This is a genomic window from Paraburkholderia sp. BL27I4N3 (genome assembly GCF_003386115.1).
In the GTDB taxonomy this organism is placed as follows: domain Bacteria; phylum Pseudomonadota; class Gammaproteobacteria; order Burkholderiales; family Burkholderiaceae; genus Paraburkholderia.
Genome location: NZ_QREJ01000001.1, coordinates 5,342,782 through 5,804,154, shown reverse-complemented (window position 1 = coordinate 5,804,154; position 461,373 = coordinate 5,342,782). Strand labels below are relative to the sequence as shown.

At 63.2% G+C, this 461,373-nt stretch carries 405 protein-coding genes, 11 pseudogenes and 3 riboswitches (1 of these 419 only partly in view); of the genes and pseudogenes, 243 read left to right on the top strand and 173 right to left on the bottom strand.

Annotation, left to right across the window (positions count from 1 at the left end):
• The first annotated feature begins 740 nt into the window (after positions 1-740).
• Positions 741-908, top strand: a complete 168-nt coding sequence (locus tag B0G71_RS41485) for a hypothetical protein (protein WP_181916830.1) — start codon at positions 741-743, stop codon at positions 906-908.
• A gap of 40 nt (positions 909-948) precedes the next feature.
• Here B0G71_RS41485 and B0G71_RS26395 read toward each other — a convergent pair whose 3' ends face one another.
• Positions 949-2,172: a GDSL-type esterase/lipase family protein gene (locus B0G71_RS26395; protein WP_116145415.1), complete on the bottom strand. Its 1,224-nt coding sequence runs from the start codon at positions 2,170-2,172 to the stop codon at positions 949-951.
• Positions 2,173-2,588: 416 nt separating this feature from the next.
• On the opposite strand from B0G71_RS26395, the gene B0G71_RS26390 reads away from it, so the two are divergent.
• Positions 2,589-5,654 (top strand): acetoacetate--CoA ligase, encoded by a 3,066-nt coding sequence (locus B0G71_RS26390; protein ID WP_116145413.1) that lies wholly within the window; start codon positions 2,589-2,591, stop codon positions 5,652-5,654.
• 26 nt (positions 5,655-5,680) lie between these two features.
• On the opposite strand, the gene B0G71_RS41480 is transcribed toward B0G71_RS26390, so the two are convergent.
• The 5 genes from B0G71_RS41480 to B0G71_RS26365 all read right to left on the bottom strand — a co-directional run bounded on the left by B0G71_RS41480 (position 5,681) and on the right by B0G71_RS26365 (position 10,517).
• Positions 5,681-6,625, bottom strand: a complete 945-nt coding sequence (locus B0G71_RS41480) for a peptidoglycan-binding protein (RefSeq protein WP_181916829.1) — start codon at positions 6,623-6,625, stop codon at positions 5,681-5,683.
• Positions 6,625-7,326, bottom strand: a complete 702-nt coding sequence (locus B0G71_RS26380; protein ID WP_116145411.1) for a hypothetical protein — start codon at positions 7,324-7,326, stop codon at positions 6,625-6,627. Before B0G71_RS26380 ends, B0G71_RS41480 begins: the two co-directional genes overlap by 1 nt.
• Positions 7,323-9,146, bottom strand: coding sequence for a hypothetical protein (locus B0G71_RS26375; protein ID WP_116145409.1), 1,824 nt, complete (start codon positions 9,144-9,146; stop codon positions 7,323-7,325). The genes B0G71_RS26380 and B0G71_RS26375 overlap by 4 nt, the downstream gene beginning before the upstream one ends.
• A gap of 218 nt (positions 9,147-9,364) precedes the next feature.
• On the bottom strand, positions 9,365-9,817 hold the full coding sequence (locus B0G71_RS26370; RefSeq protein WP_116145407.1) for a hypothetical protein: 453 nt from the start codon (positions 9,815-9,817) through the stop codon (positions 9,365-9,367).
• Between the two features lie 7 nt (positions 9,818-9,824).
• Positions 9,825-10,517 (bottom strand): glycoside hydrolase family 25 protein, encoded by a 693-nt coding sequence (locus tag B0G71_RS26365; RefSeq protein ID WP_147308711.1) that lies wholly within the window; start codon positions 10,515-10,517, stop codon positions 9,825-9,827.
• A gap of 654 nt (positions 10,518-11,171) precedes the next feature.
• Here B0G71_RS26365 and B0G71_RS26360 point away from each other — a divergent pair.
• Positions 11,172-12,857 carry a hypothetical protein gene (locus B0G71_RS26360; RefSeq protein WP_147308710.1) on the top strand — a complete coding sequence of 562 codons (1,686 nt, stop codon included), beginning with the start codon at positions 11,172-11,174 and terminating at the stop codon, positions 12,855-12,857.
• Positions 12,858-12,955: 98 nt separating this feature from the next.
• Here the strand turns inward: B0G71_RS26360 and B0G71_RS26355 are convergent, their stop codons facing one another.
• Positions 12,956-13,468, bottom strand: a complete 513-nt coding sequence (locus tag B0G71_RS26355) for a universal stress protein (RefSeq protein WP_116145401.1) — start codon at positions 13,466-13,468, stop codon at positions 12,956-12,958.
• 114 nt (positions 13,469-13,582) lie between these two features.
• On the opposite strand from B0G71_RS26355, the pseudogene B0G71_RS42535 reads away from it, so the two are divergent.
• Positions 13,583-13,867, top strand: a pseudogene (locus B0G71_RS42535) (hypothetical protein); the annotation flags it as partial.
• A 15-nt stretch (positions 13,868-13,882) separates the two neighbouring features.
• Here the strand turns inward: B0G71_RS42535 and B0G71_RS42100 are convergent.
• From B0G71_RS42100 to B0G71_RS26340, 3 genes and pseudogenes are all read right to left on the bottom strand, one after another.
• Positions 13,883-14,041 (bottom strand): annotated as a pseudogene (locus B0G71_RS42100) (IS630 family transposase); the annotation flags it as partial.
• A gap of 99 nt (positions 14,042-14,140) precedes the next feature.
• Positions 14,141-15,244, bottom strand: a complete 1,104-nt coding sequence (cax, locus tag B0G71_RS26345) for a calcium/proton exchanger (RefSeq protein WP_116145397.1) — start codon at positions 15,242-15,244, stop codon at positions 14,141-14,143.
• Between the two features lie 51 nt (positions 15,245-15,295).
• Entirely contained in the window at positions 15,296-15,613 is a 318-nt protein-coding gene (locus tag B0G71_RS26340) for a potassium channel family protein (protein WP_181916827.1), read from the bottom strand.
• Positions 15,614-17,136: 1,523 nt separating this feature from the next.
• Here B0G71_RS26340 and B0G71_RS26325 point away from each other — a divergent pair.
• Positions 17,137-17,535, top strand: coding sequence for a hypothetical protein (locus tag B0G71_RS26325; protein WP_116145393.1), 399 nt, complete (start codon positions 17,137-17,139; stop codon positions 17,533-17,535).
• An 84-nt stretch (positions 17,536-17,619) separates the two neighbouring features.
• On the opposite strand, the gene B0G71_RS41030 is transcribed toward B0G71_RS26325, so the two are convergent.
• A complete protein-coding gene (locus tag B0G71_RS41030; protein ID WP_147308709.1) occupies positions 17,620-18,003 on the bottom strand; it encodes a hypothetical protein in 384 nt (127 codons plus the stop codon).
• Between the two features lie 34 nt (positions 18,004-18,037).
• Here B0G71_RS41030 and B0G71_RS26320 point away from each other — a divergent pair, with 34 nt between their 5' ends.
• The 6 genes and pseudogenes from B0G71_RS26320 to B0G71_RS26295 all read left to right on the top strand — a co-directional run.
• Complete coding sequence (locus B0G71_RS26320) at positions 18,038-20,434, top strand: phosphoketolase (RefSeq protein ID WP_116145391.1); 2,397 nt, start codon at positions 18,038-18,040, stop codon at positions 20,432-20,434.
• Positions 20,435-20,525: 91 nt separating this feature from the next.
• The gene (gene ptsP, locus B0G71_RS26315; protein ID WP_116145389.1) at positions 20,526-23,078 is read left to right on the top strand and encodes a phosphoenolpyruvate--protein phosphotransferase; all 2,553 of its coding nucleotides are present in this window, start codon (positions 20,526-20,528) and stop codon (positions 23,076-23,078) included.
• Positions 23,079-23,100: 22 nt separating this feature from the next.
• Positions 23,101-24,930, top strand: a complete 1,830-nt coding sequence (gene ptsG, locus B0G71_RS26310) for a PTS glucose transporter subunit IIBC (protein WP_116145387.1) — start codon at positions 23,101-23,103, stop codon at positions 24,928-24,930.
• 18 nt (positions 24,931-24,948) lie between these two features.
• Positions 24,949-27,447 (top strand): glycogen/starch/alpha-glucan phosphorylase, encoded by a 2,499-nt coding sequence (locus tag B0G71_RS26305; protein ID WP_116145385.1) that lies wholly within the window; start codon positions 24,949-24,951, stop codon positions 27,445-27,447.
• Complete coding sequence (locus B0G71_RS26300; protein ID WP_116145383.1) at positions 27,434-29,524, top strand: glycogen-debranching protein; 2,091 nt, start codon at positions 27,434-27,436, stop codon at positions 29,522-29,524. The genes B0G71_RS26305 and B0G71_RS26300 overlap by 14 nt, the downstream gene beginning before the upstream one ends.
• 176 nt (positions 29,525-29,700) lie before the next feature.
• Positions 29,701-29,991, top strand: a pseudogene (locus tag B0G71_RS26295) (hypothetical protein); the annotation flags it as partial.
• 64 nt (positions 29,992-30,055) lie between these two features.
• Here B0G71_RS26295 and B0G71_RS26290 read toward each other — a convergent pair.
• A pseudogene (locus B0G71_RS26290) lies at positions 30,056-30,652 on the bottom strand (STAS domain-containing protein); the annotation flags it as partial.
• 76 nt (positions 30,653-30,728) lie between these two features.
• Here B0G71_RS26290 and B0G71_RS26285 point away from each other — a divergent pair.
• Positions 30,729-31,706 (top strand): IS5 family transposase, encoded by a 978-nt coding sequence (locus B0G71_RS26285; RefSeq protein ID WP_116140668.1) that lies wholly within the window; start codon positions 30,729-30,731, stop codon positions 31,704-31,706.
• Positions 31,707-31,841: 135 nt separating this feature from the next.
• On the opposite strand, the pseudogene B0G71_RS26280 reads toward B0G71_RS26285, so the two are convergent.
• Together B0G71_RS26280 and hfq are read right to left on the bottom strand one after the other, a co-directional pair.
• Positions 31,842-33,011, bottom strand: a pseudogene (locus B0G71_RS26280) (SulP family inorganic anion transporter); the annotation flags it as partial.
• A 1,097-nt stretch (positions 33,012-34,108) separates the two neighbouring features.
• Entirely contained in the window at positions 34,109-34,390 is a 282-nt protein-coding gene (gene hfq / locus B0G71_RS26275) for an RNA chaperone Hfq (protein ID WP_116148899.1), read from the bottom strand.
• A 405-nt stretch (positions 34,391-34,795) separates the two neighbouring features.
• Here hfq and B0G71_RS26270 point away from each other — a divergent pair, with 405 nt between their 5' ends.
• Positions 34,796-35,791 (top strand): LysR family transcriptional regulator, encoded by a 996-nt coding sequence (locus tag B0G71_RS26270; RefSeq protein ID WP_116145381.1) that lies wholly within the window; start codon positions 34,796-34,798, stop codon positions 35,789-35,791.
• A 200-nt stretch (positions 35,792-35,991) separates the two neighbouring features.
• On the opposite strand, the gene B0G71_RS26265 is transcribed toward B0G71_RS26270, so the two are convergent.
• The 8 genes from B0G71_RS26265 to B0G71_RS26230 form a co-directional block, all read right to left on the bottom strand.
• Entirely contained in the window at positions 35,992-37,173 is a 1,182-nt protein-coding gene (locus tag B0G71_RS26265; RefSeq protein WP_116145379.1) for a porin, read from the bottom strand.
• A 628-nt stretch (positions 37,174-37,801) separates the two neighbouring features.
• Positions 37,802-38,557: an integrase arm-type DNA-binding domain-containing protein gene (locus B0G71_RS26260; protein ID WP_116145377.1), complete on the bottom strand. Its 756-nt coding sequence runs from the start codon at positions 38,555-38,557 to the stop codon at positions 37,802-37,804.
• Complete coding sequence (locus B0G71_RS26255; protein WP_116145375.1) at positions 38,511-39,584, bottom strand: fatty acid desaturase; 1,074 nt, start codon at positions 39,582-39,584, stop codon at positions 38,511-38,513. The genes B0G71_RS26260 and B0G71_RS26255 overlap by 47 nt, the downstream gene beginning before the upstream one ends.
• Before the next feature lie 151 nt (positions 39,585-39,735).
• Complete coding sequence (locus tag B0G71_RS26250) at positions 39,736-40,524, bottom strand: CDP-diacylglycerol diphosphatase (RefSeq protein WP_116145373.1); 789 nt, start codon at positions 40,522-40,524, stop codon at positions 39,736-39,738.
• A 49-nt stretch (positions 40,525-40,573) separates the two neighbouring features.
• Entirely contained in the window at positions 40,574-42,028 is a 1,455-nt protein-coding gene (gene iaaH, locus B0G71_RS26245) for an indoleacetamide hydrolase (protein ID WP_116145371.1), read from the bottom strand.
• Complete coding sequence (locus B0G71_RS26240; protein ID WP_116145369.1) at positions 42,009-42,962, bottom strand: ferritin-like domain-containing protein; 954 nt, start codon at positions 42,960-42,962, stop codon at positions 42,009-42,011. Before B0G71_RS26240 ends, iaaH begins: the two co-directional genes overlap by 20 nt.
• 131 nt (positions 42,963-43,093) lie before the next feature.
• Positions 43,094-43,309 (bottom strand): transcriptional regulator, encoded by a 216-nt coding sequence (locus B0G71_RS26235; protein WP_106277508.1) that lies wholly within the window; start codon positions 43,307-43,309, stop codon positions 43,094-43,096.
• A 322-nt stretch (positions 43,310-43,631) separates the two neighbouring features.
• Positions 43,632-44,294 carry an NADPH-dependent FMN reductase gene (locus B0G71_RS26230; RefSeq protein WP_116145367.1) on the bottom strand — a complete coding sequence of 221 codons (663 nt, stop codon included), beginning with the start codon at positions 44,292-44,294 and terminating at the stop codon, positions 43,632-43,634.
• A gap of 461 nt (positions 44,295-44,755) precedes the next feature.
• Between B0G71_RS26230 and B0G71_RS26225 the strand changes: the two genes are divergently transcribed.
• The gene (locus B0G71_RS26225) at positions 44,756-45,433 is read left to right on the top strand and encodes a J domain-containing protein (protein ID WP_116145365.1); all 678 of its coding nucleotides are present in this window, start codon (positions 44,756-44,758) and stop codon (positions 45,431-45,433) included.
• Positions 45,434-45,437: 4 nt separating this feature from the next.
• Here the strand turns inward: B0G71_RS26225 and B0G71_RS26220 are convergent, their stop codons facing one another.
• Positions 45,438-45,680 carry a hypothetical protein gene (locus B0G71_RS26220; protein ID WP_147308708.1) on the bottom strand — a complete coding sequence of 81 codons (243 nt, stop codon included), beginning with the start codon at positions 45,678-45,680 and terminating at the stop codon, positions 45,438-45,440.
• A gap of 121 nt (positions 45,681-45,801) precedes the next feature.
• On the opposite strand from B0G71_RS26220, the gene B0G71_RS26215 reads away from it, so the two are divergent.
• Complete coding sequence (locus tag B0G71_RS26215) at positions 45,802-46,002, top strand: hypothetical protein (protein ID WP_106277514.1); 201 nt, start codon at positions 45,802-45,804, stop codon at positions 46,000-46,002.
• A gap of 224 nt (positions 46,003-46,226) precedes the next feature.
• Positions 46,227-46,748, top strand: a complete 522-nt coding sequence (locus B0G71_RS26210; RefSeq protein WP_116145361.1) for a low molecular weight phosphatase family protein — start codon at positions 46,227-46,229, stop codon at positions 46,746-46,748.
• Positions 46,749-46,960: 212 nt separating this feature from the next.
• Here B0G71_RS26210 and B0G71_RS26205 read toward each other — a convergent pair whose 3' ends face one another.
• Together B0G71_RS26205 and B0G71_RS41025 are read right to left on the bottom strand one after the other, a co-directional pair.
• Complete coding sequence (locus tag B0G71_RS26205; protein ID WP_106277518.1) at positions 46,961-47,287, bottom strand: H-NS family nucleoid-associated regulatory protein; 327 nt, start codon at positions 47,285-47,287, stop codon at positions 46,961-46,963.
• Between the two features lie 150 nt (positions 47,288-47,437).
• Positions 47,438-47,623, bottom strand: a complete 186-nt coding sequence (locus B0G71_RS41025) for a hypothetical protein (RefSeq protein ID WP_147308707.1) — start codon at positions 47,621-47,623, stop codon at positions 47,438-47,440.
• A gap of 436 nt (positions 47,624-48,059) precedes the next feature.
• On the opposite strand from B0G71_RS41025, the gene B0G71_RS26200 reads away from it, so the two are divergent.
• Positions 48,060-48,374: a hypothetical protein gene (locus tag B0G71_RS26200; RefSeq protein ID WP_116120614.1), complete on the top strand. Its 315-nt coding sequence runs from the start codon at positions 48,060-48,062 to the stop codon at positions 48,372-48,374.
• Between the two features lie 60 nt (positions 48,375-48,434).
• On the opposite strand, the gene B0G71_RS26195 is transcribed toward B0G71_RS26200, so the two are convergent.
• Positions 48,435-48,707: a hypothetical protein gene (locus B0G71_RS26195; protein ID WP_116145359.1), complete on the bottom strand. Its 273-nt coding sequence runs from the start codon at positions 48,705-48,707 to the stop codon at positions 48,435-48,437.
• A 381-nt stretch (positions 48,708-49,088) separates the two neighbouring features.
• On the opposite strand from B0G71_RS26195, the gene B0G71_RS26190 reads away from it, so the two are divergent.
• The 5 genes from B0G71_RS26190 (at position 49,089) to lhpH (ending at position 53,967) form a co-directional block, all read left to right on the top strand.
• Positions 49,089-50,336, top strand: a complete 1,248-nt coding sequence (locus B0G71_RS26190; protein WP_116145357.1) for an MFS transporter — start codon at positions 49,089-49,091, stop codon at positions 50,334-50,336.
• A complete protein-coding gene (locus B0G71_RS26185) occupies positions 50,337-50,774 on the top strand; it encodes a lysozyme inhibitor LprI family protein (RefSeq protein WP_258875665.1) in 438 nt (145 codons plus the stop codon).
• A 189-nt stretch (positions 50,775-50,963) separates the two neighbouring features.
• A complete protein-coding gene (locus tag B0G71_RS26180; RefSeq protein WP_116145352.1) occupies positions 50,964-51,674 on the top strand; it encodes a 1-acyl-sn-glycerol-3-phosphate acyltransferase in 711 nt (236 codons plus the stop codon).
• A 125-nt stretch (positions 51,675-51,799) separates the two neighbouring features.
• Entirely contained in the window at positions 51,800-52,921 is a 1,122-nt protein-coding gene (locus B0G71_RS26175; RefSeq protein ID WP_116145350.1) for a branched-chain amino acid ABC transporter substrate-binding protein, read from the top strand.
• A 38-nt stretch (positions 52,922-52,959) separates the two neighbouring features.
• Complete coding sequence (lhpH, locus tag B0G71_RS26170; protein ID WP_116145348.1) at positions 52,960-53,967, top strand: trans-3-hydroxy-L-proline dehydratase; 1,008 nt, start codon at positions 52,960-52,962, stop codon at positions 53,965-53,967.
• Between the two features lie 19 nt (positions 53,968-53,986).
• On the opposite strand, the gene B0G71_RS26165 is transcribed toward lhpH, so the two are convergent.
• Together B0G71_RS26165 and B0G71_RS26160 are read right to left on the bottom strand one after the other, a co-directional pair.
• On the bottom strand, positions 53,987-54,685 hold the full coding sequence (locus tag B0G71_RS26165) for an SDR family NAD(P)-dependent oxidoreductase (RefSeq protein ID WP_116145346.1): 699 nt from the start codon (positions 54,683-54,685) through the stop codon (positions 53,987-53,989).
• Between the two features lie 116 nt (positions 54,686-54,801).
• The gene (locus tag B0G71_RS26160; protein WP_106277534.1) at positions 54,802-55,011 is read right to left on the bottom strand and encodes a hypothetical protein; all 210 of its coding nucleotides are present in this window, start codon (positions 55,009-55,011) and stop codon (positions 54,802-54,804) included.
• Between the two features lie 402 nt (positions 55,012-55,413).
• Here B0G71_RS26160 and B0G71_RS26155 point away from each other — a divergent pair, with 402 nt between their 5' ends.
• The 4 genes from B0G71_RS26155 to B0G71_RS26140 all read left to right on the top strand — a co-directional run bounded on the left by B0G71_RS26155 (position 55,414) and on the right by B0G71_RS26140 (position 59,632).
• On the top strand, positions 55,414-56,166 hold the full coding sequence (locus tag B0G71_RS26155; RefSeq protein WP_106304300.1) for an SDR family NAD(P)-dependent oxidoreductase: 753 nt from the start codon (positions 55,414-55,416) through the stop codon (positions 56,164-56,166).
• Positions 56,167-56,260: 94 nt separating this feature from the next.
• Positions 56,261-57,589 carry an MFS transporter gene (locus tag B0G71_RS26150; protein ID WP_116145344.1) on the top strand — a complete coding sequence of 443 codons (1,329 nt, stop codon included), beginning with the start codon at positions 56,261-56,263 and terminating at the stop codon, positions 57,587-57,589.
• A 36-nt stretch (positions 57,590-57,625) separates the two neighbouring features.
• Entirely contained in the window at positions 57,626-58,804 is a 1,179-nt protein-coding gene (rhmD, locus tag B0G71_RS26145; RefSeq protein ID WP_116145342.1) for an L-rhamnonate dehydratase, read from the top strand.
• Positions 58,805-58,849: 45 nt separating this feature from the next.
• Positions 58,850-59,632, top strand: coding sequence for an SDR family NAD(P)-dependent oxidoreductase (locus B0G71_RS26140; protein ID WP_116145340.1), 783 nt, complete (start codon positions 58,850-58,852; stop codon positions 59,630-59,632).
• A gap of 16 nt (positions 59,633-59,648) precedes the next feature.
• On the opposite strand, the gene B0G71_RS26135 is transcribed toward B0G71_RS26140, so the two are convergent.
• Entirely contained in the window at positions 59,649-60,650 is a 1,002-nt protein-coding gene (locus tag B0G71_RS26135) for a LysR family transcriptional regulator (protein WP_116145338.1), read from the bottom strand.
• A 136-nt stretch (positions 60,651-60,786) separates the two neighbouring features.
• Here B0G71_RS26135 and rhaM point away from each other — a divergent pair, with 136 nt between their 5' ends.
• From rhaM to rhaS, 6 genes are all read left to right on the top strand, one after another.
• Positions 60,787-61,110, top strand: a complete 324-nt coding sequence (gene rhaM / locus B0G71_RS26130) for an L-rhamnose mutarotase (RefSeq protein WP_116145336.1) — start codon at positions 60,787-60,789, stop codon at positions 61,108-61,110.
• A gap of 57 nt (positions 61,111-61,167) precedes the next feature.
• Positions 61,168-62,061: an amidohydrolase gene (locus B0G71_RS26125; protein ID WP_116145334.1), complete on the top strand. Its 894-nt coding sequence runs from the start codon at positions 61,168-61,170 to the stop codon at positions 62,059-62,061.
• A gap of 15 nt (positions 62,062-62,076) precedes the next feature.
• Entirely contained in the window at positions 62,077-63,606 is a 1,530-nt protein-coding gene (locus B0G71_RS26120) for a sugar ABC transporter ATP-binding protein (protein WP_116145332.1), read from the top strand.
• Positions 63,603-64,661: an ABC transporter permease gene (locus tag B0G71_RS26115; RefSeq protein WP_106277550.1), complete on the top strand. Its 1,059-nt coding sequence runs from the start codon at positions 63,603-63,605 to the stop codon at positions 64,659-64,661. Before B0G71_RS26120 ends, B0G71_RS26115 begins: the two co-directional genes overlap by 4 nt.
• Positions 64,654-65,670 carry an ABC transporter permease gene (locus tag B0G71_RS26110; RefSeq protein WP_116145330.1) on the top strand — a complete coding sequence of 339 codons (1,017 nt, stop codon included), beginning with the start codon at positions 64,654-64,656 and terminating at the stop codon, positions 65,668-65,670. Before B0G71_RS26115 ends, B0G71_RS26110 begins: the two co-directional genes overlap by 8 nt.
• Positions 65,671-65,759: 89 nt before the next feature.
• Entirely contained in the window at positions 65,760-66,767 is a 1,008-nt protein-coding gene (gene rhaS / locus B0G71_RS26105) for a rhamnose ABC transporter substrate-binding protein (protein WP_106277554.1), read from the top strand.
• 102 nt (positions 66,768-66,869) lie between these two features.
• Here rhaS and B0G71_RS26100 read toward each other — a convergent pair whose 3' ends face one another.
• The 6 genes from B0G71_RS26100 to B0G71_RS26075 form a co-directional block, all read right to left on the bottom strand.
• Complete coding sequence (locus B0G71_RS26100) at positions 66,870-67,196, bottom strand: STY0301 family protein (RefSeq protein ID WP_116145328.1); 327 nt, start codon at positions 67,194-67,196, stop codon at positions 66,870-66,872.
• The gene (locus B0G71_RS26095) at positions 67,183-67,545 is read right to left on the bottom strand and encodes a BPSL0067 family protein (RefSeq protein ID WP_241974775.1); all 363 of its coding nucleotides are present in this window, start codon (positions 67,543-67,545) and stop codon (positions 67,183-67,185) included. Before B0G71_RS26095 ends, B0G71_RS26100 begins: the two co-directional genes overlap by 14 nt.
• Before the next feature lie 280 nt (positions 67,546-67,825).
• Positions 67,826-68,905, bottom strand: a complete 1,080-nt coding sequence (locus B0G71_RS26090) for a porin (protein WP_116145324.1) — start codon at positions 68,903-68,905, stop codon at positions 67,826-67,828.
• A gap of 52 nt (positions 68,906-68,957) precedes the next feature.
• The gene (locus B0G71_RS26085) at positions 68,958-70,025 is read right to left on the bottom strand and encodes an ABC transporter ATP-binding protein (RefSeq protein ID WP_116145323.1); all 1,068 of its coding nucleotides are present in this window, start codon (positions 70,023-70,025) and stop codon (positions 68,958-68,960) included.
• Positions 70,018-71,787, bottom strand: coding sequence for an iron ABC transporter permease (locus tag B0G71_RS26080; protein WP_116145321.1), 1,770 nt, complete (start codon positions 71,785-71,787; stop codon positions 70,018-70,020). Before B0G71_RS26080 ends, B0G71_RS26085 begins: the two co-directional genes overlap by 8 nt.
• A gap of 99 nt (positions 71,788-71,886) precedes the next feature.
• A complete protein-coding gene (locus B0G71_RS26075) occupies positions 71,887-72,975 on the bottom strand; it encodes an ABC transporter substrate-binding protein (RefSeq protein ID WP_116148897.1) in 1,089 nt (362 codons plus the stop codon).
• Positions 72,976-73,360: 385 nt separating this feature from the next.
• On the opposite strand from B0G71_RS26075, the gene B0G71_RS41475 reads away from it, so the two are divergent.
• On the top strand, positions 73,361-73,510 hold the full coding sequence (locus B0G71_RS41475) for a hypothetical protein (protein WP_158608182.1): 150 nt from the start codon (positions 73,361-73,363) through the stop codon (positions 73,508-73,510).
• 67 nt (positions 73,511-73,577) lie between these two features.
• Here the strand turns inward: B0G71_RS41475 and B0G71_RS26070 are convergent, their stop codons facing one another.
• From B0G71_RS26070 to B0G71_RS26060, 4 genes are all read right to left on the bottom strand, one after another.
• On the bottom strand, positions 73,578-74,729 hold the full coding sequence (locus B0G71_RS26070; RefSeq protein ID WP_116145319.1) for a CmpA/NrtA family ABC transporter substrate-binding protein: 1,152 nt from the start codon (positions 74,727-74,729) through the stop codon (positions 73,578-73,580).
• Positions 74,730-74,739: 10 nt separating this feature from the next.
• Complete coding sequence (locus B0G71_RS26065; RefSeq protein WP_106277564.1) at positions 74,740-75,315, bottom strand: ANTAR domain-containing response regulator; 576 nt, start codon at positions 75,313-75,315, stop codon at positions 74,740-74,742.
• 178 nt (positions 75,316-75,493) lie between these two features.
• Positions 75,494-75,808: a hypothetical protein gene (locus tag B0G71_RS42530; protein ID WP_309546269.1), complete on the bottom strand. Its 315-nt coding sequence runs from the start codon at positions 75,806-75,808 to the stop codon at positions 75,494-75,496.
• Positions 75,805-76,737 (bottom strand): MFS transporter, encoded by a 933-nt coding sequence (locus tag B0G71_RS26060; protein WP_309546268.1) that lies wholly within the window; start codon positions 76,735-76,737, stop codon positions 75,805-75,807. Before B0G71_RS26060 ends, B0G71_RS42530 begins: the two co-directional genes overlap by 4 nt.
• A 391-nt stretch (positions 76,738-77,128) precedes the next feature.
• On the opposite strand from B0G71_RS26060, the gene B0G71_RS26055 reads away from it, so the two are divergent.
• From B0G71_RS26055 to B0G71_RS26045, 3 genes are all read left to right on the top strand, one after another.
• Positions 77,129-77,491, top strand: coding sequence for a translation initiation factor Sui1 (locus tag B0G71_RS26055; RefSeq protein WP_116145317.1), 363 nt, complete (start codon positions 77,129-77,131; stop codon positions 77,489-77,491).
• A gap of 251 nt (positions 77,492-77,742) precedes the next feature.
• The gene (locus B0G71_RS26050) at positions 77,743-78,762 is read left to right on the top strand and encodes an alcohol dehydrogenase (RefSeq protein ID WP_116145315.1); all 1,020 of its coding nucleotides are present in this window, start codon (positions 77,743-77,745) and stop codon (positions 78,760-78,762) included.
• Positions 78,763-78,836: 74 nt separating this feature from the next.
• Positions 78,837-79,580 carry a GntR family transcriptional regulator gene (locus B0G71_RS26045; RefSeq protein WP_116148895.1) on the top strand — a complete coding sequence of 248 codons (744 nt, stop codon included), beginning with the start codon at positions 78,837-78,839 and terminating at the stop codon, positions 79,578-79,580.
• Positions 79,581-79,821: 241 nt separating this feature from the next.
• On the opposite strand, the gene infA is transcribed toward B0G71_RS26045, so the two are convergent.
• The 3 genes from infA to B0G71_RS26030 form a co-directional block, all read right to left on the bottom strand.
• Positions 79,822-80,094, bottom strand: coding sequence for a translation initiation factor IF-1 (infA, locus tag B0G71_RS26040; RefSeq protein ID WP_012427521.1), 273 nt, complete (start codon positions 80,092-80,094; stop codon positions 79,822-79,824).
• 131 nt (positions 80,095-80,225) lie between these two features.
• Complete coding sequence (locus tag B0G71_RS26035) at positions 80,226-80,507, bottom strand: hypothetical protein (protein ID WP_106277569.1); 282 nt, start codon at positions 80,505-80,507, stop codon at positions 80,226-80,228.
• Between the two features lie 568 nt (positions 80,508-81,075).
• Positions 81,076-81,294, bottom strand: a complete 219-nt coding sequence (locus B0G71_RS26030; protein ID WP_106277571.1) for a hypothetical protein — start codon at positions 81,292-81,294, stop codon at positions 81,076-81,078.
• Between the two features lie 193 nt (positions 81,295-81,487).
• On the opposite strand from B0G71_RS26030, the gene B0G71_RS26025 reads away from it, so the two are divergent.
• The 4 genes from B0G71_RS26025 (at position 81,488) to B0G71_RS26010 (ending at position 83,904) form a co-directional block, all read left to right on the top strand.
• Positions 81,488-82,132, top strand: coding sequence for a transcriptional regulator (locus tag B0G71_RS26025; RefSeq protein ID WP_106277573.1), 645 nt, complete (start codon positions 81,488-81,490; stop codon positions 82,130-82,132).
• Between the two features lie 56 nt (positions 82,133-82,188).
• On the top strand, positions 82,189-82,383 hold the full coding sequence (locus B0G71_RS26020; protein ID WP_106277575.1) for a DUF1653 domain-containing protein: 195 nt from the start codon (positions 82,189-82,191) through the stop codon (positions 82,381-82,383).
• A gap of 25 nt (positions 82,384-82,408) precedes the next feature.
• Positions 82,409-82,603 (top strand): YqaE/Pmp3 family membrane protein, encoded by a 195-nt coding sequence (locus B0G71_RS26015; RefSeq protein WP_106277577.1) that lies wholly within the window; start codon positions 82,409-82,411, stop codon positions 82,601-82,603.
• A gap of 116 nt (positions 82,604-82,719) precedes the next feature.
• Positions 82,720-83,904 carry an acyltransferase gene (locus B0G71_RS26010; protein WP_116145313.1) on the top strand — a complete coding sequence of 395 codons (1,185 nt, stop codon included), beginning with the start codon at positions 82,720-82,722 and terminating at the stop codon, positions 83,902-83,904.
• Positions 83,905-83,926: 22 nt separating this feature from the next.
• Here the strand turns inward: B0G71_RS26010 and B0G71_RS26005 are convergent, their stop codons facing one another.
• Together B0G71_RS26005 and B0G71_RS26000 are read right to left on the bottom strand one after the other, a co-directional pair.
• Positions 83,927-84,226, bottom strand: coding sequence for a 2Fe-2S iron-sulfur cluster-binding protein (locus B0G71_RS26005; RefSeq protein ID WP_116145311.1), 300 nt, complete (start codon positions 84,224-84,226; stop codon positions 83,927-83,929).
• 72 nt (positions 84,227-84,298) lie between these two features.
• Positions 84,299-86,290: a sigma-54-dependent Fis family transcriptional regulator gene (locus B0G71_RS26000; protein WP_116145309.1), complete on the bottom strand. Its 1,992-nt coding sequence runs from the start codon at positions 86,288-86,290 to the stop codon at positions 84,299-84,301.
• 400 nt (positions 86,291-86,690) lie between these two features.
• Between B0G71_RS26000 and B0G71_RS25995 the strand changes: the two genes are divergently transcribed.
• Positions 86,691-86,981, top strand: coding sequence for a DUF1488 domain-containing protein (locus B0G71_RS25995; protein ID WP_012427513.1), 291 nt, complete (start codon positions 86,691-86,693; stop codon positions 86,979-86,981).
• A 158-nt stretch (positions 86,982-87,139) separates the two neighbouring features.
• On the opposite strand, the gene B0G71_RS25990 is transcribed toward B0G71_RS25995, so the two are convergent.
• The 7 genes from B0G71_RS25990 to B0G71_RS25960 all read right to left on the bottom strand — a co-directional run bounded on the left by B0G71_RS25990 (position 87,140) and on the right by B0G71_RS25960 (position 93,826).
• A complete protein-coding gene (locus tag B0G71_RS25990; RefSeq protein ID WP_116120668.1) occupies positions 87,140-87,670 on the bottom strand; it encodes a cytochrome b in 531 nt (176 codons plus the stop codon).
• Positions 87,671-87,807: 137 nt separating this feature from the next.
• Complete coding sequence (locus B0G71_RS25985; protein ID WP_106277586.1) at positions 87,808-89,109, bottom strand: NCS2 family permease; 1,302 nt, start codon at positions 89,107-89,109, stop codon at positions 87,808-87,810.
• Positions 89,110-89,264: 155 nt separating this feature from the next.
• Positions 89,265-89,768 carry a YaiI/YqxD family protein gene (locus B0G71_RS25980; RefSeq protein WP_116145307.1) on the bottom strand — a complete coding sequence of 168 codons (504 nt, stop codon included), beginning with the start codon at positions 89,766-89,768 and terminating at the stop codon, positions 89,265-89,267.
• A 192-nt stretch (positions 89,769-89,960) separates the two neighbouring features.
• Complete coding sequence (locus tag B0G71_RS25975) at positions 89,961-90,218, bottom strand: DUF4148 domain-containing protein (protein ID WP_116145305.1); 258 nt, start codon at positions 90,216-90,218, stop codon at positions 89,961-89,963.
• Between the two features lie 129 nt (positions 90,219-90,347).
• Entirely contained in the window at positions 90,348-91,121 is a 774-nt protein-coding gene (locus B0G71_RS25970; protein WP_106277592.1) for a slipin family protein, read from the bottom strand.
• A complete protein-coding gene (locus B0G71_RS25965) occupies positions 91,118-92,704 on the bottom strand; it encodes a nodulation protein NfeD (protein ID WP_116145303.1) in 1,587 nt (528 codons plus the stop codon). The genes B0G71_RS25970 and B0G71_RS25965 overlap by 4 nt, the downstream gene beginning before the upstream one ends.
• 84 nt (positions 92,705-92,788) lie before the next feature.
• Positions 92,789-93,826 (bottom strand): AraC family transcriptional regulator, encoded by a 1,038-nt coding sequence (locus B0G71_RS25960; RefSeq protein WP_116145301.1) that lies wholly within the window; start codon positions 93,824-93,826, stop codon positions 92,789-92,791.
• 270 nt (positions 93,827-94,096) lie between these two features.
• Between B0G71_RS25960 and B0G71_RS25955 the strand changes: the two genes are divergently transcribed.
• From B0G71_RS25955 to B0G71_RS25920, 8 genes are all read left to right on the top strand, one after another.
• Positions 94,097-95,230, top strand: a complete 1,134-nt coding sequence (locus B0G71_RS25955; RefSeq protein WP_116145299.1) for an acyl-CoA dehydrogenase — start codon at positions 94,097-94,099, stop codon at positions 95,228-95,230.
• Between the two features lie 111 nt (positions 95,231-95,341).
• The gene (locus tag B0G71_RS25950) at positions 95,342-97,033 is read left to right on the top strand and encodes an AMP-binding protein (protein WP_116145297.1); all 1,692 of its coding nucleotides are present in this window, start codon (positions 95,342-95,344) and stop codon (positions 97,031-97,033) included.
• Between the two features lie 54 nt (positions 97,034-97,087).
• A complete protein-coding gene (locus B0G71_RS25945; RefSeq protein ID WP_116145295.1) occupies positions 97,088-98,599 on the top strand; it encodes a CoA-acylating methylmalonate-semialdehyde dehydrogenase in 1,512 nt (503 codons plus the stop codon).
• Between the two features lie 24 nt (positions 98,600-98,623).
• Complete coding sequence (gene mmsB, locus B0G71_RS25940) at positions 98,624-99,538, top strand: 3-hydroxyisobutyrate dehydrogenase (RefSeq protein WP_116145293.1); 915 nt, start codon at positions 98,624-98,626, stop codon at positions 99,536-99,538.
• Entirely contained in the window at positions 99,535-100,353 is an 819-nt protein-coding gene (locus B0G71_RS25935) for an enoyl-CoA hydratase (RefSeq protein ID WP_116145291.1), read from the top strand. Before mmsB ends, B0G71_RS25935 begins: the two co-directional genes overlap by 4 nt.
• Positions 100,350-101,498 carry an enoyl-CoA hydratase/isomerase family protein gene (locus tag B0G71_RS25930; protein WP_116145289.1) on the top strand — a complete coding sequence of 383 codons (1,149 nt, stop codon included), beginning with the start codon at positions 100,350-100,352 and terminating at the stop codon, positions 101,496-101,498. Before B0G71_RS25935 ends, B0G71_RS25930 begins: the two co-directional genes overlap by 4 nt.
• A gap of 366 nt (positions 101,499-101,864) precedes the next feature.
• The gene (locus B0G71_RS25925) at positions 101,865-102,107 is read left to right on the top strand and encodes a CsbD family protein (protein WP_116120687.1); all 243 of its coding nucleotides are present in this window, start codon (positions 101,865-101,867) and stop codon (positions 102,105-102,107) included.
• A gap of 190 nt (positions 102,108-102,297) precedes the next feature.
• The gene (locus tag B0G71_RS25920; RefSeq protein WP_116145287.1) at positions 102,298-103,383 is read left to right on the top strand and encodes an AI-2E family transporter; all 1,086 of its coding nucleotides are present in this window, start codon (positions 102,298-102,300) and stop codon (positions 103,381-103,383) included.
• Between the two features lie 51 nt (positions 103,384-103,434).
• On the opposite strand, the gene B0G71_RS25915 is transcribed toward B0G71_RS25920, so the two are convergent.
• The 3 genes from B0G71_RS25915 to B0G71_RS25905 all read right to left on the bottom strand — a co-directional run bounded on the left by B0G71_RS25915 (position 103,435) and on the right by B0G71_RS25905 (position 106,576).
• Positions 103,435-104,691: an MFS transporter gene (locus B0G71_RS25915; RefSeq protein WP_116145285.1), complete on the bottom strand. Its 1,257-nt coding sequence runs from the start codon at positions 104,689-104,691 to the stop codon at positions 103,435-103,437.
• Between the two features lie 109 nt (positions 104,692-104,800).
• Positions 104,801-105,652, bottom strand: a complete 852-nt coding sequence (locus B0G71_RS25910) for a siderophore-interacting protein (protein ID WP_116145283.1) — start codon at positions 105,650-105,652, stop codon at positions 104,801-104,803.
• 96 nt (positions 105,653-105,748) lie between these two features.
• On the bottom strand, positions 105,749-106,576 hold the full coding sequence (locus tag B0G71_RS25905; RefSeq protein ID WP_116145281.1) for a PadR family transcriptional regulator: 828 nt from the start codon (positions 106,574-106,576) through the stop codon (positions 105,749-105,751).
• Between the two features lie 118 nt (positions 106,577-106,694).
• Between B0G71_RS25905 and B0G71_RS42095 the strand changes: the two are divergent.
• The 4 genes and pseudogenes from B0G71_RS42095 to B0G71_RS25880 form a co-directional block, all read left to right on the top strand.
• Positions 106,695-106,880, top strand: a pseudogene (locus B0G71_RS42095) (LysR family transcriptional regulator); the annotation flags it as partial.
• Between the two features lie 334 nt (positions 106,881-107,214).
• On the top strand, positions 107,215-107,733 hold the full coding sequence (locus B0G71_RS25895; protein ID WP_116145279.1) for an Ohr family peroxiredoxin: 519 nt from the start codon (positions 107,215-107,217) through the stop codon (positions 107,731-107,733).
• Positions 107,734-108,343: 610 nt separating this feature from the next.
• On the top strand, positions 108,344-109,864 hold the full coding sequence (locus B0G71_RS25885; protein WP_116145277.1) for a transglycosylase SLT domain-containing protein: 1,521 nt from the start codon (positions 108,344-108,346) through the stop codon (positions 109,862-109,864).
• Positions 109,865-110,097: 233 nt separating this feature from the next.
• Positions 110,098-110,967 (top strand): NmrA family NAD(P)-binding protein, encoded by an 870-nt coding sequence (locus B0G71_RS25880; protein WP_116145274.1) that lies wholly within the window; start codon positions 110,098-110,100, stop codon positions 110,965-110,967.
• Positions 110,968-111,019: 52 nt separating this feature from the next.
• On the opposite strand, the gene B0G71_RS25875 is transcribed toward B0G71_RS25880, so the two are convergent.
• Complete coding sequence (locus B0G71_RS25875) at positions 111,020-111,934, bottom strand: glutaminase (protein WP_116121007.1); 915 nt, start codon at positions 111,932-111,934, stop codon at positions 111,020-111,022.
• A 167-nt stretch (positions 111,935-112,101) separates the two neighbouring features.
• Between B0G71_RS25875 and B0G71_RS25870 the strand changes: the two genes are divergently transcribed.
• Positions 112,102-112,854, top strand: a complete 753-nt coding sequence (locus tag B0G71_RS25870; protein ID WP_116148893.1) for a helix-turn-helix domain-containing protein — start codon at positions 112,102-112,104, stop codon at positions 112,852-112,854.
• A gap of 60 nt (positions 112,855-112,914) precedes the next feature.
• On the opposite strand, the gene B0G71_RS25865 is transcribed toward B0G71_RS25870, so the two are convergent.
• The gene (locus B0G71_RS25865) at positions 112,915-114,492 is read right to left on the bottom strand and encodes a DHA2 family efflux MFS transporter permease subunit (RefSeq protein WP_116145272.1); all 1,578 of its coding nucleotides are present in this window, start codon (positions 114,490-114,492) and stop codon (positions 112,915-112,917) included.
• Positions 114,493-114,775: 283 nt separating this feature from the next.
• Between B0G71_RS25865 and B0G71_RS25855 the strand changes: the two genes are divergently transcribed.
• The 3 genes from B0G71_RS25855 (at position 114,776) to B0G71_RS25845 (ending at position 117,554) form a co-directional block, all read left to right on the top strand.
• On the top strand, positions 114,776-115,435 hold the full coding sequence (locus tag B0G71_RS25855; protein WP_116145268.1) for an alpha/beta hydrolase: 660 nt from the start codon (positions 114,776-114,778) through the stop codon (positions 115,433-115,435).
• Between the two features lie 163 nt (positions 115,436-115,598).
• The gene (locus B0G71_RS25850; protein ID WP_106277624.1) at positions 115,599-116,651 is read left to right on the top strand and encodes a rod shape-determining protein; all 1,053 of its coding nucleotides are present in this window, start codon (positions 115,599-115,601) and stop codon (positions 116,649-116,651) included.
• A 105-nt stretch (positions 116,652-116,756) separates the two neighbouring features.
• Positions 116,757-117,554: an alpha/beta fold hydrolase gene (locus tag B0G71_RS25845; protein WP_116148890.1), complete on the top strand. Its 798-nt coding sequence runs from the start codon at positions 116,757-116,759 to the stop codon at positions 117,552-117,554.
• A gap of 120 nt (positions 117,555-117,674) precedes the next feature.
• Here the strand turns inward: B0G71_RS25845 and B0G71_RS25840 are convergent, their stop codons facing one another.
• Positions 117,675-118,076: a hypothetical protein gene (locus tag B0G71_RS25840; protein ID WP_012427389.1), complete on the bottom strand. Its 402-nt coding sequence runs from the start codon at positions 118,074-118,076 to the stop codon at positions 117,675-117,677.
• Positions 118,077-118,491: 415 nt separating this feature from the next.
• Between B0G71_RS25840 and gltA the strand changes: the two genes are divergently transcribed.
• From gltA to B0G71_RS25805, 7 genes are all read left to right on the top strand, one after another.
• Positions 118,492-119,790, top strand: a complete 1,299-nt coding sequence (gene gltA, locus B0G71_RS25835; RefSeq protein ID WP_116145266.1) for a citrate synthase — start codon at positions 118,492-118,494, stop codon at positions 119,788-119,790.
• A 226-nt stretch (positions 119,791-120,016) separates the two neighbouring features.
• Complete coding sequence (locus B0G71_RS25830; RefSeq protein ID WP_116145264.1) at positions 120,017-122,290, top strand: amylo-alpha-1,6-glucosidase; 2,274 nt, start codon at positions 120,017-120,019, stop codon at positions 122,288-122,290.
• A 107-nt stretch (positions 122,291-122,397) separates the two neighbouring features.
• Positions 122,398-123,252: a MurR/RpiR family transcriptional regulator gene (locus tag B0G71_RS25825; RefSeq protein WP_116145263.1), complete on the top strand. Its 855-nt coding sequence runs from the start codon at positions 122,398-122,400 to the stop codon at positions 123,250-123,252.
• 128 nt (positions 123,253-123,380) lie between these two features.
• Entirely contained in the window at positions 123,381-124,442 is a 1,062-nt protein-coding gene (locus tag B0G71_RS25820; RefSeq protein WP_116148888.1) for a C45 family peptidase, read from the top strand.
• A gap of 32 nt (positions 124,443-124,474) precedes the next feature.
• A complete protein-coding gene (locus tag B0G71_RS25815; RefSeq protein WP_116145261.1) occupies positions 124,475-125,803 on the top strand; it encodes an aspartate aminotransferase family protein in 1,329 nt (442 codons plus the stop codon).
• 32 nt (positions 125,804-125,835) lie between these two features.
• Positions 125,836-126,390, top strand: a complete 555-nt coding sequence (locus B0G71_RS25810) for a carboxymuconolactone decarboxylase family protein (protein WP_116145259.1) — start codon at positions 125,836-125,838, stop codon at positions 126,388-126,390.
• A 283-nt stretch (positions 126,391-126,673) separates the two neighbouring features.
• Positions 126,674-127,099 (top strand): OsmC family protein, encoded by a 426-nt coding sequence (locus B0G71_RS25805; RefSeq protein ID WP_011492126.1) that lies wholly within the window; start codon positions 126,674-126,676, stop codon positions 127,097-127,099.
• A 191-nt stretch (positions 127,100-127,290) separates the two neighbouring features.
• Here the strand turns inward: B0G71_RS25805 and B0G71_RS25800 are convergent, their stop codons facing one another.
• Positions 127,291-128,403 (bottom strand): patatin-like phospholipase family protein, encoded by a 1,113-nt coding sequence (locus B0G71_RS25800; RefSeq protein WP_116145258.1) that lies wholly within the window; start codon positions 128,401-128,403, stop codon positions 127,291-127,293.
• A 488-nt stretch (positions 128,404-128,891) separates the two neighbouring features.
• Here B0G71_RS25800 and B0G71_RS25795 point away from each other — a divergent pair, with 488 nt between their 5' ends.
• Positions 128,892-129,299 (top strand): YadA-like family protein, encoded by a 408-nt coding sequence (locus B0G71_RS25795; RefSeq protein ID WP_404935398.1) that lies wholly within the window; start codon positions 128,892-128,894, stop codon positions 129,297-129,299.
• A gap of 21 nt (positions 129,300-129,320) precedes the next feature.
• On the opposite strand, the gene B0G71_RS25790 is transcribed toward B0G71_RS25795, so the two are convergent.
• On the bottom strand, positions 129,321-131,189 hold the full coding sequence (locus B0G71_RS25790) for a serine hydrolase (RefSeq protein ID WP_404935397.1): 1,869 nt from the start codon (positions 131,187-131,189) through the stop codon (positions 129,321-129,323).
• A 507-nt stretch (positions 131,190-131,696) separates the two neighbouring features.
• Between B0G71_RS25790 and B0G71_RS25785 the strand changes: the two genes are divergently transcribed.
• Both B0G71_RS25785 and B0G71_RS25780 read left to right on the top strand, forming a co-directional pair.
• Entirely contained in the window at positions 131,697-132,491 is a 795-nt protein-coding gene (locus B0G71_RS25785; protein WP_220377333.1) for an ABC transporter substrate-binding protein, read from the top strand.
• Between the two features lie 588 nt (positions 132,492-133,079).
• Positions 133,080-134,420: a trypsin-like peptidase domain-containing protein gene (locus B0G71_RS25780; protein ID WP_116145256.1), complete on the top strand. Its 1,341-nt coding sequence runs from the start codon at positions 133,080-133,082 to the stop codon at positions 134,418-134,420.
• Between the two features lie 191 nt (positions 134,421-134,611).
• Here B0G71_RS25780 and B0G71_RS41470 read toward each other — a convergent pair whose 3' ends face one another.
• From B0G71_RS41470 to B0G71_RS25765, 4 genes are all read right to left on the bottom strand, one after another.
• Positions 134,612-134,788 carry a hypothetical protein gene (locus B0G71_RS41470; RefSeq protein WP_181916824.1) on the bottom strand — a complete coding sequence of 59 codons (177 nt, stop codon included), beginning with the start codon at positions 134,786-134,788 and terminating at the stop codon, positions 134,612-134,614.
• Entirely contained in the window at positions 134,785-136,155 is a 1,371-nt protein-coding gene (locus tag B0G71_RS25775) for an FAD-binding oxidoreductase (protein WP_116148883.1), read from the bottom strand. Before B0G71_RS25775 ends, B0G71_RS41470 begins: the two co-directional genes overlap by 4 nt.
• A gap of 404 nt (positions 136,156-136,559) precedes the next feature.
• Positions 136,560-137,987: an alpha,alpha-trehalose-phosphate synthase (UDP-forming) gene (otsA, locus tag B0G71_RS25770; protein WP_116145255.1), complete on the bottom strand. Its 1,428-nt coding sequence runs from the start codon at positions 137,985-137,987 to the stop codon at positions 136,560-136,562.
• Between the two features lie 108 nt (positions 137,988-138,095).
• Positions 138,096-138,260 carry a zinc ribbon domain-containing protein gene (locus tag B0G71_RS25765; RefSeq protein WP_106286471.1) on the bottom strand — a complete coding sequence of 55 codons (165 nt, stop codon included), beginning with the start codon at positions 138,258-138,260 and terminating at the stop codon, positions 138,096-138,098.
• A gap of 236 nt (positions 138,261-138,496) precedes the next feature.
• Between B0G71_RS25765 and B0G71_RS25760 the strand changes: the two are divergent.
• The 4 genes and pseudogenes from B0G71_RS25760 to B0G71_RS42710 all read left to right on the top strand — a co-directional run.
• Positions 138,497-138,779: pseudogene (locus B0G71_RS25760) on the top strand (adenosine-specific kinase); the annotation flags it as partial.
• Positions 138,780-139,190 (top strand): annotated as a pseudogene (locus B0G71_RS42720) (hypothetical protein); the annotation flags it as partial. It lies immediately after the preceding pseudogene.
• A 13-nt stretch (positions 139,191-139,203) separates the two neighbouring features.
• Positions 139,204-139,509 carry a hypothetical protein gene (locus B0G71_RS42715; protein ID WP_404935396.1) on the top strand — a complete coding sequence of 102 codons (306 nt, stop codon included), beginning with the start codon at positions 139,204-139,206 and terminating at the stop codon, positions 139,507-139,509.
• A complete protein-coding gene (locus B0G71_RS42710; RefSeq protein ID WP_404935488.1) occupies positions 139,440-139,673 on the top strand; it encodes a hypothetical protein in 234 nt (77 codons plus the stop codon). The genes B0G71_RS42715 and B0G71_RS42710 overlap by 70 nt, the downstream gene beginning before the upstream one ends.
• A gap of 480 nt (positions 139,674-140,153) precedes the next feature.
• Here B0G71_RS42710 and B0G71_RS25750 read toward each other — a convergent pair whose 3' ends face one another.
• The 5 genes from B0G71_RS25750 to B0G71_RS25730 form a co-directional block, all read right to left on the bottom strand.
• The gene (locus B0G71_RS25750) at positions 140,154-141,053 is read right to left on the bottom strand and encodes a LysR family transcriptional regulator (RefSeq protein ID WP_106285759.1); all 900 of its coding nucleotides are present in this window, start codon (positions 141,051-141,053) and stop codon (positions 140,154-140,156) included.
• A gap of 72 nt (positions 141,054-141,125) precedes the next feature.
• Positions 141,126-142,382, bottom strand: coding sequence for an acyl-CoA dehydrogenase family protein (locus tag B0G71_RS25745; RefSeq protein ID WP_116145253.1), 1,257 nt, complete (start codon positions 142,380-142,382; stop codon positions 141,126-141,128).
• A 24-nt stretch (positions 142,383-142,406) separates the two neighbouring features.
• A complete protein-coding gene (locus B0G71_RS25740) occupies positions 142,407-143,171 on the bottom strand; it encodes an SDR family oxidoreductase (protein WP_116145252.1) in 765 nt (254 codons plus the stop codon).
• A gap of 36 nt (positions 143,172-143,207) precedes the next feature.
• Positions 143,208-144,236, bottom strand: a complete 1,029-nt coding sequence (locus B0G71_RS25735) for a phosphotransferase (RefSeq protein WP_116145251.1) — start codon at positions 144,234-144,236, stop codon at positions 143,208-143,210.
• Positions 144,237-144,260: 24 nt separating this feature from the next.
• Complete coding sequence (locus B0G71_RS25730) at positions 144,261-144,935, bottom strand: histidine phosphatase family protein (RefSeq protein ID WP_116145250.1); 675 nt, start codon at positions 144,933-144,935, stop codon at positions 144,261-144,263.
• A gap of 321 nt (positions 144,936-145,256) precedes the next feature.
• Here B0G71_RS25730 and B0G71_RS25725 point away from each other — a divergent pair, with 321 nt between their 5' ends.
• From B0G71_RS25725 to B0G71_RS25690, 8 genes and pseudogenes are all read left to right on the top strand, one after another.
• Complete coding sequence (locus B0G71_RS25725; RefSeq protein ID WP_116145249.1) at positions 145,257-145,448, top strand: hypothetical protein; 192 nt, start codon at positions 145,257-145,259, stop codon at positions 145,446-145,448.
• Between the two features lie 188 nt (positions 145,449-145,636).
• Positions 145,637-146,236, top strand: coding sequence for a lytic transglycosylase domain-containing protein (locus B0G71_RS25720; RefSeq protein ID WP_116145248.1), 600 nt, complete (start codon positions 145,637-145,639; stop codon positions 146,234-146,236).
• Positions 146,237-146,250: 14 nt separating this feature from the next.
• Positions 146,251-146,376, top strand: a pseudogene (locus tag B0G71_RS25715) (DDE-type integrase/transposase/recombinase); the annotation flags it as partial.
• 40 nt (positions 146,377-146,416) lie between these two features.
• Positions 146,417-147,562, top strand: coding sequence for an AraC family transcriptional regulator (locus B0G71_RS25710; protein WP_258875781.1), 1,146 nt, complete (start codon positions 146,417-146,419; stop codon positions 147,560-147,562).
• Positions 147,563-147,954: 392 nt separating this feature from the next.
• Positions 147,955-149,745 (top strand): acyl-CoA dehydrogenase, encoded by a 1,791-nt coding sequence (locus tag B0G71_RS25705; protein ID WP_116145246.1) that lies wholly within the window; start codon positions 147,955-147,957, stop codon positions 149,743-149,745.
• Positions 149,746-149,824: 79 nt separating this feature from the next.
• The gene (locus B0G71_RS25700) at positions 149,825-151,453 is read left to right on the top strand and encodes an electron transfer flavoprotein-ubiquinone oxidoreductase (protein ID WP_404935487.1); all 1,629 of its coding nucleotides are present in this window, start codon (positions 149,825-149,827) and stop codon (positions 151,451-151,453) included.
• 49 nt (positions 151,454-151,502) lie between these two features.
• Positions 151,503-152,696, top strand: coding sequence for a beta-ketothiolase BktB (gene bktB / locus B0G71_RS25695; protein ID WP_116145242.1), 1,194 nt, complete (start codon positions 151,503-151,505; stop codon positions 152,694-152,696).
• Positions 152,697-152,747: 51 nt separating this feature from the next.
• A complete protein-coding gene (locus B0G71_RS25690; RefSeq protein WP_116145240.1) occupies positions 152,748-153,602 on the top strand; it encodes a 3-hydroxybutyryl-CoA dehydrogenase in 855 nt (284 codons plus the stop codon).
• Positions 153,603-153,757: 155 nt separating this feature from the next.
• Here B0G71_RS25690 and B0G71_RS42525 read toward each other — a convergent pair whose 3' ends face one another.
• The 3 genes from B0G71_RS42525 to B0G71_RS25675 all read right to left on the bottom strand — a co-directional run bounded on the left by B0G71_RS42525 (position 153,758) and on the right by B0G71_RS25675 (position 156,056).
• On the bottom strand, positions 153,758-153,973 hold the full coding sequence (locus B0G71_RS42525) for a hypothetical protein (RefSeq protein WP_199730145.1): 216 nt from the start codon (positions 153,971-153,973) through the stop codon (positions 153,758-153,760).
• 80 nt (positions 153,974-154,053) lie between these two features.
• A complete protein-coding gene (locus B0G71_RS25680; RefSeq protein ID WP_116145238.1) occupies positions 154,054-154,845 on the bottom strand; it encodes an MBL fold metallo-hydrolase in 792 nt (263 codons plus the stop codon).
• Positions 154,846-154,892: 47 nt separating this feature from the next.
• A complete protein-coding gene (locus B0G71_RS25675; protein WP_116145236.1) occupies positions 154,893-156,056 on the bottom strand; it encodes an alpha/beta fold hydrolase in 1,164 nt (387 codons plus the stop codon).
• 113 nt (positions 156,057-156,169) lie between these two features.
• Here B0G71_RS25675 and B0G71_RS25670 point away from each other — a divergent pair, with 113 nt between their 5' ends.
• Positions 156,170-157,084: a LysR family transcriptional regulator gene (locus B0G71_RS25670; RefSeq protein WP_116145234.1), complete on the top strand. Its 915-nt coding sequence runs from the start codon at positions 156,170-156,172 to the stop codon at positions 157,082-157,084.
• A gap of 194 nt (positions 157,085-157,278) precedes the next feature.
• Here the strand turns inward: B0G71_RS25670 and B0G71_RS25665 are convergent, their stop codons facing one another.
• The gene (locus tag B0G71_RS25665) at positions 157,279-158,097 is read right to left on the bottom strand and encodes an alpha/beta fold hydrolase (protein ID WP_116145232.1); all 819 of its coding nucleotides are present in this window, start codon (positions 158,095-158,097) and stop codon (positions 157,279-157,281) included.
• Between the two features lie 373 nt (positions 158,098-158,470).
• On the opposite strand from B0G71_RS25665, the gene B0G71_RS25660 reads away from it, so the two are divergent.
• A complete protein-coding gene (locus tag B0G71_RS25660; protein ID WP_116145230.1) occupies positions 158,471-159,388 on the top strand; it encodes a LysR substrate-binding domain-containing protein in 918 nt (305 codons plus the stop codon).
• A gap of 127 nt (positions 159,389-159,515) precedes the next feature.
• Positions 159,516-159,860, top strand: a complete 345-nt coding sequence (locus B0G71_RS25655; protein ID WP_116145228.1) for a BON domain-containing protein — start codon at positions 159,516-159,518, stop codon at positions 159,858-159,860.
• A gap of 252 nt (positions 159,861-160,112) precedes the next feature.
• On the opposite strand, the gene B0G71_RS25650 is transcribed toward B0G71_RS25655, so the two are convergent.
• A complete protein-coding gene (locus B0G71_RS25650; protein WP_116145226.1) occupies positions 160,113-161,279 on the bottom strand; it encodes a radical SAM protein in 1,167 nt (388 codons plus the stop codon).
• Positions 161,280-161,589: 310 nt separating this feature from the next.
• On the bottom strand, positions 161,590-162,114 hold the full coding sequence (locus tag B0G71_RS25645) for an alkyl hydroperoxide reductase (RefSeq protein ID WP_258875664.1): 525 nt from the start codon (positions 162,112-162,114) through the stop codon (positions 161,590-161,592).
• Between the two features lie 942 nt (positions 162,115-163,056).
• Here B0G71_RS25645 and B0G71_RS25640 point away from each other — a divergent pair.
• On the top strand, positions 163,057-163,809 hold the full coding sequence (locus B0G71_RS25640; protein WP_116145222.1) for a response regulator transcription factor: 753 nt from the start codon (positions 163,057-163,059) through the stop codon (positions 163,807-163,809).
• Here B0G71_RS25640 and B0G71_RS25635 read toward each other — a convergent pair.
• Entirely contained in the window at positions 163,751-165,541 is a 1,791-nt protein-coding gene (locus B0G71_RS25635; protein ID WP_158608172.1) for a hybrid sensor histidine kinase/response regulator, read from the bottom strand. The two genes, B0G71_RS25640 and B0G71_RS25635, sit on opposite strands and share 59 nt — an antisense overlap.
• 337 nt (positions 165,542-165,878) lie before the next feature.
• On the opposite strand from B0G71_RS25635, the gene B0G71_RS25630 reads away from it, so the two are divergent.
• A complete protein-coding gene (locus B0G71_RS25630) occupies positions 165,879-166,199 on the top strand; it encodes a DUF4148 domain-containing protein (RefSeq protein ID WP_116145218.1) in 321 nt (106 codons plus the stop codon).
• A 146-nt stretch (positions 166,200-166,345) separates the two neighbouring features.
• Positions 166,346-166,801, top strand: coding sequence for a hypothetical protein (locus B0G71_RS42085; RefSeq protein ID WP_258875663.1), 456 nt, complete (start codon positions 166,346-166,348; stop codon positions 166,799-166,801).
• Between the two features lie 505 nt (positions 166,802-167,306).
• Here the strand turns inward: B0G71_RS42085 and B0G71_RS25620 are convergent.
• A complete protein-coding gene (locus B0G71_RS25620; protein ID WP_116148881.1) occupies positions 167,307-167,837 on the bottom strand; it encodes a MarR family winged helix-turn-helix transcriptional regulator in 531 nt (176 codons plus the stop codon).
• 135 nt (positions 167,838-167,972) lie between these two features.
• On the opposite strand from B0G71_RS25620, the gene B0G71_RS25615 reads away from it, so the two are divergent.
• From B0G71_RS25615 to B0G71_RS25595, 5 genes are all read left to right on the top strand, one after another.
• Positions 167,973-169,544, top strand: a complete 1,572-nt coding sequence (locus B0G71_RS25615) for a sulfatase-like hydrolase/transferase (RefSeq protein ID WP_116145214.1) — start codon at positions 167,973-167,975, stop codon at positions 169,542-169,544.
• Between the two features lie 84 nt (positions 169,545-169,628).
• Positions 169,629-170,969: an MFS transporter gene (locus B0G71_RS25610; RefSeq protein ID WP_116145212.1), complete on the top strand. Its 1,341-nt coding sequence runs from the start codon at positions 169,629-169,631 to the stop codon at positions 170,967-170,969.
• A gap of 678 nt (positions 170,970-171,647) precedes the next feature.
• Positions 171,648-172,286 (top strand): TetR/AcrR family transcriptional regulator, encoded by a 639-nt coding sequence (locus tag B0G71_RS25605; RefSeq protein ID WP_116145210.1) that lies wholly within the window; start codon positions 171,648-171,650, stop codon positions 172,284-172,286.
• Between the two features lie 32 nt (positions 172,287-172,318).
• On the top strand, positions 172,319-173,899 hold the full coding sequence (locus tag B0G71_RS25600) for an MFS transporter (RefSeq protein WP_116145208.1): 1,581 nt from the start codon (positions 172,319-172,321) through the stop codon (positions 173,897-173,899).
• Between the two features lie 487 nt (positions 173,900-174,386).
• On the top strand, positions 174,387-174,659 hold the full coding sequence (locus tag B0G71_RS25595; protein WP_106278351.1) for a YodC family protein: 273 nt from the start codon (positions 174,387-174,389) through the stop codon (positions 174,657-174,659).
• Positions 174,660-174,731: 72 nt separating this feature from the next.
• Here B0G71_RS25595 and B0G71_RS25590 read toward each other — a convergent pair whose 3' ends face one another.
• On the bottom strand, positions 174,732-175,043 hold the full coding sequence (locus B0G71_RS25590; protein ID WP_116121853.1) for a superinfection immunity protein: 312 nt from the start codon (positions 175,041-175,043) through the stop codon (positions 174,732-174,734).
• 220 nt (positions 175,044-175,263) lie between these two features.
• Here B0G71_RS25590 and B0G71_RS25585 point away from each other — a divergent pair, with 220 nt between their 5' ends.
• The 3 genes from B0G71_RS25585 to B0G71_RS25575 all read left to right on the top strand — a co-directional run bounded on the left by B0G71_RS25585 (position 175,264) and on the right by B0G71_RS25575 (position 179,196).
• The gene (locus B0G71_RS25585; RefSeq protein WP_116148879.1) at positions 175,264-176,724 is read left to right on the top strand and encodes a M20 family metallopeptidase; all 1,461 of its coding nucleotides are present in this window, start codon (positions 175,264-175,266) and stop codon (positions 176,722-176,724) included.
• A 55-nt stretch (positions 176,725-176,779) separates the two neighbouring features.
• The gene (locus tag B0G71_RS25580; protein WP_116145206.1) at positions 176,780-177,883 is read left to right on the top strand and encodes a malate/lactate/ureidoglycolate dehydrogenase; all 1,104 of its coding nucleotides are present in this window, start codon (positions 176,780-176,782) and stop codon (positions 177,881-177,883) included.
• Positions 177,884-178,311: 428 nt separating this feature from the next.
• Entirely contained in the window at positions 178,312-179,196 is an 885-nt protein-coding gene (locus B0G71_RS25575; protein ID WP_106278344.1) for a crotonase/enoyl-CoA hydratase family protein, read from the top strand.
• A 75-nt stretch (positions 179,197-179,271) separates the two neighbouring features.
• On the opposite strand, the gene pdeR is transcribed toward B0G71_RS25575, so the two are convergent.
• Together pdeR and B0G71_RS25565 are read right to left on the bottom strand one after the other, a co-directional pair.
• Positions 179,272-181,275, bottom strand: coding sequence for a cyclic di-GMP phosphodiesterase (gene pdeR / locus B0G71_RS25570; protein ID WP_116145204.1), 2,004 nt, complete (start codon positions 181,273-181,275; stop codon positions 179,272-179,274).
• A gap of 227 nt (positions 181,276-181,502) precedes the next feature.
• Positions 181,503-185,975: a DEAD/DEAH box helicase gene (locus B0G71_RS25565; RefSeq protein ID WP_258875662.1), complete on the bottom strand. Its 4,473-nt coding sequence runs from the start codon at positions 185,973-185,975 to the stop codon at positions 181,503-181,505.
• 256 nt (positions 185,976-186,231) lie between these two features.
• On the opposite strand from B0G71_RS25565, the gene B0G71_RS25560 reads away from it, so the two are divergent.
• Positions 186,232-187,284, top strand: coding sequence for an aldo/keto reductase (locus B0G71_RS25560; protein WP_116145200.1), 1,053 nt, complete (start codon positions 186,232-186,234; stop codon positions 187,282-187,284).
• A 30-nt stretch (positions 187,285-187,314) separates the two neighbouring features.
• On the opposite strand, the gene B0G71_RS25555 is transcribed toward B0G71_RS25560, so the two are convergent.
• Complete coding sequence (locus tag B0G71_RS25555) at positions 187,315-187,686, bottom strand: carboxymuconolactone decarboxylase family protein (protein ID WP_106278336.1); 372 nt, start codon at positions 187,684-187,686, stop codon at positions 187,315-187,317.
• Between the two features lie 116 nt (positions 187,687-187,802).
• On the opposite strand from B0G71_RS25555, the gene B0G71_RS25550 reads away from it, so the two are divergent.
• A complete protein-coding gene (locus tag B0G71_RS25550; protein WP_116145198.1) occupies positions 187,803-188,753 on the top strand; it encodes an AraC family transcriptional regulator in 951 nt (316 codons plus the stop codon).
• On the opposite strand, the gene B0G71_RS25545 is transcribed toward B0G71_RS25550, so the two are convergent.
• The 4 genes from B0G71_RS25545 to B0G71_RS25530 all read right to left on the bottom strand — a co-directional run bounded on the left by B0G71_RS25545 (position 188,754) and on the right by B0G71_RS25530 (position 191,868).
• Positions 188,754-189,323: an aromatic acid exporter family protein gene (locus tag B0G71_RS25545; RefSeq protein ID WP_116148877.1), complete on the bottom strand. Its 570-nt coding sequence runs from the start codon at positions 189,321-189,323 to the stop codon at positions 188,754-188,756.
• Between the two features lie 66 nt (positions 189,324-189,389).
• Positions 189,390-190,709 (bottom strand): sodium:proton antiporter, encoded by a 1,320-nt coding sequence (locus B0G71_RS25540; protein WP_116148875.1) that lies wholly within the window; start codon positions 190,707-190,709, stop codon positions 189,390-189,392.
• 91 nt (positions 190,710-190,800) lie between these two features.
• Complete coding sequence (locus tag B0G71_RS25535) at positions 190,801-191,187, bottom strand: DUF3175 domain-containing protein (RefSeq protein WP_116145197.1); 387 nt, start codon at positions 191,185-191,187, stop codon at positions 190,801-190,803.
• 153 nt (positions 191,188-191,340) lie between these two features.
• Positions 191,341-191,868 carry a PRC-barrel domain-containing protein gene (locus B0G71_RS25530; RefSeq protein WP_116145195.1) on the bottom strand — a complete coding sequence of 176 codons (528 nt, stop codon included), beginning with the start codon at positions 191,866-191,868 and terminating at the stop codon, positions 191,341-191,343.
• Between the two features lie 27 nt (positions 191,869-191,895).
• Between B0G71_RS25530 and B0G71_RS41460 the strand changes: the two genes are divergently transcribed.
• Complete coding sequence (locus B0G71_RS41460; protein ID WP_181916822.1) at positions 191,896-192,039, top strand: hypothetical protein; 144 nt, start codon at positions 191,896-191,898, stop codon at positions 192,037-192,039.
• Between the two features lie 204 nt (positions 192,040-192,243).
• Positions 192,244-192,537 (top strand): hypothetical protein, encoded by a 294-nt coding sequence (locus B0G71_RS25525; RefSeq protein ID WP_121308783.1) that lies wholly within the window; start codon positions 192,244-192,246, stop codon positions 192,535-192,537.
• Positions 192,538-192,621: 84 nt separating this feature from the next.
• Here B0G71_RS25525 and B0G71_RS25520 read toward each other — a convergent pair whose 3' ends face one another.
• The gene (locus tag B0G71_RS25520) at positions 192,622-193,941 is read right to left on the bottom strand and encodes a DNA topoisomerase IB (RefSeq protein ID WP_116145191.1); all 1,320 of its coding nucleotides are present in this window, start codon (positions 193,939-193,941) and stop codon (positions 192,622-192,624) included.
• A 211-nt stretch (positions 193,942-194,152) separates the two neighbouring features.
• Here B0G71_RS25520 and B0G71_RS41455 point away from each other — a divergent pair, with 211 nt between their 5' ends.
• From B0G71_RS41455 to B0G71_RS25500, 5 genes are all read left to right on the top strand, one after another.
• On the top strand, positions 194,153-194,494 hold the full coding sequence (locus tag B0G71_RS41455) for a chemotaxis protein (protein WP_181916821.1): 342 nt from the start codon (positions 194,153-194,155) through the stop codon (positions 194,492-194,494).
• A 147-nt stretch (positions 194,495-194,641) separates the two neighbouring features.
• Positions 194,642-195,193, top strand: a complete 552-nt coding sequence (locus tag B0G71_RS25515) for a type 1 glutamine amidotransferase domain-containing protein (RefSeq protein ID WP_116145189.1) — start codon at positions 194,642-194,644, stop codon at positions 195,191-195,193.
• 102 nt (positions 195,194-195,295) lie between these two features.
• A complete protein-coding gene (locus B0G71_RS25510; protein ID WP_116145187.1) occupies positions 195,296-195,859 on the top strand; it encodes a DUF4142 domain-containing protein in 564 nt (187 codons plus the stop codon).
• Positions 195,856-196,200, top strand: coding sequence for a DUF1488 domain-containing protein (locus B0G71_RS25505; protein ID WP_106278318.1), 345 nt, complete (start codon positions 195,856-195,858; stop codon positions 196,198-196,200). The genes B0G71_RS25510 and B0G71_RS25505 overlap by 4 nt, the downstream gene beginning before the upstream one ends.
• Positions 196,201-196,291: 91 nt before the next feature.
• Complete coding sequence (locus B0G71_RS25500; protein WP_116148873.1) at positions 196,292-196,873, top strand: hypothetical protein; 582 nt, start codon at positions 196,292-196,294, stop codon at positions 196,871-196,873.
• A gap of 106 nt (positions 196,874-196,979) precedes the next feature.
• Here the strand turns inward: B0G71_RS25500 and B0G71_RS25495 are convergent, their stop codons facing one another.
• Entirely contained in the window at positions 196,980-197,222 is a 243-nt protein-coding gene (locus B0G71_RS25495) for a hypothetical protein (RefSeq protein ID WP_116145185.1), read from the bottom strand.
• 369 nt (positions 197,223-197,591) lie between these two features.
• Here B0G71_RS25495 and B0G71_RS25485 point away from each other — a divergent pair, with 369 nt between their 5' ends.
• Entirely contained in the window at positions 197,592-198,044 is a 453-nt protein-coding gene (locus B0G71_RS25485) for a PA2169 family four-helix-bundle protein (RefSeq protein ID WP_106278314.1), read from the top strand.
• Between the two features lie 203 nt (positions 198,045-198,247).
• On the opposite strand, the gene B0G71_RS25480 is transcribed toward B0G71_RS25485, so the two are convergent.
• Positions 198,248-198,589 (bottom strand): BON domain-containing protein, encoded by a 342-nt coding sequence (locus tag B0G71_RS25480; protein WP_116145181.1) that lies wholly within the window; start codon positions 198,587-198,589, stop codon positions 198,248-198,250.
• A gap of 510 nt (positions 198,590-199,099) precedes the next feature.
• On the opposite strand from B0G71_RS25480, the gene B0G71_RS25475 reads away from it, so the two are divergent.
• The 4 genes from B0G71_RS25475 to B0G71_RS25460 all read left to right on the top strand — a co-directional run bounded on the left by B0G71_RS25475 (position 199,100) and on the right by B0G71_RS25460 (position 204,793).
• On the top strand, positions 199,100-200,581 hold the full coding sequence (locus B0G71_RS25475; RefSeq protein ID WP_116121838.1) for an RNA polymerase factor sigma-54: 1,482 nt from the start codon (positions 199,100-199,102) through the stop codon (positions 200,579-200,581).
• 138 nt (positions 200,582-200,719) lie between these two features.
• Complete coding sequence (locus B0G71_RS25470) at positions 200,720-201,898, top strand: pyridoxal phosphate-dependent aminotransferase (RefSeq protein WP_116145179.1); 1,179 nt, start codon at positions 200,720-200,722, stop codon at positions 201,896-201,898.
• A 186-nt stretch (positions 201,899-202,084) separates the two neighbouring features.
• A complete protein-coding gene (locus tag B0G71_RS25465) occupies positions 202,085-203,866 on the top strand; it encodes a S10 family peptidase (RefSeq protein WP_116145177.1) in 1,782 nt (593 codons plus the stop codon).
• A gap of 180 nt (positions 203,867-204,046) precedes the next feature.
• Positions 204,047-204,793 carry a FadR/GntR family transcriptional regulator gene (locus B0G71_RS25460; RefSeq protein ID WP_116145175.1) on the top strand — a complete coding sequence of 249 codons (747 nt, stop codon included), beginning with the start codon at positions 204,047-204,049 and terminating at the stop codon, positions 204,791-204,793.
• 903 nt (positions 204,794-205,696) lie between these two features.
• Here B0G71_RS25460 and B0G71_RS25450 read toward each other — a convergent pair.
• Together B0G71_RS25450 and B0G71_RS25445 are read right to left on the bottom strand one after the other, a co-directional pair.
• A complete protein-coding gene (locus B0G71_RS25450; RefSeq protein ID WP_147308705.1) occupies positions 205,697-206,515 on the bottom strand; it encodes a bile acid:sodium symporter family protein in 819 nt (272 codons plus the stop codon).
• Positions 206,516-206,661: 146 nt separating this feature from the next.
• Entirely contained in the window at positions 206,662-207,063 is a 402-nt protein-coding gene (locus B0G71_RS25445; protein ID WP_199730143.1) for a YidH family protein, read from the bottom strand.
• A 521-nt stretch (positions 207,064-207,584) separates the two neighbouring features.
• Here B0G71_RS25445 and B0G71_RS25440 point away from each other — a divergent pair.
• The 8 genes from B0G71_RS25440 (at position 207,585) to B0G71_RS25405 (ending at position 219,430) form a co-directional block, all read left to right on the top strand.
• The gene (locus B0G71_RS25440; RefSeq protein ID WP_258875780.1) at positions 207,585-208,910 is read left to right on the top strand and encodes an anaerobic sulfatase maturase; all 1,326 of its coding nucleotides are present in this window, start codon (positions 207,585-207,587) and stop codon (positions 208,908-208,910) included.
• Between the two features lie 170 nt (positions 208,911-209,080).
• Positions 209,081-210,571, top strand: a complete 1,491-nt coding sequence (locus B0G71_RS25435; RefSeq protein ID WP_116145167.1) for an arylsulfatase — start codon at positions 209,081-209,083, stop codon at positions 210,569-210,571.
• 758 nt (positions 210,572-211,329) lie between these two features.
• Complete coding sequence (locus tag B0G71_RS25430) at positions 211,330-212,073, top strand: (Fe-S)-binding protein (protein ID WP_011492097.1); 744 nt, start codon at positions 211,330-211,332, stop codon at positions 212,071-212,073.
• Positions 212,070-213,464, top strand: coding sequence for a lactate utilization protein B (locus tag B0G71_RS25425; protein ID WP_116145165.1), 1,395 nt, complete (start codon positions 212,070-212,072; stop codon positions 213,462-213,464). Before B0G71_RS25430 ends, B0G71_RS25425 begins: the two co-directional genes overlap by 4 nt.
• Entirely contained in the window at positions 213,451-214,038 is a 588-nt protein-coding gene (locus tag B0G71_RS25420; RefSeq protein WP_116145163.1) for an LUD domain-containing protein, read from the top strand. Before B0G71_RS25425 ends, B0G71_RS25420 begins: the two co-directional genes overlap by 14 nt.
• Positions 214,039-214,299: 261 nt before the next feature.
• On the top strand, positions 214,300-216,138 hold the full coding sequence (locus tag B0G71_RS25415; RefSeq protein ID WP_116145161.1) for a VRR-NUC domain-containing protein: 1,839 nt from the start codon (positions 214,300-214,302) through the stop codon (positions 216,136-216,138).
• A complete protein-coding gene (locus tag B0G71_RS25410) occupies positions 216,135-218,399 on the top strand; it encodes an ATP-dependent DNA helicase (protein ID WP_116145159.1) in 2,265 nt (754 codons plus the stop codon). The genes B0G71_RS25415 and B0G71_RS25410 overlap by 4 nt, the downstream gene beginning before the upstream one ends.
• Before the next feature lie 179 nt (positions 218,400-218,578).
• Complete coding sequence (locus B0G71_RS25405) at positions 218,579-219,430, top strand: alpha/beta fold hydrolase (protein ID WP_116145157.1); 852 nt, start codon at positions 218,579-218,581, stop codon at positions 219,428-219,430.
• On the opposite strand, the gene B0G71_RS25400 is transcribed toward B0G71_RS25405, so the two are convergent.
• From B0G71_RS25400 to B0G71_RS25385, 4 genes are all read right to left on the bottom strand, one after another.
• Complete coding sequence (locus B0G71_RS25400) at positions 219,369-222,026, bottom strand: mechanosensitive ion channel family protein (protein WP_116145155.1); 2,658 nt, start codon at positions 222,024-222,026, stop codon at positions 219,369-219,371. The two genes, B0G71_RS25405 and B0G71_RS25400, sit on opposite strands and share 62 nt — an antisense overlap.
• A 345-nt stretch (positions 222,027-222,371) precedes the next feature.
• Complete coding sequence (locus B0G71_RS25395) at positions 222,372-222,722, bottom strand: NIPSNAP family protein (RefSeq protein WP_116145153.1); 351 nt, start codon at positions 222,720-222,722, stop codon at positions 222,372-222,374.
• Between the two features lie 155 nt (positions 222,723-222,877).
• The gene (locus tag B0G71_RS25390) at positions 222,878-224,614 is read right to left on the bottom strand and encodes an MFS transporter (protein WP_116145151.1); all 1,737 of its coding nucleotides are present in this window, start codon (positions 224,612-224,614) and stop codon (positions 222,878-222,880) included.
• A 228-nt stretch (positions 224,615-224,842) separates the two neighbouring features.
• Entirely contained in the window at positions 224,843-226,279 is a 1,437-nt protein-coding gene (locus tag B0G71_RS25385; RefSeq protein ID WP_106278286.1) for a sigma-54 dependent transcriptional regulator, read from the bottom strand.
• 1,346 nt (positions 226,280-227,625) lie between these two features.
• Here B0G71_RS25385 and B0G71_RS25380 point away from each other — a divergent pair.
• From B0G71_RS25380 to B0G71_RS25370, 3 genes are all read left to right on the top strand, one after another.
• A complete protein-coding gene (locus B0G71_RS25380; protein ID WP_116145150.1) occupies positions 227,626-227,913 on the top strand; it encodes a hypothetical protein in 288 nt (95 codons plus the stop codon).
• Between the two features lie 66 nt (positions 227,914-227,979).
• Positions 227,980-229,182, top strand: coding sequence for an AAA family ATPase (locus B0G71_RS25375; RefSeq protein ID WP_116145148.1), 1,203 nt, complete (start codon positions 227,980-227,982; stop codon positions 229,180-229,182).
• A 355-nt stretch (positions 229,183-229,537) separates the two neighbouring features.
• Positions 229,538-230,980, top strand: a complete 1,443-nt coding sequence (locus B0G71_RS25370; RefSeq protein ID WP_116145146.1) for a nicotinate phosphoribosyltransferase — start codon at positions 229,538-229,540, stop codon at positions 230,978-230,980.
• Here B0G71_RS25370 and B0G71_RS25365 read toward each other — a convergent pair.
• Both B0G71_RS25365 and B0G71_RS25360 read right to left on the bottom strand, forming a co-directional pair.
• Entirely contained in the window at positions 230,977-232,830 is a 1,854-nt protein-coding gene (locus tag B0G71_RS25365; RefSeq protein WP_116145143.1) for an ATP-binding cassette domain-containing protein, read from the bottom strand. The two genes, B0G71_RS25370 and B0G71_RS25365, sit on opposite strands and share 4 nt — an antisense overlap.
• Positions 232,831-232,835: 5 nt before the next feature.
• The gene (locus B0G71_RS25360; protein WP_116145141.1) at positions 232,836-233,723 is read right to left on the bottom strand and encodes an extracellular solute-binding protein; all 888 of its coding nucleotides are present in this window, start codon (positions 233,721-233,723) and stop codon (positions 232,836-232,838) included.
• 95 nt (positions 233,724-233,818) lie between these two features.
• Here B0G71_RS25360 and B0G71_RS25355 point away from each other — a divergent pair.
• From B0G71_RS25355 to B0G71_RS25340, 4 genes and pseudogenes are all read left to right on the top strand, one after another.
• Positions 233,819-234,145 (top strand): annotated as a pseudogene (locus B0G71_RS25355) (nitrogen fixation protein NifQ); the annotation flags it as partial.
• Between the two features lie 58 nt (positions 234,146-234,203).
• Complete coding sequence (locus B0G71_RS25350) at positions 234,204-234,605, top strand: winged helix-turn-helix domain-containing protein (RefSeq protein ID WP_241974981.1); 402 nt, start codon at positions 234,204-234,206, stop codon at positions 234,603-234,605.
• 223 nt (positions 234,606-234,828) lie between these two features.
• The gene (locus B0G71_RS25345) at positions 234,829-235,320 is read left to right on the top strand and encodes a nuclear transport factor 2 family protein (protein WP_116145137.1); all 492 of its coding nucleotides are present in this window, start codon (positions 234,829-234,831) and stop codon (positions 235,318-235,320) included.
• A 94-nt stretch (positions 235,321-235,414) separates the two neighbouring features.
• The gene (locus B0G71_RS25340; protein WP_116145135.1) at positions 235,415-236,302 is read left to right on the top strand and encodes a 2OG-Fe(II) oxygenase; all 888 of its coding nucleotides are present in this window, start codon (positions 235,415-235,417) and stop codon (positions 236,300-236,302) included.
• Positions 236,303-236,321: 19 nt separating this feature from the next.
• Here B0G71_RS25340 and B0G71_RS25335 read toward each other — a convergent pair whose 3' ends face one another.
• From B0G71_RS25335 to B0G71_RS25315, 4 genes are all read right to left on the bottom strand, one after another.
• Entirely contained in the window at positions 236,322-236,648 is a 327-nt protein-coding gene (locus B0G71_RS25335) for a cation transporter (RefSeq protein ID WP_258875779.1), read from the bottom strand.
• 109 nt (positions 236,649-236,757) lie between these two features.
• Positions 236,758-237,192 carry a GNAT family N-acetyltransferase gene (locus tag B0G71_RS25330; protein ID WP_116145133.1) on the bottom strand — a complete coding sequence of 145 codons (435 nt, stop codon included), beginning with the start codon at positions 237,190-237,192 and terminating at the stop codon, positions 236,758-236,760.
• 36 nt (positions 237,193-237,228) lie between these two features.
• On the bottom strand, positions 237,229-238,668 hold the full coding sequence (locus B0G71_RS25325; RefSeq protein WP_116145131.1) for an MFS transporter: 1,440 nt from the start codon (positions 238,666-238,668) through the stop codon (positions 237,229-237,231).
• A gap of 468 nt (positions 238,669-239,136) precedes the next feature.
• Positions 239,137-240,018 (bottom strand): oxaloacetate decarboxylase, encoded by an 882-nt coding sequence (locus B0G71_RS25315; protein ID WP_116145127.1) that lies wholly within the window; start codon positions 240,016-240,018, stop codon positions 239,137-239,139.
• Between the two features lie 171 nt (positions 240,019-240,189).
• On the opposite strand from B0G71_RS25315, the gene prpR reads away from it, so the two are divergent.
• The 3 genes from prpR to ahpF all read left to right on the top strand — a co-directional run bounded on the left by prpR (position 240,190) and on the right by ahpF (position 244,674).
• Positions 240,190-242,253, top strand: a complete 2,064-nt coding sequence (gene prpR, locus B0G71_RS25310; RefSeq protein ID WP_404935486.1) for a propionate catabolism operon regulatory protein PrpR — start codon at positions 240,190-240,192, stop codon at positions 242,251-242,253.
• Positions 242,254-242,367: 114 nt separating this feature from the next.
• The gene (gene ahpC / locus B0G71_RS25305; RefSeq protein WP_116145125.1) at positions 242,368-242,931 is read left to right on the top strand and encodes an alkyl hydroperoxide reductase subunit C; all 564 of its coding nucleotides are present in this window, start codon (positions 242,368-242,370) and stop codon (positions 242,929-242,931) included.
• Between the two features lie 150 nt (positions 242,932-243,081).
• Positions 243,082-244,674 (top strand): alkyl hydroperoxide reductase subunit F, encoded by a 1,593-nt coding sequence (ahpF, locus tag B0G71_RS25300; protein WP_106278256.1) that lies wholly within the window; start codon positions 243,082-243,084, stop codon positions 244,672-244,674.
• Between the two features lie 137 nt (positions 244,675-244,811).
• On the opposite strand, the gene B0G71_RS25295 is transcribed toward ahpF, so the two are convergent.
• Together B0G71_RS25295 and B0G71_RS25290 are read right to left on the bottom strand one after the other, a co-directional pair.
• Positions 244,812-245,225: a DoxX family protein gene (locus B0G71_RS25295; RefSeq protein ID WP_012427266.1), complete on the bottom strand. Its 414-nt coding sequence runs from the start codon at positions 245,223-245,225 to the stop codon at positions 244,812-244,814.
• Between the two features lie 80 nt (positions 245,226-245,305).
• Positions 245,306-246,031 (bottom strand): pirin family protein, encoded by a 726-nt coding sequence (locus tag B0G71_RS25290; protein WP_116145123.1) that lies wholly within the window; start codon positions 246,029-246,031, stop codon positions 245,306-245,308.
• A gap of 131 nt (positions 246,032-246,162) precedes the next feature.
• Here B0G71_RS25290 and B0G71_RS25285 point away from each other — a divergent pair, with 131 nt between their 5' ends.
• Positions 246,163-247,050 (top strand): LysR family transcriptional regulator, encoded by an 888-nt coding sequence (locus B0G71_RS25285; RefSeq protein WP_116145121.1) that lies wholly within the window; start codon positions 246,163-246,165, stop codon positions 247,048-247,050.
• Here the strand turns inward: B0G71_RS25285 and B0G71_RS25280 are convergent.
• Positions 247,047-248,063 (bottom strand): 1-aminocyclopropane-1-carboxylate deaminase, encoded by a 1,017-nt coding sequence (locus tag B0G71_RS25280; protein WP_116145119.1) that lies wholly within the window; start codon positions 248,061-248,063, stop codon positions 247,047-247,049. The two genes, B0G71_RS25285 and B0G71_RS25280, sit on opposite strands and share 4 nt — an antisense overlap.
• A gap of 162 nt (positions 248,064-248,225) precedes the next feature.
• Between B0G71_RS25280 and B0G71_RS25275 the strand changes: the two genes are divergently transcribed.
• From B0G71_RS25275 to katE, 5 genes are all read left to right on the top strand, one after another.
• A complete protein-coding gene (locus B0G71_RS25275; protein WP_116148869.1) occupies positions 248,226-248,756 on the top strand; it encodes an Lrp/AsnC family transcriptional regulator in 531 nt (176 codons plus the stop codon).
• 147 nt (positions 248,757-248,903) lie between these two features.
• Positions 248,904-249,419: a peptide-methionine (R)-S-oxide reductase MsrB gene (msrB, locus tag B0G71_RS25270; protein ID WP_116145117.1), complete on the top strand. Its 516-nt coding sequence runs from the start codon at positions 248,904-248,906 to the stop codon at positions 249,417-249,419.
• Between the two features lie 24 nt (positions 249,420-249,443).
• Entirely contained in the window at positions 249,444-250,187 is a 744-nt protein-coding gene (msrA, locus tag B0G71_RS25265; RefSeq protein ID WP_116148867.1) for a peptide-methionine (S)-S-oxide reductase MsrA, read from the top strand.
• Positions 250,188-250,569: 382 nt separating this feature from the next.
• Positions 250,570-251,466 carry a MipA/OmpV family protein gene (locus B0G71_RS25260; protein WP_116145115.1) on the top strand — a complete coding sequence of 299 codons (897 nt, stop codon included), beginning with the start codon at positions 250,570-250,572 and terminating at the stop codon, positions 251,464-251,466.
• A 196-nt stretch (positions 251,467-251,662) separates the two neighbouring features.
• Entirely contained in the window at positions 251,663-253,792 is a 2,130-nt protein-coding gene (katE, locus tag B0G71_RS25255) for a catalase HPII (RefSeq protein WP_258875778.1), read from the top strand.
• A gap of 77 nt (positions 253,793-253,869) precedes the next feature.
• On the opposite strand, the gene treF is transcribed toward katE, so the two are convergent.
• The gene (treF, locus tag B0G71_RS25250; protein WP_116145111.1) at positions 253,870-255,684 is read right to left on the bottom strand and encodes an alpha,alpha-trehalase TreF; all 1,815 of its coding nucleotides are present in this window, start codon (positions 255,682-255,684) and stop codon (positions 253,870-253,872) included.
• A 262-nt stretch (positions 255,685-255,946) separates the two neighbouring features.
• Here treF and B0G71_RS25245 point away from each other — a divergent pair, with 262 nt between their 5' ends.
• The 5 genes from B0G71_RS25245 to B0G71_RS25225 all read left to right on the top strand — a co-directional run bounded on the left by B0G71_RS25245 (position 255,947) and on the right by B0G71_RS25225 (position 263,123).
• Positions 255,947-259,582: a response regulator gene (locus B0G71_RS25245; protein WP_116145109.1), complete on the top strand. Its 3,636-nt coding sequence runs from the start codon at positions 255,947-255,949 to the stop codon at positions 259,580-259,582.
• Between the two features lie 18 nt (positions 259,583-259,600).
• The gene (locus B0G71_RS25240) at positions 259,601-260,446 is read left to right on the top strand and encodes a protein-glutamate O-methyltransferase CheR (RefSeq protein ID WP_106278236.1); all 846 of its coding nucleotides are present in this window, start codon (positions 259,601-259,603) and stop codon (positions 260,444-260,446) included.
• 10 nt (positions 260,447-260,456) lie between these two features.
• A complete protein-coding gene (locus tag B0G71_RS25235) occupies positions 260,457-261,071 on the top strand; it encodes a chemotaxis protein CheB (RefSeq protein ID WP_116145107.1) in 615 nt (204 codons plus the stop codon).
• 9 nt (positions 261,072-261,080) lie between these two features.
• Positions 261,081-262,208, top strand: coding sequence for a hybrid sensor histidine kinase/response regulator (locus B0G71_RS25230; RefSeq protein WP_106278232.1), 1,128 nt, complete (start codon positions 261,081-261,083; stop codon positions 262,206-262,208).
• Between the two features lie 96 nt (positions 262,209-262,304).
• Positions 262,305-263,123, top strand: a complete 819-nt coding sequence (locus B0G71_RS25225; protein ID WP_116145105.1) for a helix-turn-helix transcriptional regulator — start codon at positions 262,305-262,307, stop codon at positions 263,121-263,123.
• Positions 263,124-263,231: 108 nt separating this feature from the next.
• Here B0G71_RS25225 and B0G71_RS25220 read toward each other — a convergent pair whose 3' ends face one another.
• The gene (locus tag B0G71_RS25220; protein ID WP_116145103.1) at positions 263,232-264,173 is read right to left on the bottom strand and encodes a LysR family transcriptional regulator; all 942 of its coding nucleotides are present in this window, start codon (positions 264,171-264,173) and stop codon (positions 263,232-263,234) included.
• Positions 264,174-264,399: 226 nt separating this feature from the next.
• On the opposite strand from B0G71_RS25220, the gene B0G71_RS25215 reads away from it, so the two are divergent.
• The 3 genes from B0G71_RS25215 to B0G71_RS25205 are packed head-to-tail and all read left to right on the top strand — an operon-like array spanning position 264,400 to position 267,432.
• A complete protein-coding gene (locus tag B0G71_RS25215; protein WP_116145101.1) occupies positions 264,400-265,599 on the top strand; it encodes an amino acid aminotransferase in 1,200 nt (399 codons plus the stop codon).
• Between the two features lie 53 nt (positions 265,600-265,652).
• Entirely contained in the window at positions 265,653-266,444 is a 792-nt protein-coding gene (locus tag B0G71_RS25210) for a class II aldolase/adducin family protein (protein WP_116145100.1), read from the top strand.
• Between the two features lie 4 nt (positions 266,445-266,448).
• Positions 266,449-267,432: a 2-dehydropantoate 2-reductase gene (locus B0G71_RS25205; protein WP_116145098.1), complete on the top strand. Its 984-nt coding sequence runs from the start codon at positions 266,449-266,451 to the stop codon at positions 267,430-267,432.
• 57 nt (positions 267,433-267,489) lie between these two features.
• On the opposite strand, the gene B0G71_RS25200 is transcribed toward B0G71_RS25205, so the two are convergent.
• From B0G71_RS25200 to B0G71_RS25190, 3 genes are all read right to left on the bottom strand, one after another.
• Positions 267,490-267,681 carry a hypothetical protein gene (locus B0G71_RS25200; RefSeq protein WP_116145096.1) on the bottom strand — a complete coding sequence of 64 codons (192 nt, stop codon included), beginning with the start codon at positions 267,679-267,681 and terminating at the stop codon, positions 267,490-267,492.
• Positions 267,682-267,709: 28 nt separating this feature from the next.
• On the bottom strand, positions 267,710-269,461 hold the full coding sequence (locus tag B0G71_RS25195; protein ID WP_116145094.1) for an FAD-dependent oxidoreductase: 1,752 nt from the start codon (positions 269,459-269,461) through the stop codon (positions 267,710-267,712).
• A gap of 171 nt (positions 269,462-269,632) precedes the next feature.
• Positions 269,633-270,619 carry a LysR family transcriptional regulator gene (locus B0G71_RS25190; protein WP_116145092.1) on the bottom strand — a complete coding sequence of 329 codons (987 nt, stop codon included), beginning with the start codon at positions 270,617-270,619 and terminating at the stop codon, positions 269,633-269,635.
• 473 nt (positions 270,620-271,092) lie between these two features.
• Between B0G71_RS25190 and B0G71_RS25185 the strand changes: the two genes are divergently transcribed.
• From B0G71_RS25185 to B0G71_RS25165, 5 genes are all read left to right on the top strand, one after another.
• Entirely contained in the window at positions 271,093-272,256 is a 1,164-nt protein-coding gene (locus tag B0G71_RS25185; protein ID WP_116145090.1) for a porin, read from the top strand.
• A gap of 174 nt (positions 272,257-272,430) precedes the next feature.
• Positions 272,431-273,681 carry an efflux RND transporter periplasmic adaptor subunit gene (locus B0G71_RS25180; RefSeq protein WP_116145088.1) on the top strand — a complete coding sequence of 417 codons (1,251 nt, stop codon included), beginning with the start codon at positions 272,431-272,433 and terminating at the stop codon, positions 273,679-273,681.
• Between the two features lie 12 nt (positions 273,682-273,693).
• Positions 273,694-276,924, top strand: coding sequence for an efflux RND transporter permease subunit (locus tag B0G71_RS25175; RefSeq protein WP_116145086.1), 3,231 nt, complete (start codon positions 273,694-273,696; stop codon positions 276,922-276,924).
• 5 nt (positions 276,925-276,929) lie between these two features.
• On the top strand, positions 276,930-278,390 hold the full coding sequence (locus tag B0G71_RS25170; protein ID WP_116148865.1) for an efflux transporter outer membrane subunit: 1,461 nt from the start codon (positions 276,930-276,932) through the stop codon (positions 278,388-278,390).
• Positions 278,391-278,513: 123 nt separating this feature from the next.
• Positions 278,514-279,347 (top strand): hypothetical protein, encoded by an 834-nt coding sequence (locus B0G71_RS25165; protein ID WP_258875660.1) that lies wholly within the window; start codon positions 278,514-278,516, stop codon positions 279,345-279,347.
• Positions 279,348-279,457: 110 nt separating this feature from the next.
• On the opposite strand, the gene B0G71_RS25160 is transcribed toward B0G71_RS25165, so the two are convergent.
• Positions 279,458-281,410 (bottom strand): AI-2E family transporter, encoded by a 1,953-nt coding sequence (locus tag B0G71_RS25160; RefSeq protein WP_116145084.1) that lies wholly within the window; start codon positions 281,408-281,410, stop codon positions 279,458-279,460.
• A gap of 133 nt (positions 281,411-281,543) precedes the next feature.
• A complete protein-coding gene (locus B0G71_RS25155) occupies positions 281,544-282,824 on the bottom strand; it encodes a DUF445 domain-containing protein (RefSeq protein ID WP_116145082.1) in 1,281 nt (426 codons plus the stop codon).
• A 221-nt stretch (positions 282,825-283,045) separates the two neighbouring features.
• On the opposite strand from B0G71_RS25155, the gene B0G71_RS25150 reads away from it, so the two are divergent.
• From B0G71_RS25150 to B0G71_RS25125, 6 genes are all read left to right on the top strand, one after another.
• On the top strand, positions 283,046-284,188 hold the full coding sequence (locus B0G71_RS25150; RefSeq protein ID WP_116145080.1) for a DNA repair exonuclease: 1,143 nt from the start codon (positions 283,046-283,048) through the stop codon (positions 284,186-284,188).
• The gene (locus B0G71_RS25145; protein WP_116145078.1) at positions 284,185-286,809 is read left to right on the top strand and encodes an AAA family ATPase; all 2,625 of its coding nucleotides are present in this window, start codon (positions 284,185-284,187) and stop codon (positions 286,807-286,809) included. The genes B0G71_RS25150 and B0G71_RS25145 overlap by 4 nt, the downstream gene beginning before the upstream one ends.
• A 263-nt stretch (positions 286,810-287,072) precedes the next feature.
• Positions 287,073-287,549 carry a type VI secretion system tube protein Hcp gene (locus B0G71_RS25140; protein WP_116145076.1) on the top strand — a complete coding sequence of 159 codons (477 nt, stop codon included), beginning with the start codon at positions 287,073-287,075 and terminating at the stop codon, positions 287,547-287,549.
• Positions 287,550-287,568: 19 nt separating this feature from the next.
• A complete protein-coding gene (locus B0G71_RS25135; RefSeq protein WP_116145074.1) occupies positions 287,569-288,048 on the top strand; it encodes a DUF2778 domain-containing protein in 480 nt (159 codons plus the stop codon).
• On the top strand, positions 288,045-288,680 hold the full coding sequence (locus tag B0G71_RS25130) for a hypothetical protein (RefSeq protein ID WP_116145072.1): 636 nt from the start codon (positions 288,045-288,047) through the stop codon (positions 288,678-288,680). Before B0G71_RS25135 ends, B0G71_RS25130 begins: the two co-directional genes overlap by 4 nt.
• 72 nt (positions 288,681-288,752) lie before the next feature.
• A complete protein-coding gene (locus tag B0G71_RS25125) occupies positions 288,753-289,364 on the top strand; it encodes a hypothetical protein (RefSeq protein WP_116145070.1) in 612 nt (203 codons plus the stop codon).
• Between the two features lie 15 nt (positions 289,365-289,379).
• On the opposite strand, the gene cobJ is transcribed toward B0G71_RS25125, so the two are convergent.
• The 4 genes from cobJ to cobG are packed head-to-tail and all read right to left on the bottom strand — an operon-like array spanning position 289,380 to position 294,056.
• Positions 289,380-291,083 (bottom strand): precorrin-3B C(17)-methyltransferase, encoded by a 1,704-nt coding sequence (cobJ, locus tag B0G71_RS25120; protein ID WP_116145068.1) that lies wholly within the window; start codon positions 291,081-291,083, stop codon positions 289,380-289,382.
• Positions 291,080-291,811 carry a precorrin-2 C(20)-methyltransferase gene (locus tag B0G71_RS25115; protein WP_116145066.1) on the bottom strand — a complete coding sequence of 244 codons (732 nt, stop codon included), beginning with the start codon at positions 291,809-291,811 and terminating at the stop codon, positions 291,080-291,082. Before B0G71_RS25115 ends, cobJ begins: the two co-directional genes overlap by 4 nt.
• A complete protein-coding gene (locus B0G71_RS25110) occupies positions 291,812-292,438 on the bottom strand; it encodes a precorrin-8X methylmutase (RefSeq protein ID WP_106278201.1) in 627 nt (208 codons plus the stop codon).
• On the bottom strand, positions 292,431-294,056 hold the full coding sequence (gene cobG / locus B0G71_RS25105; RefSeq protein ID WP_116145064.1) for a precorrin-3B synthase: 1,626 nt from the start codon (positions 294,054-294,056) through the stop codon (positions 292,431-292,433). Before cobG ends, B0G71_RS25110 begins: the two co-directional genes overlap by 8 nt.
• 83 nt (positions 294,057-294,139) lie before the next feature.
• Positions 294,140-294,319: riboswitch (cobalamin riboswitch) on the bottom strand.
• 84 nt (positions 294,320-294,403) lie between these two features.
• On the opposite strand from cobG, the gene cbiE reads away from it, so the two are divergent.
• From cbiE to cobM, 4 genes are read left to right on the top strand one after another with little or no spacing between them, the layout of a single operon-like run.
• The gene (gene cbiE / locus B0G71_RS25100; protein WP_116145062.1) at positions 294,404-295,801 is read left to right on the top strand and encodes a precorrin-6y C5,15-methyltransferase (decarboxylating) subunit CbiE; all 1,398 of its coding nucleotides are present in this window, start codon (positions 294,404-294,406) and stop codon (positions 295,799-295,801) included.
• Positions 295,801-296,898, top strand: a complete 1,098-nt coding sequence (locus tag B0G71_RS25095) for a cobalt-precorrin-5B (C(1))-methyltransferase (RefSeq protein ID WP_116145060.1) — start codon at positions 295,801-295,803, stop codon at positions 296,896-296,898. The genes cbiE and B0G71_RS25095 overlap by 1 nt, the downstream gene beginning before the upstream one ends.
• Positions 296,895-297,623 carry a cobalt-precorrin-6A reductase gene (locus B0G71_RS25090; RefSeq protein ID WP_116145058.1) on the top strand — a complete coding sequence of 243 codons (729 nt, stop codon included), beginning with the start codon at positions 296,895-296,897 and terminating at the stop codon, positions 297,621-297,623. Before B0G71_RS25095 ends, B0G71_RS25090 begins: the two co-directional genes overlap by 4 nt.
• Before the next feature lie 46 nt (positions 297,624-297,669).
• Positions 297,670-298,395 (top strand): precorrin-4 C(11)-methyltransferase, encoded by a 726-nt coding sequence (gene cobM / locus B0G71_RS25085; RefSeq protein ID WP_116145056.1) that lies wholly within the window; start codon positions 297,670-297,672, stop codon positions 298,393-298,395.
• Between the two features lie 73 nt (positions 298,396-298,468).
• Here cobM and metE read toward each other — a convergent pair whose 3' ends face one another.
• The gene (metE, locus tag B0G71_RS25080; protein WP_116145054.1) at positions 298,469-300,763 is read right to left on the bottom strand and encodes a 5-methyltetrahydropteroyltriglutamate--homocysteine S-methyltransferase; all 2,295 of its coding nucleotides are present in this window, start codon (positions 300,761-300,763) and stop codon (positions 298,469-298,471) included.
• Between the two features lie 134 nt (positions 300,764-300,897).
• On the opposite strand from metE, the gene B0G71_RS25075 reads away from it, so the two are divergent.
• Positions 300,898-301,827, top strand: coding sequence for a LysR family transcriptional regulator (locus B0G71_RS25075; RefSeq protein WP_116145052.1), 930 nt, complete (start codon positions 300,898-300,900; stop codon positions 301,825-301,827).
• Positions 301,828-301,857: 30 nt separating this feature from the next.
• Here the strand turns inward: B0G71_RS25075 and B0G71_RS25070 are convergent, their stop codons facing one another.
• Entirely contained in the window at positions 301,858-302,958 is a 1,101-nt protein-coding gene (locus B0G71_RS25070) for a polyamine ABC transporter substrate-binding protein (RefSeq protein ID WP_116145050.1), read from the bottom strand.
• 40 nt (positions 302,959-302,998) lie between these two features.
• Entirely contained in the window at positions 302,999-303,976 is a 978-nt protein-coding gene (speB, locus tag B0G71_RS25065) for an agmatinase (RefSeq protein WP_116145048.1), read from the bottom strand.
• 189 nt (positions 303,977-304,165) lie between these two features.
• Between speB and B0G71_RS25060 the strand changes: the two genes are divergently transcribed.
• The 3 genes from B0G71_RS25060 (at position 304,166) to B0G71_RS25050 (ending at position 307,298) form a co-directional block, all read left to right on the top strand.
• Positions 304,166-305,062 (top strand): LysR substrate-binding domain-containing protein, encoded by an 897-nt coding sequence (locus tag B0G71_RS25060; protein ID WP_181916820.1) that lies wholly within the window; start codon positions 304,166-304,168, stop codon positions 305,060-305,062.
• Between the two features lie 215 nt (positions 305,063-305,277).
• Positions 305,278-306,171, top strand: coding sequence for a GyrI-like domain-containing protein (locus B0G71_RS25055; protein WP_116145044.1), 894 nt, complete (start codon positions 305,278-305,280; stop codon positions 306,169-306,171).
• 2 nt (positions 306,172-306,173) lie between these two features.
• The gene (locus B0G71_RS25050) at positions 306,174-307,298 is read left to right on the top strand and encodes a peptidase (protein WP_116145042.1); all 1,125 of its coding nucleotides are present in this window, start codon (positions 306,174-306,176) and stop codon (positions 307,296-307,298) included.
• A 75-nt stretch (positions 307,299-307,373) separates the two neighbouring features.
• Here B0G71_RS25050 and B0G71_RS25045 read toward each other — a convergent pair whose 3' ends face one another.
• Complete coding sequence (locus B0G71_RS25045; protein ID WP_116145040.1) at positions 307,374-308,867, bottom strand: MDR family MFS transporter; 1,494 nt, start codon at positions 308,865-308,867, stop codon at positions 307,374-307,376.
• A gap of 215 nt (positions 308,868-309,082) precedes the next feature.
• On the opposite strand from B0G71_RS25045, the gene B0G71_RS25040 reads away from it, so the two are divergent.
• The 5 genes from B0G71_RS25040 to B0G71_RS25020 all read left to right on the top strand — a co-directional run bounded on the left by B0G71_RS25040 (position 309,083) and on the right by B0G71_RS25020 (position 313,080).
• A complete protein-coding gene (locus tag B0G71_RS25040) occupies positions 309,083-309,349 on the top strand; it encodes a DUF1488 domain-containing protein (protein ID WP_116145038.1) in 267 nt (88 codons plus the stop codon).
• Positions 309,350-309,644: 295 nt separating this feature from the next.
• Entirely contained in the window at positions 309,645-310,796 is a 1,152-nt protein-coding gene (locus tag B0G71_RS25035; protein ID WP_116145036.1) for a porin, read from the top strand.
• 144 nt (positions 310,797-310,940) lie between these two features.
• Positions 310,941-311,249 (top strand): DUF4148 domain-containing protein, encoded by a 309-nt coding sequence (locus B0G71_RS25030; protein ID WP_116145034.1) that lies wholly within the window; start codon positions 310,941-310,943, stop codon positions 311,247-311,249.
• A gap of 348 nt (positions 311,250-311,597) precedes the next feature.
• On the top strand, positions 311,598-312,233 hold the full coding sequence (locus tag B0G71_RS25025) for a carbonic anhydrase (protein WP_116121771.1): 636 nt from the start codon (positions 311,598-311,600) through the stop codon (positions 312,231-312,233).
• A 118-nt stretch (positions 312,234-312,351) separates the two neighbouring features.
• Positions 312,352-313,080: a carbonic anhydrase gene (locus B0G71_RS25020; RefSeq protein ID WP_116145032.1), complete on the top strand. Its 729-nt coding sequence runs from the start codon at positions 312,352-312,354 to the stop codon at positions 313,078-313,080.
• Positions 313,081-313,095: 15 nt separating this feature from the next.
• Here B0G71_RS25020 and B0G71_RS25015 read toward each other — a convergent pair whose 3' ends face one another.
• Positions 313,096-313,683 carry an alpha-ketoglutarate-dependent dioxygenase AlkB gene (locus tag B0G71_RS25015; protein ID WP_116145030.1) on the bottom strand — a complete coding sequence of 196 codons (588 nt, stop codon included), beginning with the start codon at positions 313,681-313,683 and terminating at the stop codon, positions 313,096-313,098.
• Positions 313,684-313,808: 125 nt separating this feature from the next.
• Positions 313,809-315,482, bottom strand: a complete 1,674-nt coding sequence (gene treA, locus B0G71_RS25010) for an alpha,alpha-trehalase TreA (protein WP_116145028.1) — start codon at positions 315,480-315,482, stop codon at positions 313,809-313,811.
• Between the two features lie 592 nt (positions 315,483-316,074).
• On the opposite strand from treA, the gene B0G71_RS25005 reads away from it, so the two are divergent.
• The gene (locus B0G71_RS25005; protein ID WP_181916819.1) at positions 316,075-317,058 is read left to right on the top strand and encodes a DUF4148 domain-containing protein; all 984 of its coding nucleotides are present in this window, start codon (positions 316,075-316,077) and stop codon (positions 317,056-317,058) included.
• Positions 317,059-317,099: 41 nt separating this feature from the next.
• Here B0G71_RS25005 and surE read toward each other — a convergent pair whose 3' ends face one another.
• The 3 genes from surE to B0G71_RS24990 all read right to left on the bottom strand — a co-directional run bounded on the left by surE (position 317,100) and on the right by B0G71_RS24990 (position 319,072).
• Positions 317,100-317,879, bottom strand: a complete 780-nt coding sequence (gene surE, locus B0G71_RS25000) for a 5'/3'-nucleotidase SurE (RefSeq protein ID WP_116145024.1) — start codon at positions 317,877-317,879, stop codon at positions 317,100-317,102.
• 84 nt (positions 317,880-317,963) lie between these two features.
• Positions 317,964-318,704, bottom strand: coding sequence for an LrgB family protein (locus B0G71_RS24995; protein ID WP_116145022.1), 741 nt, complete (start codon positions 318,702-318,704; stop codon positions 317,964-317,966).
• Positions 318,701-319,072 carry a CidA/LrgA family protein gene (locus B0G71_RS24990; RefSeq protein WP_106278409.1) on the bottom strand — a complete coding sequence of 124 codons (372 nt, stop codon included), beginning with the start codon at positions 319,070-319,072 and terminating at the stop codon, positions 318,701-318,703. Before B0G71_RS24990 ends, B0G71_RS24995 begins: the two co-directional genes overlap by 4 nt.
• Positions 319,073-319,219: 147 nt before the next feature.
• Between B0G71_RS24990 and B0G71_RS24985 the strand changes: the two genes are divergently transcribed.
• Entirely contained in the window at positions 319,220-320,383 is a 1,164-nt protein-coding gene (locus B0G71_RS24985) for an epoxide hydrolase family protein (protein WP_116145020.1), read from the top strand.
• A 542-nt stretch (positions 320,384-320,925) separates the two neighbouring features.
• Positions 320,926-321,885: a hypothetical protein gene (locus B0G71_RS24980; protein ID WP_116145018.1), complete on the top strand. Its 960-nt coding sequence runs from the start codon at positions 320,926-320,928 to the stop codon at positions 321,883-321,885.
• A 61-nt stretch (positions 321,886-321,946) separates the two neighbouring features.
• Here the strand turns inward: B0G71_RS24980 and B0G71_RS24975 are convergent, their stop codons facing one another.
• A complete protein-coding gene (locus tag B0G71_RS24975; RefSeq protein ID WP_116145016.1) occupies positions 321,947-323,032 on the bottom strand; it encodes a TIGR03118 family protein in 1,086 nt (361 codons plus the stop codon).
• A 130-nt stretch (positions 323,033-323,162) separates the two neighbouring features.
• On the bottom strand, positions 323,163-324,068 hold the full coding sequence (locus B0G71_RS24970; RefSeq protein ID WP_116121757.1) for a LysR family transcriptional regulator: 906 nt from the start codon (positions 324,066-324,068) through the stop codon (positions 323,163-323,165).
• A 160-nt stretch (positions 324,069-324,228) separates the two neighbouring features.
• Here B0G71_RS24970 and B0G71_RS24965 point away from each other — a divergent pair, with 160 nt between their 5' ends.
• The 6 genes from B0G71_RS24965 to B0G71_RS24940 all read left to right on the top strand — a co-directional run bounded on the left by B0G71_RS24965 (position 324,229) and on the right by B0G71_RS24940 (position 329,941).
• Positions 324,229-324,564, top strand: a complete 336-nt coding sequence (locus B0G71_RS24965; RefSeq protein ID WP_116145014.1) for a helix-turn-helix transcriptional regulator — start codon at positions 324,229-324,231, stop codon at positions 324,562-324,564.
• Positions 324,561-325,010 (top strand): SRPBCC domain-containing protein, encoded by a 450-nt coding sequence (locus B0G71_RS24960; RefSeq protein ID WP_116145012.1) that lies wholly within the window; start codon positions 324,561-324,563, stop codon positions 325,008-325,010. Before B0G71_RS24965 ends, B0G71_RS24960 begins: the two co-directional genes overlap by 4 nt.
• 39 nt (positions 325,011-325,049) lie before the next feature.
• Positions 325,050-325,688: a glutathione S-transferase family protein gene (locus tag B0G71_RS24955; protein WP_116121755.1), complete on the top strand. Its 639-nt coding sequence runs from the start codon at positions 325,050-325,052 to the stop codon at positions 325,686-325,688.
• A 9-nt stretch (positions 325,689-325,697) separates the two neighbouring features.
• A complete protein-coding gene (locus B0G71_RS24950) occupies positions 325,698-325,937 on the top strand; it encodes a hypothetical protein (RefSeq protein ID WP_147308703.1) in 240 nt (79 codons plus the stop codon).
• Positions 325,938-326,064: 127 nt separating this feature from the next.
• Positions 326,065-327,165 carry an aldo/keto reductase gene (locus tag B0G71_RS24945; RefSeq protein ID WP_116145008.1) on the top strand — a complete coding sequence of 367 codons (1,101 nt, stop codon included), beginning with the start codon at positions 326,065-326,067 and terminating at the stop codon, positions 327,163-327,165.
• 592 nt (positions 327,166-327,757) lie between these two features.
• Positions 327,758-329,941: a M1 family metallopeptidase gene (locus tag B0G71_RS24940; RefSeq protein ID WP_116145006.1), complete on the top strand. Its 2,184-nt coding sequence runs from the start codon at positions 327,758-327,760 to the stop codon at positions 329,939-329,941.
• Positions 329,942-330,040: 99 nt separating this feature from the next.
• On the opposite strand, the gene B0G71_RS24935 is transcribed toward B0G71_RS24940, so the two are convergent.
• Entirely contained in the window at positions 330,041-330,688 is a 648-nt protein-coding gene (locus tag B0G71_RS24935) for a glutathione S-transferase family protein (protein ID WP_116145004.1), read from the bottom strand.
• Between the two features lie 72 nt (positions 330,689-330,760).
• Positions 330,761-331,507, bottom strand: coding sequence for an SDR family NAD(P)-dependent oxidoreductase (locus B0G71_RS24930; protein WP_116145002.1), 747 nt, complete (start codon positions 331,505-331,507; stop codon positions 330,761-330,763).
• A 380-nt stretch (positions 331,508-331,887) separates the two neighbouring features.
• Between B0G71_RS24930 and B0G71_RS24925 the strand changes: the two genes are divergently transcribed.
• Positions 331,888-332,832 carry a metallophosphoesterase gene (locus tag B0G71_RS24925; RefSeq protein WP_116145000.1) on the top strand — a complete coding sequence of 315 codons (945 nt, stop codon included), beginning with the start codon at positions 331,888-331,890 and terminating at the stop codon, positions 332,830-332,832.
• Positions 332,833-332,865: 33 nt separating this feature from the next.
• Complete coding sequence (locus B0G71_RS24920) at positions 332,866-333,210, top strand: cupredoxin domain-containing protein (RefSeq protein WP_116144998.1); 345 nt, start codon at positions 332,866-332,868, stop codon at positions 333,208-333,210.
• Between the two features lie 156 nt (positions 333,211-333,366).
• Here B0G71_RS24920 and B0G71_RS24915 read toward each other — a convergent pair whose 3' ends face one another.
• Positions 333,367-334,356, bottom strand: a complete 990-nt coding sequence (locus B0G71_RS24915; RefSeq protein WP_116144996.1) for a zinc-dependent alcohol dehydrogenase family protein — start codon at positions 334,354-334,356, stop codon at positions 333,367-333,369.
• A 632-nt stretch (positions 334,357-334,988) separates the two neighbouring features.
• Between B0G71_RS24915 and B0G71_RS24905 the strand changes: the two genes are divergently transcribed.
• Together B0G71_RS24905 and B0G71_RS24900 are read left to right on the top strand one after the other, a co-directional pair.
• Positions 334,989-335,741: a hypothetical protein gene (locus B0G71_RS24905; protein WP_116144994.1), complete on the top strand. Its 753-nt coding sequence runs from the start codon at positions 334,989-334,991 to the stop codon at positions 335,739-335,741.
• Between the two features lie 40 nt (positions 335,742-335,781).
• Positions 335,782-336,870 carry a diguanylate cyclase gene (locus tag B0G71_RS24900; RefSeq protein WP_116144992.1) on the top strand — a complete coding sequence of 363 codons (1,089 nt, stop codon included), beginning with the start codon at positions 335,782-335,784 and terminating at the stop codon, positions 336,868-336,870.
• 9 nt (positions 336,871-336,879) lie between these two features.
• Here the strand turns inward: B0G71_RS24900 and B0G71_RS24895 are convergent, their stop codons facing one another.
• On the bottom strand, positions 336,880-337,104 hold the full coding sequence (locus B0G71_RS24895; RefSeq protein WP_116144990.1) for a DUF1289 domain-containing protein: 225 nt from the start codon (positions 337,102-337,104) through the stop codon (positions 336,880-336,882).
• Positions 337,105-337,332: 228 nt separating this feature from the next.
• Here B0G71_RS24895 and B0G71_RS24890 point away from each other — a divergent pair, with 228 nt between their 5' ends.
• Entirely contained in the window at positions 337,333-338,199 is an 867-nt protein-coding gene (locus B0G71_RS24890; protein ID WP_116144988.1) for a phytochelatin synthase family protein, read from the top strand.
• A gap of 109 nt (positions 338,200-338,308) precedes the next feature.
• Here B0G71_RS24890 and B0G71_RS24885 read toward each other — a convergent pair whose 3' ends face one another.
• From B0G71_RS24885 to B0G71_RS24865, 5 genes are all read right to left on the bottom strand, one after another.
• The gene (locus B0G71_RS24885; protein ID WP_116144986.1) at positions 338,309-338,971 is read right to left on the bottom strand and encodes a glutathione S-transferase family protein; all 663 of its coding nucleotides are present in this window, start codon (positions 338,969-338,971) and stop codon (positions 338,309-338,311) included.
• 155 nt (positions 338,972-339,126) lie between these two features.
• Complete coding sequence (locus B0G71_RS24880; RefSeq protein ID WP_116144984.1) at positions 339,127-339,516, bottom strand: VOC family protein; 390 nt, start codon at positions 339,514-339,516, stop codon at positions 339,127-339,129.
• A gap of 82 nt (positions 339,517-339,598) precedes the next feature.
• Positions 339,599-341,188, bottom strand: coding sequence for a glycogen synthase GlgA (gene glgA, locus B0G71_RS24875; RefSeq protein WP_116144982.1), 1,590 nt, complete (start codon positions 341,186-341,188; stop codon positions 339,599-339,601).
• Between the two features lie 318 nt (positions 341,189-341,506).
• Positions 341,507-342,979 carry a sodium:solute symporter gene (locus B0G71_RS24870; protein ID WP_116144980.1) on the bottom strand — a complete coding sequence of 491 codons (1,473 nt, stop codon included), beginning with the start codon at positions 342,977-342,979 and terminating at the stop codon, positions 341,507-341,509.
• Positions 342,976-343,191, bottom strand: coding sequence for a DUF3311 domain-containing protein (locus B0G71_RS24865; RefSeq protein ID WP_116144978.1), 216 nt, complete (start codon positions 343,189-343,191; stop codon positions 342,976-342,978). The genes B0G71_RS24870 and B0G71_RS24865 overlap by 4 nt, the downstream gene beginning before the upstream one ends.
• A gap of 374 nt (positions 343,192-343,565) precedes the next feature.
• Here B0G71_RS24865 and B0G71_RS24860 point away from each other — a divergent pair, with 374 nt between their 5' ends.
• Positions 343,566-344,243, top strand: a complete 678-nt coding sequence (locus B0G71_RS24860; protein ID WP_106278405.1) for a MarC family protein — start codon at positions 343,566-343,568, stop codon at positions 344,241-344,243.
• An 88-nt stretch (positions 344,244-344,331) separates the two neighbouring features.
• A complete protein-coding gene (locus tag B0G71_RS24855; protein WP_116144976.1) occupies positions 344,332-345,165 on the top strand; it encodes a class II glutamine amidotransferase in 834 nt (277 codons plus the stop codon).
• A 27-nt stretch (positions 345,166-345,192) separates the two neighbouring features.
• Here B0G71_RS24855 and B0G71_RS24850 read toward each other — a convergent pair whose 3' ends face one another.
• The gene (locus B0G71_RS24850) at positions 345,193-346,938 is read right to left on the bottom strand and encodes a cobaltochelatase CobT-related protein (protein ID WP_116148863.1); all 1,746 of its coding nucleotides are present in this window, start codon (positions 346,936-346,938) and stop codon (positions 345,193-345,195) included.
• A 5-nt stretch (positions 346,939-346,943) separates the two neighbouring features.
• A complete protein-coding gene (locus B0G71_RS24845) occupies positions 346,944-348,173 on the bottom strand; it encodes an AAA family ATPase (protein WP_116144974.1) in 1,230 nt (409 codons plus the stop codon).
• 320 nt (positions 348,174-348,493) lie between these two features.
• Here B0G71_RS24845 and B0G71_RS24840 point away from each other — a divergent pair, with 320 nt between their 5' ends.
• A complete protein-coding gene (locus B0G71_RS24840) occupies positions 348,494-349,579 on the top strand; it encodes a porin (RefSeq protein WP_116144971.1) in 1,086 nt (361 codons plus the stop codon).
• Positions 349,580-349,655: 76 nt separating this feature from the next.
• Here B0G71_RS24840 and B0G71_RS24835 read toward each other — a convergent pair whose 3' ends face one another.
• Positions 349,656-352,025 (bottom strand): FdhF/YdeP family oxidoreductase, encoded by a 2,370-nt coding sequence (locus B0G71_RS24835; protein WP_258875659.1) that lies wholly within the window; start codon positions 352,023-352,025, stop codon positions 349,656-349,658.
• 153 nt (positions 352,026-352,178) lie between these two features.
• Complete coding sequence (locus B0G71_RS24830; protein WP_116144969.1) at positions 352,179-352,370, bottom strand: hypothetical protein; 192 nt, start codon at positions 352,368-352,370, stop codon at positions 352,179-352,181.
• 192 nt (positions 352,371-352,562) lie between these two features.
• On the opposite strand from B0G71_RS24830, the gene B0G71_RS24825 reads away from it, so the two are divergent.
• Entirely contained in the window at positions 352,563-352,808 is a 246-nt protein-coding gene (locus B0G71_RS24825) for a DUF6723 family protein (RefSeq protein ID WP_116144967.1), read from the top strand.
• Positions 352,809-352,872: 64 nt separating this feature from the next.
• Here B0G71_RS24825 and B0G71_RS24820 read toward each other — a convergent pair whose 3' ends face one another.
• A complete protein-coding gene (locus B0G71_RS24820; RefSeq protein ID WP_106278101.1) occupies positions 352,873-353,109 on the bottom strand; it encodes a hypothetical protein in 237 nt (78 codons plus the stop codon).
• Between the two features lie 156 nt (positions 353,110-353,265).
• Here B0G71_RS24820 and B0G71_RS24815 point away from each other — a divergent pair, with 156 nt between their 5' ends.
• The 3 genes from B0G71_RS24815 (at position 353,266) to tkt (ending at position 356,629) form a co-directional block, all read left to right on the top strand.
• Entirely contained in the window at positions 353,266-353,526 is a 261-nt protein-coding gene (locus B0G71_RS24815) for a hypothetical protein (protein ID WP_116144965.1), read from the top strand.
• Positions 353,527-353,739: 213 nt separating this feature from the next.
• Complete coding sequence (locus B0G71_RS24810) at positions 353,740-354,285, top strand: cupin domain-containing protein (RefSeq protein WP_116148859.1); 546 nt, start codon at positions 353,740-353,742, stop codon at positions 354,283-354,285.
• Between the two features lie 259 nt (positions 354,286-354,544).
• The gene (tkt, locus tag B0G71_RS24805; protein WP_116144963.1) at positions 354,545-356,629 is read left to right on the top strand and encodes a transketolase; all 2,085 of its coding nucleotides are present in this window, start codon (positions 354,545-354,547) and stop codon (positions 356,627-356,629) included.
• 85 nt (positions 356,630-356,714) lie between these two features.
• On the opposite strand, the gene zapE is transcribed toward tkt, so the two are convergent.
• The 4 genes from zapE to B0G71_RS24785 form a co-directional block, all read right to left on the bottom strand.
• Complete coding sequence (zapE, locus tag B0G71_RS24800; protein WP_116144961.1) at positions 356,715-357,818, bottom strand: cell division protein ZapE; 1,104 nt, start codon at positions 357,816-357,818, stop codon at positions 356,715-356,717.
• Between the two features lie 138 nt (positions 357,819-357,956).
• Entirely contained in the window at positions 357,957-360,287 is a 2,331-nt protein-coding gene (locus B0G71_RS24795) for a PAS domain S-box protein (protein WP_116144959.1), read from the bottom strand.
• A 4-nt stretch (positions 360,288-360,291) separates the two neighbouring features.
• Positions 360,292-361,095, bottom strand: coding sequence for an alpha/beta fold hydrolase (locus tag B0G71_RS24790; RefSeq protein ID WP_116144957.1), 804 nt, complete (start codon positions 361,093-361,095; stop codon positions 360,292-360,294).
• Between the two features lie 136 nt (positions 361,096-361,231).
• Positions 361,232-362,134, bottom strand: coding sequence for a YihY/virulence factor BrkB family protein (locus B0G71_RS24785; RefSeq protein ID WP_116148857.1), 903 nt, complete (start codon positions 362,132-362,134; stop codon positions 361,232-361,234).
• Between the two features lie 225 nt (positions 362,135-362,359).
• On the opposite strand from B0G71_RS24785, the gene B0G71_RS24780 reads away from it, so the two are divergent.
• The 3 genes from B0G71_RS24780 (at position 362,360) to B0G71_RS24770 (ending at position 365,864) form a co-directional block, all read left to right on the top strand.
• Positions 362,360-363,514, top strand: coding sequence for a ligase-associated DNA damage response exonuclease (locus B0G71_RS24780; RefSeq protein WP_116144955.1), 1,155 nt, complete (start codon positions 362,360-362,362; stop codon positions 363,512-363,514).
• The gene (locus B0G71_RS24775; RefSeq protein WP_116144953.1) at positions 363,511-365,187 is read left to right on the top strand and encodes an ATP-dependent DNA ligase; all 1,677 of its coding nucleotides are present in this window, start codon (positions 363,511-363,513) and stop codon (positions 365,185-365,187) included. The genes B0G71_RS24780 and B0G71_RS24775 overlap by 4 nt, the downstream gene beginning before the upstream one ends.
• Positions 365,188-365,405: 218 nt before the next feature.
• Positions 365,406-365,864 (top strand): response regulator, encoded by a 459-nt coding sequence (locus B0G71_RS24770; protein WP_404935485.1) that lies wholly within the window; start codon positions 365,406-365,408, stop codon positions 365,862-365,864.
• A 72-nt stretch (positions 365,865-365,936) separates the two neighbouring features.
• Here the strand turns inward: B0G71_RS24770 and B0G71_RS24765 are convergent, their stop codons facing one another.
• The gene (locus B0G71_RS24765; protein ID WP_181196487.1) at positions 365,937-366,341 is read right to left on the bottom strand and encodes a PRC-barrel domain-containing protein; all 405 of its coding nucleotides are present in this window, start codon (positions 366,339-366,341) and stop codon (positions 365,937-365,939) included.
• A gap of 259 nt (positions 366,342-366,600) precedes the next feature.
• Here B0G71_RS24765 and glgX point away from each other — a divergent pair, with 259 nt between their 5' ends.
• The 3 genes from glgX (at position 366,601) to B0G71_RS24750 (ending at position 371,324) form a co-directional block, all read left to right on the top strand.
• Positions 366,601-368,817 (top strand): glycogen debranching protein GlgX, encoded by a 2,217-nt coding sequence (glgX, locus tag B0G71_RS24760; protein ID WP_116144949.1) that lies wholly within the window; start codon positions 366,601-366,603, stop codon positions 368,815-368,817.
• A 149-nt stretch (positions 368,818-368,966) separates the two neighbouring features.
• Positions 368,967-369,146: a DUF2934 domain-containing protein gene (locus tag B0G71_RS24755; protein ID WP_116144947.1), complete on the top strand. Its 180-nt coding sequence runs from the start codon at positions 368,967-368,969 to the stop codon at positions 369,144-369,146.
• A 147-nt stretch (positions 369,147-369,293) separates the two neighbouring features.
• A complete protein-coding gene (locus B0G71_RS24750; protein ID WP_116144945.1) occupies positions 369,294-371,324 on the top strand; it encodes an AI-2E family transporter in 2,031 nt (676 codons plus the stop codon).
• A 145-nt stretch (positions 371,325-371,469) separates the two neighbouring features.
• Here the strand turns inward: B0G71_RS24750 and B0G71_RS24745 are convergent, their stop codons facing one another.
• Together B0G71_RS24745 and B0G71_RS24740 are read right to left on the bottom strand one after the other, a co-directional pair.
• Positions 371,470-371,652 (bottom strand): hypothetical protein, encoded by a 183-nt coding sequence (locus tag B0G71_RS24745; protein WP_116144943.1) that lies wholly within the window; start codon positions 371,650-371,652, stop codon positions 371,470-371,472.
• Positions 371,653-371,680: 28 nt separating this feature from the next.
• Positions 371,681-373,246, bottom strand: coding sequence for an FAD-dependent oxidoreductase (locus tag B0G71_RS24740; protein ID WP_116148855.1), 1,566 nt, complete (start codon positions 373,244-373,246; stop codon positions 371,681-371,683).
• Positions 373,247-373,546: 300 nt separating this feature from the next.
• Here B0G71_RS24740 and B0G71_RS24735 point away from each other — a divergent pair, with 300 nt between their 5' ends.
• From B0G71_RS24735 to B0G71_RS24725, 3 genes are all read left to right on the top strand, one after another.
• On the top strand, positions 373,547-375,700 hold the full coding sequence (locus B0G71_RS24735) for a hybrid sensor histidine kinase/response regulator (RefSeq protein WP_181916931.1): 2,154 nt from the start codon (positions 373,547-373,549) through the stop codon (positions 375,698-375,700).
• A 142-nt stretch (positions 375,701-375,842) separates the two neighbouring features.
• Positions 375,843-376,139 carry a hypothetical protein gene (locus B0G71_RS24730; RefSeq protein ID WP_116144939.1) on the top strand — a complete coding sequence of 99 codons (297 nt, stop codon included), beginning with the start codon at positions 375,843-375,845 and terminating at the stop codon, positions 376,137-376,139.
• Positions 376,140-376,275: 136 nt separating this feature from the next.
• The gene (locus B0G71_RS24725; protein WP_116144937.1) at positions 376,276-377,298 is read left to right on the top strand and encodes an alpha/beta hydrolase; all 1,023 of its coding nucleotides are present in this window, start codon (positions 376,276-376,278) and stop codon (positions 377,296-377,298) included.
• 16 nt (positions 377,299-377,314) lie between these two features.
• Here the strand turns inward: B0G71_RS24725 and B0G71_RS24720 are convergent, their stop codons facing one another.
• A complete protein-coding gene (locus B0G71_RS24720) occupies positions 377,315-377,734 on the bottom strand; it encodes a secondary thiamine-phosphate synthase enzyme YjbQ (RefSeq protein ID WP_116144935.1) in 420 nt (139 codons plus the stop codon).
• 57 nt (positions 377,735-377,791) lie between these two features.
• The gene (locus B0G71_RS24715) at positions 377,792-378,112 is read right to left on the bottom strand and encodes a thioredoxin family protein (protein WP_116144933.1); all 321 of its coding nucleotides are present in this window, start codon (positions 378,110-378,112) and stop codon (positions 377,792-377,794) included.
• A 257-nt stretch (positions 378,113-378,369) separates the two neighbouring features.
• Here B0G71_RS24715 and B0G71_RS24710 point away from each other — a divergent pair, with 257 nt between their 5' ends.
• The 4 genes from B0G71_RS24710 (at position 378,370) to B0G71_RS24695 (ending at position 382,273) form a co-directional block, all read left to right on the top strand.
• The gene (locus B0G71_RS24710) at positions 378,370-378,666 is read left to right on the top strand and encodes a DUF2628 domain-containing protein (protein ID WP_106278068.1); all 297 of its coding nucleotides are present in this window, start codon (positions 378,370-378,372) and stop codon (positions 378,664-378,666) included.
• A gap of 186 nt (positions 378,667-378,852) precedes the next feature.
• Positions 378,853-380,193: a sugar efflux transporter gene (locus B0G71_RS24705; RefSeq protein ID WP_116144931.1), complete on the top strand. Its 1,341-nt coding sequence runs from the start codon at positions 378,853-378,855 to the stop codon at positions 380,191-380,193.
• Between the two features lie 310 nt (positions 380,194-380,503).
• Complete coding sequence (gnd, locus tag B0G71_RS24700; RefSeq protein WP_116144929.1) at positions 380,504-381,565, top strand: phosphogluconate dehydrogenase (NAD(+)-dependent, decarboxylating); 1,062 nt, start codon at positions 380,504-380,506, stop codon at positions 381,563-381,565.
• A gap of 15 nt (positions 381,566-381,580) precedes the next feature.
• The gene (locus B0G71_RS24695) at positions 381,581-382,273 is read left to right on the top strand and encodes an HAD family hydrolase (protein WP_106278062.1); all 693 of its coding nucleotides are present in this window, start codon (positions 381,581-381,583) and stop codon (positions 382,271-382,273) included.
• 82 nt (positions 382,274-382,355) lie between these two features.
• On the opposite strand, the gene B0G71_RS24690 is transcribed toward B0G71_RS24695, so the two are convergent.
• Positions 382,356-382,892 carry an ankyrin repeat domain-containing protein gene (locus B0G71_RS24690; RefSeq protein WP_116144927.1) on the bottom strand — a complete coding sequence of 179 codons (537 nt, stop codon included), beginning with the start codon at positions 382,890-382,892 and terminating at the stop codon, positions 382,356-382,358.
• A 124-nt stretch (positions 382,893-383,016) separates the two neighbouring features.
• Positions 383,017-383,142 carry a hypothetical protein gene (locus tag B0G71_RS42080; protein ID WP_258875658.1) on the bottom strand — a complete coding sequence of 42 codons (126 nt, stop codon included), beginning with the start codon at positions 383,140-383,142 and terminating at the stop codon, positions 383,017-383,019.
• A gap of 399 nt (positions 383,143-383,541) precedes the next feature.
• Between B0G71_RS42080 and B0G71_RS24685 the strand changes: the two genes are divergently transcribed.
• Complete coding sequence (locus B0G71_RS24685) at positions 383,542-385,935, top strand: phosphoketolase (protein ID WP_116144925.1); 2,394 nt, start codon at positions 383,542-383,544, stop codon at positions 385,933-385,935.
• 13 nt (positions 385,936-385,948) lie between these two features.
• Positions 385,949-387,109, top strand: coding sequence for an acetate/propionate family kinase (locus B0G71_RS24680; protein WP_116148853.1), 1,161 nt, complete (start codon positions 385,949-385,951; stop codon positions 387,107-387,109).
• 3 nt (positions 387,110-387,112) lie between these two features.
• Here B0G71_RS24680 and B0G71_RS24675 read toward each other — a convergent pair whose 3' ends face one another.
• Positions 387,113-387,370 carry a BON domain-containing protein gene (locus B0G71_RS24675; protein ID WP_116144923.1) on the bottom strand — a complete coding sequence of 86 codons (258 nt, stop codon included), beginning with the start codon at positions 387,368-387,370 and terminating at the stop codon, positions 387,113-387,115.
• Positions 387,371-387,523: 153 nt separating this feature from the next.
• On the opposite strand from B0G71_RS24675, the gene B0G71_RS24670 reads away from it, so the two are divergent.
• Positions 387,524-388,156 (top strand): LysE family translocator, encoded by a 633-nt coding sequence (locus B0G71_RS24670; protein WP_116144921.1) that lies wholly within the window; start codon positions 387,524-387,526, stop codon positions 388,154-388,156.
• Positions 388,157-388,172: 16 nt separating this feature from the next.
• Here B0G71_RS24670 and B0G71_RS24665 read toward each other — a convergent pair whose 3' ends face one another.
• The gene (locus tag B0G71_RS24665) at positions 388,173-389,393 is read right to left on the bottom strand and encodes an MFS transporter (RefSeq protein ID WP_116144919.1); all 1,221 of its coding nucleotides are present in this window, start codon (positions 389,391-389,393) and stop codon (positions 388,173-388,175) included.
• A gap of 282 nt (positions 389,394-389,675) precedes the next feature.
• On the opposite strand from B0G71_RS24665, the gene B0G71_RS24660 reads away from it, so the two are divergent.
• Positions 389,676-390,071: a PaaI family thioesterase gene (locus tag B0G71_RS24660; RefSeq protein ID WP_106278392.1), complete on the top strand. Its 396-nt coding sequence runs from the start codon at positions 389,676-389,678 to the stop codon at positions 390,069-390,071.
• A gap of 11 nt (positions 390,072-390,082) precedes the next feature.
• Here B0G71_RS24660 and B0G71_RS24655 read toward each other — a convergent pair whose 3' ends face one another.
• The 3 genes from B0G71_RS24655 to B0G71_RS24645 form a co-directional block, all read right to left on the bottom strand.
• Positions 390,083-390,619, bottom strand: a complete 537-nt coding sequence (locus tag B0G71_RS24655) for a GNAT family N-acetyltransferase (protein WP_116144917.1) — start codon at positions 390,617-390,619, stop codon at positions 390,083-390,085.
• Positions 390,620-390,627: 8 nt separating this feature from the next.
• The gene (locus tag B0G71_RS24650; protein WP_106278051.1) at positions 390,628-391,206 is read right to left on the bottom strand and encodes a helix-turn-helix domain-containing protein; all 579 of its coding nucleotides are present in this window, start codon (positions 391,204-391,206) and stop codon (positions 390,628-390,630) included.
• Between the two features lie 77 nt (positions 391,207-391,283).
• Positions 391,284-391,856, bottom strand: coding sequence for a lipocalin family protein (locus B0G71_RS24645; RefSeq protein WP_116144915.1), 573 nt, complete (start codon positions 391,854-391,856; stop codon positions 391,284-391,286).
• A gap of 207 nt (positions 391,857-392,063) precedes the next feature.
• Here B0G71_RS24645 and B0G71_RS24640 point away from each other — a divergent pair, with 207 nt between their 5' ends.
• A complete protein-coding gene (locus B0G71_RS24640) occupies positions 392,064-392,768 on the top strand; it encodes a YceH family protein (protein ID WP_106278047.1) in 705 nt (234 codons plus the stop codon).
• A gap of 65 nt (positions 392,769-392,833) precedes the next feature.
• On the opposite strand, the gene B0G71_RS24635 is transcribed toward B0G71_RS24640, so the two are convergent.
• From B0G71_RS24635 to B0G71_RS24610, 6 genes are all read right to left on the bottom strand, one after another.
• Positions 392,834-393,352, bottom strand: coding sequence for an SLATT domain-containing protein (locus tag B0G71_RS24635; protein ID WP_116121702.1), 519 nt, complete (start codon positions 393,350-393,352; stop codon positions 392,834-392,836).
• Between the two features lie 93 nt (positions 393,353-393,445).
• Entirely contained in the window at positions 393,446-394,723 is a 1,278-nt protein-coding gene (locus B0G71_RS24630; RefSeq protein ID WP_116144913.1) for an acyl-CoA dehydrogenase family protein, read from the bottom strand.
• 140 nt (positions 394,724-394,863) lie between these two features.
• On the bottom strand, positions 394,864-395,769 hold the full coding sequence (locus B0G71_RS24625; protein ID WP_116144911.1) for an ABC transporter permease: 906 nt from the start codon (positions 395,767-395,769) through the stop codon (positions 394,864-394,866).
• A 2-nt stretch (positions 395,770-395,771) separates the two neighbouring features.
• Positions 395,772-396,686, bottom strand: a complete 915-nt coding sequence (locus tag B0G71_RS24620) for an ABC transporter permease (RefSeq protein WP_116144909.1) — start codon at positions 396,684-396,686, stop codon at positions 395,772-395,774.
• Positions 396,687-396,782: 96 nt separating this feature from the next.
• A complete protein-coding gene (locus B0G71_RS24615; RefSeq protein ID WP_116144907.1) occupies positions 396,783-398,078 on the bottom strand; it encodes a PotD/PotF family extracellular solute-binding protein in 1,296 nt (431 codons plus the stop codon).
• Positions 398,079-398,175: 97 nt separating this feature from the next.
• Entirely contained in the window at positions 398,176-399,234 is a 1,059-nt protein-coding gene (locus tag B0G71_RS24610; RefSeq protein WP_116144905.1) for an ABC transporter ATP-binding protein, read from the bottom strand.
• Between the two features lie 317 nt (positions 399,235-399,551).
• Here B0G71_RS24610 and B0G71_RS24605 point away from each other — a divergent pair, with 317 nt between their 5' ends.
• Genes B0G71_RS24605 through B0G71_RS24595 form a run of 3 tightly spaced genes read left to right on the top strand, consistent with a single transcriptional unit; the run spans position 399,552 to position 401,847 of the window.
• Positions 399,552-400,517: a polysaccharide deacetylase family protein gene (locus B0G71_RS24605; protein ID WP_116144903.1), complete on the top strand. Its 966-nt coding sequence runs from the start codon at positions 399,552-399,554 to the stop codon at positions 400,515-400,517.
• A complete protein-coding gene (locus tag B0G71_RS24600) occupies positions 400,514-401,266 on the top strand; it encodes a GntR family transcriptional regulator (protein ID WP_116144901.1) in 753 nt (250 codons plus the stop codon). The genes B0G71_RS24605 and B0G71_RS24600 overlap by 4 nt, the downstream gene beginning before the upstream one ends.
• On the top strand, positions 401,257-401,847 hold the full coding sequence (locus B0G71_RS24595) for a flavin reductase family protein (RefSeq protein WP_012427120.1): 591 nt from the start codon (positions 401,257-401,259) through the stop codon (positions 401,845-401,847). The genes B0G71_RS24600 and B0G71_RS24595 overlap by 10 nt, the downstream gene beginning before the upstream one ends.
• Positions 401,848-401,886: 39 nt before the next feature.
• Here B0G71_RS24595 and B0G71_RS24590 read toward each other — a convergent pair whose 3' ends face one another.
• A complete protein-coding gene (locus B0G71_RS24590; protein WP_116144899.1) occupies positions 401,887-403,473 on the bottom strand; it encodes a gamma-glutamyltransferase family protein in 1,587 nt (528 codons plus the stop codon).
• A 417-nt stretch (positions 403,474-403,890) separates the two neighbouring features.
• On the opposite strand from B0G71_RS24590, the gene atzF (B0G71_RS24580) reads away from it, so the two are divergent.
• The 9 genes from atzF (B0G71_RS24580) (at position 403,891) to B0G71_RS24540 (ending at position 413,143) form a co-directional block, all read left to right on the top strand.
• Positions 403,891-405,735 carry an allophanate hydrolase gene (atzF, locus tag B0G71_RS24580; protein ID WP_116144897.1) on the top strand — a complete coding sequence of 615 codons (1,845 nt, stop codon included), beginning with the start codon at positions 403,891-403,893 and terminating at the stop codon, positions 405,733-405,735.
• 23 nt (positions 405,736-405,758) lie between these two features.
• Positions 405,759-406,856, top strand: coding sequence for a BMP family ABC transporter substrate-binding protein (locus B0G71_RS24575; protein ID WP_012427110.1), 1,098 nt, complete (start codon positions 405,759-405,761; stop codon positions 406,854-406,856).
• Positions 406,857-406,896: 40 nt separating this feature from the next.
• Positions 406,897-408,012, top strand: coding sequence for an ABC transporter permease (locus B0G71_RS24570; protein ID WP_116144896.1), 1,116 nt, complete (start codon positions 406,897-406,899; stop codon positions 408,010-408,012).
• The gene (locus B0G71_RS24565; RefSeq protein ID WP_116144894.1) at positions 408,005-408,931 is read left to right on the top strand and encodes an ABC transporter permease; all 927 of its coding nucleotides are present in this window, start codon (positions 408,005-408,007) and stop codon (positions 408,929-408,931) included. Before B0G71_RS24570 ends, B0G71_RS24565 begins: the two co-directional genes overlap by 8 nt.
• 61 nt (positions 408,932-408,992) lie before the next feature.
• Positions 408,993-409,685: a cysteine hydrolase family protein gene (locus tag B0G71_RS24560; RefSeq protein WP_116144892.1), complete on the top strand. Its 693-nt coding sequence runs from the start codon at positions 408,993-408,995 to the stop codon at positions 409,683-409,685.
• A 2-nt stretch (positions 409,686-409,687) separates the two neighbouring features.
• Complete coding sequence (locus B0G71_RS24555; RefSeq protein WP_181916817.1) at positions 409,688-411,298, top strand: ABC transporter ATP-binding protein; 1,611 nt, start codon at positions 409,688-409,690, stop codon at positions 411,296-411,298.
• Positions 411,295-411,990 carry a cysteine hydrolase family protein gene (locus B0G71_RS24550; protein ID WP_116144890.1) on the top strand — a complete coding sequence of 232 codons (696 nt, stop codon included), beginning with the start codon at positions 411,295-411,297 and terminating at the stop codon, positions 411,988-411,990. Before B0G71_RS24555 ends, B0G71_RS24550 begins: the two co-directional genes overlap by 4 nt.
• Entirely contained in the window at positions 411,981-412,376 is a 396-nt protein-coding gene (gene hpxZ, locus B0G71_RS24545) for an oxalurate catabolism protein HpxZ (RefSeq protein ID WP_116144888.1), read from the top strand. Before B0G71_RS24550 ends, hpxZ begins: the two co-directional genes overlap by 10 nt.
• 35 nt (positions 412,377-412,411) lie before the next feature.
• Entirely contained in the window at positions 412,412-413,143 is a 732-nt protein-coding gene (locus B0G71_RS24540; RefSeq protein ID WP_116144886.1) for a GntR family transcriptional regulator, read from the top strand.
• Positions 413,144-413,179: 36 nt separating this feature from the next.
• Here B0G71_RS24540 and B0G71_RS24535 read toward each other — a convergent pair whose 3' ends face one another.
• From B0G71_RS24535 to B0G71_RS24525, 3 genes are all read right to left on the bottom strand, one after another.
• Positions 413,180-414,223: a rod shape-determining protein gene (locus B0G71_RS24535; protein WP_106278011.1), complete on the bottom strand. Its 1,044-nt coding sequence runs from the start codon at positions 414,221-414,223 to the stop codon at positions 413,180-413,182.
• 157 nt (positions 414,224-414,380) lie between these two features.
• Positions 414,381-415,457, bottom strand: a complete 1,077-nt coding sequence (locus tag B0G71_RS24530) for an ABC transporter substrate-binding protein (protein WP_116144884.1) — start codon at positions 415,455-415,457, stop codon at positions 414,381-414,383.
• Between the two features lie 161 nt (positions 415,458-415,618).
• Positions 415,619-415,755: riboswitch (guanidine-I (ykkC/yxkD leader) on the bottom strand.
• 107 nt (positions 415,756-415,862) lie between these two features.
• On the bottom strand, positions 415,863-416,231 hold the full coding sequence (locus tag B0G71_RS24525) for a MarR family transcriptional regulator (protein WP_106278007.1): 369 nt from the start codon (positions 416,229-416,231) through the stop codon (positions 415,863-415,865).
• A 156-nt stretch (positions 416,232-416,387) separates the two neighbouring features.
• Here B0G71_RS24525 and B0G71_RS24520 point away from each other — a divergent pair, with 156 nt between their 5' ends.
• The 10 genes from B0G71_RS24520 to B0G71_RS24470 all read left to right on the top strand — a co-directional run bounded on the left by B0G71_RS24520 (position 416,388) and on the right by B0G71_RS24470 (position 429,634).
• Positions 416,388-417,290: a sugar phosphate isomerase/epimerase gene (locus B0G71_RS24520; protein WP_116144882.1), complete on the top strand. Its 903-nt coding sequence runs from the start codon at positions 416,388-416,390 to the stop codon at positions 417,288-417,290.
• A gap of 9 nt (positions 417,291-417,299) precedes the next feature.
• Positions 417,300-418,361, top strand: coding sequence for an isopenicillin N synthase family oxygenase (locus tag B0G71_RS24515; protein ID WP_116144880.1), 1,062 nt, complete (start codon positions 417,300-417,302; stop codon positions 418,359-418,361).
• Between the two features lie 454 nt (positions 418,362-418,815).
• Positions 418,816-418,950, top strand: a riboswitch (guanidine-I (ykkC/yxkD leader).
• Positions 418,951-419,007: 57 nt separating this feature from the next.
• Positions 419,008-419,763 carry an urea amidolyase associated protein UAAP1 gene (locus B0G71_RS24505; RefSeq protein WP_116144878.1) on the top strand — a complete coding sequence of 252 codons (756 nt, stop codon included), beginning with the start codon at positions 419,008-419,010 and terminating at the stop codon, positions 419,761-419,763.
• Between the two features lie 11 nt (positions 419,764-419,774).
• A complete protein-coding gene (locus B0G71_RS24500) occupies positions 419,775-420,431 on the top strand; it encodes an urea amidolyase associated protein UAAP2 (RefSeq protein ID WP_116144876.1) in 657 nt (218 codons plus the stop codon).
• A complete protein-coding gene (gene uca, locus B0G71_RS24495) occupies positions 420,428-424,024 on the top strand; it encodes an urea carboxylase (RefSeq protein WP_116144874.1) in 3,597 nt (1,198 codons plus the stop codon). The genes B0G71_RS24500 and uca overlap by 4 nt, the downstream gene beginning before the upstream one ends.
• Positions 424,021-425,475, top strand: coding sequence for an allophanate hydrolase (atzF, locus tag B0G71_RS24490; protein ID WP_116144873.1), 1,455 nt, complete (start codon positions 424,021-424,023; stop codon positions 425,473-425,475). Before uca ends, atzF (B0G71_RS24490) begins: the two co-directional genes overlap by 4 nt.
• Positions 425,462-426,433 carry an ABC transporter permease gene (locus B0G71_RS24485; protein WP_116144871.1) on the top strand — a complete coding sequence of 324 codons (972 nt, stop codon included), beginning with the start codon at positions 425,462-425,464 and terminating at the stop codon, positions 426,431-426,433. Before atzF (B0G71_RS24490) ends, B0G71_RS24485 begins: the two co-directional genes overlap by 14 nt.
• 59 nt (positions 426,434-426,492) lie before the next feature.
• Positions 426,493-427,407 (top strand): ABC transporter ATP-binding protein, encoded by a 915-nt coding sequence (locus tag B0G71_RS24480; RefSeq protein ID WP_116121678.1) that lies wholly within the window; start codon positions 426,493-426,495, stop codon positions 427,405-427,407.
• Positions 427,408-427,496: 89 nt separating this feature from the next.
• The gene (locus B0G71_RS24475; RefSeq protein WP_106277990.1) at positions 427,497-428,174 is read left to right on the top strand and encodes a heavy metal response regulator transcription factor; all 678 of its coding nucleotides are present in this window, start codon (positions 427,497-427,499) and stop codon (positions 428,172-428,174) included.
• Positions 428,174-429,634: a heavy metal sensor histidine kinase gene (locus tag B0G71_RS24470; RefSeq protein ID WP_116144869.1), complete on the top strand. Its 1,461-nt coding sequence runs from the start codon at positions 428,174-428,176 to the stop codon at positions 429,632-429,634. The genes B0G71_RS24475 and B0G71_RS24470 overlap by 1 nt, the downstream gene beginning before the upstream one ends.
• 88 nt (positions 429,635-429,722) lie before the next feature.
• On the opposite strand, the gene B0G71_RS24465 is transcribed toward B0G71_RS24470, so the two are convergent.
• Genes B0G71_RS24465 through B0G71_RS24455 form a run of 3 tightly spaced genes read right to left on the bottom strand, consistent with a single transcriptional unit; the run spans position 429,723 to position 435,867 of the window.
• Positions 429,723-431,195 carry an efflux transporter outer membrane subunit gene (locus B0G71_RS24465; protein ID WP_116144867.1) on the bottom strand — a complete coding sequence of 491 codons (1,473 nt, stop codon included), beginning with the start codon at positions 431,193-431,195 and terminating at the stop codon, positions 429,723-429,725.
• Positions 431,196-431,222: 27 nt separating this feature from the next.
• Positions 431,223-432,599 (bottom strand): efflux RND transporter periplasmic adaptor subunit, encoded by a 1,377-nt coding sequence (locus B0G71_RS24460; protein ID WP_116144865.1) that lies wholly within the window; start codon positions 432,597-432,599, stop codon positions 431,223-431,225.
• Positions 432,600-432,618: 19 nt separating this feature from the next.
• The gene (locus B0G71_RS24455) at positions 432,619-435,867 is read right to left on the bottom strand and encodes an efflux RND transporter permease subunit (protein ID WP_116144863.1); all 3,249 of its coding nucleotides are present in this window, start codon (positions 435,865-435,867) and stop codon (positions 432,619-432,621) included.
• Positions 435,868-436,170: 303 nt separating this feature from the next.
• Here B0G71_RS24455 and B0G71_RS24450 point away from each other — a divergent pair, with 303 nt between their 5' ends.
• A complete protein-coding gene (locus B0G71_RS24450; protein ID WP_116144861.1) occupies positions 436,171-436,458 on the top strand; it encodes a DUF4148 domain-containing protein in 288 nt (95 codons plus the stop codon).
• A gap of 56 nt (positions 436,459-436,514) precedes the next feature.
• Here the strand turns inward: B0G71_RS24450 and B0G71_RS41450 are convergent, their stop codons facing one another.
• The 4 genes from B0G71_RS41450 to B0G71_RS24435 form a co-directional block, all read right to left on the bottom strand.
• Positions 436,515-436,685, bottom strand: coding sequence for a hypothetical protein (locus tag B0G71_RS41450; protein ID WP_166678947.1), 171 nt, complete (start codon positions 436,683-436,685; stop codon positions 436,515-436,517).
• 130 nt (positions 436,686-436,815) lie between these two features.
• A complete protein-coding gene (locus B0G71_RS24445; protein WP_116144859.1) occupies positions 436,816-437,961 on the bottom strand; it encodes a substrate-binding domain-containing protein in 1,146 nt (381 codons plus the stop codon).
• A 67-nt stretch (positions 437,962-438,028) separates the two neighbouring features.
• Positions 438,029-439,030 (bottom strand): ABC transporter permease, encoded by a 1,002-nt coding sequence (locus tag B0G71_RS24440; protein WP_116144857.1) that lies wholly within the window; start codon positions 439,028-439,030, stop codon positions 438,029-438,031.
• Positions 439,027-440,643 (bottom strand): sugar ABC transporter ATP-binding protein, encoded by a 1,617-nt coding sequence (locus B0G71_RS24435; protein WP_116144855.1) that lies wholly within the window; start codon positions 440,641-440,643, stop codon positions 439,027-439,029. The genes B0G71_RS24440 and B0G71_RS24435 overlap by 4 nt, the downstream gene beginning before the upstream one ends.
• Before the next feature lie 252 nt (positions 440,644-440,895).
• On the opposite strand from B0G71_RS24435, the gene deoC reads away from it, so the two are divergent.
• From deoC to B0G71_RS24400, 7 genes are all read left to right on the top strand, one after another.
• Positions 440,896-441,906 carry a deoxyribose-phosphate aldolase gene (gene deoC, locus B0G71_RS24430; RefSeq protein WP_116144853.1) on the top strand — a complete coding sequence of 337 codons (1,011 nt, stop codon included), beginning with the start codon at positions 440,896-440,898 and terminating at the stop codon, positions 441,904-441,906.
• A gap of 16 nt (positions 441,907-441,922) precedes the next feature.
• On the top strand, positions 441,923-444,313 hold the full coding sequence (locus tag B0G71_RS24425; RefSeq protein WP_116144851.1) for an aldehyde dehydrogenase family protein: 2,391 nt from the start codon (positions 441,923-441,925) through the stop codon (positions 444,311-444,313).
• A 182-nt stretch (positions 444,314-444,495) separates the two neighbouring features.
• Positions 444,496-445,464: a ribokinase gene (rbsK, locus tag B0G71_RS24420; RefSeq protein ID WP_116144849.1), complete on the top strand. Its 969-nt coding sequence runs from the start codon at positions 444,496-444,498 to the stop codon at positions 445,462-445,464.
• A 39-nt stretch (positions 445,465-445,503) separates the two neighbouring features.
• Entirely contained in the window at positions 445,504-446,562 is a 1,059-nt protein-coding gene (locus B0G71_RS24415) for an ABC transporter permease (protein ID WP_116144847.1), read from the top strand.
• 95 nt (positions 446,563-446,657) lie between these two features.
• On the top strand, positions 446,658-447,662 hold the full coding sequence (locus tag B0G71_RS24410; RefSeq protein ID WP_116144845.1) for an autoinducer 2 ABC transporter substrate-binding protein: 1,005 nt from the start codon (positions 446,658-446,660) through the stop codon (positions 447,660-447,662).
• Positions 447,663-447,739: 77 nt separating this feature from the next.
• Positions 447,740-449,299, top strand: coding sequence for a sugar ABC transporter ATP-binding protein (locus B0G71_RS24405; protein WP_116144843.1), 1,560 nt, complete (start codon positions 447,740-447,742; stop codon positions 449,297-449,299).
• Positions 449,300-449,314: 15 nt separating this feature from the next.
• Positions 449,315-450,373 carry an ABC transporter permease gene (locus B0G71_RS24400; protein WP_116144841.1) on the top strand — a complete coding sequence of 353 codons (1,059 nt, stop codon included), beginning with the start codon at positions 449,315-449,317 and terminating at the stop codon, positions 450,371-450,373.
• A gap of 63 nt (positions 450,374-450,436) precedes the next feature.
• Here B0G71_RS24400 and B0G71_RS24395 read toward each other — a convergent pair whose 3' ends face one another.
• Positions 450,437-451,162, bottom strand: coding sequence for a DeoR/GlpR family DNA-binding transcription regulator (locus B0G71_RS24395; protein WP_106277967.1), 726 nt, complete (start codon positions 451,160-451,162; stop codon positions 450,437-450,439).
• A gap of 295 nt (positions 451,163-451,457) precedes the next feature.
• On the opposite strand from B0G71_RS24395, the gene B0G71_RS41750 reads away from it, so the two are divergent.
• On the top strand, positions 451,458-452,006 hold the full coding sequence (locus tag B0G71_RS41750) for a hypothetical protein (protein WP_220377331.1): 549 nt from the start codon (positions 451,458-451,460) through the stop codon (positions 452,004-452,006).
• On the top strand, positions 452,003-452,455 hold the full coding sequence (locus B0G71_RS24385; RefSeq protein ID WP_116144839.1) for a hypothetical protein: 453 nt from the start codon (positions 452,003-452,005) through the stop codon (positions 452,453-452,455). Before B0G71_RS41750 ends, B0G71_RS24385 begins: the two co-directional genes overlap by 4 nt.
• Positions 452,456-452,509: 54 nt before the next feature.
• On the opposite strand, the gene B0G71_RS24380 is transcribed toward B0G71_RS24385, so the two are convergent.
• Positions 452,510-453,313, bottom strand: coding sequence for a helix-turn-helix domain-containing protein (locus B0G71_RS24380; RefSeq protein ID WP_116144837.1), 804 nt, complete (start codon positions 453,311-453,313; stop codon positions 452,510-452,512).
• A 98-nt stretch (positions 453,314-453,411) separates the two neighbouring features.
• Between B0G71_RS24380 and B0G71_RS24375 the strand changes: the two genes are divergently transcribed.
• From B0G71_RS24375 to B0G71_RS24335, 9 genes and pseudogenes are all read left to right on the top strand, one after another.
• Positions 453,412-453,663 carry a hypothetical protein gene (locus tag B0G71_RS24375; RefSeq protein ID WP_116144835.1) on the top strand — a complete coding sequence of 84 codons (252 nt, stop codon included), beginning with the start codon at positions 453,412-453,414 and terminating at the stop codon, positions 453,661-453,663.
• A 37-nt stretch (positions 453,664-453,700) separates the two neighbouring features.
• A complete protein-coding gene (locus tag B0G71_RS24370; protein WP_116144833.1) occupies positions 453,701-454,660 on the top strand; it encodes a zinc-binding alcohol dehydrogenase family protein in 960 nt (319 codons plus the stop codon).
• 217 nt (positions 454,661-454,877) lie between these two features.
• On the top strand, positions 454,878-456,251 hold the full coding sequence (locus B0G71_RS24365) for an alkaline phosphatase family protein (protein ID WP_116144831.1): 1,374 nt from the start codon (positions 454,878-454,880) through the stop codon (positions 456,249-456,251).
• A 452-nt stretch (positions 456,252-456,703) separates the two neighbouring features.
• Entirely contained in the window at positions 456,704-457,588 is an 885-nt protein-coding gene (locus tag B0G71_RS24360) for a manganese catalase family protein (protein WP_116144829.1), read from the top strand.
• 252 nt (positions 457,589-457,840) lie between these two features.
• On the top strand, positions 457,841-458,410 hold the full coding sequence (locus B0G71_RS24355; protein ID WP_116144827.1) for a ferritin-like domain-containing protein: 570 nt from the start codon (positions 457,841-457,843) through the stop codon (positions 458,408-458,410).
• A gap of 145 nt (positions 458,411-458,555) precedes the next feature.
• On the top strand, positions 458,556-459,461 hold the full coding sequence (locus B0G71_RS24350; RefSeq protein ID WP_116144825.1) for a formate/nitrite transporter family protein: 906 nt from the start codon (positions 458,556-458,558) through the stop codon (positions 459,459-459,461).
• A gap of 96 nt (positions 459,462-459,557) precedes the next feature.
• Positions 459,558-460,450 (top strand): annotated as a pseudogene (locus B0G71_RS24345) (alcohol dehydrogenase catalytic domain-containing protein).
• Positions 460,451-460,742: 292 nt separating this feature from the next.
• Positions 460,743-461,162 (top strand): MarR family winged helix-turn-helix transcriptional regulator, encoded by a 420-nt coding sequence (locus tag B0G71_RS24340; protein ID WP_116144823.1) that lies wholly within the window; start codon positions 460,743-460,745, stop codon positions 461,160-461,162.
• A gap of 84 nt (positions 461,163-461,246) precedes the next feature.
• Positions 461,247-461,373, top strand: partial view of a chloride channel protein gene (locus B0G71_RS24335; protein ID WP_116144821.1) — the start only. 1,181 nt of this gene lie beyond the right edge of the window; 127 of the gene's 1,308 nt are visible here — the first part of the coding sequence; the start codon lies at positions 461,247-461,249; the stop codon falls past the right edge of the window.

The following is a 461,373-nucleotide window of genomic DNA, read 5'->3' as shown; positions in this document are numbered from 1 at the left end:
GATCACGGTGTTCTTTTTCTTCCGGACGGCCCATGAAACTCGGGTGAGTCTGCGTGGCCGTTAGCGGCGTCTCCATAGCGCCGTTCGGACGCGGCTCGCACCTTCTGCCCATTTGCGGGCGGACTTTCGTATTCTGCGCGCTCTCGTAGAGCACCGTGGCGAACCAGCAGCCAAAGCAGGACTACGACGGTAACCCACACGCAAACGATAAGGATAATTGTGGTCGATGTGAACATGGCGAGCCTGCTTATTGGAATTGATTTATGGGCGTGAACGGCGGTAAAAGCGTTCAATCCAGGCGACTCAACCTGGTGCCTCAAATTTACTGATTGCCACCTTGTCCCCCGAGTTTTGATGTATTTGCTGCCGATGTTGAAGCGAAAGACGAGCCCTTTCTGCGGCGCGGCGCACACAGAAATCAAACTACCCAGGAATGTGCGGACGATAGACAGCCCGGCTAATGGACGTCGATCCGGGGGTTTTGAATGCCGCTATGGGTATACTCTGATGAATGGAATTCACGCGACGGCCAGGCGGATGCCGGTATCCGATAGACGGCGCAGAAACGCCAGGCCGGACCCGCGTGTCTTGCTAACAACTTAATGGAGCGTTATAGGAGAGTGCAGGGTCGAGCCGGCTGATCGGTTGTGGCGGAGCGCGCAGCGTTGCAAATCGCGGCCACGCCTGTCGGAATGATAAAGTGCGCGTCGATCGGCTTTCCCTCAACTCACGGAGGACATATGGCACTTTTGAGCATCATCGGGACGGCTGTTTTCGTCGCGATTGTTTTGCTCTCGCTGTTGGCGGTGATGGATGTCCTGTTCTTTACGTCCGGTAGAAAGAAAATGATGAAGAGCGGCACCGGCGCGCGAAAACTGGGCGGACATCGAAGATGTTTGCGTAAATGAGTCGCTTCGCCTGCGCAGCAGTCGATTGTCCGACGCGCCATCAGGGCGCCTGGACGGGCACCCCGGCCGTAAGCGCACCCAGATCCATCGCGTCGGCGATGGCTTGCAAGCCCGCCTCGTTCGGATGGAGGTTGTCGCCGCTGTTATAGGCCGGTAGCAAAACAGCGGGATTGGCGGGGTCGCTGACGGCCTTCGCCTGGTCGAGTACCGCATCGCAACCGCTCGTCGGACTCAGGATGAAGGCGTTAATGTCCTGCCGCGCCGCTTCGACGGATCCCGTTGCGGCAAACGGCGTGAGCGTGGAGCATATGGCCTTGATGTTAGCGCGATGCGCGCGCTCGATGAGTTGTCGCAATGCACCGATCAACCGGCGAGCCGTGGGCGGTGTGTCGGTGTTCAGGTCGTTGATTGCGTCGTCCGAGATGACGACCCATTCCACGCCCGGTTGCTGGAGCACGTCGCGATCAAAGCGCTTGAGACCAGCCTGTCCGGCGTTATTGGTGAAGAAGTCATTGCCGCTGATGCCCTGGTTGAGCACGCCCACGGTCATGCCGGCCTGCTGCAACCGGATCGCGAGGCGATTGGGCCAGCGCCGGTTGGCATTGACACTCGACTTGAGACCGTCGGTTATGGAAGCGCCGAATGTGACCACCGCCCCGGTCGCGGCGGGGTTCAACACGTCGAGACCCGTCAGGAAATAGTAGGACTGGCCGCCGGGGGAGAACGTGCTTCCGCCGGTAAAGACCGGGTCGGCGGCGACATCTCCGGCGGCGATATAGACGTCTTGCAGGCCGTCGACGTGGCCGGTCGAACGCTGCGCCGTCTGCACGGGTAGATAGAGGCTGATGGCGACATCGGCGAGCGGCGGAACCTCGAACGCGACCGGGTCGCTCAAGACCGAAGCGCCCACGGGAATCGTCACGTTCGGCTGACCGTCGAATGTGACCGCGCGGTCACTGCCGACCACCGTTTTCTGACCTCCAGCGCCCCGCGCGATTCGCGCTTCGCCAATCATCAGCGGCTCTGAACCGAACAGGTTCGACAATTGGATTCGCGCCGATCCTCCACCGATGCTGGTGTGCACTATCTGCCGCAACGTCTGGTTATTGAAGCCGGCATCGTCGGTGATGGAGGGCGAAGCGGACCACGTGCCTATCCAGGGCGCGGACGTCTCGACGCCTTGCACCCCCTTGCTGGCTATATCGGGCAGCACGATACAAAGTACAAGGGTCGCTTTAAGAAGCGCCGGAATCCATCGGTTCACGTCCTTTTCCTTGTGGAAGACCGAGCTTCCGCGAGTGCAACGTCTGTGGCAGACGCATCGCACAGCGCGAGCCCGATCCTCTTTTTGCGGTTTGATCGCTGTCTGCCGATTTAATCGTTCTTTTGTGCATGCGTTCGGTGCGGTAGATAACACAGCGCCGGGCGGCCAGCAAATTCAATTGCCTGCGCGCAACGAGCGGGCGGTCAAAAGTTCGTGCCGCGAGACGTTGCGCGGCGAGGCGTGTAATTTTGTGTGAGGTCGCACATAGCGTCGTTGTCTCGCGCAGTAATCTGTTTGCGAGGGCAGAGTGCTCAAGGCCAGACAAGAGGCACTGTCGGAATGCGACTGCTTACCGGCGCCCGCCGGCAACAGGCAGATAACTACATATAACGCTTTATTCCACTACTGGTGGCGGGATGAATCACGAGAATTTCGTCGGGGCCAGCATGCGCATGTATGCGCGCGAACCCGTATTTCAGAACTTGCCGGAACGCGTCGCCGAATCACGAATATCACGCTTTACCGCGGCGCTGGAAACTTTCACAGGCGAGCGTTTCGCGGACTATCCGGAACTGCACGCTTATTCGACGCGCGAGTTCCGCCGGTTCTGGCAGTGCTTTCTGCAATGGACCGACGGAATGGCATGGAGCGGCGCGGCCGAGCCGGTCTGCGTCGGCGACGAATGCGAGACCGCGCGTTTCTTTCCGAACGTCGAGCTGAATTACGCCCAAAGCGTTCTCGGGCGAAAGATCGCGCCGGACGACTCGCCGGCCCTCACCGCGCGTTATGCCGATGGCCGCCGCGAAACGATGACGCGCGGCGAGTTGCGCGAACGTGTGGCGCGCCTTGCCTGTTCGCTCAACGAGCTCGGTCTGCGTCCGGGCGACCGCGTGGTCGCGATGATGCGCAACGACGCGCACGCAATCGTCACCGCGCTCGCGGTGACGGCGCTGGGCGCGACGCTCTCCACCGCCGCGCCTGAGACCGGCGTGCAGGCGATCCTCGACCGCTTCGAGCCGCTCGAACCGCGCATGCTGTTCGCGCACACGACGCAGCGCTCATTCGATACGGCCGGCTCGCTCGCTTCGCACGTCGCGGCAGTGGCCGCGGCATTGCCGACGCTCACGAACGTTGTCTGCCTGGACGAAACGCCGCTGCCGAGCACGGTGAGCCAGCCTCAGCATTCGCTGCGCGATCTCATCGTTCAGGGTGACGCCGCGCGGTTCGAATGGCGGCGCTTTCCGTTCAATCATCCGCTTTTCATCATGTTCTCGTCGGGCACGACAGGAAAGCCCAAGTGCATCGTGCACGGCGCCGGCGGCACCTTGCTCGAACATCTGAAAGAGCATCAGTTGCACAGCGACCTGGGTCCGGGCGACAAGCTCTACTTCCACACGAGTTGCTCGTGGATGATGTGGAACTGGCAGTTGTCGGTGTTGGCGTCGGGCGTCGAGATCGTCACGTACGACGGACCGGTTGCGGAAGTGGACACGCTTTGGCGGCTGGTCGCCGATGAGCGCGTGACCGTGTTCGGCACGAGTCCCGCCTATCTGAAGATGTGTGAGGACGCGGGCCTGAAACCCGGCGAGCAGTTCGGGCTGGACGCGCTGCGCGCGATGATGTCGACTGGTGCCGTGCTCTACGACTCGCAGTTCGAATGGGTGCGCGCCTATGTCAAGCCGCTGCAGCTCCAGTCGATTTCCGGCGGCACGGATATCATCGGTTGCTTCGTGCTCGGCAATCCGAATCTGCCGGTCTACGCGGGCGAAGCGCAGTGCAAGAGTCTCGGCCTGGATGTTCAGGCGTGGAACGAAGGCAAGCCCACCTCCATGACCGGTGAGCTGGTTTGCGTCAATCCGTTTCCGTCACGCCCGCTCGGCTTCTTCGGCGACGCGGACGGCTCGCGCTTTCACGCCGCCTATTTCAAGGCGAATCCTGGCGTGTGGACGCACGGCGACATCATCGAATTTTCGGCGCAGGGGTCGGCGCGCCTGCACGGACGCAGCGACGGCGTGCTGAATGTGCGCGGCATCAACGTCAGCCCCGGCGAGATCTACCGCATTGTCAGCAGTATTGGCGAGATCAATCAGTCGATGGTCGTCGCGCAGACTGCCCATGACGCGAGCGGATCGGGCCAGCGCGTCGTGCTGCTGCTCGTGTTGCGCCGGGGCGCGAAGATGAGCGCCGCACTCGCTTCGCGCGTGCGGCGTGAACTGATGCTGCAGGGTTCGGCGGCGCTCGTGCCGGACGTGATCGCCGAAGTCGAAGCGCTGCCCGTCACGCACAATGGCAAGCCATCGGAGGCGGCCGCGCGCGATGCAGTGAATGGTTTGCCGGTGCGCAATCTTTCGTCGCTGGCGAACCCCGGATGCGTCGAGAAGATCAGCGCGCATCCCGCGCTCGCCCGCACACGTCGCGAGTTGCCGGAGCCCGGTGAATCGGCCGAGCAGGTCGAAGTCTATCTATGCGCGCTCTGGGAGCAGCTTTTCAGTTTCGCGCCGGTCAGTCTGGACGACAACTTCTTTGAACTCGGTGGCCATTCGCTGCTCGCCGCGCAGATGCTCGCCGAAATACGGCTGGCAACGGGCCGAACGCTGCCGCTTGCAACGCTTATCATCGCGCCGACCATTGCGCGGCTCGCGGCCGTTATCACAGGCGAGCGAGCGCAGGACACGCATCCCAACATCGTGCCGATGCGTGCGGGCCGCGGAAGGCCTGTGTTCATGCTTCATAGCATCACGGGTTCAGTGATGGAGTGCCTGACGCTGGCCGGCGCACTGAAAAACGAGCGGCCCGTGTACGGTCTGCAGGCGCGCGGACTCGATGGCGACGAGGAGCCGCAGCGAAGCGTCGAGGAGATGGCGACGGTGTATGTCCAGCAGATGCGCGCGGTGCAGCCGAGCGGCCCGTATGCGCTGGTCGGTTATTCGTTTGGCGGCCTGGTCGCGTTCGAGATAGCGCAGCAACTTGTCGCGGCGGGCGAGAAGATCGAATTGCTGTGTCTGCTGGATACTTACGTGGACGAACGCTATTTGCCGTGGCACGAGTGGTTGTCCTTCCAGTGCGAAGTCATGGCGGAGCGCGTGCGAGCGTTTCGCACGCTTTCCGCACGAAGTCGCGTCGCCTATATGAAGGAGCGGGTGTTCGGAGCCGCCGACCGGATTCGCATGCGGCTCGGCAAGATGGCCGCGAGGCCGGCCGCCGATACGCAGGGGCTGCCACCTGCACTGCGGCAGGTACGCGAGTCGATGCGCGTCGCGATGGCGACGTACCGCCCGCGCCGCTATCTCGGCAGCCCGATCGTCTACGTGCGCGCTTCCGCCAGGGAAGACGGGCAGGGCGATCCGTTGCCGGCCTGGCAGCGCGTGGCAAGCAGCGGGCTGCTGGTGAAGACTATCGACGGCGCCCATACCGATCTCGTTGTCGAACCGCACCTGGCCACCGTGGCCGATACGCTCGCGCGCAGGCTGGCCGGCCCGTAGCGAGTCGGAGGGCCCGGCGGCGTCGCTCACGGCAGCAGGTTGCGCAAACTCGGCAGCCGGTTGCCAAGCGACGCGTTGAGCGTGGCGATATCGTCCAGACGCATGGCGGCATTGAACGCGCCGACGAAACGGTCCACATGCGCGGACGTACCGATCGGATATTGAACGAGCTTCCAGCGATTCGTCGGGCTGTCGTTAAAGCGCAGCCCGCCCGCGTTGTAAGCCGCCGCGACGAGCGGCGGATCGAAACCGGTCAGACGCGCCTGCCGCCAGATATAAGTCGCGCCGGCTTCGATGGAGATAAGCGGATCGCACAGGTCGTCGGGAGCCAGTGCCGGGCGGCGCAGCGCATCGCGCGCCGTGCCGAGCAGCGTCTGCATCAGACCCACGGACACGCGCCCGGGTGTGAGCGCCGGGTCCACCTTGCTGCAGCCGGGTTCGCGCCGCTCCGCTTTCACGCGGCCGCCGCTCTCCGCGCAGATGCACGCGATCACCAGTTCGATCGGCACGGCGACTTTGCTGAGGATCGTGGCGAGCGCCTCCTTCTGTTCGGTGAAGACCTTCAGTGCCTGCGCGTGGTCCGCATCCGTGCAACTTGCATTGGCCTCGTTCTGCAGGGTGACACCGTCACGGCTGAGCCGCCACAGCTCGCTCGACGAGAAATAGCGGTGCGGCTGCGTGAGCCGCGTCAGCTGGTCGGCGCTCAGAATATCGCTTGCGGTGCGGTCGGGCAGCACCGGTGCGGTCTCACCGAACAGCATCGCCCAGGTCTGGCGGCCGAGCACGCCATCGGCGACGAGCGCGCGGTTGTGCGTCTGAAAATCGACCACGGCGTCGCTGGTTGCGCGGCCGAACAAGCCGTCGCTGACGAGCTTGCTGCCCAGCTTGACGAGTTGCGCCTGCGCCTGGGCTACGTCGGCGCCGCGCATCATCGGCGAGGTCAGCCAGAGGTTTCGCATGAAAGTTGGCATCACGGGCATCCTTTTGCGGCAGAGAAGTTATCGATGGAGTTCGCCAGCGTTTCCATCCGTTTCGACAGGTCGGTGTTCGCGCCGGGGTCGGGTGTCAGTTGGCTGCGCGCATTGCGCAATGCAGGGCACATTTCGGCGGGCGGCACGCGGCCATTCATGGCTTGCACCGCCTGCTCGTCCGCCCGAAAGTAGCGTGCGTAGGTCTTGCCGTCGGGCTGCGCTTGCAGCTTTGCCACGGTGTCGTCGAAACGCTGCGTGAGCGCCGCGGCATCGCTTCCGGGCGCGGGTTGCGAGCGCATCGTCTTCAGCGCATCGGCAAGACCGGCCAGCAGTTTCGTGCGGTCCCGGTCGGCGGGCGGATCGGGGAGCAGGGTGATCGCCCGTTCGTAGTCGGATACCGCACACTGACGCGACGCCGCATCCTGCGCCGCGTCGCCGGTGTTCGTCAATTGCGCACAGGCGCTGGCCCGATAGCCGTACAGCTCTTCGCAAAGCGTATCGCTGCGGCGCTCGCAGTTGATCTGTTCCGCGGCCATTGCGCGCAACGGCGCGCGACTGCCGGTTGTCCTGGCGTTATCCGATGCCTGTTTCATGCGTTGCAACTGAGTGACGGACGGATCGGTGACGAACGGCACCGTGCCCGTCGTGCAACCCGCGATCGCGACCAACGCCGCGCCGCGCGCCAGCGCTTTCGTGATCATGGCGATTCCTCGGTCCTGGTCAGGACCAGTGCGGACTGTGCGGCCACGCTCAACGCATCCGTGACGAGGTTGACTGCCTGCTGCTTGTCGATCGGCAGTTTGCCGAGCGCTTCGCCGAGATAGACGAGGCGCTCCAGTTGCGCGGCGGCCTTCGGATCAGGCAGAAGTTGACGCGCCGCATCGGCGAGCGTCTGCAGGCCCGGTTGCGGCGCGGCGTCGGCTGTGCCGGCCGTAAGGGTGGCGTCGGCGGGAAGCGCCTGCTTTGCGTTGAGATGCACGAGCGAGCCGAGGTATTCGTCGAAAGCGTGGGTGAGTTCCGCAACCGACGTGAACTCCGTGTCGGGCCCGCGCGCCGGCAGCACGTTGGCGGTCCGGTTCGCGATGTCGTCCGCGCAGGGTTGCGCGATGTCCGCGGCGTTGCGGCGTGTGCCGTCCTCATTCTTGCGTGTGGCGAGCGCCATCAGGGCGAGGCGAGCGGGCGGGTCGGCGTTCGGGAAGTGCGCCTGCATCAGCGGCGAAATGGCAAAGGCCGCGGCAGCCTGGGCTTCGTCCGGCGCGTCCGGCAGGAGGACAGGATCGAAGGGTTTGCTCAGCAAGGCGGCCTTGAACGTGTTCAGGTCGCGTTGACGCCCAGCGAGCCGTATGCCGGCAATGAGCACGCCGCCGACGATTCCGACCGGTCCGCCCGGCAAGCCGGCAAGGATCGGCGAGGCCGCCGTGCGCAGTACTTCGATCGACTCCGCCAGCGCCCCCGGCAGTCCGGCCGCTTCGAGCGCGGGCAAGCTGGCGCCGGCTTCCTGCAACACGCCGGTGACGCTCGCCGCATCCGCTTTGCCGCTCAGAAGCGGTTGAATCTTGCCGAGCAGATCACTCACGGTGGCGACGGTTGCCGCCGCAGCCGGCAGCGTCTCGCCGCCGAGTCCGAGATCGCTGACACCGCGCGCGACCTGTTGTATCGCAGTCAGACGGTCACGCAGTGAAGACAGCTGCGACTGCGCGTTCGGTGCGGCGTCCGCGGCGCCGGCGCCAGTCGCGCCCGCCGCGGTATCCGCGATGGTGCGCAGGGCGATCGTCGCGGTCTCCGCCGATTTATCGAACGCCGACTTCGTGACGGCGGTCATCCGGTCGGAGTTTTCCCGCTGCGCGGTCGTGGCGGCGTCGGCTGCCGTCTGAATGACGTTGGCGACGTTGGTGGCGGTGGCGTCGGCGGCCGCGTGCGCCTGGAGAATCGCTTTGCGCGCTTGTTCGCTGTTGCGCGAGGTGAAGTAAAACGTGATCACCGCGCCGACAAAACCCGCGATCGCTTCCGTATTGCCGAGGCTGAGATAGCCTTGCATCGCAATCACGAGAAAGCCGAACACCACGACGAAGAGTGAAAGAAGCGCCCGCACACTGCCTTCCGGAGCGCCGAGCGGCAACTGCAGCAGATAGGTGCGCCATTTATGCGGCCCTTCCAGCGATGCCCGTCTCCAGAACGACCATCGCACGAGTCCGACCACGAGCAACATGATGATGAGGCTCAGCGCGACGAACGAAAAGCTGGCGATGATGAGCGTGAACATCACGCGGTTGCGCTGGGCGTCGGAAGTGCCGCCTAGAAGACGCATGGCCTGCTCGCGAGTGAGCTGAACCTGATCGTCGTGACCAGGCACATTCGACGCGCCGAGCATGCCCAGCAACAGCTTGCGATCGAACACGAGCGGCGGCGACGCGGCTTCCACGGCGCTGGCGCCGGTCGCACTCTGTGCGGCGCAGGGTTTAGCCGTCCCCAGCGCAAGGACGGTGAGCAGCAGGCAAAGTGCCCGCCAGAAGATCGACATGGCATGACTCCCAAGGACGGGACGAACCGCCATCCGGGCTGATGCATTCCGGGGACGATAAGTCCGACCGCGACCCTGCGGCAGCCCGATCAAGGGCGGAAGAACAAACGGCAGATGTTCCTGATCTGGCCGTTGCGTCTGATAACGCGCGTTGTTCAGAAGGTCGAGGTTTGGATTGCACATTGGAACGTTGCGGTTCTATCTGAGCACTCGCTGAATCAATCCGGCGGTAATAGCCGCAACGTCAGGCGAAACGGACCGTCTGCACCTTCAGCCATCGTGTCGGCGGACAGAGCCAGTACATATCGTCCGGAACCAGGCAGCGTAATGACGGGCGGCAGAAACGGGCCGTCCGAGTCGCCATCCGGATAGGTCAGCACCATATGCGCGGGCGGCCCTGAGAACGACCATTCCAGACGCATGCCTGAGCGAGCGGAGAAGGCATAGCCGACGCTACCCGCGTTGTGACGGAGCTGGCCGCTGACCGCGATAGCGTCGGCGCTCGCGCCGACGGGCACCGTGATTTCGAGCGGAACAGATCGAACCGCTGGCCCGCAAGTCGACGGACAACCGTTACCGGCCGGCGTGTGGTCCGCGCAGGCACCGGTCAGGCAAGTGAGCAGTGTCCACAGCACCACGCGAACAATCGGCGGCTGAGCGTACCCGTGCATAGGATGCTCATGTGCCCCAGAAGGAGCGCAGTTCGTCCTCGTTGCCGTTAAAGATGTCGCGGTCGAACCGGCCAACGCCTGGTATTTCCGTAGGCGGCGGCCCAAGTGCGCCGTCGGTGTATTGCCACAGCGTCCAGCGGGTCCAGTTCGCCGGCACCACGGCGGTCGGTCCGTACTGCGCCAGCCAGAACCAGCAGTTGGATAGCACCGTGTCGGTGCCTGTTCCGAGTAGCTGCTTGATATCGTGGCCCGAATAGAATCCCGGGTATCGGCCAGTCGCTGACGCGACGTGCGTGACAAAGGCGCGTGCTTCCTCGAGGCTCATGCTCGGTCCCGTCGGGTTCGATTCGAAATCGAGCGCGATCAGGGTGTTGGATACATCGCCGACAGCGTTGAGGAAGCTAACGGCTTGCTGCACCCCGTCGCTGTCCGTGCCGAAATGATAGGCGCCCCAGAGCAGCCCTTGCTGCTGTGCGCTTGCGCGATGACTGGCATACGTCGGATCCACCCCCGTTACGCCCTGTGTCGCTTTGTGAATGACGCCGACTATTCCTGCCGCTTTTAGCGCGGAGAAGTCGACGTTGGCGTTGTGGTGGGATATATCGACGACAACGTTCGAACCGGTTGGCATAAGTTGCCTCGCTCGATTGACTGGTTTCGAAATGCGACGCGCGTCGATAGACCTGACATCGATCGGCAACGATATCGAGTCCCGGTTCGGGAGCGCTCACAGGCATCGCGGCTCGATAGACGAGCCGTTTCCTGCAAGCGATTGAGGGTCTCGCGCATCACGTCAATGCGCCGATCACACGCGGAGTGTTGGATTCAACGTTGCGACCAGAGGCGGGGCGCTCGAGTTTCAGGAAGCGTTCCGATTGCCGCACGTTGCGTTGAGTCTGGTACCTGCAAGAAAACAATAAGCGCTGCGTAAAGGTCTGAAACACGAAACTTCAACGCTGTGTGTGCTACCTCACATTCTTTTTCCGCCAGCTCAAATTGGCCGGGAACGGCGATCATATGGACGATTGGTTTGAGACGTTTTGTACGTGGTCTAGCGTGGTCGCTAATACTAGGAGTCCATACTGTCGAAAGCAGATACAGTCGATCGTTTATCTGTATATGCATAAATACGGGACCATTTTCCATTCCTGTTCAAATGCCCGATACATCGTTCGTCCAATCAATGCGCTTGACCTGCTCGCGGTGGGAAGGGTTTCGCCATGCTTGCGTGTCCGATCTTCTCCAGTACTATCCCGCCACAGTTTCGCCTCCGCAAGACCGAAGCGTCGATCTGGAGAGTGCAGGGACCGCATAACCTCGGGGCACAGCTGGCCTGCCGGCCGCGGCGGAGGACATGATGAGCGACGATGAGAAGGTCGGACAGGCGCGTGGCGATGCGACGCGTCAATGCTGGTTACTGCGGCGCGCGCTCAAAGCGAAGATTTCCGAGGCCGAGCGGTTGATCGCGCAGGCATTCGAAGGCGGTATCGAGATCGACCCCGCGGACATGGCAGTCGTCAGACGCGCGCGTCACGCCGTATGGCATTTCACCGGTTCGGAAGCTCTTGAAATCGCGCTCGACCGAACGCTGATGCGGCTCGTGAAGCAGGTGCGATATCCCAATGCGCAAGTTGCCGAAGACTTGCGCCGCGCTGATGAACTTGCGTCGTACGCCGCTTTTTCCGGGCATAACCTCACGCCCGCCGACATCGCGGTTTTCTCGCGAGCGCGAGCCGCACAGAAGCAGGGGACTTGGGACGCGGATGTCGAGTCGGCTTTCTACCCGGCCGTGGATCGCCTGGCGAGCAGCACACTACCGGTAGTCGCGGAAACGGCGGGCGGCGAAGCGAGACGCGGCGCGCGTCGGGCGATCCGGATCTACACGTGGTCCGCCGTGGTGCTGACCTTCGCTGTCGTTTCGCTCTCGTGCCTGCTTTTCACGGTCAATCAGGTGTCTGACGACGTGCTGCATACCGTTCAGCTCAATGACGCGGGCTCGATGGCGCTGCACAATCAACTGGTGAGCTACGGCGAGAACATTGTGGTGTCGAAGCAGAAGACCGACCGTGAACTTCGCGCGCTGCTGGGATCCGCCTATCAGGAGACTTTCGAATCGGGCAACGCTACGCCCGAGGTGATCGACGCGATAGAGAAGGCGAGCAACGAATTGTATGCGTTGAGCAACTCGCAGCCCGCGTTGCAGATCAAAGAGAATCTGCAACAATTCGCGACCAACAACAGGCAGCTATTCAACGACGTCCATCGCATCCGGCTGATCGGACGGGTGCTGAATCTATCCGTGACCAACCGGTATACGGATCGTGATCCGGATTGTCCCGAAACCGCGCCGAAAGCGGTACTCGTTCCGGTCAACGCGGCTTCGTCTCCCGTAGCATCGGATTGGATCTGTGACCAGAAACGGATTCGCGACAGTCTGGAAATCAAGGTGCCGATGCTGCAACCGGTCGTCAACGAGGGCAAGGACAAAGACAAGGACAATGACTTTTCACTCCATCCGGAGGGTGTGATAAAAGACGGATTCATCAAGATCGCTGCCTATCAGGATATCCGGGCAATGGCGCTGTATGGGCGCGAGATCATCCTTTCCTTTGTCGGCGCGCTGACCGGCTTTGTCCTTCCCGTGGTTTATGCGTGGCTGGGCGCATGCGCGGCGATCCTGAGGAAGATAAAGATCGAGTGTGAGACGAGCCGGTTTCATCCTGAGTACTCGAAGGTGGGGAACCGCTCGCATGTCACGTGCGCCATCATTGTCGGGATAGCGATCGGGCTATTCAGCGATCTCGTTCAGGGCGGCAAGAACATTTCGCCGCTGGGAGTTGCGTTCGTGGCCGGATATGCATCGGATAAGTTCTTTTATTTCGTGGACCGGTTGGTCGATGTGATTTTTCCTTCGCGACAGGCGGGCAGCGGTCCCGTTGCAACCGAGGAGCGCAGCGCCACGGCGACGGTGACTTATTCAGGCCTGCCGTTGAGCGGCGCTGCGTTTGCGGAACAGGTCGAGAAGCCGAAGTTCACGTAATCGATTCCGAATGAGCAAACGCGGACAGCTCGTATGCGGCCGTATGTGGATATCGATCGGGCTCGCGTCGATTTCACTCGCGAGGGCCCGACGCCTGATCACTTGTTGACGGAAGCCAGGAACGGTATCGACCTTTGCGACTTGTCGAGCGAGGCGGTGTAGCGTTCGGCGCGCGGTCGTGCCGCGATCTGGACTGGCCTGCCGGAACAGCGTGCAACCTCCGCCGCCACGTCTTCGTTCAACCAGTTCCACCAGGACGTATTCCGTTCACCGAGAAGAATCAGGTCAGCCGCCGTCTCTTCGGCAACGGAAGCGATCGCGCGCCCGATCGTCATTCTGGTAAGCGGCAACGTCATCATGCGGACTTCGGCTGAACGCGCCTGACCGTCCAGCACGTCCCTGGCACGTGTGATCACCTGGCGGCCATGTTCCTCCATTGACTCGACGATCAGGTCGACGTAACAGTCGGCGGCGCCAATCAAACAGGGCGTCAGGTCGACTACGTGGAGCGCGACGATTTGGGCGTCGTACTTTCGAGCGGCCTCAATGGCGGACGCGAGGATGGTATCTGCGGGACTTGCACTGATTGCGACGAGTATCTTCGTGAACATTCTGGGTGCCTCTTAACTGGTCAGATGAGCTATCTTGACCATGCAGAATGAGCGCTGAATGAGCAGAGGTAGATTCGAAAAAAACAGCGACCCGCTTCGGCCCGGAGGCCGCGCATGGATTCGCGCAGACGCTGGGGCCATTACCCTTGGTCGACATGGGCCGGTTTTGCGTCGCGGAGGCGGGCACGCATGGGAGATCGGGACAATTCAGAATGTGAGGAGACTTCCCCGTTCCGATGCGACGCTGAAGGCGTCGACATCGAAATCGGGCAGCTTGCCGTGCGCCGGATGCGCAGCCACTTCGACGAACCGTGCTCGTCGGAGACGCTCGCAGCGACTGTGCACATGAGCGTTCCCTCGTTCAATCGCCATTTCCGCGCAGTCACGGCGATGAGTCCGTTGCAGTATCAGAAGCATGTGCGCATGCAGGAAGCACGCCAGCCACTGCTGCACCGCGGGGTGCTTGTGCGTGGCGCAGTTGTCGGCGATCAGATGCAGCGTCTTGTCCCTGGGCGTCTTGCGGTCGATCTTGCGCAGGAACTTCAGCGACTCGACATGCGTATGGCGCTGCTCCCGTGACTGCCAGAGTCGGACAGCTGCGCCGCCGCGGCGAGCGAAACGTGGCTGCGTAGCCGGTTACGGCGCAGCCGTAAAGTATTCCGATAGCGTTCGTTAGAGTATCGGCGGCAGAAGGTACAGCGTCGTCGCAAACGTGAGATAGACCGCAGTGACCAGCACCCCCAGGAACCATGCGCTGCGCCCGCCATTGCACACGAGCGAGACGGTGAGCGTGGCAAGAAACATCATCGCGACGGCGCCCGGCCAGAACTGCAGGGTCATGGGCGCCGGGCCGAGAAAGTAGCTGGCGAGTACGAGCACGGGTGCCACGAACAGTGCGATCTGGGTAGCGCTGCCTAGCGCGATGCCGACACTCAAGTCCAGGCGGTTCTTGCGGGCGCCGGAGAAGGCCGCGGTCATCTCGGCGGCGGCCCCTACCAGTGCCACGACGACGAAACCGACGAAGGTGTCGGTCATGCCCATAGCCACCGCAGCTTCCTGCACCGACGCCACGAAGATCTCGCTGACCAGCCCCACGAGCACCGTGACGGCGCCCAGGATGCAGATCGCCAGCCTCAGCGGCCAAGACTCGCCGTCCTCCTCGCCCTTTACGTCGCCATGCCTGACCGAACCGAAGAACTCCCTATGGGTCTTCAGCGAGAAAACCAGGCCCAGGGCATAGGTTACGATGAGCACGATTGCGAGGCATACACTGAGTTGCTGCACGAACGCCTGCCCCGGCGCCTCGCCCGTGCCAGAAGCCAGCGAGGGCACGAGCAGCGCGATCGTGGCCAGGAACAACTGGCCCGCCTGGAGCCTGGCGCTAGCCGCGTTGAAATCCTGCGTGTGATAGCGCATGCCGCCCAGAAGCAGGGAAGCGCCGAGCATGAACAAGGTGTTGGTGACGATGGCACCAGCAATCGATGCCTTCACCAGCATATACTGCCCCGCGCCAAGGGCGGTCAGCGCAATCACCAGTTCGGTGAGGTTGCCCAGTGTCGCGTTGAGCAGGCCGCCGACGGCGTCGCCGGTCTTGGCAGCGACCGACTCGGTGGCATGGCTTAGCAGGCCCGCGAGTGGAATGATAGCCAGCACGGCCAGGATGAACAGCACCTGCCCATGCGCATGGAACAGGTGCTCCGCAGCGAGCACTGTGGGCACGAACACCAGCAGCCAGAGCAGCGGACTCCTGCGGATTTCGTGCCATAGCAGCGTCATTGCTTCACTCCGGTTTCGGTGCACCAGCGATTGATCGCGGTGCCCCTGGTGTCACTCATCGGTTGCGGCCGTAATTGCCTTGACGGCGACGGCAGCGACCAGCGCCGTCAGGATGATGCCGCACATGCCGATGAGGATGGCGAGCACGCGCCCGAGAAGGGTCTTGGGTGCGAGGTCTCCGTAGCCGATTGTCAGGCCGGTGACAAACGAGAAGTAAATCGATTCCTGGACAGACCAGCCTTCGCGCAGGCCGACAATGATGCCGAGCCCGACGAACAGCACGAGCACGGCTGACATGACGGGCCACACCAACCGCAGGCCAAAGAGCATGCCTTGAAGGAATCTCCGTCGCGTGGTGCGGCGATCCATGTCTTCTCCCGACTGGAGTGCAAAAAGCGGATCAATGAACGGGTTATCGGGCTTGCATGAGCATCATGCGCAGCCGCACATGAATGAGCGGATGCTCCTCCTGGAAAGTCGATCGATCTGAACGATCTAGTTCCGGCAGACCATCGAATAAATGGCCTGCCAGTTCACCGCATACGCACCCGCAACACGCTGGTTAAAACCCACCCGATCACCGGGTCTTCGCAACATGTTTCCTTTCCCAAGGGAGGTGAGAATACGAGTGCACCACCGCGAGGTAGAGAATATTTTGTCGTTCACGCTTTCGATACAGTCAGGATCTGGGACGGCCACCGGCTGTATCAGCTACCTACGCTGGCACGCAACTCACGACCTCGTCTTCAGGACGCGGCACGCTGACACCCAGCTCACTGGTTATCCAATGAGTTTTAACTTGCGAGAATCGGCGTAGTAGCCTTGTCGGATTATAGGTGTCACCAGGTGGATGACGGCATAGGGCCTTCGTCCTATGCTTGCCCAGTGGCGGTCGAACCGCGGGCACTAGACAGACAGCTTTGTTCGCGCGGGGGTCAGCAGGAGCGCCGGAACGGCATGCTACTGGCAGTCGCAGAGTTAGCCGTTCACCAAAGGCTTCGACCGATTGCGCGAGCATTTGTCGACCGAAGAATCATTCCGGAATCGTCGACAATTCCTTGCCGATCGCCGCAGCGAAACATCACCACAAGCCGAGTTCCGACGTCGCATACTTTGTCGAGGATCTGTTCCCGCTGAGGTTCATCGAACTTAAGCCAAGGATAGTCAACGTTGCGGGTCGAGCAAGGCATCTCGAACGAGGTGCATCCTGCTGGTCAACGTCAGCGTCTCCTCGCTCTTGCTAGCCGGGCGACCTCGTTTTGCGACGCTGTGGAACTGGCGCTTTCGGGCGCGCAGCACCCGGATGAGCCGTTTTGTGATTGGATGCCGTGGGCGGCCTCGATGGCAGCACGGCTGACCGCACTTGCATACTAGGGCGTAGCGCACGGTAGCGCTTTGGGGGTCGCTGCGGAAAGCCGCTGTGGCAGCAGTGCGCTCTTTTTTGGCCGCCGCCTTTTTTCATCGAAAATTTTTTAGCGGCGGCTACCTGCTCGCTGTACCCACGATTGGCTGCGGCCACCTGTTGGCGCATCCTCAAGATTTCGTCGGGATGCTCTGCAGCCGCCGGTGCACAGGCCGCGGAATTGTTTGGAGCCCGGACGGACGGGCTTGAAAGCACTGCAACGAAAATGGGCGAAGCGGCAACCAGAGAAAAATTCATGATGGGAGTCGCTCCGTTTGCACTATAAAGTGCCCTATAGCGCCACAAATGCTGTGGCGGCCTCGCCGGGGGCGCATTCGATATGCACATGGGAAAACTCGGAGTAAATTGTGTTTGCACCTGATATCGCCGTTGCCGTAGTCGTCGTAGTGACGGCTGCGTAGCGCTCGCCTTGTTCTACGACGCGGCCGCCAAAGTTCGCTAACCAGTCACCTCGGCTCTGGAGAACCTCATGACAGATATCGCACTTGCACGCAAAAATGCCTGCCTCGCAGTGGTTTATGCGGTATTGACGGACCTGATTGACGACAGCAATCTAATCAATGCGGCTCTACGTGTTGCGGATTACCTGGCGGATGATCTTGAAGGCAAGATCACCGAGACTGACGCCGTACTACTTGCTGTCGACGCACTAACCAAAGTTAATCGCGCGACTCGTCAGTGGTACGACGTCGACGGTAACTCGATGGACGCGATGAGAGTCGCAGACTTTGTCATCGATGAGCAAATGAACGGATACGACTGCGCAGCCAGTCCACATAAAACGACTTCGTCTGCGGCGAGAATCCAGGCGCGAGCGGCCGCGGTAATTCGGCCAATGGGATCATCGATGCGGCCCGTTCACCACTGAGGCGCGAGCCTTGCGACCGCGGGCATCCGCAGCGGGAAACCGAGAGCGGGCTCAGCAGACGCGGGTAGTGACAAGACGCGTCTATTACGCCGCTATCGGCTGCCCGTCGAGGAAACTCAGGCGGACGCGGCCGTAAAGCTCGTGCTCGACGGCCACTACCTCATGCCTTCCCTCTGATTTCGACGTGCGCCAAGAGAGCGCGGAAGTTTGTACTTGTTCGGGAAATGCTGTGGCGGGCTTCGCTAAGCGGATAAAACAGAAACTTGAAAAGCGTAACAGGCCAAACAGTAAAGACCGCCGTCGCGCGCCAGAAATGCGCCGTAGCTTGCAATCTGCGTTCAGTAACATATGCTTTTTTTCAGAGTTCTTTCGGGCTTCTTTCCCGAACTCCATGCAACGGGCCGTCAGGCGCGAAACGGCCCGACAAAGCGACAGCGCCGCCGCAGCGCCCAACGCTTTTTCGTTCATCTCAGATCGAGGCGCATGGACAGGAGACGTCAGCATGAGCAACGATGGCGCATCGGACGCTTCGTATCCCTCCACGCTTTCCAGCGACGAACTTGGGCGCATCGACGCCTGGTGGCGGGCCTGCAATTATCTTTCGGTCGGGATGATTTATCTCAGGGACAACCCGCTTTTGCGTGAACCCCTGACAGTCGACCATGTAAAGCACCGTCTGCTCGGACACTGGGGCGCAAGCCCCGCGCTGTCGTTTGTCTGGGCCCATTTGAATCGCGTGATCAAGCGCGACGATCTCGACGTGATCTTCATGGCCGGCCCCGGACACGGTGCGCCGGGCGTACTGGGCCCCGCCTATCTGGAAGGCACCTACTCGGAGGTGTATCCGGACAAAAGCGAAGACGCCGAAGGCATGCGGAAATTCTTCAAGCAGTTCTCGTTTCCGGGGCATATTGGCTCGCATGTGACGCCCGAAACACCCGGCTCGATTCACGAAGGTGGTGAACTCGGTTACAGCCTCTCGCATGCTTATGGCGCCTCACTCGACAACCCCGATCTGATCGTGGCCTGCGTAGTCGGCGATGGCGAGGCCGAGACAGGTCCGCTTGCTACCGCGTGGCATTCGAACAAGTTCATCAATCCCGCGCGCGATGGCACCGTACTGCCGATCCTGAACCTGAACGGCTATAAGATCGCCAATCCGACGATCCTCTCGCGCATCAGCCATGAAGAACTGGCGGCACTATTCGAGGGATACGGTTATACGCCGTACTTCGTCGAGGGATCGGACCCGTCGGAGATGCATCAGAAGATGGCCAGCACGCTCGATACGGTCATCGGCGAAATCCGCGCGATTCACGAAAGAGCGCGCGCAAACAGCAACACCGAGCGCCCGCGCTGGCCGATGATCATCCTGCGCTCGCCGAAGGGCTGGACGGGACCGAAGGAAATCAACGGCCACAAGGTCGAGGGCTCGTGGCGCTCGCATCAGGTGCCGTTTTCCGATGTGCGCGGCAACCCCGCGAATCTCGAACTGCTGGAAAGCTGGCTGCGCAGCTACAAGGGCGAAGAGTTGTTCGACGACAACGGCCAGTTGCTCGCCGAACTGCGCGAGCTTGCGCCGCAAGGGTCACGCCGCATGAGCGCCAATCCGCATGCGAACGGCGGCGTACTGCGCCGCGAGTTGAAGCTGCCGGATTTCCGCGACTACGCGGTTGAGGTCACGCACGCCGGCAAGGTGTTGCGCGAGAACACCCAGCCGCTCGGCCAGTTCCTGCGCGACACGATGCGCTGCAACATGGACACGTTTCGCGTCTTTGGCCCTGACGAGACCGCATCCAACCGTTTGCAGTCCATTTACGAGGTCAGCAAGAAAGTGTGGATGGCCGACATGCTGCCCGAGGACGACGACGGCGGCGAACTCGCGCGCGACGGCCGCGTGATGGAGATGCTCTCGGAACACACGTTGATGGGCTGGCTCGAAGGCTATCTGCTGTCCGGCCGTCATGGCTTCTTTCACACTTACGAAGCGTTCGCGCACGTGGTGGACTCGATGTTCAACCAGCACGCGAAGTGGCTCGACGTGTGCAAGAATCATGTGCCGTGGCGCGCTTCCGTGGCCTCGGAGAACATTCTGCTTTCTTCGACGGTATGGCGTCAGGATCATAACGGCTTCTCGCATCAGGACCCCGGGTTCATCGATCTCGTGACCAACAAGAGCCCGTCGGTCACGCGCGTCTATTTACCGCCTGACGCCAATACGCTGCTCGTCGTGGCGGATCAATGCCTGCGCTCGACCGATTGCATCAATGTAATCGTCGCGGACAAGCAGAAGCATCTGCAATTTACGACCATCGACGAAGCGGTCGTCCATTGCGCGAAGGGCATGGGCGTATGGCGGCGCGCGAGCAATGACGAAGATGTGGAGCCCGATGCGGTGATGGCTTCATGCGGAGACGTCGCCACGCAGGAAGCACTCGCGGCGACGGCTATTTTGCGCGAGCGTCTGCCCGAACTGCGACTGCGCTTCGTGAACGTGGTCGATCTGTTCAGGATGCAGCCGGTGACAGAGCATCCGCACGGCTCTACCGAGCGCGAGTTCGACAGCCTGTTTACGGTCGACAAGCCCGTGATTTTCAATTTTCACGGCTACCCGTGGCTGATTCACAAGCTCGCATATCGTTTTCGCAATCACGAGAATCTGCACGTTCGCGGCTACACGGAGAAAGGCAACATCAATACGCCGCTCGAACTCGCGATTCTCAACAAGGTGGACCGTTTCAACCTCGTGCTCGACGTGCTCGACCGCGTGCCGCGCTTGCAGGGCAGAACCGCGCATCTGCGAGACGACATGAGGAATGCAATTATCCTCAACATGAATTACGCGCACGAGCACGGCACCGATAGCCCGGAGATTTCCGAATGGGTGTGGCCGTATTGACCGGTTCGTCGTCTGCGCCGTGCATCTCGCGCTCGCATGGCCTGAATCAAACTCTTTCTGGCGAGCGTAAAAAACATTAGGAGTTGTCGCAATGAAAGCTCCTGAGGGTCCCCTGCGCATCGCGTTGAGCGCGCCACTTTCGGGCGTGCTGGTGCCGTTGGATAGCGTGCCCGATCCGGTCTTCGCGCAGAAGATGGTCGGCGACGGCGTGTCGATCGATCCGACGTCGGATGAGTTGCTGGCGCCGCTTTCCGGCAAAATCACGCAACTGCATAGCGCGAGCCATGCGCTGACGATCACCGGCGACAACGGGCTGCAAGTCCTGTTGCACATCGGGCTCGACACTGTGCTATTGCGCGGCGAGGGCTTCATGCCGCTCGTCAAGGAAGGCGACACCGTCGCGGTCGGCACGCCGCTGATCCGCTTCGACCCGGTGGTGGTCGGTGCGAAGGCAAGCAGCTTGCTCACGCAGATGGTGATCGCCAACGGCGAACTCGTCACCCGCTATGTGCCCGCTAAAGGCCTCGTCAACGCGGGCACCGACACGGCCCTGTATGTCGAGCTGGCCGGCAGCATCGCGGACAAGGAGACGGCGGGGGCGGCCCGCGCAATCCTCTCTGGCGAAATCACGCTGCCCAATCCGGCGGGCCTGCATGCGCGGCCCGCCGCCGTCGTCGCTGTGGAAGCGAAGAAGTTTACGTCCGAGATCCGCCTGCTGCGCGGCAGCGACAGCGTCAACGCGAAGTCGGTCGTCGCGATCATGGGGCTCGCCACCACGCTCGGAGACAAGCTGCGCGTCGAGGCCCGCGGGCCCGACGCAGCGGAAGCAGCGAGCGTGCTTGCGCGACTGCTCGCCGACGGTTCTGGCGAAAAGCCCGGCGACGCACCGGCGTCTGCCGCAACTCCAGCACCTCCGGTTTCAAGCGCCGAGCCAATCGCCACCCGCGCCGCAGTCGCCGAGGCCGACCCTAACGAGTTCACCGGGGTCTGCGCTTCGCCGGGAGTCGCCGTCGGCAACGTGGTGCAGTTCCGCCAGCAAGTGATCGACGTGAACGAAGCGGGCGAATCGCCGCAACGCGAGCGCGCGAAACTCGAAGCGGCGCGGCACCAGGCGCGTCAGCAGATCGAAGCGCTGAAAGCGACGCTCGCCGATGCGTCGAAGGCGCAGATTCTGGCTGCGCATCTCGAACTGCTGGACGACCCCGACCTGAGCGATATGGCGATCGCCAGCATCAGCGAAGGCAAGAGCGCGGGCTTTGCGTGGCGCGAGGCTTTCCAGAGGCAGGCGAGCACCCTCGCGAAGCTCGACAACCCGCTGCTGCGCGAACGTGCGGGCGATGTCCGCGACGTCGGCCGGCGGGTGCTCGCGTTGCTCGCGGGCGTCAGGCAGGCGCAAATCGACGTGCCGCAGGACTCGATTCTGGTTGCCGAAGAACTGTCTCCGTCTGACACCACGTCGCTCGATCGCAGCAAGGTGCTCGGCTTCTGCACGACGACCGGCGGGGCGACGAGTCATGTTGCGATCCTCGCGCGTTCGCTCGGCATTCCCGCGATTTGCGGTATCGACGCCCGCGCGCTGCAAGTCGCCGACGGCACCCCCGTCGTGCTCGACGGTTCGCGCGGCCGCTTGCGGCGCCACCCGAGCGCCGACGAACTGGCGCAGGCGCACGAACGCATCGGGCGCCAGGCCGCCAAACGCGAAGCCGAAAAGCTCGCGGCGAGCAAGCTCGCAATGACGGCCGACGGCCACCGCATCGAAGTCGTCGCGAACATCCGCAATGCGCAGGAGGCGCGCGACGCGGTGGCGGCCGGCGCCGAAGGCGTGGGCCTGTTGCGCTCCGAGTTCCTGTTCGATGCGCGCGACACCGCGCCATCCGAAGACGAGCAGGCCGCCGAATACTGTGCGGTAGCCGAGGCGCTCGGCCGCGAACGTCCGCTTGTGGTCCGCACGCTCGACGTCGGCGGCGACAAACCGCTGTCGTATCTGCCCCTACCGAAGGAAGACAATCCGTTCCTCGGTTTGCGCGGCGTGCGGGTGAGCCTGGCACGTCCCGACATTTTCCGCACGCAATTGCGCGCGATCCTGCGCGCGGCGCCACTTGGCAATCTGCACGTGATGTTCCCGATGATCGCGACGGTCGAGGAAGTGAAGGCCGCGCGCAAAATCCTGCTCGAAGAAGCCGGCGACCACGCGGCGAGCGTCAAGGTCGGCGTGATGATCGAAGTGCCTGCTGCCGCGCTGATCGCCGAGCCGCTCGCGCGCGAAGTCGACTTCTTCTCGATCGGCACGAACGACCTGACGCAATACACGCTCGCGATGGACCGTGGTCATCCTCAACTCGCAAAGCAGGCCGATGCGCTTCACCCTGCGGTACTACGTCTGATCGGCATGACGGTCGAGGGCGCGCATCGGCACGGCAAATGGGTCGGCATTTGCGGCGGCATCGCGTCGGACGCGATGGCCGTGCCCGTGCTCGCGGGCCTCGGCATCGACGAGCTGTCGGTCAGCATTCCCGCTATCGGTTCGGTCAAGGCCCAGCTTGCGCGGCTGACGATGGCCGAGGCCAGCAAGCTCGCCGCCGACGTGCTGCGTCTGGGCACCGCCGCGGAAGTCCGCGCGCAACTTTCCCGTTTTTCCGACTGAGCGGATCAAGAGGAGACCTGCCATGTTTTCGCATGCGTTCGGAGTCTTGCAGAAGGTCGGCAAGTCGCTGATGCTGCCGGTCGCGGTACTGCCAGTGGCCGGCCTGCTGCTCGGTCTCGGCGCAACCGACTTTCACGGTTACGTGCCGGCGGTCGTGCTCGCGCTGATGAAGAACTCGGGCGACGTGATCTTCGCGAACCTGCCACTGATCTTCGCGATCGGTGTCGCGCTCGGCTTCACCGAGAACGATGGCGTCTCGGGCATTGCCGCGACGATCGGCTATCTGGTGATGACGGCGACGCTCGGCGTCATCGCGAAGGTCGAAGGCATCGAGCCCGACATGATCATGGGCATCCCGTCGATCCAGACCGGCGTGTTCGGCGGCATCCTGGCCGGTGGCCTCGCGGCGTGGATGTTCAACCGCTACTATCGGATCACATTGCCGTCGTATCTCGGCTTCTTCGCGGGCAAGCGCTTCGTGCCGATCGTCACGGCGATCGGCGCAATCGTGCTCGGCGGCATCCTGTCCTTCATATGGCCGCCGATCGGCAGCGGCATCAAGGCATTCTCGCACTGGGCGGCGGTGTCCGACCCGCGCACCGCAGCAACTGTTTACGGTTTCGTCGAGCGTCTGCTGATTCCGTTCGGCCTGCATCACATCTGGAACGTACCGTTCTTCTTCGAAATGGGTAGCTACCTCGATCCGACGACCGGCAAGACGGTGCACGGCGACATCACCCGTTTCTTTGCGGGCGATCCGAGCGCGGGCATCCTCGCGGGCGCATTCCTGTTCAAGATGTTCGGTCTGCCCGCGGCGGCGATCGCGATCTGGCACTGCGCGAACCCGGAGAAGAAAGTGGCCGTCGGCGGCATGATGATTTCGGCCGCGCTGACGTCGTTTCTCACCGGCATCACCGAGCCGATCGAATTCGCGTTTCTGTTCGTCGCGCCGCTCCTTTACTTCATCCACGCGTGCCTCGCGGCGTCGGCGCAGTTCGTCGCGAACACGCTGGGCATGCGCATGGGCTTTACGTTCTCGCAAGGCGGGATCGATTTCCTGATGTTTAACCTGGTCGGTAATAAGGGCACCCACGCCTGGTACGTTTTCGTTCTCGGCCCAATTTACGCGGTGATCTATTACGGCGTGTTCCGCTTCTTCATCACGCGCTTCAACCTGAAGACGCCCGGCCGTGAGGACGACACGGTCGAAACGGCGCCGCCCGCCACGAGCGGCACAGGCGGGCGTCCGCGCGAACTGGTGCTTGCGTTCGGCGGACGCTCGAACATCACCAGTCTCGACGCGTGCATTACGCGTCTGCGCGTATCCGTGAAAGACCCCGCGCGCGTCAACGAAGCAAAGCTGAAAGCACTCGGTGCAGCGGGCGTGATGCGCGTCGGCAATGGCGTGCAGGCGATCTTCGGGCCGCTGTCGGAGAACCTGAAAACCGACATGCAGGAGTATCTGAAGACGGCAGGCAGCGACGCCGACCTGGCCCCGGCCGGCACGCCCGTCACACCGGACGAACCAATGGCTAACGCGGGCGCTACGGCTGCTGCGGTGCTGGCGGGTTCAGCGCAAAGCTCGGCGCAGGAAATCGCGCGTGCGGAGAGGATTCGCGCGGCACTCGGCGGGGCGGCCAATATCATCAAGCTCGAAGCGCTAGCGGCCACGCGCTTACGCGTCGAGCTGTCCGACATCTCGCGGATCGACGCGGCGGCGCTCAAGGCTGCGGGTGTGCCTGCCACGCAAGCGTTGAAGAACGGCGCGATCGACCTGCTGGTCGGACTCGGCGCCGAGAATCTCGCGAACGCGCTGCACTGGACACCGACAGGCCATCCAACTCCGGCATGACATGCGAGGGAAGCGATCATGAACGATGTTTCCGTAGCGGATGCGGCTTCGAACGTGAAAGCCGCGTCGCTCGATGTGAGCGGCTACGCATTCCAGCACGACGTGGTGAGGAATCTGATTTGCCGCGCGGGGCGCTACCCGGACATTGCGGGCCCGCACGACTGGTACATGGCGCTCGCCTTCAGCGTGCGTGATCGCATGCTCGCGTGCTGGGCTGCATCGACGAAAGTCTATGCGGCGAAGGACGTCAAGGTGGCCTGCTATCTGTCGGCGGAGTTCCTGATCGGACCGCAACTCGGCAATAATCTGCTCAATCTCGGCATGCAAGACGAAGCGCGCGAAGCCATGCACGCGCTCGGCCAGGATCTCGACGTGCTGCTCGCGATCGAGGAAGAGCCGGGACTCGGCAACGGCGGACTTGGACGCCTTGCCGCGTGCTACATGGATTCGCTGTCGACACTCGAAATACCGGCAATCGGTTACGGCATCCACTACGAGTTCGGCATCTTTGATCAGGAGATTCGCGACGGCTGGCAGGTTGAGGTGACCGACAAATGGCTGCAGAACGGCGACCCATGGGAAATCGTGCGGCCGGATGTGAGCCACTACGTAGGCTTCGGCGGATACACACAGCAGCAGACTGACGACGAAGGCCGCCTGCGCGTGAGCTGGATACCGGCGCGGCAAGTGAAGGGCGTCGCCTGCGATCTGCCAGTGCAGGGCTATCGTGTCGATACCTGCAATGTCCTGCGGCTGTGGAAGAGCGAAGCGGTGGAGTCGTTCGACTTTCAGGACTTCAACGCCGGCCAATACTACGAGGCGGTGCAGGAAAAAGTCGTGTCGGAAACCTTGTCGAAGGTGCTCTATCCGAACGACGAGCCGGAAGCGGGCAAGCGCCTGCGTCTCGCGCAGCAGTACTTCTTCGTTTCGTGTTCGCTGCAGGACATGCTGAGGCTGATGGAACTGAAGGGCACTTCGATCGACCATTTCGCGGACTTGTTCGCCGCGCAACTCAACGATACGCATCCGTCGATCGCGGTGGCCGAGTTGATGCGTCTGCTGCTGGACGTGCGCGGGCTTTCGTGGGATACCGCGTGGGACATCACGCAGCGCACCTTCGCGTACACCAATCACACGCTGTTGCCCGAGGCGCTCGAAACCTGGGGTCTGCCGCTCTTTCAGAGCCTGTTGCCGCGCCCGCTCGAAATCATCTACGAAATCAATCGACGTTTTCTTGACGACGTGCGGCGCATTTTTCCCGGCGACGACGCGCGCGTGACGCGTATGTCGCTGATCGACGAACGCGGCGACAAGAAAGTGCGCATGGCGCATCTGGCCACGGTTGGCAGTCATGCGGTCAACGGCGTGGCCGCGTTGCATTCGGATCTTCTACGCCAAACCGTGCTTCGCGATTTCGCCGAGATATATCCGCAGCGCTTTCTCAACGTCACGAACGGCGTGACGCCGCGCCGCTTCCTGATGTTGAGCAACCCTGGTCTCACGCGTCTTCTCGATCAAACGATCGGCCACGAATGGAGCACCGATCTCACGCAGCTCGACGCACTTGCTGCACACGCCGATGATGCCGGCTTTCATGAAGTGTGGCGCGCGATCCGGCGCGACAACAAGGCCGCGCTCGCGGCGCGGATCGCGAGCGCAACGGGCATCGACGTCGATCCGACCGCGCTGTTCGACATTCAGGTCAAGCGCATTCACGAATACAAACGCCAGCATCTGAACGCGCTGTACATCATCAGTCTGTATCACCAGCTATGCCGCAATCCCGCGCTCGACATTGCGCCGCGCTGCTTCATCTTCGGCGGCAAGGCCGCGCCGGGCTACGCGATGGCTAAGCTGATGATCCGCCTTGTCACCGGCATCGCGGAAGTCGTCAATCATGATCCGCTAATCGACGGCCGGCTGAAAGTGGTCTTCTATCCGGACTTCAACGTCAAGAACGGACATTGGGTCTATCCCGCCGCGGACTTGTCCGAACAGATTTCGACAGCGGGCAAGGAAGCGTCGGGCACGGGCAATATGAAGTTCATGATGAACGGCGCGGTGACGATCGGCACGCTCGACGGCGCGAACGTGGAGATCCGCGAAGAAGCGGGCGCCGACAATTTCTTCCTGTTCGGCTTGACCGCGCAGCAAGTCGAAGAGGCCAAGCGCGACGGCTATCGCCCGTCCGACTACCTGCAATCCAACGACGACTTGCGCGAAGCGCTCGCGCAGATCGCACAAGGGCGCTTCTCGCGCGGCGATGCGGACGTGTTCAGGCCGCTCGTCGACAATCTGCTGCACGCGGACCCATTCCTCGTGCTGGCCGATTTCGCGGATTACGTCGCGTGTCAGCAACGCGTCAGCGACGCGTGGCGCGACTCGAGCAGCTGGACGCGAATGTCGATCATGAACACGGCACGCTCGGGTAAGTTCTCGTCGGATCGCGCGATCAGCGAGTATTGCGAGCGCATCTGGAATGCGCATGCGGTGAGGATCGACCTTGGTCAGCCGTAACACCGACATTACGCGCGGCTACGAGGCGCGGCCCGGTTCGCGATTTCCGCTCGGTGCGTCGGTCGTGCCGGAGGGGGTCAACTTCTGCATTTTTTGCCGGCATGCGACTCACCTCGAACTACTGCTTTACGCTTCCACGGATAGCATCGAGCCGTTTCAGATCATCGGACTCACGCCCGAAAGGAACCGCACGTTCTATTTCTGGCATGTGCTGGTCGAAGCGCTTCCTGTGCCGTGTTGCTACACGTGGCGCGCCTACGGCCGTCATGGCGTGCCGCAACTCGACGACGAGGCACTGGGCCGTCGCGAGTTGCTCGACCCCGCCGCGCGCGCGGTCAGCGACCGCCAGTGGCGGCGCGAGCCCGCAGCCGATGGGCACGAGCCCGGGCATACGTCCTATAGAGCCATCGTCACCGAACCGCTGGACAAACGCGAAGAGGTGGCCGTGCGCACGCTCGACGACGCGGTTATCTACGAATTGCATGTCGGCGGCTTCACACGCGATCCATCGAGCGGCGTACGACATCCGGGCACGTTCGCGGGGCTGATCGAGAAGATCCCTTATCTGAAGGAGCTGGGCATCACGCACGTCGAACTGCTTCCTGTGATGGCCTTCGATGAGCAGGACGTGCCGGCATCGGCCGCCGCCAAAGGGCTCGTCAATTACTGGGGCTATAGTACCCACAGCTTCTACAGTCCGCATCCGCGCTATTGCGTCGAGCCTGAGCGAGCACCGCAGGAATTTCGCGCGCTGATCGACGCGATGCACGCGGCCGGCATTTGCGTGCTGCTTGACGTGGTGTTCAATCACACCGCGGAAGCGGGACTGAGCGGTCCGGTGATCAATTTCAAGGTGCTCGCCAACGAAGTCTTCTATCACGTCGATCCGGCGGACGGTGGGCGTTATCTCGACTACACCGGCTGTGGCAATACGGTCAACTGCAATCATCCGCTGGTGTCGGCGTTCATCCTCCACTGCCTCGAGTACTGGGTGGAGGAACTCGGGGTGGACGGCTTTCGCTTTGATCTGGCGAGCGTCTTCACGCGCGGCGAAGGCGGCGCGCTGCTGCGTACGCCACCGTTGCCGTGGGCGATGGAAGCGTCGCCAGTGCTCGGGCGCGTGCCGCTGATCGCCGAGGCGTGGGACGCGGCGGGCCTGTATCACGTCGGTGCGTTTCCGGGCATGGCGTGGGCCGAATGGAACGGCCGCTACCGCGATGTGATCCGCCGTTTCGTGCGGGGCGATCCGGGACTGATCGGCCTGATGTGCACGTGCCTCGCGGGAAGCGCGGATCTCTATGAAGCGGACGGCAGACTGCCCGCAAACAGCATCAACTTCGTGACCTGCCACGACGGCTTCACGTTGCGCGATCTCGTCAGCTACGACGCGAAGCGCAACGAGGCGAACGGCGACGACAACCGCGATGGCAGCAACGAGAACCTGTCGTGGAACTGCGGCGCCGAGGGCGACACGGACGATCCGTCTACCGCCGGCCTGCGTTTGCGGCAGGCGCGCAACTTCATGGCGATCCTGTTGCTAAGCCAGGGCGTGCCGATGCTGCTCGCCGGCGACGAAATCCTGCGTAGCCAGCGCGGCAACAACAATGCGTACTGTCAGGACAACGCGCTATCGTGGATGGACTGGCACTTCTCCGATGGCGCGCTCGACATGCTGCGTTTCGTGCGCGAGATGATCGGGCTTCGCAGGCGTCACGCGAGCCTGCGCCGTCGGCGGTTCCTCACGGGCCGCGCCGGGCATGGGCAAACGCATCCCGATGTCGCCTGGCATGGCGAACGGCTCGGCGTTCCCGCATGGGGCGACCCGGGCGCCCGGCTGGTGGCGTTCACGCTTGCGGGACATGCGCCGGGCGAACCCATGTTGCACATCGTCCTCAACATGAACGCGGATGCGCGCGATGCAGAGCTTCCCGCCCTCGACGACGCGAAGTGGCGGCGGATGGTCGATACGGCCGCAGAACCACCGGCGGACATTGTCTCGACTGTTGAAACAGCCCGCGTCGAGCGCGTTACCTGCCGTGTAGAGGCGCGCAGTGTCGTGGTGCTTGAATCACGATGAATGTACGCGACGCATGGCGTGTGCGCCGTTGCGCTCGTGCTCGGCGCTTGCGCACAACCGGAGCAGCGTGTGCAAATGGGGATGAATGAACAGGTGGTTATCGCGAAGCTCGGTCCGCCGAAGGAGACGTACGATCTGCCCGACGGTGGCAAGCGCCTCATGTGGCCTACTCAGCCGCCAGCGCGCGAATCAATAGCCGCGCTGAAAACAGTTATCAGCCGGCGCGCGAACGTGAGCGACGCACGCGCGGCTTCCGTGATCCTGAACGCACGCAGGTTTTCTGGTCGAGCTTCGGTCCGATCCGTCAGCACTTCGCGCTCAAGCGGCACCTGCTGTGCGCCTCACTCTGTCGCAACCAGCTCGCCACACGCTTCGCCGCCCGGCATTGTTTCACTGACGCCGCCCAAATTCCGTCCGTTTTCTGGGCAGGCGTCTGTCCTCTCCGCTATTGCGTCGCCAACAGTTAATGTGGCAGCGCGACAGGGGGGCAACCCGCGCTGCGATGACGATTGATTTTCGCTCTCGACGCGCTCAACGATGGTCAGACGCAGGCGTCTGGCCTGCACCTGCGGCATCAAGGTACGCATCGACCGCGCTGCCTATGGTCGGATGAAAGCACGCATCGGGAAAGATCGGCGACAGCTCCAGGCGCCTGAGCTTGTCACGGACGGGGTCTTTCATCTCGGCGAAATGCAGCTCGATGCCGCGGTCCCGTAACGTGCGGTGGAGCTCGCGCAGCATGTCGGCCGAGGTGACGTCCACGCTCGTCACCGGCTCGGCAGTCACGACGACTCGTTTGACGGGCGTAGTGGCCTGCTGCGCCGCCTCGATCACGCGCTCCTGGAACAATTCTGCGTTCGCGAAGAAGAGCGGCGCATCCCAGCGAAAGAGCAGCAGTCCCGGAATCTGTGTCGCGTGCGGGTAACGCTTCATGTCATGATAGCCGCGCAGTCCGTCGACGCGGCCGAGTACCGCGTAATGGGGACGCCATCCGTCCCATAGAAATTCGATGATAGCGATGACCACCGCAATGCAGATGCCGGGAATCGCGCCGAACACCGCGACGCCGGCGAAGCAGCAAATCGACAGCCAGAACTCCCATTGCTGAATGCGATAGATGCGCTTAAGGCAACGCTGATTAAGTCCACCGATCCGGTACGTCAAGCGTTATAGAGATCGGATTGAATGAGGAAGGCGAACCAGGATGAAGCAGCAGACGCTGGCGATGGCAGCCGATCAAGGTGCGGGTTTTGAGACGCACCGCAAACGCACGCGGCGCGACGAGTTTCTCGACACGATGAATGCGATCGTGCCATGGGCGCAGTTGTGCGCGGTGATCGAGCCGCACTATCCGAAACGCGGCAATGGCCGCCCGCCAATTGGTCTGGAGCGCATGTTGCGGATTCACTTCATCCAGCACTGGTTCAATCTGGCCGACTTCGCCTGCGAAGAGGCACTGTACGACAGTGCTAGCCTGCGTCGCTTTGTGGGTATTGATCTGGGCTGCGAAGCCGTGCCGGACGCGACGACGCTGCTCAAATTCCGGCGCCTGCTGGAGACCCACCAACTGGGTGAGCAGCTCTTCGCCGAAGTGGGCCGGGTACTTCAGGCCAGCGGCATGAAGCTCAGGAGCGGCACCATCGTGGACGCCACGATCATCGGTGCGCCGAGCTCGACAAAGAATGAACAGAAGGCGCGCGACCCCGAGATGCATCAGACCCGCAAGGGTAAGCAGTGGTACTTCGGCATGAAGCTGCACATTGGTGTCGATAGCCAAAGCGGGCTGGCGCACAGCGCAGTGCTCACTCCGGCCAACGTGCATGACAAGCACCCGCTGCCGCAATTGCTGCACGGCCAGGAGCAGCGCGTCTACGGCGACAGCGCCTATGCGAGCCAGAAAGACCTGATTCACGGCAAGGCGCCGAAGGCACGCGACTTCACCAATCAGCGGACGCGTCGTGCGGGCGGAGAAGTCGACGAGGTGCAGCGCGGCAGGAATCGCAACAAGTCGAAGATCCGGGCCCGGGTCGAGCATGTCTTTGCGGTCGTGAAGCGACTATGGGGATTTACGAAGGTGCGCTATCGCGGGTTGGCAAAGAACGCCAACCGGGCGTTCGTCGCGCTCGCGCTGGCCAACGTCTACCTGTCGCGCAGGCAACTGACGGCATCGGTACGCCCATAGTGGGCCAAAGGCGGGCAAAGTGCCCGCCCACAAGGCCCGCGAGGGCCGCAAAGCAACGGCGCAAGCTCGGCCTCATGACTTGACGACGTTCAAATTGCTAACGCGTCGCCAATTTCGCGGCTTGTTCAGTGTAGCCTTAAGCTCGCTGAACTCGAAGAGGCCGATCGCCGCGGCGATCACGACTGCGGCGAGTGCGCTACTCGGAAGATGGCGCAGCAGATTTGGTCCCGCGAGCAGAACGGCCGCGACCGCGAGCGCGCCGACGATGCCCGTCACCTGCGTCCGGGCGCCTGCAGCTTCCGCAACCGGCGTGCGCGATGAACTGCTGCTGATCGGAAAGCCCTGGAAGAGCCCGGTTGCGAGATTGGCGACCCCCAGTCCAATCATTTCCTGATTCGGATCGACTCGCATGTTGGAGCGCGCGGCAAACGTGCGCGACAGCACACTCGTGTCGGCGAAGGAAATCAGCGCGACCGCGCAACCGCCCAGTAGGATGCGCCCGAAATCGACGTCGCTTACAACGGGCAGCGCGAACGTGGGCAATCCCTGCGGAATGGTGCCTAGTACTTTCACGCCCATGCGATCGAGCTGGAACACGCTCACGCACAGCGTCGCGAGCACGACGGCGATCAGGATGCCCGGCACCTTGTCAAAGCGCTTGAGCAGCAGAATGAGCGCGAGACTGCCCGCGCCGACCGAAAAGCTATACCAGTTCGCCTGCCCGGCGCCGACAGCTTTGATGAGATTGAGCAGATCCCGCAGCGGCCCGTGATCTTCGAACGATATCGCAAACAGCTTCGGCAACTGGCTGATCAGTACCGTCAGCGCGATGCCGTTCATGTAGCCGTATCGAATCGGCGTGGACAGCAGCTCAGTCACGAAACCGAGCTTCAACACGCCGAAGACGACGCACACAAGTCCTGAGATGAGCGCCATCATGCTCGCCACGGCGATCGCGCGCGACGGCTCCCCCGACGCGCTCAGCACGACGACAGCGAGCACTGGTGCGGCGAGCGCGGAGTCGGGGCCAAGCACGAGAATGCGGCTTGGGCCGAAGATTGCATAGGCGAGCAGCGGGACAATGGTCGCATACAGGCCGCACACGCCGGGCACGCCCGACGCCTCAGCATAAGCGACGCCGACCGGAACGAGCATCGTGGTCAGCACAAGGCCCGCGGTGATGTCGTTCCTGAGCCACGTGGCGTGATAGCCCTTGAGCATCGCGACGCCGGGCACATAGCGCAGCCACCTTTTGGGGATGCTGTCGGCGCGCTGCCGTGGTTGAAGAGGTTGATCGGATGACATGGTTCGTGGACAAAAACCCACTCGCGGTTGCACCGCTCAAAAACTGCCGTCAGGCCGGGGATAGGGTATCGCCGCAAGGACCCGGATGACGCAAAGGCACACAACGTTGCACGCGGGCTCACGCCATCTGGCGCAACAGTAACGGGAGCGCAAAAGCGAGCGGGAAACTTCGGGGTCGGCGTAATCGAAGACGCGCGGCATTGCGGTGCAAGCGATGCCGCAAGACGCCCATGTCATCCGCCAATCATCGCCCATACCCCTTGTGACGGGAGGGGTCGTGCACGCCGTGCATTGTCCCCTTCCACGCATCGTCGGCGTGTCGCTGGGCATTTTTGAGTGTGCGCGTAATGCGAGCGTTGGCTTTGGGCTTGAACGCTGAAGTCAGGCCCGAAAATGCCCGTCGGACAGTTTTCGTGGTGACCATGGTGGGCTTCCAGTCATGTTGGTGAAAGTAAGTTTACGCGGTTTTATGCTGCCTGTCGCGTGTCGACATCGACGATGCTCGGGCATACGCGCATGGGGTCGTCAGTGATGGCGCAGCCAATTCGGACACCTCCTCCCGTGCGACTGGCGCCCCGGTATGCGGGAGCAAGCCGAGCACGTGACAGTCGGCATGATCTGCGGCCTGAATTTGACGGAGGAGGGTGATGGGGCATCGGCACCAGTACGGCGAGGCGGTATTCGGTGGCCCGTGATACGCCCTGTAGAAACCGCCAATCTAAGCGGTGTCGTCAGTGGCGCGCCAACCCAGGTGCATCGCGCCGGCATTGGCGCTCTGAAACCGCGCTTCGCGTGGAACTTCAACGGTAGTCCAGCTTACGCGCGAGGAGTCCACCTGACGCGAGCAAGTTACCTCGGCCAGCATCAGTGTGAAAATGTCGGCTCCGACCGGTCAGTATCTCCCTTCCCGGCTGGGCAACATAGGCGCCAACCGCTTGGGGCTCGGGCCAGAAATCGGCGTCTCGGAGCCCTATGAAAACTGTTCTTTGACCCGTCGGCCGGTGCGCGGTTCTTCATGCCGCGCGGCAATCAAGATGAGAACGGAGCGTCAGTGAGAATGAGAGGACTGGCGTAGCGGCAACGTGTCATGGCAGTTCTCATCGGACACGGCGCCGTAATTGGTCCGTCGTGTTACCAGCTAACGGCGCCTCGTTGGGCTTACGTACTTGGCCCATGCCATTGACGGGCAGTACGGTCGATATGGCATGTTTAAAAACAAGTTGCGAACCTGAGCCAGACACTAGCAGAATTGAAAATCTGTCAAAGGCGGCCAGTTGACCGCTCAGTCTTATGCCGTTCACAAGGAACACGTTCACGGCGGCCTTGTTCTTTATAAGCATGTGCAAAAAATCGTCCTGTACGTCCGGGCGTGTAGTCATGTTCGAAGTCCATGCGATAGATGCTTCGGTCGTACCGGCGACACCTGAAGCCACCGAGCCAGTCCAGATAAGTGCGTTAGTCTCACCCGGCGGCGCTGATCGCATGGCGCGAACACGGACCGGGTGCATTTCTCCGGTCATGGCGAAGGTAGCATTATCGCTCTGCCCTAAGCGGATACTGCTCGAACGCGCCAACCAGGGCAGGACACAAGTATTGCGAGGCAACGAGAATAAGATTGTTATTCTATCAACGAGCCACGCGAAAACCGCGCGCTCTTTCGACTAAAGTACTTAGTGGGGCACATCCGAATTGCCCAAAAAAAGGGCCGGCATGTGCCGCTGGCGTGTCGGGTTGGTTTCTCACAATTGACGAACTGAAACGCCTTAACAGATTGAAGGCGACTCATGGATATGCTGCAAGCCATACGTGCCTTTTCCCGAGTTGCATCAGTTGGCAGCTTTACGGCGGCAGCGCAAGAACTCAACCTCGTTACTTCTCAGGTTTCGCGTGCTATCGCAGATCTTGAGACGCACCTGCAGGTACGTCTGTTGCAGAGGACGACCCGGCGCGTGGCATTGACTCAGGCAGGGGAGCGATATCTTTCGCACTGCGACGTGATACTGAATCAGTTGGCACAGGCGGAGGCGGAGGCATCGGAAGTGGGCGCTGAACCGGCCGGAACACTTAGGATCGGCGTATCCGCGAGTTTTGACCGATATCACCTATCAGGGCTACTTTCGAGCTACCTGGAGCGATTCCCTCAGGTTTCGGCGAGCGTGACACTGTTGCCGCAGATGCAGGACGGGCTGCCCGGCGACTACGACGTCGTACTGCTTTGCTCGTCGGAACCGCCCGGCCCTGGCATAGTCTCCGAGCGACTTGGGGCAGTTTCTTCGATCCTATGTGCTGCACCCGTCTATCTGGCGCGATACGGCGTGCCAAAGACACCTTGCGACCTCAAACAACATCGGTGCTTTGATCACGCTGGCGACGTGTCATCCGGGCAATGGCAGTTCGAGGGGCCATTTGGCCACGAAACGTGTTCGGTCGGCGACCCGATTCTTCATAGCGACCTGAGCGATGTACTCGCTGATGCAATTGAGGCTGGTCTTGGTATAGGCCCATTGCCGCTGCGGGCGGGGATGCAAAAATTACAGGCTGGAACCATGATGCACGTCTTGCCCAGGTACAGGATGCAGGCGCGCAATGCCTACGTGCTTCTTTCTTCGCCGCGCTCTCACGACAAGAAAGTAAGTACATGGGTCGAATTTCTCAAGGAAACATTGCCCCAGCGTCTCGTACGGGACGAGGCGGCGTTCACGCCTCACCTGGCGCCGGCCTCTGGCGATGAAGCAATGTCCGCACACGACGTACAAAAAAGAGGAAACCAGGATGCCTGATATGAAAGCTACTTTTGGAGTCGGAGGGACAGAGAGTGGATAGAGCTCTTAATCCGAGAAAGTGGTGACCGTCCACGGCGACGCGTCCTCTTGCGAAGTCGACAAGATGACAGCAGAAAAGCCAACCTGCGGGCTCGCGTCCTGGGGCCGGCTTCGCGTGCCGCGGCCAGACGTCACTGGCCGCATCCAATGCATTTCTCCTAGAACTTGTGACGGATACCCAGGCTGATAATCGCTTGCGAGCTGGATCCTGCCGTTAATCCGTATGAGCCAACCGAAGCATCCGCTGTGACGTGGCTTCCGTCGGCCGCTCGTTGCGTGCCGTTTGCGTGCTGGTAAGCGCCAATCAGGTACAGGTCGGTACGCTTCGACAGGAGGTAGTCCGCACCCAGCGAACCCTGGTGATACGTAGCCGACGTGTCGCCAGCGCCGTGCGTGTAGATGTAGCCCAGACCGATCAGCATGGCAGGCGTGAGCTGGTAACCCGCGTAGCCGCCGGCGACGTGAAATTTCTCCTGATTCTGGAAGAGCGAGAAGCCGTCTGGCTTGTACTGCGCGAAGCTATAACGGATATTGAAAGTGAACGGACCCGTGACGTACTGGGCTGCTGCCGATGTGATGTCGATCGACTTGGCCGATGAGTATCCGCCGTTGATGGCTGAGTCGAACGTACCGTCGGACGTTGCGCTGGACCCCCAGTGCGACAACGAATTGCTCGTGCTCGCACGGCCGGCCGCCGAGTTAGCGTTCTCCATGCGGATGTAACCGGCTGCAAAGCTCAACGGACCAAAGGCGTACGTCGCCGCACCCGACCACGTCTGGCCTGCGCCCGTTGAGCCCGCAACGCCGCCGAATGCATACATGCCTTCGAACTGGAAGCCGCTCCACACAGGCGATACGTACTTGACTGCGCTGTTGGTACGGGAGCTGTTGTCATTGTTGTCGACGTCGCCCGGCGTCGTGAACGTGCTGCCGAAGTAGTTATCAGCCGTCAGCGGCTGGACCATATCGACAAGCGGGTCGTACTGGCGACCCAACGTGAAGGTACCGTACAGGTCCTGCGTCAGGCCGACGTACGCCTGGCGGCCGAACAGGCGACCGCCCTGGTTCAATCCGCCAGTGTTCACGTCGAAACCGTTTTCCAACTGGAAGATAGCCTTCAGGCCACCGCCCAGGTCTTCGGTGCCCTTCATGCCCCAGCGGCTGCCCTGCAGGTTGCCGGCGTACGTTTGAAACAGATGATTGTTCGCCGAGTCCGCGTGGTATACGTACTGGATTGATTCATCGATCAAGCCATACAGCGTCACACTGCTCTGTGCATGCGCTGCGCCTGTTGCGCCGAGCAGCGCAAGCGAGAAGGTCGACAATGCGATTCGTTTCATGCGTTTCTCCCGGCAGGATGATTGTTGTTGCGAACATGAGGGTAACTCCGCATCGTTCGGTTACCGAAGCAAAAAAAGTAACCTGTCGTGAATTTCTGACACTGACGCATATTTGTCCGAGGAAAAGAATCGCCGACGGATCAATTTGGATTGCTCTGTTTCCGCGGTTTCTGTGGCGACCGCTTAAATTCATGCGCGTCACCTTGTACTAGACGGTCGGCTGGCGCGACGCATGGAAAGGCGTAGAACGAAGCGCGAGAATCGGGGGGGCAGATTCGTCAGGAATCCTTGCTTCCAACGTCGGCTCACGGTCTGTTCAGTTCACGTACCTCATGTGCCGTGTGCCCGAAGAAGGCGTTCGTGATTAAATCCAGCGCGAACCAAGGCTGCATTGATTGTCGTCGCCGCCATGGACCGGGAGTTATTTCTGACGTTCGGGAAGAGGTAGTTGTCAGCGTTCGTAGGTCGAGTATTTTCTCGAACTTTTTTTAAAAATCTCAATTGACTGTGAGCTGAGTGGCACGACGTGCGGACGCTCCATCTTCATGCGCTCCGCCGGGATGGCCCATATCGCTGATTCAAGATCGATCTCCCTCCATGTCGTACCTCGCACCCGGATAGTACGCACTCACGTAAGCAACAGTAAGTGCACCGCTAGACGTGTGCGCTGAGTTCCCGTGACAGAAAGTGCCTCCATCACGTGCTTGAGCTCATCAGCTTCCAATGCCCGATTGTGGCGCGTAGGCGGAAGTGTTACTACGTCGGATGGTTTAAGCGCCGCAACAGGATTTGCGTCGACCCGCCCGCTGATAATCGCTCGCCTGAATATTGCGTCGAGGTGTTGGCGCAGACGTATTGCGATATGAGGAGCACCCTCGGCCTTGCGTTCATCTTGCGCAAGCGCTTTGCGCTTCGCAATCGATTGCATCAGGTCATAAACGTGTGCCACCGTGATATCACGCACCGGCGTTTCGCCGAGTGACGAACCCTTTACGTAGCGTGTAAGGAAACGGGTAGCTTGCCCATGGTAGTACGCTGTCCAGTTGGCACGGTTGTCATTCAGCCATTTCCCGCATACCGACCAAAGCGTGTTCTTCTGATGTGCGACAGTCTGCTGTTGAAGTTGCTTCTCGTGCGCCTTCGGGTGGATGCCAGAAGCCACCAGCTTGGCCGCAGCGTTGCGGAGTTCGCGAGCGTCGGCTATTGAAACATCAGGAAATCGGCCTGGAGTGTAACTGCAGTCCTTGCCATCCAACCGATAGTCAAATTTCCAGACTTTCGAGCCGGGGACCGAGACACGCAAATACATAGAGTCTCGGTCGCGGATTTTATAGGGCTTACTCCGCCGTTTGGCGTTTTGCAGGAGTGGGTAGGTGAGCCTCATGGAGTTCTCCTTGACGGATACCTACCATGAGCCGCAAATTACCCGCAAAACTGCCGGAAGCACCCGGATTTCTTCGGCTTGCGTCGGATCCGCCGGCGGTTACCGGATGGGCAACCACGGCCAAAAAATAGCGCTTGATCCATTCGCTGTAACCCTTTACCAGAAAGCCTCCCGAGCGCTCCAGGTACTGCTGGCGGGACGTTTCATACACTCCCCGCAGTGCGTACCAGGGAATGTGAGGCAAGTCGTGATGCACCAGATGATAGTTATTGTTCAGAAACAGAAGACGCCAGAACCACGCCGCTTCGTTAATAACGCTGCGATGCTCATGCGCTTGCGCCTCGCGATGTTCCTGAAACGAACGGATCGAGCTCAACGACAGCGCTCCATAGCCCGCGCCCACAAAAAAGACCCACGCCGGGATCCCGCACGCATGTTGCAGCCACGCTGCGAGCGCAGCAACGGCGGCGAAGTGCGCGAGCCACAGTGGAATATCGCGCCAATCGCCGCATTTGATCTTGCGCAGCGCGTCCACGCCGGTCGCCGCAATGGAGAACGCCGGCCCGACCAGCAGACGGCCGACAAACGTATTGCGGAAAGTCAGCAACGCGCGAATGGACCAACCGGTGTGTCGCCAAACGAGCGCGCTGACGAAATAGCTTTCAGGGTCGCGTTCGGAATGCGTCAGATGCGGATCGTCGTGATGCCGAAGATGTGAATCGCGATAGATGCCATACGGAAACCACACGGCAAGTGGCGCGAAACCGAGCAGGGCATTGACGAACGGCGAACGCGTAGGGTGCCCATGCAGCAGTTCGTGTTGCAACGACATGTACCACGTGCCGAGCACGGCGAGCAGAAGCGTCGTGAGCGGCAGTCCGAGCTCGCGCGCATGTGTCGCCACGCCGAACCATCCCCCATAGATCGTGATGATCAGTGCCCAGGTCGGCCATTGCGTGCGCCATGTCCAACTTGTCGCCAGACGGGCGACGGTGTTGCGTTGCGTGTCGTCGAGATAAATCGCCATGAACAGGATCGGTCGGAATGCAGGTTCAGACCGATCCTACGGACCCCCGCGCGTTGCCAGAACCAATTTGTTCAGCAATGCATCTGTGAAAACGTGAAAAGGCGGCCGGCCCTAAGCGCCTGCGAGCCTTCAGGGCTTGCTGGTCAGACGCTCAGCGCGCGTCCGCCACGTGGCAGGCGTGATCCTGGAGGCCTTCGGCCGAGCCGCTGCCGTTGTCCACGTCGATCCCGCTGTTGACGATCAGCCAGCCGTCCTTGTCAGCGGACGGTCCCGCGCCGGTCACGAGAATGGTTTGCCCGGCCATCGCCGCCGCGCCCTGGTTGTCTCTCGCGACGATGCGAAACGGGTTATCGGCGCCTTCAAGCGAGGTCACGCGCATGATGCGGTAGCGATCGCCGTCGAGCGTATCCCAGCGCCATTGATCCGGTGAATCTTTGGCGTGACGCGCGAGCGCTTCGCTGATATCGGCGCGCATGCAATCGATATGAATATGCAACTGGTTCTGCGTGCGGCGATATTGTGAATTGATTTCGAGGCCGAGCTCATTGTCGGGCAGCGAGCGCTTGACCGATTTCTCGACGTAGGTCCGCGCGTCCCACGCGTCGGCCCAGTAATCCTGTGCATGCGGTGCAAGCACGAGCGGGCTTTCGATACCGGTAATGCGGTCGGTCGGAATCAACAGGTGCTGCGAGCGTCCGACGATATCCTTCAGGATAGCGTAGCGTTTGTTCAGATCGACAAACGTGCATTGACCCGGCGTGCCGGTGGCTTGCTGGGACGGCACGCAGCGCAGATCGACGATTTTCCACAACGCATTCGAGTCGACCGCGGCGAGGCGCTCGCATGCGCCGGCGGCCAACGCGAGGGTCAACGCCGCGGCGATTCGCGCGCCATGGCGCAAGAGGGCCCGCCGCGGGAGAGCGGGTATTAGAATTTTCATCGGCGGATTCGTTGAGTTTTTTGGAGGTGTTGTGAAGGTGATTCCGGTATCAAAGCACCGGCGCCGGCAATGCGCCAAGCAGCTGTTCGAACGCAATGCCGATCGCAAGAAGACGCCGGTCCTTGCCGAGCGGGCCGTCCAGTTCCAGTCCGACCGGCAGGCCGCTCGCGGTCATGCCCGCAGGCAGTGAAAGTCCCGGTATGCCCGAGGTGCTGGCCGGATCGGTGTTGCGCAGGAAAGCGTCCATGGTGTCGATGGCCGCCGAACCGTCGATCGATACGACCGACGAACCGTTCACTTCGTCGATCGGCACGGCGGCTAAACGCGTGGTCGGGAACAGCAGCGCGTCGAGGTGCTCGTCGGCGAAGGTCGCGGCCATGTACTGCTGCAAGCGCGGCCGCCATTGATTCAGCGCGTCCTCGTAGCGCTCGCCGAGCACATCGCCGAGCACGGCGTCGTAGATCGCGCGCACGTCCGGGCTGGCAATGCGGGCCGCCAGTTCGACGACGGTTTTGACGGGCGCGTCGTTGGCGACGAGCCAGGCGAGCACGTCGTCACGCGGCTCATGGATCGCAATCGGGCCGCCCACCATGGCGTTCAGATCGTCCAGTTCGCTCATGGCCATCGGCACGAACACCACGCCCGCCGCTTCGAGTTGCTGCAACGCGGCCCGTGCGACGTCCTCCACCTGCCGTTCGAGTCCTTGCCAAAGCGGCGCGGGCAAGCCGATGCGCAAGCCGTTCAACGCGACATCGGGCAAGGCCTCGGCGCCGGTGATCACGCCGTCCAGCAGCGCAATATCGGCGACGCTGCGAGCCATCGGTCCGACGGTGTCGCGCGTATGGCTGATCGGCACCACGGCGTGCGGATCGTGATAGCGCCGTTCGGCGCCGCCGTTGCCGACCGATGGACGAAACCCCGCCGTACCCGTCAACGCGGCCGGAATGCGCGTCGAGCCGCCGGTGTCGGTGCCGAGACCCGCAGGTACGATGCGCGCGGCGATCGCCGCCGCGGTGCCGCCCGACGAACCGCCCGGAATCAACGAGGGATCGTAGGGATTGCGCACCGGGCCCGCATGCGTGGCGAGGTTCGTGCTCGTGATGCCGAACGCCAGTTCATGCATATTCGCCTTGCCGAGCACGATCGCGCCGGCGTCGACGAGGCGCTGCACCGAGGGCGCGTTGGTCTTCGGTATGAAGCCCTCGAGCGCCGGCGTGCCCGCCGAGGTCTGCATGCCCGCCGTGTTGATGTTGTCCTTCACGACCACGGGCAACCCCGCAAGCGGCAAGCGGGCCTTCTCGGCGGCGGCCAAGGCGTCGATGCGCCGCGCGGCGGCGAGCGCGCCGTCGAGGTCGAGCGTGGTGAGCGCATTGAGGCTCGAAAGCGCCGCCGCGCGCGCGAGCAAGGTGGCCACGTAGTCGGCGGCCTTCAGACGGCCGGACTGGATCGCGGCGACCGCTTCAGTGGCGGTCAACGCGAGTTGTTCATCGACGGTCCATGTCATGGCCGGCGTCTCCTTGTTTTGATGAGGTGTCCCGGCGCGCGGGTTTCATGAAGCGCAGGGCGAAGCGGGCCAGCGTGGGCACCAGCCTGGGCCGCAGCAGTCTCGCATCGTAACCGCTCATGCGCCGGTCATTTTCCGCGAGGCAGAGCGCGAACAGGTCGGGCGCATTCATGGCCTCGCCGATCACACCGCTGCTCGCGGGCAGAAAATTCGAATCGTGCGCCATGCCTTTCGCGTCGATGCCTCGCGCGATCGCGAGGCGCTGCCAGATGAGCACCACCCAGATCGCGGCCACGCGCAGCGAATGCCACGGTCTGCGCCACAGCGGCATGGTGCGCCGATACCACGCGACCCAGTTGACGAAAAACAGAATGTGGCGCGCTTCCTCCTGAATGACCGGTTCGAAAGTCTCGACCAGCGCCGCGGGAAAAAAGCCCGACTCCTGCGCCGAGCGGAATAGCCCGAACGCAAAGAAACTGTCGATGCACTCGCTATAGCCCGTGCGCATCCATTCCCATTCGGCGTCGCGTGGCGGCGGATAGTCGGGCTCGGGCGCGATCTCGATGCCATAGGCAGCGATCAGTCTGGACAGCACGTGCTTGTGACGCGCTTCTTCGTCGCCGTCCATGGTGATGGCTTCGCGCAGCAGGGGATCGCGCAATTGCGCGGCGTAGGTATGAACGGCGATCGACGCGCGGCCTTCGGTCTGCACCGCGATGTCCCAGATAGGCAGCGAACAGAGCCGCTCGAGCGCATCGGGCGGCAAGGGCGGCCAATCGAGCACGGCCGGTTTATAAGGGTTGTGGGTTTCAAGCAGCATGCGGCAAAACATCTGCTTGTGCGCCTCGGAGCCGATCTTCACGCGGGCGGGGTCGCGGAATGTCCAGTGGCGCAGGGTACGGTCTTCGGCAACATCTGTCAGTGTGTCGGACATGGCAGGCGTACAGAGGGCGAACTCGATGTGTCGCCCATTCTGGCACAACCGTTCAAAATCCGATGCCTGGCGGCGCAGGCTGACTGGCGCCGCCCCCAACGTACATGAAACCGGAGACGCGATCGGAGACGTTACTGATGGTTATCGATCCACATGCGTCCCCAGCGAAATGCGTAAGCCAGTGCGTGCTCTTCGTCGAAGAAATAATCGAGCGCGTCGAATGAATAATGCTGCTCGTGATTGGCGGAAGTTTTCTCGATGGTCAGATTGGCGGCGAACAGGCCGTTCGGTAATTGTTGTGCGGCCGGTGCAACTTCGTAACCCTTGTAGCGAATATGTGCGTTCATGATTTTTTGCAGTCGTTATGCCCCGCTTGCGTCGAAAAGGCCGGCACTTCGGACGCAACCCCTAAGGTCACGCGGCCGGTAAATCAGCGGGCAGGATCAAGCCTGGGCCGCGCTGCGCAGCGGGTGAACCAATCTTTTGTCGTAAGCAAATCTGAAGGGAAGTGTGCAGGAGCCCCGATCGGATCATATTCGCTGTGTTCGAACACACTATCCGGCGTAGCGGGATATGGGTCTGTTATGTGCCGCACGTTCGCGCGAACGACCGCGCCGTGGGCCGCCCAGGCGGGTCCACGGCGTTGCGAGTCCGGTAGCGGAAGGGGATTTAAACCGCGTGCAGCAGGCGCGCGGGTTGTGTTTCCATGAGCGTGTTGCCGGCCGGCGGCGCGGCGGCCGGCGTGCGGTGCGCGCTGAACGCCAGCGCGAATTGCGCGGCCTGCTGGCCGACGGTGGCGAGCTGATCGACCACCTTCGCGTCGGAGCAGGTGTCGATCGTATCGAAGCGAGTTTCCAGCGTATTGATGCCGGCGCCGAATGGCGTGGGCCAGCCGCGCAACGCGTGGACGATCGAGCGCAACGACGTCAGCACCGAGCCCGCGGCCTGCCAGCCATAAGCCGTGACGATACAACCCACCGCGCGGCCATCCAGATACGGGCGCTCGTCGGCGCGCAGTTCCTCGAGCGTGTCGAGCGCGTTCTTGACCAGGCCGGACACACCGCCGTGATAGCCGGGCGTGGCGATGACGAGCGCGTCCGCATGGCGCACGGCCTCGATCAGTTCGAGTTGTTCGTCCGTGCGGTGAGCCTGTTCCGGCGCGTAGTGGGGCAGGCTATGCAGGAAGGTGCCGCCGAACAGGCGCGTGTTCGCGCCGGCTTCCTGCGCGCCGCGCAACGCGAAGCCGAGCGCGCGCTCGGTCGACGAAGCGGCGCGTGTCGTGCCGCCAATGCCGATAACGAGCGGCCGGCGATGATGATCGAAACTGGTCAACGAAATGCTCCTTCGGTAGCGGCTCACGATGCGCCGGCACGGGGCTGCGCGCGGCGGACCGGGGCGAACCGGACTTTGAAGCGTTATCTTAATCAGCGCCGGGCGCCGCACGAAGTGACTTTATGTTCTAACGATATAACCGCGCGGCGTTTGCCGCAGCGGCGGCGCGCCCGCCTTCGGCGTAGCGGAGCCTATGCCGCACGCGCCGCGATGCACTTGAAGCCGCGCCGGATAAGCATATGCCGAAGCATTGTTTGGGGGCGCGATGACTCACGGCTATGATCGAATCGTCTCCTCCATGACACCTCCTTGACATGGGACTCGGCCCCGCTACGTAAATAGCGGGGCCTTTTTTTATCCGCGCTCCGAGCGTTTTGCGGCCTGGCCACTTCACGATAAAGCCGTTTTCTGCATGTTACGATCGTCCGCAAAGCCAAAAACACGGCGAGGTCGAGCAAGCAATGGCAACTCTTTATGACACCCTCGGCGTGCCCACGCACGCCACCGACGAAGAAATCAAGCGGGCTTACCGCAAGGCCGCGATGAAGTGGCATCCCGACCGCAACAGCGGCGCCGAAGACGTTGCGCGCGCCACCTTCCAGGAAATCAAGGACGCGTACGCGATCCTCTCCGACGCCGCGCAGCGCAAGGTGTACGACGCGGTCTACGCCGAGCAGATGCGTAGCTGGGAAGCGCAGCACGCGCGCCAGCGGAAGGCGCAAGCCGAGCGCGAAGCGGCGTCGCGCGCCGCTGATGAAGTCGCGTACGCGGAGATGGTCTCGCTCGCCATGCGTTTCGCCGACGAAGGCCACAACCGCGATGTGCTGTTCGGCGTGCTGCTCGGGCGTCGATGCGAGGCGCGGCGAGCCGCGCAGATCGCGGACAGCGTGTCGGCTTTGCAGGCCGCGCGGCGCGAACCGGCGAAGGCCGAAGCCGAGCCAGTCGCGGCGGATGCGTTCGAGAGTGCCGATAGTTCGGTCGTGACCGAGGCCACCGCAGCGAAAGATGACGCCGCCGCACAGGCTTCGCCAGGTCACCGCGCGCATCAGGACAAGCGCGAGGAACCCGTCGGCGATACGCATCCAGCCGGTGCCCTGAGCGGGCTCTGGTTCCAGTTTCTCAACGGCTTGCGGCTCTGACGCATCACGCCGGTTGTCCGGCGATCCGTGCGAGTTCGGCGGCGAGTTCGGCGGCGAGTTCGGCGGCGAGTGCGGCGACGAGTTCGTCGATATAGGCATCGTTCAGCCCGCAGTCCACGGATACTTCGGCGCACAACCGCAGCCGTGTGACGAATGGCGCCCTGGCCGGAAGACCATAGAGGTAGACCGAATTGATATAGAGAGCGGGCTTTAGCGTTCGAATCCGCACTTCTAAAATCAAAGACAACGTCCGCAGCCTGGGTCGCCGGCGTCGCCCGAACGCCGCCTCGAGAGCGACGCCTGCTCATTGCCACGCGGTCCTGCTTCGTTTGACTTCCACGCAGTCAATTCCGGGAGGCACGACAGCCATGTTCACTTTCATCGTAGTCGTTGCGGTGGCGGCGTTTATTCCCTACGTCGCGGCACCCAGCATCGCCAATGGCGTCAAGGCGATCAGCACACCGCCCGCAGCCATGAGGTTCGATACTTCGCCCGCCGCGGCATCTGACGGAAGCGACGCGGCCAACCGCATCGTGTCCGGCCGACACGAGAGCGACGCTTCGGTGTGACTACCCGATCCCGGTTTGCTCCTGCCGAAGGCTGAATGAAAGCTTGACGCTTGCGCTGGTACACTTCGGCGCACGCGCGATGCGCGGTGCCCGTGAGTCGGCAAGTCCTGGTACAAATTCTCGTGGCGCAACAAATTTGAACATCGTAGTGTCACGAGGGCGCAAGACTGAGCCGGCAGAATTGCACGCAGAATCAAACAAAAAGACACGGGTACGGGGTAAGCGTGATCAGAAAATATAGGGTGCTGTTTCTCTGTCGCGAGAATTCAGCACGCAGCATCATTGCCGAAGCTTTGTTGCGGGAACTGGCGGGACACCGGTTCGACGCGTTCAGCGCGGGTCCGGAACCGGCCGCGCGGGTACATCCGTGCGCGGTCGCGCAATTGCGGCCGGGCATCTCGGACCTCGGTATTCTCAGTCCGAAAAGCTGGCTGGAATTCACCGGTGAATGGGCGCCGCGCATGGACCTCGTCGTCGCGCTGGACGAATCCGTCGACGCACACCACGCGCCCGCGTTTCCCGGCGAGCCTGCCACCTCCACCTGGACCTTGGCCGATCCGCTCGCCGACGGCATTGCCGAATCCGAGCGTGCGCGCCTGTTCGAGAAGGTGTTCTGGCAAATCGTGCGGCAGATGAGCGCGTTTATCGAACTGCCGCAATACGCGGCGCCGGCCGGCGCTGTGGCAACGGCAGTGATTCCCCCGTTAAGCGCATCGACGCAGCGCGTCACGACATGCGACGCGTGAACCGGGGCGCAGGCGCAGCCTCAGTCTGATTCAGCACGCGGCAAAAAGCCGGCAAAAGTCATTGCGCGGTTTTCGTGGGACTTACGCGACAACGCATCACATGTGTGCATGGCACAGGTACATGCGTGCTTGCGAACGCGCCGAACCGGCGGTTTCCCACGGAGGAATTGCGGGGTGATTTCTTTACGCTAGCGGCTGAATGATACGGTGGTCTATCGATTGTTCGAACGCGCGAGCGGGCTTCCGGCGAACGGGTCGTTCTGCCAGTCCACGCGTTTTTTCGGCTGCGGAGCAGGCGCCGGCGCGGCCGACAATTCAAAGTGGTCGATGGACTGACCCGCGCTGATTGCCTGTTTGAGCCATTGAGGCATTTCGCCCTGGCCGTCCCAGCTATCTCCAGTTGCGCTGCGGTAGCGTCCGGGCTTTTGCGCGGCCGGCTCGGATGCCAGCACTGCAGCAAGGTCTTCTGGTTTGATGCCAAACTCTTCCATGCGATGGCGGAGATACGCAATCATGCTATCTCGCTTCCTTTCGTCCATAAGATATTCGTCCTTCTAAAACGTCCGGCGTTCTGTCAATTACAGATTGCAAGGAAAATCCGCGAATGCATCGATCCATATGAATGGGGACGGCCCGCGGTGTGGTTAAGATTGAAGGAAATCCTAAAGGCAGCGTTTAGAAAACGCCGCTCAAAAATAGCGCGGTGCAGCATCTGGCTGACCTGGCCGCCAATCAAATTCAAGGGTATCGATCAGTGAATATTCAAGCGCTTCGCCGTGCGGCAAGGAAGGCAGCGTATGACTCACGCCAGGCCTCATGCTCACAAGGGGAAAAACGGTATTGACGATGCACTGATTGCGGCAGGCCGGTTTCATCTCCACGCTCCGTCTCTCGCCGGTACTTCACGCGGGGCCGATTATTGTCGTTATGTCAGCATCATAACGCACTGCGCGACCAAAGCACGTACCGGTTTGGGTGATTTTGTGCAAATCTCTTCTTTCCAACTACTTCGGCTGCGGCAAACGGGCCGGGTGTTCCGCGATTGAATTCCTGAGTGGCCGAGCTATAAAGAAATGAGCGGAGCCAAAATCCGTGCTTCCAGCCTGCGGCGACCGATTCCGGCTAGCCGCCAAAACGCGTCCGACATCGGTTGCAGGTCTGGCAACTCATTACTCGTTTAGTTCGATGACTCGCCGCAGCAGTAGGCATCGGCATCGACTCGTCCGTCAGCCCATTGGGCAGCCTGACTTTTTTCGCGGATCAATTCTTTGGAGGACGAGAACTGCTGCGCCGGATTCAAGGAGTCTGGACATGAAACTACGACTATGGATGGCGCTCGCCAGCGCCGTATTCCTGCTGGTGCCGAAAACAGCGGGCGCGCTGGGCATCGAAGGCCAGCAGGGCGCCGGCGTGTCGGGCCGCGCGCTGATGCAGAACGCGAACGAATCGGCGCAAGCGACAACCGACATGTCGTTCAGCGACTCGGGGCAGGGCATGCCCGGCGCCCAGCCGGTACAGAACGTCTCGTACGGCGGCGTAGCCGGGGGGCAATCGCAGGCGGGAGGCCCGCAAAATCAGCCCTGCATGTCTTCCGCGCCGCAATGCAGAATCTATTTTGGTCAATGACCGGTCGGTCTTTGGGAATGCGGTGCGTATTGACGAGCACCGTATTCCCGTCAGCTGCGGTTATGCGAGCGCCATCGTGTTTAGCGGATGACCGGCGCGTTCGCTGAAGCGGCCCATCATCGTGTTTAAACTTTGTCCTTGCACCGCGGCCTCCTCGGAGAATCCGCGCAATTCGTCCAGCAGTGCGCGCCACGACGCATGCCAGCGCGTTTCCTTGATGCACGCCCCCAACGAGTCCGCGATACGCAGCACGCCGTTGTCCGGATAGAAGGTGACGGTGAGCGGCATGCCGTCGATCACGCAAGTGGCGGTGCAAGGCCGGGTGGTAAGCATGGGCGTTGTCCTCTTTATGTGAGTTGAGCGAGTGTTAGAAACGCTGACGTGCGCTTCAGCAAACGCTGTGCCCAAGTGACGCTCGCGCTTCGCAGCGCCTGCCGCGTGATGGCCGCGCTGGGAGTCGAGCGCGAAACCCGCGCGAATAACCCCACGCCCAACCGCAATTTTTCGGAGCGGTCAGCGAGCGAATTAATACGATGTTATGGTGTGGTCTATTCGGGTTTTCACCCGCTGATTCTCCAGACTGCAATCGCATCACTTCCGGCAAGCAGGCCCATATGGCCTGCTTTTTTAATCGTGCCGGGCGCTTTGCGAATGGATTAGCGCGGTGCGGCCGCTCCAATCTCACCCGTTGTTAATACACTCGCGAACAATACTATGTTGATCGAAGACAATCTGCCGGCGAGCACGGCCTCGCTGGACGATGGCGCATCGTCGTCCCTGCGTTCATGGCTGGCTGTCATGGCTGTCGCCATCGGCGCTTTCGCTTTCGTGACGACGGAGTTCCTGCCGGTCGGACTGCTGCCGCGCGTCGCCGCGGACTTGGGCGTGTTGCCCGGCACCGCCGGCCTGATGGTCACCGTCCCCGGCGTCATCGCGGCCATTTCAGCGCCGGGTCTGATGCTGGTGGCGGGGCGCATGGATCGCCGGCGAGTGTTTCTTTTGCTGACGGCTCTGCTGCTGGCGTCGAATCTGATCTCCGCTTTTGCGCCGAATTTTCTCTGCATGCTGCTCGGGCGCGCGTTGCTCGGCGCCGCGCTGGGCGGATTCTGGACGCTGGCCACGGCGGCGTCGGGGCGTCTCGTGAAGCCCAAGGATTCGGCGCGCGCCATGGCCACGATTCTCACCGGCGTGACGTGCGCAACGGTGATCGGCGTGCCGCTCGGCACGTTCATCGCGAGCTTCGCATCATGGCGCGTGTCGTTCATGGCGACCGGCGTGCTGGTCGCGGTGGCGCTGGTCGCGCAGTTTTTCTTCGTGCCGTCCCTGCCATCGAACGCCGCACTGCGTCTGCGCGATCTGGTGGCGCTGCTGCGCCGGCCGCATCCACGCCGCAGCATGCTGATGGTCGCGCTCGCTTTCGGCGCGCATTTTTCCTCGTACACGTACATCACGCCTTTCCTGCTGCATAACGCGAATCTGGACATGTCGACCATCACATGGCTGCTGCTCGGCTTCGGCATTATCGGGTTCTTCTCGAACTTCGCGGTTTCATCGACGGTGACACGCAACCTGAAGGTGTCGGTCGGCGCGATGGTTTCGCTGTTGATGTTCGCCCTGGTATTGCTGCCGCTACTCCAGCATTCGACGATCGGCGTCGTCGCACTGGTGCTTGCGTGGGGCATTTCCTTTGGCGCCTTGCCGCTGTGTTTCAGCATCTGGATTCAACGCGCCACGCCGGATTCGCCCGAAGCCGGCTCGGCGTTGTTCGTGAGCATCATTCAGGTGGCGATTGCGCTGGGGTCGCTGGTGGGCGGCGTGGTGGTCGACCATGTGGGGATTTCCGCCGACTTTCTGCTCGGTAGCGGCCTCGCGTTGCTGGGGCTTGCCGCGCTGGCGAGCTTCGGCCGCGGCGAACAGAAGGTCGCCGATAAAGCGGTGGCTTGCCCGGCGTGTACGGAATAATTGCCGGGTATCGGTTCAATTGTTCAGACCGTGCTCACGGCAGTTCAACCACAACGCAGAAGCGTGATGAATCGACAACGCAATCAGGTAATCAAACGTCACTTGCGGTGGGCGCTGTTCGCGATGGCCATGCTCGGTTCCGCTTCCGCATTCGCGGCCAGCTTCGACTGCGGCCGGGCGCGATTGCCGGATGAAAAGGCCATCTGCGCGTCACGGCAACTGAGTGAGATGGACGTCGAAATGGCCGTGCGTTACCAGATGCTGACGGGCCTGGTTGCGATGGGCGCGCGGGGCAACATGCAGGATGAGCAGCAGGCGTGGCTGAAGTCCAGAAAAGCCTGCGGCGCTAATCAGTCGTGCTTGCTCAACGCGTACCGCGGGCGCATCGGAACGCTCAAGGACGAGTACGCCAACCTCGCGAGTCGCGGACCGTTCTGAGTGCGCTGCGTGTGTTCCAGAAACGGATGCGGGACAAAGAGCCGCGAAGGCGAGCCGATCGATCCATCAGTGAGCAGCGGAAACGCCAGACGCGCCTCTTCCGCGCGCGACCGAACGTATCGCTCACGTCGCCGTCTCAACGCGTTACCATGAAAATCTTCCGCTGCTTACCCCCCGATTCAGGTCCCGATGCGCTCAACTTTCACCAAATGGCTTTTTATCGTCTACCTCCTCGGTAGCGGCACGCTGTATTCGATCATCATCCTGCTGCTGTTTCCCTTCGTCGGACGCGGCGGCCGGTACTGGCTGGCCAGGCAATGGTGTCGCGCGCTGGTTTTCGTCATGCGTTGGCTACCCGGCGTCTCATGTTCGATAGACGGGCTCGACAACCTGCCCGACGGTCCGGCGATCATCCTCTCGCGTCATGAATCGACGTGGGAAACGCTCGCGTTTCTCGCGCTTTTTCCGCGCCGCGTCAGTTTCGTGTTCAAGGAAGAGCTTCTGCGCATCCCCTTCTTCGGCTGGGTGTTGCGTGGCCTCGACATGGTCAGCCTGAACCGCGGCTCCGCTCGACAGGCTCACCAGGCTGTGACGAAGGAAAGCGCGGAGCGGCTGGCCAAGGGCGATGTCGTCGTCATTTTCCCGGAAGGCACCCGGGTCGCGCACGATGCGCCGTTGCGGATGACGTCCGGCGGCGTTCGGCTAGCGTGCGCGACCGGCGTGCCGGCCGTTCCCGTGGTCCTCAATGCGGGCAAGGTCTGGCCGACAAAAGGCTGGCCCGAGGGCCGCGGGCATATCCGCGTGGTGGTCGGGCCGCCGCTGTCTCCGCAGGACATGACACAGCAGGAATTGAGTCACGCGGTCCACGAGTGGATGAAAAACGAACTGCTGCGGCTTTGACGATAGTCGAGCCCGCATGCGGCGCGGCGGATCGTTTGCGGTGCCCTAGCCTGGCGTACCGCTCGATTGAACTGGAACCCATTTGAGCATATGGTGATTGCTCCCTAGTCCAATCGGAGTCCGGTATGCGATGTCTTGCAATGACTGCGGCCGCATTGATGGCCGCTGGTTTCACCCTGTCCGCGAGTGCCCAGGTTGTAGTAACCATCGGTCATTCCGCGCCGCTCACTGGTCCGCAGGCGCCGAACGGCAAGGACAACGAGAACGGCGCACGGCTCGCCATCGACGAGCTGAACAAGTCGGGCGTCACCGTCGCGGGCCAGAAGGTCACCTTTAAACTGGACTCGGAAGACGACCAGGCGGATCCGAAAATCGGCGTGCAAGTCGCGCAGAAACTGGTCGACAGCGGCGTGGTCGCCGTGGTCGGACCGTATAACTCGGGCGTGGCGATCCCGGCCTCGCGTGTCTACAACACGGGCAATGTGCCGATGCTGCCGGTCGCGTCGAACCCGGCGCTGACGAAGCAGGGCTTCAAGAACATTTTCCGGATCGGCGCGAGCGATGAGCAACTCGGCGGCACGATGGGACAGTTCGCCGCCAGGACGCTGAAGGCCAAAACGGCCGCTGTCATCGACGACCGCACGGCGTATGGTCAGGGCGTCGCCGAGCAGTTCATGAAAGTTGCCAAAGCGAACGGCATCCAGATTATCCAGCAGGAGTTCACCAACTCGTCGGCAACGGATTTCCTCGGCATTCTGACGACCATCAAGGCCAAAAATCCCGACGTGATTTTCTTCGGCGGCTACGCGGCGCAGGGCGCGCCGATGGCTAAACAGATGCGCCAGCGCGGACTCCGCGCGAAGCTGCTTGGCGGCGACGGCATCTGCTCGGCCGACATGGGCAAGGTGGCGGGCGACGCGGCCTCGATCGTCTATTGCGCACAGGGCGGCATTGCGCTGGAGAAAACCGCGGCCGGCCGCGAGTTCCTGCAGAAGTACAAGGCGGCCTACAACATCGATACGCAGGTCTACGCCGTGAGCTATTACGATGGCGTCAAGTTGCTGGCCGACGCGATGGTGAAGGCGGGCACGACCACGGACAAGGCCAGGCTGACCGCGCAGCTCGCGAAGGAAAACTATAAGGGCGTCGCGGGCACCTATTCGTTCGACGAGTACGGCGACCTGAAGGGCGCGCCGACCACCGTGTACGTCATCAAGAACGGCTTGCCGACGCCCTACGGTCAGTAACGGCAGACGGTACAGCCCATCCACTTCACGACGCAGACATGAAAATTTCACGCACCATCCAGACCGTTGAAGTTCACACGGGCGGCGAGGCATTTCGCATTGTCACCAGCGGTCTGCCGCGTTTGCCTGGCGACACGATCGTCAAGCGGCGCGCATGGCTGAAGGAAAACGCCGACGATATCCGCCGGGCCTTGATGTTCGAACCGCGTGGGCATGCCGATATGTACGGCGGGTATCTGACGGAACCGGTCAGCCCCAATGCCGACTTCGGCATCATCTTCCTTCACAACGAAGGGTATAGCGACCATTGCGGTCACGGTGTCATCGCGCTCTCGACGGCGGCGGTCGAACTGGGTTGGGTTCAGCGTGAAGTACCCGAAACGCGCATCGGCATCGATGCGCCGTGCGGGTTCATCGAAGCATTCGTGAAGTGGGATGGCGAGCACGCCGGCAACGTTCGCTTCGTCAACGTGCCGTCGTTTATCTGGAAGCGGGACGTGAGCGTCGAGACGCCGTCGTTCGGCTCGGTGACGGGCGATATCGCGTTCGGCGGCGCGTTCTACTTTTACACCGACGGCGAGCCGCATGGTCTCGCGGTGCGGGAGTCGTCGGTGGAGGAACTCATCCGCTTCGGCGCTGAAGTCAAGCAGGCGGCCAATAAGGCGTTTCCTGTCGAGCATCCCTACATTCCCGAGATCAACCACATCTACGGCACCATCATCGCGAATGCGCCGCGGCATGAAGGGTCGACGCAAGCCAACTGCTGTGTGTTCGCCGATCGTGAGGTGGACCGTTCGCCGACCGGCTCCGGAACGGGAGGCCGCGTCGCGCAGCTTTATTTGCGTGGGAAACTGGGCAAGGACGACACCCTGGTGAACGAGTCCATTATCGGCACCGTGTTCAAAGGGCGCGTCTTGAGTGAAACGACGGTGGGTGATTTCAAGGCCGTCATTCCGGAAGTCGAAGGCAATGCTTTTATCTGCGGCTTCGCGACCTGGATAATCGACGAGCGGGATCCGCTCACCTATGGGTTTCTCGTTCGGTAGGCCGGACGAGCCACGGCGCCTAGAACCGCTCGACCCACGGGCGGAGTTCGACTTCCCAAGTCCACGCGCTGCGGTGCTGACGATGAATGTGAAGGTACTCCCTGGCAATCGCGTCGGGGTCCAGCCATTTGTCGTCGGCGTCGCCGTCTTCCGAACCTCTTGCACCACTGGCAATACCGCCGTCGATCACGAAATGCGCGACGTGAATATTCTTCGGCGCGAGCTCGCGCGCCATGCATTGGGCCATGCCTCGTAGCGCGAATTTGCCCATGGCGAACGGTGTCGAGCCGGGCAGTCCTTTCACGCTGGCCGTTGCGCCGGTCAGCAGGACGGTGCCGTGGCCGCGCGCCAACATGCGCACCGCCGCGGCTTGGGCGACGAGAAAGCCGCCGAGGGCGGTGATCTTGAAGGCGTCTTCGAGCTTCTGTGGCTCGATGGTTTCGAGTGGCGCGCGATAGCGGCCGCTCGCGTTGTAGACCACGAGATCGGGGGCGCCGAATGCTTTCTCCACGCGCTCGAAGAGGGCAGTGACCTGATTCGGTTGACTGGCGTCGCAAGCCACGGGCAGAGCGCCCGTCTCGTCGACCAGCTCCGTCAGCTTGCCGGTGTCGCGGGCGGCGAGCGCGACCTGCATGCCCTCCGCCGCGAACAGACGCGCGAGCGAGGCGCTCAAGCCCTTGCCCGCGCCGACAATCAATGCAGTCTCAGTTCGACTCATGGTTCCTCCGGAATCAACAGGGAAGCGTCGCGGCGTGGGTGTGCCGCGTCATGCCTTGCTGATTGTAGGCGCTCGCCGTGAATTGCACTGACGTTGAGGATGGCCGTGCCGATGGCTCAATGAGCCGTTTCGATGACGCTCCAGATCCGTTCGTGGGAGTCGCCCGTGAATTGTCTGGCGATCACGGCCCGGCATTTGTCGCAGCGATAGTGCTCCAGCACGAGCGTGCCATTGCACTCCGCGACACCGATTAGCGTGAGGTTTTCCTGCCGTTGCACATCGACCGGCAAGCCGTCGATATCGGAGCATCCATCGCAGACTTCCATGGCGCCTCCTGACGTTCGCATCCATCGTTCAGATGAGGAGCCCGCATGGGGCGGGCGATGACTGATGCACCCGCAGCAGAGAAGCCGGGTTAAACCAGTATCGAACGCGATCGAGCGGTTGTGCAAGCGCAAAAAAAATAAAGTAAAAGGGGTTGAATGGGGCGTCTTTGAAGCGTTTGAGCGCAAATGCGCTGCACCAGCATGGCATTGCAGACACCACATTCGCAGTCTCTTTCGATCCACTTTTGTTATCACCCTCTCCAATACTCGAATTGTTAGCGCATCGCACCGCTCGTATATTGGCTGAACCGTCAGTGCAGGCGCACCAGCGGCACTGACACCACAACCAGCCGGCACACAACAACACAATGGCGAGCCGCTAGGCCAGCCACAGGAGCAGCGATGAATCGAATCGATCTGGAGGGGCGCGTAGTCGCCATTACCGGCGGCGCGCGCGGCATCGGCTACGCGGTGGCGCAGCGGGCGCTGAACTCGGGCGCGTCCGTCGCGCTATGGGACGTGGACGCCGAACGCCTCGCACGCAGCCAGCGTGAGCTGAGCGAACTGGGCAAAGTCACGGCGGTCTCCGTCGAACTCACGCAGGAAGCCGCCGTCGCGCAGGCCGTGGCGCAAACCGTCGCCGATCATGGGGCGATCGACGTGCTGATCAATTGCGCCGGCATCACCGGCGGCAACGGCACCACGTGGGAGCTCGAACCCGACGTCTGGCGCCGCGTGATCGACGTCAACCTGATCGGCCCGTACCTCACCTGCCGTGCGGTCGTGCCGCAAATGCTCAAGCAGGGCTATGGCCGGATCGTCAATATCGCGTCGGTGGCGGGCAAGGAAGGCAACCCGAACGCCTCGCATTACAGCGCCTCCAAGGCAGGCCTCATCGGCCTGACCAAATCGCTCGGCAAAGAACTCGCGACGAAAAACATCCTCGTCAATGCCGTCACGCCGGCTGCGGCCAAAACCGAAATCTTCGACTCGATGTCGCAGCAGCACATCGACTACATGCTCTCGAAGATTCCGATGAACCGCTTTCTGATGCCCGAAGAAGCAGCGTCGCTGATTCTGTGGCTCTCGTCCGAGGACTGTGCGTTCAGCACCGGTTCGGTATTCGATCTGTCCGGCGGGCGCGCAACATACTGAGGCGCCGAGGCGTGATGCGCGCCTGAACTCGGCAACGGTACACACGATAAGAAAACGCAGCGCCGCGGATCGCGCGCTCTGCGAAGGAGACGACATGAAAGCACATGCGCCCGTTTCACTCGAAGCGATCAACAGCAAGGTCATGCGACGGCTGCTGCCTTTTCTGCTGCTGATGTACGTGCTGGCGTTTCTCGATCGCGCCAATATCGGTTTCGCGCAAAAGGCCTTGCAGCATGATACGGGTCTGTCGAATGCCGCGTTTGCGTTCGGTGCGGGCGTGTTTTTCGTTGGTTATGCATTGTTCGAAGTCCCGAGTAATTTACTGTTGCATCGGGTCGGCGCGCGTGCGTGGATGTGCCGCATTATGGTGACATGGGGGCTCGTATCAGCGGCCATGTGCCTCGCGCATACGCCCACCGCGTTCTACACGCTGCGGTTTCTGCTCGGCGTCGCCGAGGCCGGTTTCTTTCCCGGCGTGATCTATTACCTCACGCACTGGTTTCCGCAATCGGCCCGGGGGCGCGCGGTGGGCGTGTTTTATTTCGGTGCGCCGCTGGCGTTTATTTTCGGCAGCCCATTGTCGGGTTCGCTGCTCGAATTGCACGGCGCACTTGGCCTGACCGGCTGGCAATGGCTCTTTCTGGTGGAAGGCGGGCTGGCTTCGGTGGTGGGCGTGTGGGCCTTCTGGTATCTCGACAATCGTCCCGAAGACGCGCGCTGGCTCGATCCGCAAGAGCGCGCGAGCTTGCGCGCGGCGCTCGACGACGATGCGCTGCTCGCGTCCGCGCATGGTCCGCATCGCATTCTCGCCGCGCTGGTGGATCGTCGCGTGTTGCTGCTGTCGGCGATCTATCTGCTGATCCAGATGAGCGTGTACGGCGTGATTTTCTATCTGCCGCAACAGGTGGCGGCGTTCCTTGGCACGACGGTCGGTTTGCGGGTGGGACTCGTCGCCGCGTTGCCGTGGCTGTGCGCGCTGGCCGTGACCTGGTATGTGCCGCGGTGCGCGGATCGCACGGGTGAGCATCGGCGTTGGGCGGTGGCGTTGCTGATCGTCGCCGGGCTCGGCATCGGCGTGTCGGGACTGGTGCATAGCCCGCTGTTCGGCCTGCTCGCGCTGTGTTGCGCGGCGAGCGGTTTCATCGCGGCGCAGCCGCTCTTCTGGACCTTTCCCACGCGTTACCTCACAGGCGCCGCCGCGGCGGGCGGCATCGCCTTGATCAATTCGCTCGGCGGACTCGGCGGCTTCATCGCGCCGAGCCTGCGCACCGCGGCGGAACGCGCGTTTTCGTCGACGTCGGCGGGACTGGTTGTGCTGGGCATGTCGAGTCTGCTTGCCGCGCTGCTGATCGGCACGCTGTTGCGCCGTGATCCGGCGCAGCCGCACACCACTTTCGAAGCCTTACTGCATCGCGCCCGCTAGGCGCGCGCTCGACGCACTCATAACGGAGCCCCATTCATGGCCATGCCTACCATCCGGCACGTGCGTGCCTTCATTGTCCGCGGCGGCGGCGCGGATTATCACGACCAACCCGGCGGACACTGGATCGACGATCACATTTCCACGCCGATGGCGCGTTATCCGGAGTATCGCCAGAGCCGCCAGTCGTTCGGTATCAACGTGCTCGGCACGCTGGTGGTGGAGATCGAAGCGAGCGACGGCACCGTCGGTTTCGCGGTGACCACGGGCGGCGAGATCGGCGCGTTCATCGTCGAGAAACATCTCGCGCGTTTTCTCGAAGGCCAACTCGTGACCGACATCGAGAAGATGTGGGATCAGATGTACTTCTCCACGTTGTACTACGGCCGCAAAGGCGTGGTGCTGAATACGATCTCGGGCGTCGATCTCGCGTTGTGGGATCTGCTCGCGAAGGTGCGCAAGGAGCCGGTGTATCAGCTATTGGGAGGTCCGGTGCGCGACGAGTTGGTGTTCTATGCAACCGGCGCTCGACCCGATCTCGCGAAGGAGATGGGCTTCATCGGCGGCAAGCTGCCGTTGCAGCATGGTCCGGCCGAAGGCGAAGCGGGCCTCAAGCAGAATCTGGAGAAACTCGCGGACATGCGCAGTCGCGTCGGCGACGACTTCTGGCTGATGTACGACTGCTGGATGAGCCTCGACGTGCCGTATGCCACACGGCTCGCGCAGGCGGCGCACGAATACGGCCTGAAATGGATCGAAGAATGCCTGCAGCCCGACGACTACTGGGGTTACGCCGAACTGCGCCGTAACGTGCCACGCGGCATGATGGTGTCGACCGGCGAACACGAAGCGACGCGCTGGGGCTTTCGCATGCTGCTGGAAATGCAATGCTGCGATCTGATTCAGCCGGATGTCGGCTGGTGCGGCGGCATTACCGAATTGATCAAGATCTCCGCGCTCGCCGACGCGCACAATGTGATGGTGGTGCCGCACGGTTCGTCGGTGTATAGCTATCACTTCGTGGTCACGCGGCATAACTCCCCATTCGCGGAATTTCTGATGATGGCACCCAAGGCCGACGAGGTCGTGCCGATGTTCACACCGTTGCTGCTCGACGAACCGGTGCCGGTGAATGGGCGCATGAAGGTGCCCGACACACCGGGATTCGGCGTGCGGCTGAATCCGGAATGCGCGTTGGTGCGGCCTTATCCGCGGTGATTGCGCATAACCCGTCGCAAGGTGGAAGCATAAAAGGAGAATGACGTGCTGCTCAAGGACAAGGCCGTGATCGTCACCGGCGGCTCGCGCGGCATTGGCCGCGCCATAGCGGTTGCATGCGCACGCGAAGGCGCGGACGTGGCGATCAACTACTGGGGCGATAACGACGCATCGTATGGCCGCCGTTCCGCCGTCGCGGAAGTGGTCGGTGAAATCGAGGCGCTGGGGCGGCGAGTAATTGCGATCGAGGGCAACGTCGCCGCGCGCGAAACCGGTCAGCAATTGGTGCGTCATACGGTCGAAGCCTTCGGCAAGGTCGACGTACTGGCCAGCAACGCCGGCATCTGTCCGTTCCACGCGTTTCTCGACATGCCGCCGGAAGTGCTGGAGTCCACGGTGGCAGTCAATCTGAACGGCGCGTTCTACGTCACGCAAGCCGCCGCGCAACAAATGAAGCTGCAGGGCACCGGCGGCGCGATCGTGGCGACGAGTTCGATCAGCGCGCTGGTAGGTGGCGGCATGCAAACGCATTACACACCGACCAAGGCCGGCGTGCATTCGCTGATGCAATCCTGCGCGGTGGCTTTGGGGCCGTTCGGCATTCGCTGCAACTCGGTGATGCCGGGCACCATCGCAACCGACCTGAATGCGGAAGACCTCGCCGACGAAGCCAAAAAAGCCTACTTCGAAAAGCGCATTCCGCTCGGCAGACTGGGCCGGCCGGAAGATGTCGCCGATTGCGTGACGTTCCTCGCTTCCGACCGCGCACGCTATGTGACGGGCGCGGCGTTGCTGGTGGACGGTGGTCTCTTCGTCAACCTGCAGTAACGCGCCGATGCCGATCTCAGTTCACGGGAGCCGAAGAGACGATCACGGAGTCGGCAGCGGCCGCCGTGGTGTCATCGGGCTTGAGCTTGCGCGAGAAACCGCGCAACAGGTCGATGAAACGCAACGCCGGTTCGGCGAGTGGTTCTTCCTTGCGCGTGAGAATGCCGAAACCGGAGAGCGACTTGCCGATTTCGAGCGGCAATGCGACGAGCAATTTGCCGCGCAAATGATCGCGCACCACCGACTCGGGCAGCATCGCCACCGCATCGTAATTCTCGAGCAATTGCAGCGTGGCGAAGATCGACGCGCATTCGGTCAGGTTCACCGGCGTGGCGAGTCCCGCACGCGCAAGTTCCTCTTCGAACAGCACACGCGCCGGACTGGTGACGGGCTGCGCCACCCACGGCCAGTCGATCAGTTCACGCAAGCCGAGCCGCGTGCGCTGCGCGAGCGGATGCACCGCGCGCACGACCAGCAACAAGGTCTCGCGCGCGAGCGGCTCGAAACTGAAATCGTTGTGTTGCAGGGGACTTGTCAGTCGCCCAAGCGCCAGATCGACTTCGCGGCGATGCAGCAATTGCACGACCTGGTCGCTGGTTTCGCCGAGAATGCGCACGTTCAGCAGCGGACTTTCCGTTTTCAGCGCGGCGACCGCCATGGCCAGCAGATCGGGCGCGGCGCCCATGATCGCGCCGACCGTCAATTGCCCATGACCGCCGCGGCGCTTCACGTCGAGGTCTTCGGCGAAACGGGTCAGCTCGGCCAGCGCGCGCCGCGCATAAGCGAGCGTGACGACGCCGAGCGGCGTGGGCGTCATGCCGCGCGCGTTGCGCTCGAACAGCAGGAAGCCGAACGCTTCTTCGATATCGCCGAGCATGCGGCTCGCGCTCGGCTGGGCCACGTTGACGGCCTCGGCGGCCTGATGGAGATTGCGCGCGTCGTCGAGCGCGACGAGCAGCGCGAGATGCTTGAACTTGAGCCGATTGACGAGTGCGACGGTTGCTGAGGGTTGGCTCATGGGGCGGTGCGATTCGGTTTGTGGATCGCCCAATCCCAACTTCGGATTGAGATGCTATCGACGCAGGAATTATAGTCGTATCAGACGCTTCCACGTTTCGCTGGAAAAGCGCCCGGACGACGGGAGACAGGCCGCAATGGAGACAATCGCTTTCCGGATGGTGCTCAACCCCGGCATGCGCGAGGAATACGAACGGCGTCATGCGCAAATCTGGCCTGAACTGGTTGACGCATTGCACGACGCCGGCGTGCGCGACTACCGGATTTTCTTCGATCCGGACTCGAATCACCTGTTCGCCATTCTGACGCGAAACAGTCATCACACCATGGACGAACTGCCGCAACTCGACGTGATGCGCAGATGGTGGGATTACATGGCCGACATCATGCACACGGCCCCGAATCACACGCCGCTGCAGCAGCCGCTCGAACCGGTCTTCCATTTGAACTCGCTGAGCTGATCCGAGCCGACCGGATCTCAAAGCTCGACACAATTTTGACCGGACGGAGGATGTCGCATGCAGGTGGTCGATTCGCATATTCATCTGTGGGATCTGAAAACGCATCGCTATCCGTGGCTGGAAAACCCGGGCGTGTCGTTCGTGGGCGACGCGCGTGAACTGAAGCACGACTACCTGCTCGACGATCTGTTGGGCGATGCGGGCGATATCGACGTGCTGAAGCTCGTGCACGTCGAAGCGAATCACGATCCCGCCGATCCGGTCGAAGAGACACGCTGGTTGCAGTCCATTGCCGATCGCAAGGCATCGCGCGGCATGCCGAACGCGATCGTCGCCGCGGTGGATCTGTCCGCGCCGAATGCGCCGGCCGTGCTCGAAGCGCATGCGTCGTTCGCCAACACGCGTGGCATCCGCCAGATTCTGAACGTGCACGATAACAAGCTGTTCGATTACGTCGGCCGTCATTTCATGCGCGAGCCGCAATGGCGCGAGCACTTCGCGCTGCTGCGCCGCTACGGCCTGTCGTTCGATCTGCAACTGTATCCGTCGCAGATGGAAGAGGCGGCAGCGCTGGCGCGCGCGCATGGCGACACGCAGTTCGTCATCAATCACGCGGGCATGTTCGTCGACCGCAGCAGCGTGGCCGGTTATCGCGCCTGGCGCGAAGGCATGCGCTTGCTCGCGGACTGCCCGAATGTCGCCGTGAAGATCAGCGGGCTCGCCATGTTCGATCACCAGTGGACGGTTGAAAGCCTGCGGCCGTATGTGCTCGAAACGATCGACACGTTCGGTGTCGGGCGCGCGATGTTCGCCTCGAACTTTCCAGTCGACCGGCTGTTCGGCTCTTACGCGGATCTGTGGCATGCGTATGCATCGATCGTGGAGGGCGCGAGCGTCGCCGAAAAAGAAGCATTGTTTTGCCGCAACGCGGAGCGTTGCTACCGCATTTAAAGAAGGAGACACGCAGTGCAGCAACCCACATCCGCTGTGCCGAGGCTCAAATTGCGGCATGCGAGTAAATCATTCGGGCGGGTTCGCGCGCTATCCGACGGCGATCTCGCGCTCTGGCCGGGCGAGGTGCATGCCTTGCTCGGCGAGAACGGCGCGGGCAAGTCGACGGTCGTGAAGATTCTGGCGGGCGTGCATCAGCCGGACACCGGCGAACTGCTGGTGGACGGCGAAGCACGCCGCTTCGCGACGCCCGCCGAGGCACGCGACGCCGGGCTCGCGGTCATCTATCAGGAACCGACGCTGTTCTTCGACCTGTCGATCGCGGAGAACATTTTCATGGGACGGCAGCCAGTCGATCGCATTGGCCGGATTCGTTACGACGCGATGCGCCGCGAAGTGGACGGCTTGCTGGCTTCGCTCGGTGTCGATCTGCGCGCCGATCAACTGGTGCGCGGTTTGTCGATTGCCGATCAGCAGGTGATCGAAATTGCCAAGGCGTTGTCGCTGAACGCCAACGTGCTGATCATGGACGAACCGACCGCCGCGCTGTCGCTGCCGGAAGTAGAGCGGCTCTTCACCATCGTGCGCAAGCTGCGCGAGCGTGACGTGGCGATCCTTTTCATTACTCACCGTCTCGACGAAGTATTCGCGCTGACACAACGCGTCACGATCATGCGCGACGGCGCAAAAGTCTTCGACGGTTTGACCGCCGATCTCGACACGGAAGCGATCGTGGCCAAAATGGTTGGGCGCGATCTGGAGACGTTCTATCCCAAGGCCGACCGGCCACCCGGCGAGGTAAGGCTGTCAGTGCGCGGCCTCACGCGCATCGGCGTATTCAAAGACATTTCCTTCGACGTCCGCGCAGGCGAAATCGTCGCGCTCGCCGGACTGGTCGGCGCGGGGCGCAGCGAAGTCGCGCGGGCGATCTTCGGCATCGATCCGCTCGACTCGGGCGAAATACGGATCGCCGGCGAGCGTCTCGCCGCCGGACGGCCCGCGGCCGCCGTGCGCGCCGGGCTCGCACTCGTGCCGGAGGATCGCCGGCAGCAAGGGCTCGCGCTGGAATTGAGCATCGCGCGCAATGCGTCGATGACAGTGCTCGGCCGGCTCGTCAAACACGGGCTCATCTCCACGCGCAGCGAGACGCAGCTCGCCAATCAATGGGGCACGCGCCTGCGTCTGAAGGCGGGCGATCCCAATGCGCCGGTCGGCACGCTGTCGGGCGGCAATCAGCAGAAGGTCGTGCTCGGCAAATGGCTGGCCACCGGACCCAAAGTGCTGATCATCGACGAACCCACGCGCGGCATCGACGTCGGCGCCAAGGCCGAGGTGTACAGCGCGCTCGCTGAACTGGTGCGCGACGGCATGGCGGTGCTGATGATCTCGAGCGAATTGCCGGAAGTGCTCGGCATGGCCGACCGCGTGCTGGTGATGCACGAGGGGCGTATCAGCGCGGATATAGCGCGCGCCGACGCCGACGAGGAACGGATCATGGGCGCGGCACTCGGTCAACCCATTCCACCGCTGGGGCACGCCGCATGATGCGCCATTCTTCCACTCATCCCGCGCCGGTCCAGGCGCCGGTGCCGAAGCGCGCCGCGAGTTCGCCGGGCGGCTTTGCGGCGAGCATCGCGAAGAGCCGCGAGACGACGCTCTTCGTCGTGCTGGTTCTGCTGATCGTCGGCACGGGGCTCGCGAAGCCGCAGTTCCTGAATCTGCAGAATCTGCGCGACGTGCTGCTGAATGTGTCGATTATCAGCTTGCTGACGGCCGGCATGACTGTCGTGATTCTGATGCGCCACATCGATCTGTCGGTCGGCTCGACAGTGGGCGTCAGCGCGTATGCGGTCGGCAGTCTGTATGTCGCGTTTCCGCATATGCCGGTGATTGTCGCGTTGGCGGCGGGGCTCGCAATCGGTCTCGTGGCGGGCACCATCAACGCGCTGCTCGTCGCGGTGGGGCGCGTGCCATCGCTCGTCGCAACGCTGTCCACGCTGTACATTTTTCGCGGCGCGGACTACGCGTGGGTGCACGGCGGACAGATCAACGCAACCAGTTTGCCCGATGCGTTTTCCCGTCTTGCCACCGGTACCTTGCTCGGCATCCCGACGCTTGCGCTGATCGCGGTCGTCGTGCTGATCGGTCTCGCCATCTATCTGAAGCAGTTTCGCGGCGGCCGCGAACACTACGCGATCGGCTCGAATCCGGAGGCGGCGCGTCTCGCCGGCGTGAACGTCGAACGTCGCGTGATGGCGGGCTTCCTGCTGTCCGGTGCGATTGCCGGTTTCGCCGGCGCGTTGTGGCTGGCCCGCTTCGGCACCGTGGATGCGAGCACGGCGAAGGGCATCGAGTTGCAGGTGGTGGCCGCCGCCGTGGTGGGCAGCGTGGCGATCACCGGCGGCGTCGGCACGATACTCGGCGCCACGCTCGGCGCGCTCGTGCTCGGCGTGATCAGCATCGCGCTGGTGGTGCTGCACGTGTCGCCGTTCTGGGAGCAGGCCATCGAAGGCGCGCTGATCGTCGCCGCGATTACCGCCGATACCTTGCTGGCCCGCTCCGTCGCCAAACGCATGATGAGGAAACGCGATCATGGCTAAACCCGATTCCGCGCTGCTCACGCGCAAACGCGAAACGCCGCTGCAATGGGACGTGCTGCTGGTGCTCGTACTGATTCTCTCGCTCGTGCTGGGGCGCATGCTGTCGCCCGTGTTCCTGACCGGCGCGAATCTGAGCAACGTGCTGGCCGATCTGACCGAGATCGCCTTGATGGCGCTGCCGATGACGCTGATCATCGTCGCCGCCGAAATCGATCTGTCGGTGGCGTCGGTGCTGGGCGCATCGAGCGCGTTGATGGGCGTGTTGTGGCATATGGGCTTGCCGATGCCGCTCGTGATCGTGCTGGTGCTGGTTGCCGGCGCGTTGGCGGGCTTGCTGAACGGCCTCGTGATCGTCAAGCTCAATCTGCCTTCGCTCGCGGTCACGATCGGCACGCTGGCGCTGTTTCGCGGCCTCGCCTACGTGTTGCTCGGCGACCAGGCGGTGGCGGATTTTCCGCCCGCTTATACGGCGTTCGGCATGGACACGCTGGGCGGGAGTTTTATTCCGTTGCCGTTTGTCATCGTGATCGTCGGCGCGATTGTGTTCACCGTGTTGCTGCAGTCCACCGCGTTCGGCCGCAGTCTTTACGCGATCGGCGCGAACCCAACCGCGGCGGCGTTCTCCGGCATCGAAGTGGCCAGGATCCGCTTGCGTCTGTTCGTGCTGTCCGGCGCGATGAGCGCGCTGGCGGGCATCGTCTATACGCTGCGCTTTACCAGCGCGCGCGGCGACAACGGCGAAGGGTTCGAGTTGTCGGTGATCGCGGCGGTGCTGTTCGGCGGCGTGAGTATTTTCGGCGGACGCGGTTCGATGATCGGCGTGCTGTTGTCGCTGCTGATCATCGGCGTGCTGAAAAATGCGCTCACGCTCGACGACGTATCCAGCGAAACGCTCACCATCGTCACCGGCGTGCTGCTGCTGGCATCGGTACTGATACCGAATCTGGTGGCTCGCTGGCGAGCGGCGCGCGACCGGCGTTTTATCGCCAGGTCCGCTTCTTCCCTGTAACGCCCTTAGCTATGCCTGCGTCTGAAAAGAGAAAGTCCAACAACCGATAACCCGGACAACACCACGTCCAACAAGGCAGGAGACACTTCATGTTCAAACCTCTACGTCACACCGGCAGCGCGGCGCTGTGCGTCGCGTTGCTCGCGATCAGTTGCGCCGCGTCCGCCGCGGACCTGAAAAGCGGGCTGAAAATCGCATTCGTGCCCAAGCAGATCAACAACCCCTACGAGGTGATCGCCGACGATGGCGGCATGGCCGCGATCAAGGAGTTCAAGGGCGTGGGCAAGGCGGTGGGGCCGTCGGACGCGGGCGCTTCGTCGCAGGTGCAATACATCAACACGCTGATTACGCAGCGGCAGGACGCGATCGTGATTGCCGCCAACGACGCCAACGCGGTCGTGCCGTATCTGAAGAAGGCGATGTCGCAAGGCATCAAGGTGGTGACCTTCGACTCGGACACGGCGCCCGAGGGCCGTCAACTGTTCGTCAACCAGGCGAACGCGGAAGGGATCGGCCGTGGCCAGGTGCAACTGGTCGCGAAGCTGATGGGCGGCGAGGGCGAGTTCGCGGTGCTGTCGGCCACGCCCAACGCAACCAATCAGAACACCTGGATCAAGTGGATGCAGGAGGAGCTGAAAAAGCCCGAGTATTCGAAGATCAAACTCGTGAAGATCGCTTACGGTAACGACGACGATCAGAAGTCGTTCACGGAAACGCAGGGCCTGTTGCAGGCGTATCCGAATCTGAAGGCGATCGTCGCGCCGACCACGGTGGGGATTGCGGCTGCCGCGCGTTATATCTCGACTTCGTCGAGTAAAGGCAAGGTGGCGGTGACCGGTCTCGGCACGCCGAACCAGATGCGCGCGTTCGTGAAAAACGGCACCGTGAAGGCGTTCCAGTTGTGGGATCCGGGTCAACTCGGCTACCTGGCTGCGTATGCTGCGGCAGCGCTGGCGTCGGGCACGATCAGCGGCAAGGAAGGCGAGTCGTTCGAGGCCGGCAAGCTCGGCAAACGCACCATCGGGCCGCAAGGCGAAATCATTCTCGGACCGCCGACCACGTTCGATTCGAGCAATATCGATAACTTCAATTTCTGAGCGGCGATGCTTTGCCGCGCGGAGGTCGCACGGCTGACGTGATCGCCAAGGCATGATGCACGAGGCGCGCGGCCGATGCATGGCTCACGCGCCTTGTGCTTTTCATTTGCAACGCGCCCTGAATGGCGTCATGCCTGCTGCACACACATTCACGTTTTTTGCGTGAAGTGTGATGGTCTTTGCGGTGCCTTTGTATTTGCAGACGAGATAGGGGTCGATCTGGTCGATGTCCCAGCGATCCACACGGCCAGCGCGTACGGGTGCAAGACTCGCCATCTGGTCCGGCGGACCATCGTACAAAGCCGCGTTGTTCAGGGCATGCCGCACGCCGGAATCGAGCACGCTAACCGGACAAGCGACCGGCGCTGCCAACGCGGCGCCGCTTGCCCATGCATAGAGGAGCACACAAAGCGCTTTACTCGACCACATAGAATTGATCCCCGTCGTTTGCTTTAACTCCGTGTCCGTTCCTGAAGCGGATGGTTCGTTCGTGAACGGGCTGCGCCGTATGCCCATTCCACTGATCCAGAACCTGGATGCCGGCTGCGTTGCGGCCGAGATAAATGGCTGCATGGCTGCGCCCGTCAGTGTGGTTTCCGTACCTGCCGTTAGGGTCGAATGTCGCGATAACCGTTCCTGGACTAATCAGATTCGCCGTTCTTGCTTTCTCTCCCTGATGCCACGACGAGGAAGGTGGAACGGAAACGACAGCGTGCACGAATGCCACACATTGCCCGTTGCCGACAAGGTGTCCTTTTAGAGAATTTGCTTCGGTCATGTTTGCTAGGCAAGACATCCCTTAACCTTTATCAATCATGTGGTTTGGACATGAGTGCACACCTCCCTGTGTGGACCCACGTTCACGGCGGGTGCGGTGAACGGATCAAACGTAGCATTGCGTTAGCCGTAACTGATTGGGGAAAATTCCGCTTTGCAGGTGGCAGAAGTCGGAAACCTAGCGTCAGGCGCGTTGCGTCATTAACGGAGCCGACAGCTTGCCGACCATGCACGGAGCGCGCGGGACATTAGCGCAGTTCAAATTTTGGCAAGCGAAAGCTTCAGAAGCGCTGCTGAATACCCGCGGTAACACCTGCCTGCGTATCCGCCGTGCCGGTCAGATCGCGCGACACACTCACTGGGTTGCCGTGCTTCGCCATCGCATAGCCACCCGCCAGATACAGCGACGTGCGTTTCGACAGGGCGTACTGTGCGCGCAGCGAGAACAGCGTCGGATCGGCATCGCTCGCGTCCTTGATGTTCTGGTGATAGATCGCGGCGGTCAGCGTGAGCATTGGCGTTGCCTCGTACTGGCCGCCGATCCAGTACATGTCGCTCCGTAGCGCCGGCGCGGCGATATGGAACGCACGCCGGTAGCTTCGATAGCCGGCCATCGCCTTGACCTGGCCGAAGTCATAGCTGACACCTGCGTGCATGCCCTGAATGTAGTCAGTGGTGTCCGCCGGCGTGACGCTGCCGCTTGCGCCGTTCTGCCGGTCGAAAGTGACGACCGCGGCGAACGGCCCGTTTTCGTAGCCGAGACCGAAATCATATTTGGCACTCGTCTTCATGCTGCCGGGCACGTTGCCGAACCCATACATTGCACCGAACTTGAAGCCGGAAAACGTGCCGTCGTAACGCACTGCGTTGGACGAACGCACGAATATGAGGTCTCGGCGGCCGCCCGTCGCGGTCGACGAGATAACCCACGAATAGTTTGGCGCGTAGCCCATCGGGTCGAACGGCAGGACGTAGTCGAACGTGGTGGTGAAATTGCGGCCGAGCGTGACTTGCCCGAAACGGTTTTTCAGGCCGATGAACGCGCGGCGGGCGAAGATCGCACCGGGGCCATCATCGAACTGACCGTTCATGGTGTTGATGCCGCTCTCCAGCTGAAACAGCGCTTTCAATCCGCCGCCGAGTTCCTCGACGCCGCGCAAACCCCAGCGCGAAGTGTTCCTCGCGCCCGGCACGAGACGCACGGCGTCGCCGCCGGGGCTGGCATGGTTCACGTATTCGATGCCCGCGTCGACGATACCGTAAATAGTCACGCTCGACTGCGCCTGTGCGCCCCCGGCGGCAAAACCGGCGAATCCGGCGCAGGTCACGCTGAAAGTCGCTTTCTTCATGTTCAAGTTCATCACCCGTCTCCTTCGGTTGGCTTTTTTGCTTCGGTCCGGTTGCGGCGCGCGCTCAACTCGCCTGTGCGAACGCCCAGCAGTCGTTGGCGGGGAATTCGATCCAGTGCCGGCCGGCCGCGCGCGGCACGTGGCCGAAGGCGCGCAGCCGCAAGCCGCCGCAATGGAACAGGTATTCCCAGCGGTCGCCGAGATACATCGACGTGACGAGTTCGGCTTCGAGCCGGTTCGCACCGGGACCGTCGGCGACCTGCACGCGTTCGAGGCGAATCACGGCATGCGCATGCTGTCCGGCGGTCAGCGCTTCGCGCGCTTGCGCCTGCAGTTCCCAGCCGTCGCCGGCAAGCGTCACGCGGTCGCCGTCAACCGCGGCCACGCATGCCTCGATGCGGTTGTTGCTGCCCATGAATTCGGCGGTGTAGAGCGAGCGGGGAGCGCCGTACAGTTCGGCGGGCGTGCCTTCCTGTTCGATGCGGCCGTTGCGCAGCAGAAGGATGCGATCGGACATGGCCATCGCTTCGGTCTGGTCGTGCGTCACGCACAACGCAGAAAGGCCCAATGACACGATCAGTTCACGCAACCACGCGCGCGCTTCTTCGCGCAGCTTGGCGTCGAGATTGGAGAGCGGTTCGTCGAGCAGAATCACCGGCGGGTTGTAGACGAGCGCCCGCGCAACCGCCACGCGCTGTTGCTGACCGCCTGAGAGCTGATAGGGATAACGCGCGGCAAGGTGGCCAAGGCCGAGCTGGTCGAGCGCGGCCTGCACGCGCCTTTTCTGTTCGGCGCCGACGACGCGCCGCAGCTTCAATCCATAGCCGACGTTCTCGGCCACCGTGCGATGCGGCCACAGCGCATACGACTGGAACACGAGTCCGAGCGAGCGCTGCTCGACCGGCAGATCGACACGCATGGCGTCGTCGAAAAACGCCTTGCCGTCCAGTTCGATGCGACCCGCCGACGGTTGTTCGAGTCCGGCCACCGCGCGCAGCAGCGTGGTCTTGCCGCTGCCCGACGCGCCCAGCAGGCAGACCACCTCGCCGGGGTTCAGTTCGAACGACACGCCGTTGAGAATCGGGTTGTCGCCGTAGCTGAGAAAGAGATTGTCGACCTTGAGCTTATCCATGCAATTTCACTCCGAAGCGCAGCGCGACGCCGAGCCCGGCGCCGACCATCGCGATGTTGATGACAGAAAGCGCCGCGACCTGATCGACCGCACCGGTCGCCCACAGCGACACCAGCAGCGCGCCGATCACTTCGGTGCCGGGAGAAAGCAGATAGACCGCGGTCGAATACTCGCGCTCGAAGATCATGAAGATCAGCAGCCACGCCGCGAGCAAACCGAAGCGCACGAGCGGCAGCGTCACATCGAGACTCACGCGTGCACGCGTGCCGCCGGCGCTGCGTCCCGCTTCTTCGAGCTCGGGGCCGACCTGCAACAGCGCGCTCTGAATCAGACGCATGCCGTAGGCGAGCCACACGACCGTGTACGCGATCCAGATGCTCCACATGGAGTTCTTCAGTTCCTTCAGGCCGGGCACGAAGAGAAAGATCCACAGGAAGGCGAGACCGGCGAGCAGCCCCGGCACCGCGCGCGGCAACAGCACGAGGTAATCGAGCAGACGCGTGGCCCAGTCGTTGCGGCGATGGCCGGCAAATGCCACCAGCGAATAGAAGCCCACCGCCAGTGCACCGCCGATCACGCCGATGCCGAGCGTGTTCAGAATCGCGCGCACCAGGGTGTCCTGCTCGAACAGTTCGACGAAGTTGGCGAGCGTGAGAACGTCGCCGAGATGCACGCCTTGTCCCCAGTTGGTGACGAACGCGCGCAACGTGATGCCGGAGATCGGCACGAACACCGTCAGAAGCAGCCACAGCGCGACGATCGCGAGTGCGATCCAGCGCCATGCGCCGAGCGGCAGTACGGTCTGACGTCCGGCTTTGCCCTTGACTGTGACGAATCGATTCGCACTCTTGAGCAGACGGCGTTGCAGCAGCACGAGCGGGAACGTGATCGCGACGATGCACATCGCGACCGCGGCCATCAGGTGATACGAGGGAATGCCGAGTTTGTTGGTGAGCTTGTAGAGATACGTGGCCAGCACGAGGTGCCCTTCGGGATCGCCGAGCACGAGCGGCAGGCCGAACACTTCGAAGCCGAGGAAGAACACCAGCACGCCGGCGAACAGCAGCGCGGGCAGCGTCATCGGCAGGCTGACGTCGAGCGCGACGCGAAACGGCCGCGCGCCAGCGACACGCGCCGCTTCCTCGACGTCCGAGCCGAGATTACGCAACGCCGCCGACGAATACAGGTACACGTGCGGCACATGCGTGAGGCCGACGATCACCGTGATGGCGAATACCGAGTACACGGTCCACGGCGCTTCGGCGGTGCCGAACAGCTCCATCCACCAGACCGAGTAAAAGCCGACCGGGCCGGCCGCGACCACATAGCCGAACGCGAGCACCATCGGCGAGACGAACACCGGTGTGAGCAGCAGCGGTTCGAGCCAGCGGCGGCCGGGCAGGTCGGTGCGCACCATCAGGAACGCGAGAATGCCGCCGAGCGGAATCGAGATGAACAGCATTCCGGCAGCGATGACAAATGAGTTTTTCAGTGCCGACCAGAAGTCCGGGTCGCTGAAAATGAATTCGAAACCGCTGAGGCCGAAGGCGCGCTTGGCGTCGAAGAATGGTGCGTTCAGCACGCTCTGCAACAGGATGAAGCCGAGCGGCAGCGCCACCGCCACGGTTAGAACCGCGATGACGAGCCAACGCAGCAGCCCCATGAACGGCTGAAGTGCGCCGGGCGGTATCGCACCGTTGGAGCGGCCGTTTGCCGCGTGCGGTAGCGCGGCGCGGTGTCCGGTTGCGCTGGTGGAAGGCATGAGGATCCCCCTGCGGCACACTGGCCGCATATCGACAGGTCTGGAAAGAAGGGCCGCCGCGCGTGTCAGCGCGGCCGCTCGGGCGTCAAACGCGAACGGCTAGCGCCTGATGGACTGTTGCCACTGCTTGAGGAATTCGAGGCGCTTCGACTGATCGAGATAGACCAGCAGTTCCGCGCCGATAGGGACTGGTTTAAGCGAGTCGCCGAGTTGCTTGGTGAGGGCCGCCATCGACGTTTCGCCTTCCACGTCGGCGCGAATCGAGAACAGACCCGCCTGATTCGCCAACAGCGTCTGGCCGCGTCGCGAGAGCAGATAGTCGACCCATAGCTTTGCGGCGTTCGGGCTTTGCGCTTTCTTCGAAATCGTCACGAGCCGGCTCGCCACCAGCGTGTAATCCTTCGGGTAGACATAACCGATAGAGGGATCTTTCTTCGCCTTGATGACCGCGTACGAGCCGAGAATGTTGTAGCCGATCAGGTTCTCGCCGGAGGAGATGCGCTCCATCATCGCGCCCGTGCTCGATTGCAGCTTCGGGCCGGTGGCGCCCATGGCCTTGACCAGATCCCACGTGACCTGCGGGTTGACGCGTACGTCCTGGGTCAGATAGTTGAAGCCGACGCCGGACTTTTCGATGTCGTAAGTGGTGACGCGGCCTTTGAACCTGTCAGGTTTGTCTTGCAGCAGTTTGATCAGATCGGCGCGCGTTTGCGGCACCTCGCCGGCCGGCATGAGGCGTTTGTTGTAGACGATCGCGAGCGGCTCGTACGTGGTGCCGTACGCCTGCTTCTGGTACTGCGCCCACTGCGGCAACTGCTTCGCTTCGGGGGATTCGTAAGTGGTCATCAGGCCGTCGTTGACGAGCTTGATCTGCAGGTCCATGGCCGAACTCCACAGCACATCGGCACTCACGCTGCTGGCCGCGTTTTCGCTGATGTAGCGGTTGTACAGCTCGGTGGTGTTCATGTCGTTGTATTCGACTTTGACGCCGTAGAGGCTTTCAAAATCCTTGATGAGCGGACGTACCAGCGCGGTGTCCGTGACCGAATAGACGATCAGCTTGCCTTCCTTTTTCGCGCCGTCGACCGTGGCCTGGTAGTCAGTGGGATAACCGGGTGGAATGGCCGACCACGCTGAATTCGTTGCGAATGCGACAGCGACAGCCAGGGCCTTGAAGTTGATTTGCACGTCGTCCTCCAGATATCTCGATGTTGGTTTTGTGTAGGCGAATGAATACAGTCCGATCCTGTCCCGCCTGGTCACCGACGCGCTGACCAGCGACACCGACAGTCGACTACCCGTGCTGATACTGAGCGCGCGCATGGTCTCGATCTGAGCGCCGACGACTGTTTTCGCCACACCATTCTCTCTCACGGAAATGGATGCGCGCGCACGTGTGCTACTACGTCGCAGCCGTGGCGATATCGATGTCGAGAAGGATAGGGTGCCTAACGATCGTAGGCGAAGGGGCATTGAAGGCAGCTGAATCGCGCTGTGCAGCAGGCGGGGCGCATCGCGGCCGTTGCTCTTGCATTCGCGGCTCGATGCGGACAACGGCTATTGACTCAAGCGTGTGGCGCTGCTGCTGCATAAGGTCGCACGCGGCGTGACGCTCCACCGCTTGCGGGTGATGCGCTCGCCTGGTATCAATCCCGGTTTCGAGCTGGACGTGCGGGGCGACGTGACAGGCCGGATCGATCTGCTGGCGGAACGGAGCGGCTAGCTGGGCGATTACGCCATACGGCGTCATTCAGCCGCTTGACTACTCGATCACTCAACCGGTCAACCACTCAGCGGTGAATCGGAAAGCGCTGTGCATAAGCAGTGGGTGACGTATCTTCGCGCCACGTTTCGCCGTCGATCAAGACCTGAGAGGCGCCTTTTTCCGGCAAGGCCACGTTCACAGCGACGGCCGCCTCGCGATACAGCTGCGTCTGGTTGATCCGCGCGGCGATGTCCGCATAATCCGCACGCGCGTCGATCATGCCCCATCGTTCGAATTGCGTGAGAAACCACGCACCTTCGAATGCATGCGGGTAGTTGACCGCGCCATTGTCGAAGAAGCGTATGGGCAAACCGCCCGGCGATGAAGCGGCAATCTGGTCGCCCAAACGTGCCGCGATCAACGCTTCATCAATGCCGACATATTCGGGCCGCGCAAGCCAGCGTGCGATTTCCTCGCGGCGTCCCGCGCCGTCGAGCCAGCGGCATGCTTCGAGCATGGTCTGCACGAGAGCGCGCGCGGCATTCGGATTCGCGCTGACAAAATCGCGGCGGCACGCCAGCACCTTGTCGGGATGATCCGGCCACACGTCGCTCGTATAAGCCATCGTTCTGCCGACACCTTGCGCTTCTGCCTGCGCGTTCCAGGGCTCGCCGACACAGAGGCCGTCGAGCTTGTCTTCGGCGAGCGCGGCGACCATTTGCGGCGGCGGAATCGCCACGCTCTCGATCTCGCGCAACGGATCCACGCCTTGCGACGCGAGCCAGTAGTACAGCCACATCGCATGCGTGCCGGTCGGGAAGGTTTGCGCGAAGACGGGTTTGCGGCCGAGCGTGGCGAGCGCCCTGGGTAGTGTGCCATGTTCGGCGAGCGCATCGGCGAGACGGTTCGACAGTGTGATGGCCTGGCCGTTGCGGTTGAGCACCATCAGCACCGCCATCTCGGTTTGCGGTCCGCCGAGGCCGAGCTGCACGCCGTAGACGAGTCCGTAGAGCGCATGGGCCGCATCCAGATCGCCCGACAACAGTTTGTCGCGCACGGCGGCCCATGAAGGCTGGCGCGACAGCTCCAGCGTCAGGCCGTGCGCATGGCCGAATTCGAGCAGCTTGGCGGCGACGAGCGGCGCGGCGTCCGAAAGCGCCACGAAACCGAGCCGCACATGAGTTTTCTCGAGCTGTCCCGATGTGGACGTGGTGGCGAGTGAAGTAGGAGAGTTCATGGACGGCGCTTCATTTGAGCGAGTCAGCCGCCGCGACAATGGCGCGCGCGATCTCGGCGAGTTTGACGCCCTGGTTCATCGCGCGTTTGCGCAGGCTGGCGTAGGCGGCGTGTTCGGTGATTTTCTGCTGATCCATCAGGATGCGTTTGGCCCGATCGATCAGCTTGCGCTCGGCGAGTTCGTTCTCGACTTGCGCGAGACGTTCGCGCAACTGCGATTCCTGCGCAAAACGCGCGAGCGCGACTTCGAGGATCGGCGCGAGACGCTCGGTCGCAAGACCTTCGACGAGATAGGCCGTGACGCCCGCGCCAACGGCGTCGCGAATCAATTGCTGGTTGGCGTCGTGGCTGAACATCAGCACCGGACGCGGCGCGGTGGCGTTCATCACGGCAAGCTGTTCGAGCGTGTCGCGCGACGGCGATTCGGTATCGATGATGATGACGTCCGGCCGCTCGCTCTGCACCACGCGATGCAGCGCCTGCGGCGTCGCGGTGCCCGCCAGCATCTCGTAGCCGAGGCGGGCAAGGGCGTCGCGAAGGTCGCCGATGGGCTTATCGGTGTCGGTTACGAGGAGAACGCGCAGCATGGAGTGGGGTTTTATCGACGGCTAGCGTTGTATAAAGCAACGGCTATGCCAATCGATACGCGCGAAGGTGAAACGAAAGCAGGCACGGACTTAGCGACCGCCTGGACCGCCGCGGCTGCACCTGCGTGGGGCGCGTCCGGCCGACGCACCGAAGCGGCGCATGGCGGCGTCGCTCATTTCATCTACGCCAGGCGCTGTAACTGCGGGGCGAGAACAGAAAACCGACGGCGATCATTGCGACGACGCAGCCGGCCAGCATGATCCACGCGCCGCCGAAGCTCCCGCTCCAACCTCGCACGAGGCCGGCCACGACCGGCGCGATAGCCGCCACGATGAAGCCGACGCCCTGCGTGAACGCGATCAGCTTGCCGGCCACACGATGGTCGGCCGAATGATCCATGGCGGTCACGAGCGTCAGCGAAAAAGTCCCGCCGAGGCCCGCGCCTGCCACGCCGACCCATAGCAAGGTTGCGGCGTCGGGCCAGACGATCAAGCCAAGCAACCCGTCAGTTGCGCGGTCAGGCCGAGCGTGAGCCACGGCCGGCGATCGCGGAACGACGCCGCGGCGAGCGGCAGCAACAGGGCCGCGGCGGCCTGGAACACCGTCATGCCTGCCAGCAGCGACCCGCTTGCCGCGACGCTCACGCCGCGTTGCTGGTAAAACGCCGGCAGCCACGCGACCAGACTCGTATAGCCGCCGTTGACGATGCCGAAGTAGAGGCCGAGCGTCCACGCGCGCCGCGTGCGCCATAGCGAAAGGGGGACGGCATGCGTGGACGCAGCGTGGGCGGCGGCGCCGTTCGACGGGGACTGCCGGTTCAATGCCCACCAGCACAGCAGCGCGACGCAAGCCGGAAGCGCCCACACCGCGAGCCCCGCATGCCATGACTGCGCCGCGCGACTCACCCACGGACTCAAACTCGCGCCCAGGCCGCCGCCGCCCATGATCGACGCGGAGAACACGCCCATCGCGAGCGGCACGCGCGCATGAAAGCGCTGCTTCATCACGGCGGGCAGGAGCGCCTGAATCGCCGCGACGCCCACGCCCGCGAGCAACGCCGTGGCGAGCAGCGCCGCGCCGGTCGACGCGGTCCACCGCGCCGCGCAAGCCAGCGCGATGGCCAGCAAGCCGAGCGCGACACCGCGCGTTTCGCCGATCGTGCGGGACAACGCGCCCGCACCGAATGCACCGATGCCCATCGCGACGACCGGCAGGCTGGTCAGCAACGACGCGCCGTAGAAGCTGAGACCGGTTGCGGCGCGGATCGTCGTCATCAAAGGGCTGATGGAGGTGAGTAGCGGACGCAGATTGATGCCGATCACGACGATCGCGGCGAGCCAAACGACGTCCTGCCACCTTAGTGCCGCGGTGGCGTGGTGAGCGGGAGCGTGGGTTGGGCTGGCGCTGGAAGGCGGAATCACTATGGTCCTGGTGGAGAGGGATGGGCGGCGTGAAAGAACCATGCGAGGCGCTGTTTTGGTCAACCATAATATCAAAAAATGGTTAACCATTTTCGTGATGCCAGGTATAACGCGAGACGCTTTTGCGGACGCTCGCCGCGCTCCCTTCTATCCGGATAGCAACTGCAAATACCCCGCGAAGAACTGGGTGGCTTCGCCGACGAGTGCAGCAAAGCTTCGTCCAGGAGACGTTCGGCATGGTGTACAACCGCTGTCCGCGTCAGCGCGTCAATGGATGTTGTGCACACAAACGCCGCAAGCACGAGGCCGACTAAAGTATTCGTGTTGTCTTGGCTGGCGACTTTCCACGGGCAGGATATGCTGTCGGTTGTCAGCAAAATCACGACGCACGATGAAAACCAGTTTGAAAGGCGGCCTTGTCTATTCCACCGATGGCGGGCGCATGTGTCCCGAATGCAGCCGGCCGCTCGCGCAGTGTGTTTGCAAGACGGTCGCCAGAACACGAGCGGCAGGTGACGGCGTGGTGCGAGTGTCTCGCGAGACCAAGGGCCGAGGCGGGAAAAGCGTGACGCTCGTGAAGGGGCTCGCGCTCGATCCTGTTGCTTTGGCCTTGCTAGGCAAGCAGTTACGCACGGCCTGCGGTTCTGGCGGTACGGTCAAGGATGGCGTGATCGAAGTGCAGGGCGATCATTGCGAACGGGTGATCGAGGCGCTAAAAAAGTCCGGCCATCAGGCGAAGCGGGCTGGGGGTTGAGCTCAACGCTTGAACGTCCCGCTGCAAAGCGGCTTTCTCCAGCGCCAATCACGTCTTGTTCCTCCACCCCTATCCCAATCGCAAGACCCGTGCGAAACAGACTCGACGCCGCGCGCGGGATCGGCGAGGCCAGGCCGCGTCGCTGAAAATTCGGCGTAAGCTGAGCGCTTGACCGGAGGGTGACGTCGAAGACAAATCCGCGAACCGGGCTCGGTCAACTCGCGTTCGTCTCTTGCATAAGGAGGAAAGCGATGCGGACGATGAAGGCAGTGCAGGTGGCAAAGGCTGGCGGACCCCTGGAGCTCGTCGAAAGGGACGTGCCGGAACCGGGTGCCGGCCAGGTACTCATCAAGATCCAGGCCTGCGGTATCTGCCACAGTGACGTATTGACTAAGGAAGGGCAGTGGCCGGGCCTCGAATATCCGCGGGTGCCTGGGCACGAGATTGCGGGCGTCATCGATACCGTCGGCGCGGGCGTTGAAGGATGGACGGCGGGACAGCGCGTCGGCGTCGGCTGGCACGGCGGACATTGCGGACGGTGCGAGCATTGCCGTCGAGGCGATTTCGTTCTGTGTCAGCGCGCACTCGTGCCCGGCATCAGCTACGACGGCGGCTACGCCGAGTTCATGGTGGCCCCGGTCGAAGCGCTGGCGCGCATTCCGGATGATCTTTCCGATGTGGATGCCGCACCGCTTCTGTGTGCCGGCATCACGACATTCAACGCGCTGCGCAACAGCGGCGCGCGCGCCGGGGATGTAGTCGCCGTGCTGGGCATTGGCGGACTCGGTCACCTCGGCGTGCAGTTCGCGCGAAAGATGGGATTTGTCACGGTAGCGATCGCGCGCGGGCAGGACAAGGCAAGCCTCGCGAAAGAGCTGGGCGCTCATCACTACATCGACAGCACGAAGGCGGACGTCGCACAAGCGCTGCAGGCGTTGGGCGGCGCTCGCGTCATTCTTGCAACCGTCACCAGCGGCAAGGCAATGAGCGCCGTGGTGGGCGGGTTGGGATTGAACGGCAAGCTGATCATGGTCGGGCTCTCCGAGGAGCCGGTGGAGGTGCCGATCGCGCAGTTCATCATGGGGCGCAATTCGGTGCAAGGCTGGCCGTCGGGCACCTCAGCGGATTCTCAGGACACGCTCGCCTTCAGCGCGCTATCGGGCATCAAGCCGATGATCGAAGAATTCCCGCTAACCAAAGCCGCCGACGCCTACGACCGGATGATGAGCGGTGCTGCACGGTTCAGGGTTGTGCTCAACACGAGTCAATAAAAGCGCGACTGACGGGCGGAGCCGCTGCCGCTAGAATGCCTGCCGACATCGCTCCGTTCCCGACTACTGAATTCATGGCTCCCCGTCCCCGCCGTTCGTCGCCTGCCGACACCGAAACGCCCATTCAAGCCGCAAGCGACGACGACGCGATCAGCGTCGAAGAGCGCATTTATGCGTCCATCACCGCGGCGTTGTTGCAAGGACGCTTGCGGCCGGGCGCGCAACTCGTCGAACGCGATCTCGCCGGCGCGTTCGGCTGCACGCGCGGCGCGCTGCGCAAGGTGCTGGCGCGGTTAGGCTTCGAGGGCAAGCTCGTGCTGGAGGCGAATCGCGGGGCGTTCGTGCCGTCGCCGTCGGAAGAGGACATTCGCCAGGTGTATCGCGCGCGGCAGATCGTCGAGGCGGGCATCGTCGCGGCTTTGTGCGGCGCCTTGAGCGCGCCGCACAAGCGGCGCCTGCGCGCGCACGTGCGCAGCGAGGAGAAGGCAATGAGAGCGGGCGCGGTCGAAGAATCCGTGCGCCTTGCCGGCCAGTTTCATGTGCTGCTGACAGAGCTGGCCGGCGGCACGGAATTGCTCGGGCTGGTCGGGCAACTGGTCGCCAAGACCGAGCTGTACAAAGCGCTCTTCGACCCGTCAAAGGGCTCGACCTGCTCCGTGGATGAACACACGCAAATCATCGACGCACTCGACGCGGGCGAGCTCGACCTTGCCCTGTCGGCGATGCGCGAACATCTGGCGGAACTGGAAGAGCGGGTGATCGAGCAGGTGCGCAAAAGCGCCGCCGAAGAAAATCTCGGGGCGGTGTTCGGGCTTTAAGCGTGCGTATGGAGGAGGCGAGACGGCTGCGAAACGCCTGCTGGCAGTGGAAAGCGCCAGTGCTTGAGAAATCCGGGCAAAACCCGGCTGCGACAAAGCGATGCCGCAGCGCGCCGCTCAGGCTCGAGTGATTGGATCAGCGAGTCAAGCCGGAGAAGGCGCGCGAATGGCTTCGCGTACAACTCAATCGCAATGGATCACGCCAGGACCGTGCGGGGCGCGGTCAGCGTGCCGCCAAGCCTTAACGGCGACGGAATTGCGTGTTGCGAGCACCGCCGCCACCGGTGGCGCGCTCGTCTTTGTGACGGAAATTGATCCGGCCTTTGGTCAGATCGTAGACCGACAGTTCCAGCGTCACGCGGTCGCCCGCGAGAATACGGATGTGGTTCTTGCGCATGCGTCCGGACGCGTAAGCGCCTACCACGACGCCGTTGTCGAGCGTCACGCGGTAACGGCTGTCCGGAAGTACTTCGTCGACGATACCGTCAAGTTCAAGCAGTTCTTCTTTCGCCATGCATAACTCCTGGTCGATGGGATAAGGGGTGTTGGTCGCCCACGCCGGGCAGCACAACATCAGATGGGGGCAAAAGCGGGCTTTTCGAGCCCGCCGTACTGCGGTATCGGCCTATGTGCCGATAGTACCGCTCAAAGATCGGCGACGGACTGGCCGTCTACACGGCCGTCGATCAATTGTTCAGCGTGGGCCATGCACGCAATGCGCGCCTTGCCCGTGCCGTCGAACGGAAACAGGTACTGCAGACGGAACACACGCCCGTCGGCCGCCGCATTGGCGCCCACGCGGCAGATGCGCACCGACGCGTCGTAGCCGGCGTCCGGATTGCGGCTCGCCTGACCGTCCGCCGGGCGGCGCGGATAGACGAGCGGGTGAATTTCGTAACCCTTGTACGTCTTGACAACTGAATTCATGAAACACGTGTCCTGTAATACGTGGCCGACGTGTCACGCGTGTTACGCGCGGCACGACAGGCCGGGCAGCGCTGCACCTTGGGGCGCGCCGCCATGGAAAAAGGTTGGCACAGGCCCGATGGCAAGGGCTTGAGCGCGACCGCGCAAAAATCGCGGGTTCGATGGAGAAGAAACACGCTGATGTCGCGCAGACACCGGACGCGTAAAGCTGAACACTCAGCTGCACGACTCGCGACGGCGAATGCTTGCGACGCATTGCCGGAGTGACGGGATCGCCGGCGGGCGGCGGTCGAACAGTCGGGGGTGGTGCGCAGACGCCGGTTCGAGACTATCCGGAGTTGCCTGATGTTGCCTGCTAATGCGAATGCGGGGCACAGCTATTCCAATATGATGCACTAAATGGGGCTAATTGGATAGCAAAAAGTTCCAGGCAGGGGCAAACCGCCCGGCCGGCGGGACTTCGAGGGCGGCCCAGTGGTCGCGGCCGGCATGCGGGGGTATGAGCGGCACGCCGGGTGAAGGTTGCGCCGTCACGGCGCGGGCGTGGGACGATCAACAGACTCGTGCGTCAGCGGGAAGTTTCGGCGACACGCTTCTGCAGCTCGCGCGACGCCGCCAGCGGAATGCGGGCGTCGTCCCAGCCGGCCAGCCATTCGACTTCCTTCGACGTGAAGATCTGTCCATGATTGCGCAGCGTGTACTGCAGCGAATCGATGATGTGATTGCGGATGATTTCCGGCGTGCCTTCGTCATCCAGCACGGCGCGAAACGCTTCAAGCGTGGCCATCAGTTGCTCCGTGAAATAGATGGGTCTTTTATCGCACGAAAAAAAATCGCTCGCCAAGCGGACAAAATTCGCCGCGTGAAGAAGCGCATCGGCGTTCGTTTTTTTTGCAGGCGCACCGGCGCCATGGTCGCCGGGCTCGGGCCGGGTGGCTACAATGGCGAGTTGCCGCATCCTTCGAACATTGCGACTGCCCATGCGCAACCCAAACGTGTCTCCCGTGAAAGACCTGCTGCTCGAGCGCTACGCTCCCATCGCCGACGGCATCGCGGCGCTTTTCTACCCGTGTGCCGAAGTGGTGATTCACGACCTGCGCGACCAGACTATCGCCTATCTCGTGAACAACCTGTCGAAGCTCGAAGTCGGCGGACCGTCGGTGCTGGACGAAGTCCATTACGCAGCGCGCGGCCAGACCATCGGCCCGTACGAAAAGCTCAACTGGGACGGCCGGCGCATGCGCTGCGTGAGCAACATCCTGTTCGACGATGACGGCAAGCCGGCCGGCATGCTGTGCATCAACTTCAATATCGCCGTGTTCGAAGATGTGCGCTCCACGCTCGATCTGTTCATCAAAGGCGGCAATCTGACGGACGCGCCCACGGAGGAACTGTTCCGCGACGACTGGCAGGACCGCATCAACACGTATCTGCACACGTGGCTGCGCGAGCGGCAGATCGGCATCAATGCGCTCACGCGCGAGCATAAGCGGGAAATTGTCGAGGCGCTGCACGCACAGGGCGCATTTCGCGGCCGCAGTTCCGCGAACTACGTGGCCGCCGTGCTGACGATGGGGCGCGCCACGGTCTACAAGATTCTCAAGCAGATGAAAGAGAGCGGCTGACGGTTCGGCCGTTGCCGTGCTTAACGGTCGAGATGGGTCGATTCAGGGAGAACAGAATGGTGCGGTACCGGCATTACAAAGGCGGGATTTACGAACTGGTTTGCGAGGCCACGCTCGAGTCGGATCCGACGGTCACGATGATCGTTTACAAAGCGAGCAATGGTACGATCTGGACGCGTCCGGCTTCGGTATTTTTCGAAATGATCGAAGTGGACGGCGCCAAGGCGCCGCGCTTCGCGCCGATCGACTAGTCAGTATCAACAACGGGAAATCCGCATGCGCCTACTGCTTGCCATCATTCTGCCGTGGTTCCAGTTCTTTACGATCGGCCGCCCGTTTGCGGGCATCATCTGCCTGATCCTGCAAATCACGTTGATCGGCTGGATTCCGGCCGCGATCTGGTCGGTGTATGCGCTGAGCCAGTACAACACCGACAGGAAAATTGAGCGGGCGATGGGTAATGGGCGTTGAGGCTGGCGCTGAGCGGCGTGAGCGCTTACGGAAGGACAGGCGGGTAGCGGCAACCGAGGTGGGCTGAGCCCGCCTGGAATCTTACGTTCAGTACGCGCCAGGAATCTGCTGTTAAGATGTTATCTACCCTCGGCAAGCAAATGAGACGAATTCCCGTTCTAAACGGGCTGCGCGGAATGGCGATCATTGCGGTGGTCTTCCACCACTCGTTTTCGGCATTTTTCAACGCGGCTGGATCCGTCACTCTCACCCCCTTGACCGTGCTCGGATCCAGTGGCTGGCTTGGGGTGAACCTTTTTTTCTTTCTGTCAGGTTTCGTTCTGTACCTTCCGTATGCTACCGGCCAGCGCTCGTTTGCGGGACGTCGGTCGCTGATCGGCTTCTACGGTCATCGAGCGCGCCGGTTGCTGCCGGTGTATTACACCTCGGCATTGATCCTGTTGTTATTTACAACGCAATATCAGCTCGACGATTCGTCGTTATACCGGGCGCTCGTTCAGTACGCATTGGCGACATTTGTATTTAGCAGGGAGACGTTTTTTCCTTCGATCAACTGGGCGCTTTGGTCGCTCGGAGTTGAACTTTGGTTTTCACTGTTGTTTCCAGCCGTGGTTATCGCGATCGGCCGATTCGGCTGGCGAAAAGTACTGGTAATCGCGCTTATCACGGCGCTGTGTGTCCGTTTTGCAGGCCAACTCATCGTGCCGACTAATCCGCGACGAGTTCTGAATTTCATTTCTGATTCGTTGTTTGGCAGGCTTGATGAATTTGCTCTCGGCATGTTGGGCGCATGGTTGTTCTCGCGGCGCCTGATGCTATGGCGGCCGCCGCTTCAACTCGTGTGCGGCGTCGCTCTTCTCGCAGCGTCGGCTGTGCTGTGGTCCCTGTGGTATCGCGGAACCTTCGCGGAACCACTTGCAGCGCTCTTCAACATACCGTTCGACGCCGGCTTGCTGTTGACGGTCAATGCGCTGGTCGTCGGCTGCAAACCGGTCGTGCGCATGGTGAGCATCTGGCCCCTGCAAATGTCAGGGCTGATGTGCTACAGCATTTATCTGTGGCATGCGCCTATTATTTCTCACTTCCGATCTTCGGCTTTTTCGGTTTCCACGTACGTTGCGTATTTGAGCCTTACCTATCTGATTGCGTGGTTTTCGTACAGGTATATTGAATTTGGATCGGTGTCGGACTACCGCAAATTGCTGCCTCAAAGCATTGAAGGCACGGGCGACCAGAAACCACTTGCAGATCGTCGCCAGCACTCCATTGCGGATAGCGGAAGCACACGCGATTCGGGATAACTTTGGAATCGGCGTAGTGCGCTTAAGCTTCTGAGGCGTCCGGCACATCGATAACCAGATCGGTCTCGGCGACCGCGACACAAGGCAGGATAAAACCTTCCGCCTTCTCTTCCCTGCTCAGTCCGGGCCATTCGATCGTGTAAGAGACCGTGCCGCTGACCAGACGGCAGATGCACGTCCGGCACGTCCCATTCCGGCACGAGCGCGGCAAACGCAGATTCGCAAAGCCGGCGGCTTCGAGAATCGTCAGCGAATCGGGTGCTTCGAAGCTGCAGCCGAGCGGCTCGACGCGGACAAGAGGCGGGCGGGTGGAGTCGGGCATCGTGTGAGTCTGTGACGGAGTGCGCCACACTTTACACGTTGCCGCTTCAGTTGCCTTTTTCCAGCCGCGTCTTCAATGAGTCGAACCGTTGCGCCGCAAATACCGGTACACCGTATTGCGCGCGAGGCCCAGTTCGCGCGCCGCCGCCGACACGTTGCCGTCGAGCCGTTCGAGCGTTTGCGCAATCAGCGTGGCCTGCCATGCCTCCATCTTGCTGGTCGCCGGCTGCCCTTGCGTTTGCGCGGCTGCGCGGACCTCATCGCGGAACTCGGAACCCGCGCGCGCCGCCGACGAGTCCGCGCGCGGCTCAGCCACGGTGTCGATGCAATCCTGCAAGAAGTCCTCGGGTAAATCATCGAGTTCGATCTGATCCGCGCCTTCGGCCATGATGCTCGCGGTGCGCAGCACGTTGGCCAGTTGCCGCAGATTGCCCGGCCAGCGGCATTGCGCGAATCGTTCGAGTACTTCGGCGGACACGCGCCGTGGCAAGCGTTCGCCGTCGGGCTGCAACTCCAGCATGCGCGCGACGAGCGCGTGAAGATCGGTGCGTTCGCGCAGCGCCGGCAAGGTCAGGACGAGCCCATTGATCCGGTAGTACAGGTCTTCGCGGAACGTGCCCGCTTCGATCATCTCGCGCAGGTTGCGGTGCGTTGCGCAGATAATGCGCAAATCTACCGGAATCGCCCGCGTCCCGCCGAGCGGCACGACGTTGCGCTCCTGCAGCACGCGCATCAGACGCACTTGCTGGGCGAGCGGCATGTCGCCGATCTCGTCGAGGAATAGCGTGCCGCCGTCGGCCTGCACGATCTTGCCGACGCTGCCGCGTTTCTTCGCACCAGTGAACGCGCCGTCTTCGTAGCCGAATAACTCCGCCTCGATCAGCGTGTCCGGCAACGACGCGCAATTCAGCGCGACAAAGGGCGCGGCCCGGCGCGGTGAATCGTGATGGATAGCGCGCGCGAGCCATTCCTTGCCGGTGCCGGTCTTGCCGAGCACGAGAATCGGAATATCACGGCCACGCAATTTGGCGACGCGCCGCAGAATCGCGGCGACTTGCGCGTCGCCGGTGTCGAGCGTTTCGAGCGTGGCCAGCGGCGCGGGATCGACGCAGCGGGGCGCATGACGCGCGTCGCCGGATAACGGCGCACGTGATGTGCCGGCGAGACTTTCCGAGGGCGCGACATAGCGCGTCAGCGTATATTCGCCGCGCGCCACCACGCGCACGCCGCTTGGCAGCGTCAACAGAATGTTTTCAGCAGGAGCACGCGCGATCTGCTGCAACAGCCTCGAGATGGCCACGCCGAACAGCGCATCGAACGATTGCCGTTGCAGATCGGCGAGCGGCTGCCCGAATTGAAACAGCGCACTGCGATTGGCCGACAGAAACGTGCCGTCCGGCGCGAACGCCGCGAGCCCTTCGAACAGCGTGCCGATGAATTCCGCGCGCGCGTGAAAGTGCACGCGGATCGCGTCGACGAATTGATTGGAGAACAGATGATTTTCGATCATCTGCGCAGACATCCTCACGAGCGCGAGCGTGTGCTTGTGAAAACCGCGCGTGTCGCCGCTCACGTCGAGCGCGCCGATGGTGCGCCCGAACGGATCGGCGATCGGCGCGCACGAACAGGTGAGAATCCGGTTGGCGTGCAGAAAATGTTCGCCCGCGTGCACGACGGTTGGCTGTCCGTCGACGAGCGCGGTGCCGATCGCATTGGTGCCGCGATCCGCCTCGGCCCACGACACGCCCGGACACAGCGCGACGCGATTGGCTTTCTCGACGAAGTCGCTGTCGCCGAGACTGTGCAGGATCACGCCGTGATTGTCGGTGAGCAGCACCATGCTTTGCGTATCGACGATCTGCGCGTGCAGCGTCTCCATGACGGGAAGCGCATGCGTAAACAGCGATTGATTGCGCTCGACGAGCTCGCGCAGCGCCGGCCGCGGCAGCGGATGAAAGTCCGGTGTCTCCGACGCGCGCAGGCCGATTTCGAGCGAGCGGGCGTGAGCTTGCGCGAGGACATCGGGCCGGCCGATAGCGGGCGGCGTGGCGGAACGTTGGGTCAAGGCATGTCTCCGGTGAAACGGATGCGGCGGGTACGTTGCCCTCCGCTCGATGCCGCAGCGCAACATGCGCGCTCGCGGCCGAACACCGATATTACAGGACGAAACGCGCCGCGCGCGGCAGCGAAAAAACGGAAACGCTAGGGGCGCCATGCCTCAAAAAAACGCGCACGGCACCAAAATCAGGCAAACGGAAAGGAAAACTTGCGCCGTGGCCGAACTCGTCTAAAGTGAATCAAATCACCTCCGCAGGCCGCGAACTATTCCGCGCCGCAATCAGGTGACGAGCCCGCGTCGTCAGCATTGGACAAGGAGGTTGGCGCTAGCGACGCGATCAGACGCAACCGGCGTGCGCACTACCAGGCTACACCACGCGCAGCACCTACCTTCCAGGTGAATTCCCATGCAGATCCTATTCCCCAATGAAACTCCTGAATATTCAGGTCGCGAACTCACCTTGGCGTTCCCGGCGATGGTCGATGGGCAGAGGGTGGAATGCATGATCACGGCGGAGGCACTGGAAGACCACTACGGCGCCGCATCGCCGCGTCTGGAGGACATGGTCGGCGCATTCGACACGCATCGCGCCCGGATCGAAGCGGCCACGCGGCGTCTGATCTCGGAAACGAGAGCGCAATGTCTCGTGCTGAGAAGCGGCTACGTGCGCTTCTACGAAGCCAACTGGCGTAATTGACTGAGGGCGTTTCCGACCTCTGGTCGGCCGACGCTGCAAGCAGGACAGCCGCGCAAGAAGCAGATGTCCAGGAAACTCACGCGCGGCATCGAACATTCAAACCGTCGGCGGCTAGCCATGCCGCTCGTGTGCGAATGCGAATGTGAGCGCGCTCGCGCTCAAATCATCCGCCGCAGCGTCCGATCCTTGAGCACCACGTGATGCGCGATTGCCGCCAGCGCGTGCAAGCCGATCACCCAATAAAACGCATTGCCGAGCCACTCGTGCGCCGTCTTGAGCAACGGACGCGCGACAGGATCCGCGCCGACCAGCGTGTAGTCGATGTTGACCCACGCCAGCGTGACCGGATGTCCGCCGGTGTTGATCATCAGGATGCCGAGCAGCGGCTGCGCGAAGATGAAAATGTACAGAGCGAGATGCGCGGCCCGCGCGAGAAACGCCAGCAGCCGGTTGCTGTCCACTTCAGCGGGCGCCCCGGCCCACAGTCGCCATACGAGACGCAAACAGGCCAGCCCGAGCACCAGCGTGCCGCACCAGAAATGCACGCTGCTCCAGAGCGCGCGGCTGTCGCTACCCTTGGGCCCGCGAATCTCGATCGCCAGGTAAGCCAGTGCGATCAGCAGAAACATCGCCCAGTGGAAGAAAATAGCGGGCGCCGTATAGCGGTCCGAGGTGCGGCTGTAAGACATGTAGGGAACTCCCGTGTACAGGTCGATCGTTTTTATGAATCATCGGATGATAAACGGTGCCCGACCGGAATGGGCACCGTCAATAAAACCGTCGTTGATCCAGACCCGGGTTTGGCCCACGAGCGTCCGCGCCGCGCCTACTCGCTGCCGAGATAGAAATACCGGAACAGGAAAATCGCCGCGATGATCCATACCACCAGCTTCACTTTGCGCGCCTGGCCGGTCAACAGTTTCAGGCCCGCATACGAAATGAAGCCGAATGCGACGCCATTGGCGATCGAATAGGTGAAGGGCATCAGCAGGGCGGTGAGCGCGGCCGGCACGACTTCGGTGGCGTCGTCCCACGGCAGGTCGAGCATTTCGCGCAGCATCAGGCACGACACGTAAAGCAGCGCCGGCGCGGTCGCATAACCGGGCACCACGCCCGCCAGCGGCGCAAAAAACAGCGCCGCGAGGAACAGTACGGCCACGGTGATGGCCGTCACGCCCGTGCGGCCGCCGGCTTGCACACCCGACGCGCTTTCGATGTACGCCGTGGTCGACGATGTGCCCAGCATCGAGCCGGCCAGAATGGCGGTGCTGTCGGCAAGCAGCGCGCGGTTCAGCCGATGCATCTTGCCTTCCACCAGCAGCCCGGCGCGATTGGCCACGCCCATCAGCGTGCCGGTCGCATCGAACAGTTCGACGAGGAAGAACACCAGGATCACGTTCAGCACGCCGCCCGACAGCGCGCCGCGGATGTCGAGCTGGAACAGCGTCGGCGAAATGGACGGCGGCGCAGAGACGATGCCGTGAAACTGATTGCCGCCGAAGAAGAAGCTCAACACCGTCACGCCGACGATGCCGATCAGGATCGAGCCGCGTACTCGCAGATGGTCCAGCGTGACGATCGCGAAGAAGCCGATCACCGCGAGAATCACGTGCGGATTGTGCAGGTCGCCGAGCGTCACGAGCGTGGCGGGGTTACCCACCACCACGCCGGCCGACTTCAGCGAAATGATCGCGAGAAAGAGGCCGATACCGCCGGTGATGGCAATGCGTATCGAATGCGGAATGCCGTTGACGATCACTTCACGCACGCGGAACAGCGTGACGATCAGGAACAGGCAGCCGGAAATGAACACCGCGCCGAGCGCGGCCTGCCAGGTGAACCCCATGCCTTTCACGACGGTATACGCGAAGTACGCGTTCAGCCCCATGCCCGGCGCGAGCGCGATCGGATAGTTCGCATAGAGACCCATGATCAGCGAAGCGAGCGCGGCCACGATGCAGGTCGCGACGAACACCGCGTCTTTCGGCATGCCGGCGTCGCCGAGAATCGCCGGGTTGACGAAGATGATGTAGGCCATCGTCAGGAAGGTGGTCAGTCCGGCGAGCACTTCGGTGCGCAGGTTGGTGCCGGCGGCTTCGAAGCCGAAGTAGCGTTGTATGGAGTCCATGAGGCGGGTCTCTCGTCGTTCAGAAAGCGTTTGTTGTGATTGGGGCGGCGAAGGCGCCATTTCGCCGGAGTGACGGGCGCTATGACCACGGCCGGATTGTAGTCAGGATCGGCGGCGGCGTGCCGCATTGTGTGACCTGGCGGCCGTGTAAAAGCTCATTCGACGGGTGGTTCGTCGGCAGATTGTGGCGCCGATGCATCAGGCTCAGGCTGCGGTCGTTGGCGCGCCAGCCAGCGGTCCAGTTCGCCCGCGAAGCTTTTGCTGTCGCGCTGGCTGAAGGCCGAAGGGCCGCCCGTATCGACGCCGCTGCTGCGCAGCTGGTCGAGCATCGAGCGCATGCGCAGCCGTTCTTCGATCGTGCCGGGCGTGTACCAGTTGCCGCGCGGATCGAGCGCCTGCGCGTTTTTGGCCAGTACCGCGGCGGCAAGCGGGATGTCGGCGGTAATCACGAGATCGCCCGCGGCGACGCGTTCGGCGATGAGGTCGTCGGCGGCGTCGAAGCCGGCCGGCACCTGGATCGCGCGGATCAGCGGCGAAGACGGCACGCGCAGAAACGAATTGGCGACCAGCGTCAGCGACGTGTTGGTGCGGCGTGCGGCACGGTACAGCATGTCCTTGATCACGACGGGGCAGGCGTCGGCATCAACCCAGATTGACATGGTTCGGATTCCGGCAGCGGGTTGTCGAAGGGGCGAGATGATACCTTGCCAGCGCACGGGGTGGCGCGGCAAGCTAATTGACGATGTTGCGGGAAGGGGTGAAGCGGGGAAAGCCGGAAAGGCATGCGGGCCGAACCACGCCCGCGACCGTTGCAGTCGCAGGCAGCGCCGCACGCCGCGCGGTGGCTCGCGTTACTGCGTCATCGTTCCGCCTGATTCCTGCGCCCGGCGTGCCGCGACGATGCGGCCCGCGCGCTGCGCATTCTCCGGATAGTCGATCCAGTCGAGCGGATCGTAGCCGGCGGCACGCCATTCGGTCAGATCGGCCTTCACCTGGGCGCGCGTTTTCGGCGCCGACGGATCGTAAGGCCGCGCCGACTGCGCAAACGCGGTACTCATACTCACGGCGGCCAACAGCGCGCCGAATCCAGCTAGAGAAACAATTTTCATGACGAGCTCCTATGGAGCGGTTAAAAACGACCCCGGCATTTTAGTTTTGGTATGCATTTCAAGTAAGGCGATTGAAGGCAATGCACCATTTCGCCCAGTGAATCAAACCGGGCTCAATGATTCTGTGGTTTACGGCGCCGACGGCTTGCTGAAACGGTCCAGGACAGCGCTCAGCAGGTCGATCGGCAGCGGGAAGACGATCGTCGAGTTCTTGTCGGCGGCGATCGTCGTGAGGGTTTGCAGGTAGCGCAACTGCATCGCCTGGGGCTGGCGCGACAACGTCTGCGCCGCTTCCAGCAGGTGTTGGGATGCCTGCAGTTCGCCTTCCGCGTGAATCACCTTGGCGCGCCGCTCGCGTTCGGCTTCGGCCTGGCGGGCAATCGCGCGGATCATCGTTTCGTTGATATCCACGTGCTTGATTTCCACGATCGACACCTTGATGCCCCACGCGTCGGTCTGGGCATCGAGCACTTTCTGGATATCGGCATTGAGCTGCTCGCGGTCCGCCAGCAATTCGTCGAGTTCGTGTTTGCCGAGCACCGCACGCAGGGTCGTCTGCGATAACTGGCTGGTCGCCTCGAAGTAACGCGCCACCTGGATCACCGCTTTCTCCGGATCCACCACGCGGAAATACACCACGGCGTTGACCTTCACCGAGACGTTGTCGCGCGTGATCACGTCTTGCGGCGGCACGTCGAACACGACGGTGCGCAGATCCATGCGCACGGCCTGCTGCACGATGGGAATGATCAGCACGAGGCCCGGCCCCTTGACCTTCCAGAAACGCCCGAGCATGAACACGACGCCGCGTTCGTACTCCCGGAAAATCCGTATCGATGAGGCAACCAGCGCGGCCGCCAGCAGAATCAGAATGCTGCTAAAGCCGAATGTGAAACCGATCATGAGCTTTCTCCTTGTTGTCGTGCTTCCGCGGGCACCACGGTCAGCGTCAGGCCGCGCCGCGCGGTGACGCGCACCGCATGGCCCGCCGCGACCGGGGCCGTGCTGGACACCCGCCAGCGTTCCCCATGCACTTGTGCCCAACCGGCGAGCGCGCCGTCCGCCGTGAGGTCCGCCGGCGACAGGCCGCCGTCGAGCACCACGCCGACGCTGCCGATCATGGCTTCCGAACCCGTCACCACCGGACGGCGCCGCGCACGCAGCGCGAGTCGCGAAACGCCCAGCACGAACACCACGCTGAACACGGTCACCGCGGCGATCATCGGCAGCGGGATGCCGTAGCCGGGCACGTCGGTGTCGATCAGCATCAGCGCGCCGATCACGAACGCGACCACGCCGCCGAAGCCAAGCGAGCCGAAGGTCGGCAGAAACGCCTCGCCGATCAGGAAAGCGATGCCAAGAAAGATCAGACCGAGGCCGACGTAGTTGATGGGCATCATTTGCATGGCGAAGAGGCCGAGCAGCAGGCTGATCGCGCCGACCACACCGGGCAGTACGAAGCCCGGATTGGCGAATTCGAAGAACAGACCGTACATGCCGATCATCAGCAGGATCAGCGCGACGTTGGGATCGGTGATCACGGCGAGGAAGTGGCTGCGCCAGTCGACTTCGAGCGTCACGATCGGCGCGCTGGCCGTGTTGAGTTTGACGTTGCCCGCGCTGGTGACGAGCATGCGGCCGTCGAGCTGGCGCAGCAGGTCGGGCACGTCGCGCGCATTCAGATCGACGACATGCTGCGCGAGCGCGTCCGCCGCCGACAGGCTGACGGCTTCGCGAACCGCGCGCTCGGCCCAGTCGGCGTTACGTCCGCGCATCTGCGCGAGGCCGCGGATGTAGGCGGCGGCGTCGTGGACCTGCTTGCGCATTTCGGTCGATTGAGTGTCGAGCGGCAGGGCGCTGGCGGAGCCGGTGGGCGCGGATGCCGCGGGTTTCGTCGGGTTGCCGACGCCGCTATCGCCAGCGTTACCACTGCCCGGAGCACCGCCAACACCCGGTAAGCCCGGCGTTCCGCCGCCGCCCGGCGGCTCCGCGCCGCCGATGCCCATCTGGATCGGCGTCGCCGCGCCGAGATTGGTGCCCGGCGCCATCGCCGCGATGTGGCTCGCGTAGACGATATACGTGCCGGCGCTCGCGGCGCGGGCGCCACTCGGCGCGATGAAGGTGGCGACCGGCACCGGCGAGCCGAGAATCGCCTTGATGATCTGCCGCATCGACGTGTCGAGCCCGCCCGGTGTATCCAGCTGCAGCACCGCGAGTTGCGCGCGATCGTCAACCGCGCGCTGCAGGCTGCGCACGATGAAGTCGGCGCTCGCCGGACTGATCGCGCCGTTCACGGGAATCACGACGACGCTGTTAGGGGCGACGGCGGCGCGCAGCGTCACATCCGATTCGCACGACGCGAACCCAAACGCCAAAAGCGCGCCGAGCACGGTCATGCCGCGCATCAACCGGCCCACCATATCGCCACGGATAAGCGACATGCGCGAGCCGGACTGCCGGAACGGGAGACGTGGATACGTGCTCATCGCTGACGGCTGCCGCGCCCTGCCGACATGTATCGGCCGGCGCGGGCCGATACCCCAAAAGAAGGCTGGCCTGCTGCTTACAGCTTAGTCCGATTCCGCCTTGCGCGTGAACTCCGCGCGCGCCGGCCGGTAGTCGGTCGGCCGCATGCCGGTCCACTTGCGAAACGCGCGATGAAACGCGCTCGGTTCGGCAAACCCAACGGAGGTCGCGATGTCGGCGATGGTGCGATCGGTGTCCTGCAGTTCACCAATCGCTATGTCGCGCCGCAGGTCGTCCTTGATCGACTGATACGTATAGCCTTCCTGCTTCAAACGGCGGCGCATGGTGGCCTCGGCGACATGCAGGCGTTCGGCCATCTGATCGGCCGCGGGCCAGCCGGCCATCGGCATGGCGCGCAGCATCTTGCGCACGCGCGCCGCGAGCGAGCCGGGATTGCGGTACTTGACGATGAAGCTGCCGGGCGCGTCGCGCAGGAAGGGTTTGACCGATTTGGTCGTCTGGATCACCGGCAACTCGAGAAAGGCCGGCGCGAGATCGACGTACGACTCGGCCTGTTCGAAGCTCATGTGATCGCAGAACATCAGCCGGTACTCGTGCGCGGCGGATGGTTCGGCGCAGCGAAAGCGCGCCTCGAGCAGCGGAATGCGCCGCCCGACCAGCCAGCACAACAGCCCGTACACCACGATGAAGTAGGTCGCATAAGCGAACATGGCCGGCGGCGGCGCGCCGGCGTTTTCCACGAAGCGCAGGCGCACGCGCTGCGCGTCCCTTTCGATCTGCACGCCCAGGTCGTCCAGCACCAGCCGCATGAAGCCGACCGCGCGCACGAGCGCCTGCCCGCCGTTGCGCGCGGTGAGCGCCGTCTGCGTCATGGCGATGAAGCTGCCGCTTTTCATGCGATGCGAGTCCTGACCGAAGAACTCGTCGTCCAGCGCGCGGGCAATCGCGGCCCACAGTGCGCCGTATTGCGCCGACGACACGCGGCTTTTCGGCGACGCCAGCATTGGCGCGGCGATGCCGGCGGCTTCGGCAAGCGGCAGCGCGTCGAGGCCGCGCGAGCGCGCCAGCGCGAGCGCTTCCTCGACCATGCTGACGGAAATCGTCCCTTTATCGTTTTTCATGCATGTCCGGTTTGACGGCGGAGCTGGCAAAAGCGCTCAGTGGTTTCCTGATGGCGATTCGCCAAGTGCCTGAAATCATGGGCGTATGTGGATTGATATCGTACCAGCATGGCAAATGCGCTCAGTCAGATTGATCGGGCTGAGCATCGAACCTGCCCGTCGGCTTGCCTACACTGGGCCTCAATCGATCGCGCTCCGCTTGGCCTCACAGACACGAACGTGAGGCGGCGAACCCGCCGCGATCAAACGCACAGCACAGGACCGAGCGCCATGGACAGCTTCTACACCGACGAACAACGGATGATCCGCGACGCCGCTCGCGACTTCGCCACCGAACAGCTCGCACCGCACGCCGGCCAATGGGATCGTGACGCGCAACTGCCCGCCGAGGTCGTCAGGCAGATGGGCGAACTCGGCTTTCTCGGCATGATCGTGCCGGCCGAATGGGGCGGCTCCTACACGGACTACGTGGCCTATGCGCTTGCACTCGAAGAGATCGCCGCGGGCTGCGCCGCCTGCGCCACGCTGATGAGCGTGCATAACTCGGTCGGCTGCGGGCCGATCCTCAACTTCGGCACCGACGCGCAAAAAGACCGCTACTTGCAGGACCTCGCGACCGGTCGCCGGATCGGCGCGTTCTGCCTGACCGAACCGCAGGCCGGTTCCGAGGCGAACAATCTGCGCAGCCGCGCCGTGCTGCGCGACGGCAAGTGGATTCTCAACGGCAGCAAGCAGTTCGTGACCAACGGCTCGCGCGCCGACCTCGCGATCGTGTTCGCTGTGACCGATCCCGACCGTGGCAAGCGCGGTCTGTCGGCCTTCATTGTGCCGACCGATACGCCGGGCTTCAATGTCGGCAAGCCGGAGCACAAGCTCGGCATTCGCGCTTCGGACACCTGTCCGATTTCGCTCGACGACTGCGCCGTGCCGCAAGCCAATCTGCTCGGCGAACCGGGCGAGGGCCTGCGCATCGCGCTGTCGAATCTCGAAGGCGGGCGCATCGGCATTGCGGCGCAGGCGATCGGGATCGCGCGCGCCGCGTTCGACGCCGCGCGTCTCTATGCGAACGAACGCATCCAGTTCGGCAAGGCGTTGAAGGAGCATCAGACCATCGCCAACATGCTCGCCGACATGGCCACGCGTTTGAATGCCGCGCGCCTGCTGGTGCATCACGCGGCGCGGCTGCGCACGGCGGGCAAGCCGTGTTTGTCGGAGGCTTCGCAGGCCAAGCTGTTCGCGTCGGAACTGGCCGAGGAAATCTGCTCGAACGCGATCCAGATTCACGGCGGCTATGGTTATCTGGCGGACTACGCCGTGGAGCGCCATTATCGCGATGCGCGCATCACGCAGATTTACGAAGGGACCAGCGAGGTGCAACGCATGCTGATCGCGCGGCATGTGTAAATGCAAATGAAGCGGCATTTGAGCGCAAAATAGCCTGGCCGCCGGATAGAAAGCAGTGCAGCAGCGGGACAAAAATGCGAAGCGGATATACCGCGCCAACTGGAGACGACGATGACTGCAGCGAAGGCCTTTTTCGACGCGCGTGACCTGTTATTGCGCCATCGAACCGACTACGACCGTGCATACCGCGAATTCGCTTGGCCGGCACTGGGCGAGTTCAACTGGGCGCTCGACTACTTCGACGTGATCGCGCGCGATAACGACAACCCCGCGCTGTGGATCGTGGACGATCCCGCCACCGACGGCCTGCGCCTGTCGTACGCGCAGATGTCCGAGCGCTCGGCGCGCATGGCGAATTTCCTGCGCGGCTTGGGCGTGGGCCGCGGCGACCGCCTGTTGCTGATGCTGCCGAACCGCGTCGAACTGTGGGACGTGATGCTCGCGGCCATGAAGCTCGGCGCGATCGTGCTGCCCGCCACCACCCAGCTTTCCGCCGACGACGTGCGCGATCGCGTGCAGATCGGCGGCGCGAATTTCGCGGTGGTCGATAGCGCGGAGCTGGGCAAATTCGATGCGCTCGAAGCGCCGCTCACGCGCCTCTCGGTGGGCACGCCGCGCGACGGCTGGATCGACCTGGCCGCGGCCTATGACGCATCGCCGCAATTCACACCCGAGGGCGTCACGCTGGCCACCGACCCGATGCTGCTGTACTTCACGTCGGGCACCACCTCCAAGCCCAAGCTGGTCGAACATACGCATCAAAGCTATCCGGTCGGCCATCTGTCGACGATGTACTGGATCGGCCTGCAACCGAACGACATCCATTGGAATATCAGCTCGCCGGGCTGGGCCAAGCACGCGTGGAGCTGCTTCTTCGCGCCGTGGAATGCGCAGGCCTGCGTGTTCGTTTTCAACTTCCCACGCTTCGTGCCGAAAGACACGCTGAACGCGCTGGTGCGTTTCAACATCACCACGCTGTGCGCACCGCCTACTGTCTGGCGCATGCTGGTGCAGGAGCATCTGAGCGACTATCCGGTCAAGCTGCGCGAGATTGTCGGCGCCGGCGAGCCGTTGAATCCCGAGGTCATCGAGCGCGTGAAGCACGCGTGGGACATTACGATCCGCGACGGCTACGGCCAGACCGAGACGACCTGCCAGATCGGCAATTCGCCGGGCCAGCCGGTCGTGGCGGGCTCGATGGGGCGTCCGCTGCCGGGCTACACGATCGAACTGATCGACGCCGATGATCAGCCCGTTACCGAAGGCGAAATCGCTCTGCCGCTTGCGCAACGGCCGCTCGGTCTGATGACCGGCTACGCGAACAGCGCCAACGCCACCGCGCAAGCCATGCGCAACGGCTTCTATCGCACGTCCGACGTCGCGCTGCGCCGTGACGACGGCTACTACGTCTACGTCGGCCGCGCCGACGACGTCTTCAAATCGTCCGATTACCGCCTCAGTCCGTTCGAACTCGAAAGCGTGCTGATCGAGCACGAGGCGATCGGCGAGGCCGCCGTGGTGCCGAGCGCCGACGCACTGCGTCTGTCGGTGCCCAAAGCATTCGTCACCGTGCGTCAGGGCTATGAAGCCGGTCCCGAACTCGCACGCGCCGTGTTCGCGTTCTCGCGCGAAAAGCTCGCACCGTACAAGCGGATTCGCCGCCTGCAGTTCAGCGAACTGCCCAAGACCATCTCCGGCAAGATTCGTCGCGTCGAATTGCGACGCCGCGAAATGGAGCGCGAGGCCGAACCCGCGCGTTTGCCCGATGAGTATTGGGAGGAAGATTTCCCCGATCTGCGTTGATATTTTTCCAGTCACTGTCCGGCCGCCTCGCGGCCATTGCAGAGGAGTTCCAGCATGAGCGCAAATGCAGCCGTTGCCACCGTCAAGTTGCTGATCAACGGCGAGTTCGTCGAATCGAAGACCGCCGAATGGCGCGACATCGTCAATCCCGCCACGCAGGAAGTGCTGGCGCGCGTACCGTTCGCCACCGCCGATGAAGTGAACGAAGCCATCCGTTGCGCCCACGCCGCGTTCAAGACCTGGAAGGACACGCCGATCGGCGCGCGCATGCGCATCATGCTGAAGTATCAGGCGCTGATTCGCGAGCATTCGCCGCGTATCGCGAAGACCTTGAGCGCGGAACAGGGCAAGACCATTCCCGATGCCGAAGGCGATATCTTCCGCGGCCTCGAAGTGGTCGAGCATGCATGCTCGATCGGCACCTTGCAGCAGGGCGAGTTCGCGGAGAACGTCGCCGGCGGCGTGGATACGTACACGCTGCGGCAACCGATCGGCGTATGCGCCGGCATCACACCGTTCAACTTCCCGGCGATGATCCCGCTGTGGATGTTCCCGATGGCGATCGTGTGCGGCAATACGTTTGTGCTGAAGCCTTCCGAGCAAGACCCGCTTTCGACCATGCAACTGGTAGAACTCGCGCTCGAAGCGGGCGTGCCGAAGGGTGTGCTGAATGTCGTGCACGGTGGCAAGGAGGTGGTCGACGCGCTCTGCACGCACGAACTCGTGAAGGCCATTTCGTTCGTCGGCTCGACGGCGGTCGGTACGCATGTGTACCGCCTCGGCAGCGAGCACGGCAAGCGCGTGCAATCGATGATGGGCGCGAAAAACCACGCCGTCGTGTTGCCCGATGCGAACCGCGAGCAGACGTTGAATGCGCTGGCCGGTGCGGGTTTCGGCGCAGCGGGGCAGCGTTGCATGGCGACCTCGGTGGTCGTGCTGGTGGGCGCCGCGCAGCAATGGCTGCCGGACCTGGTCGCCAAGGCCAGGACGCTGAAGGTCAATGCGGGCAACGAGCCGAACACGGACATCGGCCCGGTGGTTTCGCGCGCGGCGAAGCAGCGCATTCTCGGACTGATCGAGACCGGCGTGAAAGAAGGCGCGACCCTCGCGCTCGACGGCCGCGACATTAAAGTGCCCGGCTACGAGCAAGGCAACTTCATCGGCCCGACGGTCTTTACCGACGTCACCACCGAGATGGAAATCTACCGCCAGGAAATTTTCGGTCCGGTGCTGGTGGTGCTGAACGCAGCGACGCTCGATGACGCAATCGCACTGGTCAACCGTAATCCGTTCGGCAACGGCGTCGGGCTCTTCACGCAGAGCGGCGCGGCGGCGCGCAAATTCCAGAGCGAGATCGATATCGGCCAGGTCGGCATCAACATTCCGATTCCCGTGCCGGTGCCGTCCTTCAGCTTTACCGGCTCGCGCGGCTCGAAGCTCGGCGACCTCGGCCCCTATGGCAAACAGGTCGTGCAGTTCTACACGCAGACCAAGACCGTCACCGCCCGCTGGTTCGACGACGACACCGTCAACGACGGCGTCAACACGACCATCAGCCTGCGCTAAGTTCAAGGGTCCACGGGAGACATCATGAAAATAGGCTTTATCGGACTCGGCAACATGGGTGCGCCGATGGCGCACAACCTGCTCAAGGCGGGTCACGCGGTCAACGTATTCGACCTCAACGCGCAAGCCGTGCAGGCGCTCGTCGATGCGGGCGCGAAAGCGGCCTGCTCGCCGAAGGCCGCGGTAACCGACGTGGAATGCGTGATCACCATGCTGCCCGCCGCCGCGCATGTGCGCAGTGTGCTCAGCGCGGACGACGGCATCTTCGCCGGTATCGCGAAGGGCGTGACGATCATCGATTCGAGCACGATCGATCCGGCGAGCGTCAAGGCGTTCGCCGAACTCGCGCAGCAGCACGGCAACACCTTTGTCGATGCACCGGTTTCAGGCGGCACCGGCGGCGCGGCGGCGGGCACGCTGACCTTCATGGTCGGCGGCAGCGCGAGCGCGTATGAGCAGGTCAAGCCGGTGCTTTCGGCAATGGGCAAGAACATCGTGCATTGCGGTGACACCGGCACGGGCCAGGTCGCGAAGATCTGCAACAACCTCGTGCTCGGCATCACGATGGCGGGCGTCGCCGAAGCCATGTCGCTCGGCGAAGCGCTCGGCATCGACGCGAAAGTGCTGGGCGGCATCATCAATACGTCGACGGGACGGTGCTGGAGTTCGGACACCTACAACCCGATGCCCGGCGTGATCGAGACGGCGCCGTCCACGCGCGGTTACACGGGCGGCTTCGGCACCGATCTCATGCTCAAAGACCTCGGCCTCGCCACCGACGCCGCGAGAACCGCGCGTCAACCGGTCTATCTCGGCGCGCTGGCGCAACAGCTTTATCAGACGATGAGCACGAAAGGCGCGGGACGTCTCGACTTTTCCGCGGTCATCAAGCTGTATCGTCAGGACGGCCGTGGCGGCAAAGACGGAGGCGCCGCATGATCGAACTCGACTACGCGCATGACGGCGCCGTCGCGCAACTCACGCTCAAGCGGCCGCCGGCCAACGCGTTTACGCCCGAAGGCTTGCTGCAATTGCAGCAGACCGTTGAGCGCCTGAACGGCGAGGCGCGCGTGCGCGCCATCGTGATCACCGGCGAAGGCCCCAAGTTCTTCAGCGCGGGCGCCGACCTGAACACCTTCGCCGACGGCAACCGCGAAGTCGCGCGCACGGCGGCGGCGCGCTTCGGCGCAGCGTTCGAAACCTTGCAGAATGCGCGGCCCGTGGTGATCGCGGCGATCAACGGCTATGCGATGGGCGGCGGGCTCGAATGCGCGCTGGCCTGTGATATCCGCATTGCGGAACAGCATGCGTTACTGGCGTTGCCCGAGACCGCGGTCGGTTTGCTGCCCTGCGGTTGCGGCACGCAGACGCTGCCGTGGCTGGTCGGCGAAGGCTGGGCCAAGCGAATGATTCTGATCGGCGAGCGCGTCGATGCGGCGACGGCGTTGCGCATCGGTCTGGTCGAAGAAGTGGTGGAGAAGGGCGCGGCGCGCGAGGCGGCGCTGGCCATGGCGGCGCGTGTCGCCAACTTGAGCCCGCAAGCGGTCGGCTTCAGCAAGGCGCTGATTCATCAGGGCCGCAACGGCGTGCCGCGCGCGGCCGCGCTGGCGCTGGAGCGTGAGCGTTTCGTCGATCTGTTCGACGGCCCCGATCAGCGCGAAGGCGTCAATGCATTCCTCGAAAAGCGCACGCCGCGCTGGCAGGTGACGCAGGCTGCGCAGGGGGATGCCGCGCAACCGGAGACGCGTCAATGAGCGCCTTGCAAAGCGTCGCGCACGATGCGAGCTTCGAAGCGGAGCGCGAGATTCTGTTTCGCGTGGTGAACCGCGTGGCGATCATCACGTTGAACCGGCCGGCCGCGCTCAATGCGCTTTCGCATGCGATGGTGCGCGAACTCGCCGTGCTGGTCGAACATTGCCGCACGGATGAGGGCATCGTCGCGCTCGTGCTGAAAGGCGCGGGCGCCAAGGGCTTCTGCGCCGGCGGCGACGTGCGCGAAGTGCAGCGGCTCGCGAAGAACAACGACAGCCGCTGGCTCGCGTTCTTCGTCGACGAATACCGGCTCGACTATGCGCTGCACACGTTTCCAAAGCCGGTGGTTGCTTTGCTCGACGGCATTGCGATGGGCGGCGGCATGGGGCTCGGCCAGGGAGCGCGGCTGCGCATCGTGACCGAGCGCAGCAAGATCGCCATGCCGGAGACGCGCATCGGCTTTCTGCCGGACGTCGGCGCGACGCGTTTTCTGAGCGTGATGCCGGCGGAGCTCGAGTTGTATGCCGGGCTGACCGGCGCGACCTTGTCCGGCGCTGATGCGTTGCGTCTGCAACTGGCCGATCTGTGCGTGCCGGCTGAATGGCTCGCCAGTTTCGAGGAGCGTCTGCAGCGCATGCCGCTCGACGGCGATCTGATGGCTGCCTTGCGCGGCGTGTTCGAACCGCCGTGCAATATCGTTCCGCACGCGCCGCTGGCGGCGTTCACCCCACTGATCTTGCGGCATTTCGATCGGCGTTCGAGCATCGACCGGATGGTTGCCACGGTGCGGCACGATTTGCTGCGTGAGCCGCCGCGCGAGGTGAAGCAGTGGTTGCAGTCCACCTACGACGCGCTGACCAGTCATTCGCCCACCATGCTCTACGTCACGCGTGAGGCGCTTTTGCGCGGCCGGCAGATGACCCTGGCGGAGTGCTTCCGCATGGAGTTGGGTATTGTCAAACGCGTGATCGAGGAGGGCGACTTCTGCGAAGGCGTGCGAGCCCAGTTGATCGATAAGGATCGCAAAGCCCGCTGGGCGCCCGCCACGCTCGCCGAGGTGCGGCCGGAGCGCGTCAGGCATTTTCTTGCTTCGCCGTGGAAGAGCGACGCGCATCCGCTGGCCGCTTTGGGCGCGGAGCAGGGCTGAAGTGCCATAGCGCTAAAACGGGACGGGCGCCGCGCCCGCTCCCCGTACGCAAGCCGCAACCGGGCGCCATGCCGCCCGCCGACGACAACGTGCTGCGCTCGCAGACGGAACGGCATGCATTGCCGTAGATCATTTCCATCCCATACCCGGCGGCGCGCCGCGCCGTAAAAATCGCGCAGCCTCGAAGCCTCGAGCCGGCCTGTCCGCCGTACTCGCGCGATTTTTTTAGCGAGCGAACGGTGGCCGGGAACGAACCATGCTGATGATCGGGATCGCGTAAAGCGATAACCGCATTGACGGAGAGTAGGATTGAGCGCCAGCTCCTGTCGGCAATGGCTTGTTGACCCGGTTCAAAGGAGAATATCGATGAATTCAAATCAGTTCGAAGGTACGGTGAAGGATGCTGCGGGCAAGGTGCAGGACGCCGTCGGCGGCCTGACCGGAGACGCGGAACTGCAGGCCGAAGGCAAGGTCCGGCAGTTTGCCGGCAAGGCACAGGCGAAATACGGCGAAAGTGTCGACCAGGTTGCCGAAACGACGCGCAACAATCCCATCGGGGCGCTGCTGATCGCAGTCGGCGTCGGCTTCCTGCTCGGCAAGCTGATCTGATCGGGTCGCGCGCCGCGCCTTGCGTTTGTTGAGCGCGCGGGCGTCGGCGCGTCATTTCTGCCCCGCGTTTTACGCTGCTTTCATTGCACGGGCGCTTTGGCTTACCAAGGCGCCCTGTGTCTGCGATGCCTGTCCGATGTTCCCGGCGCGTTCGAGGCGCCCGATCTCATCGTCTATTCGAGGAAGGTTCATGCTGGGATTCGATGTTCGCACGGCTAGACAGGTCTGGACCGCGCTGCTGATCGCGTTGCTGTTTTTCTGCATTTATATGGCGTCGTCCACCGTGCTGGTGGTGGTGTTCGCGGTCTTCTTCAGCTATCTGATCTATCCGATGGTGGATCTCGTCGAGCGCATCCGGCCGCGTCGTATGCCGCGGGTGGCGTCGATCGCGCTGGTGTTCGTGGTGGTGGTCGCGTTGATCGCGGTGGTCGGGTCGATCTTCGGTGTGCAGTTGCAGGACGAAGCGACGCACCTGCTCGCGCAACTGCCTCAGTTGATGAAGTCCGATGTGCCCAACCGCATCCCGTTGCCGCATTTTCTGGAGCCACTGCGCGAGCGGATCATCGATTTCGTGCGCGGCCAGATCGAGACGGGCTCCGACAAGGCCGTGCCGATGGCGCGCAGCGTCGGCCTCGGCGTGATGCACGCGGCCAGCAATCTGATCTATCTCGTGCTGATTCCGATTCTGAGCTTCCTGTTGATCAAGGAAGGTCCGCAGATGCGCGAGGACTTTCTCGATCTGCTGAACGACCGGCATCGCACGTTGTGGGCCGAGATCGTGACGGATCTGAACGTGCTGTTGTCGAAGTACGTGCGCGCGTTGCTGTTTCTATCGCTGGCTACGCTGATCTGCTATGGCGTGGCGTTCTCGCTGCTCGGCGTGCCTTATGCGTTTCTGCTGGCGGTGAGCGCCGGTTTGCTGGAGTTCGTGCCGTTTGCCGGGCCGCTCGCCGCGGTGGCCATCACGTTGATCGTGGCCGTGTTCAGCGGCTATGCGCATCTGCTCTGGCTGGTTATTTTTATCGCGCTTTACCGGCTGTTTCAGGACTACGTGCTCAATCCGTACCTGATGAGCGAAGGCGTGGAGGTCAGTCCGTTTCTCGTCATTGTCGGCTTGCTTGCCGGCGATCAGTTGGGCGGCGTGGCGGGGATTTTCCTGGCCGTGCCGGTGATTGCCATGCTGAAAATCATCATCGGACGGGCGCGCGTGTTCTATGCAGCTTCACACGGTGAAGGCGAAGCCGCGCGCCGCGCATTGACCGGCAAAACCGACTGACGCATGAGTCCGCGCGACGCCGTGCAAGACAGCGCCGCGTGAGACATGCGGTCAACTTTCGCCGATTGCTTCACCGTGCATCACGCCCGGCGCGGGCGCATCGGCTTGCGCGCCACGCACGCGGGAAACCCACAGCACACCGGCCAGCGCGACCGCAACCGAGGCCCAGCCGACAGTGCCGTACCCCACGATCTGACCGCTCTGCGAGCTGCTGAGCATCAGGCCGCCGATCCACGCGCCGCATCCCGTACCCAATGCCTGAAGCGCGCTGTTCGCGCTGAGAAAAGCGCCGCGCCGAGCCGGCTCGGGCACCGTGGTCAATAGCGCCTGCATCGGCACCATGCGGCCGGACATCAGCACCATGAAAACCGGGAAGAACATCACCAGCGCGTAGAACGGCAGATTCGGCAGATGCGTGACGAACAGCACCGGCACAAACGCGAGCACCGCCGCGATCCGGAACACGCGCCGCGTGCCGTACTTGTCAGCGAGCTTGCCTACGCGACGCGAAGTGAAGAACGTCGCCGCGCCGCCTGCCATATAAAGCCATGACAATTGCTCGGGCGCCACGCCGTGGTTGGCGACCAGCACCGGTGAGATGAACGGAATCACCAGCATGTGCGCGACCATCATCATGAAGGTGAGCGCAAACGCATTCAGATGCCTCGGGTTGCTCAGGAGCCGCCACAAATCCGGCAGCACCTCCGCGAGCGGCGGCTGACGGCGGCTCAAGTGCTCCGCCAGCGACGGCACCAGTTGCTGTCCCGCCGTCCACACTAGCAGCGACAGCGCCACCAGCAGAAAGAACGGCGTGGCCCAGCCGAAGTGCGCGCCCAGCAGCACACCGGCCGGCACGCCCGCGATCGCCGCGAGCGAAAACGCCGTCATGATCGTGCCGGTGGCGGCGCCGCGGCGCTGAACCGGAATCACGTCGCCGACGATCGCCATGATCACCGAGCCCAACACGCCGCCCGTGATGCCGGCGAATGCGCGTGCGGCGAGCAGCAGCGGAAAACTGCTGGCCAGCGCGCACGCCAGATTCGACAGCGCGAACAGCGCATACATGGTCAGCAGCAAACGGCGCCGGTCGAAGCGGTCGATATAGGTCGCCGCGAACAGTCCCGACAGTCCCGAGCACCATGAATATGCCGACACGGCTGTCGCGAATGCGGCCGGCGTGATGGCGAATGCGTGCATGATCTGCGGGCCGAGCGGCATCATCACCATGAAGTCCATGATGATGGTGAACTGCGTCAGCGCGAGCAGCCACAGCAGGCGGCGTTCGTGCTTTGCGCTTATTGAGTACATCGATCGATTCCTTGTTGTTGTTTTCTGCAGGCACGGTGCTCGCGCGATTCGCGCCGCCGCCGGATTGCACGCGCCTCGAGGCGCATGCAATCACGCAAACGGCCGACGCTCAATCGTCGAGCGTTTCGTGCACCGCTTCGGCGCCCTGTTTCCAGTAGCTGGCCGCGCGAATGCGTGATTTGTCGACGCCGCGTTCCGTGCACAGGTGATAGCGCACCGCACGCATGGTTGCGGATTCGCCGGCTGCCCACACGTAGCCTTCGCCGTCCTCGGGCAGATAGGTGTCGCGCACCGCCTGCAGCAGGGCCTCGCCGCGCATGCCCGCTTCGCTGCGGTAGCGCCAGATGAGATGCAACTCGGCTTGCGTCGTGAATTCGATCCGCGCCGAGGGATCGGCCACTTCGATCACCGCCGCGACGCGCGTGCCGGGCGGCAGCTCTTCGAGGCGCCGGGCGATGGCGGGCAAGGCGGTATCGTCGCCGATCAGCAGATGCCAGTCGAAACCCTTCGGGATCACGAGCGAACCGCGCGGGCCGCCGATACCGAGATACTGGCCCACCTTGGCTTGCGCCGCCCACGTCGCCGCGGGGCCCGCTTCGTGCAGCGCGAACTCGATATCGAGTTCGCGCGCCTCGCGATCGAAGCGGCGCGGCGTGAAATCGCGCGCGACCGGACGCGGCTGGCCCGCCGGAAACACCGGACCGTCGGGGCCCGCTTCCGGCAGTGCCGGTTGGTCCGCGCCGGGTTCGGGGAAGAACACCTTGATGTGGTCATCGAACGACGCGGAGACGAAGTCGTGCAGATCGTCGCCCGTGAATGTGACGCGGATCAGATGCGGGGTCAGCGCGCGCACCTGCTTGACCTGGAGCAGACGGAATTTCAGCGGATGGCGCACGCGATGCACGGCGAGGTCGGCTCGGCTGTTGGTCAGATTCGCGGCTTGATGGTCTTTAGTCAGCATAAGAGTGCTTCTCCTGTTCATTCGATGGGCGAGCGTTCACGCGCGCAAGCGGAGTTGCTGGCGTGCATGAGCGCGGCTGGCAACGGGCAGTAGGGGTCAGGCGGCCGGCTCGGCGTTGTCGTCGTTTTCGCCGCGGTCCGGCTTGATTTCGCTTTCGATTTCTTTGGCCGCCCGCAGCAGGATTTCAGCGATGCGGCGCTGTTCCGCCGCCGGCGCGTTGTCACGGCGAAGCAACGCATGCTTTAGCGCGCGGCGCGCTTCGTTCAACTCGGGCAGCCAGCCGCCTTCGCTGATGTCGGCCGGCTCTTCGCCGGCAAACGCGCGGCGCACCGAATCCATCTTGCGGGCAATGTGGTTCAGCTTGGCCAGCATCAGTTCGACGCGGTCGCGGTTGGCGGCCAGATATTCGCGACCGGTTTCCGACAGTTCGTAGCGTTTGCGGTTGCCTTCGAGCTGCACGGTCACGTAGCCGAGTTCTTCCAGATACGTGAGCGCCGGGTAGACCATGCCGGGGCTCGGGCTGTAAAAACCGTTCGAGCGCGTTTCGAGCGCCTTGATCAGCTCGTAGCCGTGGCTCGGCTGCGAGCCGATCATCGACAGAAGCAGCAGTTGCAGGTCGTCGGAACTGAATTTGCGGCCGCGCGGAAAGCCGTCGCCGTCGCCGCCGAAGCCGCCCGGGCCACCGCCGAAGCGCCCGCCACGCCCACCGCCGCGATGCTCGTGATGTCGGCCGATGGCGTGCCACAGGGCGTGCAGCGATAGGCGGTCGGAGCCGTCACCGCGTGCTTCGCTGCCGCGTTCGCCGCGGTAGTCATGGCGATGCCCGAAGGCATGCCAGAACGCATGGAGCGCGCCGCGTTCCTGGTCGGCGGGGAAACGGTCGTCCGCCATGGGCGGACGGGAAAAACGGTGATGATGACGCATGGTGGTGCTCCCATTTGTGTCTTAAGATGTGTCGTAAGATATATATCTTAAGATAGTTTGTCAAACTTCTTTTGCGTCTATCGGGAGACAACAAAGTCTGCGGGAAGCGGGAAAGGGCCGTTCAGAGACACTGATTTCCTGTCTGCCCCAATATGCGCCGGACGATCGCGGTCATTACCTGTGTTATTTCAGCCGCAAGCATCTGCCAGCCAGAATCCGGGTGTTCATCGACTACATGGCGGCGCAAACGCGCGCGCTCGATCTGCAATGCCTGACCAATGTGATGGCGGTGCCGGCACGCTGATTGGTGCTTTGGAGGCAACACAGTGCATCGCGGCGCAAGCCTTCCCGACGAACCGTCGCGCGCCTACGATCCACCTATACGCTGACGGCCCATCAAGGCCGGTCCGGCACACCATTCACAGAAAAAAACCATGAAGATCGTTTCAATCGGCGGTGGCCTCAGCGCCAGCGGGCTTGTCGGCGAGTGGTCTGCGCCGAACCAGAACGCACAACCTGAGGACAACACGCCGGCGGCACAGGCCATCCCGTGTTCGGAGACTGCGAGCTTGCGCGCACGGTTCAGCCGGTTACGAGCCGCAGCGTAGGCCAGCGGCTGTCAGCTGTCAGACACACACATGACGAGTCCTTTGTTTCCACCGCCGCTCACCCTGCTCGACAAGTACTTCGGGCAGGACTTTCAGCCACTGTATTCGACGACCGTAACCGTCTCGGGCGGCGAGGCGCATCATGGTCGAGCATCGGGTATCGTCCGCTCGGACGACGGCGAACTCGACCTCGAACTGCGCTTACCGGAGCCACTCGGCGGGCCGGGTGGCGGGACGAATCCCGAGCAGTTGTTCGCTGCCGCTTTTGCCGCATGTTTTCACGGCGCTCTGAACCTGCTCGCCGCGAAGGCGGAGATAGCGATTGCCGACGCGAAAGTGGAAGTTACTGTTGATTTCGGCCGCGATCCCGTCGATGGTCTGTTCAATCTGGTTGCACGGGTTCGCATTCACTTGCCGGGCGTCGAACCTTGTATTGCGGAGGAACTCGTGCGTAACACGGAACGCTTCTGTCCGTACGCGAAAATGGCGCGCGAGGGGATCGTGAGCGTCGTCGCGCTTGCGCGGCCGAATGGCGCAGCAAAGTCCTAATTTCGCGCGCATTTCGTGTGAACGTGAGGACCGTTGCGCCAGCAGGTTGAACCAATCATGGGGGCGCCTGTGCTGCAGCCATGAGACTCGAAAGCTAGACGTGATTCGCGATGCACGCGACTGCTCCCGAAAATCGCATGAGAACCGGAGATGTGTGGACTCGACCCGTGGTCGCAGATTATCGGACGCCTAAGCTCGCATTGGCATGAGGCCACTTCGACGGTTCGCCAGGCTTCGGGACGCGCCGCAAGCGACGCAGTCGCGCAGTGGCCGCGCGTGCGGTATACGGCGTTGCAACGATCAGGCGCATCGAATGGCAAACCGATACCACCGTGCTCGTTTCCTGGAGCGACGCCACGCGCGGCAGTTTGTTGGTCACGGACATCACCCCAGGAACGTCTCTGGCGATTTCTGCGACTTTATCGATCGGTGACACGTCCGACAGAGGCGTGCTGTCACGCTGAAGGCTTGAACCGTTTTCAGGCGCAACTATGCTGTAAGAGTCCAGGGCGCGTACGCAACAAAACCCCGAAAGTTCAGATGATTTCGTCCGTGTAATGCCGGTCCAAACGGACCGGGCGCAAGGCTCAATACGAAAATTTCGGTGTTTATGATGCGTTTCCCTCGTGCATGGCCGCTATCAGGCTTGTTTGGAGCTTGGATTTACTTATTGAGCGCACACTGCGCCGCGCTGCAACCGGCATCCGCGCCGCCATCTGCGTCTGCACCACTGACAGCGTCCGCGCCGATTCCTGAGAGTGCGGCACGCAGCATCGATCTGACCAACAAGCCTTGGCGCGGCGATTTCGACGCGATGCTCGAGCGTCGCATGATTCGAGTTCTCGCCCCCTTTAGCCGCACGCTGTACTTCAATGATCGCGGACACGAGCGTGGGATGACCGCGGACACCGTGCGCGACTTTGAGCAATTCGTCAACAAGACGTACGCCGATCGCCTCGGCAAGCGCCCGGTCACGGTCATCATGATTCCGACAACACGCGACCGGCTGCTGCCCGGGCTCAAGGAAGGCATCGGCGATATCGCAGCCGGCAATCTGACGGTAACTGAGGACCGCCTGAAGCAGGCCGACTTTGTTACCGCACACGCGCTTAAGCCGACGCGTGAACTCGTTCTGACTGGTCCCAAGTCACCGGCGCTTTCTGTGCTCGATGACCTGAAGGGCAAGACCGTCGACGTTCGCCGCCATAGCAGCTATTACGAAAGCCTGATTGCACTGAACAACCGCTTCCGGCAGGCCGGCAAGCCACCGATGCGGATCGTGCTGCTACCGGATGCGCTCGAAGACGAAGATGCGATGGAGATGCTGAACGTCGGCCTGCTTCAGATCCTGGTCGTCGATGACTGGAAGGCGCGCATGTGGGCGCAGATGCTGCCGAACGTCAAGGTGCACGAGAACATGGCGGTGCGGGAGGGCGGCGTCATCGGCTGGGCCATTCGCAAGAATAGCCCCCAGCTGAAGGCGGTGATCGGCGGCTTCTATGAGAAGGTCATCAGGAAGCAAAGCGTGACGGAGATCCGCCTCAAACAATACGCGCAGGGTGCGAAGCAAATTCACAACAACACGGAAAGTGCCGAACTCAAACGTTTCAGACAGACGGTGGCATATTTTGAAAAGTATGGCCAGCAGTACGATTTCGATCCATTGATGCTCGCTGCTCAAGGGTTTCAGGAATCGCAGCTCAATCAGGATGCGAAGAGTCGGGTGGGCGCGGTCGGCATCATGCAACTAATGCCGGCCACAGGGAAAGAACTCAACGTCGGGGACATCAAGGTTACGCAGTGGAACATTCAGGCTGGCGCGAAGTATCTTGATCAATTGATGACCCGCTACTTCCAGGATGCCCATTTTTCCGAGGTGGACCGGCCGTTATTCGCTTTTGCCAGCTATAACGCCGGGCCGGGGAACATCGCGAAGATGCGCAAGGAGGCCGCTGCCCGCGGACTCAACCCCGATGTCTGGTTCAACAACGTGGAGATCGTGGTGGCCGAGAAGATCGGCATCGAGACGACCACGTATGTGCGAAACATCTATAAGTACTACGCGTCCTACCGCCTTCTCAAGGAAGCGCAAGCGCAGCGAAGCCGCGTTGTTCGGCAGCGGAGCGGCTGACCCGGGGGCAACGCAAATCGCGTGGCCGACGGTTCCGCCGACACGCGGCGAGGCTGCTTCGCGTCTGGTGGAATGCGGGGATCGCGCGACGTGATTTTCGCCACTCCTCAAAGAACCCATATCGCATGCCAAATAGTCATTAAATAAATGACATTCATGCTCTCGTGAAATTGATCGGAAACACCGAGAATGCCTCTCAGCGCGGCACGGGCCGTAATCGAGGAGCGACAAACATGTTTGCAATTACCGGTGTGACAGGGCAGGTTGGCGGCGCGGCGGCACGCGCGCTATTGGACGCGGGGCATGCCGTGCGCGCCGTACTGCGCGACGAGAGCAAGGCGCAGCAGTGGGCGAAGCGCGGCGCCGACGTGGCGATTGCCTCGTTCGAAGACGCCGACGCGCTCACCGCCGCGTTCCGCGGCACGGCGGGTGTCTTCGTGATGGTGGCGCCGAACTTTGCGCCGCAGCCGGGCTATCCGAACGCCCACGAGGCCGCTGCGGTGCTGAAGCAGGCGCTGACGAAGGCGCGGCCGGAACGCGTCGCGGCGTTGTCGTCGATTGGCGGGCAGCGCGAGTCCGGCCTCGGCCTGATTACGCAGGTGCATATTCTCGAGGCGGCGCTCGCCGGTCTGCCGGTTCCGACGGCGATCCTGCGGCCCGCGTGGTTCATGGAAAATTCGCTATGGGATATCGCCCCGGCCCGCGACACGGGTGTGATGTCGAGCTTTCTGCAACCGCTCGAGCGCGCGTATCCGATGGTCGCCACCGCGGATATCGGCCGCGTGATCGCCGGCACGCTGACGCAGTCGTGGCAGGGCCGTCGCGTGATCGAGATTGAGGGTCCGCAGCGCTACACGCAGCATGAGATCGCCGCGCTGCTCGGCGGCGTGCTGGGGCGGTCGGTGAAGGCGCAGGCGGTGCCGCGCGATCAGTGGGAAGCGTTGTTCCAGGCGCAAGGCACGGCGTGGCCGGAGCCGCGTATCGAGATGATCGATGGGTTCAACTCGGGGTGGATCGATTTCGAGGATGGGGTGAACGAGCGGGTGGTTGGGGCGACCGCTTATGAGACCGTGCTGGCGGAGTTGGTGGCGCGGGTGGGGTAGATCGCGACAGGCGGCGTGGCGAGCGCCGCGCGCCCCGCCACGGCGGCAACACTCAAAAAATCGACTGCCCCGTATAAGTCGTCAACCACTCCAGCGCCAGCACCCCCGCTGCCGAGTTGCCGTTGCTATCCAGCGCCGGCGACCACACGCACGCCGCCATCTCGCCCGGCAGCACGGCGACGATCCCTCCACCCACGCCGCTTTTCGCCGGCAAGCCGACCCGGTAGACGAAATCGCCCGCCGCGTCGTAGGTGCCGCAGGTCAGCATCAGCGCGGAAAGGCGCTTGGCCGAGCTCGTGTCGAGAATCCGCTCGCCGGTGGCCGGCGCCACGCCGTGATTGGTCAGGAATAGCGCGGCCTTCGCCAACTCGACGCAACTCATCGAGATCGCGCATTGACGGCAATAAGCATCGACCACCACTTCCGGCGGCATCTCCATGTTGCCGAAGCTCGCCATGAAGTGCGCCATCGCGCGGTTGCGGTGGGCGTGCTGCAACTCCGACTGAGCGACGCGCGAATCGTAGTCGATGCTCGTTTCGCCCGTCAGCCGTCGCATGAATTCGACTAGCGCCGTCTCGGCCTGCACGAAGCGGCGGCACAGCACATCGGTCACGACCAGCGCGCCCGCGTTGATGAACGGATTGCGCGGCTTGCCGCGCTCGCTTTCAAGCTGGACGAGCGAATTGAACGCGGTGCCCGACGGCTCCCGGCCGACGCGTTCCCACAGCGCGTCGCCGAGCAACTGGAACGCGAGCGTGCAGGCGAACAGCTTGGAAATGCTCTGAATGGAAAAGCGCGTGTCGGCGTCGCCGGTGCGAAAGACTTCACCGGATACCGTGACGATCGCCATGCCGAAACTGTCGGCGGGCACCGTGGCGAGTTCGGGAATGTAATCGGCCACCTTGCCGGCGCCCAGATAAGGCTGCAGATCGCCGCGGATCTGTTCGAGGATGGATGCGTAGTTCATTGGGCTCGGACCGTTGGAGCCGCAATTCTACTGGCAAGCCGGAGCGAATTGCTCGTGCGTTACGTCGCCGTGCGCCGCAATCCGGCACGAGCGACGTTCGGCGAGCGCCTCGACCGGCTATGCTAATCTTGCTGCCTTTCTCGCAACAACCGGGCAAAACGGACTCCATGAGGGAGACTTTTGATCCAGACGGCGTCGAGCAGCCGGTCTTCGTGACCGGCGAGCGGTACGAGACGCTGGACGAACCCTTGGGCGCTTATCGTCGCGCGCGGCTGATCCACGCGAGCGCCGGGGTGCTGATCGTACGCACCGAAACCGAGCGCTGGGTCGTACCGCCGGGTCACGCGGTCTGGATGCCCGCGGGTTTGCTGCACCGCTTGTCCGTCGTCCATCCCGTCGAATTTCATTCGCTCTTTGTCGTGGCGGACGCCGCGCCGCTTCCGCCGTACAGCGGCGCCGTCGTGCCCGACCCGCTGGTCACGGCGTTGCTGATCGCCGCGGCCCGTCTGCCGCACGATCAACCGCTCGATGAACCGGCCACGCGTCTCGTGCAGGTGTTGCTGGACCGGCTGCCGGGTCTGCGTACTGCGCCGTTAGGGTTGAACTGGCCGCGCGATCAACGCGCTCAGCGGATCGCCGACGCTTTGAGCGCCAATCCGGCCGACGCCGCAGTACTCGAAGACCTGGCCGCAGCCGCCGGCGTAACGGCCCGCACGGCGGCGCGCCTGTTCGTCAAGGAAACGGGACAAACCTTCGGACAGTGGCGCCAGCAACTTCGCCTGCTGGTCGCTTTGGAACGCCTCGGCACTGGCGCGAGCGTCACGCAGGTGGCGCTCGAGGTGGGCTACAGCGACGTGTCGTCGTTCATTGCGGTGTTTCGGGACGCGTTTGGCGACACACCCGCACGTTATTTCCGCTAACGCAGCGCCGCCGCCCGCGGTAACCGGGTGCGCGAGTCGGCGTTAAAAATACTGTCGCGCTCAATGCGCACCGGCCGCGTCCGGGCCACCGCCGCCCTTGGCCGGCCGCGTAATCCAGATCAGCGGAATGATCAGAATGAAGATGACCGCCGAGACGAAGAAGATATCGTTCAGGCCCATCATGGCCGCCTGCGTGTTCACGCTGAAATCGAATAACGCATGGGCCGATTGCGGATTCAGATGCAGCAGGGATTGGGTCGAATCGATCTGCTGATTGAACGTCGGGTTGTTGATGGAGGCTTGCTCGGTAAGCCGCGCGTGATGCAGCACCGTGCGGTTGTTCCATTCGTTGCCGGCGATCGAAGTGCCCACCGCGCCGCAAAATACGCGGGCGAAATTAGACAGACCCGCCGCCGCGGGAATCTTGTTTGGCGGCTGGCCGGACAGGATGATCGCGGTCAGCGGCACGAAGAACAGCGCCATCGGAATGCCTTGCAGCAGAGTCGGCAGCACGAGATGCCACGTGTCGATCTCGATCACATACTTCGAGCGCATGTAAAACACGATCGCGAAGCCGACAAACGCCAGCGTGGCGATCACGCGCGCATCCGAGCGCGGCAACACGCGGCCCATCACCGGCGCGAGGATCACCGCGAATATGCCGAGCGGCGCGGTCACGAGACCGGCGTCGATGGAACGGTAATTCAGATACTCCTGCATCCATTGCGGCAGCAGCACGAGGTTGCCGAAGAACACGCCATACGCGACCGAAATCGCAATCGTGCCGCCGAGAAAATTGCGCTGCTGAAACAGCCGCAAATCGACGATCGGATGTTCCTCGGTCAATTCCCACACGAGGAAGAATGCGAAGCTGATGAGCGCGGTAACGCCGAGAATCACGATCACCGGCGACGAGAACCAGTCGAGATCCTTGCCCTTGTCCAGCATGATCTGCAGCGAGGCGACCCACGTGATCAGCAGGCCGAGCCCGACCACGTCGATGGGCGGCTTGCGGGTCGGCGATTCGCGGGTGCGGTAGATCATCCACGTGACGCCGGCCGCGAAAATGCCGACCGGAATGTTGATGTAGAAGATCCACGACCAGCTGTAACTATCCGTGATCCAGCCGCCGAGCGCCGGGCCCGCAATCGGGCCGACGGTCGCGGTCATCGCCCACAAGGCGAGCGCGGTCGAGGATTTTTCCTTCGGATACGAGCCGAGCAGAATGGCCTGCGACAGCGGAATCAGCGGGCCGGCCACGGCGCCCTGGAAGATCCGCGCGAGCAGCAGGATCGGCAGCGTCGGCGCAATGCCGCACAACCACGATGCCAGCACGAACATCAGGATCGCGCCGACGAACAGCTTCACCTGGCCGATGCGCTGCGTGAGCCAGCCGGTAAGCGGAATCGACACGGCATTGGCCGCGGCGAACACAGTGATGACCCACGTGCCTTCATCGACCGAAACACCGAGGTTCCCGGAAATGGTTGGAATCGCAACGTTCGCGATCGACGTGTCCAGCACGTTCATGAAGGTGGCGAGCGCGACGGCAATCGTGGCCAGCACCAGCTGGCCGCCCTTGAGCGGCGGCGGTGGTGCGGGCGGCGCTGCGGCGGGCGCTGGAGTGGGCTGGCTCAAACGGGTCTCCGGATCGGTGTGCCGCGCGCTGCTGCGGCGACGTCGTATTGCATGCCCGCGCGAAGCGCCAGGCCGCAGGTCCGCTGAATGCTCGCAAAAGCATACCTGCATTCACGTTTGGACGTCATCGGCGCGTGCAAAGGCGAGGGCGAAAACAAATCCGGCAGCGTATGCTCGCGACTGAGGCTGCACGCAGCGCGCGGCGCTATCCATGACATGACGACGCCGCGCGTTCACGCGTGCGGGACGACCATCCACGAATCAAGAGAGAAAGGGAGCGAATATGGCCTGGGAGCAATTCGAACACGGCTGGCGGCGCGCGCCGGTGAGCGCGCCTGCCAGAGGGCTGGTGGTGCTGATGCATGGCGTCGGCAGCAATGCGCGCGATCTGATGCCGCTGGCGGACATCTGGAGCGAGAGCCTGCCCGATGTGGCCTTCACGTCGCTCGACGGCACCGACGCCTTCGACGGCGGCTTCGGCGGACGCCAGTGGTTCAGTCTGCGCGACGTCAACGAAGGCAATCGCGAGGCGCGCGTCGCCGCGGCCTATCCGGCGTTGCGACGCATGCTCGAAACCGAACTCGCGCACTGGCAGGTGTGGTTCGGGCGGCTGGCGCTGGTCGGATTCTCGCAAGGCTCGATCATGGCGATGCACCATGTGGCGACCAGCGCGGAAGGCGCGGCCGGCGTGGTCGCGTATTCGGGGCGGCTCGCCTCGGTGATCGTCGCGCAAAACGGCACGGCGCTCACGCTGATCCACGGCGAGGACGACGAAGTGATCCCGGTACAGGAACTCGAATCCGCCGCCGACGCCTTCAACGGCGCCGGCTATACCGTCGACGCCTATGCGCTGCCCGGCATTGGCCACACGATCAACGCCGACGGCGTCGCGCTCGGCCAGGAGGCGCTCGAACACGCGTTGGGCGCTTTGTCGCACGGCTAAAGATTCTGAACCGCTTGCCGTTAACTGCTCATAAGTATGAAAATCACCCCCGCCGCGCGGATCGCGGAACGCCCGACAGGGCGGCCCAAGCGGCTCGGGTGACCGGGGGCGCATTTTCCAGACTGCCCGGTACGGGCGGATAACGACACATCAGAGCCTTCCTATGGCCAGACCGACGCCGCATTACCCGCTTTTCGATCGCCTGTTCCGTCAATCCGTGACGGTGGACCTCGGCACGGCCAACACCCTGATCTATACCGACGACGGCGGCATCGTACTCAACCAGCCGTCCGTCGTATGCTTCCAGAAAGACACCGCCGACCGGCCCAAACGCGTCGCCGCGGTCGGCACCCAGGCGCGCCAGATGCTGGGCCGCGCGCCGACCAATCTCGAAGCGGTGCGGCCGATGCGTCACGGCGTGATCGCCAACTTCTCCGCCGCCGAACACATGATCAAGCAATTCGTCGAGATGGCGCGCCCTCGGCCGCTGTTCAGCCGGCGCGCCGCGTTCACGCTGTGCGTGCCGGCCGGCGCGACCCAGGTCGAGCGTCGCGCGATCAAGGAAGCGGCCGTGGCGGCCGGCGCGTGGAAGGTGAGTCTGATCGGCGAATCGCTGGCGTCGGCGGTCGGCGCCGGTTTGCCGGTGTCGGAGGCGACCGGGTCGATGGTGGTCGATATCGGCGGCGGCACGACGGAAGTTGGCGTGATTGCCCTCGGCGGCATGGCGTATTCCGGCTCGATCCGCGTGGGCGGCGACAGCTTCGACATGGCGATCGTGAGCTACGTGCGCAATCTGTACGGCGTGCTGCTCGGCGAGCAGACCGCTGAGCACGTCAAGAAAAACATCGGCTCGGCCATGCGCGACGTGCCGCGCGAGCACATGAACGCGACTGGCCGCAGTGTCGACGACGGCTTGCCGCGCACGGTTCAACTGAGCAACCACGATATCGCCGATGCGATCGAGGGACCGCTGCGTCAGATGATCGGCGCGGTCAAGCGCGGGCTCGAAGAAGCGCCGGCCGAACTGGTGACCGACATCGCCAATAGCGGTATCGTGCTGACGGGCGGCGGTGCGCTGCTCGGCAACCTGAGCCGCCGCCTGACGGACGAAATCGGCCTCGACGTGCGCGTCGCCGATGAACCGCTCACCTGCGCGGTGCGCGGCGCGGGCACGGCGGCCACCGCCGGTCTGCTGGACGAATTCGCTTACGAATGATTTTGCACGCGGCGCTTGCCGCGCTGTCCCTACCTACTGGTGAATCGATCTGTGTGCGCTTCGCCTTCTTCGGCATCTTTCATCGAACTGCGAAGCGGTTTGCGCATGCCTTACGTGGAAGCCGGCGAGGGTGAGTTGCTGTTGTTCGTGCACGGTTCGTTGTGCGACTACCGCTACTGGCAACCGCAGCTCTCGGGCCTGTCGACGCACTACCGTTGTGTCGCGGTGAGTCTCACGCACTACTGGCCGGCGGCCGATACCGCGCCCGGCCTGCCGTTCAGCTGGAGCGAGCACGCGAACGAAGTGGCGGAATTCATCGAGCGCTTCGGCGTTGGTCCGGCGCACGTGGTGGGACATTCGCGCGGCGGTTGCGTCGTGTTTCATTGCGCGCGGCGCCATCCTGAACACGTGCGGACGTTGACGCTCGCCGACCCGGGTGGTCCGTTGCAGATTGCCGGACGGCCGCCCGCGAGTCTGCCGGAAACGGTCAATGCGTTGCGCGCGAAAGCGGCGCAACTGATCGAAAGCGGGGAAGTCGAAGCCGGTCTGCAACTGTTCGTCGATTCGGTCAGCCGGCCCGGATTCTGGGCGATGAGCACGCCGGGTTTCCGCCGGATGGCGACCGACAATGCGCACACGCTGGCGCGTCAATTCCGCGATCCGCTGCCCGCCTATGTTCCCGAGCAGGCCGCCGAGGTGCGTTGCCCGGTGCTGTTGATCGACGGCGAGAAAAGTCCCGATATGTTTCGCCGCACGGCGGCCGCGCTGCAAAACTGGCTGCCGGATGCGCGCCGCGCAACAGTGCGCGGTGCGTCGCACGGAATGAACCTCGCGCACCCATCGGCGTTCAATCGCTACGTCGACGAATTCATTCGGTCAGTGAGCGGGCAACGTACGCAATAACCGCAATGAGCGCGTAATAAACGTGCAATCAATGCACGGCGACGCCGCGCCGGGTGGCTCGCGCTCGCGGCGATGATCCGCGGGCTGGCTCGATCCCGGCAACACTTCAAACGCTCGACCTCATGCCTTGCGATGCGCGTCTTTATCGAGCGCGCGTTCCGCCGCCTCGCCAACGAGTCCGTGATAGTACAGATGCACGCCGATCGCGAGCGAGTCGTTGCGAATTTCGTGGAACGCTTTCCACGCTTTCACGGGGTCTTTGAACAGCAGATAGTGCGCTTCCTGCGCGATCAGATCCGCGACCTCATGCAGGCCGTGTCCGTGCAGCACATCCACGAGCGCATCGAGGCTGCGATGCGTGCGCGCGTCGGTACGCGGGTAGAGCATATGCAACACCGCCACGTCCTGCGTCTTCAGCGCTGCTGAGAGCGCGACGACGATGTCCTGGTGATTCAGCGCGGTGACGATGTTCTCGTCGGTGTGGACGTGATCCGGAAACAGCGTTTCGAGAGAGGCGTTCATAAGGTCCTTCCTGTTCTTCTGGCTGATTAAAAAAGCCCGCCGCAGGACGGCGGGCCAAACACAGCGATGTGTTCGCAGGGGAAGCAAAACACGAATGCAGTATCGCAGATGCCCCCTTGCCTTCGCAGCCTGGCTGCCGCAAAACATTGTTGCAGTAAGTGCCCAGCTTTCATTTTGCTGGCAGTGGGTGCGGGTACGGGTGCGGCGCGGCCGGTTCCCTGCGGCATCCCGCCTTTGCAGGAGGACACGCCGGCAACGAATGTTGCGCCAGCCGAGATGCATTGTTGCGGTCGATCGTCGCAATCGGAGGGCCGCCGGACCTTAAAATGCCGAGCGGAGCCTGAGCATGCCAACTCGCTTCTGACGATCGAGCATGCCGGCACGTGTGCGATGTGAAAGTAAAAGGAACGTGTAGATGAACTCGAAGACACACGCAACGCTGAGCTTTTCCGACAGCGACCAGACTATTGATTTGCCGATTTATCAGGGCACGCTCGGACCGGACGTGATCGACATCCGCAAGCTATACGGCCAGACCGGCAAGTTTACGTACGACCCAGGCTTCATGTCGACGGCGGCATGCAACTCCGAAATCACCTATATCGACGGCGACAAAGGCGAGCTGCTGTACCGCGGTTATCCGATCGACAATCTGGCGCAGAACGCCGACTTCCTCGAAACCTGCTACCTGCTGCTGAAGGGCGAATTGCCGAACGCGCAGCAGAAGCAAGAGTTCGCCCGGACCGTCACGCAGCACACGATGGTGCACGACCAGATGCACTTCTTCTTCCGTGGTTTCCGTCGCGACGCGCACCCCATGGCGATTCTGGTCGCCGCGGTCGGTGCGCTGTCGGCGTTCTATCACGACTCGCTCGACATCAGCAATCCGCTGCACCGCGATATCTCCGCGATCCGCATGATCGCGAAGCTGCCGACGCTGGTCGCGATGGCGTACAAGTACACCGTGGGTCAACCGTTCGTTTATCCGAAAAACGACCTGTCGTATAGCGCGAATTTCATGCGCATGATGTTCTCGAACCCGGCGGAAGAATACAAGGTCAACGACGTGCTGGTGCGCGCGCTGGACCGCATCCTGATCCTGCACGCGGACCACGAGCAGAATGCATCGACCTCGACCGTGCGTCTCGCAGGTTCGTCGGGCGCGAACCCGTTCGCGTGCATCGCGGCCGGTATCGCATGTTTGTGGGGCCCGGCGCATGGCGGCGCGAATGAAGCGGCGCTGAACATGCTGGAAGAAATCGGCTCGGTCGACAACATCCCCGAATTCATCGCGAAGGTGAAGGACAAGGATTCCGGCGTGAAGCTGATGGGCTTCGGCCACCGTGTCTACAAGAACTACGATCCGCGCGCGAAGCTGATGCGCGAAACCTGCCACGAAGTGCTGGAAGAATTGGGTCTGCACGACGACCCGCTTTTCAAACTCGCCATGGCACTCGAAAAGATCGCGCTGGAAGATGAATACTTCGTGTCGCGCAAACTGTATCCGAACGTCGACTTCTATTCGGGCATCGTGCAGCGCGCGCTGGGCATTCCGACAGCCATGTTCACGTGCATCTTCGCGATGGCGCGCACGGTCGGCTGGATTGCGCAGTGGAACGAAATGATCGCCGATCCGGAACAGAAAATTGGCCGTCCGCGTCAGCTTTTCGTCGGCGAAACGCAACGCGAAGCCGCGCCGCTGGCCGGGCGCTAAAGCGTCGGGGCGCTCAGCCGCCTCACGCCCGCGCGGCGCTCTCACGAGGAGCGCCGCGCCCTTCCTCTGCACGTCCTGTGCCACTGAAAAAAAACCGCAACTCTCCTGTGATAAGTTCGTCTGACGCGGACAGACCCTCTACAATCGGAAGCGACTCAGACAGCAACCGGATGTAGACCGAACGCAACAGCGTGAACGCAGCAGCGAACCCATAGGAGTGACCCTGATGCAGCAGCCAGAAGCCCTCGGCGGCCTTTCGGGCGGAATCGATCACCGCGAACCCGAGCCGGACGGCGCATTCATCCCGACAGAAAACCTCAATGTGGCGAGCGCCACTCAGCATGTGCTGAAGTCGGGCGACACGTTCATCGTCAACGATCCGCTTGGCGATATCACCGGCCATGACGACGGCCTGTTCGTCAACGACACCCGTGTTCTGTCGCAACTGCGCCTCACTTTCGGCGGACGCGCGCCTTCGCTGTTGTCGGGCAGCGTGAGCAGCGACAACACGTCGTTTACGGCGCATCTGACCAACCGGCCGTTGCCGCCGCTCGGCGGCGATAGCACGCCTGAGGGCGTGATCCACGTCGAGCGCGTGCGGGTGCTGTCGGGCACCGTGCTCAACGAAGCCATCGAACTGACCAACTACGGCACGAGCGACGCCGTGGTGCCGCTGTCCATCTCGTTCGCGAGCGACTTCCGCGACATGTTCGAAGTGCGCGGCCTGAAGCGCGACAAGCAGGGCCGTGTCGAACCGGCGCGCGTCGAGCACGGCGAGGTGCTGCTCGGCTACGTCGGCCTCGACGACGTGGCGCGCAATGTGCGGATCGCTTTCTCGCCGGAACCGGACAAGCTTTTCGCCGACCGCGCCGATTACACCGTCAAGCTGCCCGCCCAGGCGTGCGTGTCGATCTATCTGTCGGTGGCGGTGCAGGTCGTCGCGCAGACGGACAAGCCGATTGCCGGCGTCTCGCAGCCCACACACGCGATGAGCGAAGCGCATCTGTCGCAGATCGACGCCGAGCGTCCGCGGGTCGGCCGCGCGGCTGTACGCGCCGCGCTCGTCGACGCCCACCTCGTGATGCGCGAGCGTCGCCGCGTTACCGCGCGCGTGCGTTCGAGCAATCCGCTTTTCAATGCGTGGATCGACCGCTCGCTCGCCGATCTCGGCCTGCTGACCACCGACCTCGTGACCGGCCCGTATCCGTACGCCGGCATTCCGTGGTTCTCCACGCCGTTCGGCCGCGACGCCGTGATCACGTCGCTTCAAACGCTGTGGCTGCAGCCGCAGTTGGCCGCGGGCGTGTTGCGCTTTCTCGCCGAACATCAGGCGCGCGAGAATTCGCCGTTTCGCGATGCCGCGCCCGGCAAGATCATGCATGAGATGCGCAAAGGCGAAATGGCGGCCACCGGCGAAGTGCCGTTCGCGTTGTACTACGGCGGGGTGGACACCACGCCGTTGTTCATCGTGCTGGCCGGTGCTTATGCCGCCCGCACGGGCGACCTCGCGTTGATCGACGAATTGTGGCCGGCGCTCGAGCGCGCGGCGCAGTGGGTCATGGGCGTGTGCGACAAGAACCGCTACGGCCTGCTGGACTATCAGCGCGAGTCCGACGGCGGTCTCGCGAATCAAGGCTGGAAAGACAGCCACGACTCCGTCTTTCACGCCGACGGCCACTTCCCCGATGGCCCGATTGCGCTCGTCGAAGTGCAGGCCTATGCGAGTTCCGCCTTCGACACCATGGCGCACTTCGCGAAGCTGCGCGGCCTTCATGACGCGGCGGCGCAATACAGCGAGCGCGCGAAGAAAATCCGTCAGTGCGTCGAAGAAAAGTACTGGATGGAAGAGGCCGGCTTCTACGGCATCGCGCTCGACGGTCACGGCGAACTGTGCCGTGTGATGGCCTCGAATGCGGGACACCTGTTGGCCTTCGGTTTGCCTTCGCGCGAGCGCGGCGAAGCGGTCGTGCGCGCGCTCGACTCCACGCTGTTCCACACCGGCTGGGGCGTGCGCACGCTGGCCGCGAGCCAGTCGCGTTTCAACCCCATGGCGTATCACAACGGCTCAGTCTGGCCGCACGACAACGCGCTCTGCGCGCGCGGCCTGTCGCGCTACGGCGGCAAAGCGGCGGCCGTCCGGCTATTGCAGGCGCTGTTCCAGGCGGCGGTCAACTTCGACATGCGCCTGCCTGAACTCTTCTGCGGCTTCCCACGGCGGCGCGGCGAGCCGCCCACCGCGTATCCGGTCGCCTGTCTGCCCCAGGCATGGGCAGCGGGCTCGCCGTTCATGATGCTCGAAGCGTGTCTGGGTATCACGATCGACGCCGAGCGGCGCGAAGTGGTGATCGAGCAGCCCATGCTGCCCGAAGGCATCGACTGGCTCGAAGTGGGCGACCTGCGGGTGGGCGACGCCTCGGTGTCGATCACGTTCCGCCGCATCGGCGATAAGGTCGTGGCCTCGGCGGAGCAGGGCGACGTGCGGGTGGTCGCGCTTCTTTAAACAGGCACTGAAAGCACGCGAAGCGTGTCGGAACCGCTGTTGGATGCGAGGTGCCGGGTGGTAACATTTGTTGTCATCCTTATCGACCGTTCGCCCGGTACCTCCGCATGCCAGACAGTTTCGACCAGCTCGCCGCCCTGATCCGGGCGCGCTTTTCCGAACTGAGTCCGCAGTTCCAGATGGGAGCGGGTTTCCTGCTCGATCATCCCGACGAGGTCGCGGTCTCCTCCATGCGCAAAGTGGCGGAAAGAGCGCAGGTGCAACCGGCTTCGCTGGTGCGCCTGTCGCAGCAACTCGGTTTCCCCGGCTGGAACGAATTGCGCAACCTGTTCGTCGCGCGCGTGCGCACGCGGCCCGAACCGCTCACGAGCCGCGCGCGTTCGCTCGTCAAATCGAAAGACGCGCTGGCGAACGATCTGCTGGTCGCGCAGCAGCACAACCTCGAGGTCACCGCCGCGCATAACGGCCGTGTGATCGTTGAAGCGGCGCGTCTGCTGCGGCGTGCGCCGCATGTGCATGTGGCCGGCTTCCGCTCCTGTTACTCGGTGGCGTTCGGTCTCGTGTACGGTTACCGGCTCTTTCGGTCCTCGGTGTCTCTGCTCAACGGCGAGGCTGGCACGCTGGAAATGCAGTTGCGCTCCGTCGAACGTGACAGCGCAACTATCGTGATCAGTTTCGCGCCGTATTCGGTGGAAGCTGCGCGCGTAGCCGAAGCTGCGCTGGAAAAGGGCAGCAAGCTGATTGCCATCACCGACAGCGCCGTCTCGCCGATCGCCTTGAACGCCGACAAGGTGCTGATCTTTTCGCACGAGAGTCCCTCGTTCTTTCCATCGCTGGTGGCGGCTACGGCGCTGGCCGAGTCGCTGGTCGCGCATCTGCTCGCGCTGGAAGGCGCGGATGCGGTCGAACAGCTCGCCATCGCGGAGCAGTCGCTGCACGCGAAGGGCGCATACGTGCCTTGAACATTCCTGTCTGATCCGGCTCAGGTCTCGCGTGAATGCGGGACCGCTCCATCTGGATAAATATGGTCCGGTTTGACAACAAATGTTGTTTTAAAGTATAAATACGTACCGATTGTTGAATGGGTGCGATGGTGACCTCGAAGCAGGGTTTGAATCTTGTGCAGGTGAGCGGTAAGCCGTATGAAATAGGCTACCGGCTAGGTGAACTGGCGCGGCCGGTTTTCGCCGACTACATGAATCAGAGCAGCGCATGGCAGGCGGTTCGGCGCTGGCGCGGCACTGCGTTCGCGCAGGCACTGCGCGATGCAACGCAGGCGCATTTCCCGGCGCTGCTCGCCGAGCTCGAAGGGATGGCGGCGGGCCTTGGCTGGTCGGCGGAAGATGTGTTTCTCTGGAACTGCCGCGGCGAACTGATCCACAACGCGCCGGACGGTTGCACCACGCTGGCGGCGGCCGTTGGCGACACGCGCTTCATCGCGCACAACGAAGACGGCGATCCGTTTCTGCGCGAGCGCTGTGCGCTTGTCGAGGTGCAGCCGGCTGGCCAACCCGGCTTCGTGAGTTTCTATTACCCCGGATCGCTGCCGGGCCACACCTTTGCCGCGAGCCGCGCCGGTATCGTGCAGGCGATCAACAATTTGCGCATTCGCACACCGGTCGCCAGCGTGCCGCGCATGATCCTCGCGCGGGCCGTACTCGATGCCGCTTCGCTCGATGAAGCGTTGCACATTCTGCGCCACACGCCGGCCGCGAGCGGCTTTCATCACACGCTCGGCTGTGCAGGCGACGCGCGCCTCTTCAGCGTGGAAGCCACTGCGCGGCGATGTTCCGTGCAACCGGTGGCGAATCTCAGCGGCCACGCGAACCACATGATTCATCCAGGCTGCGAGGCCGAAGCGCAAATCGTCACGGATTCGTCGCGTGACCGTCAATTGCGCGTAGATGCCTTGTTGCCCACCGTCGCGCGCTCGTTGCAACCCGCCGCCTTGCTCGACGTCTTGCACGATCGCGCGCCTTCGGGCCTGCCGATCTACCGCGACGACCCGCGCGATCCGGACGACGAGAACACACTCGCCACCGCGCTCTTCGACATCGGCGATGCTGGTGTGTCGATGAAAGTTTACCGGCAGGGGCAGTGCGCATTCGACACCTTCATCGCCCGCGCGGCGTCTGCACGAGCCGGCGCATAAGCGCTCGCCGTCATCACAGGAAACCGAACACCATGTCCACCGTTTTTCATCGTTCGCCTAAACAGTCGCTGCCGGTCGCCGTCGCGGGCGACGGCATCGAGATCATCGATTCCACCGGCAAGCGCTATATCGACGCGTCCGGCGGCGCCGCCGTTTCCTGTCTCGGTCATAGCAACCAGCGCGTGATCGACGCGATCAAACGACAGTCGCAGCAGTTGCCGTATGCGCACACGTCGTTCTTCACCACCGCGCCTGCCGAAGAACTCGCCGACCGTCTGGTGGCGAGCGCGCCGCAGGGGCTCGAACACGTGTATTTCGTCTCGGGCGGCTCGGAGGCGATCGAGGCGGCGCTGAAACTCGCGCGCCAGTACTTCGTGGAGAAGGGCGAGCCGCAGCGCCGCCATTTCATCGCGCGTCGGCAGAGTTATCACGGCAACACGCTCGGCGCGCTGGCGATAGGCGGCAATGCGTGGCGACGCGAGCCGTTCCTGCCGATTCTGATCGAAGCGCATCACGTGAGTCCGTGTTACGCGTACCGCGAGCAGCGCGCGGACGAAACTGAAGAGGCCTTCGCGCAGCGTCTCGCCGACGAACTCGAGCAGAAGATTCTCGAACTCGGCGCGGATACGGTCGCCGCCTTCGTTGCGGAAACAGTGGTCGGCGCGACCGCCGGCGCGGTGCCGCCGGTGCGCGAGTATTTCCGCAAGATTCGCGCGGTGTGCGATCGCTACGGCGTGCTGCTGATTCTCGACGAGATCATGTCGGGCATGGGCCGCACCGGCTACCTGTACGCCTGTGACGAAGACGGCGTGGCGCCGGACATCCTGACCATCGCCAAAGGCCTCGGCGCGGGCTATCAGCCCATCGGCGCGACGCTCGTGAGCGACCGGATCTATCAGACGATCGTCTGCGGCTCGGGGTTCTTTCAGCATGGCCATACCTATATCGGTCACGCCACCGCGTGCGCCGCGGCGCTCGAAGTGCAGCGCGTGATCGCGGATGACAATCTCTTGGCGAATGTGCTCGCCCGCGGCGAACAGTTGCGCGGACGGCTGCGCGAGCATTACGCGCAGCATCCGCATATCGGCGACGTGCGCGGCCGGGGGTTGTTCGTCGGTGTCGAGCTGGTCAAGGACCGTGTCGGCAAAACGCCGTTCGACGCCCGGCTCAAGCTGCACGCCGCAATCCGGCGCGAGACGTTCGCGCGTGGTCTGATGGTGTATCCGATGGGCGGCACCGTCGACGGCCGGATCGGCGATCATGTGCTGCTGGCGCCGCCGTTCATCTGCACCGAGCGCGACATCGACGAGATCGTCAGCCGGTTCACGGATGCGGTCGGCGGTGCGCTCGCCGCGGTTTGAGCATTCCGACGCCACCAATCAAGAGAGCGATCATGACCGAGCGTTTGCCTCACTTCGACCCGTCCGCCGCCACGCCTGAACAGAAAGCGGTGCTCGAGGAAATTCTGTCCGGCCCGCGCGGCAATCTGAACGGGCCGTTTCTCGGCTGGATTCATAGTCCGGAACTGGCGCAGCAGGCGCAACGTCTGGGCGCGTTCTGCCGTTACCGGACGGGTTTGCCGCTGCGCCTGTCGGAGTTGGCGATTCTGGTGACCGCGGCGCGCTGGCAGGCGCAGGCGGAGTGGTACATCCACTACCCGATCGCGCTGCAGGCGGGCGTCTCCGAAGCGGACGCAGAGACGATTCGCGAAGGAAAGCGCCCGCATTTCGCGGACGCCGACGATGCGTTGATCCACGACTTCGCGAGCGAGCTGTACGACACCAAGCGCGTTTCGGACGCAATCTATGCGAAGGCGGTCGAACGCTTCGGACATCAGGTGATCATCAACCTGGTGGGCCTGCTCGGCTATTACGCCTTGGTGGCCATGACGCTGAACGTATTCGGCATGCGCGCGCTCGGGCAGGAGAGCTTGCCGTTCGCCGAATAGGCGGGCGGCATGGCGGCGCCGTTGTGCAGTTGCGCGCGCGCTGCGAGGGGTAACTTCGGCGCGGGCCGCTCCTGAGGCGGCATCTGTTTGACCGATTACCGGCAACGTCACGACACTGGCACACGGAAGCGCCTATGATGGAGTTCGGTCCACGCCCGCGCCGGCGACGCCGCGCGACATTCTCGACCGATGCCGGAACCGCAGACCACCCGGGCGGGATCGTTGCGGCAGGCGTCAGATCCGGTCGTGCAGCGCGCGAAGCAGGCACAAACAGGAGAGAGCGATGAAGCGCAAGGCATCAGCAGTCTGGCAAGGCGGCCTGCAAGACGGCAAGGGCTCGATTTCCACCGACAGCGGCGTCCTCAAGGAGACCCAATACTCGTTTTCGACACGCTTCGCGGACGGCATCGGCACGAATCCGGAAGAGCTGATTGCGGCTGCGCATGCGGGGTGTTTCTCCATGGCGCTTTCGGCGGAACTGGGCAAGGCCGGCATTACGCCCGAACGCATCGGCACGACGGCGACCGTCACGCTCGACAAGGACGGCGGCGGTTTCGCGATCACTGCGGTGCATCTCGACGTAGCCGTGAAAATCCCCGGCGGCGACAAAGCCGCCTTCGAGAAAGCGACCGCCGACGCCAAGGCCGGCTGCCCGGTGTCGAAAGTATTGAACGCCACGATCACGATGGACGCGAAACTCGAAACCTGAGTTCGCGACTTTCCTTGCTGATCGACAGGCGATAAAGCCGGCGCACGGGTCAAACCCGGCGCCGGCTTTTGTTTGCTGGCCCTGATGCGGGACGCTTATGCCGTCACACCTTGGCCTCCTCGCAGCGCTACGCAGCAAAGTTCCGACGCGAAAACGAGCCGCCTTCATCCGGCTCGATCAGGCAAGGCGCATCAAGGCGTTTCACCCTCGGCCTGCTGAACGGTGCGCATCGCAGTGGGCGTTCCTTTGACGCGGTTCTTCACGAGCTTGTCGAGATCGAAAGTTGAAGTCTTGCCGACGCTCGGCAGGCAATCGCGCACCCAGATGTCGGCCGTCGCATGGCCCGCCTCGCGCAAGGCGCGGAAAAATTCGATGGAGGGCGTGTTCTTCGATGCAGCGCCGATCTCGTCCATGAAGCGGTCGGCGCGAATCACGTGAAAGCGCTTGGTCGAGTACGGCTTTCCGTGGTGCTGAAGGCCAGGGTTTTCGGCGACGAGTTCGTTGATCAGCTGGATCTGACGAACTTCCGCGACCCACGACGCGCCGAAGCTGATTTCGTTGATCCGGTTGTTGATCTCGCTGGGGCGTTCAGGCGGCCCGTGCTTCGTGCGGAGCGGATCGATGAGAACGCTCAGGATGTCGTCGGCCCACTCGACGAGCGGTGCGAGCGCCGGGTTGGCCATGTAGCCGCCGTCCCAATAGAACTCGCCGTCGATTTTCACCGCCTCGAAGAGTGTGGGGAAGCAGGCTGAGGCCATCAGCGCTTTCGCCGAAATTTCGCCCGGACCGAAGATGCGCAGCGCGGTCAGGTTGACGTTGGTCGCCGCCACGAAGAGCTGGGGCACGGCGTCTTTCGGGTGATTGACGACCCCGAAATCCGGAATCACCGTTTCCATGATGGAGCCGAGCGAATTGCTCAGCCACGGCATGGCGTACGGCGAACTGAGCGGCTCGAGCATGCTTTGCGCGAGCACCACCGGATTGAGATCCACATTCCAGCGCTCGGGAGACTTCAGAAGATCCGTGGGGAAGTTGTAGAACGGCTGCCATTTCGACGCGCCGCCGACCAGCGTCCAGAGTTGTTCTAGCGCCCGTTTGGCGTCCGTGGGACTTCTGCTCAGGCCGTAGGTGCAGGCCGCGGCGTTGAGCGCTCCGCCACTCGCGCCGCTGATCGCGAGAATCGACAGCGTTCCGCGCCCGACTTCGTCGAGCAGGCGGTCGAGCACGCCCCACGTGAACGCCGCGTGCGCGCCGCCGCCCTGGAGGGCGAGACCGATGGTGGGAATGTCTTTTGCCGTCGCCATGCTGACCCCCGTGCTGCGGTCGCGCAGCAGTCGTTGACCTCATAGGGGAAAACGAAAGTGCCGCTGCGGTTTTAACCGTTGTACTGCACCGCACGAATTTCCGCCATGGCGCGTGGTGGGGCGCACCTTCTGTGCGTGAGCAATTAACCTGAAAAATGAGGTTGTTGCATTTCGTAATGGGTTTTAACCGGATAGGAGCAAACGTTTCAGGAAACGAAATCGAATTTTCATGCCTCGCAGAACAAATCAGTATCATTTGCCAGATTTAGGGTTTTGTAATAGTTTCGCCGTCTTTTGGGCGACCCCGCTGCGTCGTGAAGGAGGCAACACTTCCTGTAGCCATGCGTAGCAATGTTTGGTCGCATATAACGTCGCTGGCCCATCTGCCGGCCACATTTCAGTGCGGCTTGGCTTGCGCGGATCGCAATCTGACGTCAATCACCACTATTGCCGTTGGACCGACGACCGTAGTTAAGGGTGACAACGGCGTGGGCATCGGCAACGGCGCCGTCGTCGATGCCACGGCGCCGGGCGGCGTGGCGATCGGCTCGGGGGCGCAAAGCAGCGCCATCGATGCCATCGCAATGGGCGCCGGCGCGAGCGCGACGATGACAAACAGCGTTGCGCTGGGTGCCGGATCGGTGCAATCCGGCATCAATTCGGTCGCGCGCAATGCCTATTCCGGCATCGCCGCGGCAACCGCATTGACGATGATTCCAGAGGTCGACAAGGACAAGACCTTGTCATTCGGCATCGGCACGGCGGGCTTCCGTGGCTATCAGGCCGTGGCGTCGGGCGGAACCGCTCGTCTCACCGAGAACGTCAAGATGAAAGCAGGTGTCGGCATGAGCCCCGGCGGCACCACCTTCGGGATGGGCGCGGCCATGCAATCGTAGGGCGCGGATGCCTTCGCTCCGTCAGATCCGCGCGTAGATCGAACTGCCGATCGTCAGCGAAGTTGCCGTGGTCGACGCGAAACGGATCTCATAGAGGTCGCGTCCAAAATTGCCCGGCACCTTGATCGACATGCCGCCGAGCGTATCACTCAGCGGCACGATCAGTTGATAGCGAAGATCTTCGTTGCCGTACAGCACGTAGCCCGGGAGTTCGGCGAGTGTCGCGAAGAACGCCGGCGGATTGCCAAGCACGACAATCGGCACGGCGCTCGGCGCATCGTTGGTCAACGTCCACTGGGTGCCGACGCGTTGCTGCCACGCGCTGTCGAGCGCCGCCAGCGGGGCGAGTTGCTGGCCGACCGGCAGCGTCAGATACGCGTAGCCCGCGCCCGGCACGACCCGCTTCATCAGATAGCGATAGTTGAACGCATTTCCTTCGCTGTCGTTGCCCGACACGACTGCGAAGCGATACGACGCCGTATCGCTATCGCTCCACCACCAGCCGTCGCTGCGGTACTGGTACCCGCCGATCTTCGCCCAGCCTCGCGTAGCAGCGTCCCACTGGTTGATCTGCAGACTACCATCCGCGTCGGCGAGCACTTGATACGGCAAATCCGAACTGCCGTAGATGCCCGCGCCGCTCGCAATGCCCGGCCCCGAAGCGACCGGCGGCGCAGTGGTACCAAGCTTCGCCGGCAGCGACGAAATCGTGCCGTCTTCCTTCAACGCCGACAGCACCAGCGTTTCGGCAATCGCCCGGGCGTTGTAGCCCGCATTGCCGGTCACCAGCAGCGCGAACTGTGAGTTGGGCACCACGAAAAATTCGGTCGAGTAGAACGCAGTGCCGCCGTCCTTTTCCCAGCCGAGCACGCCTGCGGCGTCGAGCGCCGGCTGCACCACAGTGTCCCAGCCGAGACCCCAGCGCCATTCCGGCGACGGGTTGATCGTCAGGTTTTTTGTCTGATCCATGCCCATCTGCGCGATGCCCGCTGCAGACACAATGCGCTGTCCCTGGAACACGCCGCCGCCGTAGATCATCTGCGCGAGATTCATCATGTCGGCGGGCGTCGAACTCAGTCCGCCGGTCGCGTACGCATTGACGAATTCCTGGTGCTGCGTGCCGTTCACGTACGGCAGTGAGAACGATCCTCCGGACGGCGCGCTCGTCAGATAGCTGGACTGGGTCATCTTCAGCGGCGCGAGAATAGCCGACTGGACGAAGTCCGCGAAGCTCTGACCCGTCATGGCGAGCACGATCTGCTCGACCATCGTGAAGCCGTCGTTGCAATAGACGGCCAGCTCACCCGGCAGGTGCTTCAGGTGCGAGTTGGCGAGTTCGGCTTGAGTGTCGGCGGCGTATCCGGCAACCGGCTCAAACGTGAAGAGATTGCGCCCATTCGTGCCGGGCAGGCCGGATGCATGCGACAGAAGATGACGCGTGGTGATCTGCGCGTATTCCGGCGACAGCATCGTGAAGGTCGGTAGATATTCGACGATCGGCGTGTCGAGCGTGATCCGACCGCGATCGACGAGGATCGTCGCCGCCAGTGCCGGGAACAACTTACTGACCGAGCCGATGTTAAAGCGCGTCTGCGGCGTTGCCTTGATCTGCCCCGGTACCGACGCCAACCCGAAGGCCTGCTGCCAGACCACGGTGTTGCCCTTGACCATCGCGATCGAGATCGCGGCGACGGGATTCGACGGATCGCTGATGGCTTGCTGGATCATCTGTTGACCGAGCGCAATGGTCTGCTGATAGGGCGTCGACTGGATGTCGCCGTTGCCGCACCCGGGCAGCACTGCCGCGAGCATCCCGGCGCCGGTGTAGCCGAGAAATTGCCGTCGGCCTACGCTGAAAAGAACCTCGTGATTGCGATCGCACTTGGTCACGGCATTCCCTTTTCTCTGGTTATCAGGATCTGCAAAAAGCGCGTTTCTTCAGCTACGGTGCCGCCAAGATGGCAATGACGATCTTCTCAATTTCGACGCAGCGGGATAGCTTCTTTTGACCGGACCACCGTGCCCCAAATCATAGGCGTGCGGGCGAACTTGAGTAGCGACGTGTCGAGATGCTACGAAGCTTTGGCTTAAGAGCGCGCCCATAAGGTATCAAATTCTGCTCAACGCAGCACGAGATATTGTCTGACGCAATCGCCGATATACGATCTCTTTGATTTACGTTGCGCTGGCCTCATTCTCCATCACGGGCGCATCAGGTGCGCAAAGCGGTCGTTCGAACGTCGGACGCATTGGGTAAGGCAACGGCTGGAATTCGCCGCCTGTACGCATTCGTCCGCCGCGCCGGAAGCTTCCGTGTACGAGGCCATCTTTCGCCTGACGTCCGCCAGCAGCGAGCGGCATTAACGCTAGACTTTGGGCATTTTCCGGGAATCTGACATGCTTACGACCAGGCGTCCGGCGCTTCGCCGAGCTGCAATGCTCCCGGGGAGGGTTTTAAGGCTGCTGACATGCAGCCTGATCGGTTTCGCCTGCATAAATGTCCCAGCTCAGCCTGTGTTGCAGATTGCGCGTATAGCGAATGTTCCGGACCAGGAGGTTGGTGCGGAGATTCTCACGGTCGTCTATGCCAAGCTCGGCATTCACGTTGAATTTGTCGACGTGCCGGCCAAGCGGTCATTGATCGAGTCGAGTTCGGGCCGCCTGGACGGTGAGGTTCAGCGCGTGCTCGATGTACAGAGAGAATATCCGACGCTCGTCGCTGTCAGGGAGCCATTCAACTATATCGAGCCAGCGGCCTTCGTGAAGGAGTTGAATTTCCACGTCAACGGCTGGGAATCGCTGCGTCCTTACCGCGTCGGCATCATACGCGGTGTAGGTTCGTCTGAGCGCGGGACGGCCGGAATGCCGCAGGTTGAAATCACCGAGACGATGGATCAAATGATGTTGATGCTTGCCCACGATCGCATCGATGTTGCCGTCAACGATCTCTTCAGCGGTATGCTCGTCATACGCAGGCTGGGTCTGGATGGGCAGTTGCGAGCGGTGTTGCCGCCCCTGCAGCATATTGACATGTACCACTTCCTGAATGAGCGCAACCGCGAACTCGTGCCCCGGGTGGAGGCCGTCATTCGGGATATGCGGGCAAGCGGGGAGTTGCAGGCGCTTCGATCGCAGATTACTCACCGCATGCTGAATGGAGCGGCTCAAAGTGCGCCTTCGGTAGATCGGTGATCAGCTGCGTTCCTAGACGAGTATCGCCGCATGAAACGCGCGCCGACGACAACCCTTTGACGCACGCCAGGATTTGTACTCGCTGTAATTTGCTCGCTGCTTCCCTATAAATAAAAGAGGACGAGCGAGCAAACCGTTCGCGTCCTGATGGCCCGTTGCTGGCAAACATGCTGCAGCCGAATCTCAAGTCGACTTTGATCCATCGAAGATCACGTATCGGGTCGATCGTATCCCTGCGCGCGAGCGCACTGGAACGCGCTCGGCGCTATCAGACGCGCGAAATAATTTCTTCACAGTGCAAGGCACCATGGGAGGTGCGCTGTGTTTAACCATACCAAATCGACCCACTCAACTCTGTCTCGCATCTGGTTTTACACCGCCGTAACAGCGGCATGTCTGACCGGTTGTTCCTGCGCGGACGCGGCCGCAGTCGTCACTTCTCCGGCAGCCGCTTCCGCGGTTGCTCCTGCATCAGCACCACCACCGGCGCCCGCCACCGCGCGAGCGAAGGAAATACGTGCTGCAACCGGCAGCACGCCCGCGCCAATCGACTTTCCCGCGATCGTCGAGCGTTATGGGCCGGCTGTTGTGAATATCCGCGTGACAGTGCCGGTGAATGTGCCCGCGAGCGCGACGCCCGCTTTTGGTCCTAGCGCCGAAGCGGTCGACGGTGACGATCCGATCTTTTCGTTCTTCAAGCAGGCCTTGCCACAATCGCAAAACGGCTTGGGCGCTACGCCGCGGGTGATGTCCGGCGTCGGATCGGGCTTCATCGTGAGCCCGAACGGTCTCATTCTGACGACGGCGCATGTCGTCGATCAATCGGATGACGTGACCGTGCGCCTGACCGACCGGCGCGAGTTCAAGGCAAAAATCGTGGCTGTCGATGCGCAAAGCGACATCGCCGTGATCCAGATCGACGCGACGAAGCTGCCTACCGTCAAGCTCGGCGATTCGGCGCGCGTGCGCGTCGGCGAGCAGGTGCTGACGATCGGTTCGCCAGACAGCTATCAGAACACGGTCACGGCGGGCATCGTCAGCGCGACGTCGCGCACGCTCGCCGATGGCAGCACGTTTCCGTTCTTCCAGACGGACGTGTCGCTGAACCCCGACAACTCGGGCGGCCCCGTGTTCAACCGCGCGGGCGAAGTGGTCGGCATCGACGTGCAGGTGTATGCCGATAGCGATCGCCTGCAGAGCCTGACGTTCGCAATCCCGATCAATATGGCGAACAAGGTGCGCTCACAGTTGCAGGGTGAGCAAGCCCAGCAGGGCCAGCCAAGCGCTCAAGACAATGCGCGCAGCAATCTGGGCATTCAGGTAGAGAACGTTGATATGAATCTGGCGAGCGCGTTCGGCCTGCCGCGCGCGGCGGGCGCGCTGGTGACGTCGGTCGACCCGGGCAGTCCGGCGGCGGCGAGCAATCTGAAAGCGGGCGACGTGATCGTGCAACTCGCCGACAAGCCTATCGACCACGCGGCCGATCTAACCGGACAGAACCCGGCGTTGCAGACCGGAACGAAAGTCCCGCTGAAGCTGATCCGCGATCACAAGCCGATGACGGTGATGGTGAATGTCGGGCCAGCGTCGCAAGAGGCGAACGCAGGTGCGGGCGGGGTTGCAGGCCCAAGCTCTGACGCAGGCTCGCGGCAGTTTCACGCGCTCGATCATCTTGGCCTCACGATGCATTCTTTGACCGACCAGGAGCGGCGCAGCATGGATCTTCCTCAAGGCCTGATGGTCGACGACGTGTCGGGGACAGCGGCCGCTGCCGGCATCAAGCCGGGCGATGTCGTGCTGTCGTTGAACGGCACGCTGGTCGCGTCGCAGGATGAACTGGCATCGCTTGCGGCAAGGGCTGGCAAGAAGGCAGCGTTGCTGATCCAGCGCAATCACGCACGAAGCTTCGTCACGGTCGACCTCAAATAAAAACCGGAGTGCGAGAGCGGCTAATCGGTACACGATTCCCGCCTCGCATGCCGACGCGGCGAACACATGTCGCTAACGCCCCGGGTGAAGGACGATCACGACCGATCGCAGACCGGGCATATTCGCACAGCGTGTCTCAACCCTCTGCACAGTCAATGGAGTGCGGGGAACGTGAACCCCGCAGAGTTCGGTTAGCGCCGATTTGATTCACGCGTCACGCTGATCAGGTTCGCGCGACGTGGACGCTCTTCAAACGTGCGCGGCCCAAGCAAGTCACCCGGCAACGACGACGGCAATGTTTGCAGCGTGATCGCGCTGAACACCACCACGCGGCGCGGGCGCGCGAGGCCGCGCGCATAAATTTTCACGCTTTCGGTTTAATGTTCTGGTTGACTCGGAACAGGTTATTGGGATCGTACTTCGCCTTGATCGACGCAAGGCGCGTGTAGTTCTCGCCGTAGCTTAGTTCGACTCGGTTCTCGGCCTCGTCGGCGTCCAGGAAGTTGACGTAGGCGCCTTCCAGATTGAACGGGTGGATAGCCCCCCAGTAGGCACGACCCCAGGTCTTAAGCGCTTCGGCATCCTTGGGATCCGGGCTGACCGCGGCAATTACCATCGAAAAAGACGCGTCCCGCGCGCTCCACGGCGTGGCATCCCTGGGGATCCGCCGAACGGCGCCGTCGATGGGGTAAAGATGCATCAGGCAGAACGGGGTCGGTGCCTTGAGCGCGTTGGCGATGTGCACGTCGATTGCCTCGTCAGGCAGCGCTTTGACAAAGTCGCCCTTCCAGTACCACTGCAAGCCTTTAGGGAAAAATGGGTCGAACAGACTGTTGATGGCAGTCCACGGCATCTCGCCCATCCAGTTGAACAGCGGGACGGGCAGTTTCTCGAGCAGCGAGGCCATGAGTTTCTGACCTTCTGCGGTCGGCCCGTTGAAGGCACCGATCAGGGCACAGGCGCGTTTGTTCCAGTGTTCCTTGGGGAAGGGATCGGTTGGAGGTACGGTTTTGAGGCCGACAAACAGGCCAAGCTCTTCGGGGGCGTGTGGGATGAAGTCGCGGTACGTCGCCATAACTTGCCTGGCATCCTTGGCGTCCCAGAAGATCGGACCGGCGAACACCATTCTGGCTGGGTGGGCCTGAAATAGAAAACTTGTGACCACGCCGAAGTTACCGCCGCCGCCGCGCACAGCCCAGAAGAGGTCAACGTGCTTGTCCTTGTTAGCGGTGACGAAAGAGCCGTCGGCCAGCACTACATCCACTTCGAGCAAATTGTCGACCGTGAGGCCGTGCTTGCGCGTGAGGTAGCCGGTTCCTCCGCCCAGGGTCAGACCTGCGACGCCCGTGCTGCCGACGATGCCGAGCGGTACGGCGAGGCCAAAAGCGTGGGTCGCGTGATCGACATCCGCTGCAGTGCAGCCTGGTTCGACACGCACGGTGCGGCTCGCTGGGTCGACGCGCACGCTGCGCATCTGCGAAAGGTCGATGACCAGCCCTCCGTCGCAACTGCCCAAACCGGGACCGTTGTGTCCGCCTCCGCGGATTGCGAGAAGCAGTTTGTTTTCGCGCGCGTAGTTGACCGCTGCCATGACATCGGCGGCATCGGTGCAGCGGGCTATCACCTTGGGCCGCTTATCGATCATGCCGTTGTAGAGCGCTCGCGCCTCGTCGTAGTCTTTGTCTGACGGACCGATCAGCCTTCCGCGAAATCCCTGAATCGCAAACTCATCCATGACGCCGCCTCCTTGAATAGTTGGTCCATCGCGCACAGGCGCGATGAAGCGCTGCCGTCTTAAGAAGCCTCGCACCGAACTTTCGTTCGCGAGGCTGGCCTCGCACTCCACTTGATGAAAAGAATAGTGCTCCGACGCCATTGCCGGAAGGACCTTTCCGATTGACGACACTGACAGCAGAACGAGCGAGCAACGAGTCGAATGAAACTCGACCCATCGGCGGTGGCTCTTTGGTTCAGCAGAAAAAGGGGGCGCGTCCGACCGGAGAACTTGACCGGCCAGACGGCATGAAAGCGTCCAGCGCAGCCTCAAATGGTCATTTGAATGGCCGGCACCGGGGATTCCGAAAGTTCCTTAACGGTCGGGAGTGTGAGTTCGCTGATGCACGAGCCTGCCGACCGTGCTCAGCCAGATAGATGGTGCATACCGCTCGCCGCCTCTTCTTGGTGCCCGCAATCTTCCAACGCTTGCAGAAACGTCGAACTCCACCAGTGCACATCGAACTTGCGGATTCGCTGAAGGAGCGCTTCATGCCGGTTGATCCGTTCATCGAGCGACATCGTTAGCGCCCGCTGGATGGCCTGCGCCGTGCCTTGCGTGTCGTAGGGATTGACCAGCAGCGCTTCCTTCAATTGCTCCGCGGCTCCGGCAAAGCGCGAGAGCACCAGCATGCCCGGGTCGGCGGAGTCCTGTGCGGCGATGAATTCTTTCGCGACCAGATTCATGCCGTCCCGCAACGGCGTAACGAGCGCTACTCGACTCGCGCGATAGAGACCCGGCAGACGCTTTCGGGCCACGTTGCGGTGAATGTAGCGCACCGGCATCCAGTCCAGTTCACCGAAGTCGCCATTGATCGCGCCGCACAGGCTATCCATCTGACGCCGCAGATCGTCGTAGGCGTCGACGTCCTCGCGGCTAGGGGAGGCGATCTGGATCAGCGTCGCACTATCGCGGTTTTCCGGGTAGAAGGTCAGCAGTTCGCGGAAAGCATGGACACGTTGCGGTAATCCCTTCGAGTAGTCCAACCGGTCGACGCCCACCAGCAAACGCCGCCGCGAATACTCCTCGCGCATCCGGACGAACATGTCGCGCCCTTCCTTCGAGTCGGCAAGACGAATGAAGTCGTCGACGTCGATACCGATGGGGTACGCGCCGACCCGCAACGTTCGATTGAATGCCCGAAGACGATCCGGGCTCAACTGTTGTGCCTGCGCTTCCGATTCGACGTAGTGAGTGAAATGCGTCAGGTCGGCTTTGCTTTGAAAGCCCACCAGATCGTAGGCAAAGAGCGAGCGCATGAGCCATTCGTGTTCCGGAATCGCGGCCATGATTAGCGGCGGCGGCATCGGAATATGCAGGAAGAAGCCGATGCGGTTGTTACATCCCATGGCTCGCAACTCGGCCGCGAGCGGGATCAAATGATAGTCATGAACCCAGATGAGATCGTCAGGCTTCAATAGCGACAGCAACTTGTGCGCGAATAACTGGTTGACCCTCCGATAGCCTGCGGCGAATCGTGTGTCGAAGTTGGCCAGGTCCAGCCGGTAGTGGAATACCGGCCATAAGACATTGTTGGCGTAACCCAGGTAATACGTATCGTGATCTTCCCGGCTTAAATCAAGTGTCGCAAGGGTGACGTTGCCCGCCGTTTGAACATGAACTTCGCCCCGGCCGACTGTTGCACCATCCGCCGCTTCGCAGATCTTGCCACTCCAGCCGAACCAGAGCCCACCGGTCTGTAGCAGGCTGTCCTTTACCGCTACAGCGAGTCCGCCGGCTGCAGGCTTGCGAGGATCGGCAGTGCGATTTGAAACGACGACTAGACGACTCATGAGGTCCTTGTGCTGTTGCGCTCATGTGGCACCCACCGTCCGGACGCCAAGGGGGAGCGCCGACAGTGAATCATCCGCTCCATGGACGAGTTGTCGCGAACCAAGATTTCAGCTCTTTTTTGACGTCTTGGCGATAAATGGCGTGGGTACGTGCTGACACGTCTCGCTTCCGCACTTCGGGCAACTCGGATGGGCGCTCTCGTGTTCGGCGAGATGTTCAGCGTGCTCGAACAAATGGCCACACTTCTCGCAACGATATTGGTACGTTGGCATATGCACTTCTCCAACACGAATCCACCTGGCAGGCCTGATACGACTCACCAGCACTGCCCGGTACTGTGAGAAATCCATTCTAGTGCAGGAATGCACAGGCATGTGTCTCCGGTTCGTACTAGGCTTGATTATGGCCAAGACGGTCGCTGTCCGGCGAAACGTGATGAACTAACATCCGCCTGCTGGCCAAAACCGCCTCTGCGCAGTGTTCCAGGCGGCACAGAACGAGGTCAGATATGCAACTGCTTACGGTAACTATCGTCAAACCTGAAGCGACGAACTTCATCCTGGGGCAAAGCCACTTCATCAAGTCCGTCGAGGATCTGCACGAGGCAATGGTCGGTACCGTTCCGGGTATCAAGTTTGGTTTGGCCTTTTGTGAAGCGTCAGGTAAGCGTCTTGTGCGCCGGTCTGGCACCGACGCCGGCCTGGTCGAGTTGGCGTGCCAGAATGCCACGGCCATCGGCGCGGGCCATAGTTTCGTGATTTTTCTCGGCGACGGCTTTTACCCCGTCAATAATGTCTCAGAGGTCAACGCGTCTCCACGTTTCCTTCTTTTTGTTCCACTATCAAATCCCAGTTCGCGGAGGAAGTCACGATCATGCTCGAGAAGGTAGTGGTACGCTCCGGGATGATTTGTATACAGATTCTCCAGGCCGTCGGAGCCTGGAGCCGAAAGACGAAATCGTAGCGCGCTTCGACACGGAACGGGCGGTACGCATGGTCGAGCAGGGCCTTATCGCCTATTCCCGCAAAACGGCCCAGGTGCCGCCGATTCAGAACTTCCGGTTCGAGTCGAGCAACGGCGAATGCTGCATCAAGTCAGCGTACGTCGACGGGGCTGCTACGTTCGCGGTGAAGGCATCGTCCGGCTTTTGCAACAACCCCGCAGCGGGATTACCCAGCAACGACGGGCTGGTCATACTCTTCTCGGCAAAGACCGGTGCGCCTGTCGCATTGGCTGCAGGACGAAGGCTGGCTGACCTGCGTGCGCACCGCAATCGCAGGCCAACGAGTTGCACGCGCGCTAGTTCCGCGCGAGGTTCACGGGATCGGCATCACCGGCACGGGTGTGCAGGCGCGGCTACAGTTGGAATATCTGCGCGCGGTGACATCGTGCCGCGACGTGCATGTCTGGGAACCGAATGCCGAGCGGCGGCTGCATTTTTTGCAGACGACATGTCGGTGTTCGGGTTCTCGGTTCATGCTTACGAGTCCGCAGAAGGCGTTGCAATCAATTCAAATCTGATTGTGACCGCTACGCCATCGCGCGAGGCGTTGCTGAAACCCCAATGGGTTCAGGACGGCACCCATATCACTGCTGCTGGTGCGGATGGTCCTGGCAAACAGGAATTGGACGCCTGGATTGTCGGGCGCGGGCGTCGTTGTGGTCGATTCGATCGCGCAATGTAGCAATGCCAGAGTCGAAGCAGTTTTTGACGTCCGCGACAACCGCGCTATCGCACGATGACAGGGCCGATACGGTTCCAGGATGACGTTCGTCGGTCGGCGCATCAACAGCGCAGGCAAGGCGCGAGGGCGATAGCGGCCGGCTATTGCAAAGTGGGAATTGGCTCGGAGCGGTGCTGCGCGGCGCATGCTACGGCAGGCGTGTCAATATGGATGTTGACGCAACCAGTCTGCGATGCACAACTCGGCGGCGTCCGTGCTGCCCCACAGATCGAGCGACAAGAGCATGTCTGTCAGCAGTCCATCCACTTGGGTGCTCGTCACCGCGCCTTAACCGAACTACTTGGCGAGACCCGCATGCGGCACTCCGAGTGGCTTCGACGCATACTGGACGGCCACGGGAAAAAGTTTGCCCGTGGAAACTCGGCTCAGATGCCTTTGTAGAAGCGGATTTAACATGCGAAAACACCGATGCGCGACGCATCACATGAGCTTGTCGCACATCAGCTCGATCATCTTTCCCCGAAGCCACAAGCTCGCCTGGTCCTGTTCGCTGCTGCGATGCCAGTACAAATGCCATTCCAACTCGGAGAGCGGAAACGGCAGATCGACCATGCGCGCGTCGTGACGCTTCAGCAACTGTGTCGGCGCGGTCAGCGCAAGGTCGGTTCGCAAGGCGACGAGCGGCGCGACCATGTAATGCTGCACGCGCATTTGTATGCGCCTCTGCTTGCCTAGCCGCTTAAGCTCGGCGTCGACGATCCCACTCCCCTGACGCCGGCTCGACACCTGAATATGGCCAAGCGCGAGGTAGTCGTCCATCGTGAGTGTCTCGCCGGTGAACGGATGATCGTGGCGCAGCATGCAGGCGTACCGGTCGCGGCCGAGGCGCGCCTGATGCAACTGCGGATCATCGATAAGCGGCGCGTCGATGGCAAAGTCGATCTTGCCAGTGGCGAGCGCGGTGCTGACCTCGCTTCGCGGGGTGAAATAAGACTCGATGCGCATGCCGGGCGCCTGCTGTTGCAACAGTTCGCCGAGCGTCGGCAGCAGGATTGCTTCGGTCAAATCCGGCATGCTGAGGCGAAAGGTGCGCTCGGACGCGGCCGGGGCGAACACGTCGCCTTCGGTCGCGCTCGCCTCGAGCAATTGCAGTCCTTCACGCACGCGCCCGATGATGTTCTCCGTGAACGGCGTAGGCACCATTCCGGACGACGTGCTGACGAACAGCGGATCATCGAACGCCTTGCGCATGCGTGCGAGCGCATTGCTGACCGCGGGCTGCGTGATGAAGAGCGCCTCGGCCGCGCGGGTCAGGTTGCGCTTCTCGTAGATCGACTCCAGCACCACGAACAGGTTCAGATCCAGCTTTGGTGAACGCATCTCACAGTCTCCGTTTGCCCATCATCATAAACGGGAGGCGCTGTGAGGATGCGTACGTTTGCCTCGATTTCGTCAGGCACATTCACGCGGCGGCACGTTCAGATAGGCCGCCATTGCACCGGGTCGCTCCTTGCCTCGCGCCAGTTCCATTTTCGCGATGGCCTGGAGATGGACCTCGTCGGGACCGTCGGCGTAACGCAACGCCCGTCCCCAGGTCCAGTGATCGGCGAGCGGCGTGTCCGGGCTCACACCCATCGCGCCGAATACCTGCATCGCACGATCGCACACCGCCGTATGCACCTGCGGAATCAGCGCCTTGATCATCGAGATTTCCTTGCGCGCCTCTTTCGCGCCGACCTCGTCGAGCAGCCACGCTGTCTTGAGCACGAGCAAGCGCGCCTGATCGATCTCGATGCGCGATTTCGCGATCCATTCGCCGATCGTGCCGTGCTGATGCAGATACTTGCCGAACGTCTTGCGTTCCTGAGCGCGCTCGATCATCAGTTCAAGCGCGAGCTCGGCCGCGCCGATCGAGCGCATGCAGTGGTGAATGCGCCCCGGCCCGAGCCGCGCTTGCGCGAGCGCAAATCCGCTGCCTTCTTCGCCGAGCAGATTCGACGCGGGCACGCGAACATTCGTGAACGTGATCTCGCAATGTCCTTCCGGCGAGATGTGATTCATGACCGGGATATTGCGTACGACCGTCACGCCGGACGTGCCTGCCGGCACGAGGATCATGCTCTGCTGACGATGGCTTTCGGCATCCGGATCGGTCTTGCCCATCACGATGAACAGCTTGCAGTTCGGATGCGCAGCGTTCGTGATAAACCATTTGCGGCCATTGATCACGTAGTCGTCGCCATCGCGGCGAATGGAGGTCGTGATGTTGGTCGCGTCGGAGGAGGGCACATCCGGCTCGGTCATCGCGAACGCGGAGCGGATTCGGCCATCGAGCAGCGGCACGAGCCATGTTTCGCGCTGCGCGGGCGTCGCGAACATGTGCAGCAGTTCCATGTTGCCGGTATCGGGCGCATTGCAGTTGAAGACCTCGGACGCCCACGAAACGCGGCCCATGATCTCCGCGAGCGGCGCGTATTCGAGGTTCGTGAGACGCGTGCCGGGCTCGCCGTCCTTCAGGTGCGGCAGGAAGAGATTCCACAGGCCCTCTGCCTTGGCCATGGCTTTGAGATCTTCCATGAACGAAACGGGGAAGCGCCCCGCGTGCACTTCCTCGTGCCACTGACGCTGCCGCGGCACGATATGCTCGTCCATGAAACTGCGCACGCGGCGCATCAGGTCTTCAACTTTCGGGTAATGTGCGAAATACATGATGGGTTCCTTTCGCGCGGTTGGCTAGATCGTCAGGCCGCCATCGACGACGATGCATTCGCCGTTCGTATAGCTCGCCGCATCGGATACGAGATAGAGCACGGTGCCGGCCATTTCGTCGGGCTCGCCGTGGCGGCGCAGCGGGATCGCGTTGATCCAGCGCTCGTAGACCGCCTTGTCATCGAACAGCGCGCCGGCGAACTTCGTTTTGGTGAGGCCCGGCAGAATCGCATTCACGCGGATGCCGAACGGGCCGCACTCTTTCGCGAACGCCTTCGTCATGTTGACGACGGCCGCTTTGGTGATCGAGTAAATGCCCTGCATGTCGCCCGGCTGGAGCGCGTTGACGGAAGCCGTGTTGACGATGCTGCCGCGGCCCTGCGTCTTCATCATCTTGCCGGCTTCGACGGACATGAAGAAGTATCCGCGCAGGTTCACATCGACGGTCTTGTTGTAGGCGGCGAGGTCCGTATCGAGGATATGGCCGAAGTACGGATTGGCCGCGGCGTTGTTGACGAGTATGTCGAGCCGGCCGTGCTTCTCGCGGATATGGCTGAACATGAGCGCGATATCTTCCATGCGGCCGACGTGGCATGCGAACGCTTCAGCGCTGGCGCCCGATACGCGGATGCGCGCGGCGACCGATTCGCAATCTTCCACTTTGCGGCTCGATACGATGACATGTGCACCTTGTTCGGCCAGCAGTGCCGCGACGGCCTCGCCGATGCCGCGGCTCGCGCCCGTCACGAGGGCGACGCGTCCCGTGAGGTCGAAGAGTTTCGTAGTCAATGTCGTTCCTTTTGACGGGTTGAGAAAGATCGTCCGCTACGCGAGCAGGTCCTCGGCGAGCCGGGCGAGCGGTTCGACCATGCGGCCGACCTCGTGCGCATCCGCGCTCGATGCATTGCCCTGCAACGCGCGCGCCTTCACGCCCTGAGCGATCGAGGCGAGGCGGAAGAAGCTGAATGCGAGACAGAAGTTCCAGTTGCCGATGTCGCTCAGACCGCGCAATGCGCAGTACTGTGCGAGGATCTCCTCCTCCTCGGGGATGCCCAGCGCAGTGCGATCGTGACCGCGAAGCCCGGTGATATGCCCCTTCGACGGCAGGCGCAGGCACATGCAGAAGTACGCGAGGTCCGCGAGCGGATTGCCGAGGGTCGAGAGTTCCCAGTCGAGCACGGCACGCACGCGCGGTGCGACGTCGGCAAAGATGAGGTTGTCGATGCGGAAATCGCCGTGCACGAGCGCCGGGCGTGGCGAATCGGTCTGGCAATGGCTCGGCAGCCAGTCGATGAGCGCTTCCATCGGCGGGATCCGCTCCGTTTCGGAAGCGCGATACTGCTTCGTCCAGAGTTCGACCTGTCGCTGAAAGTAGTTGCCGGGCCGGCCATAGTCACCCAGACCGACGCTTTCCGGATCGACGTCATGGAGTGCCGCGAGTGTCGAAACGATCGATGTGTAGTAGTCGCGCCGCGCGTCGCGATCGACTTCGGGCAGGGCAGGGTTCCAGAAGATGCGGCCGGGCTCGTAGCTCATCACATAGAACAGACTGCCGATAACGTCGCGGTCTTCACAGAGATGCCAGACGCGCGCCACGGGAACCGGCGTTTGCGCGAGCGCGCTCAGCACGCGAAACTCGCGATCGACTGCGTGGGCGGACTTGAGCAAAGTCCCTGGCGGCTGGCGGCGCAGGACATAGCGGCGGCCTTGTGCGTCGAGTAGCCACGTAGGGTTGGACTGGCCGCCCGCGAACTTCGTCGCATGCACCGGCCCACGAAAGCCAGGGAGATGTTGCTCGAGATAAGGCGTGAGCCGGTCGATGTCGAGAGACGAGCTGGATCGTTCGCTGTTCATATGCTTCCGTGCATGACAGATGGACTAACCGTAGGTTTGAAACGCGTGACGCTGTGGATCGTCGAGATGCGCGATGCCGTTGAAGCTCGATAGCTGAATCGCTTCGCGGTTGAAGAAGCAATGCGTGACACTGCTGTTGCGGACCTGCATGTTGAGTTCGATGGCCATCGCAGCAGGGGCTTGCAAGATCTGCTGCATGAAAGCGCCTATCACGCCGCCCGAAGTGACCACCAGGACGCGTCGTGCGCCGCATTGCTGAATGGCCGCGCGCGCAGCGGCCACGCGCTTCTGGAACGCGCGCCATGTTTCGGGCACGCGATCGTCGAGGGCGCATTCACACCAGAGATGCAGGACCGCCCGCAATGCCTTGAAGAATTCACGCGGGCTGCGTTTCGCGGATTCGACGAGACGGAGATCTTCATCGCGCAGGGCGCGAAAGAGGGCGTGAAAGTCGTATTCGTCGAGTCCGGGATGAATCTCGCATTCGACGTCTGCACCCGATGTGGCGAGGCGGATCGCGTCGAGCGTCTCGGCGTGACGCAGCAGCGAGCCGGTCATCACCCGATCGAATCGGATGCCGTTGCGCGCGAAGTGCTCACCGAGCCAGATGCTCTGCTGCTTGCCAGTATCCGAGAGACGATCGTAGTCCTGGCTGCCCAGCGACGCCTGTCCGTGCCGCACCAGAAAGAGTTCTGCCATTGCTTCTTCCGCGATTCAAGTCGGTGGAAGCAGCTTAGGGGCGTCGCCGGTATTGATGAACTTTATTTTTTGAATGCGTGGTCATTCACGGTGGTGATGGATGATCGCATGAGCCGATCGATCCCAGGGACAGCACACGGGAAATACATCGGCGCTGTGCTCGCCGATGCGTGGGAAGTCTCAATTGCGCTGATTTCGCTCCTCGTCACCGACGGGCCCCTGGCGACTCCCCTTCGCCGGAAAACTTCGCGGCGATGCGAGCCTGGCTGAAGGCCGAATGAGGAAGGCAGGCGTATTCGTCGGGATTGAAGGGGAATTGCGATGGACATCGAAAAGATTGCAAGCGATTCGGGCATGCTGGTCGTGCTGGATGGGCGGATCGGCCGCGAAGAGTACAAGAGCGTGTACGGATCCTTGCAAGCTCTTCAGCGCTTTGCCAACAGCGTCCGCGAGTTGGTCGCGAGCGAAACGTGCGGTGCCCGCATCAATCGGGCGCCGGAATCTTTAATTTGACCTACGGTGTTAATGCTGTTGTTGTTGCTGGACAGTACGCCTCTGTTTTTTTTCGAGTGAGTGGTCAGGACGGAATATCCTGTTTCTACTCTATCTTTCCTTTGTCGTTGTGACCTAACTCGTCAGACCGTTCCAGGGAAGACTTTGCCTGAACCGTTCGCGACTACGTGAATTTAAGGGGATTAGTCATGCTAACGAACGCGAAACAAGAGCGTATCGATAAGCCACGAACAATTGCTTATCGACTCCGCGGTAATGTCTTTGGGGCAGTTGTGGTGTTCGGGTCGCTAACGGGACTGTGCTATGGCGCTGATGTTCCAGTTTGGCCAACATCCACTCAAGCTGTCGACGTGCCGCAAGGGGGAATGCCTACTGCGGAGGAAATCGCAACTGTTGTGAGTACCCGCTTTCACATCGGATTGCCCGATGCGTTGCAAATCGGTCACGCGGTGCTGAATGCTGCGAAGCGTTCCACAATCTCACCGCTGTTATTGCTTGCAGTGATCGCCGTCGAATCCAGTTTCGACCGTTTCGCGGTGAGTGTGGTTGGCGCCATGGGACTCATGCAGGTGCTTCCGTCTCAACACGCAGACCGTGTCCTTCGCACGTCTGATTTGAAAGACGCGCGCACAAACATCCGTATCGGGTGCGCAATTTTGCAAGACTACATAAGAGCGTCAGGTGGAAACCTCGACGACGCATTATATCGGTACAGTGGAGGCGCCAAGGGTTACGCGCGACGTGTAGCCGATCACTTGAGCATCATGAAAGCGGAACTCGGTTTGTAGTCGCGGTCCCGTTCGAGCAGGATCATCGGACGGTCAAGCGGCGCATCCGGGCCATGCTGGGATTCAAGTCTATTCGATGCGTCCTGATCCTGCTGGGAGGCATCGAAGTTATGCACATGATCGTCAAAGGACAGATGAAGTGCGTTCGCGCAACTCATCCGACCTCCATTGGCCTCTCCTATTGCACCGACGCTTTTCTGGAGGTCGGGCCGGAAGCTTGCAAGTCGAGGGCGTTCCGGGCCGCTGTACAATCCGAGCGGTTTAGTCTACGGGCACGCGATGACCGGCTTACATTCCCGTTCCGCCCAGCGCGGGCGCGCACTGCCGTCGCCGGGCGCCACGGTGCCGATCTCGCTCGTCAACGGTTTCCTGGCGAGCGCGGGCGTGGGGCGCGATGTGATCGAAGGCTATCTGTATGAAGCCGGCATTGCAATCGAGTTGCTCGGCGAGCCGCATTCGCGCGTGACGGAAGAGCAATTCTCGACGCTGTACCGCACGCTCGCGATTGACCTCGACGACGAGATGCCCGGCATCTTCTCGCGCCCGCTGCGCGGCGGCACGCTGAAGTACCTGTGCCTGAGCCTGCTCGATGCGCGCAACCTTAAAACGGCGCTCCATCGTTTCGGCCAGTTCTTCCATATCCTGCTCGATGACTTCTTCGTCGAATCGAGGAACGACGATCTCATCGTGCAGGTAATGCTGCGGCTGGAGGCGGCCGTGGGCCCAATCAGCCCGCTCGGCCAGGAACTGATGCTCAAGCTCGTTCACGGCGTGTGTTCATGGCTGATCGGGCAGAAGATCCCGCTGCTGCAGATCGAGCTTGCGTGCCCGCGACCGCGCCATGCGGTCGATCACCTGTACTTCTTCTCCGGGTCCGTGAAGTTCGACTGCGAGCGCACGCTTCTGCGCTTCAGCGTGGACTACCTCGACGCGCCAATCCGGCAGAGCAAGCGCAACCTGCAAAAGTTCCTCGCGCGCGCGCCAGGCGACTGGATCTTTGAATCATTCAGCGAACAGCTCGTGTGCCATCGCGTGCGGCAATACCTGTCGGCGGCGCTGCCCGACCTGCCAGTGATCGATCTGGTGGCCGAGCATCTGCATTGCTCCGTACGCACCTTGAGCCGCCACCTGGCCGCCGAAGGCACGACGTTCCAGGTGCTTAAGGATGAACTGCGGCGAGATATCGCAATCCAGCGGCTCACCGACACGCCCGACACGATCGCGGCGATCGGCGCCGACGTTGGCTTCGACGATCCAAGCGCGTTCCATCGCGCGTTCCGGCACTGGACAGGCAGCACACCGGGGACTTATCGGCGGCGTGCATAGCGCGCGGAGCAGGTGCAGCCGTTTTTCCGACGCTGAATCACCTGGCCGACTCACTGCGCCCGCTCCAATGGCCGGCTCCTGTATGCGACCCACAGCCGGCTTCCGTTGCCGGCCCCTCCGCGAATCTCACCACCGCTTCCGCCCCGCCGATCGGCACAACGATGCGCATGTCTTTTCGCAGAGACCGGATTCGGGGAAACCCGACGCGGCCGGCTGCCTTCAGCATCGCCCGTGCATCGCGTGGCCGGTTTTGTCACCATGAGGGCCGGATATGACAATGGGAATTCGTCACGGCGGCGGTAGGATGGTCACAACGTCTCCTGGATCTGGCCGGTTTTGCCGTATCGGACCTTGTGAGGCACTTCATTTACCGCCTGATTGGAACATCGACCATGAGCTATACCGCCCCCGTCAAGGACATGCTGTTCGTGCTCAGGGAACTCGCGGGCATCGACACCGTTGCGCAGCTTCCGGGCTTCGAGGATGCCGGTCACGACACCGCGCATGCTGTGCTCGATGAGTCGGCGAAACTTTGCGGCGAGGTGCTGGCACCGCTGAACGTCGAAGGCGACCGCAATCCGAGCAGCTGGAAGGACGGCGTCGTGACCGCCACGCCGGGCTTCAAGGAGGCGTTCCATAAGTTCGTCGAGGGCGGCTGGCAGGGGTTGCAGCATCCGGCCGAGTACGACGGTCAGGGGTTGCCGAAGCTGATCGCGGCGCCGTGCATCGAAATGCTGAACGCATCGAACCTGTCGTTCGCGCTGTGTCCGCTCCTCACCGACGGCGCGATCGAGGCGCTGCTGACGGCCGGCAGTGACGAACAGAAGCAGCGCTACGTGCCGAAGCTGATCTCGGGCGAATGGACGGGCACGATGAACCTGACCGAGCCGCAGGCCGGTTCAGACCTCGCGCTGGTGCGCTCGCGCGCCGAGCCGCAGGGCAACGGCACGTACAACGTTTTCGGCACGAAGATCTTCATCACGTGGGGCGAACACGACATGGCGGACAACATCGTCCACCTGGTACTTGCGCGCACACCGACCGCGCCGGATGGCGTGAAGGGCATTTCGCTGTTCATCGTGCCGAAGTTTCTGGTCAACGAAGACGGCTCGCTCGGCGCACGCAACGACGTGCACTGCGTGTCGATCGAGCACAAGCTGGGGATCAAGGCGAGCCCGACCGCGGTGCTGCAATACGGCGACCATGGCGGCGCGATTGGCTACCTGATCGGCGAAGAGAATCGCGGCCTCGAATACATGTTCATCATGATGAACGCCGCGCGCTTCGGCGTCGGGATGCAGGGGATCGGCGTCGCCGACCGTGCATACCAGAAGGCCGCCGCATTCGCGAAGGAGCGCGTGCAGAGCCGCCCGGTCGACGGATCGGCCCGGCAGTCAGTCACCATCATCCATCACCCGGACGTGCGCCGGATGCTCGGCACGATGCGCGCGCTAACCGAAGGCGCACGCTCGCTCGCGTATGTCGCGGCCGCGCACAGCGACATTGCCCACCACCATTCGGACGAGGCGACGCGGGCACGTCATCAGGCAATCTACGAATATCTGGTGCCGGTCGTGAAGGGCTGGAGCACCGAGATGGTGAACGACGTGGCAAGCCTCGGCGTGCAGGTGCACGGCGGGATGGGCTTCATCGAGGAAACCGGCGCCGCGCAGTATTACCGCGACGCGCGGATCCTGGCGATCTACGAAGGCACGACAGCGATTCAGGCCAATGATCTGGTCGGCCGCAAGACGCTGCGCGACGGCGGCACGGTCGCGAAGGCGCTGATCGCCGAGATCGGCGATACGGTCGCGGTGCTCGGCAAGGTCGACTGCGCGGCGGCCGCGTCGATGAAGGCGCAGCTGGAGAAGGGCGCGCACTCGTTGTCGACGGTGATCGACTACGTGCTCGCGAACGCGAAACAGGACCCGAACGCGGTGTTCGCGGGCAGTGTGCCGTACCTGAAGCTGGCGGGCATCGTGCTGTGCGGATGGCAGATGGCGCGCGCACTGCTGGCAGCGCACGCGAACCGCGCGAGCGACACGGCGTTCTTCGATGCGAAGATCGCGATCGCACAATGCTATGCGGAACACGTCCTCGTGCAGGCAGGCGGGCTCGAAGCGTCGATCGTCAGCGCAAAGGGCAACAACAGCGTGCTTGCGTTGTCGGAAGACCAGTTCTAACCGTCACGGTCGAGGCGCAGGAGGAGACAGGATTTTGACCACACAGGACTTGCTGGCGCAATATGGCCCGCGCGAATCGATGGAATACGACGTCGTGATCGTCGGTGGAGGCCCGGCCGGCCTGTCCGCAGCGATCCGCCTGAAGCAGCTGGCAGCGGAAAGAGACGTCGAGCTGGGCGTGTGCGTACTGGAAAAAGGCTCGGAGATCGGGGCGCATATCCTGTCGGGCGCGGTGATGGATCCGCGTGCGATCACCGAACTGATTCCCGACTGGAAAGAAAAAGGCGCACCGCTGACGGTGGGCGTGACCGAAGACAAATTCCTGTTCCTGACCGAAACCGGCTCAAAGAGCGTGCCGACCTGGGCGTTGCCGGACAATTTCAAGAATCACGGCAATTACGTGATCAGCCTTGCGAATGTCACGCGCTGGCTGGGTCAGCAGGCCGAGGCGCTGGGCGTGGAAATCTTCCCGGGCTTCCCGGCGGCGGAGATCCTGTATAACGACGATGGTTCGGTCAAAGGCGTCGCCACCGGCAACCTCGGCATCGGCAAGGACGGCGAGCCGACCGAGAACTTCCAGCTCGGCATGGAACTGCACGCGAAGTACACGCTCTTCTGCGAAGGCGCGCGTGGGCACCTCGGGCGTCAGCTGAACGATAAATTCAAGCTGCGCGAAGGCGCCGATCCGCAGGTCTACGGGATCGGCATCAAGGAACTGTGGGAAATCGATCCTTCGAAGCACAAGCCGGGTCTGGTGATGCACACCGCCGGCTGGCCGCTGGAGAACGATACTTACGGCGGCTCGTTCCTGTATCACATGGACAACAACCAGGTGGTGGTGGGCTTTGTAGTCGGCCTCGGCTACACGAACCCGTATCTGTCGCCGTTCGAGGAATTCCAGCGCTACAAGACGCATCCGGCGATTCGCGCGGTGCTTGAAGGTGGCAAACGTGTGTCGTACGGCGCACGCGCGATCACGGCCGGCGGCCTGATGTCGCTGCCGAAGCTGGTGTTCCCGGGCGGCGCGCTGGTCGGCGACGATGCGGGTTTCCTGAACGCATCGCGGATCAAGGGCTCGCATGCGGCGATCAAGACCGGCATGCTGGCCGCCGAAGCTGCTTTTGAAGCCGTGCAGGCAGGTCGCACCAGCGATGAACTCACCGCGTATCCGGAGAGTTTCAAGACTTCGTGGCTGCACACCGAACTGCACCGCGCGCGCAACTTCAAGCAGTGGATGAGCAAGGGCCTGTACCTCGGCACGGTGATGGTCGGCATCGAGCAGAAGCTGCTGGGCGGCAATGTACCCTGGACGCTGCATCACCAGCATTGGGATCACGAGATGCTCAAGCCGGCTTCCCAATGCAAGCCGATCGTGTATCCGAAGCCCGATGGCAAGCTCACGTTCGACCGGTTGTCTTCCGTGTTCATCTCGAACACCAACCACGAAGAGAATCAGCCGGCTCACCTGACACTGAAAGACCCGTCCGTGCCGGTGAACGTGAACTGGCAGACCTATGCCGGGCCGGAATCACGCTATTGCCCCGCTGCGGTTTATGAGTTCGTGAAGAACGACGACGGCAGCGAACGCCTCGTGATCAACGCGCAGAACTGCGTGCACTGCAAGACCTGCGATATCAAGGACCCGACGCAGAACATCGTCTGGGTCACGCCTGAAGGTGGCGGCGGGCCGAACTATCCGAACATGTAACGCAAACGCATCTCCGCGCCTGCGGGCGCGAACGAACCGGAGTGAGACGATGAACAATGCAGCGAAGGAAGTCGTGGTGGTGAGCGGTGTCCGTACCCCGATCGGCGATTTCGGCGGGAGCCTGAAGGATTTCTCGCCGACCGATCTCGGTGCGAAGGTCGTGAGCGAAGTGCTGACGCGGGCGAATGTGCCGGGTGATGCGGTCGGGCACGTCGTCTTCGGCCACGTCGTGAACACGGAACCGAAGGACATGTATCTCGCGCGCGTCGCGGCGATCAACGGCGGCGTCGCGCAGCATGCGCCCGCGCTGACCGTGAACCGTCTGTGCGGCTCCGGCCTGCAGGCGATCGTGTCGGCCGCGCAGACCATCATGCTCGGCGATGCCGACGTCGCGATCGGCGGCGGGGCGGAGAGCATGAGCCGCGCGCCGTACACCGTGCCGTCCGCACGCTTTGGCCAGCGCATGGGCGACGCCAGGCTCGTCGACATGATGCTCGGCGCGCTGCACGACCCGTTCCAGACGATCCACATGGGCGTGACGGCCGAGAACGTCGCACGCAAGTTCGGCATTTCACGCGAGGCGCAGGATGCGCTCGCGCTCGAATCGCATCGTCGTGCGGCGCGCGCGATCGCGGAAGGCCGCTTCAAGGATCAGATCCTGCCGATCTCGATTCGCACGAAGAAAGGCGAGGTCGCGTTCGACACCGACGAGCACGTGCGTCACGACGCGGGCTCCGACGATTTCACGAAGCTCAAGCCGGTGTTCGCGAAGGAGGACGGCACCGTGACGGCCGGCAACGCATCGGGCATCAACGATGCGGCCGCCGCCGTGTTGATGATGAGCGCGGACGCCGCGCGCGCGCAGGGCGCGAAGCCGCTCGCGCGGCTCGTCGCGTATGCGCACGCGGGCGTCGACCCGGCCTACATGGGCATCGGCCCGGTGCCGGCCACGCGGAAGGCGCTCGAACGAGCGGGTCTGAAGATCACGGATCTCGATGTGATCGAAGCCAACGAAGCGTTCGCCGCGCAGGCCTGCGCGGTTACGCAGGAGCTCGGCCTCGATCCGGCCAAGGTCAACCCGAACGGCTCGGGTATTTCGCTCGGCCACCCGATCGGCGCGACGGGCGCGCTGATCACGGTGAAGGCGCTGTACGAGCTGAAGCGCATCGGCGGGCGTTATGCGCTCGTAACGATGTGTATCGGCGGCGGCCAGGGGATTGCGGCGATCTTCGAGAACATCTGATAATCGACCGCTCAGCACCCGAACACACAGCACCGAACATAAGGAATCGTCATGGCCATTCAAACCGTCGGCGTCGTGGGCGCCGGAACCATGGGCAACGGTATCGCGCAGACCGCTGCCGTTGCAGGACTGAACGTCGTGATGATCGACGTCAGCGACGCGGCGCTCGACAAGGGCGTCGCCGCACTGAAGGGCAGCCTCGAGCGGCTCGTGTCGAAAGAGAAGCTCGACGCCGGCGCACGCGACGCCGCGCTCGCGCGCATCAATACGTCGACTGATTACGCGAAGCTTGCCGCGGTCGACATCGTGATCGAAGCCGCGACCGAAAACGTCGAGCTGAAGGGGCGCATCCTGAAGCAGATCGAGGCCGTCGCGCGCCCCGATGCGATCATCGCGACCAACACGTCGTCGATCTCGATCACCGCGCTCGCCGCGCTGCTGGCTGATCCGTCGCGTTTTGTCGGCATGCACTTCTTCAATCCAGTGCCGCTGATGCCGCTTGTCGAGATCATTCGCGGGCTGCAGACGAGCGATGCGACTGCGTCCGCGGTGCGTGCGCTGACCGAGCGTTTCGACAAGTCGCCGATCGGCGTGCGGAACGCGCCGGGCTTCGTCGTGAACCGGATCCTCGTGCCGATGATCAACGAGGCGTTCTTCGTGCTTGCCGAAGGCATCGCGTCGGCCGAGGAGATCGATGCTGGGATGAAGCTCGGTGCGAACCATCCGATCGGGCCGCTCGCGCTGGCGGACCTCGTCGGCCTCGACGTGTGCCTCGCGGTGATGGACGTGTTCCAGAAGGACTTCGGTGATCCGAAGTATCGCGCGTGCCCGTTGCTGCGCGAGATGGTGACGGCGGGGCGGCTGGGGCGCAAGACGGGGCGCGGGGTGTACGACTACAGCAAATAAGCAGCCGCGAATAAGTGGCACGCGATTGTCCGCGCGTGCGGCCGCGCCCCTTCGGTCGGCACGTCCCGTCGTGGGGACACAGCGATGGATCATGGTGCGTCTATCCACTTGCAAGTTGCCGGCCGACGATGGAGCAGCATCCTGGCCACAACCACTTAGGCGGGACCGAACCCGAGACTTCCTGAGGACTGGGGAACGGTTCCCAACCGCGGCCACCATTTGAGATCTCCCCGACTAGCCGGATACCGCTTCACATTGGCGGCGGCCTCATTAACCAATTCAATCGTCTTGTCGATGCTGACTTCAAGATTGAGCCAGACTGGAGCTGCCTGAACAACAGCGACCTTGTATTTCGGATGAACAAGAGGCATGACAATCCACTCCTGAAAGATGGCGAAGCCGAACAGACCTGAATTCAGGCGGCGACTCCGGGCTAAGGGCAAGCCATACCTTAGTCAACAACCTCAGCAAGCTTGCGCTCAGAGCAGGCGCATCCGATGGTCTGCATCCCGTATTTGCGTCCTGGCTTCAGATTCCGCAATGAAAGAGCGTGCCGGCGCACTTCTTTTGCGGGCAGCGGACCGCCGTGGCCCATGTGAAAACGCTGCATGCCCGCGTTGACCATGCTCATCAATTCAACACTGACAGCCTGCGGATCATCCTCGAACGGGGGCCGCAGGGCATGGCTCGTGCGGATCAATCCCCCGAGAAATACTCCGGAGGCGACGAGGTCGCCAACCAGCGCGTCGCCACTGCCCAGCTCAACCGATACGGAGCCAGCCGTGTGGCCGGGCGTGTACCTTGCCACGCCGTCGATTCCAAAGCGACTGAGATCGAAACTGGCATTGTCTTGCAGCAGGATATCCGGCGTGAAGGGCAGGTAGGCCTCGCCGGGCACGCCCGATCGCAGAAAGAGCGGTCCCCACCAATGGGCGACGCAGTATGTCATCTCCTTGCGCCGCTCGTAGTAGTCCAGATCTCCGGCATGCGCGAGGATCGGGGCCCCCGTCAGTTCACGCAGTCGCGCAGCCGCGCCGGCATGGTCCGTATGCGCATGAGTGACCACGATCAAGCTGACATCACGAAAACCGCGCCCGTGCTTCGCCAAAGCGCGCTCAATCTTGTCCTCTGAGCCCGGCGTGCCCGTGTCCACGAGAACACAGCCCGCTTCACCGATGATCAGGTGGCAGTGGACCATGCCGAACGGCAGGATGAGAATCGTAATGATGGAGGGTGTGTTCATGATGTGTGTCCCTGTCGGCTGTTCATGGCGTCATTCCCCAGATCTGTTCAGTTCAACCCGAGCGGATTGGAGATCAGCAGTCTCCACCCGCCGTCGCGGCCCTTTTTCATAACCTGCGTAGCGGTGCCGCGCTGCTCCTGTTCGTGGCCGTCCGGTAGCGTCACGCTCAGGGACCAGTCAAGCAGGACGAGTGCTATGTCGCCGCTCGTTATCACACGACGTATTTCGTTGTGAATGCGCGGGCGCAGTTGCAGCAACTGAGCCAGACCGCTGCGCAAGCCGGCGGGGTCCTCGTGTGTCGTCTCGCCGTCCGTCATTCGCATCGTGGCTTTACTGCTAAACAAACCGAGCAGTACGTCAAGGTCGCCGGCGTTCAGTGCCGTATCGAAAGCGGCCGGGACCTGCTCAGGCGCGCTGCACACGGCGGACTTGTCTTCGACCGCTGTGACGAATCGCGCAATGAGCTGCGCCACTTCGGCCGGTGCCTCTAGCGGCGACAGGTGTCCAATTCCGGGGAGAATATGCATCCGCGCATGCGGAATACGAGGCATCAGTTCCGCCTGCAGCGTTGCGACGCGATCCACCTGATCAAGCTCACCGGAGATGACAACGGTCGGCGCGTCGATTGATGCCACCGCGGCGGTGATGTCTTCGCGCATGGCTATGTTTGGCCAGGCCGCCTTGGCCTGCGGCGCGGCCCTCAGGCTGTCCTCGATGACTTGCTCCCGGCAAGCAGCGTCAAGTGTTTTAGCTGTGAGCACGTGATCGATAACGAATTCGACCGACTCACGCGACTGATACGCGCCGGTCAACGTCGCACGTTGCTCGTCGGAAAGGTGCATTGGCGACGGGGGCGACGGCGCGACGAGTACAAGACCCTCGAGCCCAGCCGGCCGACGCGATGCGATGAGCTGAGCAACCTTGCCGCCCATCGAATGGCCGACCAGAACGTAGCGCTGCAGACCCAACTCATGGATGACACCTTCGGCGTCGTCGGCAAGATCGGCGATCCGGTAGCCGTCAGCGGGCGCTTCGGAACGGCCCCAGCCTCGGTGATCGATGGCAACGATTCGATAGCGGTCGGCCAATTCGCTTGCCACACCGTCCCATGTGCGGGACGAGCCGCCGTAGTAGTGCAGGAACACGAGCGCCAACTCGCCGCTGCCGCGCTGTGCGACATGAATCCGCGTACCGTTCGATCTGATTTCCATTTTCCTTCCCTAATCATTGCGTAGTGTCTGAATGGTAGATTCAAGTCGTCGGCTTGATAATTGCCAGAATGGTCTATTCAGTCGATAATCGTGTTATCGAATCGGAGGAGCAAATGGACCGGCTGACGAGTCTCGGCGTGTTCGTCGCTGCTGTTGAGGAAGGCAGTTTTGCAGCCGCGGCGCGCCGTTTCGGGCTATCGGCCGCGATGGCCGGCAAGCATGTTAGCGCAATCGAGGCCCAGCTGAATACTCGGCTACTTCAGCGCACTACCCGGCGCCTAAGTCTGACCGATGCCGGCCAGACTTACTACGAGCGCAGTAAGCGGATTCTCGAAGCGTTCGACGATGCCAATCGGGAAGCTGGCGATTCACAAGGGACGGCACGCGGCGTACTGCGGGTCGCAGCGCCAGTTACGTTCGGTGCAATGCACCTGGGCGAGGTTGTTGCCCGCTACCTTGACGATCATCCGCACGTCAATGTGGAAGTGGTGCTCGGAGACCGCTATGTCGACCTGATGGATATGGGTGTCGACGTGGCAATCCGGATCGGACGGCTGCAGGACCCCGGACTGGTGATGCGACGGCTTGCACCATGCCGGATGGTCGTCTGTGCGTCTGTCGCGTACCTCGAGCGCTATGGAACGCCACGCAAGCCCGAAGATTTGCAACGCGTGCAGCGACTGGTTTTCAGCGAGGCCGTGTCGGCCGGCGACTGGACGTTGCTCGATGCGAAAAATCACGCGCACGTCATCAACGGACCATGCCGGATGGCCGCTAACAATACGCAAATGCTGCTTGCCGCGGCCCTCGCCGGCGCCGGCATCGCCTATGGCCCAACCTTCGTGTTCGGAGAGCATCTCCGCCGTGGCGAACTTGTGGCGCTACTGCCAGCTTATCGCGCAGCTGATCTCGCGATTCAGGCGGTTTATCCGAGCGCACAGCGCATACCGCTCAAAGTGCGTCGGTTCGTCGACTATCTTGCCGAGACGTTCGGGGATGAACCGCCTTGGGACCGCATCGGTCATTGAGCGGCAGTTGTACTTCGAAGAGCGGACGCAGGGTTGCCGACCCTCGATTGTCCGTTCCGGGTCCCTTCGCCGCCGGTCGTCCAAATGCGGGGGCTATGGCACGTTGCGGACCCTAAGCGGACGCCTGTGCCGAGTGGCGCACCGGTTGAACGCGCCACTCGAATTGCCTGGATCTGGTTCGGGCTGGCGTCCCGTCAGGATTTGATGAACTCGAGAAGGTCGGGGTTCAGGACGTCCGCGTGGGTGGTCAGCATGCCGTGCGGGAAGCCAGGGTATGTCTTCAACGCGCCGTTCGCGAGCAGGTCGACCGCGCGGGGCACCGCGCTGGCGAACGGGACGATCTGGTCATCTTCGCCATGCATGACCAGTACCGGCACAGTGATCTTCTTCAGATCTTCGGTGTAGTCCTCCAGCCAGGAGGATACGGTCTCGTAGTGGGCTTGGGCGCTGCCGGCCATGCCTTGGCGCCACCAGTTCGCGATCACCGCCTCAGACGGCCTGGCGCCCGCACGGTTGAATCCGTAGAACGGACCCTCCGGGACTGCCCGGTAAAACTCCGAGCGGTTGGCAAGCATGCCTGACTTAACCGCGTCGAACCACTCCTGCGGCTGACCTCCAGGGTTCGCGTCGGTTTTCACCATGTTCGGCGTCAACGAGGCCACCAGCACTGCCTTGGCGACCCGCTCCTGGTGGCGAGCCACGTAGCGGGCCACCTCGCCGCCGCCGGTGGAGTGCCCGATGTGGATCGCGTCGCGGATGCCGAGGTGTTCGGTCAGTGCTGCGAGGTCGGCGACCCAGTGGTCCATGTCGTTGCCGGTGCCGACTTGCTCGGACCGACCGTGTCCGCGCCGGTCATGGGCGATCACCCGGTAGCCGTGATGAAGGAAAAACATCATCTGGGCGTCCCAGTCGTCAGCCGACAGGGGCCAGCCGTGGCTGAAGACGATCGGCTGACCGGACCCCCAGTCCTTGTAGAAGATCTTTACGCCGTCGGGAGTGGTGATCGTAGGCATAGCTGGTACCTCCTGGAAGAGACTGATTGAACTGTTGGTTCTCCGCGAGACATCGAGAATGCTGCCAGCGGCTTCTTTCGAAGTCTTATTTCATGCGCATCCGAAAACGTGCGAGCGGGGCGCACTCCGACCAAGCTGCGATGGATCTCTAAATGTCTCTCGGCGCCACGCCCTTGCTTCTGGCGCTTGGACGCATCGAGTACAAGAATCGGCCTGTGATTGAGCACTCGGATGCGGTGACCACGCCAGTGAGAACTCCACTTGGGCGCTTGGCTCGTCGATACGGCAGCCGTTCCAATATAGGTATCCCTTGCCTCGATGACAAAGACTTTCTATGATTTGACCTATGCCTCAAAGGCATACGGGAGAACTAATGGAACTTCGACATCTGCGATATTTCATTGCGGTTGCGGAGGAAGGAAGTCTGCTGACAGCCGCGCAACGGCGGCTACACACGTCGCAGCCGTCCCTGAGCCGGCAGATCCGCGATCTTGAGTCCGAAGTGGGTGTGAAATTACTGGAGCGCCAGGCACGCGGTGTGAGGCTTACCGCTGCCGGAAAAATCTTCCTCGATCACGCGCGTCTGGCGCTGCTTCAAGTCGAAGCGGGTATCGACGGCGCACGGCGTACGGAGCAAACTGGAAAACCGATCCTTGCCATGGGCTTCCTTGCCGGGCAGGAAGTCGTATGGTTGCCACACGCGCTGCGAATCCTTCGCGAGGAGGCACCGGATGCGGAGATCACACTGTGCAGCCAGTCGTCTCCGGAGCTCGCTCTTGGGCTGATGCGAGGAAAGCTAGACGTCGCTTTCCTTCGTCCCGAGAGACAGACTGTTGGCCTGTCATTCAAAGTCCTGGCGAAAGAGCCGCTGATCGCGGTACTGCCGGCAAACCATTGGCTGACGTCACGCAAGAAAATCCGGTCGCAGGATCTGGCCAGCCAGATTTACGTCAGTTCATCCAAGATTTCTCCCGTACTGGAATCCGTGATTCAGCAGTACGCATCGAGTGTCGGAATAACGCTCAAGGCGGGATACGAGGGCGAAAACCTCCCGTCCGCAATGTCGCTTGTTACGTCAACGGGTGGCGTCACGCTTATCCCGCTGTACGCGCAAAATATGCTGACACCAAACGTCGTTGCAAGGGCGCTTGACGGCGTGCCTCCGACGATTGATCTCGTCTTGGGATATAGCGATGCAAATACAAACCCGTTGCTTCTTCGGCTGTTATCTCGTGCGGACGAGTTGGTCACAAATGTTCAGGATCAAAGCATCATTCGCTATGCCGTCTAGGTCATCGGCTCGGTCGCAAGTTCGCCGCCCTGCGCTATCATGGTGGACTCGACGAGGGCGCACATGTGTACCTCGAAGCCAACCCGAACGACGCCAACTGCTCACGAATCAGGATGTCATAGCCGACATGCGGGACGTGCAACACATCAAAAGCCGGTTGCTGATGGTCGCGGCATTCGCGATCCCCGCGTTCGTGTTCATCAACGGCTGCAAGTCGACAGCGACGCAGGCTGTGACCGCGCCGGCGAAGGTCGCCACTGACGACGCTGCGCTCGCCGCCAAGGTGAAGCAGGCGCTCGTCGCGGACCCAGGGCTGAGATCCTTGCCGATCAGCGTCGCCACGTATCGAGGCGTCGTGCAGTTGTCAGGATACGTGGATGCAGAGGTACAGATTGAGCAAGCGCTTGCCGTGACGCGCGGCGTGGCGGGGGTGCAATCCGTGAGCAACGATCTACACCTCAGGCCGCAATAACGCGCGCTCGCCGGAAAACAGATGACGGACAAGACAGCGATGCCTGGGCTGCGCGCGGCCAGCGGTTTCGTCAAAGGAACAGGTGCATCTGCGCCTTGACGGGCATTCCCCTGCGCTCTAGCACGTTCGCCGGTTTCGGGCCGACCGTGATCGACCCGTTAAGACGTCCGGAATCGCCGCGAGAATGTCCGTTTGAGTTCGAACAAACGACGTAGCCTCCCCGCCAGAAGCCTCAGTTGCGGCAGATCGGGCTTATGAACTTCGCCGTGGCGAGCTGCGTCCGCCATTCCGTCCTGCTAACGAGGCAAGCGCTGCTCGAGGTAATTCTTCAACGGAAAGCGCCCACAGCGAATACGCGACGCTGCGCTGGAACAACGTACCGACAGCAGCGCGAAGCTCGCCCCTGCCCAGCGCGTACACCGAGTCGGTCACGGCAATAGCGCCGTGCATCAGGACGCTGGCATGCCGGTAGCACCCCATCATGCAGTCATTGCAGGGCTCCCGTTGATCGGGCAGGCGGTCGAGGTCGAAGACGGAGCCCATTGGCTCAGGCCACGCCTCGCAACGCCACACGTCGAGGTTCCAGTCGATATAAAAATACTTGCTGCCGCCAATACATGGAATCAGTTGCTGTTCGCCGCGCACGAACCGCGCGACCTCGGCCAGCGCAGCGCTCGGGTCCATTACACGAAAGCGCTTTTTGAGGCGGGCGATCGCGCTCAACGCGTCGAGTAGTTCGTCACGGCTTAGGTCGACGAGCGTCGATGTTTCGTCGTAAACGAGCGATGTGGAACCGAGCGTTTCGCGCCTTGGATAGGAAAACGCGACGGCATCGAAACCAAGCCGGTTGAGCGTCTCTGGAAGCGACGCGTAACGGACCAGACGACTCACCGTGACCGATGCACAGACAGGGATGCCGAAGGCGTGCGCCTGAGCGATTCCTTCGCGGATGCGGGCCTCCAGACCGCGCAGGCCGCGATTGCGCTCGTGCTCTCCCATGTCCGCGCTATCGATCGATATCAGGAGACGCTTGAGGCCAGCCGCCGCCAGCTGCTTGATGTGGCGGGGGAGGAACCAGCCGTTCGTGATCAGCCCGCAATCGATGCCGGCTTTCGTGGCCGACGCCACGAGCGATTCGATCTTCGGGTGAACCAGCGGTTCGCCCCCCTGGAGCGTCATGTAGCGAATCCGGCGCCTGCGCAGGATCGGCAGCGCACGAGCGAACTCATCAGGGTCAAGATAGCGACGCGGGCCTGCCAGATTCTTGTCGCGCGAGAACCCGCAGAAGTCGCATGCGGCGTTGCAAACATTCGTTACCGAGACGTCGCAAACCGCAGGCAGTGGATTGCGCGGCTTGCCGGCGATTCCGTCTGAGTGCCGCAGATTGCGCCACTTAATGATCCGCTCTGTCGTTTCCATGGAACCCCCACGGTCGGCTGACGAATTCGACACGAAGCATCCAAGCATACGCTTCGCGCGTTAGCCTGTGCGCGATAGATGCGGATATGGGGTTAGGTAAAGGCGGACTGAAGCGGTAGAGTCGCGACGGACCCGTGTAGGCGGAAGACGGCCATCCGGAGGCGACTGACGGACATCTCTTGCTGGCCGACTACCGCCCCGACGCACCCAACTGAGGACCGCCCGTTGCGTCCTTCACCGTTTCAGGCACCGCGCCCCCGGCGCAGATTCCCCCGGATTACGCCCCACCGATATGACCTTCAGCGCGGTGCTACGGCCTACCTGCCGCGCGCAGTGCCGCTCTCAGGCTCATTTCTATGTCGAGAAGTTTCGCGCCGAGCTCCGCAAAGCTGCTGCGCCCCTCGCCGAATATCTCGCCGTTCATGTAGATCGTCGGCACAACGCTAATATCACGCGCCGACACCTCGCTTTGAAAAATTCCTCCGTCGATCGTAATGTTGTGAACCCGTGGATTGATCACCGTCATCATGTTCAGGGCTTGCACAACGTCCACACAGCTTGCGCAAGAGAGCGAAATATAGGTCTCGAAATAATAGTCACGTTCTAGCGTTCGGATTTGTTCAATGGTCGTGCGGTCGGCTATTACGGGGTGTCCTCCCACCTGGAGTATTGCGAGGACAAGAGACGAAAATTCAGGTCCTGTCGGAGTGGCGGCAAACTGTATGCCAGCTTTTTCTCCGACCTGCCTGATTGAAAACGATGGCTTACGTTCGTCGCCATGTTGCTCCTCGATTACCGTCACCAGATTTGTCAACGACGCGATTTCGTTCAACATCGTCCGCATCTCGTGCGACGTTTGACCACCGCCCGGCGACACAATCAATTCGACTGGTCCGCGGATGTTTCGCAGATACGTCTGCAGCTGTGACCTGAGACTGATGCTTAACATGATTCGATCCCGTACCAACCTGCACAAGGTTATGTGAAGAAGTGCCAGGAACTGAAATGTGGACAGAACGTGCAGCGTGAGTCTGCAATCGGACGACCCGAGAGCTCTACGCCGCCTGTTGCACTGCCGCAATGTTGCTCGGCTGCCTGACAGCACCAACCGTGGTTTAAGAGCAAGCTTATATGCCCACGGCTGACGTGCCAATCTGCCGGGTCGGGAGACGCGGACATTCTCGTCGAAGGCTACGGGCCGCGAAAACACGCAAGCACCGAAAGCCGGCGGCACCCGTCGGCGGATCTGCGAAGGGCGCGAGACAATGCTCCCTCCAACGTCGGTGCCTTTGGTGGGCTAGCCGCACAGATCCAAGGTGCTGGCGATTCGTCTAAAAGGGGTGCACGCGTGCCTGCTCCGGCGGCCACTTCTATGCGCCCGACCGAGCTTGTGAACAATCCTGGGCGGCCCGTGTCGGCCGTTCGTCCTCGCCGAACTGAGTCCGACAGCGTTTGGTTCAGGTCGGACCCGCACCAGCCACTCGATAGCTGGTCGTCTTGATGTCTCTTGCCGGAAGCAGAGCCGCCGCCCGGAAGATCAAGCGCCGACACTGGCGAACGCCTGAAATTTTTCACCATCAGCACTCGCAGCCCAGTCAAGCCGGAGACGATCGGACTTCGACACACTCGTTCGCTTTTCACGTCGCATAAAAGGCCGCTCTCCACAGCGAACCGCGTGTAAGATCGTTCGAATACTGCCGCGGTGGCAGATTGCTGTGACTCGAACACCGCTTGCCCCATCCGTACGGAATCGCATGTCTTGCCGGGAGACGATGCAATGCGCGTACTGCTCGTCGATGATCACGAACTCTTCAGAGCCGGTCTAGCGCTGCTCGTCAAGGAACTTTTCCCGGACGTCGAACTGCTGCATGCGAGTACGTTGTCGCATGGAGTCGATCTGGCGATGGCCGAACATCCGGACATCGTTTTTCTGGACCTCGAACTTCCTGACGGGCACGGTTGCGACGCGCTGGTCCGGTTGAAAGACGCACGAGCATCCTTGCCCGTAGTAGTGATATCGGCCGATGAGAGCACGGAGACAGTCAGTCGATGCCTCGAACTCCGCGCGATGGGCTACGTGCCGAAATCGTCGTCGCCCGAAGCACTCCATGCCGCGATCGTTGCCGTGCTATCAGGCGGCGTGTACCTGCCCGCGGCGAGCATCGCCGGGCTAAGGCGTGCTATCGACATCGCCGAGGCACCGGCACGCGAATCAGGACGGGCACAGCCAACGAACGGCGCCGCCACCGCGTGGGACGCTCCGCTACTTGGACTTACGCCTCGTGAGCACGAAACACTCACGTGGCTCGTACGCGGGCTCCCTTCCAAAGCCATCGCGTCGAAGATGGGGCTCGAAGACATCACTGTGCGCAAGTACATCAGTCATCTGCTTGCGCACTTCAACCTGCGGCGCCGCACTGAACTCATCGTGATGCTCGCGGACAAGGGCATCACGCTCGGCACGCCGTCGGTCACAGATTCTTTGCGAGATCGAGCTTCACCTTCCGATGGGCGGCAACGAACCGGCTGATATCCGCCACCAGATCTTCCGGTGCAGAGGACTTGCGCAGCAGCACGAACGGCTCCGGAAAGTCGCGAAGCACTTGAACGGAGAGTAACTCGCCCGTGATGAATGCGACCGGAATAACGCCCGCCCACGCGAAGTGACGCCTGATCCGATCGGCAACCTCCTTACCGGTGGCTCCATCGCGCAACCGGATGTCGGTCACGATGAGATCGGGAATGCGGCTATCATCGGCGAGAATGGCTTCGAATCCGGCCATCGACTCCGCGGCATGCACGAGCGAGCCCGCGCTCGAGAAAAGGCGTCGCAGGCCTTCGAGGACGGTTGGTTCGTCGTCGCACAGCAGCATGAACGTGCCGTTGAGATCGGGACTGTAGAGGTCGCCGTACTGATTCGTCCCGGTGGCCGGCATCAACGCGGAAATGGTCGCGTAGAGGGAAAAGCGCGATCCGCGCCCTTCAACCGATGCAAAACTCATCGCGTGTCCCGGCAGAATACGAACCGCACGCTGCACGATCGATAGCCCCAGTCCCAGCCCTTTCGAACGGTCGCGCCCCGGATTGTTGATCTGGTAGTACTCGGCAAAAATCGCCTCCCGATGGGCGGGCGCAATGCCGATTCCGGTGTCCCATACATCAACCCGCAGTCGGTCATCCAGATGCACCCAGCCAAGCACGACGCCGCCCGACGACGTGCTCTTGATCGCGTTCGATACGAGATTGGATACGGCCCGTTTGAAGAGTGACCGGTCGGTTTCGATGGGCGGCGGGTCCACTCGTCGCCGCGCAAGTCTGAGATCGATTCCGCGAATCTGTGCCGTCGCCCGATATTGGTTGAGAACCTCGGTCAACAGGTCGAGCGTGTTGACCGATGTCAGGCGGGGAACATACGAGCCCAACTCGGTATAGTCCTGAATATCCTTGAACATGTCGAGGATGTCAGATGCGGTCTCTTCGATGACATCAAGGTCACGATCCACCTTTTGTCCTTCTCGGATCCTCGTCCGGGCGCTGCGGATGAAGAGGTTGATCGCGGCAAGCGGCTGCTGGATGTCGTGATACGCCGACGAAAAGAACCGTTCCTTTTCCTTGACGAGTTCCTGCATGCGTTTGTTCTGCTCGTTGACCGCACGCGATGCAGCCTCGACGCGCCCCTTGGCTGCGCGCAAATTGCGCTGATACATGAATTCGCGCCTCGCCGAACGTTCCAACGGAATACTGACAACCAGCCCGATGAGGTACGTCAGCGGCACACTCATGCCATGCGCAATCACTGACGACAGGTGCATGCCGAACCTCTCGCCTGGAGGCTGGAGATAGAGCATGAGCAGGTAACCCGCGACGCAGAGCCCGACCAGCCACGCTGCCGTGATCGCGCGAAGCCGGAAAGCCATGAATATCGTGAACAGGGTAAGTGTCAGGATCGAATAGACTTCACGCCATGGCAGGTCTACGATCTGCATCATTCTCAGGGTGGCGAACCAGGCGCTAAGCGTCCACATGCAGAGCAGGCCGACGGCCCAGCGTTCGTCCAGTGCGCGCGGGGTCCACAACAGGACGGACACGCCCATGCCAATCGCCGCAGCGGCTCTCACGAAAATGAGTTCGGTGTGGTGCAAGTTGGCGGGATCGAGTATGTCGAGCCGAGCGAAATCGCGGATGGAAAAAACGATCCATAACGCAGTAAAGATTGCGATGGCCAGTCTTCGCTGTCCGGAGAAGCGCCGCGCGTAGTCCATCCGGAACGCACGTTCCTGAGCCGCCGATCTGAATCTGCGCACCCAGAGGTCCGACGATCTCATAGCGATGCCCGATCAGGAATGTCGCCGTCCGCGGATACGGCAGCGTGACATTCAAACAGAATAGCAGGACGTCGTTCGCATCCGAATACACAAATGTAGCAGTACGGATGTACCTGTCTGGTTCCGAATTCCTACATCTTTCGCAGCTCGATTTCGGGTGCTCGCCTACCTATGTGGGTGTCGATGGCGTCGGCTCTGGTCGAAAATCAAAATGACAGCGCCGGGAAACGAGAGTTGAGAATTCCTGCTTCCCGGAATTTACGAGGAGGTCGCCATGAAATCAGTCGTTATCGCGGTCGCCGCAGCGTCGGCCCTTTCCATCCCTCTTGCCACGTTCTCCCAGACCGATCCGGCACCGACGCGCGCCCAAGTGCGAGCGGAGCTTCAGCAGCTTGAACAGGCCGGATATGATCCGGCCAAAGGCGAGGATCCGAGCTATCCGAGCGACATTCAGGCGGCGGAGGCACGGATATCGAGCCAGAGCCCAACGGCGTACGGCGGCGTATCCCCCGGCTCATCGGCGTCCGGTTCCCACGCTGTCGGTCGTCCCGCCTCGACCGAAGACATGAAGCAACTCTATTTTGGAGGCCAGTAGCATCTTCGCCTGCTTCCCTCTGTGGTGTGCCCACACCGGCACCGCTGCTTAATGCGCGCCCAACTTCGGCATGTGTTGAAGACTGGGCAAGCCGGTGCCCCGCCTGGGCGTGCACCAAGCTGGGCGGGCGCCGCTACCCAAGCCGGTTGGAACTCGACTGGTGGCGAAAAGCTCCGCTGGCCGCGAGCACCAGTTCCGTGAACGTTCTACAGAGCCGACGTTGGAGTCGTCAACGCCTGCTTTCCGGCGACGTGGATGAACGCGTATTGCCGGCCAAAATCTGCCGTTGGACATCGGTGGCTGGATCGCTAACAATCGGGGGCCTGCACATTTTCGATGAGGTCCGATCAATGAGTTCGGCTTGCCGGGTCCGGGCGATAACAGACCTCTCATCGCTGGAAGGTACTGCCTATGTCGAAGTCATGGCAGGTGCCTGTACGAATCGATGCTGGAACGATGGTTCGCTGTTTTTCGAGGAAGAGGTGTTTGGGTATATCGAGCCGACGATCGAAAAATACGAGCCGACCTACGATCACTACGCACTCACCCAAATCAGCATGCTTGACTGGGAAAAGATAATAAAAGCCCTCGCGGACGTTTGAAGCAGGCTGGAAATGGAGACATTCAGGCCGGACATGCTGCCGCAGATTGGCTTCCTCTTCATTGATTCGAAAGAAAGAATTACTGAGAGTATGAACGCGAATTGTGTCGCGCTCGGCGCGATGATTTCGCAAATTGAGACGTGGACCAGTGACAATCGTCTCAGGCACAGCTGCGTCACGATCCTCGGCCTGTAGTTTCCATGGCGGCCACGAGCGGACACTCGCCGGGGACACCGAAATCGACAACAATTATGAGTTGCGGTCAGACACATTGGAGACAAGTCAGTGAAGGAAGCCGATTTTGTTGAAATGGTTGCTCGCATCTCAGTCACTCATAGCGCAGATGACAATTCGCTGCTAATCACGGCAGCGGATGCCCGTGAGATGTTCGATTGACAATCAGATGCTAGCGACGACCGGCGTGCGTCAGGCGCGTTGCCTTGTAAATCCAGGCTTCGGGCGCGCTGCGTCACCCACCACCAACGCGCCGACTGCGTGCCGCGCTTCAACCGTCTTCTCCGTCGAGGGTTCCGTACGACTCCTGTCGCGCCGTCAGCTTCGCGGCTTGCGTTTCCAGCCGCGACAGCAGCGTGTCGAGCACGTGGGCTTCGGCGTCGGTCAGACAGGAGGCGAGTTCCATGTTGTAGGCTCGCCCGCCTTCGAGCGCCTTGTCGTAGATAGCTTGCCCCGCTTCCGTCAGCGTCAGCACCGTCAACCGCTTATTCGACGGTAGGCGAGATTTCGCTATCAGCTTGCGTTCTACCAGAGCTGCGACGCCCCGACTTGCGATCACCGTATCGAGCGCGGCCATCTGTGACAGCCGCGTGAGACTCACGTGCGGAAATCGTCCGACGAAAGCGAGAAGCCGCCAGTCACGGCGGCTGATGCCGATATCGCGCCGGAACATCAGGCCGACACCGCGCGTCGCGACGCGTGTCAGATTATGCATTCGGTACATCAGGAAGTCGTCGATGTGCTGCGGGTCCTTGACGACGGGCGGCGACGGATCAGTGTCCGGCGAGTTCGATCGTGGCATGGCGGCGATGGGGAATGTGCAAGCCACCATTGTGCCGCGCATTTTGGTGCGACCGCACATACGTTTGATTTGGTCAATCATCGCGCGCGTGCTTACGATCTGGGGCATCTTCTGACGACGCGACGAACCCAGATCATGACTGCCATTCGCAACGTTCTGTTCATCATGTGCGACCAGCTGAGGCGCGACCATCTCGGCTGTTACGGACACCCTTTCCTGCGCACACGAAACATCGACGCGCTCGCCGCCCGCGGCGTGCGTTTCGACAATGCGTTCGTCACGTCCGGCGTCTGCGGGCCGTCGCGGATGTCGTATTACACCGGACGCACGATGACGAGCCACGGCGCGAACTGGAACCGCGTGCCGCTCGGACTCGGAGAAATCACCCTCGGCGAATACCTGAGCTGGCATGGCCGCACGCTCGCGCTCGCAGGCAAGACGCATGTCCTCGCCGACGTCGACGGCATGAAGCGTCTACAAATCGCCAGGTCGAGCCCAATGGGGCAGCGCTTGTCCACCGGCTTCTTCGAAGAACTGGATCGATACGATGGCCATCACGAACCCGGCGCGGAAACCGGCTATCCAGCGTTTTTACGCGCGAACGGCTACAACAGCGACAGGCCGTGGACCGACTTTGTCGTCAGCGTCGAGGACGACAACGGCGACACGCGTTCCGGCTGGCAGATGCGCAACGTCAAATGGCCATCGCGTGTCGCTGAAGCGCATTCGGAAACCGCGTACATGACGTCGCAGGCAATCCGCTATATCGAGGAAAAAGGCGACACGCCCTGGGCACTGCATCTGTCCTACGTGAAGCCGCACTGGCCGTACGTCGCGCCGCGTCCATATCACGACATGTATTCGCTCGACGAGTGTCTGTCGCCGGTGCGTCGTCCCGACGAATTCGACTGCGCTCATCCGGTGCTGGCCGCGTATCGCCGGCATGAAGAGTCGGTCAATTTCTCGCGCGACGAGGTCTCGGATACAGTGCGTCCCGTCTATCAGGGTCTCATTCAGCAGATCGACGATCATCTCGGCCATGTGTGGAACACGCTTGAGCAGCTCGGCCGCTGGAAGGACACATTGATCGTGTTCACCGCCGATCACGGCGATTTCCTTGGCGATCACTGGCTCGGCGAGAAAGAGCAGTTCTACGACACCGTGCAGCGCGTACCGATGATTGTCTACGATCCGTCGCCGCGCGCTGATGCGACGCGCGGCGGCGTCGAACGGCGCTTCACATCTGGCGTCGACGTCGTGCCGACGATTCTCGACGCGCTGGATTTGCCCTCTTACGATGAGCGGATCGAGGGCTGCTCGCTGCTGCCGCTGACGCGCGGCGACGCGGTCGCCAGTGCACACTGGCGCGAGTTCGTCGTCTCCGAATTGGACTTCAGTTTTCGCGCGGCGCGGCTCACGCTCGAGCGCAAGTCGGACGAATGTCGCGCGTGGATGGTCCGCGATACGCACTGGAAATACATACATTGGATGGGATTTAGACCACAACTGTTCGACCTCCAAGCGGACCCGGATGAGTTTGTCGATCTGGGCGAATCAACCGCGCATGCCTCCGTGCGCGCCGCGATGCACGACAAGCTTGTGCGGTGGCAATGCAGCCTGAAGCAGCGCGTCACCATCGACAATCCGACGGTCGCGGCGAAAACCAATACGCACAAGGAATGGGGTGTATTTTTCGGCGAGTGGTAGAAAAGCGGCGAATCGGACACGCAAACCGACCATTCGAGAAGATCCACGTCCGGCAACGACTGGCACGCGATTAGGAGACAACCCATGAACATCCCATCTACACGGCTGGACGACGGCGCGCTTTACCGCAAGATCGCCTGGCGCATCGTGCCGTTTCTGTTCGTCTGCTACGTGGTCAACTTCATCGACCGTGTAAATATTGGCTTCGCAAAGCTGCATCTGCTGCGCGACCTGAAGCTCGACGACGCCGCGTTCGGCATCGCGGCGGGCATGTTCTTCGTCGGTTACCTGCTGCTAGAGTTGCCGAGCAATCTGCTGCTCGCGCGGATTGGCGTGCGGAAGACGCTGCTGCGGATCATGGCGCTTTGGGGTCTCGTGACGATCGCGCTGATGTTCGTGCAAGGTGCGAAATCGCTGTACTTGCTGCGTTTTCTGCTTGGTGCGGCCGAAGCCGGCTTCTTCCCCGGCATGATTTTCTATCTGAGCCAGTGGTTTCCGAATGCACAGCGCGGGCGAATCACGAGCCTGTTCGTAATGGCGGTGCCGCTCGCGGGCATTGTTGGCGGGCCGCTGTCCGGCGTGATCATGAGCCAGCTCGAAGGCGCGCAGGGACTGCACGGCTGGCAATGGCTGTTTCTGATCGAAGGCGTGCCGGCCGTCGTGCTCGGAGTGCTCGCGCTATTGCTGCTCGACGATCGCCCCGCGGATGCGCGTTGGCTCACCGACGATGAAAAAGCCCGCGTGCAGGCTGCGCTCGGGGCAGAGCGCGCGCGCCGCGAAGCGACCCCGGCGCCGTCGAGCTTGCGGGAGCTGCTGCGGAGCCCGCGAGTCTATCTGCTGTGTGCGGTCTACCTGACGGTGTTTATGGGACTGAACGTCGTCGGCTTTTGGATTCCCACGGTGCTGCGCCAGGTCGGCGTCACGCGCATCACGGATATCGGCTGGTTGAGCGGCGGTATGTCGGTGCTGACCGCGATCGGGATCGTGGTGATCGGGCGCAGTTCGGACCGGCGCGGTGAGCGGCGCTGGCACGTTGCTGGCAACGGGATCGGGGTCGCGGCGAGCCTGCTGTTGCTGCCTCTCAGCGCGCATAGCATTGCATTGACGGTCGCGTTGTTGTGCGTGGCGTCGATATGCATTTACGCGACGCTGAGCATCTTCTGGACGATCCCGCTCATGTTCCTGTCCGGTAACGCGGCGGCGGGCGGCATCGCATTGATTACCACGGTCGGCGCGCTCGGAGGCGCTGTGAGTCCGGCGCTCGTCGGCATACTGAAGGAACAGACCGGCAGCATCTACGTTGGGCTCGCGGTAGTCGCTGGTTTGCTACTGATCGGGATGATTGCGCTACTGTGGTTCGTGCCGCAGGAGCAACCTGCGGTCCAACCCGCACGAGCGTCTCCGCCGCAGGTTGCGGCGAAGTAACTCGCGGCGCTCCGCTCCTGAGAGTCGGGGCTTTCGTCGCGGTGAAAATTGCGAGATTGAATGGCTGCTAATGCGGCAGGCGACTGGCTGCTAGGGGTCGGGTGCTGTGCTCCGGCAGGAGGACGGCTGTCGTTCAACGTCACAGGTGGTCCAATGACCGCGGAGCAATCTACAGCGACCCTTGACTGACGATCGGCCCAATGACCGCATTGGCCGATATCGAGTCCATCGGCTTGCCGGTTTGCCGCTGGGATTGCCCGTATCCATCGACGCTGCGAGCGCACGCTAGCAGACTACCGATCGTCGGTACGTTCCGAAAGCCGCTGCTCTGAAGGCGTCTATTTGGCGTGTGCAAAGTGCGATGGCGATATCGTTGGGTTTAATCTACCGTAGGGTTCTTGGAGCCCGTGCGCGTGTCCGGAGTCAGTCGTGATGTGCGAGACAGCTATGGATTACCGCAACGCTGAACCCTCATGGTCCGCCCCGCGCGGAAGCGAATGGGTGCGTGAAAGAATAAAGACAGCTTTCATTTTTTGGGTTCTATTGCACGGCCATTCGACGGCGTTTCGGAGTCTATTGCTCAATTTTTCGAGTCTTTTGTGCGGGGACACTCTTCGACACTCACGCCTACGGAAACTCGTCTTGATTTCTTGAACGGTTAGTCATAATATCGACTGCATGAAGCAATCAGGCGATTTGAAACAATCCACGAAGAAAGCCGGCGGGGTCTGCTCGCGCGGCAGGCCGCGCGAGTTCGACACGAACACGGTATTGGCGAGCGCGAGCCAGGTGTTCTGGAATCACGGCTACCACGCCACCTCGATCGACGACCTGTGCAAAGCCACCGGCCTGTTGCGGGGGAGTCTCTACGGCGTGTTCGGCGACAAGCACGGCATCATGCTGGCCGCGCTGGATCATTACGCGGAAGGGTCGGTCGCACGGCTCGCCGAGCGGTTGAACGCACCCGTGCCGCCGGAGGAATCACTGCGCAACGCTTTGCTGCATTACGCTCGGGTCGCGTGCGCGCTAACTGGCGAGCGTAGCTGTTTCATCACCAACACCACGCTTGAAATGCAACCGGGCGACGAACAACTGCGCACCCGCGTCGCCGCGATTCAGCGCCGCATGGCCACGTTGCTGGCGGCGTCGGTGATACGCGGTCAGGCGAGCGGCGCCTTCAACTCCACGCTCGACGAAAAAGCTGTCGGCGATTTTCTGCTCTGCGTCATGCAAGGGCTGCGGGTGCTGGGGCGGGGCGCTCACAAGGAAGACGCGCTGATAGGAATCGTGGACGTCGCCATGCGCGCGCTCGTCTAAATTTTTTTTGCCGAATTTTTGAACGATCAGTCATGAAAAGCGAAGCGATCAAGTCCGCTGCGGCGGCATGCGTTGGACCTCAAGGCGCCGCAGCTTCAGTGGTGATCTGTCCTGGCTCTGCGGCCGCGAATCTGGCAACGGGCGTGCCAAAGGGCATGGGAAAGGGCGTCGCACCAGCGGCCGACAGGACCCAGCCGCGCTTCGAACGGCAAGGGCTTGCGCTGGCGGTGCTGTTTGTCGGCGCATTCCTCGCGCCGCTCGACTACTTCATCGTCAATCTCGCGCTGCCCTCGATTCATACCGGCCTGAACGCCACCGACGCGCAATTGCAACTCGTCGTCTCCGCCTATGCGTCGGCGTATGCGGTGCTGCTGATCACGGGCGGGCGGCTCGGCGATCTGTTCGGCCGCCGCCGCATGTTCATGACGGGCATGGCGGCGTTCGTGGTCGCCTCAGCACTGTGCGGCTTCGCGACCAGCGGACACATGCTGGTGATCTCGCGGATCGTGCAGGGCATCGCCGCCGCCGTCATGGCGCCGCAAGTGCTCGCCACGATTCGCGCGGTGGTGCCGCTGCATCAGCAGACCAAGGTGATGAGCCTGTATGGATTCGTGTTCGGCTTGTCGTCGATCGTCGGGCAGTTGGGCGGCGGCGCGCTGATCACCTATCGCCCATTCGGGCTCGACTGGCGCATCATTTTTCTGATCAACATTCCGATCGGCATCGCGGCGTTTCTCGGCACGTGGAAGTTCGTGCCGGAGAATCAGCCGGCCACGCGCACCGGCATCGACGTGAAGGGCGTGGCGCTGCTGTCCGCCGTGCTGCTGCTGGTCATCTATCCGATGACGCATGGCCGCGAAGCCGGCTGGCCGGCGTGGACCTTCGTGATGTTCGCGCTTGCGGTGCCGGCGTTCGCGCTCTTCGTGATGATCGAGCAGCGCGTGGAGCGCGGCGGCGGCCATCCGCTGGTGGATCTGCAGTTGTTCCGCAACCGGGCCTTCGCGCTAGGGCTTGTGCTCGCGTTTCTGTTCTACTGCAACAGCGCGTTTTTCCTGACCTACGGGATATTCCTGCAGACCGGTTTGCACTGGACGCCGCTCGCCTCGGGCATGGCGATCATGCCGTTCGCGATCGGTTTCGTCGTTGGGCCGCTGGCCTCGCCGGCGGTGGTCAGGCGCATCGGCGGCCATGTGCTCACGCTCGGGTTTTCGATGATGACGGTCGGCTTCATGGTCACGGGCTGGTCCGCCACCCAATCAGCCACCCCGGATTTGCTGTTCTATTGCGGGCTGGTATGCGCGGGCGTCGGTCATGGCCTGCTGCTGCCGTCGATCATGCGCACCGTATTGCTGGAGGTCGTGCCGGAGAAAGCCGGGCTTGCTTCGGGCGTGGTGTCGTCGACGCTGCAGATCGGCTCGGCGTTCGGCACGGCAGCCATCAGCGGTGCGTTCTTCGGCGCGATCGGCGCGCGCGCGGCACCTGGCGACTACGCGCACGCGTTCCAGCTCAGCCTCGCGATCAACGCATTGCTGATGTTCGTGTGCATCGGCTTGAGCGTGCTGCTCGTGCGGCACCAGCAACTCGCACTGCGCCGCCCAGCGCAGCCGGTTTGAAAATCCGGCAGCGGCAATCGTTATCAACAAAGATTGCCCGAGGGTATTAGGCATTTTTTTAAACGAGAGTGATTTTAAGCATGGTGCATTTACCGGTGAGTTCGTTATTCACAGGTAATTTTGCTATGCAGGATCAGAATAAACCCTGAATCGCTGTCCGCTGGAGCATTAGATATGACGAAACCGCATTCGCATTTTCTACTGGCGGCGCGGGCACTCCGCAGTAAGCCTTGCGATCGTGCAGTGCGGCATGGAAAGGCGGCCTGACAGCCGATTGCAGGGTTTTCCCGGTTTTTACCCATCCACAGCCGGCAGTGGAAGCCATTCCACTTCCGGTGAAAACGGTATCAATAAAAAGCGCTTGCGGCCATTAATTTCGATTGTTAATCTTGCCCAGTCCTTTAGAGTTTTCCTTCAGCAGATCCATAGTCGAAAAAACCGGCGCAATGACTTAAATACCGTTCAACGGTTCCGTAGGGGGACGAATATGCTGACCGCTACCATTGACGCATTCCAGGCACCGCTCACCGCCCCAATCAACATCGGCGACGTCGTCACCTTGAAGGAAGGCGGCTCGCGCATGACGGTAACCTACGCAGGCCCTGTGGCGCTCAATCCCGGCGACTGGCTGATTTGCGAATGGTTCGATGAGCACGGCGAACTGCGCCGCGAGATGTTTTCACCCGCGAGCGTACGCGTCGAGCCGCGCTCCATTCCCGCTGGTTCCGTCTTGTGGAACCGCATGAGCCGCGCGGCCTGAACGGCCCGCAGCAGGGTCGGCCGGCGCCTTGGCCGACCAGCTCGTTTTCCGCCTCGCCACACCACGCCTGATTTACTTGCCGGAGCGATCCCGCTCGCTCGCGCGTCGTTGCACGCGCACCAGCAGCGCGCTGGAAAACGCCCGCATCCTCACGAGCTTGCGCGTCTCCACGACTTCGCCCGCAATGTTCTTCGGCGGGTTCGGTTGCAACGACCAGTAGAGCGCGAGCAGCCAGCCGAACACGGTCCAGCCGAGACAGGCATTGAACAGCGCCAGCGTCAGCACGTCATGACGCTTGCGCCGGTCGGCCACCACGGCCGGCAAAAAGTAGAGCGCCAGCGCCAGCACCGCGGCGATGGCCTGCACGACGACATTGCCTCCCATGAAGCGGCTCCCTCGCGATAGGCGACCCATGCTGCGATTGTCGCGCGATTATTTTGTTTGCGTAAGCTCGCCGCAAAGGCGTTGCGCCGTGCGTGGGATGACCGCCACCGGCAGTCGCGCCGCCCGCCCAGCGAGGCCAATGTATTGCGAGGGGTTCAGCCAATCCCGCAACCGGACTATGATGATCGTTTCGACAGAACAGATCCCACGGACCGCCATCATGATCTCCGACGATACCCAGCAGGCTCAGCGCATCAACCCCGAGACGCTACGCGAATTCGTGGACCGCAAGTGGAACGACGAGATCGTGCCCGCGTTGACGGACTACATTGCCGTGCCGGCCAAGAGTCCGGCGTTCGATCCCGAGTGGGTCAAGCACGGCTATCTGGAGCGCGTGGTCACCGACGCGGCGCGATGGGCCGAACAGCAGCCCGTGCGCGGTCTGAAACTCGAAATCATTCGCTTGCCGGGCCGCACGCCGGTGATTTTCTTCGAGTCGCCGGCGACGCGTTCGGGCAGCGAGGAAACCATCGTGCTGTACGGGCACCTCGACAAGCAGCCTGAGTTCGACGGCTGGCGCAACGACCTCGGACCGTGGACACCCAAGCTCGAGAACGACAAGCTCTACGGCCGCGGCGGCGCCGACGACGGTTACGCCATTTACGCAAGCATCACCGCTCTCGCCGCGCTTGATGCGCAAGGTGTCGAGCGTCCGCGCTGCGTCGGTCTGATCGAAACCTGCGAGGAGTCGGGCAGCTACGATCTGCTGCCTTATGTCGACGCGCTGCGCGAGCGGCTCGGCAAGGTCGGTCTGGTGGTGTGCCTGGATTCGGGCGCGGGCAACTACGATCAGCTGTGGCTCACCACGTCGTTGCGTGGACTCGTCGCCGGCGATCTCGAAGTGCAGGTGCTCGATGAAGGCATTCACTCGGGCGGCTATGGCGGCATCGCGCCGTCGAGCTTCCGTATCATGCGGCAACTGTTCGACCGGCTGGAGGACTCCGCCAACGGCACGCTGCTGCCAAAGGGTTTCCATATCGACATCCCCGCGGACCGTTTGCGTGAAGCGGAAGCCACCGCCAGGATTCTCGGCGACGACGTCTGGAAGAAACTGCCATGGGCGTGCGGCCAGGACGGCCGCCAGGTGCTGCCCACCACCACCGATCCCAAAGAGGCCTTGCTCAATTCGACATGGCGTCCGTCGCTGTCGGTGACCGGCGCGGCCGGCTTGCCCGCGCTCGCTGACGCCGGCAACGTGCTGCGTCCGCGCACGGCGTTCAAGCTGTCGCTGCGTCTACCGCCGATGATCGAAGCGGAGAGGGCCGTCGCCGACCTGAAGGCGCTGCTCGAAGTCGATCCGCCGTACAACGCCAAGGTGACGTTCAAGCCGGACGCGGGTGCGGCGAGCGGTTGGAGCGCGCCCGATCTTGCACCGTGGCTCGCCACCGCGCTCAACGACGCGTCGCGCCGGCACTACGGCGCCGACGTCGCGTATATGGGGCAGGGCGGCACGATCCCGCTCATGAACGTATTGAAGGCAGGCTTCCCCAAATCGCAGTTCATGGTGTGCGGCGTGCTCGGACCGAAGTCGAATGCGCACGGGCCGAACGAGTTCCTGCACGTGCCGTACGGCAAAAAGCTCACGGCTGCGGTTGCCGAGGTGATCGCCGCCGCGCCCTGAGCGAGTTGGTTAACTTCTGCTTGCCCTGAATCCGTCACGTTCGCCGACCTTGTGGATGACTGATAACTCGACCGCTCAACCCGTCACGCCCCGGATTCCGGCCGATCAATTGCATGCCTATGTGAGGGCAATCTGGGAGCGGGCGGGCAGCACGCCACGGGAAGCGGAACTGGTCGCCGATCATCTGGTGGCGGCCAATCTGACGGGCCACGACTCGCACGGCGTGGGGATGATTCCGCGCTATGTGGCGTCGCTTGCCGACGGCGAGCTTCAATTGAACCTGCATGCCGACGTGGTCAAAGACGCAGGCGCCGTGCTGACCGTCGAAGGCGGTAGAGGCTTCGGCCAGGTGGTGGCGTTCGAGGCCATGGAGCAGGGTATCGAGCGCGCCAAACGCCTCGGCATCTGCGCGGTCGGCTTGCGCGGCGCGCATCACATCGGGCGTATCGGTCATTGGGCCGAACAGTGCGCACAGGCGGGTCTCGTGTCGTTCCACTTCGTCAACGTGGCGGGCGATCCGCTCGTCGCGCCGTTCGGCGGCGCGGACCGGCGCATCGGCACGAATCCGTTCTGCGCCGCGTATCCGCGGCCCGGCAAGCCGCCGCTCGTGCTCGACTTCGCGACCAGCACGGTGGCCTATGGCAAGACGCGCGTCGCCTATAACCAGGGCAAGCAGGTTCAACCCGGCGCGCTGATCGATCACGAGGGCCGCGCCACGCTGGAACCCAAAGTCATGCACGAAGCGCCGTTCGGTTCGCTGACGCCGTTCGGCGGACATAAGGGCTTCGGGCTCGCGGCCATGTGCGAGATCTTCGGCGGTGCGCTCTCGGGCGGCTTCACCACGCACTCGACCACGCTCGGCACGACCAACGCGATCATCAACTGCATGCTGTCGGTAATCATCGATCCGGCCGCGTTCGACGCGCCCGATGCGCAAGCCGAAGCCGACGCGTTCATCGACTGGGTGAAGGCCTCGCCGCTCGCGGCCGGCACCGACCGTATCTATGAGCCCGGAGAACCCGAGCGCGTGACGCGCGCGCAGCGCGAGGCGGAGGGTATTCCCGTGGATTCGGCCACATGGGCGCAGATTCTCGCCGCGGCGCTCGCCGTCGGCATGAGCGCGGAAGAAGCCGGCCGCTGGTCCGCGCGTTTGCAATAAACGATTTTGATGCAAAAGCGCGGGCGCGATGGGTCGCCCGCGTTTTGATTATGCGAAGCGGATACACCGTCTGTTAGCCAACCCATCACAGAAGAAAATAATTCGCTGCTTATCATTTTCGATTGCACTTTCTAATCGAAAACAATTTCTCTTTCTTGCCATTCCGGCAAGACATTCAATCCCCGGCCGTGCGCAACTGATTGCGCGCCGCGCGCCTGTTTGCGGGTCGATTTCGCCCATTTTCGGTGCGCAAGCGTTTGCGCCGATGCGACATGCCTCTGTGCGTTCTCTTTCTCGCAGACCGCCTGCTGGCGGGATTTTGAACGCGGCTTGCATTCATCTGTTGGTTACCCCGCTCCCATCCAATTCAGGTCTGCTTTAGGCTCGCATAGCAATACCAGTGTTTAACCTTAAAAGGACCGTTCAAAATGAATCTGCATAACCATCACGCCTGCCGTCCGTTCCTCGAAGCCGGCAATCTTTCGCAAATTTCGGCTTACTACGAAGAAGGCCGCAATGTCATGTGGATGATGTTGCGGGCGCAGCCGCGTCCCTGCTTCAATCTCGATCTGGTCCATGACATCCTCGAACTCGCGCAGGCAGCACGGGAATCAGGATTGCCGATCGATTTCTGGGTCACCGGTTCGTTGATTCCGACCATGTACAACGTCGGCGGCGATCTGGACTTCTTCGCGGACGCGATCCGCGCCGGCAAGCGTCAGGCGTTGATGTCCTATGCGCGGGCCTGTGTGGATTGCGTGCATGCGGCGTCGCGGGGATTCGACACGGGGGCGATTTCGATCGCGATGGTGGAGGGCACAGCACTCGGTGGGGGCTTCGAGGCCGCGCTCGCGCATCATTTCCTGCTCGCGCAGAGCGACGCGCGCATGGGCTTCCCGGAGATCGCGTTCAACCTGTTCCCGGGCATGGGCGGTTATTCACTGGTGGCGCGCAAGGCCGGCATGCGGCTCGCGGAGGAGCTGATCGGCGTCGGCGAATCGCATACGGCCGAATGGCATTACGGCAAGGGTCTGGTCGATCAGCTGTTCGAACCCGGCGAAGCCTATATGGCGACCCGTACTTTCATCGACACGCTCAAGCCGAAAATGAACGGCATCCGCGCGATGCTGCGGGCGCGCCAGCGCGTGCTGCAACTCTCGCGCGCCGAGCTGATGGAAATCACCGAGGATTGGGTCGATGCCGCCTTCACGATCGAGGAGAAGGACCTCGCCTTCATGGAGCGGCTGGTGACGCTGCAGAACCGCCGCACCTCGAACCTGCGTCAGACGGCCAGCGCGGCCAATTTCGCCTGAATTGACCCGAGCTCGGCGACGGGTTCGACCAGAGGTTCGACCACAAAGAGCCGCAAGGGCGGCGGCACCGGAAGCTCAGGCAATCAGCCTGAGCTTCTGTCTATCCTGCAACCAGCGTTCGAAATCAGCCGCCGGCATGGCCTGACCGTACAGGAAGCCCTGCACGTAATCCACGCCCAGGCCCTTCATGAACACTTCTTCCGACTCGGTCTCGATCCCTTCGGCGACCACCTTGAAATTCAATTCCTGCGCGACGGCCACCATGGAGCGCACCAGTGCCTGCGCTTTGGTGTCGGCGTTGATCGAGCGCACGAAGCTGCGGTCGAGTTTGATGACATCGAGCGGAATCCGGCCGAGTTGCGACAGCGACGAATACCCCGTGCCGAAATCGTCCAGATGAACCTGCGCGCCGAGCTGGCGGAACTGCTTGATCAGATCGATCGCGGCGGTTTCGTCTTCGATCAGGCAGCTCTCGGTCAGTTCGAGGTCGATCAGGCAAGGGTCGAGCCTGGCGTTCTGCAACGCCTCGCTGAAATGGCGGACCACGGCCGTATCGACCAGTTGCCGCGCCGACACATTGATCGCGATGCGCAGGTTGTAGCCGTCCGCCTTCCATTTGGCGGCCTGTTTCGCGGCAGTTTCCATGACCCAGCGGCCCAGTACGCCGATCAGCCCGGACTCTTCCGCGTAACGGATGAACTCGTTCGGCATGATCTGCCCGCGCTCCGGCGAATTCCAGCGCACCAGCGCTTCGACGCCCTGCACCACGCCGGTGGCGAGCGACAGCTTCGGCTGGTAGTGCAGCGTCAGTTGGCCTTCTTCGAGGCCGCGCCGCAGGTTGGTGTCGAGCCACATGTACTCGGCGACGCGGCGGTTCATTTCCGGCGAGAACACGCGGTGCGTGCGCTTGCCTTCGTCTTTGGCGACGTACATGGCCGTGTCGGCCGAACGGATCAGCGATTCGAGGCTGTCGCCATGTTCCGGATACAGCGCGATGCCGATCGAGCAGCCCGTGTAGACCTCGACGAGCCCAAGCGCGAACGGTGTGCGCATGCGTTCAAGAATGCGCTGCGCGGTGGTTTCGAGTTCGTGCGCCGTGCCCTTGGCGGCGAGGACGATGAATTCGTCACCGCCGAGACGCGCGAGCGTATCGCCTTCATTCAGGCACTCGCCGATGGCCGACGACACGTCGCGGATCAGGCGGTCGCCGAAGACGTGGCCGTAGTGGTCGTTGACCTTCTTGAAGTTGTCGAGGTCGAGGAACAGCACGCCGACGGCTTCGCCTGGCGCTGCGTCTTCGATAGCGGCGCGGATCTTGTCCTGGATCGCGTTGCGGTTCGCGAGGCCGGTGAGCGAGTCGGTATTGGCCAGTTCGGTGAGGCGTTCCTGCGCGAGCCGTTCCTCGGTGATGTCGGTGCCGGAGCAGATCAGGAATTGTTCGTCGATGCCACTGCCGCTCTGCACGAACTTGTTGCGGAACAGAAATAGCCGCTCGCCATGCACTGTTTTGACGCGCCGCTCGACTTCGTACGACACGCCGCGATTGAAGAAGCCCGCAATGTTCTGGCTGGAGGCCGCGCCGTCTTCGGTGGACATGAACAACGCCCAGACGTTGCGGCCGACAATGTTCTCTTCCTTGACGCCCGTAAGTTCTTCGGCAAGACGGTTGAAGCGCTGTATTCGACCATGCCGGTCGACGATCACGACGACCGAATTCACTTCGGACACGACCTGTTCGGCAAACGAGAGGCCGTGGACCAGATCGCGGGCGACGGATTCGGTGTCGTCATAGGCCGAGGCGGTGCCGGCCCAACTGTTGCTGCTGAGTTTTTTACCGACCAGATGCAGACGCAACGGTTCGCCGAACAGCCGCACGTCGAGGACGAGGTGTGAGGTCACGCCCGTGAGGCAACGGATTTGCGAAGCCTGCTGAGGATTCAACGGAATGGCGACACTGGCCGGCACGTCGCCAGTGACGGGCGTGAGTTCGAGCGCGTTGCTGTCGTTCGACAGACGCCAGCATGGGCTGCTTGTGCCGAACTGGGCAAATAGCACCTGCTCGTGTTGGTCGTCGTTCATGAGCTCCCCGGGCGGTGTGTGCCGGTGGCCGCCTTGAAGGCGGGGGCGGCAGACAGTCTTCATCATACTTAAGACTGTCCCCATTGTAGCGAAGCGATTGGAATAAGGCTTATAAAGATTAACGGTCAGTAAAACTTGTGGCTTTAGGCTTTTCCACATCCTTTTTTACATGCTATTTTTTCCGTCACACTCAGGTAATTTACGGCGATCCGCGCGCATTCCAAAAGCTAAAACCGCCGCGCCAGCCACGCCCGAGCCTTTTCTCTTTCGGCGGGAACCGCTTCCAACGACGGTTCGAACCAGAAAGTCCCTGCCACGAGCGTCGCGGCCACGATCCCATCGCGATACAGAATGCGGTTCCCCGCTACTGCGGGCACCCGTTCGCCGACCAGCAACGTGCCGGCGAGATTCAGCGGATCAGTCCCGGCGACACAGACAAAAGCACCGTCGTTCGCATGTCGCCGCACTTCTCGCAGCACGGGAATTGCTTCGGGCAGCGAAAATTGTTCGCCGGCGAGGCCATTCACAAAGCGTCCGCCGCGAATCACGCCGCGCGCTTCGAGCCGCTGAAAAACGCGCAGCAGGTCTCGCCACGGCGGCAGCCACTCGGCTTCGCGTTCGAGCAGTCGCCAGAAGACCACGCCGTAACGGCGCAACAGCGTCATCGCGACATGTTCCAGCACTTCAGGCGGCAATTGCCGGCGGCGCTCCGGCACGTTCTCTGTCGCGGCAGCGGGACTGGCGGTGGGCCGGCTGACCAGCGCCCAGCGTCCCGCATCGTCCATGCCGCCGATCAGCGCACTCGAGCGCGCGCGCCGGTTGCTGGAAAACGCGTTGCGTCTGGCAACCGGTTTCAGCAACGCGCGCAAGCCCGCGAAACTGTCTGAGTTCACCAGGCCCGCCGCCACCAGCTCACCCAGCGCATTCTCCAATTCCATACGCAATACGCGAACTTCGGCGAGCAATTCGTCGAAGAACATCGCGCCGTGTTGCAGGAGCGTTTCATACACGCTCTGCGCGCGCGCCGACAACTCCGGTTGTTTCGACGGATCGAGCAACGCGCTCCATACGCGCACTTGCGCACGCGGCAGCAGCACGATGGGCGTGCTGCGGATCGGCCCGCCGGTGCCGCGCGCGCGTTCCGTCAGGCGCGTCCAGACAATCTTGCCGGCCCGGCATAGTTCGTCGAGCGAAGTATTCGCATACGCCTTCACGCGCGCGAGCAGGATGTCTTCCTCCCATGCGGCCGCCGCGGCCTGGAAGCCTTCGAGCTGTTCGAGGACCGCGGCCAGCGCGTCGCGCCCCTCGCTGCGCGTGTCCGGCGTCAGATGCTGCCACTCGAACAGAAAGCGCATGAAATCGTGCCGCTCCACGGGCTCGATTTCGCGCCGCAAGCGTTTCACGGTGTAACGGTGAATCCGCGCGAGCAGATGTCGTTCGCACCATTCTTCTTCGGCGGCTTGCGGCGTGAAGCGGCCGCGCATCACGTAGCCTTCGGCTTCGAGGCGCGTCAGGCTCTGTTCGACCGATGCGGCCGGCAATTGCAGCGCTTCGGCAATCGCGCCGACAGGTAGCGGGCCGAAGCCGGTCAGACGCGCACGGAGCACGTCGATCAGCGCGTCGTCTTCGTTCCAGCTTTCCGTGTAGCCTTTCGGCGCGGCGAGCGGCGGCGCGAATTCAGCGTGCGGATAGAGCACCTGAAAACAGGTGACGCGTTCCACCGGCAGCCACAGGGCGCAATCGTGGGCGAGCTGCAGGCGGGTGGCGCGGCCGGAGTCTGCCAGCGACGCGAGCCAGGCCGGCCAGCCTTCGTTGCGGCGCGCTTCGGCCTCGGTGATGCAGGCAAGGCCGGTCAACGCTTCGTGCATCTCGTCGGCGTTGCGCGCTTGCGGCCATGCTTCATCGCGCACGCTTTCGATGGCTTCCGCGTCGAGCGCGCCGAGATCGTCGGCACTCGACGGGTCGGTCCAACGCCGGTTCAACACGGCTTGCGTGCGGCGTTCCTCGATCGGCGCGTCGTCGAGATAGGCGTACGGTTTGGCGTTGAGGATTTCGGCGGCGAGCGGCGAGGGCGCCGGCAAATCGCGCGCGACCAGTTGCACGTCGCCCTGTTCGATACGGCGCAGCAGCGCGATCCAGCGTTCGCTGTCCATCGCCTCGTGCAAACAGTCGTCGACGGTTTGGTCCACTAACGGATGATGCGGCAGCTCGCGTTCGCCGACCACGTTCTCCAGACACGCGGCCTGTTCGGGAAACACGTTCGCGAGCAGATCTTCGCTGCGCATGCGCTGCAATTGCGGCGCGGTTTTGCGCCCGCCCGTGTATCGCGGCAGGCCGAGCGCGGTCGTGGCGTTCCAGCGCCAGCGCACGCCGAACAATGGCGCGTCGAGCAGCGCCTGAATCAGCAGATGCTCGGCACTGTTCGAATGCAGATAGCGCCATACTTCGTCGAGCACGAAGGAGTGGCTGCCGGTCAGCGACAGCACGATCGCGTCTTCGGTGGCGGCGGCTTGCAGCTCGAAGTTGAACGTGCGGCAAAACCGTTTGCGCAACGCGAGGCCCCACGCGCGGTTGACTCGGCTGCCGAACGGCGCGTGGATCACGAGCTGGGTGCCGCCGGATTCGTCGAAGAAACGCTCCATGACCAGCGTGTTCTGCGTGGGCAGCACGCTGAGCGCGGCTCGCGCGCGGGCAAGATAGTCGACGATCTGGCGCGCGGCGGCTTCGTCGAGATGCAGGTTGTCGACGAGCCAGCCGATCGCATGATCGATGCGGGCGGCAAGCGTTTCGGCTGCGGTGTCGGGTTCGCCCGCCGCAGCGTTTTTATCGTCGAGAAGACGCTCGATCTGTTCGCGCAAACGCGCGACGCCGAACGACAGTTCGTCGCTGCGCCCCGGCGCTTCGCCGAGCCAGAACGGAATATTCGGTGGCTGGCCCTGCGCGTCTTCGACCCGCACACGCCCGCTCTCGATCCGCAGAATCCGATACGACGCATTACCGAGTTGAAACACGTCGCCGGCCAGACTTTCGACGGCGAAGTCCTCGTTGACGGTGCCGATATTGATGGCCTGCGGTTCGAGCACGACGGCATAGTCGGCGTTTTCGGGAATCGTGCCGCCCGAGGTGACGGCGACCAGCTTGCCGCCGCGCCGGCCGCGCAGCGTGCCGCTCACCACGTCGCGATGCACGTACGCGGCGCGCGGACCGTTGCGACTCGTGTAGCCTTCGGCAAGCATGCGCAGCACGGCGTCGTACTGCTCGCGCGTCAGGTCCGCGTACGGGGCCGCGCGCCGCATCAGGTCGAACAGCGCGTCTTCGTTCCATTCGGCGCTCGACACTTCCGCGACGATCTGCTGGGCCAGCACATCGAGCGGCGCGCGCGGAATACGTAGCGCGTCGAGTTCGCCGCGCCGAACGCAATCGAGCAGCGCGGCGCATTCGATCAGATCGTCGCGCGAATTCGGAAACAGCCTGCCTTTCGGCATGCCGCCGACATGGTGGCCCGAGCGCCCGACCCGTTGCAGGAACGGCGCGATCGCGCGCGGCGAACCCATCTGGCAGACCAGATCGACGTCGCCGATATCGATGCCGAGTTCCAGCGAAGCCGTCGCAATCAGCACGCGCAGTTCGCCACGCTTGAGGCGCTGTTCGGCGTCGAAACGATGTTCCTTCGCGAGACTGCCGTGATGCGCGGCGACCGCGTCCTTGCCCAGCCGCTCGGTCAGATGACGCGCGGCGCGCTCGGCCATGCGGCGCGTATTGACGAAGATCAGCGTGGTGCGGTGCATCGCCACCAGTTCGGCGAGGCGGTCGTAGACGCGCTCCCACACTTCGTTGGGCATGACCGCTTCGAGCGGCACGGGTGGAATCTCGAGCGCCAGATCGCGTTCGCGAATATGACCCACGTCGACGATCGCGCAGTCGGCTGGAATGCCGCTGTCGATGCTGCCGCCGCCCACCAGAAAGCGCGCGACCGCGCTCACCGGTTTTTGCGTCGCCGACAAACCGATCCGCGGCAAGCGCCTTTGGCACAGCGCGTCGAGCCGTTCCAGGCTGAGCGCGAGATGGCTGCCGCGCTTGCCGCCGGCGAGCGCGTGAATTTCGTCGACGATCACCGTGCGCACGGTCGACAGCATGCGGCGGCCGGAGTCCGAACCGAGCAGCACGTAAAGCGATTCCGGCGTGGTGACGAGAATATGGGGCGCGCGCTTCTTCAGCGCATTGCGCTCCTGCTGCGTGGTGTCGCCTGTTCTCACGGCGGTGCGAATATCCAGCGGCGGCAAGCCTCGCGCGTCGAGTTCCGCGGCGATGCCTTGCAGCGGCAACTGCAGGTTGAGGCGGATGTCGTTGGAGAGCGCCTTCAGCGGCGACACATAGACCACCAGCGTTTCGTCGGGCAGAGCGCCGCCGTTGGCGAGGCCCTGCTGGACCAGATCGTCGAGCGCGGACAGGAAGGCGGTGAGCGTCTTGCCCGAACCGGTCGGTGCGGCCACCAGCGTGGAGCGGCCACGGCGAATCTGCGGCCACGCGGCGGCCTGGGCGTCGGTCGGCGCGGGGAAGGTCTTGAGGAACCAGCTCGCGACCGCGGGATGGAAATCGGCGAGCGCGCCGGCCGTCGAGAGCCCGACGGCGGGCGTCGCGACAGGTGCGGCGGCAGGCGCCGCGCCCAAAGCAGCAGTAATGGTGGAAGCCGAAGTCATGCTTGCATAGTTGGGGGCGAGGCGTGCCATATCCAGAGGGCGGCGAAAGCAGCCGGTTGCATGGTTCAGGAATTAGTCTGGCAGGTTTACCCCGGTTTTGCCGAGGGCCGCGGATCGGCATTTATGTCGCGAGCGAAAGCCGCGTTGCGGGAATTTTTGCCGCGTGACGCGCGCCTGGGTCGCGCGCTGCCGGATTCCGCCGATTGCAGTACTCTCTACGCCTCACCCATCCACGAACCACGATGGAGTCTCGACGATGCGATACAACCAGTTGGGCCGTACCGGTGTTTTTGTCTCAGAGCTATGTTTGGGCACGATGACCTTCGGCGGCGGCGGGGGCATCTGGAAGCAGATCGGCGATCTGCAGCAGGCGGACGCGGAGCGGCTGGTCGGCCGGGCGCTCGACGCGGGCATCAATTTCATCGACACAGCCGACGTCTACTCGGAGGGCCTGTCCGAACAGATCACGGGCCAGGCGCTGAAAAACCTCAAGGTGCCGCGCGACAAGATCGTGGTGGCCACCAAAGTCTTCGGCCAGACGGGCGAGTTCCCCAATGCGCGCGGCGCTTCGCGTTATCACATCATCGACGGCGTGAAGGCGAGCTTGAAGCGGCTGCAACTCGATCACGTCGACCTGTATCAGATCCACGGTTTCGATCCGGCCACGCCGATCGAGGAAACCCTGCGCGCGCTCGACACGCTCGTGCAGCACGGCCATGTGCGCTACGTGGGCGTGTCGAACTGGGCCGCGTGGCAGATTGCGAAAGCGCTCGGCATTTCCGAGCGCCTCGGGCTCACGCGCTTCGAAACGTTGCAGGCGTATTACACGCTGGCGGGCCGCGACCTCGAACGCGAACTCGCGCCGATGCTGCACAGCGAAGGCCTCGGCCTGATGGTGTGGAGTCCGCTCGCGGGCGGACTGCTGAGCGGCAAGTACGGGCGTGAGCAACAGGGCGAGGCGGGCAGCCGTCGCACGACGTTCGATTTCCCGCCAGTCAATCGCGAGCGCGCTTATGACTGCATCGACGTGATGCGCGGGATCGCCGAGGCGAAGCAGGTATCGGTCGCGCAGATTGCGCTCGCGTGGCTGCTGCATCAGCGGGTGGTCACCACGGTGATCGTCGGCGCGAAGAGGGTCGAGCAGCTCGACGACAATATCGCCGCGACCGACGTTTCGCTCACCGCGGATGACCTCGTAAAACTCGATCAGGTCAGTGCGCTGCCGACGGAATATCCGGGCTGGATGCTGGAGCGTCAGGGCGAGCCGCGCCGCAAACAGCTTGAAGAGGCGCGGCATCCGGCGGTGTAGCGGCAGCCCGGCATCTCGCGATGCCGGCGGTCATTCCGTGGCAGCCTGCGCTGCGTCAGACGCCTGCGCTGTATAAGCCGCTGTGGCATCCATCGTGCGAGCCGAGTACACCATCGCGGCACCCGCATTGACGGCGATCGCCACGCCCAGCGCTTCGGCGATTTCCTCGCGCGTTGCGCCATGTTTGAGCGCTTCGGCGGTATGGACGGTGATACAACCGTCACAACGCAGGCTGACCGCGACCGCGAGCGCGATCAGTTCGCGCGTCCTGGCGCCGAGCAGGTCCTTCTTCTGGCCGGCGGTCGAAAGCGCCTGATAACCCCTGACGGTATCCGGCGACAGTTTGGCGATTTCGCCGATACGGCCGAACAGTTCCTGACGGTAATCGATCCAGTTCAACATGGCAGTGCTCCTTGGGGTGATGCGCGCCGGCAGGTGCCGGCGTCGTGAGACAAGTATTGCGCCGCGCCGCGATATCCTGAATACTCGATTCGCTCAACTTTTAGCGCGATCGTCTCATGGATACGCTTAGCCGACTGATCGACCTTGCCCGGCCCCAAGCCAGTCTCGACCTGCGTTGCCTGCTGTCGGGCGCCTTCGACATCGATCATGGGCAGTTGGAAGCGGGCATTGCGCCGTTTCATCTGGTGCTGGACGGCGCGTGCGTCGTCGAAACCGCCGACGGCGCCCAGCGCGAGTTGCGCACGGGCGACTTCATGCTGTTTCCGCGCGGCGCGGCGCATCGGGTGCGCGATGTGCAGCGCTCGAGCGCCACCGCGCCGTTGACGCAAAGCCATGACGGCATGCTGCCGTTGCGACGCAACGACGGCAACGACAGCGCGCGCATCCCCGCCGACCTCGATCTTCTGTGCGGACGCTTCGTCTATTCGCCAGGTTCGTCGGCCTTGCTACTGAACGCGCTGCCTGATCCGTTGCATGTCTCGCTGAGCGGCATGGAAACGCGGGGCTCGCTGCAAACGGTCATCGCGCTGATGCGCAGCGAGGCCGAACGACGCCAGGCGGGCGCGCTCGCGATCGTCACCGCGTTGAGCCACGCGCTGCTCGCCATCGCGCTGAGGGCGCACGGCGAGCAGAACGCCTCGGCGTCAAGCGTACTCGCCTTGCTTGCCGACGCACGCCTCGGCGCTTCTGTGCAGGGCATGCTGAGCGCGCCCGAACGGGCGTGGACCATCGCCGAACTCGGCGCTCTCGCCGCCATGTCGCGCGCCACTTACGCACGCCATTTCAACGAGCGCGCGGGCATGACAGTGATGGACTTTCTTACGCAGATTCGCATGACCATCGCCTGCGATCTGCTACGCCGCACGCAGCGCAGCGCGGCCGAGATCGGCGAGGCGGTCGGCTATCAATCGGAAGCCGCTTTCGGCAAGGCGTTTCAGCAAAGTGTCGGCGTGCCGCCGGGACGCTACCGGCGTCGTCCGCAAGAAAACGATGGGACGGAAAACTAGCTACGGCTTGCCCGGTTTGCCAAACCAGCGATGCTCGATCCACGACATCAGAAAGGCCACCAGCAACGCGCAGACCGTGCCGAGCGTCACTTCGCCGAGGCGAAGCAGGGCTCTGTCCCACGCGGGCCCTATGCCCGGCACCAGCAGCATGATCGTTGCCGTGATTCCGCCCAGACGCGCCGCGCTGCCGACATTCAGCGTCCAGCACAGGGCGATTGCCACGCCCACCGTGGCCGCGTAAGCCGCGAAATAGCCGGCGCCGAACGTGGCACCCACCAGTCCGCACAAGCCGCCCAGCATCGCGCCGATGAATTGATCGCGCGACAGGTTGCGGGTGTCGACATAGCTATGCTGGCTGACCGCGATCGCCGTGATGGCGGCCCAGAAGCTTTGTTCCGTATGCAGCAGGCGGCCGATGGCGACCGCCAGACTCGCGCCGGCGACCGCCTGCACAGCCATGAAGCTGCCTTCGATCAGGCGCTCGCCGAGCGGCAACGACTTGAGAAAGGCAAACAGCGAGTTGGCGGCGCTCGCCCGTGCCGTGCGTCGGGAATCGTCGGGTGGGATCATCGGATGGGAGAAGCCTTGTCGCGGCATGAAGGTCACGTATTCTAGCGACTCCGATTGACGGTCGAACTAACCTTCACGACTGCGCAGCCGGCGATACCAGCTCATCAACGGTGTCGCCGAAACGCCGTGAATCACCACGGACGCCGCGATCGCCGCCAGCGTGAACGGCACGAGTGGGACGACCTCGGTTGCAGCGCCGTTTTCCAGCGCGTACGCGAGGTAGTAAAACGAACCGATGCCGCGTATGCCGAACCAGCTCATCAAACGGCGCTGCGTCGGTGTCGCGCTCGATCCGAGCAGCGACAACTCCACCGCTGCCGGCCGCACCAGCACGAATAGCGCCGCGGTCAGCGCGACGGTGTACCAGGTAAAGAGCGGCGTGTGCAGCGTGGCGAGCACATTGCCGACCATTGCCATGACGGCGACCTCGGCGATGCGTTCGAGCTCGATCGTGAAGCCGAGCACCGACTCCGTCATATACGCGTGCGCCTTGCTCGGATTCGCCGCGGTCGCTTCGACGTCTGCGGAATCCACGGTGCCGATGGTCTCGCGTGGCGACTGGCCGCCGCTCGCGCGGTGTTCGACACGGCGCATCGCGACACCGGCGGCGAACACGGCCAGAAAGCCATAGGTGTGCGCAAGCTGCGCGGCGCCGAACGACAGCACGATCAAACCGAGCGCGAAAAAACCTTCGAGTCCGAGCGCCTGCGCGTGGCGCGTGCGCAGCCACGTCACCGCATGGGTGGTGGCCCAGCCGAGCATGCCGCCGATCGCGATTCCGCCCGCCACGCCCCACACCATGCTGCCTGCGAGCGCGAAGTTCAACAGATCGCCCGCTTCGGCGGCGGGCGCCGCGCATAACGCGAGGCCGAGCATCGCGAAGGGCAGCGCGATGCCGTCGTTCAGTCCGCCTTCGCCGGAGAGCGCGAAGCGCAGCAGATCGTGGTCGCCGGGGTTGTGCACTTGCACATCGTGGGCCAGAACCGGGTCGGTCGGCGCCAAGATCGCCGCCAGCAGCAAGGCCGGCCCCCAGCCGAGATGCAGGACGTACACGCCGAACAGCATCAGCAGCGGAATGGTCGCGAGCATCGCAAGAAAGCCGAGACGCAGCGGCACGGTCCAGAGTTTTTCGAGCATGCCAAGCCGCAATCGCAGGCCGATAGCGAACAGCGAGACGAGTAGTGCGACTTCGGTGATGGTGCGCAGCAGATGCGCGTCGGCGATCATATCGAGGCGCAGCAAGCCGATACCGGGCGGCCCGAGAAAATAGCCGATCGCGAGATAAAACATGGCGGCGCTGATGGGTAGGCGCCGCAGTGTGGTCGCCGCCAGGCCCATAAAAACGAGCACGGCGCCGACGATGAGAAACCACAAAGTTTCGTGCATGAGCATCCGGTGAGGGCCCGCATGCGCGTGCTGCATGCGTGGCCGGTTGAACAACGGTGCGCCCCGCCGCGCCGATTACCGGCGCGTCATTTCAGGGCGCGCGTCCGAATGCTTCGCGCAGCTTGCGCTTGGCCTGTTGCAGGGTGTCGCGGCGCGTTTTCGGCAGGTTTTTGCCGGCGCGGTTGATATAGAAGTTCAGCATCGACATGGCCGACTGAAACGGCGTGCCTTTGCGGCGGCGGCTCTTCGTGGACGACTGCTTGAGCGATTGCGCGATCGATTCCGCGCTGCCGGTTTTGAACACGTCGTGCTGGATATCCATCGCGTCACTGGTTTCGATGACGTGATGCGACCACTTCTTCGGGCTTTTAGCGGCATGCGCCGCGTGAGCCTTGGCATGCCGCTGGCGCGGCGGCCGGCCCGACTTGCCGCGGGTGACTGGGCGCCTGGACTTGCTGGTGGATTTGCGTGTGGCCATGCTGCCGCCTCCTTATCAAATCTTGCGCGCGTTGATCACGCTCATTGTGCGCTCAAAGTGAAACGCGCCGGCTGCCGCGATGGCGGCATGCCGGCGCATCGGTGTCAGCGCGCGTGGCGCCCTACGGCCACGTGCGCCGACCGTGAGCACGCGTTACAACTTCAGGCCGCCGGCCTCCGGCGCATCCGACGACGCGGGCGGAACGTCGCCCACGCCATAGTCGTCGCGACGCAAATTCGAGTCGCGGCCCCAGTAGGGTTCGCTGCCGTAGTACTGGTGCACGGACGTCGCCCAGGTCTGGTCCGCCATGGATGGCCAGTGGTCCTTGTCGAAGCCCGGGGCGTTCTTCACGCGTTCCGCGGTCATGTTCAGCACGAAACATTTGCGGCCGGTATCGAGCGTCAGTGCATGCCATGGAATGGCGAGCAGCTTGTCGCCGATGCCGAGAAAGCCGCCGCTCGAGAGCACGGCATACGCAACGCGGCCCGAGCCGACGTCGAGCATGATGTCCTTGATCTTGCCGATGTCCTCGCCGTCGCTGCTGAGCACCTTGTTGCCGTCGAGCGTGGCGGCGGCCATCACGTCCGGGCCGGGGCCTTCCGCGGTCGAGCTGCCCTTGCCGATGACCCGGGCGCCCTGTTCCTGGCGCATGCCGCCTTGCGTTTGTGTCTGGTTCACCATGATGAGCCTCCTCTACAGGTTGGGTGTGTGCAAGTTGAGCAACCGGCGTTCCTCCGTGTGGCGGAAGGCCTGCGCACGATATTGCGCGGGGTGCTCCATGCGTCGTACACGCGTGCGTTTTGCGCGAAGCGCGTGCGTATCGGCGTGCCGGACGTGGCGTTGAACGCGTAAAGCGTGCTGACGCGATTGAAAATATTTCGTCGGAGTAGAGGAAGACAACTGAGGAGCAACTGCCGACTGATTGGCTCGCGACGACGCGTTTCACAGTGAGGCTGGCGGCATGTCCTTGCAATGCGGCATAGCCCTTGCGGGATGGTTGGCCGGCAGCGCGATTGATCATCTGCGCGCGCTGTCCATCTATCCACGGAGACTTTGATGAAACATACAAAAGCATTGCTGGTGTCGGCACTCGTTGCGATGTCGGGCGCGGCGTTCGCCCAAGCGGGCGGCGGCAACGGTAACGGTGGCGGCGCGGGCACCGGCGGTTCGGGGAACGCTCACGGCGCGGCGACAGCGGCACCGACCACGAATGGACAACCCCCATCGGGAGCGATGAGTTCCAGTGGCTCCAAATCGCATCACATGTCTAAAACGAAAACCAGGAAGCCGATGACCGATTCGACCAATACGCCGGGCGCGGACGCAAGCAGCGATACGAAAGGTCAGTGAGCGCGCGGTGAAGCGGCGGGGCCAAACGCGACGATTCAAAAAGCGCGACAGGCCCTGCGCGGTGATCTCTCCAGTTTCAAGGTTCTAAGGCGCGGTCTGTTTCACTGCACGTGACGCACTCGCCGCGCGCGCACCTGTCGCCCGAGGCGCGGCGGCTCGCCGCGCAGCTTGCGCTCCCGTCTTCGCATCGACCTTCGCGGCTGCCGCTTTGCGCACCACGCGCGATTTCTTCAGCAGACTCGTGATCGAATCGTCGATGCTTTCCGCCACCGCCGATTCGCGCGCCTTGCGGCCTTTCGCACCCGCCTGCCGTGCGAGCTTCGCCGCGCGTTTCTCCGCCTGCGCAAGCAGCGTGGCCAGCGCGACTTCGTCCGCTTTCAACCCGCGGCGCGATTCAGCGGGCGCGAGGCGCTGCAACTCGTCCGCTTCGAACGAACTAATCACGGCGGGGTGAATGTAGCAACGTCTGCAAACGGCCGGCGTATTGCGCAGCAACGCCGCCACGTCCTTCACGGTCGCGACGATATGACGGCGTGCTTCAGCCGCACTGCTGCACATCAGGCGGCGCAGCGCGGCCAGTGCATAAACGCTGCCGGCCCATGTGCGATAGTCCTTGGCCGTGAAGTCCGCACCGCTCGCGCGGCGCAGATAGTCGTTGATATCGGCGGAGCCGACGGTGTGGCGCGTGCCGTCCGCGTCGAGATACTGGAACAGGTCATGGCCCGGCAGGTCGGCGCAACGCCGCACGATGCGTTTGACGCGCGGGTTGTTCACCGTCACGTCGTGTTCGACGCCGCTTTTGCCGCGAAATCTGAAGCGCAACTGGCCGGCTTCGATCTTCACGTGCTTCTTGCGCAATGTCGTCAAACCATACGACTGGTTATCGCGCGCGTATTCGACACTGCCGATCCGGATCAGCGTCGTATCCAGCAACTGCACGATCGCGGCGATGACTTTGTCGCATGGCATGCCCGGCAGATTCAGGTCTCGCGCGACACGGGCGCGGATCTTCGGCAACGCGTGGCCGAACTCGGCCATGCGTTCGTATTTGTCCGCGTCGCGCGTTTCACGCCAGCGAGGGTGATAGCGATATTGCTTGCGGCCGCGCGCATCGCGCCCCGTCGCCTGGATATGGCCGCGCGGATCCGGACAGATCCACACGTTTTCGTATGCCGGCGGAATGGCGAGCGCGTTGATGCGTTTGATTTCGTCTTCGTCGTCGATGCGTTTGCCCGTCACGTCGAAGTACGCGAAGCCGTCCTTTTCACGCTCACGCGTGATGCCGGGCTTCGTGTCGTCGGCATGGCGCAGGCCCGGCGGCATGGCGGCGGGCGTGGGCTGTTTAGCGCTGTCGTCGTCCGCGCGTGCGGGGCGGCGTTGAATCGGGGTCGTTGTAGCAGCCATTGTCGCTGGTAGAAATTTCAAGCAAAAGGCGCGTGGCGCGGCGCGTGGCGCGGTGCCCGTGCCTGCAAGCAACGCTAATGCCTGGCGCCGTCGTCGGCACGGCGGAGATGGCGCCAGGGTTGTTTCGGACTTGCTTCGCGAGCGGGCGGAACAGTCCTTGCGGAAGTTCGCTACGTGTATCGAACGAAGCGAATCAACCAAGGAGAGCGCCATGAGCAGCACCCTGAATCCCGATGAAGAGCCGGAACAGGTCGTCAAACAAACCGCCGGCACGACCGGCGCGCTCGGCCCGAGCGATTCGTCCGATAGCGGCAGCGATGTCGCCGGTGCGAAGCGTCATGAATTCGACGTGGATACCGAATTGGACAATCACGCGCTCGAAACCGGCGACACCGAACTCGGCAGCGATACGGATCGTGCCGGCACAGGTGAACGCGCCGCTGCCGACGGCGATTCCACCCTGGTACCGGATGCGGACATCGAGCCGGACCGTGTGATCGATCCGCTGGCGAATGACGATGACGGCCTCGACGATGACCCGCAAGGTTTGTGAACGGGCGTCGGGCGGCAGGCGTCACGCGGGCGCGTGAACCGGGCGCGCGATCCGAACGTATGGGCACGTACTTTGCTCACAATGACTTAATCGAAGGGCTGGCCACGCGGCATTGCCGGCCCGGCACTGAAACGAAGGAGATGAGGGATGGCTAGTGCGTTGAATGGTTACAAGGTGGCGGTACTCGCGGTGGACGGATTCGAGCAGGCGGAACTGATCGAGCCGCAACGCGCGCTCGTTGAGGCGGGCGCGACAGTGCATGTGATTTCAGCGAAGCCCGGCAAGATTCAGGGTTTCAAGCACGTGGATAAGGGCGACGCCGTCGAGGTGGATGCGACCTTCGACAAGGCCAGCGCGGACGATTACGACGCGGTGGTGTTGCCAGGCGGCGTGGTCAACGGCGACGCCATCCGTCTGCTGCCGCAGGCGCAAGCCTTCGTCAAGGCAGCAGACAGCGCAAAGAAGCCGATCGCGGTGATTTGCCATGGCGGGTGGTTGCTGGTGTCGGCTGGAATCGTCAAGGGCCGCACGATGACGAGCTGGCCGAGCCTGCAGGACGACATCCGCAACGCCGGTGGCAGCTGGGTGGACCAGGAAGTCGCGGAGGACGGCAATCTGATCAGTAGCCGCAAGCCCGACGACCTCCCGGCCTTTAACAAAACGCTGATTGCGCAATTGTCGAAGCGCAAGGCGGCATGAATGTTGTGTCGAAGGTGACGAAGCGCGCGCGAAGATGGAATGAAGCTGCGCTCCGTCTTATCGGTTCCGCTTCGGCGTATCCGGCGATCTGGGAGAAAATGCATGAAAATCCGGTATTCCCTACAAGTGATGACCGTCGCGCTGAGTTTCAGCGCGGCGTCCATTGGCGCGGTCTACGCGCAGGCGAGCGATGCCCCGGCGAGCGCTGCGCCGGTTAGCGGCACGAAGCTTTCGCCGGCGGATCAGCAATTCGTGCAGGACGCGTCGCAGTCCGACGCCACCGAAATTGCGGCCAGCAAGGTCGCGCTAAAGAATTCCAGCGATCCGCACGTGAAGAAATTCGCGCAGCAGATGATCACGGATCACACGAAACTCTCGCACGGCATGGCGGCGCTCGTCTCGAAGAAGGGCTTCACCTCAACGCCGTCGGCGGATTCCGCGCTGGTCGGCAAACTCCAGACGCTCAAGGGCAAGGATTTCGATCAGGCCTACGTCGAGCAGGTTGGGGTGGAAGCACACCAGCGAGCGGTCGATCTCTTCCAGCAGGAAAGCACCAGCGGCACCGACGCGCAACTCAAGGCCGCGGCCGCGCACGCGCTGCCGATCATCAAACATCATCTCGCGATGGCGCAGCAACTCGCCGGCGCAATGAAGGGTTCGCCATGAATGCGATCCGGCCGCGGCCGGCCTATGAGGATTCCCTTATGCAGATCACTTTTTCCGACGACAAGCCGGTCTTCGACGGAGCGAACCTGACCGTGCGCTTCATGGCGCGAGTGGACGGCGAACCGGTCGTATGTACGATTACCGCCGAGGCGCTCGAGGATCATTTCGGCGCCGATTCCGCCCTGGAAGCCACGCTGATGTCGGCTTTCGATAAAGGTCGTCAACGTATCCGTTCGGTTTGCGCCGAAGCACTCGACCAGAACGACGGTGAAGGCGTAGTGTTGCATAGCGGACTGTTCAGAGTGGAAGGCATGGAACCGGATCGCGGCACCACGGCGTAAGGCCGGCGCGTGCCGCCGCTAGCGCGCGATGCCGCGCGGCGAAATGCGGCGGCATGGTCCGCAAACGCTATCAACGATGCAAGGAGGCCTTATGTCACTCATCGTCGCTGCACGCTTTACGACTTTTCCCGCCGCTGAAGACGCGGCGGCCAAGCTCTTCAACGCAGGTTTCGTCGAGGAAGATGTCACGCTGTTCTTCGTCAATCCGCGCGGTCAGCACGCGCGCTATCCAATTGGCGGCGACACCGGCACCGATGCCGGCGCGAAGGACGCGCCCAAAGGTGCGGGCATGGGCGTCACGATCGGCGCGGTAGCCGGCGCGGTGGTGGGCGTCGGGATCTTCGCGGCATTTTCCGCGCCGATCATCGTCTCGCTGATTGCCGCGGGCGTCGGTGCGTATGTCGGCTCACTGGTCGGCGCCATGTCCCGGACGCGCGAGGCCGGGCACACAGGCCATCATTCGGCGTTCCATGAAGAGACACGCGATTCCGGCGTGCTGGTCGCCGTGCATGTCTCGCCGGACAATCAGTTCGATGCCGCGCGGGTGCTGCGCGAAGCCGGCGGCATGGCGATCGAACGGGCGAGCGGACGCTGGCAGCAGGGGCGCTGGGCCGACTTCGATCCGTTGAAAAAGCCGGTGCCGCTTAGCGAGTTCAGCGAGAAGAGCGCTTGAATCGCTGAATGCTTTCATCGCGGTAATTAGCAGAACGGCCCGATATCGATCGGGCCGTTCTTTTTTGCCTGTCCGGTCGCTATTCAAGCAGCACTCAAATCCCTGCTCAAACCCAGACTTGCGGCGCATTGCGCTGCGGTTGGGGTGCTCGATCGACCTGACGCTTGTCGCGCGTCGCCTCGCAAGCGGCCGACACCAAGCCGTCATGCGTCAAGCCACATGACGGCGACGTAGCCTGCGCTTGCGAAGCCGGCGCTTCCTGCGCCAGCACGTGTTCGCGAATCTGCATCACAGTTGCCGAGCTGATGATCGCGACGGCGGCGAGAAATTCTGCGCTCCTGATCTTCATGGTGATTCTCCCTGTCGTTGTTGCTTGCCCATTCTTTTCAATCCGTTGGCACGTCTTGCAGTGTGTTGTTGCGTTGCACGCGTGCTCGGGCGGAGCATACTAAGCAACCGTTGTGCCATCGAGCGGAGGCCCGCTGCGCGGGGCGTTGCCGCCGATTACGCCGCGTAGCGGCGGGCAGGATTTACGCGTGTTGGCAAGATTGGACGCGCGCGTCGACGCAGCGCGCAAACGTTCATTGCCGCATGTTCCGGGCACGCGCCGTGCGAACGCATCTATGAACTCCATCGCCGGAAGGAGAATGCCTCGCGATTCGGGCAACTCATCTCCGGCGGCGGATTCCGTGACTAACGAAACCCCTGGAGGTATTGAATGGCTACGAACGTTGTTTCCGTGCTTAACGATCTGGTCGAAACGTCGAAGGATGGCGAGAAGGGCTTTCGCAAGGCAGCCGAAGATGCGCACGACGCACAGCTGAAAACGCTGTTCCTGTCGCGCGCGGAAGACTGCGCGCGTGGCGCGCGTGAATTGCAGGATGCGGTTCAAGGACTGGGCGGCAAGCCCGAAACAGGCGGCAGCATGAGCGGCGCGTTGCATCGCGGCTGGGTTGACGTGAAATCGGCTGTGACGGATCGCAGCGACCACGAGATTCTCGCCGAGTGCGAGAAGGGCGAGGATGTCGCGAAGAAGCGTTATCACGATGCACTCGAAAAGGAATTGCCGGCGGATGTGCGGGCAATCGTCGAGCGGCAGTATCAGGGCGTGCTGCAGAATCATGATCGCGTGCGTGATCTGCGCGATCAATATGCGGCGGCGAAGCGTTAAGAAATAGGTGAGTGACCGGCGCCCGAAAAGGGCGCCGGTTGTTTCGGATCGAGCCGGATCGCATCGGATTGCGACGGGCAGAACTCCAAAGCGAGCCGCACGTAAAAAAAGCCATTCGCATTGCGGATGGCTTTGTCGTTGCGGTGAGTCACGAGCACCGGACGGTGCCGACCGAGATCGACACCGTCCGGCAGACCCGCCGTTTATTCGGCGGCGATCTTCAGATGGTTCTTCACGCTCGACACACCCTTCACGGCTTCCACGACTTCGCCGGCCGCTGCCTTGTCGTCAGCCGAAGGCACCGTGCCCGTGAGCCACACTACGCCCTTGCGGGTCTTCACGTGGATATGCGTCGACTTGACGTTCTTCGCGGCCAGCAAATCCGCCTTGGCCTTGGTGGTGATGGCGCCGTCGTCGACATGCTCGCCGACGGTTTCCGATGCCGCCGACGGGGCGCTGCTTTGCGCCATGGCGTTCGTCGCATTCAGTGCGAAAGCGACACAAGCGATGCTACCTGCGGTCTTCAGAAGTTGGATGGTCTTCATGGTTTCTCCTTCGGGTGTTGATCAAAATTGCGGTCTTGTTGCCTGCGGTCGATCGCGGTCGAAACCGCTGATGACACGCGTGGGATCGTTGCCGCTACGGTTCCGTCAGGGCCCGTTATCGACACCGGCCGACGGTCTGTGCATCCATTCGCTTCCGGGTTGCTTGCGCGTCTGGCATGCACGGACCGGCGTCCGTCCACATAGTGCAAGGACGCAAGCGGTGTGCCCGGCGTGGCGTCAGAAGCCTGGGGATGGCGGGAAAGCCGTTACGGCACAAGTATTTAGGCTGACGAATACGATGCCGCAGTGCGTCGACGCCACGCGTGGCGGCTGTCGGTGCGAGGGACCGGAATTTGCCGGGGCCTTGTAAAAAGGGCGCCCGGCGGCCTGCGCAATTGGCGGGCCTGAAAACACAAAGCGTAGAAAAAACAGTGCGTTGCGCGAGTTGGTACGACAGTTGCTCTAAACGGCCTACTCACCCATTTTCGCTATCAAAGGGACCTCACTACAATGCCTTCCATTGAACTACGCACAAGGCAGTCTCTCGCACTCACGCCGCGTCTTCAGCAATCGGTGCGTCTGTTGCAGTTGTCGTCTCTGGAGTTCCAGCAGGAGTTGCGCACCGCGCTCGACACTAATCCGTTCCTCGAGTACGACTCGTCGGAAACGGAAGACGTAGCGCTCGCAACCGCGACCTCCGGCGAAGACGGCGGCGCGCTGCCCGCCACCGACGCGGTCGCAACCGCCGAACCCGATGCGCTGCCGTCTGAATCCGGCGCCAACGACACGCTGGAAAGCGCGGGCCAGGACGACATGCCCGGCGACTTCTCCGGCGACTACAGCAGCCGCAGTTCCACGCGCCAGAACGGCGACTCGGACAGCAGCGACCCCGCCGAATGGGCGCGCTCGCAGCCGACCTTGCGTGAGCAGTTGCACGATTCGCTGCGCCTCTATCGCCTCGACGACCGCGACCGCGCGGTGGCCCGCTTCATCATCGAAGCGCTCGACGACGACGGCTATCTGCGTCAGGAACTCTCCGATCTCGCGGCCAGCGTCGACCTCGAACCGGAACTGACCGAAGAAGAATTGCTGGTGGCGCTGCGTCTTGTCCAGTCGCTCGATCGTCCGGGTCTTGGCGCGCGCTCGTTGTCCGAATGCCTGTCCCTGCAGGTGAATGCGTTGCCCGCCGACACGCCGGGGCGCGACGTGGCGCGGCAAGTCGTCGAACATCATCTTGAACGGCTCGCGCGTCGCGAGCAGGCTGAACTGCAGAAGCAGATCGGCTGCAGCGCGGAAGAACTGCGCGTGGCCTGCGCGCTGGTGCGCAAGCTCGATCCGAAGCCGGGCAACAGCTACGGCCGCACCGAAGACAACTACGTGGTGCCGGACGTGATCGTGCGTCAGGTTCGCAACAAGTGGGTCGTAACGATCAATCCCGCGGTGCAGCCGCGCGCACGCATCCATCGCATGTATGCGGAATTGTTTGCGCAGTCGGCCGGCGCCAGCCGTTCACCGCTCGCGCAGCAGCTGCAGGAAGCACGCTGGCTGATCCGTAACGCGCAGCAACGCTTCGATACGATTCAGCGCGTGGCGGAATGCATCGTCGCGCATCAAAAGGCCTTCTTCCAGTACGGCGAAATCGCGCTCAAGCCGATGGTGCTGCGCGATGTCGCCGACGAACTCGGCCTGCACGAATCCACCATCTCGCGCGCCACCGGCAACAAATATATGGCCACGCCGCGCGGTATTTTCGAGTTCAAGCATTTCTTCCCGCGCGAACTGGGCACGGAAAGCGGCGGCACCTGTTCAGCGGCTGCCGTGCGCGCACTGCTCAAGGAAATGATCGCTGCGGAAAACACGCACGATCCGCTGTCGGACGTCACGCTCGCCAAAATGCTCGCCGATCAGGGCGTGCTGGTGGCGCGCCGCACCGTGGCGAAATACCGGCATCTGATGAAGGTTCCGCCGGCGGAGTTGCGCCGCCAGATTTAAACGCGCCGCGCCCCGCGAATCAGGGGCAACGCCCGAGCGCCACGCGAGACTGTATGTTCGCGTGGCGCTTTTTCGTATCTGGACGTTTCGCGCGCGCCCCTTTACATTGGCGGGTCCATGGGAAACGGGGTGCAGTGAATGAAGTACTCGAATCTGGTCGAACGCCTGCAAGGCCGGCGCACCTCAGCGTGGGAAATCCATCGTGTCGCGCAGCAGGCGGAGGCGAGAGGCGAAGACGTCATCGTCCTGAGCGTGGGCGACCCCGACTTCGCCACGCCCGCGCCGATCGTCGAGCGTGCCATCGAGGCCTTGCGCGGCGGCGATACGCACTACAGCGCCGTGTCCGGCCGCGAGCCGGTGCGCGCGGCGATCGCCGCGGAGCACACGCGCATGACCGGCTGCGCCGCGAGCGCCGCCAATGTGGTCCTGACCGCGGGGGCGCAGAACGGCGTGTTCGCCGCGTCGCTGTGTCTGCTGGAAGCGGGCGACGAAGTGATCGTCCCGGAACCCATGTATCTGACCTACGAGGCCTGCGTGCGCGCGGCCGGCGCCACGCTCGTGACCGTGCCTGTGGATCCGGCACGGGCGTTTCATGTCGACTGCGACGCGCTCGAAGCCGCCGTCACCTCACGCACCAAAGCCATCTTCTTCGCGACGCCGTGCAATCCGACCGGCGTGGTCATGCAACGCGCCGATCTCGAACGTATCGCACGGCTCGCGTGCCGGCACGATCTATGGGTTCTCTCCGACGAGGTCTACGCCGAGTTGACGTTCGAACGCGAGCACGTGAGCATCGCCGCGCTGCCCGGCATGGCGGAGCGCACCGTGACACTCGGCAGCCTGTCGAAATCGCATGCCATGGCCGGTTGGCGCGTGGGCTGGGCGATCGGGCCCACGGAGCTGATCGAGCACATGGGGCGGCTCGCGCTTGCCATGCTGTACGGCTTGCCCGGCTTCATCCAGCAGGCCGCATTGACGGCTGTGCAGCACAAGGCGCGGATCGCCGCCGAGATGCGCGAGATCTACCGGCGCCGGCGCGACGTGGTGTTCGAGCGTTTGCATCGCGTGCCGGGTTTGCGGTGCCTGTTGCCCGAGGCGGGCATGTTCATGATGGTCGACGTGAGCGGAACGGGCCTCGATACGGTCGACTTCACCTGGCAGCTGTTTCGCGCGCAGGGTGTGTCGCTGCTCGACGCGAGTGCGTTCGGCGAGACGGCGAATGGTTTCGTGCGGCTGGGTTTCGTCGTCGACGAAGGGCGTCTGATCGACGCGTGCGAACGCATCGCTGCATTCGTCGGCGCATTGCGAGGTCGTTGAGTCTTTCGCCAACGTTTCGTTTGCTTTTCGATTGGCGTAACGCGGCGATGCGTCGTGGGAGGAATGCGTGTTCTCGCCAGTTTTCGATTGACGCCGTAAATGCTTGCGTCAAAAATCGAGCGCCGAGTTCGTCTTAAGCCTGCACCTTGCGGACATCGGCGCCTATCGACACTCGTCGGGAAACTCATGGGCCTTCGCTTTACCTTCTGGTTCCGCCAATCCTTGATGGCGGGATCCATGGCGGCCGCGCTAGTCGCGATGGCGCTCGTGCTTGCCGCACTCGCCATGTTCAGCACCCTGTGCGCGGCGGCTGAACCGGGCGACTCGCCGGAAGCCGCAGCGAGCGCCGATACCGAGGCATCGGAGCCGGACGCGCCCCGCTTCGTGAGCGGCCAGCCCAATCAGAGCGCGGAGCCGAACGGCCAACCGCAGCAGGACTCGCATGCGGCGCCGAAACGCGCGTCTCGGCAGCCACGCGCCGTCGCGTCGGCGCAGAACGAAGCGTCTGGCAGCACGGCGCAGCGCGACGCGAAAGCGGAACCGACGGGGATTCCCGTACCGCCGGAAACCGCATCGGTCACGCAGCATTCCATTCGGCTCGATGGCCGCAAGATCGACTACTCGGCCACCGCCGGCAACCTGCTGTTGCGCGACAAGACGGGGCAGGCCAACGCAAGCGTTTTTTATCTTGCCTACACTGTCGCCAGCAAAACGCCGCAGACGCGGCCGGTCACGTTTCTGTTCAACGGTGGTCCGGGCGCCGGCACCGTCTTTCTGATGATCGGCTCTTTCGGGCCGAAGCGGGTGCGTACCGCGAGTCCCGATATCACGCCGCCCGCACCGTATACGCTCGCGGACAATCCCGACAGCCTGCTCGATAGCACCGACCTCGTCTTCATCGACGCCGTCGGTGCGGGCTTGTCGAGCGTCGTGGGTCATGGCACGGGCAAAGACTTCTGGGGCGTCGACAAGGATGTCGACGCGTTCTCGCAATTCATCGACCGCTATCTGACGGTGAACCAGCGCTGGAATTCGCCGAAGTATCTGCTCGGCGAATCGTATGGGACCGCGCGCGCCGCGATGCTCGCGTATCAGTTGGGGCAGAACAATATCGCGCTTAATGGCGTGATCCTGATGTCGTCGGTGCTCGATTCGGCCGCGTTTTCGGCGGGCTCGGATTTTAGAAGCGGAAGCTATCTGCCGAGCTTCGCGGCGATCGCCTGGTATCACGGCAAGATCGTGCCGAAGCCGGCCAGTCTGCCTGCTTTCCTCGACGAAGCCCGCGCGTTCGCACGCGGGCCGTATGCGCAAGCCCTTGCACAAGGCGATGCGCTGCCCGACGCCGAGCGCGACGCGATCGCCGCGCGCGTCGCGCAATTCACCGGCCTCGATGTCGCCTATGTGAAGCGCAGCCGCCTGCGTCTCTATCCGTCGCGTTATCGCAGTGAATTGCTGCGCGATCAGGCGCGCAGTGTCGGCCGTTACGATGCGCGTTTTGAGGGCATCGACTTCGACAGCGTGTCGGATCGCCCCGACTACGACGCCTCGGTGAGCAGCGTGTCGAGTGCTTTCGACGCGGCGCTGCACCAGCATTTCGCTCAGGACCTGCACTTCACGCCGGCCGACCGCTACCGCGTCTTCAACGACGAAGCGCTGACGCAATGGGACTGGAAGCACCGCGAATGGTGGGGCGAGCGTTTGCCCGTACCGTATGCAGCCGGCGATCTGGCTGAAGCGATGCGGCAGAATCCGCAATTGCGCGTGATGTCGGTGAACGGCTATTTCGATCTGGCCACGCCGTTCTACGCGACAGAATACGCGCTCGCGCATCTGGGCGTGGACGGGCCGCTGCGCGCCAATGTGCGAATCGCCTACTATCCAACCGGTCACATGATCTATCTCGACGACGCGGCCTTGCACACGCTCAGGCGCGATCTGGCGGTTTTCTACGCGGCGGGTGCGCGCTAGCGGGTTCCCGACGACTCGCACTGCCGGCCGGCTCGCGTGCCAACCGGATTCGGCGTGTCTCGTTGAACGGTATAATTCGCAGCAACGTCGAAGCGCGACTGCAACTTCGCGACGCATCGTGCCTGACACTCTCCACGGCCTGAAAACCGCTCGCTCAACCGGCTTTACTCACCGCTGCCCATGCCATTTCTCCCGATCCAGTCCTTCACGCGCAAACGGCTGTCCGACGTGGTGTCCGACCAGATCAAGCAACTGATCTCGGACGGCACGCTGATGCCCGGCGACCGCTTGCCGGCTGAACGCGATCTGGCGACGCAGCTCGGCGTGTCGCGGCCGTCGTTGCGGGAAGCGCTGATTCGGCTTGAAGCGGACGGCTACATCGAGACATCGGGGCGGGGCGGTTTTACGGTCGTCGATGTCACGGCGCCGATCATCTCCAAGCCGCTCGCCGAGCTGCTGCTGCAGAATCCGCGCACCAGTGCCGATATTCTGGAATTGCGCCAGGGGCTCGAAGCGATTTCGACGGTGTATGCCGCGGAGCGCGCCACCGCCGCCGACCTGAAAAAGATCAGCGTCGCGTTCGAGGCTTTGAAGGCCGGCTCGCAGTCTCAGGATCGCGTCAATCTCGCGGAACTGGACGCCGCATTTCACCTCGCGATCGCCGACTCTACGCACAACATCGCGCTCGCGCATGTGATGCACGGCATCCATACGCTGATTCGCGAGGGCATGCGCCAGTACCATCGGCTGATCGATTACGACGACGCGATGGAAAAGCAGTTGATGAGCCAGCATCAGGCCATCTACGACGCCGTCATGGCACGCGACGCGCAAAAGGCGCGCAAGGCCGCCGAGCGTCATCTGACCTTCGTGCGCGAGATGTACAAGGAAGATGCGGCGAAGCCTTCGTCGAGTGTGGTTTCGTGATCGCGCGGGCGCGCCGACTGGCCGGCATCTGTCGGGTTTAGTCTTCGCCCTTCAATTATCCCCGGCCGGCGCGGCGATCCATCAACGCGCGAAGCGAAGCGCTCGGGCACTCCCTCCCTGCTGATGCATGACCGACTCCCCCCGGAAGGGCCACGTGGTCAGCTCCGGCCAGTCGCTATCAGTGCAAAAAGAAAACCAGCATTGCCGTCACCGCGGCGACACGGAATTCGTTGGACGCGGCGTCATCAAAAATCAAGCACTTAGCAACAAATTCGGTCACGCGTGAGATGGCGCGCCGCCGAATAAACTGCACTCGCGGGATTTGCTACGCGAACCCGTTGGATTTGTCAGAGCGCGCGAGCGGCCCGCGTTGCGGCGGTTCGAAAGGCTGCGTGCGGCCACAACGGCCATCCAGTATTCTCCGACCCATGTCCGCTGACAGCGCGACAGCAACCGTTCCGCCACAAACAGAAGCGTGCGCTGCTGCTTGATACAGCGCCAGTTGCCATGGCAGACCAACAAAGTCTGGCGCGTCTTCGGAGTCGATCAGAAGCTGGGCGCGAGGCCGATCGATGCGCCCGTCACGTCCTTACCGAAAGCATATCGCGCAACGATGCGAAGCCGCGCAAAGAGCTTCGTCACTGCACCCGTGTCGATTTCGATACCGGCGCCCAGCGATGTCAACTGATTGAAACCGAGGATGTTCGCCTGACTCCCGAGATACGTTGAGTGAGATATTTCGAGGACGTAACGCAGTGGCCGGTGCAGCACCAGCAAACCGGTCGGCGCGCGCCAGCCTGCATACAGGTTCGTGGATAAGGTTAGTACCTGACTTCACAGCCCAGCCGATGGATATCTTTCGAATATCGTGTTGAACGCGTAGCGGGTGACGGACGCTCGCGCTCATCGGCGCCACGTGAGATAGATGCTTGAAACGACGATCACCGTGAGAAAGTAAGCGACGATCATCACCGAGGTTTTTATGCCAACAAATTCCCCGGCGACCACCACGGCAACCCCCACATGACGCGTCGCGCAAGCTATGGCAAGCGACGTTCGGTCATCCCGCGCCGGTCCCCCCAGCAATTCACCGATGGCCAGTGCGCAGATCATCAACGCCGCGAGCGCGAGTATGGCTGGCCAGCTCATATCGGATAGCAATTGCCTGTTGACGATCAGCAGCATGAATCCGGATATTGCCAGGACGAGGCCGGCGATTGCAATCAGGCGCTGCGAAAGTCGCTCCGACCACACGGGGAAAAGCGCGTGAAGCGCCATGCCTATCCCGAGCGGTAACAGAATGGCTTTGGCTACCGCTATCGACACGGTGCTTGGTGGCAGCGCCACCGCGACCTGGAAATAAGCGTCAAGGGCTGCTATCCAAAGAGGCACGGCGACGATAGCCACAAAAGAGGACGTCACCAGCAGGCTGAAGATGTACTCCTGGTTGCCCAACTTCCGGAGCTTTTTTGGCAACATTGGCGCGCCGGAAGAGACGGCGAGCACCAGCATGGCCGCTTTGACCCCGGGCTCGATCGGGAGCGCCAGCACAAGGCCGAAAGCAACCAGCGGGACCAGCAGATACATTGCGGCAAGCGAACGTACCATAAGCATGGGCCGCCGCCACAACCAGGTCACGTCTGCGGGCGACGCTCCCGCGCCTACGCCAACGATCGTGACGACGACCGAGACCTTCAGCAGGATCATCAGAATTTCAGTCACGGCATGAGCGCCTTCGGTTGATAGAAGCGGTAGTACGCGCGCTGAGAACTTTAGTTAGGCGCAACCGCGAGTGTAGTCACAGGGTTGCAATATCGACACGATCGGGCTGCCCAGGATGAAGACGGCGCCGCGTACTTCACTTTGCCTCAGAGGAGCCTGATGATAATGCTCAGAAAAGCGAAGCTCCCCGAACAGGCCATAAGCAGTGCAATAAAAAACGTGGGTCGCCAGACGCTAACGCGTTGAAAAGCGCGTAACCGGGCAATTGCTGACCAATACTCGATCGTGCCCAGCACCATCGAGACCGTGCCCATGCCAGTGAGGAAAAGCCCTACGCTTCGGGGGCTGTTCGGATGTGCCAGATGCACGCCGGCATCCGTAAAACCTTGCAACACCTTATAGATGGTGAATCCGAAGCTGATCATCGAAAGCGCGGTACGGATCCATGCCATTAACGTGCGGTCGGCGGCCATCAGCGTGCGCTTCGCCGCTAAGTCGGTTCTATCCTCGGCCAGTTCGTTCGTCGATCGTGCTTCCGGGTTAGTCACGCCATCTCCGAATGGATTGCGGGGCCGCGCGCAGGCCGCAAAGGCCGGGCGGCCCCGCAGGAGCCGAGCAATCATACGCGCCAACCTAATCTAGTTCACCTTACACGCGATTGCCAGACCCTCCGGTCTTTTAAGCGAAGTTTTAAACGAAGTCGCGAAATGCTCAGCGTCGTTTCCATCCCGTTCGCACGGCAGGACCGCCGCAGCATCGTATTCAGCCAGATCGCTCAATGCGTTTAAAACGGGAAATATCAAAATTGCGTTTGCTTTCCCTAACCATGCAGCCTTAAATAACCAACACGTCTGTGTTGCGAGTCGCGAATTGCGCGATATCGGGACCGACATCTCACCGCCACATGGACGGCATCGCCACGCGGATTAAGGTCTTGCTGGCACGCTGACTGTCACAAGGGACCATCGCAATGGAAGCCACGTTGCTTTCTCGCACCGCAGCATCCGTTCAAGATCAGCCATCAGTTACCGAAGCCTCGTTTTCCGACGCGCCGCCACGGTTTCATTTACTGGCCAAGCCAAGCGGGTCCACCTGCAATATCGATTGCAAATACTGCTTCTTCCTGTCGAAGGAGGCGCTTTACCCAGACGAAAAGCATCGCATGTCGCGAGTGACGCTCGAGACGTATATCCGGCAACTGCTCGAGTCGCATCGCAGCCCCGAGGTGACGGTGGCGTGGCAAGGTGGCGAGCCGACGCTGATGAAGGTCGAGTTCTTCAGGCAGGCGGTTGAACTGGTCGAAAAGCATCGCAAACCCGGCCAGGTCGTGCAGCATACCTTCCAGACCAACGGCATTCTTCTTGACGATGAATGGTGCGAGTTTTTCAAGAAGAATAATTTTCTTGTCGGGCTCAGTGTCGATGGTCCACGTGCGATACACGATGCATATCGCGTCGATCGCCACGGCAACGGCACCTTCGACATGGTGATGCGCGGATGGAACGCGTTGCGCAAGCACGGGGTGGAGTTCAACATTCTGTGTACAGTCAACGCCGCCAATCAGCATCACGGCCGCGCGGTTTATCGTTTCTTTCGCGACGAACTCGGCGCGAAATGGGTGCAGTTCATTCCCATCATCGAACGCGCTACGGAACAGACCATTCAGTTGGCCAACCTCGGCTGGAGTGAACAGGGCGGCCGCAAACGTGTGCTGTACACGCAGACAGGCAATCTGGTCACCGAACGCTCCGTCGGGGCACAGCAGTATGGGCTCTTCCTGATGGATGTCTTCGAAGAATGGGTCCGGCACGATGTCGGCCGCGTCTTCGTTCAATTGTTCGATGTCACGCTGGAAGCCTTCTTCGGTCGCCATCTGCTGTGCATTCATGCGCCGACCTGCGGCTTTGGCCCAGCGCTGGAATATAACGGCGACCTCTACGCGTGCGATCACTTCGTCGAACCGGGATACCGGTTAGGCAATATTCACGAGACGCACATGGTGAAGCTCATGGCTTCGCCCGAACAGCGCAAGTTCGGCCTCGACAAACGTGACTCGCTAACCGCGCAATGCAGGACTTGCGAAGTCAGGCCCTTATGTAACGGTGGTTGCCCGAAAGATCGCTTCGCACTCTCGCGCGACGGCGAGGCGGGCCAAAACTACCTGTGTCAGGGACTCGAACTGTTTTTCACGCGATCGCGGCCCGCCATGGAGAAGATGGCAAAGCTATTTCGCGAGGGACACCCTGCGTCCGACATCATGGCAATCACCGCAAGCGAAGATAAGCGACGTGGGCAGTATGCGCCATGTACTTGCGGCAGCGGCCGCAAATTCAGATTTTGTCATGGCGACAAATCGCCTCGCGCCTCCTTCGAAACAGCAACGCCTGGGGCATAGCATTACAGCGCAAGGTGATGAGCGGCCCAGCAGGCAATGTTCGCTGCTTCCCTGCCAATGCGCGACATCGTGTTGACATTTTGCTGCTGCTGTTCAGTCATTAATGCAGCTTCTTCGCCCGATCTGAAGAAAAGCCGATCGGGTCCTATCGGAAAGGAGTGGAAGCAATCATGGCAACAAAGCAACCGAATATCCTGATACTTTGGGGCGACGATATCGGCTGGTGGAACATAAGTTTTAACAGCCGGGGGCAAATGGGTTATCGAACGCCGAATATTGACCGTATCGCCAACGAAGGCGTTGCCTTCACGGACTACTACGCACAGCAGAGTTGTACTGCCGGACGTGCCGCATTCATTACCGGGCAGAATCCGATTCGCACAGGGCTAACCAAGGTCGGCATGCCGGGCGCTGATCTTGGCTTGTCCGCAGAGGATCCGACCATTGCTGAAATGTTGAAGCCACTCGGTTATGTCACGGGGCAGTTCGGAAAGAACCACTTGGGCGACAAGGACGAGTTTCTCCCCACCATGCACGGCTTCGATGAGTTCTTTGGCAACCTTTATCATCTGAACGCCGAGGAGGAGCCTGAGGACCCGGACTACCCTAAAGATCCTGCGTTCAAGAAGCGCTTCGGGCCGCGTGGTGTACTGCATTGCTGGTCAGATGGCAAAGGTGGGCAGAAAATCGAAGATACGGGTGCGCTCACAAAGAAGCGCATGGAAACGATAGACGATGAGACGACTCAGCACGCGTCTGCTTTCATCGACCAGGCTCATAAAGATGGCAAGCCGTTTTTCCTCTGGTACAACACGACGGCGATGCATTTCCGAACCCACTGCGCGGAAAAACACAAAGGCAAAAGCGGCCAGGGCGACTACAACGACGTGATGGTTGCACACGACGAGAACATCGGCAAAATGCTCGCGAAACTGGATGAACTCGGCATTGCCGACGATACCATTGTGATGTATTCAACAGATAACGGCCCGCATTTCAACAGTTGGCCCGACGCGGGGATCACGCCCTTCCGCTCTGAAAAGAACACGAACTGGGAAGGCGGCTGGCGCGTTCCTGCATTCGTGCGATGGCCGGGGAAAATTCCCGCCGGCTCAATACTGAACGGGATCGTGACGCATCAGGACTGGATGTCCACCTTCCTCGCCGCAGCGGGCGAACCCGATATCAAAACGAAACTGCTGAATGGTCATAAGGCAGGAGAAAAGACATTCAAGGTTCACATAGACGGTTTCAACATGCTGCCCTATCTGACCGGCGAAGTGAAAGAGAGCCCGCGTCAGTCGTTTTTCTATATTAGCGACGACGGTGACATCATGGCAATCCGTGTCGGTGACTGGAAAGCGGTTTTGCGAGAGCAGCGAGCGAAACAGTTGGCGTGCTGGTCTGAACCGTTTGTTCCGCTACGGATTCCCAAGATGTTCAATCTGAGGCGAGACCCATTCGAGCGCGCCGACGAGAACTCGAATACCTACTACGACTGGATGATTTCCCACGCGTATCTGATCTACGGGATGCAAGCCGTGGTGGCCGCTCAGCTAGAAAACTTCAAGAAATATCCGCCCCGACAAAAGGCGGCCTCCTTTAATCTCGATGCGGTGATGCGCCAGCTCGACGACGCGGGAGGCGGCGCAGGGCATTGATGTGTGCAAAGTCTGAATAATCGAGCGGCTCAGCAATGTGTAGATTGCTGAGCCGTTTTGCTCGGAGCTTCTAACCGGATTTCCACTGAGTTGCAATCCTTCTTGATCTCACCAGAGACTAATGGCGACGCGAAGGCCATGTCGTGAATGACTGTTCGGTTTCGTAACGACGACGCGCCTGCGCTGGCATGTGCAGTCGAACGGCTGGTTTATGCGACGAAGCGGACTCATGGGCCGGAGAGGTCGGAGGCCGCTCGGCAAGTGCCGGTCGCCTTCCGAAAACGATCACGCCACAGCGACCGGTTTTGCTAGCTGGCGCTGCCGATTCCGGATAGTCCAGGCAATTCCGTGCTTTCGACTCTAACTAACCGCGCGCTAGTCCAACGAATTCCGTTTCCCGACATCGCCGCGGCTGATGTGGCCCAGCGGCGCAGGATTGTCCGAAACGCATTCGGACACGAGGCGAAAAAACCATAACCCGTATATCGACCCGAACGGACCGCCTGGTCACAAGTCTCGATAACTGCGCGTAGCGTTTCCGATTCGCGCGACGCAAGCTGTCATCCGTCGCCATCGCGCCATTGACACGCTTTCTGGACTTCCTTATATTCTTGGTCAGACCAACCTTACCAGTCAGACTGGTGCGGCGAAATCCTTGACGATCGTGCAACGCCGCCGCGGCGCCATGCTGGTTCACCAACGCGATTCCGCAGTAGAGTGGTGAATCGCCGGCTGCTGCTTTTCCTTTCAAAGAGCCTATGAAAGTCGCCCTGTTCATCCCGTGCTTCATCGACGCGTTCTATCCCGAAGTGGGGATCGCCACGCTCGAATTGCTCGAACGCTTCGGCATCGAGGTCGACTATCCGCAGGAGCAAACCTGCTGCGGCCAGCCGATGGCCAACAGCGGCGCGCATGCGGAGGCCGCCGGCGCCGAGCGTGTGTTCGCGCGCAACTTCGCCGGTTACGACTACATCGTCGGGCCGTCGGCGAGTTGCATCCACCACGTGCGCGAGCATCTAACCGCGCTCGAACAAACCGACGAAGTGAAGAAGGTCCGCGCGAACGCTTATGAACTTGTCGAGTTTCTACATGACGTGGTCGGTGCGCGTGAATTTCCGTGGGCTGAGTTCCCGCATCGCGTCGGATTGCATAACAGTTGCAGCGCGTTGCGGCATCTGAAGGAAGCGTCGATATCGGAGGTGGCGGGCACGCCGTTTTCCAAGCCGCGTACCTTGCTCGAAGGCGTGAAGGGCATCGAGTTCGTCAAGCCGGCGCGGCCCGACGAATGCTGCGGTTTCGGCGGCACGTTCTCCGTCACCGAAGAGCCGGTGTCGGTGCGCATGGGGCAGGACAAGGTGCGCGATCATCTGAACGCGGGCGCCGAATATATCGTCTCAGGCGACATGTCGTGTCTCATGCATCAGCAAGGCTGCGCCGAACGCATGAAAGCCGATGCGCGCTTCATCCACATCGCGCAGGTCCTCAACGGAGCACGCGCATGAGCAACCGGATCGATCACGCGAAAGCGGCGGGCGCTTTCATCGGCAAGACAGAGCATGTTGCGTTTCACGACAAACGTCTATGGGATTTGCGCGAGAAGCGCGACGTGCAGGCGCACGGCATTGCGGAATGGGAGACGATGCGCGAACTGGCATCGGGTATTAAAGAACACACGCTGTCGAACCTCTCGCAGTATCTCGAACAGTTCGCGGCGGCCGCCGAGGCCAACGGTGTAACGGTTCATTGGGCCGCCACCGCCGAAGAGCACAACGCGCTCGTGCACCAGATCATGTCGGAGCGCGGCATGACCACGCTCGTCAAAAGCAAGTCGATGCTCACCGACGAATGCAAGATGCGCGAGTATCTCGAACCGCGCGGCATCACGGTGATGGAAACGGATCTGGGCGAACGCATCCAGCAACTCGATCACCAGGACCCGAGCCATATGGTGGTGCCGGCCGTGCACAAACTGCGCGCCGATGTCGCCGAACTGTTCGGCCGCACCATCGGCACCGATCCGAAGAACAGCGACATTCACTACCTCGCGGAAAGCCAGCGCATGAACACGCGGCCATACTTCGTGCGCGAGAAAACCGCCGGCATGACCGGCTGCAATTTCGCGGTGGCGGAGACCGGCACGGTGGTGGTGTGTACGAACGAAGGCAATGCGGATCTGTCGGCGAACGTGCCGCCGTTGCATATCGCGTCGATTGGAATCGAGAAGCTGATTCCAAAAGTATCCGACCTCGGCGTGTTCATCCGCATGTTGTCGCGCAGCGCGCTCGGCTCGCCGATCACGCAGTACACCTCGCATTTCCGCGCGCCGCGTCCGGGCACGGAGATGCATTTCATCCTCGTCGATCACGGCCGCTCGGAGCGGCTCGCCATGGAGGACTTCTGGTATTCGCTCAAATGCATTCGCTGCGGCGCGTGTATGAATACTTGTCCCGTGTACCGGCGCAGCGGCGGGCTGTCGTACGGCGGCACCTACTCGGGGCCGATCGGCGCGATCATCAACCCGACCTTCGATCTGAAACGCTATAGCGCGTTGCCGTTCGCGTCGACGCTCAATGGCAGTTGCACCAATGTGTGTCCGGTGAAGATCAATATTCACGAGCAGATCTATAAGTGGCGCACGGTGATCGCGGAGCGCCATGAAGTGCCGTTCGTGAAGCACGAAGTGCTGAAAATGGCGGGGCGCTTGCTGGCGAGTCCGACCTTGTATCGCGCGACGGTGTCGTCGATGGGCAGCGCGCTGCGGCGGCTGCCGAATTTCGTGCTGTATAACCCGCTGAATATCTGGGGCAAGCAACGCGAGTTGCCGGAGGCGCCAAAGCTGACCTTCCACGCCTGGTACAAGAAAAATCGTGGAGGCGGCAATGGCAACGCGTGAGGCTTTTCTGGACAAGGTGCGGCAAGCACAGCCACTGGCGCGGCCACGGCCTGATGTGCCGCTCTTCGACGCGGCGGGCGGCGATCTGCGCGCGCGCTTCACGGCGGCCTTGCAGGCAATGGGCGGCACCTGCGTCGAAGCCACGTCTGCTGCCGAGGTGAGCGGATTGATTCGCGAGCGCTTCGGCGCTGAGGCGTCGGTGGCTTCGGCGAGCGCGGAAGTGTCGGGCACGCGCCCACTCACCGCCGACACGGAACCCGCTTCGCTACAGGATATCGACGTGGGCGTCGTGCGGGCGCGCTTCGGCGTCGCTGAGACCGGCTCGGTGTGGTTCAGCGAGCGCGAGTATGTGGTCAACGCGCTGGGCTACATCGTGCAGCATCTGGTCGTGCTGCTCGATCCGGCGCAACTGATCGACGGCTTGCAGGACGTGTACCAGCGCGATGATTTCCGTGACGCCCGTTACGCGGCGCTCGTTACCGGACCTTCGGCGACGGCGGATATCGAGGGCGTGCTGATTCGCGGCGCGCAAGGCGTGCGTTCGTTGACGGTGGTGTGGCTGGCGGCGCAATGAAAATGCGGTAGCGGCGGCACGATCGAATGGCACAATGCGGCATCCCGTTCGATAAGCCTGTCACTCTGCTGACATGGAACTCCGGCATCTCCGATACTTCGTCGCCGTTGTGGAGCAACTGAGGGTAAAGCGGTGCGCGGACGGATTCGCATGGCGGTACGTTCAAGCCGCGCCATGATGTCGCCACAAGGCCGTGTGGCCGGGCCGGCCACGGAGTTTGCTATCATCACTGTATAAACATACAGGTTTCATGAAAGTGCCGTGGCGACACCCGTCTCTCCCTACGCCCTCTACTATCTGCTGAACTTCGAGCGCGCCCTGGCGTGGCTCGCGCAGCGTTACGACGATCTGTTCGACGCGCACGAGCAAGCGTTTCTGCGCGAGTTCGCTGCGTTGCCGCAGTCTTCGCGCGCGCTGCTGGTTCGCATGCTGATGCGCAAAGGCACGCTGTTCCGCGCGAGCCGCCTGTCTTACGACGAGATCGGCTGCCCGTTGCAGGCAGCGGCGCCAATTGCGGCGCTCGGCTGGGTCGACACCGAACCGGGACTCACGCTCGACGAATTGTTCGCGCTCACCACGCGTGCCGAGTTGATGGAGATTTTCTCAGACGCCATCGCGATGATTCCGGGCGCAAGGAGCCTGCGCAAGCCCGACTTGCTGGAAACACTCCGCCCGTTTTATGCAAGCGAAAACGACGAGGGAGGCGCCACTGCGCTTGCGCTTTCGGCATGGCACGGTCGAACTGAAGACCGCGTTTTTCACGTGGCGATCGCGCCGCTTTGCGAACGCTTGCGGTTGATGTTCTTCGGCAATTTGCAGCAGGAGTGGTCGGAGTTCGTGCTCGCCGATCTCGGCGTGTTCCAGTACGAGAAAGTGGCGTTCGCGCCGTCGTCGCGCGCGTTCCAGCAGCGCGCGGATGTCGACGTCTATCTCGCGTTGCACGCGTGTCGTGAAGCGCTCGAATGGTTACCCGGTGGCGAGGCGGAAGCGGCGGCAATCGAAGAGATCGTCGCCACTGTCGCCTCCATTGAAACGGCCAACCCCTGGCTTGAAACGCGGCGCGCGAAACTGTTGTTCCGCATCGGCTACCTGTGCGAGCGTCGGCAGAACTGGGCGGCGGCGCTCGCCGTTTATGAGCGTTGCGCGTGGCCCGGCGCGCGTCATCGGCGCATGCGCGTGCTCGAACGCAGCGAGCGTTTCGACGATGCTTTCGCACTGGCCTCGCAAGCCGCCGCCGCGCCGGAGAGCGAAGAAGAGGCGCAACGCGTCGCGCGCATGCTGCCGCGTTTGCAGCGCAAGCGCGGCGAACCGGTCGCGCGTGTGCCTGCCGCTCGCCCGGTCGAGCGCACCACGCTCGTGCTGCCGCGACCCGAGGCGCCGATGCCGGTCGAATACGTCGCCCGCGATCATTTGACATGCGAGACCGCGCCGGTGCACTACGTCGAGAACGCGCTGATCAATTCGCTGTTTGGGCTGTTGTGTTGGGAGCCGGTTTTTGCGGCGTTGCCCGGCGCGTTTTTTCATCCGTTCCAGCGCGGTCCGGCCGATCTGCACGCGCCGGATTTTCATGCGCGTCGCGCGGAGCTGTTCGCCGAGTGTCTCGACCAACTCGATAGCGGTGCCTATCGCGAGACGATTGTGCGGCATCTGCATGGCAAGGCGGGGCTGCAATCGCCGTTCGTGTTCTGGGGGCTGCTTACGCCGGAACTCGTTGCATTGGCGCTCGACTGTCTGCCGGCCGCGCATCTGAAGCTGTGGTTCGAACGCTTGCTGCGCGACGTGCGCGGCAATCGGTCCGGTTTGCCGGACCTGATCCGCTTCTGGCCGGCCGAACGCCGCTATGAGTTGATCGAAGTGAAGGGCCCGGGCGACCGCTTGCAGGACAACCAGATTCGCTGGCTCGCGTATTGCGCGCAGCACGGCATGCCGGTGCGCGTGCTCGATGTGCGCTGGGCCGATGAAGAGGTCGTTGCCGAAGGTGGCGCGGCTGAAATTGCCGCCGACGCTAACGCCAAAGCTTTCTCTGAGGCCGCCACAAGAGCCACTATCGAGGCCGCCACGCAACCCGTCATCAGCCCCACCACCGAGGCCCGCGCATGACCTACGTGGTCGCCGTACGGGCGATGTGCGAGTTCACCGCGAGGCGCGGCGATCTGGATCTGCGCTTCACGCCGGCGCCGACCTCGCTCGAAGGCATGGCGGGCCACGTGACCGTCGCCGGCCGGCGCGCGAGCGGCTACGAAACCGAGATCACGCTGACCGGCACGCACCGCAATCTGACCGTGCGCGGGCGCGCCGACGGCTACGATCCCGTCGCGAACCGCGTGGAAGAGGTCAAGACCCATCGCGGCGATCTCGAACGCATGCCGGCCAATCACCGCACGCTGCACTGGGCGCAGGCGCTCGTCTACGGTCATCTGCTGTGTCGGACGCGGGAGCTCACGGAGCTGACCGTGGCGTTGGTGTACTTCGATATCGGCACGCAGAAAGAGGTGCTGCTGACGCAAACGCATACCGCGCTCGACCTGGAGATTTTCTTCGTCGAACAATGCGAGCGGTTTCTCGATTGGGCGGTGCAGGAAGAAGCGCATCGGGCCGCGCGCAACGCGGCGCTCGGCGCGCTGCAGTTTCCGCACGGGCAGTTTCGCAGTGGGCAGCGCGAGCTGGCGGTGTCGGTGTATCGCGCGGCGCGTGACGGCAAGCCTTTGATGGCGCAGGCGCCGACCGGCATCGGCAAAACGCTCGCGACGATTTTCCCCTTGCTCAAGGCGTGCGCTTCGGACCAGATCGAGCGGATATTCTTTTTAACCGCCAAGACACCGGGCCGCGCGCTGGCATTGGACGCAATCGAAACCCTCCATCAAGGCGCCACGCGTCTGCCGTTGAGAACCCTCGAACTGGTCGCGCGCGACAAAGCCTGCGAGCATCCCGACAAGGCCTGCAACGGCGAGTCCTGTCCGCTCGCGCGCGGCTTCTACGACCGGCTCGACGCGGCCCGCAGCGCGGCGCTGGCCGGTGCGCGCCTCGACCGCGCGGCGGTGCGCGACGCGGCGCTCGCCAACCAGGTCTGTCCGTACTATCTGGCGCAGGAACTGGCGCGCTGGGCCGACGTGGTGGTCGGCGACTATAACTACTACTACGACAGCAGCGCGATGCTGTACGCGCTCACGCAGATCAATCAGTGGCGCGTCGGCGTGCTGGTGGACGAGGCGCACAATCTGCTCGACCGCGCGCGGCGCATGTACAGCGCGTCGCTCGATCAGGCGGCGTTCCGGCTCGCGCGCAAGACGGCGCCGGCCACCTTGCGCAAGCCGCTCGAGCGGCTGCAACGCGAGTGGAGCGCTGTCAAACGCGCGCAGACCGAGACCTATCAGGTCTATGCCGAGGTCCCCGGCAAACTGCTCTCGGCCGCGCAGAATCTGATCGGCGCCGTCACCGATCAACTGGCGGAAGCACCGCTTTCCATCGACGAAGCGTCGCTGCGCTTTTTCTTCGACGCGATGCATTTCGTCGCGCTGGCTGAACAGTTCGGCGAGCATTCCATCTTCGATATCACGCTCGCCACAGACCGTTACGCGCCGCGCGACAAAACGAATGCCACGCTGTGCGTGCGCAACGTGATTCCCGCGCCGTTTCTTGCACCTCGCTACGCGGCGGCGCGCACCACGGTGATGTTCTCGGGCACGCTCAACCCGCATCATTTCTATCGCGACACGCTGGGCCTACCCGAACAGACTCAATGGCTCGACGTGGAAGGCCCCTTTCGCGCCGAGCAGTTGCAGGTGCGCGTGGCCGGCAACGTATCGACGCGTTGGCGCGACCGCGAGCGCTCTCTCATGCCGATCGTCGATCTGATCGCCAGGCAATACGCCGCGCAGCCGGGCAACTATCTGGGCTTTCTGAGCAGCTTCGAGTATCTGCAGCGCGTGGTCGCGCTGATGCGCGAGCGGCATCCGGATTTGCCGGTCTGGGCGCAGGAACCCGGCATGGACGAAACGGCGCGCGACGCGTTTCTCGCGCGCTTTCGCACCATGAACCAGGGCGTGGGCTTCGCGGTGCTCGGCGGCGCGTTTTCGGAAGGCATCGACCTGGTCGGCCGGCAATTGATCGGCGCGTTCATCGCCACGCTCGGTTTGCCGCAGATGAACGAGATCAACGAACAGATGCGTCGCACGATGGAGACGAGGTTCGGCAACGGCTACGACTACATGTATCTGTACCCTGGCTTGCAGAAAGTGGTGCAGGCGGCCGGGCGCGTGATCCGCACGGAGCAGGACCAGGGTGTCGTGCATCTGATCGACGACCGCTATCGGCGGCCGGAAGTGCGGCGCTTGCTGCCGCGCTGGTGGGACGTGCAATAAATAACGCGGCAACCGGCGCTTCACTAGCGCGTCTCTTTACCTCTCGGGTAATCGACCTGCCTACCGCCGCGCGGCACAGTGGCGGCACGGCATCACGATTCTCACTTGAGGCCGCAACGATCTTGCACGGGCCCAGAGTGAGCGCTAAAGCGCCGACTCTGGTCGACAAAGGAGACTCCATGAACGCGACCGCCCCCTATCTCGCCGACGAACCGAACACCATCCGCACCGCCGACAATACGCGCCTGTTCTACCGCGACTGGGGACAAGGCACGCCGCTCGTCTTCCTCTCGGGCTGGACGCTGAACTCCGACATGTGGGCGTACCAGATGGAACCGCTGTCGCACCTCGATTGCCGCTGCATCGCATATGATCGGCGCGGCCATGGCCGTTCGAGCGACCCCGGCCGCGGCTACGACTTCGACACGCTCGCCGCCGATCTGGAAAGCGTGTTGAGCGCGCTCGATCTGAGCGGCGTCACGCTGGTCGCGCATTCGATTGCGAGCGGTGAAGCGGTGCGCTACCTGACGCGCTACGGTTCGGCGCGCGTCGCCCGGATCGCTTTCGTCGCGCCCGCGGCCACGCCGTATCTACTGAAGACCGACGACAACCCGAACGGCATCGACGCCGCGTTATTCGAGCAGGGCCGCCGCGCGCTGAGCCGCTCCTTTCCCGACTGGATCGAGGCGAACGCGGCGCCGTATTTCGGGCCCGGCGTGTCGCGCGCGCCGATGGACTGGACGATCCGCATGATGCTGCAAACCTCGCATCAAGCGATGCTCGAACTGGCCCGCGTGCAGACCATCACCGATTTTCGCGCGGAACTGGCGCGGATCGAGGTGCCGTCGCTCGTGCTGCATGGCGACCGCGATGCGTCGGCGCCACTCGAAATGACCGGCCGGCCCACCGCGGCGTTGATACCCAGCGCGTCACTGCATGTCTACGAAGGCGCCGGCCACGGCTTTTACTTCACTCATGCGGAGAGGTTGAACCAGGATTTGCTGGCGTTCCTGGGCCGCCAGCCGGCTTAGGATCGACGGGCAACTGGTCTTCCACCGGCGCGTCGGCTTTGCCGGCGGCGTCGGCGGATGGCGCGGCGGCGGGCGGTTCGTCCTGCGTTGCATTTGATGAGCCGGGTGCGTCTTCGGAGACGTCATCCGCTTCGATCCTGGCCGGCGCGCTGTCCGGATCCCACGTCAACAGATTGCGCTGCGGGTTCGCGATCTCGATGCCGCGCTCCTGGAACTGGAAGAGGATGCGCCGGTTGAATTCGCGCTGCACGCCCCAGCGCGCGCTGTCGCGGCACTGAATCTGGCCGGCCAGTGTGATGGCGGAGCCGTCGAGCGCATCGACACCCCAGAAGCTGAAGTCCGACAGAATGCCGTCCCTGAACTTGTCGTCCTCGCGCAAGGCGGCGCCGATTTCCTTCAAGGTGTCGATGGCGAGATCGACATCCTGACCGAATACGATGTTGACCTTCACCGCCGCATTGCCGATACCGCGATTCGTGTTGTTCACCGTCGACACCGAACTGAACGGCACGGTGTAGAGCGAACCGTCGCCGCCGCGCAGCCGCACGGTGCGGATCGACAGATATTCGACGGTGCCGGACACGCCCGCGAGCGTGACCCAGTCGCCGACCTGCATCGCGTTTTCCATCAACAGGAAAATGCCGGTGATGAAGTCCTGCACCAGTTTCTGCGAGCCGAATCCGAGCGCCACGCCGAAGATACTCGCGCCCGCCAGCAGCGGCCCGATGTTCACGCCGAGTTCGCTCAAACCGGTCAGCACCACCACCAGCGCGATCGCGCAGAAGAGCGCGCTGCGCAGCATCGGCAGCAGGGTGCGCAAGCGCGCAGCGCGCACGAGGTCGCCGCTGGTGGTCCAGCGGTCGAGCCGCTGTTCGACGGAGACGTTGACGCCTTCCCACACCAGCAGCGCGATCACGGCGGCCACGCCGATCGTGATGATCGCCGAAGCAAGCCGGTGCCCGATCGTGCCCGTGCGGAACAGGTCGACCACATGCACGCCCCATACCTGCAACAGCGCGAGCGCGGTCACGATGCCGATGACCCACGCCACCACACGGCGCAGCAGCGGGTAATAGCGGTACGCATGCTGATGCACGACCGACTTGCTCGCGTCGTCCTGCACATTGAAGAGCCGGGCCAGCGCCCCGAACATGACGATCGACACGACCCGCGCGCCTACCAGCACCGCCAGCGAAATGCCGCCGAGGTGCAGCAGCGTGTGATAGCCGTTCTGCACGTCGAGCGCCCAGATGAACCACAGCGCCATCACGACAAACACCGTGGCCCACGCCCAGACTTCGGCGAATACGTTGCCGAACATTTCAAGCGACTTGCGCGCGGCGAGGCGCTTGCGGATCAGTTCGCCGACCGGGCTCGCGCATTGCAGCACGAGGATCGAGATCATGACGTGGCCGGCTAGCGCGACCACTTTCATCAACGCAAGATGCGCCGCGTCGTTCAGGCCGAGCGACTGCGCGATCTCCGCGACCGCGGAGCCCACACCCACCACGCTGACGATCCGCACCACCCAGCGCTGCATGAAAGCGGCCCACGCATCGCTCATGCGCAGCAGGCGCAAACGCGGCGCGGCCGGCTGCAGGAAGAAACCGCAGACGATCACGATCATCCGGCACAGCACGTAGATGTCGATCAGCGAATCGAGCGCGCGGTCTTGGGGCGTGCCGTCGTCGGTGAAGATCGACATCAGCGCGCTCGCCGCGCCGACGAACACCACCAGCGGCAACAGCCGCAGCACCATCGTCAGGAGCGCGCGCGGCAGGCGGCGCAAGAGCGTCCAGTGATGTTTGGCGTTCTGCTTGCCTTTGGCTTCGTTGACCTTGCCTTTAGCCTTCGTGGCGGCCGAGGTACCTGCCGGCGCGGCCTCGGCTTGCGCCTGCGCCGCGCTTACCGGCGAAGCCGGCGACACGGGCAAGGGCGGCGCGGCGTTCGGCGCATCGGCGGGTTGGGGCGCGACGTCGACGGGCAGGTCGGTTCGCGCGTCGTTGTCGTCTTCCAGTTCGCGGCGCGCGGCCAGCGCGCGGTAGGCGCGGCGCAGCAGGCGGCGCGCGAGCCATTCGAGCGCGAGCGCGGGAAGCAGCGCGGCCAGCAGCGACCAGGCGACGTGGCCCAGCACGGCTCGCGCTTGCGGGTTGGTCGATTGCCAGTTCCACCAGGCGCGCACCGATGCGACGTCGAGTAGCGCGGCGACCGAGCTGCGCAACGAGGCGCCGAGGTGCACGGCCCAGTGCGCGCCCTGGCGGGCCAGCTGCGAGGCAAGGCCGTTCGACTTGAACGCCGCCGGCACGAGCGCGGCGGCGCCGCTTGCCGCGGCGGGCGCCGAGCCGGCCGCGGGCGCGGAAGCGGGCGGCGCGCTCAGCGCGCCGGCGGCGGCGATGGCCTGCAGCGTGTCGGCGACTTGCGCGCGGCGCTTGGGATCATTGAGAACGGCGAGCGCCTGGCGGGCCTGCTCGGGCGTCAGCGTGACCCCGACGCCCGAGGCGGACGACGCGGCCGTGGCCGGCGGTGCGGCGGCGAAAACCGGCGCGGCGATGAACGCGAGGAGGAAGAAAAGCCAGATTGGGAATAGTTTGCGCATAGGGTGTAAAGCGGGGGACAGAGGCGGAAGGCTGTGCCGACGGATACTGGCCGGTTCGGCGGCGTGACCATGAACCGACATGGGTGTGGTCGTACAAGTTCCTTGGGCGGCCTTGGCGCGAGGTGCCTGAAAGCCGGCAAGCCCCGCGCGGCGGCATCTTGCGGAAGCAAAAAACCTGCCTGTCGGAAAGAACCGCATTGTCCCATGTCGGCTGCGGCGGGCCCGAATTCCCCATTCTGCCGCCTTCGCGAGTGCCTGCCGGGCTGCAAGCGCCTTTGCAACCGCAACCGCATCCGCTCCGCTCGCATAAATGCCGCGGCCGTCGCTACGTCCACCGCCTCGCCATCACTCCGTCGCCGCCCCCCTGCGCACCGGCGGCACACCCAAGGTGCCTTCCACGACTTCGGTGAAGGTGCGCTCCTCGCGCAGAATGAAACGCTTCGCTTGCGCCAGCTTGAAATTGTCGCGTGCCTCGGCATCGGCGCGCAGTCTCGCCCGATACGCTTCATAAGCCGCGAGACTGTCGAACGCGATCAATCCCCAGGCGATGTCGTTGGTCCCCTCGTGCGGCAGAAAATAGCCGATCAGATGGCCGCCGCAACGCGGAATAATGTGGCCCCAGTTGCGGGCGTATTCGTCGAAGGCATCGCGCTGGAACGGATCGATCTGATAGCGGATGAAGCAGGTAATCGCCATGTGCAAGCTCCCTGTTTAGTCGAAGGTCGTGGTGTGAAGGGCTGTGACTGCAGTATGGCGCGCGCCGGACAGCGATGTTTCAGCGCGGTCTGAACTATGGATGGGCGTCCGTGCGCGAGGCGTGAATCAGGCGCGGCGCATCTCGGCGGCCGTTGCTAACGGATTGTCAAAAACGCCAGCGCTGCACCGGCCAGCGCGCACAACGCCGACACCAGCGCGACCGCGTGCAATGCCGCGCCGAGGGCGTCGGCTTGTGCCCGTGCCACCTCGGGTTGGGCCCGTGCCGGATCCACGTTTGTTTGCGCCGCGTCGGCTTCGGTGTGCGCCGCCGCCCCATCTGCCTCGCCCACTTTGCCCTTCGACGCACCCGCCCCAGCGGCAGGCAATGCAGCGCCCGCATCCATGCCGACCTGCGCCAGGCTCGCCGCCTCGCGCGCCGCCTGCGGCACATGCAGCGCATCGAGCCGCGCCGCGAGTGCCGCGTCGTGCGACCACACGAACACGATTCCCAGCACCGCGATCGCCAGCAGGCTCGCCACCCGCGCCACGGCGTTATTGATCCCCGAAGCGACGCCCGTGCGCGCGGCGGACACCGAGGCCATCACCGTCGTGGTCAGCGGCGCGACGGTGACGGTCATACCGAGTCCGAGCACGGCCAGCGCGGGCAGAAAGCCGCGCCAGTACTCGCCGCCGACCCACGGCAGCGCAAGCATCGCGAAGCCGGCCGCGGCGGCGACCGGCCCCACGGTCAGCAAGGCCCGCGCGCCGTAGCGGCTCGTCAGGCCGCCGGTGAAGCGCGACAGCAGGCCGATGGTCAGCGGCACCGGCAGCAACGCCGCGCCCGCCTGAGTCGCGCTGTAACCATAAGCGCGGATGAGCGTGAACGGCAGGAAGAATAGCGCACCGCCCAGGCCAAAGTAGACCAGCAGCGTGACGAGATTTGCGCCGACGAAGTCACGTGAGCGGAACACGTCGAGCGGCATCATCGGATTGCGGGTTCTCGCTTCGAGCGCGACGAAGGCGCTCAGCACCAGCAGGCCGCCGAGGATCGAAGCCAGCACCCAGCGGTCGCCGAAGCCGCGCGCCGAGGCGAGCGTCAGGCCGTAGGTCAGGGCGGCGAGTCCGGCGGTGGCCGTGGCCGCGCCCGGCCAGTCGAGTCCGGCCGCCGCGTGTCCAGTGGCCCCGCCGGCGCGCGCGGACGGATTTCCGTCATCGTCCTGCCGGCTGTCCGGCACGGCCATGACCGCCAGCGCGACCGTCGCGCAGGCAATCGGCACGTTCAGGAAGAAGATGGCACGCCACGAGAACGCATCGACGAGCCAGCCGCCCGCCACCGGCCCGAGCGCCGAGGTGATCGCGCCGACGCCGGCCCAGGTGCCGATCGCCTGGCCGCGCTCCTTGTCGTCGAACACCGCGCCGATGATCGACAGGCTGCTCGGCACCAGCAGCGCCGCGCCCACGCCTTGCACGGCGCGCGCCGCGATCAGGGCCGCGGCGCCCGGCGCGAGGCCGCAGCCGATCGAGGCGAGTGTGAACAGCCCGATTCCCGCGATGAACACCGTGCGCCGGCCAAGCTTGTCGCCGAGCGAGCCGCCCACCAGCACCAGCGCGCCGAGAAACAGCAGATAGGCGTCGACGACCCACTGGATTGCCGCCACGCTCGCGCCCAGTTCGCTCTGAATGGACGGCAAGGCGACATTGACCACAGAGCCGTCGATGAAGGCCATGCTCGAGCCGAGGATAGTCGCGGCCAGCGCGAGTTTTTTACGCCGGCACGGGTGGACGAGACTGGCAGGCTGCGCGCGGATGACGAGCGCATCGCACGGGCTGGCCTGAGCGGGCAGGACGGACGAGGAACGGCGCTTGAGCGCCGGTGCGTGCGGGTCGGCCAAGTCCGCTCCCGGAGGATGGATGAACGGCCTTCAGCATAGCAATGCCGGCGCGATGGCGAAAGGCGCGAGCGATGTGGGCGACGCATGCTGATGCATCGAGTCGCGTCGTTGCGCGCCATGGCGCGCGTGCAGTGACGGCGTGCGCAGCCCGCGAACTTCCCGCCGGCGAGGTTCAAGCCGGCGTCAATCGAATCAGGCGCAGCAAAAAACGCCGCCGAACGTACCCGCTCACACCAAAGAAGGCGCCCGTCGCTCCGCGTCGCCGTCGGCATCCGCGCCGCCGGCCGTATTGGAAGCGCGCCCGGCCGCCGGCTCCTGATGCAGCCGGTTGGCATGCATCAGCCGATACAGCGTGGCCCGCGAAATGCCGAGTTCGGCCGCCGCTTCGGACAACTTGTAGCCATGCCGCTGCAAAGCGTGTTCGATCGCATCTTTCTCGGCCTTGCTGCGGATTTCCGCCAGCGTGACAGCCGGCCCATTGTCGGCTTCCGGCAGGCCCAGATCGCTGGCCGTGATAAAACGGCCCTCGCTCATCACCACGGCGCGGCGCACGCAGTTGATCAACTCGCGCACGTTGCCAGGCCACGGATAGTTCGACATGGCGACGATCGCGTCGCTCGACAGGCCGCGCAGTTTGCGTGCGCCGTCCTGTTTGTACATGCTCAGTGCATAGTTGGCGAGCAACTTGATATCGCCGCCGCGCTCGCGCAACGGCGGCTCGACCAGACGCAGCACGCACAGGCGGTGATACAGGTCGGAGCGGAAGCGGCCGTCTTCGACCGCCTTGTCCAGATCGACGTGGGTCGCCGAAATCACTCGCGCATTGACATTGATCGGGCCGTTGCCGCCCAGCCGTTCGATCGTGCCTTCCTGCAGGAAACGCAGCAGAACCGCCTGGCATTCGTGCGGCATATCGCCGATTTCATCGAGAAAAAGCGTGCCTTCGTGCGCGCTCTCGATCCGGCCGATCTTGCGCTGAAGCGCGCCGGTAAACGCGCCGCGTTCATGGCCGAACAGTTCGGCTTGCAGCAGGCTCGGAGGAATCGCCGCGCAATTGATCGCGACGAACGGGCGGCCGGCGCGCGGCGAGCGTTCGTGAATCGCCTTGGCGGTCAGTTCCTTACCCGTGCCGGATTCGCCGGCGACGAACACCGGCGCGTCGGTCACGCCACATTTGTCGATGCGCCGGTACAACTGCTGCATCGCCTCGCATTGCCCCACCATGCCGTGCCGGCCGGCCGAAGGCTCCGGTGCGACTTCCACATGCCGCAGGCTCGACAGGCCATGCGCATGGCCGAGCGCGAATACGAGCCGCTCGTTGAGCCACGGCCGGGTCACGAAGTCGAAGCAGTAATCGAGGATGAAGCGGCTGACCAGTTCGTTTTCCGCCTGGCCCGGCGCGATCTGGGCGACCCAGTTGGTTTCTACGCGCCGCATGCAGGACGCCAGCGCGGACAGATGTTGGGATGTGCAGTCGCCCGGCAGTTCGACCAGGCCGACCTTGATGTTGCCGCGCTCGAGCATACGCTCGGCCACGGCCGTGCTTTTGGCATGCACCGCTTGCCAGCCAGAAGCCGCCAGAAAATCGGCGAGTTTCTGATCGGGCGAGTTCGACACATATAGAACGGTGCGTTCCGTGTCGACAGGCGTGCAAGTCGTATTCATGTTACCCCCGGTTGATGCAGCTCTCAGGACTGTTCTGCGACGTATGCGACAGACCGGCGTAATGCCGGCTTCCGGCCAACGGAGCTAGCCGGTCCGCTTGCGCGAGTCCGGACATGGAATGATCCACCGCTTTGGGTTCTGCTCCTCCCAGCCCGGCGGTCACGATTCACGATAGCGGCAATCTCGGGGAGCATGGAGCAGGCGGCGCAAACCGCGAGCTGCTGCATATCTGACGAATGGCGGCAACAGTGTTCACCGTTGAAACCGTCACGCGATCTTTTCCCCGAATCACTCAAACCGTTTTTAACCTCGTTGACCTGATACAGGCGCTCTTGTTGGCGCATGGGCTTAACGATAAGCGAAACCGCTGTGAAGCGCCATATAAACAAGTCTGGATTCAGAAACGTTTTCACGTTGCCTCATTGTTCATGCGCTACAAAATTGGACGGTCAAGTCCTGCTATGCGCGGCGTCGCACATAGCGCCTCAATTCGTTTTACGGCAAATGTCAAACGGAACTGTAGTTCGAGATTTGCCTTGTCTCACGCGTGCGACACATTGGGCATACGTGCGCTGCTACCGGATAGGGTTCCGAAGCGTCGGCATATTTAACCGGGATGCGACGCAACGCCCGGCCACGCGCGGAACGCGCGGGCTGCCCAGCGTTCAGGTGGCCGCGAATATCGCGCTGCGGCGTGTCGCCGGGCGCGGGAACATGTGTCGAATTCGAATCAACGCGAGCTGCGAAGTACGCCCAAGTCCGGTGCGCCGCATCGACGATCACGGTGGCATAAGGGTTTGAGGGTGCATGGCATAGCCGTTGCAATAAGCACTTCACAGCGAAGGCTGTTGCCGCCCGGTCCCAGGTTCAGGGAAGCCAGAATAAGAAGAGACCGGCGGCAAAAAGACTTCGTAGGCGCGGCTGGGGAAAGCCATTGCGTTCTACGAGGGTGCGGCGGGGCCAATAAAAAACAGATGTCATAAAAAGAATGGCGCAATGGTCGGTACAACGTACCGGTCATTGCGACCGGACGATGTAAAGGTTGACCTCGCCACTTTTTCCGTCGGTTATGGCGGATGTGAAGGGCGGAAAAAAAACAACATGTACCGCGCTCGTGGATTCGGCGAGCGAACGGTACGCACAACAACAAGAAAAACAGCGAAAGAGCAGCGACGGGGCAGCGCGCGGTCGAGGACCAACCGGGCGCGACGAAGCGGGGAGGAATGGCCGGAGTCTCCGGAGAGAGACGCGGGTTACGAGGTGGACCGGGCGCCGTGTCCGCGAAGTTGCGGACACGGCTCACCTGGACAGAGCGGTAGAAGAAGCACATTTTTTCGGGGGTTGTCATGACCAGACAGATCACCAAACCGGCCGGCACAGTACGGCCGGTTCGTCAAAGCACGACTCACTCAGTGGGCGTTTTCTATCAACGGCATATCGCCGCGCCGCGTGCTTTGTTCGCCGCTGCGCCGGTCGATCTGACTACGCTGGTGATCGCCGAGGCGATCAAGCGCCGGGCGCAAGCGGAGATCCAGCGCGAGGCGCTACGCGACTCGGTGTATGAGATGCCGGTGTCGCAGGAACGAAACTACGAGCGCGGTGCGGACATTCATCCGTCCGATGCCGACGATTAAAGCGAACCTCGACCGCTGTCGAGGCGGCTTCGCCAACCGAACGCGCCAGACCGGCGGAGAGCCGACATGATCGACATCTTCCTGATTTCATCCTGCATGGAGCGTGCGCCGCAAATCGTCGCTCGCCTCGAAGCAAGCGGCGTGGCTTACCGGCTGCGCACCGCTCAAGGCACGGCCCGGCAAGTGCGGGCGCACGATCGTGCGATTCGGAGCGCCGATATGCTGATCGTCGACGACACCGATCTGAGCGCGCGCGACCTGGACGGCGTCGAGGAAGCGCTGGCCTGCACGCCCGCCCTGCATTGCGTGCTGATGACGGCGGCGCCGTCCACCGCCTTGCTGGGCGTGGCGATGCGCGTCGGCGTGCGACACGTGTTGTCGTGGCCGGCCGACGCCGACGAGATCACCATCATTCTCATCCAGGCCGACGCGCGTAAAAACGCCACTAGCCGTCGCGCCGGCCGCGTCGTTTCGCTTGCTTCGAGCAAGGGCGGCAGCGGCACCACGCTGATCGCCGTGAATCTCGCGTATTCGCTGGCCGCGCTGAGCAACCGGCGCGTGCTGCTGATCGACCTGAGCCAGCAATTCGGCGACGCCAGTCTGCTCATGGCCGACAAGCCGCCGCCCACCACACTTGCCGATCTCTGCTCCCAGGCGGAGCGCCTCGACGCCGCACTACTCGAATCCTGCGTGATGCATGTCCACGCGAATCTCGATGTGCTGGCGGGCGCAGGCGACCCGCTCAAGGCGGCCGAACTGCTGCCCGCGCAGTTGGAATGCATTCTCACGCTGGCGCGCGAGCGCTATGACGCGGTGCTGATCGACGTCGGGCAGAGCCTGAATCCGATGACGATTCACGCGCTCGATCGTAGCGACGCGATTTGCATGGTGGTGCGTCAGAACCTGCTTTACCTGCACGGCGGGCGCCGCATGCTCGATATTTTCAGGGAACTGGGCTATCCGGCCAGCAAGGTGCGGGTGGTGGTGAATCACTACGACAAGAACGCCCAGATCAACCTGTCGACGCTCGAACAGACGCTCGGCGCGAAGGTGGCGCATCAGCTTCCACGCGACGACAAGCAGGCCAACGACGCGCTTAGCCGCGGTGTGCCGCTGGTGACGTCGGCGAGAGACAGCACGCTTGCGCAAGGCATCAGCCTGTTGGCGGACATGTTGTGGCCGGCGAGCGCCGAGCGTCGCAAAGGCGTGCTCGGCCGGTTGTTCGCGTCGCGGCCGAACGTGCCGCCGCAACTCAAGCCGGGGCATTGAGCCCATCCTGTCGAGCGGGACAGAACGGTTGGAAGCAAATCCGCACGTCCATCGGCTGATCTGGACAGCGGACGCGTGCCGCTGCTACGCTGCGACACCGGAGGCCGGCAGCCCGTGGCGCAGCCGGCTCAAATAATAATTCGCATATCGAACGAGTCTGCAATGACATGGACCGCTCATGCTCGCGGCCTCGGTGGAAGTGCTTCGTTGCCCCGAACCTATCGCGCCGATCGAAGCAATGCGCGGTTCGATGTGATTCCCGCTGTGTTTTGACGGTGTATCGTGTCGTTGTGGCCGGCCGGATGCGCGGCCCGTCTGCTTACTTTTCAGAGCGCCTATGAGCGCAGCATCGTCCATGCAAAACGAGCCCAACGGCCTCAACGATATCGCGTCGATTCTGTCCAATCCGATTCTCAACACGGATTCGTACAAGGCGTCGCACTATCTGCAATATCCGCCCGAAGCGTCGGCGATGTTTTCATACATCGAATCGCGCGGCGGGCGCTACGACCGCACGCTGTTCTTCGGCCTGCAGATGCTGATCAAGGAATACCTGTGCCGCCCGATCACGCCGGCCATGATCGAGCAGGCGAAAGCATTCTTCACGGCGCACGGCGAGCCGTTCAACGAAGCGGGCTGGCGCTACATCGTCGAACATCACGGCGGTTATCTGCCGGTACGTATCCGCGCGGTGCCGGAAGGCTCGGTCGTGCCGACGCACAACGTGCTCGTCACGGTGGAATGCGACGACCCCCAGGTGTTCTGGCTGGCGTCGTATCTGGAGACCATGCTGCTGCGCGTGTGGTATCCGATTACGGTTGCGACGCAGAGCTGGCATCTGCGCGCGACGATCCGCGGCTATCTGCTGAAGAGCAGCGACGACCTCGCGCAATTGCCGTTCAAGCTGCACGACTTCGGCGCACGTGGCGTGTCGAGCGCGGAGTCGGCGGCGATCGGCGGCGCGGCGCATCTCGTCAGCTTCATGGGCTCGGATACCGTGCTCGGTGTGGTCGCGGCGAACCACTACTACAACGAGACGATGGCGGCGTTTTCCGTGCCGGCGGCGGAACACAGCACGATCACCTCGTGGGGCCGCGAGCGCGAAACCGACGCGTTTCGCAACATGATCGCGCGGTTCGGCAAGCCGGGCGGGATCGTGTCGGTGGTGTCCGACTCCTATGATCTGTTCGCCGCGCTCGACGCCTGGGGCAACGAGTTGAAGCAGGCCGTGCTCGACTCGGGCGGCACATTGGTGATCCGGCCCGACTCGGGCGATCCGCAAACCATCGTGCTGCAAACGCTGCGGACATTGGAGGCGTCGTTCGGATCGGTGGTGAACGGCAAAGGGCGGCGCGTGCTCAACACCGTGCGGGTAATCCAGGGCGACGGCGTGAATCCCGATTCGATAGAAACGATTCTCGCCGCCATGGACGAAGCCGGCTTCGCGGCGGACAACATCGTGTTCGGCATGGGCGGCGCGTTGTTGCAGCAGATCAATCGCGACACGCAGCGCTTCGCGATGAAGTGTTCGGCGATCCGGTTAGGCGACGAGTGGCATGACGTGCTCAAGGACCCTGTCACCGATGCCGGAAAGCGCTCGATGAAAGGGCGGCTGACGCTGCTGAGGAATCGTCACACGGGCGAGTATCGAACGACGACGCTACCTGTTGCCTGGGATGAGCGCACGGTCGCGAGCGATTGGGAAGACGTGCTGGTGACGGTGTTCGATTCCGGCAAGCTGCTGATCGATATGTCGCTTGCCGAAATCAGGAGCCGCGCTCACGCGCACGAAGGCTAGTGCGCTGCGTCGCTCGCTGGCCAGACCGCAACGCCGGAAGCGCGGATCTCGATCCGGCACGGTGCGCCTTCGCGCAAGCGGTCGTCTTCATTGGCAATGTCGAAGCGGACGCCGGCGATATTCACACGGACATAGCGCTCGCCGCGCCGTAGTTCGACCGCATCGACCACGCCCGCATGCGTGCCGTCTTGCCCTACAACAATCGCATGTGACGATACGCGCCACATGACACGCTCGCCGGCAGGCAGGGCGAGCCCACTGTCGCCGGTTCCGATAACGAAGCCCGGCGCGATCTCGACCTGGCCCGACGCGCTCATCACACCTTCGCCGACGTTATGCAAGCCGAGCAGACCGGCCACGCGCATCGACGCTGGCCGTTCAAACACGGCGTCGATGAAGCCCGCTTGCAGCGCACGGCCCTGTTCGACCACCAGCACTTCATCAGCGAGCAACGCGGCTTCATCGGGATCGTGCGTGACGATAATCGTCACTGCGGCGATCTCGCGCTGCAGCGCGCGCAAGGACTGCTGCAAGCGCCGCCGCCGCGGCGTGTCCAGCGCGGCGAACGGTTCGTCGAACAGCAGCAGTTCGCTGTGCCGTGTCAGCGCGCGCGCGAGCGCGACGCGCTGCCGCTGGCCGAACGACAGTTGATGCGGCAGTCGCGCAACTAGTTGCGCGAGACCCAGATGATCGAGCCAGTAACGCGCGCTCGCCGGATTGGCATCGACGGGAAAGGCCAGTTGCTGCGCGACCGTCATGTGCGGAAACAGGCCGTAGTCTTGCGGCATGTAGCCGATCTGCCGGCGTTCCGGCGGCAGCGTATTCAACGGCGTCGCGCCGAGCGTCACGCTGCTCGTCGCGTTGGATTCGAGTCCCGCGATCAGACGCAGCGCCAACGACTTGCCCGAACCCGACGGCCCGATGATCGCGAGGCGCCGCGTCGCCGGCGTCCATGCGAGATCGAGATTGAACGCGCCCAGTTGTCGTCGCAAATGGAAAGCAAGGCGCAAGTCCGCTGTTTCGCTGCTACTCGAAGCCGTCAGGCCCACGCCGGGTTGGAGCGTGTCGTCGCCGTTTTCGGTTTTCTCGAGCGTGGTCTTTTGCCGAAGGCTGTAAATCGACAGCGCCGCGCAGACGATCGCGATGGCGAGCGTCGGCAGCAGCAGGGGCATCATCGCCGGCAAGCCTTGTCCGCCGAATACGACGTACGTATAGACAGGCAATGAGTACGGGTGATAGGCCACCATCACGGTCGCGCCGAATTCGCCGAATGCGCGCAGCCACGCGAGCGCGAGTCCCGCGCGAATCGCCGGCCATGCGACCGGCAGCATGACGCGGAAAAAGCGGCTGCCGGCGTGATGGCCGAGCGTCGCGGCGACGTCGTCGAGTATCGGATCGACGGCGGTAAACGCGGACTTGGCGGCGATGATCAGGAAGGGCGCGGCGACGAAGACTTCCGCGAGCACGATCCCCGCGAACGAATCCGTCAGCACGCCGCTTGTGAAGCGGCCGACCCAGCTATATGGGCCGAGCAGAAACAGCAGCAGCACACCGCTGGTGAGCGGCGGCAGCGCCAGCGGCAGTTGCACGACAAAACCGAGCAGCGCCACCTTGCGCGAGTTCGAGCGCGCGAGGAAATAGCCGAGCGGCACGCCGCCCAGCAGAATCGCGAGCGAGGCGACGCTCGCGCTCGCGGCGGAGACGCCGACCGCCGACCACGTCGCGCGCCAGTCGACATTGGCCCAGTCCGCCGCGCCGAGTTGCGGCACGCTCGCCACGAACGGCGCGCACAGATAGATGGCCAGCAGCGCCGCCAGCCACAGCAGCGGACGCGCAGCGGTACGTTTCATCGCGCTTACTGCGCGGCGTCGATTACGGCTTGCACCGACGGCGGCATGGCTTGCACGTTGCCGCTCACGGTCGGTTTGATGACGTCCACGCCATGTTGCTTGAGCAGCGCGCGGCCCTGCGTGCTCAACAGGAAGTCGACGAAGCTGCTCGCGCCTTCACGATTCGGGGCGTCGCTGAGAATGGTCAGCGTGTAGCTGGCCTTGGCCTGTAATTCGGGTGCGGGGCGGATTGCCGGAATCTTCAGGTCTGACGTTTCGGTGGAATAGAAAAAGCCGGCATCGAGCTGGCCTGATTGCAGACGGCCCACCAGCGTTTCCTCAGGCAACACCTGTTCGGGGTTTTCCGCGGCGCCAAGCGTTTTCTCGACGAGGTCCGGTTGATGGTAGAGCCCAGCCGCCCTGGTCACCATCTCGACGGTGAACGCGCCCTTCGGGTCGAGCTTCGGATCGGTCCGCCCGATGCGGATGCCCGGCTCCTGCAGCACCTGGTCCCAGCGCTTGCTCCTGAACTGCGGCGCGAATCTGCTTTGCGGGTTGTAGCCGATCATCAACGGCGATTCGGCGAAGTTCACATACCACGTGACGTGATCGCCGTTTGCCGCGCCCGTCAGACCGTCATTCACCTTGGGGCTCGCGCTGATGAATACGTCGCCGCGGCGCAGTTTGCCCTTGATCTCGTTGGCGATCTTGTTCGAGCCCGCCGCGTAGCCGCGGAAATGCTGGCCGGTGGCTTTCTCGAATGCCGGGCCGATGCTGCGCTCCATCAGGTTGACGAGCGAACCGGCGTACAGCACGTTGACCGTATTGTCCTGCGCGAACGCGGGCATGGTCGTCACGATGCCGGAAACGACCGCGACAGGAGCGACGAGAGAAGCGAGCAGCTTGCGAATCATGCGATAACCCCGATGCGTTATTAAGAGCGCTATATTACGACGTCCTCGCGTTGTCTTGTGTGACGACGCTGCCCCGCGTTAATTGAGTGGGAGGCGTCCGCACGCTCCACGCCCTATTGCTCATGCGGGCCAGCGCCACGGTCCAGGCGGACGACGCGCAGTGTCTCGCGGCGATCATCGCTCATGCCTGTTTGCGCCCGGATCATCTGTGGCGCGATCTCGGTTTCGCCGGCCGCGACGAAGTCACGTGGATGTTGACGCGCTATTTCCCTGCGCTCGTTGCGTTGAATACCGCCAACTTGCGGTGGAAGAGATTCCTCGCCGAACGACGCGCGCTGTCATTGGGTTTGCAGCCTGGGCCGGCGCCGGGTTGTCCGGGCTGCGAAGACTACCGGCATTGCTTCCCAGACCTCCGAGGATGACCGTGACGGCCGATCGGCCAGGGTGGCGGCGCAAGGCGGTTCGTGTATGCTTTCGCGCATGGCTGACACCCCAAAAAACACCCCCGCGCCAGCGGCAAAAAAAGCCGCGAAAACGCGCCCCGAAGTGCGCTTCAGAATGCGCATCCGTAGCGCGGACGCGGTCGCGCTCGGGCCGGGCAAAGTCGAGTTGCTCGAAGCCGTGCGCGAATTCGGCTCGATCTCGGCGGCGGCGCGCAGCCTCGATATGTCGTACCGGCGCGCGTGGCTGCTGATCGACGAACTGAACCGCTCGCTCAAGTCGCCGGCCACGCATTCGGAGCAGGGCGGTCAGAGCGGCGGCGGCTGTACGCTCACGCCGGTGGGCGAAACCATCATTCGCCTGTACCGCGACGTCGAAGTCGAGGCGCAGCGCAGTTGCGCGAAACAGATCGCCGAGTTGACCAGGCTCATCCGCTCCTGAGGCGCCGAGTTCGTGAACAGAGCTCGCTCAGCCGTGCCGCAGGCAAAACACCGGAGTAGGCGGATTGCCCAGTTGGGCGAGATTCTCCGGATGCAGACGGGCCATCAATTCGACAAAGCTCGCCACGCTGGCCGTGCGCTTGTGCGGCGTGCCCGCCGTCGAATGATCGCCGGGCGCTTTTCCGGATCGACTTCAAAAACGGCCAACGCACCCCATCAAAACAATGAGCCATCCCAACGCGAACACCAACACCGAACTGATCCAGTGTTTCTACACGGCGTTCCAGCAACGCGACGCCGAAACCATGGTGGCCTGTTACGCGGACGACGTCGTCTTCAGCGACCCCGCGTTCGGCGAGCTGCGCGGCGAAGAAGCTCGCGATATGTGGCGCATGCTGGTGGCGCGCGCACAAGACTTTTCGCTGACGTTCGAAGGCGTCGAAGCGGACGAGCGCAGCGGCCGCGCCCACTGGATTGCGAGCTATCTCTTCAGCCAGACGGGGCGCGCGGTGGTCAACCGCATCGACGCCCGTTTCGTGTTTCGCGACGGACGCATCGTCGAGCATCGCGACAGTTTCGATTTGTGGAGCTGGACGCGCCAGGCGCTCGGCCTCAAGGGGACGCTGCTCGGCTGGTCGCCGCTCGTGCAGCGCGCTATCCGGGCGCAGGCGCGAAAGGGCCTCGAACTCTACAGGCGCCGTCAGCAGCGCACTTGAGCAGCGTGCCGCGCAGTCAGGCCTAAGACCGCCTGCTTGCTATCATTCAGCCACGTGATGCTGAATTTTTTCAAGCGGACGAATGAGGAATGCTATGCCAGTAGTGGATGCCGCATGGGAAGAGTGGCTGAGCAGCAACGTGGCGCGCGGCTGCAGTCCCGATTCGATGGTCGACGCCATGGTGCAGGCCGGTTTTGCCACCGACGCCGCGCGCGCGGCCGTGCACAGGACCTTCGGCCAGGACCCGGCTAAAGCGGCGAACCCGGCCTTTGCCGCGGCGGCCGCGACCGAGGCGGCGCTCGCCAAAGCCGCGCCACGAACGTACCAATACGATGATCCGCCCGTCGCGCGCGGCAATCTGATCCGCGCGCACGATCGCGACGTGCGTGTGCTGATGCGCTGCGAGCGTCCCCAGGTGATCGTGTTCGGCGACGTGTTGTCGCCGGACGAATGCGCCGAGATGATCGAGCGCTCGCGCCATCGGTTGAAGCGCTCCACCACGGTCAATCCCGATACCGGCAAGGAAGACGTGATCCGCAATCGCACCAGCGAAGGCATCTGGTTTCAGCGCGGCGAAGACACGTTCATCGAACGGATGGACCGGCGTATTGCGAGCCTGATGAACTGGCCGGTCGAAAACGGCGAAGGGCTGCAGATTCTGCACTACGGCACGACCGGCGAATACCGCCCGCACTTCGACTACTTTCCGCCGGATCAACCCGGCAGCGCGGTGCATACCGCGCAAGGCGGCCAGCGCGTCGCCACGCTGGTGATCTACCTGAATGACGTGGCGGACGGCGGCGAAACCATCTTCCCGGAAGCGGGCATATCGGTCGCGGCAAGACAGGGCGGGGCGGTGTATTTCCGTTATATGAACGGCCGGCGCCAACTCGATCCACTCACCTTGCATGGCGGCGCGCCGGTGCTCGGCGGCGACAAATGGATCATGACGAAGTGGATGCGCGAACGCGCTTACGGCTGACGCGAACCGCTTCCAGATTTTATTCAGCCGGTTGACCGGCGGCGGCAGTCGCGTTGCCGGGCGAGCCAGCGAAAAGTTGCTTCAACGCGCTGCGGCCGCTTACGAAGCCCATGCGCATGATCATCAGGCCGATCGCCGCGCCGGCGATGTGGTCGAGCATCGGCATGCCGGCCAGACTGCCTGCGAGTCCCAACGTCGCCACCAGCGCCGACACCGCGTCGACGCGCGCGTGCCACGCGCTGGCCAGCAGAATCGCCGAGCCGGTGCGGGCGCCTTCCGCGCGCATATAGCGAAACAAGGCTTCCTTGGCGAACATGACGAAGCCGCTCACGGCCAGCGCGCCGATAAGCGGGACGGTTTTTACTGCTTGTGCGGTTTCTGTTCCCGCAGCAAATTAACCGTCCAACGTGGCACACCGATGACAGCGCCGCGAGAGTTCGCGGCGCGCGCTGCGCTCAGGCCGGCTTGTACACGTCCGGGTTATGCCGCTCCATATAACGCTCCGGCGTCGCGAGTCCCGTGAAGCCGTGCGGCTCGTACACGCGATGCGCGTCCGTCGTCACCAGCACGATTCTTCGCAAGCCCTGCAGCGACGGGCTCGCGAAAACGTGCTTCATTAAAGCGGACGCATATCCGTTGCCGCGATAGCCCGGCAGCACGAACACGTCGCACAGGTAAGCGAAAGTCGCCTCGTCCGTGATCAGGCGCGCGAACGCGATCTGTTTGCCGTCGATATAGCCGCCGAAACACAGCGAGCCCGCGACGGCCCGCTCGAACGTCTCGCGCGGCATGCCCTTGGCCCACGGCGTTTCTCGCGACAGGAACGTATAGACCGTCTCCATATCGAGCGCGGCCTTGTCATTCGAAATCGTCAGTTCGTGTGCTTGCAACGCGTGTCTCCTGCCGTTTATCAACGTGTTTTCTCGTCAACCCTTGGCCGGGTCTTCGCTGCCGCGCGAGCCGCCGCCGATGCTCTGGCCGGCATTGCGTGCGAGACCCATGTAGCCGATCACGGATGCCAGCGTCACCACGCCCGCGAACAGAAACGCGAGACGGAAATCGTCGAGCGTGAACACGCGGCCTGTGATCTCGCCATTGAAGAACGCCGCCGCGCGCAGCGACACCGCGCCGAACGCGATGCCGAGGCCGATTGTCATTTGCGCGGCCGCGCTCCATAGCGTGCTGGCGGCGCTCATCTGCGGTTGCGCGACGTCGGCATAGGCGAGTGTGGCGAGCGTGGAGAATTGCATCGAACGCGCCACGCCGTAGATGAACACGACGAACAGCACCAGCGCGAGCGGCACGTTCGGGCTCAGCAATCCGCACGCGATGATGAACACGCCGGCGACCGTCACGTCGACGATCGACACCATGCGGAAACCGTAACGCTGCAGGATACGCGTGGTCAGCGCCTTCATGCCGAGGTTGCCGAGCGCGCTCGCGAGCAGCAACAGCCCCGACTTGAACGCCGACAAGCCGAAGCCGACCTGGAACAGCAGCGGCATCAGATAGGGCACCGCGCCAATGCCGATGCGCGTGAACGAGCCCGTCACCACCGTCACGGAGAAAGTGGGGATTTTCAGCGTCGAGACGTCGATGAGCGGATGCGGATGACGCTTCGCATGCTGGAACGCCACCACGCCCACCAGCAACCCGCCGACGATGATCGCCCCGGCGATCCACGGATTCTCGCCGGGCTGGCTTGCCAGCTCCGCGCCGTAGAGAATCGCCGTCAACGCCGCGCCGCTCAGCAGCAGGCCGACCACGTCGAGCGGCTTGCGTTCGGTGCCGCGCAGGTTCGGCACCAGCGCGAGCGCCACGGCCATGGCCGCGAGGCCGAACGGCACGTTGAGCAGAAAGATCCAGCGCCAGGACGCGTAGGTGGTGATGAAGCCACCGATCGGCGGCCCGACCACCGGCGCGGCAATCGCCGGCCACGTGATGGTCGAGATCGCCTGCATCATGCGGCTCTTTTCGGTGCTGCGGACCACGATCAGGCGGCCCACCGGCACCATCATCGCGCCGCCTATGCCTTGCAGGAGACGAGCGGCGGTGAACTCGACGACGTTCTGCGACAGGCCGCACAACACGGAAGCCACGGTGAACACGCCGATCGCGCTGAAGAACACCGTGCGCGAGCCGCAGCGGTCGGCGACCCAGCCGCTCGCGGGGATGAAGATCGCCAGCGCCAGCATGTAGGCCGTCATGCCGAGACTGAGGCTGTTGGGGCCGACACCGAACGAGTGCGCCATCTGCGGCAGCGCGGTGGCGATTACCGTGGTGTCGAGGTACTCCATGAAGAAGGTGGCCGCGACGATATACGGAAGCCAGCCGACGTGCGTGTTGCGTGTCTCGCTGCCGCTCATTGCGCGGCTCCTGTCGGGCGGCTTGCGGTGTCGTGCGAGCGCATTCCAGCGCCGATGCCGTGCCGGCGCTTCGCGCGCGATGGTTGGACCTTCATGTTCTTGCGACTACCTTTTGAAAACGTGTTTCCGGCATCCGGACGGGGCGGACGGGCGACGGGATCGCGGCCGCGGATGGGGCGCAGCGGCACGGCCATGACGATGGCAAGCGAGCGCCAGCCCTGAATCCTAACGCAATAAATGGCGCCATACCGCCTACCGCGGCGAGTGCCGCGCGTGCGCGGCAGGCGGCGCACGCAGCGTGCCCGTTAGGTCGGCAAGTCCGTGGGCCTGAAAAGCCCGCAAGCCGGAAAGACCATAAGCCCGCGCGCCCCTGCAACGCGTCGAGCCCACACGCGCACGGAAAGTCGGCAAAGCAGCAAGCCGGCTAGCCGAGCCGATCAACCGGACACAGCGTCCTCGTCATGCTTCTTAGTCTTTCGCGGCGTACTCACGATCCAGCTTGTCATACAGCGGCTTGTTGACGAGCCGCTGGCGTTCGCTGAACGGCGCGACCAGCGTGGCGTCCTCGTCGAGGCGGCCATTGCTCTTAAGCGTGCCGAGCGCGCGCTGCATGCCGAGCACCGCGCCTTGCAGCGCCGCGTTTGCGTACAGCACGATGCCGTAGCCGAGCTTGGCGAGCGCCTCGCGCGATTGCACCGGCGTCTTGCCGCCGATCACGATATTGATCAGCTGCGGCTTGTCGAACAGCCCCGGCAAACGTTCGATGTCGGCGAGCGATTCGGTCGCTTCGATAAACAGGATGTCGGCGCCGGCCTCGATGAAGCGGTGGCCGCGCTCGATCGCGTCCTCGATGCCGTGGACCGCGGCCGCGTCGGTGCGCGCCATGATCTGCAGATTGCCGTCTTCGCGGGCATCGACGGCCGCGCGGATCTTGCCAACCATCTCGCTTGCGCTGACCACTTCCTTGCCGGAAAAGTGGCCGCATTTCTTCGGCATGATCTGGTCTTCGAACTGGATCACGTCGGCGCCGCTGCGTTCCAGCACGCGCACCGTCTGGCGCACGTTCAGCGCGTTGCCGAAGCCGGTGTCGGCGTCGACGATCAGCGGCAGCGCGACCGCATCGCGAATCCGCGCCGTATGTTCGGCGACTTCGGCGAGGCCGATGAAGCCGAGGTCGGGCAGACCGAGCGACATATTGGTGACGCCCGCGCCCGTGATGTAGATCGCTTCGAAGCCGGCGTCCTCGATCACACGGGCGCTCATTGCATTGAAAGCGCCGGGCACGAGCAGGCCCTGGCGTTGGTTGACTTTGGCGCGGAAGGCGGCGCGGCGGGCGGCGGATTGGGTCATGACGGTGTGTCTCCTGTGAGGAAAGTCGGATAAATGGCGCGAGCGGGAATAGGCAGAAAGCGTGCCATTTCCCGGTTCTGCCAGTTTGCCCCAAACAATCAGCGAGTTAGCCCGCAAGCGGCGGGGCGAGCGTTCATGGCACAATGAGCGGACTGTTCCATGAAACGTTCCATGGAACGTTTCAACATAGACCGGAGCGCTGCGGTGTCCTCTTTCACGTCGTCCCTTGCGAACCCCGATCCGGGCCGCCCAGGCATCGCACTGGTGAGTATCAGCCGGTTGCAATCGCTTTGCGAGACTGTCGCGCCACGCTATGCCGGGCGCGCGAAATTCTTCTCCGTCCGGGAGGGCTACGGCGCCGCCGTCACTGCCCTGCAAGCTTACGTGGACGCAGGCTCGGTCGACGTCGTGCTCGCCGCCGGCTCGAACGGCGCTTACCTGCGCGACAACCTGAACGTGCCGGTCGTGATGGTCAAGGTGAACGGCTTCGACGTGCTCAGCGCGATCACCCGCGCCACGACCACATGGCCGAACGCGCAGATCGGCCTCGTGCTGCACGAAACGATCTCGCACGAACTGTCCGACTTGAGCGCGTGGCTGAAAGTCAGCCTGAAGCAGCGCGCCTACCGTTCGATCGACGAAGTGCGGCTCGCGGTCGGCAGCCTCGCGGCCGAAGGCTGCAGCGTCATCATCGGGCCCGGTATGGCGTGCGACTTCGCCCAGCAGGCCGGCCTCGCGAGTGTTTTCCTGTATTCGCTCGGCGCCGTCGAAGAAGCGTTCGAGCGCTCGGTCGAACTGGCGCGCGTGAGCCGCCAGAAGGAATCGAAGCGCGTGCGCCTGAACACGATCGTGGCGCATCTACGCGACGGCGTCGCCGCTTTCGACGACGCCGGCCAGGTCGAGGCCGTCAATCCCGCCATGCTGGACTTGCTGGGTCTGGACCGCGAGCAGGACGTGCCCGCGCAAGTCGAGCGCGCGGTCGGGCCGCTGTTGCGCGAGACGCTCGAACACGACCTGCCGATCGAGGAGCGTATCGAGCAGATCGGCGGCCGCGCGCTGATCGTCAATTGCGTGCCGATCGTGGAGCAAGGCGTGCGCTCCGGCTCCGTGGTGACCTTGCAGGACGCGCTGGTCGCGCAACGGATCGACCGCTCGCTGCGCACCAGCCAGCGCCCGAAGCATCTGGTCGCGCGGCATCGGCTGGACGATCTGATCGGCAACTCGGCGGCGCTCGAGCGCGTGCGGCGGCTGGCGCGCGCCGGTGCCGCGCACGACGCCACCGTGCTCCTGAGCGGCGAAAGCGGCACCGGCAAGGAACTGGTCGCGCAAGGCATCCACAATGCGAGCCGGCGGCGCGGCAATCCGTTCGTCGCGTTCAATTGCGCGGCGTTGCCGGAGGGGCTGATCGAAAGCGAACTGTTCGGTCATGAAGAGGGCGCATTCACGGGCGCGCGGCGAGGCGGCAAGCCAGGGCTGTTCGAAATCGCCCACACGGGGACGATTTTCCTCGACGAAATCGGCGAAATGCCGGCGGCGCTGCAAAGCCGCCTATTGCGGGTTCTGCAGGAGCGCGAGGTGATGAAGCTCGGCTCGGGGCGCGCCACGCCGGTCGACGTGCGGGTAATTGCCGCCACGCACCGCGATCTGCACGCGCTGGTCGAGCAGGGCGCGTTTCGCGCGGATCTGTATTTTCGTCTGAACCTGCTTCAGTTAAAATTGCCGTCGCTGCGCGAACGGCGTGACGATGTGCCGCAACTGGCGCGTCACTTGTTAAGCCGCGCTGCGCTTGAGTATGGCTTGTCGGAAGGCGCGCTCGAGCGGGTGCTGGCGTTTCTCGCGCCCCTGTTCGAACACTACGCGTGGCCCGGCAATGTGCGGGAGCTGGAAAATCTGTTGACGCGCGCCGCGATCTATCTCGGCGATGCAGCGGGCGTTGCCGGTCAGGATTGGCAGGCGATGTTTCCGGAGTTCGGGCGCATGGAGCGGGCGGGGGCCGCCAAGGCGGGTGTACGCGGCATAAGCGGCACGAACGGCGGCGCGAATGGCGCAAACGCCGCCGCAAACGCCGCCGCCGAGCCCGCCCTGAGCCGCATCAGTCCAACCCGCGAGGACGTACTCCACGCCCTTGAACAGGCTGGCGGCAATCGCGCCGCGGCGAGCCGGGCGCTGGGAATCGGCCGTACTACCCTCTGGCGGCTTCTGAAGGCCGACCCACAGCGTGATAGGCAGGAGTAGCGAGATAAATAGCGTCAGACTATCGCCGTTATTAAAACACTCTGCTTTACCTATTAAGCGTCGTCTGACATACTGACTCCACTTTCCAACCACTCCGAAAGAGGACTCAGCAAAATGCCGATCATCAACAGTCAAGTCAAACCGTTCAAGGCGCAGGCTTATCACAATGGCGATTTTCATACCGTCACGGAAGAAAGCCTGAAGGGCAAGTGGTCGGTGTTCGTGTTCTACCCGGCTGACTTCACCTTCGTGTGCCCGACCGAACTGGGCGACCTGGCCGACCGTTACGACGAATTCAAGAAGCTCGGCGTCGAAATCTACAGCGTGTCGACCGATACGCACTTCACGCACAAGGCATGGCACGACACGTCGGACACGATCCAGAAGATCAAGTACCCGATGATCGCTGACCCGACGCTGGCCATCTCGCGCAACTTCGACGTGCTGATCGAAGAAGAAGGCCTGGCACTGCGCGGCACGTTCGTGATCAACCCGGAAGGCGAAATCAAGCTGGCCGAAATTCACGACAACGGCATTGGCCGTGACGCCGGCGAACTGCTGCGCAAGGTGCAAGCTGCGCAATACATCGCGGCTCACCCGGGTGAAGTCTGCCCCGCCAAGTGGACGCCGGGCGCTGAAACGCTGACCCCGTCGCTCGACCTGATCGGCAAGATCTAAGGTCTCACGACCTTTCGCAGTCGGCGCCTCGCGGCGCATCAGCGTGCGGATCGCGTTTCACAGTGATCCGCACGTCCCCGGACCTCGCGCGCTCTATCCGGCGCGTGCGGTGCCGGGAACCCAACACCATCGCCACGGAATCGAATAGCCATGCTTGATGCCAATCTCAAGACTCAGTTGAAAACGTACCTCGAAAAGGTTAGCAGGCCTATCGAGATCGTCGCGTCGCTCGACGACAGCGCAAAATCGCAAGAGCTGCTGGCATTGCTGAACGATATCGCGACGTTGTCGGAACGCGTCAACGTGATCGAACGTCGTGGCGACGCCGAGCGTAAGCCGTCGTTTTCGATCGGCGAGCCGGGCAAGGACACGGGCATCCGTTTCGCCGGCATTCCAATGGGTCATGAATTCACGTCGCTCGTGCTGGCGTTGTTGCAGGTGGGCGGCCATCCGGTCAAGCTCGAAGATGCCGTGATCGAACAGATCCGCAATCTCGACGGCGACTATCAATTTGAAACGTATTTTTCGCTGTCATGCCAGAACTGCCCGGAAGTCGTCCAGGCGCTGAACGTGATGGCGCTGATCAATCCGCGCATCCGTCACGTGGCGATCGACGGCGCGCTGTTCCAGAACGAAGTCGAAGCGCGCCAGATCATGGCGGTACCGACCATGTTCATGAACGGCGAAGTGTTCGGCCAGGGGCGCAGCGGCGTGAAAGAAATCCTCGCGAAGCTCGACACCAACGCCGGGGCACGTGCCGCGAAGGAACTGGAGAAGAAGCCGGTGTTCGACACGCTGATCGTCGGCGGCGGCCCTGCGGGCGCGGCTGCGGCGATCTACTCGGCGCGCAAGGGTATCGCGACGGGCGTGGTGGCGGAGCGCTTCGGCGGTCAGGTGCTGGATACGCTGGCGATCGAAAACTTCGTCTCGGTGACGGAAACCGAGGGGCCGAAGTTCGCCACGGCGCTCGAGCAGCACGTGAAGACTTATGAAGTCGACATCATGGATGTACAGCGTGCTGAAGCGCTGATCCCGGGCCGCATCAACGAAGTGCGTCTGGCCAATGGCGCGGTGCTCAAGGCCAAAACGATCATTCTGGCGACGGGCGCGCGCTGGCGCGAAATCAACGTGCCGGGCGAACGCGAGTACCGCAATCATGGCGTGGCGTACTGCCCGCACTGCGATGGTCCGTTGTTCAAGGGCAAGCGCGTCGCCGTGATCGGCGGCGGCAACTCCGGTGTTGAAGCGGCGATCGATCTGGCGGGTATCGTGCGTGAAGTGACGCTGTTCGAGTTCGGCGCCACGCTGCGTGCCGACGAAGTGCTGCAACGCAAGCTGCGCAGCCTCGCGAATGTGACCGTCATCACGCAGGCCCAAACCACGGAAATCACCGGCGACGGCAAGAAGGTCAACGGTCTGGTCTACAAGGATCTGCGTTCGGGCGAAGTGAAGCAGATCGAACTGGAAGGCGTGTTCGTGCAGATCGGTCTCGTGCCGAACACGGAATGGCTCAAGGGCACGGTCGAGTTGTCGAAGCACGGCGAGATCGTCGTGGATGCACGCGGCGCGACGTCGGTGCCGGGCGTGTTCGCCGCCGGTGACGTAACCACGGTGCCGTTCAAGCAGATCGTGATCGCCGTGGGCGAAGGCGCGAAGGCATCGCTTTCGGCGTTCGATCACCTGATCCGCAATAGTGAAGAAGTGGAAGTGGTTGGTGAAGCTGAGGTTGCAGTAGCGGTTTGACGCAGTGGTGTGAGTAGTGGAAGTGGACGGCGGCCTTTGGGCCGCCGTTTTTGTTCGCGCTTGACATCGCCCGGCATCAAGCCGGATGGCTTTTTTTCTGACGTATGGCCCGCACCGCTCCGCGCGAGCCAGCCGCCTCAACGCCGATCGATCGAATACTTCCCGGCGCCCGTCACACAAAGCAGCAACAATCCGCCGATGATGCTGATGTTCTTGTAGAAGTGAATCATATTGTCGTACTGCACCGCGCCGGTCATGTTCCAGTAATGATGGCCAATGAACGCGGTGCCGAGCGTATAAACCGCGAGCAGCAGCGCAAGCGGTCGCGTAAAGAATCCGACCAGCAGCGCGATGCCGACGACGAACTCCATCACCACGGCGATCACCGCCGACAACTCGGGCACCGGCGCGCCGCTCGACGTCATATAAGCCACGGTGCCGGAAAAACCGGTGAGCTTCGACCAGCCGAACATGACGAACAGCACCATCAACAGAACGCGGGCGACGAGGATGACCGCGTCTTTCTGATTTTCAAACAGCGTATAACGCATGATTTTTATCTCAACAGAGTAGGAAGAAAGTGGCTCGCCGACTTGTTTCCGGCGAGCCCGTATTTAGCTCATTCGGCCGTTCAAGCCCACAACTCCGACGTCTCGATGTTGCGCAAGTCGAACACGAGGACTTCCGCATCGTGGCCTTGCGTGAAGGTTAGCGCTTCTTCGCCGCGCACACGCGCACCATCGCCTTCCTTGAACTCGACGCCGTTCACAGTCACGCTGCCGCGCGCCACGTGGACATACGCATAGCGATCGCTCGCCAGTTCGAGCCGCGCCGTTTCGTCGCCGTTGAAGAGACCGGCATAGACCCGCGCGTCCTGCTGCACCGTCAACGAATCGTCTGCACCGTCCGGCGAGATCACGAGGCGTAAAACACCGCGCTTCTGGTCCGCGCCGAAGTGACGCTGCTGATAACGCGGCGTCGTAGCTTTTTGCCCTGGCGCGATCCAGATTTGCAGGAAGTGCACCGGGTCGCTCTTCGAATGGTTGTATTCGCTGTGCGCGACGCCGGTTCCCGCGCTCATCAACTGGATGTCGCCGGGCACGATCACCGAGCCGGTGCCCATCGTGTCCTTGTGCTCCAACGCGCCTTCCAGCACGTACGAAAAGATTTCCATGTCGCGGTGCGGGTGCTTGCCGAAGCCTTGCGCCGGGGCAACGCGGTCGTCGTTGATCACGAGCAGATCGGAGAAGCCGTTCTGCTTGGGATCGTGATAGTTAGCGAAGGAAAACGTATGACGCGAGCTGAGCCAGCCGTGCTCCGCGCGGCCGCGTTGATTGGCGTGTCTGATTTCAAGCATCTTTTTTCTCCTTGGGTTGTGCGATCCGGCCAGATGTTTGTCCGCGATCCATGAATGACAGTGTAGGTCAATCCATACCGGTATAATCGCCATGAAAGCGGAAACACTGTCACTGTGGAGTGGACAATAAGATGCAACTCGATGACATGCGGATTTTCGTCGCCACGGTCGACGCGCACAACTTCACGGCCGCCGCCAACCGCCTGTCGCTGTCGAAGCAGTTCGTCAGCCGCCGGGTGATGGCGCTGGAGGAAACGCTCGGCGTGCAGTTGCTGATCCGCAATACACGCAAGCTGGCGGTGACCGACCTCGGACAGGAGTTTTACGAGCGCGCCAGACGCATCCTTGGTGAAGTGGAAGACGCCGAGCAGGCCATGTCGCTGCGGCGCGCCGGGCCGCGCGGGCTGTTGCGCGTGAGCGCACCGATGTCGTTTGGCATGGCGCATCTGTCGCCGCTCGTGGCGATGTTTCTGCGCGAACACGGCGACGTGCGCTTCGAGATGGAGTTAAGCGATCGCACCGTTGACGTGGTCGGCGAAGGCTTCGACATGGCGATCCGGATTGGCAGCTTGCCGGATTCCACGCTGATCGGGCAGAAGCTCGTGGATATCCGCATGGTGGCCTGCTGTAGTCCCGGTTATGCGCGGCGTCGTGGTGCGCCCAAGGTGCCCGCCGACCTGACGCGCCATTCGTGTCTGTTATACGGGCACGGTGGCGCGGTGAGCTGGGAGTTTGTCGTCGATGGCGTGACGAAAGGCGTCGAGGTCCACGGGCCGTTGCGCGCCAACAATGGTGAGCTGGTGCGCGATGCGGCCGTCGCGGGCCTCGGGATTGTTCGGCTTCCTGATTTTATCGTCGCCGATGCGCTCAAAAGCGGTCAGCTCGTGCCGGTGCTCGAAGCATTCCTGCCCGCCGCCACGAGTGTCTACGCGGTGTATCCGCAGCACAGGCAAAGCTCCCTCACGATCCGGGCGTTCGTGGAATTCCTGAGGGAGCACTTGAGAAAGCGCCTGGGTTAGCCGTTGCGGAACATAAAACTGTAGCCATTCAACGCCGGCACGCCGCCGAGGTGCGCGTACAACACGCGCGAACCTGCGGGGAATTCGCCGTTGCGCACCATCTCGATCATGCCGTGCATGGATTTGCCTTCGTAGACGGGATCGGTCAGCACGCCTTCGAGGCGCGCGCACAGACGGATCGCTTCCAGCGTGCCGTCATTCGGCAAGCCGTATTCCGGGCCGCCGAAGCGCTCGTCGAGCACCACATCCTTGCTGGTGATATCGCGTCCGAGCCCGACCCGTTCGGCGGTTTGCTTCGCGATGCGGGTGATCTGCTCGCGCGTCTGCGCGGGCTTGGCCGACGCGTCGATACCGATCACACGCTCGGCGCGGCCGTCATCGGCGAAACCCACCACCATGCCGGCCTGCGTGCTGCCGGTCACGGAACACACGACGATATAGTCGAACTTGAAACCCAGTTCAGCTTCCTGCTGGCGAACCTCCTCGGCGAAGCCGACAAAACCGAGCCCGCCGAGCGGATGGTCGGAGCAGCCGGCCGGAATGGCATACGGCTTGCCGCCTGCGGCCCGCACGCTTTCCAGCGCGTCTTCCCAGCTCCTGCGAAAGCCGATGTCGAAACCATCCGCGACGAGGCGTACATCGGCGCCGAGAATGCGCGACATCTGGATGTTGCCGACCCGGTCGTAGACCGCGTCCGAATAATTGACCCAGTTCTCCTGCACCAGCACGCACTTCATGCCCAGATGCGCCGCCACGGCCGCCACCTGGCGCGTTTGGTTCGACTGGATCCCGCCGATCGATACGAGCGTGTCGCAACCCTGCGCGAGCGCTTCGGGGATCAGGTATTCGAGCTTGCGCGTCTTGTTGCCGCCGAATGCAAAGCCGCTGTTGCAGTCTTCGCGCTTCGCATACAGATGCACTTTGCCGCCGAGGTGGTCGCTCAGGCGCTTGAGCGGCTGGATCGGCGTCGGCCCGAAGGTCAGCGGGTAGCGAGGGAATCGTTGCAGGTTCATGGCAGCTCCGTGGTCGGGTAGGTGGGACGCGAACGGCATCCGGTCGCGTTGAGCAAATAGTAGGGAAAAGCGCTAGAAATGAGCTTGCAAAAAAAATGGCTCTGGCTTAGTTTTAAAAGTGAAAAATTGAAATCCCATTAATAAATGACCGATAGCAAGACCATGAACGCAACAAAAATTCGTAGCACCCCGACAGCGGTGGCCGCCGCCGCCGCCGTCCCGGCCGATCCACTGCAGGCGCTCGACCGCATCGACCGCGCGATCCTGCGGCAATTGCAAACCGACGCGTCGATTTCGAACGTCGCGCTCGCGGCGAAGGTCAAGCTGAGTGCGCCGGCGTGTCTGCGTCGCGTGGAGCGGCTCAAGGAGTCGGGGCTGATCCGCGGCGTCGTCGCGTTGATCGACCCGAAGGCGGCAGGGGCGGGGATGCTGGTGATCATCGGCGTGGTGCTGGACCGCTCCACGCCGGAGTCGTTCGCCGAGTTCGAAAAAGCGGCGCAGAAGGTGGCCGGCTGCATGGAGTGCCACGTCGTGACGGGCGAATTCGACTACTTCATGACGATCCGCACGCGCGACAGCGACAGCTTCAATCGCCTGCACGCGGAGCAGTTGCTCTATCTGCCGGGCGTCCGGCAGATCCGCTCGTTCATGGTGCTCAAGGAAATTCTCTCGACCACGAAATTTCCACTGTAATCGCCGTTGCGGCGGCCACCGTGACACAAAAAGACGCGCATGCTGTCACTTATCCCGCTCTCGTGCGACCAAGCATCGGGAGCACTCGCGGGCGGCGCGGTTGGCGCCGGAGCGGGTGAGCGGCACGGACTTTCCGGAGCGATCATCATGGCTTGCAACAGACGGATATTCTTCAGGTTAATCGGCGCGCTGTCGCTGGCCGGCGGCGCCTCGACGTGGCGCATGGCGCGCGCGGCACAGACGCCAGGCGGCGGCGCGGCAGCCGCCTACGAGGTTACGCACAGCGACGCCGAATGGCGCAAATTGTTGACCGACGCGCAATACCGCGTGCTGCGCGAGGCGGGCACGGAACGCCCGTTTACCAGCCCGTTGAACGACGAGCACCGCGCGGGCACGTTCGCCTGCGCCGGGTGCAAACTGCCGCTGTTCTCGTCGAAGACCAAGTTCGACAGCGGCACGGGCTGGCCGAGTTTCTGGCAACCGCTCGATCACGCGGTCATCACGCATACCGACAAGTCGTTCGGCATGACGCGCGACGAAGTGCTATGCCGGCGCTGCGGCGGCCATCTCGGCCACGTGTTCGACGACGGCCCCAAGCCAACCGGCCTGCGCTATTGCATGAACGGTCTGGCGATGACGTTCACGCCCACAACGGGCGCGTGATTCAGATGAATCAGGATGGACCTCATGAACTTCCACAAACGGATTGACGGCAGCCCGGCGCGCTCGCGCGTGGCGGCGATTTCACTCTCGGTCGGACTCGGCGCACTCGCGCTGCTGCTGGCGCAGCGCATGGCGTTTTCCTCGGAGGCCGCCGTCGTGATCGCCCCACCGGCGCTTGACGAACCGGTGTCCGCCGCGACCGCGCACGAAGAAACCGCGGTCTTCGCGGGCGGCTGCTTCTGGGGCGTGCAGGGCGTGTTCCAGCATGTGCGCGGCGTCACGAAGGCCGTCTCGGGGTACTCGGGCGGGCAGCGCGACACGGCACAGTACGAAACGGTCAGCGGCGGCGAGACGGGGCACGCGGAGTCGGTGCAGGTCACGTTCGACCCGACCAAGGTCACATACGGCCAGTTGCTGCAGGTGTATTTCTCCGTGATTCAGGACCCGACCCAATTGAACCGCCAGGGGCCGGACAGCGGCACGCAATACCGCTCGGCGGTGTTTCCGCTGAACGACACGCAGCGGCGCGTGGCGCAAGGCTATATCGCGCAACTCGACAAGGCGCGCGCCTTCCCGGCACCGATCGTGACGAAGGCCGAGCCGTTCAAGGGCTTTTATCCGGCCGAGTCGTATCACCAGAACTATCTGACGCTGCACCCCAACTCGGCGTATATCGCGATCAACGACATGCCGAAGGTCGCCAACCTGAAGCGTCTGTTCCCGAATCTGTACCGCGACAAGCCGGTGCTGGTCGAGGCATCGCAGTAGGCCACGAGAATGCCGGCGCGGCGTCTTGCGGCGCCGGCCGCGCCTTGTTCACCGCATCCGCATTAGCATCCGCGTGCGCGTATTCGTCTCTTTGTGTCTTCGTCTTCCGCCAACCCGAGCCCGTTCTCCAGCGACTAGGCCCGCATTTTGCACGAGTGCGTCCATCGGCAAATCTTTCGTGCCGCTCTGTTCAGACAAAAGCCGCTATTGACAGGCTTCTGACGGATGCGGCTCGTGGGATTGCCGAGCGATACGTGTCGTTCGCTGAAAAAGTTACATGCCGCAGGTAGCAACGCGGCGGTCGCCCTGGTGCTTTTTATCCCTTGCGGATCCCGGGGCGAGAACATAACCCTCTTCGCATAGGCGAGATCGGAGGCTTCTGGTGTTTAACAGCCGTAGAAAGCGGGGCGGCAAGCTCCGCAATAAACAAACAGGCATCGCGGCATCCTCCCTGGTGGCCGTGGCCATCGGCGGCGTTGCCGTCATTCCGCATTCGGCCTCGGCGCAAACTCCCTCGCCACTGGGCGAATGGCAATATTCGGTCGGCATTCCATTGCAGAAGATGTGGCAGCCCAATATTCCGGACTGGCAGGTGCGGCTTGGCGCGGCGACATCGTTTCAGCCGCGCTATGAGGGTTCGGACCGGTATCACCTGATGGCGGGACCGAGCATCGACGTGCGCTATAAGGATCTGTTCTTCTTCTCGAGCGGCGAGGGTTTTGGCGTCAATTTCGCGCAGGGCGAGAACTGGCGCGCGAGTCTTGCCACCGTCTACGATCTGGGACGCCGCGGTCATGACGATCCGCAAGAGTTGGACGGCCTCGGCAATATCAACCCGGCGCCGGGCGTCAAACTGTCGGGCGAGTACGTGATCTCGAAGGATTTCCCGCTCGTGCTGCGTGCCGACGTCAGGCGCTATTTCGGCGGCTCGAACGGCTGGATCGGCGATCTCGGCGCCTATATGCCGATGCCGGGCAGCACCAAAAAGTTCTTCTGGTTCGCCGGTCCGAACGTGACGCTGGCGGACTCCACTTACATGAATAGCTGGTTCGGCGTGAATCAGACCCAGGCGGCAAATTCGAAATACTCGCAGTACCACGCCAGCGCGGGATTCAAGTCGGTGGGCTTCGGCATCAGCGCGATATGGCTGTTCGACAAGCACTGGTTCGCCACCGCGGACGGCGCCTTCGAACAACTTGTGGGCAGCGCGGGCAATAGTCCGGTCACGCACCGCAAAGCCAACGGCGTAGCCGATATTTCGATCAACTACCGCTTCTGATCGCGCGCTCTCGCGCATCCATCAATGCACGGCGGCGCGCCATTCGCAGCGCGCCCGCCGCATAGCCCATTCATTACCGCTCAGCTATCACCAAGCGCGACTAGCCGCGCCCCCGCGCGGGTATATCGATTGCTGCTCTGTCTGGTTGCGTCAGACCGGATTTCCCCACCGGCACGCCCCCGAACGCAAGGAGCAGATTCTCATGGCAGGTAAAACGAATACGCAGAAGCCCGCAGCGAAGAACGCGCAGGCGGCCAACCCGCAAGCGGATCCGAAATCGAAGGATCTCGAACAGTTTCGAGTCAGCCCGGAAGGCCAGGCGCTGAGGACCAATCAGGGCGTCAAGATTTCCGACAATCAGAACAGCCTGCGCGCCGGACCCCGCGGCCCCTCGCTGCTCGAAGACTTCATCATGCGTGAGAAGATCACGCACTTCGACCACGAACGCATACCCGAGCGCATCGTGCATGCGCGCGGCTCGGCAGCGCATGGCGTGTTTCAGGTGTACGAGTCGATGAAGGAGTACACCAAGGCCGCATTCCTGCAGGACCCGGCTGTCCAGACGCCGGTCTATGTACGCTTTTCCACGGTGCAGGGCCCACGCGGTTCCGCCGATACGGTGCGCGACGTGCGCGGTTTCGCCGTGAAGTTCTATACGCAGGAAGGCAATTACGATCTGGTCGGCAACAACATGCCGGTGTTCTTCATTCAGGACGCCATCAAATTTCCCGACTTCGTGCACGCCGTCAAACCGGAAGCCCCAAACGAAATGCCGACCGGCGGCTCCGCGCACGACACCTTCTGGGACTTCGTTTCGCTGGTGCCCGAGTCCGCGCATATGGTGCTGTGGACCATGTCGGACCGCGCGATTCCGCGCAGCCTGCGCACCATGGAAGGCTTCGGCATTCACACCTTCCGTTTCGTGAATGCGCAAGGCAAGGGACGCTTCGTCAAATTCCACTGGCGTCCGGTGCTGGGTTCGTATTCGCTGCTGTGGGACGAAGCGCAGAAACTGGCCGGCAAGGATCCGGACTTTCATCGGCGCGACCTGTGGGAGTCGATCGAAGCGGGCAACTTCCCTGAGTTCGAACTGGGCGTGCAGATCATCGAAGAAGCCGACGAGCACAAATTCGATTTCGATTTGCTCGATCCGACCAAGCTGATTCCGGAAGAACTCGTGCCGGTCAAGATCATCGGCAAGATGACGCTCAACCGCAACCCGGATAACTTCTTCGCCGAGACCGAACAGGTGGCGTTCCATCCGGGCCATATCGTGCCGGGCATCGACTTCTCAAACGATCCCCTGTTGCAAGGCCGTTTGTTCTCGTACACGGATACGCAGATCAGCCGGCTGGGCGGCCCGAACTTTCACGAGATTCCGATCAACCGGCCGGTGTGCCCGTTCAACAACAACCAGCGCGACGCGATGCACCGCCAGGCGATCAATGTCGGCCAGGCTTCGTATGAGCCGAATTCGCTGAGCGGCGGCTGGCCGAAGGAAACCGATCCGGCACCGTCCGACGGCGGCTTCGAAAGCTATCAGGAGCGCGTGGAAGGCACCAAGATCCGTGTGCGCAGCGAATCGTTCGCCGATCATTTCTCGCAGGCCGCGCTGTTCTATAACAGCATGTCGCAGCCTGAGAAAGACCACATCGCCGCGGCCTATCAATTCGAACTCGGCAAAGTGACGAAGCCGGAAATTCGTGCGCGCGTGGTGAATGAGATTCTCGCCAACTTCGACGCGGGACTCGCGGCGCAGGTGGCCGAGGGCCTCGGTTTGCCCGCACCGAAGAAAGGCACGGTGAAGCTGAGCGGGCCCAAGGAGTCGCCGGCGCTGAGCCTGCTCAACCGCGTGCGGCCGGGAATCAAGACCCGCAAGATCGCGCTGCTGGCCGCGCCGGGTTCCGACGGCGCCGCCATCAAGGACTTGCAGAAGGCGCTGCAGGGCGAAGGCGCGGTGCCCATGCTGATCGCGCCAACGCTTGCCGCGATCGACGGCATGGCGCCGGACGCCACCATTGCCGGCTTGCCGTCGATCATGTTCGACGCGGTGATCGTGGTGGGCGGCGACAAAGGTGCGAAGACGCTGGCCGGATCGGGCGACGCGCGGCATTTCGTGCTTGAGGCGTTCAAGCATCTGAAGGCGATCGCGGCGATCGGCGCGGGCCGTGACGTGCTCGCTGCCGCGCACTTGCCCGACCATGCCGACGGCGTCGCAACCGGCGACGACAAGCAGGCCGCCGACGTGCTGAAGGCCTTCATCAAGGCGGCCGAGCAGCATCGCGTATGGTCGCGGGCGAAGCAGGCCGAGACCGTGCCGGCTTGAGCGTGCGGTGAGTCGTCAAAAGACCTGGCTGGTTCGCACTGGCCAGGTCTTTTTTATATTGCAGCGTAAAGAGCGCACTAAGGATTCACCCGCGCGCCATGCAGCCGATGCGTATTCTTCGGCGCGGCGGCAGCGGAAGCCGCGGCCGCCGACACGCCCGCGGGACCTTCGGGGATATCGTTAGGACGCGACGCCTGCACCGTCCGCGGATAGAGCACGAGCAACGCGCGCAGCACGCCGTTGGTCCAGCCGAAGCCATCCTGCAGCGGATACTCGCCACCGCCGGCCGAGACGCCTGGCGTGGCTGCGTCGATGTCGTATTTTTCGACGAGTTTGCCCGTATGCTGGTAGTACGACACATTGGTCCTGATCCAGCGAGTCGCGATGGTTTGCGCGAGCGCCATTTCGCTATAGCGCCGCAGGCCGATCACCGCCAGATACTGCAACGGCGCCCAGCCATTCGGCGCGTCCCACTGCTGGCCCGTCGCGGTTTGCGTGGTGGCGAGCCCGCCCGGGCGCAGCAATTCGCGCTGCAATGTCGCGGCGACAGTCTTCGCCTGCTGACGGGTCGCTATCCCCATATACAGCGGATAGACCGTCGCGGCCGTGAGCCGGTGCGTGAGCGTGTGATGCACGAAGTCGTAGTCGCCGAATGCCTGCAATTGCGGATCCCACAGCACGCGGCGAATCGCTTCGGCGCGCGCGGCGGCGCGCTGTTCCATATTCTCCGCATGCGTGACGTCGCCGCGCAGACGATAAGCCCTGGCGAGCGTGCGTTCCAGATCGGCCAGCAGGCAATTCAGATCGACGGGCACGAGCGAGGTCACGTCCACGGTGGCTAGCGTCTTGCCGTCCGCAAACCAGCGCGAACTGAAATCCCAGCCGGTTTCACCGCCCGCTCGCAGATTGCGCCACAGATCCGCGGAATCGCGTTGCGGCGTCTGCTGCGCGGTGAGGACGTCTTCGCGATACGACTCGTCGCGCGGGGTGGCGCGTTCGTCCCAATAGCGGTTGAGCAGCGTGCCGTCCGGCAGTCGCACCACGTGCCGGTTGGCGTGGCCGGCGGGCAGGCCGTCGGCGCCGTCCATCCAGTAGGCGTACTCGCGCTGCAACTCGGGCAGATACTGCGCGTAGATCGCGTCGCCATCTTTTTCGGCGACGAGCTGCACCATCTGCGCGAAGAACGGCGGTTGCGAACGGCTCAGGTAATAGGTGCGGTTGCCGTTTGGAATATGGCCGTACCGGTCGATCAGGGTTGCGAAGTTTTTCAGTTCGTCGACAACCAGCGCATGCTGTCCGCTCTGTTCGAGGCCGAGCATGATGAAGTACGAGTCCCAGTAGTAGATCTCGTCGAAGCGGTCGCCCGGCACGATATACGCGTACGGCAGCGGCAGCAGCGAGGACCATGGGCTCGCGGTCGCATCCGGCTCGCGGCGCAGCACGTTCCAGAGCGTGTCGATATGGCCCACCACATCCTGATTCGGATCGGACACGTAGGCCTTGGCAGTGCGCGTGGGCAGCGTGAAGTTCCGCTTCACGAAGTCGGCGAGATTGAAATTGGGCTGTTGCTTCGCGGCGTTGTACGCCGCCACGATCCGCGCGGGCGCTGAAAGCGGCACCATGTCCGCAAAGGTTTTGCTGTCGGGATAGAGATGCGCGAGCTGCACGTCGCGATAGAGCGCCGCGTATTGCTCGGACGGCGGCACGGGCACGACCGGCGAAGCCTGCGTGGGCGCCTCGACGTGCACCGTGGCGGCGACAATGCCGCCGCGCGCCGCGGGCGGCTCGGCAAGCTGCGCCGCGCCGCCCAACGAGGCATGCCACACGAAGGCCGCGGCGAGGGCGATACGCCAGGGCGCGCGGGAGAAATCGGTGAAGGCGTGAGAAGGCATCGGCTACCGGAAGAAAGTGGACGGCGATCGGATGATCGAAGAGCGGATTTGCTTTCCTCGCACGATTGACCCACGCGGGTCGCGCAAAGTTGCGTGAGTTTCGTACCGCCCCGTCCAGCAAGCCTAAACCCCCCGCGCGCACCTCTCAAAAACAAGCCCATCCTGTATGATTACGCGCGTCGCTTCGCGAGAGAAGGAATCACGCGAAATACCCGAAAAATATTCCGAATCGACTCGATTCGCCCCGCCGAAGACAGAAAAAATGACCGCATCCCAGGCCGTCGACCAGAATCGTTTTCGCAGCATTATTCGCCGCAATATCGCCTTGCCTCTGGGTGTCGGCCTGGTCACGATAGCCGTCTTCGTCGGACTGATTGCTTATCTGGTCTCGACCATGAACTGGGCCGAGCATTCCGAGCGCGTGATCGGCCGGGCCAATGAAATGCTGCGTCTCGCGGTCGATCGCGAATCGTCCATGCGAGGCTTCCTGATCACGGGCGACGAAACTTTCCTTACGCCTTACGAAACCGGCGGCCCGCGCTTCAAGACGCAGATCGAGGCCTTGCAGGCGATGGTTGCCGACAACCCGCCGCAAGTCGAAAAGCTCAAGCAGATCGAGGCGATCCAGCAACGCTGGAGCCGTTTTGCCGAAGAGATGATCGACGCGCGCCGTCGCAATCAGAACGTCGAGGGCGCTGTGGCTAGCGGGCGCGGCAAAATCGAATTCGACGAAACGCGCCGTGAATTCGGCGATTTTCTCGACGTCGAGTTGCGCCTGCGTCAGGAGCGCAGCGACGCCACGCGCCGCGTCACGACCACGCTGGTGAGCGTGTTCCTGCTCTTCAGCCTGGGCGTGAGCGGCCTGCTCGCATGGATGGGCCGCCGCGAATTGATGAGCCTGTCGACCACCTATGACGGCGTGCTGCGCCAGCAGGCCGAACAGACCGACATTCTGCAGGCGCAGGTGTGGCTGCGCTCCGGGCAGCGCCTCCTCGCTGAAAAGGTGGTCGGGCAGACTACCTCGCCGCTGGTCGGCCGCGCGATGCTCGACTTTCTCGCGCAATATCTGGACGCTGTCGTGGCCGCGCTCTATGTACGCGATAAACAACACGGCACGCTGCGGCGGATCGCGACCTACGGTTTTAGCCGCGACAACGAGCAGGCCGCCGCGCGCAATTTCGCCGAAGGCGAGACGCTGATAGGTCAGGCGGCTTTGGCGCGCCGCACGCTGGTCTTGCGCGACGTGCCGGCGGATTACGTGCAGGTGATGTCCGCGACCGGCAAGAGCGCGCCGAAGAACCTGTTCATCATGCCGATCGAAAACGACGGCCAGGTCAACGGCGTGGTCGAACTGGGCTTCATTCGCGAGCTGGGCGTGCGCGATCAGGAGTTCATGGAGCTGATCGCGAAGAGCATGGGCGATTTCGTCGAAGCCGCGTTGTATCGCGAGCGTCTGCAGGACGCGTTGGCCGAAACGCAGCAGTTGAACGAAGAACTGCAGGTGCAGCAGGAAGAATTGCGCGTCTCCAATGAAGGACTCGAAGAGCGCGGCCGCGCGCTGATGGAATCGCAGGCGCGTCTGGAAGCGCAGCAAGCGGAACTCGAACAGACCAATGTGCAGCTCGAAGAATACGCGCAGCGTCTCGAGCGGCAGAAGTCCGATCTTTTGCGCGCGCAGGACGATCTCGCGGCCAATGCGGCGCGCCTCGAACAGTCGAGCCGCTACAAGTCGGAGTTCCTCGCCAACATGTCGCACGAACTGCGCACGCCGCTGAACAGTTCGCTGATTCTCGCCAAGCTGTTGCAGCAGAACCGCACCGGCAATCTGACGGAAGAGCAGGTGCGCTACGCGGACACGATCCACGCGTCGAACAGCGACCTGCTGGTGCTGATCAACGACATTCTCGATCTGTCGAAGGTCGAAGCCGGGCAGGTGACGGTCGAACTCGAAACCGTATCGATCGACGCGACCCTGCAGGCGCTCGAGGAAACGTTCAAGCCATTGGCAGGCGCCAGGCATTTGAGCCTGGCGTTCGAGCGCTTGCCGGGCACGCCGGATACCTTCATCACCGACGGCCAGCGCGTCACGCAGATTCTGCGCAACCTGCTTTCGAACGCGGTGAAATTCACCGAACGCGGCGAGGTGGCGCTGTCCGTCGCGCCGGCCGAAGGCGGCATGCTGCGCATCGACGTGCGCGACTCCGGCATCGGCATCGCCGCCGACAAGCTGGACATGATTTTCGAGGCGTTCCAGCAGGCCGACGGTTCCACCAGCCGTCAATACGGCGGCAGCGGTCTCGGTCTGTCGATTTCGCGCGAGTTTTCGCGCTTGCTGGGCGGCCGGATCACCGTTGCCAGCGAAGTCGGCAAGGGCAGTGTGTTCACGCTGTGGTTGCCGCTCGATGCGGAGGCGGTGCTGAACGCGAGCCAGGACGCGCACCACGCAACGGCGCCGGCGTTTGCAGCGGCACATACATCGGCACAGACAGCGGCCGGTGCGCCGGCTGTGGCCGAGTCGCTGCTGGTGCGCCCATCTGCGGGCGGCAGCCAGCCCGGCGTGATCACGCCGGCCAACGGCCTGATTAACGGCTCAACCAACACATCAACCAACGGCTTAACCAGCGGCAACTCGTCCGAAACCACACACAACCCCACACACAACCCCACACACAACCCCACACACAACCCGATCGCCGACGACCGCGACAACCGCACGCGTGCCGGCCGTCTGATCGTCGCCGTGGAAGACGATCTCGCCTTCGCCGAAATCCTGCGCGATCTGACTCACGAACTCGACTTCGACTTCGTGCATGCGAGCAGTGCGGCCAGCGGTCTCGCCCTCGTGCGCGACATGCGCCCGGCCGCTGTGCTGCTCGACGTCGGCTTGCCGGACCGTTCCGGCCTGACCGTGCTGGAGTGGCTGAAGAACGATCCGCTCACGCGTCACATTCCGATCCATATCGTCTCGGCTACCGATCACGCCGACAAGGCGCTGCACCTCGGCGCGATCGGCTACACGCTCAAGCCGACCGCGCGCAGCACGATGGAAGCCGCGATCCGCCGCCTCGAAGCGCGTCTGCAACAGCGCCTCAAACGCGTGCTCGTGATCGAGGACGACACGCCGATGCGCGAAAGCATCCGCGCATTGCTGCAAAGCGAAAACACCGAGATCGTTGCTGTCGCAACCTTGGCCGAGGCATTGGAATATCTGGCGAAGTTCAGCTTCGACTGCGTGGTGACCGATCTCGCGCTGCCCGACGGCACCGGCTACGATCTGCTCGAACGGCTCGCCGCGAACACCGCGCATGCCGCGCTGCCGGTGATCGTCTACACAGGCCGCATGCTGTCCGACGAGGAAGAGCATCGTCTGCGCCGCTATTCGAAATCGATCATCATCAAGGGCGCGAAGTCGCCCGAGCGCCTGCTCGACGAAGTGACGCTGTTCCTGCACAGCGTGGAGTCGTCGCTCGCGCCGGAGCAGCAGCGCATGCTGCGCACCGTGCGTCAGCGCGACAATGCCTTCGAGGGCCGCACGATCCTGCTGGCCGAAGACGACGTCCGCAATATTTTCGCGCTCTCGCACGTGCTGGAGCCGCTCGGTGCGAAACTGCAGATAGCGCGCAACGGCCGTGAAGCGCTCGAAGCGCTGGAAAACGGCCCTGAAGTGCATCTGATCCTGATGGACATCATGATGCCGGAGATGGACGGGCTGACCGCGATGGGCGAGATTCGCCGCAATCCGCGCTTTGCGCATCTGCCGATCATCGCGCTGACGGCGAAGGCCATGGCGAACGACCGCACGCGCTGCCTCGAAGCCGGCGCGGACGACTATGTCTCGAAGCCGATCGACGTGGACAAGCTGGTCGCGTTGTGCCGGGTCTGGTTGCGCCAACGGTAAAAGGAACACGAGAACACGATGAGTCAGTCCGAATTCGACGCACCGCAACGCATGAGCGACTTCGACATCGAGTTGAAGCTGCTGCTGGAGGCGGTCTACCTCAAGTATCAGCACGACTTCCGCCACTACGCGATGTCGTCGCTGCGCCGCCGGCTGTCGCAGGCGCTCGAGGAATTCGGACTGAAGACGCTGTCGCAGCTGCAGGACCGCATCATGCGCAACGGCGACGAGTTCTCGCGGCTGTTCCAGTACCTCACGGTGCAGGTCAGCGAGATGTTTCGCGACCCGGCGTATTTTCTCGCGCTGCGCGAACACGTGCTGCCGCGTCTGCGCACCTATCCGTCGATCAAGGTGTGGGTGGCGGGGTGCAGCACGGGCGAGGAACTCTGGTCGCTGAAAATTCTCTTCGACGAGGAAGGGCTGACCGAACGCACCTTGTTCTACGCGACCGACATCAACCCGGACGCGCTCGCGCGCGCCGAGTCCGGCATCTACGCGCTGGACCGGATTCAGGGCTTCACGCAAAACTATCTGGCGGCCGGCGGCAAGCGTTCGCTGTCCGACTACTATCATGCGGCGTATGGCGGCGCGCGCTTTGCGGGCTCACTGAAAGAGCGCGTGGTGTTCGCCGACCACAGCCTGTCCACCGACGAAGTCTTTCTCGAAGCGCACCTGGTGTCGTGCCGCAACGTGCTGATCTATTTCGACCGCGGCTTGCAGGATCGCGCGCTCGGTCTGTTCGAAAACGCGCTGGTGCGGCGCGGATTTCTCGGTTTGGGCAGCAAGGAAAGTTTGCGGTTTTCCAGCCACTACGAAGCGTTCGACGAATTCCGTCCGAGCGAACGCATTTACCAGAAGCGCTAGCACGCTCACCATGCCACGCTCAACTGTCCAGCCAGATGTCGATGCCGAAGCGGCGCGCGGCTATGAGCTCGTCGTGATCGGCGGCTCGGCGGGCGGCATCGAAGTGCTGAATGTGCTGCTCAGCGCGCTGCCCGCGGGCTTTGCGCCGGCCGTGATGATCGTCACGCACCTGCCGCCCGATCCGCGCAGTTATCTGGTGGATGCGTTCGCGCATCGCTGCGCGTTGCCGGTGCTCGAGCCCGATGCGGGCGAGCGCATCATGCCGGGGCGCGTGCACATCGCGCCGCCGGGCTATCACATGCTGGTGGAGGTGGACCGCACCGTCGCGTTATCGACCGACGCCGCCGTGCGCTTTTCGCGTCCCTCGATCGACGTGCTGTTCGAATCGGCGGCCGCCGTATATGGCGAACGCCTGCTCGCGCTCCTGCTGTCCGGCGCCAACGACGACGGCGCGCAAGGCCTGGAGCGCGTGCGCGCGCTGGGCGGCACGAGCTGGGTGCAGGCGCCCGACACCGCTGTTTCCCCCGAAATGCCGCGCGCCGCGATTGAACGCGGCGCGGCGGATTTTATCTACACTCCCGAAACCATGGCCCGGCGGCTTGCTGCATTGCCGGCCTCTTTCTGACGCGATGCCATGACGAACTCACCCGTGAACATTCTGATCGTCGACGACATCGTTCACAACATCACGGCGCTCGAAGCTTTGCTGGCCCGGCCGGATCTCGCCGTGCTGGTGGCCGACTCGGGCACGGCGGCGCTCGACCTGCTGCTCAAGCACGAAGTCGCGCTGGCGATTCTCGACGTCAACATGCCCGGCATGAACGGCTTCGAACTGGCTGCGCTGATGCGTGGCAGCCCGCGCACCTCGCACGTGCCGATCATCTTTCTGACGGCAACCGCGCAGGACGCGTCGCGCACGTTCCGCGGCTATGAGGCGGGCGCGGTCGACTTTCTCTACAAGCCATTCGATCCGCGGATTCTGCAATCCAAGGTCGACGTGTTCGTGCAGCTCGAACAGCAGAAGCGTCAACTCGCGGCGCAACTCGTCACTACGCGGCAAATGCTCGAAGCCAACGAAATGCTGATGGCCGTGCTCAGTCACGATCTGCGCACGCCGCTCGGCGCGGTGCTGGCGTCGGCAGAGTATCTGATGCGCACGGCGGCCGACGAACAGTCGGCGACGGTGGCCGCGCGTGTGAAGAACAGTTCGCTGCGGATGGCGCGCATGGTCGACCAGCTGCTCAATCTCGCGCGTTTGCAAGGCGGGCGCCTGCCGCTGCAGCCGCGCTCGATCGAACTGGCGACGCTGTGCCGCTCGGTGATCGACGAATTCGCGTCGCGCGAGAACGGCAAGCAGATCGTGTTCGCGAGCCGCGGCAATACGTCGGGCGCGTGGGACACCGATCTCGTCTGGCAAGCCGTGTCGAATCTGGTGAGCAATGCGCTGCATCATGGCGCGCCGGGTGGCGATATCGGCGTCGAGGTGGATGGCGAGGCGGTCGAGTGCGTGCGTCTGAAAGTCGCCAATCGCGGTACGATTCCGGCCGAGGTGTTTCCGCATCTGTTCAAGGCGTTCGGCCCGAACAACAGCGGTGCGCGCTCGCGCGAAGGGTTGGGCTTGGGCCTGCATATCGTGCAGGAAATCGCGCGCATGCACGGCGGCAACGTCAGCGTGAACTCCGACGAAGCCGTGGGCACGGTCTTTACGATCGAGTTGCCGAGAATGGTGACGTTCCAGCGCGGATCGTTTACGGGGAAGTAACGGCGCGGCGCTGCGCCGTTAGTGAGGAACGTGCCGCATGTGCCGCTGTGCTACGCTTGCCGAACCGAACTACCGCACGGCGACCGGACTTCCATCATGCGTTCATGGCGCATTTCTCCACCGCATGGCAACGAACAGATCAGCACTGCGCGCGCAACCGAGCTGGTCATGTCGATTTCGCATGGGGATGCCGACGCGCTCGCAGCCAGCATTTTGAAAACCGTCGGCGATACGCTGCCGGTTTCGCAGTGCACCATCTTCGCCTATGAATTCGACGCGAGGCCGCGCACGGTTTCCGCCGCCGATCATCGCGGTGGCCGCTTTCTGCGCGACGTCGCCGATCGCTACGCCACGCATTTCTATGCGCTCGACGGCAATCGCGAGATCATCGGGCGGCCGCACGACAAACCGGCGCGCGACGCGCTGGTGCTGCATCAGCAGCAAAGCGAAGAGATCGAAAACGAAGCTTACCGCGCGGCCTGTTATGCGCAGCCGAACGTGTCCGACCGGCTGTCGCTGCTCGTGCAGCCCATGGAAAGCGTCTGGCTGTCGATCAATCTGTATCGCGACCGCGCCTATGGCGTGTTTCAGCCGGGCGAACTGGAACGCGTGGAAAGTCTCGCGCCCTTGTTCGCACATGCGGCGAAGGGCCATTACGCGTTAAATGGACAACATCAGCAGGGCTCGGCGGCGGCGATGCTGGCGCGGGTCAGGCGCGCTTGCCCGGCGCTCACGTCGCGCGAACTCGACGTGCTGCGCGGCACGCTCGAAGGCGCCGGCGCCGCTGAAATCGCGGTGCGGATGGGCGTCAAGCCGGCGAGTGTGATTACCTATCAGAGACGCGCTTACGCGCGGCTCGGCATCTCGAGCCAGAGACAGTTGTTCGCGTTGTGCATGACGCCCGAACTGGCTTGATCCGGAAACGGAGCGCGGCCGGCTTGCGCGTTTTAGGTTAAGCCGGTGCGGCCGACACTGTCTCTTGAGCGCAACCACCCCGCAGCGCAGCTACCACGCAGCTACCAATTACGCACGCTTGCCGCGTGCCTCCGCCTGCGTCTCGCGATCCCAGCGCTTTAACCACGGCATGATGAAGTCCGCAAAACCGTCGGCGGGCGGCGACAGCGCGCGTTCCGTGGAGCGATACACGCACACCTCGCGGATCGTTTCGGGATCGACGATACGCTTCATCACCAGCCCGAAGGTGCGCGCCAACGGCGCGACGTAGGCCGGCGCGAGCGTGATGGCCAGCCCTTGTGAGGCGAGGCCGAACGCCGTGGTGACGTTGTCCACCACGTCCACGGGAATGATGCGGGCTTCCGCCGGCAGATTGGCCAGCATTTGCCCGACCGCGCGTTCGTGGTCGCGGCCGGTGGCGACGATCGGCACGCCGCGCAAATGCGGCCACTGCACACGGCGGCGCGCGTTCAACGGATGGGTCGGCGCGCACCACATGACCCACGGACTCGCGAATGCCGGATCGCAACGCACGCGCGTGCCGCTTTGCCGGTCGGGTCCGATCGCGAGATCCACGTCGCCGCTTTCCACGCGCTCCACCAGCTGCTCGACCACGGTATCGCAAATGCGCACGACCACCTTCGGCTTGTCGCGCGCATATTCGGCGATGGCCGCGGGCAGCGCCGTCGCCGCCAGCACCAGCGGCGCGCCGATCCGCACGATGCCGGCGGCGCGGTTGCGGATATCGTCGGCGGATTGCGCGGCGGCGCGCACGTGCCGCAGCACCGATTCCGCCGACGCCAGAAAATCCTGCCCCGCGCTCGACAGATTCACGCGCCGCGTGGTGCGGTCGAAGAGGCGGAAGCCGAGTTCCGTTTCGAGGTCGGCGAGCAACTGGCTGACCGCCGACGAAGTCAGGCCGAGCCGGTCCGCCGCGGCGCCGATGCTATGCAGATCGACGATGGCGAGAAACGCTTCGAACTGGCGGATGGTGACGCGTGTGAGTGGCATTGGGCAATTCTAAAGAAAAACTAACGAATCGTGAAAAATCCATTGATTGTGCAGCGTGCAGCATGCGCGGAGACTTGTCTTAATCGACGCGCCCGGCCAAACCCGCTTAGACTCCCGTCTCGCCAGTCTGAGTCAGGCCGGTTCACGTGGGCTGGCGTTTTGCCACGCGCCCGCCATACCAGGCGCCACACCGAGACCGCGCTGCGGCCACATTCAAGGAATTGCCATGTTCGACCACATTCCCGCGTATCCAGGCGACCCGATTCTGAGCCTGAACGAAGACTTCCAACTCGACCCGCGCACCAGCAAAGTCAATCTGAGCATCGGCATCTATTTTGACGACGCCGGCAAGCTGCCCGTCATGGATGCCGTGCGCCGCGCCGAAACCGCGCTGCTCGATTCGATCGGCCCACGCTCCTATCTGCCCATGGCCGGCCTGCCGCTCTATCGCGATACGGCTCAAGCACTTGTATTCGGCGCGGATAGCGAGGCGCGCAAGGCGGGGCGGATCGCGACGCTGCAAACCATCGGCGGCTCGGGCGCACTCAAGGTGGGCGCCGATTTCCTGAAACGTTATTTCCCCGGCTCGCAGATCTGGATCAGCGACCCCAGCTGGGAAAACCATCGCGTCGTGTTCGAAGGCGCGGGGCTGACGGTCAACACCTATCCGTATTACGACGAACACACTGGCGGCTTGCGTTTCGCCGACATGATCGAAACGATCGGCCGCTTACCCGAACAGAGCGTCGTGCTGCTGCACGCGTGCTGCCACAACCCGACCGGCGTCGATCTGAGCCCGGCGCAATGGGCCGAGCTGGTGCCGGTCTTGCAGCGCCGCAAGCTGATCGCATTTGTCGATATGGCTTATCAGGGTTTCGGCGCCGGTCTCGAAGAAGACGCCGCTTGCGTGCGTCTGCTGGCCGACGCGGGCATACCGTTGATCGCCGCCAATTCGTTCTCGAAGAATTTCTCGCTGTATGGCGAGCGGGTCGGTGCGCTGAGCGTGGTCTGCAAGAGCGCGGAAGAGGCCGGCCGCGTGCTGGGCCAATTGATGTCGACGGTGCGCGCGAACTACAGCAATCCGCCGACGCACGGCGCGCGGCTCGTCGCCAACGTGCTCGCGGATGCCTCGTTGCGCGCTTCGTGGGAAGCGGAACTCGCCACCATGCGCGAACGGATTCTCGCCATGCGCGGCACGATACACGCCGGACTCGCGGGCCGTGTGGATGAAGTGATGCGCGCGCGCTACGTCGCGCAGCGCGGCATGTTCACCTATACGGGCTTGAGCGAAAGCCAGGTGGAGCGTTTGCGCAGCGAATACGCGGTGTATGTGCTGCGCTCTGGGCGCATGTGCGTGGCCGGTCTGAACGAACGCAACGCGGAATATGTGGCGGCGTCGATCGCGGCCGTGGTGTCGGGCGCGTAAGCACGGCTTTTCGAGCAACAGAACGATAACAGCGGTCGACAAGGGAGACCCATATGACCACCCTCGATATACCAGCGCCGACGGCGCCGAAGGCTCACGCGATGCATCCGGACGAATGGCATGCGCGTGTGCAGCTTGCCGCGTGCTACCGGATCTTCGACATGCTCGGCTGGACCGAGATGATCTACAACCACATCACGCTGCGCATTCCCGCCAGCGTGAGCGGCGGCGAGCGGCAGTTCCTGATCAATCCGTTCGGGCTGCACTATAGCGAAGTGACCGCGAGCAATCTCGTGAAGATCGATGCACAGGGTCGCGTGCTCGATCACTCGCCGTATCCGGTGAATCCGGCCGGCTTCGTCGTGCATGCGGCGATTCACGAAGGCTTGCCCGACGCCCACTGCGTGATGCATACGCACACCACCGCGGGCGTCGCCGTGGCCTGTCTGGAAGACGGTCTGCAGCAGACCAACTTCTACAGCGCGCAATTGCACGACCGCATTGCGTATCACGACTTCGAGGGCATCACCGTGCACGCGGAAGAAGGTCCGCGTCTGCTGGAGCACATCGGCAACCGGCAGGCGGTGATCTTGCGCAACCATGGGCTGCTTGCGTGGGGCCACACCTTGCCGCAAACTTTCGCGGTTCTGTGGACGCTCAACCGCGCCTGCGAAATCCAGATGGCGACGTTTGCGATGGGCCGCGCGCGGCCGGTGCCGGAAGATGTCGCGATTCGCTGCTCGCGCGACGCGCTGCAGTTCGATCCGCGTCACGGCGCGGGGCAGGACGTGTTCGACGCGTTGGTGCGGCGAGTGGACCGCATCGACGCCAGTTATAAGGATTGAAACGATGAAAGTAGCAATCTACGGCGCGGGCGCGATCGGCGGCTGGATGGGCGCAAAGCTCGCCCAGGCCGGCCACGACGTGAGCGTGGTGGCGCGCGGCGAGACGCTGAACGCGCTGCGCGAGCACGGCTTGCGTTTGATCGAAGGCGGCGCGACGCATGCCGTGAAAGTGAACGCGAGCGAGAAGCCCGCGGACCTCGGCGTGCAGGATCTCGTCGTGGTCGCCGTCAAGGGTCCGGCGATGGCATCGGTGGCTGCGCGGATCGCGCCGCTGCTTGGCGCGCAAACCATCGTCTTGACGGCGATGAACGGCGTACCCTGGTGGTTCTGCGACGGACTCGGCGCGGACTTCGCCGGCAAGCGCCTGAAGTCGATCGATCCGGACGGCGCGATTGCCGCCGCGATTCCGTCTGCGCAAACGGTGGGCTGCGTGGTGCACGCCAGTTGCCTTGTCGAAGCGCCGGGCGTCATCCGGCATCATCAGGGTAACGGGCTGATTATCGGCGAGGCGTCGGGACAGGCGAGCGAGCGTGTCGCGGCGCTCACGGCCACGCTCGCGGCGGCTGGCTTCAATGCGTCGGCGTCCGCGCAGATTCAGCGCGACGTCTGGTACAAGCTGTGGGGCAATATGACGATGAATCCGATCAGCGCGATCACCGGCGCCACCACCGACCGGATTCTCAGCGACGAGCTGGCGCGCAACTTCGTCACGAGCATCATGCTGGAGGCCAAGGAAATCGGCGCGCGCTTCGGCATTCCGATCGATCAGGAGCCGGCGGATCGCCACGAGGTCACGCTGAAACTCGGCGCGATGAAAACCTCGATGCTGCAGGACGTGCAGGCGGGTAAAGCGGTCGAGCTCGACGCGCTGGTGGCCGCGGTGCGCGAACTGGGACAGCTGACAGGCGTCGCTACGCCGTATACGGATGCGTTGCTCGGTCTCGCGCGCCTGCATGCGAGCACGCTGGGTTTGTATCCGAAGCAGTAACACTGCCGTCAAGGAAAAGCCGCCGCGCCATGTCAGGCGCGGCGGCTTTTTTACGCTTTATGCCGTCACCGCAGTCGAAACCGGCAGCCGTGCCGCTTCGATCAGCGACAACGCGAGCTGCGGGTTGTCGAGTTCGGTCAGGCACAGCATCGCGAGGCGGGCCAGATATAGCGGCGCCTGCGCTTCGCCTTCGTTCGTGAGGGTCTTGCAGAGCGTCGTATAGACGAGGTCGAGATCGCTATCGGTCATGATGTTTGTCTCCTTTATATTAGATGTATTAGATCGTCAGCGCCGCGCCGATGGCGCGCTGCGTGGCCGCTGCGCTGCCGTCGCGCCAGCGGGCGAGTACATGGCCATCGGGCCGAACCAGATAGACCGTGCCGGGCGTGGCGTCGAGCATGTCGTGCAAACGGCCGGTGTGATCGATCACGTTTGAGCTCGGGACGTTTTGCGTGTCGTCCCTGACCAGCTTGACGGTTTTGAAGGGGATACGTTGTTCGGCCAGCGTGTCTTGCAACTGCTGCCACGCTGTGTCTTGCGCGGAGTCGTCGTTCGCGTTCGCACCGAAGCGCAGCGCGGTGAAGCAAGCTCCGAGCAGATCCGTCAGATGGATATCGACAAAGACGCCTTGGTCCCTGCGTTTGAGTCTGCATTCCGGAAGCACAGTACCGGGCGCCGGCCCTTGCGCGAAAGCGTCGCTTGCGTCACCCGCGGTTTCGTTCAGCGGCGACTGCGCGTAGGCAATCGCGTGCGTCTGCCGCGGGTTGATCAACGGACGCACCGCCGCATGATGCTCGGCGAGACCGAGCACGGCCTGGCGCATCAGGTCGAAAGCAAACGAGGGCGGCGCCATGAACTCCGTGCTCTTCATGCCGTAGCTCAGGTTCTCGCGCGCGGCGAACACGCGCTCGTCGCTGTAGCTGTCCAGCAGACGCGGCGATGCCACGCCGTTCACCACGCAGGCCAGTTTCCAGCCGAGGTTGTCCGCGTCGTCGATGCCGGAATTGGCGCCGCGCACGCCGAAAATCGGCACGAGATGCGCGGCGTCGCCCGCGAACAGCACCGCGCCATGCCGGTAGCGTTCGAGCGTCAAGGCGTTAGCCTTATAGACGGTGATCCAGATCGGCGACCACGCGCCGGTTTCGCCCATCGAATCGAGCACGCTCTGCACGCGCGGCATGACGTTCTCGGGTTGCACGGCGGCTTCCGGGTCTTCGTCGTCGCGAAGCTGGTAGTCGATGCGCCAGACGTTGTCGGGCTGCTTGTGTACCAGCACCGTCGAGCCGGGATTGGACGGCGGATCGAAATAGGCGAGGCGTTCGGTGGCGCGCGCGCTGGCCAGTTCGATATCCACGATCACGTAACGGCCTTCGTACGTCGTGCCGGTGAGCTTGAGGCCGAGCGCCTCGCGAATCGTGCTCCGGCCGCCGTCGCAGGCCACCACCCAGTCGGCGTCCATCTGCCATGCGGTGTCGCCGGTGCGCAGGGCGAGCGTCGCGCCGGCCGTGCCTTCCGGATTCTCGCGGCCGCCTTCGGCCGCGTGGTGCTCGATGCCGGTCACGCGCGTCTGCCAGCGGATCTCGATCAGATCCGCATGCCGTTCTATCTCGTCGAGCAGCAACTGCTCGATCTGATATTGCGCGATGTTGATCATCGGCGGCAGCGATTGCTCGTCGTCCTGATGCATGGCGAAGCGGAACACTTCGGTGTCGCGATAGAAGCTGCGACCGCCGGTCCACGGCAAGCCTTTTTGCAGGAAGCCTTGCACGACGCCGAGTCGCTTGAAGATTTCCAGACTGCGCCGCGAGATACAGATCGCGCGGCTGCCGGTGCAGACGCTGTCGTCGGCTTCGATCAGCACCGAGCGCACGCCCTGGCGAGCCAGCGCGAGCGCCAGCGTCATGCCGACCGGCCCGCCGCCGACAATCGCCACGGACCGCCTGACCGGATCGCGCCCGTCGACGAGCGGCGGCGCCACGCCTTCATAGTGACGCGGCGAAAACGGATAGGGTTTGAAGGGGCGGCTCATGCGTGTCTCCTGGAGCTTCGATGCCGGAAATCGACCGCCGGGGCTGGTTAGCTCTTCGAGGCGGTGCGAATCGATAGCGAAGTATGAAGGAGGGTGCGCGCGTGGCTGTCCTCATTTTGGGTACAGCGGCGCGGGGAAAACCCTGCCGCCGGAGCGAGCTTGCCAGGCCACTCACGAAGGCTGCTTGCCTGGCGCCCGCGAGTCGCGCGGACTCTGTGCGGGATACTTGCCGACTGAAGCCATGGAAGTCAAACGATCGGCATTGGTGCGAAACCACTCGATCGAAAAGTCGACGAACGAACGGGTCTTCGCGGAGATGTGCCGACGATTCGCGTACACGAGTGCCAACTCCTTGTCGGCATTCGTGATGTGGAAGTCCGGCATGATCTGTACGAGCGCGCCGTTGCCCAGATCGGCCAGTACATGATTCTCGGGCAGCACCGCGATTCCCATGCCCGCCAGTGTGGCCTGCCGCAGCATGGAGGCATTGTTCACTACCAGCGCGGCGGAGAGCGTGACGCGCCTTTCGCGCTGATCGGGTGAAACGAAGACCCAGTCACCGTCGTGCGAAGCCGAGCTGAGAGCAAGAAGCGTGTGGGCGGCCAGATCCGCCGGCCGCGACGGAATGCCTTTGCCGGCGAGATAACCGGGCGATGCGACGGCAATGGGACGGACGCTCAGCAAGGAGCGTTTGACCAACGTGGTGCCGCTGATCTGTTTCGGCAATACGATGCCGACATCGAAACCTTCTTTCACGAAATCGACGTGCTGGTGCAGGAGTGTCAGGGAGAGTCTGACGTTCGGATACTCCCGCAGATATTCCTGCAGCAACGGCGTCAGACTGGATAGCGAGAAGGACGCTCCGGCCGCGACCCGCAGCGTGCCGGACGGCTCGGTCGTGGCGCGGAGCACCACCGTTTCTATCTGCTCAATTTCGTCGAGTACGTTGCGGCACCCCTTCAGATAGATCTCGCCCTCTTCGGTCAAGGAGAGGCCGCGCGTATTGCGGTTCACGAGCCGTGTATTGAGGTGGGTTTCGAGTTGATCGAGGTAGCGCGTGGCCATGGCATTCGAGATGCCAAGATGAGCCGCGGCCTGCCCGAATGACATCGTTTCGGCGATGTTGATAAATACTCGCATAGCCTGAAGCTGATTCATGATATCACCAACGATAAAGACGATAGTATTTTCCGGAAGATTCAGGGTGGTAACGGTTAATAAAGGTGAATGGCGGGCCTCGAATGGTAGTTTGCAGATTTGTAAAATGACAATTTAATTGGTCATCCACGGTATCGGCATTTCTTTCTCAAAAATAGACGGTGTTTTTTGCTGTTGGCGTGCCGCAACGATCTGGTCGCGATATCGGAGAGACTCCATCGGTTCGGAATTTGATGAATATCCCTAGACGCGGGATTTTCATTTAATTCGAAACGTTGTCTCAAATAAAATCAAAAATACTTTTTCGTTATTTAGCGCCTTACGACTGCGGCCCACGTTTTAAGATTCCAGTTGCACACAGGGTCTTTTCGATTCGGAATTATATGCAGTTCCGGGCGGGTGCATTGTGGTTGCGGCAGATTTTATTCTCAAGTCCGCAGCCGAGTTTTAAGATTAAATGCCAAGGTATTCAAATGAAAAAAATCATCACCGCCGCCGCCGTGTCCGCCACTTTTGCGTGCGCGGCGCACGCCCAGAGCAGCGTCACGCTATACGGCATTGTTGACGCCGGTTTGACGTATGTGAGCAATGAAGTCAGCAGGGATTCCACGGTGACGTCCGACGGGCGTGTCACGAATGGCAAGGCCATGGTCGGCATGACCGGCGGCAACGTTCAGGCGAGCCGCTGGGGGCTGCGCGGTGTCGAGGATCTCGGCGGCGGACTGGCGGCGGTCTTCAATCTGGAAAGCGGATTCAACATCGCAAACGGCACCCAGACGGTGCCCAACACGCTGTTCAACCGTCAGGCATATGTCGGATTGTCGAACGCCTACGGCACGGTCTCTTTCGGACGCCAGTACGACTCCGTGGTCGACTATCTCGCGCCGTTGACCGCGGCCGGCAGTTGGGGCGGCACGTATTTCGCGCATCGCGGCGACAACGATAACGCCAACTCCTCGATCAGCGTCAACAACTCGGTCAAGTTCAAGAGCGCGAACTACGACGGCTTTTCCATGAGCGGCCTGTACGGCTTCTCGAACAACGCGGGCTTTGCCGACAACCGGGCGTACAGCGTCGGCGCGGGGTACCGCAACGGTGGCTTGCAACTGGGTGCGGCCTATCTACAGTACCAGGGCATCGACCTGAATCAGAACAATGGCGCTATCACAGGCGGCACTTTCGCGGCATCGGCGGTCAGCGGCGTTCAGAATCAACGCACCTGGGGCCTTGGCGGAAGCTATGCGTTCGGTCCGTTCCTGCTCGGGACCGTATTCACGCAGAGCCGCTTCCAGGACAAGTTCTCGGATATCTCGGTTCGCTACAACAACTACGAGGTCAACGCGCGCTACACCATGACGCCGGAGTTGGCGCTGGGTGCGGCCTACACCTATACGCAGGCGCTGCGCGCGGCGCCGGGCACCACCGACACGAATACCGGCGCGGCCCACTGGAATCAGTTCGGCCTGCAGGCCGACTATTCGCTGTCCAAGCGTACTGATGTCTACGCTGAAGCCGTCACGCAACTTGGCGCCAACAACGGACGCGGGCTGAACAGCGTGCAGATCAACGGCACTTCGGCGCCGTCGACGGCCCGCAATCAATATCTGATGACGACCGGCATCCGTCACCGGTTCTGACCTCGCGGCAGTTTCTATCGCGCCGGGCCGAGGCCGCCGAGCCTCCTGTCAAGAGGGGGCGGTCTGCCGTCATCGCAATGGGTCGGCATATCACAGCCGGCGGCCCTTCTGGCGCAGCCGTCCTCGGTCAATTGCTTTCGCGCCCGGTTTTCGAATCATTTTTACGGAACATTCATGCCAGTTTCGTTGTTGCGGTGCCTGCTACGCTCGTTGAACGCACGCAAGCGTTTGCCTGACGAGGTGCGGAGACGGCCGGCCCTGGGGTTGAGTCTGCTCGCCCTACTGGCCGCCTGTAGCAAAACGGCGACTCCCGAAGCGGTTCAGCCGGTCGAGGTCACCGTCATGACCGTGGCGCCGCATGACACTCCTGTGGACTTCGAGTTCGTCGCGCAGACGCAGAGCTCGCGTGCGGTGGAAATTCGCGCGCGGGTCGACGGCTTTCTGGATAAGCGGGCGTACACGGAGGGGCAGATGGTTCGTGAGGGGCAGACGCTGTTTCTGATGGATCCCAAACCTTTCGAGGCGGCGTTGCAATCGGCGCAGGGTGCGCTTGCGCAGCAGCAGGCGCGGCTCGAGGTCGCGAAGGCCAATCTCGCACGCGTGACGCCTCTCGCCGCACAGAACGCATTGAGCAAAAAGGATCTCGACGACGCGATCGGCGGCGAGCACGAGGCGCAAGCCGCCGTCATCGCCGCAAAGGGGCAGGTCCAGACCGCGCGACTGAATCTCGGCTACACCACGATCAGATCGCCGCTTACCGGCCTGTCGAGTTATGCGCGCCAGCAGGACGGCAGTTATGTCACGCCGGCCCAATCCGGCCTGCTGACGTATGTCTACCAGATGGATCCCATGTGGGTCGAATTCAGCATTTCCGAGAACGAGATGCTGCGCTATCGCGACGAGATCGCGAAAGGCCGGTTGCGCTTTCCCGCCGACAACCAGTTCGACATCTCGTTGCTGCTGGCCGACGGTTCGACGTTTCCCGCGCGCGGGCGCATCGCCTTCGCCAACCCGGTATTCAGCGCGCAGACCGGGACGTTTCTCGTACGAGCCGTATTCGCCAATGAAAAAGGCAGCTTGCGTCCGGGCCAGTTCGTGCGCGCGAAAGTGTCGGGCGCCGTGCGGCCGAATGCCGTTCTGTTGCCCCAGCGTGCCGTGCAGCAGGGCGCGAAAAGCCACTTCGTGTGGACGCTCGACAAGGACGACAAACCGCATCAGCGCTTTGTCGAGATCGGCGAATGGCTAGGCGATGACAGCTTCATCGACGACGGCCTGCATGCCGGCGAAAGAGTCGTGGTGGACGGCGCGATACGGCTGTCGCCCGACGCGCGGATCAGGATAACGGGGGCAGTGCCCGCCGTGGCGCAGCCGGCAATCGCACCGCTTGCTGCGCAACAGGATTCCGAACACCACACTGCGCACTAGGCGGCAAACCGGATGAAGCTCTCTCATTTCTGCATCGACAGGCCGATTTTCGCGTCCGTCATTTCCATTGTCATAGCACTTGGCGGCCTGTTGGCGATGTTCGCGCTGCCGATTGCCCAGTACCCCGAGATCACGCCCCCGCAGATCACGATCACGGCCAGCTATCCGGGCGCCAGCGCCGATGTGGTGGCGAACAACGTGGTCGCGCCCATCGAGCAGCAGGTCAACGGCGCGGACAACATGATCTACATGACGTCGTCGAGTTCGTCGACAGGCAGTCTGACCATCAACGTGTTCTTCCGCAACGGCACCAACCCCGATCTGGCCCAGGTCGACGTGCAGAACCGCGTTAACCTCGCGTTGCCGCAACTGCCGCAGTCCGTGCAATCGCAGGGTGTGCAGGTGCAAAGAAAGTCTTCCGCATTCATGATGGTGGTCGCGGTTTATTCGCCCGGTAGTCGGGTCGATCCGACGTACGTCGCCAACTACGCGAACGTTTACGTGCTCGACGCGCTCAAGCGCATTCCGGGCGCGAATCAGGCCAGCATCTTCGGCACGCCGGACTACGCCATGCGCATCTGGCTGCGCCCGGATCGCATGGCGCAACTCGGCGTGACGGCCTCCGACGTGCAGAACGCCGTGGCGAACCAGAACCAGCAATTCGCGGTCGGGCGGCTCGGCCAGGCGCCGACCGGCTCACCGGTCGAGCAGTCGTTCGCCGTAACCACGGCCGGCCGCCTCTCCAGTCCCGCCGAGTTCGACAACATCATCATTCGCGCGGCGGGCAACGGTGCGGCGATCGTGCGTCTGAAGGACGTGGGGCGCGCCGAACTCGGGCAGAAAGACTATTCGATACGCAGCCGGTTCCAGGGCGAACCCGCCACGGTTATCGCCATCTACCAGCAGCCCGGTGCCAATGCGCTGGATGTGTCGAAGCAGGTGCGCGCCACGCTGGCGAGCATGAAGCAGTCGTTCCCCGAGGGCGTCGACTACCGCATCGCCATGGACACCACCGACTTCACGCGGGCTTCCATTGCGGACGTGGTGAAGACCTTTTTCGAAGCCGTCGTGCTGGTGGTGATCGTCGTCTTCGTGTTTCTGCAAAGTTTTCGCGCAACGCTGATTCCGGTGCTGGCGGTGCCGGTTTCCATTCTCGGCACGTTCATGGGCATGGCCGCGCTCGGTTTCTCGATCAATATGCTGACCATGTTCGGCCTGGTGCTGGCCATCGGCATCGTGGTGGACGATGCGATCGTCGTGATCGAGAACGTCGAGCGCAACATGCGCGAGTTCGACCTCTCGCCGAATGCGGCGGCCAAGCGAGCGATGGACGAAGTGTCCGGCCCGGTCGTCACGATCGTGCTCGTCATGTGCGCCGTCTTCGTGCCGGTTGCCTTTCTGGGCGGCATCACCGGGCAGATGTACAAGCAGTTCGCCATTACCATCGCGATTTCAGTGGTCCTGTCCGGCATCGTGGCGCTGACCTTGTCGCCGGCATTGGCGGCGCTGCTGCTGAAACCGCGAACGCGTGCCAAGCATCGCTTCTTCAAGTGGTTCGACGACGCGTTCGCGCGCCTCACGGCGGGCTACAGCCGCGCCGTCGCGCTGGCGATCAGGCGCTTTGCGATCGCGCTGATGCTGTTCGCCGGCATGGTTCTGCTTGCACTCACCATGCTGCGATCGATTCCGCACGCCTTCCTGCCGCCCGAAGATCAAGGCTACCTGCTCGGCGCGGTCATCATGCCCGACGCGGCGAGCCTCGATCGGACGGGGCGAGTGTCGTCGCGCGTCACCGACTACTTCGCGAAGCAGCCGGGAGTAGGCAGCGTCACGGTGGTCGACGGATACAGCCTGCTCGACAACCAGACCATGAACAACGCTTCAACTTTCTTTGTCGGGCTGAAGGGTTTCGATGAAAGGTATACGTGGGCGAACATTCGCACGCAGAACGCGCACGCGTTGTTGCTCGGCGCTTACCGGGCCTTGTCGCGCATCGAGGAAGGCATTGTCGTGCCGGTCAATCCGCCGTCTATCCCGGGGCTCGGTACGACGGGCGGCACCGAGATGTGGATCCAGAGTCAAGGCGACGCCAGCACCGCGCAACTGGCGCAGGTCGTACAGAACCTGGTCGCCAGAGCAAAGGCGCGCCGCGAACTGGCGGGCGTCACGTCGACCTTCAATGCGTTCTCGCAGCAACTGCGTGTCGATGTGGATCGTGACAAGGCCGCCACGCTCGGTGTGCCGATCGACGAGATCTACAGCACGATGCAGACGATGTTCGGCTCGCTGTACGTTTCGCAATTCAATCAGTCGAGCCGGCTCTGGCAGGTGATCCTTCAGGCGGAGCCGTCATACCGGTTAAAGCCCGCGGATCTCGAACAGGTCTTCGTGCGCAGTGCCAATGGCACCATGGTCCCGCTCAAGTCGGTCGTGACCTATCGCTACGTGACCGGGCCGTCGCTGATGACGCGCTTCAACGATTTTCCCGCCGTCATGATTACTGCCAATGCGGCTCCGGGTTATAGCTCGGGCGAGGTGATCGGCGTGCTGGAAGAATTGGCGCGGAGCCTGCCCGCGGGATACGGCGTGGGATGGAGCGGCGAAGCGTACGAAGCGCGCCAGTCGGGTGGTACGTCCGGCCTGGTGTTCGCGTTCGGTCTGCTGATGGTGTTCCTGATTCTCGCCGCGCAATACGAGCGCTGGAGCCTGCCTGTGGGCGTTCTGATGGCGGTGCCGTTCGCCCTGTCAGGCGCTTTGCTGGCGATTCTGCTGAGAGGCCTGAACAACGACGTCTATTTCCAGATCGGTCTCACCATGCTGGTCGCGCTCGCCGCCAAGAACGCGATCCTCATTTTCGAGTTCGCGGTGCTCAATCGTGCACAAGGCGCCTCGGCGTTCGACGCCGCGGTAACTGCTGCCCGCGATCGTTTGCGGCCGATCGTCATGACGTCGTTCGCTTTCATTTTAGGCTGCGTTCCGCTCGCCATCGCGACCGGCGCATCGCAGAACAGCCGGCATTCCATCGGCACCGGCGTGATCGGCGGCATGCTGGGCGCGACCGGCGTGGCCGTCTTCTTCATTCCGATGTTCTTCTTCCTGCTCGAATCCGCAAGCGAGCGGCGCGAGGTCAAGAAGAAAGGTGTCGAACCGGAACAGCGGGACGAGCGCGAACGGTCCGATTCTCCGTTGGCGACCAAGACTAATAGTTCGACCGGCATGCAACCCGGCACGAAGCGTGGGTGATCAACATGCGTGCAATCGGTTCAGGTTTTTCTCTCATTTCCGCGGCCGCGTTTTGCCTCTGCCTCGGCGGCTGCGTGTTGGGCCCCGACTATGTCAGGCCGTCTATCGATACGCCCGCGGCGTTCCGCTTTGCGGACGGCTCGCAGGTGCAAATCGCCGACACCGCGTGGTGGATGCGATTTGGCGATCCGGTGCTGAACGAACTGATCGCAACGGCGCTCGCGCAAAACCGCGATCTGAAAATCGCCGCGGCCCGGGTCGACGAGTTCCGCGGACAATTCGTCAGCACGCGTTCGCAGTTGTTCCCGCAGGTCGGCGCCGGTCTCGGCGCGAGCCGACAGCGTGTCTCTCCGCTTGCGCAAGCTTCGCTGCCGGCGGGTCTCGGCACGGTCTACAACGCGTTCAATGCCACGTTGCCCATCTCATGGGAGATCGACGTATTCGGCCGCGTGCGGCGCAAGACAGAGGCCGCACGCGCGAATCTGCTCGCCAGCGAGGAGGGCCGGCGGGCCACCATCCTCACGCTTGTCGCGTCGGTGGCCACCGCCTATATCAACTTGCGCGGTCTCGACCAGCAACTCGCGATTGCAAAAACGACCGCGGCGAGCCGTGCCGCGTCGGTGAAAGTATTCGAGCTGCGCTTCAGGGGCGGGCAAATCTCGCAGGTCGAACTGGCGCAAAGTCAGTCGGAATACGAGGCGTCGCTGGCGGACATTCCGGCCGTCGAGGCGCAAATCGGACAGCAGGAAGACGCGCTCTCGGTTCTGCTCGGCAATAACCCGGGCCCCATTCTGCGTGGCCGCGCGCTCGATCAGCTCCAGCCTCCCGGCGTGCCGGCGGGTTTGCCGTCGGCATTGCTCGGGCGTCGTCCGGATGTGCTGCAGGCCGAACAGAACCTGATCTCCGCCAACGCTTCGATCGGCGCCGCGCGTGCGCTTTATTTTCCGCAGGTTTCGCTCACGGGGCTGCTCGGCTCGTCGAGCACGCAATTGACGAGGCTCTTCAGCGGACCGGCGAACACGTGGTCGTTCGCGGGCGCGCTCACGCAGCCGATCTTCTCCGCCGGGAACATCGCGGGACAGGTCGAACAAGCCAAAGCGCGGCAGCAACAGGCGCTGTATGTGTATCAGAAGTCGGTTCAGACCGCATTCCAGGAAGTCAGCGACGCGCTGCTCAACGTCGAAACGTCGCGTGAGCGCTTGCGCGCGCAAGAACGACAGGTCGACGCGCTGAGCGTGTACGCAAGGCTCGCGCGAGAACGCTACGAAGGCGGCTACACCAGCTACATGGAAGTCCTCGACGCCGAACGCAGTCTGTTCAGTGCGCAACTCGCCTACACGCAAACCCGCAGCAGCGAATACATCTCACTCGTCACGCTTTACAAGGCGCTGGGCGGCGGCTGGGGCGCGGACGCGCCAGCCAGCGTGACGCAGGACACGAACATTCCAGAAAACGAAGTGCGATAAGAAGCGCCCCGGGGTTCGCATCCGAAAGCGCAACCACCGCGGCGACGCAAGCGAAGGCAGACCAGAACGTCGAAACCGAATCCGGAGTTCAATCAGATGTCCAGAATAACCAGAAGCCTGACGATGCTTATCGCAACGACCTGCCTCGCGTGGTGGGGCTCGCATACCGAGGCGGCGAACCCTCGCGGCTCGCCCGCACCGTCGATCTGGCCGCGCAACTTCGATGACGACAGCGAGCACGTCGAGCTCTATCAACTGCAGATTGAGACTTGGGAAGGCAACCGCCTGTCGGGCCGCGCCGCGATAGCCGTCGGGCCGAGCGGGGGCGCGCCGACTTACGGCGTCGCGCATTTCTCCGCGATTGCCGAAACCGACAGATTGGCGGGGCTCGCGCAACTTAGCCATGTCGAAATCGTCAGCGTGGAAGTGCCGACCAACCCAGGCATCGCCGATCGGATCAGACAGGTATTGGTGTCGCACTTGCCGGCAGCGGGACTGACTACGTCGCTTGACGAACTGCAGACCAGCTACGCGGCGTCGAAACAACGCGCGGCCGCGCGAGGCATGGCCGTGAAGAACGAGGCTCCGCGCATCGTTTTCGCCACGCGGCCCACTGTGCTGGTTCTCGTGGACGGTCCGCCGGTCTGGCGGCCGGTCAGCGGCACGCCCTATCAGCGGGCGCTCAACAGCCGTGCGCTCTTGCTGCAGGACGCCGGCGGCACGTTATTTCTGCATGCCGCGGGTTACTGGTACGTCGCCGCGTCGCTGACCGGCCAATGGAGCGTGCGCGCGGCGCCGCCGCAAGCGTTGATGGACGCGGCCCGCACTGCCGAGGCGAGTGCCAGGGCCGATCCGTTGTTGCCGGCCGATGGCCCGCGTCCCGCGCGGGCGCCGGTGATACTGGCCGCCACCGAGCCGACGGAAATGATCATGACCGATGGCCAGATGAACCGGTGAAGTTCCCTTCGGCCGACTTCGGCAGTGGGGAAGATCGGATCGAGGGAGATGCCCGAGGCGCATGCCGACGCCGCGCCTCTCATGCCGCCTGGATCACCGCGGAACCGCGCTCAATCCGCGCCGCCCACATGCGAAACGTGGCGCGCGTGCTGCAAGCTCGACGCCGCCAGGCATTCTTCGATCATCACGCGGAAGGTGGGCGCCGAGTGCGAAGCGCCGGTCGCGCCCATCTCCGCGCCGCCCTCCGGCACACCGCCGACGCCGACCACCAGCGTCGCGCGCGGCCGCCATTCGCGCGTGCGCCGCAGCATGTTGCGCAGATACGGCGGCGATTCGGGCGCATCGAGCGAGACGATGCAGATGATCGGCGCGTCCTTGAAGCTCGGTTCGTCGGCGCGTGCGCTGCGATAGCCCGAGTGCGTGGCCATCATCGGCGCGAGGCCCTGGCGGGCGAGCAGTTGCACGGCGATCGCGGTGGTGACTTCGTCGAACGAACCGCGGCCGGGTACGCACAGCACGGACGTTTTTGCCGCTTCGGAGCGCATCCGTGGGTGCGCTGAAACGTGGCTGTCGTGCCGCTCGGACAGATCGGCCGAGGCCGAAGCGAGCAGCGCGCTCGCGGTATCGGCGGGTTCGCTGCGTGCGAGGCGGTCCGGCAAGCCGTCCGCGATCTCGAGGTTTTCGACGATGTCCACCAGCGCGTCGTTGATACGCTGCAACTGGTCCGGCATCAGCACGCCGCGCATTGCGTCGTTGCGGGCGAGCTTGAGACCTTCGAGCGCGACCTTGTCGTAATAGTCGATCAGCGACATCTCGCGCAGCAGGCGCTCCGCCTGCACGATCGCCTCGTGCGGATCGTCCGCGAGCAGCCGCTGATAAAAGTTCTGCGCGGGCGTGAGCGCGGGCTGATCGCCCAGCAGAACGGTGAGAAAGTTCAGCCGGTCAGCGTAGCGGCCCAGCGTGACCACGCACAACGTGAGCGGCGTCGACAGCACGAGACCGATCGGCCCCCACAGCCAGCTCCAGAAAATCGCCGCCACCACGACCGCGAGCGGCGAAAGGCCGGAACGGTGACCGTACAGCAGCGGCTCGGCAATCTGCCCGGCCACCACGTCGACGACGATGAACAGGATCAGCGTATAGACCGCCATGGTCCATTGCGGCTGGATCGCGGCCGCGAGGAACACGGCGAGAATCGCGGCGATCCAGATGCCGATATACGGCACGAAGCGCAGCAATGCGGCGATCACGCCGAACAGCAGCGCCCCCGGCACGCCGATGATCGCGAGCCCGATGGCGATCACACCGCCCGCACTCAGATTCACCCCGAGTTGCGCGACGAAGTAGCGCGACAGCCGCACGGCGGCGTCGTTGATCGCGGTGGTGGTGCGGTGCAGATCGCGCGAGCCGAACAGGCTGATCAAACGGTCGCGCAAATCCTCACGTTGCAGCAGGATGAAGATCGTCACGACCAGCACGATAAAGGTCGTTTCGATCGGCGCAATGGCCGGCGACAACGCGCGTTGCGCGAGCTGCATCGGCGTGGGCGAGGGTTCGTGCACTTCGACCGGCTGCGGCACGGCGGGCGCATTGCGCGCGGCGCGTCCGGTGGGACGCGGTGGGTTCGGCTTGGGCGGGGACACGCGCTGCAGCGCGACGGCGGCGCGGCTCATCAGCGAATCGGCGCGGCCGACAGTTTTTTCCTGCACCGTTTCGATCTTCTGCTCGATCGCCTCCTGATACTGCGGCAGGTCGGCCGCGAGCTGCACCAGTTGCGCGGTGATCAGCGCACCGACGGCGAGCAGGCTGGCCAACGCGAACAATACGGCGATAAAAATCGACGGCAATTGCCCCATATGGAAACGCCGCAGCATCTGTACGAGCGGAGCGAGCAGGAAGCTGAGCAACACCGACAGCGTGATCGGGATCAACACCGCGCGGCCGAAGTACAAGCCGCACACCACCACCACGCCGGTAATCACCGACGCAAGCCCGTGCAGACTCGGCGTGCCCGGCGGGTAAACGCGGTTCGGCCGCTCAGTTGGCGGTAACGAGATTTTCATGAGCACACTTTCCGATTGAGACGTGCTGTCGTTCTTATAAGGGCTGCTCGCGGACCGGGAGAGGGTGTCCGGGCCAAACGCATGAGCAATTCGTATGCCCGGATTGTAGGCGCTTTGACGCAGGGCGGCCTGCTCATCCCATGTGCAGACGCAGCAAGCCCAGCAATTGCGAGCTCGCGTACAGCAGCAGGCCGATAAAGCCGCCCACGATCGTCCCGTTGATGCGGATGTATTGCAGATCCTTACCAATGTTCAGCTCGATCTGCCGCGACATCTCATGCGAGTCCCAGTTCTTGACGGTGTCGCTGATATGGCGCGTCAGGAACCGCGCGAAGTCCGGCGCCATTGTGCGCGCGGCTTCTTCGAGGTGATCGTTGAGCGACTGGCGCAACGCCGGATCGTGCGCGAGTTCGCGGCCGACCCATTGGCCCATTGCCACCACGCGCGCGTGCAAGGCCGAGTCGCTGCTTTGCAGATCGCGCTTGAGCCACGCGCGCAATTCGCCCCACATGTCTTTCACATACGAACTGAGCGCGTCGCCTTCCACCAGATAGCGTTTTAGTTCCTCGCCCTTTTGCAGGAACGCGGGATCGGTTTTGAGCTTGACGATCAGCTTGTGCGCCGCGTCGTCGAACTTCTGACGCAGTTCATGCGTAGGATTCTCGCTGATCTGTTCGAGCATGCGATTCACCGCGTTGGCGATGGCTTCGGCGCCTTTCTCTCCGAGCCATGCCGAAGGCAGCATCTTCTCCATCTTCGGGTACTCGCCTTTCACCCATTCGACGATCCGCTCGGCGATGAACTCGCGCGCGCGCGGTTCGCGCAGCAGCGCCACCACCTGTTCGATGCCGGCGTCGAGCAGTTCCTGATGGCGGCCGTCTTTGGTGAGCGTGTCGAGAATGGAGCCCATCGATTGCGACAGATCCACCTTGGCCAGCACGTCGCGCAGCGCGTCCTTGATGAAAACCTGAATGCGCACGTCGTCGGTCAATTCGAGAATGCCGCTGGTGAGCTTGACGACGTAGTCGCCCAGACGGGCGGTGTTTTCCGGCTGCGTCAGCCACGCGGTGATGGTGCGCGCGGGGTCGTGCTTCTGGATCAGACCGACCAGCGAGGGCACATCCAGGAACTTGTCCTGCACGAACACCGCGAGGTTGTCGGCGATCTTGTGCTTGTTCCGCGGAATGATCGCGGTGTGCGCGGAGACGACCGGGATCGGCACGCGGCGAAACAGGGCGGCGACCGCGAACCAGTCGGCGAGCGCGCCCACCATCGCGGCTTCGGCCACCGCCTTGATGCCGTCCACCCAGATGCCGCGCGGCATGAACGCGGTCACCACGAAAACACAGGCGGCGGCGATCAACAGCAGGAGCGGGGTGCGCTTGGCCTTCTTCAATTCGATTGCTTTGTTCATCGGCGGCGGGCAACGGGTCCAGGTCGATTGAAATCATGCGGCGCGCCCTACGCGCGCGTCCGGAATCGCGAGTGTAGCGCCGCTCGGCGGCGCCGGGCCAGGTGCGATCGTTGTCGAGGGCTAGCTTTGCCGCGCGGGCACGGTAACATCTGCGGTTAGACTGCGCCGTCTCGCCTGGCGAGACAGTTGCAATTGAACGGAATGAAACGGAAGGAGGCACAGTGATCAGGTTTCTGCACACCGCGGACTGGCAGATCGGCACGCAATTCGGCCAGTTCGAGCCGGACGAGGCGGCACATCTTGCCGAGGCACGCTTCGAGACCGTGCGCCGGATCGCGGCAGAAGCCGCCGCGCGCAACGTCGATGCGGTGCTCGTGGCCGGCGACGTCTTCGATCTGCAAACCGTCTCCGACACGGTGATCCGCCGTCTGTTCGGCGCGCTGCAAGCGTTCGCCGGGCCGTGGATCATGTTGCCGGGCAATCACGATGCCGCGCTCGTCGAGAGCGTATGGACGCGCGCGCAGCGCCTGAACTGCATCGCGCCGAATGTGCGCGTGGTGCTCGAACCCGGCGTGGTGCTGCTGGACGAGTGCCGCTGCGCATTACTGTGCGCGCCGCTCACGCAACGCATCACGTATGACGACACCACCGGTTTCTTCGATACCGCGGAGACACCGCCCGGCTATCACCGCGTCGGACTCGCGCACGGCAGCGTGAGCGGGATTCTGCAGGAAGGCATCGACTCGTCGAATCCAATCGCGCCGACGCGTGCCGCGAGCGCGCGTCTGGACTATCTGGCGCTCGGCGACTGGCACGGGCATCTGCGTGTCGATGAGCGCATCTGGTACGCGGGCACGCATGAGCAGGACCGCTTCCGCTCCAACGATCCGGGTTTCATGCTCGATGTCACGCTGAGCGAGCCGGGCGCCTCGCCGGTGGTCGAGCCGGTGCGGGTCGGTCAATATCAGTGGCATCGGTGGGAGGAAACCATCGCCGTGCCGACCGATGTGGATTCGCTCAAGGCGCGCCTCGCCACGCTGGGCAGCCGCGACGTGCTGCGCGTGACGGTCGGTGGCACGGCCGCGCTGGCCGACGCCGAAGCGCTTCACATCGCCGTGGAAGAAGCCCGCGCGCGCGTGCGGGCCTTGCGCGTCGACCTGAGCGGCCTGCAAGTGCTGCCCACCGACGACGATCTCGCCGAACTCGGCGCGCAGAGCGGCTACCTCGCGAAAGTGGTGGCGCGTCTGCGCGGCTTGCAGGAGGACCCGCAGTCCGACCCGCAAGAGATCAAGCGCGCGGCCGAGGCGTTGCTGCTTCTGGCGCGTTTTCAACGTGAACTGCCGCGCGAAGCGAGGTCCGCATGAAGCTGCAAAGTATTGCGATTCAGGAGTTCAAGCAGTTCACCGGGAAGCTCGTCATCGACAATCTGCAGCCCGGTCTGAATCTGTTCGTCGGTCCGAACGAAGCCGGCAAGAGCACCATTGCCGAAGCCGTGCGCGCGGTGTTTCTGGAACGCTACAAGGCCTCGCATCTGAAAGACCTGTTGCCATGGGGCAAGGCGAGCGGGCAGCCGTCGGTCGAAGTGAGCTTCGAACTGGACGGCATGGCGTGCCGCTTGTCGAAGCAGTTCGTCACGCGGCAGCGTTGCGAGCTGAGGATCGGCCAGAGCGCGTTCGGCGAAGATGAAGCCGAAGACAAGCTCGCCGCCTTGCTCGGTTTTTCACGCCCCGCGCGTGGGCCGTTGAAGGCAGAGAACGCAGGGGTTCCTGGCTTGCTGTGGGTGCAGCAAGGCGGCACGCAGGAGATGCGCGATTCCACCGGCCACGCGGCGCAGTATCTGCGCGATGCGCTGTCGCAGTTGTCGGGCGGCCGCGAATCGGCGGGCGAGGACGCGTTGATCGCCGCCGTGCAGCGCGAGCTTCGGCAACTGCTCACCGCGCGCACGCAGAAGTCCACGGGTCCGCTCGCCGAGGCCGAACAGACTCTCACACGCCTGATCGAGGAGCGCGCTGATCTCGAACAGCAGCGTCAACAGTTCGAGGCGAACATTGCCAGTCTCGCCACGCAGCAACAAACTTTCGACGATACGCAGCGCAAACGCCCGTGGGAGGTTCACGAGCAGAAAGCGCTACAGGCGCAATTGCGCGCCGATGCCGTCGTGCAACTCGAAGGCAGCCTCAAAGGACTTGAGCAGTCGCTGAAAGCAAGTGAAGCCGAACTGGCTTTGCCATTGCAGCAGGAGCAGAACGCGCTGGACCTGGAAGCGGCCGTCGCGCGCGAGCGTCAGCAACTCGATGCGCTGCGGGCGAGCGTGGCGGCGGTCCAGGCCGAACACGCGGATGCCGCAGCCAGTGTGACGCAATTCGAGCAGGCCTTCGCCGACGCCAACCGCGCGCTCGAACTGGCTAACGCAGCCGTGACCGCGGCCGATTTGCGCAGCCAGATCGGACTCTTTCGCGCGGAAAGCGAGCGGCTCGAAGCGTCGATCGCCGCCGCCAGCAGGGCTAACGACGCCGTGCTCGAAGCTGCGCGCGAAGCGGCCACGCTCGAAATCGACAAGGCTAAGCTCAAGCGGCTCGCCGCGCTCGGCAGTGAGCTGAGTGTGTTGCGTGCTCGCACTGAAGCAGCGATGACCCGCATCGAATATCGCCTGAATGGCGCGATTACCGTCGACGAAAAACCGGTGAGCGGCGAGGGCGTCCTGCGTGTGGACGAAGAGAAGCGGATCGGCCTTGGCGCGCTCGGTGAATTGCGGGTGATTCCGGGTGTCTCCGATCTGCCGGCGCGTTTGTCCGAACTCGCGTCGCTCGAAGCCCAGCATGCGCAGTTGTTGCAGGCGCTCGGCGTCGCGTCGCTCGGTGAGGGCGAAGCGCGGCACGAGCGCTGGAAGGCGGCGCTCGCGCAGCAGAAAAGCCAGGCAAAGATTCTCGACGTGCACGCGCCGCAGGGCATCGACGCGCTGCGCGCAGCGTCGGCGACGGCTGCGGCGCGCATGCAGGCCGCCAATGAGCGGCTCGCGGGTCTGCCCGACGTTTCCGCTGCGCCGCCGCTCGACGAAGCGCGCCGCAACGCCGAGATCGCGCGCGACGCGTTGGAAGCCGCCAGAAAAGTGCTAACGCAGGCGGCCGACAAAAAATCGACCGGCATGGCGAACGCGGAATCGCTCGCTGATCAATTGCAGCGCAAGCAGGCGCAACTGGACGACGAAGCGTTCCGTCGCAACCGCGCGCAGTGGCAGGCGAAGATCGTCGAACAACGCGTGCAGGTCGAGGCCTTGCGCAAGCAGCGCGAAGGGCGCGAGCGCGAACTGGAAGCGGCACGTCTCGACGACCCGGCGGCTGAGGCGAAGCGCTATCGCGCGTCGGCGGAACTCGCGCGCGGCGAGCAGAACGAGCGGCAGGTGAAGATCGCGGCGTTGCGCGGTCAACTGGAGACGGCCGGCGCGTCCGGTCTCGGCGAGCGTCTGGCGGCGGTGGAAGCCAAGGTCGAGCAGGCGACGCGGCGCAAAGACGAACTGAGCTTGCGCGCGAGCGCGTTGAGCCTGCTCGACGAAGTGCTGGTCGACGAACGCGATGCCGCGGTCGCGCAATTGCGCGCACCGCTGACCGAGCGGCTCGGGCATTATCTGAAACGGATTTTCCCGCAATCCACGATCGCGCTCGGCGACGATCTGAGTCCCGCGACCCTGGACCGCTTTGGCCGCGCGGACACGCTCGAGGCGCTGAGCTTCGGCACGCGCGAACAACTCGGCATTCTGACTCGGCTCGCTTACGCGGATCTGTTGAAGGCATCGGGCCGGCCGACCTTGCTCATGCTCGACGACGCTGCGGTGCATACTGATGCCGCCCGGCGCGACGCAATCAAGCGCGCGTTGATCGACGCGGCCACGCGGCATCAGATTCTGGTGTTCACTTGCCATCCGGAGTTGTGGGATGACCTGGGCGTGAGGCAGCGGGCGATTGAGGATTTGAAGGTGGCGGCCTAAGCAGAGGGCAAGGCAAGCCCGGCGCCAGGGGCGAACGAGTCAGGCCGCATGAATCGCCGCATGCGGCCGCTGAAAGCGCAATTCCTCACGAATTTGCAGAAAGTTCGCAACTCCGCAGGTCGGCATTCCCCCGACACTGCTGATTCGAGTCTTCGCTGCGGTCTGATCCTTTCGCCAACAGTATTTCAATCTGCGTGTGCCGAATGTTTCTGCATGTCCGCGTGACGACCGTCTGAACAGTCGCAATCTCACGGGGACAGTCAATGGCGCAGGATACGTTCATCAAAATCAACGGCATCGACGGCGAATCGCAGGACGCCTCGCATCTGAACGAAATTGATGTAATAGGTTGGCGCTGGAAGGTTTCACAGGACTCGACCATGATGTCGGGCTCCGGCGGCGGCGCGGGCAAGGCTAGCGTTTCCGATCTGGAATTCACGCACAAGCTGGACCGCGCCAGTCCGAACCTGGCCAAATATTGCTTCACCGGCAAGCATGTTGACCAGGTGAAGCTGACTGTGCGAAAGGCCGGGGGCGTGCCGTTCGAATATCTGAAGATCACGATGTACGACGTGATCATTACCCAGGTGGAACCGATCGGCGGCGGCGACGAGTGCCATGAAGATGTTCACCTGTCTTTCTCGACGATGAAGCATGAGTACTTCGTGCAAAACGCGCTGGGAGGGAGTGGCGGTGCGGTGACTGCCACTCTGTATATCAAGAACAACACGACGAATTGACCGGGCGGGGGAGGAGGATATGCCGGTTAAGTGTACTTTTGTTTTGAATGGGCTGACCGTGTCGACCTTTACTTGTGAGGGAACCGTACCGGTCACTGCTTTTTCAGGAAACGGTCGCGGCCGGGATAATCCCAATGAAACGGCCGTGCCGAATGTCGGACCTCTGCCCAAGGGCGTCTACTATCTGGTTGATCGGAAATCAGGCGGTTTTGTCGGGCTGGTTCGCGACTTATTGGGTGAGTACGGCGGTTCCACCGACAGGCGTAGCTGGTTCATGCTATGGAATCCCGTCTCTGGCGACACGACCAACATTAACGGCATCAAACGAGGCAATTTCAGGTTGCACCCAATGGGTGTGCTTCGATTGAGAGAAGGATGCATTACTGTGACTCAGCCGAATGACTTTGAGCGGCTACAGAAGTATATTCGCTCGCGCGGACGCACGCTGCCCGTTCCTGGCACGACAATGAAGGCCTATGGGACGGTCGAAGTGAAATGATAAAAAAATATGGGCTGAAAATACTGCTCATCGTTGCCTGTCTTGTCGGCTCTGTTATCGGCGGGTGGTATCTGATGTGCCTCTTCACACTACTGCCTCTCGAAATGCCGCTTTCTGTCGATGCATTCATTCGGTTCGTACTCTCGGTCAGCGGCAATGATAATCTGGCCAATGCCGACGACATGGAAATGCTTGCGCTGCTTCTCTACTGGACGATCGCCACGTTTTTGACCGCGGTAGTGCTGATCGGATTCGAACGATGGGTGTCTCGCAGCCTTATTGCGCGGAAGAGCGCTAGCGCGATTCCAAAGCTTCCTTTACCCGTAACACTCGCTACGTCGTTGATAGCGTTTCTCGTTATTAGCTATCTTGGATGGAACCTAACGAGCCCACTCACGCGCTACCCGTTCCATATACCGTTGCCTGTCAAAGCGATTATCAGATTCTGTCTGTCAGTCACAGGCCAAAGCGCCAGGTCGGAACAAGATCTCGACATGCTGTTGTACGCGATGGATCTTTACTGGGCGGTAGCTACGGTGGCTATCGGCGTGCCTGTGATTCTTTGCTGCCTTGCGATACGCCGGTTTGTGCGGAAAAAAAATTATGGTCGGCGTGCGCCGGCGGATTCATAGTCACATCGCGCATAGATCCAATCTTGTTGATTATTGATCAGGCATGCGAGCCTACGGAACCGTCGACGTGAAATGAACCAGCGATTCGCAATCAATTTTTCGATTTACATCGCCTTAATATTGATATCGGCGGTGGAAGGGTGGCGATCAACGTATCTTGTTGACTTCGTTCTTACCGAGACGCCGGACAGTGTGGAAGCTTTTATCCTGTTCTGGTTGCGCCACACCGGCGCTGAATATCTCGCAAATCCTGTCGATATGGATGTGCTCGCGTTGCTGCTCTACTGGCTGATCGCTACGTTGCTGTTTGCGTGGGGACTGGCGGGACTTAAAAGGTGGGGGTCCCGCTACTTCACCGCAAAGAAAAATGGCGAAGCGATTCCCAGACTGTCTTTTTTTGTCGTGCTTGTCATGTCTTTACTTGCGTTCGTCGTCAGTTGCGATCTTGGCTGGTATCTTTCGCTCTTGTTCGGCAGGTACACCGTCGACATTCCCCGTCCTGTGAAGGCGCTTATCAAAGCCTATCAATCAGTCACGGGGCAGGGCGGTGGTGCAGATGCCGACGACTATCTGGCGTATTTCGCCGTCAACCTTTATTGGGCGATAGCAACGCTATGCGTCGGTGTGCTTCTTATTTCTTTCTGTCTCGCGATGCGCCGGTTCATCCACAGGAAAACATCGTAACCACCGACTGCCCAGTCACTCATACCACCGCGGCGTATAAACCCATTCGGCGCCGCCGGCGCCAACGCCAAATCGCCGCGTCGTCGACGACCCCACGATCACCATAGTCCGCATATCCACATCGGACGAACGCAATTCGCCCAACGTGAGCGTGCGCAACGTGCCGCCTGGTCGGCCAATATCGCGGCCCAACACCACCTGAGTCTGCGCCGCGCGATACTCCCGCACGATATCCAGCGCCTTATCCAACTGCCACGGCCGTGCGCGCGAAATCGGGTTATAGAACGCCATCACCAGATCCGCTTCGGCGGCATGCCGCAAACGCTTTTCGATGATCGTCCAAGGCTTCAGATTATCGGACAGCGACAGCATGCAGAAGTCGTGACCCAGCGGCGCACCCGCCTGCGCCGCCGTTGCCATCGCCGCCGATACACCCGGCACGATCGACAACTCGACCGCCGCCCAGTCCGTGTTCAGCGACGACTCTAACGCTTCGAGCACCGCCGCCGCCATCGCGAACACACCCGGATCGCCCGACGACACCATCACCACGGAACGTCCCTCGCTCGCCAGTTCGAACGCATGCCGCGCGCGTTGCATTTCCTCGCGATTGTCCGTGCCGTGCACGCGCTGGTCGGCGCGCAATGGGCCGGCCATTTTCACGTAGGTGTCGTAGCCGAGAATGTCGGTGGCTTCGGTGAGTGCCGTGCGCGCGGCCGGCACCATCAGATCGGCGCTGCCAGGGCCGAGGCCGATCACGGTCAGACGGCCGCGCGCGCGGCCGATCGTGTCAGGATCGATGGCGAGCGGCGCCAACGCGAGCGCGACGCCTGCCGCCGCGTCGTTGTGCAGCGTCTCGTACGGAATGCGCAAGGCGGCGTGCAGCAGGTTGGCCGGCGGCGCGCCATCGTCGGGACGTGTCAGCGCGAAACGCAACGGCACGTTCAGGTTCGCTGCAGCCTCGATCAGCGCCGGGTCGGCCATGCGCTCAGAAGACGCCAGCAATGCCGCGAGCGACAGCGGCGCGAGACCCTGCGCGTCCAGTGCCTCGCGCACGCGTGTCGCGATCTCGCCATCCACGGCCGTGACCGCTGCGACCACGCTGCGTGGATGAATCACCAGCTCGTCTTCGCGCCCGTCCCATGCACGCGGCGTCACGCGAATCGCAAGACGCGCCGAGTCGGAGCGGGGCAGTTGCGCGTCATCGAGCCACGGCGCTTCGCCTTCGATGCGCGTGCTCTCGCCGGCCAGCAGGTCCGACACGAAGCGCTTGCCCTGGCCGAGATCGGCGAGCGTATAGCCCTCGGGCGGATTCAACACGCAAGTGCCGAAACGCAGTTCGCCGCTCGTCGTGATGGCCGGTGGCACAGCCAGCAGCGCGGCAATCTCGCGCGCCATCACATTGACGCCGGCGAGACCGCCGAGCAGCGGCACGACCGCGCTGCCGTCTTCGGCGACGGCCAGCACCGGCGGCTCGACGCCCTTGTTCGACAACGACGGAGCGACACAGCGAATCACGATACCCGCCGCGCACAATGCGACGATCGGCGTGCCGCGCGCATACAGTTCCCGCAGATGCGCGCCGAGTTCGCTGTACGGCACGTCCGCCTCGACGCGTCCCTGCAACGCATGCATCTGGCTGCCTGCGTACAGCGACTGGATGCGCCGCGCCGTCGCCAGCGCGCCCGCGCCGAGAATGACTATCGCGGGTGCGCTCATCCTTGCCATTTTTCCCCCGGCACCACGAGTAGCGAAAAATACGGCGATGCCATCGGATCGACTTCGGCGAGCGGCACGATGCGCTGATTCCCCATCGTCGCGCGTTCGACGTAAAGCGCGCGGTCCGCGAGACCGAGTTCGCCGAGCACGCGCCGCACCTTGTCGAAGTTGCGGCCGAGTTTCATCACGACGGCGGCATCGGCATCGGCGAGACGGCGGCGCAATTCGTCTTCGGGCAACACGCCCGAGAGCACCGACAAGCTTTGATTGCGATACACCAGCGGCGCGCCGAGCACGGCGGCGCCGCCGAGCATCGAGCACACGCCCGGCACGACTTCGCTTTCGTAGCGCGCCGCGAGCCGGTCGTGCAGGTACATGTACGAGCCGTAGAAGAACGGATCGCCTTCGCAGATCACGGCGACGTCGCGGCCCGCGTCGAGGTGTGTGGCGACGACTTGCGCGGCGGTGTCGTAGAAGTCGGCGATGATCGCTTCATAGGAAAGCGGCGGTTCGAGCGCTTCGGTGGTCACGGGATAAACGAGCGGCAGATGCTGCTGGGCATCGTGCAAATGCGCCTCGATGATGCTGAACGCGTTGCCCTTCTTCCCCTTCGCGACAAAGTACGCGACCACCGGCGACGCCTTTAGCAAGCGCAGCGCCTTCAGCGTGATGAGTTCCGGGTCGCCGGGGCCGACGCCGAGGCCGAACAAACGTCCTTGCACCGTCATTTATTCGACCTCCGTGGCGAGCGCGTTCACGGCGGCCGCCGCCATCGCGCTGCCGCCGCGCCGGCCATGCACCACCACGTAGGGCACGCCGCGGCTGTCGTCCGCGAGCATGGCTTTCGATTCGGCCGCGCCGACAAAACCCACTGGAAAGCCGAGAATCAGCGCGGGTTTGGGCGCACCGGCGTCGAGCATATCGAGCAGGTGAAACAGGGCGGTCGGCGCATTGCCGATCACGACCACGCCGCCCGCCAGCTGCGGCCGCCACAATTCGAGCGCCGCCGCCGAACGCGTATTGCCGAGTTCACGTGCGAGCGACGGCACGTCTGGATGCGTCAGCGTGCAGATGACCTCGTTGTTCGCCGGCAGCCGCGCGCGCGTGATGCCTTGCGCGACCATGCCGGCATCGCACAGGATCGGCGCGCCTTGCGCGAGCGCCGCGCGGCCCGCCGCGCCCGCGCCTGCGGAAAATTGCAGATCGTCGATCACATCGACCATGCCGCATGCGTGGATCACGCGCACCGCGAGTTTTTCGAGGTCGGCGGGAATGCGCGACAAGTCGGCCTCCGCGCGGATCGTCGCGAAGGATTGGCGATAGATCTCCTGACCGTCGCGAATGTAATCAAGCATCGGTGTCACTCCGGGCGAGGCGTTCGAGCAGGTCGGCGGCCTCGCCGATCGTCAGTTGGCGCGCGACGCACTGGCCGAAGCCGGGCCGGCCGTCGCGCCGATAAAGGTCGTACAGGCCGGGCGCGGCGGCGAGCAGCGTGAACGGCGCGCAATGCGCGGCGGCGCACGAGCGCGAGCAGCCGCTCAGATGCACGTCCACGCCGGCTGGCAGCCGAGCCGCGAGGCGCAACGCGTCGCTCTTGGTGTCGGCGAGGCCCTTCACGCAGCCGCTCGATCCGGCGCACGCGATCAGGTGCGTAATCGCGTGTGCGGGATCGCAGGCGAGACCGAGGGCGTTCAGGCCGGACAACAAGGTCGGAACGGCGTGCGTGGCGATGTCGGGTAATAGCACGCTTTGCCAGGGTGTCAGGTGAAGCGTGGCGCTACCGTGCTGTTGCGAAAGCGTCGCGAGTCCCGTGAGTGTGTCTGCATCGAGACGTCCTAGCGGTGGCTGACCGCCGACGTGCCACGCTCCGGGCTCGCGTTGGGCGTGGGCGCCGAGGCGAAGGTTGGCGTCGGCTGGTGTAGCGCGATGCCAGTTCGCGAGATTCGCGTTTCGCGTTAGCGGGAAGTCGAGATATTGCTCGGCGTGATGCAGTACCGCGTCGACGGAATGCGGCGCGGTTAGCAGGTGGCGCATGCGTGTGGCGTCGGCGGCGGCGAGGTCGAGGAATGTCAGGAGCAGCGCGCGTACCAGGGCCGGGACTTGTGAAGGCAGGATTGCGGCTAGTGCGCCTGTGTTGTTCACGCCCGGTTTTGCAAGCGCGGTGCTTTGGCGTTGCATAAGCGCGCCGGCATAGGCGCTCACAGGCGGACAACCCGCGAACCCGAACACGAACCGCACGCCGTCCGCCTCTTGCGACGCCGCGAGCCACACATCGTGCGGATGGTCCACTCTCGCGAGCCGTTCGCCGCCGTCCAGCAACAGTGCGAATTTCGGCGACAGCGCCGCGAAACGCGCTTCGCTTTGCAGCATAGCGAGCAACTCGGCGCACAGCGGGCGTGTGTCGAATAGCGCGAACGGATCGCGTCCGGCAGCGGGGCTGATCATGACGTTGCGGACGTCGTCGGCTGCGGCTGCGGCGGAGAGTGCGTGGGCAGTGCCCACTCGCTGCGCTGCTGCGTCCGGGGCTTTCGAGGCCCATTCATTCACTGCGTTCGCGGCTTCGGCATCTGTAGCGCTCTTCGCGTCTGCGTTCACGGCGCTGGCGGCAACTGCATTCACAGCGTTGGCCGCCGCCGTGTTCCCAGGGCCCGCCACGCCGTTCGCCGGCATCGGCCCAAGACCCGCGTCGATCAAAGCCGCGATCAAAGCCGCCTCTTCACCGCGCTTCACGCCACGCACCTGCACATTCGCGCGATTGGTCAACTCGATCACCCCGCCCGCGTGCCGCGCGCTAGCCTCCGCGATCGCCCGAGCCTGCGCCGCGCTCAATTCGCCGCCGGGCGGTTTGATCCGGCAAATCCCGCCGTCGCGCGCGGCAACGATGCGCAGCAGCCCCGGACACGCCGAGGGCCGCAGCGTGGCGGCCGCGTCGGATAAAACGGTGGAGGGCGTTGCTTGATTCAAGACGGACACCGGGTTTAGCGTCGCGCGACGGCCCGAGCATGCCGTGAGGCGGGCATGGCTGCGGCATCGGTACACCCCGCCCGATGTTGGCTGGCACGAACAGTCTCGCCGGCAGGTCTCCTGGCTGGCAGGTCATGGTCCGCCGCGGCCTTCCCGGTCGAACCAGTGGCGTGGAGCGCAGGCGGACTCGCTGCATACAGTTGCGGGGGCAGCCACAGTGGCACTGTGTTCCCTCTTCGGCCCCGAAGGGCACCGGCGGCTGTATTATGCCTTTTTTCGAACAGCACAACGAGGCTGGACGCTTTGATCGGCGTGGCACAGCGCATTATTTGAAGACACAGAATGAGGATGGATGCATGCCCGCGTGGCTGACGGTGGTGGGCATAGGCGACGACGGCTTCGCCGGCTTGGGGCGGCCCGCGCGGCGGGCCTTGCTGGAAGCGTCGGTGGTGTACGGCGGCGAACGTCATCTGGCGATGCTGCCCGCGTGTCTCGCCGCGCGCCGTGCCGCCTGGCCGCGTCCCTTCGATCTCGCACCCTTGCTGGCCGAGCGCGGCGCAGCCGTGTGCGTGCTGGCGAGCGGCGATCCGATGCTGTTCGGCGTCGGCGCGACACTCGCGCGGCAATTGCCGGCAGGAGAATTGCGGGTGCTGCCGGCGCCGTCGTCGTTGTCGCTGGCGGCCGCGCGGCTCGGCTGGCCGTTGCAGGATGTCGCGACGGTGTCGCTGGTGGGGCGGCCGTTGCCCACGCTGAACGCGCATCTGCATGACGGCGCGCGCATGTTCGTGCTCAGCGCGAACGGGCGCACGCCCGCGGCGCTCGCGGCATTGCTGAACGCACGCGGTTACGGGGCGACCCGCATGAGTGTGCTGGAACACCTGGGCGGCGAACTGGAGCGGCGCATCGACGGCCGCGCGGATCAGTGGTCCGCGGGCGAGGTGGCCGCGTTGAACCTGATCGCGCTCGACTGCCGTGCTACCGAAGGCGCGCCGCGTCTGCCGCTGACCTGCGGTTTGCCCGACGATGCGTTTCGTCACGACGGCCAGTTGACCAAGCGGGACGTGCGCGCGATCACGCTCGCGCGCCTCGCGCCGACGCCCGGCGAATTGCTGTGGGATGTGGGCGCGGGCAGCGGCTCGATCGGCATCGAATGGATGCGCGTGCATTCCACCTGTCGCGCGATTGCGATTGAAGGGCACGCGGAACGGCAACGTTTCATCGAACACAATCGCGATGCGTTAGGTGTGCCGGGGCTGCAACTCGTGGCGGGGCGCGCGCCTGAGGCGCTGCAGGGGTTGCCAGTGCCGGATGCCGTGTTCATCGGCGGCGGCGTGACCGTGCCGGGCGTGCTGGAGGCATGCTGGGCAGGTCTGCGCGAAGGCGGGCGGCTGGTCGCCAATGCGGTCACCTTGCAAGGCGAGGCGGTGTTGGCGGCGTGGCGCGAGCGGCATGGCGGGACGTTGACACGGATCGCATTGGCGGACGCGCAACCGCTTGGCGGATTCGATACGTGGCGGCAGGCGTTGCCGATCACGCTGCTGGAGGTGACGAAGCCGGCGAGCGGCGAGGGCGTGAACCTCGTGGGAACCGAAACCGTGATTAACGCGGCGAATGCGGCGGATGCGGCGAATGTGCCGAATGCCAGGCGTGCCGCAAGTGCCGGAAGCGGTATGAGCGCCACGAATGTCGCCAACTCGACGAAAGCGACGAACACGGCCGGCGCCACCCCCACCGACCCATCCCCCGAACCCTGATGCGCGAAGAAACCCCCGAACAACCCGCGCCGCTGCGTAGCGGCTACACGACCGGCAGTTGCGCCACCGCGACGTCGCTGGCGGCGGCGCGTCTGTTGCTCGCGGGTGTCGTCAGCGAAGTGGCGGAGATCGTGTTGCCGAAGGGCCAGCATGTGCCGATGCCGCTGGTGTTCTGCCGCCTGATCGGCAATGGCGATGAAGGCGCGGAAGCCGGCACGATCAAGGACGCCGGCGACGATCCCGACGTCACGCACGGCGCCGTCGTTTTCGCGCGCGTGCGCCTCATCGCCGAAGCGGGCGTGATATTTCGCGCGGGGCCGGGCGTCGGCACGGTGACGCGCGCGGGGCTGACGCTGCCGGTCGGCGAACCCGCCATCAACCCGGTGCCGCGCAGAATGATGACCGAGCATCTGGCCGAACTCGCGGCGGAGCATGCGTACGGCGGCGGCTTCGAAGTGACGATCGGCGTGGAAGGCGGCGAAGCGCTGGCGCTGAAAACGATGAACCCGCGTCTCGGCATTCTCGGCGGGCTGTCGATCCTCGGCACCACCGGCATTGTGCGTCCGTTTTCGTGCTCGGCGTATATCGCGTCGATTCATCAGGGGATCGACGTCGCGCGCGCCAACGGCTATACCCATCTCGCCGCCTGCACCGGCAACGCGAGCGAGGACGCGATGCGCGCGCACTACGGCCTGCCGGATATCGCGCTGATCGAAATGGGCGACTTCGTCGGCGCGGTGCTCAAGCATATGAAGCGCGCGCCGGTCGAGCGCCTGAGCGTGTGCGGCGGCTTCGGCAAGCTCAGCAAGCTGGCGGCGGGTCATCTCGATCTGCATAGCCGCAATTCGAGCATCGACCTCGAGCGGCTCGCGCAATGGGCCGCCGAACAGGGCGCCGACGACGCGCTTCAGGCGGCGATCCGCGCAGCCAACACGAGTCAGCAGGCGGTCGCGTTGGCGCGCGCGCGGCAGGTGCCGCTCGGCGATATCGTCTGCCGGCATGCGCTGGCGGTAGCGCGCGAGATCGTGCCGCCGCAGGTCAACGTCGAAATGTTCGCGATCGATCGCCAGGGTAAGCTGATCGGAGCCGCGCAATGAAAACGAAGCGGATTCTGCTGCTCGGCGGCACAGGCGACGCATTGCGGATCGCGCGGCAACTCGCGCCCGAGCACGTGTATAGTCTCGCCGGCCTCGGCAAGGTGCCTGACGATCTGGCGTGCACGGTGCGAGTCGGCGGCTTTGGCGGCAGCGAAGCTATGACGCGTTACATTGCCGGTGAAGGTATCGATCTCGTGATCGACGCGACGCACCCGTATGCCGCGCAAATCAGCGCGAACGCGGCCGAGGCGAGCCGCGCCGCGCGCGCGCCGTATTGGGCATTGCGCCGCCCGGCGTGGCAACCGCAAGCCGGCGACGATTGGCGCATGGTCGGCGACTGGAGTGAACTCACGGATGCGCTCGCGCCGTTCAGAAAGCCGCTCTTCACGCTCGGCCGCGAACCGCTCGCGCATCTCGACGAGATTCCGCCGCATCAGTTCTGGGTCGTGCGTTGTCTCGAAGCGCACGCCGACACGCCGCGTGCGCGGATCCTCGCGGCGCGCGGTCCATTCACGCTCGAAGGTGAGCGTGCGCTATTCGCCCTGCAAGCCTTCGACGTGGTGGTCAGCAAAAATAGCGGCGGCCAGGCGACTGAAGCAAAACTCGAAGTCGCGCGTGAACGCGGTTTGCCGGTCGTGATGCTGCGCCGACCTGAATTGCCGGTAGCAGAGAGGGAATTCGAAAGCGTTTCCGATCTGCTCGACGCGCTGCAACGCGCAGTCTGAATCGCGCATGCATGCCACGCCGCCTCAACGAATCAGGGAGTAGTGAATGACGGTGTTTTTTATCGGCGCGGGTCCGGGCGACCCCGAACTGATCACGGTGAAAGGGCAGCGCCTCGTGCGCAGTTGTCCGGTAATCCTGTACGCGGGTTCGCTCGTGCCGGCCGCGGTGCTCGAAGGTCATGCGGCGCAGCAGGTCGTCAACACCGCCGAACTCGACCTCGATCAGATCGTCGCGCTGCTTGCGGCCGCGCACGACAAAGGTCTGGACGTGGCGCGCGTGCATTCCGGCGATCCGTCGCTGTACGGCGCGATCGGCGAACAGATCCGCAGACTGCGCGAACTGAAGATTCCCTATGAGATCGTGCCGGGCGTTACCGCCACGGCGGCATGCGCGGCGACGCTGGGTTGCGAACTCACATTGCCCGATGTTTCGCAGACGCTGATCCTCACGCGCTTCGCCACCAAAACCAGCATGCCCGAAGGCGAGCAACTGGCCGACCTCGCCCGTCATCGTGCAACGATGGCGATTCATCTCGGCGTGCGGCACCTTGCGCGGATCGTCAATGAATTGCGGCCGCATTACGGTGGTGCATGTCCGATCGCGGTGATCTATCGCGCGAGTTGGCCGGACGAGGAGACAATCACCGGCACGCTCGACGATATTGTCGGCAAGGTGCAAACGACCTCCATCGAGCGGACCGCGTTGATCCTGGTCGGCCAGGTGCTGGCCGCCGAGGGCTTCGCCGACTCGACGCTGTACGCGAAAGACTGAAACCGTCTGCGTGAAAAAGCCCATCCGCGCACCGTCACACAGTGCGCGGATTAGCTCACAACGCCAGATTCTCTTACGCCGTCACTTCATCCGGCTGCCTCGCCGCCAGCTTCACACGCAATGCCCTGGCGGCCTGAACCATATTCGTCAGCGCTGCTTCGGTCTCCGGCCAGCCGCGCGTCTTCAGCCCGCAATCCGGATTGACCCACAAGCGCTCAGCGGGAATCACTTCGCACGCGCGTTCCAGCAGACGTTCCATGGCTTGCGCATCCGGCACGCGCGGCGAGTGGATATCGTAGACGCCCGGGCCTATTTCGTTCGGATACGCGAAAGCGCCGAAGCCGTCGAGCAGTTCCATCGCCGAACGCGAGGTCTCGATTGTGATCACGTCGGCATCCATCGCGGCGATCGACGGCAGAATGTCGTTGAACTCCGAATAGCACATATGCGTATGAATCTGCGTTTGATCGGCCACGCCCGCGGCTGAAATGCGGAACACGCGCGTGGCCCATTCCAGATACGCGGCCCAATCGGCGCGACGCAGCGGCAAGCCTTCGCGGAAAGCCGGTTCATCGATCTGGATGATGCGAATGCCGGCCTTTTCCAGATCCACCACCTCTTCACGGATCGCGAGCGCGAGTTGCAGCGCAGTAGTTGAGCGCGGCTGGTCGTCGCGCACGAACGACCATTGCAGCATCGTCACCGGGCCGGTCAGCATGCCCTTCATCGGACGCTGCGTGAGAGATTGCGCGTAACGCGTGGTCTCGACCGTCATCGGTTCGGGACGGTAGACGTCGCCGTAAATGATCGGCGGTTTCACGCAGCGCGAGCCGTAGCTCTGCACCCAGCCGTTTTCCGTGAACGCATAGCCCCACAACTGTTCGCCGAAATATTCGACCATGTCGTTGCGTTCGGCTTCGCCATGCACCAGCACGTCGAGCCCCAACTCTTCCTGTTTGCGTACGGCGATCTCGATCTCGGCGCGCATGCGCTGCAGATAGTCGAGTGCGCGCAGTTCGCCGCGCTTGTAGGCGGCACGCGCCTGGCGGATCGCCGGCGTTTGCGGGAACGAGCCGATCGTGGTGGTCGGCAGGAGCGGCAGGCCGAGCGCTTCGCGCTGCAGGCGATTGCGTTCGGCGAACGGGCTTTGCCGGTCGGCCATTGCGCTGCTCACCGCGGCCACGCGTTTTTGCACGAGCGCGTTGACTACCGCGCTGGAACCGCGGCGCGCTTCGAGCGCGCGGTCAGCGGCAGTGAGTGTCGCTTCGGCCGCCGCAGGATCGCGCAAGGCGAGGGCGAGCGTGGCGACTTCGTCGAGTTTTTCCGTGGCGAAGGCCAGCCACGATTTCAGATCGGCGTCGAGTTTCTTTTCAGAGTCGAGCGAGACCGGCACATGCAGCAGCGAGCACGACGACGAAATCCACAAGCGTTCGCCGAATTCCGCATGCAAGGCCTGCAACGATTCGACGATCTCGCCGAGATCCGCGCGCCAGATATTGCGGCCATCGATCACGCCGGCCGACAACACAGCATGCGCAGGCAGCGCAGCGCGCCATGTTTCGAGTTGCTGCGGGGCGCGCACCAGGTCGAGATGCACACCGGCGACGGGCAACGCGGCCACGCGCGGCGCGTGCTCGGCGGCGCTTTCGAAGTACGTGGCCAGCAGCACTTTCACGCCCGATGCGCTGAGCACGTCATACGCGGCGGAAAACGCGTCGAGCCATTGCGCGGGCAGATCGACGCACAAGGCCGGCTCGTCGAGTTGCACCCATTCGATGCCGCGCTGCTTGAGCTTGTCCAGCAGACGGCTGTAGCGGATCACGAGCTTCGGCAGCAACGACAAACGGTCGAAGCCGGGGACATGGCTCTTCGACAGCCACAGATAAGTGATCGGGCCGATCAGCACCGGCTTGACCGGCAGGTTTAGCGCGAGCGCTTCATCGACCTCGTCGAACAGCCACTCGACGCCGCCGTCGAAACGCGTCTGCGGTCCCAGTTCGGGGACGAGGTAGTGGTAGTTCGTGTCGAACCACTTGGTCATTTCCATGGCGGGTTGTGCGGCGTTGCCGCGCGCGAGCTGGTAGTACTGGGCAAGCGTCAACGCCTTCGCATCGAAGCCGAAACGCTGCGGCAAAGCGCCGAGCAGCGCGCTCAGATTGAGCATCTGGTCGTAGTACGCAAAATCGCCGACGGTGACGAAATCCAGTTTTGCATCCTGCTGCAATTGCCAGTGACGGGCGCGCAGTTCGCGCGCGACGCCGCGCAGATACTGTTCGTCGGATTCGCCGCGCCAGAACGATTCCTGCGCGAATTTCAGTTCGCGCTGCGCGCCGATGCGTGGGAAGCCGGGAATATGCGTGCTGGCCATGTGAAGTCCTGTGTTCGTTGTGTGAATTGGCGTCAAGTGTGAAAGTCGCGCTATGATTCATCAAGCGACATGTTTTCACCAATGTATGAGCCACATTCATATTCAACCTGATTCGTCTAAAGCGGAGCCATCCCATGCTTGAGCTTCGCCACTTGCGTTCGCTGATTGCCATTGCCGAGTCGGGCAAGCTGGTAGCGGCTGCCGAACGCGTGCATCTGAGCCAGTCCGCGCTCTCGCATCAGATTCGCGATATCGAGGCGCACTATGAGGTGTCGCTATTCGAGCGCACCAAACAGGGCTTGCGTTTCACTGCGGCCGGCGAGCGGCTGCTTGCGCTCGGCCGCGAAACGATCGCGGCGGTGAGCGCGGCGGAGCGCGATCTTGTTCGGCTGAAAGGCGACACGCGCGGCGAGTTGCGCATCGTGCTCGAATGCCATACGTGCTTCGACTGGCTGATGCCGGTCATGGACGAATTCCGCCGGCGCTGGCCGGAGGTCGAAGTGGATCTCGTCGCCGGGTTCCACGCGGATCCGTTGCGTCTGCTGAGCGACGGCAAGGCCGATGTGGTGATCGGCTCGAAACCCGCCACGCGGCGCAGCCTGCATATCGCGCCGCTATTCCGCTTCGAGATTCTGGTGGTGATGGCCAACGAGCACCGGTTGCGCAACAAGCGTCGCGTGACGTCGGACGATCTGCGTGACGAGACGTTGATTACCTATCCAGTGCCGGAGGCGCGCATCGACCTGATTCGCGAGGTGCTGGAGCCCGCCGGCATCAAACTCGAACGGCGCACGGCGGAACTGACCATCGCCATCATGCAACTGGTGGCGAGCCGCCGCGGGATCGCGGCGCTGCCGAACTGGGGCGTGAAAAACTACGTCGATCACGATTACGTGCTGGCCAAGCGCGTCGGCAGCCAGGGGCTGTGGAGCGAACTGTACGCGGTGGCCGCGAAAGGCTTCGCGAACCGGCCTTATTTCGATGATTTCGTCAGGATCGTACGCGACACCTGTGCGGCGCAACTCGACGGCATCGAGTTGCTGACGGAAGAGGGCCACACGTAATGACCATCGCCCGCCTCAGTCGACAGTACTTCACGAACCCGATTTCAACTGCGCCCACAAGCGGCCTTCCAGACGCTTGATCTGCGCCGGCAAAGGCTTGAGCAGGAACAGCGTTTTCAGCACGGACTCGGGCGGATACACGGTCGGGTCGTTGAGAATTTCCGGCCGCACGAATTTGCGCGCGGCAGCATCCGCATTCGGATAGAACACGGTGTTGGTAATGTCCGCGTGCACTTCGGGGCGCTCGATATAGTTGATCCAGTCGAGCGCCGCTTCGGGATGCGGCGCATCTTTCGGGATCGCCATCATGTCGAACCAGACCGGCGCGCCGCCTTGCGGAATGAAGTACTTGACCTCATAGCGCTTGCCGGCTTCACGCGCGCGATGGCTTGCCATGGAAACATCGCCCGACCAGCTCAGCGCGAAGCAGATATCGTCGCCCGCCAGATCGTTGATGTAACTCGTCGCGTTGAACTGCGTGATATACGGGCGGATCTTTTTCAGCGCGTCGTACGCGGCCTGATAGTCGGCGGGATTCTCGCTGTTGGGATCGCGGCCGAGATAGTGCAGCGTGACCGCGAACACATCGGACGGCGCGTCGAGCACGGAAACGCCGCAACTCTTCAGTTTGCTCAGGTACTCGGGTTTGAACAGGATGTCCCAGTTATCGAGCGGCGTCTCGTTGCCGAAAATCTTCTTCACGCGGGTGACGTTGTAGCCGAGCCCCGTCGTGCCCCACGCCCACGGCACCGCGTACTGATTGCCGGGGTCAGCGTCGGCAACCAGCTTCAGCAGATTGCGGTCGAGGTTCGCGAGATTCGGCAGCTTCGATTTGTCGAGCTTCTGATAAATACCGGCTTCGATCTGTTTGGCCAGAAAGTTCGAGGTCGGCACCACGACGTCGTAGCCGGTCGAACCGGTCAGCAGTTTCGCCTGCAAGGTTTCGTCGCCGTCGTACACGTCGTAGCGCACGTGAATGCCGGACTCTTTTTCGAAGTTCGGCACGGTGTCTTTCGCGATGTAGTCAGCCCAGTTGTACAGGTTGAGCTGTTTTTCGTCGGCGTGCGAGGCAGCGCTGAGTGCGCCGAGCAGCAGGGCGGCCAGAAGCGGTTTCATCGTGGTGCGGGGCATGTGGGTCATCTCGTCGGGAAGGGTTCAACGGGTCGCGGACTTATCGATTCGAGAGTCGTTGCAGCTTCTGGTTGCGCATCAGGCACAGCATGTCCGACGCGAGATGCGCGGCGGCGAGGGCGGTCACGTCGCTGTGGTCGTAGGGCGGTGACACTTCCACTACGTCCGCGCCCACCAGGTTCACGGCGCCCAGCGCGCGCACGATCTCCAACGCTTGCGCCGAACTCAGCCCGCCCGCCACCGGCGTGCCCGTGCCGGGCGCGAACGCCGGGTCGAGACAATCGATGTCGAAGGTCAGGTAAGTGGGCGCGTTGCCGACAATGGACAGCACTTCGTCGATCGTGGCTTGCGTGCCGTTGCGATGGACCCACGGCGCATCGAGAATGCGCACGCCCATGAAGTCGTTGTTCCATGTGCGAATACCGATCTGCACCGAGCGCGCGGGATCGATTAGCCCTTCACGGATTGCCTTGTAGAACATCGTGCCGTGGTTCAGCGAATCGGGGTTGTCGTCCGGCCAGGTGTCGCAATGCGCGTCGAAGTGGATCAGGCTCAGCGGCTTGCCGTATTTCTCGACGTGCGCGACGAGCAACGGATACGTGATGTAGTGGTCGCCGCCGAACGTCAGCATGCGCGCCCCGGTGGCAAGAATGCCGCGGGCGTGCGCGATGATCGCGTCGCGAATGCCCGACGGGTTGTGCGCGTCGAACCAGCAGTCGCCGTAGTCGACCACGTTCAGATGATCGAATGGATCGACGCCCCACGGAAATGCGCCGAGTTCCGCCAGTTGCACGGAGGCGGCGCGCACGCCCGCCGGGCCGAAGCGCGTGCCGGGACGGAAGGTCGTGGCGAGATCGAGCGGGATGCCCGATACGGCGACGTCCACGCCGGTGAGATCGCGCGAGTAGGGACGGCGCATGAAAGACAGCACGCCCGCGTAGGTCGGCGCGGCAGGCTGGCCGCCCTCCTGAGCGGGGCTTTTCAAATACGGATGCGGCGCGTTCAGATTCAGGGTCATACGGAGCTATCCAGTCGGTTGAATGACGCGCCCGTCACACAAATATTTCTCATGTCTGCCGCAAGGCGAATCAGCGGCGAATTACGCGTGACGGGCAACTGGGTCTATGATTGCGGGGAAAAATTCCGGCGAAAAGCGAAGAATCTTGCTGGAAGTATCGATATTTCTAATATCTCGCCCAACCAGACAATGCGCAGACTTCCACCCTTGCAAGCCTTGCTCGCCTTCGACGCCGCCGCGCGTCTGGGCAGCTTCACGCGCGCCGCGCAGGAACTGGCGCTGACGCAGTCGGCGATCAGCCATCAGATCCAGCAGCTCGAGGAATGGACCGGGCAGCCGCTGTTTCGCCGCATCGGCCGCGGTGTGGCGCTGACCGCCGCCGGCACGCTGTACGCGCAAACCGTGACGACGGCGCTCGCCACGCTTGCCGACGGGCGCGATCGCATCGAGCCGTACGGCAATCCGGATTCGGTGATTCTCGTGTGCGCGCCGCAATTTGCTTCAGGCTGGCTGATGCCGCGCATGCGGGCGTTCGCCGAAGCGTTGCCGACACTGGAGCTCTGGCTCGTGACCGGCGAGGAAGTCAACGAGATCGACCGCGTGGACGTCGATCTGGTCGTGTCGTCGAAGGCCATCCGAACGCCGGAGGTGGTGTGCGAGCCATTGCTCGACGAAGCGGCCGTGGCGATCTGCGGACCGGTGACGGCGCGCCGTCTGCGCGACGCGCCGTTTCCCGATGTGTTGACGCAGGCGCCGCTGCTGGTGCACGAGGCGCGTCCCGAATGGGCGCCGTGGCTGCCGGAATTAAAGCGCGGCGGCTTGCGCACGCGCCGGGCGATCACGGTCAGCGATCCACGTTTTCTCGTCGCTGCTGCGGAACAGGAAATGGGCATCGCGATGGTGTCGCGACTCGACGCGGGCGACGCGTTGACGAGCGGCCGCGTCGAAGTCCTGCCGCAAGTGCCGGGTTTCGCGCTCACGCCGCTCTGGCTGATGCGCTCAGCGCAGCCGGCGCGCTCGGCCGCGGTGGATGCGGTGCACGCGTGGATGATCGCGTTGTGCCGTGAGGAGCAAGGAGCGCAATGAGCACGCTCGCGATCGCCGGCGCGACAGGGAAAGAGCATGCTGCCTCTCTGGCGCGAGCGGGACAGAGCATGCTGCATTGCCGGCGCAACCAGGAAAGATCATGATGCCTCGCTGGCGCGAGCGACAAAGAGCATGCTGCATCGCGCGGCACACGCCGCCTGAAATTTCGCAAGCTCTGCACCGTCTTGCGGCCGCGACGCCGCTATCCTAGCGCCATGATGAAGCCCAGCACCGAACGTGATTACCGTCGGCGGATCGCCCGCGTGGTCGAGGCGATTCTGCTCGAACCCGGCGCGCACCATACGCTGGAGAGCCTCGCCGCGGTGGCGCTCCTGTCGCCGTTTCATTTTCATCGCGTCTACCGGGCGCTGACCGGCGAGAGCGTCGTGGAGACCGTGCAGCGCCTGCGGCTTGCGCAAGCGGCACAACGGCTGACCGATGCCGCCGCGTCGGTCACCACGGTCGCGCACGATGCCGGCTACAACAGCCCGCAAGCCTTCGCGCGTGCGTTTCGCGGCTTCACCGGCGTCTCGCCGAGCGAGTTCAAGGCACGGCAAAAACGTCTGGCCGCGCCATGCACGGGCCGCGCGACTGACGCACAGCTCGACGCGCCGAGGAACAACGCCCCGGCTCCGGCGCTGCCTGCCGTCGAACTCACGGAGATCGCGCCGTTCGACGTGCTCAGTCTGCGGCACGACGGACCCGTCGCAACCATCGGCCAGACCTTTCGCGCGCTCATGACGATGCTGCGCTGCGACGAAAACGCGGTGATGGATCAGCGCGTGGGCATCTGCGTGCGCGATCCGGCGGCGAAGGACAGCTTCAGCTATCGCGCGGCGATCGTCGCGAGCCCGCGTGACGTGCCGCTCGAAGCCGGCGATGCAGTCGAACCGTTACGGCTCGAAGGCGGGCTGTACGCGGTGCATCGGCTGATCGGTCCGTATGCGTTGATCTCGCCGACCTTTCGCGCACTTTACGGCGGCTGGCTGCCGCAAAGCGGTTATCTGCGCGACCGGCGTCCCGCACTCGAGCTGTATCGCAATCCACTGGTCGCCGGTCTGCAGCAGACGTGCGTGACCGACCTGATGATTCCTATCCGCAAGGACTGACCATGTTTCGTGCGAGCTGTGCCGTCATCGCCGGATTGGCATGTGCGGCGGCGTTGTGCTGGGCGGGCGTCGCGTCGGCGGATCAGGCCGACCTGCATGTAGGCGAGACGACGCGCGTGTTCTGTCCCGCCGTGGCTCGCCATTGGCGCGGGGCGAAAACCGAGGCACTGGTGACGCGCATCTGGTATCCGGTCGATACGTCGGTGCCGCAGACGCCGCGCGAGATCGGCGCGCCCGCTCAGCCGATCTTTCACGGCCATGCCGCCGCCGACGATGCGCCGCTCTCGACCGCCCGCACGAGCTATCCGTTGCTGGTGCTCTCGCACGGCACGGGCGGCACCGCCGACAGTCTCGACTGGCTGGCCGCGGCGCTCGCCGCGCAGGGCTATATCGTGGCCGGCGCCAATCATCCGGGCAACAGCGCGGCGGCGCCGATGACGCGCGACGGCTTCATGCTCTGGTGGGAGCGCGCCACCGACGCGAGCGAAGTGCTCGACGGCGTGCTCGCCGATCCACTGCTCGGGCCGCATGTGGACCGCGAGCGGATCGGCGCGGTGGGTTTTTCGCTGGGCGGCTATACAGTGCTCGAACTGGCGGGCGCGCGGACCAATCTGCCGGCGTTCGAGCGTTTCTGCGCATCGCCTGAGGCCGACGCGATCTGTCATCCACCGGAGGCGGCGCGCATCAGCGATGCATCGGGCGTGGCGCCCTCGGCACTCGACGATCTATCAGCGGCAACGAAGGCCTCGCGCGCACGGTCCGGCGCGTCGTATCGCGATCCACGCGTCAAAGCCGTGTTCGCCATTGCGCCCGCATTGGGCGAGGCCTTCGACGACGACTCGTTTGCCGGCGTGACGATTCCCGTCTCGCTGCTCGCGGGTGAGGCCGACGTCACCGTGCCGGTGGCCACCAACATTCACCGCATAGCGGGTTTGCTGCGCAACGCGCATGTGGAGATGGTGCCAGGCGCGTCGCATTACACGTTTCTGGATACCTGTCTCGCTGATGTCGTCGCGCACCTCGCGGGCATTTGCCGGGATGGACCGGGCGTCGATCGTGATGCGGTGCATGCGCTGGCTGCCGACCGGGCGATCCGCTTTTTCGCGGCGACCTTGCCGGCGCGGTGACGCCGACAGAAGTGCGTCAGGCTTATCGAACAAAGCGCGGCAGCGGACCGTACGCCGCCGCGCCCGCCACGCATCTCAGTCCTCCAGCGGCGCCAATGCTTCGATCGGCATCTTCCTCTCGCCGCCGATCCTGATCGCGGGCACGAACATCAGCAGCACGACCACGAAGATCGCGATGACGAAGAGCGAAATGAACGTGAGGTGCAGCGATTGATGCAGGACAGTGCGGATCATGTCGCTGTCACCGAGACTGGCGGCCTGATTTTGCAACAGCGCCTTCAACTGATCCGACGTGACCACGGCCACACCCTTCGAATGACTGAGGCCGAAGTTGAGCACCGCGCCGAACAGCGTTGCGCCCAGGGTGCTGCCGAGATTGCGCGAAAACAGATTCGACGCGGTGGCGCTGCCGCGTTCGTCCATGCGAACGATCTCCTGGATCAGGATCAGGCAACTGACGCTCGACGTGCCCATGCCGAAGCCCATGATCAACGAGCCGAATGCGGCGACGAGCGGCGAGCCGCCGGGCGACAGAAACAGCAGCAACAGCGCGCCGAGCGGAATGGCCGCGCTGCCGCCGATCAGAATGCGCCGCAAGCCGAGGCGATGAAACGACTTCGCCGCGAGCGTCGCGCCGGCCGGCCAGCCCACCATCATCATCGTCAGGGCGAGGCCGGCGATCACCGGCGAGCGATGCAGCACGCCCTGCACGTACATCGGCAAAAACGTGGTCGCGCCCATCAGGATCATGCCGGACAGCAACGTGGCGCCGTTGGAGGCGGCAATCGGCCGGCGGCTCCAGAGCGCGAAGGAGATCATCGGTTCAGCCGCGCGGCGCTCCTGCCACACGAACAGCAGCACGCACAGCACGAACGCGCCGCCCGCCATCGACGCTTGCGCAATCTGGTCGTCGCCGGCGTAGGTGAGCGCCATCATGAGGGCGGCGATGGCCGCCATGAACAACGCCGCGCCGCCGAAATCGATCGAAGGGCGCGCATGCCGTTCCGATTCGCGCAGAAACGCGATGAAGCCCGCCGCGGAGGCAAGGCCGATCGGCACGTTCATCCAGAAGATCCAGGCCCACGACATGTTGTGAATGATGAAGCCGCCGACCATCGGGCCCACCACCGCGGAAATCGCCCACACGCTAGCGAGATAGCCTTGCACCTTGCCGCGTTCGCGCGCGGGATAGAGATCGGCGACGATGGTCAGCGTGACCGGCTGGATCGCGCCCGCACCGACGCCCTGAATCAGCCGGAACGCGATCATCGCCGGCATCGACCACGCGAAGCCGGCCAGCACCGAGCCAAGCAGAAAGATGGCGATGCCGGCCAGCATGACGGGCTTGCGGCCGTACAGATCGGCGAGTTTGCCGAATACCACGGTCATGGCGGTCTGGGTGAGCAGGAACGACGAGAAGACCCAGCTATACAGATGCAGATCGCCGAGTTGCGCGACGATCTGAGGCATGGCGGTGGAGACGATGGTGGCTTCGATGGCGACCATCGCCATGGACGCCATCACGGCGGCAATGACGAGGGGACGCGACGATTGCGGGTTGCGGGACATGGGCCAGGAGTTAGTATTAGGATATAAGGCACGTCGGGCAGCGTGGCCATGGGCGGCCAGGCCGTGACGCATCGGCACGACCGTACGAGGACGGCCGGTGTCGAGTATGCACCCTGCTGAGAATGTGCGCTGACCCCGGCCGGTCTTGCGGATCACGCCGCCGTGGCACAGCGTTTGCGCACTCGAAGCTTTCTTTCGACAAATGGAGGGTCATCATGAGGATCGAATTCACCGGACGCCGTGAAGTGGTTGCGGCGGCGCGCGTCGCCTTCGAAGCCAATGTCGACGGGGCCGACGTCTGGTGCAGCGTGTCGCTGGATGCGCTGAACGAGCATTTCGGCAACCACGGCCCTTCGGCCCATGACCTCGTCAATACGTTCGAGGCGAATCGCGCGCGGATTGAAAACGCTACGCGCAAGGTCCTCGAAAAAAACGGCGGGCAGTCCGTGGAACTCGAAACCGGTGATTTCAACAGGGCCTGAGCGGCCTGGTTTCTGATTGACGATGAGCCCGGCGCGCGCGCCGGGCCTCGCAAACGACTCAACGGCTGTTGTTCATACACAACCCGCCATTCCGCGCAGAGCCATCGCCGCGCGTCTCCTGCTTTCAAAACACCTCGTCGAAGCGCGGCACATCGCGATTGCTGCGTGCAGATGACGGATTCTTCCAGATTCCATAAAGGACTGCTCCAGGGTCCGGGCATTCGTTTTCAATGCCCGCGTTTCTATACTCGCGTCGCTGTTCAACCTGATATTCCAGCTACGCAGGAGCATTGACGTGAAAAAGATTACCGCCGCGGTCGCGGCGTTCGCAGGACTCGCCGCGGCGACGGCGCATGCGCAAAGTTCGGTCACGCTGTACGGCCTCATCGACGCCGGCGTGATGTACACCAACAACGTGAAGAAGGGCGGATCGCAGGGCGCGCTGGTGCAGGCGACGAGCGGCAACATCAACGGCAGCCGCTTCGGCTTGCGCGGCGCGGAAGATCTCGGCGGCGGGTTGCAGGCGATTTTCGTGCTGGAGAACGGCTACAACGTGCAGAACGGCAAGCTCGGCCAGAACAACCGGCTGTTCGGCCGTCAGGCGTTTGTCGGCTTGAGCAGCAAGCAGTACGGCACGCTCACACTGGGCCGCCAGTACGACTCGCTGGTCGATTTCGTCGCGCCGCTCTCGGGCACGGCGGGCACCTTCGGCGATACCGGCTTCGCACATCCGTTCGACAATGACAATCTGAATCACTCCGTGCGCATGAGCAACGCCGTGAAGTACACGAGCGCGAACTACGCCGGTCTGAAGTTCGGCGGGATGTACGCGTTCTCGAACAACACGGAATTCGCGGTCAATCGTGCCTATAGCGCCGGCGTGAGCTATGTCAACGGTCCGTTCAAGGCGGCTGCCGGCTATTTGCAGATCAACGGTTCGAACTCGACCGGCAATACGTCCGGCGCGGTCGATCTCGGCGAATCCACGGCCAACGGCACGGGCGGCTTTCAGCTTGGCGCCGATGTGCAGCGCACGGCTGGCGCCGCGTTGAGCTATGGCTTTGGTCCCGTGACGGCCGGCTTCGTCTACACGCACAGCCAGTTCCAGAACACCGCATCGTTCGGCGCCACGCATGGCTCGATGCGCTTCGACAACTACGAAGTGAACGGCAAGTACGCCGTGACGCCCGCGGTGAGCCTCGGGGCGGCCTATACCTATACGGACGCGCATGTGGGCGGCACCTCGAGCTTCGGCTCGGATCCGAAGTGGAATCAGGTGAACCTCCAAGCCGTCTATGCGCTGTCGTTGCGCACCGACGTGTATGCCGAAGCGATGTACCAGCACGTGAGCGGCAAGGGCTACACCGCGTTTATCAACACCGCGGGCGGCGCGTCGTCGACGGCAAATCAGGTGGTCGGCACGGTGGGGATCCGCACGCGCTTCTGAGCGTGATTGCTCCGGATTCAGGAACAATCCCTTCGACGGCAGGCCGTTATTCTATGAGGAATCGGCACCTATATTGGTTTCAGCGGTTGCGCGGAGAGCGATTCGAAGCGCTGCTGACCATCAATTATCGGAGGTGTTTCCATCATGAATTCCCTGATCAAGGCTGTCGTTATCGTCGCTTCGCTGGCTGCTTCGGCCACCGTGTTCGCCCAATCGAATTCCGGCATTACGCGCGAGCAGGTGCGCGCGGAACTGGTTCAACTGCAGCAGGGCGGCTATCACGTCGGCGACGGCGACCAGGCGCATTACCCGGAAGCGATTCAGGCCGCAGAAGCGCGCGTCGCCGCGCGCAATGGCGAGACCAGCGGTTATGGCGGCAACGTGGCGGGTACGTCGCAAAGCGGCCGCCCGGCTGTGTCCTCCGCCGACTGGAATGCGATGTATAGCCGTTGATCCGACGGGCGCGGGGTAGTGCGAGCCGGGTTGGAAGGGACTCTTCCAGCATGGCGTATATATCGGCTCCGGCGGTATCGGTAAAGTAGTCAGGCACGCACGGTTTCCGGTGTGCGAGCGAGAGAGTTGGCCCCGGCTGGTAACAGCCGGGGCTTTTTTTATTTCGCCGCGCACGGTGAAAATGTTCTCACCATGGCGCCTCGGCGACGTTCGCGCTCGCATGTTTGTCCAGTGCGCGGTCGCGCCTTTGGCTGCGGTATAGTCGCGCCAATGGATCGCATGTATGCTCGCGGGTTTCATATTGCCGCGAGCACTGCGGGCTCACGCTTCGATTTATGGAGAACAATCGTGCAGGAAATTATCGAGGGTCTCATCCGCTTTCAACGCGAAGTCTTTCCGCAGCAAAGCGCATTGTTCAAGCGTCTGTCCACGGCGCAAAGTCCCAGCACGCTTTTCGTGACGTGCTCGGATAGCCGTGTCGTGCCGGAGCTGCTGACGCAGACCGAGCCGGGTTCGCTGTTCGTGATCCGCAATGCGGGCAACATCGTGCCGTCTTATGGTCCGGAACCGGGCGGTGTGTCGGCGACCGTCGAATACGCGGTGGCCGTGTTGGGCGTGCGCGATATCGTGATCTGCGGCCACTCGAACTGCGGCGCGATGACGGCGATCTCGACCTGCAAGAATCTCGATCATCTGCCGGCAGTGGCGGGCTGGCTGCGTCACGCGGATGCGGCCAAGGCCATCAACGCATCACGCACCTACCATTCGGATGCCGAGTGCCTCTCCGCGCTGGTCAAGGACAACGTGATCGCACAACTGGCGAACATCCGCACGCATCCGTCGGTGGCAGTCGGGCTCGCGAATAAAACACTGCGGCTGCACGGCTGGATCTTCGATATCGAAAGCGGCACGATGCTCGCGCTCGACGGCACTAGCGGCAAATTTCTACCGCTAGTGGACAACCCGGACATCTACGCCGTCTAACTTGATGTCCGAGCGTGGGAAGCGCACGATGAGGCGTCGCGCGCGCGACCCGCTTTCACGGCTCATGCCGGTTCGAACGGCACCGCTGGGGCGTTGCTCATGACATAGGAGGCGAGCCATGTGCGGCCGTCATCTGTCTTCCCCCACGCGGCGCAATCTGCTGCTGGCCGGTGCGTCGTCGATCACGCTGGCGGGTTTGTCGCGGCGCGTAGCCGTGGCGGCGGATCCCGCGCCAGGCAATGCGCCGAATTCGATTCCACCTTCTGAAGCGCTCGACCGCCTGATGCAGGGCAACGCCCGTTACGCCGCGAACAACCCTTCAAACAAGGACTATTCCGCAGGCCGCGCGGCGCGTGTCTCGGCGCAGTATCCGATTGCCGCCGTCGTTGGGTGTGCGGATTCGCGGGTCGCGCCCGAGCTCGCCTTCGATCAGGGTCCGGGCGATCTGTTCGTGGTGCGCGTGGCAGGTAATTTCGTCAACGACGATATTCTCGCGAGCCTCGAATACGGCGTCGAGTTCCTCGGGGTGCCACTCATCATGGTGCTCGGGCATACGCAGTGTGGCGCGGTGAGCGCCACGGTCAAGGCGCTCAAGGATGGCGCTCATTTGCCTGGCCATCTGCCGGAACTGGTTCGCGCGATCAAGCCCGCCATGCAGATGGCGAAAGTGACGAAAGGAGATCAAGGCGAGGATCTCGTTACGCAAACCACGATTGAAAACGTCAGGTTGAATGTCAACCGGCTGATCGCCTCCAGACCAATGATCGGGCCGTACGTGAAAAGCGGGAAGGTCAAGATTGCCGGCGGCATTTACGACCTCGCGACCGGCAAGGTCACGTTGCTCTGACGCACCATTCGTCAGTCAACCGCTGAAGCACCGAAACGCGAGGCTGATACGCGGCTCCGTCGCACCCGCGAGCTTGGGAATGCCGTGCTCGTGCGTGAATTGCGACGCATAGCTCATGACCAGACAACTGCCGGGTTCCAGTTCGACATGCACGATCCGTCCGGCGCCGGCGCCCGCTTTCGGCCGGATCGACATGCGGCGGCTCGCGCCGAGCGAAATGATGGCAATGGGCTGAGCGGGCACCAGCTTCTCGGTCTTGTCGCTGTGAAGCGCGACGCTGTCGCCGCCGTCGCGATAGAGATTGAGGCCGACGCGGTTGAACGGCGCGCCCACGAGCGCGCGCACGGCTTCGAATGCCTCGCCCAAGGGCGCGGGCAGATCGCCGGCACCACGCGCGAAGGTGGCGAGCAGACGCGGCACAGCGACTTCGCGGTCGTACATCATGCGCTGCTGACTCAGCCAGCCGACATTGCGCAGCGCCGTCTCGAACCACGCTTGCGCCGTGGCAGCCGGGATCGACTCGGGCAGATAGCGGATTCCGCCTTCCTGGTCATGGAGAAGGGAAAAGGGCTCGGGCGCGAATAGGGCTTGCTGGGACACCATGATTCCGACGTGGGCTGGGTGCCGCGCAATCAGACAACGAAGGGCGGCTCGGGGCAACCATTATACTGTGTTTTTATACAGTATTCATGGGCCGCCACGGCCGCGAGCCCGCCCTCCGTGCGGACTCAATCGCCCGGGCTATACAGGTCGAGCAGCTTGAGCGTCACGCCATTGGTCCAGCCGAAGCCGTCCTGCAACGGATATTCGCCACCACCGCCGCCGCCCGTTCCCGAGCCTTCCACCACGTATTTCTCGACCAGTTTCTGATCGGACGCGTAGACGCCTTTCACGTCGGTAAGAAAACGCGTGCCGATCTGTTGCGCGAGCTCGTCCTGCCCGTAGCGCTTCAAGCCCTGAATGGCGGCCCAATGCAGCGGCGCCCAGCCGTTCGGCGCATCCCATTGCTGCGTCGTGTTGTAGGTCGTGGTGACGAGGCCGCCCGGTTTCAACAAGGTCGACTGCACCTGTTTCGCCGTCTTGAGCGCACGTTCCGGCCACGCCGCGCCGACAAACAGCGGAAACACCATCGCCGCCGTTTTGTTGTCGCGCGGTTTGGCGAGTTGCCAGTCATAGTCGCCGTAATAGCCGTTGGGATTCCACAGATACCGGTTGATGCCGAGCGCGCGTTTCGCGGCGCGTTGCGCGAATTCGCCGACGCAGCGGAAATCGCGCGTCTCGCCGCAACCCTTGGCGATGGTGATCTCGAGGTGGAACATCAGGCTGTTCAGGTCGACCGGAATGATCGACGTGGTGCGCACCGTCGCGAGCGTCATGTTGTCGCCGAACCAGCGCGAGCTGAAATCCCAGCCGCTTTCGGCGGTGGCGCGCAACTCGCGGTAGACGTCGTTCGGCTTGCGGCCGCTCGCCTGTTGCGCGGTCTGGATGTCCTCCAGATACGACTCGTCGCGCGGCGTGTCGAGCTCATCCCAGTAGCGGTTGAGCACCGTGCGATCCGGCATCACGACCACATTGCGCGTGGCCGAGCCGGGTTGCGTGGTGGTCTCGCCCTGCATCCAGTACGCGTATTCCTTGCGCAGCGCCGGCAGGTACTTCTGGTAGACGCCGTGGCCCTCCGCCTTCGCGGCGAGTTCGACCATGTGCGAGAAAAACGGCGGCTGCGAACGGTCGAGGTAGTAGGTGCGATTGCCGTTCGGAATATGGCCGAAGGTATTGATCTCGTAGGCGAAGTTGTCGAGCATGTCGTCGACGAGATTTTCGTTGCCCGATTCCTGCAGCCCGAGCATCGTGAAATAGGTGTCCCAGTAGTAGCCTTCGCGAAAACGGCCGCCCGGCACCACATAGGGTTTCGGCAATGGAATCAGCGAGCTGTTGGGCGGCGCGCTCGTGGTGGTGCGGGTCAATGCGGGCCACAGCCAGTTGATGTGTTCACGCAGAGTCTGGTTGGCGGGCGGCGTGATGATCGGCTCACTCGGCGGCGTGAAGTATTTGTTGACGAACTTCGCCAGCGAAAAGCGGGGGTTGTGCTTTTGCTGCTCGTACAGTTGGACGATCGCGGCGGGATCGGCGTTCGGCGTTGCGTCGACGAAGGTCTTCTGATCCGGGTAGATTTGCGCGGTTTGCACGGCGACGAAGAGATCGCCGTAGAGTATGTCGGGCGCGGGCGGAAGCGTGCCGCCGACCTGCGTGTCGGCATGGCAGACGCCGGCGAGATTGATCAGGAAAACGAAGCTTGAAGCGGCCGCTATGCGGTGCAGCCTGGTGGATTCGACGCTACGGAAAGCGGTGCGGGATACGCTGCCGACGCGCGCGAAGTTGCGCAATTGCGATGACTCAATCATGTCTCCTCCAGAGGAATGGACAACAGGATTGGTCTGCCTCGCGCCCAATGCTTCTTCTAGGGATGACCAGGGCGTGGCTAGCATCGCACAAATTACACGGCGTTACAAACGACTATGCGAGCGGCATGCGCAAGATGCGCAGCCGCTGCGCCGCACCAACGAGCATGGCGGTTTTGCTTTTTCACTGAGTCGATCCGTGATGGCGCTGCAGGCATAATCCGTTTTCCACCGTTGCGAGCTGCGCAGTCGGCCCGCGAAAAGTTCCGGACACCTTTCGGTTTTCCCGGATTGCTTCGCAGTTCCAGGTACTATCGGGAAAAAATACGCGTCGAGGCTGGCTTTTTCGGCCAATGGGCCATGCACAATCGGACGATTCGACGCCTCACTGATATAAATAGAAAATGAGCGCATCCAGTTCGCGTGCGCCTCCGTACGTGACTTGATCGGCCGAACCCGCGGCTAAAGCCGGGGCCGCGAACTCGCGGTCATCGTAGCGGCGTCCAACGGACCTGTTCGTCGCAACCTTCTGATGAATCCGGGCATTTCCGTGCAGCCGCGGACACGCATTCAACACGACTGGAAGGGCAGGCGCATGTATAGCGAACCCAGGAAGATCGTTCTCGCAGGTCTTGTCGTCAGCGCTGTTGCAATCGCTGCCTATGTCTCGCAGGCCGGCAAACCCTGGCAGTCGACGGACGAATTCGGTGCCGCGCGAGGTGAGACGCCGGCTTATCGCACGCGCGGCGACACGATCAGCGGCGCCGTCATATCCGGTCCGGTCACCGCTCGCAACGACTCGAGCGGTGCTTCGGCCAGCGGCCTGCAGGCGGCGCGCAATAGTCTGCAACGCAACGATCTTGCCGCCGCGCAGGCGCAACTGGATGCAATGCGTGCCGCGCGTCAGAACGACGATCAGGTGCGCGCGTTGCAAAAGGAAGTGCAGGCGCGCGCGGATAACGAGCAGCGTGCCGTGACCGTACCGCGAGCCGAGAAGGCGCCGCAACCTGCTGCGAAGCCCGTGCGGATGTCTTCTTCATCAGCGAAACATGGCCGGTCGCGTGAAAGCCGCGCTGCGGCCCGGGAGCAGACGAACCCCGAGGCGAACCGCGAGACGAGTTATGCGAAGAGCCAGGCCGCGTTGGACAGCCTGGTCGCCCGTGTCGACGGCCACAGCGCGCCGAACGCGAGAACGCCGGTCAACGGCGAACCGGCCATGGCTAGGCAACCGTCATCGGTTCAGGCCGAGCTGAAAGCGATGCAGAGCGCGAGCAGCGTGCCGGGCGTCGTGACGCCGCTAGTCCAGCAAGTGCCGCAGAAACCGCCGGTGGTTTCAACTGCGCCGACGGAGCCGCAAGCAGGCCTGGCCACGCAAGCCACCTTGCCGTCGCCGCCGTTGGTGCAGGCTATGCCGTCTGCCGGCACGGTGGCGAAAACGGACGGCGGCCCGAAAACGCGCTCGCAGGTGCGCGCGGAAATCGCCCGCGCCCGGGAAAACGGCAGCCTCCCCGCGTTCGGCAATCCCGACCCCGCGGGGCCGGGCGGGGCGCCGAGTCTCACCGCTGCGCCGCGTCCGTGACGCCGCGCAAACCGGCGATTGGCGGAAGGCGAGCCGCAGGATCAACTCAGCGAAGCCGCGAGCCGCGCGAAGATGGGCTCGTCGGTGCGATCGAAAGCGAGCGGTGTGACCGACACGCGCCCCGACGCCACCACGGCCGTTTCGCTGTCGGGATCGTTCGCGCGCGCGCCGCGTTGAAAGCGCAGCCAGTGATAAGCCATGCCGCGCGGATCGACTTGTGGCAACACGTCGATATCTTCCACCAGTCCAACGCCCTGGCGAGTCGGCGTGAGCGGACCGGCACGTGCCGCGTCGACATCGGGAAAGTTGATGTTCAGGCAGGTGGGCGCGGCGTGCTCGATTGCAAGCAGCTGGCGAACCACGCCGGGCGCGAGCGCACGCGCGGTGTCCCAGCGCACCTTGTCGCGATTGCTGAAAGTCTGGCTCAGCGCGAACGACGGCAAACCGAGCAACAGGCCCGTCATGGCGGCGCCGACAGTGCCTGAAAACATCGTCTCGATACCGAGGTTGCCGCCGCGATTGATGCCGGAAAGAATCAGCGTGGGCGGCGTATCGCGCATCAGATGGCGCACGCCCATCACGACGCAATCGCCGGGTGTGCCGGCCACGCCGAAACGCCGCTCGCCCTGACGGCTCACGCGCAGCGGCGAATGCAGGCTGATCGAATGCGACGTGCCGCTCTGATCGTGCTCGGGCGCGACCACCCAGACTTCGTGCGCGAGCTCGGCGGCCACGGCCTCGAGTACGGCGAGGCCGGGCGCGTCGATACCGTCGTCGTTCGTCAACAGTACCCGCGGCACTTTGGATTCATAGGCAGACATCGCGGCAAACTCCTTTGGATGGGTAAGGGAAGGGAAGCCTCATTATCCGGCCATCGGGCTTTTCTGTTGCTGCGATGACGTCGCTCAGCCCGTCAGCCAGCGCGCGACGAGCGGCATCAACACCGGGACGACGAACGCGGTGAACACACCGTTCAGGCCCATGCCGAGACCGGCGAACGCGCCCATTTCCTCGCTCACCTGAAAAGCGCGCGCCGTGCCGATGCCGTGCGATGCGATCCCCAGCGCGAAACCGCGCACCTCGGGTTCGGCAATGCGCAGCGCGTTGAGAATCGCGCGCGCGAACACGGCACCGAATACGCCGGTCGAAATGACGAGGACGGCGGTCAGGGACGGAATGCCGCCGATCTCGGAAGCGACCGCCATCGCGATCGGAGTGGTCGCGGATTTGGGTGCGAGCGACGCGAGCGTTTGATGCGACGCGCCGAACAGCGCCGCCACGCCGACCGACGAAACGATGGCCGTCAACGATCCCGCGACGAGGCCGCCGATCAGCGGCAACGCGGAGCGGCGCAGCTTCGGCCATTGCCGGTAGAGCGGCAGCGCGAGCGCCACGGTTGCAGGGCCCAGCAGAAAGTGAACGAATTGCGCGCCTTCAAAATACGTCGCGTACGGCGTGCCAGTGATTTCGAGCAACACCACCAGCAGCGCTACCGCGATCAGCACGGGATTGGCAAGCGGATTGAAGCGCGCCTTCGCGTAGATTGTCTGGGCGATGAGGTAGGCGATCAGCGTGATCGTCAGCCCGAGCAAGGGACTCGCGGCGAGATACACCCAGATCGCGCCGAGCTTTGGAAGGGCGGTCATGATGCGGACTCCGGCGCGGAGGGCTCGTGATGCTGGCGGCGCATCAACGCCCGCGTGACGAGCGCGGCCACCGCAATCGCGAGCGTCGTGCTGACCGCAATGGAGACGATCACCGCGACAGCGTCGCCGCGAATCCGGCTCGCGGACACCATGATGCCGACGCCCGCTGGAACGAACAGCAAGGACAGATGGCGCAGCAGTTCGAGCGCGGTCGGTTCGATCGCATCGGCGGTTTGTGGGCGCAGCATGATGAAGCCGAACAACAGCAGCATGCCGATCACCGGACCCGGCACCGGCAAATGGAACACGTACGACACACCTTCGCCGAGGCACTGAAAAGTGAGCAGGGCGGCGAGCGCTTGAAGCATGGCAGTCTCCAGAGTGCAAAACGGAAAAATGCGCCATTGTGTACCATGCAGCTTGCCTCGTGCTGGCTCGCTGCCTGAACGGGCCGTGGCTCCGCTGTTTGAGCCGGTTGCGCACGTCGACCCACATACCGTCCCGGACGAGTTGCCATGCAGACACAAGCGTTTCAGATTGCAATCGCCGACCACGAGATCGACGAGCTTCGCCGGCGTATTCGCGCGACACGTTGGGCGCCCGCGACGCCGTCGCCGGCCTGGCAACAGGGCGTCGATGCCACATGGCTGCGCGAACTGGCTGAGTATTGGGCCGAGCGTTTCGACTGGCGCGCGGCCGAGCGCGGCTTGAATCAGCAGCCGCAATTTCTCGCCGATGTGCAAGGGCAGCGCGTGCATTTCGTCCATCGGCGCGGCGTAGGGCCGGCGCCGTATCCGCTCGTGATCACCCATGGCTGGCCCGGCTCGTTCTTCGAGTTCCATGCGCTGCTCGACCGCTTATGCGACCCGGCCGCGTCCGGCGGCGATCCTGCCGATGCGTTCGACGTCGTCGTGCCGTCGCTGCCTGGTTTCGCGTTTTCGCAGGCGCCCGCGCAAGCCGGCACGTCCGCGTTTCAGGTGGCCGATGTGTGGGCCTCGCTGATGCAAGGCCTCGGCTATGAGCGTTTCGGCGCGCAGGGCGGCGATCTCGGCGCGGGCGTGTCGATCGCGCTCGCCGCGCGGCATCCGCAAGCCGTCGGGGGCATTCATCTCAACTTCCTGCCGAGTTCGTATGAGCCGGCCCTCGGCGCGGCGCAAAAACCGCTTACGCCAGCCGAAGAAAATTTCCTGCGGGAGAAAAACGAGTGGGCTGCGCAGGAAGGCGGCTATGCGCACATGCACAGCACCAGGCCGCTCACGCTCGCGGCGTCGCTCAACGATTCACCGGTGGGACTGGCCGCATGGATCGGCGAGAAGTTTCGCGCATGGAGCGATTGCGAAGGCGACGTGGAGCGTGTGTTTTCGAAAGACGATCTGCTGACCAACATCTCGCTCTACTGGTACACGCAGTGCATCGGCCCGGCGATCCAGATGTACTGGGAAAACCGCCTGCAGCCGATGCGTTTCGCCGAAGGGCAACGCGTCGCGCCGCCGGTCGGTTTCGCGCACTTTCCGAAGGAGATCAATCACCCGCCGCGCAGCTGGCTCGAAAGAACGTTCAACGTCGTGCAATGGAGCGACATGCCCGCTGGCGGACATTTCGCGGCGATGGAAAAGCCTGATCTGCTCGCGGCGGAAATTCGCCGCTTCTTTCGGCCGCTGCGGCAGCCGCGCAGCTAGTCGAAACGCGGCCGCCGGTGCCACGCCGGCACGTATGATTTGACGGACGCACGGCTTCACCGGAACGGTGCGCTACGAAGCTGAGCCGGACGCGGCGGAATAGCGCTGTCGTCTGTCGCAAAGTTGCGAACGCGTGGGCGCGCAAGCGACGTGTCTGCCAATCGTAAGCACATGACGAAACGCAGCGAGTAAGTTATTCGCGACGCTCACTGACGCATCCGCAACTATTGCGCAATGCAATCGCCCCCGACCAACCTGCGGCAGCACCACGTCATGTCTCTCTGCGTTTTGGCGGAAAGGCGATGCAAGGACGTGAAACGATAGACCAACCCTGATGCCTGCGCCCCGGTTCATCCGACTCCATCGCCGCAGATCGGCGTGCCCGGCTCGAATGTGACGCCACGATGGCACGATTCGCGATTTCAAACGTCGCGCACCTTGCGGCTGCTTCCGCGCCCCGAGGCAAGAACATGTGGATCAACCTTCGACAGTGACGCATCGCTCAAAAGGCGGTCCGTCGCTCACGCGTGCTTAGGAGCAACGTGAATCTTTTTCCGTGCACTCTCGTTTATGTCGATGTCGATGCGAAGCCGGGTCCCAACTCGACGAATCGCGATCCGCTCTCGTATGTAAGTCAGGCGGTCTGCCTGAACAACAGCTTGCGGCGCGTGGGCCTGCCGACCTTGACGATCATGACCAACGCGCCGGAGCTGGTCGCGCGCCGGCTCGAAAGCATACCGGCGGAGCATCGCCCGCTCGTGACGCGGCTCACCGCGACCATCGAGTTGCCGAAGAATACGCCGTTCTACGCGGCGCATTTCAAACTCGACCTGATGGACCAGGTGGCGGAGAGCTTGCCCGCCGACACGATGATGTTGCTGCTCGACGCCGACATGGTGGCGCTGCTGCCGCTCGACCGCGATCTGATCGAACGGTGCGCGCAAGCCGGCCTCGGTGTCTTCGATATTTCGGATCAGGTGTTTCCGGCTTATGGCAGCGAGCGGGTGGTCGCGGATCTGGAGATCGTCGCGAACCGGCGCTTGATGAATCCGCGCTGGTACGGCGGCGAATTTCTGATCGCGACACCCGTTGCGTTGCGCCGGCTGGTGCCTCGCGCGCGAGCCAGTTACGCACGCTATCTCAGCGAAAGCGAGCGTTTAAGGCATCACGGCGACGAAGCGTTCATCTCGGCCGCGCTCAATGCGCTCAGCGACGAAGGGCAAGTGCTGATCGAAGTCGGCGCGTATCAGGCTGTGGGGCGCCATTGGGCCGGCAACAACTATCGGGATTTGCGCTGGTTCCGTTGCTGTTCGTTCGTCCATTTGCCCGGCGGCAAGGCGCTGCTCGAAAAGGAAGCGCGTTTCGACGACTTCGCGCCGGACCGTTTCTGGCGCACCATGCGGGCGGCGCATTTACGCGGCCGCGTGCGTCACGCGCTCAAGCGGATCGTGAGGCTGCTGAACGTGCAGCGGCTCGCGGCGCGCATGCGCTGCGCGGCGTGAAGCGGCCGCCGCGCCAGTCACCTGCGCGTGGCGGAGGGCGCCCGCGACGCGCGTTCGTGCGTCACATTTTCACATCGATACGTCCGTAGACGCCGTTCGTTTCTTCATTCGGGCCGGCGGCGAAAAACAGCGTGTTGACCGGCTGATTGCTGAGCCCATTGCCGAACGCGATACCCCACAGACCGTGCTGCACGAACGGCGTGTTGTCGGGCAAGTTGATGGCGCCGAGAGACTGGCCGCTCGCCGGATCGAAGGCGTTGATCGTGCCGTCGCCGAAATTGCCGATCAGCACGTCGCCACTGAAGCGTCCAAAATTGGCCGGCGCCTGCGTGATGCCCCACGGCGCATTCAGCACGCCAGCTGAGGCGAAACGCTGCAGCAGATTGCCCGCCGTATCGTAGACATCCACGAAGCCGAGGCCGGCGCCGTCGACGTTGTCGTGGGCCTCCGCGTCCTGCTTCGCGTAGGTCACGAAGAGCTTTGCGCCGAGCGCCTGAATGCCGAACGGCGCGAAGCCCGCTGGAAGCGACGCGTCCTGGAACTTGCCGGGCGTCGATACCTTCGCGAAGCTCTTGTCGAAGACGTCGATTCTGTTGTTGTGAAAGTCGGCAGCGTAGAGGAAGTTGGCGCCGCCGTTGCTGGCCAGCGCGAGGCCCTTGTAGACCGCGCCGGCGCTGCCGCTGTCGAATACGACGAAGGCGGTGGTGGGCGCGACCGTCGGCGCCCACGCGGTAATCGTGCCGCCTTCGCCGGCAAAGATAAATGCGCCCACGCCGGATTTGCCGCCCTGAGTCACGACGAAGTCCGTCGTGCCGTTGAACACGATGCCGGTCGGATTCGCCGGTCCGTTGGTTCCGTTCGGAATGCTGACCACAAGCGATTGCGGCGTGCCGTTGCCGTCATAAAGCGTGGCGAGCGAAGTGGCGTTGTCGGCCACCCAGACGAAACCTTTTGGATTGAAGGCAACGCCCCATGCGTTTTTCAGATTCGGGTCCGTATGCGCCGCCGCGACGGCGCCGTCCGAGACGAGCGCCGTCGATGTAAACGATTGGCTGTTGACCGAATCGGAACCGCCGCACGACGCGACAAGACTCACCAACGCCGCGCCGCCCACGACGACGCCCAATGCTTTAAGCACAGATTTCATGGCCGCACCTCTCTGTCATGACCGATGGTCATTGCGCTTATTGAACGCACGGTGTCGCGGCTTTATTCCTTTGGCGGAGAAGTTTTTTGGTTCTTCGAAAGCTGGCGGCTGTGGCTGTTTTTCGAATGTGCTAGTCGCAGAAGTCCGGATTCTGCTGCACCAGTTCGTGCACCCACTCGCTGAACACCCGCACGGACATGCTCAAACGACGGTGCGGATAAAGAATCGAGAGCGGCAATGGCGCGCAATGGCAGTCGCGCAAAATCTCACGCAGCGCGCCGGATTCGATTGCCTTCGCCGCCATGAAGCGCGGCGTCTGGATCAGGCCCAAGCCTTCCACCGCGGACGCAACGTAGACCAGGCCTTCGTTGACTGCGAGTTTGCCCTCGATCGGTCTTTTGATCAGCACGCCGTCCGCTTCGAACTCCATCGGGTAGACGCGCCCGGTGCGCGCGGAAAAATAATTCACCGCGTGGTGCCGGTCGAGATCGTCGGGCGTGGCGGGCTCGCCCATCTGCTCGAGATAGGCAGGCGCGGCGCAGATCGTCATGCGCACGCTGCCGAGCGAGCGCGCCACCAGGTTCGAATCGTCGAGCACGCCGATGCGGATCACGCAATCGACGCCTTCCTGCACGAGATCCACGTTGCGGTCGGCCAGTCCCAGCTTCACGGTGATGTCGGGATAGCGCGCGTTGAAATCGCGCATCACGGGAATCAGCACGTGATGCGCGAACGTGGCGGACGTGTCGACGCGCACCGTGCCGCGCGGACTTTGACGTTTGCTGGATAGCGCCGACTCGGCGTCGGAAACCTCGGCGAGTATGCGGGCGCAGTATTCGTAGTAAAGCGCGCCGTCGTCGGTCACCTGCACGCGGCGCGTCGTGCGGTTGAGCAGGCGCACGCCGAGATGACTCTCCAGATTCTGCACGAGCGTCGACACGGAAGCGCGCGGCATTTCCAGTGAATCCGCCGCTTTCGAGAAACTGGACGCGTCCACAACGCGCTTGAACACTGCCATGCCTTGAAGGAGGTCCATACGGTGCTGTCCTCTCGACGCTGAGCGAATCCGTGATTGCGAATCGTTGGAATGATAGCCGTGGCGCGTCGAGGACGGACAGTATCAAGGGGCCTACGGGTTCACGGAGTCGGCCGCAAAAAACCTTGACTCCCGAAGTTCACGGCCTATAGTTCACCATATGGCAAAGTCTCCAGTCAGTCAACTCGACCGTACGTTTTCCGCCCTCGTGGACCCTACGCGGCGGGCCATCCTCGCGCGTCTCGAGCGTGAGCCGGGCTTGTCCGTCACGGAAATCGCGCGGCCGTTGCCGCTCAAACTGCCCGCCGTCATGAAGCATCTCGACGTGCTGAGCGATGCCGGTCTGGTGGCGCGCACAAAGAATGGCCGGACCGTCTCGGTCGAACTGGTTGCCGGCCCAATGGGAGAGGCGATGGCGTGGCTGCGACGCTACGAACGCTTCTGGTCCGCGAGTCTCGACCGGCTCGCCGATTTTGTCGAGAGGAACGACGAATGAACGAAAAGCCCAGCCTGACCATCATTCGGCGCATCAAGGCGCCGCCTGCAAGAGTCTACGCAGCATGGACGCGGCCGGAACTGATGGCGCGCTGGTGGGGACCGGACGCCGGGCCGGTGCTGAGCGCCGAAGCCGATCCGCGCGTGGGCGGCCGCTTTCGCGTGGTGTTTCAGACGCTGGACGGCGAAACGCACGACTGCCGTGGCGAATACCAGGAAGTGGAGACCGACCGCAAGCTCGTCTTCACATGGGAGTGGGTCACGCTGCCCGAGCGCCGGTCGCTCGTGACCATCCGGTTTCGTCCGATCGAAGAGGGCACCGAACTGCATTTCCATCATGCGCATTTCTTCGACGAGGCCGCTCGCGACGGTCATCAAACCGGCTGGACCGGTGCATTCGAGAAGCTGGACGCACTGCTTGCCGGGCTGGAAAACCAGGCCAAATGAAGCATATTCCACCGAAGTCAACGCACACTGAGGTCGACCATGAAGCTTTACTATGCTGAAACGCTGTCTCCCAGAAAAACCTGCGCATTGGCGCAATACTTAGGGTTGCCAATCGACTACGCCTTTGTCGATCTGCGCAAGGGCGAACATACCCGAGCAGACTATCTGGCGATCAATCCGAATGGCAAGGTGCCTTGTCTCGTCGATGGCGACAAGATCATCTGGGAGGCCGACGCGATCCTGTGCCATCTTGCGCAGCGCGCGGAATCTTCGCTCTGGCCGCGGGGCGCGCAGCAGCAGATCGACGTCGTGCGCTGGTTCAGCTGGAATAGCCAGCATCTGCTAAGGCATGCCGGTGCGCTGTACTTCGAGTATCTGATCAAGCCGTGGGTCGGACTCGGCGAGCCCGATCCTTCGAAAGTCGCCGAAGCGCAAGGGTTTTTCCGCAAGCATGCCGCCGTGCTCAACCAGCATCTGAAGGGACGCAAGTGGTTGCTTGGCGACGACCTGACGGTCGCGGATTTCTCGGTCGGCATCTCGCTGCCGTACGCGAAAGGCGCGGCGATGCCGCTTGAAGAGTTTCCGGAAGTGGTGCGCTGGCACGATCAACTGAACGCGATCGGCGCGTGGCGCGATCCGTTTCCCGCGCGTCAGGAGCGCGCCACGGCGAACGCCTGAGGAGGAGTCATGTGCTGCGCGATAGTTGCACTCACGATGACCTTGCTGGCTAGCTGGCGCAGCGAGTCGGGCTCGCTCGCCGGCCGCATCGGGCGGCTGCGCCGGATTGCGATCGCGATCATCGCGATCGGTGCCGCGGCGGGCTCCGCCATGGCGGCGGACGAGTTTGCGGTGGCAGGTGGCGGACAACAGTCGTCGTTGATCGCGCGGCTGGCGAGCATGCCGATTTGCGGGCACTTTATCCGCTAGTGGCGAGTGACGTGTGACCTGCGACCTGCGATCGTCGAGGCAAGTCGCTTTGAGTCGCATCGACGTGCTGTGCCGATTTGCCGTATCGTACGAAGTCACTGTACTGCGTGCGAATCGGGGGTACGTCATGGCACTTTTGTCGAAAAACGCTGCTGAGAGTGCGGGCAGACGCCGTTTTCTGCGCACGGCTGGTCATACAGCGATCGGCTTGTCGGCGTCGCTCGCATTGCCGCGCATGGCGGCGGCTCAAACGCCAACCCAAACGCCAACCCAAACGCCAACCCAAACGCCAACCCAAACGCCAACCCAAACGCCAACCCAAACGCCAACCCAAACGTCATCGCCAACACCTGGCTCGCCAACGCCTCAGTCGCAAACCGAATCCGCCGCCCCACCGCTCCCACGCATGTCGCAACGCGTGATTCCCGCCACGGGCGAACGCTTGCCCGTGGTCGGCTGCGGCACCTGGCGCACCTTCGATGTCGGCACCGATCCCGCCGGCCGCGCGCAGCTCGCCGACGTGCTGCGCATTCTGTTCGCAGCGGGTGGCTCGGTGATCGATTCATCGCCGATGTACGGCTCGTCGGAAGCGGTGGCCGGCGCGCTGCTCACGCAACTGGATGCGCACAACAAAGCCTTCGTCGCCACCAAGGTCTGGACCGAGGGACGCGAGGCGGGCATCGCGCAGATGGAGGAATCGCTGCGCCGCTTTCAGCAGCCGCGCATCGATCTGATGCAGGTTCACAATCTGCTCGACTGGCGCACGCAAATCGCCACGCTGCGCGACTGGAAAGCGCGCGGCCGGATTCGTTACATCGGCATCACGCACTACACGTCGAGCGCATTCGACGACGTGGCGTCCGTCATGCGCAGCGAGAAACCCGACTTAGTGCAGATCAATTACGCCGCGGACGACCGCGCCGCCGAAGCGCGTATCTTGCCGCTCGCGGCGGACTTGGGCATTGGGGTCGTGATCAATCAGCCCTTCGGTGGCGGCGGCCTGCTGGCACGCGTCGGCAAAACGCCGCTGCCTGCGTGGGCAGGGGAAATCGGCTGCACGAGCTGGGCGCAGATTCTTCTGAAGTTCGTGCTCGCGCAGCCGGCGGTGACGGTCGTGATTCCCGGCACGGGGCGTCCGCAATACATGGCGGACAATGTTCGAGCCGGTTCGGGCCCGTTACCCGGCAAGGCGATGTGCGCACGAATCGTGGCAGCGGTGAATGGTTAGCCGATTGTTTGGGTATTTATTCGCGCTAATTCCTGGTGAACTCTCCAGCTAGTTCAAATTAAAACCTCATTCGAGGTTATTCGCTTAAGCCCTCGCGTTATAGCACACTCTATCGCAAAGAAAAATAAAGTTTCCCGTAGTCATGCGCGCTATTGCAATTCTTAGAGGATTAACTCGGCTTCATTACCGATGCCATTCGATTTGCATACGCATCGCGCGAGTGAAAGAAAGTTTGTGAAAGGAAGTTGACACGGGAACGTTTGCCAAACTAGGCTACGCACTGTCGTCAAAAAACTGATCTAGTTTAATCCACCTGCCCGGAGACGCAGGTAAGCCGCCGCTTTGCCGATCAGCCGGACGATCGAATAACAGCCCGGGAAAATACCCAGGTCTGTCGAAATGAAAGCATTGTAATAAACGTGTGTCGCAATTTTAAAATCAGCCGCAAGTGCTGAGGCGCCAACACGTCTTTTTATTCTCGCTAGCAATTCGGTGCTAGTGCGGGAGACCTTTGTCGCTGAAAAAAAGAGAAATCCAGCTTAAGCACTCAACGCACTTTCTTTTGCCGATATTGTCAGTCGAGGATTAAATCATGCGTATAAATTTCCGATTGCAGATGCAGTGCCTCGCATTAGCCGGAGTTGCGATTCTGGCGGGATGCGGCGGCAGCGACGGCTCGTCTGCCTTGACGAGCAAATCCGGGCAGGCGCCCGCGGCCGCGTCAGGCGCGTCCGAAGTGGCGCTGGTCCCACCCGCCGCGCCGGTCGTGGCCGACACCTCGATCAACAAGACGGTGCCGCCGGTCGAGTTGCCGGACACGGTGACGCCGCTCAACTACAAGCTATGGTTCCGGCCGAACCCCGCGCTGTCTTCGTTCGACGGCCGCGCCGACGTGCAGATCAAGGTGCAGAAGGCCGTCAACGCGATCACGATCGCCGGGCACCGGGTCAAGTTCACCAACGGCACCATCTCGCTTCAGCCGGGCAACATTCCGTTGATCGCCACGCCGCAGGACGACGGCGACTTCTATCAACTGCGCCCCGCGAGCGGGCAGATCGCCGCCGGCAACTACTCGCTGCACATGGAGTGGAGCGGGATCATCAACTTCAAGACCTATGACGATCCGGTCGCGAAGACCGGCGGCAGTTGCGGCGACGATCCCTATCCGGGTTGCTCCGCGGCTGAAGGCGTATTCCGCGTCGACCTGAAGTCGACCGACGGCACGACGAGCGGCGCGATCCTCACGCAAGGCGAATCGAACCTCGCGCGCCAATGGTTCCCCGGCTGGGACGAGCCGGCTTTCCGGCCCACCTACGAGGTGAGCGCGGAGGTCCCGCAGAACTGGAACGTGGTCTCGAACGCGGCCGAGAAACCGGCGGTGAACGTGGATAGCGGCTACAAGCTGGTGTCGTTCGAGAAAACACCGCCCATGCCGTCGTATCTGCTGTTCTTCGGCGGCGGCCAGTTCGACATTCTCGAAGACGACTTCACGAGCCCGCTGCCCGACGGCAAAGGTCTGCATCTGCGGATTTTCACGCCGCCCGGCATGCGTGACTGGGCCAAACCGGCCATGCAGCAAACCAAGCAGGCACTCGATTACTACTATCGCTACACGGGCATTCCGCTGCCTCTCACCAAGTTCGACACGATCGCGGCCAACGACGCGTTCAAGGAGCAGAAGGACCTGAACTTCGGCGGCATGGAGAACTGGGGCGCCATTCTTGAATTCGCCGATGACATTCTGCCGGCACCGGGCACGACCATGTCCGACTACGGCGTGACGGTGCTCACGCATGAAGCCGCGCACCAATGGTTCGGCGATCTGGTCACGCTCGACTGGTGGGACGACGTCTGGCTAAACGAGTCGTTCGCGACGTTCTTCGAGAACAAAACCAAGGTGCGTTTCTTCCCGGACCGTTTCAGCTGGGTCGACGACGTGAAGAACAAGTACGCGGTGATCAACGCCGACCTGAAGTCCACGGCGTTCCCGGTGCAGCCGAACTTCAACGGCTGGGCGTCGAACGACTTCGTGCTGAGCGCGAGCGCCTTCACGTACGACAAAGGCGGTCACGTGCTGAAGATGCTGGAGAACTACCTGGGTGAAGAAGTGATGCGCAAGGGCCTGCAGTCATATCTCGCCGACTATTCGCTCGGCAACGTTACGCCCAGGCGTTTGTGGGACGAACTGTCGAAAGCGAGTGGGCAGCCGATGGTGGCGATCGGCGACAGCTTCGTGCGGCAAACAGGCGTGCCGCTGATCACGCTCGACACCCAGTGCGATCTGACGACCAACCAGACGGTGGTCACGCTGAAACAGTCGCCGTTCCCGAATCAGAATCAGTATCCGGGCACCCAGTGGACCATTCCGTTGACGCTCGCGTACGGCGACGGCCTCACGTCGCGCAAGACGTTGGCGATGAAGGACACGCAAACGCAGGTGCGTCTGAACGGCTGTTCCGCTGTGCTCGCCGATCCGAGCGGTCTCGATTACTACGTGACCAACTACAGCAACAACGCGTGGAGCCAGTTGCTCGCGCAGGGTAGTGCGCTGAAGGATCCGGTCCTGCTGACCAGTCTGCAACTCGAAGCGAAGCTGCTCGTGAACAACGGTCTCGCGGATCCGTCGCGCGTCACCAGTATCGGCTCGCTGAGCCCGGCGGCGACACCGCTTGCGCGCCAGTTGCTGATGACGGCGCCGACCACGCAGTCGCAGCGTCCGACGATCCGCTATCAGGGCAAGTTCAAACTGAAGCCGCAGGCGCAGCAAGGCCAATAAGCGGCCGTACCGGGTAGTCCAGCGGCCCGCATCGTGTTGCAGCGATGCGGGCCGCTGTTTTCATGCCGCTTCAGATGCCGCTTCAGATGCCGCCACAAGTCACGCCGTAGCGCTGGGTCGCGAGGACACTGTGTCGTACCACCGCCTGAGCGATTCCAGCTTAGCCGGCACTTGCATGTCGATTGCTTTGGCGGCGAAGTCGATCGTCACGAGCGCGGTGATGTCGGCAACCGAGAAGCGCTCGCCCGCCACGAACGCGGAGTGTTTCAGATGCTCGTCGAGGTCCGCCAGGAAATGAGCGGCCCGTTGCCGGCTGCGCTCGGCGAGCGCAGCAATCTGCTCGTAGTCATGCGGGCCGGCAATCGCGCGGCCCTTCAAACCGGGCGCGGTGTTGCGGATCGCTTCCATCACCGAGGCAAATCCCTCCTGTTCCGCGCGTCGTTCCCACATCGTGATCAGCGCCTTGTCTTTCGGCGCGGTGCCGAATAGCGGTGTGGCGGGATAGACGTCTTCAATGTAGCGCTGGATGGCGGGCACCTCTCCGATCGACGTGCCGTCTTCGAGCACCAGCGTCGGCACCACGCGCCGGGGATTGATCGCGCGATAGGCGTCGCCGTGCTGTTCGCGGTTGCCGAGGTCGACCGCCGCGAGCGTGACCGTCACACCTTTTTCAGCGAGAAAGATGCGTACGCGCCGCGAGTTAGGCGACGCAGTGGAATGGTAAAGCGTCAATGTTTCGGTAGTCATGTTGTTAGTCCTTTGAATGATGCTTCGCGGCGCCCGCTCTTGGCCGCGCGCGCCGCTGCGATCGGCCGAGGATCAGCCGGCCGTCTTGCCGCCGTCGACGGTCACGATCTGTCCCGTGACGAACGAGGCCGCTTCCGATGCCAGGAACACGATGGCACGCGCCACATCGACCGGCTGGCCGACCCGGCCGAGCGGCACCTTGGCGGCGAGCGCGGCTTTGTTCTCCGGCGTGCCGGTGAAACGGTCGAGCATGCCGGTATCGGTCGGCCCCGGCGCGACGGCGTTGACCCGCACGCCGGTGGACGCCACTTCGAGCGCCGCCGACTTGGTCATGCCTTCCACCGCATGCTTGCTGCCGGCGTACACGGAAGCGAAGGCCGCGCCTTCGTGACCGTACGTCGACGAAACGTTCACCACGCTGCCGCTCTTTTGCGCCGACATCACGCGCAGTTCGTGCTTCATGCTGAGCAGCGTGCCGAGCACATTGGTGTCGAACGTCGCGCTGTAGCTCTCGACGGTTTGACTGGTGATCGCGCCGGGTTGGCCTTCGGTGCCGGCGTTGTTCACGGCGGCGTCGAGGCGGCCGAAGCGCGCGATCGTCTGGTCGACGAGGTTGGCGACTTCCTCGTCGCGGCGCACGTCAGCCTGGATGAAGTGGGCGTCCGCGCCGAGTTCACGCAGCTCTTTTTCGAGTGCCTTGCCTTCGGCTTCGCGGCGGCCGGAGACGACGAGACGGGCGCCGGTTTCGGCGAAAGCGACAGCAGTGGCGCGGCCGATGCCGGTGAGTGCGCCGGTGATCAGAATGACGGGCTGGCTCATTTCAAACTCCTGATGGGTATGTGTTTGCGGTATGGGGCGAAGCGGGCCGCAGCGGGTTGATCGCGTTGCGATCGGCCCTGAATCGTTGCCTTGAGTGCAATTTAGTGACTTTCCGGGCGGAGTAAAAAGACTTTATAAGCTGGCGGGCATGCCTGTCAGGCATGAGTCGCTTGGGCAGCGCAAACGCTCGACGCGGGCCGTGCGTTCGCCCGCCACGTCGGAAGACCCTCTGTCCATCCATCAGCGCGCAGGGCGTTTCATCCACTCATTGATCGAAGCTGGAATAAAACCGACGCCGGCCTGGTCATGCCTGACGAACGACTCGCGAGGGCCGCCGGATCATCCACGGCTCGACTGCGATTCTTAAACGTGAGGTCAACATGTCATCACATGATTCATTCAACGCGTCGCGGCGCGGCGCACTCAAATGCCTTGCGTTCGGAGGTCTCGGCACGGTGTTCGTTCTGACGGGCGGCATTCTCACGCCGGTGGAGCTGGCACTCGCGGCCGACCAGAATTCCTCCGCCGCAAAAGGCGGTGTGCCGCTTTTCCTGCAGATCAGCGACTCGCACATCGGCTTTAACAAGGAAGCCAATCCCGACGTGGCGGGCACGCTGAAACAGACCATCGAGTACGTCAACGCGATGCCGGTCAAACCCGCGCTGACGATTCATACCGGCGATATCACGCATCTGTCCAAGGCGTCGGAGTTCGATCTGGCTGCCCAGCTGATGTCCGGTCTGAATATCACTGAATTGCACACCGTGCCCGGCGAGCACGACGTGACGGACGGCCCGGGAACCGAATACTTCAGCCGCTTCGGCAAGGCCTCGGACAATAAGGGCTATTACAGCTTCGACCATCAGGGCGTGCATTTCATCGGCCTCGTCAACGTCATGCATTTCAAGCCCAACGGCCTGGGCGGCCTCGGCGACGAACAACTCGAGTGGCTCGAAAACGATCTGAAAGGACGCTCGTCCAGCACGCCGATCGTCGTGTTCGCGCACATGCCGATGTGGACGATCTACGAGCCGTGGGGCTGGGGCACCGGCGATGCGGGCCAGGCGATGAGCTATCTGAAACGCTTCGGCTCGGTGACCGTTCTGAACGGCCACATCCATCAGATCGTGTCGAAAGTGGAGGGCAACATCACGTTCCATACGGCGCGCTCGACCGCCTATCCGCAGCCGACCGCCGGCAACGGCACCGGCCCTGGACCATTGACGGTGCCCAGCGACCAGCTTCCGAAAATGCTCGGTGTGACCAGCATCAAGATTGCCCGGCATCCGCTCAAGGCCACGCTCGACGACACGACGCTGGTTTAAACGTCAGTTCTTTTCTATTACAGGAGATCAGTTATGCAAACTAAAAAAATTCGCCGCGTTTTGCTCGCAATGGCCGCGAGTTCGGCACTGTTCGCGGCATCGTCGGGGTTGTCCGTGGCGCGCGCGGAGACGCCCAACACGGTCACCATCAAGAATTTCATGTTCGTGCCGATGGAGATGACGGTCAAAGCCGGTTCGACGGTGACGTGGAAGAATCTCGATGGCGAGCCGCACACGGTAGTGAACGACTCGGGCATGTTCCGCTCTGCCGCGCTCGACCAGAACGACACGTACCAGTTCAAGTTCGACAAACCGGGCGTGTACAAGGTGTTCTGCGGCATTCATCCGAATATGAAGGAGACGATCACGGTGCAGTGAGCGTGAGCGTTGCAGGAGCCGTCTACAGACTGCGGCCAGGGCCGGTGCGCATGCAAGGGCGGCTCAGGATCACCGCGTTCGTGGAAAACTGCCTCGCCGACGAAACCGCTCCCGCTGCACGCGCGGCGAACCGGCGCTCGAATCCGCCAGGTCGGTCTAGAGCGTCACGACGATCTTGCCGAACTGGCCGTTCTCTTCAAGATAGCGATGCGCCTCCACCATGTCGTCGAATCTGAAGGTGCGGTCGATCACCGGCTTGAGCGCGCCGCTCGCGAAGCCTTTCAGCACATAGTCCACCGCGGCCTTCTGCCGTACGGGGTCGCCGCTCGTCAGCCAGATGTTATGGGCCTTCACGGTCAGCACCTTGGCGATCATGTCGAGCAACGGCAGCGTCGTGGCTTCCTCGCTCAGCGCGCCATAGATGTAGGCGATGCCCTGAAACGACAGCGCCGCGAGCAGCTTCGCGAAGCTCGGGCCGCCGACCGGATCGAACGCCACGCGTGCGCCTTTGCCGTCCGTGATGCGCATGACTTCCGCCGCCAGATCGGTTTCGCCTGTCGCGACCACGTGCGCGGCGCCGGCTTCGAGCAGCCGCTCGCGTTTCGCCGAAGTGCGCGTGAGCGCGATCGACGTCGCTCCGGCGTAGTTGGCGATCTGAATCGCGGCAAGGCCGACGCTGCTCGACGCGGCGGGCACGATGACGAAGTCGCCCGGGCCTACCTTCGCGTCTTCGATCAGCGCGCCGTAGGCTGTCACGAACATCATCCAGACCGATGCCGCCTCGGCGGACGAGAGCGACTCGGGATGCTTCACGACCGCGCTGTCCGGCACGACGATCACTTCGCCATACGTGAAGTACTGGTTCATCGAGAACGACGGCATCACGTTGACCTTGTCGCCGGGCGCGATACCGGCGACGTCGGCGCCGATTGCTTCGACGACGCCCGCGGCTTCATAGCCGAGTCCCGCGGGAAACCGGACGGGCTCGATATAGGCGTCGCGGCGCCACATCGACTCGGCGCGATTCAGGCCGATGGCCTCGACCTTGATGCGAACTTCGTGCGGACCAGGCGTGACCACCGGCGTCTCGATGAATTCGAGCACTTCAGGGCCACCGGCTTTCGCAAACATGATGGTGCGTGACATTAACAATCTCCGGGTTGGGTGAGCGCCCTCGCCACGAACAAGGCAAGCGAGGCAAGCGAAGCGCGTGCGCTCAGGCTGTTTCAGCGGTTTGTTCAGCGGCTTCTACAGTAGGCGAATAAACTGGAAAATCCGAGTAGTGCTTTTGGTTGCCGCCCGAGAATGCCGTGCGGGCGTACGGCGTGACCGGCAGTTTGTGCTGGAGCCGGTACGGCAAGTCGCCGAGGCAGACGCTTTCCGAAAAGACCGGCCTGGCTGCGAAGCAGGCCGTCGGGAACAGCGCTTGCGTTTGAAATGCAATCCCCGAAGCGTTGACACCTCCACTGTGCCTGAAGTGCTGGCCGCATGATCGCAGCCACGAGCGGAGCCCTGCCGCGTGCGCCTGCATGTTTTGTCAGGGCGCCCGGCGCGTCTCTCGCGCACATTGCGCGTAGCAATGCGCGGTGTGGAAGGCTTTACATGTTTCTTTCGCGCAAAACTGCCTCGCAAAGACTGCGTTTAAAGCGCAGCATTGCCGTGTTGATGTCGTCGTGCGAAGGGCAGGTTGCGTGCTTCGAGCGGCTTTACATGCACCTGAAATCGTCTGAATAAAGTCGGCCTGCCGGCCGAACGTAAGGATTCCGGAGCGTATTGCGATGTACAACGATACAGACTCGCCAAAATCGGTGCTCGATGGCCAGCATGCCGGCGGCCAGGCGAGCGGTCTGTCAAATTCCGCCACGCCGCCGCCGAGGTTCGGACGCCTGGCGATGTGCATGGCCACGGCCAGCGCGCTTGCGCTCGGCGTGTTGGGCACGGTGGCGTATAGCGTCTGGTTCAACCACGATCAGCAGGCATACGCCGAAGCGATGGCCGGCGCACGCCGGGCGCTTGGCAACGGTGTATCGGCGAACTCGGCTGTGGCGGCTGTGATGGCGAAAAACGCCAGTGCGACTGCGGTCCCAGCCGCAATCGCGTCGGCCAAGTCGCCGCAAGCACTGTCTTCGTCACAGGCAATGGCGACGAGCGGCGCGACCGGGGCGGCATCGCCAGCGGGCCCGGATCCGGAAGCGGGCGGGCAGTTCGCGTCCTGGTCCGGCGAGGTCAAGGCCAAAGCCTTTGCGGCGCAGCCTGTTCGTGTTGCCAATGCGGCATCCGGCACGTCCGCGTCTACGGCGCCCCCACCCACGCCCGCCCGGCGGTCCGCGAACGCCAGCGCTGGACCGACGCAGCAGCTCGCCGCGTCGCATCCCGGCAAGGACGGCCGCGCCGCGCCGCAGGAGCGCCGCGCGCCTGAAAACGCGCGCCACAAAAACAACCTGTTCGCCCGCATGGGGCTCTTCTTTCGTCGTGTGAATTACCGGCAACATGGCAACGCAAATCGGCAAGACATCTATTCCCATCCGTGAGCCGCGTCGTGCCGGGCGCGCCGGTTCAGATGGCGCTTTCATGAGCCCCTTCAGACGCGCTCCCGCCATGCTCGCCGGCGCGTCATTGCTTTGTCTGCTCGTGGGCCTGCTTTATCTCGCGTTGCAGATCAGGACCATCTTTTCCGATCAGTTGAAGCAGGAATACGCCGGCCTCGTGCTCGAAGCGGCGGAGCGCGCGGAAAGTGCTCGCGCAATCGTCGACGTGTGGCAGCAAAGCGCGCAGCAGCAAGCGCAGCAGCAAGCCGGCGACAGCCAGGCGCGAACGCAAGGTTATCGCCATGCACGTATCGAACTCGCCGATCGCCTGAAGTCGCTCGCGGCATTGGTGAATGCGAGCCCATCGGCGGCGCCGCGGATGCCGCCATCGGCATTGGCGCCCGATGCCAGTCTGAATGGCACCGATGCGTTGCTCGCCACGATCCAGTCGTATTGGCGCGCGCAACGCGATGCCGATGGCGCCGACGTGCGCCTGCGCATTGCCCATGTGGCGAACGTGTTGATCGCGCTGGCCGCGCTGCTGTTCTGCATGTTGCTCACCGCGCTCGGCATGTACGCGAAACGCAATCGTCAACTGGCGGGCGAATCGCACGAATTCGAGTACGCGGCGTTGCACGATTCCCTGACCGGCTTGCCGAACCGGCGCAACCTGTTCGCCACGCTCGACGAGGTGGCGGCGAATTTGCACGCCGGCCCGACGTCTCGCCAGATCGCCGTGCTGTATGTCGATCTGGACGGTTTCAAGCAGGTCAACGACACGCTTGGTCACCGCGTCGGCGATGAATTCCTGGTTGCGGTGTCGCGGTCCTTTCGCGAGTCGGTACGCAAAGGGGATATCGTCGCGCGTATTGGCGGCGACGAATTCGCGGTGCTGATTCGGGAGTATTCGACGGTGGATGAATTGGCCGAGATTGCTCGACGGCTGATAACGTGCGTGGTCGAGACCGACGCGGAGATGGGCATCGGCGTGGTGCGTGCGAGCATCGGTATTGCCAGCTACCCCGATCCCGTCAGCGATTATCAGCGCCTCGTCGCCGCCGCCGACGACGCGATGTATCACGTCAAGCGCGGCGGCAAGGACGGTTACGCGTTCGCGGCTCGGGTTGATTGAGCGGCGCACTCAGGACGTTTGAGTCTCGGGTGCCGGCTGCGCCGCTTGCGCCCCTTCCGTCGCCCGTTTCATTATCGCTTCCCGGCCTGGCCGTTCATTGATGACCGCGAGACGCACGTCGTCGCTCATGGTCTTCCACGCGCGGATTTCGTCGCGCGTACGCAGACAGCCGAGACAGAAGCCCGTTTCGCCGTCGAGTTTGCAAATGTCGATGCAGGGTGACTGGATTGTCATGATCCGACCAGCGGTTCCGTGGGGTTGACCTCGCCGGTGATGGGCGAGAGTCGGTGGGAAAATGCTGCAGCATTGTAGGGGAGAAGCGCGCTTCGCGGGCCAAAGCGCGTGCGCCGTCGCGCACGCCGAGTCTTGTTTCGTGTTACAAAATCGGGGCTTACACGCGCGCGTCGATGCACGCGCCGGCGCCGCCGCAGTCATCCGGGTTCATCCACAGCGGAAAAATCCATGTTCAAATATTCGTTGATGCGCGCCATCGGGCGCTTGAGCCGGCCTGAATGGATCGTCACCGTTATGGCCGCGGCGCTAACCGCGTGTGCGCCGGTGCCGCCGGCCAGCAGTCAGGCCGCCGTTCCGCCGGCCGTCATTCAGTCTGCCGGTCAGTCCGCTGTTCAGCCCGCTATTCGCCCCAATAGCGAGGCCTCCGCGCGTCCGGCCGACGGCCCGCTGCCAGTGCCGCCGAACCTCGTCGCGTTGGCGCAGCCGGCCGGCCAGAAGCGGCTAACGAGTTCCAACTCCAACCAGTCGTACTGGCCCCTCTCGCAGTATTTCGAAACCCAGCGCAACCAGGCCTATTGCTCCGTCGCGACCTCGGTCATGGCGCTCAACGCATTGGGCATCCGCCGGCCCCAGTCGACGCAGTACCCCGACTTCCCGTTCTTCTCGCAGGACGATTTCTTCCACGGCATCGATCCGCAGGTGGCCAACGCCGCCAAGGTTTCGCAGGAGGGCATGACGCTCGATCAGCTCAGCACGGCTTTGAATTCCTTCCCGGTCGAGGTCAGGAAATATCACGCAGCGGACCTGTCGCTCGGCCAGTTCCGCGATCTGGTGCGCGCGACCACGGGCCACAGCGACCGCTTCGTGCTGTTGAATTTCAGGCGCGTGGAAATCGGCGAGGCGGGCGGCGGACATTGGTCGCCGCTCGCTGCGTACGATTCGGCTAGCGACAGCGCGTTGCTGCTCGACGTGGCGCGCTACAAATATCCGGCTGTCTGGGTGCCGATCGCGCAGTTGTACGCGGGCGCGTTGGCGGTGGATAGCGTGAGCGGACTTTCACGCGGCATTGTGATCATCGGCAAGCGGCCGACTTGACGCCGGGCTGCGGAGACGGTCACGACAGTCGACTGCGCGACACGAAAGACGGCTCGCGCGAGTGAGGCCATAGCAAACCGGCCCCCGCGCAATCTCGATCAAGCGCGCGTCACTGTTCCTCGTTACGCCATTCGGTCAGGCCTTCGCGCGCGTTCAATTCGATGAACGAAGGCCGCGCGCGCAGCTGTCGGATATAACGTGCGAGATTCGGCCAACCGAGCGCGGGCCGCGGCATATTGCGAGTCCAGCGCATCAGCATGACGGCCATGAAGTCGGCGGTGCTGAGCTTGTCGCCGATCAGATAGTCATGGCTTGCGCCGAGATGGGCATCGAGCTTGTCCCACGCCGCGTCGAGACGACGGCAGGCCAGCGCGCGAACCGCTTCGGCGCCGGCAGGGTCGCCGTCGGAGTCCGCATAGAACCAGTCGCGCATGGCGGGCAGAATCGTGTTGGCGAGATAGACCATCATTTCGAGCCATGCGGCGCGATTGACGGAACCCGGCTCCGGGGCGAGCGCCGCCTCGGGATGCCGCTCGGCCAGCAGCATCAGCAACGCGGCCGACTCGTGGCGCGGCGTGCCGTCGACGACCAGCGTGGGCACGCGTCCCGCGGGATTGAGCCGTAGATACGCCGGGTCGTGCTGCCGGCCGGCGTCGATGTCGATCAGTTGCGATTCGAACGAGAGGCCGAGTTCGATCAGCATCCAGTGCACAGCCATGCTCGCCGCGCCGGGTGAATAGTAAAGCAAGTAAGGGGTGGCGTCGCTGTGCATAGTGGCTTGAGGTCCGGTTTCGATCCGGCGGACAGTCTACCCCCGTTCCCGGCGGATGCCCATGCGCAAGCGCCCAGGGAACGGGTCTCGCGGTGCAAGCTTCCGCACGCAGCAGCTTGCCCAGCGGTGGCATTAGCTTGTCGCGCAGCTTCTGTTTATACCCACGCCGCTTGCTGCAAAACGATCCGATACCCGTCCGGATCTTCGAACGTTTTGCCTTGACGGTCCCAGTAGGGGTTCTCCGATGCGCACGCCGATACGCCGAGCGCTTCGAGCCGGTCGACGGCCGCGCTCCATGCATCGTGTTCGGGGAGATAGAGCACGAGAAGGTGCTCGGTGGTCGGCGCGCGTTCGACGGTCACGCCATGCTGATGGGTGAACTCGATATGCCAGTGGCAGTCGCGCCGTCCGACGATGACGCCATCGAAGCCTTCATGATTCTCGAAGCTCGCGAGAACTTCGAAGCTCAAGCCCCGCGTATAGAAATCAGCAACCTTACGCAGATTGTTGGTAGCACGAGCGACTCGGAGAACGGGCGGCTGCATCGGCAACTCCACGAAACACGGATAGGCCGCCAAGCATACCGTGCCGCGCGCGCCGGAGCGCGCCCGAGTGCGTCAAAACCGTTCAGGCGCTACGCGCCATCTCGCCGATGCCCGCGTTGAACTCTTCCCTGCGTGCACCCGTGGCGGCCGCCGTATGGGCTCGAACCGGGCTCTTGCGAACTTGCGTATCGCGCAGCGCCGGACGTGCGTCGACCAGATCTGCGTACAACGCGAGATAGTTCGCGCTCGACGCGTCCCAGCCGGACTCGCGGCTCATCGCATTGCGCTGCAACACGTGCCACGACGACGGCTGCACGAACGCGGCCAGCGCGCGGCCGAGCGCATGCATCACGTCGTCCGGGGTTTCGCCGTCGAACAGGAAACCCGTCGCCTTATGTTCGCCGCGAGGATCGTGCGGTGCATAGTCGACGATCGTATCGGCCAGACCACCGACGCGCGAGGCTACCGGGATCGTGCCGTAGCGCATCGCATAGAGTTGCGTGAGTCCGCACGGTTCGAAGCGGCTGCCGTGAAGCAGAATGTCCGCGCCCGCGTGCAGCATGTGCGCACGCCGCTCGTCATAGCCGATCTGCACGCCCACGCGTCCCGGCCACGCCGCCGCGACGTCCTGCAACGCCTGTTCGAGACCGTGCTCGCCCTGCCCGAGAATCGCGAACTGCAGCCGGGGATGCCGTTCGAGCAGCGCCGGCAGCGCATGCACGACGACATCGGCGAGCTTCTGTTCGGTCAGACGGCTGCCGATCGCGACCAGCGGCGCGAACGGATCGCGCGTCAAACCGAAGGCCTGTTGCAGTTCGCGCTTGCAGGCCTGCTTGCCGGCGGTGTCGTCGACGGAGTAGGGGCGTGCGATCTGTTTGTCTGTCGCCGGATTCCACACGCTCGTGTCGATACCGTTGACGATGCCCGACAGCTTGCCGGCCTGGGCTTGCAACACGCCTTCCATGCCGTGTCCGAAGCGCGGCGTCAGGATCTCGCGGGCATAGCGTCGGCTGACCGTCGTGACGCGATCCGCATGGACGATGCCCGCCTTCATCATGCTCAGCGAGCCGTAGAACTCGATGCTGCGTTCGTCGGACAGCGCGGGCGCCAGCAATTCAGGCGGCACGCCGATCCAGCCGCCCATGGCGAGCGGATGATTGCCCTGGAACGCCAGGTTGTGAATCGTAAAGACGCTTTTCGCGGCGACGCCCGCGAGCCGCAGGTACAGCGGCGTGAGTCCTGCATGCCAATCGTGCGCGTGCACGATGTGGGGGCGCTTCACGTTGCGCACGCCGCGCGCGACGCGCGCGGCCGCTGCCGCGAGCGAGGCGAAGCGCGTGAGGTTGTCCAGATAGTCGCGCCCTTGCGGATCGCGATAGAGGCCTTCGCGCGCGAACAGGTGATCCATTTGCAGAAGCAGCACCGGCACGCCGGTATCGGGCATCTGGCCGCGCAGCAGTCGCGCGTCGCCGCCGGGCAGGCCGGTCATGCGCGCGACAGGCTCGACGTCGACCGCGCGTTCCAGCGCGGCCGGATAAGCGGGCATCAGGATCGAGACATCGACGCCGGCATCGCGCAGCGCGGCGGCATAGGCGCTGACCATGTCGCCGAGGCCGCCGGACTTGGCGAGCGGCAGGGCTTCGGAAGCGACGAGAAGAACGTTAAGCGGCAAAGTGGCCCCCAAGGACGGGTTTTTTGCACTTGCACAGTGCGGTGGGATTCGCGGACGCGTCTATTCAGCAAGGGGTGTGCCTGAGGTCCGCGGTTTTGCAGGGGCGGCGAGGTGGGTTTGTGTTGCAGTGCGGATGGGCGAGTCTTTGGCTTGAAAGGCCTATTTATCTGGCTTGACGCTCAGCCGCTTGTAGCGCGGTTTTTTCATTCGTGTGCAGGTTTGACACTCGGCCCAGAAGCCGGAGCGGCGTCTGAAAATAAAAAGGGCTGTCGCCGCAACGACAGCCCTTCATTCACCGCGCAAACCGCAAAGTCTGAATCAATGCACCGGTGCGTGCGTCTGCTCGACCGGCCGCGGCTGCGTCATCGCGCTCACCACCGCGAACACGATGATATTCACCGCCAACGCCAGGAAGCCGATATTGATGTCCTTCAAGGCATCGGGCAGGAACGGCATCAACTGGCCGATGCTCAGGTGCATCGTGCTCGTCACGGCCACCACGGCCACACCGGCCAGAATCCCGCAAAACGCGCCTTGTTTGGTCGCGCGGTTATGCGGACGCAAGCTGCAGATCACCGCCGGAAAGAGCTGGGTCACGAAGCTGTAGCCCATCAGCAGCAGCGCGACGATGGTTTCGCCGCCTTGCAGCGTGAAGCCGACCGCCACCAGCGCCACCACCGGCACGAGGAAGCGCGCAAGCTTCGCCACCGTGGCGTCCGAGGCGTTGCGGCTCACCATGCCGCGATACACGTCGTTGGCGAGCAGCGTCGACGCGGAGGTGAGGATCATCGAGCCGGGCACGAGCGCGGTCAGAATCCCGGCCGCGCCGATCACGCCGACAAACCATGGGTCGAAGGTCTGCAACGACAGGCGGAACAGCGAGAGGTCGATGTCGCCGCCCTTCAGACCCGGCACCTTCAGCGTCGCCGCGAAGCCGACGAAGAACACGAACAGCAGAATCAGCTGATACAGCGGCAGCACCATCGCATTGCGACGGAAAATGCGTTCGTCTTTCGCGGTGAAAATCGAGCCGAACGTATGCGGCCACATGAAGAAGCCCAGCGCCGTCAGCAGCACGGTCGACTGGAACCATGTCACGCTCGAGCCCTTGGCCGGGAAGGTCAGGAAGCCGGGGCGCGCGGCGTCGATGGCGCGGAACATGTCGCCGAAGCCGCCGTAATAGTGCAGCGGCAGATAGATGCCGAGGAACAGCACGATCGCGAGAATCAGCATGTCCTTCACCACCGAATTCCACGCGGAGCCGCGCACGCCGGAGACGATCACATAGGCCGTCACGACACAGGCGCCGATCCACACGGCCGCCGTCGACGAAATCGCGCCGTACGAGGCCGTCGCCACGATAATGCCCAGCCCCTTCAATTGCAGCACGAGGTAGGGAATCAGCGCGGCCACGCCGACCAGCGCGACCAGCGTGCCGAGCGCCGGGCTGTCGTATTTGCGCGTGAAGAAGTGCGGCTGCGAGACGAGGCGGTGATTCTTCGCGTAGCGCCAGATGGGCGGCAGCATCCAGTACGAGAGGATGTACGCGAGCGTGCCGTACGCCAGAATGTAATAGACCGGCGCGCCCTTGCCATAAGCAAAGCCGCTGCCGCCAAGAAAGGTGAAGGTCGTATAGATTTCACCGGCCATCAGCAGGAACACGAAGGCGGTGCCGAAGCTGCGGCCGCCCACGGTCCATTGCTCGAGGCTCATGTCGTGGCCGCGCCTGGCGCGCACCCCGAGGTAAAGCGCAAACAGCGTGATGGCCGCAATGATGACGAGTGCACTCATGAACTGACCTCCTCGCCATCGGCGGCGAGCTGACGGTTGGACGGATCCAGACGGTAGACGATCGCCATGATGATCGAACTGAGCACCACCCACATGACGATCCAGGCCAGCACGAACGGCATGCCGAGCATCAGCGGCTCGACACGATTCACAAACGGAACACCGAGCAGAATGCCGATGAACGGCAGCGCGGCGAGTACACGAAGCAACATGGGGGCAACTCCTCGAACCGGTAAGTACGTCTCGTTGAAAGTGCGGCTTCGCTGGGGACTGTATGCCGGATGCTTCGGTCCCGTAAAGCTGGTCAAAAAAGTGTAGGCTTTCTGAAAGTTGCGGACGCATCTTTATGGGGACGGTTGCTGCGCTGCAAGGCGGCGTGCATAGCGTGGAGCGCTGCGGCACGCCGCCGTCGGCGCCTGGCTTTTTACCGCTTTGGCTGGCGCGGCGCGATATCATCTCGCCACGCAACGCAAGCAACAGTCGGGCAACATCCGGAGCGCCGGAGAGAGTCCGGCTTCATCAACATGGCGCGGCGCGGCGGGTGCGCAATGCAGCCGCCCGAGCCGTCGCTCGACACGGAACGCATATGGTCGAAAGTCTGATCTCGGACATTCTGTTTGGCTTTACCGGGTTGATCAGCATCATCAACCCGATCGGCATTGCATTCGTCTTCCTGGACCGGACTGCTTCGTTGACCACGGAGGAGCGCACCGCGCTCGCCCGCAAGATCGCCATCAACGTGATGTGCGTGCTGCTGGTGGCGTTTTTCATCGGTACGCCGATCCTGCATTTTTTCGGCATCTCCATGCAGGCGCTGCGCATTGGCGGTGGGCTCGCCGTCGCCGTGGGCGGCTGGCAGATGCTCAATGCGCCCGACACGCAGCCGGCCGAAAAGCCGGCGGTCAAGCGGGTGGACGCGGACAACGCGATGTCGAAAGCGTTTTTCCCGTTCACCATTCCGTTGACCACCGGACCGGGTTCGATTGCGACCGCCGTTGCGCTGACCGCGAACCGCACGCACAAGCTCTCGGAGTTCGTGATTTCGAGCATCGCGTCGGTGGTGATCTCGCTGACAGTGGCCGTCACCGTGTATCTGGTTTATAGCCGCGCGGTGGTGTTCGCCAAATACCTCGGCGTGGAAGGCACCAAGGTCGCCATGCGTGTATCTTCCTTTTTGCTGTTGTGCATCGGCGTGCAGATCATGTTGACCGGCTTCTCCGAATTCCTGATTCCGATCGCGACGATGCAGCCTGTAGCGAAGTAGACGCGCACCCGGCGGCACGCTGTGCCGGGGGCGCTTATGCGTACCCGACAGCCATTTTCTTGCACGGGACCCGACAGGAGAGAACCTCATGTGCCGCTGGCTCGCTTATACCGGCAACCCGATTCAGCTCGAAACGGTGTTGTTCAACGCAAAACATTCCCTGATCGACCAGAGCCTGCATTCGCGGCTCGGCCACACCACGACCAACGGCGACGGCTTCGGCATCGGCTGGTACGGCCATCCGACCGATATCCCGTATCGCTACCGCTGCATCCAGCCGGCGTGGAGCGACCGCAATCTGCGCGAAGCCGCGCGGGCGATCCGCGCGCCGCTGTTCGTTGCGCATATCCGCGCGGCGACGGATACGCCTTCGCAGGAAACCAACTGCCATCCGTTCCGTTATGGGCGCTGGCTTTTCGCGCACAACGGGCTGATCCGCAACTATCCGTCCGTGCGCCGCGACCTGATGCTGGCGATCGACCCGGATCTGTTTCCGTCCATTGAAGGCTCGACCGATTCCGAGGTGATGTTTTTTCTCGCGCTGAGCTTCGGTCTGGAACTGGCGCCCGTCACCGCGCTGGAGCGGATGGTGGCCTTCGTCGAGGAAACCGGTCGCAAGCACGGCGTGGAAGAGCCGTTGAACATGACGGTGTGCGCGACCGACGGCGAGCAGATCGTCGCCGTGCGTTATTCGAGCGAGGGGCAGTCGCGTTCGCTGTTTCACAGCACGTCGTTTCAGCATCTGCACGCGCTGTATCCCGACGATCCACGTATCGTGGCCGCCGGCGAGCATGCGTTTCTGGTGCTGTCCGAGCCGCTCGCCGACCTTCCCGGTTGGTGGCAAGAGATTCCCGAGAGCACGGCGGTGGTGGCGCGCGGCGGTGTGATCGATCGATATCCGTTCAAGCCGCAGGCGGTGTGACTTGCGTGGACCGCGCGAGCGGCGGCGTCAACGCGTGAGCAGCATCGAACTCAACACCGAGAACACGGTCGAGGGCAGGTCGGCGAGGCGGCTGACCACCACGTTGTGCGGATAGAAGTCCTCGACCGCGTCCGTTAGCACGCCGATTCCCACCAGTTCGATGCCGCGCTTGCCGATGGCCGCGACGCGCTCGCGCAGATCGCTGCGCAATACCTGCGGATCGCCGTCGCCGGTGGAGGGATAACCGTCGGAGAACATCATCAGAATGCGCCGTTCGGCCTGACGGTCGGCAAGGCGCGTCGCGGCCCAGGCGAGCGCCTCGCCGTCCGGATTCTCGTGGCCGCAGTCGATCGCGGCGATCCCGCTCAGGTCCGTTGCGCCGAAGCGTTTATAGACTTTGAGATCGAGCCGTTCGACGAAGCGGTTGTAGCGCCGCAGATCCGCGCCGCCGGCGAGTTGACGCTCGTAGAGCTGTTTCATGGGCGCGGATTCGACCGAGCAATAGCCGAGCACTTCGCAATCGAACGACAGTTGCGTGAGCGCATCGCACAACGCTGCCGCGCACTGGCGCGCGAGTTCGATCTTGCGGCCGGCCATCGAGCCGCTGCGGTCGATCAGCAGCGTCACGGCGACATCGCGTCCTTTGGCGGGCCGCTGCGTGCGAAACGGCGTGCGGTAACCGGGCGAGGTCGCGAGCCTGGCGAGCGCCGTGCGATCGATCTCGCCGCGCTCCTGCTCACGCCGCCAGCGCGTGCGTTCGTCGGCGCTCAGCGCGCGTTCGAGCTTTTCCTTCAGCGGCGCGGTCTCCGCGCGAGCCTGCGCGCGCAATTCGCGCCAGGCGGCGCTGTCGCCCTGGCCCGTGAGATCGCGGATTTCGTCGAATTCGGTGGCGAGCGGAATCGACAGCGTGGCCCGCGATACGTTCGAGGTTGCGTTTCCGGCTCCGCCATCTGAACGCGCGGACGGCTGTTGCGCATCCGTTAGCGACTGCCCCATACCGACCGCGTTGTCCGTCTGCGCACCACCGCTTCGGTCGGACGGCGGCGAATTTGCGCTGTCCTGACCGGGCAACGCGGCGTCGTCACCATCGAGCGGCGCGGACGACGAAGCCGCTGTTTCCGTATCGATGTCCTCGACTGGATCCGCGGTGAACATCATGCTGTTCGCCTCACCCGCCGACAGCGCGCGCACGCGCGCCGCCAGCGCCTGCGCCGCCGCGATGCTTTGCGCGGTCGAACGGCTCGCGCGCGCTTCGTGCAGCAGATCCTCCGCGGCATGCAAGGCAGCGAGCAGCGCATGGCTCGCTTCGATCGGGGCGGGTGGTTCGTTCCACATCGCGCGCTCGACCAGCCAGACCAGCCGGTCGCGCCAGTGCAGCTTCGGCCAGCGCTGCCGTACGCGCTCGGCCGCATGCAGGCGCAACTTGCCGATGAACCAGCGCGCGCCCGGATATTCGTCGAGCAACTGCGCGCAGACGCGACGGTCGTCGATTACTTGCGCGAGATTCGCCGCGACGCCCGCGGGCAGCGCGTCGAGTTGCGCGAGCGACGCATGTTTGGCGCGCGCCACCAGCAGATCCAGATAGCCGATCAGCACGTCGCGCTCGACCTCGCCATGCAACTCGTAGTCGGGAATCACAATGCGGCCCGGCTCCACGCGCGGGCCGTCCGGACTGAACACGACCGTCACGCCGTATTGCCCGGTTAGTACACGGGCGACCTTGCCGAGCGTGGATTCGAATGCGAAGCCGCGGGTGTCGCGAGTTGCATGCATCGCGCTCACGCTTCCGGCGCCGGCGCGATGTGATGACGAATGATGCCGCGAATCAACGCGGCGTCTTCCGGGCTCACCTTCGCGTAGAGGGCCGGCCCGGCAGCGCGTTCGGGATCGCCCGTGCGCAGCATCAGGTCGGCCCAGTCGAGCAGGCGCCGGGTGGAGAACGCGCTCGAGAGATCCTCGCGAGCGAACGCCGCGCGGCAGTCGGCGGCAATCGCGGCGAGCGTGGTGGCGAGCGCGCGCGTCATATGCGGGGCGAGGGTGGCGATCAGGACGTCTGCTTCTTCGGCGGGCGTCAGATAGTCGAGCAGATACACGCGCCAGCGATCCAGAAACGCCTCGTTCATCAGATTGGCGCCCTGATACAGATGGCGGAACTGACTCATCGCGCCGACCGCATTCGCCGTGGCGAACAGGCGGAAGGCCGGATGCGGCGCGACGATCTCATTGCCTTTTTCCTTCAGCACAAGGCGGCCGTGCGGTTCGAGCACGGCGGTGAGGGCGGCGAGAATCGACGGTTCGGCAAAATCGATTTCGTCGACGATCAGCCAGAGCCCCTCGCGCATGGCCGTGGGCAGCACGCCGTCGACCCACAGCGTCTCGCCGCCCTTGACGGTCCAGAAGCCGACGAAGTCGCCGACGGTGGTTTGTCCGTTCATGTTCGAGCGCAGCACGCCGTGGCGCGAACGCGCCGCGACCTGTTCGATCAGGCTGGTCTTGCCGGCGCCGGTGTGGCCGATCAGCATGACGCGCCGGTTCTCGACGATGTCCTCGACAATGTCGTTGAAGCGCTCGGAGAACAGATAGGCCGGATTGATGCGCGGCACGAGCGGATTGCCGACGCCGCACGGCACCTCCACATGACCGATGCGCACGGTCTCGCCGGTGCCTTCCCGGTGCCGATGTCTGGCCGCCGAAGCCCGCGCCGCGACGCGCTGCAATTCCGGCATGAAGGCGACCCGGCCGGCTGCGGACTGCTTGCTCGCGGCGTTGTCCGTATCCATCGCGAAGCCTTCGCGGCGCCATTTCTTCAGCTTCGCGCGCAGATTTTCCGCGTCCACGACGAGATCGATATCGACCGCGCCAGGGGCTCCGTCACGGTCGACGCCATGTTCGAGCCGATAGTTTTCCGGCCGGTCGGCCACGCTGACGCGCCACCATTCCGCGCCGTTCTCCGTGGCGCGCTGGTAAAGGCCAAGGTTTTCGTCTTCGGTCAGTTCGGTTGCATTCATGGCAGAGGTTGAATAGTCCATAACGAATCATGCATTGCAATTTGGCTGAGGCCGAATCACCGACTATCTTATCTTGAGCGTATTTTGATCTTCCCGATCCATTTGCAAGCGAGGTTTGTCGAGCGCATGCCGGGCAAATATTTATTGCGTCAAACGAATAGGCCATGAAGCGCCTGTCGCCTATAGTTCGTCGGACCCGGCGCTATGGTTTTACAAACATCTTTCTCGCCGATCTTGTTGAAAAGCATCCGCAGTCCGCATTGGCCCGCAGCGTGGACACAAAAATTGACGGCACAACAATGAGACTACATACAAAATTAATGGCGGCCCTCGCCGTGGCAAGTCCGCTGGCATACGGTCAAACCAGCGTGAGCTTATATGGCCGCCTCGACGCCGGCCTGGAATATCTGAATCACATCAACAATGGCGCGGGCGGCAGTTCGAGCCGCTGGAGCGCCGAAGGCGGCGACTGGGGCACCAGCATGCTGGGCCTCAAAGGCAACGAAGATCTGGGCGGCGGCCTCAGTGCGGTCTTCAACCTCGAAACCGGCTTGCAGGTCATGAACGGCACGACGAGCGGCGGGCGGCTCTGGTCGCGGCGCGCCTTTGCCGGTTTGAAAAGCGAGCAGTGGGGCACGTTGCAGGCCGGCCGCAATCTGTTTATCGACAGCGACGGTGTCTGGGAATTCGATCCGTTCGTGCAGCAGGCGTTTTCATCGGCCTCGCTCGTGCGTGGGCGCAACTGGCAGCAAACCAGCAACAACGTCGAGTATCACAGCCCGGTATTCTGGGGCTTCGATGTGCAGGCGCAATATGCGTTCGGCAATCAGGCGGGCGCGTTCAACAGCGGCGCGGCCGGCGAATTCGGCCGCTCGGACGGCATCATGCTGACCTATCACTCGCCGCTCTTCGACGTGCGCGGCATTTACGACGAACTGCGCGACAACAATGGCCGCTTCAGCAACATTTTCCAGGCATCGCGCGAATATTTTGCCGGCGTCAACGTGCATTTCGACGCGGTGAAGATCCAGGGCGCCTACACGCATTACTCCGCGCCCGATTCGCCGGTCGGTGTCGCCGACTCGGCCGATCACTACTGGCTCGGCGCCACTTACAACTTTCTGCCGCGCTGGGCCATGACGGCGGGCGGCTTCTACGTGAAGGTCGGCGACGGTTCGGGCGATGCCGCGCACGACCCCTCTGGACACGCGATGATGTACGTGCTCGGCACCACCTACAATCTGTCGAAGCGCACCTTCCTGTACGGCACCGTGGGCTACGTGCGCAATGGCAGCAACTCGAATTTCTCGCTCGAAGCATCGCCGCGCGACGCGAGCAACAATACGAGTCCGCTGGTGGGCGAATCGCAAACCGGTGCGTACGTGGGTATGCTGCATCAGTTCTGACGCGGTGTAGAGAACGGGTAGTTCGGCATGGCAGAAAGGGCGCCCCGGTTCATGCCGGCGCGCCCTTTGTACTTTCTTACGCCACCCGATCCTCGCTCACCGCCGACTTGCGCAGCCGCACCGGAATCGACTTCGACGCCGGCACCTGACTCGATTCCGCGTGATGCGAGAGCGGAATCAGGCGATTGCATTCCGGGTAATAGCCCATGATGCAGCCTCGCGGAATGTCGAACGCGTGGACATGCATGCCGTCGACTTCGCGCGTCACGTCGTCGTTCGAGACGGTGGAGATGCACACCGCGTCGCCCTCCGCGAAACCGCGCTGCGCCATGTCGTCCTGATGCATGAGCAGCACGTTGCGGCTACCGTGCACGCCGCGGAAGCGGTCGTCGAGGCCGTAGACGGTGGTGTTGAACTGGCTGTCGCCGCGGGCCGTCATCAGGCGCAGCACGTCCGGGCCTCGCGCCGGCATATCCGCGTCTTCGTCGAGCGTTTCGGGCACGATGAAATTCGCCTTGCCACTCTCCGTTTTCCATTTGCGCTCGCAGGCCGCGAGCGGCCGGTGAAAGCCGCCGGGTTGCTTGAAGCGCGCGTTGAAGTCCTTGAACTGATCCGGATAGGTGCGCTCGATTGCGTCGCGCACCAGCGAATAGTCGCCGACCCAAGCGTCCCAATCGATCTTCGGGTTGCGCGGCAAGAGCGCCTTGGCAAGACCCGCGACGATGGCGGGCTCCGACAGCAGCATGTCGCCGGCCGGCTCGGCGAGCCCGTGCGAGCCATGCACACAGGCCGTGCTGTCCTCCACACTGACCCATTGCTCGCCGCTCGCCTGCCGGTCGACCTCGATGCGCCCGAGGCATGGCAGCAGATAGGCGACCTCGCCGTGCAGCAGATGGCTGCGATTGAGTTTGGTGGCGATCTGCACCGTGAGCCGCAGACGCTGCCACGCGGGGTCCATCACATGGTGGTCGGGAATCGCCACCTGAAAATTGCCGCCCAGGCCGATGAACGCTTTGACCTTGCCGTCGAGCACGCCGCGGCAGGCATCGACCGTGGTCATGCCTTTGTCGCGCGGCGGCTCGAAGCCGTAGAGCTCCTTCAGCTTGTCGAGCGGCGCGAGTTCCGGCTTTTCCGTGATGCCGACCGTGCGCTGTCCCTGCACGTTCGAGTGACCGCGAATCGGGCAGATGCCCGCGCCCGGGCGGCCGATATTGCCGCGCAGAAGCAGCAGGTTCGACAGCATCTGCACGTTGTGCACGCCGCTGCGGTGCTGGGTGATGCCCATGCCGTACAGCACCATCGCGGCATTCGCTTTCGCGTAGACGCGTGCCGCGTCTTCGAGCGCGGCGCGGCTGAGGTGCGAGTGGTGTTCGATCTCCTCCCATGAAGTCGCGCGCATGGCCTGGGCGAAGGTTTCGAAGCCATGCGTATGTTCCGCGATGAAAGCGGCGTCGAGCACGCGTGGCTCACCGTTGCGTTGCGCGTCGTCGTCCCATTCGATCAGCAGCTTGCAGAGTCCCGCAATCGCTGCCGCGTCGCCGCCAATCTTTACCTGATGATATTGCGTGCTGATCCGCGTGTCGGCCGGAGTGAGCATGTCGAGCGGCGACTGCGGATTCGCAAAGGTGACGAGCCCGCGTTCCTTGAGCGGATTGAAGGTGATGATTTCGACGCCGCGTTTGCGCGCATCCTGCAACTGATGCAGCATGCGCGGCGCGTTGGTGCCGGTGTTGTGGCCGAAGAACAGCATGCAGTCGGTATGCTCGAAATCTTCGAGTTGCACGGTCCCGACCGGCACGCCGATCGACTTCGGCAAGCCGACCGAAGTGCTTTCGTGACACATGTTCGAACTGTCCGGCAGGTTGTTGGTGCCGTAGAGGCGCGCCAATAGTGCGTACATATAGGACGTTTCGAGCGACGCCCGGCCCGACGCATAGAACACCGCTTCATTCGGATCCATTGCTTGCAGTTCGCTCGCGATTTCGGTGAATGCATGTTGCCAGGTGGTCTGCACGTAGCGGTCGGTGTCGGGATCCCAGCGCATCGGCGTGGTCAGCCGCCCGCGCGATTCGAGTTCGAGGCCGCTCCACGAGCGCAATTCACTCAGCGTATGGCTGGCGAAGAAATCCGCGTCGACGCGTTTACTGGTGATTTCCCACGCGGTCGCTTTCGCGCCGTTCTCACAGAATTCGAAAAGATGCGGGTCCGCGGGTTTGGCCCACGAACAGCTCACGCAGGCGAAGCCGTCAGGCTTGTTCTGCTGCGCAAGGATGCGGCTGCCGTTCAACGTCACGTGTTCCTGCACGAGGATCGACGCGACCGCTTTGACCGAGCCCCAGCCGCCGGCGGCGTGGCGATATGGCTTGATGGGCGCGCTATCGGGTGCGGTGGATGCGCGTTGCGCTGGACTCTCGGACGTGGGTTCGACAGTAGGGTCGGTGCTCATGCTCACTCCTCAACGGTTGGCGGTGCCTGCGCACCGGTTTAGCCGAAGCCCCGCAATTACCGGACCGCTGGATTAATTTGCGCTTACAACCGTCCCGCCGGACCTTCGGTGTGCGCAAGCGCGTGAGACAGGCACGCGAAGGCACGCGACGCTCTATGGCGGCGGCCTGCCCGGTGGATCACCGTCGGGCGCACGATCCGGGTCGTTCGGCGGCACATCGTCGGGCGGCGGCGATGGATCGGGATCGCTGGTCGGGGGCGGCGCGTCGGGGTCGATTTCCGGCGGCATCGGCGTATGCAGATGCAGATCCGGCATGCAACTCGTGTTTGTCGTCTTCGTCGTCATGGTGGGTTCCGTGGTGGGCATGCATGCGAAACGCAACCGGCATGCCACCGGCTCGAACCGCCGCCGACGCGGGCGCGCCGCGTGGAACGGCTATTGCTCGACCACGGCAGGCGCGTATCCAGCAGCGGCGGTATGCGCCGCGATATCACACCGAACATGACGCACAGATGTGCAGGGATAAGGGAAAGAAAAATGGCGCGACATAAGGCCGACGTTGCTGACGACGAGTTCGAGATTTACGCCAGCTATCACGGAACAGGCGACGGCCGTTACGTAGGTGGACTGAAGGTTGTCAGAAGAGCGGACAGAAAAATTCTGTTTCCATTCGATGGCGCGCCTGAACTCGGGCCCTACGCGACCGCCGACGAGGCGCGCCGCGCCGCGATCGACTATGGGCGCGAGATCGTGGCCGCCGATCGCGCGAGCCCTGAAAAGTGAGGGAGCAAGGAGGCAGGTGGAGGAGGGCGGCGCACGCGCGCCGCTTGCCGGAAAGACGGAATCCTTATGGCATGCCGCCGAGCGACGGTGAAATCGTGCTGCCGCGGCCCGGATCGTTGGGGTGCTCGTCGGGCAGGGTGGGCTTCGCGGAGACGGGTGGATAGGTGCGGTAGCAACTGTCGATCGAGGAATCGGCGAGGCAGCGCTGGAATGCGTCCGCGTCGCTCTTCTGCGCGAATGTGTACAAAGTGCGTTCGACCTGCACTTCGGTATCGGACACGCGAATCGTCGTCATCGTCATGAAGTTCTCCTTTTTACAAAATGTCGGTTCACACCTTCGCCTCGTTTTTCGCAACGGCCGTGCCCGGCCATACTCCGGCGTAGTGCGGGAGCGTTGACCGAGAGGGACCGGATGTTGCTTCAACGAAGATATATCCCACGTCACGAGGAGAGCGACATGCAGGGCACCAAATCGCAGGACGAACTGGACGCATTGGTTACTGATGAGGTGAAACAGCGCAACAAGCCAAGCGGCACGCACTATATCGAACCCAGTCCGCTTGGCATCGAGCCAGTCGAGCAGACCGGCGTCGACAAGGCGACCAATCCGCCACGCTCGAACGAGCGCCCGGCACACACCGCCGAAGTGCCGCTCGGCACCGGCACGCATGCGGAGCCGCCCGGAGGCGGCGGACGTGAATCGCAGCGCAAGGAATGACGCAGCAATGTAACCAGGCGAGCGATACTTCATATGTTTGCGAAATTCGTCCACCGTCACAGTAGCGCGTACAAACACGCCCGAAAAGAAGCGGACGCGAAGGCAGGTGCGCTTTATGCGGCGCTGAAACGAACGCCCGAGCCGGCCAGCGCAGCGTCTTCCACGTCGGCTCCAACGGCGCACCGCGATCCGCAGGACGCTAAGGAGGAAACCATGTTCAATGATTCAAAGCATGGATTCGACGCCGCCAAAACCGAATACGAAGCCTTCATGCTCAAACCGCACGACTGGGTGCCGAATAACCGCAACCTGCCGGTCGTGATTTACCGGCGCGCTCTCATGCCGGATAGCGGCGACCTCGCGGCCGCCTTCGAGATCCTCTTCGAGCGCAACGCATGGCCGCCGCAGTGGCGCGACGGGATCTTCGACTACCACCATTTCCACGCCACAGCGCACGAAGTACTCGGTGTGACGGACGGCTCCGCGCAGGTGATCATCGGCGGTCCGGGCGGCAGGGTGGTGTCGCTATCCGCCGGCGACGCGATCCTGCTGCCGGCCGGCACTGGCCATTGTCTGCAATCGTTCGCGCGGCACTTCCGGGTCGTCGCCGGCTATCCGGAGGACCAGCAGTGGGACATCCGCCGCGAGGCGCTCACGCCGGACGAACTAGCGGCCATGGAGGCGTTGCCTTTTCCGCCATTGGATCCGATCGACGGCAAGGAGGGACCCCTGGTCGAGTATTGGCTGCGCGCGGCTTGATCTCGGCGCACGCCGGTTTTTTCTTCGTGTCAGCGCCGCTCCGGACGGGTTCCAGTGGCAAGCCGCTGAAATAACCGCTTCCCGCAGCAAGCCCGCCCGATGCCCCGTGTAACGCTCCGTGCAGATTTGCGCGCATCGGCGCATCATCGTTGAGCCTCGCAGCGGTTCCTCATGCGTTCTTCCACGTAACACGGCTCGCCGGGTGCGCCGACACAGCGCGTTCCGGCTTTCTCTTCAACCGCCGAACAAGGAGTGTCCCATGCAAAACGATCCCGCCCTCGATCAGCTGTGCATCAACACGATCCGCACGCTGTCGATGGACGCTGTGCAAAAGGCCAATTCCGGTCACCCCGGCACGCCGATGGCACTGGCACCCGTGGCCTATCATCTGTGGCAAAACCATCTTGTTTACGATCCGGACGAGCCGTTGTGGCCGAACCGCGATCGCTTCGTGCTCTCGGCAGGGCATGCGTCGATGCTGCTGTATTCGCTGCTGCATCTGGCCAACGTGAAAGCGGTGGACGACGAGGGCAAGCCGACCGGCAGGCCCTCCGTCTCGCTGGACGACATCGAGCATTTCCGCCAGATCGACAGCAACACGCCGGGACACCCCGAGTACCGCATGACCACCGGCGTCGAAACCACCACCGGCCCGCTCGGCCAGGGACTCGGCAACAGCGTCGGCATGGCGATGGCTGGGCGTTGGTGCGAGAGCCACTTCAACAAGCCGGATGCGCCCCTCTTCGACCATCGCGTCTACGCGCTATGCGGCGACGGCGACATGATGGAAGGCATCTCGCACGAAGCGGCATCGCTCGCCGGGCATCTGAAACTGTCCAATCTGATCTGGATCTACGACAGCAACCGCGTGACGATCGAAGGCCACACGGACCTCGCGTACAGCGACGACGTCGAAAGCCGGTTCCGCGGCTACAACTGGCACACGTTGCGCGTGAACGACGCCAACGACGCCGCCGCGCTCGAGGCCGCTTTTGTCGAGGCGAAAAGCATCACCGACAGGCCGACGCTGATTGTCGTGCATAGCATCATCGGCTGGGGCTCGCCGCACAAGCAGGACAGTTCCTCGGCGCATGGCGAGGCGCTCGGCGTCGAAGAAGTCGCGCTCACCAAGAAGGCGTATGGCTGGCCGGAGGACAAGTTCTTCTATGTGCCTGATGGCGTGCACGAGCGCTTCGCGGCCGGCATCGGCGCGCGCGGCAAGGCGGCGCGCGAGGCATGGCAGGTCCAGTACGACGCATACAGCAAGAAGTACCCGGAACTCGCGCGTGAATTCGCGCAGATGGAAGCGCACGAATTGCCTGCGGGCTGGGACAGCGACATCCCCAAGTTCGACGCCGACCCGAAAGGCGTCGCGTCACGCGATTCGTCGGGCAAGGTGCTCAACGCGATTGCCGCGCGCGTGCCGTGGATGATCGGCGGCTCGGCGGATCTCTCGCCGTCAACCAAAACCAACCTGAAATTCGAGGGCGCCGGCAGCTTCGAGCACGATAACTACGGCGGCTGCAATCTGCACTTCGGCATTCGCGAACACGCGATGGGCGCGGCGGTAAACGGCCTCGCGCTGTCGAATCTGCGGCCGTTCGGCTCCACGTTCCTGATTTTCAGCGACTACATGAAGCCACCGATCCGCCTCTCGGCGATCATGGAAGTGCCGTCGATCTTCGTGTTCACGCACGATTCGATCGGCGTGGGCGAAGACGGTCCGACCCATCAGCCGATCGAGCAACTGGCCTCATTGCGCGGCGTGCCGGGTCTCACCGTGCTGCGTCCGGGCGATGCCAACGAAGTCGCCGAGGCCTGGCGCGTGGCACTGTCGGATCCGCGCCGGCCGTCGTGCATCGTCGTGTCGCGCCAGGCATTGCCCACGCTGGATCGCAGCCGCTATGCCGCCGCCAGCGGAACGCAGAAGGGCGCGTATGTGCTCGCCGACGCACCCGATGGACAAAAGCCGCAAGTGATCCTGATGGCGACGGGCAGCGAGCTCTCGATCTGCGTCGACGTGTACGAGAAGCTCAAGGGCGAGGGGATCGCGGCGCGCGTGGTGTCGATGCCGTCGTGGGACATCTTCGAGCGCCAGGACGAGGCGTATCAGGAGTCGGTGCTGCCCTCGGACGTCGACGCGCGTGTCGCCGTCGAACAGGCTGCCTCGCTCGGCTGGGACCGCTATGTGGGTCGGCTCGGCGCGCAGGTAGTGATGCATACGTTCGGCGCATCCGCGCCGCTCGCGGATCTGAAGAAGAAGTTCGGCTTCACGCCGGAGCGTGTGCATGAAGCGGCGAAGCAGCAGATCGAGCGGGTGAAGGCGAAGCGCAGCCAGGAGTGAGGGCGCGAAAGGTGCGCAGTGAAAAAGCCGGCGGTTTGATGAAAACCGCCGGTTTTTTATGGAAACGCGCCCAGGGTGCTCCGGCTTACGCGGAATCGTCCAACGCATCGACCGGCATGTCCGCTGAAACCTCGCGCGTTCCATCGAGCGTGTTGCGATAAGCGCGCGATTGCATGTCGGCGAGCCGGCTCAGTGTGCGCGACAGATCGTGCGCGCCTTGCAGGCCGCTGAGCGCCGTCTCGATTGGTTCATCGGACGCGATAAACAGCGCACGCTTGCGGTCGTAGAGAATATCGACCAGCCAGATCAGCCGTTGCAGCGTGTGAGATGTGCTCAACCACTCGTTGCGCACATTGTCGAGGATCAGACCGTGCCATTGCTCGGCGAGGTCCAGGTAGTCGAGATGCGAGCGGCTCGCCACGCACAGATTCTCGAAGTCCGCCCACAGTAAAGCCGCGCCCGCCGCGCGTGCGACAAGCGGTCGGCCCGCCGCGCTCACCGTGACGGGATCGAGCGTTTCGCTGCCTTCATAGCGCACGAAAATCCGCAGCAATGCCTCGCGGCTGGCGGCATCGAGCGGCGCGAAGAAATGCGGCACCTGCGCCTGTTCACCGCCGAAGCGGTAGTCGCGCGCGCCGTCGAAATGAATCACGGTAAAGCAGCGTTTGATCTGCTCGATGGTCGGCAGAAAACGCTCGTGAAACTCCGGGTCGGGCAGCAGACCTTCCGGCGCATAGTTCGAGGTGAGCACGATGCGGGTGCCGAGCCCGATCGCCGTATCGAGAAAGCGGCCCATCAGGAATGCATCGGCGATATCGTGTACGTGAAATTCGTCGAAGCACAGCAGCTCGATACCGTCGAGCCATTGGCGCGAGACCGAGCCGAGGCGGTCGTCACCGCTCGGTTCGCGGACGAGCCGCCGGTTCATCTCGCGCAAAAATTCGTGGAAGTGCAGACGCCGCTTGCGGCAGGTCGCCAACTCGAACACAGTATCGACCACCAGACTCTTGCCGCGCCCAGGCAACCCATGGCAATACACGCCCTGATGCGGCGGTGTCGCGGCGGAACGCGTGCTCCGGCCGTTCGCGCCGAGCAATGTAACGAGCGCGGCGATCGCTTCGCGCTGGTTCGCGTCGGGCACGATGCCGCGAGCGGCGAGGGTGCGTGTGACCTGAGCGTCGTCAAGCATGGGCGGCTGTGCCAGTGCGGGGCGAAACGGTTTCGCAAGAGGCAGCGGCGAAAGCGGCAACGGTGTCGAATGGCATAAAGAGAGGCGAGCGGAAATCGCGTCAGTTTAACAAGGCGCGTTGATCACGCAACCACGCACTCACGCACTCTGCCGGCTCAATACCCGCTGCAACTCGCCGGGGTCGACCGGCTTGGTGAAGTGATGGTCGAATCCCGCGGCGAGAGCAGTCTGCTTGTCCTGCTGCTGGCCCCAGCCGGTGACGGCGATCAGCACAATGCCCGCGTGCTGGTGATCCTGGCGAATCCGCCGCGCCACTTCATAGCCGTTCAGTTGCGGTAACCCGATGTCGAGAATCACCGCCTGCGGCGCGAACGCGCCGATCAGTTCGAGACCCGCGATACCGTCGCCGGCCGTGCGCACTTCGTGGCCTTCCAGTTCGAGCACCATCGCGAGGCTTTCGGCGGCGTCCGCGTTGTCGTCGACGATCACGACGCGCAGGCCGCCCGCATGCGGTGCTTCGGGCGGCGCGCTGTCGGACGGCAGCGCCGCGGTTGCCGTCACTGGCAGCCGGATCACGAATTCGCTGCCTTTGCCGGGACCGTCGCTAAAGGCCGCGACCGTGCCGCCGTGCAGTTCCGCGAGGCCGCGCACCAGCGCGAGGCCGATGCCGAGTCCGCCTTGCGAGCGGTCCAACGCCGGCGAGAGTTGCGAGAACATTTCGAACACGTTGTCCAGATGCTCGGCTGGAATGCCGATGCCGGAATCGCGCACGACGATCACGGCTTCGTCGCCTTCGCGTTCCGCCGTGAGCGAGATGGTCCCGCCGGGCGGCGTGTACTTGGCGGCGTTGTTCAGCAGATTCAGGATCATCTGCGACAGTCGTGTGGGATCAGCGACCAGATAGAGCGGCTCGCGTGGCAGCGTCACGCTCAGATGATGCGACGAGGCCTGCACGGTCGGCCGCACCGCTTCCATGGCCGATTGCATCGCGCGTGCCAGTTCGAGACGCTGCTTGCGCAACTCGAGCTTGCCCTGAGTGATGCGCGAGACTTCCAGCAGATCGTCGACCAGATGCGTCATGTGCTGGAGTTGCCGGTCGAACACGTCGCGCGACCAGTTCAATTGCGGATCGGCGAACTCTTTCAGGCGCAGAATTTCAAGCACGTTGCGCATCGGCGCGAGCGGATTACGCAGTTCGTGTGCGAGCGTGGCGAGAAATTCGTCCTTACGGCGATCGGCATTCGAGAGTTCGCGGTTCAGCCGCGTGAGTTGCTGCTCCGCGTGCCGGCGCCCGGTGATGTCGCGATTGATGCTGACTGCGCCGTAGATATCGCCCCGCGCGTTGGCGAGCGGCTTGATGACGGTTTCGCACACGCCGCGCGAACCGTCGCGCCGCACGAACGGCAATTCGCCGCGCCATGTGCCTTCGGCGGCCAGTGCCGCGAGCGCTTCGCGGCGAATGCTCAGCGCCTGGGCCGGCGGCAGCAGGAGCGCGACCGGCTTGCCGAGAATCTCGCGCATGCGATAACCCAGCATGCGTTCGCCGCCCACGTTGAAGTCCGTGATATTGCCGCGCAGATCGGTGATCACGATCGCGTCGCTCAGGTGTTCGAAGATTGCCGCCTGGCGGAGCAGGACCGTCTGCGCTTCCTTGCGTTCGGTAATGTCGATGCCGAGGCCGTAGATTGTCAGCGGCTCGCCCTGGCGGTCGTAAGTGGCGCGCCCGCGGCCTTCCATCCAGCACCAGTCGCCGCTTGCGTGCAGAAAACGGAATTCGGCGACATAGTCGTCACCGGTTTCCACCGCGTGGTCCACTGCCTCGTTCAGCGCGATCAGATCGCCCGGATGAATCAGTTCGAAAAAGCCGCCGGGCATGTTGGCAAAGCGGCCTTCGGCATAGCCCGCGAGCGCTTCGAGTTCGCGGCTCCACCAGAGCTTGCCCGACTTCGGCTCGTGCGACCACGCGCCCATGCGCGCGCCGCGCATGGCGAGGCTCAGCACATCGCGGCTCTCCTGCAACTCGCGCTGCGCGAGCTGATGCGCGGCCACGGACGCCTCGGCATTGCGCCGCGCGAGCAGCAACTCCTGCTCGTACTTGTGACGGTCCGCGACGATCAGCACCGCCACTTCGAGGTAAGTCACCTCGCCATGACGGCGGCGCACCGCGTTGAGCAGCATCGGCACCGTGTGGCCGTCGCGATGCAGCATGTTCAGTTTGACCTCGGCCACCGAACCCTGCATTTGCAGAAGCGGCGCCCAATGCGTCTGATAGAACACCTTGCCGCCGGCGCTCAGCAGATCCTGGATTTGCCTCGCCCCCGCGAGCTCCGCGCTGTCATAGCCGAGCCAGCCGCAGAAGGTCGCGTTCACGCGCACAATACGGCCATTGGCATCGGTGACAAGCAGGCCGCAGGCGGCGTGCTCGAACAACGCGTCGGCCGAGGGCAGCGGGCGGTCCGTGCTGTGCATCGTGCTACAGGCTCATCGGCGCGAGGAAGGAATTCATCGCGGCCGCGCTCGCGCTCGGCGCGCTGAGGTGCGGACAATGGCCGACGTTCTCGATGAGATGCAGCGTGCTGCCGGGAATCGTGCGGTGCAGGTACTCGCCGACCACGCACGGCGCGATGATGTCGTCGCTACTTTGCAGAATCAGCGTGGGCGTGGTGGCGCGCGAGAGTATTGCGCGCTGGTCGGAGAGAAACGTGACGCGCGCGAATTGCCGGGCGATCTCGGGATCGGTGCGGCAGAAACTGTTGGTCAGTTCGACACTGAGTTCCGGCTGCTCCGGCGCGCCCATGATGGCCGGCGCCATTGCGCTCGACCAGCCGAGGTAATTGCTTTCGAGCGTACGCAGCAGATCTTCGATGTCTTCGCGCGAGAAGCCGCCGACGTAGTCGCCGTCGTTCACGTAACAGGGCGACGGGCCCACCATGATCAGCGCGGAGAAGAGTTGCGGCGCCTTGAGGCTCGCGATCAGGCCGATCATCGCGCTGACCGAGTGGCCGACGAACACCACCGGGCCGTCGGCAACTTCACGGATGATCTCGATCAGGTCGCTGGCGTAGCCGTACAGCGAGTCGTACTTGTCGATGTCGTAGGCGCTCAGATCCGACGAGCCGCTGCCGACATGATCGAACACCACGGTCCGGTATTCGTCCTGAAACGACGGTGCGAGGTAGCGCCACATGCTCTGATCGCAACCGAAACCGTGCGCCAGCACCATGGTTCGCTTGCCGTTGCCGGAAATCTGTATGTTGTTGCGCTGGGTGACGCTCATGGTGGGATCCTGAAGCCTGCCGGCTGGAAGAGGCGGTTATGCCAGGCGTGCGCCTCGGCCGGTATCCAGCGGAATGTTACCGCAGTCTTGCCCCACGGCCTCGTTGCCTGGCCGCAGCACGCCTCGCGGCGAGCACTCACCCGGTCTTGATGTCGGGCTGCGGCGCCTGAAGCGGCTCGATCCCGAAGCGTTCGTATTGCGAAATCACCTGCGCCCCGAGCAGCAGCAAGGTCGCGAGCCATTCAAGGCTGAACAGGATGACGATGGCCATGGTCAGCGATCCGTAGACCACGCTCACCTGCGAGAGGGTGGCGAAGTACCAGACCAGCACGTGCCGCGTAATCTCCCACAGCACGGCGGCAACCACGCCGCCGAACAGCGCATGCTTGAGCGAAGGGCGACCGACCGGCATCACCATATAGATCGAGGTCAGCACGAAGACCTCGCCCGCGAGGCCGAGCAGATACAGCACGACGCGCGAGAGGCCCTGCAACGAGACATGCAGGCCGAACAGATCGATGCCTTCGGCGCCGATCGCTTCAAGTCCGCTCGACACGAAGGTGACGATCAGGATGCCGACGCCGAGACACAGAATGTAGCAATACGGCAGCATTGCCGAGAGCAGGAAGTGGCGCCGCCGGACCACCACGCGGTGGACGAAAATCAGCGACATCGCGTTCTCGAGCACGGTGAAGGCCAGCGAACTGAAGAAGATCATCGTCAGCAGCAAGACCCAGCCGATCACCGCGCGATGCGACAGAAAATTGGCCAGCTCGCGAACCAAGGCGTTCGACTGGCCCGGCACCAGCCATTGCAACAGATGCGCGAGCGCCGCGAGCAACACATGCTGGGGCACGAAGCGCGACAGGGCGATCACGATCAGGATCATGAGCGGTACGATCGACAACAACGCGTAATACGCGACCGCGCCCGCGAGCAGCAAGCCCTGGTTGGCGCGAAATGCCTTCAGCGTTTGCAGCACGAATGCGCCGGGATGTTTCGCCACATATAGCGCGTGGTCATCGATGATGGTTTGCATGGAACCTCGCAGCGCGCGTGGCTGACCTGCCGGAATGCGGGCTTTGCCGATGCGCGTACCTTGTTGCTCCTGCATACTCAAGCAAGAATGCAGCCACGCTGACATTGCCGCTTCTTTTCGGCGTTTCGGTTCAATAGCACACGCCGGGAATGCAGTTTGCTTGGCCGATGTTTCGAGCTTGCATCGACCTGCTGCAACGTGCCCGCTTTTCCACTGGAAACCCCATTGACTATAGCCTCTGACGAAGCAGACCTCGCGGACCTCGTGGTGGCACGGCCAGAGGGATTGTATTGTCCGCCTGGCGACTTCTATATCGACCCGTGGCGTCCCGTAGACCGGGCGGTGATCACGCACGCGCATTCCGACCACGCGCGTTTCGGGCATCGGCATTACCTCGCTTCGAAAGCCGGGGCGAACGTGCTGCTGTCGCGTTTGCCCGGCATATCGCTGCAAACCCTGGGGTATGGCGAGCGCCTCGATCTTAACGGCACGACGGTGTCGCTCCATCCCGCAGGGCATGTACTCGGCTCGGCGCAAGTGCGGATCGAACATCGTGGGCGCGTGTGGGTGGCCTCGGGCGACTACAAACTCGACCCCGACCCGACCTGCGACGCCTTCGAACCGGTGCGCTGCGACACCTTCATTACCGAGTCGACCTTCGGTCTGCCGATCTACCGGTGGGACGCGCCGCAAGCGGTATTCGACGGCGTCGATTCGTGGTGGCGTCATAACGCTGCCGAAGGACGCGCGTCCGTGCTGTTCTGCTATTCGTTCGGCAAGGCGCAGCGCGTGCTCGCCAGTGTCGATGCCGGCATTGGGCCGATTTTCTGTCACGGCGCCGTGGAGCCGCTCAATCGCGCGTATCGGGACGCTGGCGTGCATTTGCCGCCTGTGCGGCCTGTCAGCGAGATACCAGTCAAGGACAAGGCGGCGTTCCGTCAGGCACTGATCGTGGCGCCGCCGTCCGCGCAAGGCAGCGCATGGCTCAAGCGCTTCGGCGACTATAGCGATGCATTTGCATCCGGCTGGATGCGTCTGCGTGGCGCGCGCCGCAGGCGCGGTGTCGACCGCGGCTTCGTGCTGTCGGATCATGCCGATTGGCCGAGCCTGCAAACAGCCATACAGGCGACGGGCGCCGAACGCGTGATTGTCACGCATGGCTCGGTCGAGCCCATGGTGCGCTGGTTGCGCGAGCAAGGCCTCGAGGCCGGCGCGTTTGAAACGCAATATGGCGACGATACAGTCGAAGCGGATGCCGCGGGTGCGGATGAAACCGCCGCGGCGCGTAGCGTGCCGCTCGAGTTCGATCAGACAGCAGCACAGCAGGCTGTCTCGGTTGATGACCAGGGCCACGCGGCCAACCCGGCGAGCCGCGCATGAAACGCTTCGCCGCTCTCTACACCGCGCTCGACGCGACCACGTCCACGCACGACAAACTCGAAGCGCTGACCAGCTACTTCGCCGTGGCCGAACCGGAAGACGCGGCGTGGGCGTCGTATTTTCTCGCCGGCGGCAAACCGCGCCAATCGGTGCCGACGCGTCTGCTCACCGAGATCGCCCGCGAACGCGCGGGTTTGCCGGCGTGGTTGTTCGAAGAGTCCTATCACGCAGTGGGCGATCTGGCCGAAACCATTGCGCATATCCTGCCGCCCGCGCAACGCAGTTCCGAACTGGGCCTCACGCAATGGATCGAGCAACGTGTGCTGACCTTGCGCGGTGTGGCGCCGGAAGAGTTGCGCACCCGTTTGATCAGCTACTGGGACGAACTCGATTGGGGCGGCCGGTTTCTGCTGACCAAACTGATTGGCGGCGGGTTTCGGGTGGGCGTTGCGCGGCAACTGGTGGTGAGGGCGCTAGCGGAAGTCGCGGGCGTCGATCATAAGCGGATCGCGCAACGCATGGTTGGTTGGACCGATTCGCAACAGAAGCCCGATGCCGCGCGCTATCTGCGTTTGATCGCGCCCGAAGCGACTGGCGACGAGATGCAGCCTGGCGAGCACCAGCAGGAGAGCGACCTCGGCCTGCCGTATCCGTTCTTTCTCGCGCATCCATTGCAAGCCGATCCGGCAACGCTCGGCGATCCCTCGCAATGGCAGATCGAGTGGAAGTGGGACGGCATTCGCGCGCAACTCGTCAAACGCGGTGGACGTGTCTGGTTATGGTCACGCGGCGAGGATCTGATCACGGATCGCTTCCCCGAAGTGGCGGCGTTGGGCGATGCCTTGCCGGACGGTTTCGTGGTCGACGGCGAAATTCTCGCGTGGGAACCCGGCGCCCTCGCGCCATTACCGTTTGCGCGGTTGCAACCGCGCATCGCCCGTAAAACGCTGACAAAAAAAATCCTCGCCGATTCGCCGGCGACGCTGCTTGCGTACGATCTGCTCGAAGCGAACGGCCGGGACCTGCGCATGACGCCGCTCGTCGAGCGGCGCGCGCAACTGGAGGCGTTGGCTGTTTCAATCGAAGGCATACTCGCGCACGATCTGCTGCGCGTGTCGCCGCTCGTTCGTGCAGCGGACTGGCAGGCGCTTGCCGCATTGCGCGACGAGAGCCGTTCGCGTGGCGTGGAAGGGCTCATGGTCAAGCAGCGCGAATCGATGTACGGCGTGGGCCGCACCAAAGCCTCCGGTACATGGTGGAAATGGAAGATCGATCCGTATGCAGTCGATGCCGTGCTGCTCTATGCGCAACGCGGCCACGGCCGTCGCGCGAGTCTCTACACGGATTTCACATTCGCGGTATGGGACGAAGCGAACGGCGTGCGCACGTTGGTGCCCTTCGCGAAGGCTTATTCCGGTCTAACCGACGAAGAAATGCGTCAGGTCGACGCGATCGTGCGCAAGACCACGATCGAAAAGTTCGGCCCCGTGCGCAGCGTCACTCCCACGCTGGTTTTTGAAATCGGCTTCGAAGGCATTCAGGCGAGTCCACGTCATAAGTCCGGCGTGGCAGTGCGTTTTCCACGCATGTTGCGTTGGCGTACTGATAAGCACATCGACGACGCCGATACGCTCGCCATGCTGAAGGGCTTCATCGACGACCGTGCGGGATAACCCGCTGAGTACAAATCCCTAAAACGGTGCTGGGCTTTTAGTCAGCGGCATTTTATTGCCTGAGCTAAGGTGATGAGGTGAGGGCGTACGCGAACGCGACGCAACCGGAAAACCATCGTGTGGCGAACGATGAGTTTTGTCCGCGTGTCAGGAGCGAATCTTGCGAGCAGGTTTCGAATTGCCCGTGAGTGGCACACGGAAAAGCCAAGGAGAGAATGGTGACGTTCGACGACCGGATGGACGATAACGAAGACGTCGTAGTGTGGCGGCCTATCCAGTACGCAATGGCATCGCACCGGCGCGTCCTCGTGGTGGACGATTACCGGGAAGCGGCAGATGCATTGCAGATGTTGCTAGCTGCGGACGGCTTCGAGTGCCGGGCGCTCGAGGATCCGTTCGCCGTCTGCGAGATGGCCTGCGACTGGCAACCCTTTGCAGTGGTGCTGGACATCAGGATGCCGGGTCTGGATGGTCTCGAACTGGCTCGGCGTCTGCGCGCTGATCCTTCGACTTCGCATATGTTGCTGGTGGCCTGTACCGCTTCTGCCTCACGTGACGACCGCGCGCGCGCCAAAGCCGCAGGTTTCGATGCGCATTGCGCGAAACCGTTGACGCCTGAGCGCCTGCTGCGGGTGCTCGAATCAGCGGCGGCGCTGCACGCGGCGGGCCCGTCGTAGAGAGCCCATGGTTTGACACCGGTCTGCATGGTCGAGACCTTGCAGACCGGTCATCGAAATGAAAACCCTCTCTCAATCCGGCGCGTACTTGAATTCAGGTAGCGCCTCGAGCGATTTCTTGGTGGCTTCTGGCAGCACCACCCGGCGGTTGTTGATCTGTAAGTCGTTAAACGGCACGGCGACCAGATGTTTGCCCATGCCCAGGAATCCCCCTACCGACAGAATGGCGTAGGTGCTGCGATCGCCGCTCGGCGAGACGATCAGATCGTCCAGCGTGCCGATCGTGTCCTTCGTTTTGTTGTAAACATCAGCGCCACTCAGCTTCGACGCGCGGTAGCCGCTGGCGAGTTGCACCACATCCGTACGTCTTTCGGTGATGGCCTGCGGCGCGCCCTGAGCGTACGCGTTGCCGTACGACGCCAGCGTGGCGAGAAGCAGGGCGGTGGCGGCCAGCGGTTTGATCTGTATTCGTTGCATGATGATTTCTCCCTGATGGCATATGCGGCGCTTCTCATGCCGCCGCTTCACTGAATCAGCTTTCACCCTGCTGCTGCAAGAGTTGTGCCGCGCCGCGCACGCAGCCACGTCAAACCTTTCAGGTCTGGAATTTGCTAGATCAGCGGGCTGCTGTTCGAAGCTCCGATCGCGCATTCATGTCGCCGGAGACGCCTGCATCGACTGAATCACGCTTGCACTAAATACGCGCGCCCGCGCCTTTAGCTTCCACAGGAACCCTATGTCATCCCAGACCAATTACTCGACGCGCATCTCGGAAGGCACGCCTTTTCCGCTTGGCGCGACATGGAACGGAAGCGGTGTCAATTTCGCGCTGTTCTCGGCGCACGCCACCAAGGTCGAACTATGTCTGTTCGATGAAACCGGCGAAAACGAAATCGAACGCATCGAATTGCCGGAATACACTGACGAGGTGTGGCACGTGTTCGTGCCGAACCTCAAACCGGGCGCGGTTTACGGCTATCGCGTGCACGGCCCTTATGAACCGGAGAAGGGCCATCGTTTCAACCCGAACAAGCTCTTGCTCGACCCCTATGCAAAGGCGCATATCGGCGAGCTCAAATGGGCGCCGGAAATCTTCGGCTATACGCTGGATTCCGAACAGGGCGACCTGTCTTTCGACGAGCGCGACAGCGCGCCCTTCGTGCCCAAGTGCAAGGTGGTCGATGCCAACTTTTCGTGGAGTCATCCTGATCGGAACGCGTTGCCGTGGGAGCGCGTGATTTTTTACGAAGCCCATGTGCGGGGATTTACCAAACGGCATCCAGAAGTACCGGAAAATCTGCGCGGCACGTTCGCCGGACTCGGACAGCAGGTCGTGCTCGACTACATCAGGAACCTCGGTGTGACGTCGGTCGAACTGATGCCAGTCCAGACCTTTGTTAACGACAGTTATCTGCTGGAGAAGGGCCTCACCAATTACTGGGGTTACAACACAATAGGTTTCTTCGCGGCCGACCCACGTTTCTTCGCGTCATCGACTGATTCGGTGGGCGAGTTCAAGGAAATGGTGGACCGCTTTCACAACAACAATCTCGAAGTCATTCTCGACGTGGTCTACAACCACACCGCGGAAGGCAACGAGCGTGGCCCGACGCTCTCGTTCAAGGGCATCGACAACGCATCGTACTACCGCCTGATGCCCGACGAGCCGCGCTATTACATCAACGATACCGGGACCGGCAACACGCTGAATCTGTCGCACCCGCGCGTGCTGCAGATGGTGACCGACAGCCTGCGCTACTGGGTGACGGAAATGAAGGTGGACGGTTTCCGTTTCGATCTCGCCACGATTCTTGGCCGCGAACAGCACGGCTTCGACGAAGGCGGCGGTTTCCTCGACAGTTGCCGGCAGGACCCGGTGCTCTCGAGCGTGCGGCTGATTGCCGAGCCGTGGGACTGCGGCCCGGGCGGCTATCAGGTCGGTGGCTTTCCGCCCGGCTGGGCCGAATGGAACGACCGCTTTCGCGACACGGTGCGCGAATACTGGAAGGGCGACGAAGGCAAGGTGCCCGATCTCGCCACGCGTCTCACCGGCTCGGGCGACAAGTTCAATCATCGCGGCCGCCGCCCGTGGGCCAGCGTGAACTTCATTGCCGCGCACGACGGCTTCACGCTGAACGATCTGGTCTCGTACAACGACAAACACAACGAAGCCAACGGCGAGGACAACAAGGACGGCCACTCCGACAACAAGTCCTGGAACATGGGCGTGGAAGGTCCGACCGACGACCCGGACATTCGTCAACAGCGCGAGCGCCAGAAACGCAATCTGCTGGCCACGTTACTGCTTTCGCAGGGCACGCCGATGATACTTGCGGGCGATGAATTCGGCCGCACGCAGCAGGGCAACAACAACGCCTATTGCCAGGACAACGAGATCAGTTGGGTGAATTGGGACGCCATCGACGACGACGGCCGCGCGCTCATCGAGTTCGTCAAGAATCTGACCACGTTGCGCCACCGTCTGCCGGTTTTGCGGCGCGGCCGCTTTATCATCGGTGAATATAACGAGGCGCTGGACGTGACCGACGCGCGTTGGCTCTCGCCCGATGGCACGGATCTCTCGCAGGAACAATGGGACGATCCGTCGATGCGCTGCTTCGGCCTCGTGATAGACGGCCGTGCGCAGGCGAGCGGCATTCGCCGTCCGGCTTCGGACGCGACCTTGCTGCTGGTGCTGAACGCCCACCACGATGTCGTCAACTTTACGCTGCCCGACATTCCCGACGGCGATCAGTGGACCTGCCTGCTCGATACCAACATGCCGGTGCGTTCAGAATTGCCGCTGTTCAGCACCGGCGACGCGTATCAGGTGACGGGACGCTCACTCCTGCTGTTCGCACTCGACACACCGAACCGCGCGACGCAGCGTGTATTCGACCGCCTCGAAGAGCAACTTACCACTGACGAAAGCGAACCCGCCGCGGGAGCTTGACGCAATAAGGCCTGAAATGCTGTCGAGCTTGCGCTGCCGGGTATAGCGCTTGCTCGATTGCAAGGGACTGCGCGCATGCCGCTGCTGAGCGGCGGGTTGCGTGCAGCGCAGCCGATATCGGCCCACGTCAGGTCAACCGAGGTGATCAAATGGAACAGGAACAAACCTCTCAAGAGGAACAGATTCGCACACGCGCTTATTACCTGTGGGAGCAGGCTGAAGAACCGAAAGGCACGCCTGACGAGTATTGGGACCAGGCACGCGCCGACATCGAGAGGGAAGCACCGCCGGTGGAGAGTGGGCCGGTCTCTGGCGAGCCTTCGAAGTAAATGAGCTATCGCGACGGGACAAAGATTGAACGCATAAGCGAGGCGCGACATGGCGTCGGCACGTCGGCAGCATCGACGTGCGCAACGCGCCTCGTCGGTCTCGCCTGAAGGAATGCGAACTGAGCAGAACCGGACAGACTGGCGCACATGAAGGACATCCCTGAACCGCGCGGCGTGAGGCCGGCCATTCACATTCGCGCGCCCGCCACGGCCTTTGGCCTCGACAGCCTGATCTCACTCGCGGTGGGCATCACCGTGGTCGCCTGCCTGTATTTCGCGAGTGCCGTGCTAATTCCGATCACGCTTGCGATTCTGCTCAGCTTTCTGGTCGCGCCGCTCGCCAACGCGTTGATGCGTTTGCGGCTCGGGCATGTGGCGTCCGTGTTCGCCGCCGTGGTGATCTCGGTGTCGGTGATCGGCCTGCTCGGTGCGGTGATCGCCACGCAACTGACCGATCTGGCGGCCGGCCTGCCACGTTACCAAGCGACCATCGAGCAGAAGATGGAAACGGTGCACAGCCTGACCGTCGGCAAACTGAACGGGTTTGCAAGCGCCGCCGGCCAGGCGCTGCAACGCGCGACGGTCGAGCCGCCGCAGATCGCGCCGCGGCCTGGCCCGGTGTCGCGCGGCACTGCGCATTCGACATCCGGCGAACCCGCCGCCGTGCCGGTCGAAGTGCGCGAGCCGGTGCCGACGCCGTTTGAACTCGCGAGACGCGTGTTGTCGCCGGCAATCAGTCCGCTCGAAACGGCCTTTATCGTTTTTGTGGTGATGGTGGTGATCCTGCTGCAACGCGACGATTTGCGCGACCGCGCAATCCGTTTGTTCGGCTCGCGCGACCTGCACCGCACCACCACGGTCATGGACGAAGCCGCGCGGCGTTTGAGCCGCTACTTCGTTTCGCAACTCGGCCTGAATGCGGGCGTCGGCGTGATCATCGGCACGGGGCTGTTCATGATCGGTGTGCCGAGTCCGATTCTGTGGGGCATTCTCGCGGCGCTGCTGCGGCTCGTGCCGTACGTCGGCATCTGGATCTCGGCGACGCTGGCCACCGCGCTCGCCGCCGCCGTGAGTCCAGGCTGGACGATGGCGATCTGCTCGATGGCGCTGTTCGTCAGCGTGGAAGTGCTGGTGGGTCAAATCGTCGAGCCGCTGCTGTATGGACGCAGCACCGGCCTTTCGCCGTTTTCGGTCGTGGTGGCCGCGATTTTCTGGAGCTGGATCTGGGGGCCGATAGGCTTGATTCTGTCGACGCCGTTGACGCTTTGCCTGCTGGTGCTCGGCCGGCATGTGCGGCGCCTGGAATTTCTCGACGTGCTGTTGGGCGACCAGCCGGCGTTGACGCCGGTCGAAAACTTTTATCAGCGTGCGTTGGCCGGCGACCCGGACGAAGCGATCGAACAAGCGGAACTGCTGCTGCGCGAGCGCTCCCTGTCGGCGTACTACGACGAGGTCGCGATCAAGGGCCTGCAACTCGCGGCCAACGATGTCATGCGCGGCAGCGTCACGGCGACGCAGCTTGCACGCATCGAGGCGACGACGAACGACCTCGTGGACGGCCTCGACAGTTATGACGACAGCCAGCCGGCTACCTCCGCCACGGGCGAAATCTGGAGCGCGGTGGGGCCGCTGGCGCCTTCAGCTTCCGGCGCCTCCAATGATGCACAAGCTGAAGCGGCGAATCCGCGGCGCGTTACGCCAGGCAATTCGGGAGAAGCCGGCACGAACCAGACCTCGCTCGCCGCGAGCAGCCGCGTGCTGTGCATTCCCGGACGCGGCCCGCTCGACGCATTGGCGACAACGATCCTGCTGCAGTTGCTGGGCAAGCATGGGTTCACCTCGCGTGCGTTGCCGCATGAGGCCGCATCGCGCGCGTCGATCGATCAGCTCGACGCGGACGATGTCGGCATCGTCTGCATTCTCTACTTGCAGATCGACGGCATTCCGTCGCACTTGCGCTATCTGGTCAGGCGCATTCGCGCACGCTTGCCGAACGTGTCGATCGTGGTCGGATTGTGGACGGCGGAAGATACGGAGAAGTGGAGCGCGGACCTGCAAAGCGCAATCGGAGCGGAGTGTTATGCAAGCTCGCTGCAGGAAATTCTCACGGCTTGCAGGCGTGTCGAGACGGCGAGAAGCCGGACCGAGGAAGAACTATCCGTCGCGGTCAATGGTTGACTCGCCACGATGCCATTGACAGTGGTTCTCTTTGCGCGGCAATGCTATTGCAGGGCGTCTGAACGGTGCGATACCTCATTAGAAAAACCGCCCGCCGGCAATCCGGCTGGGCGGTTCATCTCCGCTTGGCGCGGCTTGGCGCGGCCTAGTGTGCAGCCGGCTTTTTTGCGTCCGATTTGTCTTTCGTAGCGGCGTCCTTGTCGGGAACGATCTTCGTCGTGCCGCCGGTGGAAGGCGGATCGCTCGCGGGGAAGCTGTCTTCGACCTGCTTGTCAATCTGCTTCTCGCTCTTGTTCGAGTGCGGGTGCTTTTCCTTGTGTTCTGTCATCGCGTTTCTCCTTCAGGTTACCGGTTATTCATTTCGTGACACATGAAGCGCCGCCGACAATCGCCAACGCTTCCGCGCGCGACACGCCGCCTCTCATCGCATCGATCAGCCGCGCGGTCTGCGCTTCGCGTTCGCAGGCGAGCACGGCGACCACCTTGTCGTTCTTCACATACAGCGAGACGAATTGCTGGCGATCGAGGTCGCCATCGGTCACGATCTCGTCCCACTCGCTCGCATGGCCGAGATACTCGAAGTTCTTGCCGAAGTGATAGGTCCAGAAATACGGCACACCGACATAGCGATGACGCGCGCCGCACATGTTTTGCGCGGCGATGCGCGCATGCTGCTGCGCGACGCGCCAATGTTCGATACGCACCGGTTCCTGATCTTCATGCAAAGGAAACACGGCGATATCGCCTGCCGCGTAGAGACCGCACGCGGCCTGCATGCCCGCGTTGACGAGCACGCCGCCGTCTTTCTGCAGGGGCAAGCCTTCGACAAGACCTGTGGCCGGCGTAACGCCCGTGCCCAACAGCACGATGTCGGCGGCGACATGCTCGCCGTTTTCGAGCATCACCTGATGCACGTTGCCTTCTTCGCCTTCGAGCGAAGCGACCTTTGCTTCGAGATGGAACACCACGCCGTTGCGCTCATGAAGCGCGCGGAACATCGCCCCCGCGCGCTCGCCAAACTGCCTGGCGAACGGCACTTTCTCGGGCGATATGACGGTCACCGGCGTGCCGCGTTTGCGCAGCGCGGAAGCCGTTTCGAGTCCGATGAAGCTGCTGCCCAGAATGACCACCTGGGTCTGGGCGGCATCGTCGCCGACGGCGTCGACGAGCGCGGCTGCATCGTCGAGACTGCGCAGCACGTGTACGCCGCCGAGCTCCACACCGGGAATGTGGGGAAGCTTCGGCACGCTGCCGGTCGCAAGCAAGGCCGTGTCGTAAGTCAGGGGGGCGCCGCTTTCGAAATGTATCGTGCGGGCGGGCACATCGAGCCGCGCAACCTTCTGGACGATCCGTTCGACGTCGTGCCGCTCGAGCCAGTCCGGCGCCAGAAGCGGCGGTACATCCGTGGGCGCCATTGCACCGGACGGCACGAATTTGCTTAGCGAAGTGCGGTCGTAGGGCGCATGCGCTTCATAGCCTACGAGCGTGATGCGGCCACCAAAGCCACACTCGCGCAGAGCCGCGCAAGCGGCGGCGCCTGCCGCGCCCGCGCCGATCACCACGTAATGCGGTTGCTTGTCGCTGGCATTGCGCACCGGCTGCGGGATTTTTTCCGGCGTGACCATCACGTCGTCGCCCGCGACCACCACGGGATAGCGATCGAGCGCGACCAGCGCGGGCGGTTCGAGCACATTGCCGGTGGCGACGTCGAACGTCCCCTTGTGCCACGGACAGATGATCCGGCCGTCGCAGAGCGCGCCTTCTTCGAGTGGGCCGCCGGCGTGCGGGCAATCGGCGGAATAGGCGTGCACGGTATCGCCGTCGCGCACCAGCAGAATCTTTTCGTCGTTCACCACGACACGTTCAGCGCGGTCGGTTCGCAATTGCGAGAGCTGAGCGACGCATAGAGGTGTCGTAGGCATGGCCGATTCCTCGCGGACGATGGAATAAGAAAACACAGCGTAGAACAGTGCAAGCCGTGCAACGCGCAGGATCACGCCGCGATGCGGCACGCCTTGCAGTTCGCCGAACTCTTACGCAGGAGCAATCCATATGCCTGGCCGGACGCGCCGGTTCAAGCGCGCCCTTGCTCGGCCGCCGCACTATGGAGAACCGCCGAAGTGCGGTAAATTCGGGGAAAAGGAAATAGCGCGCGAACATGCGGCGAGCGTGCCGTGCCATGGCGTCCCTGACCTGTGTTGAACCTTATGGAGATCGTGACCGTGCAGCGTGCGGAACGTGCAGCAGTCGATTTCCCCATGCCGTCGCGCAATTTCGCGGCAACGCGGCGCATGCTGCTGATCGTCCTGGCCGTTTCGATTGTGTTTCCGCTGATCTGCCTCGCGGGCTACGGCTACTTCGATTACCAGCGCCGGATCGCCGATTCGAACGACATGATCGACCGGCTCGCGCGCGTCGCGGAGGAACAGGCCGTCAAGGTGCTGGACCTGAACCAGCAGATGTCCTCGCGCATCGTCGAACTGCTCGGCAACGACGACGACGCGCAAATCCGCGCGCGCGAAGCGATGCTGCACGACCGTCTGCGTGGAATCGGCGGCGACTTCCCGCAGGTCTCGTCTATCTATCTGCTCGGCGCAAAGGGCGACCTGCTGGTGTCGAGCCGCGCGTTTCCCGCGCCGGCCCTGTCGATTGCCCAGCGCGAAGACTTCACCAGCGCGAAAGCGATGCGCCCGCAGCCGTATTTTTCGCTGCCGATGTTCGGCCCACTCTCGCAGACCAATGTGTTCACCACCGCGACGGGCCGCTCCGACGCCCACGGCCAGTTTCTCGGCGTGGTCTCGGTGGCGTTGCGCAACGAATACTTCTCGCGCTTCTATCGTGAACTGACCAACGGCGACGCGTCGCTGGCGCTCGGCCTGTATCGGCAGGACGGCAACCTGCTGGTGCGCTATCCGCCGCGGCCGGCGGGCGCGACACCCAGCCCGCGGAGCAAATTCACGCAGGCGTTGCGAGACAAACAACTGTCCGGCCACGTCCGTCTGAATTCCAGCGTGGATGGCGTGGAGCGTCTGCTGGCGTTTCGCCGTGTCGGCGACTATCCGCTCTATGTGATGAGCGCCTATGCCACTTCGTCGATCGGCGAAGCATGGCGGCGGCACTTCGCCATGATCGCGGCATTGACAGCGCTGCCTTGCCTCGCCATCTGGCTGCTGGTGGTCTACTCGCTGCGTCAGCTTGAAGGCGAGCGCCGCGCGTGGGAGCGCTGGCAGGGCGAAGTGGCGATGCGTCTGTCCGCCGAAGCCTCGAGCCGGCAACTGCAGCGCATGGGCGCGCTCGGCAAACTCGTCGCCAACGTCGCGCACGATTTCAACAATCTGCTGATGGTCGTTTCCGCCAACACGGAGCTCGCGCGGCTCAAGCGCTTCAACAACGTCGAGAAAGAAGTGCTTGCGGTGGAGCGCGCCACCGCCACCGCCGAATCGCTCACTCGGCGCCTTTTGAGCGTGGCGCGCAAGCAGCCGCTCAAACAGCGGCCGCTCGACCTCGCCACGTGGCTGCCCGCCGCCGTGCCACTGATCGACGCCGCGCTCGGCGATAAGGTGGAACTGGCCTTGAACATGGTCGATCACGTCTGGCAGGTGCTGGCCGATCCGACCGATCTCGAATTCGCGATCATGAACCTGGCCGTCAACGCGCGCGATGCGATGCCGCGCGGCGGACGCTTCGTGATTCGTTGCCAGAACAACCGGCTGGTCGCAAGCGATACCTTGCTGCCCGACGGCGAATACGTGCTGATTGCCTGTTCCGACGACGGCGAGGGCATGCCCGAAGCCGTCGCGCGGCGCGCCTTCGAGCCGCTCTTCACCACCAGGCTGCACGGTTCGGGCACGGGCCTCGGCCTCGCACAGGTGCTTTCCATGTGCGAGCAGGCGGGCGGTACGGCGAAGATCGACAGTGTGCCGGGCAGCGGCACAACGGTGCGGCTGTATTTGCCGCGCTATCGCGAACGCCAGAAGGCGGCGACGGTGCAGAGTGGGACAGTCCCAGCGCCGGTGCCGGCGCCGAGCGGCGTCGTGCTGCTGGTCGAAGACAACGAAGATGTCGCGGCAGGCGTGGCGGCGGTCTTGGAGACCTTCGGTTGCGAGGTGCGCCATGAAGCTACCGCCGACCAGGCGCTCGATGTCCTCACAGGCGGCGCACGCTTCGAACTCGTGCTGTCCGACATCCAGATGCCGGGCAAGCTCAACGGCATCGACCTCGCCGAGAAGGTGCGCAGCGCGTGGCCGTCGCAGAAGATCGCGCTGATGACCGGCTACGCCGACGAACTAGAACGTGCACGGCGGCTCGGCGTCGCAATACTCGCCAAGCCGTTCAACATCGACGAATTGCACGCGCTGGTGGCGTGTGAACCATAGGCCCGCTATCGGCGGCACCCGGAATGGGATGTTCGAAGTGCTCCATGACTCGCGGCACACCCATTGCTGAGTGAAAGACGAGGTATGCGCATCTGGTCGAACCGGCTAGCGCAACCCGCTTCTTTTCGCACAGGAGAAAGTCATGAACCTCGTCAACAAGACTCGCAGCGCAATCCTTGTCTCGGCCTTGCTCGCCGCTTCCTCGATCGCGATGGCCCAGGGCAGCGGAGGCGGCGGAGGCGGTCCGGCAGGCAACGACCCGAGCGCGGGCACCAACGCAGGCGCGACGCGTGAAGGCGGCGACATGCAGGCATCGGGCGCGATGGCGCATTCGAAGTTGACTAAAAAGCATCACATGAAGTCGTCGAAGACGAAGCCGGCAACCGATTCGACCAATATGCCGGGCGCAGACGCGAGCAGCGATACAAAGGGGCAGTAGCGCAGCCACAGCCCGAATTGCACTTCGTCCATAGGTATAGCGCTTGCTGAAATCGACCGCATGCACGGTTGTCGAGCGCCGGTCCTGAAAGCCTCCGATGAGTCCGTGCCCCTTCATTTTTTGCAGGAGCATGGACATGACACTCGGCGATACGATCAAAGGCATGGTCGGCATGGATCCAACGGGGCATGCCGACCCCGACATGAAGGCGGTGCTCGACGCGTTGGCGAGTCTGAACCCGAAGCCCATCGAAGAATGCACGGTGGAGGAGGCAAGGCGCCAGCCAACGCCCGCCGACGCCGTTAAAAAGCTGCTGCAGGACCCCGCGTTCAGCGCGCGGCCGGCGCTCGAACTGGAGGCGGTGCGCACCCAGGACATCATGATTCCCGGCGCGGCCGGCAGCAATCCGGCGCGGGTCTACACGCCGCAAGGCGAAGGGCCGTTCCCGCTCATTCTGTATTTTCACGGCGGCGGCTGGGTGATCGCCGACCTCGATACCTACGACGTCACGCCGCGTTCGATGGCGGCGCTCAGCCGGGCCATCGTGGTGTCCGCGCATTACCGGCAGGCGCCCGAACACCGTTTGCCCGCCGCGCATGACGACGCGTTTGCCGCGTGGCACTGGCTGATCGGGAACGCGGCGAACCTCGGTGGCGACCCCGGCAAGATCGCGATCATGGGCGAGAGCGCCGGCGCTAATCTGGCGATCAACGTGTCGATCCGCGCGCGCAACAGCGGTGTCCGCATGCCGATGCACCAGGCGCTCATCTATCCGGTGGCGAGCAACAATATCGTGTCGATCTCTTATGAAGAGAACCGCAACGCCAAACCCCTGAACAAGCCGATGATGCTGTGGTTCATGCATAACGTGATCAACAGCGAGAGCGATCTCACCAGTCCGTTGATCGACGTAGTGAGCGTGGATCTATCACGCTTGCCGCCGGCCGCGATCGTGACGGCGGGCATCGATCCGCTGCGCTCGGACGGTGAGAAGCTCGCGCAGAAACTGCACAGCGCGGGCGTGCCGGTCGAGCATCGCAATTATCGGGGCGCGACGCACGAGTTCTTCGGCATGGCGGCGGTGGTGCAGGCGGCGCGCGACGCGCAGGCCTTCGTATCGCTCGCGCAGCGTCAGGCATTCGGCAGAGCGCCGCTGTAAAGCGGTGAGCGGGTCGTCATTCGCCGATCAGATGCAGCACGATGTCACGGTGCTGCGTGTGACGGCGATGCTCGAACAGATACAAGCCTTGCCATGTGCCGAGCACCATCTGCCCGTGTTCGACCGGCACCGACAGTTGCACTTGCGTGAGCGCGGTGCGTAAATGAGCCGGCATGTCGTCCGGGCCTTCGGCGCCGTGTTCGTAGCGCTCGGCGTCTTCCGGCGCGAGGCTCGCGAAGTAGCGCTCCAGATCGCGCTGCACTGACGGGTCGGCATTCTCCTGAATCAGCAATGAGGCGGACGTATGCCGGCAAAACAGCGTCAGCAGGCCGGTGTCGATCGCCTGTGCGGCGACGAAGCGGCGCGCTTCGTCGGTGAATTCGACCAGACCGCGACTGCGGGCCTTGATGCTCAGGTGATGGATGGCTTGTCGCATGATTCGTGTCGGGTTGGGATGGCGCCGCGCATCAAGTGCGGCATGCGCCGTACGAACTCAGAGCGACGTCAGAACGTCAGCGACTGCTGCGGCGTTGACCGGGCGTACCACGCGCGCGACTTCCGCGCCGTCGCGCATCAGGATCAGCGTGGGCCAGAGTTTGACCTTGAACGAGCGGCCGAGCGGCCGGCCCGGGCCGTCCTCGATCTTCAGATGCCTGAGGCCGTCGTGCGGTTCGAGGGCCTGGGCGATCGACGCCTGCGCGCCCTGGCAGTAGCCGCACCAGTCCGTGCCGAATTCGACCAGGGTGGCACCCGGCAGGGCGTCGAGTTGGGCTCGCGAGGGGGCGTGGGAAGAATAGGCTGTCTGGGTTGCCATGCGTGCTCCGGAGCGGTTTAACCTTTACGGGCAAGGGTTTGCGCCGTCGTGGCGTCCCCTGCGGGCGGATTTGGCAAGATTAGCAGCTATGCCTGGAATCGTCAGTGAGCGCGGCCTTGCCCGAATGCACGGCGCGGCGGCTGGGGCGGGCCGGCGTGAATTTCACGCAAACTCATAGTCTTGCCGGCATGGCGTGTTAAATATTCGTCCGGGTGTCGCCGTCGTGCGGCGAATCATCGAGCTCGGAAAGGGAAGAAATGGGCGAAAAGATTTATCTGCGGTGCCCCGGCAAGGAAGAAACCGTCGCGGTGGCCACCGGGTTTAGCTGGGGCGCGTGTCTGCTGGGCTTCGTATGGGCGTTGTCGAAGAAGATGTGGTTTGCCGCTTTCATCATGCTGGCGATCAACCTGCTGCTTTTCTGCTCGGGTCTATGGGGCGAAACCGCCGACCTGATCGGACTCGTGCTGTCGGTGCTGTTCGGTATCGCGTGCGGTATGTATGGCAATCAATGGCACCGCTGGACCCTGGAGAAACGCGGTTACGTCGTGCTGTAACGCGCGCTCGGGGAATGCCCCACGTCGTCAGCCGTGCGGAAAGCTTGCGGCGTGCAATTTTGGGACGCGGTGGCGCGGGTTTACGCGCCCGCGAGCTAGGCCGATAATGCCCCGGTCGTTCCGGCCACGAAGTGTGCGGCGTGCATTGCGCGTCGCAGGCTCGCTTTCCCTGACCCACCGCCCCTCGTGTTAAAGACCTCACGTTTTTTCGATCTACTGCGCATTCCCGGCTTCAAGCCGCTCGCTGCCGCGACGCTCATGCTCGGCGTGGCGATGTCGTTCACCGCTCCGTATCTCTCCCTGTTCGGCGTCGAGCGCGCCGGCATGACGCCGTTCAGGCTCGGCGTGTTCATGACGCTGATCGCGGCGAGCGGGGTGCTCGCCAGCACCTTCGCGGGCCGCTGGAGCGACGCGAGCGGACGGCACCGGCCCTTGCTGCTGGCGGCACTGATCGCCGCGGCGCTCGGCTATCTGTGTTTATGCGTGGTGCGCGATTACCGGCTGCTGCTGGTGGTCGGGATCGTCTTTATCGGCGCGGGCGGCTCGGCCATTTCGATGGTGTTCTCCTTCAGTCGCGCCGCCTTGCCGGTGGCGGATCCGGCAGAGCGCGTCTTTGCCAGCGCGACCTTGCGGACCATTCTGTCGGCGGCGTGGGTGTTCGGGCCGTCGGTGGGCGCGCTGGTGCTCGCCGCCAGCAGCTTTTACGGACTTTTCCTGTTCGCCGCGGCCAGTTTCGGCGCCTGCGCGACGATCGTCTGGCGCATGCGGGAGCCGCAAGGCCATCTCGGCGATCACACAGTGGAGGACACCGCGTCGGAGCCGTCGGCTTCGATCACCGTGCCGCCGCTCACCACGCCCGGCGAAGACGCCCACGAGGATTTGCCGGGCGTCGCCTCGGCCAACGACATCGGCCGCGCGGTCGCCGCTCTCACCTTGCTCGGCCTTGCCGCGAACGCGACCATGATCGTGTTGCCGCTCTATATCGTGCACGGGCTGAACGGCACGCATCTGGACGTGTCGGTCATGCTCGGCCTCGGCGCCTTGATGGAGATTCCGATGATGCTCGCGCTCGGCGCGAAGTCGTCGGCGCTGCACAAGCCCAACTGGCTGGCCGCCTGCGCCGCCGTGCACGCGGTGTATTTCGTCGGCATGTCGCTGGCGGGAAGCGTCCACGTGCTGATTCCGATGCAGATGCTCAACGCCTTCGTGGTCGCCGTGACCTCGTGCCTCGGCATGACCTACGTGCAGGATCTGATGCCGCACGCACCCGGCCGCGCCACCGCGCTGTTCTTCAACGCGGCGCGTGTCGGCTCGATTCTGTCAGGCGTGTTGTCGGGTTTGCTGGTGCAGGCGTTCAGCTATCGCGGCACGTTTCTGTTCTGCGGCTTGCTGGCGCTGTGCGCGCTGGTGCTGTTCGCCGTGCCGGGCGATCGCTATCCGTTGATGTGGAAAGCCACCAGGCGTTTTGCGCGTTCGCAATATGGCAAGCTCCAGGCCAGACAGCGGCAACGGCAAAACGAACTGTAAGAAGGCAGTCGGCCGAATCGAAGCCGGTGCGCCCATGCCTGACAATCCAGTGCAACCGCAACCGCCAGGAACTTTACGCCGCGCAAAACCTCTGCAAAAGGGCGTATCGTCTTTCGATGCATGCGGCGCTGCCCGCTTCGCTGCAAGAGGGCTTCAGGGCTGCTACCGTGTGTCCGGCGCGCGCGAAAAAACACCACTACAGTGAGCGTAGCCACGCGCGACCCCCGGCGCCGCGACTGAAGCGCTCAGCGAAAACGTAGCGGAGCGGCAGTAGAACGAAGCAAATCGTCGAAGCACATCCAGCAGCGCAATGAGGCACTTTCCGGAGCGAGATATGCAGCTAGGCATGATTGGATTGGGACGCATGGGCGCCGACATGGTGCGGCGCCTGACGAAGGGCGGTCAGCAATGTATCGCCTACGACGTGCAGCCGGCGGCGGTCGAGAAGCTGAAACAGGACGGCGTGGCGGGCGCGGCATCGCTGGAAGACTTCGTCGCGCAACTCGACAAGCCGCGCGCCGTGTGGCTGATGGTGCCGGCCGCCGTGGTCGACATGACGCTGGAGAAACTCGTGCCCTTGCTGGAGCCGGGCGACATCGTGATCGACGGCGGCAACTCCTATTACCACGACGATATCCGCCGCGGCACCGAACTGGCCGAGCGCAAGCTTCACTATGTGGACGTGGGCACGAGCGGCGGCGTGGCGGGCCGCGAGCGCGGCTACTGTCTGATGATCGGCGGCGAGCCGGACATCGTGAAGCGGCTCGAACCGATTTTCGCGACGCTCGCGCCGGGTGCCGGCTCCGAGCCGGTCACGCCGGGCCGTGTCGCCGGTTCGAGCACCGCGGAGCAGGGCTTCCTGCATTGCGGGCCGCAGGGCGCGGGGCACTTCGTCAAGATGGTTCACAACGGTATCGAGTACGGCATGATGGCCGCGTATGCCGAGGGTTTGAACATTCTGCATCACGCCGACGCCGGCAAGCACGCGCGCGAGGCCGACGCCGAAACCTCGCCGCTGCGCCGCCCCGAGTTGTATCAATACGACCTGAATCTCGCCGACGTCACAGAGGTCTGGCGTCGCGGCAGCGTGATCAGTTCCTGGCTGCTCGATCTGATCGCCGGCTCGCTCGTGAGCGATGTCGATCTGAAGAACTACGCGGGACGCGTATCCGATTCGGGCGAGGGGCGCTGGACCGTGGCGGCCGCCATCGACGAGGGCGTGCCTACGCCGGTGCTGAGCGCGGCGCTGTTTGCGCGCTTCAGCTCGCGCGGCGAGGCGGATTTCGCGAACCGGGTGCTCTCGGCCATGCGCGCTGATTTCGGTGGCCACGCCGAGAAAGCGGCCGCGCCGTCCGACAAGCCGAAAACCTGATTCCACGGAGCCGAGATGCCAGCCACCACCTCTACGCCGCACGACGTCGTCTTTCTGTTCGACTGCGACAACACCTTGCTGGACAACGACCATGTGCTCGCGGATCTGCGCGCGCACATGATGCGCGAGTTCGGCGCGGAAAACAGCGCACGGTACTGGGAAATCTTCGAGAACCTGCGCGCCGAGCTCGGCTATGCCGACTACCTGGGCGCGTTGCAGCGTTATCGCTCGGAGCGTCCGCGGGACACGCGGCTGCTGTTGATGTCGTCGTTCCTGATCGAGTATCCGTTTGCGAACCGACTGTATCCGGGCGCGCTGGACGCGCTCGATCACGTGGGCAAGCGCGGCCCCACGGTGATCCTCTCCGACGGCGACGTGGTGTTCCAGCCGCGCAAGATCGCCCGCTCGGGGCTATGGGACGAGGTCGAAGGACGCGTGCTGATCTACATCCACAAAGAGCTGATGCTGGATCAGGTGATGGAGTGTTATCCCGCGCGCCACTATGTGATGGTGGACGACAAGCTGCGCATTCTCACGGCCATGAAAAAGGCCTGGGGCGCGAAGCTGACGACGGTGTTTCCCCGCCAGGGGCACTATGCGCTCGATCCGAAAGAGATCGCCAGTAATCCCCCGGCGGACGTGACGGTGGAGAGGATCGGCGAGTTGGCGGAGATCGACTTGGAATCTTTGTTGGCGGAGAAAGGCTAGCGGTTCGTGGCGCTCGCGCGTCTCCATGTGAAGGTCATGCATAGGGAGACGCGAGAGCGCCGCGCGCCAATGACGGTTCGCTTTATGAGCCGAGTTCCTTCAGCCGCGCTTGCGCATCGCCGGCGCCCATGCGGCCGGCCGCATCCATTGCCGTCACGCCGTTTGCATCGCGGGCCTTCGGGTCCGCGCCATGCGCAATCAGCAACTCCATGATCGCCGTGCGATTGAACATCGCCGCGATCATCAACGCGGTGCGTCCGTCCGGCGACGCGCCTTCCACATCCGCGCCATGCGCGAGCAAGCTTTCGATCACCTTGTCGAAGCCCTTGAAGGCCGCGCCCGCAATCGGCGTCTGTCCGTTGTCGTTACGCAGATTCGGATCGGCGCCGCGTTCGAGCAGCGTGCGCACGGCGTCCGCGTGACCGTGGTAGCTGGCGAGCATGACGAGGCTGTCGCCTTTGTCGTTGCGCAGATTCGGCGGCACGCCTTTTTCGATCACCGCCGCGAGCATGGCGGCGTCGCCCTTGCGCGCGAGGTCGAAAACCTGATGCGCCAGTTCGAGCAACTCCGGGTCGATCGGCTGGCCGGAGGGCGGGGAGGTATCGACGTGGTCCGTCAAAGGAAACTCCTTGCAATGAAGCCGGGCGCCCCGGGTCTGGGGAAGGCAGGAGACTCTGCGTGAAGGCGCCGGGAAGATTGCTCAGGATACACATTTTGCGCCGGCCACGCCCACGCGGCGGCGCTCAGGCGTGGCCGAACAGCTTGACCAGCAAGCCGAACACGCCGATCAGGATGGCGACGCCCGCGAACAGGAACACGCATGTGAGAACGAGGATCAACGGCGCTTTGAGGCGGCTGGGTGTCGTCATGATCGAGTGTTCAGGTAAGAGGCGAGCAAGGCGGGATGCGCCAGATGCGGTCCGCCGTCGCGCATGCGGCACCGGAAGCTTAACCGCATTCACTTAATATGCGCTTGAATTCTAGCGCATGCGGCATGAGGTCGACGCTTGCCACCGTCGCGAAGTCGCAGTTGGATCAAGGTTCGACGATCGAGTCGAACCATGCGGCGCGCTTCCTGTCACACTGGGGCTCGCTGAACAAGGGCGCTCAAGCCCGCCGCCAACACGGGTTGCTGCCCGTACGCTTCTCTTGTGTCGTTCGCATGACAGGACGAGCGCCGCCGCTGATTTTTTTCGCGCCTCCCTCTCACGAACCGCCGTTGCCGCATTCGCCAACCTGCCTGACAGTCCTTTTCGAGGAGTGACACCATGGCTGAAGCAACCCCCCAACCCACACCGCCGCAAAGCCTGGACGCCGACACGTTGCGCAACATGGATCGCTACTGGCGGGCCTGCAACTATCTCTCTGCCGGCATGATCTATCTGCGCGACAATCCGCTGCTGCGCGAGCCGCTGAAACCCGAACACATCAAGAACCGCTTGCTGGGCCATTGGGGTTCCGACCCAGGGCAGAGCTTCCTGCTCGTGCATCTGAACCGGCTGATCAAAAAACTCGATCTGAATGTGATCTACGTAGCCGGTCCCGGTCATGGCGCACCGGCCACGCTGGCCAATTGTTATCTGGAAGGCCACTACTCGGAAATCTATCCCGACCGCAGTGAAGACGAAGCCGGCATGCAGCGCTTCTTCCGGCAGTTCTCGTTTCCCGGCGGCATCGGTTCGCATTGCACGCCGGAGACGCCCGGCTCGATTCACGAAGGCGGCGAACTCGGCTATAGCCTTTCGCACGGCTACGGCGCGGCGTTCGACAATCCCGACCTGATCGTCGCCGTGATGATCGGCGACGGCGAAGCGGAAACCGGCCCGCTCGCTACTTCTTGGCATTCGAACAAATTTCTCAACCCGATCCGCGACGGCGCGGTGTTGCCGGTACTGCATCTGAACGGCTACAAGATCGCCAACCCGACCATTCTCGCGCGCATCCCCCGCGAGGAACTCGAAGCCTTGCTGACCGGCTACGGCCACAAACCTTATTTCGTCGAAGGCGACGATCCCGCCGTCATGCATCAGCAGATGGCCGCAACCCTGGAACAATGCGTCGGCGAAATCCGCGCGATCCAGCAACATGCGCGCGAGAGTAACGACGCGTCGCGGCCGCGCTGGCCGATGATCGTGCTGCGTTCGCCCAAAGGCTGGACCGGTCCGAAGGAAGTCGACGGACACAAGGTGGAAGGCTCGTGGCGCGCGCATCAGGTGCCCGTGCTCGACCCGGTGACCAATAGCAAGAGCCTGAAGCTGGTCGAGAACTGGCTGCGCGGCTACGAGCCCGAAACGCTGTTCGACGATGCAGGGCGGCTCGTGAAAGAACTGCGCGATCTCGCGCCTGAAGGCGCGCGCCGCATCAGCGCCAATCCGCATGCAAACGGCGGTCTGCTCTGCAAGACGCTCGACATGCCGCCGTTTCGCGATTACGCGGTGGCGGTGAAAAAGCCAGGCGGCTCGTATACGTCGCCGACCGAGGTGCTCGGCAAGTTCCTGCGCGACGTGATGCGCAACAACATGACGAACTTCCGCGTGTTCGGCCCGGATGAGACTTCGAGCAACAAGCTGACCGCGATCTACGAGGCGTCGGAAAAAACCTGGCTCGCGCAAACCGTGCCGAGCGACGCCGACGGCGGCGAACTCGCGGTAGACGGCCGCGTGATGGAAATGCTCAGCGAACATACGCTCGAAGGCTGGTTCGAAGGCTATGTGCTGACCGGGCGCCATGGCCTGTTCGCCACGTACGAAGCGTTCGTCCACGTGATCGATTCGATGTTCAACCAGCACGCCAAGTGGCTGGAGAAGGCCAAACGCGACCTCGGCTGGCGTCAGCCGGTGCCCTCGATCAACCTGCTGATCACATCGCTCGTGTGGCGTCAGGATCACAACGGTTTCACGCACCAGGACCCCGGCTTTCTGGATGTCGTCACGAATAAAAGCCCGGACGTGGTGCGCATTTATATGCCGCCGGACGCGAACTGCCTGTTGAGCGTCGCGGATCATTGCCTGCGTTCGCGCGATTACGTCAACGTGATCGTCGCCGACAAGCAGCCGCATCTGCAGTATCTCGACATGGACGCCGCCGTCACGCATTGCACGAAGGGTATCGGCATCTGGGACTGGGCGTCGACGGATCAGGGCGTCGAACCCGACGTGGTGATGACCTGCGCCGGCGACATCCCGACCATGGAGGCGCTCGCCGCCGTGCAGATTCTGAAGGAGCAGTTCGCCGATCTGAAGATCCGTTTCGTCAATGTTGTCGACCTGTTTCGCCTGATGCCCGAGCATGCGCATCCGCACGGCCTGTCCAACCGCGATTTCGATTCGCTGTTCACCGCGACCAAGCCGGTGATCTTCAACTTCCACTCGTATGCTTCGCTGGTGCACAAGCTGACCTATAACCGCACGAACCACGACAACCTGCATGTGCACGGCTATCACGAGAAAGGCAACATCAACACGCCGCTCGAACTGGCGATCATCAATCAGGTCGATCGTTTTTCGCTGGCGATCGACGTGATCGACCGCGTACCGAAGCTGCGCGGTGTCGGCGACCATGCGAAGGAATGGCTGCGTGGCCAGATCATCGAGCACCTGGCATATGCGCATGCCGAGGGCATCGATAAGGAAGAAATCCGCAACTGGACGTGGAAAGGCTGAGCGAGGCATGACCATGCACACTGAAAACAGCGCTGACGATCAAACGATTCTGGTGTTGAACAGCGGTTCGTCGTCGCTGAAGTTCGGGCTGTTCAGGCACGCGGGCGGTGACGAATCACTGCTGCTGGAAGGCAGTGCCGAGGGCATCGGGCGCGACGACGGCAGTCTGCGGATCAAGGCGCCCGATGGCCGCGTGCTGGTTGAGCAGGAGCGCGTGCTCGAATCGCAGATCGACGCGTTGCAAAGGCTCGCGCAGGTGCTCAAGGAACAGCATCATGCGCGACCTGCGGCGGTGGGGCATCGGGTGGTGCACGGCGGACCGCATTTGCGCGCGCATCAGCGCGTTACCGCGGACGTGCGCCGTCAATTGCACGAGGCCGTGCACTTCGCGCCGCTGCATATTCCGCCAGCGCTTGCGTTGATCGACGAGGCCGAGAAGATTTTCGACGACGCGCCGCATTTCGCCTGCTTCGACACGGCGTTTCACGCAACGCTCCCACCGCGCGCGGCGCAGCTTGCGTTGCCGCGCCGTTACGCGGAGGCCGGCGTGATGCGCTACGGCTTTCACGGGCTCTCGTATGAATCGCTGGTGACGCGGCTCGGCGCCGACTTGCCGGCGCGCGCAGTGTTCGCGCATCTCGGCAACGGTTCGAGCGTGTGCGCGTTGCGCGACGGTCAATCGATCGATACGTCGATGGGTTTGACGCCGACCGGCGGCGTGCCGATGGGCACGCGCAGCGGCGATCTGGATCCGGGCGTGCTGCTGTATCTGATGCGCGTGGAGAAGCTGGACGCGGACGCATTGGAGACGCTACTGAACCGCCAGAGCGGTCTCGCCGGTTACGCGGACGGCGAGAGCGATATGCAGGCGCTGGAAAAACGCGCAGCGGCGGGCGACGCGAATGCGTCGCTGGCGCTCGATGCGTTTGCGACTGCCGTGCGCAAGACGATTGGCGGCTATGCGGCGCTGCTGGGTGGAATCGATTTGCTGGTGTTCACCGGCGGTATCGGCGAACACAGCCAGGAGATCCGTAAGCGCGTATGCGACGGGTTGGCTTTCATGGGGCTGACGGAAAGTGATCCGGCCAGCAAGGTGAGAGCGATTCACACGGAAGAGGAAAAGCAGATCGCGCGGCATTGCCGTGCGCTATTGCACCAGGCAACGAAGGGCTGACCTTCATTCGGCCTTGACGACGGTGTGATCCGATACGCCGGTTACACCGAACAGACGCGTCACGTCTTCGAGCGCGGCGGCGCGTTGCTGATCGCGCTGCAGTTCGCCGCGCAGCGTGACGCGGCCGCGCGAGACGTGGACTTTTATGGCGTGTTCGGGGACCGCGGCGTCCCAGGCGAGACGGCGGGTCGCCTCTGCGGCGATTTGTGCATCGCTCAAACGCGTGCTGTCTGCCGTTCTTTTTGCTCGGGCATGAGGCATGGTTTCTCCGCTGCGGTGATACGTATGGGGAGAACACTAGCAGAACTACGGGATTTTGTAGCCGGCAACGGCAGCCATGTCGAGACACGGCGAATGCCTGGATCGGCTATATTCGACGCCACTGCCCAACTTCCGCTCACAGAGGAGAACGCCGTGCCCGCCTTCACAACGCTGCTCGCTTTCGGTCTGGTTTCGCTCGGCATGGTGCTCACGCCGGGTCCGAACATGATCTATCTGATCTCGCGATCGCTCTGCCAGGGGCGGCGCGCGGGTCTCATCTCGCTCGGCGGCGTCGCGCTCGGCTTCGTGTTCTACATGTTCTGCGCCGCGTTCGGCATCACCGCGCTGCTGTTGACGGTGCCGTACGCGTACGACGCGTTGCGCTTCGGCGGCGCGCTGTATCTGCTGTATCTGGCGTGGCAGGCGGTCAAACCGGGCGGCCGTTCGCCTTTCCAGGTCCGCGATCTGCCGCACGACAGCCGCCGCAAGCTTTTCACCATGGGCCTCGTCACCAATCTCGCCAATCCGAAGATCGCGGTGATGTACCTGTCGCTGCTGCCGCAGTTCATTTCGCCGGGGCACGGCAGTGTGCTTGCGCAGTCCATCGCGCTCGGCTGCGTGCAGATCGTCGTCAGCGTGACGATCAACGCGCTGATCGCCAGCATGGCGGGTTCGATCGCCGTGTTTCTCGGCGGCCGGCCGGTGTGGCTGCAGGTGCAGCGCTGGCTGATGGGCACCGTGCTCGCCGGACTCGCGGTACGCATCGCGCTCGATTCGCGCCGCTGAGTTGTGTCGAGGCGCGCTATTCGTTGCGCGCCCTGAACACCCAGCCGTTGAACAGCGCCCCGCAGAGCATCAACGCGCTGGTGATGAGAAACACCGAAGGCATGCCGAGATGCGCGCCGGCAAAGCCGCCCGCGAGCGGCCCCGCCACCTGTCCAGCGTAATTCGCCGAGGTCGCATAGCCGAGTATGTAGCCGGCCGAGCGGTCGGGCACGTTGTGGCGGATCACGCTAGTGATGGACGGCAGCAGGCCGGCCAGCGCGAGACCCATCAAAAAACGCAGCGCCACCAGTTGCCAGCCGCTCGTGACGAACGCCTGCGGCACCAGCAAGGCCGCGCACACGGCGAGACACGCCACGATCACCTTGGGCGCGCCAATGCGGTCGGCCAGACGGCCGACCCGTGAAGCCGCCAGCACGCTGCCCAGCGCCGAGGCCGACATCACGAAGCCCGACACCAGCGTGACATGCCGTGCGTCGTGCACCAGCTGGCTGACATACACGGTGATGATCGGCTCAATCGACATGTTGGCGAACATCAGCAAGCCGGAGGTGAACAGCATCGCCAGCACGGGCCGCAGATCGGGCACGCTGGCCCAGCCGGTTGCCGCGTCCGCGTGCTGCGTGCCGCCGCGCGTCCGTTCCACCGGTTGCTCCTTGACGAGCAGCGTGGTCGCGATGAACGCGCAGAAGATCATCGCGCCCGCGATGAAAAACGTGTTGCGGATGCCGATCAGCGGCGGCAGCGCGCCGCCCGCCAGCGGGCCGACCAGGCTGCCCGCCATCACGCCCGAGGCCAGCGTGCCGAGCGCCCAGCCGGTGCGCGAGCGCGGCGTCTGCGTGGCGATCATCACGGTCGCGCCGGACGCATAGCCGCCGACCATCCCCGCCAGAAACCGCAGCCCCACCAGTTGCCAGACATTCTGCGCGAGCCCCAACAAGGACATCACGATGGCCATGCCGAGGCTCGCGCGTATGAGGATCAGCTTGCGTCCATAGCGGTCGGCCATGCGGCCCCACAGCGGCGACACCAGCGCGGCGGCGAGGAAGGTTGCGCCAAACGCGACGCCGGACCATTGGACGGCGGCCGCGGCCGAATCGACACCAAGCTGCTGCACATAGAGCGGGAGGAAAGGCAGCAGCAGGGTCATTGCCACGATGGTCGTGAACGAGCCGAACAGGCAGACATAGAGATTGCGCTGCCAGTGCGGCGCACCGTCGGCGGGAGTGGCTGAACTCATCGAGGCAGGATGGGAAGCGGGCAATGACGTCGGGCCGCAGCGAGCGGCGAAGAACCGATTGTGCCCGAGAGCGGGCAACTGGATCGACGAAGCGGGCAGGGCGCGGCCGATCCGAGGGTTTTCGAGCGACGCAAGAAGAGCAAGCCGCTAACGTCGGCCGGCGGGGTTCTGATTCCATCCTGAATGGTGGGTCGCCATGGACCGGGTATGCTGACTGCACCGATGATCGGCCGCGCGCCATCCGCGCGGCGCATTTCTTATCTCGAACACAAAGGCCCACCCATGTCCGATTTTCCCATCGACAACCCGTTTCTCGAATCGCTCGGCGTTCGTCTCACGCAATGGCGCGACGGCTACGCCGAACTGCTCATGCCGATCGATGCGAGCAAGCTCAATCGTCAGGGCGTGCTGCAAGGCGGCGCGATCGCGACGCTGCTCGATGCGGCGGCGGGCTATGCGGGAATCTTTGCGGAAAGCGGCGCACCGGCGCGGCATGCTTTCACGCTCTCGCTGACCACCAACTATCTCGACAAGGGACTCGGCGAGTCCGTCACCGCAAAGGGGTTTCTGGAGCGCGCTGGCCGCTCGATTTTCTTCTCTCGCGGCGAGGCCTGGGTGGACGGCAAGCTGCTGATCGCCAGCGCCCAGGGCACCTTCAAGTATTCACGGCCGGCTTGAGAGGCAACCGCTCATAGCGCCTTGAACATGATGGTGGTCGCATCGAACTCATGGGTGTGCGTGCCGCGCGCGTATCCTGGGATCACGCCCGCGGTTCGATAACCCAGTTCGGTATAAAGCGGCTCCGCGTGGTCGCCGGTGCGGGTGTCGAGCGTGAGCAGGTTGCGTTGCAGTGCAGACGCATGGCGTTCGAGCTCCGTCATCAGCGCCCGCGCGATGCCCTGGCGGCGAAATCCAGGATGAACCAGCAGCTTGCGCACCTCGGCGCGATGCTGCTGGTTCGGCATCGTGTCGTAATCGAGTTGCACGGTGCCGGCAATCGTTTCGCCTTGACGCGCCACCAACAGCACCAGGCCGCCGGCACGCATCGAAGGCAGTACTTTGCCGCGCCAGAACCCTTCACTTTCCTCGACATCGCACGGCATGACGAAGCCGACGCTGGCGCCGTCATGCACGCACGCACGCAGCAGTGCGCCGAGTTCGGGAAGGTGACGCAGGAGGTCGTCGGCAGTGAAGGTGGCGATGGTGCAGACGGTGGTCTGGCTCATGCTCTGGCTCACACGATGAACAGAAGGTAGCGGGCGCCGCTGTGCGCGGGCGTCACGAATGCGCTGGCGCCGAACAGTTGATAGCGCAGGCAGTCGCCCGGTTGCAGGTCGTGGCGCTGGCCGTCGACGGTGATTTGCAGTTGCCCGTCGAGCAAAATCAGATGATGTTCGAGCCCGGGCCGCGGCGACGCGTCGTAAGTGATGCGCGCGCCCGCGTCGAGTTCGCATTCGAGCGCCTCGCCGCTCAGCGCTTGCGCGGGCGGCGAGACGGAGCGCCGCCGGAAGCCGACGCTGGCGTCGGTCCAGAGCGGCTGGGCGGCGCGCGGCACGAGCGGCGCGAAGTCTTCCTCGACCATGTGCATGAGGCGCGACATCGGCAGGCCGTAGGCCACGCAGAGCTTGCCGAGCACGCTGGCGGTCGGGCTGACGGCGGCGTTTTCGAGGCGTGACAAGGTCGCGCGGCTGACGCCGCTGAGTTTGGCGAGATCGTCGAGCGACCAGTTGCGCTCGGCGCGCAAGGCCCGCAGCCGTTGGGCGATGCGACGGTCGATGGCGTTGTCGTCCGAGGGCGCGAGTATGGTTTCCATATTCGGGAAATTATCTCGAATATGGAAACTCGTCAATTGGAAAAAAAGCGGCGTCTTGACCGTGGCGGCGCGCCCGCTTACTCGTGCCGGGTCATGCGCAGCATCGACGTGTCGTAGCCGAGCGCGCGAACCCGCTCGATCAGCGCGTCTTTCACGCTCGCAGCAGGAATGGCCTCACGCGTGAGAATCCATAGATAACGGCCGCTCGGCTCGCCGACGATCGACCAGCTATAGTCGTCCGCGTGATCCAGCACCGAGTAGTTGCCGACGAAGAACGGTCCGAAGAACGACACCTTCAACCTGGCATCCTCCGAGCCTGCGACCACTTTCGCGCGGCCCTTCGACACGTCGAGCGCTCCGCTCACGCCGCCCTTATGGCAACTGTTGGTGACGTCGATGAGGCCGTCCTCGCGCGTGGCGTAGTCGGCGGTGACGGCTTCGCAATCGCGCTCGAAGCCGTTTTCGTAGCGCGCCAGTTCGTACCATCGGCCGAGGTAGCGGTTCAGATCGACCGGCTTGGCGGGCTGCGGCACGTGCGCGTTGCCGCTCTTGCCGGCAGGACTGAACGCGCAGGCGCCGAGCAGGCACACCGCGCCTATCGCAAGTGAAAGGGCGCTCGCGCGCAGCACCGATTGTCGGCGTAGGGCCATTGACTGACTCCATGAATGATGGACTTCCTGTGGCAGCACGCGACATGCCAGGCGACGCCGCGCGCGCCACGATGCCGCCGAGATTCGCACACTTGCGCGCCCTGGGCCGTTTATCATAGTGCCCACAAACCAGAAAACGCCGTCCGGCTGCGCAACGGTAAGGCACCTCATCCACGAGACCCGGCGGCTTTTGCCGCGACATCACTTATGAATTCCACTCCCGACGCTTCTTCCCGTCCCTCGATCCGCGCGTTGACCCTGCTCGAAGGACGCGTGCTCGGCGTGCTCGTCGAAAAGCAGCACACGGTGCCGGACAGCTATCCGCTTTCGCTCAACGCGCTGACGTTGGGCTGCAATCAGAAAACCGGCCGCGCGCCGGTCATGAATGCCACCGAAGCCGAGGTGCTGACCGCCGTCGACGGCCTGAAGCGGCTCAGCCTCGTGATGGAAGGCAGCAGCAGCCGCGTGCCGCGCTTCGAGCACAACATGAATCGCGTGCTGGGGCTGCCGAGCCAGTCGGCGGCGCTGCTGACCACCTTGCTGCTGCGCGGCCCGCAAACCGCGGCTGAATTGCGCCTGAACAGCGCGCGTCTGCATGGCTTCGCGGATATCTCGTCGGTCGAAGCGTTTCTCGACGAACTGGCGGCCAACGACCCGCCACGGGTCGTCAAACTCGCGCGCACGCCGGGCGAGCGCGAGAACCGCTGGACGCATCTGCTATGCGGTGAAGTGAGCGCGAGCGAGTTGGCGCAGCCGGGCGATGAAGACGACTCGGTGCCGCTGTCCGCGTTCGAGGCGCTCAAGGCCGAACAGAAGCGGCTTGCGGATGAAGTGAGCCGCCTGCAGATCGTGGTCCGGCGCATGGCGGCGGAGTTGGGCATCGATGCGGGGGATCTCACCGCGGGCGAATGACGCCGCGGAAGAGCGCGAACGGCCGATCATGCTGCTCATCTGCGCGACCCGTTGAAGTCACGGCATCAGTCGCCGCGCTGACGCTGCGGATCCGTGGACAGCGTCCGCTGCGTCCGGTAGAAAACCCGCGGCGGCACGTTGGGCGAATCTTCGGCGAGCCGGTCGAGTTCATCGCGAATTGCCGTGAGGTAGTGGCCGTCACGCGCATCGGCATCGCCCGCGAAAATTGCTTCGAGCCTGCGGCGCACCGCGCCATAGCGCGCGCCGGCCGCGCGATGCTTTTCGGCGCGCTCGGCGTAGCGCAGGAACGTCTGCAACGCGGCCGAGACCGCAGCCGTCACGCTCACGAGGCCGACGAAAATCCTGAGTCCCGGCGAAACCGCCGACAGATTCAGCGATGCGAACACCGCCGTGCCCACGAAAGCGGTTAGGGCGGTCACGAGCCAACCCACCTTGCGGTCGCGCGCCGACAGCAGGTCGGCCATGTCGTAGTGGCTCATCTGGGATTCGCGCGCGCGCCGGATCCATTTCAGCAGAAGCTGGTTCTCGTCGACCGGCGGCTCGTAGGCAGGCAGGTTCTTCATGTCGCTCGTCAGGGCTGTTCGGTTGCGCAAGCTTAGCGCATGCGCCTGACGATACTGTGCCACACGAAGCCGGCGACCCGCGCGACAGCGGTCCTATGCTGTTGCCGTGGCCGCTTCGGTTGCCGGCACCGCTTCTCGCGCCACGCCGAAGCGCTCGTTGTGTGCGTTGCCGTTCAGGTAAAAATCACCGATTGCGGCCTCGCGAATGATCGCGGGATTGTGCGACGCCAGCACGCGGGCATTGCGCCAGTAGCGATCGAAGCGGCGCGTCTCGCTGGTCGCCGATGCGCCGCCCACTTCGAACAGCAGCGTCGCCGCCTGCAACGTCTGCTCGATGACGATCTGTTGCGCCTGGAAGGTCTGGATATCGAGGTTGATGTAAGTCTGTTCGTTGGTGCGGCCCTCCTGTCGCGCGACCGAAACCTCGTCGATGGCACGCGCGAGCGACGCGCTGATGCTCTGCGTCGAGTAAGCCAGACTCGCCAGCCGCCCGACCACGCGATGCACGAGCGGATTGTGGCGTGGACTCGATTCGCCCGGCACACCGAACGTGCGCGTTTTGCCTTGGGTGAACGCGACCGCGTCGCGCAACGCCGCGCGGCTGATGCCCGCGAGGTTCGCGACATGCAGCGCCTGGTAGTAAGCCGTCAGCAGACTGTTGCGACGCGGCTCGGAGGCGTTATAACGGCGATAGAGATTGTGGGGCGAAACCGCCACGCGAGTGAAGCGCGCCGTGCCGCTGCCCGTGAGCCGTTGCCCGAAACCATCCCAATCGTCGATACGTTCAAGGCCCGGCGTGTCGGCTTTGACGAGCACGCGCACGTCGCTCTGGCCGTCATGCGCGGTCACGTCGACCCAATCCGCGTAGAGCGTGCCAGTGGTGTAGTACTTCTCGCCATCGAGATGCCAGGCGCCACCGGTTTGCGTGAGACGCACGCTGTTGTTGGTGACACCGGTGCGCTCCGACACCGCGCCGCCGACAATCTGACCTTGCGCGACACGTGTGAGCCAACGGTCACGCAGCGTGTCGTCGCCTTGTTCCAGCAGGGATTCGATAAAGCCGCCATGCACGCGCAGGATTTGCGGCAGATTCGAATCCGCTTCGCCAAGTCGCGTAACCAGTGCGAAGAACTGCGCGAGCGAGATGCCTTCGCCGCCGTATTGTTTGGGCACGCGCAGCCTGGTGTAGCCGGCTTCGCGCAGCCACTCGACGGGCGCGTAAGCGAGTTCGCGATGCTGCTCGCGCTCGATCGCGCCCTCGGCGATACGCGCGAAAACCGGTGCGAAGCGCCGGGTCAGCGGGTCGTCGCCGAAGAGTTGCGCGGCGTCGGCGATGCTGTGATCGGGATTCGTTGCTTGAACTGCGGACATGGGTTCTCCGAAACGGGTGCGCGCAAGGCGCAATCAGAGAACGTTAAGGGACGCGGCAGGGCGCTAGCAACGAAGTATTTGGCCGATTCTTAGCAGCAGGAGTGAAATGGTAGTGGCGCGCGCCGCGATAGGCGCGTGGCTCATTTCAGTCCCGCCGCCACGCGCCTGCGCGCGAGTATGCGCACGGCAAGCAGGCACACGCCCATCACGGTCAGCGACAACAGCGTCGTCATGGTGCCCAGCGCGTAGATCACCGGCGTGGTCACCGATGTGGTGAGACCCTGAAGCTCGAGCGGCAAGGTGTTCTGGTCGCCGATCGCCTGCGAGGTGCGGGCAATTTCGTCCCAGGAGAGCGTGAAGCCGAACATCGCGACGCCCACCACCGACGGACCGATGATCGGCAGCACCACATGCCGGAAGCTTTGCCATGGGGTGGCGCCCAGATCGCGCGAGGCTTCTTCGTAAGCGGGATTGAAGCGGTTGAACACCGCGAACATGACGAGCAGGCCGAACGGCAGCGTCCACGTCAGATGCGCGCCGAGCGCCGAGGTGAACAGGCCCATCGAGGTGGTATAGCTGTCGGCGAAAGACTGATAGCCCCACGCGGTGGCGAAGTACTTCACGCCGTTATCCAGCAGGCGGAACGTCAAGCCGATGCCGAGCGAAACGATAATGGACGGCATGATGAGACTGGCCACGGAGACATAGAACACCGCGGTATCGCCGCGAAATTTTCTGCGAAACGCGAGACCCGCTGCGACGGAAAAGAGCACCGTCAGCACCGTGACTGCCAATGCGAGCCGCACGGAACGTCCGAATGCACCCCAGATATCGACATCGCCCACACCATCGCGCAGCATGGCGAACCAGTGCAGCGACACACCGCGCATTGGAAACGTGAGGCCGCCTTCGGGGCCTTGAAACGACAGAATGAAAATCGTGATCACAGGACCATAAAGAAACAACACGAACAGGCCGAACAGCAGCGCGAGCCAATAGAAACTCGCCGGACGGCGCTCACGATGTTTGACGCGAATGGCCTGCATCTTCACAACTCCTTGCGGATGTCGACCACCCGCGTCAAACCCCACACGATCATCAGCACCACGGCGAGCAGCATGATCGCGTTGGCCGCCGCGGCGGGAAATTGCAGGTAGCCGGTTTGCACCTGAATGATCTTGCCCACCGACGCGATCTGCTGGCCGCCCATTACGCCGACGGTCAGGAAATCGCCCATCACGATCGTGATGACGAAGATCGAGCCGATCACGATGCCGGTTTTCGACAGCGGCAGGACCACGTCGCGCACCACTTGCCAGCCGCTCGCGCCGGCGTCGCGCGCGGCTTCGAGGAGCGAGCGGTCGATGCGCATCATCGCGTTGAAGATCGGCACGATCATGAAGAACGTGTAGAGGTGAACGAAAGCGAGCACCACCGAAAAGTTCGAATACAGCAGCCATTCCAGCGGCTGGTCGATCAGATGCGCGCCGAGCAGCGCCTGATTGACGAGACCGTTGCGCCCGAGCAGCGGCATCCACGAAATCATGCGGATCACGTTCGAGGTCCAGAACGGAATCGTGCAGACCAGAAACAGCACGGTCTGCATGCTCGTGGTGCGCACATGGAACGCGAGAAAGTAAGCGATCGAAAAACCCAGCAGCAGGGTCACTGTCCACACGATCGCGCAGAACTTGAGCGTCGACCAGTAGGTCTTGAAGGTGACGCAAATGTCCGTGAGCGACGAACAGCCGTTGAAGATCGCCGCGTAGTTCTTCAGCGTGAACGCGGGAATGATCTGGTATTCGTTGAAGTCCCAGAAACTGACGATCAGCGTGATGACCAGCGGCACGATGAAAAACAGCAGGAAGGTCAGCGAGAGCGGCGTCGCCTGCAACCACGCCGGCGCGCGGCGATGTTTGACGGGCTCGTCCTGCGCGTGCGAGGGAAGGTCGATCGTTGCCATGGGCGTATTTCTAAGGAATGGACTATGCGTTCATTCGGACAGGTGGTGACAGCCGGCGTGTCGCATGCCGGCTGTCATGGCGAACCACGGCTGCGATCAGGCCGCGATGAACTCGTTCCACTTCTGGACCATATAGATGTTCTCGTCCATCACGGCGTTCCAGCAGGCAATCGCCCCCATGCGCTGGTTGTACGAGCCGCCGTCGCGCACGGTGCCGGCTTTTTCGAGCAACTGGCCGTCCGGCGCCTTGATGTCCTGCGCGGCTGGTTTGCCTTCAATCCAGTAGTCCCACTCGTACGGCTGCATGTGCGTTTTCGCGGTTTCCAGCACGCCCGAGTAATAGCCCTGACGCATCAGATACGCGCCCGCCCAGCCATCCTGGAACCAGTTGACGAACTCGTAGGCGGCGTCGAGCTTCTTACCTTGCAGCGAACGCGGGAAACCGAAGCCCGACGCCCACGAACGATAGCCTTCCTTGAGCGGCTGAAACTTGCAGGCGACACCCATGGTGCGGACTTTCGTGACCGCCGGCGACCACATCGACTGGATCACCACTTCGCCCGACGCCATCAGGTTCACGCTCTCGTTGAAGTCCTTCCAGAACGCGCGAAACTGGCCGGCGCGTTTTGCTTCGATCAGAATCTTGATGGTCTGGTCGATCTCGGCCTTGGTCATGTTGCCTTTGTCGCCGTATTTCACGTGACCCATCGCCTCGATCGCCATGGCCGAATCCATGATGCCGATCGCGGGAATGTTCAGCAGCGCCGCCTTGCCCTTGAACTGCGGATTCAGCAGTTCCGCCCAACTGTCGATGGGCCGCTTGATCAGGTCGGGCCGAATGCCGAGCGTATCCGCGTTGTAGGTGGTGGGGATCAGCGTCATCCATTCGGTCGGCGTGGCGGAGAATTCCGTGGAGCGCGGGCCGGTGAGGAACATCACCTTCTTCGGCGCGGTGCCTTGATCGCCGATCTTCTTGCCGTTCACTTCGCCGCGCGTGAGCACTGGCGTGATCTTGTCCGCGAGCTTGATGCGCTTCGCGTCCATGCCGGCCAGCGTGCCGGCCGGAATCAGCTTCTTGAGCGCGAAGTATTCGGTGTCGACAATGTCGAACGAGTTAGGCTGGGTGATGATGCGCTTGGCGACGTCGTCAGTGGTCACCGGCACGTATTGAATTTCGATGCCGGTGTCTTCCTTAAATTTCTTCGCGATGTCGGCGCTCTGATTCACCGCCGTGCCGAGGTAGCGCAACGTGATTTTTTCCTGCGCGTGCACGTACGGAAAACCGGCAATGCCGGCCGCCGCCACCGCGCCCTTGATGAACGTGCGGCGCGACAGGCCTTTTTCCTTCACATCGGTTGCGGCCGCTGCCGGGCTTTCGTTCGCTTCAATCATTGCTTTCTCCTCAGTTGACGTTCGATTGACGTTTGGTTGGCGTTTGGTTACCGCTTGTTCGAAGTTGCAGCCACGTCTGGACGACTCGGTTCGATACTCATGCCGCGAGCGGATGCGCGTCCCGCTCTTCCCACCAGACCACCACGCGCGCCTCGGGGCCGAGCCGCGCCGGGTCGTAATCGCCGTCGCTCACCAGCGAGACGAGCTCGGGCGAACCGTCGAGCGGGTCGAGCGTCACGCGCAGATGCGTGCCTTGATATTCAGCTTCACGCACGGTGCAGGGCACGCCGCCGATGCGCGTCATGCCGTTGTCGCCGTTCGCGTTCTGCACCGGCGTAATGCCATGTGGCACGACACGCAGATGATCCGCGCGCACGGTAAACGCGCGGCCATTGGTATTGAAGACGTTGTGACCGCCGAGAAAGCGCGCGACGAACTCGGTGCGCGGACGGTTGAACACTTCGTGCGGCGTGCCGCTTTGCTCGATACGTCCATGGCTCATCACCACCACGAGATCGGCCAGCGCCATCGCTTCTTCCTGCGAATGCGTGACGTGCACGAAGGTAATGCCGAGTTCTTTCTGCCAGCGCTTGAGCTCGGCGCGCATCTGCACACGCAGGAACGGGTCCAGCGCGGAGAGCGGTTCGTCGAGCAACAGGCAGCCCGGCTGATTCAGCAACGCGCGGGCAAGCGCGACCCGTTGCTGCTGGCCGCCGGATAACTGAGCCGGTTTGCGTTCCGCGTACGCCGACATGGCGACCAGTTCGAGCAATTCGGCGGCGCGTTTGCGTCGCGCGTCCTTGGCGACGCCGCGCATCTTCAGGCTGAACGCCACGTTGTCGAGCGCGCTTAGATGCGGAAACAGCGCGTAGTTCTGGAACACCATGGCTGTGCCGCGCGCAGCGGGTTCGGCGCGCGTGACGTTGCGGCCGGCGATCAGAATGTCACCGTCGGTGACCGATTCATGACCGGCGATCATGCGCAAGGTCGAGGTCTTGCCGCATCCCGACGGCCCGAGCAGACAGCAGTACTGGCCACCGTCGATGCGCAGATCGATCGCGTCGACGGCAAGCGAGTCGCCGTATTGCTTCGACACGTGCACCAGTTCGATATCGGCGGCTTTGGTTTCGAGCACCGTTGAAGCAGGCTGAATCATGAAGGGGTGTCCTCGTGAGCGACGATGAAGCGAGGGACGCGAAAAGCAACGCGGCGCCTGAACGAGACCAGGCAAATGCAAGACATGTGCCATCGTTTGCATCGCGATAGCCGATTGAATGCCGACGCGCCGGTGTGCTTAACGTCTACGAGTTGGCTCACATATTGCAAACGATCCGCAGCGTCGATCGTTAGCGATTCCAACGATTCTTTTGCGCGATCGCGGTGCGTGCCGGGTCCGTCGCGGGGCATGAACCGGCCATTCCGGTTCATGCGCTCACTCGGCGCGGCGCTTTTTCTCACCCACGGCTTCTTCAAATGAACGACATACGGAACATGGCCGCCGCAGCGAGTCGCGCGCGTCAATTGCTTGCCACGCATGGCCGCTTCGCGTATCGCCCGATCACCGACAGCGACGCGTACCGCTGGCCCGGCGGCAGCGGGCTCGCGGTCTATCTGGGTTTCAACATCGAACACTTTGCCTTTGGCGAAGGGCTGGGCGCCGCGCTCGGTCCGATCTCGCCGCAACCGGATGTGCTAAACCATAGCTGGCGCGAGTACGGCAATCGGGTCGGCGCGTGGCGCTGCATCGAACTATTCGATCAACTCGACCTGCCCGCGGGCACGCTGATCAACACCGCGCTCTACGATCATTGCCCGGAGTTGATCGCGGCCTGCGTGGCGCGCGGCGACGAACTGATCGGCCACGGCCATACGAACGCGCACCGCCAGAGCGATCTCGACGAAACCGGCGAACGTGAACTGCTTCTGCATTGCCGGGAACGGATCGCCGAAGTGTCCGGTATAGCGCCGCACGGCTGGCTGTCGCCGTGGATTTCCGAGTCCCATCTCACGCCCGATCTGCTCGCGGAGACCGGCTACCGCTACACGTTGAACTGGTGTCACGACGACCGTCCCGTGCGGATGGCCACACGCGGTGCGCCGCTCTGGTCGATTCCGTATCCGCAGGAACTCAACGATCTGCCGATGATGGTGGCCCGCCATATGGATGGCCGCGCATTCGCCGACATGATCGTCGACCAGTTCGACGAGATGCTCGAACAGGCCAATCGCGGTGCGCAGCCGCAGTCGCTCGTGATGGGCATCGCATTGCATCCGTATCTGGTGGGGCAGCCGTATCGCTTGCGGCATCTGCGCCGCGCGCTCGAACATATCGCCGCGGCGCGCGCCCGAGGCGACGTGTGGATCACCACGCCGGGCGCCATTGCGGATCATATGGACATGCTGGAACGGGACGGCGTGGTGCGCCCGGTCATCGCATGAACGCGAAAGCCGGCGCGGCCACCGCGAAAAAGCCCCTGAAAGACGACGCCGATCTCGACACACGTATCTACCAGTCGATCTTCGACGGCGTGCTGAATCATCGTCTGACGCCGGGCACGAAGCTGCCGGAGCCCGAGTTGTGCCAGTTGTTCGGCGTGGGCCGCGCGGTGGTGCGGCGCGTGCTGGAAAAGCTCGCGTATGACGGCATCGTCGTATTGCGGCCGAACAAGGGCGCGGTGATCGCCGAACCCACGCCCGAGGAAACGCGCGAGATTTTCGAGGCGCGCCGCTCCGTCGAACGCATGCTGGTCGAACTGGCCGTGCAGCGCGCGAACGCCAAAGACATCAAGGCATTGCGTCAGCAACTCGCGAGCGAACATGAGGCGATGCATCGCTTCGATCAGCCTTCCTGGGCGACCCTCGCCAGCGGCTTTCATATGCGTATCGCCGCGCTGGCCGGTAATTCGATCCTGCAAAACTATCTGAAGGAACTGGTCTCGCGCTGCTCGTTGATTGTCGGCGTGTATGAGCCGCCAGGGCATGCGCCGTGCGAACACGCGGAGCACGCGGCGATCGTCGACTGCATCGAGGCGCGCGATGCGGCAGGCGCGATGGCGCATATGGAAGCGCATCTGCGCGACCTTGAAGAACGGATCGAAACCTCGCGGATGCGCGGCGAAAAGAGCCTCGGCCAGTTGCTCGGCATCACCGCATCCGTCACTCCCGACCAGGCGCCGACATGGAAATAGATTTCGAAGCGATCACCGAATACCAGCGTTACAAGCTGATGGCGAGCCTGATCGTGCCGCGCCCGATCGCGCTCGTCACGACGCTTGGCGCCGACGGCACGATCAACGCGGCGCCGTTCTCGATGTTCAACATGCTCGGCGAGGAGCCGCCGATCGTGATGATCAGCGTCAACCGCGTGGCCGACGGCACGCTCAAGGATACGGCGGTGAACATCGTGCGCACCGGCGAGTTCGTCGTGCATCTCGCGGACGAAGCCATCGCGGACAAGATGCATCGCTGCGGCGAAAGATTGCCGCCGAACGTCAGCGAACTCGCCGAAGTCGGCCTGACGCCGGTGCCGAGTTCTCACGTCAAGCCGCCGCGAATCGCCGAAGCGCCGGTCGCGTTCGAGTGCACGACGTGGGAGACGCTGGAGACGACGAGCCGGCAGATTTTCATTGGACGTGTGCATCGGCTGCACGCGCGGGACGAGTTGATCGATACGCAAACGTGGCGTGTCCGGCTGCAGCATTATTTCCCGGTGGGCCGCTTCGGCGCGAGCGACTATGTGACGACGCGGGACCGCTTCACCCTCGGGTGAGGTCCCGGCGTCCATCACGTAACCGCGCGTCACGTCGCATTACACGGCGAGCGCCCGGCCGTCGCTGCGTGGATCGTGCGCCCCCGTGACCGAGCCGTCCGCCTCGATGCGAATCACGCCCGGATGCCCCGCCAACGGACTTTGCGCGTCGATCGCGCTCACTTCATGTCCGCGTGCGGCGAGCGCCGCGAACACGTCGGCGCTGGCGTCCGCTTCGAGTTTCAGCGCGTCGCGCGTGTCGGAGAACGTCTTGCCGAGCAGAAAACGCGGACGGGCGAGGGCGGTCAGCGGGTCCATGCCGTAGTCGATCAGCCGCGTGAGAATCGCCGCCAGCGTCTGCGGCTGACCGTCCGCGCCTTGCGTGCCGAATAGGAGTTGCGGGCGGCCATCCTTCATATACATGCCGGGATTGAGCGTATGGAAAGGCCGCTTGCCCGGCTGCACGGCATTGTGATGTGCCGGGTTCGTGCTGAACGACGCGCCGCGGTTGTGCCACAGAATGCCGGTATCGCCCGCCACCACGCCGCTGCCCCAGTCGAAGTAGACCGTTTGCAGCACACTCACGCTACGGCCTTCGCGATCCGTCGCGCCGATGAACACCGTATCGCCCGGACGGAAAACATGCGGCCATGCGCGCGCTTTATGCGGATGGATCGAGCGGGCGTGGGCGTCGAGCGTGGCGGGTGAAAGCATCTCGTCGACCGGCACGAGGTTGAACTCCGGATCGCAGACGAAGCGGTCACGATCCATGAACGCGCATTTCACCGCTTCCACCAGCAGGTGATAGTAATCGGCGCTGCCTTCCGGAATGGCGGCAAGATCGAAACGCTCCAGCGTGCCCATGATCTGCAAGGTTGTCACGCCTTGCGTGGGCGGCCGCAAGCTTATTAGTTCGCCGCCGCGATAGGCGACCCGCAACGGTGCTTCGTTGCGCGCGTGCGTGCGGGCCAGGTCGCTCGCGCTGAGTGGCGAACCGGCCTGCCGGAGACCGTGGACGATCCGCTCAGCCAGGTCGCCCTCATAGAACTCACGCGCGCCGAAACGCGCAATACGGTCGAGGCTCCTTGCCAACGCGGGTTGAACGAAGCGCTCGTCGATCGCGGGAATGTGGCCGTGCGGCGCGAAGGTCGCCGCGAAGCCGGGCAACGCCTGCAATTCGCCGGCGCGCAGGCTTTGCCAGAAATGTTGCGACGGAGTGACGGGAAAGCCGTCGGCGGCAAGTTCGAGTGCATGGTCGAACAGCGACGACCACGACTGCATACCACCCCAAACGTTTTGGCTGATTTCGTAAGCCTGATGCCATGTATCGACTGTCGCGGCGGTGGTAATTGCAGAAGCCGGGCCGCGCAAGGGAATCGCACCGTCGAACGCGGGCAGTTGCGCCGCGGCCTGGCCGATGCCCGATAGCGTGCGCAACGTCCCTTGCCGGTCGCCGATGACCCAGAAGGCGTCGCCGCCAAGGCCGGTGAAATGCGGGTACGTCACGCACAGCGCGGCGCCGATCGCGATGGCCGCTTCGATGGCATTGCCGCCCGCGCGCAGGACGTCGCGGCCGGCCTCGCTGGCTAACGCATGCGGACTGGTGACCATGCCGCCGCGAGTGCCGGCGGGTTGTGGATTGTGCATCGATGCTCCGCTACTGAGGGTGCGCGAAAACGTGTCGCGAGTATAGATCGTAGATCACGCGCGAGGCGAAGCAACGCGCGGTCGCCGCCGCGCGCGCCGATGAGCGACAGCGCATGAGATGGCGCGAGCGTTCGTGGTTGCCCCGGCATCGCAGCCCGCGTTGCCGAAGCGCGCGTCGGCGCGAATCCAGGGCGCGTGAGCCCCGAGTTGGTGAGCGCTGCACCACGGGCAGCGCGGGGCGGGGCGTTTTCCGCGACGCTTCGCGCGCATCAGCACGGACGGAAGAACCCCGCCCAGCATGGCTTCGAAGCGATTTGTCGAGGCTGAATCAACACTTGGCATAGCTCCTGCTAATTTGAGTCCAAACTTGTATTCAAGATTGAACTCAAGGAAAAACAGGTGCCTATTTCTTCACCCATGACGGTCAAGGGTCTGCTCGCGGCATACGCTGCGGGGAGCCTGACGCCGACTGAAGCCGTATCATCGGCGCTGGCGCGAATCGACGAAATCGACCGCCCGGAAGTCTGGATTCTGCGCGTGCCGGCAGCCGATTTGCAGGCTCGCGCGAAGGCACTCGAAGCGTTATACGACGCCCAAGGCAGCGCGGTGTTCGAGCACATGCCGCTGTTCGGCGTGCCGTTCGCGGTCAAGGACAACATCGACGTCGCCGGCTTGCCGACCACGGCCGCTTGCGACTCTTTCGCCTACACGCCGGACACGTCGGCGTTCGCCGTGCAGCGGCTCGTCGATGCCGGCGCGATCCTGATCGGCAAGACCAATCTCGATCAGTTCGCCACCGGCCTCGTCGGCACGCGTTCGCCGTATGGCGCCGTGCGGCACAGCGAGTCGCCGTTGCGCGTGTCGGGAGGTTCGAGTTCGGGTTCGGCAGTCGCAGTGGCGACCGGTTGCGTGGTGTTTTCGCTCGGCACCGACACCGCGGGTTCCGGCCGCGTGCCGGCCGGATTCAACGGGCTGGCCGGTCTGAAACCTTCGCTGGGACTGGTCAGCAAACGTGGCGTGGTGCCCGCGTGCCGAAGCCTCGATACGATCTCCGTGTTCGCACACGACGTGGACGATGCCTGGCGCGTGTTGACCGAAATCGCCTGTTTCGATCCGCTCGACGGCTACTCGCGCAAAGTGCCGGCTCTCGGCTTGTTGCGTTCGGCTCCACGGATCGGCGTGCCGGAGCGCTTGGAGTTCTATGGCGACGCAATAGCGAGCCAGGCGTTTTCACACGCGCTCGACACGCTCACGACGCATCTGCATCTGCCCACGCAAGCAATCGACTTCGAGCCGCTCAAAGCGGTCTCCGCCTTACTCTACGATGGCCCGTGGGTGGCGGAACGGCGCGCGGCGCTCGGCACGTTCTTCAAAACCCATCACCAGGCGATCGACGCGGTCGTGGCCAAAGTGATCGGCAAGGCCGAGCAGTTCAGCGCCGCCGATGCCTTTAACGGTCAGTACGCGCTAGCGGACCTGAAACGTCACGCCGAAGCACTGTTCGAAACGATCGACGTCCTGATCGTCCCCACCACGCCGACGCATCCGTTAATCGCCGACGTGCAGGCCAATCCCGTCGAATTGAACAGTCAGCTCGGCTACTACACCAACTTCGTCAACCTGCTGGATCTATGCGCGCTGGCCGTGCCGTGTCAGCGGCGCAGCGACGGCTTGCCGGCCGGCGTGACGCTGATCGCGCCGAGCGGCGCGGACCGGCGCCTCGCCGAATTGGGCGCACGGATTCAGGCGTTGTTCGCGAATCGCGCCGAAACCGCGGAGGCCGCAACAACAACCGCGCTCATCCAGCCGTTACCGTTTCAGGAGCCCACCCTCACCCTCGCGGTGGTCGGCGCGCATCTGCGCGGCCAGCCGTTGAACTGGCAACTCCAGCAAGCCGGCGCGCGTTTCGTGAAAGCGACGCACACCGCACCAGGCTACAAGCTCTATGCGCTCGCCAACACCCAGCCGCCGAAGCCCGGCCTCGTGCGTTCGACGGAACAGCAAGGCCGGCCGATCGCCGTCGAACTCTGGGAAGTGCCGCTGCGTACCTTCGGCCAATTTGTCGTCGACGTGCCCGCGCCGCTCGGCATCGGCACGTTGCAACTCGCCGACGGGCACAGCGTGAAGGGCTTCATCTGCGAGCCGTCCGCCGTGAGCGACGACAGCGGCGCACTCGATATCACCTCGTTCGGCGGGTGGCTTGCGTATCTGGCCAGCCTCAAGCCAAAGCCGCAAGCCAACCCTCAGGCCAACGCTCTTTAACCTTCGATCAGGAATTGGACACCATGACCAGCCGCCGCCATTTCATCAAGAGCGCCAGCCTGTTGACGCTCGGCAATATTTTGCCCATCCAGTCGGTGTTCGCCGCGCCGAAGACCACCGTCGGCGTGATCTACGTCGGCGCGCGCGGCGACTACGGCTACAACCAGGCGCAGGCACAAGCGGCCGCGGTGATCAAGAAAATGCCGGACGTGAAGGTGGTGGAAGAAGAGAACGTGCCCGAGACCATCGCCGTGCAGAAGACCATGGAAGCGATGATCGAACAGGACGGCGCGACGCTCATCTTCGCGACGTCGTTCGGCTACTTCGACCCGCACGTGCTGAAGATGGCGGCGAAGTATCCGAAGGTGCGATTCGCTCACTGCGGCGGTTTGTGGAAGCAGGGCAACCCGTCGAACATCACCAGCTACTTCGGCTATATCGACGAGTGCCAGTACCTGAACGGCGTGGTCGCTGGCCATATGACGAAGAGCAAAAAACTCGGCTTCGTGGCGGCCAAGCCGATTCCGCAGGTGCTGCGCAATATCAATTCGTTCACGCTCGGCGCGCAGTCGGTCGATCCGTCGATCACCACGCAGGTGATTTTCACGGGCGACTGGTCGATGCCGGTCAAGGAAGCGGAAGCCACCAACAGTCTCGTCGATCAGGGCTGCGACGTGCTGACTTGTCACGTCGACGGTCCGAAGGTCGTGGTGGAGACAGCGGAAAAACGCGGCGCGATGAGTTGCGGTTATCACGCGAGCCAGGCGGCACTTGCGCCCAAGGGATATCTGACCGGTGCGGAATGGGACTGGGCGACGCCGTACAAGCAACTGGTGACGGGCGCGCAAGCCGGCACGCCACAGCCCAACGTATTGCGCGGCGGCCTGAAAGAAGGCTTCGTGAAGATGTCGCCGTATGGCGCGAAAGTGACGGCCGCGGCGAAGCAGAACGCCGACTCGATCAGAAGCAGCATGGTGGCCGGCAATTTCGTGATCTTCAAAGGTCCGATGAAGGACAACAAGGGCGGCACGGCGATCGCCTCGGGCGCGAGTCACAGTCAGACCGACTACACGCTGGAGAGCATGAACTATCTGGTCGCGGGCGTCGTCGGCCAGATCTGATTCCGGTGACGGCGATGTTTGCTTCAATCAAGGAGCCGTGATGCGCCCCAATGCCTCTGCCGCGAGAGTGATGCTCTCGCTCCTGCCCGCGCTGCCGACCGTGCTGGCGGTGCTCGGCACCTTGCTGCTGTTCTCGCTGTTCCTGCTGGTGCAAGGTCAGCCGGCGCCCGACGCGATCGCGCTGATTTTTCAGGGCGCATTCGGTTCCTCGTTCGCGTGGCAGAGCACCTTGCTGCGCGCCGCGCCGTTGATGCTGACCGCGTTGTGCGTCGCCTTGCCCGCACAAGTCGGCTTGATCGTGATCGGCGGCGAGGGCGCACTCGCACTCGGCGGCATGTGCGCCGCCATCGTTCCGCAGATGCTGCCGCATAACACGCCCTGGCTGATCGCCACACCGTTGATGGCGCTCGCGGGCATGCTCGCCGGCGGCGTCTGGATCGGCGCGGTCGGCGCGTTGCGGCAATGGCGCGGCGTCAACGAGACCATCAGCAGTCTGTTGATGTCGTATATCGCGATCGCGGTATTCAAGCATCTGGTGGAAGGGCCGCTGCGCGATCCCGCGAGCCTGAACAAACCGTCGACGCTGCCGGTGCCCGACGCGATGATGATCGGCTCGATCCCCGGACTCGAGACGCATTGGGGGCTGTTCTGGGGCGTCGTCGCGTGCATCGCGGCATGGGTGTTCGTGAAGTTCAGCACCAAAGGCTTTGCGATGCGCGTGGTGGGCGGCAGCAATCGCGCGGCGCGTCTGGTCGGCTTGCCGGTCAATGTGCTCGCGCTGACGGCATGCGTGCTGGGCGGCGCCGCGGCAGGCCTCGGCGGCATGTTCGAAGTCGCTGCGGTGCAGGGCAGCGCGAACGCGTCGCTGCTCGCGGGCTACGGTTACGCGGGCATTCTCGTCGCCTTCGCGGCGCGCCAGAATCCGCTTGCGATCATCGCGTGCGCGCTGATGATCGGCGGCATCGAGGCGAGCGGCAGTCTGCTGCAACGGCGCCTCGATCTGCCCGACGCCACCACGCTCGTCCTGCAAGGCCTGCTGTTCGCCAACCTGCTCGCGTGGGAAGCGCTTGGCGGGCGCATCGCCGCATGGCGCGTGAAGTTGCAGGCCATTGCGCAAACCGGCCTTCCCGTGCAACTGGAGCAGACCCATGCCTGATATGCACTCGCCCATCGTCATTCTGTTGCTGTCGCTGTTCGCGGGAGCGATCCGCGTCAGCACGCCTTATCTGTTCGTCAGTCTCGGTGAATGTCTGACCGAGAAGGGCGGCCGCGTGAATCTCGGCCTGGAAGGCATTCTCGTGTCCGGGGCAATGAGCGGTTACGCCGGCGCGTTTCTGAGCGGCTCGCCGTGGATCGGCGTGCTTGCGGCGGGTTCGGTCGGTTTGCTGCTCGGCTGTCTGCACGGTCTCGTGTGTTCGTTGCCGCGCGTGTCGGATATCGCGTTCGGTATCGCGTTGATGCTGCTCGGCACCGGGCTTGCGTTCTATCTCGGCAAACCGTTTATCGAACCACAAGCGCCGATGCTGCCGTTCATCGACCTCGGCGCGTGGAGTTCGTCGCCGCAATTGCATAACGCGCTGCATCTGAATCTGCTGTTCGTGATCGGCGTCGTGCTCGCGTTCGTTCTGCAATGGGGCTTGCGAAATACGCGTTGGGGCATGGTGCTGCGGCTCGTCGGCGATCACGCGGAAACGGCGCGCGCGATGGGTTATCCGCTCACGCGTGTGCGTATTGCGGCGACTGCGGTGGGCGGTGTATTTGCGGGCGTCGGCGGTGCGTATCTGTCGCTGGTGTATCCCGGTAGTTGGAATGAGGGGCTCTCCAGCGGGCAAGGGCTGATGGCCGTCGCGCTGGTGATCTTCGCGCGCTGGCAGCCATTGCGATGTCTGTGGGCCGCGTTGCTGTTCGGCGCGGCGGGCGCGCTCGGTCCGGCGTTGCAGGCGATCGGCGTGACGAGTGGCTATTACCTCTATAACGCCGCGCCATATGTGCTCACGCTCGTCATCATGATCATCAATTGCCGTCCGGACCGCACGCTGGCGGGCGCGCCTGGCGAGCTGAGCCTGACGCGTTGACTCGCTCACCGATTCGCGGACCTTGCCGATATTCAGGAACCCAAACCAGGACACCCAGACCATGACCCGATTCATCGAAGCGAGACCTTACCCGTGGCCTTACGACGGCAATCTGCGCCCTGAGAACACCGCGCTCGTGATCATCGACATGCAGACGGATTTCTGCGGCCACGGCGGCTACGTCGACAAGATGGGCTACGACCTCTCGCTCACGCGCGCGCCGATCGAGCCGATCAAGAGCGTGCTGAAGGTCATGCGCGAGCAGGGCTTCACGATCATTCACACGCGCGAAGGCCATCGCCCCGATCTCTCCGATTTGCCGGCTAACAAGCGCTGGCGCAGCCGCCGCGCGGGCACCAACGGCGTGGGCATCGGCGACGATGGTCCGTGCGGCAAGATCCTCGTGCGTGGTGAACCGGGCTGGGACATCATCGACGAACTGAAGCCGCTGGCGGGCGAGATCGTGATCGACAAGCCCGGCAAAGGCTCGTTCTGCGCGACCGATCTCGAACTGATCCTGCGCACGCGCGGCATCGAGAATCTGATTCTGACCGGCATCACGACCGATGTCTGCGTGCACACGACCATGCGCGAAGCCAACGACCGCGGCTTCGAATGCACGGTGCTCGCCGACTGCTGTGGCGCAACCGACAAAAGCAATCACGACGCCGCCTTGCACATGATCACGATGCAGGGCGGCGTGTTCGGCACGGTGTCGGACTCCGGCGCTTTGCTGTTAACGCTAGGTGGATGATCATGTCGACCGTACGGCAAGCTCTCGGTGTGGAAGTCATGCATGCGAGCAAATCGTTCGGCGCGTTTCGCGCGCTGGACGATGTCTCGATCAAGGTGAAGGCCGGCACGATCCACGCGCTGCTCGGCGAGAACGGCGCGGGCAAGAGCACGCTCGTGAAGGGACTGGTCGGTTACGGGGTGCTCGACGACGGACAGATCGCCGCCGATGGCCGCGAGGTGCACATCCATTCGCCGCGCGACGCGCAAGCGCTCGGCATTGGCATGGTGTATCAGCATTTCACGCTGGCGTCGGGTTTGTCTGTCGAAGAAAATCTGCTGCTCGCGCGCGGGCAGATGCCGTGGAAAATCGACTGGAAAGCGGAACGTGCGGCCCTAGTGGCATTCATGCAGCGCATGCCGTTCCGCCTGCCGCTCGATGCGCCGGTCGCGGCACTTGCCGCGGGTGAAAAGCAGAAGCTCGAAATCCTCAAGCAACTCTACTTGCAACAGCGCTTCCTGATACTCGACGAACCAACGTCCGTGCTGACGCCGCAGGAAGCCGACGAAGTGCTGGGCCTGATGCGCGACCTGACCACGCGCGGCGAGCTGACCGTGTTGATGATCACGCACAAGTTCCGCGAAGTGATGGCCTACGCGGACGACGTCACCGTGTTGCGCAAGGGGCGCCAGGTCGGCACCAGCGCGGTGGCGAATACGAGCCGCGATGAACTCGCCGCATGGATGATGGGCACGGTGGCAGCGAGCGACGCGCCGGTCATGGCCGCAGTGACGGAGGAGCGCGTCCGGCGCAAACCGCTCGATGAATCGGCACAGGTGCGCCTTGCACTACGCGACGTATCCGTGGAAGACGATCGCGGCCACACGGCAGTGAAGCACGCGACGCTGTCCGTGCGCGCGGGCGAAATTCTTGGGCTCGCGGGCGTCTCCGGTAACGGTCAGAAGGAACTCGTGGAGGCGCTAGTCGGCCAGCGTCGCGTGAAGACTGGCGACATGCAGGTCGCCGGCAAGCCGTACCAGGCGACCCGCGAGCAGATGACGCAACGGCGCGTCTTCGCGATCCCCGAAGAGCCGCTGAAAAACGCCTGCGTCGGCGCCATGAGCGTGGCGCAGAATCTCGCGCTGCGCGACTTCGACCGCGAGCCGTTGCGGCGCGGCGGCTGGTGGCTCGATCGCCGTGCCATGCGCGAGCGCGCTACGCAGTTGATCGGCGAATTCAATGTGCGGCCGCCCGTACCCGAGCGCGCGATCGGCACGCTGTCGGGCGGCAATGTGCAGCGTGCCGTGCTGGCGCGCGAACTCGGGCAACCGGTGGATGTGCTGATCGTCGCGAATCCGGTGTTCGGGCTCGACTTCGCATCCGTGGCCGATATCCATGCGCGTCTGATGGCCGCGCGCGACGCGGGCGCGGCCGTGCTGCTGGTCAGCGAAGACCTCGACGAACTGCTCGAACTCGCCGACCGCATCATGGTGATCGCCGAGGGCGAGCTGGTGTACGAAACCCCGGCGGCACGCGCGGATCGCACCGTGCTCGGCCAGCATATGGCCGGCCACGGCGACACGCCCACGCAACCCGCCGTGCCCGCCGAAAAACTTAGGGAAGCCATCGGATGACATCGACTAACACGCTGACCATCGACGCCCAACCCGGCCCGTTCAGCTTCGACTCCGCGAAAACCGCGCTGGTCGTGATCGACATGCAGCGCGATTTCATCGAGCCGGGCGGTTTCGGCGAATCGCTGGGCAACGACGTCTCGCTGCTCGCGGACATCGTGCCGACCGTGGCCGCGTTACTGGCTTTTGCACGCAAGCAGGGATGGTTCGTCGTGCATACGCGTGAATCGCACGCTCCGGATCTGTCCGACTGTCCGCCGGCCAAACGTCTGCGCGGCGCGCCGAATGCGCGCATCGGCGACGCGGGGCCGATGGGCCGCATTCTGATTCGCGGCGAGCCCGGCAATGCGATCATCGAACCGCTCGCGCCGCTGGCCGGCGAACTGGTGATCGACAAACCCGGCAAAGGCGCGTTCTATGCGACCCGCCTCGGCGAGGAGCTCGCCATGCGCGGCGTCACGCATCTGGTGTTCGCCGGTGTGACCACCGAAGTGTGCGTGCAAACGTCGATGCGCGAAGCCAACGACCGCGGCTACGACAGCCTGCTGATCGAAGACGCCACCGCGAGCTATTTCCCCGCCTTCAAACAGGCGACGCTCGACATGGTGCGTTCGCAAGGCGGCATTGTCGGCTGGACCGCGCCTCTTTCTTCATTGATCGAAATTGACGAGACGACCCGAGCATGGAAGTAAATCAGCCCGAAATCGTGGCACAGGTGCATGCGGCGTTCATCGAGTACGAGCGCGCGTTGGTCGATAACGACGTCGCGGCGATGAACGCGCTGTTCTGGCACACGCCGGAAACGGTGCGCTACGGTATCGCCGAAATCCAGCATGGCGGCGAGGCGATCCGCGCGTGGCGCGAGCGCTGCGAGCCGGTGCCGAAGTCGCGCAAGCTGCACCGAACCGTGGTGACGACCTTCGGCACGGACTTCGCCACCGTGAGCACCGAGTTCACTAGCGAGGCCACGCATCTGCTCGGCCGCCAGATGCAGACCTGGGCGAGACTCAATCCCGATGAAGGCTGGAAAATCGTCGCCGCGCACGTGAGTCTCATCCATTCGCCGGCCAGCCCATGAAACACCGATAATAAGAAAAAAGGGACCCTGGCATCATGAACGATGACCCGACGAATCTGCTGGAGACGCCTGCCGCGCCGGCCGCGGCGAATCCGCTTGCCGAGCAGGTGTACCAGCAGCTCAAGACCGATATTTTCAGCTTTCGCCTGTTTCCCGGCGACCGCTTTTCCGAAAACGGCATCGCGCAGCACTACGGCGTGTCACGTACGCCGATGCGCGACGGCCTGTTCCGTCTGCAACGCGAAGGCTATCTGGAAGTCGGCTTCCGCCGCGGCTGGAAAGTGGCGCCGATCAACTTCGATCAACTCGATCAGCTCTACGATTTGCGCATCGTGCTGGAAGTCGCGGCGGTGGAGCGGGTGGGCGCGGGTGGTGAAGTCGCGCATGCGGCCGTCGAGGCATTGAAGGCGATCTGGTGCGTTGAGCCCGAGTCGCGCGAGAGCGATCCGGTGAAAATGTTCGGCATGGACGAAAATTTTCACCGGCAACTCGTCGCCGCCACTGGCAATGCGGAAATGCTGCGCGTGCATAACGAAGTGACCGAGCGCATTCGCATCGTGCGGCGGCTCGATTTTCTGAAGCCGCATCGCACCAGCGCGACTTACGACGAGCACTCCACCATGCTCAACCTGATCGAACGCAACCGCCTGACCGAGGCGATCATTCTGCTGCGCGCGCATATCACGCAGAGCAAGCTGGAAGTGCGCAAGATCACACTGTCGATGCTGGCCGCGGCGCGCGATAGCAAGCTGCCGTTCGTTTCCTGAGCGGCAGCTTGTCGAGCTTTGACTGGCAAGCCAGGCTCAGTCGTAAGAAAACGCACCGCCGAATTTGTCGATGCGTTCGAGCGCCATACCCGAGCCGCGCACCACGCAAGTAAGCGGCGCTTCGGCGACGAACACCGGCAAACCGGTTTCCTCGGCGAGCAACCGGTCGAGATCGCGCAGCAGCGCACCGCCGCCTGCCAGCATGATGCCGCGCTCGGCGATGTCGGCGCCCAGTTCCGGCGGCGTCTGTTCCAGCGCGATCTTCACGGCCGAGACGATCTGGTTGAGCGGATCAGTCAGCGCTTCGAGAATCTCGTTGCTGGACACCGTGAAGCTGCGCGGAATGCCTTCGGACATATTGCGGCCCTTGACTTCCATCTCCTTGACCTCGGAGCCCGGAAACGCGGAGCCGATTTCCTTCTTGATCGCTTCGGCGGTTTGTTCGCCGATCAGCATGCCGTAGTTGCGGCGGATGTAGTTGACGATGGCGTCGTCGAACTTGTCGCCGCCCACGCGCACCGAGCCTTTATAAACGATGCCGCCGAGCGAGATCACGCCCACTTCGGTTGTGCCGCCGCCGATATCGACCACCATCGAGCCGGTCGGGTCCGACACCGGCAAGCCTGCGCCGGTGGCCGCGGCCATCGGCTCCTCGATCAGATAGACCTGCGAGGCGCCGGCACTGTGCGCGGCTTCCTTGATCGCGCGCCGCTCAACCTGGGTCGAACCGCAAGGTACGCAGATGATGATGCGCGGCGACGGCGCGAACATACGCGACTCGTGCGCCATCTGGATGAAGCGCTTGATCATCTGCTGGGTGATGTTGAAGTCGGCGATCACGCCGTCCTTCATCGGGCGGATCGCCTCGATATTGCCCGGCACCTTGCCGAGCATCTGTTTTGCTTCCTTGCCGACGGCCAGAATGATTTTCTTGCCATTCGGGCCGCCTTCCTGACGAATCGACACCACCGAGGGTTCGTCCAGCACGATGCCCTTGCCACGCATGTAAATCAGGGTGTTCGACGTGCCGAGGTCGATGGCCAGGTCATTGGAAAAATAGCCGCGCAGAAAACCGAACATGCAAATTCCTGTCTCTCGGAAGTCGGGCGCAAAGCGCCGCTTGGAGTGCCGCCCGAAGGCGGCAGGCGACCAGTTGACGGTCGGGAGAGACGCAAGAATAACAGTTTCGGGTCCGCGGGCTGTCTAGCGGTTGCGATTGCGGCGCCTTGCGGGCCGCTTACTGCGCGTTGGCAAGCTCCGGATCGATATAGGCGCTCACGTTCTGCGACTGTTTGTACACGGCGTTGCGTACGTTGAACTTGTCGGCGTTCACGCTCGAACCGTACACGGAGTCCAGTCCGTCGCCTTTGGTGAAGGCCTTTTTCGCCGCGGCGGCGTCGAGCAGATGCGTGCCTTTCAGCAAGGGCAGGTACTGCGCCGGCGTGAGGCCGACCCGTGCGGACATGATCCTGACCGCGTCCGGTTGCGTCTTCGGATCGTTGATATAGGCCACGCAGCGATACCAGACCTTGATCACCTTGGCCCAGTCGGCCTTGCGCGATTGCAGGCTGACGGGGTTGACCGTGATCGCGTCGTAGATCAGGCCGGGGGCGTCGGCGGAAGTGAAGATGGGCCGCGAGCCGGGCACGCGCTTGAGCGCTTCGCCCGCGTTCGGTTGCCAGGCGCCGACCGCGGCGACGTCGCCGGATGAGGCGAGCACTTGCGGCAATTCGTTGGTCTTCGCATTGACGAGCGTGAGGTCCGATTCCTTCAGCGCATGTTTTTCGAGCGCGGTGTCGAGCAACAGGTGATCGACGAGGCCCATTTCCACGCCGACCTTCTTGCCCTTCAATCCTTCCACCGTGCGCACCGGCGGCTTGGCGACGATCATGTCGTTGCCGCTCGAATAGTCGGTGAGCAGGATCATCACGTTTTTCGCGCCGCTTGCGCCCGTCACGAGCGCGTCGCCGTTGGTCGCACCGACCGCGTCGAGCTTGCCGGCGGAAAATGCATCGAGCGACGCTGAGTAGTCGAACCATTGAAAATTCACGTCCACGCCCGCTTCCTTGAACCAGCCTTTTTCGATGGCGATCTGGAAAGCGACGAAGCCGGGCCAGTCGCTATAGCCGATGGCGAGCGGTGCGGCCGCAGCTTGCGCCGGGCTGGCGGCAGGGCCTGCGGCAAGACCGATAGCGAGTGCGGCGGCGGCCACAGCGAGCGCGCCACGCGTGCGCAGGGCCGAGGCGAAGCGGGCAGGCGAGGCGAGTGATGCACGGGGAGTGCGAGACGTCAGGACGGATGCGAAGCGTTTCATCGTTTTCTCCAGGAGACCGGTCAATTGCGATTGTTGAGTTGGATCGCGCGGCGACTGCGCGATGAAACAACATGACCGGTTCCCGCGAGAGAACAACGACGCGGAAACTGCGGGAGACAAACACCGGCCACGGAGAGGCACGATAGACATTGCTATCGCCAATCTCCCGGGCTTTTGTCCCGCCGTGTAGTGCGGCCGCCAGTACGTGCCTGCAATCAGCTTGCAAGCGAACCGGCGGCGCACCGGGCTGCTCTCGGACCAGACATTCTCGCGAACCGGAACCCTAGCATCCCTAAGATGCGACGCTGCCGCACCTCTCGGTGAGTTATCTAGCGAGAAATATGCCAGCGGATTGCGCGACTAAGATCATGCGAACGCTTCGACTTCGGCTCCGCATTGGCGAAGTCAATCCAGCGCCGCGAACCGTTGATGCACGTAAGCGAGAAACTGCTCCAGCCGTTCCTCGATCGATGCCGCGAGGCTCACCTGTTTGATGCGGCGATCCTCGGCGGAACTCGTTTCCAGCAGCCAGCCGCCGTCGATCAACTCCTGCACGTACCGCACGGCGGTGCGGCGGCTCACGCCCGGCATGAATTCGTAGAGCGCTGTCTTGGCGAAGTGATCGCCCTGATCCACCCACATGCGGCAGAACAGGTCGCTGTAGTTCAGGTCGTTCAGGCCGAGATCGCCGAAATGCGCCGACCATTGCCAGTCCATGTCGAGAATGGCGCGCGCGACGGCTTGCCCCTTGGCCCGCGCAATTTTCTTCTTCATCGATTCACCACGAGGAGGAGGGCTGCACAGTTTAAGTGCTAATCGAGCCGGAAATCGGGCGCGCGAAAATATTCCACGGCCACGCAAGGATAGTTTATTGACTCGCGCTTTTCATGTGTACTATTGCATGCAAATTTGCATGTAAATGGAGAGGCGATGAAACTCGAATTGTTCAAGACGTTCTGGGGATTCGACGGCGGCCCGCGCGATGCCGCGCCGCTCGTGCGGGCGGCCAGCTTCGACGGCATCGAAGCGCCGGTGCCGTCCGGCGGCGCAGCGCGCGATGCCTTTGCGCAGGCCATTGCCGACGAAAGCCTGGGTTTCATCGCGGAGATCACAACGGCCGGCAGCTACGTGCCGGAACGTTCCGCGACGCCTGCCGATCATCTGCGAGACTTCGAGGAGAAGATCGTGTGGGGCAAGCCGCTCGAACCGCGCTTCTTCAACGTCATGGCCGGTTGCGATGCGTGGCCGGCGGCGACCCAGGTGGACTTCTTCGCGCGCGCGGTGGAGATCGCGGCGAAACACGATGTGACGTGCAGCTTCGAAACGCACCGTGGGCGCTCGTTCTTCAACCCCTGGATCACTCGCGACGTCGCGCGCGCCGTGCCCGCACTCAAGCTGACCTGCGACTTCAGCCATTGGGTGTCGGTGTGCGAGCGGCTGCTCGACAGCGAGTGGGACACGATCCTCGAACTGGCGCCGCATGCGCATCATCTGCATGGGCGTGTCGGCTATCCGCAAGGTCCGCAGGTGCCGCATCCGGCGGCGCCCGAGTATGCGGACTGCCTTGCTTCGCATCAGCGGATCTGGGAAGCGCTGTGGAGCGCGCAGATCGAGCAGGGCTACACCGTCACGACGATGACACCGGAGTTCGGTCCCGACGGCTATCTGCATACGCTGCCGTTTACGAACGCGCCGGTGGCCGATCTGTGGGAGATCAATACATGGATGGGGCGCGAGGAACGGCGCCATCTGGCTGCGTTTCTTGCCGAGCGCGAAGGAGGCGGCGAGCGAAACGAGCAGACGCAATCTCAAACCAGCGCGCAGCTTGTCTAGGCACATCTCATGAACCGAACCCATACGAGCTTTCAGCAACTACCCATCGTCGACGTGAGCGGCCTCTTCAGCGATGACGACCGCCAGCGGCTCACCACAGCGCGCGCACTCGATCGCGCGGCACGCGAGGCCGGCTTTTTCTATGTCACCGGCCATCAGGTGCCGCGCGCGCAGCAAAGCGCGTTGATCGAGCAGGCCAGGCGCTTCTTCGCTGCCGAACATGAATGGAAGATGCGCTACTACATCGGCAAGTCGACGGCGCATCGCGGCTATGTGCCGGAGGGCGAGGAAGTCTTCGCGGGCGGCAAGCGCGACAGGAAGGAAGCCTTCGACACCGGCCGCGAGCTGCCCGCCGACGACCCCGACGTGCGCGCCGGCACGCCGATGCTGGGCCCGAATACCTGGCCGGAACAAGCGGGTTTTCGCGAAGCGGTGGGCGGCTACTACGAAGCGGCGTTCGAACTCGGCCGCGCCCTGTTTCGCGGCTTCTCGCTCGCGCTCGGCTTGCCCGAACAGCATTTCGACCGGTATCTGCGCAAGCCGCCGAGCCAGTTGCGGCTGATCCACTATCCGCTCGATCCGTCGGCGGAAGACCGGCCCGGCATCGGCGCGCATACCGACTACGAGTGCTTCACGATCCTGCTGCCGACCGCGCCCGGACTCGAAGTGATGAACGGCGAGGGCGAGTGGATCGATGCGCCGCCGGTCGAGAACGCGTTTGTCGTGAACATCGGCGACATGCTGGAAGTGTGGACGGGCGGGACCTATGTCGCGACGTCGCATCGCGTGCGCAAGGTGAGGGAGGAGCGCTACTCGTTCCCGCTTTTCTTTGCCTGCGACTATCACACGGTCGTCGCGCCGCTGCCGCCATTCGCGACGCCCGAAGCGGTGGCGAAATACCCGCCCGTGTTGGCGGGCGACCATCTGTTCGCGCAGACGGCGCAGAGCTTTACCTATCTGAAGGAACGTCTCGAACGAGGAGAACTACAGTTGCCCGATGGTTCGAAAGCGTTGTCGAGCTTCGGGCAACAGGCGCGCTATGCGAGCACGGATCTGGACACTCAAGGCTGAGCGAAAGCGAGCTGCGATAAATGGCGAGTGCCTGGATGCATAGCATCACGACAACACGCCGCCTCAGTTACGAGCGGCGCTGTTGCTTTTGCAACTCGATGAAACGTGCCGACATCAAGGTGTAAAGCGCGCGTCGGATAGCGGCAAGCGTCGGCATGGTCGTGTCAGGAAGGGAGTGGATGTGGCGCGTTGATACGCACACACCATGCCATCGCTCAGAGCCATGTCCGGCGTCGCGCGGGCGCGCGTCGAGCCCAATCGTGGTGCCCGGCGCATCCAAGTGGTGCGGATTAACAAGCGGCGCTGGTGCGTGCGCGATCGGCCCACACCTACCTGCCTGCCGCGCGCATCGCATCCAATCCCTTGCCACGCCACACTTGCCGCATCCTTGAGACAACGCTGGCACGCAACTCGCTTAGCTACGCAGCGAGAGGTGCGAAGTAATTTGCATCATCTTCAGGATCGCTAGGGTTCCGGTCGTGTGCGGGTCAATGCGCACGATGCCTGGTCCGAGAGCAATCCGGTCTTGCCGTTCACCTTCTTTCAAGGCGCCGGCGAGGCTCCACGGAGGGATAAAAGCCCGGGAGGTCGCGATGTCGGTCAATCGCCCTCTCATGCTTATTCCCAACCGATACCTGGAGCCTCCATGTCGACGCAATCCCCTGTCGATCTCGCACCGATCCCGCACGTGGCATGGGAAACGGTGATTCCCGCCGGCACGCACTGGTCCGGCGTGCTGCGCCGTGGCATGGCGTTGCGCGTCGTCGATAGTGAAGGCGGCGCGAATCTGGCCGCCGTGTTCTACCGGCACGACGAATCGCTCGAACGCTACAACATGGCCGATACGCTGAAGGCGCAGCACACCGCGCATCTGACGCGCGGCCACGTGCTCTATTCGGACATGGGCCGCGTGCTGGCCTCGATCACCGCCGATACGCTCGGCTGGCACGATCCGCTCGGCGGCATCGGCGACGCGGAATTGTCCGCGGCGAAGTACGGCGAGGCCCGCTACCAGCAGCATCGCAATGCAATGATCCGCAACGGCCGCGACAGCCTGCTGCTCGAACTGGCGAAGCACGGACTCGGCACACGCGACCTCGTCGCCAATATCAACTTCTTCAGCAAACTCGCGATCGGCGAGGACGGCGCGCTCAGCTTCGTAGCGGGCCATTCGCCGGCGGGCGCCGCGTTCGATCTGCGTTTCGAAATGGACACGCTCGCCGTGTTTTCGACCGCACCGCATCCGCTCGACCCTTCATCCGAATACAAGCCGAGACCCGTCAAGCTGATCGCGTACCGCGCGTATGCGGCCGACGCCTGCGTGCCGGCCGACGATCCCTGCCGCTGCGCGTGCCCGGAGAACGGGCGCGGCTTCGTCAACACCGACCGTCTGTTCGTTTAAGGAGACCCGCGATGCCTATTATCGAAAGCAAGCTCGAACTCCGTCATGCGGTCTACGACCTCACGCTCCCTTCGGGCGAGCCGTGGCTGCATGAAGTCAAACGCGGCCAGGTGTTCCGCATTCTCGACCTGGAAGGCAATCAGGCCGTGGACACGCTGTTCTATAACAGCGCCGATCCGCTCGAACGCTATAGCGCACAAGACACGATCCGCGCGCAACACAATCTCTATCTGTCCGCCGGCAGCGTGCTCATGTCGAACCTCGGCAAGCCGATGCTGAGCATCGTCGCCGACACGTGCGGCCGTCATGACACGCTCGGCGGTGCTTGCGCGGCCGAGAGCAATACCGTGCGTTACGCGCTCGACAAGCGCCATATGCATAGCTGCCGCGACAGTTTCCTGCATGCGATCACGCATTGCACGTGCGGCGTGGGCACGCAGCTCGGCAAGCGCGACATCGTCAGCAACATCAACTTCTTCATGAACGTGCCGGTGACGCCGCTCGGCAAACTGACGTTCGAAGACGGTATCTCCGCACCAGGCAAGTACGTCGAAATGCGCGCCGAAATGGATGTCACGGTGCTCATCTCGAACTGCCCGCAGTTGAATAATCCGTGCAACGGCTACAACCCGACGCCCGTGCGACTGACGATCTGGGATGCCCAATGAGATTCCACAAAGTCCTGATTGCCAATCGCGGCGAGATTGCCTGCCGCGTGATTCGCACGCTCAAGCGGCTGGGCATCGCGTCGGTCGCGGTCTATTCCGAAGCCGATCGCCATGCCATGCATGTGATGCTCGCCGACGAAGCCGTGTGCATCGGCCCGGCGCTCGCGGCGCAGAGCTATCTGAACAGCGTGGCGATTCTCGAAGCAGCACGTGCGTGCGGCGCCGACGCTGTGCATCCCGGCTACGGTTTTCTGTCCGAGAACGCTGCCTTCGCGCAAGCGTGCGACGACGCCGGGATTCGCTTCATCGGCCCAACGCCGCAGCAGATGCGCGAGTTCGGCCTGAAGCATACGGCGCGTGAAATCGCGCAAGCCAACGACGTTGCCTTGCTGCCCGGCACAGGCTTGCTGCCCGACGTAAGTACGGCGTTGCGCGAGGCGGAGTCGATCGGCTATCCGGTCATGCTGAAGAGCACCGCGGGCGGCGGTGGCATCGGCATGTCGCTGTGCCGCGACGCCGCGCAACTGGAGAGCGTGTTTGCGTCGGTCGCGCGGCTCGGCGCAGCGAACTTTGCCAATGCGGGTGTGTACGTCGAGAAGTTCGTGGAAAACGCGCGCCATATCGAAGTGCAGATTTTCGGCGACGGCAAAGGCGGCGTGATCTCGCTCGGCGAACGCGATTGTTCGGTGCAGCGGCGCAACCAGAAGGTGATCGAGGAGACGCCCGCGCCTGGCCTCACGCACGCGGAACGCAGCGCGCTGCATGCGAGCGCCGTGCGTCTCGCTCAAGCCGTGAAGTACAAGTCAGCGGGCACCGTGGAGTTCGTGTTCGATGCCGACACGCGCCGTTTCTATTTCCTCGAAGTGAACACGCGATTGCAGGTCGAGCACTGCGTGACGGAAGAAGTGACGGGTATCGATCTGGTCGAGTGGATGATCCGCGAAGCCGAGGGCGAACTTGCGCCGCTCGATACGCTGGCGCCCGTGCCGCAAGGTGCGAGCATTCAGGTGCGGCTGTACGCGGAAGACCCGCACAAACAGTTTCAACCGAGTGCAGGCGTGCTGACGCATGTCGAGTTCGCCGCCGACGCGCGAGTCGACACGTGGGTCGATTCGGGCACGGAAGTCAGTGCGTTCTACGATCCATTGCTCGCCAAGCTGATCGTCAAAGGCGAATCACGCGAGGCTGCGCTGACTGCGTTGCGTGCCGCGCTAGAACAAACGCAGTTATATGGCATCGAGACCAATCTCGACTATCTGCGCGCCATTGCCGGATCGTCGACGTTTGCGCGCGGTGAGCAGACCACTGCGTTCCTGTCGCGCTTCATGTTCGCTCCGCATACGATCGACGTGCTCGACGGCGGCGTGCAGACCACCGTGCAGCAGACGCCCGGACGCACCGGCTACTGGGACATCGGCGTGCCGCCGTCGGGTCCGATGGACGATCTGTCGTTCCGCCTCGCCAACGAACTGCTCGGCAACCCCGCCGACGCGGCGGGGCTCGAATGCGCGATGGTCGGCGCTACGCTGCGCTTCAATACCGCGACGCTTTTCGTGCTCGGCGGCGCGCCGCTCGCCGCCACGCTCGACGGCGCGCCGGTCGCGCTCTGGCAAGTCACGCGCGCGCCGGCGGGCACCGTGCTCAAGCTCGGCGGTGTGACAGGCGCCGGCATGCGCGCATGTCTCGCGCTGAAGGGCGGCCTGCAGGTGCCAGACTATCTGGGCAGCAAGGCGACCTTCACGCTCGGCCAGTTTGGCGGCCACGCAGGTCGCGCTTTGCGCAAGGGCGACGTGCTGCATCTCGCCGATGGCGCGGATCGCGGTGAAGCGGGCGCGCAACTGGACGCAACGCGCGTGCCGGTGCTGACGCACGACTGGACGCTCGGCGTGCTCGACGGCCCGCACGGCGCGCCCGATTTCTTCACGCCCGATGACATCGCGATGCTCTACGGCACGCGCTGGACGGTGCACTACAACTCCAGCCGCACAGGTGTGCGCCTGATCGGCCCCAAACCGCAATGGGCTCGTACGGATGGCGGCGAGGCGGGGCTGCATCCGTCGAATATTCACGACAACGCGTACGCCGTCGGCGCGGTGGACTTCACCGGCGACATGCCCGTGATCCTCGGTCCAGACGGTCCGAGCCTCGGCGGCTTCGTGTGTCCGGTCACGGTGGTGGGCGAGGAATTGTGGAAGCTCGGCCAACTGCGTCCGGGCGATACGGTGCGCTTCGAACGGGTGCCGGTCAAAGCGGCGCTACGCGTGACACAGGCGAGCAAAGCGGCTCACGATTGCATCCTCTATCGCGACCCGACGGCAGGCGAGGGCACCGGCGTGGTCTATCGCCGCTCCGGCGATCAAAACGTGCTGATCGAATACGGTCCGCTCGTGCTCGACCTGAACCTGCGCTTTCGCGTGCATGCGTTGATGAACTGGCTCGACGCGCACCGCTTGCCGGGCATCATCGATCTGACGCCGGGCATCCGTTCGCTGCAGGTGCATTTCGATCACCGCGTGCTGTCGCACGATGCATTGCTTGCGCATCTGCAGCAAGCCGAGCGCGAACTGCCCGCCGTGGACGCGATGCGCGTGCCGAACCGCATCGTGCATTTGCCGCTCTCATGGGACGACCCGTCGACGCGGATTGCGATCGAACGCTACATGCAGTCCGTGCGTCCCGACGCGCCGTGGTGTCCGAGCAATATCGAATTCATTCGCCGCATCAACGGACTGCATAGTATCGACGACGTGAAGCGCATCGTGTTCGACGCGCGCTACCTCGTCATGGGTCTCGGCGACGTCTATCTCGGCGCGCCGGTCGCGACGCCGCTCGATCCGCGTCACCGGCTCGTCACCACCAAGTACAACCCGGCGCGCACGTGGACGCCGGAGAACGCGGTGGGCATCGGCGGTGCGTATCTGTGCGTGTATGGCATGGAAGGTCCGGGCGGTTATCAGTTCGTCGGCCGCACCGTGCAGATGTGGAACCGCTATCGCACCACGCGCGAGTTCGAAGCGGGCAAGCCATGGCTGCTGCGCTTCTTCGATGAGATCCGTTTCTACGAAGTGAGCGAGGCCGAACTGGCCGAGCTGCGCACGGACTTTATCGCGGGCCGCGCGAGTCTGAAGATCGAGGAGTCCGTGTTCGACCTCGGCGCGTACAACCGCTTTCTGAAGGACGAAGCCGAGTCGATCGCCGCGTTCAAAGGCACGCAGCAAACCGCCTTCGATGCGGAACGCGAGCGCTGGGACGCGGCCGGACATGCTGGATATGTCGGCGAAACGGACGGCGATGCGGCGCATGCCGGCAACACGACGAACGACGCGCTTGCAGCCGGCCAGCAAGGCATTGTCGCCGACGTGTCGGGCAGCGTGTGGAAGCTGCTCGTCAAGGCAGGCGAACGGGTCGCCGACGGCCAGGTGGTGGCGATCGTCGAGTCGATGAAGATGGAAATCTCCGTCACCGCGAGCGGCGACGGCGTGATCGAAACGATCGACTGCGCGGAAGGCGCGGCGGTCGTCGCGGGTCAACGATTGATGGTGATGCGCGCCGGCATTGCAGCCGACGCCACCGAGGAGGCTACGTGCAAATGAAATCCCACGACGATCTGTTCCAGTCCAAGTCGATCGAAGCGCTGCGGGCGCGCTATCGCGCCGGCAGCCTCACGCCGGCGCAACTGGTGGAAGCGATCGCCGCGCGGACTTCGGGCGACGATCCGCATCACGCATGGATCCGCCCGTTGAGCCGCAACGAGATGCTACGGTACGCCGACGCGCTCGAAGGCCGCGACATCGACACGTTGCCGCTCTACGGCGTGCCGTTCGCCATCAAGGACAACATCGACCTGGCCGGCATTCCGACCACCGCCGCGTGCCCCGCTTATGCGTACACGCCCACGGTTAGCGCGCCGGTGGTCGCGCGCCTGATCGCGGCGGGCGCGATTCCGATCGGCAAGACCAATCTCGACCAGTTCGCCACGGGGTTGTCCGGCCAGCGCTCGCCGCACGGTGCGTGCCGCAACGCGCTCGATCCGCGCTACGCGTCGGGCGGCTCGAGTTCCGGTTCGGCGGTATCGGTCGCGCTCGGGTTGGCGGCGTTTTCGCTGGGCTCCGACACGGCCGGCTCGGGACGCGTGCCCGCGGCGTTCCACGGCCTGTTCGGACTGAAGCCGACCAAGGGCGTGCTGAGCACGCTCGGCGTGGTGCCGGCATGCAAATCGCTCGACTGCGTGTCGATTTTCGCGCGCTCGGCGGACGACGCGCAGCGCGTGTTCGACGCCGCGCGCGGTGTCGCGCCAAGTGATCCGTATGCGCGCGAATTCCAGCCGCCGCCGGGCGCCGCGCAACCTGACGCGCAACCGTCGCTGCGCGGTGTGCGCTTCGGCGTGCCGCGCGCGGACCAGCTCGAATTTTTCGGCGACACCTCGTACGCGCACGCATTCGATGCCGCGCTCACGCGTTTGCGAGCCGCCGGCGCCGAACTGGTCGAGATCGACTTCGAGCCGTTCCTCGCCACCGCGCGGCTGCTTTATGAAGGACCGTGGGTGGCGGAGCGGCTCGCGGCGATCCGCGAGTTCGCCGACACGCAGCCCGACGCGCTGCATCCGGTGATCCGCGAGATTATCGGCGGCGCGGCGCGCTGGAGCGCGGCCGATGCGTTCGCCGCGTTCGACCGCCTCGCGTTCCTGCGCATGCAAGCGGCGCAAGTCTGGCAGCGGATCGACGCCATCGTTACGCCGACTTCGGCGACGACCGCCACCGTCGACGAACTGGAAGCGGACCCGATCCGCGTGAACTCGCGCTTCGGCTACTACACGAACTTCGTCAACCTGCTCGACCTGTCCGCATTGGCGGTGCCGGCCGGCGTCTGCACGGTCGGCCGGCATGCGGGCTTGCCGTTCGGCGTGAGCTTCGTCGCGCGTGCCCACGAAGACATCGTGCTGCTCGATCTGGCGCGCGCGTGGCTCGACGAAACGACCGCCCCGCCAGGGTCCATATACGACGCAACCACAGTCCGCCGCGGAGAATCCCATGGCCGTCATTGACAGAACCGAATGGTTCGCGGTGCGCCGCGAACTCTCCGCGCGCGGCAAATGGCTGTTAGGGGCGGGCTCGTTCCTGTTGCCGCTGCTGGTCTGGTGTCTGGTCAGCTACGTGCCGTTCATCTGGCATCCGCAGGTGCTGATCGAGACGCCGGGCAGCGTCGACTATTTCCAGCCGGGCATGCGTGTCGACAAGGACGTGTTCGCCGACGAACTTGCCCATGCGCGCGACGCCCATGCCGCCTTGCCGGCCGGCGAACCGGTCAACCCGGTGTATTTGCCCGCGCCCCATGAAGTGCTGCGCGCGTTCTATACCGCGTTCACCACGCCGCCCGCATCGCGCGACGGCGTTTGGCTGCATCAGAGTCTCTGGCACAGCATTCAGGTGATCTTCTGGGGCTTCGTGCTGTCGTCGGTGATCGGCGTGCCGATCGGCATCGTGTGCGGCACGTACAGCGCGATCGCGCGCTTGCAGGAGCCGTTCTTCGAGTTCTTCCGTTACTTGCCGGCGCCCGCGTTCGGCGCGCTGATGGTGGCGATTCTCGGCATTTACGACGGCCCGAAGATCGCGATCATCGTGATCGGCACGCTGTTCCAGCAGGTGCTGATCGTGGCCAACACCACCCGCAAGCTCGAATACGGCCTGTTCGAAGCCGCCATGACGCTCGGCACCAGGAAGTTCAAGCTGCTCACGCACGTGGTGATCCCCGGCATCCTGCCCGACCTGTACCGCGACCAGCGCATTCTGCTCGGCTGGGCGTGGACCTATCTGATCGTGGCGGAACTGGTCGGGACCAGCTCCGGCATTACCTGGTACATCACGCAGCAGGCGCGCTACCAGCATTTCGACAACGTCTATGCGGCGATCATGATGATCGGCATCATCGGCCTGGGCACCGATCTCGTGCTGGCCTTTCTCGGCCGCAAGCTGTTTCCGTGGGACCGCACGCTCAAGGCGTAGCGGACGGTTTCGTGACACGGCTTATCGCATGCACCGCAGCGCATTCAAAGGATTCCATCATGTTAAATCCGCAACCCGTTCCGTCGTACCTGATCCAGTCCGAAGCGGTACGCGAGCGTTTCGACCGCCTGAAATCGCGCGAGGTGATTCTGGAAGTGCGCGACCTCGGCAAGCGCTTCAAGGCGGCGCAAGGCGAGTGCACGGCGCTCGACGGCATCAGCTTCAAGACGCACCGGCGCGAATTCGTTTGCGTGATCGGACCGTCGGGCTGCGGCAAGTCCACGCTGGTGCGCATTCTCGCCGGCCTGGAGGCGCAGACGAGCGGCAGCGTGCTGCTCGACGGCAAGCCGGTGCAAGGGCCGGGCGCCGACCGCGGCATGGTGTTTCAGGGCTACACGCTGTTTCCGTGGCTGACGGTCAAGAAGAACGTCATGTTCGGTCTGAAGATGAACGGCCACAGCACTCTGCATGCGGAACGCGAGGCGCTGCAATGGCTCGATCTGGTCGGTCTGACGAAATTCGCCAATGCCTATCCGCATCAGTTGTCGGGCGGCATGAAGCAGCGCGTGGCGATTGCCCGCGCGCTCGCCAACCGGCCGCGCATTCTGCTGATGGACGAACCCTTCGGCGCACTCGACGCGCAAACGCGCGCGAAGATGCAGACGCACCTGCTGGATATCTGGCGCAACATCGACGTGACCGTGCTGTTCATCACGCACGACCTGGACGAGGCGATCTTTCTCGCCGACCGGATTCTGGTGCTGAAGGCGAATCCCGGCGAGGTGCAGGAGTTGATCGAAGTGCCGGTGCCGCGGCCGCGCGACTATTCGCAGGTCACTTCGCCCGAGTTTCTGGCGACCAAGGCGCGGCTCGAAGCCTTGATCCATCCACCTACGGAGGCCCGCGACGAGGAGGACGACGTGGTCAAACCGCACATGATCCGTATGACCGACATCGCGGACAACGTCGAGTAGGTCGCAGCGCATCGACATTACCGGATCGTAATCGCCCGTTGGGGTGCTTGACGGTATGATTCCACCGTCAATGCCACGCGGAGCAACCGATGCGCATCCTGGTGATCGAGGACGAGCTGAAAACAGCGGCCTACCTCAAGAAAGGCCTGGAAGAGTCCGGCTATGCGGTCGATGTGGCCAACGACGGCCCGCAAGGGCTGATCCTCGCGCTGGAAGAAGAGTACGACGTGATCGTGCTCGACGTGATGCTGCCGGGCATGGACGGCTGGACCATCGTCAAGACCTTGCGCGCGAAACGCACCACGCCCGTGCTGTTCCTTACCGCGCGCGACGACGTCGACGACCGCGTGCGCGGCCTCGAACTCGGCGCGGACGATTACCTCGTCAAACCCTTTGCCTTCGTCGAACTGCTGGCGCGCGTGCGCACGCTGGCGCGCCGCGGCCCGCCGCGCGAAAGCGAGCTGATCAAGGTGGGTGATCTGGAAATGGACGTGAACCGCCGTCGCGTGAAGCGTGGCGGCACGCGTATCGACCTCACGCCGCGTGAGTTCTCGCTGCTGCAACTGCTCGCGCGCCGTCAGGGCGAAGTGCTCAGCCGCACGCAGATCGCGTCGTATGTGTGGGACATGAATTTCGACAGCGACACCAACGTGGTCGAAGTCGCGATCCGCCGCTTGCGCACCAAGATCGACGACAACTTTCCCGTCAAGCTGATCCACACCGTACGTGGCGTGGGCTACGTGCTCGAACTGAAGGACACCGCCTGATGCGCGGCCGCTCGCTTGCCGCGGCGCTCGCGCTGGCGTTCGGCGCCACCACGCTGACGGTTTTCGTGCTGGTCGGCAGTTTCCTGTATATCGCGCTCGAAAAGCAGATCAAGGCGCAGGACAATCTTGACATCGTGCTCGCCGCGCGTCACGCACGCCGTCTCGCTGAGGAACTGGAGTCGGCGCAAAGCCTGCGCTACCACAGCGAGCGTTTGACTAGCGTCGTGCTCGGCAACGAAGCGCTGTCGATGGAAGTGTTCGATCCCGACGGCAAGCGCGCGATCGAACACAACATCGCCGGCGCGCTTGCCGCACCGGATGCGGCGAGCGGCGCCGCGACCGTCGCAGGGTTGCCGCCGCTCACGCGCGTGGCCGCGACGGCGCGCATCACCGAGGCCGATATCGGCGACTGGACTGGCCGTAACGGCGCGCCGATCCGCGGCATTTTCACGGACGCACGGCTGCGTAACGGCGACACGGCGAGCCTGCTGGTGGCGCGCAACATGAGCGACCGCTGGCTGCTGCTGGACCGTTATCGCGACAAGCTCAACATGGCGGGCGTGGCCGGCGTGGTGCTGGCCATGCTGCTCGGCTACCTGCTGATTCGCGCCGCGCTGCGGCCGTTGCGCGATATCGCGGCGAGCGCGAGCCTCGTCACGGTGAATCGCCTCGATACGCGAATCGCGGTGGCGCGCGTGCCGAGCGAACTCGAAGCTTTGGTGGCCTCGCTGAACGCGATGCTCGAACGCGTCGAGCACGGTTTCCAGCGTCTGTCGCGTTTCACCGCCGACCTCGCGCACGACATGCGCACGCCGCTCAGCAACATGCGCGGCGCCGCTGAAGTCGCGCTCGCCCGGCCGCGCTCCGTCGACGAATACGAAATGCTGCTCGCCTCGAATCTGGAAGAGTGCGACCGGCTCTCGCGCATGATCGAGAGCGTGCTGTTTCTGGCGCGCGCCGAGCATCCGCAGTTCGTCAAACAACTGCGCGAGTTCGACGCGGCGCAGGAGTTGACTCACATCGCCGAGTATTTCGAAGGCATTGCCGAAGATGCGGATGTGCGTTTGCGCGTGAGCGGCACGGCCAGCGTGACGGCCGATCTCGAGTTGTTCCGCCGCGCCGTGAGCAATCTGCTCGCCAACGCCATTCGCTATACGCCGCCGGGCGGCGAGATCATGCTGGACGCCGGCGCGTCGGCCGAAGCCGTGCGCGTGAGCGTGGAAAACCAGGGGCAGCCGATTCCCGCCGAGCATCTCGAACGGATTTTCGACCGCTTTTATCGGGTCGATCCGTCGCGCAGTTCGCTGCCGTCTTCAGGATTGTCGCAAGGGTCCACGGGATCGACCGGGCTCGGGCTTGCCATCGTGCGCACGATCATGGAGCTGCACGGCGGCTCCGTGCATGCGGAAAGCGATGCGCGCAGTACGCGGTTCGTGCTGAGCTTCCCGCGCGCCAGCTAGATCGCAACACCTTGCTCGCGCCATCTGGCAGACACCGCGTTCAAGCATTTCACCGCGGTGCCTTCGCCGGAATTCGCGCACCCTCCGCTTACATCGACCCCACCGCGCTCTTGCCTTCATTACCCCACGTGCCGCCCAACGCCTTCAGCAACAGCACACTCGACTCCAACTGCCGCGCGGCGATCTGATCCGCGAAGCGCTGGTTCGTCAGCGCAATCGTCTGCGCGGTCACCACGTCGAGGTAGCTGACCGCGCCCGCGTTGAAGCGGTTCGTCGTGAGCCGCAGCGACAGGTCTGCGGCCGTGGTGGCGCGCTGCTGGCTGGCGGCTTCGTCGGCGAGGGAATGCAGGGCGGACAGGTTGTCCTCGACCTGCTGGAACGCCACCAGCACCGACTGTCGATAGTCCGCCACCGCGCCGTCGTATTGCGCGGCGGCGCCATGCAGGCTGGCTTTGCGCTTGCCGCCGTCGAACAGCGTGCCGGCCAGCTGCGGACCCAGCGACCAGAACAGGCTCGGCGCGCTCAGCCATGGCGCGAAAAACGTGCTTTCGAGCCCGGCGCTTGCGGACAACACCAGATCCGGAAAGAACGCCGCATGGGCCGCGCCGATCTGCGCATTCGCCGACGCCACGCGCCGTTCGGCGGCGGCGATATCGGGGCGCCGTTCCAGCAATTGCGACGGCACGCCAATCGGAATTGCGGGCGGCGCCACGGCCGAGCCGTTCGGCGGCAGCGTGAAGGTCGATGCCGGTTCGCCGATCAGCGTCGCGATCGCGTGCTGCATCTGCGCGCGCGTCACGTCGATGTCGGTGTCTTGCGTGCGCGTCGCTTCGAGTTGCGTCGTGGCCTGCGCGACGGCGGAGGCATCGATCGCGCCGTTTTTCAACTGCTGCTGCAACAGATTTAACGCGGCGGCGTAGGCATTCACGCTGTCGTCGAGCAGCTTCTTCTGCGTGTCGAGCGAGCGCAGCGAGAAGTAGTCGACGGCCAGATCGGCGCTCATCGACAGGCGCACGCCTTCGAGGTCCGCTTCGCTCGCCTGAACGTCCGCCTGCGCGCCGGTCACACTGTCGCGTATTTTCCCGAACAGGTCCGGCTCCCAGCTCGCCGCAACGCCTGCCGAATAGTCGGGCACGGTCTTGCCCGCGAGCGACTTACCTTCGACGTTCTGTGAGGTCCGAAAGCGCTGCTGCGCGGCACCGGCGGTGATGGTCGGGAAGAAACCGGCACGCTGATAGTCCACCATCGAGCGCGCCTGCTGGACCTGCGCGACCGCCTTGCGTACGGTCTGGTTCGACACGTCGATGTGCGCCTCCAGTTCGTTCAGCACGGGATCGTTGAAGATCGTCCACCAGGGGCCGCGCGGCGTGGCGTCGGCCGGCGCGGCCTGCGCCCAGCCGGGTGTGGCGGCCGTATGCACGGCGCCCGCGTACTGCGCTGGAATCTCGGCGCTCGGGCGTTGATACGCAGGCAGGGTCGAGCACGCGCTGAGCAGCGCGCCGATCAGCGTGGCCGCCAGCGCGCGGCGCGGCAACGGCCGTGAAAGAGACAGGTTGATCATCGGCAAATCCTTTGTCTGACGAAGCACTCAGCCATGCATGGCCGGCATGATCTGAACCATCTGGCCGCTAGCGATCGAATCGCCAGGGTTGTCGATCACGCGGTCCGAGGCAGCGAGTCCCGTCGTGATTTCCACGTGCGTGCCGAAATCGCGGCCGATCTGCACGGTCTTAAGCAGCGCCCGGCCATTGTTGTCGACCACGGCGACCGTCACGCCGTCCGGACGGAACAGCAGCGCGCTGACCGGCAGATCGAGCGCCGGCGTGGTCGATTGCAATTGCAGATGCACCTGCGTGTAGGCGCCGGGCATCAACGCGCCGTCCTTGTTGTCGACGTCGATCTCGACGCGCAGCGTGCGGCTCGACGGATCGATCGAACCGGTGCTGCGCGCCACCTTCGCCGCGATATGGCGGCCCGGATACTGCTGCGCGGTCAGATACACGGCCGTGGCCGGCGTCACGTACGGCGCGTCGTTCTGCGGCACGTCGACGAACACACGCAGCACGCCGTTCTGCTGGATATGGAACAGCTCGCCCGACATGCCCGCGGCGCCGGGCGTGCCGCCCGCCGTCACCAGCGCGCCGACGTCGACGTTGCGCGCGGTGATCACGCCGTCGAACGGCGCGGTGATCTTCTCGTACGAGACGAGTTCGGCGAGATGCGCGACATTGGCCTGCGCCGACGCCAGCATCGCGCGACGCGCTTCCATGTCGCTGACCTTGCTGTCGGCGTCCTGTTGCGCGACCGATTGGGTTTTGAGCATGTCCTGCCAACGCTGCGCGGTCGTCTTCGCGTAGTCGAAGTTGGCCTGCGCGGTGGCTTCGTCGGCGCGGGCCTGGCGCAGTTGCGCGTCCAGATCAGGGGCTTCGATCGTCGCGAGAACCTGGCCGCTCTTCACCTGCGCGCCGATGTCGGTGTTCCAGTGAGCGAGGTAGCCGCTGGTGCGCGCGTAGATGGATGCTTCGGCGAACGGCGTGACGGCGCCGGGCAGCAGCAGCTCGTTGACGGCCGGCGCGGGGCGCGGCTTGACCACCGACACGCTGAGCATGCTTTGCGCTTGCGTTTGCTCCGTGAGCGCGGCGCTCGCATGCAGACGCGGCACGATGCCGATGATCAGCAAGACCGCGGCAAGACCGCTGAGCGCGAAGGGCCAGAGACGGCGGTGCGGTTTGGTGTTTGTCTCGCGGTGCGAACCGGCGTCGCCGGCCGCCTGGTCACGCTTGTCACGCGTGGATTCGACGGCTGGGGCGGCATGCGCCTGCGCGCCGCGGTCTGATTCCCGCGCGGGCGAAGCTGCTGGCGCGAGGTCAGCAGCATGAGCGGCGTCTGGCGCGCGAGTTTCAGCGGCGTTGGCAACCTGTTCGGGCTGCCCACCCAACTTCGGCGGAAGTGATGAATCGTTCATAAAAAAGGTCTCGTCGAAATCAAAGAGTACGGGCGGCGACGGCGGATTCGTGTGTTTCGCTGCGTGCCGCGCGGCGTTTGTCGAGCCACGCGTGCACCATCCCGTAGACGACAGGGACGAACAGCAAGGTCGACACCGTGCCGAGCGCGAGGCCGCCGATCACGGCGCGGCCGAGCGGCGCGTTCTGTTCGCCGCCGTCGCCGAGGCCGAGCGCCATCGGCAGCATGCCAATCAGCATGGCGAGCGCCGTCATCAGCACCGGCCGGAAGCGGCTGAAGCCGGCTTCGAGCGCGGCCTGCAACGGCGGCTTGCCGCCGTGGTGAAGTTCACGCGCGGTGTTGACAACCAGAATGCTGTTGGCCGTGGCGATGCCGATGCACAGAATGGTGCCGGTGAGCGCCGGCACGCTCAGGCGGGTGCCGGTGCTGAACAGCATCCACGCAATGCCGGCGAGCGAACCCGGCAAGCCGCTGATCGTGATGAACGGGTCGAGCCACGACTGGAAATTGACCACCATCAGCAGATAGACGAGGCCGATGGCGAATACGAGGCCGCTCGCGAGACCGCTGAACGAATCGTGCATGGCCTGCACCTGGCCGCGTACGACGATGGATGCGCCCGGCGGCAATTGCGGCCGGATCTGCTCGATCAACCGGTTGACGTCCGCCGCCACGCCGCCAAGATCGCGCCCTTGCGCCGACGCGAAGATATCGAGCACCGGTTGCACGTTGTAGTGCGAGACGACGGCTTGCTGCGTGCCGCGTGTCAGCGTGCTCAGCGCGCCGAGCAGGTTCTGCGGCGCGGGCCCCACGCCGTTCGCCGGGAACGAGGCCGCGGCCGCTGCCGTCGTCGCCGCGCCGCCGCTCTGCGCGACCGGAATATTGGCGAGCGCCTGCAACGAGTTGACGTCGTACTGCGGCATCATCGCCACCAGCGGATAGCTCACGCCGTTGCGCGGATCGAGCCAGAAATTCGGCGTGGTCTGCGAACTGCCTGAGAGCGCGATCAGCAGGTTCTGCGATACCTCACGCTGCAACAGGCCGGCCTGAATCGCCCGGGTGCGGTCGACGTTGACGTTGATCGCGGGCGCGTCGCCGGGCTGTTGAATGCGCGCATCGACGAGACCGCGCACGCCGCGCAGTTGCGCGAGCAAACGGTCCGCCACCACGCGGTTGGCGTCGAGCTTGTTGCCGACGATCTGGATATCGATCGGCGCGGGCAGGCCGAAGTTGAGAATCTGGCTGACGATATCGGCGGGCAGGAAGGCGAACGTGACGCCGGGGAAATCCCTGGTCAGCGTGTTGCGCAGCGTCGCGACGTATTGCGCGGTCGGCTTGTGTTTCGGCGCGAGCGTGATCATCACGTCGGCATCTTCGGGGCCGATCGGGTCCGACGAGTCATAGGTCAGATTGATGCCGCTCACCGGCACGCCGATGTTATCGAGCATCGCCCCGAGTTCCTGCTTCGGGATCACATCGCGCACGCGGGCTTCGACCTGGTCGGTGATACTCGCGGTGTCCTCGATGCGCGTGCCGGTCGGCGCGCGCAGATGCAGGCGGATTTCGCCGGTGTCCACAGCCGGGAAAAAGTCACGTCCGGCGAACGGCACCAGCGCAAGCGAGCCGAGGCAAAGCACGAGGAAGATCGCGATGAAGCGCTTCGGGCTCGCTATCGCCGCGCCGAGCACGCCGCGATAGCGTTCGCGCAGCCGTTCGAAGCGCTGCTCGAAGCCGGCCTGAAAGCGGATCAGGCGCACAACCGGACCGTTGCCGGTGGCGGGCGCGTTGCTGCGCGCGCGCATCAGATACATAGCGAGCGTCGGCACCAGCGTGCGCGAGAAGAAGTACGACGCGATCATCGCGAACACCACCGCCTCCGCGAGCGGCACGAACAGATAGCGCGCGACGCCGGAGAGCAGGAACATCGGCACGAACACGATACAGATCGACAGCGTCGAGACGAAGGTCGGCACGGCAATTTCACCGGAACCGTTCAGGATCGCGTCCTGCAACGGCTCGCCGTTCTCCAGGTGATGCGTGATGTTTTCAATGGCGACGGTGGCGTCGTCGACGAGGATACCCACGGCGAGCGCGAGGCCGCCGAGCGTCATGATGTTGATGGTCTGGCCGAGCGCGGACAGCGCGATCAGCGAGGTCAGCACGGCGAGCGGAATCGACACCGCGATGATCAGCGTGGCGCGCCAGCTGCCGAGAAACAGCAGGATCATCAAGGCGGTGAGGGCGGCAGCGATCAGCGCCTCGCGCGCCACGCCCACCACGGCCGACTTCACGAACACGGATTGATCGGACAGCGCGGTGATATGCAGCGCGCTCGGCAGGCCGGCCGCGATATGCGGCAGCATCGCCTTGACCTGCTGGATGATGGTCAGCGTCGAGGTACTGCCGGATTTTTCGATGGTCAGGAGCGCGGCGCGTTTGCCGTCGCTGCGCACGATATTGGTCTGCGGCGCATAGCCGTCGCGCACATGGGCGACGTCACGCACGTACACCACGCCGCCGGCCACGGTCTTGACCGGCAGATCGTTCAGCGCGGCCACCGTGTCGGTGCTGCCGTTCATCTGCACGTTGTATTCCTTCGTGCCGATCTTCGCCGTGCCGCCCGGCAGAATCAGGTTCTGCGCATTGACCGCGTTGACCACGTCGAGCGGGGCGAGGCCCTTGGCCTGCAACGCGCGCGGATCGATATCCACCATGATCTGCCGCACCTTGCCGCCGAACGGCAGCGGCACCGAGGCGCCTTGCACCGTCGCCAGTTGCGTGCGGATCTGGCTGTTGCCGAGATCGTAGAGTTGCTGTTCGGAGAGCGTGTCGCTGGAGAGGCCGAGTTGCAGGATCGGCACCGTCGAGGCGTTATACGTAATGATGTTCGGCGGCAACGTGCCGGGCGGCAGTACGCGCAGGATCGACGCGGAATTAGACGCCGCTTCCGCAATCGCGCGATTGATGTCCGCGCCCGGATGGAAAAAGATTTTCACCACCGAGACGCCGTTCAGCGATTGCGACTCGATGTGCTCAATATCGTCGACGTCCGAGGTCAGCGCGCGTTCGTAGTTCGACGTGATGCGACTGGCCATGTCTTGCGCCGAGAAGCCGTTGTAGCTCCAGACGATGCTGACCACCGGGATATCGATGTTCGGAAAGATATCGGTCGGCGTGCGCAGTATCGCGAGCGGGCCGACGATAAAGATCAGCACGGCGAGGACCACGAAGGTATAAGGGCGGCGCAGCGCCAGCCTGACAATCCACATGACGGGTTCCTGAAAAAAGGCCGTTGGAGGCACGCGCCGATGCAGTGCTGCGTGACGCGGGCTTCGTAAGTCAGGAGTGTGGCGGGGCGGCGCTGACCGGCTGCCGTCGGTTAGATTACCGTTCTGTTATGTGAGCGCTGAAGTGAATGCGCGCAGATGTGGCGCGGCTTCGCGTGGCATATCGCCAGGCGGGCGTAGATAACAGAACGGTAATCTGGAGGTCAGTGCCCGGACAGGGGAAATGACAAGAATGGGAGGCGTATTGCTACCCAGTCATTGTTTGCCCCTACCCGGAGAGACATCATGAAATTGCTTAACGCTGTTGCCGTCACCGCGCTCAGCCTGGCATTCGGCGCGAATGCCTTTGCGCAAACCAGCACGTCAGGTCTGACGCGCGCCGATGTAACGGCGCAGTTGAAGCAGGCACAGGCAGAAGGGCTGGTGCCGTCCCATGATGAAGAGTATCCGCCGACGGATGCGGAAATAGCGCGAAACCGAGAGCTTTATGCGATCGAGCACCACGCGGATAACACCGCAACGGTGCGCGCCGCGCAGATGCCGTCGGTGAATGGCGAGTCGGTTTCGAACTGAGCCAATTCACCGCCGTATCAAACCGGCTGCTTCCGGCTGGCAGCAGATTGCCGACGCTACGGCCGATCCCGGCTGCGTGCCCGCGTCGCGCCGGTAATCACAGCGACGCCGAGCAGAATGACCGCCACGATGGCAATCGTATGCTGCGCGACGTGCATGGCCATCAATCCCCATGACACGCCGCCGATCAGAATGATCCAGCCAACCAGGTAAATAAGCAGGGTCATCTTTTCTCCTCGTTCGAATCGACGTAGTGGGTCTATCGAGTAGCAGGATTCGCGCCCGACGCCGGCTTGTTGCACCGGCGCCCGGAAGCTGAAGGAGAGAAGTGCGATGACGAAGCGCGGTTCGTGCGCCTCAACCGCAAGCCGGCGCGGCCTTCTTGCACGCATCGGCCAGTTGCGGCGGCGGGTCCTTCTTGAACACGGTCTTATAAGACTCGAGCACGTTCGACTGAACCACCGGCAACGATTGCACGCCGATCCACGCCGGCGGCGTCTGGCCGATCAGCGCCTTCATCATCGCCATGGCCTCGGCAACGCCCTGATCGTACGGACGCTGCGAGCCAGTCGCCTTCAGCGGCCCGCCCTTGGCGATTTCGATCGCGGATTGCAGGCCGAGATCGACCGTCGTCATGGGAATGGTCACGCCTTGCGCGCGCATCGACGTGAGTGTGTCGAGAGCCGGCTGATCCCACACCGCGAACAGGCCCTTCACATCAGGATTGCCAGTGAGGAAGTCGCCCGCGATCTGACCGACTTTAGACGGGTCCGTGAAGGCGACCTGTTTGATCTTGATGTCCGGACGGTTTTTCTTCAGCCAGTCGTTGACGGCCTTGGTCCGTTCCGTCGTGCTGAAGTAGTCGACGCCGAAATTCACGAGCCCGACCGTTGCGCCTTGCGGCACGCACGAGGCGAGCACTTTCGCCGCGATCTGGCCATTGCCTTCGCTATCCGCTGAGATCATCGCCGAGTATTCTTCCGGATGCTTCAGGCCGGTCGGCACGTTGTCCATGAACACGAGCTTGATGCCGGCCGCGGACACTTTCTTGTAGGTGGCGGCCGTCGCCGTACCGTCGACCGGAATGGAGATGATGCCGTTCGGATGGCGCTGGATCGTGTTCTCGATATCGGCGATCTGCTTGTCGACCTGATATTCCGCCGACGCCGTGCCGATCACTTCCACGCCGTACTTCTTCAGCGTATCGGTGATGCCCGCCACCTGCAGTTGCGACCAGTCGAGATTCATGGTCTGCATCGAAATGCCGACCTTGAACTTGCCGGCCTTGATTTTGGCGATGTCGGCGTCGGTCAGTTTCACGGCATCCACCGACGCGGCTTTTTCGCCGTTCGGTCCTTGCCCGACGATACCCTTCGGCCCGATCGAGCCCGCCGGTATGCCGGTCACGCATTGCGCGTAAGCACCCGGGGAAGCCAGACAAGCGACGGCGGCGACCGCCATGACACTGGCTAACGCTACTTTTGAACCACGACGTTGTTTCATGTTTCTCCTCCGTTGGTCTTCATGTCTGTGCTTCGCGTCTTCACGTCCGAACTGCCTTGTTTGCTGCCTATTTCCTCGTAAACGCAACCGCCGCGACGATGATCACGCCTTTGATCACCAGTTGCAGCGATGAACTCACGCCGAGCAGCACCAGCCCGTTATTGAGCGTGCCGATGATCAGACTGCCGAGCAGCGTCCCCAGCACGAAGCCGCGTCCGCCGAACAGACTGCAGCCGCCGAGCGTCACCGAGGCGATCACGTCCAGCTCCATGCCTTGCACCACGTCGGGCCGTGCCGCATGTGAGCGCGCCGACAGCACGAGCGCGGCGAGTCCGGCCAGCATGCCCGTGAGAATGAAGGCGAGGGTGGTCACGCGCCGCGTGTTGATGCCCGAATAAAGCGCGGCGGTCGGATTGCCGCCGGCCGCATAGATCTGCCGGCCGAACACGCTGTAGTGCAAGAGCAGAATGCCGGCGATCACGGCGAGCAGCGTCCAGATGATCGGCACCGGCACGCCGAAAATGTCGCCTTCGCCGAAGATCGAGATGAACGAGTCGTTATCGATGATCACGGGCTTGGTGGTCGTCACCATCAGCGCGAGTCCACGCGCGGCGCTCAGTGTGCCGAGCGTGACGAGAAACGAAGGAATGTTGACACGCGTGGTCACGATTCCATTGATCGCGCCGACAATCGCGCCGGTGCCGATACCGGCAATCGCGCCGATCACCCAGTTGTTGCCCACGTACGCCATGGCGAGCGCCGCTGACATGCCCGAGAGCGCCAGCGTCGAGCCCACGGAAAGATCGATCTGCCGCGCGATGATCACGAAGGTCATGCCGATCGCGATGATCGAGACGAGCGCGGTTTGCCGGCCGATATTCAGGAAGTTATCGATGGACAGGAACCACGGCGACGCGAAGCTGAACACCACCAGCAGGATCGCGAACGCGGCATACAGCGCATATGGCCGGTCGCCTTGCAGCAGGGCTTGCGCGATGCGCCGCATACGGCTTTTCTGCGGCGACGATGCGTGCCGTTCGGCCGTCAGCGGCGAGACAGATTCATTCATGTTGCAGACGCCTCGAGCGAAGAACGGGAAAGTTGGATCAGGTGATGCAGCGCTTCGGCATTGGCGAGTTCCGCGCGCTCCACGGTATTGACGATGCAGCCGTCCGCGACAATCGATATGCGGTCGCACAGGCGCAAGAGTTCATCCAGATCCGACGAGACGATGAGCACGCCGGTGCCCGCCTGCGCGGCGTCGTTCACCACGCCGTAGATTTCCTCGCGCGCGCCGACATCCACGCCAACGGTCGGTTCGTCGAGCATGAGCAACTTGGGGCGCGGATGATTCCACTTCGCGAAGACCACTTTCTGCTGATTGCCGCCGGATAGAAACTTGACCGCAGTGGATGAGTTGGGTGCCTTGACGGCCAGTTCTTTCATGGACCGCTTCGCCTGCTGAACGGCGGCCTGGCCGCGCAGCCATCCCCAGCGGGAAAAATGCGGCAAGCACGGCAGCGTCAGATTGCGTTCAATCGAATGATCGAGCACGAGCCCTTCCAGGTGACGATCCTCGGGCACCAGCGCCATGCCAAGTTGAATCGCCTCGGCGGGTGTGATGCGCGAGCGCGTTCGAGCGTCGAATTCGATGCAGCCGGCGTCCACGGATCGAAGGCCAAAGATGGTTTGCAGAATCTCGGTGCGTCCGCTGCCGATCAATCCCGCGAGTCCGTGGACTTCGCCGCGCCGAACCACGAGATCGATGTGATGCAGGCGGTCGTTGCTGACGTTCAATAACTTGAGTACGGGCGCGGCGTCGGCATGGCGTGCTTCGTCGGAGGTCGCCGCACCGCTTGCGGTTGGGGCAACGGCTCCATCGCCCACCGCCGTTTTCTGCCGCGCCTGCAACGCGGCATGAGCGGGACCGACAATCGCCGCCACCAGTTGCTTCATATCCGTTTGCGCGGTCTGGAACGTGCCGGCATTCGCGCCATCGCGGAACACGGTCACGCGCTGCGAAATCCTGAACACCTCGTTCAACCGATGCGTCACATAGATCACGCCGACGCCGCGAGCCGTGACTGCGCGAATCGCGTCGAACAGAATCTGCTCTTCGCCGCCGGTCAACGCGGACGTGGGTTCGTCGAGAATCAGCACGCGCACTTCGCCCATCAGCGCTTTGCAGATCTCGGTCATTTGCCGGTAAGCGAAGGGCAGCGAGCCGACCGGCACTTTCGGATCGAGTGGAATGCCATGCGAGCGCAGGAACTCGCCGACCGTGGCCATGAGCTGGCGATTCTTCACGAAGCCCAAACGCGTGCGCGGTTCGCGGCCCAACATGAGATTGGCGCCGACCGACAGCGATTCGACGAGACTCAAATCCTGGTAGACCACGGCGACACCCGCATCGCGCGATTGCGCCGGCGAGCCGAACGCGACTTGCTGACCGGCGATTTCGATGACGCCCTCGTCATACGCATGCACACCGCTCAGGATCTTGATCAGCGTGGATTTGCCCGCGCCGTTTTCGCCGAGCAGCGCGTGGACTTCGCCGGGCAACACTTCGAGGTTGACGCCGCGCAGCGCGTGCACGCCACCGAATCGTTTGGTGACGCCCGCAACACGGATCAATGGAACCTGAGGCGATGACGCGGCCGCGACCGCAACCGGCTCACTCATCTGGCATGTCTCCTTCGTCCACGCGACGAAATTCTTTTCTTTGTATAACGCTATCCGGCCGAAAACCGTGTTGTGATCTTCGCATCATGAATATGGTGCGTCAATAACATTCACGGGCATTCACCGGGTTCAGCCGGGAGATGATGTAACGATTGCTCGCAAAGCTTGTTATGATTCTATCAATCGTTGTAGCATAAGTGCGAGCAAATTGTCGGCGGCTGTTGTGCGTCGCATCATATTTTCGGATGTCTTATGCCAGAAGCCCCATTGCAGTCTTCATCGGTCGTCGCGCTGCGCGGCACACCGATCGTTCATCCCGAGCGCAATCCCGGCATGCCGTTCGACGCCTCCTGGCTCGACGGCTTGCGCGTCAACCAGTCGGCGGTTGAACGGCGCACCGCCACGCTCGGCACGCGCCGCAGCGTCAAGAAAGATGCGCAGGCGGCCTGGCTGCTCAAAGCCGTCACCTGCATCGACCTCACCACGCTCAACGGCGACGACACCGAAGGCCGCGTGCGGCGGCTCTGCGCGAAGGCGCGACAACCGGTGCGCGCCGATCTGCTCGAAGCGCTCGGCATCGCGCCGCAAGGCATCACGACGGGCGCGGTGTGCGTGTATCACCGCTTCGTCGCGGCGGCGGTCGATGCGCTGCACGGCAGCGGCATTCCGGTTGCCGCGGTCTCTACGGGTTTTCCTGCGGGCTTGATTCCGCATCCGCTGAAGCTGAAAGAGATCGAAGCCTCGGTCGCGGACGGGGCGCAGGAAATCGACATCGTCGTCACGCGTGAATATGTGCTCACCGGCAACTGGCAGGCGCTCTACGACGAAGTGCGCGACTTCCGCGCGGCCTGCGGCCCGGCGCATCTGAAAACCATTCTTGCCACCGGCGACATCCGCACGCTTTCGAACGTGGCGCGCGCGTCGATGGTCTGCATGATGGCCGGCGCCGACTTCATCAAGACATCCACCGGCAAGGAAGGCGTCAACGCGACGCTGGATGTCTCGCTCGTGATGGTGCGCATGATCCGCGAATACCAGGAACGCACTGGCGTGCTGATCGGCTTCAAACCGGCGGGCGGCGTATCGACTGCGAAGTCGGTGCTGTCGTATCAGATCCTGATGAAAGAAGAACTCGGCCGTGCGTGGCTCGAACCGGATCTGTTCCGGATCGGCGCGTCGAGCCTGCTGGCCGATATCGAACGCCAGCTCGAACATTACGTGAGCGGCCGTTACTCCGCTTTCAACCGTCACCCCGTAGCCTGAACAGAAGACCGATCCCATGAGCGTAGCCGAGTATTTTTCATCGATGGAGTACGGTCCCGCACCCGAGGACGATCAACCCGCGCGCGCCTGGCTGGCGCAGCATGAAGATGGCTTCGGGCATTTCATCGGCGGCGCGTGGCATGCGCCGGCTGCGGGTGAGCGCTTCGCGTCGAACGCGCCCGCGACCGGCGAGCAACTCGCCCAGGTCGCTCAAGGCGACGCGGCCGACATCGACGCCGCCATAGCTGCCGCGCGCGCCGCGCAGCCGGGCTGGCTCGCGTTGGGCGGCGCCGGACGGGCGCGGCATCTGTACACGCTGGCCCGCATGGTGCAGCGTCATAGCCGGCTGTTCGCGGTGCTCGAAGCGCTCGACAACGGCAAGCCGATCCGCGAAACGCGCGATATCGACGTGCCGCTCGTCGCGCGTCACTTTCTGCATCACGCGGGGTGGGCGCAGTTGCAGGAGAGCGAGTTCGCGGATTACGCGCCGCTCGGCGTGGTCGGTCAGATCGTGCCGTGGAATTTCCCGCTGTTGATGCTCGCGTGGAAGATCGCGCCGGCCATTGCCATGGGCAATTGCGTGGTGTTGAAGCCGGCTGAATACACGCCGCTCACCGCGTTGCTGTTCGCGGAACTCGCGCATCGCGCCGGCTTGCCGGCCGGCGTGCTGAACGTCGTCACGGGCGACGGACGCACTGGCGCGGCATTGGTCGAGCATCCGCAAGTCGACAAGATCGCCTTTACCGGTTCGACGGAAGTGGGCCGGCTGATCCGATCGGCCACGGCGGGTTCCGGCAAGTCGCTCACACTCGAACTCGGCGGCAAATCGCCTTTCATCGTGTTCGACGACGCTGATCTGGACGGCGCCGTCGAAGGCGTCGTCGACGCAATCTGGTTCAACCAGGGGCAGGTCTGCTGCGCGGGCTCGCGGCTGCTGGTGCAGGAAGGCGTCGAAGCGCGTTTCATCGCCAAGCTGAAACGGCGCATGGAGACGCTGCGCGTGGGCACGTCGCTCGACAAAAGCATCGATCTCGGCGCGATTGTCGATCCGGTGCAACTCGAACGTATCCAGTCGCTGGTGGAAACTGGCCGGCGTGAAGGTTGCTCGGTCTGGCAGTCGCCTGATACGACCATGCCTTCCGGCGGCTGCTTTTTTCCGCCGACGCTCGTCACTGGTGTAGCCCCAGCTTCCACGCTCGCACAGGAAGAAATCTTCGGCCCGGTGCTGGTGACGATGAGCTTCCGCACGCCCGACGAAGCGATCGCGCTCGCCAACAACTCGCGTTATGGACTCGCCGCGAGCGTGTGGAGCGAAACCATCGGCCGTGCGCTCGACGTTGCACCGCGCCTCGCCAGCGGCGTCGTCTGGATCAACGCGACAAATCTGTTCGACGCGGCGGTCGGCTTTGGCGGCTATCGCGAATCGGGCTACGGCCGCGAAGGCGGGCGTGAGGGCATCTACGAATATCTGAAACCGCGGGCGTGGCTCAAGCTTGCGGAGCGCCGTTTGGCGCCGGCCCCTGCGCGCAACGCGGAGACGCTCGACCCGTTGTCGAACGTCACCTCGATTGACCGGACCGCGAAACTGTTTATCGGCGGCAAGCAGGCGCGTCCTGACAGCGGCTATTCTCTGCCGGTGCATGCGCCGGACGGCACGCCCGTCGGCGAAGTGGCCGCGGGCAATCGCAAGGACATCCGCAACGCGGTCGAAGCGGCGCGCGCGGCGCAGAAATGGTCGCAGGCGAGCACGCATAACCGCGCGCAAGTGCTGTTCTATCTGGCGGAAAATCTCGCCGTGCGCGCTGACGAATTCGTGCGCCAGCTCGTCGTGCGAAACGGTGCGACGGAGGCCGCGGCGCGTGCCGAAGTGGATGCCTCCGTGCAGCGCCTTTTCACGTACGCGGCGTGGGCCGACAAGTTCGATGGCGCCGTGCATACGCCGCCGTTGCGCGGCGTCGCGCTGGCCATGCATGAGCCGCTCGGGGTGATCGGCATCGCCTGCCCGGATGAAGCGCCGCTGCTCGGCTTCGTTTCGCTGGCGGCGCCCGCGCTGGCGATGGGCAATCGCGTGGTGGTGCTGCCGAGCGAGGCGTCGCCGCTCACGGTTACCGACTTCTATCAGGTGGCCGAGACGTCCGACGTGCCCGGCGGCGTGCTGAACATCGTGACGGGCGAACGCGGCGCGTTGCTGCCCGCGCTCGTCAAACACGACGACGTCGATGCGGTCTGGTGCTTCGGCAGCGCGGCGGATTCGACGCTGGTCGAGCGCGAATCGGTCGGCAACCTGAAGCGAACGTTTGTCGATTACGGTCGCCAGTTCGACTGGTTCGACCGTGCGAGCGAAGGCCGGCCGTTCCTGCGTCAGGCGGTGCAGGTGAAGAACATCTGGATACCGTACGGAGATTGACCGGCTGATCCGCCAACCGTACCGAACGTCTTGAAGTAAAGACACGCACGCCAACCAGAAAATGGAGGAGACAACGTGCTGAAGAATCTGGATTTGTTGCTGCATACATTGGTGTTGTGCGCATGTGAAGCATCGACCCGAAGCTTCTTGAATCAGGCTGGATTGCCGCAAGGGGCGCCCGCATGAACACGCCTTCGCAAGCAACCGGAAAGGGGCGCGTCGTCATTCTCGGCATCTATGTGACCGATCTGACGTTTCGCGCCGGACGTATGCCGCAGATCGGCGAAACGATCGCGGGCACGGCGTTCGCCATGGGGCCGGGCGGCAAGGGCTCGAATCAGGCGGTCGCGGCTGCGCGGGTCGGCGCGGACGTGGTGTTCTGCACCCGCATCGGCAACGACGCGTTCGGCTCCATCGCACGCGCCACCTGGGCCGCTGAGGGCATCACGGCGCGCGCGTCGGTGATCGACGGCGTGTCGACGGGCGCGGCGCATATTTTCGTCGACGACAACACCGGCATGAACGCGATCATCGTCGCATCCGGCGCGGCTGGCACGATGGAAGCCGCCGACGTCGATGCAATCGAAGCCGACATCGCGTCGGCCCGCGTGTTCGTCACGCAACTCGAACAGCCGCTCGAAGCCGCGCGGCGCGGGCTCGAAGTAGCGCGCAAGCACGGCGTGATCACCGTGTTCAATCCGGCGCCCGCCATGCCGCTCGACGACGCCATCTTCCCGCTGTGCGACTACATCACCCCGAATGAAACCGAAGCGACCGCATTGACCGGTGTGCCGATCGCCAACGCCGACGACGCCCGCCGCGCCGCCGACGTTTTGCTCGCCAAAGGCGTCGGCACGGCAATCATCACGCTGGGCGAGGGCGGAGCGCTGTTGCACTCGGCGACTCAATCGCACCTCGTGCCCGCGTATCGCTGCGGCCGCGTGGTGGAGACCGCCGGCGCCGGCGACGGCTTCACGGGCGGCTTCGCGGCAGCGCTCGCACGTGGTGACGACGCGATCACCGCATTGCGTTTTGGTTGCGCACTCGCCGGTATTTCCGTGACGCGTCCAGGCACGGCGCCTTCCATGCCGACGCTCGCCGAAGTGAATCAAGTGCTGAACCAGCCGGCCGGCGTATCCCAGCCATCCTGAACTGACCGTTTGCGAAGCCCGAAGGAGCGTGTCGTTACCATGAAGTCTGCGTTCACCGCTGGAAAACTGTTCGGCGACCGGCAACTGAATTTCCTGCTGATCGTCAACGTGCTCGTCGTGCTGGTCGCGACGTGGCTCTCGCGCGGCCAATTCGTCGACATCGACAATCTGCAGTCGATGGGCGGCCAGTTGCCCGAGCTCGGCCTGCTCGCACTCGGCATCATGCTCTCAATGGTGTCGGGCAACGGTGGCATCGATCTGTCCGGTGTCGGGCTCGCCAACCTGTCCGGCATGGTGGCCGCGCTGGTCGTGCCGCGCTTCGTCAATGGCGACGATTCACCCGCGCTGTACACGTCGCTGTTCTGCGTGATCGTGGTGGCGATGGGATTGCTGGGTGGACTGTTGAACGGCGTGGTGATCGCGCGCCTCAGACTCACGCCGATTCTCTGCACGCTCGGCACACAGCTGCTGTTCACCGGTTTTGCGGTGGTGCTCAGCAATGGCGCCTCGGTGCATGTCGATTACGTGGACCCGTTGTCGAATATCGGCAACGGTACGGTGTTTCAGGTGCCGATCGCATTCTGCATCTTTATCGCGGCGGTGATCGTGCTGGGGTGGCTGCTCAAGCGCAGTCCATTCGGCTTGCGTCTCTATCTGATGGGCACCAATCCGAAAGCGGCCTTCTATGCCGGCATTCCGCGCGCTCGCATGCTGATCACGACGTATGCGATGTGCGGCGTGCTCGCGTCGCTGGCTGGCCTGATCAGCGCGACGCATACGTCCAGCGCGAAATGGGACTACGGCAACTCCTATCTGCTGATCGCGATCCTGATCGCGGTGATGGGCGGGGTGAATCCTGCCGGCGGTCATGGCCGCATCATCTGCGTGTTCTTCGCCGCGACGGTGCTGCAGTTTCTCTCCAGCCTGTTCAATCTGATGGGCGTGTCGCAGTTTTTCGGCGACTGCGCGTGGGGTTTTCTATTGCTGCTGTCGCTGGCGTTTGCGGGTGGCGAACGGGTGCGCGCGATCTTCGGCTTCGGCGGCGGGACGGGCGCTTCGAATGCGGTGAGTTCAGCGAGTTCAACGCCAAAAAGTTAGCGGCGTTGCATGAAGTTTCAGTACGCGGCGGACAACGAGCCCAGGCTGTCCGTGACGGTGAAGTGGGCGACATCGAACGATAAAGGAGACATCGCATGAAATTGACTCGACTGGGTGCGGCGCTTGCGGCAGGGGCGCTGACGGTAGGCGTGATCGCTGCGGCGCAGGCTGCCACGAACGAAACGATCGTCACGGTCGTCAAGGTGACCGGCATCAACTGGTTCAACCGCATGGACGACGGCGTCAAGCAGTTCGCCAAGGACAACCCCAACATCAACGCGTATCAGACCGGCCCCGGCCGTGCGGACGCGGCGCAGCAACTGAAGATCATCGAAGATCTGATCGCCAAGAAGGTGACGGCCATTGCCGTGGTGCCCTACGATCCGCCGACGCTCGAACCCGCGCTGAAGAAGGCGATGGATCGCGGCATCAAGGTGGTCACGCATGAAGCGGACAACGCCAAGAACACGATGGTCGATATCGAGGCGTTCGACAACACCGCTTACGGCGCGGGCCTCAACGAGCGGCTCGCCTCGTGCATGCACGACGACGGCAAGTGGGCCGTGCTGGTCGGCTCGCTCGGCAGCCGTTCCCAGGTGCAATGGGCGGACGGCGGTATCGGCAACGCCAAGGCCAAGTATCCGAAGATGAACCTGGTCGAGCCGAAGCTCGAAACCAACAACGACGGCGAGCGCGCCTATGAAGTCGCGAAGGAAGTGCTGCGCAAGCATCCGGACCTGAAGGGCTTCCAGGGTTCCTCGTCGCTCGACGTGATCGGCATTGGCCGCGCGGTGGAAGAGGCCGGCATGCAGGGCAAGATCTGCGTCTACGGCACGGGTCTGCCGACGGAAGCCGGCAAGTTCCTCGAAAGCGGCGCGATCAACGGCATCGCGTTCTGGGATCCGAAGCTCGCGGGCATCGCGATGAACAAGGTCGCGAAAATGCTGGTGGACGGCAAGACGGTTGAAAACGGAGCCGACCTCGGCATTCCGGGCTACACGAAGGTGACGGTCGCTAAAGGTCCGGGCAAGGGCATCATCGTGCGCGGGCAGGGCTGGGTGAACGTCGACAAGTCGAACTACAAGCAGTATCCGTTCTGAACTTTGCGGCTTCCGGTTTTTGTTTCATGTGTCATGGCGTCCTCGCAAGGGGACGCCTCAACCTGTGACCCGCTACAATGAATCAAGACGCAACCTCACCTAAGTCACCGCAGTCCGACGCGTCGCAGCCGTTTTTGCAGGTTGTCGGCGTGCACAAGCGCTTCACCGGCGTGCATGCGTTGCGCGGCGTCAGCCTGTCGTTTGAACGCGGGCAGATTTATCACCTGCTCGGCGAAAACGGTTGCGGCAAGAGCACGCTCATCAAGATCATTTCCGGCGCGCAGCCGCCCGACGAAGGCGAACTCGTGATCGAAGGCGTGCGGCATGCGCGGCTCTCCGCGCTCGAATCGCTCGCCGCCGGCATCGAGACCGTGTATCAGGACCTCTCGCTGCTGCCCAACATGAACGTGGCCGAAAACGTCGCGCTCACGTCGGAGCTCGCCACCCATCAAGGCAAGCTGGTCCGCACCTTCGACCGGCGCGAGCTGGCCCGCACGGCCGCGCGTGCACTCGAAGCAGTCGGCCTGCCCGGCAACGCGGAGTTTCAGGCCACGCTGATCGAGCAATTGCCGCTCGCCACGCGGCAACTGGTGGCGATTGCCCGCGCGATCGCCAGCGAGGCGAAGTTCGTCATCATGGACGAACCCACCACGTCGCTCACGCAAAAGGAAGTCGACAATCTGATTGCCGTGCTCGCCAATCTGCGCGCGCAGGGCGTCACCGTGCTGTTCGTGAGCCACAAGCTCGACGAATGCTATGCGATCGGCGGCGAAGTGATCGTGCTGCGCGATGGGCAGAAAATGGCGCAAGGACCGATCGCGCAATTCACCAAGGCGCAGATCAGCGAATTGATGACAGGGCGGCATCTGTCGAATGAGCGCTATCGCGAAGGTGCACACGAGCCCAACGTCGTGCTTGAGGTGCGAGGCTATACGCGCGCCGGCCAGTTCAGCGACGTGTCGTTTGCGCTGCACGGTGGCGAGATTCTCGGCATTACCGGTTTGCTCGACTCGGGCCGCAACGAACTCGCACGTGCGCTCGCGGGTGTCGCGCCGGCGCAATCCGGGCAAGTGACGCTCGACGGCAAGACGGTTTCACTGCGCACGCCCTCGGACGCGAAGAATCATCGCATCGGCTATGTGCCGGAAGATCGCCTGAACGAAGGGCTCTTTCTCGACAAGCCGATTCGCGACAACGTGATCACCGCAATGATCTCCAGCCTGCGCGACCGCTTCGGCCAGATCGACCGCGTCCGCGCGCAGGCGCTCGCGGAGCAGACGGTGAAGGATTTGCAGATCGCCACGCCGGGTGTCGACAAGCCGGTGCAATCGCTGTCGGGCGGCAACCAGCAGCGCGTGCTGATCGGCCGCTGGCTCGCCATCGACCCACGCGTGTTGATTCTGCATGGGCCGACGGTCGGCGTCGACGTCGGCTCGAAGGACATCATTTACCGCATCATGCAGCGCCTGTCGCAACGCGGCATCGGCATCATTCTGATCAGCGACGATTTGCCAGAACTGCTGCAGAACTGCGACCGCATCCTGATGATGAAAAAAGGCCGCGTGGCCAGCGAATATCAGGCCGACACGTTGAGCGAAGCCGATCTGTATCACGCGCTGCTTTCGGAAGCCGCATAAAGGACGTTCCCATTTATGAACTCGCGCATCGATTCGCGCCTGAACCAGACCATGACCACCCCGACCGTCGTCGAAGTCGCCCCCGAGGTCAAGCCGCCGAGCTTGCGGGCCAAGCTCGCGCGTAATCCCGAATGGTTCACCCTGGCATTGATCGTGGTGACGTGCCTGATTGTCGGCGCGATCAATCCGCGCTTCTTCCAGTTGGCGACGCTGTTCGACCTGTTGCATTCCGCGACCACGATGTCGCTGTTCGCTCTGGGCACGCTCGTGGTGCTGGCCTCCGGCGGGATCGACGTGTCGTTCACTGCGATTGCCGCGCTGACCATGTACGGCATCACCAAGGCCGTCTTCGCCTGGTGGCCGGATGCGCCGTTCGCGCTGATCCTGATCGCGGGCGCGCTCGGCGGCGTCGTGCTCGGCATTGTGAACGGGTTGCTGGTGCATCGGCTGAAGGCGCCTTCGCTGATCGTCACGATCGGCACACAGTATCTGTATCGCGGGCTGCTGCTGACGTTCATCGGCACGACGTTCTTCATGAACATTCCGCACAGCATGGATCATTTCGGCCGTATCCCGCTGTTTTTCTATCACACCGCTGACGGCCTGCGGGCCGTGCTGCCGGTATCGGTTGTCGCGTTGGTGGCGGCCGCGGTGGTCACGTGGTGGCTGCTGAATCGCACGATGATGGGACGCGGCGTCTATGCGATGGGCGGCAGTCTCGCGATTGCTGAGCGGCTCGGCTACAGCCTGCGCGCGATCCATCTGTTCGTGTTCGGCTACACCGGCATGCTGGCCGGTATCGCGGGCATTTTGCACGTGTCGAACAACCGGCTCGCCAATCCGTTCGATCTGGTGGGCACCGAACTCGACGTGATCGCCGCTGTGATTCTGGGCGGCGCGCGCATTACGGGCGGCACGGGGACGGTGGCCGGCACGTTGCTCGGCGTGGTGCTGGTTACGCTGATCAATAGCGTGCTGATTCTGGTGGGCGTGCCGAGCACCTGGCAGAAGGTGATTATCGGCGCTTTCATTCTGGTCGCCGGGACGCTGTTCGCCTTGCAGCGCAAGAACTGAAGACTGAGCCGCGGCCTCCGCGTTGCGAGCGGGGGCCGCAAATGCAGAGGCGAGCAGGTGCGCCTAGCGGCGCTTGCGATGCTCCTGGCCTTTCTCGGTGATGATGGAGTCGAAGTCGTCCACTTGCGAGAAACGCACGGCTTTCACCACGCCGAACTTGCTCTGGTCCACCACCAGATGCCGCTCGACCGCGCTCGCCATGGCGGCCTGTTTCAGCGCGACCTCATGAAAATTCCAGCATGTCACGCCGCGCGCCGCGTCTACGCCGCCGGCTGAAATGAACGCCTTGTTGATGCCCATGCGGCGCAACATCTCCAGACTTTCTTCGCCGGCGAACGAATCGGACGAAGGGACATAGACGCCGCCCAGCAGAATCATCCGCACATTGGGTTTGCGCCGCAGAATCTCCGCGACGTTCAGCGAATAGCACACCACCGTGACATGCCGCTCGACCGGGATCAGCCTGGCCAGCGTGGTGAGCGTTGTGCCGCAGTCGATGAACAGCGTCTCGTTGTTGCCGATGAGTCCCGCCGCGATTGCCGACGCCTCGGCCTTGGCCTGCGCGAAGTGGTCTTTCTCTTCTTCGAGTGAATAGCCGGCGTTATTGGGGACGTCGGTCGCGCTGACGATGTAGCCGCCGAGATACGTGAATCGCTCGGGACTGCCGGCGATATCGCGCCGGACAGTCATTTCCGAAACGCCCAGCAGGCCGGCGGCGTCGCGCAGGCGCATCACGTTTTGCCTGCCCAGTGCTTCGGCAAGGGCGCGGAGGCGGTCGGGTTTCAGCATGGAGCTCCTGTCGCGCAGTGAGGAAGGGCGTTATGTTTTGTTCGATTTGGTGAAAGAATTATAACAAGAGGCGGTGCGCACGGCGAGCGGGATATCGGTTGTTTGGGACGGCCGGCGGCATCTGCTCGCGCGTTTTGGTACTGTCCAGTGCGGAAGAATTGCTGAGGTCAAATGGCGGATCGCGTTCTTCTCGAAGTCCACTCACGCGGCCATAGAATTTCATAGCGCTTATTGGCTAGATGAAGCAGGGCTTTATTGGTGAGCAGCGATTGCGCGGAACGCGATTGTATTCAGAATGAATGCATCGTTTTTAATCCGCACCGCATTGCGCGATTCATTCATTTACATTTCTGTAAGCCTCGTTATAATCCGAACGCTTAGTCGCGGCTTTTTTGCGGCCGGAGAAAAACTGACAACGTCGCGTGGAAAACGGATCACGATAATGGCTGGCGGACAAAATATCAAAACTCTGTGCGAGAACCACTGGGCGCGATGGAAAGCCGATTGCAGCGGCTTCCTGAAGGCCGTCGCGGCGGACCTCGATATCACGTTGACGGGTGATGCGAACAGCATTATCGACACGATCGGCCGCGCCCCGTGGACTCAACTCGGCTCGGATGCCGATAAGGCCGTGGCTTATGCGGGACTCGGCTATCTGGTGGTTGCCGGATTGAAGGCGACGCATCACGGCCATGTGGTGATTGTCATGCCGGGTCAATCGAAACCTTATCCGCTCGCGTATTGGGGCCGATATGGCGGCGTCGGACGGAAAAACACCGCCATTAACTTTTCCTGGTCGCATGCGGATCTCGCGAACGTCCAGTATTACGCTATCAAGCCATGAAGCAGAGTCTTATCACGCGAGCGGTTATCGCCGTTGCCGGTCTGTTGATTGCGGCCCCGGTTGCTGTCGCGCAATCGTGTCATTACAACGAGGTGAATCCCGGCACCGGCAAGCTCAGCGTCGGCGACCTGTCCATCGATCTGGGTCAGAGCGACGGCACGGAGAGTCCGACGGCGTGGCTCGGTCCGCTCACGCTAAGCCGTGCGGGTGGCGCGCCGTGCTCCGTGGACCCGAACGTCAGCATCGTCGAGCGGCCGCTTTATTCGAACGGCAAGCAGCTTCTCGTCTCCACGTATTCCGGCAGCGAGCAGGTGGTCTATGCGATCGATGCGTCGACCTGCAAGATCCAGTGGAAAAGCGATTCGTTTTCCGGCAAGGTCAAACTGAGCGGCAACCGTTTGCAGATGGATAAGCGCAAGGTGAAATTGGGCTCCAACTGCACGCCTTGAGGAGGCTTGCCAAAGTGTGCTGCATATTCAATTCGCTCCAGCCGCGTTTGAAGATCAGGCAGGCGCGACGCGCGACTCCTGCGTGTCCGCCGCGAGATATCGGCCCGGCGTCGTTCCCATCGCTCTGCGAAACATATCGATAAACGCGCTGACGTTGTCGTAACCCAATTCGAGCGCGATCGTCGTTACGGGTACGCCATCCGCGACGAGTTCAAGCGCGCGCAGCAACCGCGCCTGTTGACGCCATTGCGCGAACGACATGCCTGTCTCGCTCACGAAGCGGCGACTCAGCGTGCGCGGCGCGAGACCGGCCCACGTCGCCCATTCTTCCAGACGCCGGTTATCGGACAGATCACTAACGAGCGCGTCCGTGATCCGCACCAGCCTCGGGTCTTCCGGGCGCGGCAAATCGAGCGATTCCTCTTTCGACGCTATCAACTCGTCGATGATCACCTCTGCAATCCGCGTCTGCCCCTGATCGAGTTCCACCCCCGGCCATGTCGCGACGCGCCTCACCGCTTCGCGCAACAAAGGCGTGGTTTTGATCGCGCGCGGCTCACGCGGCAACTGCGCGCAGCGGTGCTCGGTAATGAAAACACTCCACCCTGAGAACGGACCATACGAGCGAACCGAGTGGACGCAATGCGGCGGAATCCAGATCGCGTGAGTGGCCGGCACGACCCAATGGCGCTTATCGAGCCCGACCGATACAAGCCCGCTCAACGCGCCCATGAGTTGTCCGCGCGCGTGACTATGCGACGACGTCGCGCGCGCCTCGCTCTGCGTCAATTCCGCCGCGGCGAGGAGCGGCCCTTCGGACGATGTGACGAGATCCGGTCGGATTAATTGCTTCGGCATGGCTGGAACACCGTATTGAATGGCCTTTATACCGGAGACCGGCCGCGTGTGCACGCCTACACTCGATTCCATTCTTTCAATGACTGGAGGGCAATGACATGCGAGCCGAACAGGTTCTCCCCGATTTCGCGGATCGAATCGAAATGCGCGGCGCGACGATCCGCAAGGGCACGGTAGGCGCTTTCCTCGCCAACGCGCGGGTCTGGACCGATCCGCAAGCCAGTGAACAGGCACGCGCCGAAGCCGAGGCCGACATGCTCGACGCACTGCCGGCGCTGCGCGCGCTCGGCTTATTCGACGTGCTCGGCATTCGCGATGTCGCGTTGCGCGATTGGGTGCACGCGCACTGAGCGACGCCTCGCGGCAATCACACAACAAGGAGTCACCATGAAAGCAGCAGTCGTAAAGGCAGCGGGCCAAGCGCCCGTGTATGCCGATTTCGAAGTGCCCGTTGCAGCGCCCGGCCAATGTGTCGTCGACGTGACGGCGTCCGCCCTGAGTCACGTGACGCGGGCGAGGGCAGAGGGTTCGCACTATTCGTCGACGGGGAGCTATCCGTTCGTTGCGGGCGTCGACGGCACCGGGCGCCGGGAAGACGGACAGCGTGTCTACTTCTTCAAGCCGCACGCGCCATTCGGCGCCATGGCCGAGCACAGTCTCGTGTCGGCCACGCATTGCATCGCGTTGCCCGACGCGCTCGACGATGTCACCGCGGCCGCGATCGCGATTCCTGGCATGTCGTCGTGGGCGGCGCTCATCGAGCGGGCGCGCTTCGTCGCCGGCGAGACGGTGTTCATCAACGGAGCAACGGGTACGTCGGGGCGACTGGTTGTGCGGATCGCGAAGCATCTCGGAGCAGGGCGCGTCATCGCAACGGGCCGCAATGCCGCAGCGCTCGAATCGTTGGCGCTTGCCGGTGCCGATAGCACGATCTCCCTGGCGCAGGACGAGAGCGGTCTCACGCGCGCATTCGAAAATACCTTCGGCAACGGCGTGGACGTGGTGCTCGATTATCTCTGGGGCGCGAGCGCGCAGTCGTTGCTTATCGCGGCAGCAAAGGCCTCACCGGACGACTATCCGGTGCGCTTCGTTCAGATCGGTTCCGTGAGCGGCGCGGATATCCAGTTGCCAGGCGCGGTGCTCCGTTCAGCGGCCATCACGCTGATGGGCAGCGGTATCGGCAGTATCCCTTTCGCGCGTCTGCTCGACACGATGAACGCCGTGTTCAATGCCGCCGTGCCCGCCGGATTGCGGGTCGCAACCCAAGCCATCCCGCTCGCGGCGTTAAGCTCGCATTGGGAAAACGCGAGCAGCGCGACGCGCACGGTGTTCATTCCCGCACCATAAGGTCGTGATGCCTGGACCACTCTGAAGATCGACTGCGAAGGCGTCGTCATCTTGCCGGTGAGGATGCCGACGCTCTTCACCTCTACTTCGAACGAGGTATCCGCCTGCGTCGGCGTGACCTCAGGGAATTACCTGAGACGCGAAAGCCACGGTTTTCGTCTACCTTTTCCGATACTGAATCGGTTTGCGGTGAATGCCGGGTGTGCAAGGAGCTCCAATGACTGCTCTGGACCAGATTGACACCATCGTGATCGTCATGATGGAAAACCGTTCCTTCGATCACGCCCTCGGCTATCTGAGCCTGAACGGCAGCCAGGTCAACGGCCTTTCCGCAGATCCGGCGTGGCAGGCGAACTTCATCAACGTTTATAACGGCAAGCAATATCCCATTCATGCATTAGATCCGGCCGGCCCTGCCATTTCGGATCCGCCTCACGACCGCGCCCCGATCGCCACGCAGATCAACACGCCGTGTGCGCCGGGCGGATGCCCGGAACTCGGCGGATTCGTGCAGAGCTACGCGACCCGCAAGCCGGCAGCGTCGAATCTGGCCGACGTGATGGGTTATTACGACGCTCGCACCGTGCCCACCTTCGACTTTCTGGCGAAGCACTTCACGGTGTGCGACAACTGGTTTGCTCCGTTGCCCTCGGGGACTCAGGCGAATCGCCTGATGGCGATGGCGGGGACCAGCCTGATCAGTGACAACGTGCAAGGGATGAGCTTTCTGCCCGATCAGCCACTTGCCTACGATTGGCTCCGTCAGCGCGGCATACCCTGGTGTGTCTATCAGTCGGGGAGCTTCTTTCCGTTCTTCAGCCTGATGAAGGAGTGGCTACCGGAAATCCTGCTGTCCTTGACCCTGCCGCTCAACGAAGCCGGCGGCAACTTCCGGCGGTATTCGAGGTTTGCCCGTGACTGGCAGGGCAACAGCATTCTGCCGAAAGTGATCTTCATCGAACCGGAATATACCGACGGTCCTCATCACACTGCTAACGACGATCATTGTCCAACGGGAATGGCGGGAGGCCAGGCGTTCATTGCCGATATCTACCGGACCTTGATTTCGAATCCGACCCGATGGAAAGAGACGCTATTGATCGTGACGTACGACGAGCACGGCGGATTCTTCGATCATGTGGCGCCCTTGGACATTGCGGCCGACATTGCGGGATATTCTTTCAAGACCACCGGTCTGCGCGTGCCGGCTTTTCTGGTGTCGCCGTATGTCACACCGGGAGGCGTGTTCTCGGGAAAACTCGACCACACTGCGGTGCTACAGATGCTTGCGCAGAAGTTCGACTCGCAGAAGCAGTATTCCACGGCTGTCAGCACTCGCAATGCGCAGCTCGATCCACTGGCGAGCGCGCTGAATAGTCAGCCCGTGGTTCAACCTCCGCCTGCGCTGGCGGGCGCGCCGATACAGACCACGGCGGCCGCGTTCAACGGCCCGGTGCAAGCGGGTGTGTCGGATACGACGCAGGCTTTTCACAATGTCGCGCTGCAGGTGGCAAGGGATCACCCGCAATTGCTGAGCTCGCCGCAGTGGACGGGACTGGCGGAGTATCTCTCGGTGTATGGGAAGCATTGAGGGAGAGGTGCAATTCCGCCAACCTGGAACGCGGCCGCCGCCGCAGATTTCTTCACGCCCCCGGGGACATCGCTTGCCAGTCGTGCGAGCATTTTTTTCATTGCGTGTTTCCGTGAATAGATGCGTGTACATCGACCGCTACGCATCCCCGATGCGGTGATGTTTTCCGATCGCGGCGCTCCCGGCCTTGTAGACGCTTCCAGACCGCCGACCAGAAGTCCGCCGGAAAGGGTGTTCGGGCAGCGAGACAAGCGCTGGCACGGCGCATGCGCATCGGCAGAAGGCATCTCGCCTTAACGCACGCCAGAGCTTTGCTCTGAGACAGCGCAAGTGACATCCGCATCCGCATCGCGATCGTCCTGCCTGCACTTACATCCTCGCAAACCCAAGGTTGTCTTTCCCGGATCAGCCGATCCCATGGAGGACACCTGTCTGAATGACTGGAGAATGATATGTTTGTGCACAATAAACGACTGCAATACACCGTTCGGGTTGCCACGCCGAATCCCGGTCTCGCGAACCTGCTGCTCGAACAGTTTGGTGGACCTCAGGGAGAACTTGCCGCGGCCTGCCGATACTTCACGCAGGCTGTCGCCGAGGACGATCCGGGCCGGCGCGACATGCTCTTCGACATCGCAACGGAGGAGTTGAGCCACCTCGAGGTGATCGGCTCAATAGTCGCCATGCTTAACAAGGGGGCTAAAGGCCAGCTCGCCGAGGGTGTGGAGCAGGAGGCGGAACTTTACCGCTCATTGACCGGCGGCGGCAACGACTCGCACACCACCGCGCTTCTGTATGGCGGCGGCCCTGCGCTGACAAATTCGGCCGGCGTGCCCTGGACTGCGGCCTATATCGATACGATCGGAGAGCCGACCGCTGATCTGCGATCCAACATCGCTGCGGAGGCGCGCGCAAAGATCGTGTACGAACGGCTGATCAATGTCACCGACGACCCGGGTATCAAGGAGGCGCTCGGGTTCCTGATGACGCGTGAAATCGCGCATCAGAAGTCGTTTGAAAAGGCGCTGCATTCCATTCAGCCCAATTTCCCACAGGGCAAGGTGCCCGGCAATCCGGAATTCACGAACGTCTACTACAACATGTCCTCTGGCGAGGACGTTCGCGGGCCGTGGAACGAGGGTCCTGAATGGGAGTTCGTTGAAGATCCGCAACCGGCAGTTGATGGGGGCGACGGCCTCGCGACCGTGCAGGTGTCGGAAGAAGACATCGCGGTGTTGCAAAGCATGGCTTCTCGCACTGCGTCCGACGTCACTGCCGACCCGACGACTGGCGCTGATCTCGGATCCGGCCAGACCGGCGCTGTTCCGGCCGGCTAAGCACCGGTTAGGCCGGGCAACGGTGCGGGCATCGGCACAACGATGCCTGCGCCTCTGCGGGATTATTTTCGCAACGCGAGGCAGCGGCCCATCCGCGATCAAGGACCTATCAGCACGAATAGCGGCGTTCGGTCAGGTCGCGGGTGGCACGGCCACCCCGCGCACGAGCCACACACCGGTGCCGTCCTCTGCGCCGTGCGGGCACAGCCGTTGCGCGGGGACAGACTCCACTCACCCTATCAGGAGGCCACCATGGCTCAGCGCAAAACCATCGATGATCTGTTTATTCACATGCTGTCCGATATCTATAGCGCGGAGAAGCAGTTGACCAAGGCCCTCGCGAAACTGTCACGCGCCGCTTCCGATCCGCAGTTGAGCGAAGCTTTCAAGATTCACCTTGAAGAAACGCAAGGGCAGGTGGAACGGATCGATCAGGTTGTCGAGACATGCAACATCCGTTTGAAGCGAATGAAGTGTGTCGCAATGGAAGGACTGATCGAGGAAGGTCAGGAGTTGATCGACGAAATCGAAAAGGGGCCGGTCCTGGATGCGGGGCTTGTGGCTGCGGCGCAGAAGGTCGAGCACTATGAAATCGCTGCATACGGCAGCCTTTGCGCTATCGGTAAGCAACTCGGTTTCGCCGAAGGGGTGAAGCTGCTGCAGGCAACGCTTGAGGAAGAAAAGGCAACCGATCTGAAGTTGGGTGAGTTTGCCGAAAGGGCGGGTAACGCGAAGGCCTCGCAGCAGGATGGCGATGACGAAACGACCCGAAAGAGCGGCAGCAGATCAAAGGCTGGCCAGGCGAAAGCCGAACAGGCCTGAACGAACGGCCGCCGCTGTCTCAGACTGCGGAGCGCGCGGGCGCTCCACAGATTGCGGCTCCGAATACCGACACGCGAAAGAGGCGGGCGATGCGTTACCGATCGACCCGTCCACCAAAAAACCAACCCAATGGAGGAGTGCGTTCATGCCGCCAGACCAGACTGAGCTTCGCGGGGCGGACGGTCGCCACGTCGCGGCCGAGAGTTCGTCGGTGCACGATGCGCAGGAGGCGGGTGCGGATTCGCCGCATCTGGACGAGGGGCAGCAGGATCAGGCTGCGGATCACGCGTCGCCTCATGCATTGGTGCTTCACGAGATTGTTCGGGAAGAAGGGGAGGCCGCGCTTGCTCGGACGATCGGCGCGCTCGCCTGGTCGTCGCTCGCGGCAGGGCTTTCGATGGGATTCTCTTTTCTTGTACCGGCGGTGCTCGAGGCCCAACTGCCAGAGGCACACTGGCGCTCGCTCGTCTCCAGTTTTGGATACACCGTTGGATTTGTGCTGGTCATCATGGGACGTCAGCAGTTATTCACGGAAAGCACGTTGACAGTCGTACTGCCGGTGCTCACCCGCCGCGACGCAAGCACAGTTCGGAAAGCGTTACGCCTGTGGGCCGTTGTACTGCTGTGCAACCTTATCGGCACATGGATTTTCGCAGCTATGTTGCGCATCCCAGGAGTCTTCTCCGCTGACGTAATTGACTCGCTGCGCCGGATATCGGTCGACGCAATGGCTTCATCAACGCCCATGCCCACGGTGGTTCGTGCGCTCCTGGCCGGCTGGCTTATTGCGCTGATGGTCTGGCTGCTGCCCAGTGCGCGATCCGGTCGCCTGCTGACGGTGCTGCTGATCACGTACGTTGTCGGGGTAACGCATCTCTCGCACATCATCGCCGGTTCAACCGAAATTGCTTATGCCTGGCTTGCGGGCATCGCGTCGCCGGCGGACTACTTCGGCAAGTTTCTGTTGCCGACTCTTGCCGGCAACGTGATAGGCGGCACTTCCCTGGTTGCGCTTCTCAACCATGCAGCGATCGCGCCCGAGATGAGCTAGAACCGATGAAACGACGGCTGCGGCGTCGTGAATGCATCGAACGATCAATCAGAAGCGAGTGCATTCTATGTAACTTTTTCTGAAAGGAGCCTCACGATGAGAGCACTTCGCTGGCATGGCAAGCACGACATCCGTTGCGATACGGATCCCTGATCCTGTCATTGAAGAGGGCCGCGATGCGATTATCAAGGTATCGAGTTGCGCGATCTGCGGTTCCGATCTGCATCTCTTCGATGGGTTTATGCCGACGATGGAAAGCGGCGACATCATGGGCCATGAATTCATGGGGGAGGTCGTGGAGGTTGGCAAGGACAACGCAAAGCTGAAGGTTGGAGATCGTGTCGTTGTTCCCTTTACCATCTTTTGCGGCGAGTGCGATCAATGCAAACGCGGCAACTTCTCCGTGTGTGAGCGTAGCAATCGCAATAAGGAAAAAGCCGATAAGGTCCTCGGTCACACCACCGCCGGACTTTTCGGCTACTCGCATCTGACCGGCGGCTATCCCGGGGGGCAGGCGGAATATGTTCGCGTTCCGATGGCGGACACGACGCATGTCAGGATTCCGGATGGACTCACCGACGAGCAAGTCCTTTTTCTCGGTGCCTGAGCGGCTCGCCATGGCGTGAGCGAGCGGCGCAGTCACGATCAACTTCGATCAGGAAAGCGTCCTTGATCGCCTCAAGGACCTCACGCAGGGGAAAGGTCCGGAAAAGTGCATCGACGCGGTCGGCATGGAATCGCATGCTACGCGCTCGTTCGACGCCGTGTACGACAGGGTCAAGCAAGCGGTGATGCTGGAGACAGATCGCCCGCATGTGCTGCGTGAAATGATTTACGTGTGCCGCCCGGCAGGCACGCTCTCGGTGCCGGGCGTGTATGGCGGACTGATCGACAAGATCCCGTTCGGCGCGTCGGAAGAGGGGCCGGGCGTGTACAGGACGTTCCGCGACAAGGAGGACGGTTGCATCAAGGTGGTACTCAAACCTTAGGTGCAAGCGGGTAGCATGCGCGACCGGCGCGCGAAGCAATGCAACGTAACGGGGCCCCTCATGTGGGGCAGCTTTGTCCGGGTCGAATGACAGGAGGCGTTTGATAAGATCGTTCGCGAGATGAACGAAGCATCCCGAACGCCACCCAAGGGGCGCTACCTGTAGCTGACAACACGCGCATGGTAACCTCCCCGACGGCGGAGTCTGCCGTGCGCGATCACTGCCCCGGCATCGACCCGTTTGCCCCGCAACCAGCCGCTGGGGTTCGACCGCCCGGCGGCAGAGACTCGACATGAAATCAGGCAAATCATCCAGACAACCGCCGCCGGGCAAGCGCGATATCGAGGCGATGTCTGCGTTCCGGTACGACCTGCGCAAGTTCCTGCGTGCTTCCGAAGAAATCGTCAATGCCGCGGGCATCACGACGCTCCAGTATCAGTTGCTGTTGCACGTGTACGGCTTCCCTGACCGGCAATGGGCGACCGTTGGCGAACTCGCGGAGCGGTTGCAGGCGGCGCCGAACGGCACTGCGGCGCTCGTCTCGCGTTGCGAATCGGCGGGGCTAGTAACGCGCAAACCGGATCCCGCCGACCGTCGCCAGGTGCAGATCCGCCTCACACCCAAGGGCGAAAAGTTTTTGCTGGAGTTGGCGGCTGAGCACAAGGCGCTCTACGGAGCGTTTGGCTGGATTTTCGGCAACATGGGTAGCTAGTCGACAGCAGCGGGTCAAGTCCTGCGGGGCGCCGAGGCAATTTATGTCACAATCTGCCTTAAATGTCATTTTCCCGGCGGCTCCGTGCAACTTCTCTCGTTTATCGACCGGCGCGCAATCCTGCGTAGCCGGCGGCGTTGGCTGTATTTCGGCTTGTTCTGGCTCGGCGCCATCATAACGGGGCTCGCGGCCGTCTTGTACGCGCGGCTCA

Bases quoted from the DNA above. Each gene is read 5' to 3' on its own strand.
- B0G71_RS41485 (WP_181916830.1), top strand. From the start codon at position 741: ATGGCACTTTTGAGCATCATCGGGACGGCTGTTTTCGTCGCGATTGTT.
- B0G71_RS26390 (WP_116145413.1), top strand. From the start codon at position 2,589: ATGAATCACGAGAATTTCGTCGGGGCCAGCATGCGCATGTATGCGCGC.
- B0G71_RS41480 (WP_181916829.1), bottom strand. From the start codon at position 6,625: ATGCCAACTTTCATGCGAAACCTCTGGCTGACCTCGCCGATGATGCGC.
- B0G71_RS26380 (WP_116145411.1), bottom strand. From the start codon at position 7,326: ATGATCACGAAAGCGCTGGCGCGCGGCGCGGCGTTGGTCGCGATCGCG.
- B0G71_RS26375 (WP_116145409.1), bottom strand. From the start codon at position 9,146: ATGTCGATCTTCTGGCGGGCACTTTGCCTGCTGCTCACCGTCCTTGCG.
- B0G71_RS26370 (WP_116145407.1), bottom strand. From the start codon at position 9,817: ATGCACGGGTACGCTCAGCCGCCGATTGTTCGCGTGGTGCTGTGGACA.
- B0G71_RS26360 (WP_147308710.1), top strand. From the start codon at position 11,172: ATGATGAGCGACGATGAGAAGGTCGGACAGGCGCGTGGCGATGCGACG.
- B0G71_RS26355 (WP_116145401.1), bottom strand. From the start codon at position 13,468: ATGTTCACGAAGATACTCGTCGCAATCAGTGCAAGTCCCGCAGATACC.
- cax (WP_116145397.1), bottom strand. From the start codon at position 15,244: ATGACGCTGCTATGGCACGAAATCCGCAGGAGTCCGCTGCTCTGGCTG.
- B0G71_RS26340 (WP_181916827.1), bottom strand. From the start codon at position 15,613: ATGGATCGCCGCACCACGCGACGGAGATTCCTTCAAGGCATGCTCTTT.
- B0G71_RS26325 (WP_116145393.1), top strand. From the start codon at position 17,137: ATGACAGATATCGCACTTGCACGCAAAAATGCCTGCCTCGCAGTGGTT.
- B0G71_RS41030 (WP_147308709.1), bottom strand. From the start codon at position 18,003: ATGAACGAAAAAGCGTTGGGCGCTGCGGCGGCGCTGTCGCTTTGTCGG.
- B0G71_RS26320 (WP_116145391.1), top strand. From the start codon at position 18,038: ATGAGCAACGATGGCGCATCGGACGCTTCGTATCCCTCCACGCTTTCC.
- ptsP (WP_116145389.1), top strand. From the start codon at position 20,526: ATGAAAGCTCCTGAGGGTCCCCTGCGCATCGCGTTGAGCGCGCCACTT.
- ptsG (WP_116145387.1), top strand. From the start codon at position 23,101: ATGTTTTCGCATGCGTTCGGAGTCTTGCAGAAGGTCGGCAAGTCGCTG.
- B0G71_RS26305 (WP_116145385.1), top strand. From the start codon at position 24,949: ATGAACGATGTTTCCGTAGCGGATGCGGCTTCGAACGTGAAAGCCGCG.
- B0G71_RS26285 (WP_116140668.1), top strand. From the start codon at position 30,729: ATGAAGCAGCAGACGCTGGCGATGGCAGCCGATCAAGGTGCGGGTTTT.
- hfq (WP_116148899.1), bottom strand. From the start codon at position 34,390: ATGACTACACGCCCGGACGTACAGGACGATTTTTTGCACATGCTTATA.
- B0G71_RS26270 (WP_116145381.1), top strand. From the start codon at position 34,796: ATGGATATGCTGCAAGCCATACGTGCCTTTTCCCGAGTTGCATCAGTT.
- B0G71_RS26265 (WP_116145379.1), bottom strand. From the start codon at position 37,173: ATGAAACGAATCGCATTGTCGACCTTCTCGCTTGCGCTGCTCGGCGCA.
- B0G71_RS26260 (WP_116145377.1), bottom strand. From the start codon at position 38,557: ATGAGGCTCACCTACCCACTCCTGCAAAACGCCAAACGGCGGAGTAAG.
- B0G71_RS26255 (WP_116145375.1), bottom strand. From the start codon at position 39,584: ATGGCGATTTATCTCGACGACACGCAACGCAACACCGTCGCCCGTCTG.
- B0G71_RS26250 (WP_116145373.1), bottom strand. From the start codon at position 40,524: ATGAAAATTCTAATACCCGCTCTCCCGCGGCGGGCCCTCTTGCGCCAT.
- iaaH (WP_116145371.1), bottom strand. From the start codon at position 42,028: ATGACATGGACCGTCGATGAACAACTCGCGTTGACCGCCACTGAAGCG.
- B0G71_RS26240 (WP_116145369.1), bottom strand. From the start codon at position 42,962: ATGTCCGACACACTGACAGATGTTGCCGAAGACCGTACCCTGCGCCAC.
- B0G71_RS26235 (WP_106277508.1), bottom strand. From the start codon at position 43,309: ATGAACGCACATATTCGCTACAAGGGTTACGAAGTTGCACCGGCCGCA.
- B0G71_RS26225 (WP_116145365.1), top strand. From the start codon at position 44,756: ATGGCAACTCTTTATGACACCCTCGGCGTGCCCACGCACGCCACCGAC.
- B0G71_RS26215 (WP_106277514.1), top strand. From the start codon at position 45,802: ATGTTCACTTTCATCGTAGTCGTTGCGGTGGCGGCGTTTATTCCCTAC.
- B0G71_RS26205 (WP_106277518.1), bottom strand. From the start codon at position 47,287: ATGGACGAAAGGAAGCGAGATAGCATGATTGCGTATCTCCGCCATCGC.
- B0G71_RS41025 (WP_147308707.1), bottom strand. From the start codon at position 47,623: ATGAAACCGGCCTGCCGCAATCAGTGCATCGTCAATACCGTTTTTCCC.
- B0G71_RS26200 (WP_116120614.1), top strand. From the start codon at position 48,060: ATGAAACTACGACTATGGATGGCGCTCGCCAGCGCCGTATTCCTGCTG.
- B0G71_RS26195 (WP_116145359.1), bottom strand. From the start codon at position 48,707: ATGCTTACCACCCGGCCTTGCACCGCCACTTGCGTGATCGACGGCATG.
- B0G71_RS26190 (WP_116145357.1), top strand. From the start codon at position 49,089: ATGTTGATCGAAGACAATCTGCCGGCGAGCACGGCCTCGCTGGACGAT.
- B0G71_RS26180 (WP_116145352.1), top strand. From the start codon at position 50,964: ATGCGCTCAACTTTCACCAAATGGCTTTTTATCGTCTACCTCCTCGGT.
- B0G71_RS26175 (WP_116145350.1), top strand. From the start codon at position 51,800: ATGCGATGTCTTGCAATGACTGCGGCCGCATTGATGGCCGCTGGTTTC.
- lhpH (WP_116145348.1), top strand. From the start codon at position 52,960: ATGAAAATTTCACGCACCATCCAGACCGTTGAAGTTCACACGGGCGGC.
- B0G71_RS26165 (WP_116145346.1), bottom strand. From the start codon at position 54,685: ATGAGTCGAACTGAGACTGCATTGATTGTCGGCGCGGGCAAGGGCTTG.
- B0G71_RS26160 (WP_106277534.1), bottom strand. From the start codon at position 55,011: ATGGAAGTCTGCGATGGATGCTCCGATATCGACGGCTTGCCGGTCGAT.
- B0G71_RS26155 (WP_106304300.1), top strand. From the start codon at position 55,414: ATGAATCGAATCGATCTGGAGGGGCGCGTAGTCGCCATTACCGGCGGC.
- B0G71_RS26150 (WP_116145344.1), top strand. From the start codon at position 56,261: ATGAAAGCACATGCGCCCGTTTCACTCGAAGCGATCAACAGCAAGGTC.
- rhmD (WP_116145342.1), top strand. From the start codon at position 57,626: ATGGCCATGCCTACCATCCGGCACGTGCGTGCCTTCATTGTCCGCGGC.
- B0G71_RS26135 (WP_116145338.1), bottom strand. From the start codon at position 60,650: ATGAGCCAACCCTCAGCAACCGTCGCACTCGTCAATCGGCTCAAGTTC.
- rhaM (WP_116145336.1), top strand. From the start codon at position 60,787: ATGGAGACAATCGCTTTCCGGATGGTGCTCAACCCCGGCATGCGCGAG.
- B0G71_RS26125 (WP_116145334.1), top strand. From the start codon at position 61,168: ATGCAGGTGGTCGATTCGCATATTCATCTGTGGGATCTGAAAACGCAT.
- B0G71_RS26115 (WP_106277550.1), top strand. From the start codon at position 63,603: ATGATGCGCCATTCTTCCACTCATCCCGCGCCGGTCCAGGCGCCGGTG.
- B0G71_RS26110 (WP_116145330.1), top strand. From the start codon at position 64,654: ATGGCTAAACCCGATTCCGCGCTGCTCACGCGCAAACGCGAAACGCCG.
- rhaS (WP_106277554.1), top strand. From the start codon at position 65,760: ATGTTCAAACCTCTACGTCACACCGGCAGCGCGGCGCTGTGCGTCGCG.
- B0G71_RS26100 (WP_116145328.1), bottom strand. From the start codon at position 67,196: ATGTGGTCGAGTAAAGCGCTTTGTGTGCTCCTCTATGCATGGGCAAGC.
- B0G71_RS26095 (WP_241974775.1), bottom strand. From the start codon at position 67,545: ATGACCGAAGCAAATTCTCTAAAAGGACACCTTGTCGGCAACGGGCAA.
- B0G71_RS26090 (WP_116145324.1), bottom strand. From the start codon at position 68,905: ATGAACTTGAACATGAAGAAAGCGACTTTCAGCGTGACCTGCGCCGGA.
- B0G71_RS26085 (WP_116145323.1), bottom strand. From the start codon at position 70,025: ATGGATAAGCTCAAGGTCGACAATCTCTTTCTCAGCTACGGCGACAAC.
- B0G71_RS26080 (WP_116145321.1), bottom strand. From the start codon at position 71,787: ATGCCTTCCACCAGCGCAACCGGACACCGCGCCGCGCTACCGCACGCG.
- B0G71_RS26070 (WP_116145319.1), bottom strand. From the start codon at position 74,729: ATGAACTCTCCTACTTCACTCGCCACCACGTCCACATCGGGACAGCTC.
- B0G71_RS26065 (WP_106277564.1), bottom strand. From the start codon at position 75,315: ATGCTGCGCGTTCTCCTCGTAACCGACACCGATAAGCCCATCGGCGAC.
- B0G71_RS26055 (WP_116145317.1), top strand. From the start codon at position 77,129: ATGAAAACCAGTTTGAAAGGCGGCCTTGTCTATTCCACCGATGGCGGG.
- B0G71_RS26050 (WP_116145315.1), top strand. From the start codon at position 77,743: ATGCGGACGATGAAGGCAGTGCAGGTGGCAAAGGCTGGCGGACCCCTG.
- B0G71_RS26045 (WP_116148895.1), top strand. From the start codon at position 78,837: ATGGCTCCCCGTCCCCGCCGTTCGTCGCCTGCCGACACCGAAACGCCC.
- infA (WP_012427521.1), bottom strand. From the start codon at position 80,094: ATGGCGAAAGAAGAACTGCTTGAACTTGACGGTATCGTCGACGAAGTA.
- B0G71_RS26035 (WP_106277569.1), bottom strand. From the start codon at position 80,507: ATGAATTCAGTTGTCAAGACGTACAAGGGTTACGAAATTCACCCGCTC.
- B0G71_RS26030 (WP_106277571.1), bottom strand. From the start codon at position 81,294: ATGGCCACGCTTGAAGCGTTTCGCGCCGTGCTGGATGACGAAGGCACG.
- B0G71_RS26025 (WP_106277573.1), top strand. From the start codon at position 81,488: ATGCGCAACCCAAACGTGTCTCCCGTGAAAGACCTGCTGCTCGAGCGC.
- B0G71_RS26020 (WP_106277575.1), top strand. From the start codon at position 82,189: ATGGTGCGGTACCGGCATTACAAAGGCGGGATTTACGAACTGGTTTGC.
- B0G71_RS26015 (WP_106277577.1), top strand. From the start codon at position 82,409: ATGCGCCTACTGCTTGCCATCATTCTGCCGTGGTTCCAGTTCTTTACG.
- B0G71_RS26010 (WP_116145313.1), top strand. From the start codon at position 82,720: ATGTTATCTACCCTCGGCAAGCAAATGAGACGAATTCCCGTTCTAAAC.
- B0G71_RS26005 (WP_116145311.1), bottom strand. From the start codon at position 84,226: ATGCCCGACTCCACCCGCCCGCCTCTTGTCCGCGTCGAGCCGCTCGGC.
- B0G71_RS25995 (WP_012427513.1), top strand. From the start codon at position 86,691: ATGCAGATCCTATTCCCCAATGAAACTCCTGAATATTCAGGTCGCGAA.
- B0G71_RS25990 (WP_116120668.1), bottom strand. From the start codon at position 87,670: ATGTCTTACAGCCGCACCTCGGACCGCTATACGGCGCCCGCTATTTTC.
- B0G71_RS25985 (WP_106277586.1), bottom strand. From the start codon at position 89,109: ATGGACTCCATACAACGCTACTTCGGCTTCGAAGCCGCCGGCACCAAC.
- B0G71_RS25980 (WP_116145307.1), bottom strand. From the start codon at position 89,768: ATGTCAATCTGGGTTGATGCCGACGCCTGCCCCGTCGTGATCAAGGAC.
- B0G71_RS25975 (WP_116145305.1), bottom strand. From the start codon at position 90,218: ATGAAAATTGTTTCTCTAGCTGGATTCGGCGCGCTGTTGGCCGCCGTG.
- B0G71_RS25970 (WP_106277592.1), bottom strand. From the start codon at position 91,121: ATGATCGGTTTCACATTCGGCTTTAGCAGCATTCTGATTCTGCTGGCG.
- B0G71_RS25965 (WP_116145303.1), bottom strand. From the start codon at position 92,704: ATGAGCACGTATCCACGTCTCCCGTTCCGGCAGTCCGGCTCGCGCATG.
- B0G71_RS25960 (WP_116145301.1), bottom strand. From the start codon at position 93,826: ATGAAAAACGATAAAGGGACGATTTCCGTCAGCATGGTCGAGGAAGCG.
- B0G71_RS25955 (WP_116145299.1), top strand. From the start codon at position 94,097: ATGGACAGCTTCTACACCGACGAACAACGGATGATCCGCGACGCCGCT.
- B0G71_RS25950 (WP_116145297.1), top strand. From the start codon at position 95,342: ATGACTGCAGCGAAGGCCTTTTTCGACGCGCGTGACCTGTTATTGCGC.
- B0G71_RS25945 (WP_116145295.1), top strand. From the start codon at position 97,088: ATGAGCGCAAATGCAGCCGTTGCCACCGTCAAGTTGCTGATCAACGGC.
- mmsB (WP_116145293.1), top strand. From the start codon at position 98,624: ATGAAAATAGGCTTTATCGGACTCGGCAACATGGGTGCGCCGATGGCG.
- B0G71_RS25935 (WP_116145291.1), top strand. From the start codon at position 99,535: ATGATCGAACTCGACTACGCGCATGACGGCGCCGTCGCGCAACTCACG.
- B0G71_RS25930 (WP_116145289.1), top strand. From the start codon at position 100,350: ATGAGCGCCTTGCAAAGCGTCGCGCACGATGCGAGCTTCGAAGCGGAG.
- B0G71_RS25925 (WP_116120687.1), top strand. From the start codon at position 101,865: ATGAATTCAAATCAGTTCGAAGGTACGGTGAAGGATGCTGCGGGCAAG.
- B0G71_RS25920 (WP_116145287.1), top strand. From the start codon at position 102,298: ATGCTGGGATTCGATGTTCGCACGGCTAGACAGGTCTGGACCGCGCTG.
- B0G71_RS25915 (WP_116145285.1), bottom strand. From the start codon at position 104,691: ATGTACTCAATAAGCGCAAAGCACGAACGCCGCCTGCTGTGGCTGCTC.
- B0G71_RS25910 (WP_116145283.1), bottom strand. From the start codon at position 105,652: ATGCTGACTAAAGACCATCAAGCCGCGAATCTGACCAACAGCCGAGCC.
- B0G71_RS25905 (WP_116145281.1), bottom strand. From the start codon at position 106,576: ATGCGTCATCATCACCGTTTTTCCCGTCCGCCCATGGCGGACGACCGT.
- B0G71_RS25895 (WP_116145279.1), top strand. From the start codon at position 107,215: ATGACGAGTCCTTTGTTTCCACCGCCGCTCACCCTGCTCGACAAGTAC.
- B0G71_RS25885 (WP_116145277.1), top strand. From the start codon at position 108,344: ATGATGCGTTTCCCTCGTGCATGGCCGCTATCAGGCTTGTTTGGAGCT.
- B0G71_RS25880 (WP_116145274.1), top strand. From the start codon at position 110,098: ATGTTTGCAATTACCGGTGTGACAGGGCAGGTTGGCGGCGCGGCGGCA.
- B0G71_RS25875 (WP_116121007.1), bottom strand. From the start codon at position 111,934: ATGAACTACGCATCCATCCTCGAACAGATCCGCGGCGATCTGCAGCCT.
- B0G71_RS25870 (WP_116148893.1), top strand. From the start codon at position 112,102: ATGAGGGAGACTTTTGATCCAGACGGCGTCGAGCAGCCGGTCTTCGTG.
- B0G71_RS25855 (WP_116145268.1), top strand. From the start codon at position 114,776: ATGGCCTGGGAGCAATTCGAACACGGCTGGCGGCGCGCGCCGGTGAGC.
- B0G71_RS25850 (WP_106277624.1), top strand. From the start codon at position 115,599: ATGGCCAGACCGACGCCGCATTACCCGCTTTTCGATCGCCTGTTCCGT.
- B0G71_RS25845 (WP_116148890.1), top strand. From the start codon at position 116,757: ATGCCTTACGTGGAAGCCGGCGAGGGTGAGTTGCTGTTGTTCGTGCAC.
- B0G71_RS25840 (WP_012427389.1), bottom strand. From the start codon at position 118,076: ATGAACGCCTCTCTCGAAACGCTGTTTCCGGATCACGTCCACACCGAC.
- gltA (WP_116145266.1), top strand. From the start codon at position 118,492: ATGAACTCGAAGACACACGCAACGCTGAGCTTTTCCGACAGCGACCAG.
- B0G71_RS25830 (WP_116145264.1), top strand. From the start codon at position 120,017: ATGCAGCAGCCAGAAGCCCTCGGCGGCCTTTCGGGCGGAATCGATCAC.
- B0G71_RS25825 (WP_116145263.1), top strand. From the start codon at position 122,398: ATGCCAGACAGTTTCGACCAGCTCGCCGCCCTGATCCGGGCGCGCTTT.
- B0G71_RS25820 (WP_116148888.1), top strand. From the start codon at position 123,381: ATGGTGACCTCGAAGCAGGGTTTGAATCTTGTGCAGGTGAGCGGTAAG.
- B0G71_RS25815 (WP_116145261.1), top strand. From the start codon at position 124,475: ATGTCCACCGTTTTTCATCGTTCGCCTAAACAGTCGCTGCCGGTCGCC.
- B0G71_RS25810 (WP_116145259.1), top strand. From the start codon at position 125,836: ATGACCGAGCGTTTGCCTCACTTCGACCCGTCCGCCGCCACGCCTGAA.
- B0G71_RS25805 (WP_011492126.1), top strand. From the start codon at position 126,674: ATGAAGCGCAAGGCATCAGCAGTCTGGCAAGGCGGCCTGCAAGACGGC.
- B0G71_RS25800 (WP_116145258.1), bottom strand. From the start codon at position 128,403: ATGGCGACGGCAAAAGACATTCCCACCATCGGTCTCGCCCTCCAGGGC.
- B0G71_RS25785 (WP_220377333.1), top strand. From the start codon at position 131,697: ATGCTTACGACCAGGCGTCCGGCGCTTCGCCGAGCTGCAATGCTCCCG.
- B0G71_RS25775 (WP_116148883.1), bottom strand. From the start codon at position 136,155: ATGGATGAGTTTGCGATTCAGGGATTTCGCGGAAGGCTGATCGGTCCG.
- otsA (WP_116145255.1), bottom strand. From the start codon at position 137,987: ATGAGTCGTCTAGTCGTCGTTTCAAATCGCACTGCCGATCCTCGCAAG.
- B0G71_RS25765 (WP_106286471.1), bottom strand. From the start codon at position 138,260: ATGCCAACGTACCAATATCGTTGCGAGAAGTGTGGCCATTTGTTCGAG.
- B0G71_RS42710 (WP_404935488.1), top strand. From the start codon at position 139,440: ATGTCGGTGTTCGGGTTCTCGGTTCATGCTTACGAGTCCGCAGAAGGC.
- B0G71_RS25750 (WP_106285759.1), bottom strand. From the start codon at position 141,053: ATGCGTTCACCAAAGCTGGATCTGAACCTGTTCGTGGTGCTGGAGTCG.
- B0G71_RS25745 (WP_116145253.1), bottom strand. From the start codon at position 142,382: ATGTATTTCGCACATTACCCGAAAGTTGAAGACCTGATGCGCCGCGTG.
- B0G71_RS25735 (WP_116145251.1), bottom strand. From the start codon at position 144,236: ATGAACAGCGAACGATCCAGCTCGTCTCTCGACATCGACCGGCTCACG.
- B0G71_RS25730 (WP_116145250.1), bottom strand. From the start codon at position 144,935: ATGGCAGAACTCTTTCTGGTGCGGCACGGACAGGCGTCGCTGGGCAGC.
- B0G71_RS25725 (WP_116145249.1), top strand. From the start codon at position 145,257: ATGGACATCGAAAAGATTGCAAGCGATTCGGGCATGCTGGTCGTGCTG.
- B0G71_RS25720 (WP_116145248.1), top strand. From the start codon at position 145,637: ATGCTAACGAACGCGAAACAAGAGCGTATCGATAAGCCACGAACAATT.
- B0G71_RS25705 (WP_116145246.1), top strand. From the start codon at position 147,955: ATGAGCTATACCGCCCCCGTCAAGGACATGCTGTTCGTGCTCAGGGAA.
- B0G71_RS25700 (WP_404935487.1), top strand. From the start codon at position 149,825: ATGGAATACGACGTCGTGATCGTCGGTGGAGGCCCGGCCGGCCTGTCC.
- bktB (WP_116145242.1), top strand. From the start codon at position 151,503: ATGAACAATGCAGCGAAGGAAGTCGTGGTGGTGAGCGGTGTCCGTACC.
- B0G71_RS25690 (WP_116145240.1), top strand. From the start codon at position 152,748: ATGGCCATTCAAACCGTCGGCGTCGTGGGCGCCGGAACCATGGGCAAC.
- B0G71_RS42525 (WP_199730145.1), bottom strand. From the start codon at position 153,973: ATGCCTCTTGTTCATCCGAAATACAAGGTCGCTGTTGTTCAGGCAGCT.
- B0G71_RS25680 (WP_116145238.1), bottom strand. From the start codon at position 154,845: ATGAACACACCCTCCATCATTACGATTCTCATCCTGCCGTTCGGCATG.
- B0G71_RS25675 (WP_116145236.1), bottom strand. From the start codon at position 156,056: ATGGAAATCAGATCGAACGGTACGCGGATTCATGTCGCACAGCGCGGC.
- B0G71_RS25670 (WP_116145234.1), top strand. From the start codon at position 156,170: ATGGACCGGCTGACGAGTCTCGGCGTGTTCGTCGCTGCTGTTGAGGAA.
- B0G71_RS25665 (WP_116145232.1), bottom strand. From the start codon at position 158,097: ATGCCTACGATCACCACTCCCGACGGCGTAAAGATCTTCTACAAGGAC.
- B0G71_RS25660 (WP_116145230.1), top strand. From the start codon at position 158,471: ATGGAACTTCGACATCTGCGATATTTCATTGCGGTTGCGGAGGAAGGA.
- B0G71_RS25655 (WP_116145228.1), top strand. From the start codon at position 159,516: ATGCGGGACGTGCAACACATCAAAAGCCGGTTGCTGATGGTCGCGGCA.
- B0G71_RS25650 (WP_116145226.1), bottom strand. From the start codon at position 161,279: ATGGAAACGACAGAGCGGATCATTAAGTGGCGCAATCTGCGGCACTCA.
- B0G71_RS25645 (WP_258875664.1), bottom strand. From the start codon at position 162,114: ATGTTGAACGAAATCGCGTCGTTGACAAATCTGGTGACGGTAATCGAG.
- B0G71_RS25640 (WP_116145222.1), top strand. From the start codon at position 163,057: ATGCGCGTACTGCTCGTCGATGATCACGAACTCTTCAGAGCCGGTCTA.
- B0G71_RS25635 (WP_158608172.1), bottom strand. From the start codon at position 165,541: ATGGACTACGCGCGGCGCTTCTCCGGACAGCGAAGACTGGCCATCGCA.
- B0G71_RS25630 (WP_116145218.1), top strand. From the start codon at position 165,879: ATGAAATCAGTCGTTATCGCGGTCGCCGCAGCGTCGGCCCTTTCCATC.
- B0G71_RS25620 (WP_116148881.1), bottom strand. From the start codon at position 167,837: ATGCCACGATCGAACTCGCCGGACACTGATCCGTCGCCGCCCGTCGTC.
- B0G71_RS25615 (WP_116145214.1), top strand. From the start codon at position 167,973: ATGACTGCCATTCGCAACGTTCTGTTCATCATGTGCGACCAGCTGAGG.
- B0G71_RS25610 (WP_116145212.1), top strand. From the start codon at position 169,629: ATGAACATCCCATCTACACGGCTGGACGACGGCGCGCTTTACCGCAAG.
- B0G71_RS25605 (WP_116145210.1), top strand. From the start codon at position 171,648: ATGAAGCAATCAGGCGATTTGAAACAATCCACGAAGAAAGCCGGCGGG.
- B0G71_RS25600 (WP_116145208.1), top strand. From the start codon at position 172,319: ATGAAAAGCGAAGCGATCAAGTCCGCTGCGGCGGCATGCGTTGGACCT.
- B0G71_RS25595 (WP_106278351.1), top strand. From the start codon at position 174,387: ATGCTGACCGCTACCATTGACGCATTCCAGGCACCGCTCACCGCCCCA.
- B0G71_RS25590 (WP_116121853.1), bottom strand. From the start codon at position 175,043: ATGGGAGGCAATGTCGTCGTGCAGGCCATCGCCGCGGTGCTGGCGCTG.
- B0G71_RS25585 (WP_116148879.1), top strand. From the start codon at position 175,264: ATGATCTCCGACGATACCCAGCAGGCTCAGCGCATCAACCCCGAGACG.
- B0G71_RS25580 (WP_116145206.1), top strand. From the start codon at position 176,780: ATGACTGATAACTCGACCGCTCAACCCGTCACGCCCCGGATTCCGGCC.
- B0G71_RS25575 (WP_106278344.1), top strand. From the start codon at position 178,312: ATGAATCTGCATAACCATCACGCCTGCCGTCCGTTCCTCGAAGCCGGC.
- pdeR (WP_116145204.1), bottom strand. From the start codon at position 181,275: ATGAACGACGACCAACACGAGCAGGTGCTATTTGCCCAGTTCGGCACA.
- B0G71_RS25565 (WP_258875662.1), bottom strand. From the start codon at position 185,975: ATGACTTCGGCTTCCACCATTACTGCTGCTTTGGGCGCGGCGCCTGCC.
- B0G71_RS25560 (WP_116145200.1), top strand. From the start codon at position 186,232: ATGCGATACAACCAGTTGGGCCGTACCGGTGTTTTTGTCTCAGAGCTA.
- B0G71_RS25555 (WP_106278336.1), bottom strand. From the start codon at position 187,686: ATGTTGAACTGGATCGATTACCGTCAGGAACTGTTCGGCCGTATCGGC.
- B0G71_RS25550 (WP_116145198.1), top strand. From the start codon at position 187,803: ATGGATACGCTTAGCCGACTGATCGACCTTGCCCGGCCCCAAGCCAGT.
- B0G71_RS25545 (WP_116148877.1), bottom strand. From the start codon at position 189,323: ATGATCCCACCCGACGATTCCCGACGCACGGCACGGGCGAGCGCCGCC.
- B0G71_RS25540 (WP_116148875.1), bottom strand. From the start codon at position 190,709: ATGCACGAAACTTTGTGGTTTCTCATCGTCGGCGCCGTGCTCGTTTTT.
- B0G71_RS25535 (WP_116145197.1), bottom strand. From the start codon at position 191,187: ATGGCCACACGCAAATCCACCAGCAAGTCCAGGCGCCCAGTCACCCGC.
- B0G71_RS25530 (WP_116145195.1), bottom strand. From the start codon at position 191,868: ATGGTGAACCAGACACAAACGCAAGGCGGCATGCGCCAGGAACAGGGC.
- B0G71_RS25525 (WP_121308783.1), top strand. From the start codon at position 192,244: ATGAAACATACAAAAGCATTGCTGGTGTCGGCACTCGTTGCGATGTCG.
- B0G71_RS25520 (WP_116145191.1), bottom strand. From the start codon at position 193,941: ATGGCTGCTACAACGACCCCGATTCAACGCCGCCCCGCACGCGCGGAC.
- B0G71_RS41455 (WP_181916821.1), top strand. From the start codon at position 194,153: ATGAGCAGCACCCTGAATCCCGATGAAGAGCCGGAACAGGTCGTCAAA.
- B0G71_RS25515 (WP_116145189.1), top strand. From the start codon at position 194,642: ATGGCTAGTGCGTTGAATGGTTACAAGGTGGCGGTACTCGCGGTGGAC.
- B0G71_RS25510 (WP_116145187.1), top strand. From the start codon at position 195,296: ATGAAAATCCGGTATTCCCTACAAGTGATGACCGTCGCGCTGAGTTTC.
- B0G71_RS25505 (WP_106278318.1), top strand. From the start codon at position 195,856: ATGAATGCGATCCGGCCGCGGCCGGCCTATGAGGATTCCCTTATGCAG.
- B0G71_RS25500 (WP_116148873.1), top strand. From the start codon at position 196,292: ATGTCACTCATCGTCGCTGCACGCTTTACGACTTTTCCCGCCGCTGAA.
- B0G71_RS25495 (WP_116145185.1), bottom strand. From the start codon at position 197,222: ATGAAGATCAGGAGCGCAGAATTTCTCGCCGCCGTCGCGATCATCAGC.
- B0G71_RS25485 (WP_106278314.1), top strand. From the start codon at position 197,592: ATGGCTACGAACGTTGTTTCCGTGCTTAACGATCTGGTCGAAACGTCG.
- B0G71_RS25480 (WP_116145181.1), bottom strand. From the start codon at position 198,589: ATGAAGACCATCCAACTTCTGAAGACCGCAGGTAGCATCGCTTGTGTC.
- B0G71_RS25475 (WP_116121838.1), top strand. From the start codon at position 199,100: ATGCCTTCCATTGAACTACGCACAAGGCAGTCTCTCGCACTCACGCCG.
- B0G71_RS25470 (WP_116145179.1), top strand. From the start codon at position 200,720: ATGAAGTACTCGAATCTGGTCGAACGCCTGCAAGGCCGGCGCACCTCA.
- B0G71_RS25465 (WP_116145177.1), top strand. From the start codon at position 202,085: ATGGGCCTTCGCTTTACCTTCTGGTTCCGCCAATCCTTGATGGCGGGA.
- B0G71_RS25460 (WP_116145175.1), top strand. From the start codon at position 204,047: ATGCCATTTCTCCCGATCCAGTCCTTCACGCGCAAACGGCTGTCCGAC.
- B0G71_RS25435 (WP_116145167.1), top strand. From the start codon at position 209,081: ATGGCAACAAAGCAACCGAATATCCTGATACTTTGGGGCGACGATATC.
- B0G71_RS25430 (WP_011492097.1), top strand. From the start codon at position 211,330: ATGAAAGTCGCCCTGTTCATCCCGTGCTTCATCGACGCGTTCTATCCC.
- B0G71_RS25425 (WP_116145165.1), top strand. From the start codon at position 212,070: ATGAGCAACCGGATCGATCACGCGAAAGCGGCGGGCGCTTTCATCGGC.
- B0G71_RS25420 (WP_116145163.1), top strand. From the start codon at position 213,451: ATGGCAACGCGTGAGGCTTTTCTGGACAAGGTGCGGCAAGCACAGCCA.
- B0G71_RS25410 (WP_116145159.1), top strand. From the start codon at position 216,135: ATGACCTACGTGGTCGCCGTACGGGCGATGTGCGAGTTCACCGCGAGG.
- B0G71_RS25405 (WP_116145157.1), top strand. From the start codon at position 218,579: ATGAACGCGACCGCCCCCTATCTCGCCGACGAACCGAACACCATCCGC.
- B0G71_RS25400 (WP_116145155.1), bottom strand. From the start codon at position 222,026: ATGCGCAAACTATTCCCAATCTGGCTTTTCTTCCTCCTCGCGTTCATC.
- B0G71_RS25395 (WP_116145153.1), bottom strand. From the start codon at position 222,722: ATGGCGATTACCTGCTTCATCCGCTATCAGATCGATCCGTTCCAGCGC.
- B0G71_RS25385 (WP_106278286.1), bottom strand. From the start codon at position 226,279: ATGAATACGACTTGCACGCCTGTCGACACGGAACGCACCGTTCTATAT.
- B0G71_RS25380 (WP_116145150.1), top strand. From the start codon at position 227,626: ATGACCAGACAGATCACCAAACCGGCCGGCACAGTACGGCCGGTTCGT.
- B0G71_RS25375 (WP_116145148.1), top strand. From the start codon at position 227,980: ATGATCGACATCTTCCTGATTTCATCCTGCATGGAGCGTGCGCCGCAA.
- B0G71_RS25370 (WP_116145146.1), top strand. From the start codon at position 229,538: ATGCAAAACGAGCCCAACGGCCTCAACGATATCGCGTCGATTCTGTCC.
- B0G71_RS25365 (WP_116145143.1), bottom strand. From the start codon at position 232,830: ATGAAACGTACCGCTGCGCGTCCGCTGCTGTGGCTGGCGGCGCTGCTG.
- B0G71_RS25360 (WP_116145141.1), bottom strand. From the start codon at position 233,723: ATGATTCGCAAGCTGCTCGCTTCTCTCGTCGCTCCTGTCGCGGTCGTT.
- B0G71_RS25350 (WP_241974981.1), top strand. From the start codon at position 234,204: ATGGCTGACACCCCAAAAAACACCCCCGCGCCAGCGGCAAAAAAAGCC.
- B0G71_RS25345 (WP_116145137.1), top strand. From the start codon at position 234,829: ATGAGCCATCCCAACGCGAACACCAACACCGAACTGATCCAGTGTTTC.
- B0G71_RS25340 (WP_116145135.1), top strand. From the start codon at position 235,415: ATGCCAGTAGTGGATGCCGCATGGGAAGAGTGGCTGAGCAGCAACGTG.
- B0G71_RS25325 (WP_116145131.1), bottom strand. From the start codon at position 238,668: ATGAGCGGCAGCGAGACACGCAACACGCACGTCGGCTGGCTTCCGTAT.
- B0G71_RS25315 (WP_116145127.1), bottom strand. From the start codon at position 240,018: ATGACCCAATCCGCCGCCCGCCGCGCCGCCTTCCGCGCCAAAGTCAAC.
- prpR (WP_404935486.1), top strand. From the start codon at position 240,190: ATGGAACGTTTCAACATAGACCGGAGCGCTGCGGTGTCCTCTTTCACG.
- ahpC (WP_116145125.1), top strand. From the start codon at position 242,368: ATGCCGATCATCAACAGTCAAGTCAAACCGTTCAAGGCGCAGGCTTAT.
- ahpF (WP_106278256.1), top strand. From the start codon at position 243,082: ATGCTTGATGCCAATCTCAAGACTCAGTTGAAAACGTACCTCGAAAAG.
- B0G71_RS25295 (WP_012427266.1), bottom strand. From the start codon at position 245,225: ATGCGTTATACGCTGTTTGAAAATCAGAAAGACGCGGTCATCCTCGTC.
- B0G71_RS25290 (WP_116145123.1), bottom strand. From the start codon at position 246,031: ATGCTTGAAATCAGACACGCCAATCAACGCGGCCGCGCGGAGCACGGC.
- B0G71_RS25285 (WP_116145121.1), top strand. From the start codon at position 246,163: ATGCAACTCGATGACATGCGGATTTTCGTCGCCACGGTCGACGCGCAC.
- B0G71_RS25280 (WP_116145119.1), bottom strand. From the start codon at position 248,063: ATGAACCTGCAACGATTCCCTCGCTACCCGCTGACCTTCGGGCCGACG.
- B0G71_RS25275 (WP_116148869.1), top strand. From the start codon at position 248,226: ATGAACGCAACAAAAATTCGTAGCACCCCGACAGCGGTGGCCGCCGCC.
- msrB (WP_116145117.1), top strand. From the start codon at position 248,904: ATGGCTTGCAACAGACGGATATTCTTCAGGTTAATCGGCGCGCTGTCG.
- msrA (WP_116148867.1), top strand. From the start codon at position 249,444: ATGAACTTCCACAAACGGATTGACGGCAGCCCGGCGCGCTCGCGCGTG.
- treF (WP_116145111.1), bottom strand. From the start codon at position 255,684: ATGCCTTCTCACGCCTTCACCGATTTCTCCCGCGCGCCCTGGCGTATC.
- B0G71_RS25245 (WP_116145109.1), top strand. From the start codon at position 255,947: ATGACCGCATCCCAGGCCGTCGACCAGAATCGTTTTCGCAGCATTATT.
- B0G71_RS25240 (WP_106278236.1), top strand. From the start codon at position 259,601: ATGAGTCAGTCCGAATTCGACGCACCGCAACGCATGAGCGACTTCGAC.
- B0G71_RS25235 (WP_116145107.1), top strand. From the start codon at position 260,457: ATGCCACGCTCAACTGTCCAGCCAGATGTCGATGCCGAAGCGGCGCGC.
- B0G71_RS25230 (WP_106278232.1), top strand. From the start codon at position 261,081: ATGACGAACTCACCCGTGAACATTCTGATCGTCGACGACATCGTTCAC.
- B0G71_RS25225 (WP_116145105.1), top strand. From the start codon at position 262,305: ATGCGTTCATGGCGCATTTCTCCACCGCATGGCAACGAACAGATCAGC.
- B0G71_RS25220 (WP_116145103.1), bottom strand. From the start codon at position 264,173: ATGCCACTCACACGCGTCACCATCCGCCAGTTCGAAGCGTTTCTCGCC.
- B0G71_RS25215 (WP_116145101.1), top strand. From the start codon at position 264,400: ATGTTCGACCACATTCCCGCGTATCCAGGCGACCCGATTCTGAGCCTG.
- B0G71_RS25210 (WP_116145100.1), top strand. From the start codon at position 265,653: ATGACCACCCTCGATATACCAGCGCCGACGGCGCCGAAGGCTCACGCG.
- B0G71_RS25205 (WP_116145098.1), top strand. From the start codon at position 266,449: ATGAAAGTAGCAATCTACGGCGCGGGCGCGATCGGCGGCTGGATGGGC.
- B0G71_RS25200 (WP_116145096.1), bottom strand. From the start codon at position 267,681: ATGACCGATAGCGATCTCGACCTCGTCTATACGACGCTCTGCAAGACC.
- B0G71_RS25195 (WP_116145094.1), bottom strand. From the start codon at position 269,461: ATGAGCCGCCCCTTCAAACCCTATCCGTTTTCGCCGCGTCACTATGAA.
- B0G71_RS25190 (WP_116145092.1), bottom strand. From the start codon at position 270,619: ATGAATCAGCTTCAGGCTATGCGAGTATTTATCAACATCGCCGAAACG.
- B0G71_RS25185 (WP_116145090.1), top strand. From the start codon at position 271,093: ATGAAAAAAATCATCACCGCCGCCGCCGTGTCCGCCACTTTTGCGTGC.
- B0G71_RS25180 (WP_116145088.1), top strand. From the start codon at position 272,431: ATGCCAGTTTCGTTGTTGCGGTGCCTGCTACGCTCGTTGAACGCACGC.
- B0G71_RS25175 (WP_116145086.1), top strand. From the start codon at position 273,694: ATGAAGCTCTCTCATTTCTGCATCGACAGGCCGATTTTCGCGTCCGTC.
- B0G71_RS25170 (WP_116148865.1), top strand. From the start codon at position 276,930: ATGCGTGCAATCGGTTCAGGTTTTTCTCTCATTTCCGCGGCCGCGTTT.
- B0G71_RS25165 (WP_258875660.1), top strand. From the start codon at position 278,514: ATGCTTATCGCAACGACCTGCCTCGCGTGGTGGGGCTCGCATACCGAG.
- B0G71_RS25160 (WP_116145084.1), bottom strand. From the start codon at position 281,410: ATGAAAATCTCGTTACCGCCAACTGAGCGGCCGAACCGCGTTTACCCG.
- B0G71_RS25155 (WP_116145082.1), bottom strand. From the start codon at position 282,824: ATGAACAAAGCAATCGAATTGAAGAAGGCCAAGCGCACCCCGCTCCTG.
- B0G71_RS25145 (WP_116145078.1), top strand. From the start codon at position 284,185: ATGAAGCTGCAAAGTATTGCGATTCAGGAGTTCAAGCAGTTCACCGGG.
- B0G71_RS25140 (WP_116145076.1), top strand. From the start codon at position 287,073: ATGGCGCAGGATACGTTCATCAAAATCAACGGCATCGACGGCGAATCG.
- B0G71_RS25135 (WP_116145074.1), top strand. From the start codon at position 287,569: ATGCCGGTTAAGTGTACTTTTGTTTTGAATGGGCTGACCGTGTCGACC.
- B0G71_RS25130 (WP_116145072.1), top strand. From the start codon at position 288,045: ATGATAAAAAAATATGGGCTGAAAATACTGCTCATCGTTGCCTGTCTT.
- B0G71_RS25125 (WP_116145070.1), top strand. From the start codon at position 288,753: ATGAACCAGCGATTCGCAATCAATTTTTCGATTTACATCGCCTTAATA.
- cobJ (WP_116145068.1), bottom strand. From the start codon at position 291,083: ATGAGCGCACCCGCGATAGTCATTCTCGGCGCGGGCGCGCTGGCGACG.
- B0G71_RS25115 (WP_116145066.1), bottom strand. From the start codon at position 291,811: ATGACGGTGCAAGGACGTTTGTTCGGCCTCGGCGTCGGCCCCGGCGAC.
- B0G71_RS25110 (WP_106278201.1), bottom strand. From the start codon at position 292,438: ATGCTTGATTACATTCGCGACGGTCAGGAGATCTATCGCCAATCCTTC.
- cbiE (WP_116145062.1), top strand. From the start codon at position 294,404: ATGCCCGCGTGGCTGACGGTGGTGGGCATAGGCGACGACGGCTTCGCC.
- B0G71_RS25095 (WP_116145060.1), top strand. From the start codon at position 295,801: ATGCGCGAAGAAACCCCCGAACAACCCGCGCCGCTGCGTAGCGGCTAC.
- B0G71_RS25090 (WP_116145058.1), top strand. From the start codon at position 296,895: ATGAAAACGAAGCGGATTCTGCTGCTCGGCGGCACAGGCGACGCATTG.
- cobM (WP_116145056.1), top strand. From the start codon at position 297,670: ATGACGGTGTTTTTTATCGGCGCGGGTCCGGGCGACCCCGAACTGATC.
- metE (WP_116145054.1), bottom strand. From the start codon at position 300,763: ATGGCCAGCACGCATATTCCCGGCTTCCCACGCATCGGCGCGCAGCGC.
- B0G71_RS25075 (WP_116145052.1), top strand. From the start codon at position 300,898: ATGCTTGAGCTTCGCCACTTGCGTTCGCTGATTGCCATTGCCGAGTCG.
- B0G71_RS25070 (WP_116145050.1), bottom strand. From the start codon at position 302,958: ATGCCCCGCACCACGATGAAACCGCTTCTGGCCGCCCTGCTGCTCGGC.
- speB (WP_116145048.1), bottom strand. From the start codon at position 303,976: ATGACCCTGAATCTGAACGCGCCGCATCCGTATTTGAAAAGCCCCGCT.
- B0G71_RS25060 (WP_181916820.1), top strand. From the start codon at position 304,166: ATGCGCAGACTTCCACCCTTGCAAGCCTTGCTCGCCTTCGACGCCGCC.
- B0G71_RS25055 (WP_116145044.1), top strand. From the start codon at position 305,278: ATGATGAAGCCCAGCACCGAACGTGATTACCGTCGGCGGATCGCCCGC.
- B0G71_RS25050 (WP_116145042.1), top strand. From the start codon at position 306,174: ATGTTTCGTGCGAGCTGTGCCGTCATCGCCGGATTGGCATGTGCGGCG.
- B0G71_RS25045 (WP_116145040.1), bottom strand. From the start codon at position 308,867: ATGTCCCGCAACCCGCAATCGTCGCGTCCCCTCGTCATTGCCGCCGTG.
- B0G71_RS25040 (WP_116145038.1), top strand. From the start codon at position 309,083: ATGAGGATCGAATTCACCGGACGCCGTGAAGTGGTTGCGGCGGCGCGC.
- B0G71_RS25030 (WP_116145034.1), top strand. From the start codon at position 310,941: ATGAATTCCCTGATCAAGGCTGTCGTTATCGTCGCTTCGCTGGCTGCT.
- B0G71_RS25020 (WP_116145032.1), top strand. From the start codon at position 312,352: ATGTGCGGCCGTCATCTGTCTTCCCCCACGCGGCGCAATCTGCTGCTG.
- B0G71_RS25015 (WP_116145030.1), bottom strand. From the start codon at position 313,683: ATGGTGTCCCAGCAAGCCCTATTCGCGCCCGAGCCCTTTTCCCTTCTC.
- treA (WP_116145028.1), bottom strand. From the start codon at position 315,482: ATGATTGAGTCATCGCAATTGCGCAACTTCGCGCGCGTCGGCAGCGTA.
- B0G71_RS25005 (WP_181916819.1), top strand. From the start codon at position 316,075: ATGTATAGCGAACCCAGGAAGATCGTTCTCGCAGGTCTTGTCGTCAGC.
- surE (WP_116145024.1), bottom strand. From the start codon at position 317,879: ATGTCTGCCTATGAATCCAAAGTGCCGCGGGTACTGTTGACGAACGAC.
- B0G71_RS24995 (WP_116145022.1), bottom strand. From the start codon at position 318,704: ATGACCGCCCTTCCAAAGCTCGGCGCGATCTGGGTGTATCTCGCCGCG.
- B0G71_RS24990 (WP_106278409.1), bottom strand. From the start codon at position 319,072: ATGCTTCAAGCGCTCGCCGCCCTGCTCACTTTTCAGTGCCTCGGCGAA.
- B0G71_RS24985 (WP_116145020.1), top strand. From the start codon at position 319,220: ATGCAGACACAAGCGTTTCAGATTGCAATCGCCGACCACGAGATCGAC.
- B0G71_RS24975 (WP_116145016.1), bottom strand. From the start codon at position 323,032: ATGAAATCTGTGCTTAAAGCATTGGGCGTCGTCGTGGGCGGCGCGGCG.
- B0G71_RS24970 (WP_116121757.1), bottom strand. From the start codon at position 324,068: ATGGACCTCCTTCAAGGCATGGCAGTGTTCAAGCGCGTTGTGGACGCG.
- B0G71_RS24965 (WP_116145014.1), top strand. From the start codon at position 324,229: ATGGCAAAGTCTCCAGTCAGTCAACTCGACCGTACGTTTTCCGCCCTC.
- B0G71_RS24960 (WP_116145012.1), top strand. From the start codon at position 324,561: ATGAACGAAAAGCCCAGCCTGACCATCATTCGGCGCATCAAGGCGCCG.
- B0G71_RS24955 (WP_116121755.1), top strand. From the start codon at position 325,050: ATGAAGCTTTACTATGCTGAAACGCTGTCTCCCAGAAAAACCTGCGCA.
- B0G71_RS24950 (WP_147308703.1), top strand. From the start codon at position 325,698: ATGTGCTGCGCGATAGTTGCACTCACGATGACCTTGCTGGCTAGCTGG.
- B0G71_RS24945 (WP_116145008.1), top strand. From the start codon at position 326,065: ATGGCACTTTTGTCGAAAAACGCTGCTGAGAGTGCGGGCAGACGCCGT.
- B0G71_RS24940 (WP_116145006.1), top strand. From the start codon at position 327,758: ATGCGTATAAATTTCCGATTGCAGATGCAGTGCCTCGCATTAGCCGGA.
- B0G71_RS24935 (WP_116145004.1), bottom strand. From the start codon at position 330,688: ATGACTACCGAAACATTGACGCTTTACCATTCCACTGCGTCGCCTAAC.
- B0G71_RS24930 (WP_116145002.1), bottom strand. From the start codon at position 331,507: ATGAGCCAGCCCGTCATTCTGATCACCGGCGCACTCACCGGCATCGGC.
- B0G71_RS24925 (WP_116145000.1), top strand. From the start codon at position 331,888: ATGTCATCACATGATTCATTCAACGCGTCGCGGCGCGGCGCACTCAAA.
- B0G71_RS24920 (WP_116144998.1), top strand. From the start codon at position 332,866: ATGCAAACTAAAAAAATTCGCCGCGTTTTGCTCGCAATGGCCGCGAGT.
- B0G71_RS24915 (WP_116144996.1), bottom strand. From the start codon at position 334,356: ATGTCACGCACCATCATGTTTGCGAAAGCCGGTGGCCCTGAAGTGCTC.
- B0G71_RS24905 (WP_116144994.1), top strand. From the start codon at position 334,989: ATGTACAACGATACAGACTCGCCAAAATCGGTGCTCGATGGCCAGCAT.
- B0G71_RS24900 (WP_116144992.1), top strand. From the start codon at position 335,782: ATGAGCCCCTTCAGACGCGCTCCCGCCATGCTCGCCGGCGCGTCATTG.
- B0G71_RS24895 (WP_116144990.1), bottom strand. From the start codon at position 337,104: ATGACAATCCAGTCACCCTGCATCGACATTTGCAAACTCGACGGCGAA.
- B0G71_RS24890 (WP_116144988.1), top strand. From the start codon at position 337,333: ATGTTCAAATATTCGTTGATGCGCGCCATCGGGCGCTTGAGCCGGCCT.
- B0G71_RS24885 (WP_116144986.1), bottom strand. From the start codon at position 338,971: ATGCACAGCGACGCCACCCCTTACTTGCTTTACTATTCACCCGGCGCG.
- B0G71_RS24880 (WP_116144984.1), bottom strand. From the start codon at position 339,516: ATGCAGCCGCCCGTTCTCCGAGTCGCTCGTGCTACCAACAATCTGCGT.
- B0G71_RS24870 (WP_116144980.1), bottom strand. From the start codon at position 342,979: ATGAGTGCACTCGTCATCATTGCGGCCATCACGCTGTTTGCGCTTTAC.
- B0G71_RS24865 (WP_116144978.1), bottom strand. From the start codon at position 343,191: ATGTTGCTTCGTGTACTCGCCGCGCTGCCGTTCATCGGCATTCTGCTC.
- B0G71_RS24860 (WP_106278405.1), top strand. From the start codon at position 343,566: ATGGTCGAAAGTCTGATCTCGGACATTCTGTTTGGCTTTACCGGGTTG.
- B0G71_RS24855 (WP_116144976.1), top strand. From the start codon at position 344,332: ATGTGCCGCTGGCTCGCTTATACCGGCAACCCGATTCAGCTCGAAACG.
- B0G71_RS24850 (WP_116148863.1), bottom strand. From the start codon at position 346,938: ATGCATGCAACTCGCGACACCCGCGGCTTCGCATTCGAATCCACGCTC.
- B0G71_RS24845 (WP_116144974.1), bottom strand. From the start codon at position 348,173: ATGAATGCAACCGAACTGACCGAAGACGAAAACCTTGGCCTTTACCAG.
- B0G71_RS24840 (WP_116144971.1), top strand. From the start codon at position 348,494: ATGGCGGCCCTCGCCGTGGCAAGTCCGCTGGCATACGGTCAAACCAGC.
- B0G71_RS24835 (WP_258875659.1), bottom strand. From the start codon at position 352,025: ATGAGCACCGACCCTACTGTCGAACCCACGTCCGAGAGTCCAGCGCAA.
- B0G71_RS24830 (WP_116144969.1), bottom strand. From the start codon at position 352,370: ATGACGACGAAGACGACAAACACGAGTTGCATGCCGGATCTGCATCTG.
- B0G71_RS24825 (WP_116144967.1), top strand. From the start codon at position 352,563: ATGGCGCGACATAAGGCCGACGTTGCTGACGACGAGTTCGAGATTTAC.
- B0G71_RS24820 (WP_106278101.1), bottom strand. From the start codon at position 353,109: ATGACGATGACGACGATTCGCGTGTCCGATACCGAAGTGCAGGTCGAA.
- B0G71_RS24815 (WP_116144965.1), top strand. From the start codon at position 353,266: ATGCAGGGCACCAAATCGCAGGACGAACTGGACGCATTGGTTACTGAT.
- B0G71_RS24810 (WP_116148859.1), top strand. From the start codon at position 353,740: ATGTTCAATGATTCAAAGCATGGATTCGACGCCGCCAAAACCGAATAC.
- tkt (WP_116144963.1), top strand. From the start codon at position 354,545: ATGCAAAACGATCCCGCCCTCGATCAGCTGTGCATCAACACGATCCGC.
- zapE (WP_116144961.1), bottom strand. From the start codon at position 357,818: ATGCTTGACGACGCTCAGGTCACACGCACCCTCGCCGCTCGCGGCATC.
- B0G71_RS24795 (WP_116144959.1), bottom strand. From the start codon at position 360,287: ATGCACAGCACGGACCGCCCGCTGCCCTCGGCCGACGCGTTGTTCGAG.
- B0G71_RS24790 (WP_116144957.1), bottom strand. From the start codon at position 361,095: ATGAGCGTCACCCAGCGCAACAACATACAGATTTCCGGCAACGGCAAG.
- B0G71_RS24785 (WP_116148857.1), bottom strand. From the start codon at position 362,134: ATGCAAACCATCATCGATGACCACGCGCTATATGTGGCGAAACATCCC.
- B0G71_RS24775 (WP_116144953.1), top strand. From the start codon at position 363,511: ATGAAACGCTTCGCCGCTCTCTACACCGCGCTCGACGCGACCACGTCC.
- B0G71_RS24765 (WP_181196487.1), bottom strand. From the start codon at position 366,341: ATGCAACGAATACAGATCAAACCGCTGGCCGCCACCGCCCTGCTTCTC.
- glgX (WP_116144949.1), top strand. From the start codon at position 366,601: ATGTCATCCCAGACCAATTACTCGACGCGCATCTCGGAAGGCACGCCT.
- B0G71_RS24755 (WP_116144947.1), top strand. From the start codon at position 368,967: ATGGAACAGGAACAAACCTCTCAAGAGGAACAGATTCGCACACGCGCT.
- B0G71_RS24750 (WP_116144945.1), top strand. From the start codon at position 369,294: ATGAAGGACATCCCTGAACCGCGCGGCGTGAGGCCGGCCATTCACATT.
- B0G71_RS24745 (WP_116144943.1), bottom strand. From the start codon at position 371,652: ATGACAGAACACAAGGAAAAGCACCCGCACTCGAACAAGAGCGAGAAG.
- B0G71_RS24740 (WP_116148855.1), bottom strand. From the start codon at position 373,246: ATGCCTACGACACCTCTATGCGTCGCTCAGCTCTCGCAATTGCGAACC.
- B0G71_RS24730 (WP_116144939.1), top strand. From the start codon at position 375,843: ATGAACCTCGTCAACAAGACTCGCAGCGCAATCCTTGTCTCGGCCTTG.
- B0G71_RS24725 (WP_116144937.1), top strand. From the start codon at position 376,276: ATGACACTCGGCGATACGATCAAAGGCATGGTCGGCATGGATCCAACG.
- B0G71_RS24720 (WP_116144935.1), bottom strand. From the start codon at position 377,734: ATGCGACAAGCCATCCATCACCTGAGCATCAAGGCCCGCAGTCGCGGT.
- B0G71_RS24715 (WP_116144933.1), bottom strand. From the start codon at position 378,112: ATGGCAACCCAGACAGCCTATTCTTCCCACGCCCCCTCGCGAGCCCAA.
- B0G71_RS24710 (WP_106278068.1), top strand. From the start codon at position 378,370: ATGGGCGAAAAGATTTATCTGCGGTGCCCCGGCAAGGAAGAAACCGTC.
- gnd (WP_116144929.1), top strand. From the start codon at position 380,504: ATGAGGCACTTTCCGGAGCGAGATATGCAGCTAGGCATGATTGGATTG.
- B0G71_RS24695 (WP_106278062.1), top strand. From the start codon at position 381,581: ATGCCAGCCACCACCTCTACGCCGCACGACGTCGTCTTTCTGTTCGAC.
- B0G71_RS42080 (WP_258875658.1), bottom strand. From the start codon at position 383,142: ATGACGACACCCAGCCGCCTCAAAGCGCCGTTGATCCTCGTTCTCACA.
- B0G71_RS24685 (WP_116144925.1), top strand. From the start codon at position 383,542: ATGGCTGAAGCAACCCCCCAACCCACACCGCCGCAAAGCCTGGACGCC.
- B0G71_RS24680 (WP_116148853.1), top strand. From the start codon at position 385,949: ATGCACACTGAAAACAGCGCTGACGATCAAACGATTCTGGTGTTGAAC.
- B0G71_RS24675 (WP_116144923.1), bottom strand. From the start codon at position 387,370: ATGCCTCATGCCCGAGCAAAAAGAACGGCAGACAGCACGCGTTTGAGC.
- B0G71_RS24665 (WP_116144919.1), bottom strand. From the start codon at position 389,393: ATGAGTTCAGCCACTCCCGCCGACGGTGCGCCGCACTGGCAGCGCAAT.
- B0G71_RS24660 (WP_106278392.1), top strand. From the start codon at position 389,676: ATGTCCGATTTTCCCATCGACAACCCGTTTCTCGAATCGCTCGGCGTT.
- B0G71_RS24655 (WP_116144917.1), bottom strand. From the start codon at position 390,619: ATGAGCCAGACCACCGTCTGCACCATCGCCACCTTCACTGCCGACGAC.
- B0G71_RS24650 (WP_106278051.1), bottom strand. From the start codon at position 391,206: ATGGAAACCATACTCGCGCCCTCGGACGACAACGCCATCGACCGTCGC.
- B0G71_RS24645 (WP_116144915.1), bottom strand. From the start codon at position 391,856: ATGGCCCTACGCCGACAATCGGTGCTGCGCGCGAGCGCCCTTTCACTT.
- B0G71_RS24640 (WP_106278047.1), top strand. From the start codon at position 392,064: ATGAATTCCACTCCCGACGCTTCTTCCCGTCCCTCGATCCGCGCGTTG.
- B0G71_RS24635 (WP_116121702.1), bottom strand. From the start codon at position 393,352: ATGAAGAACCTGCCTGCCTACGAGCCGCCGGTCGACGAGAACCAGCTT.
- B0G71_RS24630 (WP_116144913.1), bottom strand. From the start codon at position 394,723: ATGTCCGCAGTTCAAGCAACGAATCCCGATCACAGCATCGCCGACGCC.
- B0G71_RS24625 (WP_116144911.1), bottom strand. From the start codon at position 395,769: ATGCAGGCCATTCGCGTCAAACATCGTGAGCGCCGTCCGGCGAGTTTC.
- B0G71_RS24620 (WP_116144909.1), bottom strand. From the start codon at position 396,686: ATGGCAACGATCGACCTTCCCTCGCACGCGCAGGACGAGCCCGTCAAA.
- B0G71_RS24615 (WP_116144907.1), bottom strand. From the start codon at position 398,078: ATGATTGAAGCGAACGAAAGCCCGGCAGCGGCCGCAACCGATGTGAAG.
- B0G71_RS24610 (WP_116144905.1), bottom strand. From the start codon at position 399,234: ATGATTCAGCCTGCTTCAACGGTGCTCGAAACCAAAGCCGCCGATATC.
- B0G71_RS24605 (WP_116144903.1), top strand. From the start codon at position 399,552: ATGAACGACATACGGAACATGGCCGCCGCAGCGAGTCGCGCGCGTCAA.
- B0G71_RS24600 (WP_116144901.1), top strand. From the start codon at position 400,514: ATGAACGCGAAAGCCGGCGCGGCCACCGCGAAAAAGCCCCTGAAAGAC.
- B0G71_RS24595 (WP_012427120.1), top strand. From the start codon at position 401,257: ATGGAAATAGATTTCGAAGCGATCACCGAATACCAGCGTTACAAGCTG.
- B0G71_RS24590 (WP_116144899.1), bottom strand. From the start codon at position 403,473: ATGCACAATCCACAACCCGCCGGCACTCGCGGCGGCATGGTCACCAGT.
- atzF (WP_116144897.1), top strand. From the start codon at position 403,891: ATGACGGTCAAGGGTCTGCTCGCGGCATACGCTGCGGGGAGCCTGACG.
- B0G71_RS24575 (WP_012427110.1), top strand. From the start codon at position 405,759: ATGACCAGCCGCCGCCATTTCATCAAGAGCGCCAGCCTGTTGACGCTC.
- B0G71_RS24570 (WP_116144896.1), top strand. From the start codon at position 406,897: ATGCGCCCCAATGCCTCTGCCGCGAGAGTGATGCTCTCGCTCCTGCCC.
- B0G71_RS24565 (WP_116144894.1), top strand. From the start codon at position 408,005: ATGCCTGATATGCACTCGCCCATCGTCATTCTGTTGCTGTCGCTGTTC.
- B0G71_RS24560 (WP_116144892.1), top strand. From the start codon at position 408,993: ATGACCCGATTCATCGAAGCGAGACCTTACCCGTGGCCTTACGACGGC.
- B0G71_RS24555 (WP_181916817.1), top strand. From the start codon at position 409,688: ATGTCGACCGTACGGCAAGCTCTCGGTGTGGAAGTCATGCATGCGAGC.
- B0G71_RS24550 (WP_116144890.1), top strand. From the start codon at position 411,295: ATGACATCGACTAACACGCTGACCATCGACGCCCAACCCGGCCCGTTC.
- hpxZ (WP_116144888.1), top strand. From the start codon at position 411,981: ATGGAAGTAAATCAGCCCGAAATCGTGGCACAGGTGCATGCGGCGTTC.
- B0G71_RS24540 (WP_116144886.1), top strand. From the start codon at position 412,412: ATGAACGATGACCCGACGAATCTGCTGGAGACGCCTGCCGCGCCGGCC.
- B0G71_RS24535 (WP_106278011.1), bottom strand. From the start codon at position 414,223: ATGTTCGGTTTTCTGCGCGGCTATTTTTCCAATGACCTGGCCATCGAC.
- B0G71_RS24530 (WP_116144884.1), bottom strand. From the start codon at position 415,457: ATGAAACGCTTCGCATCCGTCCTGACGTCTCGCACTCCCCGTGCATCA.
- B0G71_RS24525 (WP_106278007.1), bottom strand. From the start codon at position 416,231: ATGAAGAAGAAAATTGCGCGGGCCAAGGGGCAAGCCGTCGCGCGCGCC.
- B0G71_RS24520 (WP_116144882.1), top strand. From the start codon at position 416,388: ATGAAACTCGAATTGTTCAAGACGTTCTGGGGATTCGACGGCGGCCCG.
- B0G71_RS24515 (WP_116144880.1), top strand. From the start codon at position 417,300: ATGAACCGAACCCATACGAGCTTTCAGCAACTACCCATCGTCGACGTG.
- B0G71_RS24505 (WP_116144878.1), top strand. From the start codon at position 419,008: ATGTCGACGCAATCCCCTGTCGATCTCGCACCGATCCCGCACGTGGCA.
- B0G71_RS24500 (WP_116144876.1), top strand. From the start codon at position 419,775: ATGCCTATTATCGAAAGCAAGCTCGAACTCCGTCATGCGGTCTACGAC.
- uca (WP_116144874.1), top strand. From the start codon at position 420,428: ATGAGATTCCACAAAGTCCTGATTGCCAATCGCGGCGAGATTGCCTGC.
- atzF (WP_116144873.1), top strand. From the start codon at position 424,021: ATGAAATCCCACGACGATCTGTTCCAGTCCAAGTCGATCGAAGCGCTG.
- B0G71_RS24485 (WP_116144871.1), top strand. From the start codon at position 425,462: ATGGCCGTCATTGACAGAACCGAATGGTTCGCGGTGCGCCGCGAACTC.
- B0G71_RS24480 (WP_116121678.1), top strand. From the start codon at position 426,493: ATGTTAAATCCGCAACCCGTTCCGTCGTACCTGATCCAGTCCGAAGCG.
- B0G71_RS24475 (WP_106277990.1), top strand. From the start codon at position 427,497: ATGCGCATCCTGGTGATCGAGGACGAGCTGAAAACAGCGGCCTACCTC.
- B0G71_RS24470 (WP_116144869.1), top strand. From the start codon at position 428,174: ATGCGCGGCCGCTCGCTTGCCGCGGCGCTCGCGCTGGCGTTCGGCGCC.
- B0G71_RS24465 (WP_116144867.1), bottom strand. From the start codon at position 431,195: ATGATCAACCTGTCTCTTTCACGGCCGTTGCCGCGCCGCGCGCTGGCG.
- B0G71_RS24460 (WP_116144865.1), bottom strand. From the start codon at position 432,599: ATGAACGATTCATCACTTCCGCCGAAGTTGGGTGGGCAGCCCGAACAG.
- B0G71_RS24455 (WP_116144863.1), bottom strand. From the start codon at position 435,867: ATGTGGATTGTCAGGCTGGCGCTGCGCCGCCCTTATACCTTCGTGGTC.
- B0G71_RS24450 (WP_116144861.1), top strand. From the start codon at position 436,171: ATGAAATTGCTTAACGCTGTTGCCGTCACCGCGCTCAGCCTGGCATTC.
- B0G71_RS41450 (WP_166678947.1), bottom strand. From the start codon at position 436,685: ATGACCCTGCTTATTTACCTGGTTGGCTGGATCATTCTGATCGGCGGC.
- B0G71_RS24445 (WP_116144859.1), bottom strand. From the start codon at position 437,961: ATGAAACAACGTCGTGGTTCAAAAGTAGCGTTAGCCAGTGTCATGGCG.
- B0G71_RS24440 (WP_116144857.1), bottom strand. From the start codon at position 439,030: ATGAATGAATCTGTCTCGCCGCTGACGGCCGAACGGCACGCATCGTCG.
- B0G71_RS24435 (WP_116144855.1), bottom strand. From the start codon at position 440,643: ATGAGTGAGCCGGTTGCGGTCGCGGCCGCGTCATCGCCTCAGGTTCCA.
- deoC (WP_116144853.1), top strand. From the start codon at position 440,896: ATGCCAGAAGCCCCATTGCAGTCTTCATCGGTCGTCGCGCTGCGCGGC.
- B0G71_RS24425 (WP_116144851.1), top strand. From the start codon at position 441,923: ATGAGCGTAGCCGAGTATTTTTCATCGATGGAGTACGGTCCCGCACCC.
- rbsK (WP_116144849.1), top strand. From the start codon at position 444,496: ATGAACACGCCTTCGCAAGCAACCGGAAAGGGGCGCGTCGTCATTCTC.
- B0G71_RS24415 (WP_116144847.1), top strand. From the start codon at position 445,504: ATGAAGTCTGCGTTCACCGCTGGAAAACTGTTCGGCGACCGGCAACTG.
- B0G71_RS24410 (WP_116144845.1), top strand. From the start codon at position 446,658: ATGAAATTGACTCGACTGGGTGCGGCGCTTGCGGCAGGGGCGCTGACG.
- B0G71_RS24405 (WP_116144843.1), top strand. From the start codon at position 447,740: ATGAATCAAGACGCAACCTCACCTAAGTCACCGCAGTCCGACGCGTCG.
- B0G71_RS24400 (WP_116144841.1), top strand. From the start codon at position 449,315: ATGAACTCGCGCATCGATTCGCGCCTGAACCAGACCATGACCACCCCG.
- B0G71_RS24395 (WP_106277967.1), bottom strand. From the start codon at position 451,162: ATGCTGAAACCCGACCGCCTCCGCGCCCTTGCCGAAGCACTGGGCAGG.
- B0G71_RS41750 (WP_220377331.1), top strand. From the start codon at position 451,458: ATGAATGCATCGTTTTTAATCCGCACCGCATTGCGCGATTCATTCATT.
- B0G71_RS24385 (WP_116144839.1), top strand. From the start codon at position 452,003: ATGAAGCAGAGTCTTATCACGCGAGCGGTTATCGCCGTTGCCGGTCTG.
- B0G71_RS24380 (WP_116144837.1), bottom strand. From the start codon at position 453,313: ATGCCGAAGCAATTAATCCGACCGGATCTCGTCACATCGTCCGAAGGG.
- B0G71_RS24375 (WP_116144835.1), top strand. From the start codon at position 453,412: ATGCGAGCCGAACAGGTTCTCCCCGATTTCGCGGATCGAATCGAAATG.
- B0G71_RS24370 (WP_116144833.1), top strand. From the start codon at position 453,701: ATGAAAGCAGCAGTCGTAAAGGCAGCGGGCCAAGCGCCCGTGTATGCC.
- B0G71_RS24365 (WP_116144831.1), top strand. From the start codon at position 454,878: ATGACTGCTCTGGACCAGATTGACACCATCGTGATCGTCATGATGGAA.
- B0G71_RS24360 (WP_116144829.1), top strand. From the start codon at position 456,704: ATGTTTGTGCACAATAAACGACTGCAATACACCGTTCGGGTTGCCACG.
- B0G71_RS24355 (WP_116144827.1), top strand. From the start codon at position 457,841: ATGGCTCAGCGCAAAACCATCGATGATCTGTTTATTCACATGCTGTCC.
- B0G71_RS24350 (WP_116144825.1), top strand. From the start codon at position 458,556: ATGCCGCCAGACCAGACTGAGCTTCGCGGGGCGGACGGTCGCCACGTC.
- B0G71_RS24340 (WP_116144823.1), top strand. From the start codon at position 460,743: ATGAAATCAGGCAAATCATCCAGACAACCGCCGCCGGGCAAGCGCGAT.